The organism is Pseudoduganella sp. GW821-FHT11H04 (assembly GCF_058807935.1).
On sequence record NZ_JBXARE010000004.1, the window covers coordinates 261,556 to 605,015 of the forward strand.

The 343,460-nt window shown below is 61.7% G+C and carries 319 protein-coding genes, 4 tRNA genes, 1 other RNA gene and 1 pseudogene; 184 read left to right on the top strand and 141 right to left on the bottom strand.

Going from position 1 to position 343,460, the window contains the following annotated elements; all coding sequences use genetic code 11:
* Positions 1-3: 3 nt before the first annotated feature.
* The 4 genes from AC1RTP_RS11420 to AC1RTP_RS11435 form a co-directional block, all read right to left on the bottom strand.
* Positions 4-80, bottom strand: a tRNA-Met gene (locus tag AC1RTP_RS11420).
* A 36-nt stretch (positions 81-116) separates the two neighbouring features.
* Positions 117-1,082 (bottom strand): tRNA (adenosine(37)-N6)-dimethylallyltransferase MiaA, encoded by a 966-nt coding sequence (gene miaA / locus AC1RTP_RS11425; RefSeq protein WP_498607575.1) that lies wholly within the window; start codon positions 1,080-1,082, stop codon positions 117-119.
* Between the two features lie 3 nt (positions 1,083-1,085).
* Complete coding sequence (gene mutL, locus AC1RTP_RS11430; RefSeq protein WP_498607577.1) at positions 1,086-3,020, bottom strand: DNA mismatch repair endonuclease MutL; 1,935 nt, start codon at positions 3,018-3,020, stop codon at positions 1,086-1,088.
* A 97-nt stretch (positions 3,021-3,117) separates the two neighbouring features.
* Complete coding sequence (locus tag AC1RTP_RS11435) at positions 3,118-3,972, bottom strand: peptidylprolyl isomerase (protein WP_498608050.1); 855 nt, start codon at positions 3,970-3,972, stop codon at positions 3,118-3,120.
* A gap of 161 nt (positions 3,973-4,133) precedes the next feature.
* On the opposite strand from AC1RTP_RS11435, the gene AC1RTP_RS11440 reads away from it, so the two are divergent.
* The gene (locus AC1RTP_RS11440; protein ID WP_498607579.1) at positions 4,134-4,778 is read left to right on the top strand and encodes a VTT domain-containing protein; all 645 of its coding nucleotides are present in this window, start codon (positions 4,134-4,136) and stop codon (positions 4,776-4,778) included.
* Positions 4,779-4,844: 66 nt separating this feature from the next.
* Positions 4,845-5,924, top strand: coding sequence for a carbonic anhydrase (locus AC1RTP_RS11445; RefSeq protein ID WP_498607581.1), 1,080 nt, complete (start codon positions 4,845-4,847; stop codon positions 5,922-5,924).
* On the opposite strand, the gene AC1RTP_RS11450 is transcribed toward AC1RTP_RS11445, so the two are convergent.
* Genes AC1RTP_RS11450 through tsaE form a run of 3 tightly spaced genes read right to left on the bottom strand, consistent with a single transcriptional unit; the run spans position 5,908 to position 8,618 of the window.
* On the bottom strand, positions 5,908-6,648 hold the full coding sequence (locus tag AC1RTP_RS11450) for a D-hexose-6-phosphate mutarotase (RefSeq protein ID WP_498607583.1): 741 nt from the start codon (positions 6,646-6,648) through the stop codon (positions 5,908-5,910). The genes AC1RTP_RS11445 and AC1RTP_RS11450 overlap by 17 nt on opposite strands.
* A gap of 9 nt (positions 6,649-6,657) precedes the next feature.
* Positions 6,658-8,169 carry an N-acetylmuramoyl-L-alanine amidase gene (locus tag AC1RTP_RS11455; protein WP_498607585.1) on the bottom strand — a complete coding sequence of 504 codons (1,512 nt, stop codon included), beginning with the start codon at positions 8,167-8,169 and terminating at the stop codon, positions 6,658-6,660.
* On the bottom strand, positions 8,133-8,618 hold the full coding sequence (gene tsaE / locus AC1RTP_RS11460; RefSeq protein WP_498607586.1) for a tRNA (adenosine(37)-N6)-threonylcarbamoyltransferase complex ATPase subunit type 1 TsaE: 486 nt from the start codon (positions 8,616-8,618) through the stop codon (positions 8,133-8,135). Before tsaE ends, AC1RTP_RS11455 begins: the two co-directional genes overlap by 37 nt.
* 41 nt (positions 8,619-8,659) lie before the next feature.
* On the opposite strand from tsaE, the gene queG reads away from it, so the two are divergent.
* Together queG and AC1RTP_RS11470 are read left to right on the top strand one after the other, a co-directional pair.
* Complete coding sequence (queG, locus tag AC1RTP_RS11465; protein WP_498607588.1) at positions 8,660-9,748, top strand: tRNA epoxyqueuosine(34) reductase QueG; 1,089 nt, start codon at positions 8,660-8,662, stop codon at positions 9,746-9,748.
* A 55-nt stretch (positions 9,749-9,803) separates the two neighbouring features.
* Positions 9,804-11,228: a sensor domain-containing diguanylate cyclase gene (locus AC1RTP_RS11470; RefSeq protein ID WP_498607590.1), complete on the top strand. Its 1,425-nt coding sequence runs from the start codon at positions 9,804-9,806 to the stop codon at positions 11,226-11,228.
* Between the two features lie 12 nt (positions 11,229-11,240).
* Here AC1RTP_RS11470 and AC1RTP_RS11475 read toward each other — a convergent pair whose 3' ends face one another.
* Positions 11,241-11,828, bottom strand: a complete 588-nt coding sequence (locus AC1RTP_RS11475) for a response regulator transcription factor (RefSeq protein WP_498607592.1) — start codon at positions 11,826-11,828, stop codon at positions 11,241-11,243.
* A gap of 20 nt (positions 11,829-11,848) precedes the next feature.
* Positions 11,849-13,804 (bottom strand): sensor histidine kinase, encoded by a 1,956-nt coding sequence (locus tag AC1RTP_RS11480; protein ID WP_498607594.1) that lies wholly within the window; start codon positions 13,802-13,804, stop codon positions 11,849-11,851.
* Between the two features lie 122 nt (positions 13,805-13,926).
* On the opposite strand from AC1RTP_RS11480, the gene AC1RTP_RS11485 reads away from it, so the two are divergent.
* From AC1RTP_RS11485 to AC1RTP_RS11500, 4 genes are all read left to right on the top strand, one after another.
* Positions 13,927-14,919, top strand: coding sequence for a TRAP transporter substrate-binding protein (locus AC1RTP_RS11485; protein ID WP_498607596.1), 993 nt, complete (start codon positions 13,927-13,929; stop codon positions 14,917-14,919).
* Positions 14,920-15,243: 324 nt separating this feature from the next.
* The gene (locus AC1RTP_RS11490) at positions 15,244-15,768 is read left to right on the top strand and encodes a methylated-DNA--[protein]-cysteine S-methyltransferase (RefSeq protein ID WP_498607598.1); all 525 of its coding nucleotides are present in this window, start codon (positions 15,244-15,246) and stop codon (positions 15,766-15,768) included.
* Entirely contained in the window at positions 15,744-16,646 is a 903-nt protein-coding gene (xerD, locus tag AC1RTP_RS11495) for a site-specific tyrosine recombinase XerD (RefSeq protein WP_498607600.1), read from the top strand. Before AC1RTP_RS11490 ends, xerD begins: the two co-directional genes overlap by 25 nt.
* A gap of 56 nt (positions 16,647-16,702) precedes the next feature.
* Positions 16,703-16,876 (top strand): hypothetical protein, encoded by a 174-nt coding sequence (locus tag AC1RTP_RS11500; RefSeq protein WP_498607601.1) that lies wholly within the window; start codon positions 16,703-16,705, stop codon positions 16,874-16,876.
* Between the two features lie 56 nt (positions 16,877-16,932).
* Here AC1RTP_RS11500 and AC1RTP_RS11505 read toward each other — a convergent pair whose 3' ends face one another.
* Positions 16,933-20,046: an efflux RND transporter permease subunit gene (locus tag AC1RTP_RS11505; protein ID WP_498607602.1), complete on the bottom strand. Its 3,114-nt coding sequence runs from the start codon at positions 20,044-20,046 to the stop codon at positions 16,933-16,935.
* Between the two features lie 3 nt (positions 20,047-20,049).
* The gene (locus AC1RTP_RS11510; RefSeq protein ID WP_498607603.1) at positions 20,050-21,246 is read right to left on the bottom strand and encodes an efflux RND transporter periplasmic adaptor subunit; all 1,197 of its coding nucleotides are present in this window, start codon (positions 21,244-21,246) and stop codon (positions 20,050-20,052) included.
* 204 nt (positions 21,247-21,450) lie between these two features.
* Between AC1RTP_RS11510 and AC1RTP_RS11515 the strand changes: the two genes are divergently transcribed.
* Positions 21,451-23,880: a sensor domain-containing protein gene (locus AC1RTP_RS11515; RefSeq protein WP_498607605.1), complete on the top strand. Its 2,430-nt coding sequence runs from the start codon at positions 21,451-21,453 to the stop codon at positions 23,878-23,880.
* Here AC1RTP_RS11515 and AC1RTP_RS11520 read toward each other — a convergent pair.
* On the bottom strand, positions 23,877-24,836 hold the full coding sequence (locus tag AC1RTP_RS11520; protein ID WP_498607606.1) for an endonuclease/exonuclease/phosphatase family protein: 960 nt from the start codon (positions 24,834-24,836) through the stop codon (positions 23,877-23,879). The two genes, AC1RTP_RS11515 and AC1RTP_RS11520, sit on opposite strands and share 4 nt — an antisense overlap.
* Positions 24,837-24,873: 37 nt before the next feature.
* Here AC1RTP_RS11520 and ybaK point away from each other — a divergent pair, with 37 nt between their 5' ends.
* The 6 genes from ybaK to AC1RTP_RS11550 all read left to right on the top strand — a co-directional run bounded on the left by ybaK (position 24,874) and on the right by AC1RTP_RS11550 (position 29,481).
* Positions 24,874-25,365 (top strand): Cys-tRNA(Pro) deacylase, encoded by a 492-nt coding sequence (ybaK, locus tag AC1RTP_RS11525; RefSeq protein WP_498607608.1) that lies wholly within the window; start codon positions 24,874-24,876, stop codon positions 25,363-25,365.
* 89 nt (positions 25,366-25,454) lie between these two features.
* The gene (plsY, locus tag AC1RTP_RS11530; protein WP_498607610.1) at positions 25,455-26,078 is read left to right on the top strand and encodes a glycerol-3-phosphate 1-O-acyltransferase PlsY; all 624 of its coding nucleotides are present in this window, start codon (positions 25,455-25,457) and stop codon (positions 26,076-26,078) included.
* A gap of 6 nt (positions 26,079-26,084) precedes the next feature.
* Positions 26,085-26,735, top strand: coding sequence for a DsbA family oxidoreductase (locus AC1RTP_RS11535; RefSeq protein ID WP_498607612.1), 651 nt, complete (start codon positions 26,085-26,087; stop codon positions 26,733-26,735).
* A gap of 58 nt (positions 26,736-26,793) precedes the next feature.
* Positions 26,794-27,837 carry a sensor domain-containing diguanylate cyclase gene (locus AC1RTP_RS11540; RefSeq protein WP_498607614.1) on the top strand — a complete coding sequence of 348 codons (1,044 nt, stop codon included), beginning with the start codon at positions 26,794-26,796 and terminating at the stop codon, positions 27,835-27,837.
* 17 nt (positions 27,838-27,854) lie between these two features.
* Positions 27,855-28,145 carry a DUF427 domain-containing protein gene (locus tag AC1RTP_RS11545; RefSeq protein ID WP_498607616.1) on the top strand — a complete coding sequence of 97 codons (291 nt, stop codon included), beginning with the start codon at positions 27,855-27,857 and terminating at the stop codon, positions 28,143-28,145.
* Between the two features lie 103 nt (positions 28,146-28,248).
* Positions 28,249-29,481 carry a metal-dependent hydrolase gene (locus AC1RTP_RS11550; RefSeq protein ID WP_498607617.1) on the top strand — a complete coding sequence of 411 codons (1,233 nt, stop codon included), beginning with the start codon at positions 28,249-28,251 and terminating at the stop codon, positions 29,479-29,481.
* Here AC1RTP_RS11550 and AC1RTP_RS11555 read toward each other — a convergent pair.
* Positions 29,478-30,332 (bottom strand): oxidoreductase, encoded by an 855-nt coding sequence (locus AC1RTP_RS11555; protein WP_498607619.1) that lies wholly within the window; start codon positions 30,330-30,332, stop codon positions 29,478-29,480. The two genes, AC1RTP_RS11550 and AC1RTP_RS11555, sit on opposite strands and share 4 nt — an antisense overlap.
* 103 nt (positions 30,333-30,435) lie before the next feature.
* On the opposite strand from AC1RTP_RS11555, the gene AC1RTP_RS11560 reads away from it, so the two are divergent.
* From AC1RTP_RS11560 to AC1RTP_RS11585, 6 genes are all read left to right on the top strand, one after another.
* Entirely contained in the window at positions 30,436-31,335 is a 900-nt protein-coding gene (locus AC1RTP_RS11560) for a LysR family transcriptional regulator (protein WP_498607620.1), read from the top strand.
* Positions 31,317-32,225, top strand: coding sequence for a LysR family transcriptional regulator (locus tag AC1RTP_RS11565; RefSeq protein ID WP_498607622.1), 909 nt, complete (start codon positions 31,317-31,319; stop codon positions 32,223-32,225). Before AC1RTP_RS11560 ends, AC1RTP_RS11565 begins: the two co-directional genes overlap by 19 nt.
* Positions 32,226-32,341: 116 nt before the next feature.
* Entirely contained in the window at positions 32,342-33,574 is a 1,233-nt protein-coding gene (locus AC1RTP_RS11570) for a CmpA/NrtA family ABC transporter substrate-binding protein (RefSeq protein ID WP_498607624.1), read from the top strand.
* 11 nt (positions 33,575-33,585) lie between these two features.
* Complete coding sequence (gene ntrB, locus AC1RTP_RS11575) at positions 33,586-34,605, top strand: nitrate ABC transporter permease (protein ID WP_498607626.1); 1,020 nt, start codon at positions 33,586-33,588, stop codon at positions 34,603-34,605.
* Between the two features lies 1 nt (position 34,606).
* Positions 34,607-35,401, top strand: a complete 795-nt coding sequence (locus AC1RTP_RS11580) for an ABC transporter ATP-binding protein (RefSeq protein WP_498607627.1) — start codon at positions 34,607-34,609, stop codon at positions 35,399-35,401.
* Positions 35,402-35,472: 71 nt separating this feature from the next.
* Positions 35,473-35,643 carry a hypothetical protein gene (locus tag AC1RTP_RS11585; RefSeq protein ID WP_498607629.1) on the top strand — a complete coding sequence of 57 codons (171 nt, stop codon included), beginning with the start codon at positions 35,473-35,475 and terminating at the stop codon, positions 35,641-35,643.
* Here AC1RTP_RS11585 and tsaD read toward each other — a convergent pair whose 3' ends face one another.
* Entirely contained in the window at positions 35,644-36,678 is a 1,035-nt protein-coding gene (tsaD, locus tag AC1RTP_RS11590) for a tRNA (adenosine(37)-N6)-threonylcarbamoyltransferase complex transferase subunit TsaD (RefSeq protein WP_498607631.1), read from the bottom strand.
* 90 nt (positions 36,679-36,768) lie between these two features.
* On the opposite strand from tsaD, the gene AC1RTP_RS11595 reads away from it, so the two are divergent.
* Positions 36,769-37,224 (top strand): OsmC family protein, encoded by a 456-nt coding sequence (locus AC1RTP_RS11595; protein ID WP_498607633.1) that lies wholly within the window; start codon positions 36,769-36,771, stop codon positions 37,222-37,224.
* Here the strand turns inward: AC1RTP_RS11595 and AC1RTP_RS11600 are convergent.
* A complete protein-coding gene (locus tag AC1RTP_RS11600; protein WP_498607635.1) occupies positions 37,218-38,282 on the bottom strand; it encodes a 3-deoxy-7-phosphoheptulonate synthase in 1,065 nt (354 codons plus the stop codon). The two genes, AC1RTP_RS11595 and AC1RTP_RS11600, sit on opposite strands and share 7 nt — an antisense overlap.
* Before the next feature lie 73 nt (positions 38,283-38,355).
* Between AC1RTP_RS11600 and ybiB the strand changes: the two genes are divergently transcribed.
* From ybiB to AC1RTP_RS11655, 11 genes are all read left to right on the top strand, one after another.
* Positions 38,356-39,330 (top strand): DNA-binding protein YbiB, encoded by a 975-nt coding sequence (ybiB, locus tag AC1RTP_RS11605; protein WP_498607637.1) that lies wholly within the window; start codon positions 38,356-38,358, stop codon positions 39,328-39,330.
* Between the two features lie 92 nt (positions 39,331-39,422).
* Positions 39,423-40,631, top strand: coding sequence for a BaiN/RdsA family NAD(P)/FAD-dependent oxidoreductase (locus AC1RTP_RS11610; protein ID WP_498607639.1), 1,209 nt, complete (start codon positions 39,423-39,425; stop codon positions 40,629-40,631).
* A 198-nt stretch (positions 40,632-40,829) separates the two neighbouring features.
* A complete protein-coding gene (gene rpsU, locus AC1RTP_RS11615) occupies positions 40,830-41,042 on the top strand; it encodes a 30S ribosomal protein S21 (RefSeq protein ID WP_005665410.1) in 213 nt (70 codons plus the stop codon).
* 126 nt (positions 41,043-41,168) lie between these two features.
* Positions 41,169-41,618 (top strand): GatB/YqeY domain-containing protein, encoded by a 450-nt coding sequence (locus AC1RTP_RS11620; RefSeq protein ID WP_498607641.1) that lies wholly within the window; start codon positions 41,169-41,171, stop codon positions 41,616-41,618.
* 212 nt (positions 41,619-41,830) lie between these two features.
* Complete coding sequence (dnaG, locus tag AC1RTP_RS11625; protein WP_498607643.1) at positions 41,831-43,627, top strand: DNA primase; 1,797 nt, start codon at positions 41,831-41,833, stop codon at positions 43,625-43,627.
* Positions 43,628-43,796: 169 nt separating this feature from the next.
* Entirely contained in the window at positions 43,797-46,043 is a 2,247-nt protein-coding gene (rpoD, locus tag AC1RTP_RS11630) for an RNA polymerase sigma factor RpoD (RefSeq protein ID WP_498607644.1), read from the top strand.
* A gap of 43 nt (positions 46,044-46,086) precedes the next feature.
* Positions 46,087-46,165 (top strand) — tRNA-Ile (locus AC1RTP_RS11635).
* Positions 46,166-46,305: 140 nt separating this feature from the next.
* The gene (locus tag AC1RTP_RS11640; RefSeq protein WP_498607646.1) at positions 46,306-49,044 is read left to right on the top strand and encodes a type VI secretion system Vgr family protein; all 2,739 of its coding nucleotides are present in this window, start codon (positions 46,306-46,308) and stop codon (positions 49,042-49,044) included.
* A gap of 20 nt (positions 49,045-49,064) precedes the next feature.
* Complete coding sequence (locus AC1RTP_RS11645) at positions 49,065-50,186, top strand: hypothetical protein (RefSeq protein ID WP_498607649.1); 1,122 nt, start codon at positions 49,065-49,067, stop codon at positions 50,184-50,186.
* 63 nt (positions 50,187-50,249) lie between these two features.
* Positions 50,250-51,929, top strand: a complete 1,680-nt coding sequence (locus AC1RTP_RS11650; protein ID WP_498608051.1) for a TIGR02594 family protein — start codon at positions 50,250-50,252, stop codon at positions 51,927-51,929.
* 15 nt (positions 51,930-51,944) lie between these two features.
* Positions 51,945-52,400: a hypothetical protein gene (locus AC1RTP_RS11655; protein WP_498607651.1), complete on the top strand. Its 456-nt coding sequence runs from the start codon at positions 51,945-51,947 to the stop codon at positions 52,398-52,400.
* On the opposite strand, the gene AC1RTP_RS11660 is transcribed toward AC1RTP_RS11655, so the two are convergent.
* Positions 52,401-53,729 carry a M20/M25/M40 family metallo-hydrolase gene (locus tag AC1RTP_RS11660; protein WP_498607653.1) on the bottom strand — a complete coding sequence of 443 codons (1,329 nt, stop codon included), beginning with the start codon at positions 53,727-53,729 and terminating at the stop codon, positions 52,401-52,403.
* A 5-nt stretch (positions 53,730-53,734) separates the two neighbouring features.
* The gene (locus AC1RTP_RS11665) at positions 53,735-54,268 is read right to left on the bottom strand and encodes a hypothetical protein (RefSeq protein WP_498607655.1); all 534 of its coding nucleotides are present in this window, start codon (positions 54,266-54,268) and stop codon (positions 53,735-53,737) included.
* Positions 54,269-54,539: 271 nt separating this feature from the next.
* On the opposite strand from AC1RTP_RS11665, the gene AC1RTP_RS11670 reads away from it, so the two are divergent.
* Positions 54,540-55,592: a DUF5694 domain-containing protein gene (locus tag AC1RTP_RS11670; RefSeq protein ID WP_498607657.1), complete on the top strand. Its 1,053-nt coding sequence runs from the start codon at positions 54,540-54,542 to the stop codon at positions 55,590-55,592.
* 64 nt (positions 55,593-55,656) lie between these two features.
* On the top strand, positions 55,657-56,187 hold the full coding sequence (locus AC1RTP_RS11675; protein ID WP_498607659.1) for a Cif family virulence factor: 531 nt from the start codon (positions 55,657-55,659) through the stop codon (positions 56,185-56,187).
* Here AC1RTP_RS11675 and AC1RTP_RS11680 read toward each other — a convergent pair.
* A complete protein-coding gene (locus AC1RTP_RS11680; RefSeq protein ID WP_498607661.1) occupies positions 56,184-57,101 on the bottom strand; it encodes an alpha/beta fold hydrolase in 918 nt (305 codons plus the stop codon). The genes AC1RTP_RS11675 and AC1RTP_RS11680 overlap by 4 nt on opposite strands.
* Positions 57,102-57,183: 82 nt before the next feature.
* Positions 57,184-58,119, bottom strand: coding sequence for a GlxA family transcriptional regulator (locus tag AC1RTP_RS11685; protein ID WP_498607663.1), 936 nt, complete (start codon positions 58,117-58,119; stop codon positions 57,184-57,186).
* A gap of 121 nt (positions 58,120-58,240) precedes the next feature.
* Between AC1RTP_RS11685 and AC1RTP_RS11690 the strand changes: the two genes are divergently transcribed.
* On the top strand, positions 58,241-58,822 hold the full coding sequence (locus AC1RTP_RS11690) for a DJ-1/PfpI family protein (protein ID WP_498607665.1): 582 nt from the start codon (positions 58,241-58,243) through the stop codon (positions 58,820-58,822).
* Positions 58,823-58,939: 117 nt separating this feature from the next.
* Positions 58,940-59,284: a hypothetical protein gene (locus tag AC1RTP_RS11695; protein ID WP_498607667.1), complete on the top strand. Its 345-nt coding sequence runs from the start codon at positions 58,940-58,942 to the stop codon at positions 59,282-59,284.
* Between the two features lie 6 nt (positions 59,285-59,290).
* Here the strand turns inward: AC1RTP_RS11695 and AC1RTP_RS11700 are convergent, their stop codons facing one another.
* Positions 59,291-61,426: a hypothetical protein gene (locus AC1RTP_RS11700; RefSeq protein ID WP_498607668.1), complete on the bottom strand. Its 2,136-nt coding sequence runs from the start codon at positions 61,424-61,426 to the stop codon at positions 59,291-59,293.
* Positions 61,427-61,510: 84 nt separating this feature from the next.
* Between AC1RTP_RS11700 and nosZ the strand changes: the two genes are divergently transcribed.
* From nosZ to AC1RTP_RS11750, 10 genes and pseudogenes are all read left to right on the top strand, one after another.
* Positions 61,511-63,442: a TAT-dependent nitrous-oxide reductase gene (gene nosZ, locus AC1RTP_RS11705; RefSeq protein ID WP_498607669.1), complete on the top strand. Its 1,932-nt coding sequence runs from the start codon at positions 61,511-61,513 to the stop codon at positions 63,440-63,442.
* A 36-nt stretch (positions 63,443-63,478) separates the two neighbouring features.
* A complete protein-coding gene (locus AC1RTP_RS11710) occupies positions 63,479-65,626 on the top strand; it encodes a 4Fe-4S binding protein (protein ID WP_498608052.1) in 2,148 nt (715 codons plus the stop codon).
* Between the two features lie 4 nt (positions 65,627-65,630).
* A complete protein-coding gene (locus tag AC1RTP_RS11715; RefSeq protein WP_498607671.1) occupies positions 65,631-66,914 on the top strand; it encodes a nitrous oxide reductase family maturation protein NosD in 1,284 nt (427 codons plus the stop codon).
* Positions 66,895-67,815 (top strand): ABC transporter ATP-binding protein, encoded by a 921-nt coding sequence (locus AC1RTP_RS11720; RefSeq protein ID WP_498607673.1) that lies wholly within the window; start codon positions 66,895-66,897, stop codon positions 67,813-67,815. The genes AC1RTP_RS11715 and AC1RTP_RS11720 overlap by 20 nt, the downstream gene beginning before the upstream one ends.
* Entirely contained in the window at positions 67,799-68,623 is an 825-nt protein-coding gene (locus AC1RTP_RS11725) for an ABC transporter permease subunit (RefSeq protein ID WP_498607674.1), read from the top strand. The genes AC1RTP_RS11720 and AC1RTP_RS11725 overlap by 17 nt, the downstream gene beginning before the upstream one ends.
* The gene (locus tag AC1RTP_RS11730) at positions 68,620-69,126 is read left to right on the top strand and encodes a nitrous oxide reductase accessory protein NosL (RefSeq protein WP_498607676.1); all 507 of its coding nucleotides are present in this window, start codon (positions 68,620-68,622) and stop codon (positions 69,124-69,126) included. Before AC1RTP_RS11725 ends, AC1RTP_RS11730 begins: the two co-directional genes overlap by 4 nt.
* A gap of 56 nt (positions 69,127-69,182) precedes the next feature.
* Positions 69,183-69,479, top strand: a pseudogene (locus AC1RTP_RS11735) (c-type cytochrome); the annotation flags it as partial.
* On the top strand, positions 69,479-70,540 hold the full coding sequence (locus tag AC1RTP_RS11740; protein ID WP_498607678.1) for an FAD:protein FMN transferase: 1,062 nt from the start codon (positions 69,479-69,481) through the stop codon (positions 70,538-70,540). The pseudogene AC1RTP_RS11735 and the gene AC1RTP_RS11740, both read left to right, overlap by 1 nt.
* On the top strand, positions 70,497-70,823 hold the full coding sequence (locus tag AC1RTP_RS11745) for a cupin domain-containing protein (protein WP_498607680.1): 327 nt from the start codon (positions 70,497-70,499) through the stop codon (positions 70,821-70,823). The genes AC1RTP_RS11740 and AC1RTP_RS11745 overlap by 44 nt, the downstream gene beginning before the upstream one ends.
* Entirely contained in the window at positions 70,820-72,772 is a 1,953-nt protein-coding gene (locus AC1RTP_RS11750; RefSeq protein WP_498607682.1) for an NHL repeat-containing protein, read from the top strand. Before AC1RTP_RS11745 ends, AC1RTP_RS11750 begins: the two co-directional genes overlap by 4 nt.
* On the opposite strand, the gene AC1RTP_RS11755 is transcribed toward AC1RTP_RS11750, so the two are convergent.
* The 5 genes from AC1RTP_RS11755 to AC1RTP_RS11775 all read right to left on the bottom strand — a co-directional run bounded on the left by AC1RTP_RS11755 (position 72,773) and on the right by AC1RTP_RS11775 (position 78,476).
* Positions 72,773-74,092 (bottom strand): GMC family oxidoreductase N-terminal domain-containing protein, encoded by a 1,320-nt coding sequence (locus AC1RTP_RS11755; protein ID WP_498607684.1) that lies wholly within the window; start codon positions 74,090-74,092, stop codon positions 72,773-72,775.
* On the bottom strand, positions 74,073-74,387 hold the full coding sequence (locus tag AC1RTP_RS11760; RefSeq protein ID WP_498607686.1) for a hypothetical protein: 315 nt from the start codon (positions 74,385-74,387) through the stop codon (positions 74,073-74,075). The genes AC1RTP_RS11755 and AC1RTP_RS11760 overlap by 20 nt, the downstream gene beginning before the upstream one ends.
* Positions 74,388-74,502: 115 nt before the next feature.
* Positions 74,503-75,789 (bottom strand): HD-GYP domain-containing protein, encoded by a 1,287-nt coding sequence (locus tag AC1RTP_RS11765; RefSeq protein WP_498607687.1) that lies wholly within the window; start codon positions 75,787-75,789, stop codon positions 74,503-74,505.
* A gap of 68 nt (positions 75,790-75,857) precedes the next feature.
* Entirely contained in the window at positions 75,858-77,063 is a 1,206-nt protein-coding gene (locus AC1RTP_RS11770) for a BT3233 family polysaccharide utilization protein (protein ID WP_498607689.1), read from the bottom strand.
* 9 nt (positions 77,064-77,072) lie between these two features.
* The gene (locus AC1RTP_RS11775; protein ID WP_498607690.1) at positions 77,073-78,476 is read right to left on the bottom strand and encodes a glycoside hydrolase family 88/105 protein; all 1,404 of its coding nucleotides are present in this window, start codon (positions 78,474-78,476) and stop codon (positions 77,073-77,075) included.
* 140 nt (positions 78,477-78,616) lie between these two features.
* Here AC1RTP_RS11775 and garD point away from each other — a divergent pair, with 140 nt between their 5' ends.
* The 3 genes from garD to AC1RTP_RS11790 are packed head-to-tail and all read left to right on the top strand — an operon-like array spanning position 78,617 to position 81,871.
* On the top strand, positions 78,617-80,173 hold the full coding sequence (gene garD, locus AC1RTP_RS11780) for a galactarate dehydratase (RefSeq protein ID WP_498607692.1): 1,557 nt from the start codon (positions 78,617-78,619) through the stop codon (positions 80,171-80,173).
* A 16-nt stretch (positions 80,174-80,189) separates the two neighbouring features.
* Complete coding sequence (locus tag AC1RTP_RS11785) at positions 80,190-81,005, top strand: NAD-dependent epimerase/dehydratase family protein (RefSeq protein ID WP_498607694.1); 816 nt, start codon at positions 80,190-80,192, stop codon at positions 81,003-81,005.
* Complete coding sequence (locus AC1RTP_RS11790; protein ID WP_498607696.1) at positions 81,002-81,871, top strand: aldose 1-epimerase; 870 nt, start codon at positions 81,002-81,004, stop codon at positions 81,869-81,871. Before AC1RTP_RS11785 ends, AC1RTP_RS11790 begins: the two co-directional genes overlap by 4 nt.
* Positions 81,872-82,017: 146 nt before the next feature.
* On the opposite strand, the gene AC1RTP_RS11795 is transcribed toward AC1RTP_RS11790, so the two are convergent.
* Positions 82,018-82,740, bottom strand: coding sequence for a rhamnogalacturonan acetylesterase (locus tag AC1RTP_RS11795; protein WP_498607697.1), 723 nt, complete (start codon positions 82,738-82,740; stop codon positions 82,018-82,020).
* A gap of 72 nt (positions 82,741-82,812) precedes the next feature.
* Positions 82,813-83,514 (bottom strand): FadR/GntR family transcriptional regulator, encoded by a 702-nt coding sequence (locus AC1RTP_RS11800; RefSeq protein WP_498607699.1) that lies wholly within the window; start codon positions 83,512-83,514, stop codon positions 82,813-82,815.
* Between the two features lie 129 nt (positions 83,515-83,643).
* Here AC1RTP_RS11800 and AC1RTP_RS11805 point away from each other — a divergent pair, with 129 nt between their 5' ends.
* The 5 genes from AC1RTP_RS11805 (at position 83,644) to AC1RTP_RS11825 (ending at position 89,316) form a co-directional block, all read left to right on the top strand.
* The gene (locus AC1RTP_RS11805; protein ID WP_498607701.1) at positions 83,644-84,375 is read left to right on the top strand and encodes a FadR/GntR family transcriptional regulator; all 732 of its coding nucleotides are present in this window, start codon (positions 83,644-83,646) and stop codon (positions 84,373-84,375) included.
* Between the two features lie 108 nt (positions 84,376-84,483).
* Positions 84,484-85,395 carry a 5-dehydro-4-deoxyglucarate dehydratase gene (kdgD, locus tag AC1RTP_RS11810; RefSeq protein ID WP_498608053.1) on the top strand — a complete coding sequence of 304 codons (912 nt, stop codon included), beginning with the start codon at positions 84,484-84,486 and terminating at the stop codon, positions 85,393-85,395.
* The gene (locus tag AC1RTP_RS11815; RefSeq protein ID WP_498607702.1) at positions 85,395-86,975 is read left to right on the top strand and encodes an aldehyde dehydrogenase (NADP(+)); all 1,581 of its coding nucleotides are present in this window, start codon (positions 85,395-85,397) and stop codon (positions 86,973-86,975) included. The genes kdgD and AC1RTP_RS11815 overlap by 1 nt, the downstream gene beginning before the upstream one ends.
* 53 nt (positions 86,976-87,028) lie before the next feature.
* Positions 87,029-88,438: an MFS transporter gene (locus AC1RTP_RS11820; protein ID WP_498607704.1), complete on the top strand. Its 1,410-nt coding sequence runs from the start codon at positions 87,029-87,031 to the stop codon at positions 88,436-88,438.
* A complete protein-coding gene (locus AC1RTP_RS11825; RefSeq protein WP_498607706.1) occupies positions 88,438-89,316 on the top strand; it encodes an SMP-30/gluconolactonase/LRE family protein in 879 nt (292 codons plus the stop codon). The genes AC1RTP_RS11820 and AC1RTP_RS11825 overlap by 1 nt, the downstream gene beginning before the upstream one ends.
* A 10-nt stretch (positions 89,317-89,326) precedes the next feature.
* Here the strand turns inward: AC1RTP_RS11825 and AC1RTP_RS11830 are convergent, their stop codons facing one another.
* Together AC1RTP_RS11830 and AC1RTP_RS11835 are read right to left on the bottom strand one after the other, a co-directional pair.
* A complete protein-coding gene (locus AC1RTP_RS11830) occupies positions 89,327-89,629 on the bottom strand; it encodes a YciI family protein (RefSeq protein ID WP_498607708.1) in 303 nt (100 codons plus the stop codon).
* Entirely contained in the window at positions 89,626-90,438 is an 813-nt protein-coding gene (locus AC1RTP_RS11835; protein ID WP_498607709.1) for a helix-turn-helix domain-containing protein, read from the bottom strand. The genes AC1RTP_RS11830 and AC1RTP_RS11835 overlap by 4 nt, the downstream gene beginning before the upstream one ends.
* 116 nt (positions 90,439-90,554) lie before the next feature.
* On the opposite strand from AC1RTP_RS11835, the gene AC1RTP_RS11840 reads away from it, so the two are divergent.
* The 3 genes from AC1RTP_RS11840 to AC1RTP_RS11850 all read left to right on the top strand — a co-directional run bounded on the left by AC1RTP_RS11840 (position 90,555) and on the right by AC1RTP_RS11850 (position 93,494).
* On the top strand, positions 90,555-91,577 hold the full coding sequence (locus AC1RTP_RS11840) for an alpha/beta fold hydrolase (protein WP_498607711.1): 1,023 nt from the start codon (positions 90,555-90,557) through the stop codon (positions 91,575-91,577).
* A gap of 86 nt (positions 91,578-91,663) precedes the next feature.
* Positions 91,664-92,563: a lipid A hydroxylase LpxO gene (gene lpxO, locus AC1RTP_RS11845; RefSeq protein ID WP_498607713.1), complete on the top strand. Its 900-nt coding sequence runs from the start codon at positions 91,664-91,666 to the stop codon at positions 92,561-92,563.
* Between the two features lie 34 nt (positions 92,564-92,597).
* Positions 92,598-93,494: an alpha/beta hydrolase gene (locus tag AC1RTP_RS11850; RefSeq protein ID WP_498607714.1), complete on the top strand. Its 897-nt coding sequence runs from the start codon at positions 92,598-92,600 to the stop codon at positions 93,492-93,494.
* On the opposite strand, the gene AC1RTP_RS11855 is transcribed toward AC1RTP_RS11850, so the two are convergent.
* Genes AC1RTP_RS11855 through AC1RTP_RS11870 form a run of 4 tightly spaced genes read right to left on the bottom strand, consistent with a single transcriptional unit; the run spans position 93,491 to position 98,376 of the window.
* Entirely contained in the window at positions 93,491-93,829 is a 339-nt protein-coding gene (locus AC1RTP_RS11855) for a hypothetical protein (RefSeq protein WP_498607716.1), read from the bottom strand. The two genes, AC1RTP_RS11850 and AC1RTP_RS11855, sit on opposite strands and share 4 nt — an antisense overlap.
* A 5-nt stretch (positions 93,830-93,834) precedes the next feature.
* On the bottom strand, positions 93,835-95,097 hold the full coding sequence (locus AC1RTP_RS11860) for an NRAMP family divalent metal transporter (protein WP_498607718.1): 1,263 nt from the start codon (positions 95,095-95,097) through the stop codon (positions 93,835-93,837).
* 10 nt (positions 95,098-95,107) lie between these two features.
* Entirely contained in the window at positions 95,108-95,302 is a 195-nt protein-coding gene (locus AC1RTP_RS11865; protein ID WP_498607720.1) for an oxidoreductase-like domain-containing protein, read from the bottom strand.
* Entirely contained in the window at positions 95,299-98,376 is a 3,078-nt protein-coding gene (locus AC1RTP_RS11870) for a two-component regulator propeller domain-containing protein (RefSeq protein ID WP_498607722.1), read from the bottom strand. The genes AC1RTP_RS11865 and AC1RTP_RS11870 overlap by 4 nt, the downstream gene beginning before the upstream one ends.
* Before the next feature lie 120 nt (positions 98,377-98,496).
* Between AC1RTP_RS11870 and AC1RTP_RS11875 the strand changes: the two genes are divergently transcribed.
* On the top strand, positions 98,497-99,930 hold the full coding sequence (locus AC1RTP_RS11875) for a DEAD/DEAH box helicase (RefSeq protein ID WP_498607724.1): 1,434 nt from the start codon (positions 98,497-98,499) through the stop codon (positions 99,928-99,930).
* A 43-nt stretch (positions 99,931-99,973) separates the two neighbouring features.
* Here the strand turns inward: AC1RTP_RS11875 and AC1RTP_RS11880 are convergent, their stop codons facing one another.
* The gene (locus tag AC1RTP_RS11880; protein ID WP_498607726.1) at positions 99,974-100,855 is read right to left on the bottom strand and encodes a sulfurtransferase; all 882 of its coding nucleotides are present in this window, start codon (positions 100,853-100,855) and stop codon (positions 99,974-99,976) included.
* Positions 100,856-100,993: 138 nt separating this feature from the next.
* On the opposite strand from AC1RTP_RS11880, the gene AC1RTP_RS11885 reads away from it, so the two are divergent.
* The 3 genes from AC1RTP_RS11885 to AC1RTP_RS11895 all read left to right on the top strand — a co-directional run bounded on the left by AC1RTP_RS11885 (position 100,994) and on the right by AC1RTP_RS11895 (position 102,483).
* Positions 100,994-101,200, top strand: a complete 207-nt coding sequence (locus AC1RTP_RS11885; protein WP_498607728.1) for a hypothetical protein — start codon at positions 100,994-100,996, stop codon at positions 101,198-101,200.
* A 35-nt stretch (positions 101,201-101,235) separates the two neighbouring features.
* Entirely contained in the window at positions 101,236-101,634 is a 399-nt protein-coding gene (locus tag AC1RTP_RS11890) for a hypothetical protein (protein WP_498607730.1), read from the top strand.
* A gap of 114 nt (positions 101,635-101,748) precedes the next feature.
* A complete protein-coding gene (locus AC1RTP_RS11895; protein ID WP_498607731.1) occupies positions 101,749-102,483 on the top strand; it encodes a MaoC/PaaZ C-terminal domain-containing protein in 735 nt (244 codons plus the stop codon).
* 3 nt (positions 102,484-102,486) lie between these two features.
* Here AC1RTP_RS11895 and AC1RTP_RS11900 read toward each other — a convergent pair whose 3' ends face one another.
* The gene (locus tag AC1RTP_RS11900; RefSeq protein ID WP_498607732.1) at positions 102,487-102,789 is read right to left on the bottom strand and encodes a c-type cytochrome; all 303 of its coding nucleotides are present in this window, start codon (positions 102,787-102,789) and stop codon (positions 102,487-102,489) included.
* Positions 102,790-102,914: 125 nt separating this feature from the next.
* On the opposite strand from AC1RTP_RS11900, the gene AC1RTP_RS11905 reads away from it, so the two are divergent.
* From AC1RTP_RS11905 to AC1RTP_RS11925, 5 genes are read left to right on the top strand one after another with little or no spacing between them, the layout of a single operon-like run.
* Positions 102,915-103,112 carry a hypothetical protein gene (locus AC1RTP_RS11905; RefSeq protein ID WP_498607733.1) on the top strand — a complete coding sequence of 66 codons (198 nt, stop codon included), beginning with the start codon at positions 102,915-102,917 and terminating at the stop codon, positions 103,110-103,112.
* The gene (gene dnaE / locus AC1RTP_RS11910) at positions 103,109-106,648 is read left to right on the top strand and encodes a DNA polymerase III subunit alpha (RefSeq protein ID WP_498607735.1); all 3,540 of its coding nucleotides are present in this window, start codon (positions 103,109-103,111) and stop codon (positions 106,646-106,648) included. The genes AC1RTP_RS11905 and dnaE overlap by 4 nt, the downstream gene beginning before the upstream one ends.
* A gap of 34 nt (positions 106,649-106,682) precedes the next feature.
* Entirely contained in the window at positions 106,683-108,206 is a 1,524-nt protein-coding gene (locus AC1RTP_RS11915) for an MBOAT family O-acyltransferase (protein WP_498607737.1), read from the top strand.
* 2 nt (positions 108,207-108,208) lie between these two features.
* Positions 108,209-109,420, top strand: a complete 1,212-nt coding sequence (locus AC1RTP_RS11920) for a hypothetical protein (protein ID WP_498607739.1) — start codon at positions 108,209-108,211, stop codon at positions 109,418-109,420.
* A 1-nt stretch (position 109,421) separates the two neighbouring features.
* The gene (locus tag AC1RTP_RS11925; RefSeq protein WP_498607741.1) at positions 109,422-109,688 is read left to right on the top strand and encodes a KTSC domain-containing protein; all 267 of its coding nucleotides are present in this window, start codon (positions 109,422-109,424) and stop codon (positions 109,686-109,688) included.
* A 2-nt stretch (positions 109,689-109,690) separates the two neighbouring features.
* On the opposite strand, the gene AC1RTP_RS11930 is transcribed toward AC1RTP_RS11925, so the two are convergent.
* Complete coding sequence (locus tag AC1RTP_RS11930) at positions 109,691-109,921, bottom strand: DUF6139 family protein (protein WP_498608054.1); 231 nt, start codon at positions 109,919-109,921, stop codon at positions 109,691-109,693.
* An 85-nt stretch (positions 109,922-110,006) separates the two neighbouring features.
* Positions 110,007-110,897: a VirK/YbjX family protein gene (locus AC1RTP_RS11935; protein WP_498607743.1), complete on the bottom strand. Its 891-nt coding sequence runs from the start codon at positions 110,895-110,897 to the stop codon at positions 110,007-110,009.
* A 191-nt stretch (positions 110,898-111,088) separates the two neighbouring features.
* On the opposite strand from AC1RTP_RS11935, the gene AC1RTP_RS11940 reads away from it, so the two are divergent.
* Together AC1RTP_RS11940 and AC1RTP_RS11945 are read left to right on the top strand one after the other, a co-directional pair.
* Positions 111,089-112,648: an ATP-binding protein gene (locus AC1RTP_RS11940; RefSeq protein ID WP_498607744.1), complete on the top strand. Its 1,560-nt coding sequence runs from the start codon at positions 111,089-111,091 to the stop codon at positions 112,646-112,648.
* Positions 112,649-112,650: 2 nt separating this feature from the next.
* Positions 112,651-113,250, top strand: a complete 600-nt coding sequence (locus tag AC1RTP_RS11945) for a response regulator transcription factor (protein ID WP_498607746.1) — start codon at positions 112,651-112,653, stop codon at positions 113,248-113,250.
* A 16-nt stretch (positions 113,251-113,266) separates the two neighbouring features.
* On the opposite strand, the gene AC1RTP_RS11950 is transcribed toward AC1RTP_RS11945, so the two are convergent.
* The gene (locus AC1RTP_RS11950; RefSeq protein ID WP_498607748.1) at positions 113,267-115,531 is read right to left on the bottom strand and encodes a glycosyltransferase family 9 protein; all 2,265 of its coding nucleotides are present in this window, start codon (positions 115,529-115,531) and stop codon (positions 113,267-113,269) included.
* A 137-nt stretch (positions 115,532-115,668) separates the two neighbouring features.
* Between AC1RTP_RS11950 and waaF the strand changes: the two genes are divergently transcribed.
* Positions 115,669-116,703, top strand: a complete 1,035-nt coding sequence (waaF, locus tag AC1RTP_RS11955; RefSeq protein WP_498608055.1) for a lipopolysaccharide heptosyltransferase II — start codon at positions 115,669-115,671, stop codon at positions 116,701-116,703.
* Here the strand turns inward: waaF and AC1RTP_RS11960 are convergent.
* Entirely contained in the window at positions 116,693-118,030 is a 1,338-nt protein-coding gene (locus AC1RTP_RS11960) for a hypothetical protein (protein WP_498607750.1), read from the bottom strand. The genes waaF and AC1RTP_RS11960 overlap by 11 nt on opposite strands.
* Complete coding sequence (locus tag AC1RTP_RS11965; protein WP_498607751.1) at positions 118,027-118,377, bottom strand: hypothetical protein; 351 nt, start codon at positions 118,375-118,377, stop codon at positions 118,027-118,029. The genes AC1RTP_RS11960 and AC1RTP_RS11965 overlap by 4 nt, the downstream gene beginning before the upstream one ends.
* Before the next feature lie 64 nt (positions 118,378-118,441).
* Here AC1RTP_RS11965 and AC1RTP_RS11970 point away from each other — a divergent pair, with 64 nt between their 5' ends.
* Genes AC1RTP_RS11970 through AC1RTP_RS11980 form a run of 3 tightly spaced genes read left to right on the top strand, consistent with a single transcriptional unit; the run spans position 118,442 to position 120,507 of the window.
* Positions 118,442-119,617 (top strand): YncE family protein, encoded by a 1,176-nt coding sequence (locus tag AC1RTP_RS11970; protein WP_498607752.1) that lies wholly within the window; start codon positions 118,442-118,444, stop codon positions 119,615-119,617.
* A 27-nt stretch (positions 119,618-119,644) separates the two neighbouring features.
* A complete protein-coding gene (locus AC1RTP_RS11975) occupies positions 119,645-120,328 on the top strand; it encodes an alpha/beta fold hydrolase (protein WP_498607754.1) in 684 nt (227 codons plus the stop codon).
* A gap of 56 nt (positions 120,329-120,384) precedes the next feature.
* Positions 120,385-120,507: a hypothetical protein gene (locus AC1RTP_RS11980; RefSeq protein WP_498607756.1), complete on the top strand. Its 123-nt coding sequence runs from the start codon at positions 120,385-120,387 to the stop codon at positions 120,505-120,507.
* Here AC1RTP_RS11980 and AC1RTP_RS11985 read toward each other — a convergent pair whose 3' ends face one another.
* Entirely contained in the window at positions 120,508-122,043 is a 1,536-nt protein-coding gene (locus AC1RTP_RS11985; RefSeq protein WP_498607758.1) for a methyl-accepting chemotaxis protein, read from the bottom strand.
* A gap of 122 nt (positions 122,044-122,165) precedes the next feature.
* Here AC1RTP_RS11985 and AC1RTP_RS11990 point away from each other — a divergent pair, with 122 nt between their 5' ends.
* Positions 122,166-122,960, top strand: a complete 795-nt coding sequence (locus AC1RTP_RS11990) for a hypothetical protein (protein ID WP_498607760.1) — start codon at positions 122,166-122,168, stop codon at positions 122,958-122,960.
* Here the strand turns inward: AC1RTP_RS11990 and rng are convergent.
* From rng to AC1RTP_RS12030, 8 genes are all read right to left on the bottom strand, one after another.
* Complete coding sequence (gene rng / locus AC1RTP_RS11995; protein WP_498607762.1) at positions 122,947-124,413, bottom strand: ribonuclease G; 1,467 nt, start codon at positions 124,411-124,413, stop codon at positions 122,947-122,949. The genes AC1RTP_RS11990 and rng overlap by 14 nt on opposite strands.
* The gene (locus tag AC1RTP_RS12000) at positions 124,413-125,033 is read right to left on the bottom strand and encodes a Maf family protein (RefSeq protein ID WP_498607764.1); all 621 of its coding nucleotides are present in this window, start codon (positions 125,031-125,033) and stop codon (positions 124,413-124,415) included. The genes rng and AC1RTP_RS12000 overlap by 1 nt, the downstream gene beginning before the upstream one ends.
* 15 nt (positions 125,034-125,048) lie before the next feature.
* A complete protein-coding gene (gene rlmH, locus AC1RTP_RS12005) occupies positions 125,049-125,519 on the bottom strand; it encodes a 23S rRNA (pseudouridine(1915)-N(3))-methyltransferase RlmH (protein ID WP_130310589.1) in 471 nt (156 codons plus the stop codon).
* Entirely contained in the window at positions 125,520-126,224 is a 705-nt protein-coding gene (rsfS, locus tag AC1RTP_RS12010) for a ribosome silencing factor (protein WP_498607766.1), read from the bottom strand. It lies immediately after the preceding gene.
* 3 nt (positions 126,225-126,227) lie between these two features.
* A complete protein-coding gene (nadD, locus tag AC1RTP_RS12015; protein ID WP_498607767.1) occupies positions 126,228-126,875 on the bottom strand; it encodes a nicotinate-nucleotide adenylyltransferase in 648 nt (215 codons plus the stop codon).
* Positions 126,872-127,783: an oxygen-dependent coproporphyrinogen oxidase gene (gene hemF / locus AC1RTP_RS12020; RefSeq protein ID WP_498607768.1), complete on the bottom strand. Its 912-nt coding sequence runs from the start codon at positions 127,781-127,783 to the stop codon at positions 126,872-126,874. Before hemF ends, nadD begins: the two co-directional genes overlap by 4 nt.
* A 125-nt stretch (positions 127,784-127,908) precedes the next feature.
* Entirely contained in the window at positions 127,909-129,180 is a 1,272-nt protein-coding gene (gene purD, locus AC1RTP_RS12025) for a phosphoribosylamine--glycine ligase (RefSeq protein ID WP_498607770.1), read from the bottom strand.
* Positions 129,181-129,185: 5 nt separating this feature from the next.
* Entirely contained in the window at positions 129,186-129,911 is a 726-nt protein-coding gene (locus AC1RTP_RS12030; protein ID WP_155453426.1) for a YebC/PmpR family DNA-binding transcriptional regulator, read from the bottom strand.
* A gap of 195 nt (positions 129,912-130,106) precedes the next feature.
* On the opposite strand from AC1RTP_RS12030, the gene AC1RTP_RS12035 reads away from it, so the two are divergent.
* From AC1RTP_RS12035 to AC1RTP_RS12100, 14 genes are all read left to right on the top strand, one after another.
* The gene (locus tag AC1RTP_RS12035) at positions 130,107-132,617 is read left to right on the top strand and encodes an alkaline phosphatase D family protein (protein ID WP_498607772.1); all 2,511 of its coding nucleotides are present in this window, start codon (positions 130,107-130,109) and stop codon (positions 132,615-132,617) included.
* Between the two features lie 86 nt (positions 132,618-132,703).
* On the top strand, positions 132,704-133,627 hold the full coding sequence (locus AC1RTP_RS12040; protein ID WP_498607774.1) for a DMT family transporter: 924 nt from the start codon (positions 132,704-132,706) through the stop codon (positions 133,625-133,627).
* The gene (locus AC1RTP_RS12045) at positions 133,624-134,019 is read left to right on the top strand and encodes a methylglyoxal synthase (protein ID WP_498607776.1); all 396 of its coding nucleotides are present in this window, start codon (positions 133,624-133,626) and stop codon (positions 134,017-134,019) included. The genes AC1RTP_RS12040 and AC1RTP_RS12045 overlap by 4 nt, the downstream gene beginning before the upstream one ends.
* Positions 134,019-134,993, top strand: a complete 975-nt coding sequence (locus AC1RTP_RS12050) for a quinone oxidoreductase family protein (protein ID WP_498608056.1) — start codon at positions 134,019-134,021, stop codon at positions 134,991-134,993. The genes AC1RTP_RS12045 and AC1RTP_RS12050 overlap by 1 nt, the downstream gene beginning before the upstream one ends.
* Positions 134,994-135,000: 7 nt before the next feature.
* Positions 135,001-135,132, top strand: coding sequence for a hypothetical protein (locus AC1RTP_RS12055; RefSeq protein ID WP_498607778.1), 132 nt, complete (start codon positions 135,001-135,003; stop codon positions 135,130-135,132).
* Between the two features lie 173 nt (positions 135,133-135,305).
* The gene (locus tag AC1RTP_RS12060; RefSeq protein ID WP_498607779.1) at positions 135,306-136,061 is read left to right on the top strand and encodes a PEP-CTERM sorting domain-containing protein; all 756 of its coding nucleotides are present in this window, start codon (positions 135,306-135,308) and stop codon (positions 136,059-136,061) included.
* A gap of 15 nt (positions 136,062-136,076) precedes the next feature.
* The gene (locus AC1RTP_RS12065; protein WP_498607781.1) at positions 136,077-136,898 is read left to right on the top strand and encodes a sterol desaturase family protein; all 822 of its coding nucleotides are present in this window, start codon (positions 136,077-136,079) and stop codon (positions 136,896-136,898) included.
* 53 nt (positions 136,899-136,951) lie between these two features.
* Complete coding sequence (locus tag AC1RTP_RS12070; protein ID WP_498607783.1) at positions 136,952-138,463, top strand: glycosyltransferase family 2 protein; 1,512 nt, start codon at positions 136,952-136,954, stop codon at positions 138,461-138,463.
* Complete coding sequence (locus tag AC1RTP_RS12075; protein ID WP_498607785.1) at positions 138,460-139,548, top strand: polymer-forming cytoskeletal protein; 1,089 nt, start codon at positions 138,460-138,462, stop codon at positions 139,546-139,548. The genes AC1RTP_RS12070 and AC1RTP_RS12075 overlap by 4 nt, the downstream gene beginning before the upstream one ends.
* A 41-nt stretch (positions 139,549-139,589) precedes the next feature.
* Positions 139,590-140,723 carry a non-hydrolyzing UDP-N-acetylglucosamine 2-epimerase gene (gene wecB, locus AC1RTP_RS12080; protein ID WP_498607787.1) on the top strand — a complete coding sequence of 378 codons (1,134 nt, stop codon included), beginning with the start codon at positions 139,590-139,592 and terminating at the stop codon, positions 140,721-140,723.
* Positions 140,713-141,495: a YaiO family outer membrane beta-barrel protein gene (locus AC1RTP_RS12085; RefSeq protein ID WP_498607789.1), complete on the top strand. Its 783-nt coding sequence runs from the start codon at positions 140,713-140,715 to the stop codon at positions 141,493-141,495. Before wecB ends, AC1RTP_RS12085 begins: the two co-directional genes overlap by 11 nt.
* Positions 141,496-141,497: 2 nt before the next feature.
* Positions 141,498-142,304 carry a hypothetical protein gene (locus tag AC1RTP_RS12090; RefSeq protein WP_498607791.1) on the top strand — a complete coding sequence of 269 codons (807 nt, stop codon included), beginning with the start codon at positions 141,498-141,500 and terminating at the stop codon, positions 142,302-142,304.
* A gap of 12 nt (positions 142,305-142,316) precedes the next feature.
* Complete coding sequence (locus AC1RTP_RS12095; protein ID WP_498607793.1) at positions 142,317-143,042, top strand: alpha/beta hydrolase; 726 nt, start codon at positions 142,317-142,319, stop codon at positions 143,040-143,042.
* A gap of 57 nt (positions 143,043-143,099) precedes the next feature.
* Positions 143,100-143,645, top strand: coding sequence for a hypothetical protein (locus tag AC1RTP_RS12100; protein ID WP_498607794.1), 546 nt, complete (start codon positions 143,100-143,102; stop codon positions 143,643-143,645).
* On the opposite strand, the gene AC1RTP_RS12105 is transcribed toward AC1RTP_RS12100, so the two are convergent.
* Entirely contained in the window at positions 143,639-145,033 is a 1,395-nt protein-coding gene (locus AC1RTP_RS12105; protein ID WP_498607796.1) for a C13 family peptidase, read from the bottom strand. The two genes, AC1RTP_RS12100 and AC1RTP_RS12105, sit on opposite strands and share 7 nt — an antisense overlap.
* The gene (locus tag AC1RTP_RS12110) at positions 145,020-145,658 is read right to left on the bottom strand and encodes a DUF4136 domain-containing protein (RefSeq protein WP_498607798.1); all 639 of its coding nucleotides are present in this window, start codon (positions 145,656-145,658) and stop codon (positions 145,020-145,022) included. The genes AC1RTP_RS12105 and AC1RTP_RS12110 overlap by 14 nt, the downstream gene beginning before the upstream one ends.
* A 163-nt stretch (positions 145,659-145,821) precedes the next feature.
* On the opposite strand from AC1RTP_RS12110, the gene pepN reads away from it, so the two are divergent.
* The 3 genes from pepN (at position 145,822) to AC1RTP_RS12125 (ending at position 149,610) form a co-directional block, all read left to right on the top strand.
* Positions 145,822-148,437, top strand: coding sequence for an aminopeptidase N (pepN, locus tag AC1RTP_RS12115; RefSeq protein WP_498608057.1), 2,616 nt, complete (start codon positions 145,822-145,824; stop codon positions 148,435-148,437).
* 22 nt (positions 148,438-148,459) lie between these two features.
* On the top strand, positions 148,460-149,467 hold the full coding sequence (locus AC1RTP_RS12120; protein ID WP_498607799.1) for a class 1 fructose-bisphosphatase: 1,008 nt from the start codon (positions 148,460-148,462) through the stop codon (positions 149,465-149,467).
* 67 nt (positions 149,468-149,534) lie between these two features.
* A tRNA-Thr gene (locus AC1RTP_RS12125) sits at positions 149,535-149,610 on the top strand.
* Between the two features lie 75 nt (positions 149,611-149,685).
* On the opposite strand, the gene AC1RTP_RS12130 is transcribed toward AC1RTP_RS12125, so the two are convergent.
* Complete coding sequence (locus tag AC1RTP_RS12130; RefSeq protein ID WP_498607800.1) at positions 149,686-150,618, bottom strand: alpha/beta fold hydrolase; 933 nt, start codon at positions 150,616-150,618, stop codon at positions 149,686-149,688.
* A gap of 159 nt (positions 150,619-150,777) precedes the next feature.
* Between AC1RTP_RS12130 and AC1RTP_RS12135 the strand changes: the two genes are divergently transcribed.
* Complete coding sequence (locus AC1RTP_RS12135) at positions 150,778-151,731, top strand: alpha/beta fold hydrolase (protein ID WP_498607801.1); 954 nt, start codon at positions 150,778-150,780, stop codon at positions 151,729-151,731.
* Here the strand turns inward: AC1RTP_RS12135 and AC1RTP_RS12140 are convergent.
* From AC1RTP_RS12140 to AC1RTP_RS12150, 3 genes are all read right to left on the bottom strand, one after another.
* Positions 151,682-152,581, bottom strand: coding sequence for a LysR family transcriptional regulator (locus AC1RTP_RS12140; protein ID WP_498607803.1), 900 nt, complete (start codon positions 152,579-152,581; stop codon positions 151,682-151,684). The two genes, AC1RTP_RS12135 and AC1RTP_RS12140, sit on opposite strands and share 50 nt — an antisense overlap.
* Positions 152,582-152,651: 70 nt before the next feature.
* The gene (locus tag AC1RTP_RS12145; RefSeq protein ID WP_498607805.1) at positions 152,652-153,776 is read right to left on the bottom strand and encodes a branched-chain amino acid ABC transporter substrate-binding protein; all 1,125 of its coding nucleotides are present in this window, start codon (positions 153,774-153,776) and stop codon (positions 152,652-152,654) included.
* Positions 153,777-153,907: 131 nt separating this feature from the next.
* Positions 153,908-156,016 carry a hypothetical protein gene (locus AC1RTP_RS12150; protein WP_498607806.1) on the bottom strand — a complete coding sequence of 703 codons (2,109 nt, stop codon included), beginning with the start codon at positions 156,014-156,016 and terminating at the stop codon, positions 153,908-153,910.
* 66 nt (positions 156,017-156,082) lie between these two features.
* Here AC1RTP_RS12150 and AC1RTP_RS12155 point away from each other — a divergent pair, with 66 nt between their 5' ends.
* From AC1RTP_RS12155 to AC1RTP_RS12170, 4 genes are all read left to right on the top strand, one after another.
* The gene (locus tag AC1RTP_RS12155) at positions 156,083-156,340 is read left to right on the top strand and encodes a hypothetical protein (RefSeq protein WP_498607808.1); all 258 of its coding nucleotides are present in this window, start codon (positions 156,083-156,085) and stop codon (positions 156,338-156,340) included.
* Positions 156,341-156,421: 81 nt separating this feature from the next.
* On the top strand, positions 156,422-157,999 hold the full coding sequence (locus AC1RTP_RS12160; protein WP_498607809.1) for an MFS transporter: 1,578 nt from the start codon (positions 156,422-156,424) through the stop codon (positions 157,997-157,999).
* Entirely contained in the window at positions 157,996-159,129 is a 1,134-nt protein-coding gene (locus AC1RTP_RS12165; protein WP_498607811.1) for an HlyD family secretion protein, read from the top strand. The genes AC1RTP_RS12160 and AC1RTP_RS12165 overlap by 4 nt, the downstream gene beginning before the upstream one ends.
* Positions 159,126-160,550, top strand: coding sequence for an efflux transporter outer membrane subunit (locus tag AC1RTP_RS12170; protein ID WP_498607812.1), 1,425 nt, complete (start codon positions 159,126-159,128; stop codon positions 160,548-160,550). The genes AC1RTP_RS12165 and AC1RTP_RS12170 overlap by 4 nt, the downstream gene beginning before the upstream one ends.
* Here the strand turns inward: AC1RTP_RS12170 and AC1RTP_RS12175 are convergent.
* Genes AC1RTP_RS12175 through AC1RTP_RS12195 form a run of 5 tightly spaced genes read right to left on the bottom strand, consistent with a single transcriptional unit; the run spans position 160,547 to position 167,200 of the window.
* A complete protein-coding gene (locus tag AC1RTP_RS12175) occupies positions 160,547-161,044 on the bottom strand; it encodes a DUF1003 domain-containing protein (protein WP_498607814.1) in 498 nt (165 codons plus the stop codon). The two genes, AC1RTP_RS12170 and AC1RTP_RS12175, sit on opposite strands and share 4 nt — an antisense overlap.
* An 11-nt stretch (positions 161,045-161,055) precedes the next feature.
* The gene (locus AC1RTP_RS12180; protein ID WP_498607815.1) at positions 161,056-161,520 is read right to left on the bottom strand and encodes an AraC family transcriptional regulator; all 465 of its coding nucleotides are present in this window, start codon (positions 161,518-161,520) and stop codon (positions 161,056-161,058) included.
* Positions 161,521-161,530: 10 nt separating this feature from the next.
* The gene (locus AC1RTP_RS12185; RefSeq protein ID WP_498607817.1) at positions 161,531-164,629 is read right to left on the bottom strand and encodes an efflux RND transporter permease subunit; all 3,099 of its coding nucleotides are present in this window, start codon (positions 164,627-164,629) and stop codon (positions 161,531-161,533) included.
* 9 nt (positions 164,630-164,638) lie between these two features.
* The gene (locus AC1RTP_RS12190; RefSeq protein WP_498607819.1) at positions 164,639-165,781 is read right to left on the bottom strand and encodes an efflux RND transporter periplasmic adaptor subunit; all 1,143 of its coding nucleotides are present in this window, start codon (positions 165,779-165,781) and stop codon (positions 164,639-164,641) included.
* A 15-nt stretch (positions 165,782-165,796) separates the two neighbouring features.
* Positions 165,797-167,200, bottom strand: a complete 1,404-nt coding sequence (locus AC1RTP_RS12195; protein WP_498607821.1) for an efflux transporter outer membrane subunit — start codon at positions 167,198-167,200, stop codon at positions 165,797-165,799.
* A 140-nt stretch (positions 167,201-167,340) separates the two neighbouring features.
* Here AC1RTP_RS12195 and AC1RTP_RS12200 point away from each other — a divergent pair, with 140 nt between their 5' ends.
* Together AC1RTP_RS12200 and AC1RTP_RS12205 are read left to right on the top strand one after the other, a co-directional pair.
* Positions 167,341-168,711 carry a DUF1800 domain-containing protein gene (locus AC1RTP_RS12200; RefSeq protein WP_498607822.1) on the top strand — a complete coding sequence of 457 codons (1,371 nt, stop codon included), beginning with the start codon at positions 167,341-167,343 and terminating at the stop codon, positions 168,709-168,711.
* A gap of 26 nt (positions 168,712-168,737) precedes the next feature.
* Positions 168,738-169,985, top strand: coding sequence for a DUF1501 domain-containing protein (locus tag AC1RTP_RS12205; RefSeq protein ID WP_498607824.1), 1,248 nt, complete (start codon positions 168,738-168,740; stop codon positions 169,983-169,985).
* 140 nt (positions 169,986-170,125) lie between these two features.
* On the opposite strand, the gene AC1RTP_RS12210 is transcribed toward AC1RTP_RS12205, so the two are convergent.
* From AC1RTP_RS12210 to AC1RTP_RS12240, 7 genes are all read right to left on the bottom strand, one after another.
* Entirely contained in the window at positions 170,126-170,941 is an 816-nt protein-coding gene (locus tag AC1RTP_RS12210; protein ID WP_498607826.1) for a response regulator, read from the bottom strand.
* Positions 170,923-172,284: a hybrid sensor histidine kinase/response regulator gene (locus AC1RTP_RS12215; protein WP_498607828.1), complete on the bottom strand. Its 1,362-nt coding sequence runs from the start codon at positions 172,282-172,284 to the stop codon at positions 170,923-170,925. Before AC1RTP_RS12215 ends, AC1RTP_RS12210 begins: the two co-directional genes overlap by 19 nt.
* A gap of 42 nt (positions 172,285-172,326) precedes the next feature.
* The gene (locus AC1RTP_RS12220) at positions 172,327-173,040 is read right to left on the bottom strand and encodes a 2OG-Fe dioxygenase family protein (protein ID WP_498607830.1); all 714 of its coding nucleotides are present in this window, start codon (positions 173,038-173,040) and stop codon (positions 172,327-172,329) included.
* 14 nt (positions 173,041-173,054) lie between these two features.
* Positions 173,055-175,103: a TonB-dependent receptor gene (locus AC1RTP_RS12225; RefSeq protein ID WP_498607832.1), complete on the bottom strand. Its 2,049-nt coding sequence runs from the start codon at positions 175,101-175,103 to the stop codon at positions 173,055-173,057.
* Complete coding sequence (locus AC1RTP_RS12230) at positions 175,084-175,572, bottom strand: DUF6702 family protein (protein WP_498607833.1); 489 nt, start codon at positions 175,570-175,572, stop codon at positions 175,084-175,086. The genes AC1RTP_RS12225 and AC1RTP_RS12230 overlap by 20 nt, the downstream gene beginning before the upstream one ends.
* The gene (locus AC1RTP_RS12235; protein WP_498607834.1) at positions 175,572-177,947 is read right to left on the bottom strand and encodes a M1 family metallopeptidase; all 2,376 of its coding nucleotides are present in this window, start codon (positions 177,945-177,947) and stop codon (positions 175,572-175,574) included. Before AC1RTP_RS12235 ends, AC1RTP_RS12230 begins: the two co-directional genes overlap by 1 nt.
* A 152-nt stretch (positions 177,948-178,099) precedes the next feature.
* A complete protein-coding gene (locus AC1RTP_RS12240; RefSeq protein ID WP_498607836.1) occupies positions 178,100-178,555 on the bottom strand; it encodes a MarR family winged helix-turn-helix transcriptional regulator in 456 nt (151 codons plus the stop codon).
* Between the two features lie 123 nt (positions 178,556-178,678).
* Between AC1RTP_RS12240 and AC1RTP_RS12245 the strand changes: the two genes are divergently transcribed.
* Genes AC1RTP_RS12245 through AC1RTP_RS12255 form a run of 3 tightly spaced genes read left to right on the top strand, consistent with a single transcriptional unit; the run spans position 178,679 to position 182,439 of the window.
* On the top strand, positions 178,679-178,990 hold the full coding sequence (locus tag AC1RTP_RS12245) for a hypothetical protein (RefSeq protein WP_498607838.1): 312 nt from the start codon (positions 178,679-178,681) through the stop codon (positions 178,988-178,990).
* A 24-nt stretch (positions 178,991-179,014) separates the two neighbouring features.
* Positions 179,015-180,082, top strand: coding sequence for an HD-GYP domain-containing protein (locus AC1RTP_RS12250; protein ID WP_498607840.1), 1,068 nt, complete (start codon positions 179,015-179,017; stop codon positions 180,080-180,082).
* A 41-nt stretch (positions 180,083-180,123) separates the two neighbouring features.
* Complete coding sequence (locus AC1RTP_RS12255; protein WP_498607842.1) at positions 180,124-182,439, top strand: CHASE domain-containing protein; 2,316 nt, start codon at positions 180,124-180,126, stop codon at positions 182,437-182,439.
* Here the strand turns inward: AC1RTP_RS12255 and AC1RTP_RS12260 are convergent, their stop codons facing one another.
* On the bottom strand, positions 182,440-182,676 hold the full coding sequence (locus AC1RTP_RS12260; protein ID WP_498607844.1) for a hypothetical protein: 237 nt from the start codon (positions 182,674-182,676) through the stop codon (positions 182,440-182,442).
* 129 nt (positions 182,677-182,805) lie between these two features.
* Between AC1RTP_RS12260 and AC1RTP_RS12265 the strand changes: the two genes are divergently transcribed.
* Genes AC1RTP_RS12265 through AC1RTP_RS12275 form a run of 3 tightly spaced genes read left to right on the top strand, consistent with a single transcriptional unit; the run spans position 182,806 to position 185,412 of the window.
* Positions 182,806-184,542 (top strand): ribonucleoside triphosphate reductase, encoded by a 1,737-nt coding sequence (locus tag AC1RTP_RS12265; RefSeq protein ID WP_498607845.1) that lies wholly within the window; start codon positions 182,806-182,808, stop codon positions 184,540-184,542.
* Entirely contained in the window at positions 184,539-184,712 is a 174-nt protein-coding gene (gene nrdD, locus AC1RTP_RS12270; protein WP_498607847.1) for an anaerobic ribonucleoside-triphosphate reductase, read from the top strand. Before AC1RTP_RS12265 ends, nrdD begins: the two co-directional genes overlap by 4 nt.
* Positions 184,705-185,412, top strand: coding sequence for an anaerobic ribonucleoside-triphosphate reductase activating protein (locus tag AC1RTP_RS12275; RefSeq protein ID WP_498607848.1), 708 nt, complete (start codon positions 184,705-184,707; stop codon positions 185,410-185,412). The genes nrdD and AC1RTP_RS12275 overlap by 8 nt, the downstream gene beginning before the upstream one ends.
* Here AC1RTP_RS12275 and AC1RTP_RS12280 read toward each other — a convergent pair.
* From AC1RTP_RS12280 to AC1RTP_RS12310, 7 genes are all read right to left on the bottom strand, one after another.
* On the bottom strand, positions 185,390-185,806 hold the full coding sequence (locus AC1RTP_RS12280; protein WP_498607850.1) for a hypothetical protein: 417 nt from the start codon (positions 185,804-185,806) through the stop codon (positions 185,390-185,392). The two genes, AC1RTP_RS12275 and AC1RTP_RS12280, sit on opposite strands and share 23 nt — an antisense overlap.
* Positions 185,807-185,836: 30 nt before the next feature.
* On the bottom strand, positions 185,837-186,763 hold the full coding sequence (locus AC1RTP_RS12285; RefSeq protein ID WP_498607852.1) for an alpha/beta hydrolase family protein: 927 nt from the start codon (positions 186,761-186,763) through the stop codon (positions 185,837-185,839).
* Positions 186,760-187,212, bottom strand: a complete 453-nt coding sequence (locus AC1RTP_RS12290) for a nuclear transport factor 2 family protein (protein WP_498607854.1) — start codon at positions 187,210-187,212, stop codon at positions 186,760-186,762. The genes AC1RTP_RS12285 and AC1RTP_RS12290 overlap by 4 nt, the downstream gene beginning before the upstream one ends.
* 1 nt (position 187,213) lies before the next feature.
* Positions 187,214-187,582, bottom strand: a complete 369-nt coding sequence (locus AC1RTP_RS12295; RefSeq protein WP_498607856.1) for a hypothetical protein — start codon at positions 187,580-187,582, stop codon at positions 187,214-187,216.
* 134 nt (positions 187,583-187,716) lie between these two features.
* Positions 187,717-187,893: a hypothetical protein gene (locus tag AC1RTP_RS12300; protein WP_498607858.1), complete on the bottom strand. Its 177-nt coding sequence runs from the start codon at positions 187,891-187,893 to the stop codon at positions 187,717-187,719.
* 59 nt (positions 187,894-187,952) lie between these two features.
* Positions 187,953-188,771: a sugar phosphate isomerase/epimerase family protein gene (locus AC1RTP_RS12305; RefSeq protein ID WP_498607860.1), complete on the bottom strand. Its 819-nt coding sequence runs from the start codon at positions 188,769-188,771 to the stop codon at positions 187,953-187,955.
* Positions 188,768-189,607, bottom strand: a complete 840-nt coding sequence (locus AC1RTP_RS12310) for a phytanoyl-CoA dioxygenase family protein (RefSeq protein WP_498607861.1) — start codon at positions 189,605-189,607, stop codon at positions 188,768-188,770. Before AC1RTP_RS12310 ends, AC1RTP_RS12305 begins: the two co-directional genes overlap by 4 nt.
* A gap of 106 nt (positions 189,608-189,713) precedes the next feature.
* Between AC1RTP_RS12310 and AC1RTP_RS12315 the strand changes: the two genes are divergently transcribed.
* Together AC1RTP_RS12315 and AC1RTP_RS12320 are read left to right on the top strand one after the other, a co-directional pair.
* Positions 189,714-190,643: a LysR family transcriptional regulator gene (locus AC1RTP_RS12315; protein ID WP_498607863.1), complete on the top strand. Its 930-nt coding sequence runs from the start codon at positions 189,714-189,716 to the stop codon at positions 190,641-190,643.
* A complete protein-coding gene (locus AC1RTP_RS12320) occupies positions 190,640-191,821 on the top strand; it encodes a DUF418 domain-containing protein (protein WP_498607865.1) in 1,182 nt (393 codons plus the stop codon). Before AC1RTP_RS12315 ends, AC1RTP_RS12320 begins: the two co-directional genes overlap by 4 nt.
* Here the strand turns inward: AC1RTP_RS12320 and AC1RTP_RS12325 are convergent.
* Entirely contained in the window at positions 191,786-192,358 is a 573-nt protein-coding gene (locus AC1RTP_RS12325) for an ORF6N domain-containing protein (RefSeq protein WP_498607866.1), read from the bottom strand. The two genes, AC1RTP_RS12320 and AC1RTP_RS12325, sit on opposite strands and share 36 nt — an antisense overlap.
* Before the next feature lie 176 nt (positions 192,359-192,534).
* Between AC1RTP_RS12325 and AC1RTP_RS12330 the strand changes: the two genes are divergently transcribed.
* Together AC1RTP_RS12330 and AC1RTP_RS12335 are read left to right on the top strand one after the other, a co-directional pair.
* A complete protein-coding gene (locus AC1RTP_RS12330; RefSeq protein WP_498607868.1) occupies positions 192,535-192,954 on the top strand; it encodes a FixH family protein in 420 nt (139 codons plus the stop codon).
* Positions 192,951-194,189 (top strand): cytochrome-c peroxidase, encoded by a 1,239-nt coding sequence (locus AC1RTP_RS12335; RefSeq protein ID WP_498607870.1) that lies wholly within the window; start codon positions 192,951-192,953, stop codon positions 194,187-194,189. Before AC1RTP_RS12330 ends, AC1RTP_RS12335 begins: the two co-directional genes overlap by 4 nt.
* On the opposite strand, the gene AC1RTP_RS12340 is transcribed toward AC1RTP_RS12335, so the two are convergent.
* The gene (locus tag AC1RTP_RS12340; RefSeq protein WP_498607871.1) at positions 194,159-195,184 is read right to left on the bottom strand and encodes a M29 family metallopeptidase; all 1,026 of its coding nucleotides are present in this window, start codon (positions 195,182-195,184) and stop codon (positions 194,159-194,161) included. The genes AC1RTP_RS12335 and AC1RTP_RS12340 overlap by 31 nt on opposite strands.
* A gap of 111 nt (positions 195,185-195,295) precedes the next feature.
* Between AC1RTP_RS12340 and AC1RTP_RS12345 the strand changes: the two genes are divergently transcribed.
* Together AC1RTP_RS12345 and AC1RTP_RS12350 are read left to right on the top strand one after the other, a co-directional pair.
* Entirely contained in the window at positions 195,296-195,751 is a 456-nt protein-coding gene (locus AC1RTP_RS12345; RefSeq protein ID WP_498607872.1) for a hypothetical protein, read from the top strand.
* Between the two features lie 129 nt (positions 195,752-195,880).
* A complete protein-coding gene (locus AC1RTP_RS12350; protein WP_498607874.1) occupies positions 195,881-196,084 on the top strand; it encodes a hypothetical protein in 204 nt (67 codons plus the stop codon).
* Here the strand turns inward: AC1RTP_RS12350 and AC1RTP_RS12355 are convergent.
* Positions 196,068-196,718: a hypothetical protein gene (locus tag AC1RTP_RS12355; RefSeq protein ID WP_498607875.1), complete on the bottom strand. Its 651-nt coding sequence runs from the start codon at positions 196,716-196,718 to the stop codon at positions 196,068-196,070. The genes AC1RTP_RS12350 and AC1RTP_RS12355 overlap by 17 nt on opposite strands.
* A gap of 51 nt (positions 196,719-196,769) precedes the next feature.
* On the opposite strand from AC1RTP_RS12355, the gene AC1RTP_RS12360 reads away from it, so the two are divergent.
* Positions 196,770-197,096, top strand: coding sequence for an apolipophorin (locus AC1RTP_RS12360; RefSeq protein WP_498607876.1), 327 nt, complete (start codon positions 196,770-196,772; stop codon positions 197,094-197,096).
* On the opposite strand, the gene AC1RTP_RS12365 is transcribed toward AC1RTP_RS12360, so the two are convergent.
* Positions 197,093-199,225: a tetratricopeptide repeat-containing diguanylate cyclase gene (locus tag AC1RTP_RS12365; RefSeq protein ID WP_498607878.1), complete on the bottom strand. Its 2,133-nt coding sequence runs from the start codon at positions 199,223-199,225 to the stop codon at positions 197,093-197,095. The two genes, AC1RTP_RS12360 and AC1RTP_RS12365, sit on opposite strands and share 4 nt — an antisense overlap.
* A gap of 219 nt (positions 199,226-199,444) precedes the next feature.
* On the opposite strand from AC1RTP_RS12365, the gene AC1RTP_RS12370 reads away from it, so the two are divergent.
* Both AC1RTP_RS12370 and AC1RTP_RS12375 read left to right on the top strand, forming a co-directional pair.
* Positions 199,445-200,320, top strand: coding sequence for an ABC transporter ATP-binding protein (locus AC1RTP_RS12370; protein WP_498607879.1), 876 nt, complete (start codon positions 199,445-199,447; stop codon positions 200,318-200,320).
* A complete protein-coding gene (locus AC1RTP_RS12375; RefSeq protein ID WP_498607880.1) occupies positions 200,317-201,864 on the top strand; it encodes a hypothetical protein in 1,548 nt (515 codons plus the stop codon). The genes AC1RTP_RS12370 and AC1RTP_RS12375 overlap by 4 nt, the downstream gene beginning before the upstream one ends.
* Before the next feature lie 10 nt (positions 201,865-201,874).
* Here AC1RTP_RS12375 and AC1RTP_RS12380 read toward each other — a convergent pair whose 3' ends face one another.
* The 3 genes from AC1RTP_RS12380 to AC1RTP_RS12390 form a co-directional block, all read right to left on the bottom strand.
* A complete protein-coding gene (locus AC1RTP_RS12380; RefSeq protein ID WP_498607881.1) occupies positions 201,875-203,656 on the bottom strand; it encodes an ABC transporter ATP-binding protein in 1,782 nt (593 codons plus the stop codon).
* Positions 203,643-205,394 (bottom strand): ABC transporter ATP-binding protein, encoded by a 1,752-nt coding sequence (locus tag AC1RTP_RS12385; RefSeq protein ID WP_498607883.1) that lies wholly within the window; start codon positions 205,392-205,394, stop codon positions 203,643-203,645. The genes AC1RTP_RS12380 and AC1RTP_RS12385 overlap by 14 nt, the downstream gene beginning before the upstream one ends.
* Positions 205,395-205,572: 178 nt before the next feature.
* On the bottom strand, positions 205,573-206,163 hold the full coding sequence (locus AC1RTP_RS12390; RefSeq protein ID WP_498607885.1) for a phasin family protein: 591 nt from the start codon (positions 206,161-206,163) through the stop codon (positions 205,573-205,575).
* Positions 206,164-206,338: 175 nt separating this feature from the next.
* Between AC1RTP_RS12390 and AC1RTP_RS12395 the strand changes: the two genes are divergently transcribed.
* The 4 genes from AC1RTP_RS12395 (at position 206,339) to AC1RTP_RS12410 (ending at position 210,441) form a co-directional block, all read left to right on the top strand.
* Positions 206,339-207,640, top strand: coding sequence for an amidohydrolase family protein (locus tag AC1RTP_RS12395; RefSeq protein WP_498607887.1), 1,302 nt, complete (start codon positions 206,339-206,341; stop codon positions 207,638-207,640).
* A gap of 34 nt (positions 207,641-207,674) precedes the next feature.
* Positions 207,675-208,196, top strand: a complete 522-nt coding sequence (locus AC1RTP_RS12400) for a GNAT family N-acetyltransferase (protein WP_498607888.1) — start codon at positions 207,675-207,677, stop codon at positions 208,194-208,196.
* Positions 208,193-208,705, top strand: coding sequence for a GNAT family N-acetyltransferase (locus AC1RTP_RS12405; protein ID WP_498607890.1), 513 nt, complete (start codon positions 208,193-208,195; stop codon positions 208,703-208,705). The genes AC1RTP_RS12400 and AC1RTP_RS12405 overlap by 4 nt, the downstream gene beginning before the upstream one ends.
* Before the next feature lie 98 nt (positions 208,706-208,803).
* Positions 208,804-210,441, top strand: coding sequence for a methyl-accepting chemotaxis protein (locus AC1RTP_RS12410; protein ID WP_498607892.1), 1,638 nt, complete (start codon positions 208,804-208,806; stop codon positions 210,439-210,441).
* Positions 210,442-210,443: 2 nt separating this feature from the next.
* Here the strand turns inward: AC1RTP_RS12410 and AC1RTP_RS12415 are convergent, their stop codons facing one another.
* A complete protein-coding gene (locus AC1RTP_RS12415; RefSeq protein ID WP_498607894.1) occupies positions 210,444-213,611 on the bottom strand; it encodes an alpha/beta hydrolase-fold protein in 3,168 nt (1,055 codons plus the stop codon).
* On the bottom strand, positions 213,611-215,434 hold the full coding sequence (locus AC1RTP_RS12420; protein ID WP_498607895.1) for a glycoside hydrolase family 13 protein: 1,824 nt from the start codon (positions 215,432-215,434) through the stop codon (positions 213,611-213,613). Before AC1RTP_RS12420 ends, AC1RTP_RS12415 begins: the two co-directional genes overlap by 1 nt.
* Positions 215,435-215,748: 314 nt before the next feature.
* On the opposite strand from AC1RTP_RS12420, the gene AC1RTP_RS12425 reads away from it, so the two are divergent.
* The gene (locus AC1RTP_RS12425) at positions 215,749-218,478 is read left to right on the top strand and encodes a TonB-dependent receptor (RefSeq protein WP_498607897.1); all 2,730 of its coding nucleotides are present in this window, start codon (positions 215,749-215,751) and stop codon (positions 218,476-218,478) included.
* Between the two features lie 55 nt (positions 218,479-218,533).
* On the opposite strand, the gene AC1RTP_RS12430 is transcribed toward AC1RTP_RS12425, so the two are convergent.
* Positions 218,534-220,336, bottom strand: coding sequence for a M2 family metallopeptidase (locus AC1RTP_RS12430; RefSeq protein ID WP_498607899.1), 1,803 nt, complete (start codon positions 220,334-220,336; stop codon positions 218,534-218,536).
* A 59-nt stretch (positions 220,337-220,395) separates the two neighbouring features.
* Between AC1RTP_RS12430 and AC1RTP_RS12435 the strand changes: the two genes are divergently transcribed.
* The 4 genes from AC1RTP_RS12435 to AC1RTP_RS12450 all read left to right on the top strand — a co-directional run bounded on the left by AC1RTP_RS12435 (position 220,396) and on the right by AC1RTP_RS12450 (position 227,544).
* Positions 220,396-222,777 carry a glycoside hydrolase family 31 protein gene (locus AC1RTP_RS12435; protein ID WP_498607900.1) on the top strand — a complete coding sequence of 794 codons (2,382 nt, stop codon included), beginning with the start codon at positions 220,396-220,398 and terminating at the stop codon, positions 222,775-222,777.
* Positions 222,778-222,879: 102 nt separating this feature from the next.
* Positions 222,880-224,211 (top strand): MFS transporter, encoded by a 1,332-nt coding sequence (locus AC1RTP_RS12440; RefSeq protein WP_498607902.1) that lies wholly within the window; start codon positions 222,880-222,882, stop codon positions 224,209-224,211.
* A 68-nt stretch (positions 224,212-224,279) separates the two neighbouring features.
* On the top strand, positions 224,280-225,914 hold the full coding sequence (locus tag AC1RTP_RS12445) for an alpha-D-glucose phosphate-specific phosphoglucomutase (RefSeq protein ID WP_498607904.1): 1,635 nt from the start codon (positions 224,280-224,282) through the stop codon (positions 225,912-225,914).
* 10 nt (positions 225,915-225,924) lie between these two features.
* Positions 225,925-227,544, top strand: coding sequence for an alpha-amylase family glycosyl hydrolase (locus tag AC1RTP_RS12450; protein WP_498607905.1), 1,620 nt, complete (start codon positions 225,925-225,927; stop codon positions 227,542-227,544).
* 66 nt (positions 227,545-227,610) lie between these two features.
* On the opposite strand, the gene AC1RTP_RS12455 is transcribed toward AC1RTP_RS12450, so the two are convergent.
* The 6 genes from AC1RTP_RS12455 to AC1RTP_RS12480 form a co-directional block, all read right to left on the bottom strand.
* Positions 227,611-230,346, bottom strand: a complete 2,736-nt coding sequence (locus AC1RTP_RS12455) for an alpha-1,6-glucosidase domain-containing protein (protein ID WP_498607907.1) — start codon at positions 230,344-230,346, stop codon at positions 227,611-227,613.
* A gap of 63 nt (positions 230,347-230,409) precedes the next feature.
* Entirely contained in the window at positions 230,410-231,780 is a 1,371-nt protein-coding gene (locus AC1RTP_RS12460; protein WP_498607908.1) for a sigma-54-dependent transcriptional regulator, read from the bottom strand.
* A complete protein-coding gene (locus AC1RTP_RS12465; protein WP_498607910.1) occupies positions 231,777-233,468 on the bottom strand; it encodes a sensor histidine kinase in 1,692 nt (563 codons plus the stop codon). Before AC1RTP_RS12465 ends, AC1RTP_RS12460 begins: the two co-directional genes overlap by 4 nt.
* 77 nt (positions 233,469-233,545) lie before the next feature.
* The gene (locus tag AC1RTP_RS12470; protein WP_498607912.1) at positions 233,546-234,343 is read right to left on the bottom strand and encodes an ABC transporter ATP-binding protein; all 798 of its coding nucleotides are present in this window, start codon (positions 234,341-234,343) and stop codon (positions 233,546-233,548) included.
* A gap of 1 nt (position 234,344) precedes the next feature.
* Positions 234,345-235,166, bottom strand: a complete 822-nt coding sequence (locus tag AC1RTP_RS12475) for an ABC transporter permease (RefSeq protein WP_498607914.1) — start codon at positions 235,164-235,166, stop codon at positions 234,345-234,347.
* A 13-nt stretch (positions 235,167-235,179) separates the two neighbouring features.
* Complete coding sequence (locus tag AC1RTP_RS12480; RefSeq protein WP_498607915.1) at positions 235,180-236,148, bottom strand: ABC transporter substrate-binding protein; 969 nt, start codon at positions 236,146-236,148, stop codon at positions 235,180-235,182.
* Between the two features lie 228 nt (positions 236,149-236,376).
* Between AC1RTP_RS12480 and AC1RTP_RS12485 the strand changes: the two genes are divergently transcribed.
* Together AC1RTP_RS12485 and AC1RTP_RS12490 are read left to right on the top strand one after the other, a co-directional pair.
* Positions 236,377-236,706 (top strand): hypothetical protein, encoded by a 330-nt coding sequence (locus AC1RTP_RS12485; protein WP_498607917.1) that lies wholly within the window; start codon positions 236,377-236,379, stop codon positions 236,704-236,706.
* A gap of 116 nt (positions 236,707-236,822) precedes the next feature.
* Positions 236,823-237,038 carry a DUF4351 domain-containing protein gene (locus tag AC1RTP_RS12490; RefSeq protein WP_498607919.1) on the top strand — a complete coding sequence of 72 codons (216 nt, stop codon included), beginning with the start codon at positions 236,823-236,825 and terminating at the stop codon, positions 237,036-237,038.
* A gap of 34 nt (positions 237,039-237,072) precedes the next feature.
* On the opposite strand, the gene AC1RTP_RS12495 is transcribed toward AC1RTP_RS12490, so the two are convergent.
* On the bottom strand, positions 237,073-238,701 hold the full coding sequence (locus AC1RTP_RS12495; RefSeq protein ID WP_498607920.1) for a POT-type proton-dependent oligopeptide transporter: 1,629 nt from the start codon (positions 238,699-238,701) through the stop codon (positions 237,073-237,075).
* A 195-nt stretch (positions 238,702-238,896) separates the two neighbouring features.
* Here AC1RTP_RS12495 and AC1RTP_RS12500 point away from each other — a divergent pair, with 195 nt between their 5' ends.
* From AC1RTP_RS12500 to AC1RTP_RS12515, 4 genes are all read left to right on the top strand, one after another.
* Positions 238,897-240,504: an alpha-glucosidase gene (locus AC1RTP_RS12500; protein ID WP_498607921.1), complete on the top strand. Its 1,608-nt coding sequence runs from the start codon at positions 238,897-238,899 to the stop codon at positions 240,502-240,504.
* A 134-nt stretch (positions 240,505-240,638) separates the two neighbouring features.
* Entirely contained in the window at positions 240,639-242,513 is a 1,875-nt protein-coding gene (locus tag AC1RTP_RS12505; protein WP_498607922.1) for a glucokinase, read from the top strand.
* A 163-nt stretch (positions 242,514-242,676) separates the two neighbouring features.
* Positions 242,677-243,204: a PadR family transcriptional regulator gene (locus tag AC1RTP_RS12510; protein WP_498607924.1), complete on the top strand. Its 528-nt coding sequence runs from the start codon at positions 242,677-242,679 to the stop codon at positions 243,202-243,204.
* Entirely contained in the window at positions 243,204-244,439 is a 1,236-nt protein-coding gene (locus AC1RTP_RS12515; RefSeq protein WP_498607926.1) for an MFS transporter, read from the top strand. Before AC1RTP_RS12510 ends, AC1RTP_RS12515 begins: the two co-directional genes overlap by 1 nt.
* Here the strand turns inward: AC1RTP_RS12515 and AC1RTP_RS12520 are convergent.
* The 9 genes from AC1RTP_RS12520 to AC1RTP_RS12560 all read right to left on the bottom strand — a co-directional run bounded on the left by AC1RTP_RS12520 (position 244,417) and on the right by AC1RTP_RS12560 (position 251,951).
* The gene (locus AC1RTP_RS12520) at positions 244,417-245,037 is read right to left on the bottom strand and encodes a hypothetical protein (protein WP_498607927.1); all 621 of its coding nucleotides are present in this window, start codon (positions 245,035-245,037) and stop codon (positions 244,417-244,419) included. The genes AC1RTP_RS12515 and AC1RTP_RS12520 overlap by 23 nt on opposite strands.
* Before the next feature lie 3 nt (positions 245,038-245,040).
* Positions 245,041-245,670: a glutathione S-transferase family protein gene (locus tag AC1RTP_RS12525; protein WP_498607928.1), complete on the bottom strand. Its 630-nt coding sequence runs from the start codon at positions 245,668-245,670 to the stop codon at positions 245,041-245,043.
* A 3-nt stretch (positions 245,671-245,673) separates the two neighbouring features.
* A complete protein-coding gene (locus AC1RTP_RS12530; RefSeq protein ID WP_498607930.1) occupies positions 245,674-246,132 on the bottom strand; it encodes a hypothetical protein in 459 nt (152 codons plus the stop codon).
* A 111-nt stretch (positions 246,133-246,243) separates the two neighbouring features.
* Positions 246,244-246,849: a DUF642 domain-containing protein gene (locus AC1RTP_RS12535; RefSeq protein ID WP_498607931.1), complete on the bottom strand. Its 606-nt coding sequence runs from the start codon at positions 246,847-246,849 to the stop codon at positions 246,244-246,246.
* 51 nt (positions 246,850-246,900) lie between these two features.
* The gene (locus AC1RTP_RS12540) at positions 246,901-247,653 is read right to left on the bottom strand and encodes a DUF6882 domain-containing protein (RefSeq protein ID WP_498607933.1); all 753 of its coding nucleotides are present in this window, start codon (positions 247,651-247,653) and stop codon (positions 246,901-246,903) included.
* Positions 247,654-247,741: 88 nt separating this feature from the next.
* A complete protein-coding gene (gene groL / locus AC1RTP_RS12545) occupies positions 247,742-249,388 on the bottom strand; it encodes a chaperonin GroEL (RefSeq protein WP_498607935.1) in 1,647 nt (548 codons plus the stop codon).
* 49 nt (positions 249,389-249,437) lie between these two features.
* Positions 249,438-249,728, bottom strand: a complete 291-nt coding sequence (gene groES, locus AC1RTP_RS12550) for a co-chaperone GroES (protein WP_028101749.1) — start codon at positions 249,726-249,728, stop codon at positions 249,438-249,440.
* A gap of 151 nt (positions 249,729-249,879) precedes the next feature.
* Positions 249,880-251,274, bottom strand: coding sequence for a sensor histidine kinase (locus AC1RTP_RS12555; protein WP_498607937.1), 1,395 nt, complete (start codon positions 251,272-251,274; stop codon positions 249,880-249,882).
* Positions 251,271-251,951 (bottom strand): response regulator transcription factor, encoded by a 681-nt coding sequence (locus AC1RTP_RS12560; protein WP_498607939.1) that lies wholly within the window; start codon positions 251,949-251,951, stop codon positions 251,271-251,273. Before AC1RTP_RS12560 ends, AC1RTP_RS12555 begins: the two co-directional genes overlap by 4 nt.
* 135 nt (positions 251,952-252,086) lie before the next feature.
* On the opposite strand from AC1RTP_RS12560, the gene AC1RTP_RS12565 reads away from it, so the two are divergent.
* From AC1RTP_RS12565 to AC1RTP_RS12585, 5 genes are all read left to right on the top strand, one after another.
* On the top strand, positions 252,087-252,212 hold the full coding sequence (locus tag AC1RTP_RS12565; RefSeq protein ID WP_498607940.1) for a hypothetical protein: 126 nt from the start codon (positions 252,087-252,089) through the stop codon (positions 252,210-252,212).
* 65 nt (positions 252,213-252,277) lie between these two features.
* Positions 252,278-252,499: a hypothetical protein gene (locus tag AC1RTP_RS12570; protein ID WP_498607942.1), complete on the top strand. Its 222-nt coding sequence runs from the start codon at positions 252,278-252,280 to the stop codon at positions 252,497-252,499.
* Positions 252,496-252,798 carry a cell division protein ZapA gene (locus tag AC1RTP_RS12575; protein WP_498607943.1) on the top strand — a complete coding sequence of 101 codons (303 nt, stop codon included), beginning with the start codon at positions 252,496-252,498 and terminating at the stop codon, positions 252,796-252,798. The genes AC1RTP_RS12570 and AC1RTP_RS12575 overlap by 4 nt, the downstream gene beginning before the upstream one ends.
* Before the next feature lie 47 nt (positions 252,799-252,845).
* Positions 252,846-253,026: non-coding RNA, 6S RNA (gene ssrS, locus AC1RTP_RS12580), on the top strand.
* 67 nt (positions 253,027-253,093) lie between these two features.
* Positions 253,094-253,555 carry an EVE domain-containing protein gene (locus tag AC1RTP_RS12585; protein ID WP_498607945.1) on the top strand — a complete coding sequence of 154 codons (462 nt, stop codon included), beginning with the start codon at positions 253,094-253,096 and terminating at the stop codon, positions 253,553-253,555.
* A 3-nt stretch (positions 253,556-253,558) separates the two neighbouring features.
* Here the strand turns inward: AC1RTP_RS12585 and AC1RTP_RS12590 are convergent, their stop codons facing one another.
* Positions 253,559-254,806: a tetratricopeptide repeat protein gene (locus tag AC1RTP_RS12590; protein ID WP_498607946.1), complete on the bottom strand. Its 1,248-nt coding sequence runs from the start codon at positions 254,804-254,806 to the stop codon at positions 253,559-253,561.
* A gap of 92 nt (positions 254,807-254,898) precedes the next feature.
* Between AC1RTP_RS12590 and AC1RTP_RS12595 the strand changes: the two genes are divergently transcribed.
* The 3 genes from AC1RTP_RS12595 to AC1RTP_RS12605 are packed head-to-tail and all read left to right on the top strand — an operon-like array spanning position 254,899 to position 256,853.
* Positions 254,899-255,702 (top strand): sulfite exporter TauE/SafE family protein, encoded by an 804-nt coding sequence (locus AC1RTP_RS12595; protein WP_498607947.1) that lies wholly within the window; start codon positions 254,899-254,901, stop codon positions 255,700-255,702.
* Between the two features lie 12 nt (positions 255,703-255,714).
* Complete coding sequence (locus AC1RTP_RS12600; RefSeq protein ID WP_498607948.1) at positions 255,715-256,317, top strand: chromate transporter; 603 nt, start codon at positions 255,715-255,717, stop codon at positions 256,315-256,317.
* Entirely contained in the window at positions 256,314-256,853 is a 540-nt protein-coding gene (locus AC1RTP_RS12605; RefSeq protein ID WP_498607949.1) for a chromate transporter, read from the top strand. The genes AC1RTP_RS12600 and AC1RTP_RS12605 overlap by 4 nt, the downstream gene beginning before the upstream one ends.
* On the opposite strand, the gene lgt is transcribed toward AC1RTP_RS12605, so the two are convergent.
* Together lgt and AC1RTP_RS12615 are read right to left on the bottom strand one after the other, a co-directional pair.
* Positions 256,818-257,639, bottom strand: a complete 822-nt coding sequence (gene lgt, locus AC1RTP_RS12610; RefSeq protein ID WP_498607950.1) for a prolipoprotein diacylglyceryl transferase — start codon at positions 257,637-257,639, stop codon at positions 256,818-256,820. The two genes, AC1RTP_RS12605 and lgt, sit on opposite strands and share 36 nt — an antisense overlap.
* On the bottom strand, positions 257,640-258,548 hold the full coding sequence (locus tag AC1RTP_RS12615) for a LysR family transcriptional regulator (protein WP_498607952.1): 909 nt from the start codon (positions 258,546-258,548) through the stop codon (positions 257,640-257,642).
* 90 nt (positions 258,549-258,638) lie between these two features.
* On the opposite strand from AC1RTP_RS12615, the gene ilvD reads away from it, so the two are divergent.
* Entirely contained in the window at positions 258,639-260,501 is a 1,863-nt protein-coding gene (gene ilvD, locus AC1RTP_RS12620; protein ID WP_498607953.1) for a dihydroxy-acid dehydratase, read from the top strand.
* A 91-nt stretch (positions 260,502-260,592) separates the two neighbouring features.
* Here ilvD and AC1RTP_RS12625 read toward each other — a convergent pair whose 3' ends face one another.
* A complete protein-coding gene (locus AC1RTP_RS12625; RefSeq protein ID WP_498607955.1) occupies positions 260,593-260,826 on the bottom strand; it encodes a TIGR04438 family Trp-rich protein in 234 nt (77 codons plus the stop codon).
* A 112-nt stretch (positions 260,827-260,938) separates the two neighbouring features.
* Between AC1RTP_RS12625 and AC1RTP_RS12630 the strand changes: the two genes are divergently transcribed.
* Entirely contained in the window at positions 260,939-261,250 is a 312-nt protein-coding gene (locus AC1RTP_RS12630; protein WP_498607957.1) for a c-type cytochrome, read from the top strand.
* 35 nt (positions 261,251-261,285) lie between these two features.
* On the opposite strand, the gene AC1RTP_RS12635 is transcribed toward AC1RTP_RS12630, so the two are convergent.
* The 7 genes from AC1RTP_RS12635 to folD all read right to left on the bottom strand — a co-directional run bounded on the left by AC1RTP_RS12635 (position 261,286) and on the right by folD (position 268,191).
* Positions 261,286-262,413, bottom strand: coding sequence for a branched-chain amino acid ABC transporter substrate-binding protein (locus AC1RTP_RS12635; protein WP_498607958.1), 1,128 nt, complete (start codon positions 262,411-262,413; stop codon positions 261,286-261,288).
* 76 nt (positions 262,414-262,489) lie between these two features.
* Positions 262,490-263,632: a branched-chain amino acid ABC transporter substrate-binding protein gene (locus AC1RTP_RS12640; protein WP_498607960.1), complete on the bottom strand. Its 1,143-nt coding sequence runs from the start codon at positions 263,630-263,632 to the stop codon at positions 262,490-262,492.
* Positions 263,633-263,703: 71 nt separating this feature from the next.
* Positions 263,704-264,078 (bottom strand): DUF2486 family protein, encoded by a 375-nt coding sequence (locus AC1RTP_RS12645; protein WP_498607961.1) that lies wholly within the window; start codon positions 264,076-264,078, stop codon positions 263,704-263,706.
* Positions 264,078-264,500 (bottom strand): DNA polymerase III subunit chi, encoded by a 423-nt coding sequence (locus AC1RTP_RS12650; protein WP_498607962.1) that lies wholly within the window; start codon positions 264,498-264,500, stop codon positions 264,078-264,080. The genes AC1RTP_RS12645 and AC1RTP_RS12650 overlap by 1 nt, the downstream gene beginning before the upstream one ends.
* A 16-nt stretch (positions 264,501-264,516) precedes the next feature.
* On the bottom strand, positions 264,517-265,149 hold the full coding sequence (locus AC1RTP_RS12655; protein WP_498607963.1) for a DUF4124 domain-containing protein: 633 nt from the start codon (positions 265,147-265,149) through the stop codon (positions 264,517-264,519).
* 10 nt (positions 265,150-265,159) lie between these two features.
* Positions 265,160-267,232, bottom strand: coding sequence for a M3 family metallopeptidase (locus tag AC1RTP_RS12660; RefSeq protein ID WP_498607965.1), 2,073 nt, complete (start codon positions 267,230-267,232; stop codon positions 265,160-265,162).
* A 113-nt stretch (positions 267,233-267,345) separates the two neighbouring features.
* The gene (gene folD / locus AC1RTP_RS12665; RefSeq protein WP_498607967.1) at positions 267,346-268,191 is read right to left on the bottom strand and encodes a bifunctional methylenetetrahydrofolate dehydrogenase/methenyltetrahydrofolate cyclohydrolase FolD; all 846 of its coding nucleotides are present in this window, start codon (positions 268,189-268,191) and stop codon (positions 267,346-267,348) included.
* Between the two features lie 89 nt (positions 268,192-268,280).
* On the opposite strand from folD, the gene AC1RTP_RS12670 reads away from it, so the two are divergent.
* A complete protein-coding gene (locus AC1RTP_RS12670) occupies positions 268,281-269,006 on the top strand; it encodes an AAA family ATPase (protein ID WP_498607969.1) in 726 nt (241 codons plus the stop codon).
* Here AC1RTP_RS12670 and AC1RTP_RS12675 read toward each other — a convergent pair.
* Complete coding sequence (locus tag AC1RTP_RS12675; protein WP_498607970.1) at positions 268,987-270,807, bottom strand: putative bifunctional diguanylate cyclase/phosphodiesterase; 1,821 nt, start codon at positions 270,805-270,807, stop codon at positions 268,987-268,989. The genes AC1RTP_RS12670 and AC1RTP_RS12675 overlap by 20 nt on opposite strands.
* Before the next feature lie 219 nt (positions 270,808-271,026).
* On the opposite strand from AC1RTP_RS12675, the gene aceE reads away from it, so the two are divergent.
* From aceE to lpdA, 3 genes are read left to right on the top strand one after another with little or no spacing between them, the layout of a single operon-like run.
* A complete protein-coding gene (gene aceE / locus AC1RTP_RS12680) occupies positions 271,027-273,723 on the top strand; it encodes a pyruvate dehydrogenase (acetyl-transferring), homodimeric type (protein ID WP_498607972.1) in 2,697 nt (898 codons plus the stop codon).
* Positions 273,724-273,745: 22 nt separating this feature from the next.
* Complete coding sequence (gene aceF, locus AC1RTP_RS12685; RefSeq protein WP_498607973.1) at positions 273,746-275,398, top strand: dihydrolipoyllysine-residue acetyltransferase; 1,653 nt, start codon at positions 273,746-273,748, stop codon at positions 275,396-275,398.
* A gap of 10 nt (positions 275,399-275,408) precedes the next feature.
* Positions 275,409-277,199 carry a dihydrolipoyl dehydrogenase gene (gene lpdA, locus AC1RTP_RS12690; protein ID WP_498607974.1) on the top strand — a complete coding sequence of 597 codons (1,791 nt, stop codon included), beginning with the start codon at positions 275,409-275,411 and terminating at the stop codon, positions 277,197-277,199.
* Positions 277,200-277,258: 59 nt separating this feature from the next.
* On the opposite strand, the gene AC1RTP_RS12695 is transcribed toward lpdA, so the two are convergent.
* The 4 genes from AC1RTP_RS12695 to AC1RTP_RS12710 all read right to left on the bottom strand — a co-directional run bounded on the left by AC1RTP_RS12695 (position 277,259) and on the right by AC1RTP_RS12710 (position 279,449).
* Complete coding sequence (locus AC1RTP_RS12695; protein WP_498607976.1) at positions 277,259-277,942, bottom strand: transposase; 684 nt, start codon at positions 277,940-277,942, stop codon at positions 277,259-277,261.
* Positions 277,943-278,099: 157 nt separating this feature from the next.
* Positions 278,100-278,417 (bottom strand): DUF3144 domain-containing protein, encoded by a 318-nt coding sequence (locus tag AC1RTP_RS12700; protein WP_498607977.1) that lies wholly within the window; start codon positions 278,415-278,417, stop codon positions 278,100-278,102.
* Between the two features lie 95 nt (positions 278,418-278,512).
* Positions 278,513-278,695 carry a hypothetical protein gene (locus tag AC1RTP_RS12705; protein WP_498607979.1) on the bottom strand — a complete coding sequence of 61 codons (183 nt, stop codon included), beginning with the start codon at positions 278,693-278,695 and terminating at the stop codon, positions 278,513-278,515.
* Positions 278,696-278,804: 109 nt separating this feature from the next.
* Positions 278,805-279,449, bottom strand: coding sequence for a TetR/AcrR family transcriptional regulator (locus tag AC1RTP_RS12710; RefSeq protein WP_498607980.1), 645 nt, complete (start codon positions 279,447-279,449; stop codon positions 278,805-278,807).
* A gap of 151 nt (positions 279,450-279,600) precedes the next feature.
* Here AC1RTP_RS12710 and AC1RTP_RS12715 point away from each other — a divergent pair, with 151 nt between their 5' ends.
* The 3 genes from AC1RTP_RS12715 to AC1RTP_RS12725 are packed head-to-tail and all read left to right on the top strand — an operon-like array spanning position 279,601 to position 283,733.
* Complete coding sequence (locus AC1RTP_RS12715) at positions 279,601-280,725, top strand: HlyD family secretion protein (protein WP_498607982.1); 1,125 nt, start codon at positions 279,601-279,603, stop codon at positions 280,723-280,725.
* The gene (locus tag AC1RTP_RS12720) at positions 280,722-282,296 is read left to right on the top strand and encodes a DHA2 family efflux MFS transporter permease subunit (protein ID WP_498607983.1); all 1,575 of its coding nucleotides are present in this window, start codon (positions 280,722-280,724) and stop codon (positions 282,294-282,296) included. Before AC1RTP_RS12715 ends, AC1RTP_RS12720 begins: the two co-directional genes overlap by 4 nt.
* Before the next feature lie 18 nt (positions 282,297-282,314).
* A complete protein-coding gene (locus AC1RTP_RS12725) occupies positions 282,315-283,733 on the top strand; it encodes an efflux transporter outer membrane subunit (protein ID WP_498607984.1) in 1,419 nt (472 codons plus the stop codon).
* An 89-nt stretch (positions 283,734-283,822) separates the two neighbouring features.
* Here AC1RTP_RS12725 and AC1RTP_RS12730 read toward each other — a convergent pair whose 3' ends face one another.
* Positions 283,823-284,701 carry a LysR family transcriptional regulator gene (locus tag AC1RTP_RS12730; RefSeq protein ID WP_498607985.1) on the bottom strand — a complete coding sequence of 293 codons (879 nt, stop codon included), beginning with the start codon at positions 284,699-284,701 and terminating at the stop codon, positions 283,823-283,825.
* A gap of 101 nt (positions 284,702-284,802) precedes the next feature.
* Between AC1RTP_RS12730 and AC1RTP_RS12735 the strand changes: the two genes are divergently transcribed.
* From AC1RTP_RS12735 to AC1RTP_RS12765, 7 genes are all read left to right on the top strand, one after another.
* Entirely contained in the window at positions 284,803-285,405 is a 603-nt protein-coding gene (locus tag AC1RTP_RS12735; protein ID WP_498607986.1) for a short chain dehydrogenase, read from the top strand.
* Positions 285,405-286,007, top strand: coding sequence for a short chain dehydrogenase (locus AC1RTP_RS12740; protein WP_498607987.1), 603 nt, complete (start codon positions 285,405-285,407; stop codon positions 286,005-286,007). The genes AC1RTP_RS12735 and AC1RTP_RS12740 overlap by 1 nt, the downstream gene beginning before the upstream one ends.
* Before the next feature lie 47 nt (positions 286,008-286,054).
* Positions 286,055-287,755: a DUF8614 domain-containing protein gene (locus tag AC1RTP_RS12745; RefSeq protein ID WP_498607988.1), complete on the top strand. Its 1,701-nt coding sequence runs from the start codon at positions 286,055-286,057 to the stop codon at positions 287,753-287,755.
* 101 nt (positions 287,756-287,856) lie between these two features.
* Complete coding sequence (locus tag AC1RTP_RS12750) at positions 287,857-288,543, top strand: hypothetical protein (protein WP_498607989.1); 687 nt, start codon at positions 287,857-287,859, stop codon at positions 288,541-288,543.
* Positions 288,544-288,626: 83 nt separating this feature from the next.
* The gene (locus tag AC1RTP_RS12755; RefSeq protein ID WP_498607990.1) at positions 288,627-289,340 is read left to right on the top strand and encodes a BON domain-containing protein; all 714 of its coding nucleotides are present in this window, start codon (positions 288,627-288,629) and stop codon (positions 289,338-289,340) included.
* Positions 289,341-289,429: 89 nt separating this feature from the next.
* Positions 289,430-290,749, top strand: a complete 1,320-nt coding sequence (locus AC1RTP_RS12760) for an MFS transporter (RefSeq protein WP_498607991.1) — start codon at positions 289,430-289,432, stop codon at positions 290,747-290,749.
* A 70-nt stretch (positions 290,750-290,819) separates the two neighbouring features.
* Positions 290,820-291,488, top strand: a complete 669-nt coding sequence (locus tag AC1RTP_RS12765) for a hypothetical protein (protein WP_498607992.1) — start codon at positions 290,820-290,822, stop codon at positions 291,486-291,488.
* Here AC1RTP_RS12765 and AC1RTP_RS12770 read toward each other — a convergent pair.
* On the bottom strand, positions 291,485-291,868 hold the full coding sequence (locus tag AC1RTP_RS12770; protein WP_498607993.1) for an MAPEG family protein: 384 nt from the start codon (positions 291,866-291,868) through the stop codon (positions 291,485-291,487). The genes AC1RTP_RS12765 and AC1RTP_RS12770 overlap by 4 nt on opposite strands.
* A gap of 64 nt (positions 291,869-291,932) precedes the next feature.
* Between AC1RTP_RS12770 and AC1RTP_RS12775 the strand changes: the two genes are divergently transcribed.
* The gene (locus tag AC1RTP_RS12775) at positions 291,933-292,730 is read left to right on the top strand and encodes a hypothetical protein (protein WP_498607994.1); all 798 of its coding nucleotides are present in this window, start codon (positions 291,933-291,935) and stop codon (positions 292,728-292,730) included.
* Here AC1RTP_RS12775 and AC1RTP_RS12780 read toward each other — a convergent pair.
* Positions 292,681-294,135 carry a cytochrome P450 gene (locus AC1RTP_RS12780; protein ID WP_498607995.1) on the bottom strand — a complete coding sequence of 485 codons (1,455 nt, stop codon included), beginning with the start codon at positions 294,133-294,135 and terminating at the stop codon, positions 292,681-292,683. The genes AC1RTP_RS12775 and AC1RTP_RS12780 overlap by 50 nt on opposite strands.
* A gap of 26 nt (positions 294,136-294,161) precedes the next feature.
* Between AC1RTP_RS12780 and AC1RTP_RS12785 the strand changes: the two genes are divergently transcribed.
* On the top strand, positions 294,162-295,001 hold the full coding sequence (locus tag AC1RTP_RS12785) for an AraC family transcriptional regulator (protein WP_498607996.1): 840 nt from the start codon (positions 294,162-294,164) through the stop codon (positions 294,999-295,001).
* On the opposite strand, the gene AC1RTP_RS12790 is transcribed toward AC1RTP_RS12785, so the two are convergent.
* Complete coding sequence (locus tag AC1RTP_RS12790) at positions 294,998-295,732, bottom strand: substrate-binding periplasmic protein (protein ID WP_498607997.1); 735 nt, start codon at positions 295,730-295,732, stop codon at positions 294,998-295,000. The genes AC1RTP_RS12785 and AC1RTP_RS12790 overlap by 4 nt on opposite strands.
* 55 nt (positions 295,733-295,787) lie before the next feature.
* Here AC1RTP_RS12790 and AC1RTP_RS12795 point away from each other — a divergent pair, with 55 nt between their 5' ends.
* The 3 genes from AC1RTP_RS12795 (at position 295,788) to AC1RTP_RS12805 (ending at position 299,553) form a co-directional block, all read left to right on the top strand.
* Entirely contained in the window at positions 295,788-297,722 is a 1,935-nt protein-coding gene (locus AC1RTP_RS12795) for a helicase-related protein (RefSeq protein WP_498607998.1), read from the top strand.
* A gap of 83 nt (positions 297,723-297,805) precedes the next feature.
* On the top strand, positions 297,806-298,858 hold the full coding sequence (locus AC1RTP_RS12800) for a sensor histidine kinase (protein ID WP_498607999.1): 1,053 nt from the start codon (positions 297,806-297,808) through the stop codon (positions 298,856-298,858).
* Positions 298,855-299,553, top strand: a complete 699-nt coding sequence (locus AC1RTP_RS12805; RefSeq protein WP_498608000.1) for a LytR/AlgR family response regulator transcription factor — start codon at positions 298,855-298,857, stop codon at positions 299,551-299,553. Before AC1RTP_RS12800 ends, AC1RTP_RS12805 begins: the two co-directional genes overlap by 4 nt.
* Here AC1RTP_RS12805 and AC1RTP_RS12810 read toward each other — a convergent pair.
* The 9 genes from AC1RTP_RS12810 to AC1RTP_RS12850 form a co-directional block, all read right to left on the bottom strand.
* Positions 299,550-303,068 (bottom strand): ABC transporter permease/M1 family aminopeptidase, encoded by a 3,519-nt coding sequence (locus AC1RTP_RS12810; protein WP_498608001.1) that lies wholly within the window; start codon positions 303,066-303,068, stop codon positions 299,550-299,552. The two genes, AC1RTP_RS12805 and AC1RTP_RS12810, sit on opposite strands and share 4 nt — an antisense overlap.
* A 10-nt stretch (positions 303,069-303,078) precedes the next feature.
* Positions 303,079-303,948: an ABC transporter ATP-binding protein gene (locus AC1RTP_RS12815; protein ID WP_498608002.1), complete on the bottom strand. Its 870-nt coding sequence runs from the start codon at positions 303,946-303,948 to the stop codon at positions 303,079-303,081.
* Positions 303,949-304,030: 82 nt separating this feature from the next.
* Entirely contained in the window at positions 304,031-305,473 is a 1,443-nt protein-coding gene (locus AC1RTP_RS12820; RefSeq protein WP_498608003.1) for an aminotransferase-like domain-containing protein, read from the bottom strand.
* 9 nt (positions 305,474-305,482) lie between these two features.
* A complete protein-coding gene (locus tag AC1RTP_RS12825; protein WP_498608004.1) occupies positions 305,483-306,067 on the bottom strand; it encodes a LysE family translocator in 585 nt (194 codons plus the stop codon).
* Between the two features lie 108 nt (positions 306,068-306,175).
* Entirely contained in the window at positions 306,176-307,372 is a 1,197-nt protein-coding gene (locus tag AC1RTP_RS12830) for a GGDEF domain-containing protein (protein ID WP_498608005.1), read from the bottom strand.
* 64 nt (positions 307,373-307,436) lie between these two features.
* Positions 307,437-307,512, bottom strand: a tRNA-Lys gene (locus AC1RTP_RS12835).
* Between the two features lie 58 nt (positions 307,513-307,570).
* On the bottom strand, positions 307,571-309,334 hold the full coding sequence (gene tfpB / locus AC1RTP_RS12840) for a type IV pilus assembly ATPase TfpB (RefSeq protein ID WP_498608006.1): 1,764 nt from the start codon (positions 309,332-309,334) through the stop codon (positions 307,571-307,573).
* A gap of 8 nt (positions 309,335-309,342) precedes the next feature.
* On the bottom strand, positions 309,343-310,128 hold the full coding sequence (locus AC1RTP_RS12845; protein ID WP_498608007.1) for a spermine/spermidine synthase domain-containing protein: 786 nt from the start codon (positions 310,126-310,128) through the stop codon (positions 309,343-309,345).
* Between the two features lie 104 nt (positions 310,129-310,232).
* On the bottom strand, positions 310,233-310,748 hold the full coding sequence (locus AC1RTP_RS12850; protein WP_498608008.1) for a glycine zipper 2TM domain-containing protein: 516 nt from the start codon (positions 310,746-310,748) through the stop codon (positions 310,233-310,235).
* A gap of 310 nt (positions 310,749-311,058) precedes the next feature.
* Between AC1RTP_RS12850 and AC1RTP_RS12855 the strand changes: the two genes are divergently transcribed.
* The 8 genes from AC1RTP_RS12855 (at position 311,059) to AC1RTP_RS12890 (ending at position 318,103) form a co-directional block, all read left to right on the top strand.
* Positions 311,059-311,457 (top strand): barstar family protein, encoded by a 399-nt coding sequence (locus AC1RTP_RS12855; RefSeq protein ID WP_498608009.1) that lies wholly within the window; start codon positions 311,059-311,061, stop codon positions 311,455-311,457.
* Between the two features lie 80 nt (positions 311,458-311,537).
* Positions 311,538-312,146, top strand: a complete 609-nt coding sequence (purN, locus tag AC1RTP_RS12860; protein ID WP_498608010.1) for a phosphoribosylglycinamide formyltransferase — start codon at positions 311,538-311,540, stop codon at positions 312,144-312,146.
* Between the two features lie 15 nt (positions 312,147-312,161).
* The gene (locus AC1RTP_RS12865; RefSeq protein ID WP_498608011.1) at positions 312,162-313,457 is read left to right on the top strand and encodes an RsmB/NOP family class I SAM-dependent RNA methyltransferase; all 1,296 of its coding nucleotides are present in this window, start codon (positions 312,162-312,164) and stop codon (positions 313,455-313,457) included.
* A 142-nt stretch (positions 313,458-313,599) separates the two neighbouring features.
* Positions 313,600-314,913: a mechanosensitive ion channel family protein gene (locus tag AC1RTP_RS12870; protein ID WP_498608012.1), complete on the top strand. Its 1,314-nt coding sequence runs from the start codon at positions 313,600-313,602 to the stop codon at positions 314,911-314,913.
* Positions 314,914-314,999: 86 nt separating this feature from the next.
* Complete coding sequence (locus AC1RTP_RS12875) at positions 315,000-316,196, top strand: DesA family fatty acid desaturase (protein WP_498608013.1); 1,197 nt, start codon at positions 315,000-315,002, stop codon at positions 316,194-316,196.
* A 201-nt stretch (positions 316,197-316,397) separates the two neighbouring features.
* Complete coding sequence (locus tag AC1RTP_RS12880; RefSeq protein WP_498608014.1) at positions 316,398-316,880, top strand: hypothetical protein; 483 nt, start codon at positions 316,398-316,400, stop codon at positions 316,878-316,880.
* A 65-nt stretch (positions 316,881-316,945) separates the two neighbouring features.
* Positions 316,946-317,494, top strand: a complete 549-nt coding sequence (locus AC1RTP_RS12885) for a hypothetical protein (protein ID WP_498608015.1) — start codon at positions 316,946-316,948, stop codon at positions 317,492-317,494.
* Between the two features lie 12 nt (positions 317,495-317,506).
* Positions 317,507-318,103, top strand: a complete 597-nt coding sequence (locus AC1RTP_RS12890) for a hypothetical protein (protein ID WP_498608016.1) — start codon at positions 317,507-317,509, stop codon at positions 318,101-318,103.
* Between the two features lie 59 nt (positions 318,104-318,162).
* Here the strand turns inward: AC1RTP_RS12890 and rpmG are convergent, their stop codons facing one another.
* From rpmG to radC, 3 genes are all read right to left on the bottom strand, one after another.
* Positions 318,163-318,333, bottom strand: a complete 171-nt coding sequence (gene rpmG / locus AC1RTP_RS12895) for a 50S ribosomal protein L33 (RefSeq protein WP_028101815.1) — start codon at positions 318,331-318,333, stop codon at positions 318,163-318,165.
* Between the two features lie 11 nt (positions 318,334-318,344).
* Positions 318,345-318,581, bottom strand: a complete 237-nt coding sequence (gene rpmB, locus AC1RTP_RS12900; RefSeq protein ID WP_008451488.1) for a 50S ribosomal protein L28 — start codon at positions 318,579-318,581, stop codon at positions 318,345-318,347.
* Positions 318,582-318,709: 128 nt separating this feature from the next.
* Positions 318,710-319,384, bottom strand: coding sequence for a RadC family protein (radC, locus tag AC1RTP_RS12905; protein WP_498608017.1), 675 nt, complete (start codon positions 319,382-319,384; stop codon positions 318,710-318,712).
* Between the two features lie 147 nt (positions 319,385-319,531).
* Here radC and AC1RTP_RS12910 point away from each other — a divergent pair, with 147 nt between their 5' ends.
* From AC1RTP_RS12910 to AC1RTP_RS12935, 6 genes are all read left to right on the top strand, one after another.
* The gene (locus AC1RTP_RS12910; RefSeq protein ID WP_498608018.1) at positions 319,532-319,975 is read left to right on the top strand and encodes an FKBP-type peptidyl-prolyl cis-trans isomerase; all 444 of its coding nucleotides are present in this window, start codon (positions 319,532-319,534) and stop codon (positions 319,973-319,975) included.
* A gap of 5 nt (positions 319,976-319,980) precedes the next feature.
* Entirely contained in the window at positions 319,981-320,907 is a 927-nt protein-coding gene (gene ispH, locus AC1RTP_RS12915) for a 4-hydroxy-3-methylbut-2-enyl diphosphate reductase (RefSeq protein WP_498608019.1), read from the top strand.
* Positions 320,908-321,041: 134 nt separating this feature from the next.
* On the top strand, positions 321,042-321,971 hold the full coding sequence (locus AC1RTP_RS12920) for a branched-chain amino acid ABC transporter permease (RefSeq protein ID WP_498608020.1): 930 nt from the start codon (positions 321,042-321,044) through the stop codon (positions 321,969-321,971).
* A 13-nt stretch (positions 321,972-321,984) separates the two neighbouring features.
* The gene (locus tag AC1RTP_RS12925; RefSeq protein WP_498608021.1) at positions 321,985-323,199 is read left to right on the top strand and encodes an ABC transporter permease subunit; all 1,215 of its coding nucleotides are present in this window, start codon (positions 321,985-321,987) and stop codon (positions 323,197-323,199) included.
* Positions 323,200-323,210: 11 nt separating this feature from the next.
* Positions 323,211-323,981: an ABC transporter ATP-binding protein gene (locus AC1RTP_RS12930; RefSeq protein ID WP_498608022.1), complete on the top strand. Its 771-nt coding sequence runs from the start codon at positions 323,211-323,213 to the stop codon at positions 323,979-323,981.
* Complete coding sequence (locus AC1RTP_RS12935; protein WP_498608023.1) at positions 323,981-324,703, top strand: ABC transporter ATP-binding protein; 723 nt, start codon at positions 323,981-323,983, stop codon at positions 324,701-324,703. Before AC1RTP_RS12930 ends, AC1RTP_RS12935 begins: the two co-directional genes overlap by 1 nt.
* 2 nt (positions 324,704-324,705) lie before the next feature.
* On the opposite strand, the gene AC1RTP_RS12940 is transcribed toward AC1RTP_RS12935, so the two are convergent.
* Together AC1RTP_RS12940 and AC1RTP_RS12945 are read right to left on the bottom strand one after the other, a co-directional pair.
* Positions 324,706-325,998: an ATP-binding protein gene (locus AC1RTP_RS12940; RefSeq protein WP_498608024.1), complete on the bottom strand. Its 1,293-nt coding sequence runs from the start codon at positions 325,996-325,998 to the stop codon at positions 324,706-324,708.
* Entirely contained in the window at positions 325,995-326,654 is a 660-nt protein-coding gene (locus AC1RTP_RS12945; protein ID WP_498608025.1) for a response regulator, read from the bottom strand. Before AC1RTP_RS12945 ends, AC1RTP_RS12940 begins: the two co-directional genes overlap by 4 nt.
* An 84-nt stretch (positions 326,655-326,738) precedes the next feature.
* On the opposite strand from AC1RTP_RS12945, the gene AC1RTP_RS12950 reads away from it, so the two are divergent.
* From AC1RTP_RS12950 to AC1RTP_RS12965, 4 genes are read left to right on the top strand one after another with little or no spacing between them, the layout of a single operon-like run.
* Positions 326,739-328,175, top strand: a complete 1,437-nt coding sequence (locus AC1RTP_RS12950) for an ArnT family glycosyltransferase (protein WP_498608026.1) — start codon at positions 326,739-326,741, stop codon at positions 328,173-328,175.
* Positions 328,172-329,152, top strand: coding sequence for a glycosyltransferase family 2 protein (locus AC1RTP_RS12955; RefSeq protein WP_498608027.1), 981 nt, complete (start codon positions 328,172-328,174; stop codon positions 329,150-329,152). Before AC1RTP_RS12950 ends, AC1RTP_RS12955 begins: the two co-directional genes overlap by 4 nt.
* On the top strand, positions 329,152-329,532 hold the full coding sequence (locus AC1RTP_RS12960) for a GtrA family protein (protein ID WP_498608028.1): 381 nt from the start codon (positions 329,152-329,154) through the stop codon (positions 329,530-329,532). The genes AC1RTP_RS12955 and AC1RTP_RS12960 overlap by 1 nt, the downstream gene beginning before the upstream one ends.
* The gene (locus AC1RTP_RS12965) at positions 329,529-330,335 is read left to right on the top strand and encodes a ChbG/HpnK family deacetylase (protein ID WP_498608029.1); all 807 of its coding nucleotides are present in this window, start codon (positions 329,529-329,531) and stop codon (positions 330,333-330,335) included. The genes AC1RTP_RS12960 and AC1RTP_RS12965 overlap by 4 nt, the downstream gene beginning before the upstream one ends.
* Here the strand turns inward: AC1RTP_RS12965 and AC1RTP_RS12970 are convergent.
* Genes AC1RTP_RS12970 through AC1RTP_RS12980 form a run of 3 tightly spaced genes read right to left on the bottom strand, consistent with a single transcriptional unit; the run spans position 330,332 to position 332,905 of the window.
* Positions 330,332-331,288: a threo-3-hydroxy-L-aspartate ammonia-lyase gene (locus AC1RTP_RS12970; protein ID WP_498608030.1), complete on the bottom strand. Its 957-nt coding sequence runs from the start codon at positions 331,286-331,288 to the stop codon at positions 330,332-330,334. The two genes, AC1RTP_RS12965 and AC1RTP_RS12970, sit on opposite strands and share 4 nt — an antisense overlap.
* 11 nt (positions 331,289-331,299) lie before the next feature.
* A complete protein-coding gene (locus tag AC1RTP_RS12975; RefSeq protein ID WP_498608031.1) occupies positions 331,300-332,283 on the bottom strand; it encodes an ornithine cyclodeaminase family protein in 984 nt (327 codons plus the stop codon).
* Positions 332,273-332,905, bottom strand: a complete 633-nt coding sequence (locus AC1RTP_RS12980) for a helix-turn-helix transcriptional regulator (protein ID WP_498608032.1) — start codon at positions 332,903-332,905, stop codon at positions 332,273-332,275. The genes AC1RTP_RS12975 and AC1RTP_RS12980 overlap by 11 nt, the downstream gene beginning before the upstream one ends.
* A gap of 99 nt (positions 332,906-333,004) precedes the next feature.
* Between AC1RTP_RS12980 and AC1RTP_RS12985 the strand changes: the two genes are divergently transcribed.
* Positions 333,005-333,289, top strand: a complete 285-nt coding sequence (locus tag AC1RTP_RS12985) for a hypothetical protein (protein ID WP_498608033.1) — start codon at positions 333,005-333,007, stop codon at positions 333,287-333,289.
* Positions 333,290-333,432: 143 nt separating this feature from the next.
* Here the strand turns inward: AC1RTP_RS12985 and phaP are convergent, their stop codons facing one another.
* Positions 333,433-333,987, bottom strand: coding sequence for a TIGR01841 family phasin (gene phaP, locus AC1RTP_RS12990; protein WP_498608034.1), 555 nt, complete (start codon positions 333,985-333,987; stop codon positions 333,433-333,435).
* A gap of 264 nt (positions 333,988-334,251) precedes the next feature.
* On the opposite strand from phaP, the gene AC1RTP_RS12995 reads away from it, so the two are divergent.
* The 3 genes from AC1RTP_RS12995 to AC1RTP_RS13005 all read left to right on the top strand — a co-directional run bounded on the left by AC1RTP_RS12995 (position 334,252) and on the right by AC1RTP_RS13005 (position 336,760).
* On the top strand, positions 334,252-334,947 hold the full coding sequence (locus tag AC1RTP_RS12995; RefSeq protein WP_498608035.1) for a nitroreductase: 696 nt from the start codon (positions 334,252-334,254) through the stop codon (positions 334,945-334,947).
* Positions 334,948-335,026: 79 nt separating this feature from the next.
* A complete protein-coding gene (locus tag AC1RTP_RS13000; RefSeq protein WP_498608036.1) occupies positions 335,027-335,449 on the top strand; it encodes a PaaI family thioesterase in 423 nt (140 codons plus the stop codon).
* Positions 335,450-335,713: 264 nt separating this feature from the next.
* Positions 335,714-336,760 carry a serine hydrolase gene (locus AC1RTP_RS13005; RefSeq protein ID WP_498608037.1) on the top strand — a complete coding sequence of 349 codons (1,047 nt, stop codon included), beginning with the start codon at positions 335,714-335,716 and terminating at the stop codon, positions 336,758-336,760.
* Here the strand turns inward: AC1RTP_RS13005 and AC1RTP_RS13010 are convergent.
* Positions 336,745-337,527 (bottom strand): IclR family transcriptional regulator, encoded by a 783-nt coding sequence (locus AC1RTP_RS13010; RefSeq protein ID WP_498608038.1) that lies wholly within the window; start codon positions 337,525-337,527, stop codon positions 336,745-336,747. The two genes, AC1RTP_RS13005 and AC1RTP_RS13010, sit on opposite strands and share 16 nt — an antisense overlap.
* Before the next feature lie 87 nt (positions 337,528-337,614).
* Here AC1RTP_RS13010 and AC1RTP_RS13015 point away from each other — a divergent pair, with 87 nt between their 5' ends.
* From AC1RTP_RS13015 to AC1RTP_RS13030, 4 genes are all read left to right on the top strand, one after another.
* Complete coding sequence (locus AC1RTP_RS13015) at positions 337,615-337,998, top strand: diacylglycerol kinase (protein WP_498608039.1); 384 nt, start codon at positions 337,615-337,617, stop codon at positions 337,996-337,998.
* Positions 337,999-338,091: 93 nt separating this feature from the next.
* Complete coding sequence (locus tag AC1RTP_RS13020) at positions 338,092-339,105, top strand: sulfate ABC transporter substrate-binding protein (protein WP_498608040.1); 1,014 nt, start codon at positions 338,092-338,094, stop codon at positions 339,103-339,105.
* Between the two features lie 20 nt (positions 339,106-339,125).
* The gene (locus tag AC1RTP_RS13025; RefSeq protein ID WP_498608041.1) at positions 339,126-339,761 is read left to right on the top strand and encodes an RBBP9/YdeN family alpha/beta hydrolase; all 636 of its coding nucleotides are present in this window, start codon (positions 339,126-339,128) and stop codon (positions 339,759-339,761) included.
* Positions 339,688-340,326, top strand: a complete 639-nt coding sequence (locus AC1RTP_RS13030) for a peroxiredoxin (protein ID WP_498608042.1) — start codon at positions 339,688-339,690, stop codon at positions 340,324-340,326. Before AC1RTP_RS13025 ends, AC1RTP_RS13030 begins: the two co-directional genes overlap by 74 nt.
* 65 nt (positions 340,327-340,391) lie before the next feature.
* Here AC1RTP_RS13030 and AC1RTP_RS13035 read toward each other — a convergent pair whose 3' ends face one another.
* Positions 340,392-340,718 (bottom strand): hypothetical protein, encoded by a 327-nt coding sequence (locus AC1RTP_RS13035; protein ID WP_498608043.1) that lies wholly within the window; start codon positions 340,716-340,718, stop codon positions 340,392-340,394.
* Positions 340,719-340,923: 205 nt separating this feature from the next.
* On the opposite strand from AC1RTP_RS13035, the gene AC1RTP_RS13040 reads away from it, so the two are divergent.
* Positions 340,924-343,341 (top strand): TonB-dependent receptor plug domain-containing protein, encoded by a 2,418-nt coding sequence (locus AC1RTP_RS13040; protein WP_498608044.1) that lies wholly within the window; start codon positions 340,924-340,926, stop codon positions 343,339-343,341.
* The last annotated feature ends 119 nt before the right edge of the window (positions 343,342-343,460 follow it).

Sequence of the window (343,460 nt, forward strand, 5' to 3'; positions counted from 1 at the left end):
TACTGGTGGTGATAGGTGGACTTGAACCACCGACCCTAGCATTATGAATGCTATGCTCTAACCAACTGAGCTATATCACCGCAAGGCCAGCATTATCGTTGCTGGGCGCAAGTCTGTCAAGAATTGATTTGCGCTGTAGCCAATTTTGCAAGCACCTGCGTTTGCAATGTCTGCGCTGCTTCAGGGGCGCAGCAGTCGACCATGATCCGGTCCGGCATGGAGCGTAACCAGGTTAGCTGGCGCTTACACAACTGGCGGGTGGCGATGATCCCGGTTTCGCGCATTGTGGCGTAGTCGATCGTGCCATCCAGGTACTCCCAGGCTTGGCGATAGCCCACGCAGCGGATTGATGGCAGGCCAAGATGCAGGTCGCCGCGCGCGCGCAAGGTCTTCACTTCATCGAGGAAGCCGGAATCGAGCATGATGTCAAAGCGGCGCGCGATGCGTTCGTGCAGCCAAGCGCGGTCGGAGGGTTCGAGCGCAAACGACACCAGGTCGAACGGCAGATCTTCCTTTTCGCGCAGGGCGAGCAGCTCGGACATCGGTTTGCCGGCCAAGGCGTGGATTTCCAGTGCGCGCTGGATGCGCTGGGAGTCGGCGGGCTTGAGCCGGGCGGCGGTTTCGGGATCGACTTGCGCCAGGCGTGCATGCATGGCGGGCCAGCCGATGCGGGATGCTTCTTCATCGAGCTGCGCGCGCAGGACGGGATCGGCGCCGGGCAGGTCGTCCAGGCCGTCGGCCAGGCCTTTGTAGTACAGCATGGTGCCGCCGACGAGCAGTGGGACTTTGCCGCGCGCGCTGATTTCAGCGACCAGGCGCAGCGTGTCGGTGCGAAACTGGGCCACCGAATACGAATCCAGCGGATCGATGATGTCGATCAGGTGGTGTGGTACGGCGGCCAGTTCTTCTTTCGAAGGCTTGGCGGTGCCGATATCCATGCCGCGATACACCAGCGCGGAGTCGACGGAGACGATTTCGCACGGAACCTGCTGGGCGATGGACAGCGCGGCGGCGGTCTTGCCCGACGCGGTTGGCCCCATGATGGCGACCGCCAGTGGGCGCTTGTTGGACTGCTGATTCATTGATTACTGCCCGCGCAGGAAGAGTTTATCCAGCGCGTTGATGTCGATCTGCACCCAGGTCGGGCGGCCGTGGTTGCACTGGTCGGCGCGCTCAGTGGCTTCCATGTGGCGCAGCAGGGCGTTCATTTCCGGCACGGCGAGGATGCGGTTGGCGCGCACGGCGGTATGGCAGGCCAGGGTGCCAAGCAGCTCGTTGCGGCGCTCGATCAGCACGCGCGAGCCGCCGTATTCACGCACATCGCGGATCACGTCGCGCGCCAGGGTCTGGGCGTCTGCGTTCTTCAGCAGGGCAGGGACGGCGCGCACCGCCAGTGTGGTTGGCGACATCACGGCGATGTCGAAGCCGAGCGTCTTCAGCGTGTCGCCGTGTTCCTGCACGGTGCCTACTTCGACAGCGTCGGCGTAGAAGGTGACGGGAATGAGCAGGTTCTGCACCGACAATTCAGTGCCGTCGATCTGCGCGTCCAGCGCGTTCTTCAGCTGCTCGTACAGGATGCGTTCATGCGCGGCGTGCATGTCGACCAGAACCAGGCCTTTGCTGTTCTGGGCCAGGATGTAGATGCCGTGCAGTTGCGCCAGTGCGAAGCCAAGCGGGAATTCTTCGCCCGCCATTTGCGCGGAGCTGGCTGCGATAGGCGCCGCTTGCGGCAGCGCGTAGTCGGAGGTGGCGCGGAAGCCGTTGCCGCCGTCAGCCGCGGTGGCGCCGGGGCCGGCGTTGTCGCGCGGGTCGTTGGACCACAGTGCGCCGTAACGTTCCGTGTTCTGGGCAACGCCGCCGTTGCTAGCGCCACCGAACGGCGAAGGCGAGAAGGTCGGGCGGTATTCAGGATTCAGGATGGAGCCAAAGCTGGTCTGCTGCTGCGGGCGCCAAACCGGGCCGGTAGTCTGCAGGTTTTCGGCGGCAGGCAGCGGCGACGGCACGCTGCCATGCGAGGTGGCCGACGTGGCGGCCAGCGCGCGCTGCACGGCGTGGAAAACGAATTGGTGCACCGCGCGGCCGTCGCGGAAACGGACTTCGATCTTCGACGGGTGCACGTTCACGTCGACCAGCGCCGGGTCGAGGTCGAGCGCCAGCACATAGGATGGATAGCGGTCGCCATGCAGCACATCTTCGTAGGCGGCGCGCACGGCGTGCACCAGCAGCTTGTCGCGCACGAAGCGGCCGTTGACGTAGAAGTACTGGCTGTCGGCGCGGCCTTTTGATGCAGTCGGCAGGCCGGCAAAACCGTGGATGCGCAATACGCCGGAGCCTTCGTCCAGTGCCAGGCGCGCTTCCTCGAAGGTGCTGCCGAGGATTTGGGCGCTGCGCTTGGCCATGTCGCTGACCATCCAGTGGTCGACGGTCTTGCCGTTGTGGCTTAGCGTGAACGAGACGTCCGGGCGCGCCAGGGCGATGCGGCGCACCACTTCAGCACAGTGGCCGAATTCGGTCTGCTCGGATTTCAGGAATTTGCGGCGCGCAGGCGTATTGAAATACAGGTCGCGCACGTCGATGGTGGTGCCGGGGGCGCCGGAGGAGGGCACGACGGTGCCTTCGTGCGAACCTTCCAGTTCCCAGGCGTGTGCGCCGTCGGCGGTGCGGGACGTCAGGGTGACGGCGGCGACGGAGGCGATCGAGGCCAGCGCCTCGCCGCGGAAACCGAGGGTGCCGACGTTTTCCAGGTCGTCCAGCGAAGCGATCTTCGACGTCGCGTGGCGGGCCAGGGCCAGCGGCATCTGGTCGGGCGGGATGCCTTTTCCGTTGTCAGTAATGCAAATGCGTTTGACGCCACCCTCCTCCAGCCGCACGGTGACCTGGGTCGAACCGGCGTCCAGGGCGTTCTCCAGCAGCTCTTTCACGACTGCGGAAGGGCGTTCCACCACCTCGCCGGCGGCGATCTGGGAAATCAGTTGGTCGGGGAGGGCCCGGATCGGGCGAGGTGGAGTTGGGGCGTTCATGGACAGGATTATAACTGCGGGGCTGTGTCCACCTTGGGGTCAGGAACAAAAGTGGACAATGTCCCATTTCGTTCCTGACCCCAAGGTGGACATTTCTTTACTTCATCTCACGGACGGGGATCGGCACGTTGCACAGGTCAACGTGGCCGGCGGCGTACTTGGTCCATGGGCCGCCGCGGTTGCGCTGCGCTTCGGTGACGGCCTTGAAGCTGGCCGATTCGGTGCGCATCACTTCAAACTTCGAGCGGTCGGCTTCCGGTACGTCGGCTGCCAGCTTGACGGACTTGATCGGCACCCAGTTCTCTTCTTTCTCGAACATGCCCATCGGCGCCGGGCCGCGCGGCAGTACCGAGAGAAGCGGCATGCCGCTCACGATGCGGCCCACGACGGTGATGTTGCGGTCCAGGTGGCGCGGTGAATTGCCGATCACCGCGTACAGGGTGCCGCCATTGCCGCTGTCGGACTCATTGCCGCGCGCCACGCCCACCATGCCGTAGCAGTGCGCCAGCCAGGTCTGGCCGGTTTTCGGATCGCGTGCGGCCGGGAAGCCGTTCGAGTGGCCGACTTGCGGCGCGTAGCCGTCCTTTTCCGGCATGCGGGTGAACTGGGTGTCATTCTTCATCGGCACCGTGAATTCCTGTTCCAGCTTGGCCTTTGCCGTGCCCAGCGGCTTTGGCTTGTCCTCGTTCGGGTCGCCCCACTGCACCACCCAGTTGTCCTGCGAGCGGTAGATCCACAGCCCGTCCCAGTAGCCTTCCTTGGCCATGGTGCGGATGTTGGCGGCGTGGTTCGGCGCGAAGGCCGGCGCCAGCTCGATGATCACGCGGCCGCTTGGCAGGTCCATATACAAGGTGTTGGCCGGGTCCAGTTGGCGCCACTCGGTGGGCTTGGATGCTTTGATGATGTCGCCGACGGTAGGCTTGGGCGGCAATTCCTTGAGGGGCGCCGCCATCGCGGCCAGGGGTAGGGCCAGCGCGAGAGCTGCGGGCAAATAGGACTTCACTGATGTCTCCTTCGTGGGGTTTTCTAAGCAGGTTCTAAGTTGCCGGGCAATTTTAGCCTGTAAGATAGACAGTTTGGTATGATTCCCGCCGCAACCTTTTGGGATAAATAATGGATTTCGTTCAATTGCTGGACATGCTGGTCCACGTAGACCGTGCGATGGGTACCCTGATCGCCCAGTACGGCATGTATGTCTATGCACTGCTGTTTGCCATCGTGTTCTGCGAAACTGGCCTGGTAGTACTGTTCTTCTTCCCCGGCGATACCTTGCTGTTTATCGGCGGTGCGTTCTGCGCGACCGGCGAAATGAATCTCGGCCTGCTGATGTTCCTGCTGGCGACTGCTGCAATTTTGGGCAACACCACCAATTACTGGATTGGCGAAGCGATTGGCCAGCGTGTGTTCACCCACGACTACCGCTGGATCAATAAGGAAGCCCTGAATCGCACCCATGAATTCTTTGAAAAGCATGGCGGTAAAACCATCATCCTGGCGCGTTTCGTGCCGGTGGTGCGCACCTTCGCTCCGTTCGTGGCCGGCGTGTCGGATATGACCCATGCGCGCTTCCAGCTATTTAATATCGCCGGGGCTGTGGCCTGGGTGGTGTCGCTGTGCGTGGCCGGTTATATCTTCGGCAATACACCTTTCGTGCGCGAGCACCTGAGCGCCATCGTGCTGTTCGGCGTGGGCGTGGCGATTGTGCCGATGGCGCTGGGCGGAGCCTGGAAACTGGGCCGCCGTATGCTGAAGCGTTAAGCCGCTCTCAAGTTTTCCCCCTGCGCAACCGTTAACCGGAGAAACAGTCTTTCCTCCGGATTTAACATGCGTAACTTGATCGCCCTGTCGGCCTGTTGTCTTGTCCTCGGGACCGCAGGCGCCGCCGATCCTATCGTCCCGCCGCCAACCAAGGGCGTGCCCAATATTCGCCCCAACCTGGCCGCTGCCGCTGCGGCCGAGAAGGCGAATATTGAGAAGGACGGCAAGCCGACCGACAAGCCGGCTGAAAAGCTTAAGTACGTTCCGCCTCAGAAGAAAAACTCGGCTGCCCAGCGCGAGGAAGAAGCACGCGCAGAGCAGGAGCTGTCGGAAAAAATCGCCCAACGCCTGGCTGAAATGAAAGCCAACCAGGCCGCCCGCCTGGCCGCTGCCGAGAAGGTGCGCAAGCAAAAGGCCGCCAAGGTCGCCGCTGCGGAAATCGCAGCCAAGGCGCCGCCGCCAAAAGTGTACGGCACCCATTGGTCCTACGAAGGTGAATCCGGCCCGGCCAACTGGTCGAAGATTAATTCTGACTGGTCCAAGTGTTCGGTCGGCAGCCGCCAATCGCCTATCGATATCCGCGACGGCATGAAGGTGGACCTGGAGCAGATCTCCTTCGACTACCACCCGTCCGGCTTTAACGTGACCGATAACGGCCATACCGTGCAGGTGATGGTCGCCCCGGGCAATTACCTGAGCGTGGCTGGCCGCACTTATGAGCTGCAGCAATTCCACTTCCACCGTCCGGCGGAAGAGCGCGTCAACGGTAAGGGCTTTGAGATGGTGGTGCACCTGGTGCACAAGGACCCGGAAGGCAGGCTGGCGGTGCTGGCGCTGTTGCTGGAACGCGGTAAGCCGCAAGCAACCATCCAGACCGTGTGGAACAACCTGCCGCTGGAGAAGGGCGATACGGCAGCGCCGACCATCGTGCTGGACCCGAACGAGATGCTGCCGCAGCGCCGCGACTACTATACATTCATGGGTTCTTTGACCACGCCGCCTTGCACCGAAGGCGTATTGTGGCTGGTGATGAAGGAGCCGGTACAGGCTTCGCCGGCGCAACTGGCATTGTTCAGCCGCCTGTATCCATTCAACGCTCGTCCGATCCAGGCCAGCTCCGGCCGTATGATCAAGGAATCAAACTGATGGTGTGAAGGCCGGTCCATTCGGCGCCGGCTGCCAGCACCTGCTTGTCCACGCGGGCTGGCTCGATGCAGACAAAGCGGCGGTATTCGCTGTCTTCCATGTCGGCGATGGCCGCTGCGCCTTCCGCACCGGGATTCCATACCACCCATTCAGAGAAGCCTTGCTGCTCCAGTTGCAGCACGCCGGCGCCGGTATCAAGGCGCAGTTGCGGGGTGGCGGGCCGGATATCGTCCAGCGCGCCGGTGAAGGGCATGCCTTCCACCGTGGCGCTGGTGAATTCGGACACCGCGAAATAGGTGTGCAGGGCGCCGGCCCAGCTGAAGTCCTGCTGGCCGGTGTTGCGCACGTTGTAGTGCATTTCCAGCGCATTACCGCGCAGCGTGAAGCGCAGGCGCAGTTCGAAAGGGCGCGGCCAGGATGTGAAGTGGTTGCGCGGCAGGTCGGTCTGGGCCAGCGCGAATTCCGCCCAGTCGTTGGCTTGCTCGGCCAGGCGCCAGGTGGCGGTGCGTGCAAAGCCGTGGCGCAAGCCGTCGCCACGCGTGCTGAATTGAGGGAAGATGACCGGCACGCCGCCGCGAACTGCGGCGCTGCCGTCAAGCGCTGAACGCTGGCTGAGGAACAGGCGTTCCTTGCCGTCCGCAGTCTTCCACGACATCAAATGTGCACCGAATAATGAAATGATGGCTTCGGCGCCTTCTGGAGTGGAGATGCGAACTTCGTTCATGCCTGGTCCTTAGGTAAGCCGGTTCTTGGCGAGCGGCGGGTTCTTTGCAAAGTAACGGCGGATGCCTTTGACGATGGCATCCGCGATCTTGTCCTGATAGGCGTCATCGAGCAGGCGCGCTTCTTCCTCCGGGTTGGAGATGAAGGCGGTCTCGATCAGGATCGATGGAATGTCCGGAGCCTTCAGCACGGCGAAGCCGGCTTGTTCGACCGAGCCTTTGTGCAGCTGGTTGATGCCGCCGATCTCGCCCAGCACCGCTTTGCCGACCTTCATGCTGTCGTTGATCTGCGCGGTGGTGGAGAGGTCGAACAGCACGCTTGCCAGTTGCGGGTCATGGCCGGCGGCGTTGGCGCCGCCGATCAGGTCGGCCTGGTTTTCCTTGTCTGCCAGCCAGCGTGCGGCGGATGAAGTCGCACCTTTTTCGGATAGCACGAAGACGGAGGAGCCGCGTGCGCTGGCTTTCACAAAGGCGTCGGCGTGGATGGAGACGAACAGGTCGGCGTCGACCTTGCGCGCTTTTTCCACACGTTTGCCGAGCGGGACGAAGTAGTCCCCGTCGCGCGTGAGCATGACGCGCATGTTCGGGTGGTCTTCGATTTTGTCTTTCAGGCGCTTGGCGATGGCCAGCACGATGTCTTTTTCACGGCTGCCGCGCGCACCCATGGCGCCAGGGTCTTCGCCGCCGTGGCCTGGGTCGAGGGCGATGGTGAGCATGCGGACCATTTTCTCCGGCGCGGATTTCTGGCCGGGTTTGTGGCGCGCGGGCGTTTGCTCTGGCTCGACAGGGCTTGGCTTGCCGGATTGGTCGGCGATGGTGGGCGGCTGGTTGGACGCGGTGCCGGCGGAACCGGGCGTCGTGGCGCCAGCGGCGGACTGGCCGGCTGTGGCCGGGCCGTTGGCGGGGGAGCCACCCTGTCCGGATGCTGTAGCCTGGCCGGATGCCGCCGTCTGCCCGGCAGGCGTGCCAGCGGCGGGAGGCTGTGCGGTCGCGGTGGTGCCCGTAGTGGCGGTGGCAGGCATGCCGTCCTGCGACCATTCGCCTTTTTCGATCATGGCGGCGATCGGGTCGGCTGCCTTCACCGGGTACAGGTCGAAGATCAGGCGGTGCTTGTAGGTGCCGACAGGCTCCAGCGTGAACACCTGCGGTTTGACTTTTTCTTTCAGGTCGAACACCAGGCGCACGACGTTGGGCCGGTTCTGGCCGACGCGCACTTCCTTGATGTACGGGTCGTTGGATTCGATCTTGGCGACCAGGCTTTTCAGCGTGGAGTTCAGCACCAGGCCTTCGATGTCGACCACCAGGCGGTCGGGATCGGGCACCAGGAAGTGCTTGACCTTAAGGTCCGTGTCGTTTTCCAGCGTGACGCGGGTGTAGTCTTCGGCTGGCCACACGCGTACCGCCAGGATCTGCGCTGCCTGCGCAGTCATCGGTGCGAACACGGACAGCAGCAACGTACCGCCGGCCTTGAGCACCGTGCGGCGGCTTACAGATTTGGGGCGAATTGGAGGCGTTGCAGGCATGACGTACCAAGAGCTGAAGACGGCTGCAATTCTACATCACGTCCAGTGCCGGCTACAGAGAGGAAAACATGAAGGTCGGGTGGTGGCAACACACCATCCGCTTTTTCGGGCCATTCGACGATGCAGACGTTCTCGCCGTTGAACTCTTCGCGGAAGCCTGCATCGAGGAATTCTTCCGGGCTGCCCATGCGGTACAGGTCGAAATGCACGACGTTGGCAAGCTTGCCGTCCACTTTCACGCGGTAGGGTTCCGACAAGGTGTAGGTCGGGCTTTTCACCGGACCTGCGTGGCCCGCAGCGTGCAGCAAAGCGCGTGTCAGCGCGGTCTTGCCGGCGCCGAGGTCGCCGTGCAGGTAGATTGCCATGCCGGGCAGCAGGGCGCGCGACAGCGCCGCGCCCAGGGCTGCGGTGCCGGCTTCGTCGTGAAGATGGGATTTGAAGTGCTGCATCGAATAAAATGATGGTTTGGAATTTCCCGCATTGTACGGCCGTGTCACTCTCCCAAGCCAATTTAGACGAATTAGCCGCCAGCATCAAGGCTTGGGGGCAGGAGCTCGGCTTCGCGGAAGTGCGCATTGCCGATATCGACCTGTCGGCCGCCGAGGCGGGACTGCAAGCCTGGCTGGATGCCGGCATGCACGGCGAAATGGACTACATGGCAAGCCATGGCATGAAACGCGCGCGTCCGGCGGAGCTGGTGCCCGGCACGGTGCGCGTGATCACGGCGCGCATGAATTACCTGCCCGGCACCGCCGACGAAGGCTGGCGCGAGCGCGAAACCGCGCGCCTGTCCGATCCTACCCAGGCCGTGATTTCCGTGTATGCCCGTGGCCGCGATTACCACAAGGTGCTGCGTTCGCGGCTGCAAGCGCTGGCCGACAAGGTCAGCGCGGCCGTCGGGCAGTTCGGTTACCGCGTATTCACCGACTCGGCGCCCGTGATGGAATTGCCGCTGGCTGAGAAGTCGGGACTGGGCTGGCGCGGCAAGCACACCTTGCTGATCAACCGTAGCGCGGGCTCGCTGTTTTTCATGGGCGAGATCCTGGTCGACCTGCCGCTGCCGGTCGACGAACCGACGGGCGCCCATTGCGGCCAGTGCACGGCCTGCATCGACGTTTGCCCGACCCAGGCCATCCTCGGCCCGGGCAGGCTGGATGCGCGGCGCTGCATCTCCTACCTGACCATTGAACTCAAAGGCCCGATCCCGGAAGACATGCGGCCTTTGCTCGGCAACCGGGTGTACGGCTGCGACGATTGCCAGACCGTCTGCCCATGGAACAAGTTCGCCCAGCGCGCCACGCTGCCGGACTTCGACGAGCGTCATGCGCTGGGCAGCGCAGGCATGATCGAGCTGTTCGCCTGGACCGAAGAGGAATTCAACCGTCGCATGGAAGGCAGCCCGATTCGCCGCATCGGCCACGAGCGCTGGCTGCGCAATATCGCGGTGGGACTGGGGAACGCCGCGCGCATGGGGGCCAAGGGCGATCGTTCTATCTTGGCGGCGCTGGAGGCGCGCCGCGGCCATCCATCGGAGCTGCTGCGCGAACATGTGGAGTGGGCTATCCGCCAACATGGGTGACTAGCAGGAGACTAGGGCATAATGGTTGTTCAGGTCAAAAATCCCGAGTGACGAAGTGTCTCCATTTGCGGAAGCAGTCCAGAGTTATCGCGAGTTGTCGCCTTTGCATGTTTGGCGGCATGGCAGTCCGGCAGAAAAGCGCGCCATTTTCGGCGGCTGGCTGCTGTTGCTGCTGCTTTGCGTGGCGCTCGGCCTGGCGACCGTGAAATGGAGCTGGTCAGGGCTGCCGATCCAGATGGGTGGCGTCACCGCCTACGTCACGGTCTATCCTCCGCTGCCTATTTGCCTGCTGCTCACGCTGACCCTGGGCTGGTGGTGGGGCGCAATACCCGCTTATTGTTCGACCCTGGTGCTGGCGCTGTACGCGGGCATGCCGCTGCAATGGGCGCTGCTATTCGCCTTCGCCAATCCGCTTGGTTTCAGCATTCTGGCCATCGGCTATCGCGCCATGGCGGTGCGACGCGACTTGCGCGACCTGACTTCGTTCCTGTATTTCATCCAGCTTAGTTTCGTGGCCAGCATCTTCGGTTCCGCCGGAGCCCTGATCTGGAGTTATACCAACCACCTGGCGCCCGGTGCTCAATTGCCGATCTGGCAGGGCTGGTGGCTTGGCTCCTTCCTGCAAAGCGTATTCATTGGCGGGCCGGTGATGGCCGTGCTGTGGCCGCGCGTAGCGCGCTGGCAGCTGGAACGCCAGCAATTGATGCGCAGGCGGCGCAGCGGCTCGCGCCGTTCCGTGCTGCGCATGCTGGCGACGGTGGCGGCGGGCGTGCTGCTGTATGGCTTTGTCACCATCCAGCTGGCCGAAGCCGATGCAGCGGGCGCGCTCGAAGTGTTCCGGCAAACGGTATGGATTTTCTACTGGGTGTTTGCGGCCATTATCATTTTCATCGCCTTCTTCGGTTACCAGCTGTTCTCGCACTGGCAGGATTCGACCGAAGGCTTGCTGCACGAGCTGCAGCGCATGAACACCGACCTTGAACGCCTGGCCACGACCGACGCTCTGACCGGTTTGCTGAACCGCCGCGCCGCCGACCGCCAGCTGGAAGCGGAGTGGCAGCGTGCACGCCGTTCCGGCCATGCGTCCGCCCTGGTGCTGCTCGACCTCGACCACTTCAAGCAGGTCAATGACAGTTATGGACACCCTGGCGGCGATGAAGCCTTGCGCATGCTGGCTTCCTGTATCTGTTCAGTGATGCGCGAGGTGGATGTGGGCGCGCGTTACGGTGGCGAAGAATTCCTGATCGTGCTGCCGGAAACCAGTTGCGAAGGGGCGTTCGTGTTTGCCGAGCGCTTGCGCGAACGGGTAGCTGCCTGCGATGTGCGGCATGACGAGAGCACGTTCCGTTGCAACGTCAGCCTTGGCATCGCCGTCAGCGATCCGCACGAACTAAGTTATGAGCATTGGGTGCGGCGAGCGGACCAGGCGCTATACCGCGCCAAGCAGGGCGGCCGCAACCGGGCCGTCATGGCCGTATAGGCCGCTCGCGCATTATTTCAGCAACCCTGCCAGCTCCACGGCGGTTTTAACCTGCATCTTGTCGAAAATATGGGCGCGGTGCACCTCCACCGTGCGCATGGAGATGCCCAGTTCATCGGCCACCACCTTGTTCATTTTTCCGGCCAGGATCAGGTCCAGCACTTCGCGTTCGCGGCTGGAAAGCGTGGCAAGGCGCGCCTGCACGGCCGCCTTGACGCTGGCTTCACGCGATGCGGCCAGGCCCTCCTGCACGCGGTCCATCAGCTGGTTATCGTTGAAGGGCTTTTCGCAGAAGTCGAAAGCGCCGCGTTTGAGCGTGTCGACAGCCATCGGCACGTCGCCATGGCCGGTCAGGAAGATCACCGGCAGGCGCGCCGTCAGCCCGTGCGCTGCCAACTGGTCGAACACGGCCACGCCATTAATCTCCGGCATGCGCACGTCGAGCAGCACGCAATCGCCTTCCGGGTCAAAGGCGCCGCTCTGTGCAAAGACGAGGAAGGCTGCCGCGCTGTCGTAGGCGGTTGCGGCGATGCCGCGCGAGGAGGCGAGCCAGGACAGGCTGTCGCGCACCACGGCTTCATCGTCAACGATATGTAGCATTCTTGAGGTCTCCGTTTAAATCAGCCTGCCACCGGCAGCGTGAACGTGAATATAGTACCGCCTTGCGGGTTGTCGCGGTGCGTAAGCGTACCGCCGTGGAATTCGATCGCTGTGCGGCAGATGTTGAGTCCCATGCCCATGCCTTCCGCCTTGGTGGAGAAGAAAGGCGAGAACAGGCGTTCGGCTACCTCTTTTGGGATGCCGTGGCCGTTGTCGATCACCTGCACCACCACCATGCCCGCCGCAGGGTCGTAGTGGGCCACCACGCGCAGAATGCGCTTCAGAGGCTGTGCGTCGCCCATGGATTCGATCCCGTTGCGCGTGAGGTTCAGCAGCACCTGTTCGATCAGCATGCGGTCGGCTCGCACCAGCGGCAGGGATTCGGGCAGTTCGATTTGCAGCGAAACTTGGTGCTGGCGTGACTGCAGCTCGATCAGCACCAGGATGCTGTCCAACATTGTTTGCAGCGCCACGTCCTGCCGCTCCGATTCGCGGTTCTTCACGAATTCGTGCACGCTGCGGATGATCTGGCCGGCGCGCTGGGCCTGGGCGCAGGCCTGTTCCAGCGGCGCCTTCAAGGTGGCTGAGTCGCCGCCGCGAGCCAGTACGTTCAAGGCCCCGGTGGTGTAGCTGGAGATGGCGGCCAGCGGCTGGTTCAGTTCATGCGCCAGCATGGAGGCAATTTCGCCCATGGTGGCAAGGCGCGCACTGGTTTGCAGCTTCTCCTCGTGCTGGCGGTTCAATTCCTCCATGCGCTTGCGGTCGGAGATGTCGAGGATGGAGCCCATATAGCCGGTGTGGCGGCCTTCCTTGTCCACCAGCGGCGCCTCGAAGACCAGCACCGGGATGCGCGTGCCGTCCGGGCGTTGGAACAGCGTTTCGAATTCCGGCGTGATGGAGCCGGCCAGCACATTGGCAAGACGGTCCTGGTATTCCTGCATCACGTCCGGCGCCCAGTAGGGCATGGGCGGCGAGCGGCCGATCAGTTCTTCCGCGGTATAACCGACCATCTGGCAGAAGGCCGGGTTGACGTAGGTGATGCGGCCTTCCAGGTCGCGCGCACGCAGGCCGGTCACCAGCGAGTTCTCCATCGCCGTGCGGAAGGTCATTTGCTGGCGCAGTTCGCCCTCTGCGGCCAGGCGGCGTGAAATGTGGCCCCACAGCGCGAACAGGCTCCATAACAGGGCCAGTGAGAGCGCGATCACCGAACCGACCAGCAGGTTGGGCAGCAGTTTCGGTTCGCTCTTGACGCTGTCGGTCATCAGGGTGATGGTGGCGCCGGGCAGGTCGAGCGCGCGCTTGTGGGTGTAGACGCCGTGGCCCGGGCCAGCCGAACTGCGGCGCGCCAGCACTTTGTCGTCGCGATCGAGAAGGCTGATCTGGTTATCCTGCGCAAACCACCAGGGCACCATTTCGTCCAGCAGGCTACTGAGCTGGAAGGTCGCGACCAGGTCGCCCAGCAACTGGTTGCCGCGGTAGATGGGGAAGTGCAAGTCCATCTTCAGTGTGCCGGCGGTGGCGCTGCCCGGTTCAGGTTCGGCATAGACCGGCATATGGGTGCGGCGTGCGCGGTCCTGCGCCGCCAGCGACGCCTGGCCAAGCGCGGCATGGGCGCCGGCCGGCGTCCCATCGCTCGCAACGACGATGCGACCCTCCGCATCGAGCTGCACCACGCTTTTCAATTCGGCGCCATTTTTCAGCATGCGCTCCATGCGCTGCTGCACGTCGGCCGGCGTCGGGTGACCGGTGGCGACTTCATTGGCCAGGCCGCGCAGGCTTTCCTCGTGGCGGCCAAGCTGGAAGCGGATCGATTGCTCGACCCACAAGGTATCGGCGATCAACTGCTCCTGCCGCTCATTGCTCTCCAGCTGGCGCGCCTGCCAGGGTAGCCAGAACACGATGGCGAGGAACAGCAGCACCAGTACCACTGGCAGCAGCCAGCGCACGGAGGAGGGCAGGAATATGCGTTTAGACATGCGCCGAGGGTATAACATCCACTAACAGCCTGTATTGTGGGTTTCCACAGTTGTGTGCCACTATTTCGCTCAACACAATATAAGGTGAGAATAATAATGCATCAAAAACGCCGGGAGACACCATGCAATTGAAGCACCTCCTGGCCGCCCTCGGCGCGGCCGCACTTCTCACGTCCCAGGCAATGGCGCAAGCGCCCATCGTCATCAAATTCAGCCACGTGGTCGCACCGGACACACCCAAGGGCCAGGCGGCGGAACGCTTCCGGCAACTGGCGGAAAAGGCCACCGGCGGGCGCGTCAAAGTCCAGATCTACCCGAATAGCCAGCTGTATAAGGACAAGGAAGAACTGGAAGCGCTGCAGCTGGGCGCGGTGCAGATGTTGGCGCCATCGCTGGCCAAATTCGGTCCGCTGGGCGTCAAGGAATTCGAAGTCTTCGACCTGCCGTACATCTTCCCCAACAAGACCGCGTTGTACAACGTGACCGAAGGACCGATCGGCAAGGGCCTGCTGAAAAAGCTTGAGACCAAGGGCATCACGGGCCTGGCCTATTGGGACAATGGCTTCAAGATCATGTCGGCCAACCGCCAGCTGCGGGTGCCCGCCGATTTCAAGGGACAGAAGATGCGCATCCAGGCTTCCAAGGTGCTGGATAGCCAAATGCGTGCGCTCGGTGCGGTCCCGCAATCGCTGGCCTTCTCGGAGGTCACCATGGCGCTGCAGACCGGCGTGGTGGATGGTACCGAGAACACGCCGTCGAATATGTACACGCAGAAGATGCATGAGTGGCAGAAAAACCTGACTATCTCCAACCACGGCTACCTGGGTTACGCCGTCATCGTGAACAAGAAGTTCTGGGACGGCCTGCCGGGTGATATCCGCAGCCAGCTCGAAACGGCGATGAAGGAAGCCACCACTTACGAAAAAGCCATCGCCCAGCGCGACAACGACATGGCGCTGGAAGCGATCCGCAAGTCCGGCAAAACCCAAATCTACAACCTCAGCGCCCAGGAACAGGCAATGTGGCGCAACGCCATGCTGCCGGTGCAAAAGCAGATGGAAGAGCGCATCGGCAAAGAATTGATCCAGGCTATCAATCGCGAGACAGTAAAATAATCCCGCTGTCAAGTTGCCCAAAATAAATAACGATATCTGGAAAAAGATCGGTTACTATGGCGTCGCCCCCAAACGGTGCGGCTTGCACCAAGGTAGTAATGGGCCAGAATTTAGTGGGGAGTGTAGAAGAAGAACTTAGCGGCGCCGCCGCGGATATAGAGGAGACACGCCGCCTGACAGTATGCTGTTGGCCGCCGCCACAAGCGGGGTTAAATGGCCGGGGTGGTGAAAAAAAGACTCAAGACGCACCTTCGGGTGCGTTTTTTTTTGCCCTATCCTGGCGCGCTGGTGTAGCATCAGAGCCACAGTTCTAATGGAGCAACCGTGACCGAAATACAACAGGCTGGCAAAGAATTCGCCGCCATCGTCCACCTCCCGTTCGGCGCCATGGGCGTAGGAACGGCCGGCGGGGTAGTGACGGAAATGTTCTACCTGCCCGGCGACACGCCGGAAGTCGCACCGACCAATGCACTGGCCGAAAAAGCCGTGCAGCAGCTGCTCGCTTATTGCGACGATGCCGACTACGTGTTCGACCTGCCGCTGGCGATGCGCGGCAGCGAATTCCAGCGCCGCGTATGGCAATCCCTGCGCGAAATCCCGCGTGGCCAGGTGCGCACTTACGGCGAGCTGGCCAAGCACCTCGACTCCGTGGCGCGTGCCGTGGGCCAAGCTTGCCGCACCAACCCGTTCCCACCGCTGGTGCCGTGCCACCGCGTGATGGGCGTCAATAGCCTGGGCGGCTTCGCCGGCAGCGACGATCAGAACGGCTTCACCCTGGGCGTGAAGCGCTGGCTGCTCGCGCATGAAGGACACAAAGAGTACCAATGGCAGCAGGCAACCTTGCTCTGATCGACGAATTCTGCGACAGCCTGTGGCTGGAAGACGGGCTGTCCAAGAATTCGCTCGATGCCTACCGGCGCGACCTGACTGCCTTCGCCAAGTGGCTGGAAACCGCGCGGCCCACCGTGGGCAGCCTGCACGCCGCCGGCACTGGCGACCTGCAAGCTTACTTCGCCGCGCGCCATGAGGACACCAAGGCCAGCTCCGCCAACCGCCGCTTGTCGGCGCTGAAGCGCTTCTACCAGCTGGCGCTGCGCCAGCGCCAAATTTCAGAAGATCCCTGCCTGCGCATGGCATCGGCCAAGCAGCCGCTGCGCTTCGTGCACACTTTGAGTGAAGGGCAGGTGGAAGCGCTGCTGTCGGCGCCCGACCTGCGCACCCCGCTCGGCATCCGCGACCGCACCATGCTGGAGCTGATGTATGCCAGCGGCCTGCGTGTTTCCGAACTGGTGGCGCTGAAGACGCTGGAACTGAGTATGAACGACGGCGTGCTGCGCATCACCGGCAAGGGCGCCAAGACACGCCTGGTGCCGTTTGGCGAGCAGGCGCGCATGTGGATCGAGCGCTACCTGCGCGAAGCACGCGGTGTCATCCTCGATGGCCAGCAGGACGACGCCCTGTTCATCACGGGCCGCGGCGGCCCGATGACGCGGCAGATGTTCTGGGTCGTAGTAAAAAAACATGCATTAAAAGCAGGCATCACCGCGCCGCTGTCACCGCACACGCTGCGTCATGCTTTCGCTACGCATTTGCTGAACCACGGAGCCGATTTGCGTGTCGTGCAGTTGCTTTTAGGCCACTCCGATATCTCCACCACACAGATCTATACCCACGTCGCCCGTGAGCGTTTGAAGCAGATTCATGCGCTACATCATCCTCGAGGATAATTTCGTTTGCGCAGAGTCTGCAATCGGCCTAATGTAGGCTTTCAGGAGGGATTTCCATGGCAAAGACGAATTTTGCATTCGAGAAGCGACAGCGAGAGCTGGAAAAGAAGCGCAAGGCCGAAGAAAAGGCCCAGAAAAAGTTGGCAGCAAAACATCGCCCCGAAGGTGAGCAAGACGCCGACGAGGCCGGCTACGAGACTGAAGAGACCGACACTACAACACCAGAATAAAAGTCGGGGTGCCGTCACGTCCCCGCCATCGCAAGGACTGTTCGGGCGAAAACTGTTCAGGCGGCTTCGGCCACGTCGGCTTTTGGTGCCTCTTCGTGGTGGCCGCGGCGCAGCCAGCGCTTGGCGCGCTTGCCGAAGTTGTCGAGGTAGGAGTACGCCACCGGCACCACCACCAGGGTCAGCAGGGTGGAGGTGATCACACCGCCAATCACTGCGCGTCCCATTGGGGCCTGGGTTTCGCCGCCTTCGCCGAGGCCGATCGCCATCGGCAGCATGCCGAAGATCATCGCCAAGGTCGTCATCAGGATTGGCCGCAGGCGCACCTGGCCGGCGGCCATGATGGCGTCGAACTGGTTCATGCCGTCGCGCTGTCCATGGTTGGTGAAGTCCACCAGGAGGATGGCGTTTTTGGTCACGAGGCCCATCAGCATGATCACGCCAATCACCGAGAATACGTTCAGCGTGGAACCCGTCGCCAGCAGCGCGACCAGCACGCCGATCAAAGACATCGGCAGCGATACCATGATCGCGATCGGCTGCAGGAAGCTGCCGAACTGCGATGCCAGCACGATGTAGATGAACACCACGGCGATGCCCAGCGCGGTGATCGCACCGCTCATGGTTTCCTGCATCTGTTGTGCGTTGCCTGCTACGTCGAAGCGCACGCCGTCCGGCAGCGTCATCGAGTCCATGGCTTTCTTCACGTCGGCATCCACGTCGCCGGCAGGGCGGCCTTCAGTGCCGGCGTAGATTGCTACGCGGCGTTGCAGGGCCTGGCGCTTCAGCACTTGCGGGCTGAAGCCGGGCACGAAGTCCACCACCTGGCGCAGCGGCACCATCAGCGGGTTGCCATCGGGGCCGATCTTGCTGGAGGTGAGCGACAGGTCGGCCAGGTCGGCGATGCGCTGGCGGCCCGATTTCGGCAGCTGTACGTTCACCTCATAGTTCTGGCCATCGGCCGCCAGCCAGTAGCTGGCCGTATCGCCCGCCACGAAAGGACGCATGGCGCTGCCGATCTGCTGCACGCTCAGCCCCAGGTCGCTGGCCAGCTCGTTGTTAATCTTGATCATGGTCGACGGGTTGGCGCCTTCCTGGCTGTATTCCAGGTCGGCCACGCCTTTGATCTTGCGCATCTTGGCCATCAGCGTTTTCGCGGTCTGATCCAGCTTGGCTTCGTCGGTGCCGAGGATGGCGATGAAGATCGGCTTCTGGCCCACCGACAGGGTGATGCCGGCAATGCGTTCGATGCGTTTGCGGATTGCGCCTTCGAGCTTTTGCTGCGATTGGCGGTGGGTCGTTTTGGCGTCGGTCAGCTTGATGCGGATGAAGGAGATGTGGCGGCCGGAAGGATCGCCGACGTTGGCGGTGATCGCATCCACCTCAGGGAATTCTTTCAGCGCCGCTTCCACTTGCCTTACCTTGGCGTCGTTGTATTCCAGGCTGGAGCCGACCGGCACTTTCAATTGCAGGACAATTTGGCCCTGGTCGGTTTCCGGGAACATCTCGCCGCCGATCATCGGCACCAGCATCAGGCTGCCGGCGAACAGGGCAAAGGCGGTGACCAGGGTCATCTTGCGCCAGCGCAGGGCGAAGGCCAGCACGATGGCATACAGCGCGTGCACTTTCTCCACGCCGTGTTCGACTTTTTCCATGATGCGGCCAAGCCACGGCAGGTATTTGAAGCGGTCCTTGACAGGGTCGTGCCATACCGACGACAGCATCGGGTCCAGCGTGAACGAAACGAACAGCGACACCAGCACGGCCATCGTCACCGTTACGCCGAACTGCAGGAAGAATCGGCCGATAATGCCGTTCATGAAGGCCACCGGCACGAACACGGCGACAATTGCGAAGGTGGTCGCCATGACGGCGATGCCGATTTCGTTGGTGCCGTCTTCCGCCGCCTTGCGGTGGTTCTTGCCGAAGCCGAGATGGCGCACGATGTTCTCGCGGACCACAATGGCATCGTCGATCAGCAAGCCAATACACAGCGACAGCGCCATCAGCGTCAAGAAGTTCAGCGTGAAGCCGAAAGCCTTCATGGCGATGAAGGAAGCCAGCACGGAGATTGGCAGAGTGAGGCCGGTGATGATGGTCGAGCGCCAAGAGTGCAGGAAGAAGAACACGATCACCATGGTCAGGATCGCGCCTTCGACGATGGTGCGCTTGACGTTATCGAGCTGCGCTTGCACGCGCTCGGACTGCGAATTCAGCACCTTGATCTTGATGTCTTCCGGCAGCGTCTTGCGCAGGTTCTCCACCACCTTGAGGATGCCGTTGCCGACTTCGACCACGTTCGCATCCTGCACCTTGGTGATATCCAGCGATACGGCGCTCTTGCCGTTGACGCGCGAGATCGACTGTTCTTCCGCTTCGCCGTCGATCACGTCCGCCACCTGGTCCAGGTAAACCGGGCCGTTGGCGCGGCGCGCCACGATGATCTTGTTGAACTCCGACGCCTCCTTCATCTTGCCTTCAACGCGCACCAGGGTCTCGGTGACGTCGGCGGACAGGCGGCCGGCGGGCAGGTTGGCGTTGGTGGTCTGGATGGCGCGCATCACTTCGTCCACGCCGACGCCTTGCGCACGCATGTCGGCAGGACGCAGGTTGACCAGCATCTGGCGCTTGGTGGTGCCGAATACGCGCACCTGGCCCACACCCGGTACGCCCTGGAAGCGCTTCGCCAAGATCTGGTCCGTCATGGTGGACAGTTCGCGCAGGCTGCGCTTATCCGAAGACAGCGACAGGCTGACGATAGGCTGGTCGTTCTCGCCTTCGGCACGGGCGATAAAAGGCTCCTTCGCTTCGCGCGGGAATTTCGGACGCACCAGCGAGATCTTGTCGCGCATGTCCTGCATCGCCTTGTCCATATTGGTGGACAGTTCGAATTCGACGTACACGCCGGCCTTGCCTTCCCACGAGTTGGCGCGGATGGTTTTGACACCGGACACGGTGTTGACGATGTCTTCGAGCGGACGCGTAATGTCGTTCTCCACCGCTTCCGGCGAAGCGCCCGGATACACCACCTCGATCGCGGCAAATGGGAACGAGACATTCGGCATGGATTCCACGCCGAGGCCCTTGTACGAGAAGATGCCGAGCACCATCAGCGCCACCATCACCATGGTGGCGAACACCGGCTGGCGGATCGAGATTTTTGTGATCCACATGGCTTAGCCCTTTGCCAGCATGGCTGGTTTGCCGGCAGGAGCTGCGGCCGGCGCCAGCTTCACTTTTGCGCCCGGCTTCACTCCTTCCAGTTTCGAAATGATCACATTGGCGCCGGCATCCAGGCCCGCGGTCACTTCGGCCATGCCCTGGTCTTCGCTGCGCAGGCCAATGCTGACCGGCTGCGAAACGATGACGCCTTCGGAAACCTTGTACACCACTTGCTTGCCTGCTTCTTCACGCAGCGCGGCCAGCGGCACCATCGGCGCCTCCTTGGTGCGCTCGGTGGTGATCTCACCCTTGGCGAACATGCCGCCGCGCAGCGCGCCGTCCTTATTCGGCACCGAGATATACACCAGCATGGCGCGCGAGCCGGCTTCAGTAGTCGGGTTGACGCGCGCCACCTTGCCGCTGAATTCGCGCTTGGCAAAACCATCGACGTGGAAGCTGACTTCCTGGCCGACTTTCACGCGCGGGATATCGGTGGTGGGCACTTGCGCCTCCAGCGTCAGCTCTTGCAGGCCGACGATGGTGTAGACGGGCATGTCAGGCGCGACTTTATCGCCCGCCTGAACATGACGTTTGGAGATGATCCCGCTGATCGGGGCGCGGATCACGCTGTCATTCAGCGCGATGCGGGCCAGGTCGACCATGGCGGAAGCAGATTTGACATTGGCATGCGCCAGCTCCACCGCGTTGGCCGTGGTGTCGAAGCTGGTTTGCGATATGAATTTTTGCGAGAGCAGCGCTTTGGCGTTGTACTCGTTCTTTTGCGCCATGGACAGCTTGGCCTGGGCTTCTTCCAGCATGGCTTGCTGCTGTGCCAGGCGGGCCTTCAGGTCAGCCTGATCGAGTCGGGCCAGAACCTGGCCTTCTTGCACGGTGACACCTTCACGCAGCGCCGCTTCCTGCACCTGTCCGGAAACCTTGGATTTGATCGTGGCCTGGCTGACTGGAGCTAGCGAACCGGACAGCGGCAGGCCCACGGCCAGCTGACGCGCACTGATCGGCGCCACGTCGGCGCTGGCCAGCTCCAGCACGGTCGCCTTGGCGGGCGCGGCCGCAGTTTTCAGCGCATCGGCCGGCTTGGCCTGCGATATCATGACAGTCCAGCCGCCGCCCGCCAGCCCCAGCACTACCAGGCCGATCAGGGGAAGGCGCCAGCGTTGAGGGGATTTCAGGTGCACGGGTTGTGGGCTCATTATGATCTCTTCGTCAATATTGTCCGCTGGCGCGGAATGCGATGGTGTCACTGTAGGTTTTAACAAGTCCAGCAGCCACGTGAATGCGATAAAGCGCAAAAACGGCGACATGAAATGCAAAAAGTGGGGATGGAGCTGCGCTTTAGCGCGCACCTTTGATGCAGCGCAATCGGCGCGCCGCCCGGGGTCGCAAAAAATGGGAACATGACTGCCGCAATGCCCCCGCTGCCCAACGCCTTGACTCCCGCCCACGCCGCGCTCGACCTGATCGCTCGTATGGTTGCGGCGCTTGAGTTGACGCCCCTGATTGCCGTCTGTAGTTTCGACCGGGACGGCGTCGTGCAATTCTGTAACCAGGCGTGTGCCGACATGCTCGGCAGCCAGGCCAGCGACGTGGTCGGCCGGCGCATGGTTCAGCTGCGTTCGCATGGCGAGCGCCAAGGTGAATACGATGCGTTGGTGGAAGAGATATGGCGCAATGGCCACGCGAGTCCGGCCGGCGACTGGCAAATACGAACGGGCGATGGGCGTGACCTGTGGCTGTATTCAACAAACATTCCTGTCTGGCACGATGGAGAGCTGGCACAAATCTTTTGCATGGAGATCGATATCACGCAGAGGCGGCGCGAGTTCGACGCCTTGCAGGCGGCCGGCGAGAATTTCCACCATCTGTTCGAGCGTTCCAGCGATGCCATCTTGCTGCTGCGCGACGGTGTGGTGGAGGAGGCCAACCCGGCCGCGGTGCGCCTGTTCAAGTGCGACGGGCCGGCACGGCTGCTGGGGCGCAGCTTGCACGACTTCTCGCCCATGCATCAGCCGTCCGGTGCGCTGTCTTCGGACGCGGAGGAAGTGATGGCGGGCACGGCGCGGCGCGACGGCACTGCGCGCAGCGAATGGCATTACGTCGATTGCGAAGGCGGTCTGCTCTGGGCGGAAGTGGTGCTGACCGCGGTTTCCCTTGACGGCAGCAATCTATATTACGCGGCGGTGCGCGATATTTCCGAACGCAAGCAAGCCGAACGCATGTTGCACCTGGCGGCGCAAGTGTTCGAAAACAGCCGCGACGCCATCGTATTGACCGATCGCGCGCGGCGCGTCATTGCCCTCAATCGTTCTTTCACCGAGATTACCGGCTTCAGCCCGCAGGAGATGCTGGGCAAGCCAGCCAGCCTGTTCCGTTCCGGCGTGCATGAGGAGTCGTTTTATCGCGAAGTGTGGGCGCAGGTGGACGCCAGCGACCACTGGGAAGGTGAATCTTGGGGACGGCGGCGCGACGGCGGCCTGTTTCCTTGCTGGACCAGTATCAGCGCCATCCGCGACAGTGCGGGCCGCGTCAGCAACTATATGGGCACCGTCACTGATATCACCGAGCGAAAGAAAAGCGAGGAGCATACGCGCCACCTGGCCGAGCACGACTTCCTGACCGACCTGCCGAACCGGGTCCTGCTGCTGGACCGGCTGCGTCTTGCCGTGGCAGCAGCACGCCGCAACCAGGGTTTGCTGGCGGTGCTGTTCGTGGACCTGGGCCGCTTCAAGATGGTGAACGATAACCTGGGACATGCGGTTGGCGACCGGCTCCTGAAAGAAGTCGCCAGCCGGTTGGTGCATTGCGTGCGCGAGGCGGACACGGTCAGCCGGCAAGGCGGGGATGAATTCATCATCCTGCTGCCGGATCTGGCCGGAGCAGCCGGTGCGGCGCATGCGGCGGAAACGGTGCTGCATGCGCTTGAGCAGGAATTCGTGCTGGGTGAACATATCGCGCATATATCCGGCTCGCTCGGCATCGCCATGTTTCCCGGCGACGGGGAAGAGATCGACGCCTTGCTCAAGCACGCGGACATTGCCATGTACCATGCCAAGCAGGAGGGGCGGAATGGCTACCGGTTCTTCAGCGGCGAAATGAATGCCCGTATCGTCGAGCGTTCCGGGTTGGAGCAGGGCCTGCGGCGGGCGCTGGCCGAGCAGCAGTTCGAATTGGCCTACGAGCCGGAAGTGGAAATTGCCAGCGGCACTGTGGTGGGGATGGAGGCGCTGTTGCGCTGGCGCCATCCCGAGCTGGGCCTGCTGCTGCCCGAGCGCTTTATCGACGTAGCGACCGAGGCGGGCATGATGGTCGCCATCGGCAATTGGGTGCTGCAGAAGTCTTGCCGCCAGGCGCGCGCATGGCAGCAAGATGGCCGCGAGCTGATTGTGTCGGTCAACTTGGCGCCGGCGCAGTTCGTGCATAAGGACCTTATCGATTGCCTGGGCGATACGCTGCGCTTGGCCGGGCTGCCGGCGCGGCTGCTGGAACTGAAGCTGACCGAAGCCATGCTGATGCAGGCCGGCGCGCAGGCCGAGTCCGTGCTGGAAAAGTTGCGCGCGCTTGGTGAGCGTCTTTCAGTAGATGATTTCGGCACCGGTTACTCCCGGCTCGGTCAGTTGAAGGACAGCCCGATCGACAAGCTGAAGATCGCGCAAGCCTTCTTCGGTAACGGCACTGACGCCACGGCCATCCGCACCATTATCGCCATGGCCCGCAGCCTGGACATGACCGTCATCGCCGAAGGCGTGGAAACAGAAGACCAGCTCCAGCTACTGCGCGAGCTGGGCTGCGACCAATACCAGGGCCATCTGGCGAGCAAATCCACCTAGCGCAGCCGCAGCCGCACCAGGACCTGGCCGTGGTCGGAGACTTCGGGGCGCTCCTGGCGCAAGTGGTCGTTGAAGTAGCTGACGTCCAGCACTTCACCAATGGCGCGCGGCGAGGCAGGGTTGAATTCTTCCGACACCAGCACGTGGTCGATGGTCGAATAGTGGCCTTCGTGGATGCTGGTGTAGGCCACGTGGCGCAAATGGTCCTGGCGCAGCTGGATCTGGTTGGCGTCGTACATGCGGCCGCGCCGTTCGTCGCCGGGCGGCATGCCGCCGCCGTTACCCAGCACGATGGTGGTGGTCACCGCATCGGCGGTATCGTTGAAATCCCCCAGCACGATGCAAGGACGGCGCGCCTCGCGCATCATCTTGCTAAGCAGGACGCGCAGGGCCACCGCTTCAGTGCCGCGCCACACCAGCGAACGCAGGCTGGCCATCGCCAGGTGCAACGGGTCTTCCGAAGTGTCGCCGCCGCGGTAATCGGGGCGGCGCGATTTTAAATGCACCACGATCACGTCGACCACCACCTCGTTGGGCAGCACCACCTGCGCGTGCAAGGGCGCGCGGGCGAAGCGGTCCGACTCCGGCACGCCGGAATCGGCCGGCACGCCTTCCGGGAAATTGGCATAGACTTCCGGCGCCGCAGCCAGGGGAAGGCGCGACACCAACGCCACATTGGGCGTCAGGCGGGCAGCATGGGGATCGGGATCGAATCCGGCATGCACCGCATCGCGGTACTTGCGGGTGCGCGACAGCACGTCGCGCAAAGCTTCTTGGGAGAAGATTTCCTGGAAGCCGATCACGTCGGCATCGAGCTGGTCCAGCTGCTGTGCAGTCCATTCGACCTTGGCCTCGTATTCCTGCTCCGTCAATGGCAACAGGTTGTCGTACAGTTTCGCCCCAGGCGGGGCAAGGTTGCAGACGTTGAAGGTGGCAAAGCGAATTTCTTGCTGCATAATGAGAAACTCCTCTCTGGCACTAGCGTATCACGGCATGGCAAAAAAAGAGCACATTTCCGAAACTCCCGCGACAGCTTTACTGCGTAAGCACAAAGTCGCATTTTCCGAACATCCATATGAGTACGAAGAGCATGGCGGCACCTCGGTCTCTTCGCGCGAACTCGGAGTCGACGAACACCATGTGGTGAAAACCCTGGTGATGCAGGACGAAGCGGCCAAGCCGCTGATCGTGCTGATGCACGGCGACTGCAAAGTCTCGACCAAAAACCTGGCCCGCAACATCGGCTGCAAATCCGTCGAACCCTGCAAGCCCGACGTGGCGCAGCGCCACTCCGGCTATATGGTGGGCGGCACTTCGCCGTTCGGCACCAAGAAAGCGATGCCGGTGTATGTGGAAGAAAGCGTGCTCGCACTGGAAACGATTTATATCAATGGCGGCCGACGCGGTTTCCTGATTGGCATCAAACCGGCGGTGCTGACCGAAGTGCTGGCCGCCAAGCCGGTGCAATGCGCCTTGCCGGATTGATAGAATTGCATTGCTTCTGGGCAGCCCGGGCTCGGCGCTATGGTGTATAGTCGCTGCCGCATATAAAAACAACGATTCCGTGGGGATTTATGACTTCTTTGCTTCTTATTATTGCTGCCTACCTGATCGGCTCGATTTCCTTCGCCGTGGTGGTGAGCAAGTTTTACGGCCTGGCCGACCCGCGCACTTATGGTTCCGGCAATCCCGGCGCCACCAATGTGCTGCGCAGCGGTAACAAAGGCGCGGCGATCTGGACCCTGGTTGGCGATGCCTTCAAAGGTTGGCTGGCTGTATTCCTGGTCGACCATTTCCAGCAGCAATTGGGCCTGGGCGCACAAGCCGACCAGATCATTGCCCTGGTGGCCGTGGCGGTCTTCGTCGGCCACCTGTGGCCGGTGTTCTTCAAATTTGTTGGCGGTAAAGGAGTGGCGACTGCACTGGGCGTGTTGTTGGCGCTGAACATCTGGCTCGGCCTGGCGACCCTGGTCACCTGGCTGGTGGTGGCGTATGCCTTCCGTTATTCTTCGCTGGCGGCCCTGATTGCCTCCGTATTTGCTCCGTTCTACTACGGCCTGTTGTTCGGCGCCGAGCCCCAATTGGCGGCTGTCCTGGTCATGAGCGGTTTGCTGTTTTGGCGCCATGCCAAAAATATTGCTAACCTTATTGCTGGCAAAGAAAGCCGTATCGGCAGCAAAGCCAAGAAAAAGGCCTAGATCATCATGACTACTACCCCGATCCGCATCGACTTCGTCTCCGACGTTTCCTGTCCCTGGTGTGCGATCGGGCTGAATAGCCTGGAAGTCGCGCTGTCCCGCCTTGGTGACAGCGTTCAGGCGCAAATTCACTTCCAGCCTTTCGAACTGAACCCGCACATGGTTCCGGAAGGGCAGGACATCACCGAGCATCTGCGCCAAAAATATGGCGCCAGCCCTGCCCAGCAAGAACAAACCCGTGAAATGATCCGCCAGCGCGGCGCCGACGTCGGTTTTGACTTCGGCGTAGGTATGCGTAGCCGAATTTACAACACTTTTGACGCCCACCGGTTGCTGCATTGGGCAGGCGAACACGGCAAGCAAAAAGAGCTGAAAAAGGCGCTATTTGACGCGTATTTCACGCGCGGACAAGACCCGAGCTCGCGCACCTTGCTAATTCAAGTGGCAGGAAAGGTCGGCTTGGACGAGGCCGAAGCAGTGCAAATGCTGTCATCTGGCCGCTACGCGCAGGAAGTTCGGGATATGGAACACTTCTATCACCGCAATGGAATTCAATCCGTACCTGCGGTGATTATTAATGAAACGCATCTGATTTCCGGCGGACAACCGCCAGAAGCCTTCGAGCGCGCGCTGCGGCAAATAGTAGCTTTAAAATAAACACTATTATCTTGCAAACAACCTTGTTACACTACAAAAAGTAACATGGGAGAGATGCATGACAGCCGCAGAAAAAAAGATAACAGTGCTGTACCCTCGCCCGGCGGACGACAATAGCCGCCTGGCAGCGCTGCACCGCTACGACGCCCTGGAGACGGCATCGGGCGAAGATTTCACCTTCCTCACCGAGCTGGCCGCCAAGGTTTGCGACGTTCCTTTCGCCTTCATCACCCTGGTCGACGCCGAGCGAGTGTTCGTCAAATCCTTCACGGGACTGGCAGTTGACTCGATGCCACGCGGCCAATGCTATTGCTCGCTGGCAGTGCTGGGCGACGACGCCACCGAGATCTGCGACCTCAGCAAGGATACCCGCACCGCCGGCATGCCCCTGACCATGGAAGCGCCGTTCATGCGCATGTACAGCAGCGTGCCCCTGACCACCAGCGACGGCTACGCCATCGGCACCCTGTGCGTGATGGATACCAAGGCAGGCTGCCTGTCTACGGCCCAACGCGAAATGCTGCGCAAACTGTCACGCCAGGTCATGGCCCTGCTCGAACTGAGGGCCAACGAAAAGGCACTGAAAGCCTCGATGGATGAGCTGGAAACGCTTGCTACCACCGACGAGCTGACGGGACTGCACAACCGCCGTTCCCTGATGAACCGCCTCAAGTTCGAAGTAGCGCGCACGCGCCGCTTCCGCACGCCGCTGTCGGCCGTGATGATCGACGTAGACCACTTCAAGAACATCAACGACGAGTTCGGCCACCTGGTCGGCGACGAAGTGCTGGCCGCCATCGGACGCCTGGTACGCGAGAACGTACGTGTAATAGACGTCGCCGGACGCTACGGTGGCGAAGAATTGTGTATCCTGTTGCCGAACACGCCGCTCGACGGAGCGCGCAAGTTCGCAGAGACGTTGCGGTCGAGGATAGAAGCCCAGGTGCACAGCGCCGGGGCGCGCACGGTGCAGGTGACGGCCAGCTTAGGCGTCGGCTCTTTCAACCACATGGACATCGACGATGCCGACATGCTGTTGAAGCAGGCCGATGACGCGCTGTACCGAGCCAAAGCCGATGGCCGCAACCGTGTAGAAGGTTGAACAGGACAGGAGTTTGCATGCCGAAGGCAATATGGAATGGCGCCGTCATCGCAGAGGCGGACAGCAGCGAAGTCGAGATCGTCGAGCACAATATTTACTTCCCGCCAGCGCGGGTCAACAAGGACTACCTGCAAGCGAGCCAGCACACCACACTGTGCCCGTGGAAGGGCGTCGCCAGCTATTACAACGTAGTGGTGGACGGCAAGGTCAACGCCAACGCCGCCTGGTACTACCCGGCCCCGAAAGAAGCCGCCAGCCAGATCAAAGACCGCATCGCCTTCTGGCACGGCGTCGAGGTCCAGCATTAATTGTTGAAAGTCGGGGTCAGGTCGAGCAATCGGACACGGGCTCAAGCGCGCAGCGCTTGAGCCCGTGTCCGATTGCTCGACCTGACCCCGACTTTCATGAAGCATGGATAACATTACTCATTCCGTTGTTGGCCTTGGCATTGGCGAGCTGATTCAGCGCTCGCTGCCGCCGGAAGCCGACCATGCGCGGCATAAGACGCGTCATCGTTTGCTGTTGACGGCTTGCGCTGTCGCCAGCAATTTCCCCGACCTCGATCTGCTCTTCACCCACCTTGCGCCGGCGCCGCTTGGTTACCTGCTGCATCATCGCGGACATACGCATACCTTGCTTTACCTGCTGCCGCAGGCTTTGTTGCTGCTGGCCTTGTTATGGGCGCTGTGGCCGAATGCGCGGGTGCTTCTGCGTGAAAGCAGGGCGGCGCGGCGCGGGCTGGGCAGCGCGCTGGCGGCGGGCTTCCTGCTGCACATCGGCATGGACTTCATGAACAACTATGGCGTCCATCCTTTCTACCCGTTCAGCGGGACCTGGTATTTCGGCGATATGGTCTTCATCATCGAGCCGGTGTTCTGGGTGGCCTTCGGTGTGCCGCTGGCGATGGCGCTGCCGTCGCGGCGCGGTAGGGTTGTCGTGCTGGCGGTGTTGCCGGTGGTGCTCTTGTACTTCACCATGCATGGCTACCTTGGCTGGACTTCCTTTGAAGCGCTGGTGACGCTTGGTGCGGCCGTGGCGGCGCTGCGCTTCATGCACATGCATAGCCGGCGTGCCTTGCTGCTGGCATCGGGCGTGGTGCTGGCGTATATCGGCGTGCAGGCGTCGGCTTCGAATAAGGCGCGTCAGGCGGTGACGGCCGCGCTGGTATTGCAAGACCCGCAGGCGCGGGTGCTGGATGTGGCGCTGACGGCTTTTCCTTCGCAGCCTTTGTGCTGGAGTTTCACTTCGATTGAATCGGACGGCAAGACTTACCTGCTGCGGCGCGGCCACTTGAGCCTTGCGCCTTCGCTGCTGCCGCCGCGCGAATGCCCGCCTGCACTGGCTGCCGATGCCGTGCGCGAAATGCCGGTCCAGGTGCCCGGTGTCCTGCTGTCCGACTCCTGGCAGGGCAGCATTGCGGCATTGCGTGAGCGCGCGGCCAGCGATTGCCAGTTATCCGCGTGGCTGCGCTTTGCGCGCATGCCGGCCGTGGGCAGCGCGGAAGCCACCGACCGGCGTTTCTCCGCCGGCTCGGGCGGCAACTTCACTACCTTGCCGCTTGCGGTGAAGCCTGCCTGCCCGTACGCCGTGCCGCAATGGGGCATGCCCCGCGCCGACCTGCTGGGCGGGGCGCCTGCGCCTTAAGCGGCTTGCCTGACCGGCTGCTCGAAGTCAGTTGACAGCGCGAGTTCCATCCAGTCCGACATTTCCTGCTCCACGGATTGGTTCTTTTCGCGAACGCGTGCGACGGTATCGCTGCCCAATTGCAGGCGTACCGGAGGCCGCGCGGCATCGGCCAGCTGAAGGAGGGCGATGGACAATTTTTCCGGATCGCCCGGCTGCTGATGGTTCATGCCGCCGGCAAAGGTGCGCATGGCGCCGACAGTGTCCTGATAGTCGCCGATGCGGGCGGCAGTCTCCACCAGCGAGCTGGGGTCAAGGAAGTCGGTGCGGAAGAAGCCAGGTTCAACCACCGTCACTCTGATGCCCAGCGGCGCAAGTTCGGCAGCCATCGCTTCACTTAAGCCTTCCACGGCGAACTTGGTCGAGCTGTAAACACCCCAGCCATGGTAGGCGCTGTAGCCGCCGACCGACGAGATATTCATGATATGGCCTCGGCCTTGTTTGCGCATTATTGGCAGCGCTGCACGGCTGACGTGCAGCAGCCCAAAGACATTGGTCTCGTAGATGCGGCGTACTTCGTCAGCGGACGTTTCTTCGACGGCGCCCAGAATGCCGTAGCCGGCATTATTCACCAGTACGTCGATGCGGCCGAATCGCTCCACTGCTTGCTGCATTGCGACGACGGCGGCGGCTTCCTTCGTTACGTCCAGTTGGAGCGCCAAGAGTTGCGGATGCGCGCCCAGGGCATCCGTGATGACTTGTGGGTTGCGCGCGGCGGCGACTACGGCGTCGCCGCGTGCCAGCGCGTCGCGTGCAATCAGGAGACCGAAGCCGCGGGAAGCGCCAGTGATGAACCAGACTTTGTTTGCCATGATGTACTCCTTGGAATAGGTGATTGGTAGGTGCATGGTAGGCATCCGCGAGCTGTTACACTAGATATGGCAAAGATGTTTGATTTTCATCCTGTGGTTGTAAATGGATAAAGCGCGCGTTATCTCACTTTTCATCGGCGTGGTGCATGCCGGCAGCTTCAGCCAAGCCGCTGTCGAGGCTGGCCTGTCCGCGCAGGCCGTCAGCAAAGCTATCCGGCTGCTCGAGGATGACCTCGGCGTGCGCCTGTTTCATCGCACTACGCGCAGCCTGAGCCTGACCGATGAAGGTCAGCGACTGTATGAGCTGGCTACTCCCGGCTTGCGCTTGCTGGACGAAGCGCTGGACCATGTGCGAAGCAGCCGTGAGGCGATGGATGGGGTGATTCGCATTACCGCGCCAACCTCGATCGGCACCATGGTGCTGGCGCCCTTGCTGGCCGACTTCCAGGCTATGCACCCTGGCACCCATTTCGACCTTCATCTTGAGGACCATTTCACCGACATGATCGAATCGAAGATCGATGTCGGTTTCCGCGCCGGAAACCCGCCGGAGCGTAACCTGGTGGCGCGCCGTTTGGGCAAGATCGCTTTGTACATCTGCGCCGCGCCCAGTTATTTGGAAAAGCACGGTGCACCGAGAACCGTGTCGGACTTACAGAAGCATCGCTGCACAGGCTTCCGCCAGCCCAACACCGGCCGCATCGTGCCTTGGGAGCTGCGTGGCGAGGGCGGCACTATCTACCAGGATGTGCCCTGCGTGGCCAGCTTCAACACCGCGGAGGCCGAGGTGGCAGCGGTGCGCGCCGGCGTCGGCATTGGTCAGCTTACCCTGTATTTGGTGGAGCGCGATCTCGCAGAAGGTAGGCTTGTGCACTTGTTGCCGCAGCATGTCACGTCAAATGCCGGCATTTACATGTACTATGCCCAGCGTAACCGCATGCCTATGCGTGTGCGGCACTTTATCGACTTCATGATGAAATATCCATGGACCGCCTTTACCTGATGACTGTTTACGTAGCCGTGGCTGAGGAGCAGGGCTTCGCGGCGGGGGCGCGCCGATTGGGGATGTCGCCGCCGGCCGTCACGCGCGCTGTGGCGGCGCTGGAGGAGCGACTGGGCGTCAAGCTCCTGGACCGAACCACGCGCCATGTTCGTGTGACCGAAGCTGGCCAGCGCTATCTGGACGATGCGCGCCGCATCATCGCGGAAGTCGATGAGGCCGACGATGCGGTCGCCGGCATCAACGCCGCGCCGCGCGGCCATTTGACCGTGACGGCGCCGGTGCTGTTTGGACGCCTGTATGTGGTGCCGGGTATTGTCGATTACCTGCAGCGCTATCCGGGAATGGACGTCTCGACTGTTTTCGTTGACCGTGTGACGAATCTGCTGGAAGAGGGGATCGATGTCGGCATCCGCATCGGCGAGCTGCCTGATTCGAGCATGCGCGCGGTGCCCGTCGGGAGCGTGCGGCGCATGATTATCGCTTCGCCCTCCTATATAGAGAAGCACGGCGCGCCGCGTACGCCGCAGGAACTGGAGCAGCACACCATCGTCGGCTCGTCCGGTTCCAGCGTGCCGCCGGATTGGCGCTTCCAGCACGGCGGCAGCACGCAATCGCTGCGGGTTAAGCCGCGCCTGGGCGTAAACAACAACGATTCGGCAATCGAGGCGGTGCGCAGCGGCTTTGGCATTGCGCGCCTGCTGTCCTACCAGGCTGCAGCCTTGCTCGATGCGGGCGAACTGGTGGAGGTGCTGCCGGACTATGCCACGCCGGCCGTGCCTATCCATATCATCCATCGCGACAGCCGCCAGGGCTCGACCCGCATCCGCAGCTTTGTGGACCTCATGGCCGAGCGTCTGCGCACCGATCCGAGGCTTCACCCGGTGCGTTAACGGCGCTAAGTTGGTGCGGCGCACAATCGCGGTGCCGGATTTTCACGTGTCTTACCCTTGAAAGCGGGGTGGCACGGCACTTGCAATATCCCCATTATTTACTCACGGGGATAGAGATGGATCATACGTTCAGCCTTACCCGCCGGCGCCTGTTGGCGGCCGGTGCTGCTACTGCCGTAACAGGGCTTGCGTCGCAAGGCGTATGGGCTGCAGGCTCCGACAAGCCGGAGAAAGAAGAAGTCAAAGTCGGCTTCATTCCCCTCACCGATTGCGCCTCGGTTGTGATGGCGTCGCTGCTCGGCTTCGATAAGAAGTACGGCATCAAGATCGTGTTGAGCAAGGAGGCTTCGTGGCCCGCTGTGCGCGACAAGCTGGTGAACGGTGAGCTCGACGCAGCCCATGTTCTATATGGCCTGGTTTATGGCGTGCATCTTGGCGCCGGCGGCCCGAAGAAAGACATGGCGGTGCTGATGAACCTCAATCACAACGGCCAGGCAATCACGCTGTCGAAAAAGCTTTCCGACAAGGGCGCGGTTGACGGCGCATCGCTGGCGAAACTGATGCGTACCGATCAGCGCGAATACACGTTCGCGCAAACCTTCCCGACCGGCACGCACGCGATGTGGCTGTATTACTGGCTCGCTTCCTACGGCATCGATCCGATGAAGGACGCGAAGATGATCACGGTTCCGCCGCCACAGATGGTGGCGAACATGCGGATCGGGAATATGGATGGCTATTGCGTCGGCGAGCCGTGGAACCACCGCGCGATTGTCGATGGCATCGGCATCACGGCCACCACGACGCAGGACATCTGGCGCGACCATCCTGAGAAAGTGCTGGGTACCAGCGCGGAGTGGGTGAAGAAGTATCCCAACACTGCACGTGCTCTCATTGCCGCGGTGCTGGAGGCGGGGCGCTGGATCGATGCGTCTTTGTCCAATAAGGTGAAGATGGCCGAGGCCATTGCCGATAAATCCTATGTCAATACGACGGTGGACGTGATCGGCCAGCGCATCATGGGCCGCTACCAGAACGGCCTGGGCAAAACCTGGGACGATCCTAACTATATGAAGTTCTTCAATGACGGCTCGGTGAACTTCCCTTACCTGAGCGACGGCATGTGGTTCCTCACGCAGCAGAAGCGCTGGGGCTTGCTGAAGGCGGAGCCGGACTACCTTGCCGTCGCCACGCAAATTAACCAGATCGACGTCTACAAGGATGCGGCGAACATGGCGAAGGTGAGCGTACCCAAGTCGCCGCTGCGCAGCGTGAAGATGGTCGATGGGACGGTCTGGGATGGCAAGAATCCCAAGGCCTACGCCGATTCGTTCAAGATCAAAGCGTGAAGGGAGGGCGTATGAGTGCTGTGTATGGGACGGCGCATGGAGCGCTGGTCGCGCGCGATGCAGCTCGCGAATCGGCCGCCGCCGCGCTGGCTGCGGCCGGCGTGGGCAGGTCTGCCGAATCGGTTGGCTCGGCGGCCGGCGTGGGGGCCACTAAGGTGGCGCAGGCGGAGGGGCAGGCCGCCCCGCACCTGCCGGGAAGGCCGACACGCCGCGCGCGGCTGGCGGCAAAAGGCATACGCTTGGCGCCGGAAGGCGGCATGCTGCGGCCTATCGTCATGAAGGTGCTGCCGCCGCTGTTAGGGCTCACCTTGCTGGTGCTGGCATGGCAAGTACTGGCGCTGCGCAATCCTGGCTTCCCGACGCCGCTGGAGACTTGGCATGAAGCGCTGAAACTGTTCGCCGATCCGTTTTATCGCAAGGGACCGAACGACCAGGGCATAGGCTGGAATATCCTGGCTTCGCTGCGCCGGGTGGCGCTGGGCTTCGGCCTGGCTGCGCTGGTCGGCATTCCGCTCGGTTTCCTGATTGGCCGGTTCAGTTTTGTGTACGGCATGTGCAGCCCCTTAATCAGCTTGCTGAAACCCGTGTCGCCGCTGGCCTGGCTGCCGATTGGCCTGCTGGTATTCAAGGCCGCCGACCCTGCCGCGATCTGGGCCATTTTCATCTGCTCGATCTGGCCGATGATCGTCAACACCGCTGTCGGCGTGCAGCGCGTGCCGCAGGACTACCTGAATGTGGCGCGCGTGCTGGACCTGTCCGAATGGAAGGTGGTGACCAAGATCCTGTTGCCATCGGTGCTGCCTTATATGCTCACCGGCGTGCGCCTCGCCATTGGTACCGCGTGGCTGGTGATCGTCGCCGCGGAAATGCTGACGGGCGGCGTGGGCATCGGCTTCTGGGTGTGGGACGAATGGAACAATATGAACGTGCCGCACATCCTGATTGCGATTGGCGTGATCGGCGTGGTTGGCCTGCTGCTGGAACTGGCGCTGGTGGCGCTGGCAAAAGCCTTCAGCTATGAGGAGAAATGAGATGACGTCGAAATTCATCGATATCAGCAAGGTCGATATGCGCTTCGGCCAGTTCCATGCGCTGAGCGACATCAACCTGGCCGTGGAGCAGGGCGAGTTCATTACGCTGATCGGGCATTCGGGCTGCGGCAAGTCCACCTTGCTTAACCTGATTGCGGGCCTGACGCTTCCGAGCAGCGGCGTGTTGGTTTGCAGCGGCCGCGAGATCGCCGGCCCAGCGCCGGAGCGCGCCGTGGTGTTCCAGAACCATTCGCTGCTGCCCTGGCTCACCTGCTTCGAAAACATCCTGCTCGCAGTGGAGCGCGTGTTCGACGCCAAGGAGACTCGCGCCCAACTCGAAGAGCGCACCTGGAAAGCGCTCGAACTGGTCGGGCTGGCGGCGGCGGGCGGCAAGCGCCCTAATGAAATCTCCGGCGGGATGAAGCAGCGCGTCGGCATCGCCCGCGCGCTGTCGATGGAGCCCAAGGTCCTGCTGATGGACGAACCGTTCGGCGCACTCGATGCACTGACGCGCGCCCACCTTCAGGATGAGTTGATGCGCATCGTCGCCGCGACCGGCGCCACGGTCGTCATGGTGACGCACGACGTGGACGAGGCAGTTTTGTTGTCGGATCGCATCATTATGATGAGCAATGGCCCGGCCGCAACAATCGGCGATATCGTGAAGGTTCGTCTGGACCGTCCACGCGACCGTTTAGCTCTGGCGCAGGACCCGCTCTACCTTGACTACCGGACAAGTGTGTTGGAATTCCTCTATCAGAGGCAAGGCCGTCCGGCACAACGATTTGCTGCATAGCAATGTACAAAAGTGTGGCAGCGGTTCTGCTCTGCTGCTACATTTGTGGTCTATACAAATGGAGAATTGTGATGAACACCGAAGTAATGCAGCAGAAAGTTGGCAAAGAGGCAAAGCAAGAAGACAAGCCAAACCGTCACGAATTCGCGCGCCAGCAAGTGAGCCACAAGGGCTTGCGTACGACCGGCATCGCAGCCGGCTTGCTGGCCCTGGTGGGCCTGAGCGCCTGGCTGCTGGTTTAATCAGATGTCCCGCAGTTCGTCCAGCGGCCAACGCGGACGGACATTGAAGGAATAATTCCGCTGCGCCGCCTGCGGATTGATCTGCAGACGCATGGCGCCGGCGAAGGCAATCATTGCCCCGTTATCGGTGCAGAATTCCAGCTCGGGATAGTAGACCTTAAAGTGTTTCTTCTTCGCTGCCGCGTTCAGTGAAGCACGCAACTGCGCGTTCGCGCCCACGCCACCTGCGATCACCAGCCGTTTCAAGCCGGTCTGCTTGAGGGCGGACAGGCATTTGGCCGTCAGCACATCCACAATCGCATCCACGAAACCGCGCGCAATATTCGCCTTGTCCTGCTCGCAGACATTGGCGGCGCCGCCGTTATTGTTCACCACCGTCAGCACCGCTGTTTTCAGGCCGGAGAAGGAGAACATCAGATCCTTCGAGTGCAGCATGGGGCGCGGCAGCTTGTAGGCTTCCGGATCGCCGAACTCGGCCATGCGGGAGATGGCAGGGCCGCCCGGGTAGCCCAGGCCGAGCAGTTTGGCGGATTTGTCGAAGGCTTCACCTGCCGCATCGTCGAGGGTCTCGCCCAGCAGCTCGTACTGGCCGACGCCGTCCACTCGCATCAGCTGCGTGTGACCGCCTGATACCAGCAGTGCCACGAAGGGGAATTCCGGCGGCTCGCTCGCGAGCAGTGGCGAGAGCAGATGGCCTTCCAGATGGTGCACGCCCAGCACCGGCTTATCCAGCGCCATGCCCAGCGAGCAGGCGATGGCCGAGCCGACCAGCAGGGCGCCGGCCAGGCCGGGACCTTGCGTGTAGGCGATGGCATCGATCGCGCTGGCAGGCATGTTGGCCTTGGCCAGTGCTTGTTCCAACAGCGGGATCGCGCGGCGGATATGGTCGCGCGAAGCCAGTTCCGGCACGACGCCGCCGTATTCCTCGTGCATAGCGACCTGCGAATGCAGGGCGTGCGACAGCAGGCCGCGCTGCGTGTCATACAGGGCCAGGCCGGTTTCGTCACAAGAGGATTCGACGCCGAGAACGATCATTGGAATGCTTAAAGTTGAAAGGGCAATCCGCCATTGTAATGGAAAGCGCGCGGGTGTATCTTGCTTGCATTCTTGTTAAGGAGGCCCGAGATGTCGACGCACACCGCCGAAGTGGCATGGTTCCGCCACGATGCCAAATTTACCGATAACCGCTATAGCCGGCTGCATAAATGGACGTTTGATGGCGGCACGGTGGTGCCGGGGTCTTCATCGCCGCATGTGGTGAGGGTGCCGCTGTCGGATCCCACGGCGGTTGACCCGGAGGAGGCGTTTGTGGCGTCCTTATCGAGCTGCCATATGCTGTGGTTCCTGAGCCTGGCGGCGCGCGATGGGTATGTAGTGGATAGCTATGTCGATGCGGCGGAAGGATTGATGCAGGATGGCTGGATAGGCGTGGTGACGCTGAAGCCTTTAGTCGTCTTCTCGGGCGAGAAGGCGCCGACGGATACGGAGCTTGACCGCTTGCACCACGAAGCACATGGTGAGTGCTTCCTGGCGCGGTCGGTCAAGTCCGAGATTCGAGTAGAAGGCAGCTGGCGTTATTGAGCCGGGCGTGCGCGCAGCTCGCGATCCGCTTCCTTCAGCATGTTGACTGTGGTGTCCCAGTCGATGCAAGCATCGGTCACCGAGCAGCCGTATTTGAGCTCGGACAAATCCAGAGGGATCTTCTGATTTCCTGCCACGATATTCGACTCAATCATCACCCCCACCACCGACTCATTGCCGTGCACGATCTGGTTGACCACATCGGTCATCACCAGCGGCTGCAGTTCTGGCTTCTTGTACGAGTTGGCGTGCGAGCAGTCGATCACGATATTGGCCGGCAGCTTGGCCTTCTGCAGCGATTGTTCCGCGATTGCCACCGACACGGAATCATAGTTAGGCCGGCCGTCGCCCCCGCGCAGCACCACGTGGCCATGCGGATTGCCCCGCGTGCGCACGACAGACACATTACCCTGGCTGTTAATACCCAGGAAGGCGTGCGGATTGGCCGCCGACAGGATGGCGTTGATCGCAATGCCGATATCGCCGTCCGTACCGTTCTTGAAGCCCACAGGCGTTGACAGGCCCGACGACATTTCGCGGTGGGTCTGGGATTCGGTGGTGCGGGCGCCGATGGCGGTCCAGGCGATCAGGTCGCCCAGGTACTGCGGCGAAATCGGGTCCAGCGCTTCGGTGGCGGTAGGCAGGCCCAGTTCGCACACATCCAGCAGGAACTGGCGCGCCTTCTCCATGCCGATGTCGACGCGGAACGAGTCGTCCATATACGGATCGTTGATATAACCCTTCCAGCCGGTGGTGGTGCGCGGCTTTTCAAAATACACGCGCATTACCAGCAGCATGGTGTCCTTGACTTCTTCCTGCAGCGCTTTCAGGCGGCGCGCATAGTCCAGACCCGCAACCGGGTCGTGAATGGAGCAAGGACCTACCACCACGAACAGGCGCTTGTCCTTGCGTTCCAGGATGGCGCGCAGGTCGGCGCGGCCTTTGGTAACGGTCTCGGAAGCCTTTTCGCTCAGCGGCAGTTTCGCATGCAGCTCCTCGGGGGTAGGCATGGATGCGAACGAAGTAACGTTAATGTTTTCAAGGTTTTGGGCAATCATGATCAGTCTGCTATTCACTGTGTTTTTGCTTGGGGGACCTAACAGTGTAGCCGAAATGCCGTAAACTGGCCGGATGACGACTAAACCACCTTTCCAAGCCGCTCCATACATCAAGGAGATCGGCCGGGGCGCAAAGGGCGCCCGCAGCATGGACCGCGGCCAGGCACGCGAATTATGGAGCGCCATCCTCGACGGGCGCGTATCGGACCTGGAGCTGGGCGGTATTCTGCTGTCGATGCGGATCAAGGGCGAATCGGTGGATGAGCTGGAAGGCTTCCTGGAAGCTTCCGAAGCCTCGTTCGAAAAGTTGCTAGCCCCGGCGGGCGAGTTCGCGCCGGTGGTGATCCCAAGCTATAACGGCGCCCGCAAGATGGCGAACCTGACGGCCTTGCTTGCGCTGCTGCTTGCGCGTGAAGGCGTACCGGTGCTGGTGCACGGCGTCGCACATGACGTGGGCCGCGTCGCCACCGCCGAAGTGTTCGAGGCGCTGGGCGTGCATGCGGCGGTGGACCATGCGGCCGCTGAAGCTGCGCTGGCGAAGGACCGAGTCGCCTTCATCACCATTGATGCACTGGCGCCGCGGCTGGCGTGGATGCTGTCGCTGCGCCGCATCCTCGGCGTGCGCAATTCCACGCATACGCTGGTGAAGATCATGCAGCCATTTTCCGGACCGGCGCTGCGGCTGGTGTCCTACACCCACCCGGAATACCTGGAATCGCTGGGGGAGTTCTTCACGCTGAACAAAGGCCACGCCTTCCTGATGCGCGGCACGGAAGGCGAAACCGTCGCCAACGCCAACAAAGCCCAGAAGATCGACTGGTTCCACGATGGCGAGCGCACCGTGCTCGTTGAAAAACAGACCCTGGTAGAAAAGCTGCCCGAACTGCCGGAAGACAAAAGCGCCGAATCCACCGCCGCCTGGATCCAGGCCGTGCTGCGCGGTGAAATCCCCGTGCCCGATTCGATTGCCCAGCAAGTCGCCCACTGCAAAGATGTCTCGCGCAAAATGTCCACCTTGGGGTCAGGAACCGGAGTGGACATTTCGTGAAGGAAAATGTCCACTATTGTTCCTGACCCCAAGGTGGACATTTCGCTCTCCTGTAAAATGGTGGGTTTGGTTTTTGGGCAGGGCGGCAGGAAATGGCAAATCAGTATGATGTAGCGGTGATCGGCGCGGGCGCGGCGGGCATGATGTGTGCGGCGACGGCCGGCAAGCGCGGCAAGCGTGTGGTGCTGCTCGACCATGCAGGGAAGCTGGCGGAGAAAATCCGCATCTCCGGCGGTGGCCGTTGTAACTTCACCAATGTTAACGCTGGCCCCGCCAACTTCCTGTCCGAAAATCCGCACTTCGCCAAGAGCGCTCTATCGCGCTTTACGCCGCAGGATTTCCTGTCGATGGTGAAAAAGTACCGCATCGGCTTCCACGAAAAGCACAAGGGCCAGCTGTTCTGCGACGACTCGGCGGAACAGATCATCGACATGCTGCGAAATGAGTGCGCCGATGGCGGCGTGCACTGGCGCATGCCGAGCAAGGTGCAGTCAGTGGCGCAAAATGGCGCCGGCTTCGTGCTGCAAACCGATGAGGGCGAGATCCACGCCGGGGCGGTGGTGGTGGCGACGGGTGGCCTGTCGATCCCGAAAATCGGTGCGACTGACTTCGGTTATCGCGTGGCCAAGCACTTCGGCCTGAAACTGGTCGACCCGCGCCCGGCGCTGGTGCCTCTGACCTTTGACGCCCAGGAATGGGCGCCTTTCGTGCCACTGTCAGGCTTATCGTTGGAAGTGGACGTGGAAACTGGTTCGTTGAAGGGCCGCAACCCGACCGGCGCCCGTTTCCGCGAAGACTTACTGTTCACGCACCGCGGCCTGAGCGGCCCGGCCATTTTGCAGATTTCCTCGTTCTGGCAGCCTGGCACCCCGATCACGATCAACCTGCTGCCTGAGATGGACCTGGCGCAAACTTTGATCGAAGGGAAGGGTACGCTCAAGAAACAACTAGGCAACCTCCTCTCGCAATGGATGCCGACCCGCCTGGCCGAGGGCTTGCTGGAAGTGCACGGCCTCGACCCCGAGGCGCGTATTGCGGATATGAAAGACGACACCCTGCGCAAATTGGGCCGCGCCGTGAACCAGTGGACGATCACGCCCAACGGTTCGGAAGGCTACCGCAAGGCCGAAGTCACACGCGGCGGCGTAGATACCCGCGAACTGTCCCAGCAATCGATGGAATGCAAGAATGTCCCGGGCCTTTACTTTATTGGTGAAACAGTCGACGTGACCGGATGGTTGGGCGGCTACAACTTCCAGTGGGCCTGGGCATCTGGAGTGGCTGCGGGCCTCGCAATCTGATATCATTCCATTCCCGGCAACGCATTTTTCGCCGGATTCATGGTGTTAGCTGGGCTGAAAGATTGCCCGCGAAACGACGTCGAGATCCCCTTCGGAACCGCCTGCGAGGCCGGTTTGGCGTCTATTGTCTCTTCCATTTTTGAGCAAAAGCTGCTAATATCGCTGTCTTTCCTGAACCCTAACGGTTTGAATTTTTACATGACTACTATCCGCCTTAAAGAAAACGAGCCGTTCGAAGTCGCAATGCGTCGCTTCAAGCGCACCATCGAAAAGACCGGTCTGCTGACCGAACTGCGCGCACGCGAGTTCTACGAAAAGCCAACCGCAGAGCGCAAGCGCAAGCTGGCAGCTGCCGTGAAGCGTCACTACAAGCGCATCCGCAGCCAGCAACTGCCTAAGAAGCTGTACTAATTCAGCTCTCGTTGGGCATTCTTGCAGGCGCATTGATCGCCACGGATGCCCACGCCAGAGTTTCAACCCGCTCCGGTCTGAACCGCAGCGGGTTTTCCTTTTTCCACGCACACTTTTGAGGTAGCTATGAGCCTGAAAGCCCAGATCACCGAAGACATGAAAGCCGCCATGCGCGCCAAGGAAGCCGGCAAGCTGGCCACCATCCGCTTGCTGCTGGCCGAGATCAAGCGCAAGGAAGTGGACGAGCAGATCGAAGTCAACGACGTCCAGACCGTGGCGATTGTCGAAAAAATGATCAAGCAGCGCAAGGATTCGATCACCCAGTTCGAAGCCGGCGGCCGTTCCGACCTGGCGGATATCGAGAAAGCCGAACTGGCCTTCCTGGTGGACTACATGCCAGCCGGCCTGTCCGACGAAGAAATCGCCGCCGAAGTACAGGCTGCGGTGGCCGCCTCCGGCGCCGCCGGCCCACAAGACATGGGCAAGGTCATGGCCATCGTCAAACCAAAGCTGGCTGGCCGCGCCGACATGACCGTCGTCTCCGCACTGGTCAAAAAGGCCCTCACCCCGGCATAATTAACCGCCCAGTCCGTGTCCCACCTTGGGGTCACACCCGAAATGGGACACGGCCTGAGCCGAGTCATGGCCGAGGCCGTGTCCCGTTTGGGGTGTGACCCCAAGGTGTGACACGAGCCCAGCCATATCGTGGGCCGCGGGTGTTGATGTGGATCAAACACATCGCGCGCGCGGCGGTATAGTCTGATTTATAACAAATACCGTTCAGCCTCGTGATTCCACAGTCATTTATTGCCGATTTGCTCAACCGCGTCGATATCGTCGATGTGGTGGGCCGTTACGTCCAGCTCAAAAAGGGCGGCGCTAATTATCAGGGGCTTTGCCCTTTCCACAGCGAAAAGTCCCCTAGCTTTACAGTCAGCCCGACCAAGCAGTTCTATCACTGCTTCGGCTGTGGCGCCCACGGCACTGCTATCGGTTTCATGATCGAGTATTCGGGCATGGGCTTTGTCGATGCCGTGAAGGATTTGGCGCAAAACGTTGGTATGACGGTGCCTGAGCAGGACGATAAGATTCCTCCGGCTCAGCGCGCTGCCCAGCAGCAGCAATCGATGGCGCTGTCGGATGCTATGAGCAAGGCCAATGAGTTCTACCGCGCCCAGTTGCGCCTGGCGCCGCAGGCTATCGCTTACCTGAAGGGGCGTGGCCTGACTGGCGAAATCGCGGCGCGCTTCGCCCTCGGCTATTCGCCAAGCGGCTGGGATGGCTTGAAATCCGTGTTCCCTGATTATGAAAACCCTGTCCTGGTGGAGGCTGGCCTGATCATTCAGAACGTGGATGAGGACGGCAAGCGCACCAAGCGCTACGACCGCTTCCGCGAGCGGGTAATGTTTCCTATCCGGAATACCAAGGGCCAGGTGATCGCTTTTGGCGGCCGCATTATGGACCAGGGCGAGCCTAAGTACTTGAATTCTCCGGAAACGCCTTTATTTTCAAAGGGCTCAGAGCTGTATGGCTTGTTCGAAGCGCGCCAGGCAATCCGCGATGCGGGCTATGTGCTGGTGACGGAAGGCTATATGGACGTGGTGGCGCTGGCCCAGATGGGCTTCCCCCAGGCGGTCGCGACGCTGGGAACCGCCTGCACCACGACTCACGTCCAAAAGTTGTTGCGTCAAACCGACAACGTGATCTTCAGCTTCGATGGCGACAAGGCTGGCCGCCGCGCTGCACGGCGCGCGCTGGAGGCCTGTCTGCCGCATGTGTCGGACGACAAGACGATCAAGTTCCTGTTCCTCCCGTCTGAGCATGACCCGGACAGCTATATCCGCGAATATGGCGCCCAGGCTTTCGAGCAGCAGGTGCATGAGGCAATGCCACTGTCCCAGTTCCTGCTGCGCGAAGCTGCCGGCGAGCATGATTTAACATCGCCGGAAGGCCGCGCGCGCGTTCAGTTCGACGCCAAGCCGCTGCTGCAGGCCATGCCGCCAACCTCGCTGCGCCTGCAAATTGTGCGCGGCCTGGCGACCATGACGCAGAGCACTCCGGGCGAGGTTGAACAGCTGTTCGAGCTCGCCAAACCGGTGGCGGCCAACAAGGTTGCCCCGCCCAGGAGCCGGCGTGAGCAGCCGGTGGGGCTGGAGTTGAAGCTGATCCGCGTGGTGCTGACCCACCCGACGCTGGCCTTGGCGCTGGATGACGAAGCGCTGCTGGCCTTCAGTCACTTCGGCCAGGAAGCTGCCGAGCGCCTGGTGTGGCTGATGGTCCAGGCGCAATCGCTGGGAGAGCAGGGCAGTTTCGCTGCGTTCTGCCAGTTGGTGAAAGAAACCGGCAGCGATTATGATGCGCTCATCGGTGAGATTGCCGCCGCGCCGGAACCGGATATCGAGGGCGAGCGCCTGTGGCTGCTGGCTACGGTGCGCCACCTTAAGATGGATGCTTTGAAACAGGAGCTGGACCAGCTATTCACCGCCGGTTTGTCTTCTGAGGAGATTGGCGTACGCTACCGCGAAATTACTGCAAAGCAAGATCAACTGAGGAAAGAAGCTGAAGCTGATTTAAGCCCGAGGTAATTGCCAGCACGCACGCAAACCTTCCCGTCTGGTAATTGTAAAGTGGCGTGCTATAATAAAATGCTAAATATTGCAATATTTAGCGGGTCTGTTTTTTCGTTTGTTTTCAGTAAGTTACAGTAGTAGTTGTTGCGGTTTGTAGTGGACTTAACTATTCCCGAAAGCGCCTGTGCCAGCAAAGAAACCTGAAACCAAAGCGGCTGAAAAGCCTCGCAAAGTGACCGCCAAGCCTGCGACGAAGTCGGCTGATAAGCCGGCTACTCGCGTCACCAAGGCACCGCCGGTGGTTAGTCAGACAACGGACGCAGCCGCACTGGCTGCCATCGATACTTCCGGATACGTGCTGCCGAGCGTCAAGGTGCCGGGTCGCCGTGGCCGCAAGCCGAAAGAATTCACCCCGGAAAACGACGAGGTTGCAGCACTCAACGCTGTTGAGCGTGCCGAATTGAAGGCTGCGGATAAGGCGAAAGCCAAGGACCGCAAGGCCAAGGAAAAGGCTCTGCTGAAAGATGCGTTCTCATCCGACACCGAAGCGACCGAAGAAGAACTCGAACGCCGCCGCCAAAAGCTCAAAACGCTGATCAAGTTCGGCAAGGAGCGCGGCTTCCTCACGTACGCTGAAATCAACGACCACCTGCCAGAAAATATCGTCGATCCGGAAGCGATCGAGGGCATTATCGGCACCTTCAACGATATGGGCATCGCCGTGTACGAACACGCGCCTGATGCCGAGACCCTGCTGCTGTCGGATAACGTCGCCACTGTCACCAGCGATGACGAAGCCGAAGCTGCTGCGGAAGCCGCGCTGTCCACCGTTGATTCCGATTTCGGCCGTACCACCGACCCTGTGCGTATGTATATGCGCGAAATGGGTTCGGTCGAGCTGCTGACCCGCGAAGGCGAGATTGAAATCGCCAAGCGTATCGAAGACGGCCTGCGCGACATGATTCAGGCCATTTCCGCCTGCCCGGTGACGATCGCCGAGATCCTCGCTACCTCCGAACGTATCCGCATCGACGAGATCAAGATCGACGAAATCGTCGACGGCCTGGTCGACGAGGATGGCGAAAACGTCGCCCCTGCAACGGCCGCTTCGGAGGAAGAGGACGAGGATGCGGACGAAGAGGAAGAAGACGAAGAAGAAGAGGAAGAAGCAGCCAGCCCAGGCGGCGCCGCTGCCGGCTATACCGCCGAGCAGTTGGAAGCGATGAAGCAGGCCGCCCTCGAAAAATTCGATTCCATCGCCAACCAGTTCGAGCGCATGCGCAAGGCCTTCGAGAAGGACGGCTACAATTCCAAAGCCTATATGAAGGCGCAGGAATCCATTTCGGCCGAGCTGCTGGGCATCCGCTTCACCGCGAAAGTGGTGGAGAAGCTGTGCGACACCCTGCGCGGCCAGGTTGACGAAGTGCGCCATATCGAGAAGCAGATCCTCGACGTGGCCGTGAACAAGTGCGGCATGCCGCGCGCCCACTTCATCAAGGTCTTCCCGGGTAACGAAACCAACCTGGAATGGGTGGATGGCGAAGTCGCCGCAGGTCACGCTTACAGCGCCATCCTGGGCCGCAATATCCCGACCATCAAGGAACTGCAGCAGCGTTTGATCGACTTGCAAGCGCGCGTCGTACTGCCGCTGCCGGACCTGCGCAACATCAACCGCCAGATGGCGGCTGGCGAAATGAAGGCGCGCAAGGCCAAGCGTGAAATGACCGAGGCTAACCTGCGTCTGGTGATCTCGATTGCGAAGAAGTACACCAACCGCGGCCTGCAATTCCTCGACCTGATCCAGGAAGGCAATATCGGCCTGATGAAGGCGGTGGACAAGTTCGAATACCGCCGTGGCTACAAGTTCTCCACGTATGCAACGTGGTGGATCCGTCAGGCGATCACCCGTTCCATCGCCGACCAGGCGCGTACCATCCGTATTCCGGTGCACATGATCGAAACGATCAACAAGATGAACCGGATCTCGCGCCAGATCCTGCAGGAAACCGGCGCCGAGCCGGACCCGGCCACCCTGGCGATCAAGATGGAAATGCCGGAAGATAAAATCCGCAAGATCATGAAGATCGCGAAAGAGCCGATCTCGATGGAAACGCCGATCGGTGACGACGACGATTCCCATCTGGGCGACTTCATCGAGGACAACAACACGCTGGCGCCGTCCGACGCCGCGCTGCATGCCTCGATGCGCGGTGTGGTGAAGGATGTGCTGGACTCGCTGACCCCGCGCGAAGCCAAGGTGCTGCGCATGCGTTTCGGTATCGAAATGTCCACCGACCACACGCTGGAAGAGGTCGGTAAACAGTTCGACGTGACCCGCGAGCGTATCCGCCAGATCGAAGCCAAGGCACTGCGCAAGCTGCGCCACCCATCGCGTTCCGACAAACTGAAGAGTTTCCTGGAAGGTAACTAAACTTGACGGATGGGGCCAAGGGCCCTATCCTGCCGGGTTCTCAGGGCCCTTAGCTCATGCTTGGTTAGAGCAGAGGACTCATAATCCTTTGGTGCGCGGTTCGACTCCGCGAGGGCCTACCAATATTTCTACGGAAGACCTGCATGCCTCGCGCTGCAGGTCTTTTGTTTTTCAGGAACCGCGACGCCAATCGTGCTCCAGCATATCTTGTTGATATGGTAATCTTGCTCAATCGTATTTTTGCCAAGATGCTAACCCTGTCATGCTTGATGTACTCGGCGGCTTGCAACAACTCCTAGGCCTTCGCCAGACCAACCGAATCCTTCGCCTTTCGTTCCCCCAGGGAGATGGCCCGTCCTGCCAGCTTTTGCCGAACCGGCTCGATGCCGATGAGGCGATGTCGCGCGATTTTGCGTATACGGTCGAGCTTTTGTCCGACAACGCCATGCTGGCGCTCAAGGACATGCAGGGCAGATTGCTTTGCGTTGAACTGGTTCGCCCCGATGGCAGCGCTCGTTTCTTCACCGGCTATGTGTTCGGTTTCTCGCTGCAGAAAACAGATGGCGGCGTGGCTTTCTACAAGGCGGAGCTGGCGCCGTGGCTGGCTTACCTGAAACTGCGCAAGGATAATTACCTGTTCCACGGCCATACCTTGCGTGAGCAGACGGAAAGCATCTTCAAGGATTACTCTACGCTGCCGCAATGGGATTGCCGCGTCCAGGGGGCGGACGTGCAGCTGACCGATGCATGCCAGTTCGACGAATGCGACCACAATTACCTGCATCGCCGCTGGGAAGCTGCGGGCTGGAGCTATTGGTACGAGCACACGGCGCAAGGGCATACTTTGGTGCTGTCCGACGATAGCACAGCGGCACGGTCGCTCGATGGTTCGGGCATGGTGGAATTCCAGCGTCACGGCGGTGCGCGTGAGGAGGATGGCATTGGCGAGTGGTCGCCGGCGCGCGCCCTTGCGCACGGCAGCGTTGCACTGGGAGGATTCAACTTCAAGAATCCTGTGCCGAGTTTCACCACGCAGCCTACGCTGAACCAGCAAGGCGCCGTGTTGGCGGTGGAGTCTTATGAATATGCCGGCGCGAATTCGACCGGCAGTGCGCAGGATATGGAACGCACCGCGCGCTTGCGCATGGAGGAAATCGAAGCGGCCGCCAAGCATTACGACGGCGCGGGCAATTGCCGCTGGTTGCAGCCGGGTCGCAGCTTTTCGCTCACGGGCCACTTCGACGAAGGGGCGGAGTACCTGGTGCTGGGCGTGCAGCATACGGTCACGAACAACTATCTCCAGTTATCCGGGCAAACCTCCGCGCAGGCGGAGTACAGCAACCGCCTGCAGTGCATTCGCAAGGACATCCCCTGGCGTCCGGGCCGTGGCTACAGCAGCACGGAAACGCGCATCCTGGCGCCGCAGACGGCCACCGTTGTAGGCCCGCAGGGACCGGACAGCATCCATACCGACGAATACGGCCGCATCCGCGTGCAGTTCCATTGGGACCGCGAGGGACGCAACGACGAGCGCAGTTCAGCGTGGCTGCGCGTGGCCAGTAATTGGGCGGGCAGCGACCTTGGTGCGATCTCGATTCCACGCGTCGGCTCGGAGGTGATCGTGCAGTGGCTGGGTGGTTCTCCGGACCGCCCTATCGTCACCGGCATGGTGTACAACGAATTCAACCAGCCGCCATGGGCCTTGCCGCAGCAGCAGGCGTTGACGGGCATGCGCAGCCGCGAGCTGACGCCGAAGGGCGGCAATGCGGCGCAGGGCCGCAGCAACCATCTGGTGCTGGACGACAGTAATGGCTCTATCCAGGCGCAGCTTAAAAGCGACCACGCGCATAGCCAGCTGTCGCTGGGCCACGTCACGCGGATCGAGAACAATGCCGGCCGCCAGGATTTCCGCGGCGAGGGCTTTGAGCTGGCGACGGAGGCATGGGGCGCTTTGCGCGCCGGCAAAGGCATGCTGCTGTCGACCGAGCTGCGTGTGCGGGCCGCAGGCCATATCAAGGATATGGGCGAAACGCTGGCGCGACTGAGTTCCGGCGCAGCGCTGCACCAGGAGCGCGCCGAAGCGGCGCAGCACCAGAATGCGCAGACGGCCAAACAGGACCAGGGTGAAGCTGTCGATGCGCTGAAGGCGCAGTACGATGCGATCCGCGGCGATGGAGCGGCGCAGGGCGAATTCAGTGCGCCGCATATCGTGATCTCCAGCCCGGCGGGCATCGCCAGCAGCACACCGGAAAGCACGCATCTGCAAAGCGGCAAACACACGGCTGTCAGCAGCGGTGGCCACCTGTCGCTTGTCACGGGCAAGAGCCTGTTCGCCAGCATCCGCGAGAAGATCAGCATGTTCGCCGCCAATGCGGGGATCAAGATCTTCGCCGGCAAGGGCAAGGTGGAAATCCAGGCGCAGAGCGACAACGTGGAAATCATCGCCGAGCAGGTGCTGAAGATTATCAGCACCAAGCAGAAAATCGAGATCACGGCGGCGAAGGAGATCTTGCTGACCGCAGCGGGAAGCTATATCCGTATCGACGGCAAAGGCATCGAGCACGGCACCGGCGGCAAGCTCAAAATGCACGCCAGCATGCACGAGATGGCGGGCGCGAAAAATATGGACACGATCCGCCAGGCCGAATTCGAGCGCGCGGAACCAAAGAAGTACAGCCAGCAAGTGTTTGTCGATCCAGCCTTGTGGGATCTGCCTTCCGGAATTCGCATGCTCAAATACAAATTCCTTTCCGATACCAACCAGGTCCTTGGATGCGGCTCCTTCGATGGCAGCGGTAAGACGAAGCCTTTGTTTACGGCCGAAAGCCAGCTTGCCTTCATCCAGGTTGATGTCAATAACGGCAAGTGGGAACAATTCCTCACCGAGCGCGTCGACCGGAGTACGGACGCGCCGACACTCGTCTTCGATTACGAGGGCCATGGCAACGAAGACATCGACACCGAACTCGCGCATCTTGAAGACGACAGCCATTTGATCTGACAGCATCACGTATAAGAACCATGAAAAATTCCCGAACCTTCTTAGCCGCTATTGCGGCGATCTCCATTTCACAAGCACACGCGCTGGACCTGCAGTTGAAGGATAGCCAGTTCGGAGTTAACCATTTGGGTTTTTCCGCCGATGGTGCGAGAGCATGCATTGCCGGCGATAGCTTTGATGTTGAAGATGCACAGAGTAGTGGCGAGCTGCTGATGGTCGACTATAAGCGCAATGCTGTACTTTGGAAAAAGCACATTCCTGCACCAGATGGAAACGTTGCTCTGACATCCAAGCAATGTGTGTTCGATGGCGACAATGTTTACCTGCTCGCAAATGTTGATACTCAAAAGCCTCGCTCTTTGAATCAGACCTTGGTCTACATATACCAATTTGACTTCGAAGGGAAACAGCTTGGCTACAAGGAGCTGCTCATCCCAGGGCGCAATAAATTTGGCTTGGCTATTGGATCATCGGCATCTGGCGTACTGGTTTCTGGCTATGCCAAGGATGAAGATCAGGATACCGAATACAACTCGATGTTTACCGTCGCGGTCGACAAACGTCTGATTGAGGGAAAGGTTAACCTTCGAAAGACGGGGGCATTTGACCATACCGCGGCTGCGCGTTTTGTGGGAGATCAATTGTTTATCGCAGGCCAGTTCGCCCCGGCGAAACTGAGTAAACAGGATTATAAGATCGACTATGCACAATCCCGCATACAAGCCAATGGTGGATACGCCTGGAGTGTTCGTCCGTTCAAACAGGAGCAACGCTCGGTTGAAACCGGGGTGTCGCAGCGCGGAATAATCTATTCGCTGGGCGCCAAAAGTGGTACTTCAACTTTGGCCGTGACGAGCGCCGAAGGCAAACAGATTTCGTCGGTAAGCTATCCGGGGAAAATGTGCAACACACTGTCGGTTGCCGAATTTGGTGATGCGGTGATGGCTTTGCGTGAACCATGCCATGGCCAGGGAGCTGTTGCCGAATTGGTTTCTATCGCACCGGCCAGCGGCAAGGAAACCGCCTTGAAACTGGTGTCGGGTGAGCCGGTATTTGCTACTACTAATAACAATCAATGGTTTGTCGTGGCAAAGGACGGAAAGAAACGCTTGTCCCTGCAATTTGGCTCCATCAAGGAGTAAGTGATGGCATACACTTACGAGGATAAACTCAATTTCATCGCGGACCTATATTGTCCGGCGCGCATGCTGGCCGACGAGACCGGTTGTTCATGGGAGTTGATCCTGGCGCAAGCGGCTCAAGAAACAGGGTGGGGAGAAAAGGTCCTACCTGGCACCAACAATGTTTTCAATATCAAAGCGGATCCTGGTTGGAAAGGGGAGAAAAAGGTCTTCCACGTTCATGAGGAAGATGCAAATGGTAGGAAGTACTGGGTCGATGATCCATTTCGGGTTTATGGTTCTTATCTGGAGAGCTTGCGTGATCGAGCTCAGTTTTTGAAGAGTAATCCGACCTACGCCAAAAATCACCTGTTTGACGACAACGTAAAAGGCAACCTGAAAGCCGAAGCGAAAGCGCTGCAGGCTGCAGGCTACGCGACCGACAAGCGTTATGCGGCCAGGCTGCAGGAAGTGTTTGATGGTCCATCAATGAAGCGCGCTATCGCGATTGCGCAAAAGCGCGGTTGCGGGCCGATCCTTCCGGTGGTGGAAGTGGTACTCAAGGATGGTGCGCGCGTGCCGATTGCCAATGCACGCGTAATGGCGACGCAAAACGGCAAGGAAGCCGAAATCGCGACCGATTCACATGGGCGCATTGCCGTCCGCGTTACGCCGACCAGCGGCGATCTCGCGCTCAAGGTGTTCGATAAAGAGGCGCAGAAGTGGATCAGTCTTGAAACGGTGAAGATGCCGGCGCCGGTGAAATCCGTCACGGTGACCGTCCTTGCTCCAACGTTTACTGCGCAGACCAGTACGCGCGAGCACGAGAAGAAGCCGTCATCCAAGCCGCCGGCAAAGCCGCCTGCAAACACGCCGTCGAAGGCGCCAGCGGGTAAGACCATGAAGATGCATAAGGTGGAGAAAGGCGAGAGCCTGGCCTTGATCGCGGCTCACTACAAGATGCGCTATAAGGCGATTGCTGATGCCAATGGCATTACTTCGCCTTACATCATTCGCCCTGAGCAGATGCTGAAGATCCCGGACGTGGAGGCTGGTGCCGCCACTGCGCCAGCCAAAAGCACCCCGGCTAGGCATGACGAGCATAAAGATGAAGACAGCTCGAGCGGGTTCTCGCTGGCCGAGTGGGGCAAGCTGATCGATGCAGGATCGACCTACCTGCACACGATCTTCTTCCGCAACCAGGCTGCCAATCCGCAGACCGATTTGATGCACTCCAGCCGCGCGCCTTGGATGAAACCCGCGCAGGACGAATTCGATAAGGGCGTGAAGCGCCGCGCGGGAAAGCAAAACGATCCGCGCATCCTGGAGTACTTCAAGGCTACGCCAACGCTGGACAAGGGTTCGGCGTCGGTCGACGAGACGCCGTATTGCGCGGCTTTCGTCAACTGGTGCCTGGGTTCGGCCGGCTTCAAGGGCAGCAACAGCGCGCTGGCAGCGTCGTTTGCCAAATGGGGCCGTCCGACCAAGGACAATAAGCCGGCGCTGGGCGCGGTTGCGTTGATCAAATTCCCAGGCGGCGGCCATCACGTGACTTTCGTGGCCGGCATCAGCGCGAACAAGCAGCGGATCGCCACGCTGGGCGGCAACCAGGGCAAGGCGCACGAAGTGAGCCACAGCCATTGCCCGAAAACGATGGTGATCGCGTACCGCTATCCTGCCGACTATCCGGATTATGATGACGACTATGTGCTGCACGACGTTGCGAGCGATAATGCGCCCATGACAGCCGCGTCAACCCATTAAGAGAATGAGAAATACATGAAAACTTTGATCCTGTGCGCACTGGCTATGTGTGCGAACGCCGCCCAAGCCTTTGATGGCGACTCGCGCTTCAAGCTGAATGCAGCCGGCGTGGAGCATTCGCTGCAGGTCAGCGCATACAAGGTGGACAAGAAGGGCGTTCCTTCCTTCGACTATGTGTACGAGCAGCGTGCAGGCGCCTGCCACTTCAGCATGACCGGCCATGCTGTAGCCGGGTTTGAGGAGAATAAGGGCAAGGTCGAACTGGAGATCTTCAATCCTCAGGGCGATGACGGCAAGGCGCTGCCACAGATCCTGGTCTACTACGATGATGCTGCGACTTTCACGCTTCCATACAAGGGCGCACTCAAGCAAGTATCGTTCGACGGCACCCTGTCTTCGGATCAGTTGAAGCGCAGCTGCGGCAAGAAGAATAGCGAGCAGCTGTCGCTGGTTTTCAAGCAGAAGTCCTGATCACTGCATCCCGGGGGACTGCGGCAGCCGTTCGCCGTTAAGCAGGCCCCAAGCCAGGATGGCGGTTACCTGGGCCGCCTGCACGAGTGCAGCGTGATCGATATGATCCACCGTATCGAGCTCGCTGTGCTGGGTGTGCGTGCGGTAGTCGCGCATCTCCTGCAGCGGCGAGAAGGCGGGGATTCCTTTCTTGAAGAAGGTGTCCTGGTCGGAACCGAAGCCTTTCGCGTAGTGGACGTCGATTTCGCCGAGCGCCTTGGTTGGAGCGAGTGCTTCCTTCAAGGGTCCGTACCAGCTCTCTTCCTCCATATCGGGGAAGGCGAGAATGCGGCCGCTGCCCGCATCTTGCACGAGTACAGCCTGGATACGGGCCAGTTCGTCGCGGTGGGTCTCGACGTAGGCTTTGCTGCCCAGCAGGCCTTGTTCCTCGCCTGAGAACAGCACGACGCGCAAGGAACGTTTTGGCTGCACGCCGGAGGCGCGCATTGAGCGGATTACTTCAAGCATTGTTACGACGCCGGCGCCATTGTCGGTGGCGCCACTCGATAAATCCCACGAATCGAGGTGCGCGCCAAGAATGACCATTTCACCGCCTGGATCGCTGCCGGGGAAGTCGGCAACGACGTTATATGCTTTCACTGGTTTTGCCGCGAAACCGCCTTGCAGGCTTAGCTCCACGCGTGGGGCGACGCCGCGCGCAAGCAGGCGCTTGAGCAGGTTGGCGTGTTCGCGTGTGATGATGGCGGCATTGCTGTCGTAACGCTGGCCAGGGCCGCCCCACATATCCTGCAGGCCGTCGGTCTTGGCGCTGACCTGCAGAACGGCTGCAACGCCGGCTTCGCGCAAGGCCTGTTTTGGTGCCTCACGCGGCGCGGCTTCGGCGAGAACGATCTTGCCTTTCAGTCCCGGCAGGGCGGCGTTGAAATCGGCCAGCGTCTTCACATTCAGGACGGCGACATCGGCGCGGATCGCACCGCGCGTGCCTTCTGTCCACGCTTTCTGCATCACATTGAGCTGAATGCCGCTGGCATTCAGTAGGCGGGCATGGGCGGGACCGCGCTGCCACGGGCGGCCCAGTTCATAGGGTTCCAAGTGAACCTTGCTGGCGCCGTAGGATGCGAGCTTGCGCATGGCCCACTCCTCCGCGCGCTGCAAGCCGGGCGTGCCGGTCATGCGCGGGCCGATGTCGTCGCACAGCTCTTCCAGGTTGCGCTGGATCTCCGAGCGGGCGGCGATTTCACTCGCCAGCATGTCAGCGGGCTTATCGGCTGCGCTGGCGAGGCCGGCCGCAAGCAGTGCGCTGAAGAAAACGGGCAGGAAGCGGGCCATGACGATCACCGTTTTGGGGCTGGTGGCAGGGACTGGATGAAGGCGGCCAGCTTGCCCTGGTCGCGCATGGCGATGGCCTTGTCCAATTCATCGGAGCGGTTTTCCGGGCGCTTGTCTTTCAGGCTTTCGTAGGCGTGCAGCAGGCCCTCAATGGCCGCGATGGTCTTGGCCTCGAGCGTTGCTGCGTCTTTTTCCGGGTCGAGGATCTGGTGCTGCACCTGGTAGGCGGCGGTGCTCAGCATATGGTGGAAGCGCATGACGCGGCGGAGGTCGCCCTTCGCTGCGCCGCTCTCCATCCAGAAGGCGACTTTGTCCGGGCCGAACATGTAGTCGGGAATTTCGTCCGACCATTTCATGAACCAGCGGCCATCGCTGGATGTCATCACGCCGATCGGATCGCGGTTGGCGGCTTCGGCCAATTGCACGACGCGTGCGCGTTCTTCTGGCGTCGATGGACCGCGGTCGGCCCATGCCGGGGCGGCAAGTCCGATGGACAGGGCGAGGAAGGCGCATGCGCGCTGGAGGAAGTTGGTTCGCATTGCAGTACTCCTTTACGTGGTGGGAAAATCTTTGGAGTTCGTATTCGCAAATTGCGTGCCAATGCAGAAAGGCTTTAGGTAAAGGCTTTCTATTGCTATTGAAAGACTAGTTACCGTTCATCTTCGGACGGTGATGTGGCGCAGCCGGACATCCGTCATGACGTAAATTTCGCAATCCAGCCGCAAAATCTTGCAGCCTGTCGGATTCCGGCTCCGCGTACGCGCGCGTGAACCTAGAATCGGACTTCCAATCAATATGCCGGGGAGCGATATGGGAAAGTGGACGAATGTGGCTTGGGGTGTGCTAGCGGCAGCGCCGCTGGTGGCGCAGGCGCAGGTGGATTTGACGAAGCTTGATCGCGAGATGGCGGGGCCGAAATCGCATGTGCTGGTCCTGGGAACGGTGCATCTGAGGGAAACGCCTGACAACTTTAACCCGTCGTCGCTGGGCGGCCTGATTGACCGGCTGGCCGCGTACAAGCCCGATATCATTACCATCGAACGGGAGCCCGGCGAAGATTGCGACCTGGCCGCACGGCATCCTTCAAAGTTCGGTCCTGACTGGTGCCCCAAGACTGATGCCGCGCAGGCGGCAACAGGACTGGATACACCCGCTGCGCTGGCGGAGGTGCGCAAGACCCTGAAGGCGTGGCCCGCACAGCCAACTCCAGCTCAGCGCCGTCGCCTGGCAGCGGCTTTCCTGGCGGCGAACGAGCCGGCATCTGCATTGGTGCAGTGGCTGCAGTTGCAGGCTGCGGAACGACGTGCTGGCGACAGCCTGGATGCGGCATTGGTGGCAATGCTGGAGAAGCTCGAAACGCGCAAGAACGAGGACAACCTGATCGCGGCGCCCCTGGCTGCGCGGCTTGGCCTGCAGCGCGTCTTCGCCGTCGACAACCATACTGGCGACAATATCGATGTCTCGGATACCAAGGCTTTCGTCAAGTCGCTCGAAGCTGCATGGGCGCTGGGCGATGCTGAGATGAAAGCGCAGGTGAAGCAAGAGAAGGACATGGCGCTGGCGACGGACATGCTGCCGCTGTACCGCCTTATCAATTCGCCGGACAGCTTGCGCATTCATGCGGAAGGCAATGTCCTGGGCCCAATGCGTGCCAAGTCGGGCGACGCCTATCCGTTGATGTGGGTGGCCGGCTGGGAAATCCGCAACCTGCGCATGGTGGCGAACATCCGCGAGACTTTCCGCGAACGGCCGGGTGCGCGCGTTCTCACGATTGTCGGTGTCTCGCATAAGCCCTGGTTCGACCAGTGGCTTGGCCAAATGCAAGGCGTTGTGATGGATGACGCCATCCAAGTGTTGAAATAGCCTTGTTATTGATGCATCGGACCATAGAATGGGGGTGTACTCAATAACCTGAAGGAGCTCTTCGATGCGTCAACCCTTTACTAGCCTGGCTTTGGCTGCCACCCTGTTGTTCGGCGGTGTTGCGATGGCGGCGGATAATCCGCCGGCATATATCGGCAAACACACCTCGACCCAGCAGGACACTGCCGCGATCAATAAGCTGGTCGAGGACTTCGGCAACGCCATCAGGAACAAGGATTCGAAGCTGCTTTCCACCCTGGTGCTGCATTCGAACATCCTGTTCGACGCGCCGATGGACCCTGAGGGTATTGCCATGATGCGCAACAAGGTCGACGTCACCTTTGATGGCCTGCGTTCGGGCGGCTATTCTGATTTCGCTCGCTTTATCGGCACCACCAAGGACCAGGTGGAAGAGAAGTTCTACAACGTGAAGATCACGCAGGACAAAAACGTGGCCTGGGTAATGTTCGACTACGAATTCGTTGTCAATGGCAAAACCCAGAACTACGGCATCGAGACCTGGCAGATGATGAAGTCCGCTGACGATAAATGGAAAATCGCCAGCGTCATGTGGACGATGAACCGCCCGAACTAAAACGCAGCGCGGATTTCACGGCTGGTTTGCTGCGGCGCTTGTAGGTGAGGGTAGTGGCCAAGCTTGGGCAGGACGGTGAAAGCCTTGCCTGACTTGGCCGCAAATTCTTCGCCCATCTTCTTGTCGATGTAAACGTCCTTCTCGCCCCACATAATCTGCACCGGCGTTTTCAGGCGGGACAGGTTGGCCTCGAAGTATTGCTGGTCGCGCGTGAAGTGCGAGTAGTAGTGGTAGAAGGCGTCGCCAGTGCTCAAGCTTCCTTGTGTCCAGCCGGCCCTCATGTCTTTCTTGAAGTCCGCAGGAACATTGAATTGCTCACCGGCTTCCAGGCCGCGGCGGAAGGTGTTTTCTACGATTTCGTCGCGGTTCTGGTTGATCGCATTGCGGGTCGCTTCGGCGCTTTGCGGCGCTTTCAGGCTGCGCAGGCGGTCGGACATGTATTCCGGCCGGTCAAACGGTGCGAAGTCGCCGACAATAATTTTTTTCGCGATATCCGGCTGTTCCAATGCGAGCAGTAGCGGGGGCAGGGCGCCGACATCGGTCGCGTAGATGACGAGCTTCGATTTGTCGAGGCCTGCCTTGTCGATATAGGCCTTGACCACCTGCGCATAATCGCGCGGCGCATAGGCGAACCTGTCGACGGAAGGGCGAGAGGATTGGCCATAGCCTGGCCAGTCGAAGGCGTGGACTTCGTAGTCGCGGCCAAGGTCCAGCGCGAGTTCGTGCCAGGTCAGCATCGTTTCCGGGAATCCGTGCAGGAGAAGCACCGTGCCCTTGGCGGCGGGGTTCTTGACGACCATCCGGCGCAAGGTGATATCGGGGTTGAGCTTTACGAAGCTGACTTCCTGGGCCGTGGCGCTGGCCAGGGCCAGGGTGCTTGCGGCGGCGACGATTGATTTCTTGAGTGCGGACATTTTGGCAATCCTTGGCGGTTGGTTCGGATGCCTTCAATATAGGTTCCGTCCTTTATGGCGTAAATGTCGTAATTGCCTCCTTTTAGGACGTGCGCGCCATACGGCGCAGGACTTGCGGCGGCTGTCCGTAAGCACGCAAGAAGGCACGCCGCATGCGTTCTGTATCGACGAAACCTGATTCTGCGGCTATCTCTTCGACGGTGTGGCGGCTTTGTTCGATCATCAGGCGTGCGGCCTCCAGGCGCAGGTGCTCGATGGCCTTGGCTGGCGACTGGCCAGTTTCTGTCGTAAAGGCGCGACTGAACTGGCGTGGGCTGAGGTGGGCGATAGCGGCGAGTTCCGGGACCGATAGCTCGGAGTCAAGGTTGTTGCGTGCATATTCGAGCACGCGCTGGATGCGGTCGGACTTCGCGCCAAGCTGCAGCAGGGTGGAGTGCTGCGATTGGCCGCCGGCGCGGCGATGGTGGACGACCAGCTTTTTCGCCACGGCTGCTGAAAGTTCGGCGCCGTAATCCGTTTCGATCAGGCCTAGCGCAAGGTCGATGCCGGTGCTCATGCCTGCGGAAGTCCAGATTGGACCATCGTTGATGAAGATGCGGTCGGCGTCGACTTTGGCTGCGGGGAATTGACGCTGAAGTTCGTGGGCGAATAACCAGTGCGTTGTTACATGCCGGCCGTCGATCAGTCCCGCTTCGCCAAGCAGGAAAGTGCCGGTGCAGACGGATGCCGTGCGGCGCGCGATCCTGGCCGCCGCGCGCAGGCGGTCAAGCGTCTGCTTATCGGTAGGAGCGGGGGCGACGAGGCCGCAGACGATCAATGTGTCCAGCCGGCGCCGGGCAAGCGGCATGGTTTCCACGGCCGCGCCGAAAGAGTTGGTGACCGGTCCGCCGTGCGCGGAGTAGAAACCTATGTCGTACAGGTGCTCGCGCGCTGTGGTGTTGGCGAGTTCGAAGGCGGAAGCGGCGGCCAGGCCCATGATCTGGAAGCCCGGCGGCAGCAGGAAGCCGATTTTCAGCACAATATTGCCTGTGGCGTAATAGGAGGTATCTCGATCATACGCGCAAGCGATGCTATCCTCGTCAGTTGCGCTACACCTCGTGAGCGCATTTCGTCATGCAAGTTTGAACAAGGAGATCGGAATGGCAATCAAGAAGATCCTGTTTTTGACGGGCGATTTTGCGGAAGATTATGAAACCATGGTGCCGTTCCAGGCGCTGCAGATGGTTGGACATACAGTGCACGCCGTTTGCCCTGGCAAGAAGGCGGGCGAGAAGATCAAGACCGCGATCCATGATTTTGAAGGCGACCAGACTTACACCGAGAAGCCGGGCCACCAGTTCGCGCTAAATGCCAGCTTCGACGAGGCACGCGCTTCGGCTTACGATGCGCTGGTGATTGCCGGTGGCCGCGCGCCGGAATACCTGCGCCTCAATCCACGCGTGCTGCAAACCGTCCAGGAGTTCGCCAAGGCAGGCAAACCGATTGCCGCGATTTGCCACGGCGCGCAAATCCTGACTGCGGCGGACGTGGTGAAGGGCAAGCGCATTTCCGCCTATCCCGCCTGCGCGCCGGAAGTGCGCTCGGCAGGCGGCGATTACGTTTCCGTCGAGATGGACCAGGCGGTCACGGACGGCAATTTCGTCACCGCGCCAGCCTGGCCCGCGCACCCGCAATGGATGGCGCAGTTCCTTAAACTGCTCGGCACTGAAATCAAGCCTTAAGGACAACACCTTCGCGCGCGGAGTTGCGAAAAATCAACATTCCTGCATTCCGTGCGCGATTCCGGTATTGACCTGCTGTAAGCTCATTAGCTTCGCAATTTGAATCCTGGAGCTTTCATGCGTGTCTTGATAGCCGTACTAGCCAGCCTTACAGCCAATACGGTTTTTGCAACCCCCAATGCCGCTTGCCCGGCGTCGCACGATGCCCTGATCGCCGACGTCACGACGGTCGGCCAGAATAAGCGCATGGGAGAGCTGTGCCGCGTCGAGCAGCCTCGCATTCAACGGATGGTGGATAAGCACCTTGAATCGTTCAAGCCTTGCCTGCAGGAGCTGGGCGTCAGCGAAGCCGATATCAAATTGGCCATGGCCAAGGGCGCCGCTTTGGGCGAAGGCGTGTTCAATCGCTCCGGCGTCAAGGAGCAGCTGTGCGCGTCGACCAGTGAAGGCATCGGCAACTGAACTCCTTCAACGCGGCACAATCGCGAACTGCGGGTGCTCGCTGTAATCCGGCTTGACGGGGCGCTTGATGAAGCGGCTCCAGGCCTCGCGCGCATTGGGCAATCCCGTGGCGGCAGCCATGGCGAGTGCCGGCTGCATATGGGCCGGAAATCCTTCCGGTAAGGTCGCATAGCCAGTCATTTCCCCCGCAAGCCACGTGCGGTGCGACTTGTTGTCCCTTTCCCATTGCGTGCGCCAATCGGCTTGCTGCTGGCTGCCGCAGGGCTGGTCCAGGTAAAGTGTGCCGGTACTGGTGACCTTTGGCGTGCCGTCCTTATTGCGCATGGTGGCCTGGTAACTTTCGGCGAAGGTGCTGAAGTAGGGCATGGTCGGCGATGGACGTACCATCAGTGCGTAGACCGGGGCGTCGATCCAGCAATAGCCCTCCGCCATCATGCGGCCAATCGGGAAGCGTGCTTTCCACTCCAGGATAGGCTTGGCGTCGGCAAAGCCCATTTCAAACAAGTGCCCCACCGCGGAGGTGAAGAAGTCGTCCATCCACGGTGCGACGCCGGTTTTTGGACCGGTGGGGCCATCGTAACCTAGCGCATAGCTGGTGGCGTGGGCGTCGATGAAGCCCAGTTGGTTGCCGGCGCCGCCGGCAAAGGTCGCGTTGTACCAATCCAGGTTGTCCTTCAGGATCTGCTTGAAGTAGGCCTTCATCGGGTGTGCGTCGGGCGTGGCGTATGCAGCATGCCCCAGCGTGCGCATGATCCAGGCCTGGGCGCGCACCTGGTTGCCGTGCACGAGTCCCTTGCCAAACGAGCGGTAATACGGGTTCATGCTGACCAGGTTCCAGTTCGCCCAGAACAGCAGCTCGTCGAGATGGTAGGTGTCGCCGGTGAGCAGGTAGGGCAGATAGGCGAAAGACGGCTGGTGCGCCGGGTCGGGTTCGTAGGGCGTTTTGCAGTTGGCCTTATCTGTGGGCGGACAGCGCGGCATGTCCTCGCTTTTTTTGGTGGCCGGGTTGATGCTGTCGCTGCCTAGGCGCCAATCGCGTATGTAGGGGTAGTCTACGATCGACACCACCTGGTCGGTGTTTTTGTCGCGGTAGTGCACCGGCCAACTGCCAGCCAGGTCGCCCAGTCCAAGCGTGACCTGGCGCGCGCGGGCATCCATGCTGAGGAGGTAGAGCGCGGCCCAGGCGTGCTGCAGGCCGATATCCGGGCGGCCGCCCGGCGCAGGCATGTATTTGTTCACGATCGGCATGGACATGGGGCCGCTGTCGGCGGCGTCCCACTCGGCCTTCAGCTTGGCGAGCCCCATCTGCGAGGGCACGACGCTGCGGTCGTAATTGGGCAGGGCGCCGGTGCCGAGCAGGTAGGCGATGTCGTACTTCACGTCGATTGCCGGTTCGGCGCCAAGCCAGAACACCTTGCGCCAGCGGGCGTGGTGGAAATGTGTGAGCGCGTCCTTGCGGTATACCTCTTTTTTATTCAGCAGGATTTCGGCGTCATAGGTGATGTTCTTCGGGTCTGGTTCGTAGGCCCAGTCGTTCTCAATCGTGACGTCGACGCGCGTCGAAGCGGCAGCCGGCGCATAGCTGCGAATGGCGAAGCGCACAGACAGGTGAGGGTGGGCGATGCCGTTCGCCATCAAAGGACCGGAAACCTGCCATTCGTTGACCAGTGGGCCGGCTAGCCAGGTTTTGTAGGACTTGGTGGCCAGCAACTGTGCCGCGTCGGCGCTGTAGATGGTGCCACCCACGTTCAGATTGACCACCGCGTGGAAGCCGCTGGCGAGCAGCGCATCGGGCTGGATGCGGCCAGCCGCGGCGGTGGCGGGTGCGGCTGCCAGTTGCAGTGTGGCGGTTTCGCCCGCGGCCAGCTTCGGCAGCACGGCGGTGAGCACGGCATGGCGCAGCGACCCGTCGTCGTGCGTCGCCTTGATGTCGGCTTGCAGCGGAACTTGGGCGCCCTTCAGCGTTGCAGTGATCGACTGGCCGGCCTTCACGTCGCCTTTGGCAAACACCTGGCCGAGCGTGACAGGCACTCCAATTAGCGCCTGCGAAGCTGATTCAACGATCTGTACGGATGGCAGCCGCGCCGCCATCACGCTGCTCGCGGCAAGTAGGGCTAACAGGCATGAAACAAGGTTTTTCATAGCGCTTGACCTGAATCAATTTAATTTATTGGCAAACTACGTACAGTCCTGCACTGGAATAACACAGAGTAGGAGTATTGAAACATGGGTAGCGATAACGAGGTAAACGACGTGCAAAAAAACAGCCGTCGTCGATTCCTGGGTAAGAGTGCGGTATTGGGTCTGGCAGGTGCCGGCGTGCTGGCGGGTTGCAAGGAGAACGGTGCGGGGGCGCCTGGTTCTGCTTCTGCATCGGCGGCAGCTACGGCGGGCAATGCCCACGGCGCCAGCAAGGTGCATGTGGCGCCGGGCCAGCTGGACGACTATTACCTGTTCTCAAGCGGCGGCCACTCCGGCGAAGCGCGCATCATTGGCGTGCCTTCCGGGCGCACACTGCGCCGCATCCCTGTTTTCAATATGGATCCTATGGTTGGCTGGGGTATCACCAACGAATCCAAGGCTATTCTCGGCACCAAGCCGGACGGCAGCTTGAAATACACCACCGGCGACACCCACCACGTGCACGGCTCCTACAAGGACGGCACGTATGATGGCCGCTACCTGTGGGTCAACGACAAGATCAACTCGCGACTGGCCCGCATCCGTATGGATACGATGGAGTGCGACAAGATCACCGAACTGCCGAACGTGATGGGCTTCCACGGCACCTTCCCGGACAAGTGCGATCCGCTCGACAAGGCGATCAACCACACCACCCGCGTGTTCTGCGGCGCCGAATTCGCCATCCCGTTCCCGAACGATGGCCGCGACCTGGACGATCCGTCCAAATGGGGATCGCTGTTCACCTGCGTCGATGCGGAAACCATGGCCGTGCGCTGGCAAGTGCGCGTGGACGGCAATATGGACCTGGTGGCCACGTCCTACGACGGCCGCTTTGCCTGCTCCAACCAGTACAACACCGAGAATGCGCCAGACCAGGCGGGCATGATGGCCGCCGAGCGCGATGCCTGCGTGTTCTTCGACGTGGCGCGTATCGAAGCTGCGATCAAGGCCGGCAAGTTCACCACCATCGGTTCCTCGAAAGTGCCGGTGGTTGACGGCCGCAAGGCAGCCAATGCCGATCCAAAGACTTCGGTGACCTGCTACGTCCCGGTCGGCAAGAATCCGCACGGCGTGAACGCTTCGCCGGATGGCAAGTACATGGTTTGCTCCGGCAAGCTGTCGCCAACGGCCACCGTGATCGAAGTGGCCCTGGTTGCAAAGTGGTTCGACGGCGAGCTGAAAACCGAACGCGATGCCGTCGTGGCGGAGCCGGAAATCGGCCTGGGCCCATTGCATTCCGCCTTCGACGGCAAGGGCAACGCCTTCACCACCCTGTTCCTGGACAGCCAGATCGTCAAGTGGAACGTGGCTGCGGCAATCGCGCAGTTCAAGGGCGACAAGGCTGCCAAAGTGGTGCTGGACCGCGTGGACGTGCACTACCAGCCGGGCCACGGCTACGCATCGATGGGTGAAACCAAGGAAGCGGACGGCAAGTACTTTAACTCCGGTAACAAGTTCTCCAAAGACCGCTTCCTGCCGGTCGGACCGCTGCACAGCGAGACCGAACAGCTGATCGACATCACCGGCGACAAGATGGTGATCGTGTCCGATCACACCGCCTATCCGGAACCGCACGATGCGATCATCATGCGCCGCGATATCGTGAAGACGCGCCAGATCTACAACCTGGACGACTTCCCGAACAAGGTGACGGCCGATAACGCGGGCATTGAGCGCAAAGGCAACAAGGTGCATGTGCGCCTGATGTCGCAGGCACCGGCCTTCAGCATGCCGATCATCAAAGTGAAGAAGGGTGACGAAGTGACGGTCACGCTGACCAACTACGACAAGGTGGAAGACCTGACCCACGGTTGCGCGATCCCGAATTACAACATCAACTTCATCGTCAACCCGCAGGAGACCAAGTCGGTCACCTTCAAGGCTGACAAGCCGGGCGCGTTCTGGATGTATTGCACCCACTTCTGCCACGCGCTGCATCTGGAAATGCGCAGCCGATTCCTGGTGGAGGCTTAAGCCCGCAAGGGCGGTTTATCCATGCCGTATCGTCTGATTTCCCTGCTTTGGGCGCTGCTTGTATTAGCTTTCGCAGCGCCTGCCTCGGCCACTTCGATGTACGACACCGTGCTCACGCCGGCGTTGATGAGTGGCCCTGATTTGTGCGCCGAAGCGCCATGCAGCGAAGTGCTGCCTGCCGCCACGGCGTTCTCCAAGCGCAAAGGCGCGCCGGCCTACGTAGAAGGCTACGCGCTGGAGCAGGGCAAGCAGAAGCTGGTGGGTTATGTCTTCCTGTCCACGGACGTGGTGGACATTCCCGCTTACTCGGGCAAGCCGGTCGTCACGCTGATCGGCATGGATACAAAAGGTTTGATTAGCGGGGTGCGTATCCTGAAGCACTCCGAACCGATTTTGTTGGCGGGCATTCCGGAGACTGTGTTGACGAAGTTCGTCAAGCAGTACTTCGGCAAGCCCGGCGACGCCAAGCTGGAACTCGGCCTTGGGCGTGACGGTGGTGATCTAGATGCGATCAGCGGGGCCACCGTCACGGCCATAGCCGAGAACCAGACCATTGCGCAAAGCGCGTATGAGATTGGCAAGCAGGTGGGCATCTTCAAGGGGATGGTCAAACCGCGCGCCCATTTCACGCCGCTGCGCGAACGTCTGGACTGGACCGCGCTCGTTAAGGAGGGCGCGGTCCAGCACCTGCGTGTTGAAAGCGCGGATGTCGGCTTGCCATCGAGCGGCAAGCCTTATATGGACCTGCATTTCGGCTACCTGAATGTGCCGACTTTGGGTATCAGCCTGCTCGGCGAACGCAATTACGCGAGCCTGATGCAGGATCTCAAGGAAGACGAACACGCGATCTTCATCATCGGTACCGGCCTTGAATCGTTCAAGGGGTCCGGCTTTGTTCGCGGAGGTATCTATGACCGCATCCAGGTGCGGCAGGATGCGGACCGCTTCACCTTCCGCGATACCGATTACCGCAACCTGTACCACCTGGAGCCTGCCGATACGCCGGAATACCAGGAGTCGGCAATCTTCATCGTCCGCTCGGCCAATTTCAATCCCGCCTGGCCATGGCAACTGAGCCTGCTGGCCAATAAGCTGGACATGCAAACGCATGCCAAAGTCTTTGTCCACTTCGACGAGGAATACTGGACGCCGCCGCGTTACCTGGAAGGCGGCCGCCCGAAAGTGGAGCGCCCGGTGGCGGCCTGGAAGTCAGCCTGGCTGGCGCGCAAGGGCGAAATCATCCTGTTCGTGCTGGTGCTGCTGACCACCGCTGTACTGTACTCGCAGCGCGACCGCCTGGTGCGTGCCTCCAACCGCAAGAGCAAGCCTTTGATCAGCATCCCGCGCACTGCGCTGTGGGTGATTGCGGTCGGCTTCTTCGGCTTGTACCTGAAGGCGCAACCGTCCATCACGCAGGTAATGACCTGGTTCCATTCCCTGATTTACCAGTGGAAGTGGGAGCTGTTCCTGTCCGACCCGTTCATCTTCATCTTCTGGTGGTTCATGGTGGTCACCGTGGTGCTTTGGGGACGGGGGCTGTTCTGCGGCTGGCTATGTCCATTCGGCTCGCTGCAGCACCTGGCGTACAAGCTTGGAACGCTGCTTGGACTGGGGCGCTTCCAGGGGCTGCTGCCGAAGCGCGTGCACGACAAGCTGAAATGGGTGAAGTACGGGGTGTTCGCGGTTCTGGTGGGCGTGTCCTTCTATTCGATGGAGCTGGCCGAGCACCTGGCGGAGATCGAGCCATTCAAGACGACCTTCCTGGTGGGCGTGCTGAATCGCGGCTGGCCGTTCGCTGCCTTCGTGGCGGTCATCCTCGGCATCTCGATCCTGAGCGAGCGCCCGTATTGCAAATACATTTGCCCGCTGGGCGCCGGCCTGGCAGTGCCGAGCTTCTTCCGCCTGTTCGGGCTGAAGCGCAAGCAGGAGTGCGTAACCTGTACGGCTTGCGCCAAGGGCTGCGGCTCGCACGCCATCGACGCGCAAGGCCGCATCGACCAGAAGGAATGTCTGCTTTGCCTGGACTGCATGGTGATGTATTACGACGACCATGCGTGTCCGCCGCTGGCCAAGGAACGCAAGACGCGCGAGAAGAATGGCCAGCCGCTTACGCCGATCAATGAGCGCGGCTACTTCATTCCGCTGGAAGCGCTGCGCAGCGAGTTGAAAAGGAAGGCAGGGTAAAACCATGAGTGTTCTCCGGGTTTACGCGGCTGCCTTGGCCGCGTCCTTCATGGTGATGCTGGCCTCTGCGCCGGCAGGCGCGCACGCGGCCGTGCTGCGCGTACGCGCGGGGGAGTCGATCGCCAGCGCTATCCGCCAGGCGCAACCCGGCGATACAGTGCAGGTCGAACCCGGCACCTACAAAGAACGGATCGTGGTCGACAAGCCCCTGAGGCTGGAGGGCGTCGGCAAGCCAACGATCGCCGCCGGACATGAGGGAGACGTTATTCGCGTCAAGGCGCAGGACGTCACGATTCGCGGCCTGATTGTGCGCGATAGCGGCACCGACCTCGGCGCGCAGAACGCCGGTATCTATGTCATGCCCGGCTCCGATCGTATCGTCATCGTCAACTGCGACCTGGTCACCAACCTTTTTGGCATCTGGCTGGAGCAGTCGCGCGGCGCCGTATTGCAGGGCAACCTGGTCACCGGCCGGCGCGACATGATGTCGCAAATGCGCGGCAACGGCATACAGGTTTATAACACCGACGACACCCAGGTTATCGGCAATACCATCAGCTATGTGCGTGACGGGATTTACGTCGACTATTCGCGCCACGCCACGTTCCGCGACAACACGGTGCACCACGTGCGCTATGGCACGCACTACATGAACACCCACGACAGCATCTGGGAAGGCAATACCGTGCGCCAGAGCCGTGGCGGCCTGGCGCTGATGGAAGTGCGCAACCTGACCGTGCGCAATAACGTCGCCTGGGGCAATGAGGATCACGGCATCATGCTTCGCACCATCCAGGACTCGGTCATCGAAAACAATATCGTGGCCGGCAATGGGCGCGGTTTCTTCATCTACGACGCCGAATTCAATACCCTGCGCGGCAACCTGGTGATCGGCAACCGCACCGGCGTCCACCTGACGGCAGGTTCGAGCAATAACACTGTGGACGGAAACGACTTTATCCATAACGCGGAGCAGGTGAAGTTCGTCGCCTCAAAGGATGTGGAATGGGGGCGCGGCAAGGGCAATTACTGGAGCAATTACAGCGGCTGGGACCAGGACAACGACGGCAACGGCGACGTTCTGTACCAAGCCAATGACGTGGTGGACCGCCTGCATTGGCAATACCCGCTTCTCAAGCTCCTGCTTAGCAGTCCGGCCGTACAAACACTGCGCTTCGTATCGCAGCAATTCCCTTTGCTGCGCGCGCCGAGCGTGATCGACAAGCATCCACGCATGCAGCCGTGGAACACAGATTGGAGGAAATGGCATGGACGACAAGCTGATTGACTTGCGCTCCGTGGGCATGCGCTATGGGGCGCTGCAGGCGGTCGACGGGGTGGACCTGTCAATAGGGCGCGGCCGCATGGTCGGCCTGATCGGGCATAACGGCGCCGGCAAAAGCACCTTGTTCAAGATGATGCTTGGACTGCTGGAGCCGACGTCCGGCGAGGTGCGCATCTGCGGCGTGCGCACGAATGACGGCGCTTTTCGAGACGTGCGGCGCCGCATCGGCTACCTGCCGGAGAGTTTTGTCGCCTACGACAACCTGACTGGCATGGAGCTCTTGCAGCTCTTCGCGGATTTGAAGAAGGTGGCGCGCAGCGCTTGCGGCAATGTGCTTGAACGAGTCGGGCTTTCTGCTGCGGCGGACCGCCGGGTGGGCGGTTATTCCAAAGGCATGCGCCAGCGCCTGGGCTTTGCGCAACTGCTGCTTGGTGCGCCGGAGCTGGTGTTCCTGGACGAACCGACCAACGGCCTCGATCCGGACGGCATCCACGACTTTTACCGCATCCTGCACCAGCTGCGGGCGGAGGGAGCGACCATCGTCATCACCTCCCACATCCTGGCGGAAATCCAGGAGCGGGTGGACGAGCTGGTGATCCTGAGCGGTGGCCGTATCGCGGCACAGGGCACGCTGGCGCAGTTGCGTGCCGGCGCGGCAATGCCAGCGGAGATCCGCCTGGTGGCGCGTTCCGGCGGTACGGGCAGGGTGATCGCCGCATTGCGCGGCCATCGCGTGCAGGTGGAGAGCGATTGCATCCGCGTGCCGTGCGCGCCGAAGCAGAAGATGCAGATGCTACAGCTGCTGTCGTCCTTAGGAGATGCCATCGACGACGTGGCGATCCACGAACCTTCGCTGGAAGACCTGTTCTTCGGTATGGGAGGCAGCCATGCGCGCGCGGCTTGACTGGCCGGCGGCGCGCACCATCGCCGCCCGCGAATTCCGCGACCGCCTGCGCAACCGCTGGGTGCTGGCGGTCGCGCTGGTGTTCGCGGTCTTCGCGCTGGCGATTGCCTGGTTCGGCATGGCGCAGCAGGGCAGCGTGGGTTATCGCGGGATTGACGTCACCATTGTCAGTCTTTCCAGCCTTGTCACTTACCTTGTGCCGCTGATCGCGCTGCTGCTCGGCTACGATGCCATCGTCGGCGAGCGCGAACGCGGTTCGCTGGAGCTGCTGCTGTCGATGCCGATCACGCGCTTCGAGCTCCTTCTCGGCAAATTCGGCGGGTTGGCCGCTGCGCTGGCCGCATCGACCGCACTGGGCTTCGGCGGTGCACTGCTGGCTCTTTCGAACCAGCTTGACGCGCGCGACGCCATGCATTTCTTCGGTTTTGCAGGCAGCGCCATCCTGCTTGGCCTGGCCTTCCTCAGCATGTCGCTATGCCTGTCGGTGCTGGCGCGTAACCGCGTCGCCGCCAGCGGGCTGGCGATCAGCCTGTGGTTCCTGTTCGTATTGGTTTTCGACATGGTGCTGATGGGCGTGCTGGTTCTATCGCAGGGAGCGCTCGATAGCAGCGTTTTCGGCGCCTTGCTGATGCTGAATCCCGCCGACGTATTCCGCTTGCTGAATATTTTCAGCTCCGACCAGGTGCAAGGGTTGTACGGCCTGGCCACTGTGATGCCGGAGCAAATGACCAATCCAGCGCTGCTTGCTGGCGTAATGCTGGCCTGGATCGCCGTTCCTTTTGCCGTTGCCAGCTGGAGGTTCAAATGAAACTCAAACACACCGTCTCCATCGTCGCGATGCTGTTGCTGGCCGCCTGCGGCGATGCGGCCCGCACGCTGGCCGCAGGCGAACCGGGCGACGACGCCGTCTGCGCGCTGGACGGCATGAGCATCAAGGACTATCCCGGCCCCAAAGCGCAAATCGTTTTCAAGGATGGCCGCATCGATTTCTTCTGCACCTTGGCCGAGTTGTTCGAAGGCGGCGGCAGCGCGCTCGCCGCAAGCGCCAGCTATGTGCAGGATATGGGCCAGGCCGACTGGGCCAAGCCGCGCGGCCACTGGATCGCGGCCGGCACAGCCTTCTATGTGGTCGACAGCCGCGCCCAGGGTGCGATGGGTCCGACCATCGGCACCTTCGCCCGCCGACAAGACGCGCAGGCGTTCGCAGCGCGCGAAGGCGGCCGCGTGCTCGATTACAGCCAGGTGCAGGCTGCCTTGCGTGCATCGAGCGCTAAGCCCGCACACGACACGCATGACGATTCCATGCGCTGAACATTTTTCACCACCAACCCAAGAGGAAGACAATCATGAAAGCATCCCTGATTATTGCCATGGCAGCAGCCGTCCTGGCGCCTGCCGCCATGGCCGCCGCACCCGCTGCCAAAGGCGGCGCCAACGGCGAAAAGGTCTACACCGCCAACTGCGCCTCCTGCCACGGCGCCGGCGTGCTGGGCGCGCCGAAGTTCGGCGACAAGGCCGCCTGGGCGCCGCGTGTCAAGCAAGGCAAGGAAGTGCTCTATACGCACGGCCTGAACGGCTTTAAGATGATGCCTCCAAAAGGCGGCAATCCAGGCCTGAAAGACGATGAGGTGAAAGCAGCCATCGACTACATGGCCAAGAGCTGATGATGCAGCGCCGACGGCTGTTGGCTTGCGCCGCGCTGTTGCCGCTGCTGGCGGCATGCGCGGGCAAGGACGAAGTACACCATGTGCAGGGCCATGTGTTCGGCACGCAGGTAGAGGTCAGCATCTACGGGCCTTCGGAGGCGGAGGCGCAGCAGCAGGGCGCCGCCGTGCTGCGCGAATTCGACCGCCTTCATCACAAGTATCACGCTTGGCAACCCAGCCAGCTGACGGCGCTCAACGACGCCATTGCGCGCGGCGAACCGTTCGAGGCGGATGAGGAGATGGTGGGGCTGCTGCGCTCCGCTGCCGAATTGTCCGCGCGCTCTGGAGACACCTTCAATCCTGCCATCGGGCGCCTGATCCGGCTGTGGGGCTTCCAGAAGAACGATATCGGCGCCGGTGGGCCTTCCGAAATGGAGATCGCTCGCCTGGTGAAAGCCAACCCGCGTATGGCGGACCTGCATTTCGATGGAACCCGCATCACCAGCACTAACCGCAGTGTCATGCTGGACCTGGGCGGCTATGCCAAGGGCTATGCGCTGGACCGCGCGGCACAGATCTTGCGCCGGGCGCAGGTCAAAGCGGCGCTGGTCAATGTGGGCGGCAATATGATCGCGCTCGGCCAGCCTGGCGCACGGCCATGGATGGTCGGCATCCGCGATCCCCGCGGGCCGCAAACGGTGGCGCGCGTGGCCCTGCATGACAACGAGGCGATTGGCACCAGCGGTGACTATGAGCGCTACTTCATGAAGGACGGGAAACGCCACGCTCACATTATCGACGCCCGCACAGGGCAAACGGTGGACTTGGTTGCGTCGGTGACCATCATCACTTCCGGCGGGTCCGATGCGGGCCTGCGCTCGGACGGCAATTCAAAGCCGCTGTTCGTGGTCGGCCCGCAGGGCTGGTGCGATATGGCGCAGCGCCTGGGACTGAACGAAGTCATGCTGATCGACGCTCAAGGACAGGTGTATGCTACGCCTGCCATGATGGCCCGCACCAACCAGGAAAAGAATAATGGGGAATCTGTACGAGGATGCACTGCCGCCCGCAACGGGTGAACGCTTCGACACGCTGCTGTCGCACCAGGGGCTGGTGATCGAACGCATCGTCAGCACATCGAAGATCGAATCGCAGGAGTATGTGCAGGAGCAGGACGAATGGGTCGTTCTCCTGACCGGCGAAGCATTGCTGGACGTGGCGGGACGCCAGATCCCGCTGCGGGCCGGCGACTACCTGTTCTTGCCGTCGCGCACACGACACACGGTGCTGAGGGTTTCCGACGGCGCCATGTGGCTGGCGGTGCACCTGCACGGCTCTGCCGGCAACCTCGAGCGCCCATGAAAAGCCTGATCGCCGCCGCAGCCAGCTTGCTGCTGTCCCATGCTGCATGCGCCGCCTCATGGGAGGTGGTGGCCGGCGCGCCTGTCGCCCTGCATCCCGGAAGGCTTGAGGCGCCACGCGGCATCGCCGTAGGGGCCGACGACACTATATATTTCACCGATGGCGCCAGCGTGCGCGCCCTGCGGACCGATGGCAAGCTGGTCGCATTGCCGGGCCGCTTTATTGCACCGGCAGGGCTGGCGGTTGACGCGGACGGCACGCTGTTTGTCGCCGATGCGGGCAACCACGTGGTCAAGGCGATCACGCCTGCGGGCGACGTGCGCACCGTCGCAGGCCAGGCCGGTACAGCGGGTCGTAACGATGGCAAAGGCATTGCGGCGCATTTCGACCAGCCGGCCGGGCTGGCGCTCGACGGTGCGGGCAGCCTGTTGGTGGCCGATACCGGCAACCGCGCGCTGCGCAAGATCATGACTAACGGCACTGTCATCACGCTGGCGCAGCACCTTCCGCTGCAGCCGCAGGGCGTGGTGCTCGATGCACGCGGCGGCGCGGTGGCGTACGACGCATCCGGCGCACTGCGTATCGGCGCGGACGGCAAGCCGCAGCCCAACGCTGCGAAGCCACCACCGCAGTCAACGCAGCTGGCAGGCGGCGCGTCGCGGCCGCAGTCGAAAGCATCAGCGCAGGAGCGAATCGCCAGCGCGATCGCTGCGGCTGAGGGGGAATGCCAGCGCGGCAAATGCCTGCGCCGTTTCCAGGCGCCGAGCATGCCTGTGGCGGAGAATGCGCAAGCCATGCCGCCCGGCCAGATGGCGGTCGATTCCCAAGGGCGTCTTTTGGTGACGGTGCCAGCCACCGGCACAATCTACCGCATTGAACGCAACGGCATGATTACGCCGCTGCTTGGCGCAGGCGACGTGACAGGCGAACTATCCGGCGCGGCGCGCGACCGCGAAGGCACGCTGTATCTGCTGCTGGCCGAGCGCCAGTCTGCCAGCAGATGGGACGCTGGCGGCAAACCGCAGCCCTTCGCCTTGCAGTACGCCGCTTCGCTCAACCGCGATGGCCCGGCCATGCAGGCGCGCTTCGGCGACATCACCCAGCTCGCGGTCGGCCGCGATGGCGGCCTGTACGTGCTCGATGGCGACCAGCTTCGCCGCATCGACAAGGAGGGCGTGGTGCGCACGCTGCAGGAGGAAGGCAGCTTCCGCAAGCTCCGCGAAGAGCACACCGCAGCCCAGGTCGACCTGCATGGCGCGATGGTGGCGCGCCCAAGTACCGGCGTATTCGTCACAGCTAACGGCGCGCTGGCGGGCGTCAGCGCGGAAGGCTTGATTTCACAAGTGAGCGGCCCGCCAGGCATGGCGCCTGAACAAACCGGCCTGGTGTCAGCGTTGCGCCGTATATGGGCCTACGCCAGCCAAGATGCCGAACCATTCATGCTGCCGGGCCTTGGCCAGCATCGCATCGCCGCCGACGGGACTGGCCAGGCTTGGTACTGCGCCGACAGCGTGTTGTGGCGCATACGCCCGCGCGGCGTGGCGCGCAAGACCACCTTGCAAGGCGACGCGGATGGCCTGGATGGTTGCGGTGACGTGGTGGTGACGCCCAGCGATGACGTCTTCATGCTGCACGAGCGCTACCTGACCCGTGTCGGAACAGATGGCTACCAGTCGGTGGTGGCCGGTAGCCGGGAACGGCAGGGCAGCGTCGACGGCGCGGGCCTGATGGCGCGCTTCCGGCGGATCACGCACGCGGCGCCCGACGTCGCGGACAATATCTACCTGCTCGATGATGGGGTGCTGCGCAAGCTTTCCGCACAGGGCGACGTGACGACGCTGGCGAAAGACTTGTTCAAGGAAGTCGGCAAGCTGCGCGCGCTGGCCATCGACAGGAAGGGCGTCATTTACGTTGCGACCCAGCACTCGATCCTGCGCCTGAAACCCTGATTAAGCTTTTTGCTGCAGGTGGCGGCCCAGGCGCTTGCCCAGCGCAAGCAGGGTGAGGGTCGGCGGTAAGCCCCAGGGTGCGGGCAGCACGGAGGCGTCGCAAACGTACAGGCCGGGAATCGTGCTTCGCAGCTCGCTGTCCACCGCAGCCGGACCGCCGCCGCCAACGGCCAGCGCCCCGCCGGGGTGCGCGGCGAAGTGCCAGCTCTGGAACACATGATGCGCCCCGGCCTGGGCCAGGATGCCCCGCGCCAGCGACGCACCGCGCTTAAAGCGCTCACGGTCCGCCGGCTGCAGCGACTTGTCCACCCAGCGCGGACCGATGCCCCCGCCGGCCATGTCGCGAATCTTGACCATGATGCTGAGGGTGCGGCGATGCGCGAACAGGCGGTCGATGCGCCCCACCTGCAATGCAAAGGCTTGGTACATGGCGCCGGGCAGCGTGAGGTCGGAGAAGGACAGGCCATCTTCAGGCAGCGCCATGCCGGCTGCCATTGGCACCTCGGCGCCGCCATCGATGTCGTCCACCGCGCCCATCACTGCTAGCACCGGATCGCTGAAGAAAGGCAGGCTGCGCGGCGCCAGGCCGGAAGCGTACAGCAGGCGCGGGCTGCCGATGCCCCCGCCCGCCAGCACCACAACGTTCGCGCGCGCAGTTTGCGCAATGCCATCGCGCACATATTCGACGCCGCTCGCGCGTCCTTGTTCGACCAGCACGCGCGAAACTTCGGCGCGGTCCAGGATATGGGCGCCGCGAAGGCGCGCTTCGTCCAGCAAATCGCGCGCACTCCATTTGGCGCCGTAGGGGCAGCCGTAGACGCAACGCCAGCAGCCGGTACGGCAGATGGCGGGGCGGATCATCTTGTCGAGTTTTTGCCAGGGCAGGCCCTCGGCCAGTGCCGCTTGCATGATGCGCTGGGCCATGGGGCCTATCAACTGGTCAGGCAAAGGCCCGATCGGCAACTCGGCGCGGCACGATGCCAGTGCAGGCGCCAGGTCGATGCCCAGCGCGGCGAAACGTTCCAGAGGGGGAGGTGAAGCGGTGGCGAAATTCAGGGCCGAGCTGCCGCCGGCCGTGATTCCGCGAACCAGCAGGGAAGCATCGCGGTGGAAGAAGGCGCCCTTGCCGGGGATGGCGCCGATACCGGCCATTTGCGCCAGCGTGTCGCGCAAGGGAGAGGCGCTGCCCTGCTCGAGTACCAGCACGCGCTGTCCGTGCCGCGCCAGCGTATGCGCAACGCTTGCGCCACCGGGGCCGCTGCCGACCACGATGGCGTCATAGCGCGAAAGCGTTGGAAGATCAGCGGGTCTGCTTGTCATGCTTCTGGTGGTGGATCGCCGCGCTGTCGCGGTCCGCTTCGCGCTGCAGCTTGCGGCGCTCTTTGCGGGTCACCTTGCCGTCGGCCTTGGCGGCTGCTTCATCGCTGGCCAGCTTGGCTTCGCGCGCCTCCAGGTGCTGTGTTTCTTTCGCGGTCAACTGGCCGGATTGGACGCCTTGTGCGATGCGCTGCTGCTGGCGCTCCTCACGCTTGTCCAGGTTCGGGGTCGATTGTGCGAAGGCAGGCAAGACAAAGGCCGATACCAGCAGGGCGGCGAGCAGCTTAGTGGTTTTCATGGCGTTCCCTTTCGTTTGTTGGTTTGCGCGAGGTGCGTGGACGCAGTATATGGCAGGCCAATCATGGGAAAAACGTCATGCAGTGTAATCGATGTAAGCAATTGAAACCATTTTGTTAATGAACCTCGGCACGTAATTGCCGCACCAGGCCTTGCAAGGCGCCGGGAGGAAGGCCATCGAACTGCGGCGAGCGGCGGTCGATTTCATTGGCCAGGTCGGCCAGCAGCCAGTCCATCTCGTCGAGCATGGCGCGCAGCTCGGCCAGCAGGACTGCGTCGCCCTGCACCATGGCCAGCATGCTGCCCATATTGTCCGGATTGAAGCCCGCCTGCAACACCAGCGAGCGCACCGACGCCATGCGGTCGAACAGGAAGGCCAGCGGCGAACCCGGTGCATCGGCGTCCGGGCGCTCTTCCAGCATGTCCTTGAGCTCGAACCAGGCTTGCAACAGGCTTGATAAGTGGTCCAGGCGAGCGGTGGGATCATCGGCGCTGCCGCTGTCGCCAGGAGTCAGCGACTGCAGCTGCAGCAGGTCGCGCAGGATGGCCATTACGTCGGCGTCGAAACGGCCCTTGTTGATCCGGAACAGCATTTCCAGGCGTTGCATGTCGAGCCGGCGCAGCACGGTTTCCGTCACATCAGCCGCCGCCACGATGCGCGCCATTTGTTCGATCTGCTTGCCGCGCAGGGCATGCGGATAGCCGCTGCCGTCGAGGCGTTCATGGTGCTGCAGTATGGCTTTGCTGGCGGTGGCGGGAAAGCCCGCCAGGTCTTTCAGCAACACATAGCCCGTGACAGGATGAACGTGCACGAAGCGGCGTTCTTCCGCGGTAACCTGGTGCGACTGCGCCAAGATGCTCGGGTCGGTATGCATTTCGCCGAAGTCGTGGCACAGGGCGGCCAGCAGAACGGCGGGCAGTTCGGTCGGCGCAACGCCATGGCGTTGCGCGCAAGCGAAAGCAATGATGGCGGTGCGCAGGGTGTGAGCGAACATTTCAGGGTGCTTGTCCGCCATCACGGTGAGGCGCAATTCGATGGTGGAATGCAGGCGCAGGTTGGCGGTGCAATGTTTCAGCTGGCGGGGATCGCCGGCGCGCGCGAGCAGCTGACGGTACAGCGCATCGCGCTCCAGGATGCGGTCGAATTCAATCGCCAGCGCAGCGGCATCGACAGCCTTGTCGGAAGCGAGAACCTGGTCAAGCGGCGCAGAGAGCTTGTAGCGCGTGAGCTTCTCAAACTGTTTGCTGTCGATGCGCGCGCCCTTGGCCAGCAGCTTGGTGCCGTTGCTGGCATAGATATCTTCCCTGGCGATGACATCGCGCGTATCGCCCATCTCCGTCACCGAGCGCACGAAGTGCGGGCTCTCGCCCGGCACTTCGGTCAATTGCGTATCGTTAGCCAAAATGTCCACCCTGGGGTCAGGAACGAATGTGGACAATTTTACTGAAAAACCGGAGCTGCCTCAGACTTTTAATTCGCTAGTTTTATGCGGACTGGGTTGGCGGCGCGGGCGGCGGCGTTGGCGACGTATTGCTGCCATTGCTCGCGGCTGGTGATTTCACCGGCGCGGCTCCAGGCGCCGCCGGCGTAGTAGCGCAGGGGCTTGCCGGAAGTTGCGGGGGCGAGCACCAGTTCATTCAGCGCGTCTTCGGCGAAGCCTTGCGCGCTTGGGATGATGACGGCGGTGCCGAAGTCGCCGTTGCTGGCTTGTTCCACCCATTGCAGCAGGACTTTGCCTTCGCGGTGGGTGGCGATCTGCGGCGCCTGGCCTTTGTCCGCGGGCGTTTTGTTGAGGCCCACTGCGATCGTCAGCGCTTTGTCGCCCGCAAAGGTGAAGGTGGATTCGATCATGTCCAGCTGTTGGCCGGCGTCGACGGTGAAGCGCTTGGTTTCGGTAACCGGCAGGCCTGCAGCGTCCCAGGCGGAATAGCTCAATTCGAAAACGGAGCGCACCGGCCCGTTGGCCAGCACCTTCCAACTGGCGTAGTTGGTGGACACATACAGCTTGCCCCCTTCCCACACGCCTGTACCGCCGGCGCCGCGCGAGCGGCCGACGTTGTACATGTCCATGCCTTCGCCTTCGTCATGGTGGTAGTGGTCGTGGCCTTTGTTGTACCAGCGGTCGACGATGGGGTAGGGCACGCGCTTGAACCACAGGTCCAGGCCGGAGGTGACCAGCACTTCCTTGCCGGTGCCTGGTGCGGCGGGGGCGGCAAGTGCGGGGCCGTAAGTGCGGTGGCCGATCTTGTCGTTTTCCCAGCCGAAATCGTCCAGGCGCTCTGGCACGTAGCGGGCAAAGGTCTGGGCGGCAAAGACCGGCGCGACGCCATCGATTTTTTCTACAGTGTAGGTGGCGCTCTTTTCGCCGGCCTTGAAGCTGTGCTGGAAAATCAGCTCGCCGTAGGCGATGCCGATGTTTTGCGGGTCCTTCGCTTGCGGCGCAACGTTGGTGACCTGGTAGGGGACCAAGCGGCCGGCGGCGTCGCGCACGGCGATCTTCTGTACCAGGGCGTGCGGCAAGGCCTTGTTCACTTCCGTCCAGGGGATCGTCAACGTCTCGGAGGGGCGCGCTATATCGAGGTCGTGCTGCAGCGTAATGGTCAAGCGTTCAGCGGCGGATGCCGCGAGCATTGGCAGGGCGGCGACCAGTGCGGCCAGGATGCGTGATGTTTTCATAGCCTCTCCTCAGTGGTGTTCGCGGTAGTCGGTGGCACCGCCTTTGGGCAGGTAGTGGTAGGTGCGCACGCGGTACTGGATGTCCAGCTTGGGATTGGTGACCAGCTTGATCATCTCGGCGCCGGCCAGCAGCACCGGGCCATAGCCGTGCAGTGCATCCTTGCTGGTAGGGCGGTTGTAGTAGTACACCATATCGCCGGCCAGCGTGGTGCCGACGCAGGTGCCATCCACTTCGCCCTTGGCGGTAATGCGGGTTTGCAGGCCCGCCCATCCGGCTTGCGCGATGGAGCCGTATGGCGCTGGCGAGAGCCAACCCTGGTTGACGGCGTGCGCGATCACGTAAGTGAAGATGGCGGAGGCCGAGGTCTCGAGGTAGGAGTCGTTGCGATCGATCATCTGGTGCCACAGGCCTGTGCCGGACTGGCGTTCGGCGATGCCTTGCAGCGCGACGCGCAGTTGCGCCAGCACTTTCGGATAGCCGGGGTGGTCTTTGGGCAGCACGTCAAGCAGGTCGGACATGGCCAGCACCGCCCAGCCGTTGGCGCGCGACCAGTAGAAGTTCGGCGCGTCCGGCATGCCGGCGTGCCAGCCGTGGGTGTACAACTTTGTCTGCGGGTTGAACAAATAGCCCGCCATGTTCAGCACATTTTTCACGGCGTCGTCGTAGTAGGCGCGCTGGCCGGTCATGCGGCCCATTTCGGCCAGCGCCGGAATGCCCATGTACATATCGTCGCCCCACAGCGATTCGGCCTGTGGGCGTTTGCGCGCCAGCGTGCCGTCCTTCAGGCGGAACTGCTTGTTGGCGACCCAGTCGCTGCAGGTGGCGATCATGTCCGCCAGGTCCGGGCCGACCCTCGCGGCGCGGGCGCGCATCAGGGCGGCGCACATTGAGCCCGAGTCGTCGAGCGAGCGCGGATCGAGGAAGCGCGAGAAGCTGTTATTGCGTTCGAGCCTGTACAGCCTTTCCTGCGCGACGAAGTAAGGCTTGCTCTGCTTGAAGAAGTTGAAGTGGCGCTCGGTCATGGCGACGAAGCTGCGGTCGCCCGTCGCTTCCGCAGCGCGCAGCAGGCCCGCATGCACCACGCCCATTTCATAGACCTGGATGCCGAAGTCGCCCTGGCTTGGCTCGAAGATGGCGTCGGGCACCGGGTTTTGCATATCGGTGATGGGGGCGCCGGTTTTTTTATTGATGATGCGCGTCGGGGTCACGCTGTCCATATAGCCGCGCACTTTCTGCAGCGTGCCGGTGATGCTGGCTACGGTCGGCAGCTGGTAAGGCACCGGATATGTGCCTTCGCCCGCATCGTTCGGGTTCTTGTTGTCGGCATTGCGATAGGGACCTTCCGCCTGGGCCGGGCTTAGGGCAAACAGGCAGGCCAGGGCGGCTGCCAGCAGGGACGATGTCGGTTTCATGGGTCTCCGGTGTGGTGAAAGTGCGTCATCTGGTCAGGCCATTCTAATTTGGTCAGGCCAAAACTGCAAGGTGGACTAGCCAATCGTGTTTTTTGTGTGGCATACTAAAAATGAGGGTTAGGCACATCACAAGGACTTTTATGGAAATTGCACGCTACATCAAGATGCACGAGGCAGACAACGTTGCCATCGTGGTCAATGACGGCGGCTTGCCGGCCGGCGCGGTATTCGCGGACGGCCTGACGCTGGTCGAAGGCGTGCCGCAGGGGCATAAGGTGGCTCTGGCCGACCTGGCCGAAGGCGATCCGGTCACGCGCTACAACGTCACTATCGGCTTCGCCGCCAAGGCGATTCCACGCGGCGCCTGGGTTTCGGAGCAGGTGTTGCGCATGCCGGGAGCGCTGGCGCTGGAAGGGCTGCCGATCGGCACCCGCACGCCGGCCCCGCTGCCGCCGCTGGAGGGCTACACCTTCCAGGGCTACCGCAATGCCGACGGCTCGGTGGGCACGCGCAATATCCTGGCTGTGACGACCACGGTGCAGTGCGTGTCGGGCGTGGTGGAGCATGCGGTCAAACGCATCAAGGAAGAACTGCTGCCGCGCTATCCGAATGTGGACGACGTGGTGGCGCTGGAACATATCTACGGCTGCGGCGTGGCTATCGAGGCGCCCGGCGCCGATGTACCGATCCGCACGCTGCGCAATATCAGCAAGAACCCGAATTTCGGCAACCAGGTCATGGTGGTCAGCCTTGGCTGCGAAAAGCTGCCGCCAACGCGCCTGTTCCCTGCGGGGAGTATCCCTATTGCGTCGTCCAACCTGAACGCGGCGGCCGGCGAGCCGGATGTCGTCTGCCTGCAGGATGGGGCACACGTTGGCTTCAATTCCATGATCGATTCGATCATGAACACGGCGGAGCATCATTTGAAAGCGCTCGACGCGCGCAGGCGCGAAACCGTGCCGGCCTCCGAGCTGGTGGTGGGCGTGCAGTGCGGCGGCAGCGATGCCTTCTCGGGTGTGACGGCCAATCCTGCGGTGGGCTTTGCCACGGATTTGCTGGTGCGCGCCGGCGCCGCGGTCATGTTCTCCGAAGTGACCGAGGTTCGCGACGGCATCGACCAACTGACTTCCCGCGCCGAGACGCCGGAAGTGGCAGCGGCCATGATCCGCGAAATGCAATGGTACGACGATTACCTCAAGCGCGGCGGCGTTGACCGCAGCGCCAACACGACGCCGGGCAACAAGAAGGGCGGCTTGTCGAACATCGTGGAAAAGGCCATGGGCTCGATCGTGAAGTCCGGCTCCGGCGCGATCAACGGCGTGTTGTCGCCGGGCGAAAAGCTTACGCGCAAAGGCCTGATCTACGCCGCCACGCCGGCCAGCGATTTCATTTGCGGTACGCTGCAGATGGCGGCGGGCATGAATATCCATGTGTTCACCACGGGACGCGGCACGCCTTACGGCCTGGCAGCGGTCCCTGTGATCAAAGTCGCTACCCGCAATGACCTGGCGCGGCGCTGGCACGACCTGATGGACGTGAACGCGGGCCGCATTGCCAGCGGCGAAGCCTCGATAGAGGATATCGGCTGGGAGCTGTTCCGCCTGATGCTCGACGTGGCAAGCGGCAAGCAGACCTGGGCCGAACACTGGAAGATCCATAATTCACTGGCGCTGTTCAATCCAGCGCCGGTCACCTGATGACGGAGCAAACAACATGACTCAAACTGGAAAACCATTCAAGCGCATCCTGCTGACTGGCGCGGCGGGCGGCCTTGGCAAGATTCTGCGCGAGCGCATCAAGCCTTGGGCGGAGGTGGTGCGCCTGAGCGATATTGCCGACATGGGCGAGGCGCTGCCGGGCGAAGAGCTGGTGCAGTGCAACCTGTCCGACAAGGCAGCGGTGCTGGCGCTGATGGAGGGTGTGGATGCTGTGCTGCACTTTGGCGGCATTTCGACCGAGGCGCCGTTCGAGGCGATCATGCAGGCCAACATCCTGGGTGTGGCGAACCTGTACGAAGCGGCTCACAAGCATGGCGTGAAGCGCCTGGTCTTCGCCAGCTCGAACCATGCGATCGGCTACTACCGCACCACGGATATGCTGGATGCAAACATGCCGACGCGGCCTGACAGCATGTATGGCGTGTCGAAAGTGTTCGGCGAGCAGATGTCGCGCTATTACTACGACCGCTTCGGCCTGGAGACGGTGTGCATCCGTATCGGTTCCAGCTTCCCGCAGCCGGCCAACAAGCGCATGATGTCGACCTATTTGTCTTATGACGATTTGACGGAGTTGCTGCGCTGCTCGCTGTTCGCACCGCGTGTGGGGCATACCATCGTGTTCGGTATGTCGGACAATGATTCGGTGTGGTGGGATAACCGCTATGCCGCCCACCTGGGTTATCGCCCGAAAGACTCGTCCTCGAAGTTCGCGCATCTGTTCCCGGATACTGCCGAATTCCCGGAGAAGGATGACATCACCACGATCTTCCAGGGCGGTAAATTCCTGCTCGACGGCCCGATGTTCAAATGATCGAGCTGCGTAGCGGCGGCTTGCGGGCGGTCGTGCTGCCCGCTGCCGGCGGCGGCCTGGCGCGGTTTGACTGGCGCGGCACCCCAGTGCTGCGTCCTGCACCCGACGCCGTCGCACATCCGCTGCCTGGCCAGTTGGCCTGCTTTCCCCTCGTTCCCTGGTCCAACCGCATCGCCCCCGACGGCTTCGAATTCGAAGGTCGCCGCATCACGCCTGCGCCCACGCGCGAGGGCGAGCCATGTCCGATTCATGGCGACGGTTGGCGCTTGCCGTGGCATGTTGATTCGCAGGACGGGCATAGCGCCGTGCTGTCGCTGGACCGCAGCGATGGCTCGCCCTTTGCGTTCACCGCCTGCATGGCGTACGAGCTGTCGGGCAGCGCGCTGCGCATATCACTGTCGGTGACCAATCAGGGCAAGCACGCCTTGCCGTTTGGTCTCGGCCTGCATCCCTGGCTACCGCATCCTGAAGACGCAAGGCTGCGCGCTGCGGCCAACGGTGTCTGGCTGTCCGGCGCCGATAAGCTGCCCGCCGAGCGGGGCGTGCTGCCGCCGGCCTGGAACTTCAGCGGCGACGCACCGCAAGCGCTGCCGCGCGAAGGCGTTGACAACGCCTTCACGGGGTGGGATGGGCTGGCGCAGATCGACTGGCCGTCCCGCAAGCTGCGGCTGCGGATTGAAGCCGGCATGGCGTATTTCATCCTCTACGTCCCGCCGGGAAAAGATTTCTTCTGCTTCGAACCTGTGGACCATCCAATCAACGCGCACAACTTGCCAGGCGGCTTCCAGGCCAATGGCTTGACGGTGCTGGCGCCCGGTCAGGAATTGACGCGCAGCGTGACTTTTGCTGTGGATGAGAGTGCCTGAAGATCCGCGCGGCGGTAGCCATGCGCACACCTGTCGCTATCCACTACTGAAAACTACTGAAAAAACTACTGAAAACTACTGAAATTAGGGACTATTGGGCCTGATAGCGCTAAAACGTGAAAAATTTCAGTAGTTTTCAGTAGCAGTCACCGAGTGAGCTGGGATGAGGCGCCGGCTTGCGTATTCAGCGGGCCGAGGGCCGGGAACAGGCGCAGCAGTTCACTCGCGGCCATATCGCCGAAGAAGCTGCCTCCTTTCGGGCCCAGGTGGGTGTAGTCAAAGCCCGCGCCTTTAGGCTGCGCCAGCGTATCCGCTTCTTCTGGACCCATCTTCTGCACCGCGGCCAGCGACAGCGCGTTCAAGTCCAGCAAAGCCGCGCCTTCGCGCCGCGCCACATCGCGCGCCGCTGAAGCCCACGGCGCCAAATCATTCCACACATAGCCATTGCGGAAGCTGCGGCGCGTGAGGGACGTCACCAGCACCGGCACGCCGCCGCCAGTTTTCACATCGGCCACGTAGCGCGCCAGGTTGGCGGGATATTCATTCACGAGGTCAGTCGAGCGCCCCGGCTTGCCCGGCTGGTCGTTGTGGCCGAACTGCACCAGTACATACGTTTTGCGGAAGGCCGCGCCATCGCGCAGCAACGCCTGCACTTCATCCCAGCGCCCCTCCGCTCGGAATGACTTGGAACTGCGGCCATTCATGGCGAGATTGATGCACGTGGTGTCGGGACGCTGGCGGCGGCACAGGTAGTCGCCGTAACCGCCGCCGCTGGCGACGGTTGAATCGCCGACCAGGATGATGCGGTCAGCCGCGGAGGACGTGGTGGCCGCGAAGGCCAGGGACAGCGAAAGGATATGACGCAGCATGAGACTCCCCTGAAGTTTGTCTCATTTTATTTTGGCCTGACCGCACAATCAAGTGGTCAGGCCAAATAAAGTTCAGCCGCGCGAGAAGGTCTTGGTCACCCGTTCCAGGTGGGCGCGCATGGCTTGGCGAGCGCCGGCCGCATCGTGCGCCGCAATGGCGGCCACGATATTGCGATGGTCGTTCAACGTATTCTGGCGCAGGTCTTCCGTCTGGAAGTGCTCTTTCAGCTTATGCCACATGGAGCCGCGCTGGTTCCACAGCGTCTCCACCACGCCGACCAGCGCGGTATTGCCGGTGGCGCGTGCGATCGCCAGGTGGAAGTTGCGGTCGGCCGCTTCATTGCTGGCGCGGTCGGCATGGTGTTGTTCCATCTCCGCCGCAGCGCGCAGGATCGCATCGATCGCCGAATCGGTCGCCATCTTGGCCGCGATGGCCGCCACTTCGGACTCGATCAGGCGGCGCGCCGCAAGCACTTCGAACGGACCCGGGCCGCCCTCGGTCACGTCGGAAGGGGCGGTAGCCTGCTCGCTGACATACACGCCGGAACCGCCACGCACCTCGACGATGCCGGACAGCTCCAGCGCAATCAGCGCCTCGCGCAGCGAAGCGCGGCTGACATTGAGTTTGGCGGACAGCTCGCGTTCGGCCGGCAAGCGGGTGCCGGGCTTGATGCTCTCTTCGCGGATCAGGTCCTGGATCTTGGCGGCGACAACACGGTACAGCCGCTGTTCGGCTGCGGGATGGGGCTCCGCTACGGCAGTTTTCTTGATCATGCGGCGACGGCCTTCAGAATTGGATTGGTCGCCCGATTTTAATTTGGTCTGGCCAATTTCGCAAGAAAACAACAATGAAGATGTATCTGATAAGATGTCTGACATCTTATTCGTGTGTATAATGCCAGCATGACTATCCTCCCACGCAAGCGACACACCCTGGCCCAGGGCGTGGTCGAACAAATCAGTGCCAGCATCAATAACGCGGTGCTGAAGCCTGGCGACAAGCTGCCGACCGAATCGGCCATCATGGAGCAGCATGGCGTCAGCCGCACCGTGGTGCGCGAAGCGATCTCGCACCTGCAGGCGGCCGGCCTGGTGCAGACGCGCCACGGCATCGGCACCTTCGTGCTGGAGAAGCCGCGCGGTAACGGCGGCCTTGGCATCGACGCCGAAAGTATCGTCACCGTGCGCGACGTGCTGGCCATCCTCGAGCTGCGCATCAGCATGGAAACCGAGACCGCCGGCCTGGCCGCCACGCGCCGCAACGACCAGCAAGTGGCTGAACTGGCGCAGGCGCTTGACGATATGCGGCAAGCGATGGAGCAGGGCCGCGCCTCGGTGGAGGCCGACCGCCGCTTTCACCTGGTGATCGCCAAAGCCACTGGCAACCGCTACTTCGTCGACATCCTGGGCCAGCTGGGGCAAGCCATCATCCCGCGTGCCCGCGTCAACACTGCAGGCCTGGCACAAGACCGCCCAGCCGACTACCTGGAGCGCGTGCACCGCGAGCACGAAGACATCTTCCGCGCCATCCAGCGCCAGGACCCCGAAGCCGCGCGTGCCGCCATGCGCACCCACCTTTCCAATTCGCGCGAACGCCTCTTGCAAGCCCAGCAACGTTTCGAGCACGCCGCCTGAAATTCCACACGCAAGCAAATTTCCGCTTGCGTTCGTCTAAACTAGGTTGTACGATGACTTACAACTGAAGTTCATCCAAACAACCACACTTAGGAGTCCACCATGTCGATGTCCCCGCAAGAACTCAAGAAAGTCATGTCGTCCGGCCTGCTGTCGTTCCCAATCACCGACTTTGACGCTGATGGCAACTTCAACGCCAAGACCTATGCCGAACGCCTTGAATGGCTGGCCCCATACGGCGCGAGCGCACTGTTCGCCGCCGGCGGTACCGGTGAGTTCTTCTCGCTGACTGGTAAAGAGTATTCCGATGTGATCAAGGTCGCCGTGGAATCCTGCCGTGGCAAGGTGCCTCTGCTGGCTGGTACCGGCGGTCCGACCCGCCAGGCTATCGCCTACGCACAGGAAGCCGAGCGCCTGGGCGCCGACGGCCTGCTGCTGCTGCCTCACTACCTGACCGAAGCAAGCCAGGACGGCCTGGTCGAACACGTGGCCCAGGTTTGCGAATCCGTGAAGATCGGCGTGATCGTGTACAACCGCGCCAACTGCCGCCTGACCGCCAATTCCCTGGCCAAGCTGGCTGCACGCTGCCCTAACCTGATCGGCTTCAAGGACGGCGTGGGCGACATCGAACTGATGGTGCAGATTTACCGCAAACTGGGCGACCGCTTCTCCTACCTGGGCGGCCTGCCAACCGCGGAAGTCTACGCCGGCGCCTACAAAGCCCTGGGCACCCCGGTCTACTCCTCCGCCGTGTTCAACTTCGTGCCGCAGCTGGCAATGGACTTTTACCACGCGACCGCCGCCGGCAATACCGCCGAAACCGACCGCATGCTGGACGAATTCTTCCTGCCATACCTGGAAATCCGCAACCGTAAGGCCGGCTACGCCGTCTCGATCGTCAAGGCCGGCGCCCGCCTGGTCGGCCACTCCGGCGGCCCGGTTCGCGCTCCGCTGACCGACCTGACCGCGGAAGAAGACCAGATGCTGCTGGAACTGATCAAGAAGTCGGGTGCCCAATAATGCAGATCACCGGTGACATGATCATCGGCCAGCAGCTGGTGCGCGGCGCAGCCGGCACCCAGCTGGCCTTCAACCCCGCCACCCGTGCAAACCTGCAGCCGGAATTCGGCCAGGCCGAACCGGCGGACGTGGAGCGCGCCTGTGCGCTGGCCGAGCAGGCCTTCGACGCCTACCGCGCCACCACGCCAGCTGTGCGCGCCAATTTCCTGGAAGCGGTTGCCAACAACATCGACGCGCTGGGCGCTACCCTGACCGAGCGCGCGATGGCTGAAACCGGCTTGCCGCAAGCCCGTCTGGAAGGCGAGCGTGGCCGCACCGTCAACCAATTGCGCCTGTTCGCCAAAGTAGTACGCGACGGCCATTGGCAGGGCGCTACGCTGGATTCGGCGCTGCCGCAACGCACCCCGCCGCGCCCGGACCTGCGCCTGCGCAAGATCCCGGTCGGTCCGGTCGCCGTGTTCGGCGCCTCCAACTTCCCGCTGGCCTTCTCGGTAGCGGGCGGCGACACCGCGTCCGCGCTGGCCGCGGGTTGCCCAGTGGTGGTGAAGGCGCATGCCGCCCACCCAGGCACTTCGGAGCTGGTGGCGCGCGCCGTGCAGAAAGCGGTCGCTGATAGCGGCATGCCGGAAGGCGTTTTCTCCATGATCCACGGTAATGGCCGCGTGATCGGCCAGGCGCTGGTAGCCAATCCATCGATCAAGGCTGTTGGCTTCACCGGTTCGCGCCAGGGCGGCACTGCACTGATGCGCACCGCCGCTGAACGCCGCGAACCGATTCCGGTGTACGCAGAGATGAGTTCCATCAACCCGGTGTTCATGCTGCCTGCTACCTTGGCCGCCAATGCCGAGTCCTTGGGCGCTGCCTTCGTTGAATCGCTGACCATGGGCGTGGGCCAGTTCTGCACCAACCCTGGCCTGGTGATCGGCGTTGCCGGTCCTGAGTTTGACCGCTTCGCTGCCGCTGCTGCCGCTGCGCTGCAAGCGAAAGGCGCAGGCACCATGCTGACCGCCGGCATCCACGATGCTTACGAATCGGGTATCGGACGCCTTTCCGGCGCCGCTGGCGTGCAAGTGCTGGCGAAAGGCCTGCCGGAAGGCGCAGGCTGCGCGGCGCAGGCCGCACTGTTCCGCGTCGATGCTGAAACCTTCGCTGCCAGCCACGCGCTGCAGGAAGAAGTGTTCGGCCCGGCCTCGGTGCTGATCGCCTGCCGCGATGAAGCCGAAATGCTGCGTCTCACCGCCGGCCTGGAAGGCCAGCTGACCGCCACCGTGCACTGCACGGCTGACGATCATCCGCTGGCTGGCAAGCTGCTGCCGATCCTGGAGCGCAAGGCGGGCCGCGTGCTGTTCAACGGCTTCCCGACCGGCGTCGAAGTGTGCCACGCCATGGTGCACGGCGGCCCGTTCCCGGCTACCTCGGACAATCGCACCACGTCCGTTGGCGCGCTGGCGATCGAGCGCTTCCTGCGTCCGGTAAGCTACCAGAACGTGCCGGCGGGCTTGCTGCCGGCGGCACTGCAGGACGATAATCCATTGGGCCTTGCGCGCCTGGTGGATGGAGAGCTGCGTACGGCAGTTTGATAAAGTAGTACGGCCGGGGGAGACACCGGCCGCTTTTGCTTCCATAAGAAACTATGAATCAGCCCAATCCGCAAGCCGCCGGCGTTGCAGCCGAACCGGCAGCCGCCATCGGCAAATACCGCTGGACTATCTGTGGCCTGCTGTTCTTCGCCACCACCATCAACTATCTCGACCGCCAGGTGCTGTCGCTGCTGGCGCCTTCGCTGTCGAAGGAATTCGGCTGGTCCAATACCGACTACGCCAATATCGCCGCCGTATTCCAGTTCGTGTACGCGATCTCGATGCTGTTCGCCGGCCGCGTGATCGACAAGATGGGCACCCGCCGCGCTTTCGTGCTGGCGATTGTGGTGTGGTCGCTGGGCGCTGTGCTGCATGCCTACTCGGTATCGGTCGGCACCACGGTTTCCAATATTCTCGCTGCCGTCGGCATCGCCGCCGTGCCGGTCACGGTGGCCGGCTTCATGGTCGGCCGCGCTGTGCTGGCGCTGGGCGAGGCGGGCAACTTCCCGGCCGCCATCAAGGCCACCGCGGAATACTTCCCGAAGAAGGAGCGCTCCTTCGCCACCGGCATCTTCAACTCTGGCGCCAATATCGGCGCGATCCTGGCCCCGATCACGGTGCCGGTCATCGCAGAAGTTTGGGGCTGGCAGTCGGCCTTCATCATCATCGGCGCCATAGGCTTTATCTGGATGGGCTTCTGGCTCGTGTTCTACGAGACGCCAGCCAAGCAGAAACGCCTGTCGCATGCCGAACTCGCCTACATCAACAGCGACGTCGTTGATGCCCCGGCCGCAGCTGCCGCCGCCGATGCGCCACGCAAGGCATCCTGGTTCAAGCTGCTGTCCTACCGCCAGACCTGGGCCTTCACCATTGGCAAATTCATGACCGACGGCGTGTGGTGGTTCTTCCTTTTCTGGCTGCCGAAATTCATGTCGGCGCAATACGGCGTATCGGGTACCGAAATGGTGGTGCCGCTCGCGGTGCTCTACTCGATGACCATGTTCGGTTCGATTGGCGGCGGCTGGTTCCCGACATTCTTCATCAATCGAGGCGCCAGCGTCTATCACGGCCGCATGCGCGCCATGCTCACCATCGCTGTCTTCCCGCTGGTGGTGCTGCTGGCGCAGCCGCTTGGCTACCTGGGCATCTGGGTGCCGGTGATCCTGATCGGCATTGGCGCTTCTGCGCACCAGGCATGGTCGGCCAACCTGTTCACCACCGTGTCCGACATGTTCCCGAAACATAGCGTCGGTTCGGTGGTCGGCATCGGCGGCATGGCCGGCGGCCTGGGTGGTGTGCTGATCACCAAGGTAGCCGGCAAGCTGTTCGACTACTACGGCGCGCTGGGCCAGATCTCGACCGGCTACATGATCATGTTCACCTTCTGCGCACTGGCCTACCTGATCGCGTGGTGCATCATGAAGGCCCTGGTCCCGGCCCACAAGGAAATCACCGACCTGTGATGGAAAAAGTCAGCGGAGTTCACTGCAAGACAGGCGAGAGCCCGACCTGGCATGCCGGGGAGGGCGCCTGGTACTGGGTCGATATCCCGGCGCGCCGTATCTGGCGCCTCGATTACGCCAGCGGCATGGCGCGCTTTTGGGAAGCGCCGGAGATGGCGGCTTGCGTGTCGCCCGCTGCGCGCGGTGGCCTGATTGCCGGCATGGAGAGCGGCATCTTTCACCTCGCGCTGCATGACGACGGCAGCGTGTCGGCCGAAAAGCTGGCCGCTCCCCCTTCGTCCGAACTGGGCGAGGGCATGCGCTTTAACGACGGCCGCTGCGACCGGCAAGGGCGCTTCTGGGCCGGCACCATGTTCATGGACATGTCGGCGGAACGTGCGGTCGGCAACTTGTACCGCTTCACTGCTGATGATGGCCTGTCCCAGCCCTTCGTGAGCGGCATGCTGACGCAAAACGGCACTGCCTTCTCGCCGCGCGGCGACGTGATGTACTTGTCCGACTCGCACCCGCAGCGTCGCATGGTTTGGGCTTTCGATTACGACATCGCCAGCGGCACGCCGCATAACAAACGCATCTTCCTCGACCTCGGCGCGCAGAAGGGCCGTCCCGATGGCGCTGCTATTGACGCAGACGGCTGCTACTGGACTTGCGCCAACGACGGCGGCCTGCTGCAGCGCTATACCCCGTCCGGTACTCTGGACCGCGAAATCGCGCTGCCGTTTGCCAAGCCCTCCATGTGCAGCTTCGGCGGCCCCGATTTATCGACCCTGCTGGTCACCTCCATCGACCCCGGCAACGCCGCGGACGACTGGCCCGGCTCCGTCCTCCAGCTGCGCCTCGGCGTCCAGGGCCTTCCCGAAGTCCCCTTCGCTGGCTGAGCGCCTTCGTTTAGGTTTTGGGTAGCGCGCGGATCTCCACCGTTCCGCCGGCTTCGTAATTGGGATTTCCGGCCAGGAAGCGCTTGGCCGCTTCCAGGTTTTCGGCGCGTACGCGCAGGTAACCGTTGACGGCGGCGGCGGCGGGCTTGTCGGAGCTGCCTTTGCTGGCAACGATGCCTGCGCCGATTGCGCTGCCGCCGTCGAACTGTCCCGAGGCGCGCAGGGTGGAAAGATATTGCTCCCAGCGCGCGCCATCGTCGGCAATGGCGCGATCAACCGCGTCGTCGTGCATGAAGAAGATGTATTCGTTCATCGCGTACTTTCAAGTGAGCGGCAAAACGCCGCGCTGGCTTCGTCGGATGGAAAGCAAGATTCGATGTGCAGTTCTTCCAGCGTTACGTCGCGCGGGGTGCCGAAGGTGGTGATGGTGGAGAAGAAGGCTACCCGCTGGCCGTCTCGCTCGAACACAGTTTCCATCAGCGGCGCAGGCACTGCGCGCAAGTCGCGCTGGCGCCAGCGTTCCGGCACGCCGGGATAGGCAAGCACTTCATCGAGCAGTGCGCGCGCCTTGCTGTCATTGGGCGCGGTGGCGACCAGCTTGTGCAGGTGGGCCAGCAAGTGGCCTGCGATTTCCTCCCAGTTTACTAGCACGCCGCGCAGGTCCTGCGGGTCGAAGGCGTGGTGCAGCATATTGCGATGCGGGCTTTCACGGCCATTCAGCAGCCAGCGGTTCATGCGCAGGGCGGCGTCGTTGGCCATCACAATGTCCCAGTGGCGGTTCAGCAGGAAGGCGGGGTAGGGCTCCTGTTGCTTCAGCATGGCCTCGATGGCGCGCTTGATCGGCGCCAGCTCGGGATTGGCCAGCGCCGATTCCGTGTAGCGCGGTGCGTAGCCCGCCGCCACCAGCAGCGCATTGCGGTCGCGCAGCGTCATCTCCAGCGTGTCGGCGATGCGCGCCAGGATGTCGCGGCTGGGCTGGGCCTTGCCGGTTTCGATGCAGCTCAAATGGCGCGTGGACAGGCCGGCGTCCAGCGCCAGGTCCATCTGGCTCAGGCGGCGGGCGGAGCGCCACTCGCGCAGCAGGGCGCCGACGTGGGCAATGGGGGCGAGTTTATCGTTCATGTGGCGATATTAGCAAGGTTTTGCGATGCGGTTCCATGACCTCTGAGGTCATTGATTCCAGGCCGCTGCGCACCGATCATGCAATCCATCGAAAACCTGTCATCAAGGAGATGCACATGAATCGCCGAGACTTATTGAAATTGGGTTTTGCCACCGTAGCCGTCGCTGCCGGCGCCAGCCTGACGCGTGTCGCCGGTGCAGCGCGCGCCGCAGCCAATGCCGGGCCGAGCGCCGTCCTGACGCCGCAGGATGCTGCACTGCGGGCCGAAGCAGCGCGCGATGCGCGAACCTGGCGCGCAGCCCGCCGCTTCGTGTCGACCAGCATGGGGCGCGTAGCGGTCGTACAACGCGGAGCCGGTCCGAAAGCAGCACTCTTCCTGCACGGGCTTCCGCTGAACAGCTTCCAGTGGCGCGGAGCCGTAGCGCGCCTGGCCCCGCACCGGCGTTGCATTGCCCCCGACTTCCTTGGCCTGGGCCACAGCGAGCCGGCGCCGGGCGCCAGCCTTGATCCGGAAGGGCAGGTAGCTATGCTGTCCGAACTGCTCGACAAACTGGGTGTGGACAAGGTCGACGTGATCGCCAGCGACAGCGGCGGCGCCGTCGCGCAGCTGCTGCTGGTGCTGCATCCGGAGCGGGTGCGCAGCCTGCTGCTCACCAACTGCGACACGGAAGTCGACAGCCCGCCGCCCGCTATGCTGCCGGTGATTGAACTGGCCAAGCAAGGCAAGTTCGCGCAGGAGTGGCTGGAGCCTTGGCTGGCCGATAAGAACAAGGCCCGTTTACCCGACGCTCTGGGCGGCGCCTGCTACGCCCGTCCTGCCGCACTGGCGGACGAGGTGTTCGAAACCTATCTGCGTCCACTGGTCGACAATCCGCAGCGCCTGCACGGCTACATCACTGCGCTGGAGCGCAACGCCCTGCACGGCATCAAGCCGGCGCTGCAAGCCAGCAAGGCGCCGGTGCGCGTGCTGTGGGGCATGGCCGATGCGATTTTCCTGCCGCGGGGCGCTGACTACCTGGAGCAAGCCTTCGGCAACAGCAAAGGCGTGCGCCGAATCGAGGGCAGCAAGTTGTTCTGGCCGGAGGAGCGCCCGGACCTGGTGGCGCAGGAAGCGCTGGCGCTTTGGCGCACTGCGTAGCAGGCTGACATTGTTGAGAAATGCACAAGTGCCCATTTCGCGGACTAAGGTAAAATCGCAGGTTTGGATCTTTCCGAGGTTTCGCAATGAAATGGGCTGTTGTCGCTTTCTACATCCTGTCCGTCCTGCACATCCACTTCCGTGGCAAAGTACGACTGCCAATCGGCCGCCAGCTGTTCGACCATTCGTCGTTCATGGCGCCGATCAATATCTTCATGCACTGGTTCTCGCGCGTGCCGTCCACGCCTTACCTGCCGGTTGAAACCTTCAAGGAACTCAAGCCGCTGGAAGACAACTGGGAAGTGATCCGCGCCGAAGCGGAAAACCTGCTGCGCCTGCAGAAAATCAAAGCTTCGGAAAAGAACGACGACGCCGGTTTCAATTCCTTCTTCAAGAACGGCTGGAAGCGTTTCTACCTGAAGTGGTACAACGCCAGCCATCCATCGGCTGCGGAACTGTGCCCGCAGACTTTCGCCTTGCTGCAATCGATTCCGTCGGTGAAGGCCGCCATGTTTGCCGAGCTGCCGCCGGGCGGCAAGCTCAATCCGCACCGCGACCCGTTCGCCGGTTCGCTGCGCTATCACCTGGGCCTGGCCACGCCGAACGATGACCGCTGCTTCATCGATGTCGATGGCGAGCGCCATAGCTGGCGCGACGGCCAGGGCGTGATCTTCGACGAGACCTATATCCACTGGGCCATCAACGGTTCCGAGAGTGGCCGCATCATCCTGTTCTGCGACGTTGAACGTCCGATGCGCTACCGTTGGGCGCAGGCGATCAACCGCTTCCTCGGCCGTACCATGATGACCGCCGCCGCCTCGCCTAACGAGCAGGGCGACCAGGTCGGCCTGGTGTCGAAGCTGTTCCGCGTGTCCTTCTATGCAGGCAAATACCGCCGTGCGTTCAAGGCCTGGAACAAGACCGCTTACAAAATCACCAAGTTTGGCCTTATCATCGGCCTCGCAGCAGCAATCTATTACATCTGAGGCAGCCCGCGCTGCCTCGCTTTGAGGAGGCAGCATGCGGCACCCGATCCTGAACGGTGTCCTGGCCATCGCGCTGGGCGCCGCCACCATCTTCCCCGCCACCACCACTGCCGGTCCACTGCGCGACAAGCTGCTGGAGCGCCGTGCCGCGCGCAGTCCAAGCGATACCGCTATTGCCGGCAAAGCCTTGCGCGACATCCCCTATGGAAGCGATCCGCGCCAACGCATGGACGTCTACCTGCCAGCGCAGGCTGTGGCTAATGCGCCCGTCATCTTCATGGTGCATGGCGGCGGCTGGCGCACCGGTGGAAAGGGCGAAACGGCCGTAGTGGAAAACAAGGCGCCTTATTTCACGGGCCGCGGCTACATCTTCGTCACCATCAACTACCGCATGCTGCCCGACGCCGATCCATTTGTGCAGGCGCAGGACGTGTCGCTGGCGCTGGCCGCGGCGCAGGCGAAAGCCGCCAGCTGGGGCGGTGATCCCCGACGTTTCATTTTGATGGGACATTCGGCCGGCGCCCATCTGGTGGCGCTATTGTCGGCCCAGCCCTCACTGGCGGCTGGCAGCAGCTGGCTGGGCACCGTGGCGCTGGATAGCGGCGCGCTGGACGTGCCGCAGATGATGGAACACCGCCATATGCGGCTGTATGACGACGCCTTCGGCAGCGACCCTGCGTTCTGGCGCAAGGTATCGCCGCTGCACGCCTTGCAGCCGGGCGCTCAGCCCATGCTGCTGGTGTGTTCAAACCAGAGGGAGACGTCCTGCAGCCAAGCCCACGCTTTCGCGCAGCGCGTCAAGGCAAGCGGCGCGCGGGCCGACGTGCTGGAGCAGGCCAAGAGCCATCGGGAAATCAACCTGCAATTGGGCTCGGACAGCGCCTATACGGGCGCCGTGCAAGCCTTTATCGACAGCCTGAATAAAACTTAGCGTGAGTTTGGCGCCTTCATGCGCGCTTCTGCGCGGGTCAGGATCCAGATGCGGTCGATATTGCCGTTCATGTCTTCCGTGTAGTTGACGATGATGTTCTTTTCACTCAGGGAGGCGGGCACCACGGTCAGGTTATCCTCGTTGAAAATGCGCCCGGCCGGCGACATCTGGCGCGCCTTGCCGTCGATGGTGATATCGGGCGGCGCATAACCCGGCGTAAATTTCCCGCGCTTGGCGCTTGGCGGGAAAGGGCGCGGCTCGCGGTCGGCCTCCTGGGCCAGGGCAGGGAAGGCGATGGTGGCCGCAAGGGCCATCAGGAAGTGTCGTTTGTTCATGCGCGCTAGCTTACCATGCTGGCGAACATGGCCAACACGCAAATTGCCATCACCACCGTGCATGTCCAGCCCAGCCAGCGCAGCCTGCGCGACAGCGTCACCTTGCCCATGACGCCGGGCCGTGTGGACAGCAGCATCGTCACCACCATCACCGGCACCGCAACCACGCCGTTGATGACGGCGCTCCAGAACAGGGCGTGCATGGGATCCATGGGCAGGAAGCCCATGCCCACGCCGGCCAGCGTGGCCGCAGCGATGATGGCGTAGAACTTGCGCGCCGCCTGCGGCTCCAATTCCAGGCTGCTGCGCCAGTTGAAGGCGCCCGCCATGGCGTATGCCGCCGAACCAGCCAGCACGGGAATCGCCAGCAAGCCGGTGCCGATGATGCCCAGCCCGAACAGCGCAAACGCCAGCTCGCCGGCGATCGGCCGCAGCGCCGCAGCAGCCTGCGCCGACGACTCGACTTTGAAAATCCCGTGCGCATGCAGGGTGACAGCGGTGGTCAGCATGATCGACCACGCCACGATATTCGAAAAGCCCATGCCGATCGCGGTATCGAGTTTGATACGGCGCAGTTGCGGGCGCACCTGGCGCGGGGCGCGGCGCAGCGGCTCGGCTTCGGGATTGGCCTGCAGCTCTTCTACTTCCTGTGAGGCTTGCCAGAAAAACAGGTATGGGCTGATGGTGGTGCCGAAGACCGCCACCATGGTGGTCAGGTAATCCTTGTTCCAGACGATATGCGGCACAAAGGTGCTTTTCGCCACCTCACGCCAGGGTACATCGATCACCATCACGGTGGCCGCGTAGGCCAGCAGCGCAAGCGTCATCCATTTCAGCAGGCGCGCATAGCGCTGATAGGGGATGAAGACTTGCAGCACCACCGACAGCACCCCAAAACCCAGTGCATGCCAATGAGCTCGGCCGCCTGCAACGAGGTGCAAGGCATCGCCCATGGCGGCCAGGTCGGCCGCAATATTGATGGTGTTGGCGAACAGCAGCAGGGCGACCATCGAATACAGCAGCCAGGCGGGGAAGCAGCGGCGCATATTCGACGCCAGCCCGCGCCCGCTGGTGCGGCCGATGCGGGCGCTGGTTTCCTGGATGCCCACCATCAGCGGATAAGTGAACAGGCCAAGCCACAGCATGCCGAAGCCGAATTGGGCGCCCGCTTGCGAGTAGGTGGCGATGCCGCTGGGATCATCGTCGGCCGCCCCGGAGATGAGGCCGGGCCCGAGCTTGTCCAGCCAGGATTGGCTCTGCTGTTCCATGCCCCCGATGCTAGCGGCGGCGGGCTTTCTTATCTGTTCGTTCCCCCACATGGCGCTTTTCCCAGGCGGCGAGGGCGGTGCGGTAGCGCTCCAGGTCATCGTAGTAGAGGTCGAGCACGCACCAGGTGCAGCCGCTGTGGCAGCAGTCGTCCGGGCCCGGTTCGGCGGGGGGCTGGGGCTTGGGGTCGTCTTGCGCTTGCATCATTCGTCCATTGCCAGCAAGGCCTGGTTGCGGCCGCGCTGCTTGGCGCGGTAGAGCGATTCGTCGGCCAGTCGCACCAGTTGCTCGGGGCGGTTGTTTTCCGTCGGTACCAGGACGGCGACGCCGATGCTGATCGTGACATGGCCCAGCGGCGAGGCGTCGTGCGGCAGGTTCAGGCGTGCCAGTTCGTCGCAAATGGTTTGCGCCACGCCGATCGCGTCGGCGCCGGGCGTGGCCACCGACAGCAGCGCAAATTCTTCGCCGCCGTAGCGCGCCACCAGGTCGGAACTGCGGCGCCCATGCTCGGTGATCAGGTGGGCCACCGTACGCAAGGTGGCGTCGCCGGCCAGGTGGCCGTAGCGGTCATTGTATTTCTTGAAGTAGTCCACATCCAGCATGGACAGCGCGAGCGGCTGGCCGGTGCGCAGGGCGCGCCGCCATTCCGCTTCCAGCGCAAGGTCGAAGCCGCGCCGGTTGCTGACGCCCGTCAGGCCGTCGGTCTGGCTCAGCGCTTCGAGCTTGCGGTTGCTGTCTTCCAGTTCGACGGTGCGCGCATGCACCAGTTGCTCGAGCTCGGCCTGCTGGCGGGTCAGGCGACGGATGCGCCAGTAATACAGGCCCCACAAGCCGCCCACCAGGAGCGCAATGGCGCCGGCCCGGAACCATATGGTTTGCCAGAACGGCGGCGTGATGGTGACGTTGAGCGTGGCCGACTCTTCGCTCCAGCTGCCGTGATGGTTGGCGGCGCGCACGCGGAACACATAGCGGCCCGGATCGAGGTTGGTGTACGTTGCCACGCGCCGCTCGGCGTCGGTTTCCTGCCAGTCCGGGTCGAAGCCTTCCAGCTGGTAGGCGTAACGGTTCTGCGAGGGCTCCGTGTAGTGCAGGGCGGCGAATTCGAGGGTGAAGGCGGTCGCTTGCGAGGACAGAACGAGGCCGGTCGGCGCCGTCAGCGGGCCTTCCAGGCGTGCCTGGTCGCGGAAGCGGCCTTCGCTCAGGGAATGGTTGAACAGCTTGATGTCGGTGATCGCCACCTGCGGCGGCACCGAAGCGCTGCGCACCTGTTCGGGGTCGATGCCGGTCATGCCGTGCACGCCGCCGAAGTAGAGCTTGCCGTTTGCACCGGGGGCGGAGGCGCCGACAGTGAAGCCGTCGGTCATGCCGTCGGCCACGGTGAACAGCTGGGCCGAGCCGTTGCTGGGGTTCAGGCGGAACAGGCCGGCCAGGGTGCTCACCCACAATTTGCCTTTGGCGTCCGATTGCAGCGACAGCACTTTGTGATGCTGTACAGCGGCCGCGTGGGAACGCAGGCGCATGCTGCCACCGGGCGTTTCTTCCAGCTGCAGCAGGCCGCGCGAAGTGCCGATCCATAACTTGCCGGCGGCGTCCTCGTGCAAGGCGGTCACATTGTCGTCGATCATGCCTTCCGGCCCGCCGTTGAGGAGGTGGCGGAACTTGCCGCTGACCGGGTCCAGCAAGTCGAGCCCGCCGCCATTGAATTCGGAGCCCATCCATACGCGGCCCTTGCTGTCTTCCAGCACCGCGCTGGTGCCGCCTACGCTGCGGCTGTGCGCGTTGTACGGGTCGTGGTAGAACAGGGTGGAGCGGTCGCGCAGCGTGTCGTAGCGCACCAGGCTGTTGCCTGTGCCCAGCCAGAGCACGCCATCCTTGCCGGGCGCGATGGCGTTGATGAAGTCGCTGGCAGTGTTGCCGAAGCGGGTCAGCTTGAATTTGCCGTCGAGTTTGTCCAGGCGGTTCAGGCCGTTGGCCGTGCCGACCCACAGCACGCCGTCCGGCTGCTGGTACATGCTGTAGACGATGTTGTTGCTGAGCGAGCCGGGCTTGTCGTCGGCCTGGTAGCGCCGCAGCACTTCGCCTTTCGCCGGATCGAATAGGCCCATGCCGAGGCTGCCGCCCATCCAGACCGTGCCGTTGGGGCCATTTTCCAGGCTCAGCAGAGCGTTGTTGGCGCGGCCGTGGCGGCCGTCGAGCCGATACGGCAGGTAGCGTGTGAAGCCGCTGCTGCTCAGGTTGACGAGGGAGATGCCGTCGGTGAAGGAGGCGATCCAGAGCATGCCGCCGCGGTCTTGCATCATGGCGCGTAAGTTGTCGCCGGGCAGGGAGTACGGGTCGTCGCTATTGTGGCTGTACTGGTCGAAGCGCTGCGCCGCCTCGTCCCAGCGCAGCAGGCCGGCCGACAAAGTGGTGGCCCACAGTGTGCCGTCGCGGTCGACGTAGAAGCTGGTGATGCGGCTGTCGGGCGTGGCCACGGTTTCGCGGCTGTCCCAAGGTTTGCTGCTGTCCCAGCGCAGCACGCCGCCTTCGGTGCCGATCCAGAGCATGCCGTGGCGGTCGAAGCGCAGGGCGCGTACGATATTGCTGCGCGCATTAGGGTCGTTGCCCTTGTCCACGCGGCGGTGTTCGAAGTCGCTGGCGCCAGCGGGCAGCACGTCCAGGCCGCCGGGCCAGGTGGCGGCCCACACCGCACCCTTGGCGTCGACCGCCAGCGCATTCAGGTCATTGCCGCCCAGGCTGCCCGGGCGGGCAGGGTCGTGCACAAAGAGGGTAAATTTGCCGCTGGCTGGGTCGAAGTGCTGCAGGCCGCCCCAGGTGGCAAGCCACATGCCGTCTTTTCCGTCCGGCAGGATGGCTTTGATAATGCGCCCGTTGTTCGGCGCATTGTCGGGCAGGAAAGTGGTGAAGTCGTTGCTGTCGGCGTTAAAGCGCGCCAGACCGCTTTGGGTGCCGGCCCATAACTGGCCCTTGCTGTCTTCATATAAGGCCGCCACGCGGTCGTGCGGCAGCTTGCCGCCATCGCCAGGCTTGCTGCGGTAACGCGTGGCGCGGTAGCCGTCGTAGCGGTAGAGGCCGTTCGATTGGGTGCCGATCCACATGAAGCCGCGCTTATCTTGTAGCAGCGATAACATTGACGGTTCATCATTCCCTAACGGCCCAAGCTTGCGGAAACGCAGAGAGGGAGCGGCAACAGCCAGGTCGGCCAGCAGACCGCCTGCCAGCAAAAGCAGCAGCAGTAAAAAGCGGCTCAGGTGCCAGCCGCGGGCGTTGATAGCATTCATTTAGTTACATTATAGCTTCCGTCTCAGCAATAATTTACCGTTGAAAAGCCCCATTCCATGCGCTTTACCACAGTTCTCGGGTATCATGCGGGGTTGGCCGCTGTTAACCTTAAGAATTGTATGTCTGACATTGAGAACACCCCTGAGCAAGTAAAGTTCGCCGATTTCGGCCTGGCGCCGGAAATCCAGCGCGCGCTGACCGACCAGGGTTATGTGCACCCCACGCCTATCCAGGCGAAAGCGATCCCGATCCTGCTGCAGGGCCGCGACGTGATGGGTGCCGCCCAGACCGGTACCGGCAAGACGGCCAGTTTTTCCCTGCCGATTATCCAGCTGCTGCTGGCCCACGCTAACACGTCGATGAGCCCTGCGCGCCATCCGGTGCGCGCCCTGGTGTTGGCCCCGACCCGCGAACTGGCGGTGCAGGTGGCGGAAAACGTGGCTGCCTATTGCAAACACACCCCCGTGCGCTCGACTGTAGTCTTCGGCGGCATGGACATGAAGCCGCAGACGGAAAAGCTGCGCAGCGGCGTGGAAATCGTGATCGCTACCCCGGGCCGCCTGCTGGACCATGTGGAGCAAAAGAATATTTCGCTGGGCCAGGTGCAGATGCTGGTCATGGACGAAGCGGACCGCATGCTGGACATGGGCTTCCTGCCCGACCTGCAGCGCATCATCAACCTGTTGCCGAAGAAGCGCCAGAACCTGATGTTCTCGGCGACCTTCTCGCCGGAGATCAAGAAACTGGCCTCCAGCTTCCTGACCGACCCGATCACCATCGAAGTGGCGCGTTCCAATGCCACAGCTGAAAAAGTGACCCAGGTCGTGTACAAGGTCGGCGAAGATCACAAGCGTGATGCGGTCGCTCACATCCTGCGCCAGCGCGAGCTCAAGCAAGTGATCGTATTCTCCAACACCAAGATCGGGGCCTCGCGCCTAGCGCGCGGCTTGGCGGCTGAAGGCATGAAGGCGGCCGCCATCCACGGCGACAAGACGCAGCAGGAGCGCATGCAGGCGCTGGACGCCTTCAAGAAGGGCGAGATCGACGTGCTGGTGGCCACCGACGTGGCGGCGCGCGGCCTGGATATTTCCGACCTGCCATGCGTGATCAACTTCGACCTGCCATACAACGCGGAGGATTATGTGCACCGTATCGGCCGTACTGGCCGCGCCGGTGCTTCAGGCGACGCGATCTCGATCTACTCGGACAAGGATGAACGCCTGCTGACCGACATCGAAAAGCTGATCAAGCAAACCGTCCCGCGCGGTACGCTGGAAGGTTTTGTGCCGGGTGGCTTCCGCAGTGATGAGCGTCACGGCGACCGTCGCCGCGACCGCACCCAGGCTGACCGTGCTCCGCGCAGCGGCGAGCGCCGCGAAGGCCGTGGCGATGGACCGGCACTGTCGCCGCGTCGCGAAAAAGTCGACCCATGGTTCCTGAAGCCGTACGAGCCGACGCGCGGCAATGGCGCACAGGCAGCTGCCGCACCGGCGGCTCCGGCCAAGCCGAAGCAAAAAGTCGCTGCCCTGCTGGGCGGCCTGCCGAAAGGCTAAGACAAAAAAACCCGCTGAGCAGCGGGTTTTTTTTGGGGGGTGCTTAGTGCTTGTCGAAGCAAGCCGGACACGAAACTCCCGGCACGTATTCCGGCGCCAGCTGCTGGCGCGGGGTAACCACGGCGCGGCAGGCGAAGCACTGCTTGGTTTCGGTCGGTTCCAGCTGCGGGTTCAGCGCGGTGCGGTAGTCGAACACGAAGCAATCGCCGGTGTAGTGCGCGCCGCCCACTTCCTCGAAGTACTTCAGGATGCCGCCTTCCAGCTGGTACACATTGTCGTAGCCGATGTTCTGCATGTGGATCGCGGCTTTCTCGCAGCGGATGCCGCCGGTGCAGAAGGTGACCACGGTCTTGCCTTCGAAATCAGCCTTGTGCTTCTCAATGATTTCCGGGAATTCGGTGAACTTGGTCAGGCGGTAGTCGACGGTGTTGTTGAAGGTGCCCACGTCGACTTCGTAGTCGTTGCGGGTTTCCACCATGACTACCGGCTTGCCGTTGTCGTCGTGGCCCTGGTCCAGCCAGCGCTTCAGGTCTTTGGCTTGTACATGCGGTGCGCGGCCGTCTTCAGGACGGATCAGCGGGTGGCGCATGGTGATGATTTCTTTCTTGATGCGCACCAGCATGCGGCGGTGCGACTGGTCGGCCGACAGGCTTTCCTTCACTTCCAGGTCCGCCAGGCGCGCGTCGCTGCGTACCCAGGCCAGGTACTCATCGATATTGGCGCGGGTGCCGGACAGGAACATATTGATGCCTTCCGGGGTCAGCAGGACGGTGCCTTTCAGGCCCAGGCGGGCGCAGATGTCCTGGTACTGCGGGCGCAGTTCTTCCAGCTGCTCGAGCGTGATGAACTTGTAGGCAGCGATGTTGACGTAAACGGCTGGTGCCGCGCCGGGCGCTGCAGGCGCGTTTTCAATGGTTGCTTGCATGGGATTGGTAATAGATTGAATCCGGAACAGCCAACATTATAGCCGCTCTCGGCTGCATGCTCAAATATTAGGCAATGCTGCCGGAACTTTCTGCTTCTTCGCCTGTCTATTCGCACTCATAACGACGTGGAGGCCATCATGGGAATTTTGAATTCAGATATAGATGATTTACGAGCTCAGCTGAGGGATCTTTCGTATCAGCTGAGAATGCTCTCGATCAATATGGAATATTTGTTTGCAACTCAGCGTCATCTTATTGAGTATTTAGCAAGCATGAACAAGTCAGAAATCGGCTATCGCAGCAAGGACATCCTGGACAAGATCGAACACTTGCGCAGTAAGTAGTTGGCAAATGCCAGTTAACCTGAATCGAGGCTATCATGGAACTTCCAAATGCAGCCCCTGATCCTGATGACTGCCAGGATCACGAAGCAAGGATAATTAAATTGGAAAAGCAGGTTCAAGACCACGCAATTGGTCTTCAATCACTGAGCCAGCAAATGACTTCGGAAATTGCTGCGCTAAAGGTCTGGTTCAGCGAAAAGCTGGATCAGAGGCTTGAAGGCTGGCGGATAGAAAACGATCGGAAGCTTGGGGGCTGGCGGATAGAAAACGATCACAAGCTTGAGGACTGGCGTAAAGAAAACGACCGGAAGCTCGAGGACTGGCGGCAAGAATTTGATCGGAAGCTTGATGGTCTGCGGGGGGATATGGACCGGAAGTTTATGTGGATGATCGGTCTGGTCGTCGCTTTGCAGGTTGGACTGTACTTCCGGTAATACATTGCCTCAGGCACAATTGCGTGCATGACAAAGCTTCAATTACTTCCCGATGCAGGGGCGGCGACCTTGCTTCGGGCCTTGTTCAAGGGCCCGTCCGCAAATGCGACGGCAGTGGATCCCACCACCTTCCGTCTCGAGCGCCTGGCTGGCGGGCAGCTTAAGCGCTATAACGCCTTGCTTGGTTTTGCTCCTGATGCGTTGCCGGTCTCTTTTTATTACCTGCCGACCCAGCGCGCGCATCTGGCGACGATGCTGGGAGCGGCATTCCCGTTCCGCTTGGCGGGCATGATCCATGTCGAGAACGACATTCGCGAATTGCATGCGCCCGATCGTGAGCAGCCGATGGAGCTGGTGACGAACGTTGTCATTGAACCGCCGGCGGAGAACGGCGCGCGTTATTGTGAGCTGCGCACGGTGGGCAAGCAGCAAGGGCAGGATGTGTTCGAGTGCCGCAGCCGCTACCTGGCGGTGCGGGGCAAGCGGCGAAACGCCGGCGGCGTGGGTGGTGCCGAGCCGGCTGGGCAACTGGCAGGTGAGTGGTCACTCGCGGCGGATGCGGGGCGGCAGTACGCATCGGTATCCGGCGACTGGAACCCGATCCACCTTTGGCCCTGGTCGGCCCGCCTGCTCGGTATGAAGACGCCGATCATCCACGGCATGCACACGGTGGCCAAGGCGGCGGCCCTGCTGGGACAGCGTGAAGGACGGCGCCTGACGGCGATTTCCGCCCGCTTCAAGGCGCCGATCCCGCTCGGCTCGCAAGCGGAGTTGCGGCTGGCGGAACCCGCCGGCAGCTACCAGGTCTGGACCGGCGGCACGCTGGCGGTGGAAGGCAGCTTCGGTTAGCGCTTACTTCTGCGCCAGCACCCAGCGCACCAGCTGGTGGGCTTCGGCGTCGGTCACCTGGTTCGGCGGCATGGGCACAGCGCCCCAGACGCCGGAACCGCCCTGAAGGATCTTCAGGATCAGCTTATCTTCGGCGCCCTTGTCGCTCTTATATTTCGCGGCAACATCCTTGAACGACGGTCCGACCAGCTTTTTCGCCATCGCATGGCAGGCAAAGCAGCTCTTCGACTTGGCCAACTGCTCGGTGTCGTCCGCATGGGCGACCAGCGAGGCGGACATCAGCAGGGCGGCAATTGCAATTTTCATATCAACTCCAAATTGGATTGGTAAGGGTGATTCTAGCGTTGCCGGACGGTAGCGACCGTCTCATTTGTAAGTAATTATGGCGCGCGATAGACTGAAGCCAGCAACGAGTCGAAAGGAGGTGCCAAATGCACAAGAAAATCGACGAAAGTTTCACACTCTCCCTCAATGGTAAAGAAGTTGCCAATCTCGTACCGACACGCCAGAGAAAACGCCGGCGCGCAATGAAAGAGGCGATGGAGGCCATCCAGAAAGCGGATAGCAGTGGAGTCAGCTCAACAGGTAAAATAGGCGGATATTCGACTAAAAAACCGCCCGCCACATGAGCATTGAAACAATCGACCAGCCAGTAGACGCCTCGCAAGCCGCCGCGCCCGTGGGACCAGGATTCGTCCACCTGCGCGTGCACACGGAATATTCGATTGCCGACGGTTTGGTGCGCATCGATGACCTGATCAAGCAGGCGGTCAAGGACAAGCAGGGCGCGCTGGCGATCACCGACCTGGCAAATATGTTTGCCATGGTGCGTTTTTACAAATCGGCGCGCGGCAAGGGCATCAAGCCGGTGGTCGGCGTCGATGCCTGGATCACCAATGACGAAAACCGCGAAAAACCGCATCGCCTGATGCTATTTGCGAAAAATCGCATGGGCTACCTGCAGCTGTGCGAACTGCTGTCGGAAGCGTGGCTGACCAACCAATACAAGGGCCGTGCTGAAATCCGCACCGAGTGGCTGCGCGAGCTGGCCAACAAGGACTACGCGCTGCTGCCAGGCGAGAGCGGCGCCAATGCGCTGATCGCGCTGTCCGGCGCCCACTTCGGCGACATCGGCCAGGCCATCGAAAACGGCAACCTGGAACAGGCGGAAGCGAACGCGCAAAAGTGGGCCGGGATTTTCCCGAACGGCCATTTCTATGTCGAGATCCAGCGTGCCGGCCAGGCCAACCAGGAAGTCCAGGTGCGCCAGTCGGTGGCGATTGCCGCCAAGCTTGGCCTGCCGGTGGTGGCGACCCACCCGGTGCAGTTCCTGTCGCAGGACGAATACATCGCCCACGAAGCGCGCGTCTGTATCGCGGAAGGCGAGATGCTGGCTAACGCCAAGCGCGTCAAGCGCTTCAACGAGCAAATGCGCTTCCTCACCCAGGCGGAAATGGCGGAGCTGTTCCATGACCTGCCGGCCGCGCTGCAAAATTCGGTGGAGATCGCCAAGCGCTGCAACGTGGTGCTTACCCTGGGTAAGCCGCAGCTGCCGAACTTCCCGACGCCGGGCATGTCGATCGACGATTTCCTGGTGGCCGAAACGCAGAAGGGCCTGGAGGAGCGCCTGCTCCAGCTGTTCCCCGATCCTGAGAGACGCGAGAAGGAACGCCCGCGCTACGAAGCGCGCCTGAAATTCGAGAACGACACCATCATCAAGATGAAGTTCCCGGGCTACTTCCTGATCGTTGCGGAGTTTATCCAGTGGGGCAAGAACAACGGCGTGCCGATTGGACCGGGTCGAGGCTCCGGTGCGGGTTCGCTGGTGGCGTATGCGCTGAAGATTACCGACCTGGACCCGCTGAAATACAACCTGCTGTTCGAGCGTTTCCTGAATCCTGAACGTGTATCGATGCCCGACTTCGATATTGACTTCTGCCAGGAAAAGCGCGAACTGGTCATCCAGCACGTGAAGGACCTGTACGGGCGCGAAGCGGTGTCGCAGATCGCCACCTTCGGTACCATGGCGGCGAAAGGCGCGATCCGCGACGTGGGCCGCGTGATGGACTTTGGCTACATGTTCTGCGACGGCGTGTCGAAACTGATCCCGTTCAAGCCGGGCAAGCCGGTTTCGATTGCCGAGGCGATCGAAGAAGAACCGCTGCTGAAAGAGCGCCAGGAAAATGAAGAAGAAGTGCGCCAGCTGCTCGACCTCGCGCAGCAGGTGGAAGGCATCACCCGTAACATCGGCATGCACGCCGGTGGTGTGCTGATCGCGCCGGGCAAGCTGACTGACTTCTGCCCGCTGTACACCCAGGGCGGCGACGCCGGCGTGGTGTCGCAGTACGATAAGGACGACGTGGAAGCCGTCGGCTTGGTGAAGTTCGACTTTTTGGGCCTGACCACGCTGACGATCCTGGACCGCGCGGTCAACTACATCAAGGACCTCGATCCGGAAGGCGCGGCAGATTTCGACCTGGCCAAGCTGCCGCTGAACGACCGCCCGACCTATGAACTGCTGACCAAGGCGAAAACCGTCGCCGTGTTCCAGCTTGAATCGCGCGGCATGCAGGGCATGCTGAAAGATGCGCGTCCCGACCGCTTCGAAGACATTATTGCGCTGGTGGCGCTGTACCGTCCGGGCCCGATGGACCTGATCCCGGACTTCTGTAAGCGTAAGCATGGCGAGAAATTCGACTACCCCGATCCTCGCACCGAGGGCATCCTGTCCGAAACCTACGGCATCATGGTTTACCAGGAACAGGTTATGCAGATGGCGCAGATCATCGGCGGTTACTCGCTGGGCGGCGCGGACATGCTGCGCCGTGCGATGGGTAAGAAAAAAGCCGAGGAGATGGCGGAGCACCGCGAAATCTTCCGCAAGGGCGCGCAGGAAGGCGGCCTGACCGTCGAGAAGGCCGACGAGATCTTCGACTTGATGGAAAAGTTCGCGGGCTACGGCTTCAACAAGTCGCACGCGGCCGCGTATGCGCTGCTGTCCTACCACACGGCATACCTCAAGCATCACCACACCGCAGCGTTCATGGCAGCCAATATGTCGCTGGCCATGGACGATACCGAGAAGGTCAAGATCCTCGTTGAGGACTCGATCGACGTGTGCGGCCTGACCATCCTGCCGCCGGACGTGAACCAGTCGTCCTACCGCTTCCGTCCTGACGGCGAGGCGGGCAAGAAAGCTACCAAGATCCGTTACGGCATGGGCGGCGTGAAGGGCGCAGGCCAGAACGCGATCGAGGCGATCATCGCCGCACGCGAAAGCGGCGGCCCGTTCACCAGCCTGTTCGACTTCTGCAAGCGCGTGGACAAGAAGCAGATCAACCGCCGCACAGTGGAAGCATTGATCCGCGCCGGCGCCTTCGATTGCTTCGGCGTCGACCGCGCGGTGCTGTTTGCCTCGGTCAGCTTCGCCATGGAATACGCGGACCAGGAGGCCAAGTCGGCCAACCAGGTCAGCCTGTTCGGCGGCGACGATTCCGACCTGGTGGCGCCACCGGATTACGTTCAGGCCACGGCCTGGACCGACCGCGAAAAACTGGCGGAAGAAAAGATCGCGCTGGGCTACTACCTGTCCGGCCACATGTTCGACTCCTACGCGCAAGAAGCGCGCCGCTTCGCTCGCACCAAGCTGTCGGAGCTGGAGCCGTCGCGCGAACCGCGCATGATGTGCGGCGTCATTTCCGGCATCCGCACCCAGATGACCCAGCGCGGCAAGCTGCTGATCGTCACGCTGGACGACAAGACCGCCGTGGTCGAAGTCACCGTCTACAACGAAGTCTTCGAGCCGAACAAGCATATGTTCAAGGAAGACGAATTCCTGTGCGTGACGGGCAAGGTGTCGGAAGACCGCTTCTCCGGCGGCCTGCGCATCTCGGCGGAAAAGGTCTACAACATTACGGCCGCGCGCATCCAGTTCGGCCGCCAGATCGGCCTGTCGCTGCCGAAAGCCGTGCCGTCCGCTAAACTGGCGGAGGTGCTCGGCCCACATCGCGACGAATACGGCCTGCCGGTTTCCATGCGCGTGAAACCGCAAGGCATCGATTGTGTGTTGCAACTTGGAGACGATTGGCGCGTCGCGCCGTCGGATGCGCTGAAAATAGCACTGGAACAAGGCCTGGGTGCGCAGGAAGTAGCAATCGAGTATTGATGTGTTATTGCATGGGTGATAACATTTTTCAACCATGCTATTTAATTCATTCAGCTTCCTGCTAGGCTTCCTGCCGGTCACCCTGATCGGCTACTTCCTGCTCGCGCGGCGCAACCCGACCTGGGGCGTGGCATGGCTGGCGCTGGCCTCCATTTTCTTCTACGGCTGGTGGGACGTGCGCTACGTGCCGCTGCTGCTTGGCTCTGTGGTGATCAATTACGGCAGCGCGCAAGCGATCCGCCGCGCACAGGGCAGTGCGCGCACCTGGTGGCTGGCCGGTGCGGTCGCCGCCAACCTTGTGCTGCTTGGCTATTACAAATACGCGAACTTCTTCTACACCAGCCTGACCGGACACCATTCCGACGCGCTGCAGGTGGTGCTGCCGATCGGCATATCGTTCTTCACCTTTACCCAGATCGCCTTCCTGGTCGACACTGCGCGCGGTTTTGTGCAGGAAGGGCGCTTTATCCACTACCTGCTGTTCGTCACCTATTTCCCGCACCTGGTGGCCGGTCCCGTGCTGCACCACAAGGAAATGATGCCGCAGTTCGCCGACCCGCGGAATGCGCTGCCGCGCGCGGATAATTTTTCCGTCGGCGCCACCATCTTCATCATCGGCCTGGCGAAGAAAACGCTGCTCGCCGATACGCTGGCGCCCTATGCGAACGCTCTGTTCGCAGCGCCGGGCGAACCTACACTCCTGGTGGCGTGGGGCGGCGTGCTGGCTTATGCTTTCCAGCTGTACTTCGATTTCTCCGGTTATTCCGATATGGCGATCGGCCTTTCGCGCCTGTTCGGCGTGAACCTGCCGCTGAATTTCAATTCGCCCTACAAGTCCTTCAACATCGTCGAATTCTGGCGCCGCTGGCATATGACGCTGTCGCGCTTCCTGCGCGACTACCTCTACATCCCGCTCGGCGGCAACCGCCACGGCGCCGTGCGCGCCAAGGTCAACCTGATGGTGACCATGCTGCTGGGCGGCTTGTGGCACGGCGCCAGCTGGAATTTCGTGGTATGGGGCGGGCTGCACGGCCTATATCTCGTCATCGCGCACGCCTGGCAAATGTTCAAGGACCGCATGGGCTGGAAAGGGAACGGCGGCCGCGCCGGGCGTTTCGCGGCATGGGCGCTGACTTTCGTCGCCGTGACGTTCGCCTGGGTGTTCTTCCGTGCGGCGGACCTGCCATCGGCGCTGCGCATCGTGGCCGGCATGGCCGGTCATTCAGGAGTGACCTTGCCCGACGCCATCGGCGCGCGACTGGGCGGCTTTGCACATACGCTGGAGCAGCTTGGCATTGGCTGGACGCTGGGCGGCGGCACACAGTTCATTGAAACCTGGTCCTGGGTGATTCTTGCGGCCCTGGTTGCCTTCCTTGCGCCGAACACGCAGCAGATCATGCACCGTTTCACCCCGGCGCTGGACCACGATGGCACGGCGGCCCCGGCGCGCCTGTCCTGGCTGCCGGCGCCGCGTCCCGCCTTCGCTGCGGGGCTGCTGGCAGTGGCCTGCCTGCTTGCGCTGTCGCGTCCAAGTGAATTCCTTTATTTCCAGTTCTGACCATGCCAAACGTCTCGCATCATCATTACCTGCGCAAACTGGGCCTGGCCATGCTGGGGGGCTTCCTGCTGGTGGCCAGCGTGGTTGTGCTGGCCGACCCCTACGATTTGTACGGCGTAGTGCGTAAGCCCGGCCTGAATGCGAAGAAACCGGTGCCGACCCGTTTCCGCAACGAGATCAAGCTGTCCGGCGCCGAGCGTGTCGGCGCCACCCAGTTCCTGGTCGGGAATTCGCGTGTTGAAGTCGGCTTCGATCCTGACAGCCCTGCGTTGGGCGGCGGCGCCTATAACCTCGGCTTGGCCGGCACCGGCACCATGACGGCGGTGGGGCAGCTGCAATATTTGCGGAGCACGGGCGTGAAACCCAAGCGCGTCATCGCCGGCATCGAATTCCACGATGCGCTGCTGGCGCCGGGCCAGCACGGCGGCGCTCGCCGCGTGCCGGCCGTGATGGCCGGCTGGAGCTGGCACGTGGAGAGCCTGTTGTCGCTGGGCTCCTTGCGCGACGCGGCTGCCACCTTCGCCATGCAGCGCGATAGCGAAGCCGAGACCATGACGGCGCGCGGCCTCAATCCGCTCAGCGAATACGAAAAGTATGTGCGCTACGAAGGCTATTACAAGATCTTCCGCCAGCGCGCGGAGGAGAACGCTGCCACGCTGGTGCGCAAGGCGCCGGGCGACCTCGATCGCGGCGGCTTGCACGAGGAATTGCGCACCTTGCTGGAAGCGGCGGCGCGCGACAACCCGGGCGTTGAAGTCCATGTACTGTTCTACGCCTACCACGCGCAGTTGATGGCGCTGTACGAAGCCAGCGGCTTGTGGCCGCGCTTTGAGGAATGGAAGCGCATCGTGCTGGAAGAAGTGGAAGCGGCGCGCGCCCGCTACCCGCAGGCGCGCATCATGCTGCATGACTTCAGCGGCTTCGGTGACTACAATTGCGAACCGATCCCCGGCCCCGGCGACAAAGGCCGCACACACTGGTACTGGGAAGCGGGACATTACAAGCCTGCACTGGGCGAGGTGATGATGGAGCGTATGCTGTCCGGTGTGCCGGCCGGCAGTTTCGGCATGGACCTGAACTTGCAGAACCTGGAGCAGGACCGCCAGCGTATCGCCAGCGAGCGCGCCACCTGCGCGGCGGCGCATCCGGAACTATTCACCGAAGCGCGCGAACTGGTCGAGCGCGCGCAACGCCGGCAAGGAAAGGGGATCTAAGATGGAAATGAAACGCATCAACGCAGGCAAGCTGCGCGCCATCGGCTATGACGAGAGCGCGCGCGTGCTGCGCGTCGAATTCGACGACGGCAGCGCCATTGATTACGACGGTGTCGCGCGTGACGTATGGCAGCGCCTGTCCACTACGGGCAGTGCGTGGAGCTTCTACCGCGACAATATCGAAGAAGAGTACACCGGCCGCAAAGGCCGCGCCAAACCGCAGGCGGGCACACGCCCCCCCGGCCTGGACGACCTTTTCGGCGGGTAAGACTACATGTCTTTCAGTCCGGTGATGGCGTAGCCTTTGCTGCCCATCTGCTGGATCAACTGGTCGATATGGTAGTTGGGCAGGATTTGCACATCATCATCGACTTCCAGTGATTGCTCGGCTGGCAGCCAGTCGGTGTTGATGGCTTCTTGCGGGATGGGTTTGCCCTCGGGCACGGCGAGGTAGGAAAAAATGCCGTTGTGTTCGGCACGACGATAGATATCCAGGCGCATCTTCATCTCCCTTCAACTAAGTCCTACGCACAGGCTGCGTAACGCTTTGATTCTACTCCGCTTGCGCGGCGACGGCCATGCAAGTTTAGCGGCCGAGTGAACTCAGCACGGCAAAGTTGACCTGGGTCATCAAATCGTAGCGTCGGCGCATCTCGGCGCGTTTCTTCGATGGAATTTCTTCCATCTCGGGCGCTTGCAAAGGCGCGCAACCCATTTGCCAGTCGCCATCCGCACGCTGTGTCGCGCCGAATTCCTGCCATAGGCTGTCGTAGTCAGCCTTGACCTTGCCCTTGCGCATGGACTTGGCACAGACGGTGCGGTTGTGGTTGCCGACCAGGACCAGGTGATCGCAGCCGACAGCGTGGCCCAGCTGGCTGGCCAGGCGCACCAGCAGGTTCTTTGGACGCAAGCCATGCAAGTCGCGCGTCGCTTCGCGCGATAGTTCGAGCCCGGCGCCGCATTGCGGGCCCTGCACGCAGCCAATACCAACTTGGCGTAGCGCACCTTCCTGCACAAAGGAGAAGGCCAGCGAGTACACCAGGGTGCCCTGGCACATCAGCTGTAACACCAGCTCGCCTTCGCGTTCCATCGGGACTACGGCGCGAAGTTCGATGGTATAGTTGGCCCCCGATTTCCCCGTAAAGCAGGCCAGTTGCAGACCACCGCGCGCGGCCTGCACCACGGCGTCCCCCAGGCCTTGCTGGACAATAAAACGGTAGTGGTCGCCAAGCGCAGCCAGGCGGCGCTGCTGGCACAGGCGTTTGCTGAGCCAGGGACGGTAAATTTTATGGATCAGGCGCGGCTGCGCCTTGGCCAGTTCGCGCAGGGACGGGTGGGAGTTGAGCAATTCCAGCCAGCCGCGCGTGAGGCGCGGGGCGGTCATGGCGCGGGCATGCAATTTCAGCGCCGAGGTGAGCCGGGACAGCGAGGACTTTGGCTCCAGGCCGGAATTCAGCGTGATTGCGTGCAGATACATTGCGTTATTTATTTGAAACAGTGCGTTACAATCTGCTAATGCTAAATGCGCGCACTGGTTTGGGGCAATACTGTAAGCACACCTACGTGTATCACTTATAGCTTTCCTCAAGTCAACATATGCTTCACTGCGGCTTATTTCAAAAGTGAATAAGATTGCTACGTTAAACCCTTAGTTGCGTTTTTTTCCTTATGCGTTTTCCGTTCTTGTTGCCGACAGCCGGGTTCATCGTCACCTACCTGCTGTTCGACTGGATCAGCTATGTTGAGCCGCTGTTCGGCCTGAACATTACCCCGTGGAATCCTGACACTGCGCTGGGTCTGGTGTTCTGGCTGGTGTATGGCCGGCGCGCGGCACTGCCCTGGTTCCTGGCCCTGGTGGCGGGCGATGTGCTGGTGCGCGGCATGCCGGGCGGCTGGTCGGGCACCTTGCTGACGGCGGCCTGGCTGACTTGCGGCTATGGCATGCTGGGCGAAACTTTGCGCCGCGTGCTGGGCGGGCTGCCGATCTTTAATTCCCGCGACAGTTTTTACCGCTGGCTGGCCATCGTGGCCGCAGGCACCTTGCTGAATGCGGTGGGCCATATCAGCTTGCTGGCCTGGCTTGGCCTGGTGCCTTGGAGCGAGTGGCTGCGCGGTGTGTGGCGCTTCGGCTTTGGCGATCTGGTGGGGGTAGTGGTCAGCATGCCGCTGCTGCTTAAGCTGGCTAATCCGCAAGGCCGCGTCCATTTGCGCGAGGCCACATGGAAGCCGGAAACACTGGGCTACCTGGCGCTGGCGATTTTCGTGCTGTGGGCGGTATTCGGCTACATCGTTACGTCTGAATTCAAGCACTTCTACTTCCTGTTCCTGCCGCTGATCTGGGCCGCTTCGCGCCAGGGCGTGAACGGTGCGGCGCTCGTGGTATTCGTGCTGCAGATGGCGATCGTCACCCTGGTCAAGGCCAACCATGCCAACAACATCACCGTGTCCGAGCTGCAGATGCTGGACGCGGTGCTGGCGCTGGTCGGCTTCTTCGTCGGCATCGTGGTTGACGAACGGCGCCAGGTGGCGGAAGAATTGAAGCAGACCTTGCGCCTGGCTGCCGCCGGCGAAATGGCGGCGGCCCTGGCGCATGAACTGAACCAGCCGATGACGGCGCTGGCGGTCTATGGCAAGGCTTGCGAGCACCTGCTCGCGCGCGGCGAAGTGGGCGACCTGCTGAAAAACGCCATCGGCCAGATGATCAACGAATCGGCGCGTGCAGCGGACGTGGTGAAGCGCCTGCGCGACTTCTTCCGCACCGGGGCCATGCAGCTGGAAAGCGTGGGCTCCGCTACCCTGATGGCCGGCATCGTGCAGCAATTCCGGCCGCAGTTTATCGAGCATGGGGTGCAGCTGACGGTAGCCGAGGCGCCGTCGCTGCTGGTGCAGGTGGACCGCCTGCAAATCGAACTGGTGCTGCGCAACCTGCTGGCCAACGCCCTCGACGCCGTGCGCATGAGGCCAGCCGGCCAACGCAGCATCGAGCTCACGGCGGAGAACATCGGCGGCAAGCTGCGCTTCACGGTGGAGGATAGCGGCGAGGGCCTGACGCCGCAGGCGGCCGCACGCCTGTTCGAGCCATTTGTCTCAACCAAGGCCACCGGCATGGGCCTGGGCTTGGTGCTTAGCCGCGCCATTGTCGAGGCCCACGGCGGGACTTTGTGGGGCGAGGTTGCCGCCCATGGGGTGTTTCGATTTATACTGCCGGCGCTGGACTCTGGAGAATAGCCTTGTCAAACCTTACTGTATTCATCGTCGACGATGATCCTTCGCTGCGCGACGCGCTTGGCCTTCTGCTGGGCGTACGCGGCTACCGTACCGCCGTTTTCGCCAGCGCCGAAGCCTTTTTGCAGGCCTGGCTGCCCGAGTGGTCTGGCTGCCTGGTGGCCGACATCCGCATGGGCGGCATGGACGGACTGACGCTGCAGCGCAAGTTGAATGAAATGGGTTGCCTGCTGCCGGTGATCATCGTGACCGGCCATGGCGACGTCAGTTCGGCGCGCGAAGCCTTCAAAGCGCGCGCTGTGGATTTCCTGGAAAAGCCTTTCGACGACGACAAGCTGATTTCAGCCATCGAAGAAGCGTTCTCGATGCAACAGCGCCAGCGCCAGGACCAGGACCGCCGCAACCAGCGCGACCAGTTGCTGGCCGAGCTGACGCCGCGCGAGCGCGAAGTGTTCGAATTGGTGGTGATGGGCCGCCACAACCGCGAAATCGCACCGCAGCTGAATATCAGCGTGCGCACCGTGGAGGTGCACAAAGCCCGCCTGATGGCCAAGCTGGGCGTGGACAACGTGGCGGACCTGGTGCGTGTCGCCCTGCGCGAATAAGGTTTAGCTGCTACGCTTAAGCTGCGCGCCAGCGCAGCACTACTTCCATAACCTGCTGCGGCGTGATCGCCGTCATGCAGCTGCAAGCCGCCTTGTCCTGGCAGCTGCCGCAAGCCTGGGCTGCGCTCAGGTTGACTGCGCGCTCGCCCAAGGCGCCCCAGCGCGCGATATCGATAGGTTTAATTGGCGGGAACAGGCCGAGGGTGTTGCGGCCCATGGCCGCTGACAGGTGCAGCGGGCCGGTGCCGCTTGCCACCAGGCCGTCGGCGCGGCCGATCAGGGCCAGCAGCTCGCGCAAATCCAGTTTTCCGCACACATTGTTCACATTCGGCAGCTCCAGCAGGGCCGGCGCCTGCTGGGCCAGCAGCTCGCCTTCGGCCGCACTGCCGGTCAGCCAGATTTTCACGTCGCCATAAGCTTGCAGCAGCCGCGCCAGTTCGGTGAAGTGGCCCAGCGGCCATTCGCGGCCATTGCCGTTCGACTTGGTATGCAGGATCACGTTGCAACCGCCTTCACCCAGCAACGCATCGACCTTTTCGCTGGACGGCGGCAGCAAGCCGTACATCGGCCAGACTTCCTGCAGCGGCGGGATGTCGGTCAGGCCCAGTGGGCGCAGCAGCTCGAAATTGAGCTGGGCTTCATGCAGCTGCGATTTCACGCGGCTGAAATGGAGCAATTCGTTGCAGCTGAACCAGTGGTAGAAGCGGTGGCTGGTGCCAATGCGGCGCGCAATGCCGGCGCGCCAGGCGGCAAGAGCGATGCGGCGCACGGGGAAGGCCAGCAGCACCGTGTCGTAGCCGGCGGCACGCATATGCTGCGCCAGGTCGGGCAAGTCTTCCAAGGCCAGCACTTCGTCCACGTTCTTGCACTGGCCGACCGTGTGGGCGGCATAGCGGCGCACCAGGAAGGTGATATGCACGCCGGGATAGCGCAGTTTCAGCCAACCGGCGCTCGGCAGGGTGAGTACCACGTCGCCGATATTGTCGGTGCGGGTGACCAGGATGCGGCGCGGCTGTTTCCCAGCATTCGCACCTTTCGTCACATACAGGCAGATGCCGGCCAGGCTGCAAGCCATGGTGATGTAAAAGAGTTTGGTCGCCATCAACCAGAACATCACGTCGGTCAGGCCAAAGCCGATATAGCACACCACCATCACCATGCCCGCCAGTGCGGCAGGGCGCTGGCCCTTGTCTTCCGCGTGCAGCATGTGGCGGAAGAACTGGAACGGCGCCGCGTACATGGCCAGCAGCAGGCTCAGGTCGAGCAGGCCGCCGGTGGCCAGCGTGTGCAGGATGTCATTATGGCTGCTGCTGAAACCCAGCGCCGGGCCTTGCTGCATCAGGCCCTGGTTGGCCAGCGCATGCAGTGCCATGTCAAAGTTGTCGCGGCCTACGCCCAGCCAAGGGTGGGCTTTGATCATCAGCCAGGAAGCCTTCCACAATTCCATGCGTACGCCAAGCGAAGTGGTGACGTCGCCGCGCTCAAAATAGGCATGGAGGTCGGAGAGGCCGATTGCTACGCGCTCTTCCACGCCGGTGGCGGGAATGAAGTAGGCCAGTATGCACAGGACGGCCGCCACGGCCAGTACCACCAGCATGCGCTTGCCGTGCATGCGGCTGCCGTAGCGCGCCAGCGGCACTGCGGCGAGTATCATGGCAAGCCAGCCGCCGCGCGCGCCGGACATCGCCGATGCGACCAGGCCGGCAAGCAATGCCAGCGGAGCCAGGTAGCGCATCAGGCGCGAGGTATTCAGGCTGCATAGCGCCATCAGGCCCATCGCCACCGCCAGGTCGCCGAAGGTGATTGCGTGGTGGGTAAAGCCTTCTGCCCGCGGCGGCGTGCCATCGGGGAACGGGACACCCCAGGCATGGACCTGCAGCGTGCCAATAATGGCCGCGGCGACTGTGCCAACGAAAAGCCCCAGCCAGAAATACTTCACACGCGGTTTCAGATAATAGAACACGCCGATGCACGACAGGCCAAACAACATGCGCGAAGGGCCGTCCAGGGTGCGCAGTGGCTGCTGGTCGGTGAACATGCGCACCAGCGAGACCAGGAAGTAGGCGCTGAAGGCGAACACCATGAAGCGCACGGCGCTCCAGTTGTCGCGATAGCAATCGAATACGCCGTCGCGGAAGTGCCAGATGAACAAGACCAGCGCCATCGCCAGGATAGAGCCGACACCGAATGGCGTGGTCAGCGCAAGTGCCGGCAAGGCAAATACCATCAGGTTGGGGAGCAGGCGTGTCTTGGCAGGCGTTAAATCGTGGGTTTCCAGCATGGAAAGCGCTATCGAGCGGGGGCGAAAAATGGCCGATTATAGCAGCCGGGCCGCGCCAGCCCTTGCCCAGACGTGTGTTGTTGCCCTTGCGGCAATCGGTAATAATGCCTGGCTACAGGAACTGGAAAATGGATGACATGAACCCGCAATCGGCCCGCACCCTGGTGATCTCGCCCAACTGGATCGGCGACGCCGTCATGGCGCAACCGCTGCTGCAGCTGCTGAAGGCTGCCCACCCGGAGCGTCCGATCGACGTGCTTGCGCCGCCGGTCGTGTCGCCGGTCTGGCGACAGATGCCGGAAGTGGCCGAGGTGCTCGAGACCCCATTCCGCCATGGTTCGCTGCAGCTGAAGGAGCGCTGGCGCTATGCGCGCCTGCTGCGCCAGCGCGGTTACGCCGATGCCTACATCCTGCCGAACACCCTGAAATATGCCTTGATCCCCTGGCTGGCCGGCATCGCGCGCCGTGTCGGCTACAAGGGCGAGAGCCGTTATGGCCTGATCAACGTCATGCACCATGACGACACGCCGCCAAGGCCGATGGTGCCGTTTTACGCGGCGCTGGCCGACGTGCCGGGCGCGCCGCTGCGCAGCGGCCTGCCCAAGCCGCGCATGGCCGCCAGCGGTGCCCAGGTGGCTGCGGCATGCGCTAAAGTCGGCCTGGATCCGGCCCGTCCGCTGGTGGTATTCGCTCCGGGCGCAGAATTCGGCGGCGCCAAGCGCTGGCCTCAGGCCCATTTCGGCCAGCTCGCCCAGCACATCCTGGCGCGCGACCCGCAAGCCCAGGTTGCGTTGCTAGGCTCTCCCAAAGATGCCGATACCTGCAACGAGGTAATTGCGGCTGCCGGTGCGCCATCTGGCCTGGTCAGCCTGGCCGGCAAGACTTCGCTGGCCGACGCGGTGGCCCTGATCGCCCGTTCGGCTGCGGTGGTCAGCAACGATTCCGGCCTGCTGCATGTGGCGTCGGCCCTGAATCGCCCGGTGATCGCCATCTACGGCCCGACCGACCCCGACCACGCCCCTCCATTCTCCGACATGGCCGCCTCGATTTCGCTGCGCCTGGAATGCTCGCCATGCCGCCAGCGCGAATGCCCGCTCGGCCACCAGAACTGCATGCACGGAATCAGCGCCGGCCAGGTGTGGCAAACGCTTGAACCGATGATCAACCGTTGACGATGGGCTGGGCAATGATCCACAGGCTTAGCAGGGTGTAAGCCACCATCAGCGCCAGCATCGGCAACTGGCTGCGGGCAGCCCGCGCGCCGAACTGGCGCAGGGCAGTCTGGTGCCCCAGCCATACCGCCGCCACGTGGCCGGCCACGATGGCGAACAGCGACACATACCACACCATGCGCGCATCGACGATGCCCAGGCGGATGAAGTAAAAGCGTGTGCCAAACAAATCCCAGCCCAGGTTGAGCGGGTCGGAAGCCAAAGGAATCAGGTATTGCCCTGCCATCGCCAGGAAGGACAGGTAATGGGCGAAATGGTAGGCGATGGCGATCGGCACCAGTGTCAGCACATACCAGCCGGCCGTCTGCGCTAGCCCAGCTCCGCCGCCGCACCACGCGATTGCGCGGCACACAACCAGGTAGACCAGCAGGAATAGCGCCGGCAACAGGCACAGGGCGCCCGCGCGCAGCAAGGCTGGCGGCGCGTCCAGCGCGGTTTGCAGGTCCAGCCAGGGTTGCGTTTCCAGCAAGCCGTCGAAGCTGACGGAGGCCAGCATCAGCATCACCAGAACGATATGCGACCAGCCTAGCGGCGCTTCAACCAGCAGCCCGGCGCTGAAAGGGCGTAGTTGCCAGCGCCCGTCATGCACACGATTGGGCGCAAAGCGCGCCAGCAGGCCAAAGACCACGGCAAACACTTCCCCATGTTCGAGCCAGCAACGGCGGCCGAACAGATACATGCCGAGCCAGGACAGGCCGGAATAGGCGAGCATGGCGGCGGCCAGGCGGGCCGGCTGCTCGCTTCCCTCCCAGTTAAGTTCCATGTTCACGAAGACGAAGAACAGGATAGCGGCCGGCCACACGCCGCCCCACGCCGGCCAGGCCAGCTTGCCGGGGCGCTCGCCCAGCGTCCAGCGGTAAATGGTGTCGATGGGATTGACCAGTGCCCACAGGTCGCCCAGCAGGGCCGCTACGAAGGCCATGCCGACCCACCAGACAGCCCATACCATGGGTGGCGCGATATTCTTGAACGGATTCTGGGTGCCGACAAATCCCGCGCAGAGGACCAGCAGGAAGAGGGCCAGCACGGCAGCGCGCGACACCGTCGCCAGTACGCCTGCCAGGGGAATGTGTTCCAGCACGGTGAACGCCTGCCCGGTTGCGCGCGGCTGCATATTGCGCTGGCGCGCCAGCAGCAGGAAAGTGACCGCTACGGTTGCCCCGGCGCCGCTCATGAACATCCATAACGGTAGCGGCAGGTCGAAGCGCTGGCCGAAGCCGTGCGCCAGCGCCGGCAAGGGAAGGGCTGCCAGCAGCCAGCGCTTCATCGGGGCACGACTTCCACGTAAAGCAGGGCTGGTGCGTGGTGGTGGCCCTTGCCATGCGCCGCCAGGGGGAAGCGGCCCAGGGCCTGCGCCTGGAGCTGGAAGCGGCCCGGGGTTCCAGCCTTGAGCGTCAGATGCAGATCATAGCCATGAAGGTGGAGGTCCATCGGGCTATCGCTGCGCAATTCGAGGACCAGGGTGTCGCCCTGCGGCACGCGCACGGTGGGCGCCGGGTCGGCGATGCGCTGCTGCCTTACTTCGAAACTGGCATTCTGTTGCGCGGCCCACACAGGGGCACCCGCCAACAGCGTTAGCGTTGCAAACAGCCAGTGAGGGCGGGGCAGGCGCATATGGTGATTCTAGCCCGGCAGGCGTAATATTCAACGTCTGACCCTGCAAAAGAAGGAGTGGACCATGCGTATCCGTTTCCTGCTTCCCCTCGCAGTCGCCCTGGGCGTGCCCGCCCTGGCCAGCGCCGAAATCCTGGCGATGATGAACTACGAAACCAAGTCCCCCGAATCGCTCAAGGCCCTCAAGAGTCCGGTGGCGCCGGGCGCACGCAAGGAAGGCATCGCGATCGTCGATGTCGATCCAAGCTCCAAGACCTTCGGCAAAATCGTCAAGGACATCCCGCTGCCGGCCGACCTGGTGGCGCACCACATCTTCTACAACCACGATATGAGCAAGGCCTATATCACGGCGCTGGGCAAGCCCGAGCTGCGCGTGATGGACATGAAGTCCAAGGACTACGCCATGACCACCGTCAGCATGCCCGATTGCAGCATCGGCGAGGATGTCGCTTTTTCGCCTGACCACAAGCATTGGTACGTCAGCTGCATGGGCAGCCAGTCCATGGTGGTAGGCGACGCGATGAGCGACAAGGTGCTCAAGACGATTAAGGTGGCAGCGCCATATCCGCATGGGCTGGCAGTTTCGGGCGGCGCCGACCGCATCCTGCTGACATCGACCGTGCGCGCCTCAGACCTGGGCGATGCGGGCGAGGTGATCAGTGCCGTGGAGGCCAGCAGCGGCAAGGTGCTGGGCACCTACAAGGTATCGAAGAAAGCTTCGCCCGCCGGCGAGGCGCCGGTGGAAATCCTGTTCGTGCCGAATGCGAAACCGGCCGTGGCCTATGTCACCAATATGTATGGCGGCACTTTGTGGACCGCCAGCTGGAATCCCTCGAAAAAGGATTTCGAAGTCGCGCAAGTCTATGACTTTGCCGATGCCAAGGCCGGCGTGCCGCTGGAGATCTACTTCAACAGGCAGGCTTCGCGCATGTACATCACCAGCGCCAAGCCGGGCCAGTTGCACATCTTCGACATCTCGGCCAAGGCGGGCGAGCCCAAGCTGCTCAAATCCATCGCCGCGGCGGAGGGTGCGCACCACGTGGCCTTCACCAAGGACGGCAAATATGCCTTCGTGCAGAATGCCTTGCTTAACCTGCCGGGCATGAGCGACGGCTCGGTCACCGTGATCGATTTGCAGACCGGGGCCGTGGTCACCAGCATGGATACGCTGAAGAACTCCGGCCTTAACCCCAACAGCATCGTGCTGCTGCCGAAGTGGAACGAGATGATGGGGCACTGAGCCTGGCGCCGGGGATATACTTGCGGCATGACCCCGCTTGTCCTTATTCCCGGCTATATGCTGGATGACGCCTTATGGGATGGCATGCTGCCTTTCCTGCCTCCCGAACTTCCGCTGCATTTCGCCAGCCTGGCCGAAGGCGATTCCATTGCCGCCATGGCGCAAGCCATCCTGGCCAAATGCCCGAAGCAATTCAGCCTGCTGGGCTTTTCGATGGGCGGCTACGTTGCGCGTGAAATCGTGCGGCTGGCGTCTGATCGCGTACAAACGCTGGCGCTGGTCGCCACCTCTAGCCGCGCCGACCTGCCGCTGCAAATCGAGCAGCGCAGCAAAGCCGCCCGCGCCAATCCGATCGGCGCCTTCCGCGGCCTGGGACGCGCCGCCATCGCGCAATCGCTGCATCCCGATAACGCCGGCAACGAAGCGCTGGTCGCACATGTGCGCATCATGGGTGAGCGCCTTGGCCGCGAAGTCTTCGTGCGCCAGTCGCTGATCGTGCGCGATGCCGACACGAGCCGCCTGTCCGACATCCAATGCCCCACGCTGGTCGTTGCCGCCGCCGAAGACCAGCTGCGCAGCCCCGAGGAAGCGCGCGAGCTGGCCGACGGTATTCCCGGCGCGCGCCTGGTGACAATACCCAACGCGGGCCACCTCATCCCTCTCGAACAAGCGCAGGCGCTCGCTAGCGCCATCTCTGCGATTTTTCGATAGCTTCTGCATAAAGCGGCGAAGCGTGGGCTTGCCAGCCATGTTGCGAAGCCAGCCCGGTGCCGCGCAACGGCCCGCGCCTGCCGATGCAGCAGGTCAGCTTCGCCAGCAAGGATCGCGCTTTCACTGGCTACTTCAGCGCTGGCTCAATCAGCGCTTCGCCGCCAGCCGTGCAAAGATAATCAGGCCAGCTTGAAGCGGCCCACCTGGCCGGTCAGGCGACCCGCTTCATCCTGCATGGCGCTGGCTGCGGCGGCTGCCTGTTCCACCAGGGCGGCATTCTGCTGCGTCACGTTGTCCAGCTGGACGATCGCCTGGTTGACCTGTTCGATGCCCACCGTCTGCTCGCTGCTGGCTGTGGCGATCTCCGACATGATGGAGGTGACGCGCTGGATGCTGGCGACCACCTCGTCCATCGTGCTGCCGGCCTGGTTCACCAGTTCACTGCCGGCCTGCACCTGCTGCACCGTATTGTTGATCAAGTCCTTGATCTCGCCGGCCGCCTGCGCGCTGCGCTGCGCCAGGCTGCGCACTTCACTGGCCACCACGGCGAAGCCGCGTCCCTGTTCGCCGGCGCGCGCCGCTTCCACAGCTGCATTGAGTGCCAGGATATTGGTCTGGAAAGCGATGCCGTCGATGACCGCGATAATGTCGACGATCTTGGTCGAGGCGGCATTGATCGAGCCCATGGTGTGAACCACCTCGCTCACCACGCTGCCGCCGCGTGTCGCCACATCGGAAGCGGTGGCAGCCAGGTCGCGTGCGGTGCGGGCATTATCGGCGTTGTTGCGCACGGCCGATGTGAGCTGCTCCATCGAGGAGGCCGTTTCTTCCAGCGTGCTGGCCTGGTGCTCGGTGCGGGCCGACAGGTCGTGGTTGCCGGACGCGATCTGCTGCGAAGCGGTGGCGATGCTTTCCGTGCCGTGCCGCACCTCGCTCACGATGCCGGCCAGGCTGTCGTTCATCGCCTTCAGTGCCTTCAGCAACTGGCCCGCCTCGTCGTCGCCATGCGCTTCGATGCGGCGGCTTAAATCGCCGTCCGCCACCGTCTGCGCAATCTGCACCGCTTCGTTCAGCGGCTTGACGATGGAGCGCGTCGTCAGCCAAGCAAAGCCGATGCCGAGCATGACCGCCGCTACGCCCAGCGTGATCAACAGGTTGCGGCCGCTATGATTGCCGGCCTGGATTTCGTCGGCAACCGCATCCAGGTAGTTGTGCTCGGCCGCCGTCACTTCGTCCAGCGCGCCAAGATAGGTCACGCGGCGCGCCTCCATGTCGATGAACAGGCGCTGCGCCGCTTCCATATCGCCGTCGGCCTTGGCCTTGTAGACCGCCTTGCGCTGGTCGACGTATGCCTTGCGGCTGGCCAGGACTTTTTCGTAGGCGCTGCGGGAGGCGGGGTTGGTCAGGAATTTGGCGAGCAAATCCTGGATTTCGGTAGCGCGGCCCGAGGCGGCCTTCATTTGCGCTTCGATGGATTTCTGCTGCTCGGGATCGGACACCATATATGCCGCGGTGGTGCGCGCAGCATTCACTTCGACTACCTTTTGCCACTCCGCCACCAGACGCTCGTTGCGAACGTTTTCGGCGACCAGGGCCTCGGTCTTGGCACTAGCGCTTTGCAAGCGCATGATGCCCACCACCGTCATCGCCGCCAGCAAAACCAGCACCACGGCAAAAGCCAAACCAAGGCGCGCCCCTATTTTGAGGTTCTTCATCGAGATTTCCTCCCAGAATTGGTTTCACGATAGTAACCCCAAATCGCGGGCCCAAGCGAGCGCCATTGCTGAGAATTTTTGATAGTATGCTGCACAAAATACAACGCGGGTTTATAACTAGAATGCTTTTGTCCAATCTGTCCGACCTGATTTCCCGCCTGCTGCCTGCCCGCAAGCCAGCGCAATCGATGGAGCGCAAGGAAGTGCGCAAGGCCTTGATCGATACCCTGCAGCCGCTGTTGATGGCGCAAGGCTTCACGCGCTTCCACGGTGCGACCGCCTGGCGCCGTAGCGCGCAGTGGATTGACGTGGTGGAGATCGACTTTGTCGACACGGTAAGCTACCGCCGCGACTCACCCACGCTTGGCGTGGGGCGCTATCTTGCGTTTGCCCCGCGCGATCCGTTCTCCCGGGAGGTAAAGCTTATCGAAGGCCAGTTATGCCCAACGTCGGCTGAGTGCCACTTGCGCAAGGTGATGTTTCGCCTCGATCAGGCGCAAGGCACAAGCTGGGTGGTTTGCGATGAGCGCGACCTGCTCGCATGCTGCACGGAGGCGCAGCGCTTGCTCAACGAGCGCGTCTTCCCATGGTTTGTGTGGCTCGACGACATGGGTACGGTCCTGAAATTGCTGCGCAAGGGGAAACCGGACGTCGAAGGCAATTCGCGCGATCCCATGCGGCGCGGAACCTGGAATTACGACAGTTACTTCAGCCGCCAGGTTGTCGCCGGGATTGCGGCATTCAGATTGGGGCAATGGACCCTCTGCGCAGAAATCCTCGCGCCGGTATTGGACCGCGGAGGACTCCTGGTGCGCAACAAGAAGGTGATTCAACTGCCGGCGCAATCGCTCTCGCTGGTCCGCAAGGCCCTGGAGGCTGCGAACCTTCGAAAGGGTACCACCGTCACATCAGGATGACGTCGTACTGCTCCTGGTGGTAGGTGGTTTCCACCTGCAGTGAGATCTTTTTGCCGATAAAGTCGCCCAGCATTGCCAGGTGCTGCGATTCTTCTTCCAGGAACAGGTCCACCACTTCCTGTGAGGCGAGGATGCGGAATTCGCGCGGGTTGAATTGCTTGGCTTCGCGCAGCAGCTCGCGCAGGATCTCGTAGCAAATCGTGCGCGAGGTCTTGACCTGGCCCTTGCCTTCGCAGGCAGGGCAGGGCTCGCACAGGATGTGGGCCAGCGATTCGCGCGTGCGCTTGCGTGTCATTTCCACCAGTCCCAGCGCAGAGAAGCCGGATACCGACACCTTGGTGCGATCGCGCGCCAGGGCTTTCTTCAGTTCCGCGAGCACGGCGTTGCGGTGCTCGCTGTTCTCCATATCGATGAAGTCGAGGATGATGATGCCGCCCAGGTTGCGCAAGCGCAGCTGGCGCGCAATGGCATGCGCCGCTTCCAGGTTGGTTTTGAAAATCGTGTCGGCGAAATTGCGGCCGCCGACAAAACCGCCGGTGTTGACGTCGATCGTCGTCATGGCTTCGGTCTGGTCGACGATCAGGTAGCCGCCGGACTTCAGGTCAACGCGGCGTCCCAGGGCGCGGTGGATTTCTTCTTCCACGCCGTACAGGTCGAACAGCGGACGCTCGCCGGTGTAGTGCTGCAATCGCGGCAGGACCGACGGCGTGTAGACGCGGCCAAACTCCGTCAGCGACAGGAAGTTTTCACGCGAGTCGACCTGGATAGTGGCCGTCTCGTCGTGCACGAAGTCGCGCAGCACGCGCTGCGCCAGGTTCAAGTCCTGGTGCAGCAGGGAAGTCGGTGGCCGGGTGCGCGCGCCGTGGCATATCGCACCCCAGGTCTTGCGCAGGTATTCGATGTCGGCCTGCAGGTCGCTGTCCGAGGCTTCTTCGGCCTGGGTGCGCACGATGTAGCCGCCTTTTTCTTCCGGCGGCAGCAGGCTTTGCATGCGCGCACGCAGGGCTTCGCGGTCGGACTCTTTCTCGATCTTTTGCGAGATGCCGATATGGCCGTCCTGCGGCAGGTAGACCAGCATGCGGCCGGCGATGGAAATCTGGGTCGACAGGCGCGCGCCCTTGGTGCCGATAGGGTCCTTGATCACCTGCACGGTGAGGACCTGGCCGTCGAACAGCAACTTCTCGATCGGGGTCGGGGTGGCGTTCTGGGCGCCGTCATGCGGGCGGGCTTCCCAGATATCGGCAACGTGCAGGAAGGCTGCGCGCTCCAGGCCGATGTCGATAAAGGCCGACTGCATGCCGGGCAGCACCCGCACCACTTTGCCGGAATAGACGTTGCCCGCCAGGCCGCGCGTCAGGGTACGCTCGATATGCAGTTCCTGAACGGAGCCTTGCATGATCAGGGCGACACGGGTTTCCTGCGGGGTGATATTAATGAGGATGTCTTCGTTCATCAGGGGAGCTTTAATCCTGCCTGGCGCAGAAGTTGCGCCGTTTCGTACAGCGGCAGGCCCATGATGCCGGAGTGGCTGCCTTCGATGTGTTCTACAAACAGGGCGGCCAGGCCCTGGATGCCATAGCCGCCGGCCTTGTCGTAAGGTTCGGTGGTGGCGCAGTAGGTCTTGATCTCGGCTTCCGTCAGCTTGCCGAAGCGAACATCGGAGATCTGTGTGATATGGCCGGAAAAGTCTTGCGAGTGCACAGCGACCGAGGTCAGTACCTGGTGGGTACGGCCCGACAGCTTGTGCAGCATTTCAGTCGCTTCGCGCACATTGGCAGGCTTGCCGAGGATTTCGCCGTCGATGGTGACGGTGGTATCGGCGGCCAGGATGGGGCGCAGAATCAGGCGGCGTCGCTGGATGATGTCCCAGGCGAAATCGGCTTTTTCCTGGGCCACGCGGCCGACATAGGCCAGCGGTTCCTCGCCGGGAGTGACAGCTTCGCTCACATCCGGACCGCGCGGGCCGTCGTTACGCAGCAATAGCAACTCGAAGTCCACGCCGATCTGGCGCAGCAATTCGCGCCGGCGTGGACTCTTGGAAGCCAGGTAGATCTTCTTTTCGACCAGTTTCATCGGTTGCCTTAAGGGTTAGACACGATGATAAGGGTGGTTTTGCGTTATTGTCCACGCCCTATACAACTGTTCGGCCAACATGACGCGCACCATGCCATGCGGGAGGGTCAGGCTGGACAGGCGAATCATGCCTTCCGCCTTGGCTTTCAGCCCCGGATCGAGGCCGTCGGCGCCGCCGATCAGGAAGGCGGTATCGCGGCCATCCTGCTGCCAGGCTTCCAGCTGCTGGGACAGGCCCACGCTGGTCAGGTCCTTGCCGCGTTCATCGAGGGCGATGATGCGTACCGATTTGGGCAGTGCCGCCTCGATACGCTCCCTTTCCAGGGCCATGGCGGTGGCGGCGGTCTTGCTGCCGGAACGCTCAACGGGCTTGATTTCCTTCAGCACGATGCGCAGTTCCGGCGGCATGCGTTTCACGTATTCGGTGAAGCCGCTCTCAATCCAGGCCGGCATTTTATGGCCGACCGCAGCGATGATCAGCTGCACTTACTCTGCCGCAGCGGCCTTCTTCAGGCGCTTGATGACGGTTTTGACCGGGGTTGCGGCTGCACTGGCGGCTTTCTTCTCCTTGGCTGCCTTGGCGGATGCCTCGGCGGTCTTGGTGGAAGCGACCTTCACTTTCTTGCCTTCCGGCGCGACGACTTTCGGCGCTTTCTTGACGGCGGCTTTCTTTGCAGCGGCGCCGGCAGCGGCGGTTGCCTTGGCGGTGCCTGGCTTCTTGGCCGCTGGCTTTTTCTCGATCACCGCTTCGGCGGCCTTGGCGGCCTTGGTGGCAGCCAGGTGGCCGGATTTCTTCGGCGCGGCTTCCTTGGCAACTGCTGCCTTGCCTTCGGTGGTGGACTTGCGCTTGGCGGCGCCCAGTTTCACCGGCTTCTCGCCCCAGATTTCTTCCAGGCGGTAGTAAGCGCGGATCGGCGCCTGCATGATGTGGACGATCATGTCGCCCAGATCCACCAGTACCCATTCGCCGGTGTCTTCACCCTCGATGCCGATCACGTCGCCGCCGGCTTCCTTCACCTTGTCGCGCACGGACGCAGCCAGTGCCTTGGTCTGGCGGTTGGAAGTACCGGAAGCGATGGCGATGCGGTCAAAGAGGCTGGTCAGGCCGGTGGTGTCGAATACGACGATTTCCTGGCCCTTAACGTCTTCCAGGGCGTCGACGACGAGGGTTTGCAGTTTTTTAATATCCATTATTTAGTTCTTATACAAATTATGTTGTTCAATATAGTCTAGCACTACCGGTGGCAGAAGCGAGTTCGCCCCTTCCCCCCGTTGTAATGCAGCACGAATGGCAGTGGCCGAGATGTCGACGGCCAAATCGGCCGCCAGCATGGTCCTGCCCGCCGGGGTGTTCCTGACCTGCTCCGGCGTGGCCAGGCGGCGCTGGAATTCAGCTGCCACCTCGGCCGGCACGTGGGCGTCGTCCAGCTCGAAGCCGGGCCTGGCCGCCACGCAGAAGTGGGCCAGGTCGAACAGGTTGCGCCATTCGTGCCAGGTGTTCAGTCGCTGCAGCTGGTCCGCGCCCATCAGGAAGGCCAGCGCTACATCGGGCCCCACATCGGCGCGGATCGCCCGCAGCGTTTCAATCGTATATGTGGCGCTGCCACGCGCCAGTTCCTGCCAGTCGATGGTGACTGGGCAGGAGAGGCCCTGGAAGGCCAAAGTCAGCATGTCCACCCGCTGCTGCGGCGTCGCTACCAGCGCGCCCTTTTGCCAGGGCAGTGCCGGAATCACCAGCAGCGCATCGGCCTTCAGTTTTTCAGCAAAGAGTTTGCCGAGCATGACGTGGCCGTTGTGCACCGGATCGAAACTGCCTCCCAGCAGTGCGATGCAGCGTTTCACTCGGCCAGCCAGTCGCGGTGCGGGAGGAAGTCGGTATACAGCGCCGCTTCCGCGCTGCCGTCTTCCGGATGCCAGTCGTAACGCCATTTGACGATAGGCGGCATGGACATCAGGATTGCTTCCGTACGGCCGCCGGACTGCAGGCCGAACAGGGTGCCGCGGTCGAATACCAGGTTGAATTCGACATAGCGTCCGCGGCGGTACGCCTGGAAGTCGCGTTCGCGCTCGCCGTACGGCGTGTCCTTGCGCGCTTCCAGGATGGGCAGGTAGGCGGCCAGGAATGCGTCGCCTACGCTGCGGGTCATTTCAAAACTCTTTTCGAAGCCGAGCGCGTTGAAGTCATCGAAGAAGATGCCGCCCACGCCGCGCGCCTCCTTGCGGTGCTTCAGGTAGAAGTACTCGTCGCACCATTTCTTGAACTTCGGGTGCAGGTCTTCGCCATACGGCTGCAGGGCGTCGTGGCATGTCTGGTGGAAGTGCTTCGCGTCTGCGTGGTCGCCGTAGTAGGGCGTCAGGTCCATGCCGCCGCCGAACCACCACACCGGTTTGCCGTCGGCGGTGCTGGTGCTGAAGAAGCGCACATTCATGTGCACGGTCGGCGCGTATGGGTTACGCGGGTGCAGCACCAGGCTCACGCCCATTGCTTCCCAGGGTTGGCCGCCCAGCTCCGGGCGGTGCGCGGAAGCCGATGGCGGCAGCTTGGCGCCGGTCACGTGGCTGAAGTTGCAGCCGCCGCGCTCGAACACATTGCCTTCTTCGATCAGGCGCGAAATGCCGCCGCCGCCTTCCGGGCGCTCCCACGCATCGCGCAGGAATGGCTTGCCGTCCACATTCTCCAGCGCGGAGATGATGCGGTCTTGCAGGCCAAGCAGCCAGGCTTTGACGTCTTGTGGGTTGGGGGCGGTCATTTTGCTTTTTGTGCTCTCTTTAAAACCGATAAACCGGTGTCAGACCCGCAGGGTCTGACACCTGATACGCGGCGGTCGCGGGCCGGGGTGCCTGACCCTGAGGGTCAGGCACCGTATTGCCGGTTTTAGTGCTTCAGGCCGCGCCAGCCGATATCGCGGCGGAACTGCACGCCTTCAAAGCCGATCTTGTCGACCGCTTCGTAAGCCTGCTTCTGCGCCATCTTGATGTTATCGCCCAGGCCAACCACGCACAGGACGCGGCCTCCGGAGGTGACCAGCTTGCCTTCCGCATCGTCGCTGGTACCAGCGTGGAAGGTCACGGAATCGGCGGTTTCCGCCGGGATGCCGTGGATATGGTCGCCCTTGCGCGGCGCGTCAGGGTAGCCGGAGGCTGCCAGCACCACGCCAACGGCGGTGCGGCGGTCCCATTCCAGTTCCACCTGGTCCAGGGTGCCGTTGACGGCGTGTTCCATTACGCCCAGCAGATCGGTCTTCAGGCGCGACATGATCGGCTGGGTTTCCGGGTCGCCCATGCGGCAGTTGAATTCCAGCGTCTTCGGCGTGCCGGCGGCGTCGATCATCAGGCCGGCGTACAGGAAGCCGGTGAACTGGATGCCGTCTTTCGCCATGCCCTGGATGGTAGGCATGATGATCTCGCGCATCACGCGCGCATGCATGGCTGGGGTCACGATCGGGGCAGGGGAGTAGGCACCCATGCCGCCGGTGTTCGGGCCCTGGTCGTTGTCCTGCAGGCGCTTGTGGTCTTGCGAAGTAGCCAGCGGCAGCACGTTCTTGCCGTCGCACATGACGATGAAGGAGGCTTCTTCGCCAGCCAGGAATTCTTCGATCACGATGCGTGCGCCGGCGTCGCCGAAGGCGTTATCGGACAGCATGTGGTCGACGGCGCCGTGGGCTTCTTCCAGGGTCATGGCAACCACCACGCCCTTGCCTGCGGCCAGGCCGTCGGCCTTGATCACGATCGGCGCGCCCGTTTTGTCCACGAAAGCGTGGGCAGCCTTGGCGTCGGCGAAGGTTTCGTATTCGGCGGTTGGAATGCCGTGGCGCTTCATGAAGGCCTTGGCGAAATCCTTGGACGATTCCAGCTGCGCCGCTTCGCGGGTCGGGCCGAATACTTTCAGGCCGCGTGCGCGGAACAGGTTGACGATGCCGGCAGCCAGGGGAACTTCCGGGCCGACCACGGTCAGGCCGATGTTTTCCTGCTCGACGAAGTCGGCCAGTTGCACCAGGTCGGTGATCGGCACGTTCTGCAGGCGCACGTCGCGCGCGGTGCCGCCATTGCCAGGTGCAACATAGACCATCTGTACGCGTTCCGACTGCGCCAGTTTCCAAGCCAAAGCGTGTTCACGGCCGCCCGAGCCGACTACCAGGATCTTCATAAGGATTATTCTTCGATGACAGCGTTGGTATAGATTTCCTGGACGTCGTCCAGGTTTTCCAGTGCATCCAGCAGCTTTTGCATCTTGGCCGCGTCTTCACCGGTGAATACGGTTTCGGTGGCAGGTTTCATGATCACTTCCGCCACTTCCGCCTTGAAGCCTGCCGCTTCCAGCGCATCTTTCACGCCTGGGAAATCGTGCGGGCCGCACAGCACTTCGATGCCGCCTTCTTCGTCGGTCACCACGTCTTCGGCGCCGGCTTCCAGTGCCGCGTCCATCAGCTTGGCTTCGTCTGTGCCCGGAGCGAAGAGGAACTGGCCGGTGTGCTGGAACATGAAGGCAACCGAACCTTCGGTGCCCATATTGCCGCCGTATTTGTTGAAGGCATGGCGCACTTCTGCCACGGTACGCACGCGGTTGTCGGTCATGCAGTCGACGATGATCGCTGCGCCGCCAATGCCGTAGCCTTCGTAACGTACTTCTTCGTAGTTGGCGCCGTCGCCGCCGCCCGTGCCGCGGGTGATCGCGCGGTTCACGTTGTCCTTCGGCATATTGGCATCAGCTGCCTTGTCGACTGCAAGGCGCAGGCGCGGGTTGGAGTTCAGGTCGCCCCCGCCCATGCGTGCCGCCACCGTGATTTCTTTGATCAGGCGGGTCCAGATTTTGCCGCGTTTGGCGTCTGTTGCAGCCTTTTTGTGCTTAATATTGGCCCATTTGCTGTGTCCAGCCATGTTCAAATTTCCTTAGACGGTATGCAATCGAGGGCGACATTCTAGCATACCGGCCCCTCTGGAAAATTGTCGCGCCGGCGCGACCAATTGCGTGACTTCACCCTCGAAAGGAATGTTTAGTAGATTTCCTCAGGGTATTTCATCGGCTTGTAAAGTTAATATCGTAAAACATAACTTTTACAATGAAGGAGACCTATGGATCGTCGGCAATTTATCAAATTGGGCGGTTTTATTACTGTATCGGCCGCTACCGGCGGCCTGGTAGGTTGCGGCGGCGGTACCACCAGCCCTGCGCCAGCACCTGGCACCCCGCCCGCGTCCGGCGCCAACTGGAAATTTCCGCAAAGCGTTGCCTCCGGCGACCCGCGTTCCGACAGCATCATGCTCTGGACCCGCGTGGTCCCGGCCTCGATGGACGATGTGGCCGCCGTCACCGCCAAGAGCGGCGTCACCGTGCGCTTGCAAGTGACGGCCGCGGATAACGCCGCCTCCCTGGGGAGCAACAAGGCCCTCGACGGCGCCGCCGTAGTCGATGTGCAGCTGGAACTGAATGCCGATTTCGACAACACGATCCGCAACAAGGTCACCGGCCTGCAGCCAGGCCAGGTTTACTTCTACCAGTTCACTGCGGGCGATATCCGTTCCAATGTGGCCCGCTTCAAGACCGCGCCCGCGGCCGACGCCAGCGTCGACCAGCTGAAGTTTGCTTATATGACCTGCCAGGACTGGAGCATCAACCACTGGGGTGCGATGGACCACATCGCCAAGAACGAGCAGCTGGACTTCATCGTCCACCTGGGCGACTATATTTACGAGACCGTGGGTGAAGCCTTCCAGGCCGGTTCCGTCGAGGCACGCCACAGCGGCGCCAGCGCCCTGGTGCTGCCGAACGGCACCTTCAAGAACGGCACTTCGGGCGCCAAATACGCGACCACGCTGGCCGACTACCGCTACCTGTACAAGAAATACCGCACCGATACCCGCCTGCAGGCCGTGCACGAGCGCTTCGCCTTCATCGCGATCTGGGACGACCACGAATTCAGCGACGACTGCTGGGGCGATACCCAGACTTATGCCGAAGGCGAGAAGCATGACACCCCGCGCCGCCGCAGCGCCAACCAGGCCTGGTTCGAATTCATGCCGGCCGACGTCAACCTGGACACCGGCGGCACCGGCTTCCAGAACATCAAGATCTACCGCGACTTCAAGTTCGGCAAGCTGATGCAACTGGTAATGACCGACGAACGCCTGTACCGCGCCGACCACGTGGTACCGGAGCAGATGGCCAACCCGGCCACCGGCCTGCCGCTGGGCAGCATCGGCGCGCGCTACCTGGTGGCGCAGGACCTGTACAACGGCGTCGAGGCGCAGAAAATGGCTGCCGCCGGCGCCGATCCGCTGTCCGCCGCCGCCATGCTGGGCGCCACCCAGCGCGAATGGTGGAAGTCCACCATGAAGGCGTCCAGCGCGACCTGGAAGCTGTGGGGCAACGAGGTATCGTTGCTGCGCATGGGCCTGAACGGTACCGACGCCATTGCTACCCTGTTCGCACTGCAGGCCATTCCCACCGTGGCCGCCAATATCGGCACCGCAGCCGCCACCTCGACCGGCGGCAATGTGGTGGTGGCGTCGGCCATCGTGGGCGCAATGACCGCCGGCGCTTCGGCCCCGGCGGCAGGTGCGGCCGCCATGGCCATCGCCGGCGTTGCAGCCAGCGGCGGCGACACCAGTGCGCGCCTGAGCGCAGCGGTTGGCGCCGGCCTGTCTTCGACCCAGGCCGGTGTGGCCGTGCTGGCGTTCGGCCAGGCGGAAAACATCGCCAAGGCTGGCGGCAATGGCACAGCGCAGGCTACCGCGGCGGCCCAGGGCATCGCGGTCGGCTACATCAAGGCCGACATCCAGGCCAACAAAGCGGCGTCGCCATTCGTGATCGCTTCCGGCAAGGCGGCCGCACTGGCGCCATACTTCCGCAAGTTCCTGATCAACTGCGACCAGTGGGATGGCTACAACGCCGAGCGCAAGGCCCTGATGGCGCACCTGAAGACCAATGCCATCGGCAACGTGGTGGCGCTGACCGGCGACATCCACTCCTTCTTCGCCGGCACCGTGAGCGACGATTACGATGCGGCGGGCGGCGGCACGCCGGTGATGGTGGACCTGGTATCGGCCGGCGTCAGCTCCGATTCCTTCTTCATCTACCTGCGCGATGCGGCAGCCAGCCTGGGCGCGGAACTGGCCACGCTGGTGTCCTGGCCACTGCACCTGCCGGTGCCGAACCTGGGCACCGTCGACCTGGACCTCAACCTGCTGGACTACACCATGGGCAAGGCGTCGCCGACCGTCGATTCGCTGGCTGCGACCTTGACCGTGCAGCTGCGCGGTGTGCTGGCTGCTAAGGGCGTGCCGGAAGCGGCGCTGGATGCGACTGTAGATGCGGTGCTGTCCGGCCTCAAGGCCGACGCAAGCTTCAGCGGCCAACTGGTGCCGCTGGCGCAGCAGCTGGCAGGCTTGAACAGCAACCCGCACCTGCGCCACGTGAACACCGACGCGCAAGGCTTCACAGTGGTGACGCTGACCGCAGCCTCGCTGACTGCGCAGTTCAAGCAGGTCAACAAGCTGGTGGCAGGTAATGCCCCGGCCAATGTGATCGCCAAGGTCACGACGGCTGCTGTGACGGCCGGCCAGGCGTCGGTCAACGTGTACTAAGCAAGCCGGAATCAAGGCAGGGCGGGCGCAAGCTCGCCTTTTTTTCGTCGCCAGCAAGCCCGCCAGCTTGCCGCTACAATGGTGGCATGGAAATAGCCACTCAGGAATCGCAGGGCAAACGCGCCGCCTATCTTGGCGGATTGGCAATCGCAATCGGCGGCGCCATACTGTTTTCAACCAAGGCCATCGTGGCCAAGCTGCTCTACCGTTACCACCTGGACGCCGTAACGGTCATCGCCTTCCGCATGTTGTTCTCGCTGCCGGTCTTCGCCGCCATCGCGCTGTGGAAGATGCGCAGCGAACCGCCCTTGGCCCGGGCCGATGCCTGGCGCCTGGTCGCCCTGGGCCTGGTCGGCTACTACCTTTCTTCCTACCTCGATTTCCTCGGCCTGCAATACATCACGGTCGGCCTCGAGCGCCTGATCCTCTTCCTGACCCCGACCTTCGTGCTGCTGGCAGGCGCCATCTGGCTCAAGCAGCATATCAGCCGCGCCCAGTGGCTCTCCCTGTTCACCGCCTATGCCGGCATCGTGCTGGTGTTCTTCCACGACCTGCAAGGCGGCATGAGCAATGTGGCCCTCGGCTCGCTGCTGGTGCTGGGCTCCGCCATCGCTTACGCCCTGTACCTGCTCGCCTCCGGCGAAATGGTCAAACGATTGGGCGCGCTGCGCCTGGTGTCCTACGCCATGTGCGTATCGAGCGCCGCTTGCATCGGCCAGTTCTTCGTGCTGCGCCCCGCCGCGCTGCTGGTGCAGCCGATGGAGGTGTATGGCCTGTCCCTGGTCAACGGCATCCTGTGCACCGTGATGCCGGTGTTCATGACCATGACCGCCGTGCAGCGCATCGGCGCCGGCCCGGCCTCGCAAGCGGCTATGATTGGTCCAGTATCCACGCTGTTTTTTGGCGCCGTCATCCTGTCCGAACCCGTCACCAGCTGGCAACTGGCGGGAACGGCCCTGGTGCTGGCCGGTATATATCTGCTGTCGAATGTGAAAGGTAAAGAGAAATGACGCCCCGCATTGCCCTGATTGCCCACGATAAGAAAAAAGACGACATGATCGCGCTGGCCCGCGAGTACGCCGATTTCCTGCGTACTTGCAAGCTGTGCGCAACCGGCACCACCGGCGGCCGCCTGATAGCGGAAGTGGGCCTTGCCGTGGAACGCAAGCATTCCGGCCCGCTGGGCGGCGACCTGCAAATCGGCTCCATGCTGGTGGAGGGCCATATCGACGCCATCATTTTCCTGCGCGACCCGATGACGCCGCAGCCTCACGAACCGGATATCAACGCTCTGGTGCGAGCCTGCGACGTGCATAACGTCACCTGCGCCACCAACCTCGCGACGGCCCACCTGGTGCTGTCGCAATTGCAGGCAGTGTCTCAATCTGAAGGAGCTGCATGATGGTCAAGGCAATCCGCATGTCCCGCACCGGCGGGCCGGAAGTTATGGAGTACGTGGACGTTGAAGTCGGCGCACCGGGTCCCGGCGAAGTGACGCTCCGGCATGAAGCGATCGGCCTCAATTTCATCGACGTTTATTTCCGCGCAGGCCTCTATCCGCAGCCGCTGCCCGCTGGCCTGGGCCAGGAAGGCGCCGGCGTGGTGGAAGCGGTAGGCGAGGGCGTCACGCACGTGCGCGTGGGCGACCGCGTGGCCTATGCCGGCCGCCCGAACGGCGCTTACGCCCAGGTGCGCAATCTGCCGGCCAGCCTGCTGGTCAAGCTGCCGGACGCCATCGGCAGCGACACCGCGGCAGCCATGATGCTGCAAGGGATGACCGTGCAGTACCTGTTCCATTCCGCCGCGCCCTTAAAGAAAGGCGACACCATCCTGTTCCACGCAGCTGCGGGCGGCGTCGGCCTGATCGCCTGCCAGTGGGCGCGTGCGCTGGGCGTGAGCCTGATCGGCACCGCCGGTTCCGATGAAAAGGTGGCGCTGGCGCTGAAGCACGGCGCAGCCCACGCCATCAACTACAACACGGAAAACTTCACCGAACGGGTGCGCGAGATCACCGGCGGCAAGGGCGTTTCCACCGTGTTCGATTCGATTGGCAAAGATACCTTTATCGGCTCGCTCGACTGCCTGCGCCCGCGCGGCATGATGGTCAGCTTCGGCAATGCCTCCGGCCCGGTGGCCAATTTCTCGCTGGGCGAACTGGCTTCGCGCGGCTCGCTCTACCTGACCCGCCCGGCGCTCGGCAACTTTACGTCCACGCGCGAAGACTTGGACGCATGCGCCCAGTCGCTGTTCGACGTGGTGTCCAGCGGCGCGGTCAAGATCGATATCAACCAGCGGTATAATCTGGCGGACGTTGGGCAGGCGCACCAGGACCTGGAAGCACGCCGCACCACCGGCTCCACCATCCTCTTGCCTTGATTTGACTATGACCGACCAGAACCGCCCAGCCGATGACAATGACGGCAACCCGAAATTTGGACGCCTCCTGATCGTCCTGCTCAGTGCGGTGGCTTTGATCGGCCTCATCACCTTCGCCAGCGAAGCGTATTACCGTTGAATGTCGAACCAGTTTGTGTCGGATTTCTTTACACTAACTGGATTTGGCATATCAATAATAAGAGTTACCTCAAAGAAACACCCATTGCGCTCAATGGTTTACAGCTGAGCTAGTTGCTCAGGCATATTTCTTGCTTGAATGCCACCAGGACATTCGAATTTCGAGGAAGAACTATGAAAACCTTTATGGCAATGGTTGCACTGGTATTGGCTTCGGCGGCCCAGGCAGGGCCGGTTAACCTCGTACAGAACGGCGGCTTTGAGCTGACCTCCAGTGGCACCGGCCAGGTTGACTACAACACTTCCGTTTCCAACTGGACCTCTCCAGGCGGCTATAACTTTGTGTTCGCTGCCGGCTCGGCCGACACCGTCGGCGCCTGGACCTGGTTCAACGGCCCGAACGACCAGGCCCTGAAGCTGTGGAGCGACAAGAACGGCGGCAACAACGCGCTGGCAATCAGCGCCAATGGCGGCAACTTCATCGCAGCAGACGGCGCATACGGCGTAGTCCCGATCCAGCAAGCCATCAACCTGGTTGTAGGCCAGACTTACACGCTGTCCTTTGAATGGGCCGCTGCCCAGCAATGGGGCTTCTCCGGCGATACCACGGAAAAATGGACCGTCAACGTCGGCGGCAACACGTTTGAGACCGCAGCTTATGCCAACGGCAACCATAGCTCGAGCGGCTGGATGCAGGAGACCTTCTCGTTTACCGCCAAGGCCAGCGACGGCCTGCTGTCCTTCCTGGCGGCCGGCACCCCGAGCGGCCACCCGCCGTTCTCGCTGCTGGATGGGGTTTCGCTGTTCGCTGTGAACGGCCCTGACAAGGACACCCCGGCAGCCAATGTATCCGAGCCAGCCAGTCTGATGACCATGCTGGGCGGCCTCGGCCTGCTGGCAGTGGCAATGCGCCGCCGCCGCAAATCCTGATCGCAGGCCTTGTCCTTGGCAGCCATTGCCGAACAGGTTTTGCGGTTGACGGTATGGCTGTGTGTGCTGTGCGCGATCTTTCTGCCGCTGGAACGCTATTTTGCGGTCCGCCAGGCCCAGCCTGGCGAGCGCCAGCGCTGGCCGGACCTGTTCTATTACTTCGCGAATAGCCTGCTGCCTTTGCTGCTGCTGGCCGCGCCACTGGCGCTGGCGGCCCAGCTCTCGCGCATGCTGTTGCCGGCTGTCGTGCCGCAAACCCTGGCGGCCTTGCCACTGGCGCCGCGCCTGCTGCTGGCCCTTCTCGTCAGCGATCTGGGCGCGTATTGGATGCATCGCCTGGCCCATCGCTGGCCGCCCTTGTGGCGTTTCCATGCTGTGCACCACAGCGCCACCCACGTTTATTTCCTGACCAATACCCGGGCTCACCCGATCGATCTGTTGCTGAGCCGCTTGTGCGGCCTGTTGCCCCTGTATGTGCTGGGCCTGGCGGGGCCAAGCCTTGCCGGCAGCACGACGCCGGTGGCGGTGATCTTGCTGGGTACGATTTGGGGCTTCTTCATTCACGCCAATATCCGCTGGCGCCTTGGGCCGTTTGAATGGCTGCTGTCGACACCGGCTTTTCACCACTGGCACCACACTCGCCAAGACCACGTGGACCGCAATTTTGCGGCCATGCTGCCGGTGCTGGACCGCCTGTTCGGCACACTGTATCTGCCGCGCACCTGGCCGGCTGATTACGGCACCGAGACGCCGGTGGCTTCCGACCTTGGGGGGCAGTTGGCCGGCCCGTTCTCCACCTTGCCAGCCGTTGCAACGGTTGACAAATCCGAAAGATGATTTGCTAGAATGGCAAAACGCTTAACTTCGCCGCTCCGGCAGGAATCCGTACGATGACAGAACGACGTCGCTTCGCCCTGCAACTCATCGCCGTGTTTGCCGGATGGTGCCTATCGCTGTCGCTGGCGCTCGCTGCTCCCTCGGCAGCGGTTCCAAATGCACCAGCCGCCGCACCCGCCCAGGCCGCACCGGCCTTCAGCCTTGACCCAACTTCGGCCCTGCACAAGAAAGCACAGGGTAACTGGATCGGCGTCACCGACCAGATCCAGTCGCGCCACCCCGCCGTATTGAGTTCGCGCACGCTGACCATCATGCTGTACCTGCTGTGGGGCGTGATTGCGCTGGTGCTGGTGTACACCGTGCGCCACTACTACTTCACCATCAATCGCCTGTTCGGGGCGCAGCGCCACCCTTACCTGGACGTGGACAGCGGCAACTGGCCGAGCGTGACGGTGCTGGTGGCAGCGCATAACGAGCAAGCCGTGATCGCCGATTCGCTGCGCGCCTTGCTGGACGTGGACTACCCGCGCGAGCGCCTGCGCATCATGCCGGTCAACGACCGATCGACCGACGACACGCGCCGCATCATCGACGAAATCGCCGCCGCCAATCCGGGGCGTATCACTCCCTTCCACCGTACGGAAGGCAAGCCAGGCAAGGCGGCCGCACTGAAGGACGCAACCGCCCTGGTCGACAGCGATATCCTGATCGTGTTCGACGCCGACTACGTGCCGGGCCGCGGCCTGCTGCGCCAGCTGGTGGCGCCGTTCTTCGATCCCGAAGTGGGCGCAGTCATGGGCCGCGTGGTGCCGCTGAATACGGGCAGCAACCTGCTGACCCGCTTGCTGGATATGGAGCGCTCCGGCGGTTACCAGGTCGACCAGCAGGCGCGCATGAACCTGGCCCTGGTGCCGCAGTACGGCGGCACGGTAGGCGGGGTGCGGCGCAGCGCGCTGGAAGCGATCGGCGGCTGGCACGAAGACGCGCTGGCTGAAGACACGGACCTGACTTACCGCCTGCTGCTGAAAGGCTGGAAAACCGCCTACGAAAACCGCTCCGAATGCTACGAAGAAGTGCCGGAAACCTGGCCGGTGCGCGTACGCCAGATCATGCGCTGGTCGAAAGGCCATAACCAGGCAGCCTTCCGCTATGCCGGCGGGCTGCTCGCAAGCGACAAGGTATCGCTGCGCGAAAAGCTGGACGGCTTGCTGCTGCTGGGCGTATTCGCCATGTCGCCGATCCTGTTGGCCGGCTGGGCGCTGGCTATCGTCCTGTTCTACGCCGATGCCAACCACTGGCTGACCGGCGTGCTGGCCTTGTTCTGCCTGATGTCCTATAGCGCCCTTGGCAACTTCGCAGCCTTCTTTGAAATCGGCGCTGCAGTCTACCTCGATGGCAGCCGCCACCGCATCCGCCTGATGCCGCTCAATTATTTCGGATTCCTGGTCAGCCTTCTGTCCATCACCATCGCCACCTTCAACCAGGTGGTGTTCGACTGGATGTTCAAGCGCAAGCTGGAATGGGACAAGACAACGCGCTACCGCCAGCCGGAGGTCAAGGCATGAGCTGGATCATTTTATTTTTTGCCGGCCAGGTAGCGCTGTTCCTGCTGCCGCTGCTGCCTTCGCTGGTTGAATGGCGCATGCGGCGCGATGCGCAGCCCCTGAAAGTGGTGCGCGAATACGATGGCAACATCAAGCATTTCGCCAACCGCTTCCGCCAGTTCCTGAACGAGCAGTTTGCCGAGATGGCGCAAGTGGCCGGCAAGTCCACGGTGGCGCGCAGCGGCCGCCTGGCCACGGGCGATCGCTACCAGTTGGTCGGCGCCGACGGCAAGCCAGCAATCAGCGAACAGGAAATCGCCGCCGAAACGGTGGACCAGCTGGTGCTGGGCACCGCCGCGCTGGAGTTGGGCCAGGGCATGCTCTACGAGAAGGAGGTCTTTGCCTCCGGCCCGATCAACACCGGTAGCGGGAATTCTTTCCGCGCCTTGCTGGCGCGCGGCGACATTATGCTGGGCGAGCAATGCGACGTACTGCGCTGGGCCCATAGCGACACCCGTTTTGTCGCCAGCCGCCGTGCGCGCCTGTTCGGCCGCGTCTCGGCAAACCAGGAGCTGGTGCTGCATGGCGAAACACGTTTCGGCCGCATGCATGCGCCCATCATCCGCTTCGGCGAGACAGTGCCGGCGCCGCTGCCGCAACCGGCTACGCGCAAGGTGCTGGAGCGTCCCGCCAAGTTGCTGGACGATTCTGCCAACCGCTGGCTGGCCGGCGGCGACCTTGAGGTGCCTGAAGCATCGTTCCACTTCGGCAGCCTGGTTGCGCGCGGCAGCATGAGCGTTGGTGCGTACGCACTGGTCGAGGGCAGCATCAAGTGCCACGGCGACCTGCATGTGCAGGCCGGTGCGCGCATCGACGGCGCGGTGGTCTGCAGCGGCAATATGACCATCGGCCCGGGTTGCATCATCCATGGCCCGCTGGTGTGCGAGAAAACCATTGAGATCGGGGCCGGCACGGTGCTCGGATCGGTCGCCGTGGAAACCACGGTGACTGCGGCTGAAATCCGTGTGACCGAAGGCACGGTGGCGCTTGGCACCGTTTGGGCGCGGGAGCTTGGCTACGTGATCCCCGCCGCTAACAACACCTGACACGGGGAACCACATTGGGCGCAAATACGATCCTCCTTTGCATGGGCACCCGGCCCGAAATCATCAAGATGGCGCCGGTTTATTACGCTCTGAAGCAGAATGGCCTCGAGCCGCTGCTTTTGCATACCGGCCAGCACGAGGATATGGCCGACCCGATGTACCGCTTCTTCAAGATCCTGCCCGATTTCAGCTTGCCGCTGCAACGTAGCAACGACGCGCTGCACCACCTGTCGGCCATGCTGCTGGAAAAACTCGGCGCGGCCTTCGAAGCCGTCAAGCCGGGCGCCGTGCTGGTACACGGCGACACGGCCAGTGCTGCGATGGCGGCGCTGGCAGCCTTTTACCAGCACATCCCCGTCGGCCATGTGGAAGCGGGCCTGCGCTCGCACAATCCTTACAATCCTTTCCCGGAAGAGAAGAACCGCGAACTGATCGGCCGCCTGGCCGACTGGCATTTCGCACCGACCGAAAACGCGCGCCTGAACCTGTTGCGGGAGAATATCAACGAGAGCTGCGTCCACATGGTGGGCAACACCATTGTCGACGCGGTGCGCCTGGCCACCAGCGACAAGGAGCTGCTCGCCAATCCCGATGAAATGTCCGGCAGCCAGTTGCGCGGCCTGCGCCATGTGCTGCCCGGCCGGCGCCTGGTATTCATCACGGCGCACCGCCGCGAGAACCTGGGACGCCCGCTGATGTCGATTTCGACCACGGTGCGCCAGCTTTTGCTGGCAGATGAAGATTTGGTGATCGTATGGCCGGTGCACAGCAACCCCAAGATTCGCGCCACGGTGGACGAAGTGTTCACTGACCTGCCGGATGAAATTTCGGAGCGCATCTTCCTGACACGCCCGCTGAATTATTCGACCACCCTGCAGTTGCTGCGCCAATCCTGGCTGGTACTGACCGACTCCGGCGGCATCCAGGAAGAAGCGGCCTGCCTGCAGGTGCCGGTGCTGATCCTGCGTGAAACGACGGAGAGGCCCGAGCTGGTGGCCAGCGGCGGCGGGCGCCTGATCGGCACCGAGAGCGCCGCCATCATTGCCGCGGTCGACGAGCTGCGCGCGGATGAAAAGGCCTATGCCGCTATGCGCTCTGCACCCAACCCCTTTGGCGACGGCTTCGCGGCCGAACGTATCAAGGACATCCTGACACGGAGCATTAATGAATCCTAAGTCTTACCTGTGCTGCGTTTTGCTGGCTGCGGTGGCAGGCAATGCTGCTGCGCAGTCCACGCCCAGCGGCACCATCGAAGCGGGGCTGCTGCACCACAGCCTGACTGGCGACCTGGGCGACTGGAACCAACAATTCGTACGTGGTTCTTTGCGTACTTCCGATGCCACGGTGTGGAATGCGGACCTGGTCAATGCGAACCAGTTCGGCGCCCATGGAACGCTGGTGGTGGCCGGCGTCACCCACGTTATCAACGAAGACTGGTACGGCGGCCTGGGCGCAAGCTACGGCAGCAGCTTCTTCTACCCGCAGGCGCGCTTCGACGCGGTCATCAACCGCAAGCTGGGCGCGGACCGCAATGTGATTGCCACCGTCGGCCTTACCGCCGTCAACGCGCGCGACGGGCACCGCGACCGCAGCGTACTGCTCGGCATGTCCTGGTATTTGCCAAGCGCCTGGGTGCTGCAAGGCGGCATCCGCATCAACCGCAGCAATCCAGGCAGCGTGATGGCCAATGCCAAGTACGTCGCCGCCACCTGGGGCCACGACAAGCAGCAATACATCGCGCTACGCTACGATATCGGCGAAGAGGCTTACCAGTACATCGGCGCCGGCACCAACGACTTGTTGGTGAATTTCCGCAGCAATGTGATCAGCGGTACCTGGCGCAAGTGGCTGGCTCCGAGCTACGGGTTCCAGCTGCGCGCCGAGGCTTACCATAACCCTTACTACAACCGCCGCGGCCTGGAAGCGGCACTGTTCAAGGAATTCTGAGCGTGAAGCAATTGAATGCATTGCAGCGCAAGATCGACGACATGCGCTTCCGTGGCTTCGGCGGCAGTGCGATCCAGCTGCACCGCGCGATGTACCAGATCAAGCTAAGCCGCAGCAACCTGCTTGGCTCGCTGGTTCTGCCAGCGGTGTTCACCATCGTCCTGCTTTGCCTGCTGTCGCCCATCCTGGTGCTATGGCGCGGCGTGTTCGAGTTCTGGCTGCCGCGCATTGCGCCGGCGGGCAGTGTGGCGGTGCGCCAAGTGGACCTGGGATCCTACTACCTGGATCTGCCATACCCGCTGCTGCCGGCCGGCGAACCGGGCAACCAGCTGTGGTGGATCGCGCTGGTGGGCTGCGTAATTGCCTTGCTGGCCACCTTCCTGGTGTCGCGCGACCGCTTCCTGCCTTTGCAGTACATCGTGCGCGCCTGCCTTCTGGTGCAGGCCACGGCGCTGGCGTTCTTCCATTTTTTCCCTGGCGAATTCCCCTACGACGCTTCGCGCTACTTGAGCGACGCGCTGACGATGGCGCTGATCTTCCTGTTCATGATGCCGTGGGGCCTGGGGCTGACCTACTATGTGTTCGGCTTCTCGCTGTGGCGCAAGGTGGGGCTCACCGTCTGCACACTAGCTTACTTCGCGCTGGCCTTCCCCATGCAGTACCTGCTGCATGCTTACGTGCTGCACCATTTGACGCTGCTGTTCCTGCCTTTGCTGTACCTGGTGTTCGGCATCTTCATGGACGTGATGATGTTTGTCGCCCTGTACTCCTGGGGCATGAGCTGGGGCCGGGCGGACGCGCGCCCGTAAGCCGCCATGCGCATGCTGCTATCACTGCTCTTGCTGGTGCTGGCGGGCTATCTTGCCGTGTGCGTGCTCGTGTTTTTCCGCCAGCGCAGCATGCTCTATTACCCGCAGAATTTTACCGGCGGCGCCATGCTGGCGCTGGATGGCGGGGCGCGCCTCGGCGTTACACTGCATGAGGAGCCGGGAACCGCAGCCGTGATCTACTTCGGCGGCAATGCTGAAGCGGTGGGCGGCAGCCTGGCGGAATTGCAGGCCGCTTTTCCGGGGCAGGCCTTATTCCTGATGCATTACCGCGGCTACGGCGCCACGCCGGGCGAGCCGACGGAAGAGGGCTTGTTTGCCGATGCGCAGGCGCTCTACGAATATGTGCGCGCCCGTCATCCGCAAGTGACCCTGGTCGGGCGCAGCCTGGGTAGCGGCATCGCCACGCACTTGGCCAGCGTGCGCCCGGTTGACCGCCTGGTGCTGGTCACGCCTTACGACAGCATGAGCATGGTGGCGGCCCACCATTTCAGTTGGCTGCCGGTGCGCCTCCTGCTGCGCGACCGTTACGACTCCGCCAGTTACGCGCCGAAAGTGAACGCCCCCACCACCATCCTCGTCGCCGAGCGCGACGAAGTGATCCCGCGCGCCAGCAGCGAAGCCCTCTACCGCAGCTTCCGCCCCGGCCTGGCCACTTTCCAGGTCGCCCCCGGCGTCGGCCATAACGACATTTCGCTCAGCCAGCTGCAAATTCATTGAACTTCTCGTTGTTGGCCCGGTCCAATCAAAGTTAATTTCAAAAATTGGGAGGCCGTCATGAGCGATTCCGCCAAACAGATGAATGAGTGCATCACTGCACTGACCGCTCTTGTGTCCGCGCTGAATCAGGCGATGGACAAATATCCAGACCTGCGACCGCAATTGCTGCAGGTCACAATTCGGTTGAGTGAAGTATTGCCATGTGTATCATCTTTTCTGAGTGTTGATCTTGGCGAGCTTAATAACCGGCTTACTGAAGTGGAACACAGATTGCGTTTGCTGGAGTCGGATGTTGCTCAACTCAAGGTCGACGTTGCTCAGCTTAAAATCGACGTTGCGCAACTTAAAATCGACATTGCGCAACTCAAGAACGATGTCGCTCAGCTCAAGTCATACGTTGCTCAGCTTAAGGCAGACGTCGCCGACATTAAAGTCGATATGGCTGGCGTGCGGGAAAATGTTGTTGGGATCAAAAAATGGATCGAGGCTGCCGACAAGATATATGCAACCAAAGACGACCTGCATAAGCTGACTTGGCGCTTATATGCTGCAATGGGCACGTTTGCAGTCGGGCTGTATTTCATCGCACGATACGTTCACTGAAACGCTGCGAGCTTGGCGCGGATGGCGGGGCCTGTGGAGAGTTGAGGATTGGAGTAGCCGTCCTCCTTGCCGGCTTCGATTTCGCGCTTGCGGATGACTTCGCGGGCTGCGGCGTGGGCTTGTTCGAAGGAGCGTGTTTTAGTGCGCAGCTGTTCGTCAAACATGGCGCGGCCGAAGAAGGTCAGTTCCGATTTGTAGCCACAACCGTAGGAGGTGTGGTCGGCGTCGGCCGCAGTCAGGACCATGGTCGCATCGCCTTTCAGCGCAGGAATCCAGCTGCCAGAGAAGCAGGCCGATACGGCGATTACCCGGTTGCGGATGCCCGCTTCATCGAGCCACTTGCGCAGCATTTCAGGCGTCAGTTCGGTCAGCTCGAGCGGCCAGAAATTGGCCGCCAGTTGACCTTCTCGCGCGCCGTGCGAAGTGAGGTAGATGAACAGTACGTCTTCATCCTTGTCCATGGTGCGCGCCACGCTGCGGATGACGCGGTGCAGGTTCAGCGTGGTGGCCCAAGGCAGCGATTGCGCGGTCTCGACGTGATTCACCAGTTGCATCGTACGGCCGGCGGAATCGAAGCGGGTGGACATTACATCCGCCACCATCTTGCTCTCGCGGCGGAAGACATCGTCGCCGTAGGGCGCGAACGTCAGGGCATACATATCTACCTTGCCGGGGCGCTGCGGCGCCAATGCCGCCAGCTGGCGAGCAAGCAGTACCGGCTGCTCTTCCAGCAATTCAGGCGTCAGTTTCAGGAAGCGCGCGGAAGAATCGTCGCTGTCGGCCTTTTCCTTTTCCGGATACCAGAATTCCGGCTGGCGCGCAGTCGCGCTCAGCGCCACCACGCCGGCCATCATGCACGCCGTGAACGCCAGCGGCCAGCGGCGCCCGCGTCCGGCGCGTGCCAGCAGAACCAACTGCGACAACAGAATCAGGGTGACCGGAATCCCCCACATGATCCAGCCACCCCAACGCCCCAGGTAGCGCACCGACCAGTTGTCGGCACCGCCGAACAGCAGGCCGGCGAAGCTCAGGCCGAGGAACAAGTCGAGCCACAGGATCTGCGCCAGCATCAGGGTCACCAGCAGCGCCATGTCCGGCGCTGCGCCAGGACGGCCACTTGGACCGGCGCCACGCGTCAGCAGGGCATAAAACGGCAGCAGTGCGAACGACAGCCAGCCGGATGCCACCGCAGGCCAATAGAAAATCGCCGGCCCTTTGATATACATGCGCTGGAACAGCGAGGCTTCCGCCAGCGACAGCAGCACCAGGACCGCCACGACGCCCGGTCCCGTCGCCAAGCCTTCCCAGCGGGGCAAACGGAAAAGGGCGGTGGAGGCGCCTTCGCGCATCCACCGCCCAAGCGATCGGAAGAAGTTATTGGAGCTCAAGGTCTACGCGCTTGGCCTTGCCGCTCTCACCCGGGAATCCGGTAAAGGCGCTTTGCACCAGGGCTGGCATCACCATCGGCGTCGACTGTTTGCGGCTGGTGTTTTGCACCGTCACGTCATACAGCTTCTTGCCCTGCAGGTTGTTGATGGTCACGCGCAGGTTGCGGTCGTAATTGTGCTGGATGGTTTCGCGGAATTCCATCGGACCCCACATCCACGGATCGTAATATGGGCGGTAGAAACCATAGTAACGATAGCGGTAAGGATAGTAGCCCCAGCGCGGGCCGTAGCCCCAAGGGCCCGGACCGTACATCCACGGGTCAGACGCGGTCAGGACCTTGACCGGATGATCGATGGTGCTGAACTGCATGCCGACGCGCAGCTTGGCGTCCTTGGTGCTGGCAGCCTGGGTGAAGCCCAGCTTGGCCAGCTCGCCGCTCACCAGGTTCTGGTAGCTGCGGTATTCCAGCGTATCCTCGCCGGGAGCCGGTGTTTCAAAGGCATACGATTTGTCCTGCAAGTCGCTTGGCCACTCATGGAAGACCGTGACGTTACTGTGCAGGGTAGTGGCACAGCCGCTCAGCAACAGACTGGTGGCCGCCACCAAAATGGCTAGCGCTCTCATGGCAGAACTCCTTTTAGACCGTATAAGCCAGTTTAATCCGGCAACATACATTTCACCTAATTATTACAGAATGTTACTGCCAGAAGGACAAGGGAAAAGAATCGGGCGTGCCCCCTGCCCGGTATTGGTAAAATAGCCTTCTTTGTCCCCGCTCGCCCAAACCATGCGCACCGACAGCCCACAAACGATTTACCGCAAGGATTACACTCCGCCCAGCTACCTGGTCGAAACCGTGGAATTGGGCTTTGACCTCGATCCGGACTGCACCATCGTCGCCAACCGCGTCCAGCTGCGCCACAACCCGGAGAGCAAGAGCCGCGACCTGGTCCTGCACGGCGAAGCCATTGAACTGGTCGCCCTGCGCATGAATGGCGTGGAGTTGAACCATAGTCAATATATTATTGGCAACAATACCCTGACGATCCGCAATGCGCCAGTCAATGTATTGCTGGAAATCGAAACCACTTGCGCCCCGGTCGAAAACACCTCGCTATCCGGCCTGTACACCTCGGGCAGCGGTTTCTACACCCAATGCGAGGCGGAAGGCTTCCGCCGCATTACCTTCTTCCCCGACCGTCCGGACGTGATGGCGCGCTACACCGTGATGCTGCGCGCCGACAAGCAGCAGTATCCGGTGCTGCTCTCCAACGGCAACCTGCTGGAAGAGGGCGACCTGGGCGACGGCCGCCATTACGCCAAATGGGAAGACCCGTTCAAGAAGCCGTCCTACCTGTTCGCGCTGGTGGCGGCACGCCTGGTCTGCCAGGAAGAGAAATACAAGCTGAAATCCGGCCGCGAAGTGCTGCTGCAGGTGTGGGTGGAAGAGGGCAACCTCGATAAGACCGACTACGCCATGGAGTCGCTGAAAAACTCGATCCGCTGGGACGAGGAGCGCTGGGGCCTGGAGCTGGACCTGGACCGGTTCATGATTGTCGCCGTGAGCGACTTCAATATGGGCGCGATGGAAAACAAGGGCTTGAACATCTTCAACACGAAATTTGTGCTGGCCAATCCGCGCACCGCCACCGACATCGACTACTCCGGCATTGAAGCCGTGGTGGGCCACGAGTACTTCCACAATTGGACCGGCAACCGCGTGACGTGCCGCGACTGGTTCCAGCTGTCGCTGAAGGAAGGCCTGACCGTGTTCCGCGACCAGGAATTCAGCTCCGACATGATCGGCACCGACAGCGGCCGCGCCGTGACCCGCATCGACCAGGTGCGCACACTGCGCCAGGCCCAGTTCCCGGAAGACGCGGGCCCGATGGCGCACCCGGTGCGTCCCGACTCCTTCGTCGAGATCAACAACTTCTACACCGTGACCGTGTACGAAAAAGGCGCCGAAGTGGTGCGCATGTACCAGACCTTGCTGGGCCGCGACGGCTTCCGCAAGGGTATGGACCTCTACTTCGAACGCCATGATGGCCAGGCCGTGCAATGCGACGACTTCCGCGCCGCGATGGCCGACGCCAATAAGCGCGACCTGAAACAGTTCGAGCGCTGGTATAGCCAGGCCGGCACGCCGGTGGTCAGCGCAAGCGGCCGCCACGATGGCGCGAAGAAGGTCTACGAACTGACGCTGCGCCAATCCTGCCCCGCCACGCCGGGCCAGAAGGATAAGAAGCCATTCCATATCCCGGTAGCCGTGGGCCTGCTGGATAGCGACGGCAAGGACCTGATCCCGACACGCGTGCTGGAACTGACGGCTGCGGAGCAGACCTTCCGCTTCGAAGGCGTGGAGCATGCGCCGGTGCCTTCGATCCTGCGCGATTTTTCCGCACCGGTGGTGCTGGAATACCCATACACCGACGAAGAACTGCTGCACCTGTTCCGCTTCGACAGCGACCCGGTCAACCGCTGGGAAGCCGGCCAGCGCCTGGCCATGGAACGCCTGCTGTCGCTGGCGCAGGCGGTGCTGGAGAACAAGCCGCTCAAGCTGGACGACACCTACATCGCCGCGCTGCGCACCGTGCTGACCGACAAGGATCTCGATCCCGCTTTCCGCGAGCAATGCCTGATCCTGCCGTCGGAAACCATCATCGCCGAGCAGATGGAGGTGGTGCACCCGCAAGCCATCCACAGTGCGCGCCAGTTCATGCGCCACGCCATCGGCACCGCGTTGCGCAATGAACTGCTGCAGGTGTACGGCGCCAACGCGACGCCTGGCCCTTACAGTCCGGACGCCATTTCGGCCGGCAAGCGCGGCCTGAAAAACGTGGCGCTGGCCTACCTGCTGGTGCAGCCGAATGCGGAAGCGGCCAAGCTGGCCGGCGAGCAGTTTGCCGCCGCAACGAATATGACCGACCGCGCCGCCGCGCTCTCGTCGCTGATCCACAGCGGCGCCGACGCCGGCAAACAGCTCGATGCGTTCTACAAGGACTTCAAGGGCGAAGCGCTGGTGGTGGACAAATGGTTCGCCATGCAGGGCTCGGCGCCGCACACCAATGTGGCCAAGGTGCGTGAGCTGATGAAGCATCCAGCCTTCACGCTGAAGAACCCGAACCGCGCCCGCAGCCTGCTGTTCAGCTTCTGCAATAACAATCCGTCGCAATTCCACGCCGCCGACGGCAGCGCCTATGAATTCTGGGCCGAGCATGTGATCAAGCTCGACGCACTGAACCCGCAAGTCGCCGCCCGCCTGGCGCGCAGCATGGACCGCTGGCGCCGTTACGCGCCTGCGCTGCAAGTCCATATGCGCCACGCGCTGGAAAAAGTCGCCGCCGCCTCCAAGCTGTCCAACGACGTGATGGAAGTGGTCAGCAAAGCACTCGCAAACTAATTAGTACAAACCTAGGGAAATAATGAAACGTATCAGCCTGACCCAATACCTCGTTGAAGAACAACGCCAGCACCACAGCATTCCAGCGGAACTGCGCCTCCTGATCGAGGTGGTAGGCCGCGCGTGCAAAACCATTTCGCACAGCGTCGGCAAAGGCGCCCTGGGTGAAGTGCTGGGCGCGCTGGAAAGCGAAAACGTGCAAGGCGAAGTCCAGAAGAAGCTGGACGTGATCTCCAACGAAATCCTGCTGGAAGCGAACGAATGGGGCGGCCACCTGGCGGCCATGGCATCGGAAGAAATGGAAGACATCCACCCGATCCCTAACCGCTACCCGAAAGGCGAATACCTGCTGGTGTTCGATCCGCTGGACGGCTCCTCCAACATCGACGTCAACGTATCGATCGGCACCATCTTCTCCGTGCTGAAGGCGCCGGAAGGCATGACCGAGCCGACCGAGAAGGACTTCCTGCAACCGGGCGCCAAGCAAGTGGCCGCCGGCTACGCCCTGTACGGCCCGCAAACCCTGCTGGTGCTCACCACAGGCAATGGCGTGAACTGCTTCACCCTGGACCGCGAGATGGGTTCGTGGGTCCTGACCCAGCGCAATATGCAGATTCCTGCCAAGACCAAGGAATTCGCGATCAACGCCTCCAACCAGCGCCACTGGCACGCCCCTGTGCAGCGCTACATCGGCGAACTGCTGGCCGGCACCACCGGCCCGCGCGGCACCGACTTCAATATGCGCTGGATCGCCTCCATGGTGGCCGACGTGCACCGCATCCTGAACCGCGGCGGCGTTTTCATGTACCCGGCCGACAATAAAGACCCATCGAAGCCAGGCCGCCTGCGCCTGATGTACGAAGCGAACCCGATGGCCTTCATCGTCGAACAGGCGGGCGGCATGGCGACCGACGGCAAGAAGCGCATCCTCGACATCCAGCCGGAAAAACTGCACCAGCGCGTGCCGGTGTTCCTGGGCTCCCGCGACGAAGTGGCCCTGGTCACCAGCTACCACCAGGAAGTAGTGTAATTTTTGCAATGATGGTGCAACGCTACTAGCAAACGCGCAAGTTTGTTTGTTATAATCCGGGCTCTTTGCCGGTGTAGCTCAGTTGGTAGAGCAGCTCATTCGTAATGAGAAGGTCGTAGGTTCGATTCCTATCTCCGGCACCAGGACGTACAAAAACCCGTCAGATCATCGGTCTGGCGGGTTTTTTCGTTAACCGCTGTCGCTCGCGCGACGCCACCTTACTTCACGTTACGCGCAATGAAATTGCGCATCAGCTTGCCGATTTCCTGGCCGTCTTCTTCAAGCGCGAAGTGGCCGCTGTCAAGCAGGTGCAGCTCGGCGTGCGGCAGATCGCGCAGATACGGCGCTGCGCCGGCGGCGGGGAAAATCTTGTCGTTCTTGCCCCAGGTGATCAGCATCGGCGGCTGGTGTTTGCGGAAATAGGCTTGCCACTCCGGATAGCGGGCCGGGTTGCTGCCGTAGCTGTAGAACAGCTCGAGCTGGATGTCCTTGTTGCCGGGGCGGTCCATGTACGCCTGGTCCAGGGTCCATGCGTCGGGACTGATCTTGCCGACGTTGCGCGCGCCGTGCGTGTACTGCCATTTGGTCGCGCCGATTTCGAAGAATGGTTTCAGCTTGGCGGCATTCGCTTCGGACTTATCGGCCCAATAGACCTTGAACGGCGCCCAGAACTCATTGTCGATGCCTTCGCTGTAGGCGTTGCCGTTCTGGACCACGATCGCCGATACTCGCTCGGGATGGGCGGAGGCCAGGCGGAAGCCGATGGGGGCGCCGTAATCCTGTACGTAAAGCGCATATTTCGATGCGCCGACAGCAATGGTGAACTTGTCGACTACATTCGCCAGGTTATCGAAGGTGTAGGCGAATTTGTCGACAGCCGGCGCATCGCTTTGGCCGAAGCCGGGGTAATCGGGCGCGATGACGTGATAGCGGTCGGCCAATTGTGGAATCAGGTTGCGGAACATCTGGGACGAGGTTGGGAAACCGTGCAGGAGCAGCACGGTCGGCGCGTCTTTCGGGCCGGCTTCGCGATAGAAGATATTGACGCCATCTACCTTCACGGTGCCATAGCTGACGTCCGTCGGGGCGGCGGAGGCAGCAGCAGCGGCTAAAGCGAAGGCCAGGGATGCAGCGATGCGGGACGTTTTCATGTGTGCTTCCTTCAAGTTGGTTGGGATGGAATGGATTGTAGGAAGCAGCCAGCGGCGCCGGAACTACGCCCAGCGAAACAAACCATTTCGCCCGACGACGTTCCGCCGCGTGGAAGGCGTCGATAGAGTGGTGCCATCGACAAACCACCGGAGAACAACATGAAAAAACTAGTAGCCGCCGCCGCCCTCGCACTTGCCGGGACAGCGCAAGCAGCGCCAATCGCCTATCGCACGGTTGCCGTGGACGGCGTCAATATCGCCTATCGCGAGGCTGGCGATGCCAGCAAACCGACCATCCTGCTGCTGCACGGCGTCCCTAGCTCCTCCCGCATGTACGACGGCCTGCTGCGCAAATTGGGCGACCGCTACCACCTGGTCGCGCCGGACTATCCCGGCTTTGGCAACAGCGATGCCCCTGACCCTTCGAAGTTTGCTTATACCTTCGATAATCTGGCGGCGGTGATGGGCAAGTTCACCGATGCCGTCGGCGCGCAGCGCTATGTGCTGCTGATGCAGGATTACGGCGCACCGGTTGGCATGCGCATGGCGCTGGCCCGGCCGCAGGCAGTACAGGCTCTGGTTTTCCAGAATGGGAATGTGTATGAAGAGGGACTTGGTGCGATGTGGGCCAAGCGCAAGCCGTTCTGGGAAGATCGCGCGGCGCACGAGAAAGACGTCATCGCAGTCCATCAGTCGGTGGCGGCAACGCGCGCCCGCCATATCGGCAGCGACCCTGCTGTGGAAAGCTACGATCCGGATCTTTGGATGGACGAATATGCTTACCTCAATCGACCGGGCCAGGCGCGTATCCAGGCCGACCTGATTTACGACTACCAGCACAACCTGGCGGCTTATTTGCAGTGGCAGGCTTGGTTGAAACAGCGCCAGTTGCCAACATTGGTCGTATGGGGCAAGTACGACTTGGCGTTCACCGTGCCCGGCGCGCAGGCCTTCAAGCGCGACAATCCATCAGCCGAAGTGCATATCCTGGATGGCGGGCATTTTGTGATGGATACCAGGCTGGAAGAGGTAGCCGCCATTACCGGCGGCTTCCTCGGCAAGCTTAGTTCAGGTGCGGGTGTGTCCGCAGGTGCTGCGCCAGCAAATCGATGAACTTGCGGACCTTGGAGGAGCCGTATTTGCTCTCGCGGTGCAGGATGTGCACCGGCCACGGCTCCTCTTCGAATTCCGGCAGGATGACCTTGAGCTTGCCGGTCGCCAGTTCCTCGGCCATTTGGTAGGACAGCAGGCGGCATATGCCAAGGCCCTCGACCGCAGCGCGGATTGCGGCATCGTTGCTGGTGACTGTGAAGCGCGGCTTCATACGCACAGTCATGGTGTCCGTCCCTTGACCGAACTTCCATTCGACACGCGGGGTGATGCTGCTGGCGGCGATGACTGTATGCTGCTGCAGTTCTTCCGGGTGTTTTGGCACACCATTCCTGGCCAGGTATTCGGGCGAGGCGCACAGCACGCGCCGCATCTGGCCGACGCGCAGCGCCTTCATGCTGGAGTCTGGCAAGGGACCGAGGCGCACGGCGACATCCATTCCTTCTTCGATCAGATTGACCACGCGGTCAAGGAAGTAGGCGGAGACGTCGACCTCGGGATATTGCTTCAGGAATTGCACAATGCAGGGTGTGACGAAATTCTTCCCGAACAGGACTGAGGCGGTGACGGACAGGTTGCCTTTTGGCGCCGAGTTGACACCTGCTGCTGCGTCGTTGGCTTCCTCGATGCTCGCCAGGATGTTGCGGCAGTCATCCAGGTAGCGTTGACCCGTTTCGGTCAGGCGAACGTTGCGGGTGGTCCTTTGCAGCAGTTGGGCGCCCAGTTTTTCTTCGAGCGCAGCGATGGCGCGTGTGATCGCTGCCGGCGACATATCCAGGCTGCGCGATGCACCCGCAAAACTTTCCTGCTCGCCCACTGCGACGAACACCTTCATCAAGTGCATTTGATCCATTCGAATCCTCCTCGCAGGATCGGGAGCGACCGGCCGCTCGAGCCGGTCGCGCAGGAATGATGGGGATTCCTTAGTAGCTCGAAATTGCGGCCGGCTGGCCGTTCTTGAAGTTGAAGATGGTGACTGGCGAAGACTTCATATCGCCTTTGGCGTCGAAGGCGTAAGTGCCAGATACGCCCTTGTAGCTGTTGGCGGAAATATCGGCGCCAACCTTGAGCGGGTCGATCGAATTCACCTTCTGCATCGATGCCGCATACATCAGCACCGCATCGTAGTAGGCGGATGCATAGACGTCCGGCTCCACATTGAAGCGCTTCTTGAACTTGGCCTTGAAGGCCGGGCCGGAAGCGGCTTTCTCCAGCAGCGCGCCGCCTTGCGCGCACAGCACGTTGTCGCCGACTGCATCGCCGCCCAGCTTGCCCATCTCCGCGGTGCAGATGGTGTCGCCGCCCAGCAGCTTGGCCTGGATGCCCAGTTGTTTCATCTGGCGCGCCATTGGTGCGCCCTGTGGTGCGTAGCCGCCGAAGAACACGGCCTGCACGTTTTTCGATTTCAGCTTGGTCAGGATGGCGGTGAAGTCGACCGCTTTGTCGGTGGTGTATTCATGGCCGGCGACCTGCATGCCGGATGCGCGGGCCTGCTTCTTGAATTCTTCCGCCAGTCCTTGGCCGAAGGCGGTACGGTCGTCGATCACGGCGACGTTTTTCACCTTCAGCTCATTGGCCGCGTAGAGCGCCATCTTGGAGCCGAGCTGGGTGTCGCTGGCGTTGATACGAAAGATGTTCTTGTAGCCTTGTTGCGTTAATTTCGGGTTGGTCGCCACTGGTGCGATCAGGGCGCCGGCTTCGTTGTAGATGCGGGAGGCTGGGATGGCGACGCCGGAGTTGTATGGGCCGACCACGTATTTGACGCCTGCATCGGCCAGCTTCTGTGCGGCGGAGACACCGGCTTTCGGGTCGCCCTGGTCGTCTTCCGACATCAGTTCGAATTTGACTTTCTTGCCGCCGACCGTGATCGGTTTGGCGTTCAGTTCTTCGACGGCGAGGCGGGCGCCATTCTCGTTGTCCTTGCCGGAAAACGCCTGTGCGCCGGACAGGGGGCCGCTATGGCCGATTTTTACCACGACGTCCTGGGCATAGGCGCCAGCGGCCATTGCCAGCAGCGCGACCGCGCTTACCGAGTGCTTCAGTTTCATCGAAGGGTCTCCATGATGTTTTCGATTGCGTGATTATCCACAATCCGCGCGGCGCAGCAAGCCGCAGTGCATCATGCCGGGCGCATTATGCCGAACTCGCTGCTAAAGCTGCATAGCGGAGAAAGGGCGGGTCAGGCCCTGTTGTCGATGCGCCTGCCGGGACGGCCGGCTGCTGGCCCCGGTCCGCCGGCTTGCTCGCTGGCTGGCGCTTGCCCGCCAGGCGTACGGCGGTCTCCCGCTTGGGCCTGGGCGTGGGGACCGGTTTGCTCACGTGTGCCGGCGCCTGTATTTTGCCCGGGGGCTGTTTCGGTGGCAGTGCGCTGGACAGGGCGGGATTGGACCGGAGCGACCGGGGTGGTCGCCGGCACGGCCACTGGGGCTGGAACCGGTTCGATTGCTGGCGCTGGCGTTGCGGTGCGGCCCGAGGCGGCAGCGATGTCTCCGGTGCGGTAGGCCGCGACAGCGGCGGCGATGGCGGGATCGGTCGCCTGCAGGCGCTGGGCTTGCGCGGATCCGGGTGCGTCGGCGCGGCGGGCTGCTTCGGTGGCCTGGTTAGCGCGGGCGGCGGCATCGCTGGCTGCTTGCGCGGCGGCTGTTGTGGCCGCCGCAGTGCCCGATGCTGGCGTCCCGGCGGCGGGGCCGGGGGCTGGCCCTGGTGCGATGCCGGTTGCCGTTGCACCGCTGACCTGGGGGCCTGCCGCGCTGATGGCTGCCTCAGGCGGTCGTATTGCCGTGTTGCCCTGGGTAACCGCGCCTGTGGGCGCTGCGGGGGGACTGGCGGTAGCCGGGTTAAGAGGCGCACCGGGTGGGGCGATTGCCGCGTTTTGCGTCAAGGTGGCGGCGGCTTGGGCAGCGGTTTGGGCTTCGCGTAGTACTTGTCGGCGCGCTTCCAGCCTTGCTTCCAATTGCTCTGCCGCAATGTCGCTCGTGATATTGCGGGCGTCTTCGAGACGCTCGGCTGTGAGGCGGTCTTGCAGGGAGAGCGCTTGGGTCGACGCGACTGCCCGGGCGAGTTCGGCGGCATCGGCGGTTCGGCGAGCTTCAGCTGCCGTGGCGGTGACGGCGGCTTGTCGTGCTTGTGCGGCGTCTGTCGCGGCTTGTGTCGCTCGGGCTTCAGTTGCGGCAGCTGTCGTGGCTGCCGTGCTGCTCGCAGATGTGCCGGGGCCGGCTTCGCCCGCCGCAGCCGCTGTTCCTGCGGTCGTCGACGCCGTGCCGGGATTTGCCTGCGTTGTTGCCGTGGCGGCGGCGCCGGCCGGGGCGGCGTTGGATTGAGCGGTTCCCGGTACTCCTGCGGCGGCGGATTCGCTGGCGGCTTGCTGGCGGGCGAGGTTGAGCCGGGCGGTGACTAGCTCTTCGGTTTGGGCGGTTTCCGATTGTTCGGCGACGAGGCGGCGAGCGGTGTCGAGGCGGTCGGCGGCGGCGCGTTCGGCGCGGGTCAAGCCGAGCTGCTTGGTTTCGGTCTGCTGCTGGGCTGCCCGGCGAGCGGCATCGAAGCGGTCGGCCAGGGCCAGCGCCGCAAGGTCTTCCTCCCGCATGCTTTCGAGTTGCCGCACTGCGGCAGCCTGCGCTTCGGCGAGGCGTTGTTGCTGCGTGTCTTGTAATGCATTTTCCGCCAAGGCCTGGTTGGCGGCTTGACGCGCCGTGTCCAACTGCTCGGCGGCGATCCGCCGCTGGGCCGTCTGGTCCGCCACGTTGGGGGAGGGGGCAATGCCAGGCTCCAGCGCGGCAGTTTGCGCCCCGGCATCCGGCTGAAGAGCGGCTGCCGCATCCGCGACCTCGCCGAGTGCTTGGCCGAGCGACGCGACCGCGCGCTGTGGCGCCGCATTGAAGGCAGCATTCAGCGTCCCCTCATCGGCGGACAAGCCACCGCCGCCGGAAACATCGATCCCGGCCTGCTTCAACGCCGCCTGTTGCGCCACCAGCACGCCAGCCAACGAGGCAGGCGCGTTGGCATTCATGTTCTCCATCGCTTGCCGGGCAGTCGCAGCAAATGCCGCCGCGTCGCCGCCGCTGGCTGCAAGCTCGCGCAGGCTGCGCTGCGCCAGCACCAGGTTGGATAAGAACAGGCCAAGCGAGGACACCGACGGCGCAGCGGCGGCAGCCGGGGAGATGGGAGTGGTTGGCGCGCTACGGTCAACGGTGATCGCCGGGTTGACCACGCTGGCACCAGTAACAGGATCGATAGGAATCACAAACCAAGCTTGCCAGAGATAGCGTCCGCGCATCGTTAGCTGGCGCACGGTAGATGCAGGCGTGCAGCCGTATCGTGACCTTTCCACCCAACCCAAGCGATGAGGAACCCGATCATGGACAACAACATCACCAAAAGTGAAACCGCCAAGGACTTGCGCGCCGGCGTGCACAGCACCGTCGACAAAGTGGCCGACAACATCAGCAGCATCACCGACCAGGTAGGCGCCAAAGGCGACCAGTTGAATGCGGCCTATAAACGCTTCTCCGAATCCGGCCGCAACTTCGTGCGCCAGAGCCCAGGAAAATCCCTGCTCGTTGCGCTGGCCGCTGGCTACGCCGTCTCCAAACTGCTGGGGGCACGCAAGCATTGATACCGCCATGGTTGGCGGGTGTACACTATCCGAATGGATGAGTACGCCCCCCAACAATGGCTTCCTCATGAGCGCCCGCTCTTGCCGGGCTCTCCGTCTACACCATTACACTCCACGCCCAAGCGCATCGCCTTCCTGCTGGTCGGCCTGCTGGTTGCACTGACCGGTGGCCTGGGCAATGCGCTGGTGACCGTGAACCTGGTCTACGCCCAAGGTTCGCTCGGTGTGACCCAGGCCGAAATCCAATGGCTGCCAGCCGCCTATGTCATGGGCAATGTCTCCATGAACCTGTTGCTGGTGAAGTTCCGCCAGCAGTTCGGCCTGCGCCTGTTCACGGAACTGTTCCTCATGCTGTACGCGCTGGTCACAGTGGGCCACTTGTTCGTGCACGGCCTGGCGTCGGCCATCGCGGTACGTGCGGCGCACGGCATCAGCGGCGCCGCGCTGACGGTGCTGGGCCTGTACTACGTGCTGCAGGCTTTTCCCGCCCAGCACCGGCTGAAAGGCGTGGTGCTGGGCGTCGGCTTCTCGCAATTGACGCTGCCGCTGGCACGTATATTCTCTTCCGAATTGCTTTCGATTGCCGAATGGCGCGGCCTCTATTCCTTCGAACTTGGCATGGCCCTGCTGTCCTTTGGCTGCGTGCTGCTGCTTAAGTTGCCGCCCGGCGACCGCGTCAAGGCCTTCGAGAAAATGGATTTCCTGACGTTCGCACTGTTCGCGCCCGGCGTTGCCTTCCTGTGCGCGGTGCTGGCGCTGGGCCGCACGGTGTGGTGGTTCGAGACGCGCTGGATCGGCTGGGCGCTGGTGGCCTTTATTGTGCTGTTCACGGCGGCGGTGGCGATTGAACATAACCGGCGCAAGCCCCTGCTCAATACACGCTGGCTTACGACGGCCAGCATGGTGAGGCTGGCCATCTCGGTGCTCCTGATCCGCGTGGTGCAGTCGGAGGCCGGCGGTGCGGTCGGCTTCCTGCAGGCGATCGGCTTGAATAACGACCAGATGCAAACCCTGTGGCTGGTGGCGCTGACCGGCGCCACGCTGGGCATCCTGACCAGCGCCATTGTGATTACGCCGCAGCGCATACAGCCTATGCTGATGTTCGCGCTGGCGCTGATGGCGGTGGGAGCGTGGATCGATTCGCAGGCCACCAGCCTGACGCGCCCGGAGCAGATGTATTTCAGCCAGTTCCTGCTTGCGTTCAGTGGTACTTTTTTCCTGGGGCCGATTTTCGTCTCCGGCTTCGGCGCGGTGATCGCGCAGCCCTGCAACCTGATCAGCTTTTCGCTGATGTTCTCCATGACGCAGAACCTGGGCAGCCTGCTTGGCTCGGCCCTGGTTGGCACCTTCCAGGTGCTGCGCGAAAAATTCCATTCAAGCCAGCTGGTGGAGCATCTCACGCTGCAAGACCCGCTGGTGGCGGCGCGTGTGCAGGCGCAAGGCTTGCCGTCGCTGAGCGGGACAGCGACGCGGGAGGCCAATATCCTGGCTTATAACGATGTCTTCCTGATGATTTTCTTCGTCGCCTGCGGCACCCTGGCATGGATGGTGGTGCACTATGCCTGGCAGGTGTGCACGGCGACCCGTCCGGCAGCACCGGCGCAGAACGCGCAGACTGGGATGGCGCAGGTTTCACTTTCCAACTCGGGGGCCCAATGAGCACACCACCATCAGCAAGCGAGACGCCCGCACCGGCAACTCCACCCGCGCCACCTGCGCCGGATCGGCGGGCGCAGTGGCTGTCCGGTATTGGTTTCGCCTTGATCGCCCTGATCGGCGTGCTGGTTGTGCTGTATGCATGGCGATTACCGCCTTTTACTAGCCCAATAGTGTCGACTGAAAATGCAACCGTGCGTGGACAGGTGACGGTGGTCGGCTCCCAGTTGCCCGCCTATGTGGCGGACGTGAAGGTTCAGGACTTCCAGTTCGTGCATAAAGGCGACTTGCTGGTGGAGCTGGATTCGCGCATTTATCGGCAGCGCTTCGAACAGGCGCAGGCGCAGCTGGCGGCGCAGAAAGCGGCGTTGGCGAACTGGGAGCAATCGCGCAATAGCGCCAAGGCGGGCATCGCCCTGCAGGAAGCGGTTTTGTCGAACGCGCAGGCGCAGGCGGCGCGCGCCACGGCTGATTATGGCCGCGCCGAGCAATTGGTGGGCGACGGTTCGCTCTCGGTGCGCGAGCAGGATGCCCAACGCGCGGCGCGCGCACAGGCAATGGCGGCGGTAGCGCAGGCCAGGGCCAACGTCGATATCGCGCGCCAGCAGGCGCAGGCTGTCACGGTCAATCGCGGTGCACTGGAGGCTGCGGTGGCGAACGCGGAGGCGGCGCTGAAAGCGGCCAGCGTGGACCTGGATAACACGCACATCGTTGCTCCTGCTGACGGCCAGTTGGGACAGGTGAACGTGCGGCGCGGCGCTTACGTGGCATCCGGCGCGCAGCTTATGGGACTGGTGCCGCGCGATATGTGGGTGATCGCCAACCTTAAGGAAACGCAAATGAATGCGGTGCAGGTGGGGCAGGGCGCTACCTTCAAGGTTGATGCGCTGGATGGGGCGGTGCTGACCGGGCAAGTTGAGCGCATTTCGCCAGCCACCGGCTCGGAGTTCGCCGTGCTGCCGGCTGACAACGCCACCGGGAATTTCGTCAAGATCTCGCAGCGCATACCAGTTCGGATCCGAATCGACCAAGGCCAGAAGCTGGCATCGCGCCTGCGGCCCGGCATGTCGGTGATCGTCAGCATCGACACCTCGCCGGTGCTGAACGAGAAGTCCGCCGGAGCGCGGCCATGAAGCGCAGCGCAGCGTGCGTGCTGGCTGCGAGTTTGGTGTTGGCCGGCTGCGCCGCCCGCATTTCGCCTCCGCCCGCTTCCCAGCTCGTCGTGCCTGAAGGCTGGCGCAGTGTCGAGCCCTCACCGGCTGAGCCCGTGTCACACCATGGGGTCAGGCACCAAGGTGTGACACGGGCTCAGCCGGAGCAGAAGTGGTGGGATGCGTATGGCGATCCGGCACTTTCGGACCTGGTGGCGCGGGTCTTGTTGCACAACACGGACGTGCGCCTGGCGCAGCTGCGGGTGGCGGAGTTCCGCGCGCGCTTGGCGGCTGCGGATGCGAACCGCGCGCCGACGCTGGGCGCTACGCTCACGCCGGTGCGTACGCGTACGCTGGCCTATAACGGCGTTCCCTACACAACCAACTTGTTCGCGGGAGAATTCCAGGCCGCCTATGAAGTCGACCTGTGGGGCCGCCTGGCCCACTCCAGCGAAGCGGCCGCTCAATCGCTGGCCGCCGAGCGTGCGAGTGCCGGCGCGGCGCAGTTGTCGGTGGCTGCTCTGGCGGCCAACGGCTACCTGCAATTGCGTGGCCTGGATGCGGCCTTGGAACTGGCGCGCGCCACGCTGGACTTGCGCGAGCAGTCGCGCCGCCTGGCGCAGCAGCAGTTTGAATCCGGCTACACCTCGCGCCTGGAATGGCTGCAGGCGCAGGCCGAGTATGAAGCGGCCGCCGAGCAGATTCCCCAGCTCCAGCGGCAGATCAACGACCAGGAAAACGCGCTGTCCCTGCTGGCTGGCGCCAGCCCCGGCCCCATTGCGCGCGGCAAGACCCTCGACGAGCTGTCGCCGCCTGTCATTCCCGTCGGCCTGCCATCGACCGTGCTGCAGCGTCGCCCCGACATTGTCAGAGCCGCGCATAACCTGGCGGCTGCCAAGGCTGGCGTGCAGGCGACCAGCGAGCAGTTGCTGCCATCGTTCCGCCTGACCGCAACCGGCGGCATCCAGTCCACCGATTTCAGCAAATTCCTGCACGACCCCACTTACCTGTGGCGCGTGGGCGCCGTGCTGGCGGCGCCGCTGTGGGACGGCGGCCGAGTGCAAGCGCAAACCGATGTCGCTGCCGCGCAGCGCGACCAGGCGATGCTGGCCTACGAACAGACGGTGCGAAATGCACTGGTGGAAGTGGAGAACAGCCTGACGGCCTTACAGCGCCTGCGCGAGCAAGCTGAAAAGAACGATGCGCGCCGCGCCACAGCGGCAGAGACGCTGCGCATTGCGCGCAACCGCTACCGCAACGGCTATGCATCCTACCTGGAGGAGCTGGATGCGCAGCGCACCCTGTTCAACGCCGATGTAACGCGCCTGCAATTGCGCAGCCGCTGGCTGGGAGCCAGCGTGGACTTGTACCGCGCACTTGGCGGCGGCTGGCAGCCGGATTAGGGCCGCTGCGTGGGCAGCAAGTGTCCGTGCACTTCCGCTGTGAGTTTGTCGATGCGTTCGACCAGCTGCTTGGTGGTTTCCGTCAGCTCAGTATTTTGGCGCAATAACTCCATCATCTGTGCCGTGTGACGGGTCGCCTGCTGTGCCAACGCTTCGCGGTGGCGGGCATCGGCATCGTTATGGGCCTTATCGCGTTCCGCCTGGCGCGTTTGCGCCAGCAGGATCAGGGGCGCCGCATAAGCCGCCTGCAAGCTGAAGGCAAGGTTCAGCAGGATGAAAGGGTAGGGATCGAAATGCGTGAGGCCCCAGATATTGGCGCAGATCCAGGCTGCGACAATCACCGTTTGCGCGCCAAGGAACAAGGGCGTGCCGAAGAAGCGCGCAAAGGCCTCGGCCTTCAGCCCGAAGGTGTCGGCACCGAAGGTTTTGCTCAGGTGCTCATGTTCGCGATGAAAGCGCAGGTGGTCGTTGTCATGGCCTGGCTGGGCGCTCATGGTTTGCCTTCCTAGTCGACGGGAATGAAAAGTTCGCAGGCAAAGGCGCCTGTCTCCGGATCGGCGCGAAAGTCAGCAGCATAGCGCTCGAAGCAAGCGCCTGGGCGGTCTTCTAAGCCGGCAGCAGGCAGGGCCTGCGCGTAGAAGGCATACCATGCCTCGCCGATGCCCGACGGTGCGCCAAAGTAGTCCACCACGGCGTAACGGCCGCCGGGGATGGTCGCCAGGGCGGCGGGCGGCGGCGCCGGATCGTCGTGCCCGATTTCCACGCAAGCGTCGTAGCGGCACTTTTCCGGCGGCGTGGTGCTGGGATCGTCCATCGCCACGCCGTAAGTCACGCGCCCCGTCAGGCCGTTTTCCTGCATCCACGGCGCGACGACGTTGCGCCAGAATTCGCCCAGCGCAGGCCCAAAGGGACCGGTGTGGCGCAGGAAGGCGACACGGGCGGGCTCGATTTCGACAACGCGTACTTTCATGGCAGCCTCCTTATTCGGTAACCGGCGCCTGCGCATGTTTATGCGGCCTGCGCAGCTTGTGCACGATACGTTTCATCAGGTGTTCGCCATCGTCGATGATGGTGAAGACGGCGGGCACCACCAGCAGCGACAGCAGGGTGGATGTAATCAGGCCGCCGATCACTGCAGTCGCCATCGGCGACCGGAAGCTCGGATCGGCGCCAAAGCCCAGGGCCAGCGGCAGCATGCCTACGCCCATGGCGATGGTGGTCATCAGGATCGGGCGGCTGCGCTTGTGGCAGGCGTCGACGAGGGCATCGAAGCGGCTCATGCCTTCGGCGCGCGCCAGGATGGCGTAATCGACCAGCAGGATGGAGTTCTTGGTCACGATCCCCATCAGCATGATCAGGCCGATCATGGACGGCATCGACAACGCCTTTTGCGTCACCAGTAGCGCAACGAAGGCGCCTCCGATCGACAGCGGCAGTGCGGCCAGGATGGTCAGCGGCTGCAGGAAGTCATGGAACAGCAGCACCAGCACGCCGTAGATGCACAGCACGCCGATCAGCATGGCGATCATGAAGCTCACGAAGAGGTTCTGCATCTCCTGGGTGTCGCCCAGTTCCGCCCTGGTCACCGATGGCGGCAGGTTTTTCATGGACGGCAGTTGGCGCGCTTCCTCGTCCAGCTCACCCAGGGTGCGGCTGCCCAGCTCCACGTCCAGCGTCACGTTGCGGCTGCGGTTCAGGCGGTCGATCTGCGCCGGGCCGGATTCCATCGTGATGGAGGCGACGTTGGCCAGCATCACAGGGCCGTTGCGGCCCGGGACAGTCAGGCGGCCGATGGCATCGAGGTCGGCGCGCACGCTGTCGGGCAGCTTGACGCGGATCGGCACCTGGCGTTCGGCCAGGTTCATTTTGGTCAGCTCGAAATCGTAATCGCCGGCGGTCGCCACGCGCACCGTTTCGCCGATGGCGTTGGCGGTCACGCCCAAATCGGCGGCTTTGGCAAAGTCGGGACGCACGATGATTTCAGGCCGCACCAGCGAGGCGCTGGAAGTCACGTTGCCGATGCCGTGCAGCGTACGCAGCTCGCGCTCCACCTTGCGCGCCGATTCGATCAGCGCCACCGGGTCTTCCGAGCGCAGCACCAGCTGCATCTTGACGCCGGTATCTGGCGGACCGACGGTGAAGCGCGCGCCGGGCAGGGCGGATAGCTTCTCACGGATCATATTGTCGATGTCCGCCATCTTCTCCTTGCGGTCATTGCGATGCTTCGTTGTGATGGTCAACACGGCGCGGCGCGCTTCTGCTGCGGCGCCGGGCGCGAAGGCATCGCCGGCCGAACCGCCGCCGATGGAGCTGAAAACATGGGTCACCGGCTTCACTTCCATGATCGCCAGGCGGGCGCTCTCTGCGACCTCTCGGGTTTCGGCCAGCGTGGAGCCGGGCGGCAGCTCGAGGTTCACCATGGTCTGGTTGCGGTCGGCCGGCGGCACGAAGCCGGTCGGCAGCAAGAACACCAGCATAATGGAGCAGACGAAGAACACCGAGGCGCCGATAGCAGTCTTCCAGCGGTTGCTCAAGCACCAGCGCATGGTCTTCATATAGCGCTGCATGATCCAGCCGTCCGGCTCCTGCGGCTTGCTGGTTGGCTTCAGCAGGTGGGCCGCCATCATCGGCGTCAGCAAACGCGCCACCACCAGCGATGCCAGCACCGCCAGCACGGCCGCCCAGCCGAACTGTTTGAAGAATTTGCCGGGAATGCCGCCCATGAAGGCGGTCGGCAGGAACACGGCCACCAGGGCGAAGGTCGTGGCAATGACCGCCATGCCGATTTCGTCGGCCGCTTCCATGGCGGCCTGCATCGGCGTCTTGCCCATGTGCAGGTGGCGCTCGATGTTTTCGATTTCCACGATGGCGTCGTCCACCAGCACGCCCACCACCAGGGCCAGCGACAGCAGGGTCACGGTGTTCAGCGTGAAGCCCATCCAGTACATGCCGAGGAAGGCCGGCAGCACGGACAGCGGCAGGGCCGATGCGGCAACCAGCGTGGCGCGCCAGTCGCGCAGGAACCACCAGACCACCAGCACCGCCAGGAAGGCGCCTTCGTACAGCAGCTCCATCGAGCCCGAGAAGTTTTCAGCAACCGGCGAAGCATTGTCGATCGATTCCGTGATGGCGATGGTCGGATGCGCCTTGCGCAATTCTTCCACGGCGGCGCGGGCGTCCGTCGCAACCTGGGTTTCGCTGGCGCCCTTGGTGCGGAAGATTTCGAAGCCCACGACTTTCTTGCCGTCCTCGGTTGCCACAGCGCGCGGCTCGGCGATGGTATCGCTCACCGTGGCCACCTGCTCGAGGCGGATGTGGCGGCCGTCGCCCAGCGGAATATCCATCTGCGACAATTCCTGCGCGCTGCGCACGGTAGCGATGGTGCGCACCGATTGCTCGGCGCCGCTGATGTCGCCGCGGCCGCCCGGCGCTTCCTTTTGCACCTGGCGCAGCATGCGCGACACGTCCAGCGCGGATACGCGCAGCGCCGCCATGCGCTCGTCGTCGAGTTCGACGCGGATTTCGCGGTTCACGCCGCCAACCCGTTTGACGGCGCCCACGCCGCCGACCGACAGCAGCTTCTTGGCGACAGAATTGTCCACATACCAGCTCAGGTCCGCGTCGTCGATTTTCGTGCCTTCCTTCGGCGTGACGACAAAGGTCAGGATCACGCGGCCGGCGGTGGAAACCTTGCTCACCACCGGGTCGCGCATTTCACCCGGCATGTCGGCCCGCACCTGGGTCACCGCATCGCGCACTTCGTTGACGGCGTCGGACAGGTTTTTTTCGAGGATGAATTCAACGGTGATGGTGGCGGTGCCGTCCAGCACATTGGCGTAGATATTCTTCACGCCTTGCAGCGTGGCTACCGAATCCTCGATCTTGCGCGCCACTTCCGTTTCCAGCTGGGCCGGCGCGGCGCCGGGCAGGGAGGCGGAGACGGTGACGATCGGCAGTTCAATGTCCGGGAAGTCCTGCACCGGGTTGGCGCGGTATGCCATCCACCCTGCCAGCGACAGCAGGATGAACAGCATGATGGCCGGAACCGGATGCTTGATCGAGAGGGCTGAGAAATTCATCGCGCCTCCTTAGCGGGCCGGCTTGATAGCCGTGGAAGCCTGCGTTGGCGCGCCGGCATTGCGTACCAGGTCGCCGTCGTTCAGGAAGCCCGCACCAGCCGCCACGAGCAGCGCGTCCGGCGCCAGGCCTTGCAGCACTTCGATGCGTTCGCCGATGCGGCGGCCGACCTGCACCTTGACCTGGCTGACACGCAGGTCCTGGTTCAGCCGGAACACATAGCTGAAACCATCGCGCACGGTGACGGCCTGCTGCGGCACTGTCAATGCATCCGACGAACCCAGTTCGAACTGGCCGGTCGCGAACATGCCGGCCTTGAACGGCGCCTGCTTGCCGTTGTTTGCTGGCAGGTCGACGTAGACCAGGGCGGAGCGGGTTTGCGGATCGATGGTCGGCGCCACCATGCGCACCTTGCCCGTCAGTTCGCTGCCATTGGCTGCTTTGATGACTGCATTGGTGCCGATCTTGATGTTGCGCAGGTCGGTGGCCGTGACTTCGGCACGCCATTCCAGGCGGCCCTGGCGGATCATGCGGAACAATTCGGTGCCGGGACCTGCCACCGCGCCGACAGTGGCGCTGCGGGCCGAGATGACGCCGCCGTCCGGCGCCACGACCTTGGTGTAGCGCAGGCGCAGTTCTGCCGCAGCCAGCATCGCCTTGGCGGAAGCGGCGCGCGCATGTCCGGTGGCTTCGGCCGTGGTGTACTGGCTGATTTGCTGGGCGCTCAGGGCGCCGGTGCTTTCAATCGAGCGCGCGCGGTCGGCGTTGGCTTTGGCTTCGGCAGCTGCGGCTTGCGCTTCCATCAGCGCGGCTTTGGCTTGCGCCACCTCGGCCTGCGGCGTTTCCGGTGCGAACACGGCCAGCACTTCGCCCTTGTTGACGACGTCGCCTACGTTGACTTTGACGTCCGACAGTCGCAGGCCGTTCGATTCGCTGCTGATGATGGCTTCCTGCCAGGCGGACACGTTGCCGTTGGCGGTCAGGCGGATCGGCAGGCTGGTTTTCTCCGGCTTGACAGTGCTGACGGTCAGCGATGGCTTGGCGACGGCCTTCTTGTCCTCGGCCATGGCGTAAGGCGCTTGCGCAAACGCGGCGAGGGCGGTGGCGACGGTCATCGCGGCGATGGCGGATGGAGTGCGGTGCAGTGGTTTCATAAATACTTTCCGGTCTTAGGGTGCGGCGGGCGCGGTCCAGCCGCCGCCTGCTGCACGGTACAGGGCGATCCAGGCGGCGCTGCGTTCGCGCTGCAGGTTCACGACTGTGATTTCTGCGGCCAGCCGGGTGCGGCGGGCGTCTTCCAGTTCGAGCAGGCTGGCCAGGCCATTCTTGTAGCGCTCTTCGGTGGCGGTGAAGAAGGTGCGGTAGCCATCCAGCGCGGTCTGCGCGTCGTCCGCCCGTTCCTGGGTGCTTTGCAGGGCCACCAAGGCTTGTTCGACTTCGGATACCGCCTGGCGCACGCTGGCCTTGTAGCTTGAGACGGCGGCGTCGTAGCGGGCGTGCGATGCCTCCACATTGGCGCGGCGTACGCCCCAGTCGATGATCGGCAAGGTCATTTGCAGCGGACCCAGGGTCCACACGTTGGCGGTGATATCCTGGCCTTCCGCATGCAGGCGGCCGCGTCCCACCGAGCCGCTCAGGCCAAGTTGCGGCCAGCGCTGCGCGCGCGCACTGGCGACGTCGTAGCTGGCGGCTGCCACTTCCTGGCCGGCGTTGAAGACGTCCGGACGCTGAGCCAGCACCTGCGCCGGCACGGATTCGATGGCGATGCCGGCGGCGGGCGACAGCACTGCGTTGGCAGCGCTGCTGGACAGGCGTGCGCGCAAATCCGGTTCCGGGATGGCTGTCAGCGCTACCAGCACTTTCAATTCGCTGTCGCATGCCGCGCGCTGCGCCACGGCGCGGTTGTTGCCGTCGGCGGCGCTGGCGCGTGCCAGGGCGTTGGCGGATGGCGACTGGAAGCCGGCCTTGGTCGTGATGTCGGTCAGGCGCGAGGTATGTGCGCGCGATGCAGCATCCATGCGTGCAACCGCCAGCAGCTTTTCGCAAGCGCGCAAGCTGTAATACTGGTTTGCCGTTTCCGCAGCCACGGTGACGCGCGCTTCGTGCCAGCCTGCCTGTGCGCCTTCCTGGCGGGCGATGGCGGCGTTGCGGCGTGCGCGGCCGCCGCCGAACAAATCGATCTCCCACTGGGCCTGGGCCAGCAACTGGGTGGTGGTATTCATCGGAGCGCTGGCGGACTGCTGGCTCATGCGGGTGGAAGTCAGCACGCCGGTCAAGGAGGGGGCGAGCGCGGCGCCGGCGGCGGTGCGCTCGGCGCTTGCAGCGGCAAGGCGCGCCTGGGCGCCGGCAATGGTTGGACTGGCGGCCTGCGCGGCTTCGATCAACTGGACCAGCAGCGGGTCGGACTGGCTTTGCCACCAGTTGGCCAGTTCGCCGGTGCTGCCGTTATGCGGCAAAGGCGCCTGCCACTGCTGCGGCTCGTCCGCCGCGACCTTCGTCGCCGGCCCGGTCAAGCCGCAGGCGCTGAGCGCCAGCACGGCCACCATGGTTAGCGGGACCTGATATCTCTTCATGCCGTCCTTTCTTTTTGCGCAACATGAATTAAAGCATACAAATCAAACAATTAACATCCTGATACAAAGGATTCTTTGCCTTGGATTCGGGCGCTAGCGTATAAAGAAAAGACCGTAAAACATTGTATTGGGACGACATCATGCGACGATACGCATTTGCCCCCTTGCTGGTCGCCGCGCTGGCGCTGCCGCAAGCCGCCGTGTGGGCCGCGCCGCTGGCGAGCGAGCAAGCCGCCGTGCATGTGCTGAACCGCGCGGCTTACGGGCCGCGGCCGGGCGATATCGACCGGGTGCGCCAAATGGGCGTGCAGGCCTATATAGAGGAGCAGTTGAATCCTCCGCCCCTACCGGTAGCGCTAAGCCAGCGGCTCGCCAAGCTGGAGACCTTGCACCTGAGCGCCGGCGATGCGCTGGCCCGCTTCCAGGAAGCGCGCCAGGAGAAGGACGGCGAACGGCGCGAACTGGTGAAACAGATGGCGTCCGAAGCCGCCGAAGCGCGCCTGCTGCGTGCCATCGAAAGCCCGCGCCAGCTGGAGGAGGTGATGGTCGACTTCTGGTACAACCACTTCAACGTCTTCGCCGGCAAGGGCCAGGACCATGTACTGGTGGCCAGCTACGAGCGCGATGCGATCCGCCCCTACGTTTTTGGCTCCTTCCGCCAGATGCTGGGCGCCACCGCGCACCACCCGGCCATGCTGTTCTACCTGGATAACTGGGTATCGAAGGCCGGCGGCCTGAATGAAAACTATGCGCGCGAGCTGATGGAGCTGCATACGCTGGGCGTTGACGGTGGCTACACGCAGAAGGACGTGACCGAGCTGGCGCGCATGCTGACAGGCTGGACTTATGCGCCACGGCGCGGCGCCCAATTCGTTTTCGATCCGCGCCGCCACGATAACGGCGCCAAGACCTGGCTGGGCAAGCCGGTCACCGCGCGCGGCGTGAATGAGGGGGAGTACGCGCTGGACGTGCTGGCCGTGCATCCTTCTACCGCCCGCAACATCAGCCGCGAGCTGGCGCAGTACTTCGTGGCCGACCAGCCGCCGCCCGCGCTGGTGGAGCGCATGGCGCAGGCCTGGATCAGCAGCAATGGCGATATCCGTTCCGTGCTGCGCACCATGTTCTCCAGCCCGGAATTCATGGACCAGCAATATGCCGGCGCCAAATACAAAACACCTTACCAGTTCGTGGTGTCCGCTTCGCGCGCGTCCGCCATGCCGGTGACGGAAGTAAAGCCGCTGGTGGGAATCCTGGCCCGCCTGGGCATGCCGCTGTACGGCTGCCAGACGCCGGACGGCTACAAAAACACGGAAGCAGCCTGGCTTAATCCTGATGGCCTGAGCCGCCGCATCAGCTATGCGCTGTCGATTTCCAATGGCGCTGACGCCGCCGCAGTGCAGGACGCGCTGGGCGCATCGGTATCGAAGCGCACCGCCGCCATCGTCGCTGACAGTAATGAGCGCCTGCGCGCTGGCATGCTGCTGGGCAGTCCTGATTTTATGCAGCACTGAGCATGCAACTCTGAGGATCGATCATCATGCAACGACGCCAATTCCTGAACGCCTTTGCCGCCAGCGCCGGCTTGATGCTGCCGCTTGGTCCGCATGCCTGGGCCGCAACGATGGCCCCGGGCAGTACAGCGCCCACCAGCAAAAAGCTGATCGTGGTCATGCTGCGCGGCGCGGTCGACGGCATGAACGTGGTAGCCCCGGTGGCAGACCCTGAATATGCCCGCCTGCGCCCCAATATCGCTCTCGCCAAACCAGGCGCAGAGGATGGTGCGCTGAACCTGGACGGCTACTTCGGCCTGCACCCTGCTCTGGCGCCGCTGCTGCCGCTGTGGCAGCAGAAGAAACTGGCCTTCGTGCACGCCAGCGGATCGCCTGACGCCAGCCGTTCCCACTTTGACGCGCAAGACTATATGGAATCGGCCACACCGGGCGTGAAGAGCACGCAGGACGGCTGGATGAACCGCTTGTTAGGCGCCTTGCCCGGCGAGGCAACGCCAACCCGCGCGCTCAGTATCGGCCCCGTCATGCCGCGCATCTTGTCCGGCGCACTGCCGGCCACCAACCTGGCCAACGGCGCCGCTGGTACGCGCGCCACACCGCTGGACCGGCCGCAGATTGCGAAAGCCTTCGATGCGCTCTATGCCGGCAATGAGCGCTTCGGCAAAGTCTACCTGGATGGCCGCCAGGCGCACGAGGAAGTCATGGCCGCCGCCAACAGCGGCAGCATGATGGCGGAGATGCAGGCGGCAGACAATGGCGCGCCGCTGCCTAACGGCTTCCCAGATGATGCCGCCCGCCTGGCCACGCTGATGCGCAACAAGCCCAATATCCAGCTGGCCTTCATCGCGCTGGGCGGCTGGGACACCCATGCCAACCAGGGGGCCGGCACCGGCCAGCTGGCCAACCGCCTTCAGCCGCTGGGCGTGGGCCTGGCGACGCTGGCGCAGCGCCTTGGTCCGCTGTTCGACGATACGCTGATCGTGGTGATGTCGGAATTCGGCCGCACGGCGCGCGAGAATGGCAACCACGGCACCGATCATGGCCACGGCAACGCCATGTGGCTGCTGGGCGGGAAAGTCCAGGGCGGCAAGGTGGCAGGCGAGTGGAAAGGCTTGGCCGACGGCCAGCTTAATGAAGGGCGGGACTTGCCCGTGACTACCGATTTCCGCCGTGTGCTGGCCCATGTGGCTGAGCGCCACCTGCAACTGAATGCCAGCGCGCTTGCGCGCACCTTCCCCAATCTGCCCTCAGGGCCTACACTGAACCTGGTGTAGGCGCCAAGCCGCGGAGGCGGAAATGCTTAAGTTTCTCTGGAAAATGATTGGCGAAGACGAACGCTCGGAAGACACCATGGCCTTGGTGACCGTTGTGGTCAGCCTGTTGTTCCTCGGGTGGTTTATGCTGGCTTGAGCACTCAGGCTAGTAACGCGTCGATCGCTGCCACCAGCTGCTGCGGATCGAGCGGATGGGACAGCAAGCCGCGGCGCCGTTCCGCCCCCAGCGTCCTGAGGTCGTCTTCATCATCGGGGCGTATCACCAGCACCGGCAAGCCGGGCGCCATTTCCAGCGCGTCGGTCAGGAAGGACAAGCGGCCCGCTTCCAGCAAACCCAGTTCGCACAGGACCACGTCATAGGCATGGCCGTCCAGCAGCGCGCCTGCATCCATCGGATTGGAGGCGGTACTGACCGTGTAGCCGGTATGCGCAAGGATCGCAGCCACCAGGCCGGCGTTTTCCGGCGCGGCGTCGAGCAGCAGTACGCGTGCGCGCACTGAGCCGGTGGCAGTTGGCGCCAGCCCGGCAGGCGGCGCGCCCGGCCCGGCCGACGGCGGCGCCTTGGCCGGCATGGCGCCCGCACGCAGGTGTTCGGGCAGGAAGGATTCCAGCGACGGCAGCAGAACGTCCGGTTCCAGCGATTTGGGCAGGCAGCCGCTAAAGCCGGCGCGGCGCAGCGCAGCGCAGCCGTCGGTGACGGGAAGGGCGCTGGCGGCCAGGATCGGAATGGAGCGGGTCGCAGGATCGGCGCGCAGCCGCGCCACCACGCCCATGCCGTCGATCTTGGGCAGGTGCAGGTCGCACAGGATCAGGTCGGGCCGCTCGCGCTGGGCCATCTCCACACCCATGGCGCCGTCGGTGGCGCACAGGGGATGGTGGCCAAACGCCTGCAGCAGGTAGGTCACCAGGTCCATATTGGCCTGGTTGTCTTCAATGATCAGGATGCGGGCCGGCATTTGAGCGCAAGCGTGAAAGTGCTGCCCTTGCCGAAATCGCTGCTGAAGAACAGCGAGCCGCCAAGCAGGTTAGCCAGGTTCTGGCTCAAATACAGGCCCAGGCCCGCGCCTTCCGCATGGCGGGTCGAGGTGCTATCCAGCTGAGAGAATGCCTGGAACAGTTTGACCTGGTCTTCTTCCTTGATGCCGCTGCCGCTGTCGGTCACGCTGAATTCCGTGATCAGCGATTTTTCCTCGTCGGTGCGCTGGGAGAGCGTCAGCTTGACCATGCCTTTCTCGGTGAACTTGATGGCGTTGTTGGCCAGGTTGATCATGATCTGCGCCAGGGCGCGGCGGTCGCTTTGCAGGATGATTGCTTGATCCGGCATTTCGATGAAGACTTGCAGGCCTTTTTGCGCGGCCAGCGGGCGCAGGGTCTCGGCTACTTCCCCCATCAGCTGTTGGCAATGCACCGGCTCCAGGGTCAGGGTGACCTTGCCGGCCTCGATCTTGGCGACGTCCAGGATATCGTTGATCAGGGACAGCAGGTGGCGCGCGCTGGAACGGATGGTGGTGAGCTGGCGGTCCTGTTCATCGGTCAGCGGGCCGGGGAGCTTCATCAGCAGCGCGCCGGTGAAGCCGATGATGGCGTTCAGCGGCGTGCGCAGCTCATGCGACATATTGGCGATGAAGGCCGACTTCATGCGGCTCGCTTCCGCCAGTTCCAGGTTCTTCAGCGCGATTTCGCGGTTGGTCGTTTCCAGTTCGGCAGCATGGTGGGCCAGGCGCATATTCAGCTCGATCACCTGGCGTTCGCGCGCCTGCAGCTCGCTGTTCACCTGCACCGCCTGTTCGTAGGTGGAAATCAAGAGGTCGAGGATTTGCTGGCGTTCGGCGTTGATGAAGTGCTTCTGGTCGCCCAGGTAGAGGGCGATACCGACCTCCATGCTGGAATTGCGGCGCAGCTTCTGGTTGACCAGCATCTGGCCGATGCGGTTCAGCAGGTAGTCTTCGGCGTAAGGCTTGCGGATGAAGTTATCGGCGCCGCATTCAATGCCGCGGATGATGTCCTTGGGGTCGGTCAGCGAGGTGACCAGGATCACCGGGATATCGCGCAAGGCCGGATCGGCCTTGATGGCCCGGCACAGCTCATAGCCGTCCATTTCGGGCATCACGATGTCCGACAGGATCAGGTGGGGCTTGCGTTCGCGGACTTCAGCCAGGGCCAGCTTGCCGTTGGCCGCCACCCTGGCGTGATAGCCCGAAGAGCGAATCAGCCGGCGCAGGCGCTCGGCCTGGGTCGGGCTGTCTTCGACGATGAGTATTTCCAGCTCATCGGGCGCGATATCGTAGCTGGATTCCAAAGCACCTCCGAAATGGTTGGGTGTTCAGACTATACCGTTTTTTTAGCCGCCTTGGAAACCACCATCACGATAGGTGATAACCAGGGTGTCGCGGTGGCCATTGCCGGCGAGAGGCTGGATCGGGGTCGATTCGTGGATGACAGCCGCATCGTCCAGCAGCAGCATGGTCCACGGCTCGGTCATGGTGAAGCGTTTGCCGTTCGGGCCATCGGCTTCGAACACGCGGGTTTCTCCGCCCTTGATGCCGTGGCGGCCGACCAGCAGCACGGCCACGAAGTCCACGCCGTCGCGGTGGGCACCTTCAGGCGTTGGGCGGCCGATGCCGTCGGTGGTGTCGATGCGGAACTGGTGGGCTTCCACGTACCAGGGATGCTGGCCGCGCACCTGGGCGCAGGCCTGGCCGATGGCTGCCAGCAGCTTGTTCCAGGCTGGATTGGCCACTGTTTGCGCTGCGATAGGCTCGAACAGGCGGCGCATGCCGCCGTGCAGGGCGTTGTATTCGACCGGTTGCCAGTGGGCGCGGTGCTCGGCCTGGTCCAGGGCCAGGCCGTCTTGCACGAAGCAGGAGTGGCGGCGGCGGCGGTAACGGCCGCCGTCTTTCAGGTAATTGTCAGTGGCCAGGTCGTCCCAGCTGGGGACCAGGGAATTCAGTTCATCCAGGGTGCAGCCGGCCAGGCTGGCTACGTCGGCTGGCTTGAGCAGGGCATAGCCGGCGCTGCGCAGCGTGTGGATCAATTGGGGCAGGGGCGTCATCATGTCCCCTATTGTAACTAGAATGCGACATTCAGGCTGAGGCGGAAAGATCGCGATTCTATTGGGTGGAAATGGATGTCCTCCCGGGGCGTTGTTTCACCTTTCAGGCGCGATTCGTAGTAATAGTCGATCGCGGAGACCTGGCGGTTGGCGAGGTTGAAGCCTTCCAGCTCCAGGGTGGTGCGGGCGTCGAATTTGTAGGTAAGGCGGCCGTTGACGGTGGCGCTCGCCTTTGAGCGCACGGCATTGTCTTCCACCAGCGGGCGAGGGCCGAACCAGCGCAGGCGCAGGGAGCCGGACCAGGGACCGGCCGGGGTAAACGTGGCTGCCAGCTGCGCCACGCCTTCAACGGCGCCTGGGATGCGGTCGCCGGTTTCCGTGTCGTCGGCGGCGGCCGGGACGGTGCGGCGGAAGCGGCCGCGCGCGAAGGCCAGGTCGGCGTCCAGCGACAGCCATTTGGCAGGCTTGTAGTAGTTCGAGAATTCGATGCCGTAGCGGCGGCTCGGGCGGCCTGCCTCGGTGCTGCCGGCGTCGCCCAGGTAGACCAGCTCCGAGTCGAAGTCCAGCCGGTACACGGCCAGCACCGTCTGCAAGCCTTTTATTGCTTCGCTGCGCAGACCGAATTCGAGGCCGCGCGAACGGGCTAGTGGTGTGGCCGGATCCTGCGTCTGGGTCACGCCGCGCGCGTCGTTGCTGTGGAAGCCGCGTCCCGCGTTCAGGTAAAACTCGGTACGCGACCAGGGGCCGAAGGCCAGGCTGATGCTGGGGCTGGCCAGCGTTTCGTTGACGCGCGCCGCGTCGCCGACGGCGAAGCGGTAGCGGTCCAGCCTTACACCGGCCTCGCCGCGCAGCCAGGTGGTCAGGCGCAGGCGCTGCTGCAAGTAGAGCGCGGCGCTGGTTTCGACGATGTGGTCGGAACGCACGGTTTCGAGCACCTTGCGCGCCTCGGTGTGCTGCAGCGCGTTGAAGATATTGTCGTTCTGAGCCTGAATGCCCAGAGTCGTGCTCCACGCCATATCATCCATATGGTCATGCCAGCTGTGGCTCGCCTCGAAGCCGCCGGTCACGCGGCGGTCGGGCTGGGCGAACTGGTCGCCATGCACCGGGTCCTCGAGGAAGTAGGTGAAGTTGGAGAAGAGCTCGAGACGGTTGTTGATGATGTAGGCGTTGGCGTGCGTGGTCGATTTTTCGTCGCTGCGGGCCCAGGCGGCGGACAGGCTGTAGCGGCGCGCCTGGCCGCCATCGGTCAGGTCGAGGCCGTCGAAGCGGCCCAGCATGCCGCTGTCCACTGCGCGCTGCGGAATCTGGTCGGTGGCGTTCCATGCGCCGTGATAGGCCATGGCGGTGATGGTGTAGCCATTGTTGGCAAAGCCCGCGCTGTAACGCAGGACGGCGTTGAGCTTGCGGTAATTATCGCCGCGCGTGAAAGGGCCGTCGTTGTGCACAGCCTCCAGCGCGTACAGCAAGGCCCCGGGGCGGTCTGCGCTGACATCGGCATCGCGCGAACCGGCCAGCAGCACGCGGCCGTATCCGTTCTGGCCGATGGTGGCCGCGGCGCGGTCCTGCGGCAGGCGGCTGGAATAATTGATGGCTGTGGCGCCGGCCGATGAAAAGTCTCCCGTGCTGGCGTTGTACGGGCCCTTGTTGTAATCGAGGCGCGCCACCAGCTCGGGGATGATGAAATTCAGGTCGGTCCAGCCCTGGCCGTGCGCGTGGCTGCGCTGGTTGACGGGTATGCCGTCGACCGTGGTGCGCAGGTCGGTGCCGTGATCGAGGTTGAAGCCGCGCAGGTAGAACTGGTTGGCCTTGCCCTCGCCGCTATGCTGGCTGGCGACCAGGCCGGGCGTAGCTTCCAGCAGCTCGCCGGGGCGGTAGATGGTGCGCGCTTCCAGCTGGCGCTGCGATACGCTACCCATGCCGGCGGAATCGGCCACTCCCACCTGGCTGGCGCGTGCGCCTTCTACCAGCACGCGCTGCATGAAGGGATCGTCGGCGAAAGCCGTCGCCGGCGCCAGCAAGCAGGCCAATGCCAGCGCCGGCCGCCGCTTAAGGCAGCGGCTGTTCACGGCGTTCGCGGTTGAAGACGATGGAGGCTGTCGGGCGGCCAGGGCCGCTGACGTTGACGTTGTTGACTTGCTGCGGCAGGAAATCGGTCAGTACGCCATCCAGCAGCACGGCGCCGGGCGGCAATTCGGTCTTCTCGATTTCCTGGTAGATGTTGATGCTGTCCACGTTGGCTTGCATGCCAACCCAGTGCAGCGGCAAAGGCTTGCCGTTGACGGTGATGCGGAACTGCTTCTCGATGTAGCGACGGAACACGGCCTGATCCTCCTCCAACCCAAGGTCAAAGTTGCGCTGGTAAAGGTTCATCAACAGCGCTTCCACATCATGCGCCGTGTAAGTATGAACCACTTCCGTGCTACCTGTGCGTGGGTTGAAGCTGATCTCCGTCAAGCCCACGTGAAAATTGTGGGCTTGCGCGGCGGCGCTGCACCAGAGCAGCGCCGCCAGGAGGACGGCTTTGAAACGAGTCATCACTTCTTATCGGTTTCCGCGTCTTTCTTCTCTGCGTCTTTCTTTTTGAGAGGCGTGTTGAAGTCTTTCATCATATTGTCAGGCTGGCGCGACTTGAACAGTTCCAGGCGCGACTGGCTTACCTTGCGCGGCCAGGCGTTGTTGGACTGGTCGATGTCGGCGGTTTCCCAGTACGGGTCCTGCACCAGGGACGCCAGCGGCTCGTCGGTCACGATCACTTTGGTGATCTTCTTCGGCGAGTAGCGCCATACTTCGGCCGGGATGCGCTCGATGTACTTCTTGCCCGACTTCAGTTCGATCTCCAGGACCAGCGGAGTAACCAGGCCGCCCAGGTTGGAGAAGTCTACCAGGTACAGGTGCTTGCCCTGTGCCAGCAGGTCTTTTTCCCACTGTTCCAGGTCGCCGGTCGATTCGGCGAACTTGTTGCGGTCAACGTTGGTGACGGTGTAGTCGTCATGCTCGTTGTAGAAGTCCTTCAGCTCCGGCTGCTGGTCCACCTTGCGGACCATGCCCTTGTTGCGCTGGTCGATCAGGGAAATCGGCTCGGCATCATGCTGCGCCTTCTTCCAGGCCTTTTCGGTTTCCGGATTCTTGGTGCTCACGCCGTATTCGGTGATGCCATCGATCGACACGTCCACTGCATCGGTGGTGTAGAACCAGCCGCGCCAGAACCAGTCAAGGTCGGTGCCGGAAGCGTCTTCCATGGTGCGGAAGAAGTCAGCCGGGGTAGGGCGCTTGAATTTCCAGCGGCGTGCGTATTCGCGGAAGGCGTAGTCGAACAGTTCGCGGCCCAGGACGGTTTCGCGCAGGATGTTCAGCGCCGCAGCCGGCTTGGCGTAGGCGTTGTTGCCGAACTGGAGCAGCGACTCCGAATTGGTCATGATCGGCACCTGGTTCTTCGAACGCATGTAGTCGACGATGAAGCGCGGATCGCCGCGGCCGGCCGGGTAATTATCTTCCCAAGCCTCTTGTGCCAGCGATTGCACGAAGGTGTTCAGGCCTTCATCCATCCAGGTCCATTGGCGCTCGTCGCTGTTGACGATCATCGGGAAGTAGTTGTGGCCGACCTCGTGGATCACCACGCCGATCAGGCCATACTTGGCGCGCTTGGTGTAGGTGATTTCGCCGGTCTTTTTATCCTTCACAGGACGCGGACCGTTGAAGGAGATCATCGGGTACTCCATGCCGCCTACCGGACCGTTGACGGAAATCGCGGTCGGGTATGGGTAGTCCAGGCTGTACTTGTTGTACTGCTCGATGGTGTGGATGATGGCTGCGGTCGAGTACTTCTCCCACAGCGGGTTGCCTTCTTTCGGGTAGTAGGACATGGCCATCAGGTTGCTGCCATCCTTCTTGTAGCCCTGCGCATCCCAGATGAACTTACGCGAAGAAGCCCATGCGAAGTCGCGCACGTTCTTGGCCTTGAAGTGCCAGGTCTTGGTGCCCTTTGCCTGATGCTTCTCGGCTTCCTCGGCTTCAGCCTGGGTCACGATGACGACCGGGGTCTTGCTGGTGCGGGCCTTGGCCAGGCGGTCGCGCTGCGCGGAGGTCAGCACGTCGTTAGGATTCAACAGCTCGCCGGTGGAAGCGACGACGTGGTCGGACGGCACGGTGATCTGCACGTCATAGTCGCCGAATTCCAGCGTGAATTCGCCCGAGCCCAGGAACTGCTTGTGCTGCCAGCCGTACACGTCGTAGTAGGCCGCCATGCGCGGGAACCACTGGGCGATTTCAAACAGGTCGTTCTTGTCTTCCGCGAAATGCTCGTAGCCGGAACGGCCGCCCAGTACTTTTTGCTCGTTGATCTTGTACGACCAGTCGATGGAGAAGGTGAACTTCTCGCCCGGCTTGAGCGGCTGCGCCAGTTCAACGCGCATCATGGTGCGGTTGATGGTGTACTGAAGCGGCGCGCCGCCGGAGCCTTTAACGGAAGCGATCTTGAAGCCGCCGTCGAAATCGCGGCCGGCCAGGATGTTGCGCATGCCTTCGAACTTCATGCCCTCTTCGTCGCCGCGCGCGCGGCCCCACGCTTCGCGCGAAGGCGCGGTCATGGTCATGCGGGCATCGGAGTCCGGCTTGTAGATGTTCTGGTCCAGCTGCAGCCACAGGTAGTGCAGGGTGTCCGGCGAATTATTGTGGTAAGTGATCTGGCCGCTGCCGCTGATGGCGCGCTTGACCTCGTCCAGCGTGGCGCGGATCGTGTAGTCCGCGCGCTGCTGCCAATAAGCGTGGCCCGGAGCGCCGGAAGCGGTGCGGTACTGGTTGGCGGAAGGCAGCAGCTCGTCGAGCTGGCGGAATTTATCGTCGAATGGCTCGGCCGCAAAGGCCGTTGCCGTCATGCAGAGTGCGGCAAGACCAACAGAAAAACGTTTCATCAAGTCCCCAGGCGTGTAGTAATAAATGCTGGGCTATTCTAGGGGAGCTTGTATTTCGGCACTTGGTTTATTTGTAAAAATCCTGCAACATAAAACAAAAAAAGGGGACGTACCCCTTTTGTCAAATAAAAAGGGGTACGTCCCCTTTTTTATCATGCGTTGTTCATCAGGCTGGTGCGCAGAACCGACAGCTCGCGCTGCAGACGGATGACTTGTTCTATGTCGCAGCCGCTGGCGCTGAGCACGCAGGCCGGCAGCTTGGCGCCTTCCTTGCGCAGTTCGCTGCCGTGCGGGGTGAGGGCGATGATCACCTGGCGTTCGTCCTGCGGGCAACGGGTGCGGGTGATGAGTTCGGCCAGCTCCATGCGCTTGAGCAGCGGGGTCAGCGTGGCCGAGTCGAGGAACAGGCGGTCGCCCAGGGCAGACACGGTCTGCTCGTCCTGTTCCCACAACACCATCATCACCAGGTATTGGGAATAGGTCAGGCCCAGCTTGCGCAGCAGCTTGCGGTACACCTTGTTCATCGCCAGTGAGGTCGAGTACAAGGCGAAGCAAAGTTGCTGGTCGAGCTTGGGAACCTGCTCGAGGTCGTAGGTTTTGGTGTCCATGGCGGCAGTATAGATAGCGTGCTATCTAATTGCAAGCAAATTTCTCCCTTGACCTTGCTACAAGGTGATTCTTTGACTATGGTTAAAGTGCCCGTAACTTGCGCTGGGCATTTGGGGATGATAATGAATCAGATGAACCACTACCATTCTGGCGCTTACCCGGTTCCTGATCAGCGCGGCCTTGAGCCCGTCCTGTTCCTGGTCGAAATCGACCCGCAGCGGGTGGTTGATGGCGTGCGCTATGACGACAACTACCTGGCCGACGACGTGATGGCATGCGGTACCATGCGCGAAACTTGCCCGATTTGCGAGGAAGGCCACCTGCAGCTGGTGCTGCGTCAAAAAAACGTGCGTGTGGCCCACCTGTTTTGTATCGAATGCACACGTTGTTTCGGCGCTTTCCTGCCAGACGGCTCGCCCGCACTCGCTGACTAGAATTGCCTGCGGTATCATGCCGCAATGACCAGACCTAAGACCAAGCCACTGCTGCTGATCGTTGACGGATCGGCGGAACACCTGCAACAGCTCAGCCATCTGCTAGAGGACAAGTACGCCGTGCGCGTGGTTGACGAGGCCGACCGCGCCCTCGCCATGGCTCAGCAGTTGCCGCGCCCCGATCTGGTATTGGTCGATGTGGTGCGCGATGGCTTCGCCGTCTGCCAGTCCCTGCGCAGCAATCCGGATACAGCCAGCATTCCCCTGATCGCCATGATAGAGCGCGGCCAGCCAGAGCTTGAGAGCAGCGCAATTGCCGAAGGCGCGTCCGACGTGGTGGCGAGGCCGCTGGTGCCCGAGCTGCTGCGGGCGCGCATCGCCACCCATGTGCAACTGCATCAGGCACGCGCCCAGGTGCAGCGTCGCCGTGGCCAGATCAAGGAATTGAGCCAGATCGCCGATGCCGCGGCCTGGGCCATCGCCACCCTGGCCGAGTGGCGCGACGAGGAAGACCCATCGCATTTGCGCCGCATCCAGCACATTGTGCTGGCACTGGCGCGCCAGCTGCAAGGCAACCCGCGCTTTTCCGATGAACTGGCCGAACCGAATATTCCATTCCTGTTCAAGGCCGCGCCGCTGCACGATATCGGCAAGGTGCGCATTCCGGACGCGATCCTGCTCAAGCCGGGCCGCCTGACGCCGGAGGAATTTGACATCATGAAGCAGCACACTGTGCATGGCCGCGACGCCATCGCCGGTGTGGAGCGGGAGCTGGGCTTCACCAACGCCTTCCTGCGCTTTGCGCGGGAAATCACCTATAGCCACCAGGAGCGCTACGATGGTTCCGGCTATCCGCAAGGCCTGGCGGGCGATGCGATCCCGGTTTCGGCACGGCTGGTGGCGGTGGCCGATGTCTATGATGCGCTGGTGTCGGAACGGGTCTATCGCCCGGCCTTCACCCACGAGACAGCGATTGAACTGATTCGCCAGGGTAGCGGTGAGCAATTCGATCCGGACGTGGTCGATGCGCTGCTGGCGGCCGAAGAACAGGTGATGGAAATTGCCGCCCGCTACGCGGATGTGTCGGATTAGTCCTATGCTATAGTCGGCTACACAGTCCAGCTGGAGCCAGCATGCGCATACACGGATACCTGGCCTTTATCGTCGGTATTTGCGTTACCGTGTGGGTCTGCTTGTTCGTCGTGAATGTGCAGGACCGCCAAGCCAACGAAGCCTTCCAGCGCGACACGCAAAAGATTGCGCGCGATACCCAGCTTCGCCTGCAAACCTATTTCGACATGCTGCTCAGTATTAAGGGCGTGTTCGCGGTACATGAAAATGTGACGCGCGTAGAGTTCAGCCGCTATGTGAGAGAGTTGGACCTGAAGCGCCGCTATCCGGGCTTCCAGGCCATCCAGTTCGTGCGGCGCGTGCGCTCGGACCAGATCGATGGGTACAGCGCGTTTATCCGGGCCGACGATAGCCTGCAAAGCGGCGGCTATCCCGACTACAAGGTGCACCCAGCGTCCGTGCGCCCGGTCCACTACATCATCGAATACAACGAGCCAATGAAGGGCAATGAAAATGCCTTCGGACTCGATCTCGCGGCGCTGCCGCCCCACCTTAAAGCCCTGCAGCTTGGCACCGCGACCGGCCGCATCGTGGCCACCGAGCGCATCACCCTCGTGCAGGACGCCAGCGGCCAGCCGGGCTTTGTGGCGCGCGCCCCAATTTACAAACGCGGCGCATCGCTACTGACGGTGGAGGAGCGTGATGCGGCGCTGGTGGGTTTTGTGGCCATCGTTTTCCGCGTCAACGACCTGATGTCGGAAACCATCGACAGCCCGATGCTGCAGCACCTGTATGTGAGCATTCATGATGCCGGCTATGCCAGCGACGGCGCCAAGGTGCTTCCCAGCGACGACAACTTGATGTTCGACAGTTTCGGCAAGCTCGGTTCCGGCACGCGCCTTCCTGCGTTGCCCGGCCTGGACGTGAAGATCCCGCTCGACGTGGGCGAGCGGCGCTGGATCGTGCAATTCCAGGGCCACGCCAGCGAACACTATAGCCGCGACAGCATGCTGATTTGGGTCATCGCATTGGCAGGCTTTACCATCAGCGCCTTGATCGGCGCGCAGATCATGACCCTTTCGCGCCGCCGCGCCCTTGCGAAAAAACTGCGCGTCACGGCCGACGAATTGCGCGCGCTTCAGGATAGCGCCATCGTCGGGATCGGCCTGTTTGCCAACGGCTTGATCGTACGCTGCAACAGCGGACTGGAAGAGATGATGGGTTACCAGCATGGCGAGTTGGCCGGCCGCTCTTGCGCTGTGCTGACGGGTGGGCACCACGATCCTTTTGCATGCATGACCGACGGCGCTTCAATGCACTTTGAGCTGGAACTGGTGAGCGCGCAGGGAAAGAGGCTGTGGTGCATGGTGAACGGCCGCATGCTCGACCAGAATGAGCCGCGCAAGGGTTGCGTGTGGGTGATCATCGACATCACCGTACGCAAACAGGCGGAGGCCGCGCTGGTCGATACCAAGCATGGCCTGGAACGCAGCCTGAATGAGCTGGCGTTGCAGAAGTCCAATGTGGAACTGGCGCACAAGGATTTGTCTGCCGTGCTGCTCACGCTGAAGCAGGCGCAGGCAAGCCTGATCACTTCCGAAAAAATGGCTTCTCTTGGCGCGCTGGTGGCGGGCATCGCACATGAACTCAATACTCCAATCGGCAATAGCCTGCTGACTGCGACTGCCTTGAGCGATATGTGCAAGGAATTTGAACGCCAGCTGGGAGAGGGCGGCATCAAGCGATCCGCCTTAGACACGCATTTGAAGGACGCGCGCATGGCGTGCTCCATCATCACCAATTCCCTCACGCGTGCGGCGGACCTGATCCACTCCTTCAAGCAAGTGGCGGTGGACCAGACTTCCGACAAACGCCGCAACTTCAACCTGTCCGGCGTGGTGCACGACACGCTTGCAACATATTCGGCGCAGCTGCGCCGCGCCAATTGCGAAGTGAAGGTGCTGATGCCGGAGACGCTGAATTTCATTTCGTATCCAGGCAGCGTGGCGCAGGTACTCGGTAACCTGATACAGAACGCCTTGCTGCATGCGTTTGAGGGGCGCGAGTCGGGCCGCATCTCGATCAGCGCGGCGGAAGTCGATGAGCACTCGGTGGAATTGCGCTTTGCCGATGATGGCGTCGGCATGAGTTCACGCACCCTGCACCAGATTTATGACCCATTCTTCACCACCAAGATGGGGCAGGGCGGATCGGGGCTGGGCATGAATATCGTGTACAACCTGGTTACTGGTGTTTTGCGCGGAACCATCCAGATCGAGTCCGAGCCCGGGACGGGAACCACCGTGATCCTGACCTTGCCGCGCAAAGTCCCCGCGAAAGAAGAACTGGCCGAAAATGACCTGCTGCATGTGCAGTGATTACGGCCGCAGGCCCTCCAGAATCTTCATCGCTGCACGCTCCGCTTCCTCCTCCGCAGAGTGCTGGTCCATCAAAGTCAGGTCCGCAGAAACCCTCCGCTTCGGATAAATGTGCGTCATATGCATCGGATTGCTGGATGGCGCGAAAATCGAAACAAACGCCCCCCACTGCCTGGTGCCATCCAACAGCTCCCCGGTATATTCAACCTCGTAGCCATCAATGTTCTTGGCGGGCATGGTTACGTCTCCTTTTCGCAGGAATCTTAGCAAATTTAAACCAGGTCAAGGAAATCAAAAATCACGGCTATAGCGGTTCTTAATACTATATTTAGTGTGTAGTATTCACATCAACACAACATCTAGTTGATGATGAAAATGAATACGACACGCAAGACTACCGTGGACGTCGCGTCCTCGATCAATGAATACCTCCAGCAGCTCGACTGGCGCGTGAACGCGAACGCCAACCAGGGCTACTCGCTGGGTGGCATGATCCTGAATATCTCGGGCAAGATGGTCGCCAATTACTGGCTCGATCACGTCTACCCGCGCGAGGTGGGCGAAGCGCACCGCAACGCCGACATCCATATTCACGACCTCGATATGCTGGCGGGCTATTGCGCCGGCTGGTCGCTGCGCACCTTGCTGAACGAAGGCTTGAACGGCGTGCCGGGAAAAGTGGAGTCGGCGCCGCCGAAGCACCTTTCCAGCGCCGCCGGCCAGATCGTCAACTTCCTCGGCACGCTGCAAAACGAATGGGCCGGGGCACAAGCATTCAGCTCCTTCGACACTTATATGGCGCCCTTCATCCGCAAGGATTCGCTGGGATACGAGCAGGTCCTGCAGACCATGCAGGAATTGATCTACAACCTGAACGTCCCTTCGCGCTGGGGCACGCAGACCCCATTCACTAACCTCACATTCGACTGGACCTGCCCGGAGGACCTGCAAGAACAGTTGCCCGTGATCGCCGGCGAAGAAATGCCTTTCACCTACGGTGACCTGCAAGCCGAGATGGACATGATCAATCGCGCCTACATCGAAGTAATGATGAAAGGCGACGCTAAAGGCCGTGCCTTCACCTTCCCGATCCCGACGTACAACATCACACCGGACTTCGACTGGCATTGCCCCAATGCCGAATTGCTGTTTCAGATGACCGCACGCTACGGCCTGCCGTACTTCCAGAATTTCGTGAATTCAGAGCTGAAGCCGAACATGATCCGTTCCATGTGCTGCCGCCTGCAATTGGACTTACGCGAATTGCTTAAACGTGGCAACGGCCTGTTTGGTTCAGCCGAACAAACCGGTTCGCTGGGTGTGGTTACGCTGAATTGCGCACGCCTCGGCTATCTGTATGCAGGCGATGAATCCGCGCTGATGGCCCGCGTGGACGAATTGCTGGAACTGGGAAAAACCAGCCTGGAAATCAAGCGCCAGGTCATCCAGCGCCTGATGGATGGCGGCCTGTTCCCCTACACCAAGCGCTACCTCGGCACACTGCGCAATCACTTCTCGACTTTGGGCGTGAACGGCATCAACGAAATGATCCGCAATTTCACAGGCGATGCTGAAGACATCACTACCGAGACCGGCGCCGCCCTGGCCATCCGCCTGCTGGACCACATCCGCGCCCGGATGCTGGAGTTCCAGGAAGAGACGGGCCATATGTACAACCTGGAAGCGACGCCGGCGGAAGGCACGACCTATCGTTTTGCCAAAGAAGACCGCGCCCGCATGCCGTCGATCATCCAGGCTGGAACGCGGGAAATGCCGTACTACACCAATTCCTCGCAGCTGCCGGTCGGATTCACTGACGATCCATTCGAAGCGCTGGAGCGGCAGGACGAGCTGCAAAGGAAGTACACGGGCGGCACCGTACTTCATCTGTATATGACCGAGCAGATATCCAGCGCCGACGCCTGTCGCCGCCTGGTGCAGCGCGCATTGACGCGTTTCCGCCTGCCCTACATCACCGTCACGCCGACTTTCTCGATCTGCCCAAAACACGGCTACCTAAGCGGCAAACACGAATTCTGTCCGAAATGCGATGAGGACATCATTGCGCGCAAACAGCGCTTAACCATGGAGATACCAGCATGACCGCAAACAAACCAGGCCAGGAAATCACCCTCACCAATGAAGAACGCCAGCCCTGCGAAATCTGGACGCGCGTCATGGGCTACCACCGCCCGTACTCGTCCTTCAACGTCGGCAAGAAGGGTGAATTCAACGAACGCACTTACTTCGTCGAGCGCAAGAACAATGGCTGACAGGGAGCTCAAAGTCGGCGGCTATACAAAGTTCACGTCGACCGACTACCCAGGGCAGTTGGCAGCCGTGGTCTTCGTCCAGGGCTGCCCCTGGCGCTGCGGCTACTGCCACAATCCTCACCTGCAACCGCGAGACGCCGCACCGGCAATCGCATGGAAGGAAATGCTGGCATTTCTCGCCACAAGGGTAGGGTTGCTCGACGCCGTAGTTTTCTCCGGCGGCGAGCCAACCCTCGACCCCGCGCTTGAAGACGCGATGCGCAGTGTGAAATCGATGGGATTCAAGGTAGGCCTGCACACCGCCGGCATTTATCCCGAGCGCCTGAAAGGTGTGCTACCGCTTGTCGACTGGGTCGGTCTGGACATCAAAACATCCTTCGAATCCTACGACCAGCTCACCACCGTCGTAGGAAGCGCCGCCGCCGCGAAAAGCGCAGCGTCGATCGTTTTGAAAAGTGGCGTGCCGTACGAGTTCAGGACCACCGTCCACCCAACCCTCACCACGCGCCAGCACATCGCCGCGCTGACGCAGAAAATCGCCGACATGGGATGCAAAACTTACGCGCTGCAGGACTTCCGCGCAGTAGGCTGCCGCAACGCGGATTTGATCGAATCACGCGGCGGCAGTGCCCTCGACGACGCATTCGTCGACCAAGTGAAAGCCCGCTTCCGCACGTTCACGCTAAGGAAAGCCGACTAGCATGTGATCTCCGGGTACGCCAAGCTACCCAGGTAAAGAATAGGAAGAAGGCAAAGTCACCGGCGCCATAGACCGCAAAGAACATCGCGCTGAGTGGGGATTCGGAGGCGATTGCGGGAAGTGTGGTTCCTTTCGCAAGCAGCCATGCCAGCCAGGTGATGGTGTAGACAAGCTTCTCAATTGCGAATACAAGCACCAGCAATGGAACGTGGCGGTAGGTCTTAGCCACGGACCAGTAGGCCAGTCCCCAAAGGACAATGGCGGCTTGCCCCAGCCACGAGAACACGACCGGGTCGACGGCTTCGAGGACGGGGTTTGTGAAGAACTTCGAAAAAGTCAGCATGCCAAGTACGTTGTAGGCGCCGGCAAGCCAGAATCCTCTGGTGATATTCAAATTTTTCTCCATTGCAGAATGCCTCTCCGACTATTCGGGCCTTCTTTTGAACCATTGGGCCAGGCCGGCGAGGTAGTCGGGCAGGTGATTCTTTTCTGGTGACTGAAGTGCGTGGCCGGCGTTGGGATATTCGATATAAGTGAAGTTCTTGCGGGGCTGGGAGGCGAAGTAGTCGCGCAACTTGCGGCCTGACTCGATAGGGACGCTGTCGTCTTTTTCGCCCATTGCCGCAATGATCGGGATATCCAGTTTGGCGTAGGTTGGAAGTGGGTCGTAGAACAGGTGCGAACTCCAATAGCGGTAAGGGTGGCCGAAGAACTCTTTGGTGAGGTTCGCGGGATCGGCCTTGATGTCGGCATAGGTCCCTAGTAGCTGCTCGCGCGAGAACATCATCGCGTAAGGCTCCGTGCCCCTTGCAGTGAAGATCAGGAATTCTTCGCTTTGCGGGAGGCCGCCGCTGCCCGCGACTGCCAGCCAGCCGATTTTCTCGCTGCGCGAGGCGACGATCGGCGCGATCGTGCCGCCTTCGGAGAAGCCCAGTATCGCCAGGCTGCGCGGCGCCAGCGTTTTCAAGTGAGGTTCTGTTTCGATAAATGCCAGCGCGTCGTCAACCCCGCGTTCAAGGAAATCCGCACCATTGAAGGCTTCCGAACAATGCTCGCCGTTGTCGCGTTTTTCGATGCCGCTCTTTTCGAGGAAATAGATGTCGGCAGGGGCGGGGTAACGCTCGAAGAATGTGGGGATGCGCGGGCCGAAATCCCGGCAGCCGGACCCGCTGATCAATAGGACGGGCGTTGGCTTATCTTTTGAACCCACATCTTGCAGGTGGAAATAGCGGCGCGGCTGTCCGTCAATCTGAATCGTTGCTTCGTCAAGCTTGCGCTCTGCCAGCGCGGAGGATGCGGAAAGCGTACCGCAAAAGAATACGAGGAGAGAAAGTAAAGTTTGTTGTTTCATGAAGTGATGGGGCTCGCCATAGCCTCAGTAGTTCCTTTAGCAGCGATGCGGTGGAGGGTTCGTTCCAGCGCAGCAGTATCGGGATAAATGCGGACACTGGTAACGCGCCCCCAACGAATCTCGATCAGGTTCACACCCTCGGCGCTGGTCGTGACGCCGTCGGTGCCGTTGTTCGTCTCGGTCCAGATGGCTTCAACCTGCGTATGCCAAGGCCAGCCCGAGACTCGCACCTCATGCAGGGTGAAGCTGATCCCTTGCAGCAGGCGAAGCAGCCTTTCATACCAGGCGCGGATAGCCTCCGGCGTACGGCGCGTTCCAGACAATGCGTGGGTGCCGACAAAGTAATGGCTTGCATGTGGCGACAGTTCGTCGGTTACAGCCTCGATTCGCCCGGCACTGAGTCCTGCGAATACTTTGGTGATTTTGCGGCGGACAATTGCATGGTACATCTCAGGCTCCCGGTGCAGCGATCCAGAGCAAAATCGCGACGGCGAAAAACACCACCCACGACAAATGCCGTCCGCGCGTGAAGAAGAACGAGAGTAATCCGGAGACAAAGGCGACCGAGCTAAAGACTTCCAGCACAAACGTTGGCTGCAGGGCTTGTCCCGACGCCTGCAAGACGAGGATTGCGATCCCCCACCAGACGATAGTCAGGATATGCCAGACGAACCTCAGCGTACCGCTCGTGAATTCGGTGCCGCCGAAAAGCTCGGGCAAATTATCACGTTTGAAGAGTCGAATGAGGATGTAGCGCTCGCCGAGATAGGAATGGGCGACGCCAGTGAGAAACAGCAGAAGTGCGGCGACAATCAACATATTGGACCTTTCTTCTCTGATGGACGAGTCAAGCAAGTGTAAAGGTTGAAGAGCTCATTTCTTCAATAGTTCAACGAATTGCTCTACTTCTCGCCTGACACTTGGGGGTGTCGTTGAACTGCAGGAGTATGTATTCAACGCTGCGGCACTTCAGGGGAGGATTTGCAGCGCTCCTGGGCGCCGTAGGTGATCTGGTAAAGCCGATATACGACGCGGGATTTTTGTTGTTCGACGTCCTGCGGCGGCTGGGAAAATGCGCCACTCGAAACGGCAAGTCCGAATGCTGCAAGGGCATGCAAAGGCTTAACCATCAAATATTTGCTTTTTATGAAACAAATAGTATGACGGTTAAAGCCTGAATCGCCAAGTCTTACATGCAATAGCGCTGGCGCAGCAGCTTAAGCATTGCTACATTCTGGTCCCACGCATTGCTGACTGGCTGCCCGGTGTAGGGCAGGGTGAAAGTGTATGGCGCAGGGCCGAATTCCGGCGTGAGCGTCATGCGTTCGGCGCCGGCGTCGCGGCGCAATTCGATAATGCGGTCCCACCACGACAGGTGCGCCTTCAGTGCTTCGGCATTTTCCGGCGCGCGGAAGTCGGCTACTTGCGGGCCTTGCTGGTGGCCGACACGCGCGTGGATGTGGCGCACGCGGGGCAGCACCTTGGCCAGCATAGGCTCCTGGTCTTCCAGCAGCGATTCGCATGCAACGCACCAGTGCGACAGGTCGGCGTTCAGTTGCAGCTGCGGCAGGCGATCGAGGTAGGGCATCAGCAGCATCGGGTGGCCGCTGAAACGGCTGCGGTGGATTTCGTGCACCACCGGCACGCCGTACTCTTTCGAGATGCCGGCAGCGAAGGAGATCAGCTCCTCGTTCTGCTGCGGCGTGTACCAGTCCTTGCCGGTGTGCGAGTTGACCAGCACCGGCTGTACTTCGCAGGCGTTGCGCAGAAGCTCCCCCAGCGCTTGCTTGTGCGCGTTGAAGTCGCTGTGGAAGACTGTCTCCCATTGGGCGACAATCAAATCCAGACCGGCGTTGGCGATCTTGTAGACCCAGTTGTCGCGCTGGGCGCGGTCCAGCGGCAGCGACATTTCAATGCCGTCAAAGCCAGCTTCTTTTACCTTGGCGATGAAGACGTCCGGCGGCAGCTCGTTGCTGCCCCAGTGCGGTGCGAAGATGCTGATTTTCACAGGAAGCCTCGCACTGGGAAGGATGCGTCGCGTTGGATCCAGTTGCGCTTTGAATATTCGGTACGTCCGTCGGTCACGTGCAGTGTGTAGGCGTGGCGCGAAACAGGCGAGCGGTTCGGCGCGCTGTAGTGCGGCAGCAGGCCGTGGAAGCAGACCAGCGAGCCAGCCTTGCATTCCAGCGGCACGGCGGTGGCGTCGGTGGGCCACGGTGTGTTGTCGAGTTTCTCAACGCTGACCTGGTCGCCTTCGCGCACAAAGCGCTCGCGCAGCGGCGAGCGGTGGCCGCCAGGTTCGGCCCACATGCAACCGTTTTCCAGCGTGGCGTCTTCCAGCGCGAACCAGAAAGTGGTGACGCTGATCGGGGTGGTGTCGAAATAGGTGGCGTCCTGGTGCCAGCGTACTTCGCCGCCGATGCCGGGCTGCTTGAAGATGTACATCGATTGCCAGACTTGCGGCTCGGCCAGGCCGATGTCGCGGGCGATCTGCTCAAGGCGCGGGTCGGCGGTGAAGGCGCGGAAGGCCGGGTCCAGGTCATGCATCGCGTGGCCGATCTTATTGATCGACAGTTCCTTGGCCTGCTTCAGTTGGCCGTCCGGGCCGAATGCTTCTTCCTCAAAGAAACAGCGTACGGTGTTGTCCGAGCCCAGGAAATAATCGTCGGCCTTCTTCTCCTGCTCTTTGGTGGTGAAGATGCCTTGCGAAACAGCCGGGTCGAAGTCGTTCACAACTTGCGCGGCGCGGGCGCGCAGGGCAGCGATTTCTTCAGCGGTCTTGAAACCGGGGATGACGATGAAGCCATCCTGGGCGAATTGGGCTTTCTGAGCGTCGGTCAGCATGTGTGGTGCTCCTTTTCTTAATGTAGGTCATTGTAGGGAAGCCATTGGATGCAAACAATGCGCAAACGGTTGACACATTGTCTCCAAAATGGAGACAATCGATAGTATGGACCAGCTTAAGGCAATGGAAATCTTCGTGGAGGTGGCGCGCCAGCGCAGCTTCAGCGGCGCGGCGCGCCGGCTGGGGATCACGCGCGCCATGGTGAGCAAGCATGTGATTGCGCTGGAGGAGCGCCTCAACGCGCGCCTGCTGCACCGCTCCACGCGCGACGTGAGCCTGACCGATGTCGGCCAGGCATACCTGGAACCTTGCGCGCTGGCGGTGCTGCAAGCGCAGGAAGCAGCGCGCGTGGTGACGCACGCCGGCATCGAACTGGCCGGGCCGCTGCGGATACAGGCGCCGTCCAGCTTCGGCAGCGAATGGCTGGCGGACGCGGTGGCGCGATTCAGCCTGCCGCATCCGCAGCTCGCGCCCTTGCTGCATGTGGACGATGCACTGCTTGACCCGATCGAGCACGGCTTCGATCTGACTATTCGCGTCGGCGGTATTCCGGACAGCCGCGCCCTGGCAATACGGCCGCTGGCGCCGTGCCGCGGCGTGCTGTGCGCCTCGCCGGCTTATTTGGCGCGTGCCGGCCGGCCCGAGTCGCCCGAGGACCTGCACCGTCACCAGTGCCTGCACTTCAGCCACCTGACCGGCGGCATCGCCTGGCACTTCGCACGCGGCGAAGAACTGGCCACGGTGCGCGTGACGCCGGCCTTCACCGCGAATAACGGCATGGTGCTGCAGCATGCGGCCCTGCGCGGATTGGGAATCGTCTATTCGACGACCTTTCTCGCGTGGCGCGACATCATCGAAGGACGCCTGGTGCCTGTGCTGACCGATTGGGAGCTGCCATTGAATTACCTGAGTGCCTTATATCCCGCCACGCGCCAGCTATCGCCGAAGGTGAGGGCGCTGATCGACTTCCTGGTGGCCGAGTATCAACCGGAACCGCCCTGGGATAAAGCATTAACCGAAGCGGGAGCCCTATGACGCGTTTGCAAAATGTCGACGCCTTGCGCGGCTTCGCGCTGCTTGGCATATTGGCCGTCAACATCTGGTCGTTCGCCGATCCCTATTTCGCATCCGGCATGAAGAACCCGCATTACCTGGGTGCGTTGGATTACACCGTACGCTTCATGGAGGCGCTGCTGTTCGAGACCAAGTTCTACCTGCTGTTCTCCTTCCTATTTGGCTACAGCTTTACTTTGCAGATGGCGGCCGCGGAGCGTGCGGGTGCAGCCTTCCGCACGCGCATGCTGCGCCGAGCGGCCGGGCTCCTGGTACTTGGCGCCCTGCATGGATTCTTCCTGTTCTATGGCGACGTCCTGCATCTGTATGGCCTTCTTAGCTTTGTGCTGATTGGATGGATCGGCTCGCAGCGCCAGGCGGTGCGCTGCGCAATGGCCTTGCTGGTGTTTGCCGTAATGGTCTTCGCGGCGCTCGGCGTGTGGATCATACTGGCCGGCCTGGATGGACCGCCCGACGCCGCGCCCGCGCTTGCGAAGCTGGCTGCCTACCAAGGCAGCGCGCACGCAACACAGACTTATATCGCGGGCGAATTCCCTTCGACGATAGGACTGCTGTTGCTTGGGCAGGGACCTAGCGCGCTGGCGATGTTCCTGCTTGGTCTCGCGGCGGGGCGCAGCCAATTATTTGCCCGCGTCGACGCCTTCCGCCACCTGCTGCCACGCGTGCTGAAGGTTGGCCTTCCGGTGGGCCTGGCCGGCGCCGGCCTATACGCCGCAGCATCCGAGTTCCCGCCGGGCGGCGCGGTGGTCATGTTTGCTACGTCGGTTGGCTACCTGACCGCGCCTTTCATGATCGCGTCCTACGTGGCGGCCTTGCTGATGTTGTTCGACAGCCGATTCGGCCCGCGCCTGCTGTCCGCGCTGGCGCCAATGGGAAAACTCGCCTTGAGCAATTACCTGATGCAGTCGCTGTTGATGGCGCTTCTCTTCACCGGCTACGGTCTGCGCCTGTGCGGCGAGCTGCCGCCGATCGCCGTATTCGCCTTGGTCCTGCTGATCTACTTCACGCAAATGGCCCTCAGCGCCTGGTGGCCCAAGCACCACACCTACGGCCCCGCCGAGTGGCTTCTGCGCGGCGTTACGAACTGGAATTGGTCGAGTGCATCAAGACTCAGGGTAGATGAAACCAATCGGACGTGAAGGTGGCAGGGGCGGAGCGGAGGCAAGGGAGCGCAGTGCTTCAAGTATTTGCGCGATTTGAACTTCCGTCTGGTTTTCAAATGTTCCCTGTCGATGCATTAAGACTTCGAGCTTTGCTTCAAGCAGTGCCATTCCCTGCGCAAAATCTTGATGCGATTCCAAAGTTTGGCGAAATTGGATAAATGCCCGGACAACATAAACGCAAACTTCGGTCGCTTGCTGGCTATTCAGAATCGTTGCGGCCATGATTGCTCCATGTTCGGTAAATGCATATGGCAAGTGCCGCCGGCCACCATGTTGCTGATGACTAGAACTTGAGTTCGCAATTTGCGACTTCAAGTCCGCAAATTCTTCCTTCGATAGCTGAAACATGAAGTCATTCGGGAATCGATTGAGATTGCGCCGAACTTGTTCGTTGAAACGTTTGGTTGGCACGCCATACAGTTCGCCCAAATCGGAATCCAGTAGGGTGCGCTTGCCGCGCAAGAGGCAAATTCTGGTGGAGATGCAGGGTAGAAGTGGTGAGTCAGAGGGCATGGCCGATTCTGTTATGCACGATTTTCGACCGAGTTAACTTTTCTCAAAGGTTATTCAAATCATGATTTGAGGTCGCAATTTGCGACCTCAAGTTGGAGCTTGACTTTCCCATCGTGGAAAGGTCCACAGTCCTCTTACGCGTGAAGGCACGCATTCATTTTGAAGACGGGGGCATTATGTTTCGAGCATTGTTGATTGGGTTGATTTTCGTTTCCACGCTAGCCCTGAGCGGCTGCATGTCGCCGCCAGTCGGTCTTGATGTCGCGCGGGAGCGCGTCACCGAGCAGCAGCGTTACCAGGTTGGGGTTAAGCCGGTGGTGGAGCCGCTTGTGATCGGCAAAATGCACTCCTGGGAAGTCAGCGTGAAACAGGCATCTGGCCAGCCGCTTACCGGTGCGAAGATCCTGATCGATGGCGGCATGCCGCAGCACCATCATGGCTTGCCTACTCAACCGCGCGCGACCAGGGAGCTGGGCGATGGCCGCTACCTGGTGGAGGGTGTCAAATTCAGCATGTCCGGCTGGTGGGAATTCAAGCTGAAGATCGAAGGCGCGCAGGGCGTCGATAACGTCACTTTCAACCTGGTCCTGCCATGAAGCGCTTTTCGCTAGGCCTCATCGCGATGCTGGTTGTCGGCATCGCGGCCGCAACCACGTTCTCGATGCAGTGCTGGAGCAAAGAGGAGATGGCAATCCTCGCCACTTTGCGCCTGAGCCAATTACAGGCGCCTGAAGCCGATCCCTCCAATCGGGTGGAGTCCATGCCGCAGGCAATCGCCCTGGGCAAGCAGCTGTTCTTCGACACGAAATTGAGCGCCAACGGCAAAGTCTCCTGCGCCAGTTGCCATGACCCGAAGCAGCAATTCCAGGATGGCCGGCCCGTAGGGCAGGGAGTCGGCACCGGTATCCGCCGCACCATGCCGGTCGCTGGCGCTGGCCATAGCCCTTTCCTGTTCTGGGACGGCAGGAAGGACAGCCTGTGGGCGCAAGCCATTGGTCCGCTTGAAGACGCTGCGGAACATGGCGGCAACCGCCTGGACTATGCCCGTATGATGCAGCAGCATTACAGCGGCGAATACGAGGCAGTATTCGGCGCCTTGCCGGATATGTCGCTCCTGCCATCCGATGCCAGCCCGCTCGGCACGGCGGCCCAGCAGGCGGCATGGCAGGCGATGGATATGGACAAGCAAGAGCAGGTGTCCCGCGTCCTGGCGAATATCGGCAAGGCCATTGCGGCCTATGAAAAGACCGTGCGCTTAGGCGAGTCGAAGCTTGATCGATACATCGAAGGCGTCATGGCCAACGACCGCAAGGCGGAGCAGATGCTGACGGCGTCGGAAAAGAACGGGCTGCGTATCTTCATCGGCGCCGGCCGCTGCGTCACCTGCCACAATGGCCCTTTGCTGACGGACCATCATTTCCACAACACGGGAATCGCGCCGCACGGCCCGATGCCACAGGCCCTTGGCCGCCGCATTGGCGTGGAAAAAGTGTTGGCGGACGAATTCAACTGCCTTGGACGCTTCAGCGATGCGGCACCGGAGCAATGCGGCGAGCTGCGCTTCCTTGCGACGGAAGGGGCAACGCTGGATGGCGCTTACAAGACGCCGAGCCTGCGCAATGCGGCTTTACGTCCGCCGTATATGCACGCTGGGCAAATCGCTACGCTGGACGATGTGGTGGCGCATTATCGCGCGGCCCCCGCGGCAAAGATCGGCAAGTCCGAGTTGGAAAAACTGGAGTTAAGCGCGCAGGACGTGAAAGACCTGGCCGCCTTCCTGGGCACGCTGTCAGGCCCGATTTACGCGGGCGACCAGCCGCCGTCGCGGTAGACCTGGTCGCCGTCCAGGTAGACGGCATCGGTCTGCACGAAGACATCGACGTGGTAGCGGGCGTCTTTGCGTTTGAACTGGGGCTTCTGGTACTGGCCATGCTTGGCGCCCAGCGAAAGGTGGATGCCGCACATGCGCTCGTAGGTGCCGATGTCATCCACCGTGCGTTCGTGCGAGAAGGCACGGTTCATGCCGAAGCCCAGCTCGCGCACCCAAACCTCGCCTTCATGTGCACGGATGATGGCGAGCATATTGTCGAACTCCGGCGTGCTGTTTTCGGCGCCGACCACGCGCCCCTTCTCCACGATCATGGTGATCGGTGCGGCAGGGCGGTTGACGTGGAAGGTGGTGTCGCCGAACACGAATACCTTGGCGCGGCCGTTGACCGCCTCGAGATCCTGCGCCTCGGTGAACACTTCGCCGATCGGGAACAGCCCTCCTACATTCTTCATCGCGCCGTAGTCGCCGATATTCAGCTTGGCCTCTTCGAACGGCGAGGCGAACACCAGGCGTTCGCCGCCGCTTTCCACCACACCCGACTGGGCACGCTCGATGCGCGCCTTCAGCGCATGGCCGACGCCGCGGTAATACGCAGGGTCGTATGCCAGCGCATCGATATACACCAGGCCTTGTTCTTCCGGCATGCGTGACAAATGCATATGCTCGATCACCTTCAGGCCGCGCTTGAACAGTTCCATGCGGATGCGGTATTCGTTCAGGCGGAAGCTGGTCGTCTGCACCAGCACCACCAAGTCGCCAGCATTCAGTTGCTCGAAAGCCGCAAGCACTTCCTCCGGCTGCACTGTGCCGAAGTCGATGAATCGCCCCGAAGGCAGCGCTACTTGGTAAGCGGCGGCCAGCACTTCGGCCAGCGGCGAGCGCTGGTCGAAAACGACTAAAGCCTGCTGTGGCGGGGCGTATTCGATGGCGTAGGCAAGCAGGTCACGCACATTGCGGGCTGCGGCATCCCATGCGGCAGGTGGAAAAGCAGTCATTGTCAGGCTATAAAGATGATAAGGCATGCGCATTATACGGCGTGGCGCTGCTTGAACCGGGAAGGGGGCCGAGGTAGAATCAAATGAATATAGCTGGGAGGAAACATTCCAATGGGTGTTCAGTTTGGCCAGGACTTACCGCTGCAGCGGCCCGATGAAACGGATAGCCGCGCGGCCGTCTTCGTCCCCACCGCGAATATCAAGGAAGACGTCATGACCGCCATCCGCAAGGGCGCGGCGGTGGTCGGCTTTGGCAATCATGACCACACCTTGACCATCTATTACGAGAGCAACCGCTTCAACGAGCCAACCCTGGCCAAATGGGAGCAGAAGGCGCGCAAGGCTTACGACCGCTTGCGCGACAACCTGCCGACGACCTCTAAGCTGGTTTGCAAGCTCGATAACTTCGAGCAGATTGGTTATATCAGCAACAAGGGCATCACTATCCGACGCCGCGCCAGCCTTGACCGCTGGCTGGAAGAGTCGGATGCGCAGGATTCCGCACCGGAAGGCGATAACGTCGCTTTCGCCCCGCCGCCGCCGCCGAAAAAAATCGTCGCTGAGTAAGCTGTAGTGCTAACATTTGCTCAAGGCCGTCAATTGGACAGCGGAGGGCAGATGCAAGTCAGCCATTTAGCTGCAGGCAGTGCGTTCCTGGTAATGTTGTTGGTATCCAACGTTATCCGGCGCGCGTTCATGCGCCATGCACAATCCCACGGCAGTGACCTGGCCTCCGCCGATACCGCCGCCTGGCTGTTGTTCTTCGGTCTGGCCTTCCTGGGCGCCGCCTTGCTCGGTGTGCTCAATCTCTCCAAATTCCTGAACCTGGCTTTCTGCAGCACCCTCCTGGTGTTCGGCGTTGCCGCCCTGGTCGGCGCCTTCGTCATCGGCCGCCATTAGCGTCCTCTTTCAAGGTCACGGGGATGCTGCGGATCTCGTTGCCATTCCACGCCGTGACCAGGCCTTCCACCAGCTTGCCCTTTCCTGAATCCGATACTTTCAGCGCTGCCACGTGGTAGCGGTAGTCGGGCCCGAACTGGCGTTCGGCGGCAAGCCTCGCGCGATCCGCAGCTTCTCCGTGCAGCATCAGCGAGAGCATGACGCACAGCAGCAATGAGAGTGCGGCGCCGCAAGCGGCGGCCAGCCCGATATTGCGTGGTTTGTGTCCGGCAGCGCGCCGTGCTGCCAGCACGGCCGGGGCGCCCAGGGTTCGGTACAGCCAGTGCAACAGGACCAGCCAGGTGGCGCTGGTGACCAGGGAGGGGAAGATGCGCGGTTGCAGCTTGAGCTGGGTCAGGGTCAGGTCCACCGGCTGCATCAGGGGCCAGGCCAGCATCATCACGCCCAGGGCGCACAGGGCGAAGGCGGCGGCCCATCGCACCAGAGCCGCCATTTGCAGGCTACCGAAGAGCAAGCCGATACCGGCTGCTGCACCGAGCAGTAAAAGGCCGGACCGGATGGCCAGCAGGTCGCAGGCGCCCAGCACCACAAGCACCATGCCCGCCCGCTTAAGGATGGGAATGTGCGCGTCCATTGGAGTATTCTAGCGTAACATTTTCACACTGCTGGAAGGAAAGGAGACCTCATGAAAACCACGATCACAATCCTGTTTGCGGCACTGTGGTTCGCCGCGCTGGGCGGCTGTCAGAAGCCTGACGACAAGCATATTGGCCCTGCCGAGCAAGCGGGCCGCGAGCTCGATAAAGCCGCCAGCCAGGCAGGCCGCGAGCTGGATAAGGCAGCCAGCCAGGCGGGCCAAAAGCTGGACCAGGCAGGCGAAAAACTGGACCAGGCAGCCCAGCAGGCAGGTGAAAAGCTGAACAAGGCGACCGAAAAGCTCGGCGAGAAAGTCGAGCAGGCGGGCAAGGATATGCAGGATTCTGCCCGCGAAGCGCGCAAGGAAAAGAATTAGTTTCCGGACTTGGACTTAAGCGGCACGACGTTGGAGGGCGGCGGCTCGTCGGGCATCCCGCCCAACACCAGGGTCAGGTCGACAAAGCCGGCGCGCCAGGCTTGTTCCAGGTTTTGTTCGATGGCTTCCATCGAGGTTTCCTCAAAATGGGCGAAGCCGCGCACGCCGTAGGCGCGGTTGCGGCCATGTGCCTTGGCAAGGTAGAGCGCCATGTCCACCAGGTTCACCGCGCGTTCCCATGGCAGCGGCGAGCCGCCCGGCGCCAGCGGGAACGGGGCGAAGCCCACCGATACATTCACATGGATCATATGGTCCTGGAACGGCACCGGCTGCGAGGAGATGCAGTTCAGGATGCGGCGTGCGATTTCATCCACCCCATTGCGCGGGATGGCCGGCAGGAAGGCCAGGAACTCTTCGCCGCCCCAGCGCACGATCATGTCGGTCTCGCGCAATGCAATGCGCAGGCTTTCCGCAATCATTTTCAGCACCGCATCGCCGGCGGCGTGGCCGTAGGTATCGTTGACGTGCTTGAAGTGGTCCACGTCCAGCAGGAACAGCGCTCCCACAATGTCTTCGCCATTTACACCGCGCCGCTCCACCTGGTTATGCGTACGCATGTATTCCTGGAAGTGGCGGCGGTTGTACAGTGAGGTAAGCGGGTCGAGCGAGCTCTGAGCCTTCAGCTCCAGGTTCTTCACTTCCAGCTGGGCATTGGCCTGGCGCACTTTGCGGTACAACAGGCCGACAATCACGGCGGCCAGCGCAAACACCACAGCCAGCAGCCACCAGATGCGTTGCTGCAGGCGGCGTGCGGTGAGCTCCGCCCCCTTGGCCAGGTTTTCGTGCGACAGCTGCTCGATCTGGCGCTTCTTCTTTTCGGTGTCGTACTTTTCCTGCAGCTCCCACACGGCTTTCTTGCGCTGCGATTCGAACATCTCGTTCGAGATCTGGCGCTCGCGGTGGTAGGCCCCGATCGCGCCCTGGTAATCGCCTACCCGTTCCAGCGCCTCGCCATATTCGGCAAGCAGGGCTTGCAGTTCGGGCTTGTCACCGGTCTTTTCGAAGTAAGCCATGCCGAGCGCGAAGGACTTCTTGCCCTCGGCGACTTTATTCATGCCCATGTAGGCCTGGCCAGCGTTGACGCGCGCCGTGGCCTCGTTGGCTTCATCGTTGGCATCGCGCGCCGCAGCAGAAGCTTCGATGGCAAAGCGCAGAGCGGTCGGGAAGTCGTGCAGCTTCAGGTTGACGTCCGACAGGTTTACCAGTGTGGTGGCGATCATACGCTTGGCGCCCAGATTGCGCGTCACCTCAAGGTTCGCCACAAGCGCACGCATGCCGCGCTTGTACTGGTGCGTATCGACTGCCAGCCCGTATTCGGCATTGTTGGCCATGGCCATGCGGCCGGGGGAATTCAGCGTTTCCGTTACTTCAAAGGTTTCGCTCAGGGTTTCCCACGCCTTGTCGAACTCGCGCATCTGGGTGTACAACACGGTCAGGGCGTTAAGCGCGCTCGCCAGCGGCAGCTTGTCGTTTTCCACCTGGTGGGCGAGTTCCACTGCAGCTTGCAGGCGGCTCAGCGCGACGGGGTAGTTACCTTGCTCGGCAAGACTTTGGCCGGCGGTGATGGTGGTCTGCACGCGCAGCATGACGTCGCCCGCGGTACTGGCAAGCTTCTCCGCCTCGAGCGCCAGTTCGTGCGACGTCTGGCGCTGGTTCATCGCAGAGCGCACATAGGCTTTGATGAGCAGGCCCTTGGCGATGATGACCTTGTTGTCTTGTTTTTGGCCAAAGGCGTACAGCTCATCGGCTAATGCGAGTGCGGTGTCGTGCTTGCCAAGGCTGCGGTGGGCCAGGCTGAGCTGGGCCAGGAATTCGGCACGGGTCTGTGGCGGTGCGGAGCGCGCCACCGGTTCCATCTGCTGCAACTGGAGCAGGGCTTTTTCAGGGACGAACCTGACCAGCTCACGGATCTGGGCAATTTCCTGGTCCAGCGGCGACTGGGCGAAGGCAAGAATCGGCGCAAGCAGGCAGGCGCCAACCATCGATCGAAGGCGCTTGGAAATGGTCGAAACCGGAAAGCCTGGCAACTTGGGTCCTTGTGGGTCGCGTGAGCAGCGTGTGCGGTTCATTATATGCCTGTTGCAAGCCGGAAAGCCGCATGGTCACTCACTATTTGCATGTTAGACGCCCTGAGTGTGGGGAAAATGCAAGTAGACTTTCCACTTGTGTAACTAGTTACACAATCTTGCCAGTCGTCCCCTCGATTCGACCGTTTATCGCATCGTCTGCGCAGCCGGCGGCCGGCCCGGATACAGTCGCCCCATTGTTAATCTTGAGGCGAATACAACATGTTAGAACTGCGCAATGTCAGCAAGGTTTTTCGCGACCTGAAAGCGGTCGACGACGTTTCATTGAAACTTGGTACCGGCGTCGTGGGATTGGTTGGTCACAACGGCGCGGGCAAGACCACGCTGATGCAGCTGGTTGCGACTCTGGCGCGCCCCAGCACCGGCAACATCCTTTTTGATGGTGTCGACATTGTGCGCAATCCGGATGCGATGCGGCGCCGCCTTGGTTTCCTGCCGCAGGAGTTCGGCGTCTACCCGAACCTGACAGCGCTGGAATGCATGCAGTACTTCGCTGCTTTGAAAGGCGTGCGTGATCCGGCCCGCATCCGCAACCTGCTGGAGATGGTGAATCTCACCGAGCACGCGCGGCGGCCGGCGGCATCGTTCTCCGGCGGCATGCGGCGCCGCCTGGGCATCGCACAAGCGCTGCTGAATGATCCCGATATCCTGATCGTCGACGAACCTACGGCCGGCCTTGATCCGGAAGAGAGGCTGCGCTTCCGCCGCCTGTTGTCCGAGCTGGGCTTCGGCAAGCTGGTGATCGTCTCCACCCACATCGTGCCGGATGTCGAGAGCATCGCAGGCCAGTTGGCCATCATGCGAAAGGGCCGCTTGCTGGCGCTGGAAGCGCCGGAAGCCATCCTGCAGCGCGCCCGCGGCCAAGTGTGGCAGGCGAGCGTCGACGCGGCGGAATACGATGCGCTGCGCAGCCGCCTGCATGTGCTACAAGCGCAGCGCCAGGGCGCACAGGTGCAGCTGCGCGTGGCGCATCCGGGCCAGCCCATGGCCGGCGCGCAAGCGGTTGAACCGAGCCTGGAAGAAGCGCTGATGGCGCAGCGCTATGCCATGACCGAGCCTGTGGCGGAGGTGGCATGAATGCGATCAGCACAATCGCGCTTAATGAAGTGCGGCTAAGGCTGCGGCGGCTGTCCACGCTGGTGGCGTTGCTGGCGGTAGTGGCGCTGTGCTGGCTGGCGATTTCCGATCCTGCCGACGGCGTCACCATGATGGTGATCGACAAGAAGCGTGTGCTCTACACCAGCCAGGCGCTGGCGTTTGGCAGCGCCCACATCGCCGGCATGCTGCTCGGACTGGGCGGTTTCTTCCTGCTGCGCGGGCGCGTGGCGGAGGACCTGCAGAGCGGAATGGGAGCCGTGATTGGCGCGACGGGCGCCAGCAATGCCTTGCTGGTGTGCGGGCGCTGGCTGGGCGGCGTGGCTTACCTGCTGCTGTTCGTGCTGGCCTATCTTGGCTCTACGCTGGCGCTGCATGGGCTGCGCGGGGAGGGACCGATCCAGCTTGGGGTCTACCTGCAAACCTATACGCTGATGCTGCTGCCTATCGTAAGCTACGGCGCCGCCTGCGCGGTCTTGTTCGACAATATCGGGCCGCTGGTGGGCAAGCGCGGCGACGTGCTGTTCTTCTTTTTGTGGTGCTTGCAGTTCGGCGCGCTGGTGGGAGTGACCGAGAAGGCTGATATGTTGTGGCCGATGTACCTTGATTTCTCCGGTCTCTCGGTGGCGGTGACGACGCTGCGCGATCACTTCGAGACCACATATTTTGCGCTGGGGCGGCATGGCTTCGACCCGTCGGCGGCAACGATCACGATTCCAGAATCGTTGTGGACGCTGCGTGCCTGGTCGACTCGTGCGGTGACCTTGTTGCTGACATTTTTCTTGCTGGCGCCGGCGGCGCTGTTTTTCCACCGCTATTCACCGGACCGCGTTCGTCCACGTTCGGCGCGCGGCAATCGCCTGATCGCGTTGTTGGACCGTGTGCTGCGCCCGGTCGGCGTCCTGGTGCGCCCATTGCCGGCGCTGGCGATGCGCGTGCCGGGTTTTGCCGGCGAGGTGCTGGCGGAGGTGGCGCTGGTGCTGTCGATGTCTCCAGCTGCCGCGGTGGTCTTGCTTGCCACAGCCGCTGCGGCCATCTTCGCGGACGCCTCGGCTTTGCCTGGCGTGGCAGTGGTCGGTGTTCTGGGCTGGGGTGTGATCGTTTGCGGCATCGCACCGCGCGATTGGCAGAGTGGGGCGGATGCGATGACGGGGGTTCTCCCCGGCGGTGTTGTGCGGCGGTACTTGCGGCATTGGTCGGCCAGCCTGGTCCTGGCTATGCCGCTGGCCGTCGTTGCCCTGCGCTGGTCGGCGGAGTCGCCGGTGCGCGCGGCAGCGGCCCTGGGCGGAGTGTTGGCTGTGGCTTCCGCCGCGAGCCTGCTGGGTGGCTTGACGCGCGGTACGCGGCTGTTCCTCGCGCTGTTCCAGTTCACCTGGTATATCGCGCTTAACTCGCCCAGGATGCCGATGCTGGACATGGTCGGCTTCAATGGCGTCGCAACCGCCAGCAGCGCGGCTACATGGGCGTTGGCGGGCTGCTTGCTATGGACGGCAGGACTCGTCCACAGCAACTGGCGCCGCGCGTGAGAACAGGCGATCAGGCTGCGAGCTGTTGCAAAAGATAGAGGCGCTGGTACAAGCCGTTGTCAATTTTCATAAGTTCCTCGTGCGCGCCCTGTTCCACGATGCGTCCATGGTTCAGGACCACGATGCGGTCTGCCTCGCGGATGGTGGACAGGCGGTGTGCAATCGCAATGATGGTGACCTGGCCGCGTAACTCGTTCAAGGCCACCTGCACGATCTGCTCCGTATGCGAATCGATGCGCGAAGTCGCCTCGTCCAGCAGCAGGATACGCGGCTTGCCTGCCAGTGCGCGGGCAATCGCGATCAGTTGCTTCTGTCCGGACGACAGGCGCGAACCGCCTTCGCCCATGACGGACTGGTAGCCATCTTCCATCGCCGTGATGAAGTCGTGGCAGTGGGCCGCGCGCGCGGCAGACTCGATCTCCTGCTGCGACAGCCCGCGTCCCATGTCGATGTTCTCGTAGGCCGAAGCGGCGAGCAGGAAGGGGTCTTGCGGCACCAGGCCGACATCTGCGCGGAATTGTTCGTTGTCGATTTCGTCCAGCAGCATGCCGTTCATGCGGATGCTGCCATGCGGGGCTGGGTAGTAGCGCAACAGCAGCGACAGCAGCGTCGATTTGCCGCTGCCGGTGTGGCCTACGATGCCGAAGAATGAGCCTTGGGGAATATCGAGCGACAGCTGGTGCAGCACGCGCTGGCCTGCGATGTACTCGAAATCCAGCGCCTTGATCTCAATGGCGGGCGCGCCTTCGTCATTGGCCGCGTGGCGTACATGCGCCGAGGAACCGGCACGGTGTTCCGGTGCGCTCTGTTCGCCCAGCAGGGTTGCCACGCGCGAAGTGGCGACCACCGACTGCTGCAGCTGGCTGAATTGCATCGTGATCTGGATCAGCGGCTCGATCACGCGCGCGATGTAGTTGATGAAGGCGTACAGCACGCCCACTTCGGCCGCGCTCATATCGCGCTGGCCGAACATGAAGATGACGGACGCCAGGAGCAGGATGTTCAGCATATCCAGCGCGGGACGCAGCAGCCAGGCATTGGCACGGATCTCGGCCAGACGCTGGGTGTAGTGGTCCGCATTGGTATCGGCGAAGCGCTTGCCAAAGCGCTCCTCTGCATTATTCGCCTGCAGCACCGTCATGCCGCCGATCGATTCGGCGATCTGCGCGTTGATGTCGCTGCGCAGCTGGCGGGCGCGGGTCACGGCTGGAGCGCTCAGGCGCTGGTAGGCCCAAACGATCACCAGCACAAAGGGCAGTAGCGCCACCACGATGGTCATCAGGCGCCAATCCAGCCAGGCCATGGCGGCGACGGTGCCGATCAAAACGATGCTGCTATCCAGGATCACGAACAGCACCTGGATATACAGGCCTTTCACTGCTTCAGTGTCGTTGGTGACGCGCGACACCAGCTGGCCGGTGATGGCGCGGTCGAAGAAAGCCATAGGCAGCCGTAGCACGTGGCCGTAGACGCGCTCACGCAGGCGCTGCACCGAACGCATCGCCACGCCGGACAATCGAACCAGTTGCCGGTAGCGCACCCAGGTCGCGATCCAACCGGTTACCAGCACGCCTCCCAGCAAGAGTGCCATCGGGAGCCAGTCCATATGCCGTGGCAGCAGGTGTTCGTCGATCAGGCGCTTACCGAGCAAAGGACCCAGCACCTCCATGAGCGCAGCAAAAGCCAGCCACATAACGGCCCAGCCCAGGTGGTGCAGGTCAGGTCCGGAAGCCTCGCGCAGCAGGCCGATTGCCTGGCTAGTTTGTCGGCGGGCGCTATCAGGCTGCGTCAAGGCTGGCCTCCAATTGTTGGTAGCGCCACTGGCTGGCATACCAGCCGTTCAGCGCAAGCAGTTCTTCATGCGTGCCGGATTCAGTGATGCGGCCGTGATGTAGCACCACGATCTGGTCCGCATCCACCACGGCACTCAGGCGATGGCTGGCGATGATCGCGCTGCGCGTGGTGTGGGCGCTGCGCAGCTCTTCCAGGTGTTCGAGGATAGCGGTCTCAGTGCCGGTATCGACGGCGGACAGCGCATCATCCAGCAGCAGTAAGTCGTTATCCGACAGCAGCGCGCGCGCAATCGCCACGCGCTGGCGCTGGCCCCCGGACAGGGTAATGCCCTTCTCGCCCACCTCCGTTTCATACTTGTGCGGGAAGAGCAGGATATCGTCATGGATCGCCGCCAGGTTGGCCGCACGTTCAACGTCCGCACGGGTAGCGCCGGGGCGGGCCAGTGCGATATTGTCGGCAATCGTGGCCGAGAATAGGAAGGACTCCTGCGGCACCCAGCTGATTGCCGCCCGCAGCGCCTGCAGCGTGTATTGATCAAGCGTGTGGCCGCTCCATTCGACGCGGCCATGCGTTGGCGTCACCTGGCGCAGCAGCACGCGCAGCAGCGTCGTCTTGCCCGAGCCGGTTGGGCCGACCAGTCCCAGGGTCTGGCCTGGCTTCAAAACCAGGGAGATATCCGACAGGGCCGCTTCGTGTTGTCCGGGATAAGAGAAGCCCACGCCCCCCAGCTCCAGGTTGCCCGGAGCGACCTTCGGCAGGGTGCCATGGTCCTCGATGGTCAGCGGCGCATCCAGCATTGGCTGAAGGCGCGCATAAGCCGCACGACCGCGCTCGATCAGGGACAGCACCCAGCCAGCAGCAAACATAGGCCAGATCAACTGGCCAAGATACATGCTGAAAGAAGTCAGCTCGCCAATGGTCAGCTCATTACGCCAGACCAGAAAGCCGCCCAAGCCCAGCGACAAGCCGGTAGCAGCAGTCAGCGTCAAGCCGACTGCCGGCTCATACGCCGCCTCCCAGCGCTGCGCGGTCAGCGCCGAATCGGCAGCCGCACCCGCCAGTTCCCCGAAACGCGTGCTGCTTCGCTGTTCCAGTCCCAGCGCACGCAAGGTACGCACGCCCGACAGGGTTTCCTGCACATGGTCGTTCAGCGCGCTGAAACGCTTGAGCGAATCGGCGGAAGCGGTGTGGATATGCGAAGAAATGCGCCAGAAAGCCCAGGCCATCAGCGGGAAAGGAATCAGCGCGAACAACGCCAGGCGCCAATCCACACCAATCAGCATCATGCCGAGCACCAGCAGCAAGGTCAGCGAACCATCGAAGCCAGCCAGCATCGCCTCGCCAGCTGCCATCTCGATAGCATCGATATCATTGGTCGCCAGCGCCATCAAATCGCCGGTACGCTGCTTCTGGAAGAACTGAGGACCTTGCAGGGAAAGCCGCCGATAAAAGCGCGTACGCAACTCAACGCCTAACTGGTAGGCGGCAGCGAACAGCTTCATACGCCAAGCCACGCGCAAGCCATAATTCGCCACGCCCAGCAAAAGCAGCAAGCCGATTGGCTGCCACAGCGAATCACGGCCGAGTTTGCCCGCCGCCAGGCCATCGACCATAAAGCCGATCTGGCGCGGAATGCAGATGCCGATGACTGCAACGCCGGCCAGCATAGCGCCAGCCGCCGCATAAGAACGCCAATGGCTACGGACGAAGCCACCGATCAGGCGCAATAAACTCATATGCTTAGAAGAAAAATGCTGCCAAGAGCCGTCAAGGATACCTCAGGGCAGAATTTTTCGCCGAGCGTGCGCCCGCGCCTTTGTGGATGAAAGTCGGGGTCAGGTCGAGCAAATGGACAAATCGACGCTCGTCGAGCGTCGATTTGTCCATTTGCTCGACCTGACCCCGACTTTTAAGTTACTTGTGAGCCTTGGCGCCGTTGGCGGTTGGGGCTTTTGGATCTGGGAAGCTGACAGCTGGCTTGGCGGCTTTGGCTTCGGCTTTCACTTCTGGCTTGGCTTCCACTGCTTCTGGCTTGATATCGACTTTGGCTGCTGGCTTGGCTTCGGCTTTGGCGGCTTTCGGTGCTGGTGCCGGTGCCGGTGCCGGAGCAGGTGCTGGCACTGGGGCTGCAACCGGGGAGGCGAGCTTCGGCACGCGTACGGCTTGCTTGCCGGCTTCTTTCAGTTGCTCTTGTGCGGTCTGGAACAGTTCGGCCTGGGTCTTGCTGGCAATGCTGAACAGTTCGCGGTTATAGGCGAACAGGCCGTCGAAGTTCGGCACGCGGGCTGTGCTCTTGGCGAAGAATTCTTGCGGGTCTTTCGCTTCCAGCAGTTCGCGCGCGGCGGCGGAACTCTTCTCGACGTTGGCTTTGGTGGTGCTCAGGTTCAGAGCGATCACCTTTTGCACGCCTTCGAAAGCTGTGGTGGCGAAGTTGTTGAGGATTTTCAGCTGCGCTTCCAGCTGCGACTTGGTGGCTGCGGAAAATTGCTCGGGATTCGAAAACATATTTTCTCCTGGATTGATGGGAAATGGTGCGCTGCAATAAACCCATTCTAGCGACGAAATATTGTATTGGAAAGACATTTTTGCCGGCTTTCGAACTAAAAGTAATGCGCTGCAACATTGCCTGCCTCGCGCGCCTTGCCTACAATCGGCCATCGCCCCACCCGTGGAGTCTCTAATGGACCTTGTAATCCGCAATGCCAATCTGCCGGATGGCCGCCAGTGCATCGACCTGGCGATCGAGAATGGCCGCATCGCTGAAGTCGCTCCCTCTTTGCAAGCTAAGGGCGCGCGCGAGATCGATGCCGCTGGCAAGCTGGTCAGCCCGCCTTTCGTCGATGCGCATTTTCATATGGATGCCACCCTTAGCTATGGCCTGCCGCGCGTGAACCAGTCCGGCACGCTACTGGAGGGCATTGCCCTGTGGGGCGAGCTGAAACCGCAGCTGACGCAGGAAGCCTTGGTGCAGCGCGCCATGCAATATTGCGACTGGGCTGTGGCGCGCGGCCTGCTCGCCATTCGCAGCCACGTCGATGTGTGCGATGACCGTTTGTTGGCGGTAGAGGCGCTGCTGGAAGTGAAGCGCCGCGTCGCGTCTTACCTCGACTTGCAGCTGGTGGCCTTCCCACAGGATGGCGTGTTGCGCAGCCCGAGTGCGCTGGATAACCTGAAGCGTGCCATCGCCCTCGGCGTTGATGTCGTAGGCGGCATCCCGCATTTTGAACGCACCATGGCCGAAGGGGCGGAATCCGTGCGTATCCTGTGCGAGTTCGCGGCCGACAAAGGCCTGCGGGTCGATATGCATTGCGATGAATCGGATGATCCGCTGTCGCGCCATATCGAAACCCTGGCTTATCACTCGCAGCGCCTTGGCCTGCACGGCCGCGTGGCCGGCTCGCACCTGACGTCCATGCATTCGATGGACAACTACTACGTGAGCAAGCTGCTGCCCTTGATCAAGGAAGCCGGCGTGGCAGCCATCGCCAACCCGCTGATCAACATCACCTTGCAGGGACGTCACGATACTTACCCCAAGCGGCGCGGCATGACGCGCGTGCCGGAAATGCTGGCGCAGGGTATTCCCGTCGCCTTCGGTCACGATTGCGTGCTCGATCCGTGGTATAGCATGGGCTCCGGCGATATGCTGGAAGTAGCCCACATGGGCCTGCACGTCGCGCAAATGACAGGGCAGGAAGCAATGCGCGCCTGCTACAGGGCTGTCACTGAAACGCCAGCCAGCATCCTTGGCCTCGAAGGTTACGGCCTGCAGCCTGGCTGCCACGCCGACCTGGTACTGCTCGATGCCGGCGATCCGGTGGAAGCGATCCGGCTGCGTGCGGCGCGACTGCTGGTGCTGCGCCGCGGCCGTATAGTGGCTGAGTCGCCGGCTGCCGTGGTGCGCCTGGATTTGCCCGGCCGTCCCGCGCAAGTCGATTTCCGCCTGATGGGCCCGGCTGGACTTGCAAGGGAAAATGGATGAAAATCCATCATCATTCCTGCCGTTGGGAGCAGCTTTGAAAGACATTGTCATCCGCCCGGCCGAGGAGGCCGACTTTGACTCCATGTGGACCATATTCCAGGAGTTGGTTGCGAGCGGTGATGCCTATTATTTTGCGGCCGATACCAGCCGCGACGACTGCCACGCCTATTGGTTCGGGCGCGGCATTAAGACCTGGGTGGCGGTGCTCAACACCGGTCGCCTGCTTGGCATGTACCGCCTGCTCTCCAACCAGCTCGATCGCGGTGCGCATGTCGCCAATGCCTCCTTCATGGTCAGCCCCGCCGCGCAAGGCGTGGGCATCGGCAAGATGCTGGGCCGCCACTGCCTGGAACAGGCGCGGCGCGACGGCTACCTCGCCATGCAGTTCAATTACGTTGTAAGCACCAATGTCTCTGCCGTGCTGCTGTGGAAGCGGCTCGGCTTTTCCGTGATAGGTACGCTGCCGCGCGCCTATCGGCACCAGCAGCTCGGTTTTGTCGACGTGTATGTGATGTACAAGTTCCTGGCCGACCCTAACGATTGGCCGGAGCAATGATCGAAACAAAACGACTGACCCTGCGTCCCCTTACTCTTGATGATGCTTCGTTCTACCTGCGGCTGGTGAACGAGCCTTCCTTTATCGCGAATATCGGCGATAAGGGCGTGCGTGATCTCGAAGGCGCGCGAGTGGCATTGCTGGCTGGTCCGATTGCCATGCAGGCGCAGCTTGGTTATTCGCTGTGGATGGTCAACCGCAAAGAGGATGGCGCTGCCATCGGCATGTGCGGCTTGATCAAGCGCGACACTTTGCCGGACACCGATATAGGCTATGCCTACCTGCCTGCCTATTGGGGGCAAGGTTATGCGTGGGAGGCGGCGTCGGCGGCATTGGCTTATGGCCGAGATGTGGTCGGCCTGCCGCGCCTGCTGGGCATTGTCTCGCCCGGCAATACCGCTTCATCGGAACTGTTGAAAAAGCTTGGCATGCGCTACGTCGAGCGACTCGCGACGGAGAAGGATACTGACCTCTATCGTATTGAGTTTCCTCCCGCGCCGCCGTTGTAGTTGATCCACGTATCTTGGCTTTTAGTACTTTAGGGCGCATGATGAAGATTGCAGACCTGAAGGCATAATAGCGCCTTTTTACCTAGGGGAAACTAATCATGAACTTCGGCAATCTTAAGATCGGAGTGCGCCTGGGCTTGCTCGGCGCTTTCTTTATGTTGGCCCTCCTCACGGTCGGCTACCAGGGCTGGAGCGCCATCAACGCGATCAAAGCCAATAATGCCCAAAGCATGCAGCGCTCGGTTGACCTGACCCAGGCTGTTGATACGGCGCGCGGCGCGCAAGTCGAATTCAAGATCCAGGTGCAGGAGTGGAAGAATATCCTGGTGCGCGGCCATGATCAGGCGCAGTTCGACAAATATTCGAAAGCTTTCGTCAAGAGTGGGGAGGCGACGAATGCCGAGCTGAAAAAGCTGGGCGGCTTGTTCAGCAAGCTGAACCTGCAAACCAACCTCGACGATGAAGCCATCAAGATGCATGAGGAACTGGGCAAGAATTATATGGCCGCGCTCAAGCAATTCGACACGGCCAATCCGGAGAGCTACAAGATCGTCGACAAGGCTGTGGCCGGCATGGACCGCCCGCCGACCAAAAAGATCGACGAGATCGTTGAATTCATCGATACCCAATCCAAGAAGAATGCCGCGGAGGCAGCTTCGGCGGCCGAAGCGACCGCGCGTTCCGCCACCATCACGCTGCTGGTGGTGTTGGTCGTGACCACTGCCGTAGGCGCTGCCATCGTGTGGTGGATCGTGAAGGGCATCACGCGCCCGCTCGACGAAGCGATTGATATCGCCAAGACCGTGGCGGCCGGTGACCTGAGCCGTGAGGTGAACGTGAGGACGAGGGATGAGGTGGGCGAGTTGTTGGGGGCGCTGAAGCAAATGAGCGGCAACCTGTCGGATATCGTGAGCCGCGTGCGCGTAAGCACGGAGACCATTGCCAGTGCGTCGAGCGAGGTGGCGACTGGCAGTATGGATCTGTCGACCCGCACCGAACAGCAAGCCAGTTCGCTTGAGGAAACCGCTTCGTCGATGACGGAGCTGACCAGCACTGTGCGTCAGAACAATGAGAACGCGACGCAGGCGCGCAAGCTGGCCGATGAGGCTTCCAATGTTGCGGTGCGCGGCGGCGCCACTGTGTCGGAAGTGGTGCAGACCATGGGCGCGATCAACGAATCTTCGCGCAAGATCGTCGACATCATTGGCGTAATTGATGGCATTGCGTTCCAGACCAACATCCTGGCGCTGAATGCGGCAGTGGAAGCGGCCCGCGCCGGTGAACAGGGTCGCGGCTTTGCTGTGGTGGCGGGTGAAGTGCGCAACCTGGCGCATCGTTCGGCAGCTGCTGCGAAGGAGATCAAGGAGCTGATCGGTAATTCCGTCGAGCGCGTGGAGGAGGGCAGCCGCTTGGTCGGCGAGGCCGGCGTGACGATGGAGGAGGTGGTCAACAGCGTTCGGCGCGTGACTTCGATGATCGGCGAGATTGCCGTTGCCACAGGAGAGCAGCGCGAGGGGATCGAGCAGATCAGCGATGCCATCACGCAAATGGACACCGTGACGCAGCAGAACGCCGCGCTGGTGGAAGAGGCGGCGGCTGCCGCCGAAGCTTTGCAGCAGCAGGCTGCCAGCCTGACGGAGGCGGTTTCCGTGTTCAGGTTGCGTGAGGCCGGCGGCGGTGGCACCGCGCGATTGCAGCTGTCCGCAAGCCGTGGCCTGCGGACGCTTGCAGCGTAAGGCTATCGGGGCGAGTTGGCTGGGCGACCGAAGAACCAGGCCAGCGCGACATGCACGCGGCTGGCCCAGGATTGCTCGTTATGGCGTCCGCCCGGATCGGCCAGGAACAGCAGGTCCCGGCCTTCAAGGTAGCCTTGTTTCACCATGGCCTGGCGGAATGCTTCGCTTTCTTCCAGGCCGTCATTGACCGTTCCCGCATCGATGTAAAACTTGACCGGCAGCTTTTGCAGCGGATGCTTGAGCGCTTCCTGGCCGTTCCACCAGAAGGAGCTGGATACGCCGCCTGCCATCCCGAATAGTTGCGGATAGCGCTGGGCAATGCCGATGGATGCGAGGCCGCCAAGCGACGAGCCCATCACTGCCGTGTGCTCGCGGCCTGGCTTGGTGCGGTATTGCTGGTCGACCCAGGGCTTGACTGTCTTCGCGACGAAGGCTGCGTAGGAATCGAGCTTTCCTCCGCCGTATTGCGGGTCGCGGCTGCCGGTGTATTCGCTCATCCGGTCGCTGGTGTTGTCGATGCCGACGACAATGACTTCTTCCATTTCCCCTTGCCGCACAAGGCGGTCTGCGACTTCGTCGATATTCCATTCGGTGCCGTAGCTGGCGGTCATTGGATCGAACAGGTTCTGGCCATCGTGCATGTAGAGCACCGGGTAGCGGCGTTTGGTGTCGCTGCTATAGCTTGGGGGCAGGTAGATGCGCAGCGTGCGTTCGTTGCCCAATTGGGGGGATTTGAATTTTTCCACCAATTGCAAAGTGCCGTGCTTGGGCGGTTTCGCCGCGGCAGCAGCGGGCAGCGCACGCGCGGCCAGCACGTCAGCGCTGTTGCGGGCGCCGCTCGTACCGCCGGCGTCAGCGTAGCTTGCGTTGCTCTGCAGGCTGCTCATATTGTAGAAGGGCTGAAGCTCCAGCTTGTAGCTGCCTTTCTTCAATGCGGCCGTCAGCGGCGTCGACCACGCGGGGCCGTTGGCCGGCGCGTTGTGCGGCATCTGGACGACGCCTTCCGCCACTACCTTGCCTTGCCCGTCGCGCAAGCGCAGCATTTGCACTGAGTTGGTGATGCCCAGGTTGATCCGATGAGCATGGTTGTTGTAGCGCAGCTGGACGTTGTAGCGGCCATCCCGCGATACGCTGACCGCGTCGCCCGCACCGCGCGCTGCGCTGCCATCCGCTGCAATGGCGGCGGGGCAGAGCGGCTGCGAATGGTGACTGCGCGTACCGCTGCCCGGGTAGATCGCCTCCGCCGCGTAGCACGCCGCCGCGGTCCCGGCCGTGCGGTTCGTCCACTCGCCTGCTGCCACGCTGGTGGCGACGAGTTGGCCGTCGCGGTACACGTTATAGCGCGCATCCTCCCGAGTTCCCGTACCGGGCGCAATACGGAAGGCTGCATTGGCGCCCGGCTTTTGCTGGAAGACGGGTTCCAGCGGCGCAGTGGATGCGCCTTCGCTGCCTGCGACGGTGATCTGCTCCCGCCCCTGGACCAGCGGCCCCATTTCCACTTCAATCAGGTTATCTTCCGCGAGCTCGCTCCATGCGACCGGGCTTCGTGCATCCTTGCCATTCAGCTTGCCGCCAATCGGCATGTAGTAGCCTTCGCGCATCTCCGCGGGAGGCAGCTTGATTTTCAGGTGCAAGCGCTTACCGTGCAAGGAAAGCCCGGACAGTTCGATCGCATCGCTGCCCGCAAACCATTCGCGTCGCAGACGTGAGGTAATGAAAGGATTCACATGCAAGCGCTCGGCATCGGCACCAACACCGAAAACCTGCTGCACCACCATCCCCAAGAAACCACCTACCGACCAAAGCTGCCTGCGTGAGTTGATGACCGGTGCGGACGAATCGCCGGTGCGCCACTCCATATTCTCCATATTGGAAAGGTTGAGCGCCGCGCCTTGCAGCAAGCTGGCGTAGGCGGCATCCGCCACTGCGACATTCCCGTACAGCGCCGCCGCACGCAAACCGTAGGCGGTTACAAAGGGCCACAGCGCCCGATTGTGGTACACCGGAACGCCCGGCTGCTGCGGCCAGATGACCGGTGCGCCCAGCGGACCGTGTGGGTAGTGAGCCAGGATGGATTGCGCCTGTTCGGCATCTGCCACGCCGGCGATGATGGCGAGTGACTGGCCAAGCCAGTCAAACTTGTGCATGGCCGCGCCGTCGAAATGGCCGGCAGTCAGGCTGCTGTACATGCCTGCATCCTTGAGCCATAAACGGTCGTTGATGGCGAGCTTCAGGTCTCCCGCCCAACGTGTGTAGCGTTGGGAGGTGTCGTGTTCGCCTGCCTGCTGCGCCAGTTCGGCCGCCAGCGTCAGGGCCTTGAAGTGCGCGACATTCGTTGACAATGCTTTGGATGTCGCCATGCTGGACAAGTCGTTAGGTATCCACGCGGCATAGGACTGATCGCGCCAGTCGAGGAAGGATTCTTCACCGTTGTACAGACCACTGGTGGGATCGTAGACGGCGATGCGGTCGTTCTCGATGGTGTTGCGGAGGGCTTGCAGGGCGATGGCGGCAAAGTGCGCCCGCTCGTCGGCGGGTACGACCTTCAGCGCTTGCTCGGCGCCGAAGGCCCAGCTCACGCGGTCCGAGCTGACTGGCCAACTGCCGCCGCTGCCGGTGTCCTGCACGATTTGTAAGCCATCGTCGCTGCCTGCCGCCAGCGCTGGCTTGCCGCCACGGTAGCCGGACAGCTTGAAATGCAGCGAGTTGCGCGTGCGCTGCGGGTCGAGCAAGGCCAAGCCAAGGTTGGCGGCATATGACAGGTCGCGCGTCCACACGTAGTGCCACTTCTCGCCGGTCTCGAAGCACTCGCAGGCGATTGCTGCGCCGTCGTTGTAGCTGCCGTCGCGGATGGCGGAGACGGAATCCTGCTTCATCTCCGTGATCGCCAGCGCGAACAGGGCGTCGAAGGCCAGGTTGCCGCTGCGAACTTGCGGCAAGCCTGCCTGCTCGGCGTAGGTGATCGATTGCGGCGCGTTGTCGCGCAGGGGCATGGTGGTCGATTGCGTATAGCTGCGCAGCGCCGCTTGCGCATCGGGTGTCGCGAAGCTCGCCTTGTAGGCGCCGAAAGGTACTTCGACAGCGGTGCCGGCCTGCGCGGAAGTGCCTGCGGCCGCGAGGGCGGCGACGATCAGTGCAGCGAAGGCGGACTTGCGCGAATGGTTGCGCATTATTTGATCTCCATCACGAGCACCGAGCGGGCGGGCAGGGTGAACTTGCCCACCAACGGGACCTCGCGGCCGGTGATCACGTCTGTGCCGCTGCGCGCACCCGCCAGCATCTCGCGGAAGCGGTCCGCATCAAGCGTCATTTCCTTGTCGTTCTTGTTCAGCGCCACCATCACCTTCTGCTTGCCGTCGAAGCGGAAGTAGACATAGGTGTCCTGTTCCGGCCCGTACTGCATTGTCCTGCCATGCTGGACGGCGCTGGAAGTCTTGCGCCAGTTGACCAGCTTCTTCACGAAGGCCTGCATTTCGCGCTGTTCCGCGCTCAGGCCTTCGCCGGTGAAGGCATTTACCTTGTCGCCAGCCCAGCCTCCCGGCATGTCGCGGCGGTAGGACGGATCGTCGCGGCCCTTGACCGTGCTTGGCATCAGCACCTCGGTGCCGTAATAGAACTGCGGAATGCGCGGCGCGGTAAAGGTGAACGCCAGCAGCATGCGCAACAGGGCAGGGTCGCTATTCACCATGCTGAAGCTGCGCGCCAGGTCGTGGTTGCCTTCGAATAGCACGAGATTGGACGGATTCGCATATAGGTAGTCCTGTGCCAGCGTCTCGTAAACATCGTACAGGCGGTAAGTGCCGTCGGTATCGCCCAGCGCCTTGCGCAGTACGTCGTTGAGCGGGAAGTCCATCATGCTCGGCGCATTCAACGACTGCCAACGCGCCACGATAGGAATGCGTGAACTCCATTCCTCGCCCACCATATTCAGTTTGGGATACTCCGCCAATATGCGTTTGGACCACTCGGTCAGGAAGGGTGTTTCGGAATAGCCAAACGTATCCACGCGCAGCCCGGACAAGCCGGCGTATTCGATCCACCAGATATTGTTCTGGATAAGATAGTTCGACACATAGGGATTGCTCTGGTTCATGTCCGGCATATGCGGCCCGAACCAACCCTGGGTGAAGTTGCGCGCGTCTTCCTTGCTGCCGTACGGGTCGATATTGGCCACGCGGTGATGCGCGGTAGGCGTGTACTTGCCGTCGTAGCTAAGCCAGTCCTGCATCGGCATATCCTTCATCCACCAGTGGTGGCTGCCGATGTGGTTCAGCACCACGTCCTGGATCACGCCGATGCCGCGCGTACGAGCCTGCGCCACAAAGGCGCGGTAATCCTCATTGCTGCCGTAGCGCGAATCGATCTTGTAATAGTCGGTGGCGGCGTAGCCGTGGTAGGAGTGGGTATCCTGGTTGTTTTCCACAAGCGGCGTAGGCCAGACCTGCGTGAAGCCCAGGTCTTTCACATAATCGAGGTGGGCCGCCATGCCGGCCAGGTCGCCCCCGTGGCGGCTATTGCCATCGGCGCGGTTGGCCTTGTCCGGCATGCCTGCCACATTGTCGTTGGAGGGATTACCGTTGGCGAAGCGGTCCGGCATGACCTGGTAAATCGCATCGCTGCTATTGAAGCCCTGGCGCTGCGCCGATCCCGGCGCGCGCGGCAGCAACTGGTAGCTATAGGTCAGGCCGTTCCTGCCTGGCGCCGAGAAGCGGATGTCAAAACGGCCCGGCGCCACGTCCGGCGCCAGCACCAGGTCGATAAACATGTAATTGCGGTTGGCGACGCGGTTCACGCCACCAATTTTTACACCGGGGTAATGAATGGAAGGTTCGAGGTCCGCCACTTTCGGTGCATGCACCATGAGCTGCAGCTTTGGGTTCTGCATACCGGCCCACCAGAACGGCGGTTCCATATGGTCTACGGTCGCAGGCGCCGCAACGGCAGTTGTCAGCATGGTAACGGCCAGGAGGGCGGCCAAGGCGGTCTTCTTCATCAAATCTCCGGTCGGAATGTCTTCGGACCCGACAATACACCCAAATTGACTGTAGTTCTACTACACATCCAACTGTCTAAATTTGTAGCCGAAATACAACGCGACAGCTGTGTTTCCCAGAGGGAGCCCGTAGCAAACGGGAGAAATACATGTTTGTGATGATTGTCATTCATTGACACCAAATCTAGTTTTAGTACAGAATCCGCTTCAGAGCGTCCGTAAGAGCGTTCGCTTTCCAAGGATTCCCGTGTAGTCGAAATAAACCGGTCTGTGTAGGTTGCGGGAAAAAATGTTTAATGAGTGAGGGGACTTTGATGACTATCTTCGCCAACAAGCGAGGCAATACCGCTTTCCGACTGAGTCCGGTTGCGGCTGGGTGTGCAATTTTTGTATCCGCGTTCGCGGGCTCTGCGTACGCGCAGACCACCACCACCGGCCAGGCAGCTGAGGCGCCGATCCAATCCGTGACTGTGTCGGGTATCCGCCGCGGTATTGAAGACGCGATTTCGGTGAAGAAAAACGCAACTTCCATCGTCGAGGCCATCTCCGCGGAAGATATCGGCAAACTGCCAGACACCTCCATCGCAGAATCCATCGCCCGCCTGCCAGGCCTGGCCGCCCAGCGCGTTGCCGGCCGTGCGCAAAACATTTCGGTGCGCGGCCTGTCCCCGGACTTCGCCACCACCCTGCTGAACGGCCGTGAGCAAGTCTCCACCGGCGACAACCGCAGCGTTGAATTCGACCAGTACCCATCGGAACTGATCAGCGGCGTTACCATTTACAAGACCCCTGACGCTGGCATGGTTGGCCAGGGTCTGTCCGGCACCCTGGACCTGCAGACCGTGCGTCCGCTGGCCTTCGGCGGCCGTACCTTCTCCATGAACGCCCGCATGGAAAAGAACTCGCTGGGCAAGATCGCCAACACCAAGTCGACCGGCAACCGCTTCAGCTTCAGCTACATCGACCAGTTCGCTGACCGCACTATCGGTGTGGCCCTGGGCTTCGCCCACCTGGATTCCCCGGTGCTGGACCAGGAAACCGGCCTGTATGAGCCATGGAAGAATGAATCCCGTGCAGGCGTGCCTGGCGGTACCAATGTCACCGACGGCATCAAGTCCCTGGAGCGCAGCGGCTACAACAAGCGCGATGGCCTGATGGGCGTGCTGCAGTACCGTCCAAACAAGAACTTCACCTCGATGATCGACATGTATGCGTCGCGCTTCAAGCATGAAGACACCGCCAACCAGTTCGAAGTGCACATCGGCGGCTACAACGGCGGCAACAAGCCTGACCTGCTGTTCACCAACGTAACCACCGCCAACGGTTCCTTCGCCTCCGGTACTGCAAACAATGTGTACCCGCTGGTGCGCGGCATGTACGACAAGCGCAAGGACGACATCCGCGCTATCGGCTGGAACAACGAACTGCGTATGGATGGCTGGTCCGTAGTGGCTGACGTCAGCCGCTCGACCGCCAAACGCGACGAGACCAGCCTGGAAAACAACCTGCAGATCAGCGACGTAGCCGGCAATCCATACCTGGATTCCGTAGCGCTGTCGCTGCGCAGCGGCGGCTTCCCAACCATGGACCCGGGCCGCGATTACAGCAACCCAGCCAACCTGTACGTGCGTAACACCATTTACGGTTCCGGCTACGGCAAGACCCCGCGTGTGGAAGATACGCTGAACGGCTTCAAGCTGGCAGCCAACATCCAGTCGGGCGCGATGCTTGAAAAGTACTTCTCCAGCTTCGACATCGGCGTGCATTATTCTGACCGCAGCAAGGTCAAGCACCAGCCGGAAGGCAATATTAACCTGGCAGGCGCACCATCCACTATTTCGTCCGACCTGCTGTACAACTCGGTCGACCTGGGCTGGGCTGGCGTGGGCACCATCCCTGCATGGAACGTGCCGGGCGTCGTGGCTAAGTACATGACCTTCGCTCCGACCGAAGACAAGGACTACCTGATCGCTAAGGCTTGGACTGTCAACGAGAAGATCACCACGACCTTCGCCAAGGCCAATATCGAACACGAGATGGGTGATGTCAGCGTGCGCGGTAACATCGGCGTGCAAGTGCAGCACACCGACCAGTCGTCCGATTCCAAATACTGGGACGGCACCGCTCCAGCCGGCCAACAAGTCAAGCCAGTCCACGACGGCAAGACTTACACCGACGTGCTGCCGAGCCTGAACCTGGCGTTCCAGCTGCCTAACGACCACACCATCCGTATGGCAATGGCCAAGCAGATCGCTCGTCCGCGCGTTGACCAGCTGCGTTCCGCACTGGACTTCAACGTCGGCACCAACGACTTCAAACCAGGCGGCAGCGGCGGTAACGCCCAGCTGGATCCTTGGCGCGCCAAGGCATTCGACCTGTCGTATGAAAAATACTTCGGCAAGAAGGCCTACGTAGCACTGGCTTACTTCTACAAGAAGCTGGATACCTACATCTTCACCGAGACCCGTACCCACGATTTCTCGGCGCAGATTCCAGGCACCAAGGCGATCACCCCATTCGGTAACTACAGCGCTCCTTACAACGGCAAGGGCGGCAACATGAAGGGCCTGGAGCTGACCGCTTCCCTGCCGCTGAACATGCTGACCCCAACCCTGGACGGTTTCGGCGTGAGCGGCAGCTACTCGTACAACGACAGCGCGATCACCATCAAGGAACCTAGCGCAAACCTGGGCGACACCATCATGCTGCCTGGCCTGTCGAAGCACACCAGCAACCTGACCGTGTACTACGAGAAGAACGGTTTCGAAACCCGCCTGAGCCAGCGCAAGCGTTCGGACTTCGTGGGTGAGATCGGCAACTTCGCTGGTGAGCGTTCGCTGCGCTACGTCGTTGGCGAGAACATCGTCGACTTCCAGATCGGCTACAGCTTCAACGAAGGCATGTTCAAGGGCGTAGGCCTGGTGCTCCAGGTGAACAACCTGCGCAACGCCGCTTACGAGACCTACAACGGCAACCACAACCAGCAGCTGGAATACCAGAAGTACGGTCGTACCGTCCTGCTGGGCGCGAACTACAAGTTCTAAGCGTGCAGTAGAAATGAAAACGGGGGCCGCGGCCCCCGTTTTTTTGCTTGGCTATTTATTTAGCCTTCGCAGCCAGCTGTTTGTTTTGTTCGTCCAGCCAGACTTTCAGAGGAGCGAAGTAGTCCAGCAGTGCCTGGCCGTCGATGCGCTCTTCGCCGGTGGCGGCTTTCAGCTCTTCAGGCCATGGCTTGGAAGTACCCATTTCCAGCATGGACCACAGCTTCTTGCCGGCTTTTTCGCTGCCGTAGATCGAGCACTGGTGCAGCGGACCGGTAAAGCCGGCTTCCTTGCACAGGGCGCGGTGGAACTGGAACTGCAGCAGGTGGGCCAGGAAGTAGCGTGCGTAAGGCACGTCGGCAGCAACGTGGTACTTGGCGCCGGCGTCGAAGCCGTCAGCCAGCATAGGCAATGGACGCTTCACGCCCATGTACTGCTCGCGCAGCTGCCACCAGCTCTTGTCGTAATCCGCCGGCTTGGTTTTGCCGGCATAAACGTCCCAGCGCCATTTGTCTACCGAGTAGGCGAACGGCAGGAAGGCAACCTTGGCCAGTGCGCGCTTCAGCAGAACGCCGATGTCGGCATTCGGGTCCGGGTTCTCGTTCATCAAGCCGACCTTCTTCAGGTAGTTCGGGGTGATGGACAGGGCAATGGTATCGCCGATCGCTTCGTGGAAGCCGTCGTTGGCGCCGTTGCGGAACAGGTTGGACTGGTTCTTGTACGCCAAGTCGTAATAAATGTGGCCCAGCTCATGGTGGATAACGGCAAATTCTTCTTCGGTCGGACGGATGCACATCTTGATGCGCACGTCGTCTTTGCCATCCAGCTGCCATGCGGAGGCGTGGCAGACCACGTCGCGGTCACGCGGTTTTTCCAGCAGCGAGCGTTGGTAGAAGGACTCCGGCAGCTTTGGCATGCCCAGCGAGGTGTAGAAACGCTCGCCGTATTGCACCATTTCTTTGGCCGTGGTCTTTTTCTCTTCCAGCACATTGGTCAGGTCGAACTTGGACGCGCCGGTGGCAGGCATCAGCAGCGGGTAGATGTTCTCCCAGCTCTGGCTCCACATATTGCCGAACAGGTGGGCCGGGATCGGGCCGGTCAGCGGCACCACGTCCGGGCCGTAGGTTTCGCGCAGCTTGTAGCGGGTGTAGGTGTGCAGCGAATCGTACAGCGGCTTCACTTGCTGCCAGATGCGTTCCATCTCGGCCGAGAATTCTTCCGGCTTCATGTCGTAGCCCGCGCGCCACAGGGCGCCGGTGTCGGCGTAACCCATTTCGCGAGCGCCTTTGTTGGACAGCTCAACGTACTCGCTGTACAGCTTCTTGTAGGAAGGCGATTGCATATGCCAGCCGTTCCACGCGTCCAGCAGCTCTTTCGGATCGCGGCTGGTGGCCAGGGTCTTTTCCAGGTCGCCCAGCGCCTTGCATGGCTTGCCTTCAGGGCAGTACTTGGCTTTGCCGTAGGCGCCATTCAGCTTGGCGTTGTCGTCGGCGTAGGCCTGGCGTTCCTTCGGATCCGGCAGCATCAGCGTCAGTTGCAGCAGCTTCAGCTTGCGCTCATCGTCGGCGCCCAGCTTCAGGCCATTAAAGCGGCGCGCTTCCAGCGCAGCCTTGCCGGAAGCATCCAGCTGCTGTTCGCCAAAGTAGGCGGTCAGCGCTTCGGTGTCGTCGGTAATGAAGTTTTGCGCAACCCAGGCGGCGCGCTGGCCGTCCAGGTTCAGTTTGTCGAATTGCTCTTCGGTCTGCGCGATGAATTTCTTCGCCTCTGCCGGGGTGCCTTTAGCTTTTTTCGGGGCTGGCGCGGCGTGGGCAAAACCTGCCGCCAGGGCCAGGCCCAAGGCCAGGACCAATGGCTTTTTCATAGTCGTTTTAATCAATTCAATCTCCTCTCAGATAAAACTGCTCGGTAATATATCACCCTATGAAACTAATTAAATTTGCAATATTGGCCCTGATTAGCCAGGCCGCTTTGGCGCAAAACGCAGATCGCCATTTCCTGTCTGCCGCAAACAAGGGCAACGGGCTGGAAATCAGCACAAACGATGGTGTTTACATCATCAAACCGTACTCCGCGGCGGTGGTGGAGACCACTTTTATCCCTAAGGGAGAGGTGGCCGATCCGGTGTCGCATGCTGTTGTTTTGATGCCTGCTAGTGTGGCAACCACGCTACGCGAAGAGGGCGGCGTGCTGGAATTCGCGACGCCGGGCATTACCGTGCATGTGGAAAAACAGCCTTTCCGCATCAGCTACGCCTACAAAGGCCAGCCGCTGGTGGCGGAAAAGCGCGGCTATCGCCACGAAGGCAATCTGGAGGCAATCGAGTTCGCGCTGGATGGCGATGAGGCGCTGTACGGCGCCGGCGCCCGCGCAGCCGGCATGAACCGCCGCGGCAGCCGCTTCCAGTTGTACAACCGCGCCCACTACGGTTACGAAGCGCGCTCGCAGCTGCTGAACTTCACGATTCCGATGGCGCTGTCGTCGAAGAAGTACGCGCTGCATTTCGATAACCCGCAAACCGGCTACCTCGATTTCGACAGCAAGAAAGACGGCACGCTGGCTTACGAAACTATCGGCGGCCGCAAGACTTACCAGGTGATCGCGGGCGAGCAGTGGGAAGACGTGCTGGCCAACTACACCAGCCTGACCGGCCATCAGCCGCTGCCGCCGCGCTGGGCTTTCGGCAATTTCGCCAGCCGCTTCGGCTACCACACCGAGGCTGAAACCCGCGCCGTGGTCGACAAGTTCATCGCCGAAAAGATTCCGGTCGATGCCGTGGTGCTGGACCTCTACTGGTTCGGCAAGACCGTTAAAGGCACGATGGGCAACCTGGCCTGGGACAAGGAGAGCTTCCCGAATCCGAAAGGCATGATGGCCGACCTTGCGGCGAAGGGCGTAAAGACGGTCGTCATCACCGAGCCTTTCGTGCTGACTACCTCGAGCCGCTGGCAGGAAGCAGTGGAGAAGAGGGTGCTGGCGACCGACACCGTCGGCGCCCCGTTCAAGTACGACTTCTACTTCGGTAACACTGGCCTGGTTGACCTGTACCGCCCCGAGGGGCGTGACTGGTTCTGGAAAATCTACAAGGAGCTGAAAGAGGGCGGCGTGGCCGGCTGGTGGGGCGACCTGGGTGAACCAGAAGTGCATCCATCTGCGCTGCGCCATGGCAGCAATGGCCAATTGGGCGCCGACCAGGTGCACAATATCTACGGCCATGATTGGGCGCGCCTGATCGCCGAGGGCTACCAGAAAGATTTCCCGAATGAGCGTCCCTTCATCCTGATGCGCGCCGGTTATTCGGGCTCGCAGCGATTCGGCATGATCCCGTGGTCGGGCGACGTGCAGCGCAGCTGGGGCGGCCTGCAGTCGCAGATGGAAATCGCGCTGCAAATGGGCATGCAGGGCCTGGCCTATATGCACTCCGACCTGGGCGGCTTCGCCTCGCCAATGCTGGATGACGAACTGTATGTTCGCTGGCTGCAGTACGGCGTGTTCCAGCCGGTCTTCCGTCCGCACGCGCAGGAGGAGGTGCCGGCGGAGCCAGTGTTCCGCGCCGAGCGCACCAAGTCGCTGGCACGGGATGCGATCCGCCTGCGCTACGCCATGCTGCCGTATAACTACAGCGCGGCCTTCGACAACAGCCAGACCGGCTTGCCGCTGATGCGCCCGATCATGTTCGAGGGCGGCGACAATGGCGTGGCCTCGACCTACCTGTGGGGCCGGGACTTCCTCGTCGCCCCAGTTACCGAGCCGGGCGCACAGCGCAAGGAAGTGAACTTCCCGGCATCGGCCAAGGTGTGGTTTGACTTCTACACGGGCGCCGCGCATAAAGGTGGCATCAATGAGGTGGTGCCGGTAGTGGCTGAACACATTCCGGTCTTCGTGCGTGCTGGCGCCTTTGTGCCGCTAGCAAACGTGGTGCAGACCACGCGCGACTACAACACGAAGCAAATCGAGTTGAATTACTACTACGACGCCAGCGCGGGCGCGACCAGCGGCAAGCTGTATGACGACGATGGCGCCACCGCCAACGCTTATCAGCAGGGCAAGTACGAAATCGCCCACTTCAGCGGCGCAGCATCCGCGTCCGGCTTTGAAATCGGCATCGAAACCGAAGCCGGCAAGTCCTGGCAGCCGGTGGCGCGCGCCTACACGCTCAAGGTGCACAATGTGGCAAGCCGCCCGCGCAGCGTAAAGCTGGATGGCAAGGCCCTGGAGTCGCGCTGGGATGCCCGCACCCGCACCTTGCAGGTGGTCTTGCCGGCACGTAGTGCAATGAAGGCAAAACTAGCTGTAATTTTGTAGCATGACTACAAATTTGCGATAAAACTGCGTGTTTACGGGCTGTGTTCGCATTGACAGTCCAAAATCGCCATGTTATTTTGCTACAAATTACTCGGGGACAGTATGCAAATGCATTCGATCATCAGCAAACCACGCCTGACCTTCTGGCAGTTGTGGAATATGAGCTTCGGCTTCTTCGGCATCCAATTTGGTTTCGCGCTGCAGAACACCAATACCAGCCGCATTTTCGCTACCCTGGGTGCGACCCCGGACGAACTGCCACTGTTCTGGCTCGCCGCTCCGGTCACCGGCCTCCTTGTGCAGCCAATCATCGGCTACCTGAGCGACAATACCTGGCACGCGAAGTGGGGGCGCCGCCGTCCCTTCTTCTTTGTTGGCGCGCTGCTGGCAAGCATTGCGCTGTTCCTGATGCCGAATTCCTCCGCGCTGTGGATGGCGATCCTGGTTCTGTGGCTGATGGATGCGTCGATCAATATCTCGATGGAGCCGTTCCGCGCCTTCGTTGGCGACAAGCTCGATGAATCGCAGCAGACCGCCGGCTTCGCGATGCAGACCTTCTTCATTGGCCTGGGCGGCGTGATTGCCTCGCTGCTGCCAATGTTCTTCACCAACCTCCTGCATGTCAGTAATGAGGTGGTGAACGGCGCCATTCCCGACTCCGTGCGCTATTCCTTCTATGCAGGCGGCGCCGCTTACTTCCTGTCCGTGCTGTGGACCGTGCTGACGGCCGACGAACTGCCGCCGGAAGACATGGAAAAATTCCGTATGGAGAAAGCGCAGCGCCGCGGCCTGCTGTTCTCTTTGAAAGAAGTATTCGGCGGCTTCGTGCACATGCCGAAAACCATGGTTCAGCTGGCGCTGGTGCAGTTCTTCACCTGGTTCGCGCTGATGGGCATGTGGGTCTTCACCACGCCGGCCGTGGCGGAAAATGTGTTCGGCACTACCGACGGCAAGTCGGCCATTTTCCAGGAAGCGGGCAACTGGGTTGGCACGCTGTTCGCAGTGTATGGCGGCGTGTCCGCGCTGGTTGCCTTTGTGTTGCCTAAGCTGGCGCACGCCACCAGCCGTAAGTTCGTGCACATGCTTTGCCTGGTGATTGGTGGCCTGAGCCTGGTCAGCATCGCCTTCATCCACGACAAGAACATGCTGATGCTGCCGATGATCGGCGTGGGTATCGCGTGGGCCAGCATCCTGACCATGCCTTACGCGATCCTGGCGGGCGCATTGCCGGCCAAGCGCATGGGTTACTTCATGGGTGTGTTCAATTATTTTGTCGTGCTGCCGCAGATCGTCGCCAACCTGGTGCTCGGCCCGGTCATCAAGCACCTGTTCAGTGGCCACTCCGTCAACGTGCTGGTGCTGGGCGGCGTCTCGATGGCGATCGGCGGCATCCTGACCCTGATCGTCAGCGACGCTGCCAAGAAAGAAGCCTAAGCCATCCAGCGGCGCGCACCGAACGCGCCATTCGCGGTAAAAATGTCCTCTGAAGAGGAGGAGCGAATATGGCAATCCAGACGGTAGCAACTACTCCCATCCCCGGCCAGCGTCCGGGGACATCGGGACTGCGCAAGAAGGTCGCAGTTTTCCAGCAGCTTCACTATCTTGAAAATTTCGTCCAGGGCCTGTTTGATACCCTGGGTGATGCCTCCGGCAAAACACTGGTGCTGGGCGGCGATGGCCGCTTCCACAACCGTAGCGCGATCCAGGTCATCCTGAAGATGGCCGCCGCGCATGGCTTTGCGCGTGTGCTGCTGGGGCAGGGAGGCATTCTTTCGACGCCAGCCGCCAGCTGCGTGATCCGCAAGCATGAAGCTATGGGCGGCATCATCCTGTCGGCCAGTCACAACCCTGGAGGCCCGGATGGCGACTTCGGTGTCAAATACAACGCCACTAACGGCGGCCCCGCGCCGGAAGCGCTGACCGAGGCGGTCTACCAGCGCACGCTGGTGCTCTCGCAATACCGCATCAGTGATGCACCCGATATCGACATCGATCGTGCTGGCGCCTGCGCGGTGCTCGAAGGCATGACCGTAGAAATCATTGATTCCGTCGCCGACTATGCGGAGCTGATGTCGCAGCTGTTCGACTTCGACGCCATTCGCCGCTTGTTCGCTGGCGGCTTCACCATGCGCTTCGACGCCATGCACGCTGTCTCCGGCCCTTATGCGCACGCAATCCTTGAAGGCATGTTGGGCGCGCCGGCAGGCACCGTTATCAACGGCATTCCGCGGGAAGATTTCGGCGGCCTGCACCCCGACCCTAATCCCGTCAACGCCGAAGAACTGGTCGACATCATGTGTGCCAATGCGGCGCCTGATTTTGGCGCCGCGTCCGACGGCGACGCTGACCGCAATATGATCGTAGGCCGGGATTTCGTCGTCACACCATCCGACAGCCTGGCCGTGCTGGCCGCCAACGCCACCGTCGCTCCGGGCTACGCCGACGGTATCACGGGCATTGCGCGCTCCATGCCAACATCGCGTGCCGCCGACCGTGTGGCGGAGGCCTTGGGCGTGCCATGCTACGAAACACCAACGGGATGGAAATACTTCGGCACCTTGCTCGATGCCGGCAAAGCCACGCTGTGCGGCGAGGAGAGCTACGGCACCGGCTCGCGCCACATTCGTGAAAAAGATGGCGTATGGGCTGTGCTCTTCTGGCTTAACCTGCTGGCGGTACGCGGCACTTCGGTGCAGGACATCGTTGCCGCCCACTGGCTGCGTTTCGGCCGCCATTACTACTCGCGCCATGACTACGAAGCCATAGAGTCCGATGCCGCCCACCTGCTGATGCAGGACTTGCGTATCAAGCTTGCCAACTTGCCAGGCCAAAAACTGAACCACTACGAGGTACAGGCAGCCGATGATTTCGAATACACCGACCCGGTGGACGGCTCGCACGCCAGCCAGCAAGGCATCCGCATCATGATGACGGACGGCTCGCGCATCGTGTACCGTCTTTCCGGCACCGGCACTGAAGGCGCTACCTTACGCGTCTACCTCGAACGCTACGAAGCAGATCCATCGCAGCACCATATCCCAACGCAGCAAGCGCTCGCGGGGCTGATTGCCATTGCAGACAGCGTGGCAAGTATCGCCTTGCATACAGGCCGCACCAATCCAACAGTCATTACATAGGAAAAGCTGAATGAAACTTTCTTCCCTCGCATTGTCCTTACTGCTTGTCACTGGCGCGCGCAGCGCACTTGCGGCGCCGCCCAAGCCTTTCCTTTGGGAGAATGCGACTGTCTACTTCCTGGTCACCGACCGTTTCGCCAATGGCGACAAGGCCAATGACCTCGCGTATGGACGCAAGGCCGATGCGGCGCCGCTGCGCGGCTTCATGGGAGGTGATTTCAAGGGGTTGACGGCAAAGATCAAGTCGGGCTATTTCGATGACATGGGCGTGGATGTGATCTGGACTACGCCGCCTATCGAGCAAATCCATGCGGGTACGGATGAAGGTACTGGCAAGTCATACGGCTTCCACGGCTACTGGGCGCGCGATTTCACCGCGATGGATGCCAACCTGGGTACTGAGAAAGATTTTCGCGATTTCGTCGAGGCGGCCCACGCGCGCGGCATCCGCGTTCTGCTGGACGTGGTGATGAACCATACCGGCCCGGTAACGGATGCCGATCCTGTCTGGCCGGAAGATTGGGTGCGCACCGAACCGCAATGCCAATACAAGGATGTGCCGACAACAGTCAGCTGCACGCTGGTGAAAAACCTGCCGGATTTCCGCACTGAGAGCGATGTGGCGGTGGAGCTTCCTGCCGCCCTGACAGCAAAGTGGAAGGCCGAAGGCCGCTACGAGCGTGAAGTAAAAGAGCTGGACAATTTCTTCGCTCGCACCGGTTATCCGCGCGCACCGCGCTACTACCTGATGAAGTGGCATGCAGACTGGGTGCGCAAGTATGGCATTGACGGCTTCCGCGCTGATACGGCCAAGCATGTCGAGCCCGCTGTATGGGCCGAGCTGCGCAAAGTCGCCCTCACGGCGCACGACGAGTGGAAAAGCCTGAATCCCAAGAAGGTGATGGGTGATGGGCGCTTCTTTATGGTTGCCGAGGTGTACAACTACAACATTGTGCACGGTCTCGACTTCGATATGGGCGGCGGCGAGAAGGCCAATTTCTACGCCAACGGCTTTGATGGCCTGATCAACTTCGGCATGGTGCATGATGCCAAAGGCGATTACGAGTCTCTCTTCAGCAAATACGCGACGCAGCTTGCGGGCCCGCTGAAAGGGCATACGGTCATGAACTATATGGGCTCGCACGACGATGGCAATCCTTTCGATCCTGCGCGCGAGAAGCCTTTCGAGACCGCCAACAAGCTGCTTCTGGCGCCTGGTGCAGCGCAGATCTACTACGGCGACGAGATTTCGCGCCGGCTCGATGTGACCGACGCCAAAGGCGATGCCAAGCTGCGCTCTTTCATGAACTGGGGAGATTTGAAAGCCTACGCCAAGGTACGGACGCATTGGGCAAAGCTCGGCAAATTCCGCCAGGCACACCCATCGATCGGTGCCGGCGAACATAAGAAACTAGCTGATGCGCCATACACCTTCAGCCGCGTACGCGGTGAAGACAAAGTAGTCGTGGCGCTGGACGTGAAGACTGGCCAGCCAGTCGATATCACAGTCGGCGGCGTGTTCGCCGACGGTGCAAAAGTGAAAGACGCCTACTCCGGCGCCAGCTATACCGTGAAGAACGGCGCCGTGCACACCAACGGCAAGAGCACAACAATCCTGCTGGCGCAATAAACCCGTAACCCGCGGCCTCTGCACAAGCGGGTCAGACCCTTGGGTCTGACCCAGGTTTACCGGGTTTTATTCAACGAAAACCACTGCAGTGCGTGGCGGTATGGAGAAGCTTCCCGTCGCAGCATCGTAGCGAGCCGTGGACTTTCTCTGCACAGGATGCAAGCGATAAGCCTTTCCTGCCTCACCAGCAGCCACAATGATCTGCTCCACCTTATCCACATTGATAAAGTAAACCACCGTCTTGAAACCGGCGCCCGCGTAACCTGTACCATCCAGGCGGGCTGCGATGACGGTTGCGACCTGGCCTGGTCCGGTATTCAGGAAGTGCAGGCGTTGCTTGATATCGTCGGCAGTCCGCATGCGGAACAGCGTGCTGCTTGCGCGAATGCGCAGCAGGTCGCGGAAGGTGTCGCGGGCGAATGCGATATCGGCCGGTGTTGGCTGCAGCGCGCGGTTGGCGAGCAAAGGCTGGAGCAAGGCGTAGTCTTTGCCATTGTCCGCGGCAGGCGGCAGGCCGGAGCCGAAGTAGTTGGTCTGGTAGGTCCAGTCAAGGCGATTGAACCAGTCGCCCGATTCAAAGCTGTTGCGGTCCATCGACTTTGAGCGGAGGATCTCGAAACCTGCATGGTAATAAGCCACGCCTTGGGAGAAGGCGTTGATCGCTGCTGCCAGCATTTGCACGCGTGCCCGGTCCGCGCTGGTGGTGGACAAAGGCAGCTTGAGGGCATTGATGTCGTACAGCGTCTGGTTATCGTGGTTCTCCACGTAGTTGACTACCTCGCTCGGCTGGCTGGCGTAACCGGCCGGTTGGTTGCCCCCATAGACGATCGCTTGCAGCTCCTTGGTCTCGCCCGTGTAAGTCTGCATGCGGTAGCTGCGGATCGAGCCGGCCAGGCCGACCTTTACAAGATCGGCGGCGTTCATCAGGTCCGCGACCGGCCGCAGGCCAGCTCCGGCATTCGGGTCATATACGAGGCCATTCACATAGCCCTGTTGTGCGATTACCTGCTGGCCTGAATCGCCAGCGCCGCCGCCACGCACGGCATCGCGCGCGCGGTCGCTGAAGGTTCCGATGCCGCTGCCGTTCAACGATAGCTGCGAAGCCTGCACAAAGCGCGCACCGTCCGCGACTTCGCCGAAGTTCCAGCCTTCGCCGATCAGGTTCACGTGGCGTCCGGCGGCCTTGTTGACGCGCGCATGCAGCGCTTTCATTGCCGCGCGCGGCTGGTGGCCCATCAAGTCGAATCGGAAGGAGTCAATGTGGTAATGCCTGGTCCACAGCTCGGCCGAGTCGATCATCAGCTTGGCCATCATCCGGTTTTCAGTCGCCGTGTTGAAACAGCAGGTGGAGTTTTCGATCTCGCCTTTCAGGTTCAGGCGCTGGTAGTAGCCGGGCACGATGCGATCCAGCACGGAGCGCTCATGCTGGCCGCCGCGATAGGTGTGGTTGTAGACCACGTCGGTGCCCACGCGCAAGCCGGTGTTGTGCAGGGCCATCACCATTTCGCGCAGCTCGATGATGCGGCGCGCGCCGTCGGAGGCGTCGGTGCTGTAGCTGCCTTCCGGAGCGTTGTAGTGCCACGGGTCGTAGCCCCAGTTGTAGCAGTCTTTCAGTCCATTTTCGGTGACGATCTTTTGCTGCTGGTCGCCGTCAGGTGCGCCATGCACAACGGGCGCAACGCAGCTTTTTTCCGGCACGCTGCCCAAGTCATAGACCGGCAGCAGGTGCACGTCCGTCAGGCCGGCTTTAGCCAGCATAGACAGGTGCTTCATGCCGTTGGAGCCGGTCTCACGGAAGGCGGTGTACTTGCCGCGGTTCGGGGCACTCACCGACAAGTCATTGATCGAGAAGTCGCGCACATGCAGCTCGTAGATCGACATATCGGATTGCGACTTCACCGTGGAGGGAGGCTGGTCTTTGCTCCATCCGGCTGGTGCAAGGCGTGGATCGGCCAGATCGGCGATGTAGCTGCGGGCGGAATCAGTGGTCAGGCTGACAGAATAAGGATCTGTAACGAGGTTGCGTACCAGGCCAGTCTTGGGCGCCACAACGTCAACGACATATTTGTAGTATCGGCCGGACAGATTGCCGCGTGCGCTGGTGGACCAGATGCCGGTCTTCGCATCCGCGTGCATGGTGGTGATGGATTTGGGTTTGCTGCTGCCGGTGTCATACAGGCAGACGGAGGCCCGCTGTGCGGTCGGCGCCCACAGCTTGAATGTGGTGCCGCCTTTGTTGACGGTGGCGCCAAGGTCGGTAGCCTGTTCGGCAGCGGCGTAAATCTGGTCCAGCGCTCCTGGAACTTGCAGGGCGGTCGCGTCGCGTACGGTGCCGTCCTGGTTTTCCTGCACGAGTACGAGCTGCTTTGCCAGCATGGCCGGCAAACGGGCGCTGTCGGCGGTGGACAGCGCGAGCAGCGTGCCGTTGCCGGTGTACTTGAAGCGGTCGGCGAGCGGGGAGGCCAGTGCCTCTGTCGTCGCAGTCATGGGTAGCGAGCCATCGGCGCCGCTGACGGTGCCGCCCAATGGTGCGCTGATCCCTGCGGCGCTGGAGTAATAGAGTTTGAAGCTGCCTTCCGCCTGGACGCCGGCCCATTTGGCCAGGCGGCCATCCAGCCACAGGGCGCGCGCGTCGAAACCTTGGGTGGGCGCCAGCACCGTCTCAAACGGAGCGTCACAGGAAGCCAGGGTTGGCGGCGTTGCTGCGGTCGGCGCAGCGGTGAGGGCGGTGGTTGGCGCCCCGGCGGCGGAAAACGCTGCGAGGGCGGGCAAGAGGGCCGCCACGAGAGTGCGCTGCTTCATTTGTGTCTCCGTAGTAGTGATGCTACAGAAATCTTACCTCAAAATATGTAGCTTTACTACATTTCACTCGCGCTGGATCTGATGCTTTTTCAGTTTGTCGTAGAGGGTTTTGCGGGGCAGGAGCAAGCGGTCTGCGGCCAGCGCGACATTGTTGTCAGCGGCCGCCAGCGCACGCAGGATCAGGTCGCGCTCGAAGGCGTCGACCTGCTGCGGCAGCGAAGGCTGGTCCGCATCGCCAGCCGCCGCGCTTCCTCCAAGCGTGCCCGCGGCGGTAGCGATGCTGCTCGCCGGTGCTTCAGCTGCCGCCGGTGCGGCTGGAGCCAGCCCGAGGGTCAAACGCTCGGCGAAATTGCGCAACTCCCGCACGTTGCCCGGCCAATCCGCGGCTTGCCAGGCCGCCATCTGCTCCGGCGCCCAGCGCGGCACGGGACGTTGGTAGCGTTGGGCCGCCTCGGCGACGAAGTGGGCCAGCAGCAGCGGAATGTCTTCCCTTCGGTCGCGCAAGCGCGGCAAGTCGACGCTGATCACGCCAATGCGGTAATACAAGTCCTCGCGGAACAAACCCTGGCCCGACAAGGCCAGAAGGTCCGCCTTGCTTGCTGCCACAATGCGGCAATCCAGCGCCACGGATTCGTTCCCGCCAAGCCGCTCCAGGCGCCGTTCCTGCAGCACGCGCAGCAGCTTGACCTGCAAGGCCATCGGCATGCTCTCGATCTCGTCGAGGAAGACGGTTCCGCCGTTGGCATATTCCAGCTTGCCGATGCGGCGTTTCTGCGCCCCGGTGAATGCGCCGGCTTCGTGGCCAAAAATCTCGCTTTCGAACACCGACTCCGGCAGCGCGCCGCAATTGATCGCGACGAAGTTACCCTTGCGGCCACTGGCCGCGTGAATCAGCCGCGCCATAACTTCCTTGCCGGTGCCGGTCTGGCCGTTGATCAGGATATCCACGCCGGTCGGCGCTACATTCCGCACCACGACTTTCAGGTGTTCGATCGCTTCGGAACGGCCAATGAGGTCCGGCATGTCGGGATGCTGTGCGCGTTCAGTGCGCAACTGGCGATTTTCCAACACGAGGCTGCGGCGCTCCTGCGCGCGCTTGACTGCATCCATCAACCTTTCGGAAGAGAAGGGCTTCTCGATAAAGTCGTAGGCGCCCGCGCGCATGGCGGCGACGGCCATCCCGACATCGCCGTGGCCAGTGACCACGATGACGGGCAGTTCTGCATCGACTGAAGCGACGCGCGCCAGCAGATCCAGGCCGGAGATACCGGGCAAACGGACGTCGGTCACGACAACGCCGGGATATTCGGCGCGCAGCGAAGGCAACGCTTCCTCGGCGCTGGCGCAAGCCTGCACGGCGAAGCCGCCGAGTTCCAAAGTTTGCGAAGTGGCCAGGCGCAGTGCCGCCTCGTCTTCAACCAAAAGCGCTTTCATCGCGCTGCTCCTTCTTTAATAAGCGGTAAGCGTAACTCAAACTGCGCGCCCCCGCCGTCCATATTGCGGGCCGACAGGCGACCGTTCATGGCCTGCACAATGGACGAGGAAATCGCCAGGCCCAGGCCCAGTCCTTGCCCGGTGGGCTTGGTCGTAAAGAAGGGCTCGAACAGGTGCGCGGCCACTTCCTGCGGAATGCCTGCGCCGCTGTCGGTAATGCGTGCTACGCCATCGCTGCTTTCTCGCGATAGCGCCACCGACACGCGCGGCTGCGGCCGGCCTTCTACAGCATCGAGGGCATTGCGCAGCAGGTTAATCAGCACTTGTTCGATGCGCACCGTGTCGCCTGCTACGGTGAGCGGCGCGGCATTAGTGTCGATCTCCAGCACCACATTGCATCGCTTGCATTCGCTCTCCAGAAGGAAGGCCGAACTGCGCACAGCGCGCCCCAGTTCCACCGGTCCGACAGTTTCGTCCTTGCGCGCGAAGCCTTTCAGCTGGCTGATGATCGCGCCCATGCGCGCGCTGGCGTCGCCGATGTGACCAAGGTTGTTCGCAGCCTGCTCCGGCTGGCCGCGATCCAGGAAGGTGCGCGCGTTGTCGGCGAAGGCGCGGATTGCAGCCAGGGGCTGGTTCAGTTCATGCGTCATGCCGGCAGCCATCTGGCCGAGCATGGCCAGTTTTCCGGCCTGCACAAGCTCATTCTGCGTCGTGCGCAGGATGCGGTTCGTTTCGCTCAGTTGCTGCGTGCGCTGGGCGATGCGCGATTCCAGTTCGCGGTCAAAGGCCAACCGTTCTTCGCGGCGGCGCTGGCGCTGGTGCATGGCCCAATAAGATACGCCACCGCACGCCAGCAGCAGTGCAGCCGCTAGCGCCCAGTTGATGCCGCTGCGAACGACGCGCAGCTGGTTCGGAAAAATCATCAGCTGCCAGCCAAGGCGGCCCACTTCCTGGGTGACGCGCGGGCCCGGATTGCGCGCCAGCGGAGTGACTTCGCGGCCTGTGTATTGCTGCGTGCTGGCCAGTTCCGCAAGGGCTGAGGGGGGAAGCTTTTCCAGGCTGTGATAGCGCCATGCGGGACGGTTGCTGAGGAAGATCACGCCATGGCGGTCCGCCAGTACGATTGGGTCTTCACTGCTGCTCCAGTTGCGTTCCAGTTCGCCGAGGCTGATCTTGACCGCGATCACGCCATCGATGTCGCCTTGCCTGCGCACCGGTTGGGCGATGAAGTAGCCGGCTTCGCTGGTGCTGGTGCCAATGCCATAGAAACGGCCTGCCTCGCCTTTCAAGGCGGCCTGGAAGTAGGGGCGGTAGGAGAAGTTCTTGCCTGCGAAGCCGAGGGGCTGGTCCCAGTTGCTGGCGCCGAGCGTCAGGCCGTTGCGGTCCATCAGATAGAGTGCGCCGACTTTGGCTTGCTGCTGGATGGTTTGCAGGGTTTCGTTGAGGCGCGTGATGGCTTGCTGGTCGCCGGGGTGGGCCAGGGCGTTGGGCAGGTCGGGTTGCTGGGCCAGGACGAAGGGGAGGGTTTCGAAGCGTTCCAGCACGGATTGCAGTTCGGGCGCCATGAGTTGAAGCTGGCGTTGGCCTTGCGCCAGCTGCTCGTTGCCGGCGCGCTGCGCGCCGAGCATGTAGGCGGCCGCGATGATGATAGCGGCGGCGGGGTAGAGCAGGAGGTGGGGTTTGCGCATAGGCGACATTTTAAACCGGTAAAGCAGTGTCTGACCCGCAGGGTCAGACACTGGCCGGCAGCCGTCGCGTGTTGGTTTTAGTCAACTGCCGCCATGCGCATCTCGTCGTTGTGATGCCGCTGCTGTTCTTCCATCACCAACGCGCCCAGCTCACGCTTGAGCGCATTGAATTCAGCCGACGCAGGATCGCGCAGGCGTGGCAGCTCCACAATCATGTCGCGCTTCACCGTACCCGGACGATAAGTCATCACCACAATCCGGTCCGCGAGGTAAATCGCTTCTTCAATACTGTGCGTCACAAAGATAATGGTCTTCTTCAGCTCCGACCAGATACGCAGCAATTCATCCTGCAGGTTGCGGCGGGTCAGCGCATCCAATGCGCCAAATGGTTCATCCATCAGCATGATCGGCGAATCGAGCGCCAGCACGCGCGCAATCGCCACGCGCTGGCGCATACCGCCCGACAGGTCTTTCGGATAGCGGTTGCGGAAGTCCGACAGCGACAGCATGGACAGCAGCTGGTCGACGCGCTGTTTGATTTCCTCGGCGGCCATGCCCTTCACCTCCAGGCCGAACGCGATATTCTTCTCCACCGTCATCCACGGGAAGAGCGCATATTCCTGGAACACCATGCCGCGCTCCGGGCCAGGGCCGGTGATCAGCTGACCGTCGGCAGTGATCTCGCCGCTGGAAGGCAGCGAGAAGCCGGCGATCGCATTCAGCAAAGTCGATTTGCCGCAGCCCGATGGACCCAGCAGGCAGACGAACTGCCCCTGCGGGATTTGCAGGTTGATGTCGCGCAGCGCCACCACTTCGCGGTTGTCGGTCTTGAATACCTTGTTGACGTGTTTGACGTCGATATGGGTTGCGCTCATCTTAGTTCTCCAGGCCGCGGTGCCAGCGCAGCAAATGGTTATTCAGCTTGTTCATGCCAATATCGATCGCCAGGCCAAGCAGGCCAATGCTAATCATGCCGGCGATGATCTTGTCCGACCAGAAATACTCGCGCGCTTCGAGGATACGGAAACCAAGTCCGTTGTTCACAGCGATCATTTCCGACACGATCACCACGATGAACGCGGTGCCGATGCCGATACGCACGCCGGACAGGATGTAAGGCACGGCGGCAGGCAGCATCACGCGGACAAACATGGTGCGCTGGCTGACGCCCAGGTTGCGCGCCGCGCGAACGTAGATGCCGTCCACCTGGCGCACGCCGGCGATGGTATTCATCAGCACCGGGAAGAAAGCACCCAGCGCGATCAGGAACACGGCCGGCGCGTTGCCCAGGCCGAACCACAGTATCGCCAGCGGAATGTAGGCGATCGGCGGAATCGGGCGCAGGACCTGCAGCAGGGGATTGAGCCAGTCATACATACGCTTGCTCGACCCCATGACCAGGCCAAACGGCAGGGCCAGTCCGGCGCCGACGGCAAAGCCGACCAGCACGCGGTACATGCTTGCGACGGTGTCGCCAATGAGCTCGCCGGAAAATGCCCACGCCAGCCAGGACGTGGCGGCAGGATCGTAAGGCTGCAGCGGCAGCAGGTATTCCACCCATTTGGTCACCACTGCCCAAGGGGAGGGCAGCACTTGCGGATTAATCCACTCCAGGGACGCGCATAACTGCCATAAGGCGATGACCGCCACGGGCACCACGGAGCCAGCGGCAAGCTGGCGTAAATTGAGTTTTGCCATGATGAGCCTCGACTTATTTGATGTTCAGGCTTTTCTTGGCCTCGTCCAGCAGGTCGGTCTTGACCCATTCGGTCGCCACCGGCGCCTTGCGCATTTTGCCCACGCCGCTCTTGTTCATCACGTCGGTGGTGACCTGGATGTGCTGCGGGGTGATGTCGTAGGTGTACGGCGAGTTGGCGATCGCGTCCTGGAAATCGTCGGCGGTGATCTGGCCCTTGAAGATCACGTTGCGCACGTATTTTTCAGCGGTCGGCTTGTCCTCGATGAAGGTCTTGGTGGCCTGCACGAAGCAGCTCATGAACTTGGCCGCGGTGGCGCGGCGGGTGGTGTAGAACTTTTCGCTCATCACCATGGTGCGCACTGGTTCGCCGATCGGGGTGTCATACGGCTTCATGACTTCCATGCCGTAGCCCTTGTTGATGGCTTGCGAGGATTGCGGTTCCGATTGCATGATCGCGTCCAGGTTCTTGCCGAGCAGGGCCTGGTTCAGGTCCGCAAAGGCCAGGAACACCAGCTGCACGTCCTTGCCTGGCTGGTCGGAGAAGGTCAGGCCAGCCTGCGACAGTTCGGCGGCCAGCAGCACTTCGTGGATGCCGCCACGCGTTACGCCGACCTTCTTGCCTTTCAGTTCCTTGATCGACTTGATGCCGCTGTCGGGGCGCGCGACCAGCCGCGCGCCACCTTTGGCGAAACCGGCGACTACATAAATCGGGGCGCCATTGGCGCGGCCCTGGATGGCGGCTTCCGACGCGGTCGCGCCGACATCGAGCTCGCCCGCCAGGATGGCCTGCATCACGTCCGGCCCCTTGGCGAAGACATGTTCTTCGACCTTGATGCCGCACTTCGGCGCGATTTCCTTGATATACGAGACGGCGCCGTAGTGCGCGAATTTCAGATTGCCGAGACGGACAACTTCCTGGGCATTGGCGGCGGTGGCGAAAGCTGCGGCCACGACGAGGGATGCAAGTTTAAGCTTGGTCATGCTGGTCTCCTGGATAAAGGTTGTTTTGACCAGCATTTAGCAGCTTCCATGCCAGAAAATTGGAATGCTGCAAGTGTTTGATTTTATTGAGCCACCGCCCTGCGCGACAGCGGGCGCTGCGGCGGAATTCCGGAATCCCGCCACGGCTTGTGCGGATTTTCGCCGCATTGCGGCTGCGGTTGCGTTTTCTCAATGCGAGCTGTCGCGTCACACTTGTAGAGTGGCCGAATGCGAAACACTGCGCCAACCCTTCAATACGATTCGCCGTGGAAGGCAGCGCTCGGGCATGGCTTCCACGCCTTCATATCGTTCTACTTTCCAGAACTTTGCACCCAGATAGACTGGAAAAAGCGGCCGCGCTTTCGCGACAAGGAATTGGCCAAAATCGATTTAGGTGTCAACGCCCGCGATGTGATGGCCGATAAGCTGGTTGAAGTACATCTGCGGAACGGCGTCGCGCAGTGGGTGCTTGTGCATATCGAGGTGCAAGCGCAGCGCGATGCGGCCAGTTTGGCGCTGCTCGCGGCTACCAACGCCGCTGGAGCAAACGGCGCATAATCGCTTTATTCAAGGTAATTAACTGGATGATGGCTTTGCCGGAACCTCAGCAGGAACGATACTGGCGAGCTATTCTTCGCTTGGAAAGGAAGTGCAAAGTGGAATGGATTAGTCCATTGGAACAGTCGTTCATCGATAAGGGGCGGAAGAAAGGACTGCAAGAAGGGCGGCAAGAAGGTGCTGCCGAGCTTCTGGAAAGACTGTTAGTCCTGCGCTTTGGCTCGCTTCCCGCCGCTGTTCGTAAAAAACTGGCCAAGGCAAGCGAAGAGCAACTGGCGGCGTGGGGCGCTGCGGTCCTCGAGGCTCCCTCACTGAAGCAAGTCTTCGGCTAGGCGGCGAGTCCGCCGAAGCGGACTCGCGGAGGGATCACGCCTTCTGTGGTTCCGGCGTGGTGCCGTAGCAGACTTGCGGTTCCGCTTCCTTACGGTAGTAGTCCACCATCTTGTAGCGCAACGCGTACAGTGCGAAGCAGCCCGCCACCAGTGCCGCGAAGCCGGCGAAGAAGTACATCTGGAAGGCCATGACCGAGAAGCCGGTGGTGGCGATGTAGGCGGACACGGCGTCATTCTTCACGCCCGCGTTCAGGATAAGCACCCACAGGTTGCCGACGGTGACCGCCAGGTACCACAGCGCCATGATCACTCCCTTCATCGATGCAGGCGCTTGCGAGTAGGCGAATTCCAGACCGGTCGCGGACACCAGCACCTCGCCGAAAGTCAGCAGGGCATACGGCAGGATCTGCCAGGCCATCGACACCGGCGTGCCGCCATCCATCACCACCTGCAGCGTACCAATCACCACCCATGCCAGTGCGGAGACGAAGATGCCGGTGCCCATGCGGCGCAACGGCGTCGGTTCGATGCCAATTTTGCGCAGCAGCGGGAAGAGGGCGATGTTATTGAAGGGGATCAGCAGCATCACCAGCAGCGGGTTCAGGGCCTGCATCTGCGCCGGTACGAAGGAGAACGACCAGCCCAGGAATTCGTAAGTCGGGTGCACCATATCGTTGGCCTGCACGATCCAGGTAGAAGCCTTCTGGTCGAACAGGGACCAGAACGGCGTCACCATGGCGAACACGATGAAGATGCGCAGCACTGCTCGTACGCCATCCACCGCCTCGTCGCTATGCTTGCCGCGTGCGCGTTCCAGCTGCATCGATGTGCCGATGCCGCCGAAAGCCATCACCAGCACCAGCGCGGTACAGGCTGCAATGACGAAGCCCCAGGAGGGCGTCATCGCCAGCGAAACCAGCGCGGCGGCCACCCCGATCAAGGCGACCGTCAGGCCTGGGCGGGACTGGCCAGGCGCCGTCGACATCAAGGCGGTCTTGGCGACGCGGGTAAAGGAATCCTTGCTTGGTTCCGCCGGCGGCACGTGCACATATTTTTTGCGGCCCGACCAGAACACCAGCGTGGCAATGAACATCAGGATGCCGGGAATTCCGAATGCAACCGCTGCACCAAAGTCCTTCAGGAAGATCGGCATCAGCAGGGAAGCGAAGAAGGAGCCGAAGTTGATGCTCCAGTAGAAGGCGTCAAACACCACTTTGGCCTTCTTCTTATTGGTCTGGTCGAACTGGTCGCCGACAAAGGACACCACCAGTGGCTTGATGCCGCCAGAACCAAAGGCGATCAGGAACAGGCCAAAGTAAAAGCCCTGCAGGTTGCTCTCGAACAGCGCCAGGCAGGCATGTCCCGCGCAGTAAATCAGCGAGAACCAGAACACGGTGTTGTATTTGCCGAAGAATCGGTCGGACAGCCAGCCGCCCAGCAGCGGGAAGAAGTACACGCCGATCACGAAGGTGTGGAACACGTGCTTCGCTTCGCCGGCGCGGTGTTCCGATGGAATGAACAGCAGAAGGGTGCTGATCAGGAACGGCACCAGGATATTGCGCATCCCGTAAAAGCTGAAGCGCTCGCAAGCCTCGTTGGTAATGATGTACGGGATTTGCCGGGGCATCGGCCCGTTACCCTGATCCAGTTCTTGCGTCGACATGAGGTCTCCCGTTTCGAATAATGGGCGCGATCCTATGCGAACGGACCTGCCTTGGCAACTACTGGATTCACTTACGTGTAGTTTAACTACGTGAAAAATCGTAAGTTACTGATTTTTAAGGAATCATAGTATTTGATGTTCCCCCATTCATGATGTATATTATCTACATAATTGTTTTTGATCGGGATTAGGCATATGAGCACACCTTGGTGGAACGAAGCAATCATTTATCAGGTTTACCCTCGCAGCTACCTGGATACCAACGGTGACGGCATCGGCGACCTGAATGGCATCACCGATCGCCTCGACTACATTGCCAAGCTGGGTGTGGACATCATCTGGATCTCGCCCTTCTTCAGATCCCCGATGCGCGATTTCGGCTACGACGTGGCCGATTACTGCGACGTCGACCCGATGTTCGGCACCCTGGCCGATTTCGACAAGATGATCGCCAAGGCGCACAGCCTGGGCCTGAAGATCATGATCGACCAGGTCATGTCCCACACCTCCGAAGACCACCCGTGGTTCAAAGAGAGCCGCTCCTCGCGCGACAACCCGAAATCCGACTGGTATGTATGGGCCGATCCGCTGCCGGACGGGAATCCGCCTAATAACTGGCTGTCCGTGTTCGGCGGCTCGTCCTGGCAATGGGATTCTCGCCGCAAGCAGTACTACATGCACAACTTCCTGGTCAGCCAGCCTGACCTGAACTTCCACAATCCGGAAGTGCAGCAGGCGCACCTGGATGCGCTGCGATTCTGGCTCAAGCGTGGCGTGGATGGCGTGCGTATGGACGCCTGCAACTTCCACTTCCATGACCGCCAGCTGCGCAGCAACCCGCCGGCACTGGTGCGCGACACTTCCACGGTAAGCGACGCCAACCCTTACGGCATGCAGGCCCATATCCACGACAAGACGCAGCCGGAAAACGTCGCCTTCCTGGAGAAAGTGCGCAAGCTGCTGGACGAATATGGCGCCGTGGCGATCGGCGAAGTGGGCGCGGACGATGCGCTGGCAGTGATGGCTGAATATATGGCAGGCGGCGACAAGCTGCATATGGCCTACAGCTTCAACCTGCTGACCGCCGACAGCAGCGCAGGCCATATCCGCAAGCAGGTGGAGGATTTCCAGGCACGCGTCAAGGAAGGCCAGCCATCCTGGTCGGTCGGCAACCACGACGCAGTGCGGGTGGTGACGCGCTGGAACGGCATGAGCAACCAGGCGGCTTTTGCCAAGCTGGTGCTGGCCATGCAGCTGTCGCTGAAAGGCACGCCTTGCTTGTACCAGGGCGACGAGCTGGCGTTCAGCGAAGCCGACGTGCCGTATGAGCTGATCCAAGACCCGTACGGCAAGACCTTCTGGCCTGAATTCAAGGGGCGCGATGGCTGCCGTACTCCGATTGCCTGGACCAACGGCCAGCACGGCGGCTTCACCACCGGTACGCCATGGCTGCCGGTGGCGGAGGAGCATAAGGCGATTGCGGCATCGGTGCAGGAAGCGGATCCTTCATCGCCGCTGAATTTTGCGCGCCGTATGATTGCTTGGCGTAAGACGATGCCGCAGCTGACGTGCGGCGACATCCTGTTTTATGATGCGCCGGAGCCAGTGCTGGCGCTGCGGCGCGACCTGGAGGGGGAGCGCAGCCTGATCGCTGTGTTCAACCTGGGGGCGGCGCCGGTGAATTTTGCGCTGCCTGCAGCCAAAGGCGCGCAGAAGCTGGAGCAGCCAGGCTTGCCGGGCGAGGTGGTTGATGATGTTGTTCAGCTGCCGGGGTACGGGGCTTGGTTTGGATTTGCCGCCTGAACCCGGTAAATCCGGGTCAGACCCAAGGGTCTGACCCAGTCAGCGCAGCCTGCAGTGGATGGGTCTGACCCCGCCTGCCGGGTTTTAGGGTATCCTCCCGCCTTTAGGGCGTTATCTAAAACGTAAAAAATACAATGAAACAGATAGTGGCAGACCCAAAAGCCAACCGCTCCGCTTTTGCGGACGGCCCCCGCCTGCTGGCCGATATTGGCGCCACCCATGCGCGCCTGGCCTTGCAAACGGCGCCTGGCGAATTCAAAGCCGTCCGCGTGCTGCAATGCGACGACTTCACCGGCATCGTCCCGCTGCTGCGCAGCTATCTGGCCGACCACGGCGGCATCACCCTCAATCACGGCGCGCTGGCGCTGGCCAACCCGGTCCACGGCGATTTCATTCGCATGACCAACCGCGACTGGCAATTCTCCACCGACGAAGTGCGGCGCGAATTGGGCCTGCACACGCTGCTGGTGGTGAACGACTTCACCGCGCTGGCCATGGCAATCCCCGGTTTCAAAGCCGATGACCTGATGCAGGTTGGTGGCGGCTCCCCGGCCCAAAACTCCGTGATCGGCGTGCTGGGCCCTGGTACCGGCCTTGGCTGCTCCGGCGTGATCCCTACCACCGACGGATTTGTGACACTCGGTTCGGAAGGCGGCCACACTAACTTTGCCCCGGCTGATGAACGCGAATACGCGATCCTGCAATACGCCTGGCAAACCTGGCCCCACGTATCGAACGAACGCCTGATTTCCGGCCCTGGCATGGAAATCATCTACCGCGCCCTCGCGCGCCGCAACGGCCTGACAGTGCGCGACCTGACTTCGCAGCAGATCATCGCCGGTGCGATGAAGGATAAGAACGAACTCTGTATCGAAGTGCTGGAATGCTTCTGCGCCATGCTGGGCGGCGCGGCGGCCAACCTGGCGGTGACGCTGGGCTCCTTCGGCGGCATCTTCATCGGGGGCGGCATCGTGCCGCGCATGGGCGAATGGTTCAAGGAATCGCCATTCCGCACCCGTTTTGAAGCCAAGGGCCGTTTCTCGTCCTACCTGGCCGAAATCCCGACCTATGTGATCACCGCCGCGAACCCTGCGTTCTACGGCGTGGCCACGATTCTGTCCGAGCATCTGCGCGGCCGCACCGGCGCCAACACACTGATGGAACGTGTGCAGTCGCTGAAGTCGGAGCTGACGCCGGCCGAGCAGCGCGTGGCGCAGCTGGTGATCGAGCAACCGCGCCTGGTGCTGAATGAACCGATTGCCGACATCGCCCGCCTGGCCGAAGTGTCGCAGCCGACCGTGATCCGCTTCTGCCGCTCGCTAGGTTTCCAGGGCCTGGCCGACTTCAAGCTGAAATTCGCCTCCAGCCTGACAGGCGCCATCCCGGTGCGCCACAGCCAGGTGCGGGTTTCCGACAGCACGCACGACCTGAGTGCCAAAGTGATCGACAATACCGTCTCCGCGATCCTGAAATTTCGCGATCAGATGGACGTGCACTCGCTGGACCGCGCCATCGAGCTGCTGTCCAAGGCCAAGAAGGTCGAGTTTTACGCCATGGGCAATTCGCGCGTAGTGGCGCTGGATGGCCAGCACAAGTTCTTCCGCTTCCGCATCCCGACCGCGGCGTATGGCGACTCGCACCTGTTCAAACTGGCCGCCGAGCTGCTGAAACCGGGCGACGTGGTGATCGCGATCTCCAATTCCGGCAAGCTGCCGGAGCTGGTCGAAGCTGTCGACGCCGCCCGCAATGCCGGCGCCGACGTTATCGCAATCACGAGCAGCCAGTCACCGCTGGCAAAGAAAGCCACGGTCTGCCTGGCGGTCGACCACTCGGAAGACAGCAGCTCCTTCCTGTCGATGATCTCGCGTATCCTGCAGCTGTTGCTGATCGACGTGCTATCGGTCGGCATCTCGCTGGACGAGCAGAACGCCGAGCTGGTGCTGGAGCACAAAGCGAACGGCGTAGTGCAGGAAAGCCGCCGCCTGCAGATCTCCCATCTCGACAACTAACTGGCAAATATAAAGTCGGGGTCAGGTCGAGCAATCGGACATTTCGCGCAGCGAAATGTCCGATTGCTCGACCTGACCCCGACTTTTTTTATGCTTGCAATCCCGCTGGAATAGTTTACGATATATCTTATTGCGATATATCTTAACTTCCGGGAGGGAAGCTATGTTCCATTTCTTCCGCGGCCATCATCGGCTGCACCATGAACACCATCATCACCAGCGCGGCGGCGGCGGGCGCGGGCCGAAAATGTTCGACGCCGGCGCCATGCGCTACGTCGTGCTGCAACTGATCGCCGACAAGCCGCGCCACGGCTACGAAATCATCAAGGAGCTGGAAACGCTGACCGGCGGTAGCTATACGCCCAGTCCGGGCGCCATCTATCCGCTGCTGTCCATGATGGCCGACATGGGCCACGTCGACATCGTCAAGGATGGCAACAAGAAGTTGTATTCGATCTTGCCGGAAGGGCAGCAGTTCCTCGACGAGAACCGCATTATGGTGGATGCCTACATGGCGCGCCTGGTGGAAAACGCCCGGGGCGAGGATGGCGGCGACCTGCGTACCTTGATGCATGCCTTGAAAGACGCCGTCATTACTCGCGGCCGGGGCCCTCGGACCACCCGCGAGCACGTTGACGCGATCCGCGCTATTCTCAAGCGCGCTATCAACGAAATTAACAATTTAAGCTGATGCCACTGACACTCACTCCGCAACGCGAACGCACAGTCCTATGGCTGCTGGCGTTCATCCAGTTCACCGTCATCATGGACTTTATGGTCATGATGCCGCTCGCACCGCAATTGATGCGGGCATTCTCGATCAGCGCCGCCCAGGTTTCCGGCGCCGTATCGGCTTACGCCTGGTGCGCCGGTCTTTCCGGCTTGCTGGCGGCGACTTATGCCGATCGCTTCGACCGCAAGAAGCTGCAGCTGTCGATGTTCATGCTGTTCAATTTGTCCAACCTGGCCTGTGCCCTCGCGCCGAACTTCCACGTGCTGTTGCTGTCGCGCGCCTTTGCCGGCATGACGGGCGGTGTACTCGGTGCGATCAGCATGTCCATTATTGCCGACCTGATTCCGCAGGAGCGGCGCGGCGCCGCGACCGGCGTCGTGATGACTTCCTTCAGCATGGCTGCTATTGCCGGCGTGCCGATCGGCGTCATGCTGGGCGCACACTTCGGCTGGCAATCGCCGTTCTACCTGCTGGTGGTGCTGTCGATGCTGGTGTGGGCGGTGGCAACGCGCACCTTGCCATCGATGACCGCGCACCTGGCGAATACCCCGGTGCCGCTGGCGCGCGTGTTGCCCGAGTTGATTGGCCTGTTCAAGGTAGGCGCCCATTTGCGCGGCTTCCTCCTGACCTTCGTGGTCACGGTCAGCGGCATGATGGTGATTCCCTTCATTTCGCCTATGCTGGTGGGGAACCTTGGCATCGCACCGGCGCAAATCAGCTACGTCTACCTGTGCGGCGGCATTGCGACGCTGTTCAGCTCACGCCTGATTGGCGGCTGGTCGGACCGCGCCGGCAAGCATCGCGTATTCCGCTGGGTGGCGCTGTTCTCGATTGCGCCGACACTGTTCATGACGCATATGCCGCAGATTCCGCTGCTGGCGGTGATGCTGTTCTTCCCGTTCTTTATGGTGGCAATGTCGGGCCGTTTTGTGCCGCTGCAGGCGCTGCTGACCACGATCCCTGAACCGCAAAAGCGCGGCGCATTCCTGAGCGCGAATTCGGCAATCCAGCAGATGGGGACGGGTATTGGCGCCTTTGCGGGCGGCATGATGGTGCACACCGATGCGGCAGGACACATCCTCGGCTACGACACTATCGGCGTCGTCGCGTCGCTGCTGATCCTCTTTGCGGTGTGGTGGATCGGGCGGGTGCAGAGCGCACCCGCGGCGCTTACTGCTCGTTCCCCTGCTTGACTACAAGGTCCAGCAAGCGCTGGCCTTGTTCGAGCACGGACTTGGCCAGTTCGTCGCGTACGATATCGCTGAAAAAGCCTTCCATCACGCGGTTGCCGTCCTGTGACAGGAAGGTGAAGCGCAACTGGCCCGCGCCCGGCGCAAAGGCCGGCTTTTGGACCTTAGCCTTGATGAAGGCCGGAATCGCGATGGCCACCAGGGCTTTCGCCTGTTCCGCCACTTCGGGCGGGGTGCCTTCGAATACGGCAGCGCGGCCGGACTGGTTGATGTAGCGAACACGCCCGTCGGCATAAGCGGCCAGTGTATCCATGCTGCCGTCGAGTGGTACTTCAATCACCACGCCCAGTACTTCCGGTGCCGCGGGCATATGGCCGTTGGCGCGCAGCCATTGTGCTGCGAGCAAGCGGACGCGGGATTCTTCGTTGACGTCTTGCGCAATGGCTTGCACCACGCGCAGGTCAGGTGCTTCGCCGAACAACTGGCCTACATCGTCGGCGAACAGCATGTTGTGCACGGTGTTCAATTCCTCCGTGCCGTACGGCGCATCAGCGCGAATCTTGGATTTGGCGCTGAACGCCGCAAACAACTTCTTGAACATCTTTTACCATCCAGTTAAAGCTTCTACTTCCGTTACGTGGCGCCAGCTTGGGCGAGCGCGCATCATGTCGGCATATTTTTGCAGGGCCGGCCAGGCCGTTGCGGGGCGCGGCATATTACGCGACCAGCGCATATACATGGTCAGCATCAGGTCCACGCCGGAGAATGTGTCACCCAGCAGGTAGGGGCCATTATCGGTCAGGCGCGCGTCCAGTGTCGCCCACATCGATTCGATGCGCTGCTGGATCGCGCTGCGCACTGCCCGGTCGTCATTGGCGCCGGCAATCTCGGTCGGATAGAACCACAGGCGGAAATTGTTGCCCAGCTCATTTGCCAGCGTTACCGCCAGCTCATACCACTCCGCCCGCGCCAGCGAACCGGCAGGCGGCGCCAGGTTTGAATGCGGGTGGCGCTCGGCCAGCATCAACATCAGGGCTGCCGATTCGTGGAATGGCTTGCCGTCGATGATCAGGGTAGGGACCTTGCCGCGCGGGTTGAGGCGCAGATATTCGGGGCTGCGCTGCTGGCCAGCATCCAGGTCGATTTCAGCCAGTTCATAGGGCACGCCGATTTCTTTCAGCGCCGCGTGGACCGCCAGGCTTGCAGCACCTTTGCCGTAGTAGAGGGTGTACATGGCTTAGTTCTTCAGGCTCTTGCGCCATTGATCGAGCGGCAGCAGGTCGCCGCTGATATCGTCTTCGACCAGGATTTCGCCATTCGTGTACGACACCAGGAAGCTGGCCATGGCCTGCGCCATGTCGTCGCCGTTTTCCACGAAGGTGAGCTGGTAGTAGGGCTTGCCGTTCACGTCGCGCGGCTTTGAGTCGGTTTCGATCAAGGCGCCATGGCGCAGGCCTTCGCTGCGTTTTTCGACGGCATCGGCCCAGTGCTTCAGTTCCGGTAATGCCATCAGTTTTTCCACCGCCTGCTCGCGACTCACCGCCGCTTTCGCGGCTGGCGATACGGTCGCGACATCCGTCGAAACCGCTGCAGTCGCCGCCTCAGATTTGTGATTACTTACATACCATGCGCCGGCAGCGGCGACCAGGAGACCGGCAACAGCACCGGCGACAGCGGATTTACGGGAAGAGGTCATGTGGAGCGCACCCCAGCGGTTAAAGTGCGCCAATACTAACAGATTGGCGAGCCATATGAGAAAGCCTGCAAGGCGTAAACCTTGCAGGCTTTCATAAGGGGTAATTCCTGATTATTGCTGGCGGCGGCGCAGGGTGAATCCCAGCATTCCCAGTCCCAGCAGCATCGCGGCCAGCGTGCCCGGTTCAGGCACATTGGTGGTCAGGGACACATTGTCCAGCGAGCCGCCGTAGCCGTCACTATTGCCGCTTGCCTGGAACTGCAGGGTGGACAGGTTGCCAACTGCGAACATCGACAGTTCAACTTTGGTCCAGCTCGTGATCGATGTGAAGTTGTCCTGCGCTTTATGCAGCAGCAGGTTGCCGTTCCAGTACACGTCGATGCCGTTGGTGGCTGCGGCGGTGTGCTCACGCGGGGCGTAGTAGAAGGACAGCTTGTACTGGTTGCCGGCGACGGTATTGAAGGATTGGCTGATCCAGCTGTTGTTGTAGGTGTCCAGCTCCAGGTAATTGCTGCCTTCCTCGGCCGCGCCAGCGACGTTATTGCGAACTTCCGCACCATTTGCACCGACATTCCAGCCATCCAATGCGTTTTTCACGGTCCAGGAATTCGCGCCAACGCCATTCTTTTCGAAGCCGCCGTTCTTGATCAGTTCAACTGGGCCAGCAATGGCGACGCCAGCGGCGAGGAAGAGTGCAGCAGCGAAGAATTTTTTCATGTTGTTTAAAGGTAATCTAAGTTGTGCAAAATATACTTAGATTGTATCACGTCAATTGCGATGCTTGACGGACAAGATGAGCATGAAGATATAGCCGTTGTCTGAAGGTACGCGGTAGGCGCCTAAGGCGCCGAGCGTTTGCGCGGCGATGGCGGACATGTGCCAGCCATCTTGCTGATCGGCGGCCCATCTGGGAACGGTGAGGTGAGGGAAGTCGCGCTCTTCGCCGAAGTCGCGCACAGCTTCGATGCGTGAGCGGACGGGTTCGAGCAGGCTGAAATTCGCCCAGGACCACATCCAGGTATTACTGCTTGTCGAGAGCGTGCCGACGAATTCGATGTCGGCTACGAGGTCGGGAAGTTGGTCGCTGCCGGAGAAAACCAGCTCCGCAGAGTCCTGATAATAATTCCAGTGTGGATAGTCGTTGATCTTCAGGCGCTCGGACATGGCGTCTTGCATTGCTTGCAGCGCGCTGCATTGGACGTGCAGGTAATTATTCCATTCGGCCAGAGCCTCGTCGTCGAGGCGTTTGATGCTATGCGCGATGCCGTCTTCGTAGCAGCCGCCGCAAATCATCCGGATCTCAACCTCGTTCTCATTGTTCTCATTCCACTCGCCTTCTCGTTCGAGAAGCTCATTGCAGGCGGAACACCATGCATCGGGCCATGGTTCGTCTTCTTCCGGGTAGCCGCAGTGCCAGCGCTGGATCGGGTTTTCGATCAGGTGCTTGCAGACGCAGGCAAGCCCGCTTTCGCCGTGGGTGGGGCAAGAGGAGGTTTCGGTTGTCATGAAGGCATGGTACATAAAAAAATCCCACCCGCACAAAGCGCGGCCGAGGCCGCGTTCTGGCAGGTGGGATTTTTTGTGAGTCGGCGCTTAGCCGGCCGGCTGATTACATCATGCCGTCCATGCCACCCATGCCGCCCATGCCACCCATACCGCCCATGCCGCCGGCAGCTTTGTCTTCTACGACTTCAGCAACCATGCAGTCGGTGGTCAGCATCAGGCCGGCGATCGACGCTGCGTTTTGCAGGGCCGAGCGGGTTACTTTAGCTGGATCCAGAACGCCCATTTCAACCATGTCGCCGTAGGTGCCGTTGGCAGCGTTGTAGCCGTAGTTGCCGGAACCAGCCAGCACTGCGTTCACAACGACCGATGCTTCTTCGCCGGCGTTGGTGACGATCATGCGCAGCGGCTCTTCCATTGCGCGCAGGACGATCTTGATACCTGCGTCCTGGTCGGCGTTGTCGCCTTTCACGTTCAGGGAAGCGCGAGCGCGCAGCAGGGCTACGCCGCCGCCTGGCACAATGCCTTCTTCCACAGCTGCGCGAGTTGCGTGCAGTGCGTCTTCAACACGTGCTTTCTTTTCTTTCATTTCGACTTCGGTGGCTGCGCCAACCTTGATCACGGCAACGCCGCCGGCCAGCTTGGCCACGCGCTCTTGCAGTTTTTCGCGGTCGTAGTCGGAGGTCGCGCCGTCGATCTGGGTGCGGATCTGCGCCACGCGGCCTTCGATTGCGGAAGCTTCGCCTGCGCCGTCGATGACGATGGTGTTTTCCTTGCCCACTTCGATACGCTTGGCTTGGCCCAGTTCTGCCAGGGTGGCTTTTTCCAGGGTCAGGCCGACTTCTTCAGCCACTACCTGGCCGCCGGTCAGGATGGCGATGTCTTCCAGCATTGCCTTGCGACGGTCGCCGAAGCCAGGGGCTTTCACTGCGCAGGTCTTCAGGATGCCGCGGATGTTGTTGACCACCAGGGTCGCCAGTGCTTCGCCTTCGATGTCTTCTGCGATGATCAGCAGCGGACGGCCGGCTTTAGCAACTTGCTCCAGTACTGGCAGCAGGTCGCGGATGTTGGCGATCTTCTTGTCGCACAGCAGAACGAATGGGTTCTCCAGTACGGCAACTTGCTTCTCTTGGTTGTTGATGAAGTATGGGGACAGGTAGCCGCGGTCGAACTGCATACCTTCCACGATATCCAGCTCGTCGTGCAGGGACTTGCCGTCTTCAACGGTGATGACGCCTTCCTTGCCCACTTTTTCCATCGCTTCAGCGATACGGTCGCCGATCGAGGTTTCCGAGTTGGCGGAGATCGCGCCAACCTGGGCGATTTCCTTGGAGGTGGTGGTTGGCTTGGACATGGTCTTCAGCTGTTCGACGGTGGCAGCAACTGCCTTGTCGATGCCGCGCTTCAGGTCCATTGGGTTCATGCCGGCGGCAACGTATTTCATGCCTTCGCGGACGATTGCCTGGGCCAGCACGGTTGCGGTGGTGGTACCGTCACCGGCGTTGTCGGAGGTCTTGGAAGCGACTTCCTTAACCATCTGCGCGCCCATGTTCATCAGCTTGTCTTTCAGTTCGATCTCTTTAGCGACCGAAACGCCGTCCTTGGTGACGGTTGGGGCGCCGAAGGAGCGCTCCAGCACCACATTGCGGCCTTTAGGGCCCAGGGTGACTTTAACTGCGTTGGCGAGGATGTTCACGCCTTCGACCATCTTGGCACGTGCGGAATCGCCGAAAATGACTTCTTTAGCTGCCATGTTTGATTTCTCCTGAATTCTGTATTTGTCTAAATGACTGGGGCTGTGATTACTTCTGAACCACGGCCATGATGTCTTCTTCGCGCATTACCAGCAGTTCCTGGCCGTCTACTTTGACGGCTTGGCCGGCGTATTTGCCGAACAGAACGCGGTCGCCCACTTTTACTTCCAGAGCACGCACGGTGCCGTTGTCAGCAACTTTGCCGTTGCCAACTGCCAGCACTTCACCCTGGTCTGGTTTTTCAGCAGCTGCATCAGGGATGATCAGGCCGGACGCGGTCTTGGTTTCCTGGTCCAGGCGTTTGACGATGACGCGGTCATGCAAAGGGCGAAGGTTCATACAAAACTCCTTTTACTCGGTTTATTGACAGTTGTTAGCACTCTCGGCTAACGAGTGCCAACAATTATAGGGACGACACTTTCCCTTTTCAAGCGAATTTCTTTGCGCTCGATCAATCGTTAATTCGATATTAAGAATGTTTGATTGATAACTAGGCGCGCGAAGGCAGGGCTGGCAGGGTCAGGCTGAAGCTGACTTCCGCCGTGCTGCAGTCTGCCAGCCGCAGTTCTCCGCCATGGGCGCGGGCGATTTCCCGGGCCAGGGCCAGGCCCAGTCCGACGCCGGAAACGCGGCGGTTATAGGCGTGGTCGGCGCGGTAGAAACGGTCAAATAGCCGCTCTCGTTGCTCAAAGGCAATGCCGGCCGAGGCGTTGGACACTTCAATTTGCCAGGTATTGCCGCTCAGGCGCCCCTTGATCGCAATCCAGCCTTCGGACAGGCCATATTTGACCGCATTGCTGGCCAGGTTTTGCAGTACCTGGCGCAGCAGGTCGGCGTCGCCCTCGGTGTCCATGCGCGGCGGCAGGTCGAGGCGCAGCGGACGGTCGGGCGCCATCATGTCCAGGTCGTCGGCCAGTTCGCGCAGCATCGGCGCCAGGTCCAGCGGCTGCGTCGGGATCTGCAACTGGCCGGCATCGGCGCGCGACAGCATCAGCAGCTTGCGCACGACGTTATCCAGGCGCCGCACTTCATCCAGCATATCGGCCAGGGCCTGTTCCAGTTCCGGATCGTCGCCGGCCCGCTCGAAAGCGCGTTCCAGTTCGCCCTGCAGGATCGAGACCGGAGTGCGTAATTCATGCGCGGCGTCGCCGGAGAAACGCGCCGACTGTTGGAAGCTGCGGTCAAGCCGGTCCAGCATGTCGTTGAAGACCGTGACCAGGCGTTCGAATTCCAGCACCTCTTCATCGGCCGCCACTCGCTGGCGCATATCGCTGGCGCGGATGCGCTCCATCACGCCGGTCAGGTGTTCGATCGGCCGCATGGCTTTACCGGCCAGGTACCAGGCCACGCTTGCAACCAGCAGGCAAAGCAGGGCGACGATTGCGCCAAAGCGCTTGATGGTGACGATCAGCTGCGCTTCCGATAGCGTGGTGTTGACACCCAGCTGCACCAGCACATTGCCTCGCCGGACTTCGCCGATGCGCCATTGCCGTCCGCCGCCATAATAAGTACGCAGTTCGCTGTCGCCCGCTTCCGGCACCAGCAAGGAAGTGGGCCAGTTGGGGCTCTGGTACATCACGCCGCGCTTGTCGTCGACCGCGCGCATGATCGCGAATTTCTCGTTGTCGCCCTCCGGGGCAAAGCCGCTGAAGCTGGCGTTCAAGTGGGCGTCAATGGCTGGCCATAGCGGTACCGGCGAGGCGCCGAAGCCCGGACCCGCCAATTGCGCCACCATGATGCGGTCGATAATGGCCGCACGCCGGTTCAACAGGGTGAGGGAAGCGACGATGAACAGCACGATCACCACGGCCATTGCCAAGCCGCCGGTGGTCAGCGCCACCCGCAAGCGGAAGGATCGGATGAAGGGGCGGCGCGCCGCTGTCATGCTTCGCCGTCCGGCTTGCGCAGGCGGTAGCCGACGCCGCGCACCGCTTCAATGGCGACATGCTCGGGCAGGGCGAGCTTTTTGCGCAGGCGCTGGATGCAGACGTCCACCATATTGGTTTGCGGGTCGAAGTCGTAGCCCCACACATGCTCCAGGATCTGGGTGCGGGTGTAGACCCGGCCAGGCGCACGCATCAGGTATTCCATCAGGTTGAATTCGCGGCTGGTGAGTTCGACCTCGCGGCCATCCAGGCGGGCAACGCGCGCCAGGCGGTCCAGCTTGAGCGGGCCGGCGGTGAGCACGTTCTGCCGTTCGCCGCTCACGCGCCGCCGCAGGGCGTGGATGCGCGCCACCAGTTCTTCCATATAGAAGGGCTTAGCCAGGTAATCGTCGGCGCCCAGGTTCAGGCCTTGCAGGCGGTCGTCCAGTTCATTGCGTGCGGTCAGCAGGATCACAGGCGTGTCGCGACCGTCGCGGCGCAGCGCTTTCAGGATCGCCAGGCCATCGCGGCCCGGCACCATGATGTCGAGCAGGATGATGTCGTACTGGCGTGACAGGGCATAGTCATACCCCAGGTTCCCATCTTCGCAATGGTCCACAAGGAAGCCTTGCTCGCGCAATCCGCTGCAAACAAAGCTGGCTATTCGCTGTTCGTCTTCTACCAGTAGGGCTTTCATCTCCGGCATTCTTCCAGAAAGTCAAAAGCGGCGTCAATGCGGGCGGCGCCTGATTACAGATTTGTAATCGAAGCGTGGCCTGTCCTGTCATCTTCGCTTGCTGTAATGGAGGAGTTGATATACGGGAGAGCGGCCATGAGCATCGGCATCTGGTTCAAGGAGCTTGGCAATGACCTGGCCGACATCGGCGGCGCATTCAAGGACGTCTGCATCGACATCGCGGCAGCGGCCAGGAAGATTACTGGGCTGGGCTCCAAATAGGCTACAATCCCAAGCATGTCTAACACCAAGTTGACCGTGCAATCGTGCGGCCCTATAGTTTCTGGATGATCGCAGACTACCAAGAACTTTCCGACAAAATCGACCGCCTCGCGGAACTCGCGCATACCTTGCGTCGTGAGAACGCCCAGTTGCGCCAGGCCAATGCCGCCCTGGTGGCCGATAACCTTGAATACCAACGCCGCCTGGGCGAAGCACATGCGCGCGTGACGGCGCTGCTGGACAAGATCCCGGCCGCCGAAGCAGACACCCCTGAGGATGCCCAATGATCCATGTCGACGTGACCATCATGGGTCAGCCGTACAAGCTGGCCTGCAAGGCCGACGAAGAACGCGCGCTGCGCGAAGCGGCCAATCTGCTCGATAAAAAGATGAGCGCGATCCGCGAAGCGGGCAAGATCAAGGGTAATGACCGCATTGCCGTCATGGCGGCGCTGGGCATGGCTGCTGAATTCCTGGCATCGAAAACTGCCAGCGGCGGCCCGTCAATGCTGGAAGTGCAGGAGAAGCTGGGCGCCATGCACAAGGTGCTCGACAATGCACTGACTCCGCAAGAGAATCTGTTTTAATTGTCTTAAAGGCCTTTCCCCGAAATCGTTTGAGGAGTAAACTTCGTGTCACCCTGCGGTGTTCGAGATTTGCCATATATTCCTTGAACCATTTACATGCACCGGTTGCGGAAATTTGTTCGACGGGCGTGAGCGTCACTAGTCTGATGAACCCGAAGTTGAACTAACTGCAACCACCTTGAACCGTAAGGTTCGGGATGCCGGCATAACGGCACAGGCGGGGCCTCATTCCATACGAAAGCGGTTGCATGCACTCCAAGGTGCGCAACCGTTTTTTTACGTCCAGAGGAGCGCCATGCAATATTGGTTGATGAAGTCCGAGCCCGACGAAGTAAGCATTGACGATGTCATGTCCGCCAAGGGCAAGACCGTGCCGTGGTTCGGTGTGCGTAACTATCAGGCCCGCAATTTCATGCGCGATGCGATGCAGGTCGGCGACGGCGTGCTGTTCTACCATTCCTCCTGCCCGGAGCCGGGCATTGCCGGCATTGCGGAAGTGGTGAGCGGTCCTTATCCTGACGCCACCCAGTTCGATTCAAAGAGCAACTACTACGACGCCAAGGCGACGCAGGAGCAGCCGCGCTGGATTTCCGTCGACGTGAAAGGCGTACGCAAAACGCGCTTGCTGTCGCTGGCCGAAATGCGCACGCTGCCGCAACTGGAGGACATGGTGGTGCTGCAAAAAGGCAGCCGCCTGTCCATCACGCCGGTCACGCCGGCGCAATGGGCTGCTGTCACCAAGCTGCTGAAGGAATAAGCCTTACTGCTTGGCGCCGGTGTAGTTGTCCAGTGCTTTGCCGATGCCGCTTTTGGCGAAAGTGGCGGCAAGCGCTTGCGCGTCGTCGCGTTCAGACTGTGTCAAGCGTGGCGCCAGCATGCCTGAAAAAGTGCGTGCCTGCTCGCTTTCCTTGCAGTTATAAATCACAGCCAGTTCGCCAACGATGGATTTGCGTGACACGGGCTCGAGCTTAGTGTCATTCAAGTCTTCCATGATGCGCGACTGGTCCATCAATGCCGCGTGGCAGAACAATTGGCGCGCGTCCCTGGCGGATGCAGACGTGCCGCGGCCCTCTTCCTGGAATCGTGCCAATTCTCGCATTGCATTTGCACTTCCTTTATCTGCCGCTTCTTGGAACCATTTTTCGGCCTCAGCGTCGTCGCGCTTGACGCCCAGGCCTTGTGCATACAGGCGCCCACCGTTTATCAATCCATCGCTATCCTGGAAGTCGGCCGCTTTCTCGAACCAGGCTGCCGCCTTCGTGTAGTCGCGCGGCACACCCAGGCCCCGGAGATAGAGCTCGCCAATGCTGTTCATTGCGGCGCCATTCTGTTTACTTGCTGCGCTCATGTAGTACTCCATTGCGCGTGCGTAGTCTTTGTTCGTTCCCTGCCCCGCCTCGGTCATGCGGCCAAGCTTGTAGCTGGTGTCGCCGCCGTCATCGCGGATGGACTGGTATAGGCGGAATGCCTTGGTGTAGCTTTGTTGCGTACCAATGCCCTTTGCGTACATGTCTGCCAGGCCTGTGGTGCACAGGCCGTTTTGCAAGTCCATGCATTCCTTCATTAGCTTGAATGCACCTTCCTTATCCTGGGGAGTATGTTCGCCACTGACCTTTTGGAGGGCCAAGTGACGCATACTCTCAGCGCCATGGGCCCTGACTCCTTTTTGAAGCCACTCCAGGCCTTTGGCAGGATCGTAACGGTCTGACTTTTTCGCCAAATGCATAATGGCCACTAGAACGTAAGCGCTTTCTTCGCCGCGTTCTGCTGCCCGAATAGCGAATTCCTGGGATTTCCTGGTGTCTTGCGGGACGCCTGCTCCGTTCGCGTACATCACGCTAAGCATCCAGTCGCCGTCGCCGTAGCCGCGGGCGGATAAGCCTTCGAAAATCTTGAGGGCCTTGGCGTAATCGCCGGCGCGGTAGGCTTCGACGCCGCTTTCGTAGCCGTCGGCATGGGCGACGGTGGCACAGCAGGAAAGGGCGAGGGCGGAAAGCAGTCGTTTCATGGGAATGGCAAAAATGACAAAAGGGGGCATTTTAGCCAATGTTGGCGGCTCCGCGTAAAATCGACGGCTTAAAGCACAGCAGGAATGAGTGGATGGATATTGGATTGATGCTGATACTGCTCGCAATGGGGGCAGGAGGCGGTTTTGCGGCGGGCTTGCTGGGGATTGGCGGCGGCATGGTGCTGGTGCCGTTCATTACGATGATCTTTACGGCCAAAGGATTTCCACCGGCGCTGGTGGTGCACATGGCGATCGCGACATCGCTGGCGACGATCATGTTTACTTCCTTGTCTTCGGTGCGGGCGCATCACAAACACGGTGCAGTGCAGTGGCGCATCGTGGCGCTGCTGGCGCCGGGGATTGTGATCGGTTCGTGGATCGGGCCCTGGATCGGCAAGCAGATGAATACTTCGGCGCTGTCGCTGCTGTTCGCGGCCTTCGTGGCTTTTTCGGCGTCGCAGATGCTGCGCAATAAGAAGCCGGCGGCGGGGCGTGAGCTGCCGGGAGCGCCGGGTATGTTTGCTGCGGGCGGGGTGATTGGCGTCGTGGCGGGACTGGTCGGTGCCGGCGGCGGCTTTATCTCGGTGCCGTTCATGGCGTGGTGTAATGTGCGGATCCATCAGGCGGTGGCGACCAGCGCTGCGCTGGGCTTCCCGATTGCGTTGTCGGGCACTTTGTCGAATATCTATTACGGGTGGGCGGAGCCGGGTTTGCCGCAGTATTCGCTGGGCTTCGTCTATCTGCCTGCGCTGGCGGTCATCGTGGCGGCCAGCGTGGCGATGGCGCCTCTTGGTGCGCGTACGGCGCACAAGATGGATGTGGCGTCGCTCAAGCGCGTCTTTGCCGTGGTGCTGTTTGTGCTCGCGGCGTATATGTTTTACCACGCGTTCGCGTAAGCGGAGGATGCAATGCAGGAAGCACGGGTTGGATGCTGGGCGCTGTTCAAGGTCTTTTCGCATATGGCGATGCAAGGGTTTGGCGGCGTGCTGCCCTTCGCCTACCGCCATCTGGTCGAGCGTACGCAGTGGCTGACGGCCGCTGAATTCGGCGAACTTCTCAGCATCGCGCAACTGCTGCCGGGGCCTACCATCTGCAATTTGACCGTCATGGTCGGTCAGCGCTATGCGGGCGTGGCGGGCGGTGTTTCCGCGCTGACGGGGATGCTGCTCGGCCCTTTCTTCATCGTTATCGCCCTCGGCGCCGCCTATCAGGAATTGGCACACCACCCCCTCTTCGTCGATGCCATGCGCGGCATGGCGGCGGCCGCGTCTGGCCTGATCCTTGCCACTGCGCTCAAGCTGGCGGTTGGCATGCTGCGCAGCTCCGCACCGGCGGAAGGTGCGCCCATCAACTTGGCACGCACAATGTTTTGGCGGCGTATCGCGCAGATTTCGCTGCTGGTGGCAGCTTTCGTCGGTCTTGGTGTGGCGAAGGTTGGGCTGATCACGGTTGTAGCTACTCTGGTGCCGATTGGCTTCCTGCTGTTCGCCTTCGTCTGGAGGAAGCCGTGAACGATGACGTCAAACTGGGCGGGCTGGCCTGGCATCTGGCCGTGCTGTCGCTGACGGCAATCGGCGGCGGCGTGGTGCTGGTCGCGCCGGACGTGCACCATTACGTCTCGGTGCAGAACCATTGGATGACGGACGAGCAATTCGCCGCCATGTATGCGCTGGCGCAGGCGGCGCCTGGTCCGAACCTGCTGTTCGTTACGCTGATCGGCTGGATGATCAAGGGCTGGCTGGGCGCCGTCGTGGTGACGCTGGCGGCGATCGTGCCTTCGTCTTGCCTGGTGTTGGCGCTGGGATCTGTGATCAACCGCCATGGCGGCGGGAAGGGGCGCTGGGCTGGCGCGTTACGCGATGCGCTGGCGCCGCTGGCAGCCGGCATGCTGGCCGGCGCGGCGTGGACTTTCCTGAGTGTTGCCGGCGCCGGATGGCGCGGCATTTTGCTGGCGCTGGCCGCCGCAGCGGCGGCCTATGCGAGCAAATTGAATCCCCTGTGGCTGATTGCCTTAGGTGCGCTGGCCGGCGCTATTGGGCTGGTTTGAGCGGTACGCCCACACCAGCATGGCGATGGCGCCGATGATCATCGGCAGCGACAACGCCTGGCCAGAGGTAATCGTGATCGGGCCGTAGGTGCGCTCCCAATCAGGCGTGCGGAAAAACTCGGTGACGAATCGCGCGCAGCCATACAGCAGCACATACAGCGCGCCAACCGCCAGGCGCGGGCGTGCCTTGCGTGCGAACGGCCAGAGAATGCAGAACACCAGGATGCCGTCGACCAGCATCTGGTAGATCGCGGATGGATGGCGCGCCTGCATATCCACGTTTGGATAAATCATTGCCCATGGCAGCGACGGATCGCTGACAACGCGGCCAGGCAGTTCGGCGTTGATGAAATTGCCCATGCGGCCGGCGGCATAGCCAAGCGGCACGAGTGGAGCGATGAAGTCATACACGTCCAGCAGGTTGCGTTTGCGCTTGTGTGCCCACAGGGCCATGCCGACCAGCACACCGAGGAAGCCGCCGTGGTAGCTCATGCCGCCTTCCCACACTTTGAAGATACGCAGTGGCGTGAGCAGCATTTCCGGCTGGTAGAAGAACACTTCGCCCAGACGGCCGCCAACGATCACGCCCAGCATGCCGTAAAAGAGCATGTCGTCCAGGTCTTCCTTGGTCCAGCCTTGCGCGGCGATGTGCGGCTGTTTGATGCGCACGCGGCCGAGCGCGATGAACAAAGTGAAGGCCAGCACGTACATCAGGCCATACCAGTGGATTGCAACAGGACCCAGGTGGATCGCGACCGGATCGGGCATCGGATGGATCAGGGGCATTCAGATTCTCTTTCTCATTAATTCCAGGAAGCCCCGCAGCACGGGCGAGGCATGGTCGCGGCGCCAGGCCAGGCCGGTTTCCACCAGCGGCGTGTTCTGGACCAGGGGCAGGTATTCCACGCCCGGCCGGCGTAAATTCGACACGGATTGTGGCACAAGTGCCAATCCCATGCCAGCAGATACAAGGCTGACAATGGTCTGCATCTGGATCGCTTCCTGGCCCACTTCGGCGGTGATGCCGGCCTCGCGGAAAACCGACAGGATGGCGTCGTACAGCCCCGGCGAAATATGCCGCGGGAAGATGATCAGCGGGATGCCGGCCAACTTGCGCAAATCGGCCGCGCCGGTGGACTTGCTTGCGCGGGCCAGCGCCGGCAAACCAGCTGGCGCGGCCAACACCAGCGGCTCTCGCAGCACCGGCAGGTAATCAAGATCCTGGCGCGCGCGGTCGGGCAGGGGAGGGATCAGCAAGCCGGCGTCAACGCGGCCTTCCAGCAGATCGTCCAGCTGCAAGTCCGACGTGGCTTCCTTTAGCGTGATTTCGACTTGCGGATATTCGGCGCGGTAGGCGCGCAGGGTTGGCGGCAGAACGCTGTAATCGGCGGAGGACACGAAGGCCAGCGACAAGCGCCCGCTGGCGCCCGTGGCGGCGCGCTGCACCAGCTCCGCCAAGCCGGCTGATTGTTCGAGCAGGCGGCGCGCTTCCGGCAGCAGGGCTTCCCCGGCCGCCGTCAGCGCCACGCCGCGCCGGTTACGCTCAAAAAGAGGGGCTCCCAGCATTTCCTCCAGCGCCATGATCGTTTGCGACAGCGGCGGCTGGGTCATATGCAGGCGCCGCGCGGCGCGGCCGAAATGCAGCTCCTCGGCGACGGTGGCGAAGTAACGCAGCTGGCGAAGTTCGATGTTCATTCGCAAAGCATATCACAGCAGCGGTTATCATATATTTGACAACTTGTCAGGGGCAAGGCAATCTTAGACTCTTACTGAGGAGACTCCGCCATGCCGCAATACCGTTCCTACACCACTACCCAAGGCCGCAATATGGCAGGCGCTCGCGCCCTGTGGCGCGCCACCGGCATGAAAGATGGCGATTTCAATAAACCGATCATCGCCGTGGTCAACTCCTTCACCCAATTCGTACCGGGGCACGTGCACCTGAAGGACCTGGGCCAGCTGGTCGCGCGCGAGATCGAAGCATCCGGCGGCGTCGCCAAGGAATTCAATACCATCGCCGTTGACGACGGCATCGCCATGGGCCACGGCGGCATGTTGTACTCGCTGCCATCGCGCGACCTGATCGCCGACTCCGTCGAATACATGGTCAACGCGCATTGCGCTGACGCCATGGTCTGCATCTCCAACTGCGACAAGATCACCCCCGGCATGCTGATGGCTGCCATGCGCCTGAACATCCCGGCGATCTTCGTCTCCGGCGGCCCGATGGAAGCGGGCAAGGTAATCAAGGCTGTTAACGGCGGCGAGAAGATCATCAAGCTGGACCTGGTCGACGCCATGATCAAGGCAGGCGACAGCTCCGTTTCCGACGCCGACGTGGCGGAGATCGAGCGCTCGGCCTGCCCGACCTGCGGTTCCTGCTCCGGCATGTTCACCGCCAACTCGATGAACTGCCTGACCGAGGCGCTGGGCCTGTCCCTGCCGGGCAACGGCACCATCGTCGCTACCCACAGCGACCGCAAGGAACTGTTCCTGCGCGCCGGCCGCTTGATCGTGGAGATCACTAAGCGCCACTACGAGCAGGACGACTACAGCGTGCTGCCGCGCTCCATCGCCACCAAGGAAGCGTTTGAAAACGCGATGGCGCTGGACGTCTCGATGGGCGGTTCCACCAACACCGTGCTGCACCTGCTGGCCGCCGCGCACGAAGCGCAAGTGCCGTTCACCATGGCCGACATCGACCGCATCTCGCGCAAAGTGCCATGCCTGTGCAAGGTCGCACCGATGACCGACAAATTCCACATCGAAGACGTGCACCGCGCGGGCGGCATCATCTCCATCCTCGGCGAACTGGCGCGCGCCGGCCTGCTGGACATCACCCAGCACACCGTGCACAGCCCGAACCTTGGTGCAGCCATCGAAAAGTACGACATCAAGCGCAGCGACGACGCGGCCGTGCATCAGTTGTTCCGAGCAGCGCCGGGCGGCGTGCCGACCCAGGTGGCGTTCTCGCAATCCGAACGCTACGCCTCGTCGGACCTGGACCGCAGCACCGGCTGCATCCGCGACTTGGAGCACGCTTATTCGAAAGACGGCGGCTTGGCGGTCCTGTACGGGAATATCGCCGAAAAGGGCTGCATCGTGAAGACCGCCGGCGTGGATGAATCGATCCTGAAATTCAGCGGCAAGGCGCGCGTGTTCGAAAGCCAGGACGCCGCTGTGGAAGGCATCCTGGGCGACACCGTGCACGAAGGCGACGTGGTAATCATCCGCTACGAAGGCCCGAAAGGCGGCCCGGGCATGCAGGAAATGCTGTACCCAACCTCCTACATCAAGTCGAAAGGCCTGGGCAAAGCCTGCGCACTGTTCACCGACGGCCGCTTCTCGGGCGGCTCATCGGGCCTGGTGATCGGCCACGCCTCGCCGGAAGCGGCCGAGGGCGGCGCCATCGGCCTGGTGGAAGAAGGGGATATGATCGACATCGACATCCCATCGCGCACGATCAACCTGCGCGTGACGCAGGAAGCGCTGGCAGCACGCCGCGCCGCAATGGAAGCACGCGGCGCCGACGCATGGAAACCGGTCAACCGCGAGCGCTACGTATCGCAGGCCCTGCAAGCCTACGCCGCGCTGACAACCTCCGCCGACCGCGGCGCCGTGCGTGACTTGTCGCAGCTGAAGCGCTGATCAAGCGCAAATGTCCACCTTGGGGTCAGGAACAAAAGTGGACATTTCCGAAGAAAATGTCCACTTTTGTTCCTGACCCCAAGGTGGACATTTATTTGCGTTTCTTGAGGTCTTCGAAGCTTTTCTTGACCCGCTCTTTGCGGCGTTGTTCGTCGACGTTGTGGGCCTTGCGCTTGTCGAGGCCCAGCAGTGGCTCGATGAGTTCGAACCAGGCGAAGGCAACGCCCATCACTGCAACGATCCACCACCACGACAGCTCGGCGAACTTCCAGACTTCAAAGTACTTCAGCGCCACGAGGGCGATTATCAATAGAATAATGGGCATGGAACACTCCTTGGTATTCCATCATAGCAATATCCAGCTATCGGTCAACCCATAATACGAAGCGTGCGTTGTGGAGTAGAATTGTGTCAGTTTTTTTCTTGGAGATGAAAAAATGAAACGTTCCCTGCTGGTTGGTTTCCTGGTTACCGCGGCTTTCTCGTCGCAGGCCGCTTTTGCAAACGCTGATCTGGCCAAGGCCAAGAACTGCATGGGCTGCCACGCAGTCGCCACCAAGCTGGTTGGCCCGGCATACAAAGATGTCGCCGCCAAGTACGCTGGCCAGAAAGATGCAGAAGCCAAGCTGGTTCAGAAAGTGATGAAGGGCGGTTCCGGCGTGTGGGGCGCAGTCCCAATGCCAGCCAACCCACAGGTGACCGAGGCGGAAGCCAAGACCCTGGTGAAATGGGTCCTGTCCCAGAAATGAGATCGATAAAAAAGCCGGGCTAGCCCGGCTTTTTTTTATTTGATCACTTCGATGCGCGTCTTCTTGTCGCCCTTGTAGCCGAACAGCGTCAGCGCGCCGTCCTTGATATCTCCCTTGGCGTCGAAGGCGATGGTGCCGCTGACGCCGTCGTGCTTGACCTTCTTCAGGAAGGGCAGGTATTTGGCCGGTTCGGCCGATTTGGCGTCCGACATGGCATGCGCAATCGCCATCGTGGCATCGTAAGCGTATGGCGCGTACACCTGCACCTCAATGCCGTAGCGCTTTTTGAAGCGGGCGGCGAATTCGTCCAGTTTCTTCTCCTGTTCCGGCGTTACCCCGCCGGCTTCCGCGCACACCACGATATCGTCGGCGCCGCCAGACAGCTTGGGCAGCGCTTCGGTGCAGATGCCGTCGCCGCCCATCAGCTTTGCCTTGATGCCGAGCTGCTTCATCTGGCGCAGCAGCGGTCCGCCGACCGAGTCCATGCCGCCGAAGAACACCAGGTCCGGGTTCTTGGAACGGATGCTGGTGAGGATGGCATTGAAATCGGAGGCCTTGTCGGTGGTGAACTGTTTGTCCACGATCTGCACGCCGGCGCCTTTCTTGGCTTCCTTCAGGAACTCAGTGGCTACGCCCTGGCCGTAGGCCGTGCGGTCGTCAATCACGGCGATGCGCTTGGCGCCCAGCTTTTGCGTGGCGTACTTGCCCAGCGAGCTGCCCAGTTTGAGATCGTTGGACACCACGCGGAAGGTGGTGTTGAAGCCCTGGTTGGTGTACACCGGGCTGGTGGACGATGCGGAAATCTGCGGAATGCCGGCGTCGTAATAAATCTTCGAGGCTGGAATGGTGGTGCCGGAATTCTGGTGGCCGATCACGCCCTGTACTTTGGCGTCGACCAGTTTCTGTGCGGCCGATGTGCCCTGTTTAGGGTCGCCGGCATCGTCTTCGGACACCATCTCGAACTTGACCGCCTTGCCGTTGATCTTGAATCCTTTGGCGTTCAATTCTTCCACCGCCATCCGCACGCCGCTCTGGTTGTCCTTGCCCAGGTGGGCGGACTGGCCGGACAGCGGGCCGACATAGCCGATCTTGACCACTTCCTGGGCGCTCGCGGCGCCAGCAAAGGCCAAGGCGATGGCTGCGATGATGGTTTTGGTTTGCATTGCACTTTCTCCTGAAACGAAAAGGGCCGCCATGCTGGTTGGCGGCCCACGGGCTCCCCCCCGATATTCTCGTGTATTACTTAATCACTTCCATCTTGGTCTTGACGCCGCCCTTGTAGGTGAACAGGGTCAGCGCGCCGTCCTTGATATCGCCGTACTGGTCAAACTCCACCAGGCCGGTGACGCCCTGGTGCTTGATCTTGGCCAGTACCGGCAGGTATTTGGCTGGTTCGGACGAATTGGCTTTCTCCATTGCGTCGGCCATGGTCATGATGGCGTCGTACACATATGGTGCGTACAGCTGGACTTCCTGGCCATACTTCTTCTTGTAGCGGGCGCGGAAGTCGTCCATGTTCTTCTGCATTTCCGCGGTCACGCCGCCGGCTTCGGCGCAGGTGACCACGCCGTCGGCGGCAGCGCCGGCGGACAGGCGGTACAGCGCATCGGTACACACGCCGTCGCCGCCCATGAATTTGGCGTTGATGCCCAGGGCCTTCATCTGGCGCAGGAGCGGGCCGCCCACGGAGTCCATGCCGCCGAAGAACACCAGGTCCGGATTCTTCGACTTGATATTGGTCAGGATGGCGTTGAAGTCGGTGGCGTTGGCGTTGGTGAACTCCTTGCCGACCACTTGCACGCCCGGCAGGGCTTTCTTGGCGCCTTTGACGAATTCGTCGGCCACGCCCTGGCCGTAGGCGGTGCGGTCGTCGATCACGGCGATTTTCTTGGCGCCTAGCTTCTGCACGGCGTATGCGCCCAGGGTGCCGCCCAGCTTATTGTCGTTGGCGACCACGCGGAAGGCGGTGTTGAATTTCTGCTTGGTGTACACCGGCGAGGTGGCGGCCGGCGAAATCTGCGGGATGCCGGCGTCAAAGTAAATCTTGGAGGCCGGGATGGTGGTGCCGGAGTTCAGGTGGCCGATGACGCCCTGTACCTTGGCGTCCACCAGCTTCTGCGCGGCGGTGGTGCCCTGTTTAGGGTCGCCGCCGTCGTCTTCGAACTGGACGACGAATTTGACGGGCTTGCCGCCGATCTTGACGCCTTTGGCTGCCAGGTCTTCGACGGCCATTTTCGCGCCGTTTTCCATGTCCTTGCCGAGGTGGGAATTAGGACCCGAAACCGGCGACACATGGCCGATCTTGATGGTGTCCTGGGCGTAGGCTCCGCCGGCAAATGCCAGGGCGAGTGCGGCGGAAATGAACTTGGTCTTGAACTGCATCGGGGTCTCCAGTCAAATATTCATGTACGCCAGAGAAAATACAGCAAAAACCCCGGATGGCAAAGAGGGAATTATTTCCTGCGGCCGGAGTTGGCTTGCAGGTGCGTGATTTCCTGTTGTACGGCGCGGGTGACGATCTTGCCGATGGTGTCGTGCAGGCCTTCGCGGATTTCCACGGTGAGCGCGTGCAGGGCGTGGTCGAGCACTTCGCCGATGCTGTCTTTGATGCGCTGCTCGAGCACGAAATCGACGCGGTTCGACAGCTGCAGCAGCACGCGTTCGGACAGGCGGCGCTCAAGCGCATCCCAGGCTTCGTCATCGTCCGGCGCCGGCAGCGAAGGGGAGGCGACTGCTTCGGCGGCGGGCGCTGCGGCGTCTGGCGCCGGCGCCTCGTCTTGCATGATTTCGGTCAGGACCGGGATGCTTGCGTCAAAAGCCTGATTCATTACTTGCCTACCGTGAGATGTTTGAGCGGGAAATCCTGCCGCTTGTAGGCAGCATAACGCAGGCGGCCCGCCGCCGCATCTTCTTCGTCGGAGGAAATGACTTCGATCAGTCGCGGAAATGCTTCAAACTGGGCCGGCGCACGGCGCGCCAGGTTGACCAGCAAGCCTGCCTCCGGCAGTTCAGTGGCGTCGCTGTCGGCCAACACAATCGCCGAATCGGGCGCCAGCGGGTCGTTGACGTGGGCGTGCGGCAGGAAGTCGGTGGCGGAAAAGGTCCACAATACGCGGTCCAGTTCCGCCAGTTGGGCGGCATCTTCGGTCATGACGACGATGCGGGGCGTGCTGGCCCAGGCCTTGCGCAGCAGGCGGCAGGCATAGGCTACCTTGTCCGGCACGCCGCTGTGAAAATCAATCTGCGTCATCGATCAGATACCGAAATCAGAAACGGAAATCAGGCGGTGCGTTTTTCGGCGTGTCGCGTTCACGGCGCGCAGCTTCGTCGGCTGCCGCGGCGCGGTCGGATTCGGCCTTGGTGCGTGCCAGTTCGTCGGCGCTTGGCGCTTTCGGCGGCGCGGCCGAAGTCGGCGGCGGGTTGGAATAACCAGGCGGCAGCGATTTGACGGTCGGGTAGCCCGCTTCGGTCAGCGCGGTATCCCAGGCGCCTTGCTCAAAGCCGACCTGCTTGCCACGGCCGATCAGCAGGAACGGTACCTGGCCTGCGCTGCCCGCCTTTTTCAGTACTTCGAAATCTTCCGGCGTGTTGACGGTCTTTTCGCGGTAAGGAATGCCACGCGCTGCCAGCATGGCGCGCGCTTTGTCGCAACCGGTGCTGCAGCTGCCGGTGGTGTAGAGCACAACTGGACGGGAGCGTACGACTTCCGCCAGTTCCGGCGGCAGATCGACACTTCCGGTACCACCGGTGTTGTAATTCTTCATCTCCGCCTTTTTGGCGGTGGCTGGCGGCGGCGTGTCGGTAAAGTGGGTAACGCCTTTATCGTCCTTCCACTTATACATCTGTGCCTGCGCCACGCTGGCAGTCAGCAGCAACAAAAGCAGTGCAGCGCGTTTCATTCTTTCTCCTTTAAGCCGCCATGCCGCTATGGCGCAGCAGGGCGTCGATCGTCGGCTCACGGCCGCGGAAGGCGGTGAACGATTCCAGTGCCGGGCGCGAACCGCCGACGGCCAGGATTTCTTGCTGGAAGCGTTTCCCGGTATCTGTGGACAGTTTGCCGCCGTCGAGCGCCGCCGCTTCCTCGAAAGCAGCATAGGCGTCGGCAGACAAAACTTCCGCCCACTTATAGCTATAGTATCCCGCCGCATAGCCGCCGGCAAAGATATGGCCGAAGGAATGTTGGAAGCGGTTGAAACTTGGCGGGATGATAACAGCGAATTTGCGGCGCACTTCGTCAATGACGTCCTGCACCGATTTGGCGCCGGACGGCTGGAAGTCGTAGTGCAGCAGCATGTCGAGCAAGGCGAATTCCACCTGGCGCAGGGTTTGCAGGCCGGATTGGAAGTTCTTCGCCGCCAGCATGCGGTCGTACAGGGCGCGCGGCAGCGGCAGGCCGTTCTTCACGTTGGCGCTCATATGGCTCAGTACATCCCACTCCCAGCAGAAGTTCTCCATGAACTGGGATGGCAGCTCCACCGCGTCCCATTCGACCCCGGAAATGCCGGAGACCGCCAGTTCCTCGACCTGGGTCAGCATGTGGTGCAGGCCGTGGCCGAATTCGTGGAAGAGGGTGATCACCTCATCGTGGGTGAACAGGGATGGCTGCAGTACGCCATCCACCTCCAGCGGTTCGGTGAAGTTGCAGGTCAGGTAGGCGACCGGGGTTTGCAGTTCGCCGTTTTTCATGCGGCGGCCGCGCGCGTCATCCATCCAGGCTCCGCCGCTCTTGCCTTCGCGGGCGTACAGGTCCAGGTAGAACTGGCCGACCAGCTTGCCGTCGCGTTCGATTCGGTAGAAGCGCACGTCCTTGTGCCAGACCGGCGCGCTGTCAGGCTTGATGCTCACGCCGAACATGGTTTGCACCAGCTTGAACAGGCCGTCGATGACTTTATGCTCGGGGAAGTACTGCTTCACTTCCTGCGCCGAGAAGGAGTACAGGTGCTGCTGCAGTTTTTCGGAAGCGTAAGGCAGGTCCCAGGATTGCAGGCCGTCGATGCCCAACTCCTTGCTGGCGTAGGCCTGCAGTTCGGCCAGGTCTTTCTCGGCGAACGGGCGGGCGCGTTTGGCCAGGTCTTCCAGGAATTCAATCACCTGTTCCGGCGACTTGGCCATTTTCGGCACCAGCGAGACTTCGGCGAAGTTCTTGTAGCCGAGCAGGGACGCTTCTTCAGCGCGCAGTTTCAGCAGGGTGGCGATATTGCCGGTGTTGTCCCAGTCTTCGCGCTTGCTGAATGCTTCGCCCAGCTCGGAGGCCTTGGTGGCGTTGGCGCGATAGACTTTTTCGCGCAGTTCGCGGTTGTCGCAGAACTGCAGGATCGGGTAATAGGAAGGGAAGTGCAGGGTGAAGGCCCAGCCCTGCTTGCCATCCTTCTCGGCCAGCGCCTTGGCGGCGGCCTTTGAATCGTCGGGCAGGCCGCGCAGCTCGGACTCGTCTTCCACCAGCAGTTTCCAGTCGTTGGTCGAGTCCAGCACGTTCTCGCTGAAGCGGGTGCTGGTAGCGGCGTGTTCTTCCTGGATCTCGGCAAAGCGTTCTTTTTTGTCGGCCGGCAGTTCGGCGCCGCCCATGCGGAAATCGCGGATCGCGTTGTCGATGATGCGCTGGCGCGCCGGCGACAGGGTGGTGAATTCCGCGCTGGCGCGCAGGGCTTTGTATTTGGCGAACAGCGCTTCGTTCTGGGCCAGGGCGGTCCAGAATTCGGTCACTTTCGGCAGGTTGTCGTTGTAGGTGGCGCGCAGTTCCGGCGTGTCCACAACGTTGTTGAGGTGACTGACAATGCCCCAGGCCCGGCCCAGCAGCTCGGTGGAATTTTCAAGCGGGGTGACGAAGTTATCCCAGGTCACGTCGCCGCTTGGCGCTTCCAGTTGCGCCACTGCGGCGCGGTTTTTCTCCAGCAGGTGCTCGATTGCGGGAGTCACGTGTTCGGGCTTGATCGCATCGAAACGCGGCAAGCCGCTAAAGTCCAGCAGGGGATTGTCAGTCATTTGTTTTCCTTTAAACCCTAAAATTCGGGGTCAGACCCAAGGGTCAGCCCCCCGTAACGCGGCGGCCGCGGACCCGGGGTCCGACCCTTGGGTCGTACCCTGGTTTACCGGGTTTAAACGCGTTCCGCCGATTCAATGGTATTCATCAGCAGCATGGTAATCGTCATCGGACCCACACCACCCGGCACCGGCGTGATATGCGAAGCCACTTCCTTGATACCCGCAAAGTCCACGTCGCCGCACAGCTTGCCGTTCTCATCGCGGTTGATGCCCACGTCGATCACGATAGCACCCGGTTTCACCATATCAGCAGTCAGTGTATTGCGGCGGCCAGTTGCAGCCACCACGATATCCGCCTGGCGGGTGTGGTAGCCCAGGTCCGAGGTCCCGCTATGGCAGATGGTGACGGTTGCATTGGCTTGCAAGAGCAAAAGGCCCATTGGCTTGCCGACGGTGTTGGAGCGGCCGATCACGACAGCGTGTTTGCCCTTCAGGTTTACGCCAGTCGATTCGATCAGCTTCATGCAGCCGTAAGGCGTGCATGGCAGGAAGCCTTCCAGGCCGGTCATCAGTTCACCGGCGCTCAGCACCGAGTAGCCGTCCACGTCCTTGGTGGTGGCGATGGCTTCGATCACCTTGTGCGGGTCGATGTGCTTTGGCAGCGGCATCTGCACCAGGATGCCGTGGATGCTTGGGTCGGCGTTCAGGGTGGCGATGCGCTCGAGCAGGTCCTGCTCGGTCATGTCTGCGGCGTACTGCTCTTTCACCGAGCGGATGCCGGCGTCTTCGCAAGCCTTGACCTTATTGCGCACATAAACGTGGCTGGCAGGGTCATCGCCGACCAGGATCACAGCCAGGCCAGGCTGTTTGCCTTTGGCGGTCAGTGCGGCGGCGCGGGAAGCGATTTCGGCGCGCAGTTTTTGGGAGAGCGCTACTCCGTCGATCAGTTGTGCAGACATGGTTACTTGGATGGGTGGGATGGAAAGTCGCCATTATAAATGCTGGCGGCCTTGTGCTGCACTGCACATGATTGTACGATTGATAACAAATGATCTCAAACCAGTACCTAATTGACGTTCGGCTGCGGCCAGACAAGGAGCCTGACTTTTCGGCCTATCCCTTCTGCCTGCCCGCCGTCCGTCACCTCGGCCGCCTCGAATTCGACCCGGCGGTGACCTTTATCGTCGGCGAAAATGGCTCGGGCAAGTCGACTTTATTGGAGGGGCTTGCTGTCGCGCTGGGCTTCAACCCTGAAGGCGGCAGCAAGAACTTCAATTTCAGCACGCGCGCCTCGCATTCCGGGCTGCACGAATACCTGCGCGTCGCACGCGGCGTGCGGATGCCTCGGGACGGCTACTTCCTGCGCGCTGAGAGCTTTTTCAATGTCGCCACCGAAATTGAGCAGATCGGATCGCTGCTGCACGCCTACGGCGGGCGCTCGCTGCACGAGCAATCGCACGGCGAATCTTTTTTGGCGCTTCTGCAGCACCGATTCGGCGGCAAGGGCCTGTACATCCTCGATGAGCCGGAAGCAGCGCTGTCACCACAACGCCAGTTGGCGGCGCTGGCGCGAATTCACAGTCTGGTGCAGGGCGGCTCGCAATTTGTTATAGCGACGCACTCGCCGATCCTGATGGCTTATCCCGAAGCCTCGATCTTCGTCTGCACGCCAGACGGCATCCGCCAACGTGCCTACGAAGACACCGAGCACTATGAGGTCATGCACGACTTCATGGCGAACCCGCGCCGGATGCTTAAGGAGTTGCTAAAGTAGGGCGCCGCAGCAGCATCTCGCGCGCCGCCGGTTCCGGCAAGGGGCGGCTGAAGTAGTAGCCCTGGATTTCGTCGCAGCCTTCCGCCAGCAGCAGTTGCAGCTGGTCTTCGGTCTCGACGCCTTCGGCGATGGCTTTCAGGCCCAGGCTGTGGGCCAGGCTGATCACGGCGGTGACGATGGCGTGGTCCTCGGCATTGGTCGCCAGGCCGGAGGTGAAGCTTTTATCAATCTTGAGCCGGTCGACGGGGAAGCGCTTCAGGTAACTGAGGTTGGAGTAGCCGGTGCCGAAATCGTCGATCGCCATATTGATGCCGATGGCGCGCAAGCGCTGCATCAGCGTGATGGAACCCATCGGGTCGCCCATCGACAGGCTTTCGGTCAGTTCCAGTTCCAGCAGGCCGGGAGCGACATCGAAGCGGTACAGCGCATCTTTAACAGTGAGGTCGAAATCCTGGCGTGCAAACTGGGAAGCGGCGATATTGATCGCGACCGGCACCACCGGCACGCCCGCGTCCTGCCATTCGCGCAAGGTAGCGCAGGTTTTCTCCAACACCCATTTGCCGATATCGACAATCAGGTTGCTTTCTTCCGCCACCGGGATGAACTCCATCGGCGGCACCATCCCCAATTCCGGCGACTGCCAGCGCAGCAGCGCCTCGAGTCCGATGATGGCGCCGCTGCGCAAATCCACCTGCGGCTGGAAATGCAGCACGAATTCTTCACGTTTCAAGGCGCGCAGCAAGCCTTGCTCCATCGTCAGCCGCGCATCCAGGCGACGCTGCATGTCCGGCGTGAAAAACTGCACGCCGCTGCAGCGTTGGCCTTTTGAGTGATACATGGCGATATCCGCATGGCGCAGCAATTCTTCCGCGTGCAGGCCGTCGTCGGGATAGACACTCAAGCCAATGCTGGCTGTGATGACATGCTGCTGGCCCGCCAGCAAAACAGGCTCCGACAGCCGCTGGCTGATACGCTCGGCCAGCACGGCCGGCGTCAAATGCGGCTGGGCGCTATCGAGCAGCAGCACGAATTCGTCGCCGCCGAGACGGGCCACGGTATCGCTGTCGCGCACGCAACTGCGCAGCACGGACGCCACGATGCGCAGCAATTCATCACCGACCGCATGGCCGCGCGTGTCGTTGATCTGCTTGAACTTATCCAGGTCGACAAAGGCCACCGCGAGTGAGGTGCCGGCGCAATGCGCCTTCTCGATCCGGTCTGCCAGCAGTTCGAGGAAAAGGGTGCGGTTGGCCAGGCCGGTCAGCTCGTCGTGGGTGGCGCGATGGCGGATCGCTACCTGCTGCAGGCGCTCGGTGACATCGTGCGCCGCATGCATCACCGAATCGTGATTATTGAAGCGGATCGAACATCCAAAGAATTCCACGTCCACGGGCTTGCCGTCCAGCCGCAGCAACTGCAACTCGCTGCGCGGGCGCTGGTGCACCTTATCCAGTTCCATTGGCGTCCAGGCTTCGACCGTGCCACGGAACTGTTCAGGCACCCGGTCCACAGCAGAAGTGTCGAGCAATTGCTCCGCGCAGGTAGCGCCAAACAGGCGTAGGGCGGCCTGGTTCAGGAAGGTGATGCGGCCCTGGGAATGGATCCAGATCGCATCCGGCGCCAGTTCCACCAGGTTGCGGTAGCGTAGTTCGCTCTCTTGTAAGAACTGGTTTTTTTCATACAGCTCGCGGCTCTTTTGCTCGAGCAGCGACTCCGCCTCCTTGCGAGCGCTGCGTTCGCGCTGCAGGGTGCGGATTGAAACGACTTCGGCAGGCGGTGCCTGATTAGTCAGGGTCTCCATGTAACTGAGTATAAGTAGGAAATTTCCTACAAACAACTAGACCTTAGTATTAATCCGACACTTCATTTCACATTGTAAAATCTTCTTTCGCAATTTGAAAAACCGCGGATTCGCTGATAGAATCCTTCACACTTAGCCAAAGTCTTACGAAATAATTACCAGCACCGTCCGGGAGCACACAGGGTGGGGCGCCTTCTTAAACGATAGGAGACTAGTTACATGTCAGCTCAACTTGACCAGGTCACGGCACAAACCGCCAACGATCCTGATGCACAGGAAACCAAAGAATGGCTGGAGGCGTTGGAAGCCGTCCTGGAAAACGAAGGCCCTGACCGTGCCCACTACCTGATGGAACGCCTGGTCGACCTGGCCCGCCGCCGCGGCGCCGACATCCCGTTCTCCGCCAATACCGCCTACGTCAACACAATCCCCGCCCACAAAGAAGTCCACTGCCCAGGCAACCTGGAATACGAAGAGCGCCTGCGCTCGTGGATGCGCTGGAACGCGATGGCGATGGTCGTTAAGGCCAACCGCGCCGACGGCGACCTGGGCGGCCACCTGTCCTCCTTCGCCTCGCTGGCGAACATGCTGGGCATTGGCTTTAACCACTTCTGGAAAGCCGAGAGCGAAAACCACGGCGGCGACCTGCTGTACATCCAGGGCCACTCGTCCCCTGGCGTCTACGCGCGCGCTTTCCTGGAAGGCCGCCTGAGCGAAGAACAACTGTTGAACTTCCGTAAAGAAGTCGACGGCAAAGGCCTGTCTTCCTACCCGCACCCGAAACTGATGCCGGAATTCTGGCAATTCCCGACCGTGTCGATGGGCCTGGGCCCGTTGATGGCGATCTATCAGGCGCGCTTCCTGAAGTACCTGCACGCACGCGGCATCGCCAACACCGACGGCCGTAAAGTGTGGGCCTTCTGCGGCGACGGCGAGATGGACGAACCGGAATCGATGGGTGCGATCGGCATGGCTGCCCGCGAACAGCTGGACAACCTGAACATCGTCGTGAACTGTAACCTGCAGCGCCTGGACGGCCCAGTGCGCGGCAATGGCAAGATCATTCAAGAGCTGGAAGCGGACTTCCGCGGCGCCGGCTGGAACGTCATCAAAGTCATCTGGGGCCCGGGTTGGGACAACCTGCTGGCACAGGACAAGGACGGCATCCTGCAGCGCGTGATGATGGAAACCGTGGACGGCGAATACCAGAACTACAAGGCCAAGGACGGCGCCTACGTGCGCAAGCACTTCTTCGGCAAGCATCCAAAGCTGCTGGAAATGGTCGCCAATATGTCCGACGACGACATCTGGCGCCTGACCCGCGGCGGCCACGATCCGCACAAGATCTATGCTGCATTCAAGCAGGCTAACGAATCCGTCGGCAAGCCAACCGTGCTGCTGGTGAAGACCGTTAAAGGCTTCGGCATGGGCAAGTCCGGTGAAGCGCGCAACACCGCCCACCAGACCAAGAAGCTGGACGACGAGGCAATCCGCGAAATGCGCGACCGCTTCAACATTCCGATCCCTGACGATCAGCTGAAAGACATCCCATTCTTCAAGCCGTCCGACGACGCGCCTGAAATGAAGTACCTGCACGAGCGCCGCAAGGCCCTGGGCGGCTACCTGCCATCGCGCCGTACCAAGGCCGACGAGCAGCTGGTCGTGCCAAGCCTGGAAGCCTTCAAGGCCGTGACCGACCCGACTCCGGAAGGCCGCGAGATCTCCACCACCCAGGCTTACGTGCGTATCATCACCGCACTGCTGCGCGACCAGTCCCTGGGCCAGCGTGTTGTGCCTATCCTGGTTGACGAGTCCCGTACCTTCGGTATGGAAGGCCTGTTCCGCCAGATCGGTATCTTCAACCAGCAAGGCCAGTTGTACGAGCCGGTCGACAAAGACCAGGTGATGTACTACCGCGAAGACAAGGCCGGCCAGATCCTGCAAGAGGGTATCAACGAAGCCGGTGGTATGAGCTCGTGGATCGCAGCTGCGACCTCGTACTCGACCAACAACCGCGTGATGATCCCGTTCTTCACCTACTACTCGATGTTCGGCCTGCAGCGCGTTGGCGACCTGGCTTGGGCAGCGGGCGATATGCGTGCTCGCGGCTTCCTGATGGCGGGTACCGCCGGCCGTACCACTCTGAACGGCGAAGGCCTGCAGCACGAAGATGGCCACAGCCATATCGTCGCAGCGACCATCCCGAACTGCGTACCGTACGATCCGACCTTCGGCCACGAACTGGCCGTGATCATCCAGGACGGCCTGCGTCGCATGGTGGGTGAGCAGGAAGACGTGTTCTACTACATCACCATCATGAATGAGAACTATGCTCACCCAGGCCTGAAAGCTGGCCAGGAAGAGGGCATCCTGAAGGGCATGTACCTGCTGCAAGAGGGCGACAAGAAAGCCAAGCAGCGCGTGCAGCTGGTCGGTTCGGGCACCATCCTGCGCGAATCCATCTTCGCGGCGGAGTTGCTGAAGAACGACTGGAACATCGCTGCCGACGTGTGGTCCGCTCCTTCGCTGACCCTGGTGGCGCGCGATGGCCAGGACTGCGACCGCTGGAACATGGTCAACCCGACCAAGGAACAGCGCGTGCCTTACGTGACCGGCCTGCTGAAGGATACTACCGGCCCGATCGTTGCAACCACCGACTACATGCGTGCATTCGCTGACCAGATCCGTCCATACATCCCTGCCGGCCGCACCTACAAGGTGCTGGGTACCGATGGCTTTGGCCGTTCGGACAGCCGCGCCAAGCTGCGCGAGTTCTTCGAGGTGAACCGTTACTACATCACCGTCGCTTCCCTGCGCGCCCTGGCGGACGAAGGCAAGATCGCGATGTCGGTGGTGGAAGACGCCATCAAGAAGTACGGCATCAACCCGAACAAGCCAAATCCGGTGACCCAATAAATAAGAAGACGGAGCAAACACTATGAGCATGGTTGAAGTGAAAGTCCCGGATATCGGCGACTTCAAGGAAGTTGAAGTGATCGAGCTGATGGTCAAGGTGGGCGACACGATCAAGGTTGACCAGTCGCTGTTGACCGTTGAATCGGATAAGGCATCGATGGAGATCCCATCGTCGCAGGCTGGCGTCGTCAAGGAAATCAAAGTGAAGGTCGGCGATAAGGTTGCCGAAGGCACGCTGGTGCTGATCGTTGAAGCTTCCGGTGCAGCCGCAGCTGCAGCGCCGGCCGCTGCCCCTGCAGCCGCTCCGGCCGCAGCTGCCGCCCCTGCGCCTGCCGCCGCTGCACCAGCAGCTGCGCCGGCTGTGTCGGCCGGCCCGGTCGAGGTGAAAGTCCCCGACATCGGCGACTTCAAGGAAGTGGAAGTCATCGAAGTGCTGGTCAAGGTTGGCGACACCATCGCCAAGGACCAATCCCTGGTGACCGTCGAATCCGACAAAGCCTCCATGGAAATCCCATCGTCGCACGCCGGCGTGGTGAAAGAAGTGAAGGTGAAGGTAGGCGACAAGGTCGCTGAAGGCTCCCTGGTGCTGATCGTTGACGCAGTCGGCGGCGGCGCCCCAGCCGCTGCTGCACCGGCCGCTGCGCCAGCTGCGGTTTCGGCACCAGCCGCAGCTCCTGCTGCCGCTGCACCTGCGCCTGCGGCCGCCGCGCCAGCACCGTCCGCCCCAGCGGTGAACGGCAAACTCGCCCACGCCTCGCCATCCGTCCGCAAGTTCGCCCGCGAACTGGGCGTCGATGTGACCCGCGTTGGGGGCACCGGCCCGAAAGGCCGCGTGACCCAGTTGGACGTGCAGAACTACGTCAAAGGCATCGTGTCCGGCGCAGTCGCAGCACCGAGCGCTGCACCAGCCGCCGGTGGTGGTGGTGCAGGCCTGAACCTGCTGCCATGGCCATCGCTGGACTTCAGCAAGTTCGGCGAAACTGAGCTGTCCCCGCTGCCGCGCATCAAGAAGATTTCCGGCCCGAACCTGCACCGCAACTGGGTAATGATCCCGCACGTAACGCAGTTCGAAGACGCAGACATCACCGACCTGGAACAGTTCCGCGTCGACAGCAACAACGCGAACGCCAAGAACAAGGACGCCGTCAAGCTCACCATGCTGGCATTCGTGATCAAAGCTTCCGTCTCCGCGCTGAAGAAATACCCGACCTTCAACTCGTCCCTGGACGAGAAGGGCGAGAACCTGATCCTGAAGAAGTACTACAACATCGGCTTCGCCGCCGACACCCCGCAAGGCCTGGTGGTACCGGTCGTGAAGAACGCCGACCAGAAGTCCGTATCGCAAATCGCCAAGGAAATGGGGGAACTGTCGCTGGCAGCGCGCGAAGGCAAGCTGAAGCCGACCGACATGCAGGGCGCCTGCTTCACCATCTCCTCGCTGGGCGGCATCGGCGGTACTGCATTCACCCCGATCGTGAACGCACCGGAAGTGGCGATCCTCGGCCTGTCCAAGTCCTCCATGAAGCCAGTATGGGACGGCAAGCAGTTCGTGCCGCGCCTGATGCTGCCGCTGTCGCTGTCCTACGACCACCGCGTGGTCGACGGCGCGTCCGGTGCACGCTTCGCTGCATACCTGGCCGAAGTACTGGCCGATATGCGCAAGATCCTGCTGTAAGGAGGCCACGATGATCGAAGTTAAAGTACCGAACATTGGCGACTTCAAGGACGTTGAAGTGATTGAGCTGCTGGTTAAGGTTGGCGATACCGTCAAGGTCGACCAGTCCCTGGCCACCGTCGAATCCGACAAGGCATCGATGGAGATTCCATCGACCCACGCAGGCGTGATTAAGGAACTCAAGATCAAGGTCGGCGACAAGGTGAGCGAAGGCTCCGCGCTGATGGTGGTTGAAGAAGCCGCCGGCTCCGCTGCTGCCCCGGCGGCCGCACCGGCGCCTGCAGCCGCAGCTCCGGCACCAGCCGCAGCGCCTGCAGCAGCAGCCGCACCGGCCGCACCTGCGCTCGCACCGACCGCCGGCGGCTACGCCGGCCAAGTCGACATCACCTGCGACATGATGGTTCTGGGCGGCGGCCCAGGCGGCTACTCCGCCGCCTTCCGCTCCGCAGACCTGGGCATGAACACCGTGCTGGTCGAGAAATACGCGACCCTGGGCGGCGTCTGTCTGAACGTCGGCTGTATTCCATCGAAAGCCCTGCTGCACCTGGCAGCCGTGGTGGACGAAACCAGCCACATGGCCAAGAACGGCGTCACCTTCGCTAAGCCGATGATCGACATCGACCAGGTGCGCAGCTACAAGGAAGGCGTCATTAAGAAGATGACCACCGGCCTGGCAGGCATGGCCAAGATGCGCAAGGTGAACGTAGTGCAGGGCGTAGGCCAGTTCCTCAGCCCTAACCACATCGAAGTCACCGCAGCCGACGGTAGCAAGAAAGTGGTCCAGTTCAAACAAGCCATCATCGCCGCTGGTTCCAGCGTCGTGAAGCTGCCATTCGTCCCTGAAGACAACCGCATCGTCGACAGCACCGGCGCGCTCGAACTGCGCTTCATGCCGAAGAAGATGCTGGTCATCGGCGGCGGCATCATCGGCCTGGAAATGGCCACCGTGTACAGCACCTTCGGCGCACGCATCGACGTGGTCGAAATGATGGACGGCCTGATGCAAGGCGCAGACCGCGAAGCCGTCAAAGTCTGGCAGAAGTACAACGAAAAGCGCTTCGACCGCATCATGACCAAGACCAAGACCGTCGGCGTGGAAGCGCTGCCGGAAGGGATCAAGGTCACCTTCGAAGCAGCCGAAGCCGGTGCCACCGCACCGGAACCGCAGCTGTACGACATGGTCCTGGTCGCGGTCGGCCGCAGCCCGAACGGCAAGAAGCTCGCCGCCGACAAAGCCGGCGTGATCGTCACCGACCGCGGCTTCATCAACGTCGACAGCCAGATGCGCACCAACGTACCGCACATCTTCGCGATCGGCGACCTCGTCGGCCAGCCAATGCTCGCCCACAAAGCCGTGCACGAAGCGCACGTTGCAGCGGAAGCAGCCCACGGCGAGAAAGCCTACTTCGACGCCAAGATCATTCCATCGGTGGCCTACACCGATCCGGAAGTGGCATGGGCCGGCATCACCGAAGACGAAGCGAAAGCCAAGGGCATTAAGGTCGAGAAAGGCCACTTCCCATGGGCAGCCAGCGGCCGCGCGGTTGCGAACGGCCGTGAGGAAGGCTTCACCAAGCTGCTGTTCGACGCCGAAACCCACCGCATCATCGGCGGCACCATCGTCGGCACCCATGCCGGCGACATGATCGGTGAAATCGCGCTTGCAATCGAAATGGGCGCCGACGGCGTGGATATCGGCAAAACCATCCACCCGCACCCAACCCTGGGCGAATCGATCGGCATGGCCGCCGAGGCCTACGAAGGCGTCTGCACCGACCTGCCACCACCGCGCAAGCGCTAAGCTTGCCCAGAAAAATGTCCACCGTGGGGTCAGGAACAAAAGTGGACATTTTCATCTCTTCAACGCGCAGCTTCGGCTGCGCGTATTCTTTGTACGGTCTTTGTTGATACCTTGAAATGCTCCGCAATCTGGGCCGGGCTGTACTGGCCTGCACGCAGCGCTTCGGCAATTGCCTGATTGCGGCCTCTCTTGCCATCAATGGCCGGGAGGACGGGAGACTTCGTTGGATCATGCCCGCCGATCCCGGCATTTACAAAGCTGCTATAAGCGCGCATGCGCTCGTTAGCATCGGTGCCGTGAAAGCGTTCAAGAATCGTCGACGTATTCAACCAGGCTGGGGTTGCAACGAGTCCAGCGGTCGCGCCGTAACTGCTCCAGGGCCAATTTTCAGGAACTTTAACCAGCCCGGCCCGTACCGGGTTCAAAGGGATATAGCGTGCCAGTTCAAGGAAGTGCGGCTCTTCTTCCAACAGGACTGAATGGTAGCGTCCCTGGAATACATGCCCCGTCAGCCCATGGCGCAGGTTGAAATGCTGCGAATACAAACAGTTCAGGAAATGCATACCCTCCGACAGGTTCGGCAAAGGCGTTTCCAGCAGTAAGTGGAAGTGGTTCGGCATCTGGCAATAAGCATGGCAGATGAAGCCGAAGCGGTCAGCGGTGCGCCCGACCAGGTCGTGCCAGATCAGGAAATCGCGTTCGTCGAGGAAGATATTCGCCTTGCGGTTGCCACGTGCGGTCAAGTGGTAATAGGCGCCAGGGAGAAGTGGGCGTGGTGGTCGGCTCATTCACCGACGATAGCACCACGAAAATACGGCAGACTGATCTACATCAGGTGAACCGCAAAGACATGGGGAGGAACAAAAATGTCCACTTTTGTTCCTGACCCCATGGTGGACATTACTTCTGGCCGCTGTATTGCTGGAAGTGGTTGCCGTAGTCTTCCCAGTTGTCGTCAAACATCTTGCTGAACTGGTCCATGAAGTAGGCTTTGGCTTCTTCTTTCTTGCCGTCGAAGGTAGCGCGGTCTGGTTGGGCGCGGGCTACCAGGAAGATGTTGTAGCGGGCTGCGGAGAACAACAGGCTGGCGCCTACCAGCTGTGGGGCGCCTTTGTTGGCGTTTTCGTGGGCGTTCGCCAGGGCGATGTAGGCATCGATGTTCTCGAAGAACTTCTGGTCGTCGATTTTCTGCTGTTCAGTTACTTGTTGTTCGGTCATGTTTCACTACCAAAAAGTTGACACTAGGGGTGGGCATCGTGACATATGAAGCGATTTGCTGCAATAAAAAAACCGGGCTTTTGCCCGGTTTGTTGTTAGCTCGCTATGAAGCGTTCTGGAATTTCAATGCCGCCGCTGCTGGCGGCTTCTGCATAGGCCTTGAGTTCATTGATCGCCGCATCCAGGTGCTCCTTGCTAGGGTCTTCCTGGAATCCTTTGATGCGCTCGTTAAGCGTCGCGATTTTCCTGCTCCACTCGAGCCGATCGACCTTGCTCATACAACCTCCTACTCATATTTTGGTTCTTGAGAAGGTCAGTATCCAGCAGCTAGCCAACACGCTACCGTGCGCCAGCGCACATACGCTGTAGCGCACGCTTAAGGTGCGCTTAACGCTTCAAAACTCCGCGCAGGAACAGGTCCACGCCTTGTTCGATCTGCTCCGGAGTGGTCGCAACGCCGCAGCGCGATTCGAACAGGAAGCGGTGCAACTGGTCGCCCATCAGGCAGTTCATCAGGTGGATCGCCAGCCGCTCGGGCGGGGCGTCGGTATCGAGTTGGGCCGCAATGTCGGGGCGGGCGAAGTAGCGTGCCAGCAGCTCACGCGTCTGGCGCGGACCCGCCTCCCAGAAGGCTTCCGCCAGGTCGGGATTGGCGTGCGCCTCGGCCACCACGATCTGGTACAAGGCCGTGGCGCTAGGTGTGCTGACCAGTCGGTGGAAGCGCAGCCCGAATTCCATCAGGGTGTCTCGGACAGGGCGGTGCAGGGTCTCCATGCCGCTAGGGTCGAAGGCGCCGGCCCGGTAACGCAGCAGGATAGCTTTGAGCAGGCCGGCCTTGCCGCCGAACTTCACATAAATCGTGCGCACGGCAACCCGTGCTTCTTTAGCAATGGCTTCCAGGCTGACCTTGCCATAACCCTTTTCGAGGATGAGGCGCGAAGCCGTATCCATCAGGTCGTTAAGGCGTGCCTCGGCTTCGGCCGCCTTGGGGCGCCCGGCTTTGACTGGCTCAGGAAGTTGTTCAGCAGACATGATTGAAGACCGTACGTAATGCCCGAAGGCTATCAGATAGCCCTCACTTTATGCCAAATTAAAATGAAATGCAATCGTTTCATTTCTTGACTTTGTTCATTGATTGACGAATAATGCCCTGAACTCATTTCATTTTATGGAGTTACTCCAAATGTCCCAGCACAACCAAGCCGAACAAAAAGTGCTCAGCGCCGTGCCAGAAGCTTCGACGCCAGCCGCCACTCCACCTAATCGCCGCGTCCTCGTGATCGCCGGCCTGATTGCCCTGGCAGCCCTGGGCGCCGGCGGCCGCATGTGGTACCGCGCCCACCATTACGTGGAAACGGAAAACGCCTACGTGGCAGGCCACGTGCACCCGGTGTCTTCGCGCATCGCCGGCGTGGTGACCAAGGTGCTGGTGGACGACAACCAGCTGGTGAAAGCGGGCGACGTGATCGCCGAGCTGGATCCGTTCGACCAGCAAGTAAAAGCGGAGCAGATCCACGCGCAGATCGTCAGCGTGCAGCAGCAGATCCTGCAGGCCGACGCCCAGGTCGCACAAGTGAACGCGCAAGCCAGCGCGGCCGCCGCCCAAGTCGCGCAGGCGCAAGCCAACCAGCTGCGCGCTTCGCAGGACGCCGAGCGTTACGGCCAGTTGTATACCAATCAGATGAAGGCAGTGTCGAAAGCCGAACTGGATGCCGCCAACGCCGCTCGCGCCAGCGCAACCGCCGATGTGGCCGCCCGCAAGGACAGCGCCGTTGCAGCGAAAGCGCAAATCGGTTCCGCCACCGCTTCGCGTGAAGTGCTGAAGGCGCAAGTTAAAGTGCTGCAAGTGCAGCTGAAAGACGCGCAGCAGCAGCTGGCTTACAACCGCATCGTCGCCCCGGTCGATGGCCGCGTCGGCAAGCGCACCCTGGAAGTAGGCCAGCGCGTGCAGCCAGGCCAGCAACTGGTGGCGCTGGTGCAGGACAATGTCTGGATCACCGCCAACTTCAAGGAAACCCAGCTCGCCGACATGAAGGTGGGCCAGCAAGTGAGCCTGAGCATCGACGCACTGCCAGGCAAGGAACTGGTTGGCCGCGTTGACTCGTTCTCGCCAGCCTCCGGCGCGCAATTCGCGCTGCTGCCGGCCGATAACGCCACCGGTAACTTCACCAAGATCGTGCAGCGCGTGCCGGTGAAGATCACCTTCAAGCCGGAAGACCTGAAAGCCTACGAAGGCCGCCTGGTGCCGGGCATGTCGGCGATCGCTGAAGTCAGCATCAAATCGAACACCCAAGCGAACGCAAAATGAGCGCCCCGATGACGGTGCCGGAAGGACCTGTTTCCGGCCGCACCTGGATCGCCGTTGCCGCGGGCATGCTGGGCGCCTTCATGGCGGTGCTGGACATCCAGATTACCAACTCCTCGCTGCGCGACATCCTTGGTGCACTGAACGCAACGCAGGAAGAGGGCTCCTGGATTTCGACCGCCTACCTGGTGGCCGAGATCATCGTGATTCCGCTGACGGCGCTGCTCACGCGCACCTTTGGCATGCGCGGCTACATGATGGGCACCACGGGCCTGTTCCTGGTGTTCTCGACCCTGTGCGGCGCGGCGTGGAACCTGCCGAGCATGATCTTCTTCCGCATGATGCAGGGCTTCACCGGCGGCGCGTTGATCCCGATGGCGATGACCCTGGTCATGGCCAAGCTGCCTGCCTCCAAGCGCGCAGTGGGCATGGCGATCTTCGGCCTGACGGCAACGCTGGCGCCTTCCATGGGCCCGACCCTGGGCGGCTACCTGAGCGAGCTGTATGGCTGGCCATCGATCTTCTACATCAACTGGGCGCCTGGCCTGCTGCTGATCGCCGGCGTGGCGTATGGCCTGGATCATGAAGAACGCAAGCTCAAGGAACTGTTACACGCCGACTGGCTCGGCATCGCCTTCATGGCGCTGGGCCTGGGCTGCCTGACCATCTTCCTGGAAGAGGGCAACAGCAAGGACTGGTTCGAATCCGGTTTCATCATCGCCTTCGCCGGCCTGTCGATTGTGGGCTTGCTGGGCTGGGTGGTGACGAGCGCGATGCGCGAGCATCCCTTCGTCAACCTTGGCCTGTTCGCACAGCGTAACTTCCTGGTGGCGTCGGCACTGGCTGCGGTCATGGGCATGGGCCTGTACGGCTCTTCCTTCCTGCTGCCGCTGTACCTGGGCCAGATCGCCGGCTATTCGCCGATGCAGATCGGTGAAGTGATCATGTGGGCCGGCTTGCCGCAGCTGTTCATCATGCCTTTTGCGGCCAAGCTGTCCATGAAGATCGATAACCGCATCCTATGCTCGATTGGCCTGGGCTTGTTCGGCGTGTCCTGCATCATGAATGCCTATATGGACGCGACCACCGGCTACGACCAGCTGCTGCTGTCGCAGGTGGTGCGTGCGATGGGCCAGCCGTTTGTGATGCTGACGCTGTCGAACTTTGCGATGAACGGCATTGCGCCGAAAGACACTGCATCGGCATCGAGCCTGTTCAACATGATCCGTAACCTGGGCGGCTCGATCGGCATCGCCCTGCTGGCAACCCAGTTGACGCAGCGTGAACATTTCCACTCGGCCCGCCTGGGCGAGGCAGTGAACAGCTTCTCGGCCGCGACCCAGCTGCGACTGGACCAGTTGACGCAGAACTTCCTGAGCAAGGGCTTCGACCCGGTCACGGCATCGGACAAGGCGCTGAAGGCGGTGGATAGCATCGTACGCCGCGAGTCCTTCGTGATGGCTTACAACGACGGCTTCTTGATCGTGGGCGGCATCCTGCTGTCCTGCATCCTGATCCTGTGGCTGTCCGATAAAGTGAAGTCCCCTTCGGGCGGCGGCGCTGGTGCGCACTAAAAAGATTGAGGTAAAAGAATGAACATCAAATTGATTGCAATGGCAGTAAGCGCAGCGGCAGTACTGGCCGGCTGCGGTACCGTGGGCAGCGATTTTAAAGCGCCGGCAAACGTGCAAGAGCAAGGCTTCCGCCATGCACCACAGGGCGCAGCGAGCGAAGCGCAACTTCCGGCGCAGTGGTGGACCGTGTTCGGCGACGACACGCTGAACAAGCTTGAACATCAGGCCCTGCGCGACAGTCCGACCGTGAAGGCGGCGGCGCAGCGACTGTTCCAGGCCGAAGCGCAACTGGGCCTGGTGCGTTCCAGCCAGCTGCCAAACGTAACGGTCAGCACCGGCGTATCGAACTCGCGCACTTCGGCCAACACCTCGCAAGGTATCGCGCTGGGCCACCGCTCGATCCACGGCAACAACTACTCGGTCGCCGCGGGCTTCTCGTATGAGCTGGACCTGTTCGGCCGCGTGCGCCGCTCGGTGGAATCGGCCGATGCGCAAGCGCTGGCGGCAAGCCACGACCGCGACGGTGTGCTGCTGCTGCTGTCCTCCCAGATCGCCACCAGCTACTGGCAGCTGCGCGGCCTGGACGCCGAAATGGCGATCCTGCGCAACGCCCTGGCGACCCGCAAGGAAACCGAAGACCTGGTGAATGCCCGCTTTAACGCCGGCCTGTCGAACGAACTGGATACTTCCCGCGCCCGCATTGAACGCGCCAACGCCGAAGCTGACCTGGAAGAAGTCCAACGCCAGCGCAACACGCTGGAACACGCACTGGCCGTCTTGGTCGGCGCCTCGCCATCCAGCATGCAGTTGGCGCCGGCAACGGCCACCGAGATGCCCGTACCGCCGGTGATCCCTGCCGGCCTGCCTGCCAACCTGCTGGCGCACCGTCCAGACCTGGCAGCAAGCGTCGCCAGCCTTCGCGCGGCCAATGCCAACGTAGGCGTAGCGGAAGGCGCGTTCTATCCATCGATCAGCCTGACCGGCAACTTCGGTTACGCGTCCGAGAGCCTGGGCGACATCAGCAAAGGCGGCTCGCGCGCATTCAGCTTCGGCCCACTGGCGCTGTCGCTGCCGATCTTTGACGGCGGCCGCAACCAGTCCAACTTGACTGTCGCCAAAGCGCGCTATGAAGAAGCGGTCGCCAACCACGAAGGCAAGCTGCTGACCGCACTGCGCGAAGTGGAAGACTCGCTGTCCGACGTGCAGCAACGCACGCAGCAAGGCAAGGTACAAGCGACGTCCCGCGAAGCCGCCACCCGCGCCTACGACGTCGCCCGTGCCCGCTACGAGCGCGGCATCAGCACCTACCTCGACGTCACCGACGCCCAGCGCAGCGCCCTGGCCGCCGACCGCGCCGCCGTGCAAATCAACACCCAGCGCATGCTGGCCACCGTCAGCTTCGCCCGCGCCCTCGGCGGCGGCTGGCAAGCACCGTAAAAGTCGGGGTCAGGTCGAGCAAACGGACACGGGCTCAAGCGCGTAGCGCTTGAGCCCGTGTCCGTTTGCTCGACCTGACCCCGACTTTTTTATTGGAAGCGGGAGAGCATGAAGTCGATGAAGCTGGTGACCTTTGGGGTCGGCTGGCGGGAGCGGGGGTAGAGCAGGTGCATGGGACGCGGTGTTGGCAGGTAGTCGTCCAGCACGCGCACCAGGCGGCCGGCGGCGATGTCTTGCGCCAGCACGACTTCGGCTTGCATCAGCAGGCCGAAGCCGGCCAGCGCGGCTTGCTTCAAGGCGTAGCTGTTGTTGGCGCGCAGCCGGCTTATTGGCACGTTGCGGCCGTCTTTTTCTCCTTTCAGCCGCCAGCGCGCTTGCGGCACCCAGCCGCTGAATTCCAGGCATTCGTGCTGCGCGAGGTCGGCGGGTACTTGCGGTACGCCGCGCCGCGCCAGGTAGTCGGGCGAGCCGCAAATTACCACGCCATACGGTCCTAGCGGCCTTGCCACCAGCGACGAATCTTCCAGTGTGCCGATGCGTATGGAGATGTCGAATCCTTCTTCCACCATGTCGATCATGCGGTCGTTCAGATTCAGGTCGATGCTGACTTCGGGATATTGCTCGAGGTAGTCGGCGATCATGGGCGCGAGCCAGTCCATGCCGAAAGATACTGCGCATGACACCTTCAGCACACCGCGCGGTGCCCCGCGCAGGGTTTCCGCTCCGCGCTCGGCGGCGTCGATCTGGGCCAGGATGGCGCGGCATTGCTCGGCGTACTGGCGACCGATTTCGGTCAGCGATTGCCGCCGCGTGGTGCGGGTGAGCAGGGCGGCGCCGAGCCGCTGTTCCAGTTCGCGCACATGCTTGCCCACCATGACGGCGGAGATGCCGAAACGCTCGGCGGCCGCCGTGAAGCTGCCGCTGTCGACGGCGGCGATGAAGACTTCCATGCTGCGTAACTTATCCATTGCAAACCATGAGTTAGTAATTAGCTAAATGATAGCTCATTTATTCCTGTGGGGGCGGAGAGCATACTGGCTTCACGTCACAACCCATCAGGAGAAAACAAATGAAAAAAGTCATCGTTATCGGCGCATCGGGCACCATCGGCAAAGGCATCGTGGAACAACTGGGCCTGCGCCATGAAGTCATCACCGTCGGCCGAAATAGCGGCCAGTTCCAGGTGAAAATCGAAGACCCGGCTTCCGTCGAGGCGCTGTTTAATCAAGTCGGTAAGGTGGACGGCGTGGTCGTTGCTGCCGGCGACCTGCACTTCGGCGCGCTGGCGGAAATGACCGCGGAGCAGTTCCAGATCGGCCTGAATTCCAAGTTGATGGGACAGGTGAATGTGGCCCTGGCCGCGCAAAAATACCTGAATGATGGCGGCTCGATCACCCTGACCAGCGGCAGCGTTTCTGAAAATCCGATCCGCTACGGCGCCAACGCCAGCACCGTCAACCGCGCAGTGGAAGGCTTCGTCACCGGCGCGGCGGTTGAAATGCCCCGCGGCCTGCGCATCAACGTAATCAGCCCAACCCTGGTGGACGAATCGGTGGAGGCTTACGGTCCTTACTTCTACGGCATGGAAACCGTGCCTGTGAAGCGCGTGGCCCTGGCCTACAGCCGCAGCGTGGAAGGTGCGGAAAACGGCAAGAATTACCGCGTATGGTAATGCCGACGGTCCTGGTTATTGGCGGCGCCGGCACTATCGGTGGTGCGGTGGTGCGGGAGCTGGGTAAACGCCATCGGGTAATCACTGCAGGGCGCAACAGCGGTGATCATCGCGTGACAATCGAAGATGAGGCGTCCGTGCGCGAGCTGTTTGCCAGCGTGGGACGGGTTGACCATGTGGTGGTGGCGTGCGGTGCGCTGCATGTCGGCCCGCTGGCGGAGATGACGGAGGAGCAGTTCCGTATCGGCCTGCGGTCGAAGCTGATGGGGCAGGTGAACGTGGCCCTCGTCGCGCAGCATGCGCTGAACGACGGCGGTTCGATCACGCTGACCAGCGGTGTGGATGCGCATAATCCGCTGCGCGGCTGCGTCAACACCGTCACAGTCAACAACGCCATCGAGGGCTTTGCCCAGGGCGCGGCGGTGGAGCTGCTGCGCGGCCTGCGCATCAACGTCGTCAATCCTTCGCTACTGGAGGAGTCTGCGGCCAAGTTCGAGTCGCTGTTTTATGGCTTCGAACCGGTGTCCTCGGCCCAGGTGGCGCGAGCCTACAGCCGTTGCGTGGAAGGCGCAGAAAGCGGAAAAACTTACCGCGCCTGGTAAACGCGGGAATACAATGTGGCCTTCCTTTTAACAAGAGAAAAGGCCACATGAAAAAAATCCTGACACCGCTGGTGCTGGCGATTGCCAGCGCTACTGCCGCCGCCGCACCGGCAAATCTCGCTGACCTGCAGAAGATGACCAAGCGTTACGCGCCGGTGCAACTGAAGGCCGACGCGTCCAAGCTGTCGGCCGGTGATCGCATGGCGATCAAGAAGCTGATCGAAGCCGCAAAAATCGTCGACACCCTGCAACTGCGCCAGCGCTGGTCCGGTAACGAGGCCCTTTACGCCGCGCTGCAAAAAGACCAGTCGCCGCTGGGCAAGGCGCGCGCCGAGTACTTCTGGCTGAACAAAGGGCCATGGTCCATCCTGGACGACCACCAATCCTTCCTGCCTGCGGACGTCGCCGGCATCAAGGTGCCGGACCACAAGCCGGCCGCTTCCAACTTCTATCCTGAAGGCGCGACCAAGGAAGAACTGGAATCATGGATCAACGGCCTGCCTGCGGCGCAGAAGCAGGATGCGCAATGGTTCTTCACCACCATCCGCAAGGGCGATGACGGCAAGTTCAAGATCGTCAAATATTCGGACGAGTACAAGCCGGAGCTGGAGAAACTCTCCAAACTGCTGAAGGAAGCTGCTGCCGCCACCAGCAATGCCTCGCTCAAAAAATTCCTCGACCTGCGCGCGGATGCTTTCCTCTCCAACGATTACTTGCCGTCCGACTTTGCCTGGATGGACCTGGATTCGCCGGTCGACATCACCATCGGCCCGTACGAAACCTATAACGATGAACTGTTTGGCTACAAGGCCGCCTTCGAAGCATATGTGAACATCCGCGACGAGAAGGAAACCCGCAAGCTGGACTTCTTCGCCAAGCATATGCAGGAACTGGAAGACAACCTGCCGCTGGACGCGCAATACCGCAACCCGAAAGTTGGCGCCGTGGCGCCGATGGTGGTGGTGAACCAGGTGTACGGCGCGGGCGACGGCAATATGGGCGTGCAGACCGCCGCCTACAACCTGCCGAACGACGAGCGCATCATCAGCCAGCGCGGTTCCAAGCGCATCATGCTGAAGAACGTGCAGGAAGAAAAATTCAAGGCTACGCTGACGCCAATCGCTAAACTGGTGCTGCGCAAGGAAGACCAGAAGGACCTGGACTTCAATTCCTTCTTCACCCACATCCTGGCGCATGAAATCACGCACGGCCTGGGCCCGCACATCACCAGGATGGGCGCGACCGAGTCGACTCCGCGCCAGGATTTGAAGGAAGCCTATTCCACCATCGAGGAAGCGAAAGCCGACATCACCGGCCTGTACGCCCTGATGTACATGATGGAGAAGGGCCAGCTGAAAGGCACGCTGGGCCAGGGCGAGGCGGCGGAACGCAAGCTGCACATCTCTTTCCTGGCATCGGCCTTCCGCACGCTGCATTTCGGCCTGACCGACTCGCACGCGCGCGGCATGGCGATCCAGGTGAATTACCTGCTGGATAAGGGTGGCTTTGTTTCGCACGGCGACGGCACCTTCTCGGTCGACTTCAAGAAGATCAAACAAGCGGTCATGGATCTTGACCGGGAGTTCCTCACGATTGAAGCGACCGGCGATTACGCGCGCGCCAAGGACATGATGGCGAAGTACGTTGTCATCCGCCCTGACGTGCAGAAGGCCTTGGACAAGATGAAGAAAGTCCCGAACGACATTCGTCCTTCTTTCCCAACTGCCAACTCCTTGCTCGCAAAATAAAGTTGTCCGCTAGCTCAGCCAATATTTTGTAACAGCCCTGAAACTCCGGTAACTGCTTGCCGTAAGGCATGTATAGTTGAAGTCAGTTACCGGAGTTTGAAATGAAGCTGAGCCTGCCCTTCCTGCTGTCCTTGTTCGCTGCATCAGCAGGCGCTACACAGCTGACCGAGATCGAAACCCGCTGGCTGCAGGCCGGCTCTCCCGTGCTGGCTTACGCCAAGCAGGAACTCCAACTCCCAATTGATATCGTGGTCCAGCCGCAAGCCGGACCGAATGACGTGCCGCTTGCCATGGGTTTCGCCGATGGCCGTTGCAAGCTCGTCTTTTCCATGCGCGGCAATCCGCAAGCTGAGCAAGTGCTGTCCGGCGTGCCAGCCGAACAGCAAAAAGTATTAATCGAAGCGATGACCGCTCACGAGGTAGGGCACTGCTGGCGTCAGGCGCACGGCAGCTGGCACGCCTTGCCGGCCGGCTTCGTTGAAGGTCCGCAAGAGCTGCCCGACAACCCGGAACTGCAAGCACTGTCGAATGAAATGCGCGATACGCGCCGTGAAGAAGCCTTCTCCGACCTGGTGGCGCTGGCCTGGACGCAGCGTGCCAACGCAACGCAATACGCCCAGGTGCATGCATGGCTGATGCAGGTTCGCCAACCTGTTGCACACGGCTCCCACAATACTCGTGCCTGGTTGCAACTGGCCTCCAACGCTACTGTGTTCGATAGCGAACAAAACCCCTTTGAGCAGGCGCGCGCCCTTTGGAGCAAAGGCTTACTTAAAGACGAGCAATAACCCGACTGTGTTCGGTGGCGAACAGAATTTAGTCCCCGGGAGGCGTGTAATCCTTTTGCAAACCATCCTAAAGGGGACCAACCATGAAGAAAATCCTGTGTATTTCGCTGGCAGCACTGTTCAGCTCTTCGGTTGCATTGGCGCAGAACGTCGATCGCAATGCCTATAAAGCCGCTGAGGATAAGGCAGAGTCCGACTACAAAGTAGCGAAGGACAATTGTAAGAGCCTGAAGCACAACGCCAAGGACATCTGCAAGGAAGAGGCCAAAGTGGCGGAAAAGCGTGCCGAACTGGATGCGACCACGCAGTACCAGAACACGCCTAAGGACGTGGAGCACGCCAGGAAAAAACTGGCTGACGCCGAGTACGACCTGGCCAAGGAACGTTGCGACGACATGAGCGGTTCGCAGAAATCGGCCTGCAAGGCAGATGCCAAGGCCGCAAAAAAGAACGCTATCGCCGCTGCTGAAAGTCCTAACGCCACAGCGACCACCACCACGGGCGCCGTAGCCCGGAATACGCGTGAGGCAGGCACCAATCTGGCCGACACCGCACGTGAAAAAACCGCCGACACCCGCACTGCGATGTCGGACACCATGATCACCACCAAGGTGAAGGCTGAAATGGCTGCCGACCCAGTGGTCAAGGCCATGGACGTCCACGTGGAAACCCAACGCGGTATCGTCATGCTGAGCGGCTTCGTGCCGACCAAGGCTGAAGCTGACAAAGCGGTGGAAGTAGCCCGTAAAGTCGAGGGCGTGCAGGAAGTGAAATCTTCCATCCAGATTAAGAAATAAGCCGGCGCCCCGCGTCGATGAAAGGCCGGCCCAGCGCCGGCCTTTCTTTTCTCTTGCTTAAATGACGAACGTAATCTAACATGAGGCGCATGATAGCCAATACTCTCTCCCAGCGGTTGCAACGCCGCGGCATCCACTACGCGTGGGTCATCGTTGCCATGACCTTTCTAACAGGGCTGACATCGTCGGCCGCACTTGGCTTGCCGGGCGCGCTGCTGCAGCCTGTCAGCCGTGAATTCGGCTGGGGCGTGGACCAGGTGTCTTCCGCGCTGGCTGTGCGCTTTGCCTTGTTTGGCCTGATGGGGCCTTTTTCGGCGATCCTGATGGAGCGCTTTGGCTTGCGCAATGTGGTGGTGACCGCGCTTGGTCTTGTGACGGCGGGCTCTTTGCTGTCGATGGGCATGACGCAGTTCTGGCAACTGGTGCTGCTGTGGGGCGTGATGCTGGGCGTTGGCTCCGGAATGACGGCCTTGGTGCTTAGCGCCGTGGTGTCCAGCCGCTGGTTCGAAGCGCGGCGCGGACTCGTAGTGGGGATGTTGACCGCCAGTTCGGCCACGGGTCAATTGATTTTCTTGCCGGTTGGCGCATGGCTGGTCGAGAAGTTCGGCTGGCGTATGGCGGTGCTGCCGGTGCTGGTGGCATGCGGCCTGGTTGCCATCGCCGTATTCGCACTGATGCGCAACCGGCCTTCGGATGTTGGGCTGGCGCCGTTCGGCGCGCCGCAGCCTGGCACCACGCCGGTCGCGGTGCCTTCAACGCCAGCGCCCGCGATGGTGCTTGGCTTCGCGACCCCATTCCGCATCCTGCGCGAAGCCTCGGGCAGCATGGTTTTCTGGCTGTTGGCGGGTAGTTTCTTCATCTGTGGCTTGAGCACGAATGGCCTGATACAGACCCACTTCATTTCGCTGTGCGGTGATGCGGGCCTGGGTCCCGTGCCTGCCGCTTCAGTGTTGGCGATGATGGGCGCTTTCGACCTGGTGGGCACCGTGCTGTCTGGCTGGCTGTCCGACCGTTACGACAACCGCAAGCTGCTGTTCTGGTATTACAGCCTGCGCGGCCTGTCGCTGCTGTGGCTTCCGTATTCGGGCTTTACGCTGTATGGGCTGTCGCTGTTCGCGATGTTCTATGGCCTGGACTGGATCGCCACCGTGCCGCCGACCGTGCGTCTGGTCGCCACCACCTTCGGCAAGGAGAAGGCAGGCATGGTGTTCGGCTGGATCTTCGCCGCCCACCAACTGGGCGCTGCAGTTGCCGCCTTCGGTGCGGGCCAGGTGCGCACGTTGCTGCTGACGTATAACCCGGCACTGTTCACGGCGGGCGTGGCTTGCCTGGTCGCGGCCATGATGGTGATGGCGGTACGCCTGCGTCCCGCCGCCGTTGCCGCGCCGGAGATCGCCAGGGCAGCGTGAGTTTGCGATAGATTTTTCGCCGACGTTTCTTGTTATCCTCCTCGCTTCAATAACGAAAGGGGGGACGGCGGTGACGAAGTCGATCGAAGAACGGCTGGCAGCGGTGGAACAGGAAAACGCGAGCCTGCGCAAACGCATTGGCCGCCAGAACGCGGCATGGCTGTTCAGCGTGCTGGCGCTGGTGGGCGGGGTTGCTGTCGCCGGCGTGGCGGTCAAGGATGCCGTGTTTGACAGCGTCAAGGCGAAGGAAGTGGTCGTGGTCGATGCCAAGGGTACGGTGCGTGCGCGGCTCAGCGGCGACCAGCCCGATGCCGTAATGGCCGGCGGCCGCGTGAGCAAACGCGGCGACAAAGCGGCTGGCCTGATCATTTACGACTCGGAAGGCATCGAGCGCGGCGGCTATGTCACGACCGATACCGAGAGCAACGCGATGATCACGCTGGATTCCAAGCACCGCATGGCCGCCATCATGGTGGCTGGCCCCGGATTAGAACAAGCTGCTGCGCTCAGCCTGATCACCAAGGGCGCCACCATGGACCTGCGGGCCGATTCCAACGGCACGCGACTTACGACCACCGACAAGGATGGCGTTAAATTCCAGCAGCCGACGATTGCGACGTTGGCGCCCGACACCTGCAAGATGTACCAGGGGTATAAGAAAACCGAGCCCGGAAATCGCTGGTGTCAGGCACGCTTTACCGACGCTGCCTGCAATGCCTGCCTGGACGGCGCGAATTAAGCGTGCGCCAGGATCGCCAGGCTGACGCCGATGCCAGCAAACCACACCACGGTGCGCAGCGTCGCCAGGTTGCTGATGTAGATGATGCTGTAGATTACGCGGATCAGGACGAAGGTCATTGCAAGGATGTCGATGCGGTCCTGGTTCGCATGTGCCTGCTGGGCGAGTATCACGGCCGCAATGAATAGCGGCAGCGCTTCAAAGCCGTTCTGGTGCGCGGCGATGGCGCGCTTTGCCCAGCCGTCCTGGCGGCCGGCCCAATCACGCGGGTCGGCATTGTTGTAACGATCCTTGGTTTTGACCGAAGCGACTTTTGGTGTCAGTGCAACTGCCATCGGCAGGATGCAGGCGGCTGCGATGCACCAGTTTGCAAGCGTCATCTTCTACTTCTCCTAAATTTTAAGTATTCGGGAATACTACCAGCTTGCGCTAAACTCGCGGCCCATGAATTCCATCCTCGCCCTCAAACTCTTCCTCGTTCCGTCCTTGATTTACGCTGTCACGCTGGCCGGCCGGCGCTGGGGGCCTGCCGTTGCGGGCTGGCTTTCTGCCTTCCCCATTGTGGCGGGGCCAATCCTGCTGGCGATTACGCTGGAGCAGGGTGCGGGCTTTGCCGCCACTGCGGCCGAAGGGACCTTGATGGCGGTGCTCGCGATGGTCGCCTTCAGCCTGACATATGCCTGGGTGTCGCGCCGCATGGGCGTGGCCGGTTCCATGCCTGTTGCGCTGTGCGCATGGGCGCTGACGGTGGCGGCCCTGCAGTCGGTGCGCTTGCCAATGGCGGTCGTGGCGCTGGCCGTTGTTGCGGCTTTGCTCCTTGCGCCGCGCTTGTTCCCTAAGCTGCACGCGGCCGCGCCGGCTGTCGCCACGCCGGCACCAGCTGCGGCTGTGCGGCGCGGCGGAGACCTGCCGTGGCGGATGCTGGCAGGCGCTATATTGGTGATGTCGGTCAGCGCTGCTGCGGCCGGCCTGGGACCGCGCCTGAGCGGATTCTTTGCCATGTTCCCGGTCATGGGGACCGTGCTGGTTGGCTTCACCCACGTGCAGTCCGGCCGCGACAGCGCCGTGCAACTGCTGCGGGGAACCATCCTTGGCTACTTCGCTTTCGCTGCTTTTTGCGTGGCGATTTCGCTGCTGCTGCGCGCCCAGCCTGTGGCGGCATCCTTCCTCTGCGCCTTCGTCTTTGCTCTGACTATCCAGCTGCTGGTGAAAGCCGCATCGACAAAGCGCCAGGCGACATAACGAAGCCGTGGTATTCCTGGCTGTTGCCTTCGACTGAAACGATGTCGAAGCGCCCCAGCAGGCAAGCCATGGCCACTTTGATCTCCAACAGCGACAGGTAACGCCCAGGGCACAGTCGCGGACCGGAGCCGAAGGGCATGGCCAACTGGCGAACATTGCCGCCATCGAGCCAGCGCTGTGGATCGAAACCTGCCGCATTGCGCAGCTTCGCCTCCGCCACGCTGTCGTGCCGCAGCACGCACCACACCACGCAATCCTTGGGCACCTGGACATCGCCCACCACGCAATCGCGGTTGGCCTGCAAGGGGATGAAGGGCGCCGGCGGCTTTAGGCGCATTGCCTCGTGCGCGCAGGCGTCGACAAATTCCAGCTGGTCCATCTGCTCGATGGTGAAACCGACCGGATCGGGCGCCACGCGGCGCACTTCTTCCTGCGCCCGGCGCAACGCGTCCGGATGACGCGCCAGCAGCCACACCAGCCATGACAAGGCGCTGGATGTAGTGTCTTCGCCCGCCAGCAGCATGGTGCTCACATTGCCGATGACCGCGTTCTCGTCGATGCCGCTGCCTTCCTGGTCGGCTGCCGCCAGCATTGCTTCCAGCATGTTCTGCGGCCGGGTGGCGCGCGAAGGATCGTCCTGCATGCGCCGGCGCGCCTTGGCGATGAAGCCGTTGGTCGCTTCGCGCATGGCCAGCACCGCGGCTTCCAGCCGGCGGTCGAATGGCAGCTTGAAGTAACGCCAGTAGGGGATGGGAAGCAAGGAGCGGCGCGACGTGCCCTCCATGATCAGTTCAAGCTGCTGCTGCACCACGTCGTCGCCATGCTCGATGGTGTTGACTTCCTCGCCGAAGGCCAGGCCGGCAATCACGTCCACCGTATAGCGTTTCAAATCGGCGCTCAGGGCGATGGTGCGGCCTTCCTGCGCGGCCTGCGCCCAGCGCGCCTGCAAGCGCGCTCCAACACGGGCCAGCAAGGGAAAGTAAGCCTTGATCGCGTGCGGCGCAAAGGCCTGCATCACCATCTTGCGCTGGTTGCGCCATGCTGCCCCTTCGGCCAGGAAGACGCCGGGAACGCCGCCCAGCTCATCCGACACTTCCGCCGTGATGCTGGGGCGGCGGAAGCCATCGGGGCGATCGCGCAGCACGGCGTTGATCTGCGCCGTGTCGGTGAGCACCAGCACGGGCTGGCGGCCCACGCCCATGCGGAACACCGGCCCGTAGCGCTGCGCCATCGCTTCTACGTCGGCGTGGACTTTGCGCGGCCGCAGTTGCAGCGCGTTGCCAATGAAGGGCAGGCCCTTGGGGCCGGGCAGGTCGGAGAGTGTGCGCAAGGCGCTTGCTGCTGGGGTAGTTGTCGTGTCCATGAAGTTCAGTATGCGCCGGTCGTGCGGGGCGGTCTTGAACATTTGCGACATGGGCTACAATGTCCGGCATGTTGCCAATTAGTAAATTCATCGTTCCGCGCCGTTCGCTCGCTTCCTGCGTGCGGGCGATTGTCGTGCGCAGCACCGTTGGCTGCGAGCTGGCCGATGAACAGCGCCTGAACCGCTACCCGGCAACCGAATTTCCCTCACTCTTCCTTCAGGTGCGCGGCGAATCCGTCATGGTCGAACCGTGGGCGCCGGAATTGGTGTGCCCCGAAGGCGGCGCTCTGCTGTCGGGAGGCCAGGCGCGGCCAACGGTGAGCGGCAATCCCGGCCCAACGCACTTCATGACAGTGCTGTTCTTCCCCGATGCGCTGCACCGGCTGACGGGCATCGACATGAGCACCATTGTCGACCAGTTCCTGCCGCTGGACGGCTTGCTCGATGGTGAATGGCGGCAGCTGGCGCAGCGCATGGTGGCGGCGGCCAGCGACGATGCTCGCGTGGCGATGCTGGAAGAATTCCTGGAGCCGCGCTGGCAGGCGGTTCGCAAGGGCGGGGCTTTCGACGGGGCGATGGGCGACTGGGTGCGCCGCCTTGAAGCGCAAGCCGCGGCAGCGGGCATAGGCCGCAGCGTGCGCATGGCGGAGCGCCGCGTACGCGAATGGGCGGGACAGCCGCTGCGTCGGCTGCGCCGTTCCTACCGCGCGGAGCAATCGTTTTTCGCCGCACGCGAAGCTGCGCTGAAAGGCAAAGTGTCGCTGGGCGATGTGGCGCAGGTGGGAGGTTATTCCGACCAGTCGCATATGAACCGCGAGGCGCGTGAAATGACCGGGCTCAGTCCCGGAGAGATCCTGCGGCGTTTGCAGGATGATGAGACTTACTGGATTTACCGTATCTGGAATTAGTGCGGCAAGTCGTAGTCGTAATCAGCCAGGATGCGGCGGTAGGTGCCGTCGGCCTTCATTGATTCCAGCGCCGCCTTCCAGCGCGCCAGCTCTGCGGGCGGAACGTCGGGCGAGGCGGCGAGATGGATCTCCGCCCGGCGCAGCACGGCACCGCGCCGCAGCGCCGATACAGGCAGGTTTTCCGATGCCTGCGCGCGCTTGATTGAGTTCCACACCCCGACCCAGGCGTCGATACGGCCCACGGCCAGCTTGCGTGCATTCAGCTTTTCCTCGGCCACCGCTTCAAGATGGGTGAAGCCTTCACGTTCGGCGATATCGAAGGCCATGCCCCCGCGCAGGCCGCCGATCGACAGCTCGCGCACGGAGCCGACGGAGCTGATATCAAGGGGGGAATCCTGGCGCGTGACGATCAGGACATCGTCTTCCAGCAGCTTGATTTGCCACTGGAAGTAGGGTTCGCGGCTGACGTTGCGTCCCAGCGGCAGCAGCACCATTGGCCCGGCACGCGCCGTTTCAATGGAGCGCATCTGCGGCATCAGGTCGATCGGTCTCGTGTAACCGACCCTGTATGCCATCTCGGACACCAGGGCGCAACTTACGCCGCCAACGCCTTTATCCCTGATCTCGCAAAAGCCCGGGATCATGCCGGCTATGAGGCGCAGCACTTCCGCCCGTGCCGGCATGCACAGGCACAGTGCCAGCAGCAAGAGCATGCGGCGCGAAGCATCCATTGGTCCAGTTTGCTCCGCGCTTGTCAGCTCGTCAAGGCGATATAATCGGCACGCCATGACAGATTTTGACGATGACGAACAGCTGGTGACTGAGTTGGGCCTTGCGGCCCGCGGCATTGAGCTGGCAAAGCAGGAAGGCCGCGTATTCCTGCGCTTCACCGGTTCGGTGGAGCTGGACGGCCTTTACATTCCTTACGACCTGGTGCCGCAGCAAGGCGTGCTGGCCAAGCCTTCCAAGTGGCGCAAGCTGGAACGCGACGGTCGCGCGGCCTTGCTGCTGGAACGCGGCAGCGAAACGGCGCAGGCAGCGCTGCATGCCGACGTGGTGGCTTTCGCCGCCGATTTGCGCGAAGAGTGCGACGACTACGGCATGGCGCCAATGGACTTCCTGCATGCGCTGGAAGACATGCAGACTTCCGAGCCGGCCGGCCTGGTGTTCGACCGCATCCGCCAGCGCCTGGAGCATGCGGTGGAGCGCCACCGCGAAGAGCGGCATGCCGAACGCACCCGCCAGAGCATCAACCTGGCCGAATATCCGGACACCTTCGACGTAGCGCGCCGCCTGCCGCGCAAATTCATTGCACTGCTCGGGCCGACCAATTCCGGCAAGACGCACAAGGCGATGGAGGCCCTGGCCAAGGCGCGCAGCGGCGTCTACCTTGCGCCGCTGCGTTTGCTGGCTCTGGAAAACTATGAGCGCCTGCAAGCCTCCGATCCCGACTTGAAGGTCAGCCTGATCACAGGCGAGGAGCGCCGCATCGAAGAAGGCGCGACCCACGTCGCCAGCACGGTGGAAATGCTCGACACCCGCACCCAGGTCGAAGTGGCCGTGATCGATGAAATCCAGATGCTGGCCGATCGCGACCGGGGCGCAGCCTGGACTGCCGCCGTCTGCGGCGCCCCGGCGCGCACCGTTTACCTGGTGGGCGCCGCTGAAGCACGCCGCGCGGTGGAAGCCCTGGCCGAGCGCCTCGAATGCGAACTCGAAGTGCATATCCTGAAGCGCAAGGCGCCGCTGGGCATGGAACCGTCCGCCGTGCGCAAGCTCAAAGGCCTGCGCAAGGGCGACGCCGTGATCGCGTTTTCCCGCCGCGAAGTGCTGATGTGGCGCGATATGGTGACCGAAGCCGGTCTCTCCGTCGCCACAGTGTACGGCAACCTGTCGCCGGAGGTGCGGCGCGCGCAGGCGCAGCGTTTCCGCGACGGCCAGGCGGATGTAGTGGTCGGCACCGATGCCATCGCCATGGGCCTGAACCTGCCTATCCAGCGCGTGGTGATGACCACCACAGTCAAATACAACGGCTACGAGGAAGAAGAAATCCCGGCCGCGCTGGCGCGCCAGATCGCCGGCAGGGCAGGGCGTTACGGCGTGCATGAGGAAGGCCATGTCGCCGGCTACGACGACGAAACGCATGGCGTGATGCGCTCCCTGCTCAAGGAGAAGCTGCCGCAGATTAAAGCCACCGGCTTCGCTGTCGCGCCGACACTGGAACACCTGCACCGCATTGCAGCCGTTACCGGCGAGGATTCGCTGGCGCGCCTGCTCAAGCGATTCGTGCATAACATCGACGTGCCGGATGGCTTCTTCTTCCCGCGCATCACCGAGGAACAGTTCGAGCGCGCCGAGTGGCTGGACACTTTGCCGCTGTCGGTGGCGGACAAGTTCGCACTTTCGCTGGTGCCGATTTCGGCCAAGGTGGTGACGCTTCAAAAGGCCTGGGAACATTGGTGCGTTTCCCTGTCGCGCCAGCGCGTAACCCACCTGCATCCGGAGCAGAACCCGCTGAAATGGATGAACCTCCAGGAAGCGGAAGACGCCTGCCGCCTGTATTCCGCCTACGCCTGGATCGGCTACCGCCTGCCGGAGTATTTCCCCGATGTGGCGCAGGCGCTGGACCTGTCGCGTTCCGCCTCCGAACGGGTCGACTCCATCCTGCAAGACCAGAACGCCGCCAACCGCCGCCGCCAGCCCAAACGCTTCCGCCATTGAGACGGCACGCGCTGATGGGGGGATAGCAAGTTTGCAAGCCTGCTGCTAACATGCGGCAGGTTTGACTTTCTATTGGCGCACCAATGCAGGATCAATCGACGCAGCGGGATTACTGGCTTTGCCAACTGGCGGGATGGGGCGGTATGACGGCCATCGGCTTGCTGTCCTCATCGCAGAGCGACCTGGAACAGGCAACGCAGTTTGCGCTTGCCAAGACGTTTTGCATGGCGACTGGCTTCGGCCTGTCGCACCTTTGGCGGCTGCACTTGAAGCGGCGCGCATGGCTGGCCGGTACAACGGCGCCTTTGGGGAAGCTACTGGCGGGCCTCTTGCTGCTGGCCGCCTTGCAAACGGGCTTCCTGCTGCTGGCTGACCAGTTGTTCCGCGGCGGCGCTCTCCTGCGGGATCCCGGCACCAGGCTGGTGGATTACGCCCTGCTGGTCGTGCTCTGGTTCGCAGCCTTCGCTGCATGGACCCTTTGTTATGCGGCAGCCCTGGCGCGGCGGCGCGCCCGCCAGGCGGAGCTGGAGCGCCTGGAGCTGGAGGTGAGCGCCAAGGATGCCGAGTTGCGCGCGCTGCAATTCCAGGTCAATCCGCATTTCTTCTTCAATAGCCTGAACAGCATTCGCTCGCTGGTGCACGAGGATGTGCAGGCAGCGTCCCACGCTCTTGGACAGCTGGCGGGAATGATGCGCCAGCGACTGCAAGCAGGGGACGCCGGCACTATTACTTTGGCCGAGGAATTGGCAGCGGTCAGCGCCTACCTTGGCATCGAGAAGCTGCGCTTTGAAGAACGCCTGGTGGTCACCTTCGATGTCGACCCGGACCTGGTTGCAACGCCGCTGCCGCCGATGGTGGTGCAAACTTTGGTGGAGAACGCGGTCAAGCACGGCGTGGAACGCATGGTGGCGCCGTGCCAGATCAGGATCAGCGCCCATCTCGACGCCGACGGCATGGTCAAGGTGGACGTGCGCAACCAGGGCCGCCTCGCGGCCACCAGCAGTTCAACGCGCATGGGCTTAGCCAACGCGGTGCGGCGCCTGGCGCTGCAATGCGGCCCGCGCGCAAGCTGCGTCCTCGTCGAAGAAGACGGTTGGGTGCGTGCTACGGTAAGCCTGCCAAAGGGGACAGCTTGAGAGTAGTCATCATCGACGACGAGCGCCCGGCGCGCAATGAGTTGCGCCGCCTGCTTGACGACCATCCTGAGGTTGACGTGGTTGCCGAAGCGGCCTGTGTGGCCGATGGTGTGCATGCCATCCGCGCCATGGCGCCGGACCTGGTTTTCCTCGATATCCAGATGCCCGACGGTACCGGCTTTGATTTGCTGGCCGCGCTGGAGAATCCGCCGGCCGTCATCTTCACTACTGCCTGGGACAAGTTTGCGCTGAAGGCGTTCGACGCCAACGCCATCGACTACCTGCTGAAGCCAATCGAGGCGCCGCGTTTGGCGCAGGCGCTGCAAAAGCGCAGCATCGGTGCGGAGCCGAAGCCGGCAAAGGCGAACGACGGCAAGGTCTTCATGCAGGACGGCGAGCGTTGCTGGTTTGTGGATATGGAGCAGATCGTGCTGTTCGAGTCGGAGGGCAATTACACGCGCGTCTACTTCGACAATAACCGGCCCTTGCTGCTGCGCTCACTGAGCCAGCTGGAAGAGCGGCTCGATCCGCAGCATTTCATGCGGGTCAACCGCCGCCACATCGTCAACCTGCGCTTCGTGACCGAGGTAGGGCCGTCGCCGGCAGGCGGCTTGATACTGCAGCTGGAAGGCGGCTTGAACGTCGACATGTCGCGTCGCCGCGCCGTCGAGTTCAAGCAGCTCAAGAAGCTTTAATTCCGGCCTTCGACGGCTTTGCGGTTATCGCCCGGTACGCGGTCGATCAGCAGCTGGCGCGGATCCAGCGCGACTTCGGTTGGCCGTTCCGCCACCGTCAGCACCACGCGCGACTCGCCAGAAGGCAGCACACGCTGTGTGGCCTGCAGCTGGCGGCTGCCCGCAAACACGGCCAGTTCAACCGGTTCATCGTAAGCACGCGCGGTTTCCTTGCCATGGCCGTCCGCCTCGGTCTTCGCCAGGCGCAGGGTCACTTCAAGGTCCCAGCGGCCATCGGCTCGCTTGCTGGTGCTGGCCGACACCACACGGTTGTCATAGAACACAATGCGTTCGAACAGGTCCGTCACCAGCGACTGGCTTGCGGCCGGCGTTTCCGCGCGGATGAAGTCGAGCAGTTCCTTGCTGCTGGTGTAAGGCGTACTGCGGTAGCGGGTGGCTTCGAGGAAGCGCTTGATGGCGCGGTTCAGGGCTTCCTCGCCGATGACGGTGCGCAGGCGGTAGAAGGCCAGGCTCGCTTTGCGATATTGCAAATAGATCTGGCTTTCGTTGCGTACCAGCGGCTGTTCCTCCGCGCCTTCGGCAGTGCGGCCGCGCAGGTACTCATCCAGGTCGAAGCGCAGGACGCTGCGTACATGGTCGGCGCCACGGTACTTTTCCAGCGCCATCAGGGCCGAATATTCCGCCAGCGATTCCGTCACCAGGCCGCCGCCCTGCATATTGGCGGCGATGGCCTGGTCGCCCCACCACTGGTGCGCCAGTTCGTGGGCGGTGACGTAGAACACGTGGTCGGCGGCCGCCGGGTCGCGCAGGTCGCTGATGAAGCCCAGAGATTCAGAGAACGGGGTGAGCGTCGGGAAGGCGCGCGCATAGCTCTGGTACAGCGGCGTTTCGGCGATGCGCACTTCGGCATAAGGATACGGGCCGAAATTGGCGGTGTAGTATTCCAGCGCGCCCTTGGCGCCCTCGATCATGCGGCCGACGTTGTAGGCGTGCTTGCTGTCGTAATAGACCGTGATCGGCACGCCGCGCCATTGATCGCGTTTGACCTCCCAGCGCGCGGACAGGTAGCCGAAGAATGGCAGCACCTGGTGCTCCATCTTGTAGTGGAAATAGCGGCGGCCGTTACGTTCCCAGCTCTTCACCAGCGCGCCGGGAGCCAGGGCTACCTGGTCGGCACTGGTCGATACCGTGGTCTCGAAGTCGATCATGTCGGCGTCGATGCCGAACAGCTTCCAGTAGTTCTTCGACTGCGCTTCGCGTTCCTCCAGCTTGGGCATGCGGTGTGCTACGTCCAGGCCGCGCGCCTTGCGGGTCTTGTCGTCCTCCAGCTCCATCGACTGGTTGTAGCCGAATTTTGGGAAGAAGTCTTCGAAGGCGAAGGAAGTGCCGTTCTTGTTGACGGCAATCGGTTTGCCGTCGGCGGTGAAGCCCTTGCGCGCTACGTCGACGACGAAGTCGAAGTCCATGCTGGCGCCTGGGGCCAGTGGCTGGTCCAGCTGCCAATCCATCACGCCGTAGGTTTTATCGTCGCGCAGCATGCGGCCGGCCTGCAGGCGAGGGAAGCGCGTTTCGCCGCGCAGGTCGGTCTGGATGCGCAGCACTTTCATCGCGGCCTGAGTCTTGTTTTGCAAGACATAGTGACCGCGGATGCGCAGCGACTGGGTGTCCGGGAAGATGTCGACGTCGGCGCGGATGCCGGTCAGGCTTGGCATAGGCAGGTTCATGTCCTGGCGATAGGCCTTCTCATAGCCGGCGCGGTAGTCCAGCCATGCCTGGCTGGAACGGTAAGGGTTGAGGACCTCGGTGTTGTAGTAGATCCAGCCGCCCGTGCCTGCGGCTGCGGCCAGGCACAGCGCGGTTGCAACACCGCGCGCCCGGCTAGCGGCGCACAGCAAGCCAACTGCCAGCAAGGCCCAGTAAAGCACGAACCAGGACCAGCCGCCCAGGTAATGGCCGTAGCCGTTCACGTCGGAGTAACGCAGGGTCGGCAAAGCAGCGAAAATCGCCAGTGGATGTTCGATGCCCATGCCGCGCAGCAGCGGGCCGGATGCGAGCAGGGCGATGCCCAGCGCGTAGCCGATGAATTTATTGCCCACCAGGAGTTGCAGGGCCAGCAGGGCGATAGCCAGCAGCAGGAAATAGGCCGAGGCAATCAGCGTACCCTGGGCGTAGAGCGCCAGGTCGACCGGCGCACCTCCCACCGCCAGCTGGATGCCGATCGCGGCCAGCACACCCGTGAACAGGAAGGCCAGCACCACGGCCGCCAGTGCGCCGCCCTTGGCCAGCAGCGGCGCCCAGCGCGGCACCGGCAGCGCGCCGGTCAGGCCGTCGATGCGGGCCTGGCGGTCCCGGTGCACCAGCTCACCGGCGAAGAACAGCAGCACGATCACCAGCATATCGTTCATGCCGCCCGCCAGCTCTTCGAGCATCAGGCGAGTCAGCGGGTAGGGCGTGCTGTCGAAGCGCATTCCGCCGATCGTATAGTTGGCGAAGAAGTTGGCCATGGCCAGGAGCTGCATGACCAGGAAGGGCAGGCTGCGCAGGATGGAACGCGCGTCGGCGCGCAGTAGGCTGGCGGCTTGAAGCCAGCCGGTTTTGCCGCTGAAACGAGGTTCGGTGCGCGGCAGCGGACGGGCGGCGACGGCGACAGGACGCGGCATGCCTTGTGGTTGGGCGGCTGCGGTGGCGCGCTGCTTGCGCCAGCCGCGCCCGGTGCCGGCGCGCAGTGGCTTGAACAGCAGGACGGTCAGGCCGAACATGGCCAGCGCGAGGACGCTCCACAGCAGGCGGTTGGCCAGCAGCGCGCCTTGCAGTGACGGCAGGTGGGCATTGGTGTCGGCGCTGGTGAAATAGCGCGTGGCCTGGGCCAGTACGCGTACGCCGAATGGGTCAAGCAGTACGGCCAGCGCTTCGCTGTCGGCGCGGCCGCCAAGGAAGCCGGCGATGCCCCACAGCGAAATGAAACCCAGCACGCCCACGTACACCATCATCATCGACCGCGTGGTGGCGGCCAGCAGCATCAGCAGGGCCGATACGAACAGCAGGTTAGGTACAGCATAGACGAAGAAGCCCCAGGCATAAGTCTGGAGCGAAAATGGTCCAAGGCGTGCGGGATCGATGCCGGGCATGCGCGAGCCGATCATCATGGCCACGGTGATCAGCGCGAACACCAGCAGGCAGGCCGAAAAGCCCGCCATGAAGCGGCCCAGGAGGTAGTCGATCTTGCGCATCGGCGTCGCGAACAGCAGGTCGGCCATGCCGGCCTCGCTATCGCGCAGCAGCGCCCCTGCGACGAAGAAGGTCACCAGGAAGAGGGCCATGATGCTCAACACGCCCATCTGGTTGACGATTACCACGGGCGCATTCAGGTGCGCATTGCCGATGCTGCCGCCGATGCGCGCTGTTTCGCTGCTGGCGGAAATGAAGGCCAGCAGCATCAGCGGCAGGGTGCTGAGCCACAGCAGGGGCTGGCGCAAGTGGTAGCGCAGGTCGAAGGAGAAGAATGTTTTCCACATAATGCGTTCCTCAGGCGGCTTCGCGCAGTTGCAGGAAGTAGACGTCTTCCAGGCCCGGTTCGACTTGGGTGAAGCCGGTATCCGGCTGGCGGTCGGCGTAGATATTGACCTGCGGCTTGCCGCCGACCAGGCGCGAAGACAGCACGGTGAAGCGCTGCTGCAGCTCCGGCAGCTGCGCATCGCTCACCGCGCCGCGCCAAATGCGGCCGCGCAGCGTCGCGATCGCGGCTTTCGGCTCGCCTTCCACCAGCACCCGGCCCTTGCCGATCACCGCCATGCGCGTGCACAGGTCGGTCACGTCTTCCACGATATGTGTGGACAGGATCACGATCACCTGCTCGCTGATGCGCGCCAGCAGGTTGAGGAAGCGGTTGCGTTCATCCGGGTCCAGGCCGGCGGTCGGTTCGTCGACGATCACCAGGCGCGGTGCGCCGAGCAGGGCTTGCGCAATACCGAAGCGCTGGCGCATGCCGCCCGAGTAGCTGGCGACGGCCCGCTTGCGTGCGTCCCACAGGTTGGTCTGGTGCAGCAGTGCTTCCACCGCGTCCTTGCGCTCGCCGCGCTGGGTCAGGCCCTTGAGGATGGCGAAATGGTCCAGTAATTCCAGCGCGCTGACTTTCGGGTAGACGCCAAAGTCCTGCGGCAGGTAGCCAAGCTTGCTGCGCAGCGCCTGTGGATCGGCCAGGACGTCCACGCCGTCCAGGTGGATGCTGCCGCTGTCAGGTTCCTGCAGTGTGGCGATGGTGCGCATGAGGGTGGATTTGCCGGCGCCGTTCGGCCCGAGCAAGCCAAACAGGCCGGTCGGGATATCGAGGCTGATGTCGTTGGTGGCATGGACGCCGTTGGCGTAGGTCTTGTTCAGGTGGCGAAGCGTGAGCATGGCTGTTTCCAAAAGAGTGGGAGACAGCATGAAGGCTAAACAGGCAGGCCCCGGCCCGCCAGCGCGCCGATACGAACGCGCGTTATACGTGACGAGCGGTAAAAATCCGGGATGAACGGCGCACGGCCTCCAGGCGCTCTTGCAGGTAAGTGCTAAGGCGCGGATGCTGGCTGAATGCCACGTTGAAGCGTATGTGCCGGTCCGGGACGTCATTGGCCGAGAATGCGGCGCCGCGCATCAGCAGGATCTTGTTGCGATAGGCGTCCTGCACCAGCAGGTCGACGTCCAGGCCTTCCGGCATGGTGCCCCACAAGAAAATGCCTGCGTCGCCGGGCTGTTCGAACTGCACGCCTGCCGCGCTTAACTGGCGCGCACTGGCGGTGCGTGCCGCCATGATCTTGCGTTGAAGCCGATCCAGGTGTTTGCGCAGGTTGCCGGCCCTGAGCACTTCGAGCAGCACATATTCATTCAGCGCCGGTGTCGTCATGACCGAATGGATCTTGGTCCGCATCAGTACTTTGAGCAGGGCAGGGGCGGCGGCCACATAGCCCATGCGCAGTGCAGGGCTAAGCGCCTTGCAGAAGCTGGAATAGTAAATGACGCCATCGAGGCCGGAAAGCGACGCCAGGCGGGTGCTTTGGGCTTGCTGGAAGTGGCCGTGCACGTCGTCCTCGGCGATCAGGAAGCCGTATTGCTGCGCCAGGATCAGGACCTTGTGCAAGTTGGCAGCGCTGCTGCTCCAGCCGGTCGGGTTGTGCAAGGCCGTTTGCACGAACAGCATACGGGGACGGTGCTCGCGGCAGGCGGCCTCCAATGCGTCCAGGTCCAGGCCGTCGGCGCGCCGCTTGATCGGCACCAGGCGTATGCCCTCCTGGCGCAACCTGCCGAACATCAGGAAAAATCCAGGGTCTTCCACCAGCACCGTATCTCCCGGTTGCAGGAAACTGCGGCAAATCAGGTCGATCGCATGGGTGCCGCCAAAAGTGGTGAGGATCTGCCCAGCATCGATGGGGGCGCCGATGCCTTGCAAGAGCAGCGCAATGTGCTCACGCAATTCAGGCAGTCCCTGTGGCGGGCAGCGCGAAGCCATGCCGGCGGTGCTATTGGAAATGGCCCTTTGTACCGCGATCGCTGGAACGGCGTCCTGCAGCCAGGTGGGCGGCAACGCGCCGCTACTGGCCAGCAAAACGCCGGCTCGCTGGTCATGCGACTGCTGCACCAGCCAGACGGGTTCCTGTTCGTCGCCCGCTTCCAGTGCGGCTTCGTCAGGCGAGTTGTGGCCGTCGTCGCTCCTTGCGCGCACATAAAATCCCGCCGTGCCATGCGAATCGATAATGCCTGCCGCGACCAGCCTGTCATAGGCCAGGACGACGGTATTGGTGCTGACCGCAAGTTGCGTGGCCAGCTGGCGTATCGACATGAGCTTGGCGCCGGCGGACAGCGCGCGGCTCTCGACCAGCTGCCGCAGCTGGTCCTCAATCTGCTTGGACAGGGCAACGGGAGATGAACGGTCGATGGAGAACATTCCGGGAGTCTAGCGCAAAAACATGGTGGCCAGGATGAACAGGATGCCGCCCATGGCCAGGTTGAATGCGCGCTGCATGTGCGGGTCTTTCAGCCAGCGGCGGATCGATATGCCGAACAGGGCCCAGGTGGCGTTGCATGGCGCCCCCACCAGCGCACCGATCACCGAGGCTTGCAGCGCATTGGCGACCGTGTCCTGTCCCGCGGGCATGAAGACCGAGGCCACGGTGATCGCCTTCAGCCAGCTTTTGGGATTCAGCGCCTGGAAGACCGTCGCCTGGAAAAACGACACCGCCTTTGGGGCTTGCGTGCCATCCACTGAGGCTCCGCTGAGCTTCCAGGCCAGGTAGATGAGATACAGCGCACCTGCGATGCGCAGCACCTGTTGCGCCAAGGGATATGTCACGAAGACGCTTCCCAGTCCCACGCACATCAGCATGGTTTGCACGAACAGGCCGGCCTGGATGCCGAGAATGACAGGTACGGCGCCGCGGCCGCCGAAATTCGCACCGGTGATGGCGAGCATGAAATTATTCGGTCCGGGCGTGGCCGACATGACGAGGCAATAGGTGGCCAGGGGCAGGAGTTCGGTCATGGTGTGCAATTCGCAGTGGAGGAATGGCACCAGTCTAGGAATGCGGCGCAGATCGGACAAGATACAAGGCCTGGGTAATGGCCTCATGCTGTATCAGTCGGCGGACAGCTACAGTTCGCGGTTTGTGGGATGGGCATCCGTGTTGCATACGGCGCGGTTGCGGCCTGCTTCCTTGGCGGCGTACAAGGCCTGGTCGGCCAGCGCGTACACCTGTTGCAGGTCCGGCCTGGTACCGGTGGCGATGCAGGCAATGCCGAACGAAGCGGTAACAACGCCGGGTGGATTGCCGGCATGGGCGATGCCCAGTTGCTCGATTTTGGCGCGCACGGCCTCGATCACCCGCATCGCCGCATCGCTGTCCGCTGCTTCGAAGATCAAGCCAAATTCCTCGCCACCCAGGCGGAAGACGAAATCGGAAACGCGCTGCAGGGAATTGCGCAGCACCTGCGCCACTTGCTGCAGCACCTGGTCGCCAGCCGGATGGCCGTAAGTATCGTTGTAGCGCTTGAAGTTGTCGATGTCCAGTATGCACAGCACGAACATGCCACGGCTGCGGCGCGCGCGCCGGAATTCCGATTTGAATATAGCGTCGAACTGGCGGCGGTTATGCAGACCAGTCAGGGCGTCGGTTACAGCCAGGGTTTCCAGCTTCAGGTTCAGGTCGATTAGCAGGATGGCGACGAACACCGTCAGCACGCCGCCGAACAGCATGGCGCTGACCGAGCCGATATTGAGCCGGCTGGCGATGCGCCGCCCCTCGGCTTCGCTGTAACGGGCCTGTGAAGCGTTGTCTGCGATATTGGCGTCGATATCCTTCAATAAGTCTTCGAAAAAGGGACCGAACTGCTTGATCTCGAAGTCTTCGACAGCGTTGTATTCGCCATGGTTCAGCAGGACCACCATATGGTCGACCATGCGCTGGTACTCGGGCAGGCGGGTACGGATCCTTTCGGCCAGCCTGCGTTCATTGTCCGAGCTGATACCGGCAGGGTAGTAGTGCTTCCACGAGCTTTCGATGTCTTCGCGCGCTTCCTGCAAAGTGGGCAGGGTCTCCATCAAGAGGTCGTCCTTGTTACGGTACGACTGCGCGCGCCAGATCTCCATGCGGGTGCGCAGCATATTCCTGCTGATGATGGAAACGTCGTTGATGGGGGAGGTGTTCTGGTTGTACATGACGTCCAACCGTGAGCTCAGGTTGGACATGCCCCAGATGCCGAAGGCGCCGTTTGCAATGACCAGCGCAAACAGGACTGCGAAGCCGACGACCAGTTTGGTCTTGATGCTGATTGAGCGGAGAAGTCCCATCACATGCTCCTGGCGAGCAGAAACAAAAAAGCCTCGTCCGAAGACGAGGCTTTCCTGTTCATTCTGGTAGGCCGTGCGGGGCTCGAACCTGCGACCAACGGATTAAAAGTCCGCTGCTCTACCAACTGAGCTAACGACCCGAAAGAGGCCGTATTATATACGTGCTTCCCGCCGTTTGCCAAGTGGCTTTTTTTCATGTCATCCCATCGCGGTCACTTTGAGCACTTCTTCCGCTGTAGTGACGCCATCGCGCACCTTGAGGGCGCCAGCAATGCGCAGCGGCTTCATGCCTTCGGCCACGGCTTGCTTGCGCAGGGCGGTGATGTCGGCTTCTTCCTGCATCAGCGCGTTGAAGGACTCGCTCGTGGTCAGCAGCTCGTAAATGCCGGTGCGGCCGCGGAAGCCGGTCTGGCGGCATTCAGGGCAGCCTACCGGGCGGTAGATTTGCTCTGGCTTGTCAATATTCCAGCCGCCGCTCAAGCCATTCCAGACATCGTCGTTGATCTCGCCGCCGGCTACTTTGCACTCCGCGCACAGGGTGCGCACCAGGCGCTGCGCCATGATGCCGATCAGCGTCGCTTCCAGCATGTAATAGGGCACGCCCAGTTCCAGCAAGCGCATCACGGCCGACGGCGCGTCGTTGGTGTGCAGGGTGGACAGCACCAGGTGGCCGGTCAGCGCGGCCTGGATAGCCATTTCCGCCGTTTCAAGGTCTCGGATCTCGCCGACCATGATGATGTCCGGGTCCTGTCGCATCAGGGCGCGCACGCCGTCGGCGAAAGTCAGGTCGATGCCGGGCTGCACCTGCATCTGGTTGAAGGAAGCTTCCACCATCTCGATCGGGTCTTCCACGGTGCAGACGTTGACCTCCGGCGTAGCCAGCGCTTTCAGCGTCGTGTACAGCGTGGTGGTCTTGCCAGAACCGGTAGGCCCGGTGACCAGGATGATGCCGTGCGGGCGGTTGGTCAGCGAATCCCAGCGCTGCGCATCTTCCGGCGGGAAGCCCAGTTCCGGCAAGGTCTTCACCACCACGTCCGGGTCGAAGATACGCATCACCAGCTTTTCGCCGAAGGCAGTCGGCAGGGTCGACAAACGCAGCTCGATCTCCTGGCCGCCGGCGGTGCGGGTCTTGATGCGGCCGTCCTGCGGGCGGCGTTTCTCGATCACGTCCATGCGGCCGAGCAGCTTGATACGCGCGGTCATTGCGATCATGACCACGGCCGGCACCTGGTAGACCTGGTGCAGTACGCCGTCGATACGGAAACGGATCGTGCCGAGGTCGCGTTTTGGCTCGAGGTGGATATCGGAGGCGCGTTGTTCGAACGCGTACTGCCACAGCCAGTCGACGATATTGACGACGTGCTGGTCATTGGCGTCGACCGTCTTGTTCGATTTGCCCAGTTCAACCAGCTGCTCGAAGTTATTGCGCAGCGCCAGGTCCTGGCCGGTGTTCTTGTTGGCGTGTTTGATCGACTTGGCCAGCGAGAAGAACTGCGAGGTGTACTGCGAAATATCGAGCGGGTTGGAAATCACGCGCTTGATGATGCGGCGCGAAACCTTGGCGATTTCCGCTTCCCACTCCAGCGCGAATGGATCGGCGGTGGCCACGGTCAGCGTATCGGGCGTGATTTCCACCGGCAGGATATTGAAGCGCGCCGCGTAACTGGCCGACATCACGTCCGCCACTTTGGTGAAGTCGATCTTCAGCGGATCGATGCGGTAGAAGGACAGCTTGGCGCGCTGCGCCAGCCATTCGGTCAGCAGGTCGAGCGTCAGCAGCTTGCCTGTCTTGCTTGACACCAGCTTGCAGTGCGCTACAGCGCTCAGCGGATGCATGGCGCCCGGCGTATTGCGGATGATGCCCTGCGCCTGGGAATAATGCCCTTTGACTTCGGCTTTCTCGACCATTCCATCAGCCAGCAGCCAGGTGAAGATAATTTGCAGATCGAGTGCTTTTGCCATTTCTAACCTTATGCGAGTGCGGCTTTCAGTCCTTTGAGCCAGGACTTGGCGGGCAATTTGGTGTCGGCGACGATTTGCGCGGCGCGTTCGGCCAGCGCGGCGACGTCGATCGTGCGGCGGGTCTTGAAGGCGATCGCCACCACGTTCCCGTCATGCACCTCCGGCAGCGACACCACTTGCGCGAAGGCGAACTTCATCGCCTTCAGGTTCTTGGCGTAGCTCGGGTGGTCTCCGAACAGGTTGACGGTCATGATGCCATCGTCATTCAGGCAGGCGGCGCATGCCTGGTAGAACTCGGGCGTGTCCAGCACCGGGCCGCGTGCGGTGGCGTCGTACAGGTCGACCTGCAGCGCATCCAGCGTGCCTTGATTGTCCGGATTGGTGACGTAATCCATCGCATCCATTTCCACCACGTTCAGGCGGCCGTCGTTGTCAGGCAGCTTGAACATCGAATAGCAGATGCTGATTACGGACGGATTCAATTCCACCGTGGTCACTTTCGCGTCCGGGAAATACTTGTAGCAGAACTTGGTCAGTGCGCCAGTGCCCAGGCCTAGTTGGGCGATATGGGCCGGTGCATCGTTCCACAGCATCCAGGCATTCATCTGCTGCGCGTATTCCAGCTCCGGCCAGTCGGGCTTACGGATGCGCATCGCGCCTTGCACCCACTCGGTGCCGAAATGCAGGTAGCGCACGCCATCCAGCTCAGACAGGGTGATAGGGGCGAACTTGGGTTTTCGCGTCGCCGGACGCGAAGACTCTTCTTTTTCGATGGATTTACGTTTAATCAGCATGGCGGCATTATCACGCGTTATCTTGCTTGCAAGCAAGCGCACAAAATAAAAATGCCGGCCATCGCTGGCCGGCAGTCCGGGAAAGGGGAGAGATGGCCCGGATCTTAGTTATTCATTGGCTCGACATTCACGCGCAGGCGGATACGCTGGCCCGGGTCGTAGCTCATGAAGCTGGTGTAATTACGGCCGCGGTAATCATATTCCACGTTGTAGCCGGTGGTACGGGTCTCGAAGGCATCCACCATGCGGCACTGCTTCACAGCCTGCTCCTGCACGCCGGCTGGCTGCGCGTTCGAGTTCTGGGTACGGTCGCCGATCACGGCGCCGGCAATCGCACCGGCAGCGGTAGCGGCGGTCTTGCCGTGGCCGGAGCCAACCTGGCTACCCACCGCAGCGCCCAGCAGGCCGCCCAGGATGGAGCCGCCAACACCGCGTTCCTGCGGCTGCTGCACCTGGACGTACTCGGTGCGGCATTCCTGGCGCGGGCGGTTGATCTGCTCGGTCACCGGGGTGACACGGGTCACTCGGCCGTAGTCTTCAAAATCCGTTGCTTGTGCCTGTGCCAGGGGCAGGGCGCCGAGGCTCAAGGCTGCGAAAAACAGTTTAGTTTTGGCGTTCATTTTATTTACCTCGTTTATGGTTCTTGGGCAGTTCGCTGGTTTAATTTTGGAATTGCACGCCTAAATATTAACGCCGCTGCTTGTATCCTTGGGGGAAGTAAGGCAACAAAATGTAACCCCATGCTTTTGGGTTAATATGGTAAGTTTTTAACAAAACTTGCGTTAGGACTCACTTTCGGGTTGATTCATAGAGGACAACACGTTACCCTAATGGCGTGGAATCAGATTGACAGGGAGAAACGAAAGCTCCGGCCCCGGCGCATTGACCCGCCAGCGGCTTGTACTTCTGATAGGTCGAACTGAGGGAAAGATGAGTTTGTTGATAACTGTGCCGCCTAATTTAGTCCAGTCTATTCGCGCCTTCCGCGTGGCAGAGTTGCAGGACGAGGCAGCGCGCCTGGGACAGCACTTCTTGTATGCGCATTGCCATGCCGGCCTGACCAAGCAACAAGTCCTGGGCATTATTGCCGAGTCTTTCCATATCCCAAAGCCACACGCCAAAAATTTCGACGCACTGCGCGAGACCCTGACTGAAACCATGGCCAAGGCTGGCGAGCAGTCCGGCTTCCTGGCGGTCCTGGAGCAGTTGCCAAACACGCAAAAGTTCGACCGTGAAGCGCGCGAGTGCCTGCTGGATGTATTCCGTGATGCGGCCGATTTCTGGGCCGAAAAGAAAGTACCGTTCCGCGTCTTCTACTCCTTCGAATAAGCCTTAAATTTCCCTTGTCAGGTCTGCTGCATCGCAGCATAATGTCGCTTTGGCTCGCCTGAGCAGGTACAATGGCGGCCATGAAAAACATCGTCATCCTCATTTCCGGACGCGGAAGCAATATGGAAGCGGTGGTCCGTGCAGCTCAAGCCGAACAATGGCCAGCGCGCATTGCCGCCGTCGTCAGCAATAAGGCGGACGCCAAAGGCCTCGAATTCGCGGCCTCGCACGGCATCCCGACCGCAGTAGTCAGCAACAAGGATTACCCTAGCCGCGAAGCATTCGATGCTGCGCTGCAGGAAGTCATTGACGGCTTCAGCCCCGACCTCGTCGTGCTGGCCGGTTTCATGCGCATCCTCACGCCGGGCTTTGTCAGCCACTACGAAAACCGCATGCTGAATATCCATCCATCGCTGCTGCCGTTGTTCCCTGGACTGCATACGCACGAGCAGGCATTGGCATCCGGCGAAACCACGCATGGCGCCACTGTGCACTTCGTGACCGCCGAGCTGGATCATGGTCCGCTGGTGGACCAGGTTTCCGTGCCAGTCCTGCCGGGCGATACCGCCGATGTGCTGGCGGCGCGCGTGCTGGAACAGGAATGGGTCATGTACCCGCGCGCTATCCGCTGGTTCGTCGAAGGCCGCGTGCAGGTCGAGGATGGCAAGGTCAATATTGACCGCAACTAAATAAGAAAGAACACCATGCGTTTGCCACCATACGTCCTTACCAGCGCCGAAAACGTGCTGCGTGAAATCATGCGCTTCACCGCGCCCGCCGACACCACGTTGTCGTTCTTCTTCAAAGCGCACCCGAAGCTGGGCGGCCGCGAGCGCGGCGCCATCGCTGAAGCGGTGTACGCCGTGCTGCGTAACAAAGCCTTCTTCAGCGACCGCGCGGAAGCCGGTGTTTCCGGCGGCGCCACCATGCGCCGCCTTGTGTTGCTGGGCATGGCCGATGCCGTCGGTATCGACGCGCTGCCGGGCCTGTCGGAAGACGAATCCGAATGGCTGAAGCGCCAGCTGGAAATCGACCGCTCCCTGCTGCACAAATCGATGCGCGCGAATATGCCGAAATGGCTGTTCGACAAGCTGTCCGCCCAATACGGCGAAGATGAAACCCTGGCCCTGGCCGATGCGCTGAACACGCCAGCCCCGCTGGACCTGCGCGTCAACGCCATGAAGACTGACCGTGATGCCGTAATCGCTGAGCTGGCGACGGCACCGATCATTGCCGAACCGACCCCGTTCTCCCCACTCGGCCTGCGCCTGCGTAAAAAGCCAGCGCTGCAAAACCTGCCGCTATTCAAATCCGGCGCGATTGAAGTGCAGGACGAAGGCAGCCAGCTGCTGGCACAAATCCTCGGCGCCAAGCGCGGTGAGATGGTGGTGGACTTCTGCGCCGGCGCCGGCGGCAAGACCCTGGCCCTGGGTGCACAGATGCGCAACACCGGTCGCCTGTACGCCTTCGACGTATCCGAGAAGCGTTTAGCCAAGCTGAAGCCGCGCCTGGCGCGCTCCGGCCTGTCGAACGTGCATCCGGTCGCCATCGCCCACGAACGCGATGCCAAGGTCAAGCGCCTGGCAGGCAAGATCGACCGCGTGCTGGTGGACGCGCCATGCTCCGGCATGGGCACGCTGCGCCGCAACCCGGACGTGAAATGGCGCCAGGACGAAAGCGCGATCGCCGAAATGCACGAAAAACAAGTCTCGATCCTGGACGGCGCCGCGCGCCTGGTCAAAGGCGGCGGCCGCCTGGTGTACGCCACCTGCTCGCTGCTGAACGAAGAAAACGACGCCGTAGCCGCGAACTTCATCGCCACCCACCCCGACTTCGAGCTGGTCCCAATGAGCAAGGTGCTGGCCGAGCAAAAAATCGCCAACCTCGAAATGGGCGACTATTTGAAACTGCTGCCGCACAAGCACCAAACCGACGGCTTCTTCGCCGCCGTCTTCGAACGCAAGCCGATGGCCAAGCCAGCCAAGGCCGACGAAGAATAACAACAGCCCAGCCCGTGTCCCACCTTGGGGTCACACCCGAAATGGGACACGGGCACGGCCGTAACATTGCAGAGCTCGTGTCTCGAAACGGGTGTGACCCCATGGTGGGACACGGGCTCGACCATAAGGAGAAAGTCGAACGATGCCGTTGGCGAATTTGCTGAATGATCTTCTGGGGGACCTGCGCGATCCGGGCCTGATGTGGCAAGTGGGTGCGATCGTGTTGTCCATCTTGCTGGGCTGGTCGCTCTCGCGCGTCCTGTTCCGTGGCGTGAAGGCACGGGCGGGGCAGAACGATGTGGCGCGTTTTGGACTGGAGAGCTTCGGCCGCGTAGTCGGGCCGCTGGCCATTGTGACGCTGCTGTGGGGCGCGCAAAAGTTGCTGGAGCATTACTCCCTGCACACCAACCTGTTCAAGGTTGCAGTTCCGATCTTCAGCTCGCTGGCGGTGATACGCTTCGGCTTCTATATGCTTCGCCGCGTCTTCGCGCGCGGTGGCGTGGTGGGAGAGGGCCTGCAAACCTTCGAGAAGGTGTTCCAGCTGCTGGTCTGGCTGGCCTTCGTGCTCTATATCACGCATCTGTGGGACGATATCTTCCGCTGGATGGAAACCACCCACGTGCCGATGGGACGTGACAAGGCTTCCATCGCCGACTTGCTGCAGGGTGCTATCTCGGTGGTTGTGCTGCTGTTGCTGGCGATGTGGGCCGGCACTGCGCTGGACGAGCGTTTGATGCACATCCAGTCGCTGCACTCCAACCTGCGCGTCGTGCTGGCGCGCATGGGGCGTGCGCTGCTGTTGCTGTTCGCGGTCCTGGTCAGCATGAAGCTGGTTGGGCTGGACTTGACTGCGCTCTCCGTCTTCGGCGGTGCGCTCGGCGTCGGCCTTGGTCTCGGTCTGCAGAAAATCGCCAGCAACTACATCTCCGGCTTCATCATCCTGCTGGACCGCAGCCTGACCATCGGCAATGTGATCACGGTGGATAAGTACACCGGCCAGGTCACGCAGATCAACACGCGTTACACCGTGCTGCAAGGGACCGACGGCGTGGAAGCCATCATCCCGAACGAAATGCTGGTGTCCGGCGCGGTGCAGAATTCTTCGCTGTCGAATCCGGCGGTGGTGATCGTCACCCGCGTCACCGTTGGCTACGAAAGCGATGTGGACTTCGTGCTCAAGCTGATGGAAGAGGCGGCTCTCACCGTGCCGCGTGTCATGAAAGATAAGGGCCCGTCCGGCATGCTGCAAGCCTTCGGCGCCGATGGCCTGGAGCTGGCGCTGGCTTTCTGGATCCAGGATCCGGAAAACGGCCGCGGCGGCGTGACTTCCGATGTCAATCGGGCAATCTGGAAAGCCTTGAAAGAGAACAACGTCTCTGTACCGTTCCCGCAACGCGAGGTTCGATTGCTCGGCCCTCTACCAGAGCCCGCAGCCGAGCATCTGCCTAAAAAATAATCAGTTCCTGAGGGAAAACCTTCCTCTAATCACTCCCGAATGCGCGTACAATTGCGCCTATTCGTGGTACATCACTTGGAGTTGTAATGGATTTAAGCGCAGTTCTCGATTTCATCAGCAATGGCGTGACCGGCCTGGGCGCATGGGCTACGGTTGGCGTTACGCTGATCCTGACCCACATCACTATCGCCAGCGTGACGATTTTCCTGCATCGCCACCAAGCGCACCGTGCTTTGGAACTGCACGCAATCCCCTCGCACTTCTTCCGTTTCTGGCTGTGGATGACCACCGGCCAGGTGACCAAGGAGTGGGCTGCCATCCACCGCAAGCATCACGCCAAGTGCGATACCGAAGAAGACCCGCATAGCCCGGTCACCAAAGGCATCAAGAAAGTGTTCTGGGAAGGCGCCGAGCTGTATCGCGCTGAATCCAAGAACAAGGAAACCTTGGAGAAGTACGGCCACGGCACCCCGGACGACTGGATCGAAAGGAACCTGTACAGCAAATTCAGCTGGCAGGGCGTGGCGCTGATGCTGATCCTGGACTTCATCCTGTTCGGCGCCAAGGGCATCACCGTGTGGGCCGTGCAGATGCTGTGGATCCCTGTGACCGCCGCCGGCATCATCAACGGTATCGGCCACTGGTGGGGCTACCGCAACTACGATTGCTCCGATGCGGCGACCAACATCATCCCTTGGGGTATCATCATCGGCGGCGAAGAGCTGCACAACAACCACCACACCTATGCGACTTCGGCCAAGCTGTCGTCCAAGTGGTATGAGTTCGACATCGGCTGGGGCTATATCCGCGCCATGGAAATCGTTGGCCTGGCCAAAGTGAAGAAGATGCCGCCGAAGCCTAAGTTCGACACCGCCAAGGTGAAGGCCGACTTCGAGACCCTGCAGTCCGTGATCGCCAACCGCTACGACGTGATGGCCAAGTATGCCAAGTCCGTGAAGCACGCCTGGAAAGAGGAACTGGCGCAGCTGACCGACAAGTCGCAGCTCAATGCGCGCTTCCCGAAATCTGCACGCAAGCTGCTGCAGCGCGAACCAGGCAAATTGGCAGCACTGCAACAGCAGCAGCTGGTGGAACTTTTCCAGCACTCCAAGGCCCTGGAAACCATGCACAATATGCGCGTGGAACTGGGCATGCTGTGGGAGCGTTCGCACTTCACCCGTGATGAACTGGTGCAGAAACTGCAAGACTGGTGCGAGCGCGCGGAAGCGTCGGGCATCAAGTCCCTGCAAGAATTCTCCATGCGCCTGCGCAGCTACGCTTAAGCGCTGCAGCCTCCGCATACTGACGGCCCTTCGGGGCCGTTTTTTATTGGCCTATCACTGCAACCCCGCCAGCGTTCCGATCTTAAGAAAATCACGCCGTGAAAAGGCGGAAGTCTTCAGCATCACGCAAGAGAACGTCAAAGCCATGCACTAAACTGGTATATTGTTGCCTCACATAAATATTATATTTCGGGAGGCGGCATGCGTTGGTGGGGTTTAGTGTTGGCGATGGCAGTCACGGGCGGCGCCCAGGCAGCGAGCTGGGAAATCAAGCCGGATGGGTTGGGCCCCTACAAAGTCGGCGCCCGTTACGAAAACCTGGGCAAGACCTTTGGCGGCTTGGAGGCCGACAAGTTCATCAGCGAAGACAAATCGTGCCGCGTGGCGCGTTCCCGGCGCTATCCGAATGTCACTGTGACCTTTGTGAAAAAGGTTGTGGCGCGCGTTGATATCTCCGGTGGCTACAGCACCGACCGTAAGGTGCGCATCGGCGATCCGTTTTCCAAGCTCCAGCGTGTGTATGGCGACGCCGTCAAGCCGCACCCTGAACACGCCGACTGGATGATGGTGGAGACCGGCGACCGCGAGCTGGCCATCCGCCATATGATGCACGAGGGCAGGGTGGTGGCGATCCACGTCGGCAAACGTCTCCAACTTCAGACAGAAGGTGGTTGTAAAAATTAAATAATCTTGCGCAATAGTATTTTCCAAAGAGATAATGGATTTTTTGTAACTTTCCTGAGGAAAATATGAAGTCGTTCGCTTCGCTAGGTGTCATGGTTGTGGCTGTTGCTGCACTGTCCGGCTGTGCATTAACAGCCCCGGTTTATTCCCCTTCCATGGATAACGTGTCGGCCCTGAACAATATGGGTGACGTAAAAGCCAAGGTCGGCGAATTCGCCTCGCCATCGCCAACCTCCCTGTCGATCCGCGGTAACCCGATGTCTTCGCCAGTTGGCAACTACGACGCCTACCTGGCGGATGCCCTGCGCAAGGAACTTTCGTTGGCAAACAAGCTGGCAGTCGGCTCCGATACCATGGTGACCGGCAACCTGGTTAAGAATGAATTGGATGGTTCCGGTTTCAGCACCGGTACTGCCAGTATTTCCGCCCATTTTGTCGTTACCAAAGGCGGCGTTGCGGTATATGACGGCGTGAAGTCTGTCGACAATTCCTGGGAATCTTCCTTCATTGGCGCTACCGCTATCCCGGCCGCCATCAATGGCTACCATAACACGGTACAGAAGCTGCTGGCGTCGCTGTATGCGGACCCAGATTTCGCTAAAGCCATCAAATAAGTGAGGCGAACAATGAAAAGTCTGAAGTTCGCTTTCGTATTGGCGGTGGCTGCGATCATGACCGGCTGCGCGCACCCGGTAATTATCTCGCCGAAAATTGAGAAAATCGCCCTGCCTGCAGATGCCAAAGCCAAGAGCCAGGCCAAAGTCGCATATTTCATTCCTGCCGATTTGCTGGTGAAGGAAGTTGAAACGCCCGGCGGTGGTGGCGATAAGGTGACCTCTGTCCCATACCGGGACCTTGAGGTCGGTTTGTACAAGATGCTGAGCAACGTATTTGATAGTGTCGTCAAGGTGAAGAGTGCAGACGACCACGAGACGATGGCTGCGAAAGGTGTGAGCTATCTGATTACGCCAACCATTAATGTCAACTCCGACTCTTCGAGCGCCTTGACCTGGCCGCCGACTGATTTCACTGTCGACCTGCAATGTTCGATCGTGGACAAGAATGGCAAGCTGGTCGACACCAAGAAGGTGAGTGGCAGTGGCCATGCGCCTTTCAGCGAGTTTAAAGCGGCCCCTGGATTGTCTGGACAACGTGCGGCAGAAGCGGCGATCCTGAAGATGCAAAAAGAGCTGCTCGATGCTCAATTGCCTGCCCTGAATTAATCAGGCAAGCATAAAAAAACCGCCCCACGGGGCGGTTTTTTGTTCGAACCGAAGATCGATTACTTGATCTTGGTTTCCTTGTACATCACGTGCTTACGTGCTTTAGGATCGAACTTCATGATTTCCATTTTGGAAGGCATGGTGCGCTTGTTTTTGGTAGTGGTGTAGAAGTGACCAGTACCAGCGGTCGATTCCAGCTTGATCTTGTCGCGGCCAGTTTTTGCCATGATTCAGCTCCCTATTAAACTTTCTCGCCACGAGCACGCATGTCGGCCAGGACGGCGTCGATGCCGACCTTGTCGATTACGCGCAGACCGGCGTTAGACAGACGCAGGGAGACCCAGCGGTTTTCAGATTCAACAAAAATACGACGGTTCTGCAGGTTTGGCAGGAAACGACGCTTGGTTTTGTTGTTTGCGTGGGAAACGTTGTTGCCGACCATCGGCTTCTTCCCAGTTACTTGGCAAACACGTGCCATGGCACACTCCTTTGATTACTTCCGAATTTGGAAAAACAAGAGTATATGGAATTTTCTGAGCTTTTTCAAGCACTTGCGAAAAACAATTGTGTCGTGTGCAAATTGCTGGATTTAACATTTTGGAAGCCCTAGATTTGACCATGTTCTGCGAAGGAGTGGACCTGGTGCCCGGCCACCACAAAATGGTCCAGGATGCGGATATCCACCAGGGCCAGCGCCTGCACCAGCGCCCTTGTCAGCAGCAGGTCGGACTCGCTGGGCGAGGGCGAGCCGGACGGGTGGTTATGGGCCAGCATGACCGAAGCGGCGTTGCGCGCCAAGGCTTCCCGCACCACTTCGCGCGGATAAACGCTGGTATGTGTGAGCGTGCCGCGAAACAATTCGCAGGCTTCGATCAGGCGGTTTTTCACGTCCAGGAACAGCACATGGAAAGATTCATACGGCTGGCCGGCCAGCGAGAGCCGCAAGAAATCCTTCACGGCGTGCGGCGAGGTCATCTCTTCGCCGCATGACATTTCCTCGGAAATCGCGCGGCGTGCCAATTCGACAACGGCCTGCAGCTGCGCATATTTAGCGGCCCCCAGGCCGGGCACCGAGGTAAATTCAGCGCGGCTGGCATGGATCAGGGAGCGCAGCGAGCCGAATCGGCCCAGCAGGTCGGTGGCAAGCGCCACCGCATCCTTGCCGGGAATGCCCACCCGCAGGAAGATCGCCAGCAATTCGGCGTCGGACAGGGCTTGCGGCCCGGCTTTTAACAATCGTTCTCGTGGGCGCAGCTGTTCTGGCCAGTCAGAAATTGCCATGGTCACCTCCGTCGCCCATTATCTGGCGCGGCGCGCGAGCACCATTTGCGCTGGGTCAGGTTTTGTGCGGGACCCGAGGCGGGCTGCCGCGCCGTACGGCGCGCTATGGCTTACAATAGAGGTTTGCCTGTCACCAGAGTTGTTTCCATGACTAACGTTGTCACTGCTTCGGCCTACCTCACCCTGCAATACCGTCTTGCCTCGATGGACGGCACCAATATCGTCTCCACCTTCGAGGGCAATCCTGCCACGCTGATGCTGGGCCAGGGCCAGTTGGCGCCGAACCTGGAAGCACTGCTGATCGGTCTGCCGGAAGGAACGCACAAGGTGTTCGAATTGGCGCCGGGCGAAGCTTTTGGCCCGCGCAACCCGGACCTGGTGCAAGCCGTGACCCGCGCTACGCTGGACGAGAACTCGGATCCGGAAAATGAATACAAAATCGGCGACCTGGTCGACTTCGCTGCCCCTAACGGCGGCCGTTTCGCCGGCGTCCTGCGCGAACTGCGCGACGACGTCGCCATCTTCGACTTCAACCACCCGCTGGCAGGACAGCCGGTCAAGTTTGAAGTGAACCTTATCTCTGTGCTGTAAGAACAATGGACAAAGAAATCCTCCTCGCCCAGCCGCGCGGCTTTTGCGCCGGCGTTGACCGCGCCATCGAGATCGTCGAGCGCGCACTGCAGCAGTTCGGCGCGCCGATCTATGTGCGCCACGAAATCGTGCACAACGCCTATGTGGTGGAAGACCTGCGCGCCAAGGGCGCCATCTTCATTGAAGAACTGGACGACGTCCCGGCCGGCAACACCCTGGTGTTCTCGGCCCACGGCGTGTCCAAAGCCGTGCGCGCCGAAGCGGAATCGCGTGGCCTGTCCATCTTCGACGCTACCTGCCCGCTGGTGACCAAGGTCCACGTGGAAGTGGCCAAGATGCGCAAGCAAGGCTGCGAGATCATCATGATCGGCCACAAGGGCCACCCGGAAGTCGAAGGCACCATGGGCCAGACCGACGAGGGCATGTACCTGGTCGAAACGGTTGAGGACGTGGCGGCTTTGCAGGTGAAAAAACCGGACGAATTGGCGTATGTGTCGCAAACGACACTTTCCGTGGATGATACGGCACAAATCATCGAAGCCCTGAAGGCAAAATACCCGAATATTATTGAGCCGAAAAAAGGCGACATCTGCTACGCCACCACCAACCGCCAGGAAGCCGTGAAATTCATGGCGCCGCAGGTGGAAGTGGTGATCGTGGTGGGCTCGCCAAACAGTTCCAATTCCAACCGCCTGCGCGAGGTGGCTGAGAAGAAGGGCACCCCGGCCTATATGGTGGACAACGCGACGCAGATTAATCCGGCCTGGCTGGATGGCAAGCTGCGCGTGGGCGTGACGGCGGGCGCTTCGGCGCCGGAAGTGCTGGTCGACGCTGTGATCAATCGCCTGAAAGAATTGGGCGCAAAAAGCGTTCGCACGCTGGAAGGCGTGGAAGAAGCGGTCACTTTCCCATTGCCAAAAGGACTCGGCTGAATTAAATTTTGCGAGGCGCGGATTTTCCGCGATTAGTTTTTCGGAAACATCGCTATCATGGCGAACGCTTCCAATCGGCGGCACCACGAGGGTTAACCTTGGGTGCCGTTTTTATTAGTCATTAAAGGCAGACGATGGATACATTTATCCAACAAATTCTTAACGGCCTGGTGCTGGGCAGTATGTATGCGCTGGTGGCCCTCGGTTATACGATGGTCTATGGCGTGCTGAACCTGATCAACTTCGCCCACGGCGACGTGCTGATGATCGGCGCGATGATCGGCCTCTCCATCCTGAATTTGTTGGGTGTGTATGCGCCTGGCCTGCCAGGCTATGTGCAACTGGGCATCGCCATCATCGGCGCCATCCCGGCCTGCATGCTGGTGAATATCCTGATCGAGCGCATCGCCTACCGCCGCCTGCGCAATGCGCCGCGCCTGGCGCCGCTGATTACCGCTATCGGCGTGTCCTACCTGCTGCAAACCTTCGCCATGATGATCTGGGGTCGCAACCCGCTGCCGTTCCCGCAACTGCTGCCGACCGAGCCAATCATGGTGGGCGGCGCCGTGATCACGGTGACCCAGGTGCTGCTGCTGGTGCTGGCCGCTGTCTCGATGTTTGGCCTGGTGATGCTGGTGGAGCGTACCCGAATGGGCCGCGCCATGCGCGCCGTGGCGGAGAACCCGCGCGTCGCCGGCCTGATGGGCGTGGACTCGAACAAGATCATCGTTGCCACCTTCGCCATCGGCGCCGCGCTGGCTGCGGTGGCGGGCGTGATGTGGGGCGCCAACTACGCCTCCATCCAGTTTGCGATGGGTTTCATGCCTGGCCTGAAAGCCTTCTGCGCCGCGGTGCTGGGCGGTATCGGCAATATCTACGGCGCCATGATCGGCGGCATCGTGCTGGGCATTATTGAATCGCTGGGCGCCGGCTATATCGGCGAACTGACGGGCGGCTTCCTGGGTTCGCACTACCAGGACATCTTCGCCTTCATCGTGCTGATCCTGGTGCTGACGGTGCGTCCGTCCGGCATCATGGGCGAGCGCGTGGCCGACCGCGCCTGATAAGGATCTGACTATGCTGAATTTCGACGTACAAAAAAATCCAAAGCAGGCTTACATCAGCATGGCGCTGCTGGCGGCCGCGCTACTCGTCTTCCCGTTTTTTGCCGCGCAGTTCGGCAACTCCTGGGTGCGTATCGCCGACCTGGCGCTGCTTTACATCATGCTGGCGGTGGGCCTGAATATCGTGGTGGGCTTTGCCGGCTTGCTGGACCTGGGCTATATCGCCTTCTACGCGGTGGGCGCTTACATGACAGGCTTGCTGGCATCGCCGCAGTTCGCCACCGTGCTGGAATCGCTGATCAATATGAATCCGGCGGTCGGCGAAGCGCTGGCTTCCGTGCTGGGCGAAGATATCCGCACCAACGGCATCCACTTGTCGGTGTGGGTGATCATTCCGATGGCTGCCGCGCTGGCGGGCTTCTTTGGCGCCGTGCTCGGCGCACCGACCCTGAAGCTGCGCGGCGACTACCTGGCCATCGTGACCCTGGGCTTCGGTGAAATCATCCGTATCTTCATGAACAACCTGAATGATCCGGTCAATATCACCAACGGCCCGCAAGGCATCAACCTGATCGACCCGATCCGCGTGTTCGGCGTCAACCTGGCAGGCGAACAGGGCTCGCGCGCCACGGTCTTCATCGGCAGCTTCTCCATGCCGTCGGTGAACGCCTATTACTTCCTGTTCCTGGCGCTGACCATCGTGACCGTGTTCGTCACCAGCCGCCTGCAGCACTCGCGCCTGGGCCGCGCCTGGGTGGCGATCCGCGAAGACGAAATCGCGGCCAAGGCCATGGGCATCAATACCCGCAATGTGAAGCTGCTGGCGTTCTCCATGGGCGCTACCTTCGGCGGCGTGGCAGGCGCCATGTTCGCCTCCTTCCAGGGCTTCGTGTCGCCGGAATCCTTCTCGCTGACCGAATCGATCGCCGTGCTGGCCATGGTGGTGCTGGGCGGTATCGGCCATATTCCAGGCGTGGTGCTGGGCGGCGCGCTGCTGGCGGCACTGCCGGAAGTCCTGCGCCACGTGGTCGAACCGCTGCAAATGAAGCTGTTCGGCAAAGTGCTGATCGAATCGGAAGTGCTGCGCCAGCTGCTGTACGGCCTGGCCATGGTGGTGATCATGCTGACCCGTCCCGCGGGGTTGTGGCCTTCGCCCAAGCATGAAGATCGTCCCGCGGATGGCGATGCGGACTCCAAAGGCCAGTCCACCGGCGTAATGGCAGCATGAGGTTGGTAGAGATGAACGAACAAGTAATCCTGAATATCGAAGGCGTCAACAAACGCTTCGGCGGCCTGCAGGCGCTGACCGACGTGCGCATCAAGATCGACAAAGGCCAGATCTACGGCCTGATCGGCCCGAACGGCGCCGGCAAGACGACTTTCTTCAACGTGATCACCGGCTTGTACCAGCCGGACACCGGCACCTTCGAGCTGGCCGGCAAGCCTTACTCGCCGTCCGCTCCTCACGCCGTCGCCAAGGCCGGCATTGCCCGCACTTTCCAGAACATCCGCCTGTTCGGCGAAATGACCGCGCTGGAAAACGTGATGGTGGGCCGCCACGTGCGCTCGCACCAGGGCGTATTCGGCGCCATCTTCCGCCACAAGGCTGCACGTGAAGAAGAGCAGGCGATCCGCAAGCGCGCGCAGGAATTGCTGGACTTCGTCGGTATTGGCCAGTTTGCCAGCCGCACTTCGAAATACCTGTCCTACGGCGACCAGCGCCGCCTGGAAATCGCCCGCGCCCTGGCTACGGATCCGCAGCTGCTGGCGCTGGACGAACCGGCCGCCGGCATGAACGCCACCGAAAAGCTGGCGCTGCGCGAGCTGCTGGTCAAGATCAAGAACGAAGGCAAGACCGTGCTGCTGATCGAGCACGATGTGAAGCTGATGATGGGCCTGTGCGACCGTATCAGCGTGCTCGAATACGGCAAGCTGATTGCCGAAGGCTTGCCAGCCGAAATCCAAAGCAATAAAGCCGTGATTGAAGCCTATCTGGGAGGAGCGCACTGATGGGCGCCAATGTGTTGAAAGTATCGGGCCTGAAGGTCGCTTACGGCGGCATCAAGGCAGTCAAAGGCATCGACCTGGAAGTCAACGAAGGCGAACTGGTGACCCTGATCGGCGCCAACGGCGCGGGCAAGACCACCACGCTGAAGGCCATCACCGGCACCCTGCCGCCGTGCAAGGTGGAGGGCACGGTTGCCTACATGGGCCAGTCCCTGAAAGGTTCGCAGTCCTTCCACCTGGTCGAGAAAAAGCTGGCCATGGTGCCGGAAGGCCGCGGCGTCTTCACCCGCATGACCATCACCGAAAACCTGATGATGGGCGCCTACACCATGAACGACAAGGCTGCCATTGCAGCCGATATCGAAAAGTGGTTCAGCGTCTTCCCGCGCCTGAAAGAGCGCGCCACGCAGCTGGCAGGTACTTTGTCCGGCGGCGAGCAGCAGATGCTGGCCATGGCGCGCGCGCTGATGTGCCACCCGCACTTGCTGCTGCTGGACGAGCCTTCGATGGGCCTGTCGCCGATCATGGTGGAAAAGATTTTCGAAGTGATCCGCGACGTCCACAAGCAGGGCATCACCGTCCTGCTGGTGGAGCAGAACGCCAAGCTGGCGCTGCAAGCGGCCGACCGCGGTTACGTGATGGAGTCGGGGGCGGTCACCATGACCGGCAAGGCCGACGACATGCTGCACGACCCGCGCGTGAAAGCCGCCTACCTCGGCGAATAAACTCAGAATTCGACTGAGGCGCTGAAGCCGCCGCCTTCGCGGTTTTCCATGCCGAGGCGCGCGCCGTGGTTGTCGGCGATGTGGCGGACGATCGACAGCCCCAGGCCGCAGCCGCCGGGTCGGCTGCCTTCCGGCCGGAAGAAGCGGTCCGACAAGCGTTCCAGGTCGACCTGGTTGACGCCCGGCCCGTTGTCGCTGACGCGGAGCAGGGCGCCTCGGCCTTGCTGCTGCACGACGACATCGACCCTTCCATCTTCCGGTGCATAGCGCAAGGCGTTGTCCAGCAAGTTGTTGAGCAGGATGCGCAGGCTATCCGGTTCCGCCCGCACGTACACCGCCTCTTGCCCTTCCACGCCAAGATCGACGCTGCGGCTTGCCGCCAAAGTGCTGTAATCGGCCACCGCATCGCAGGCCAGGCGCCGTAAATCCACATTCTGCAAGTCCTGCCGCGCCGGGCCGGCTTCCGCCCTTGCCAGGTTAAGCAGCTGGTGTACCAGGTGGCTGGTGCGGTCAAGCCGCTCGTGCAGCTTGCCGAAGTTCAGTCGGCGAGCCTCGTCGCTGTCGGCACGCTCCATCAATTGCAGCTGTAGCTTGAGGGCGGTGATTGGCGAGCGCAGTTCGTGCGCCGCATCGGCGACGAAAGTGCGCTGCGTTTCCAGCGACCGGCCGAAACGATCCAGCAGCCCGTTCAGTGCATGCACGACCGGCGTCAGTTCGCCGGGCCAGCCATCTGGCGGCAGGGGTTCGAGCATGGCAGGTGAGCGATGCGCCACCGCCTTGGTGAGGAATTCCAGCGGGCGCATGGCGCGGTTGACCACCACTTGCACCAGTAAGGCCATCAGGGCGACGAAAGCGAGCAGCGGCAAGCCGGTCCGCAGGGCGATGGCGGCAGCCATGTGGTTGCGCACGGCCATCGGCTGGCTCGCTTGCACATACCGTCCGTTGGCGGCATCACCGTAGACGCGCCAGGCAGCGCCGTGCTGCTTGACGACGGAGAACCCTGGCCGGTTGTATTGATTCACTTGCGCCGAAGGTTTCGAGTCGTACAGCAAGGTGCCGTTGGCATCCCAGGCCTGCAGCACGAATTCCTCGTCCGGGTCTTCTGCCGCTCGCTGGAGGACGTCGGACGCGAGCCTGTCGGGCAGGGCGTTGACCAGCTGGCGCAATTGGAAGTCGGCCAACTCATTGGTCTCGGTGCGCAGGGCGCGATACAGCAACCAGCCGGCTGCCATGGTGGCAACCAGCGTGGCGCACAGCATGCCGACCAGCAGTTGGCGGCGTACGGTGGACATCATGGCGCGGCCACCTTGTAGCCGACGCCGCGGACGTTCTGTATCAGGTCGGCGCCAAGCTTCTTGCGCAGGTGGTGGATGTAGACGTCGATCGCATTACTCTCGATTTCGGTCTCCCAGCCGTACAGGCGATCTTCCATCTGGCGCTTGGGCACCACGGCGCCCGGCTCGTCCAGCAGCACGCGCAGCACCGCGAATTCGCGGGCGGACAGTGTGACTTGGGCGCCGTCGCGGGTCACGACGTGGCTGGCCAGGTCGACCTTCAGGCGGCCATGCACGATCACCGAACTGCTGCGCGAAACGCGTCGCCTGAGCAAGGCGCGGATGCGGGCCAGCAACTCGTCCAGGTCGAAGGGCTTGCCCAGGTAATCGTCGGCGCCCGCATCCAGCGCCTCGATGCGGGCGGCTGTGCCTTCGCGCGCCGTGACCACCAGGACCGGCACGTCGATACCGCGCGCGCGCATGGTGTGCAGCACGGCCATGCCTTCGCGTCGCGGCAAGCCCAGGTCGAGCAGCACCAGGTCGTAATTATTGGTTGCCGCCGCCAGCTCGGCGCTGGCGCCGTCGCGCACCCAGTCCAGTGCGTAGTTTTCACTCCGCAGGCCGGCCTCGATACTTTCACCGATCATCTCGTCGTCTTCAACCAGTAACAATCGCACTGCACAATCCCTTTCAGTATTACCCGGACGATATCACGCTGGCGATTAACGCTGTCTTAATCAAGCCGCAGTTAGCCTATCCAGATGAATCTCAATTTTTCATTGCAAGTTACGCAAGACACCGCGGGAGCGACCGAGGAGCATGCCCCGCAGCCCGGGCTCAAGTCCTGGTTTTACGCGGCGCTGGCCTTGCTGCTGCTGGCTCGCCTGCTTCTGATGGCGCTTGGCCCGTTGGCCGACACCACTGAAGCGCGCTACGGCGAACTGGCACGCCAGACCGTCGTGCATGGCTACTGGCTGATGCCGCATATGGATGCGCAAACGCCATTCTTCGCCAAGCCGCCCCTGTCCAACTGGAGCAGCGCTGCTGGAATGGCGCTGCTGGGCGTGAACGAATTCGCAGCGCGCTTACCGTCCCTTCTATTTGCCGCGCTGACGGCATGGATTTGCAGCGCCTGGGCCGCCGCTCATGGCGTGCGACAGCGCTGGCTGGTGCCGCCGCTGCTGGCGGCGACGCCGATCTTCTTCGTTTGCGCCGGCGCGGTGATGACCGATGCTGCTCAAATGCTGGTGGTGTGCGCGGCGCAGTATTTTGCCTGGGGCGCCATGCAGGCGCAGAATATCCGTATGGCCCGTCTGGAGCGCTTGGCGTTCTGGGCCTGCATCGGCCTTGGCGCGTTGACCAAAGGCCTTGCGACGTGGGCCCTGATCGGCATGCCCGTCCTGGCTTGGGCCATGCTTCCGGGCCGCCGTCTGGCCGACGTGTGGCGCTTGTGGGACTGGCGCGGTGTGCTGCTGGCGCTGGCGCTCTTTGCGCCATGGTACGCGGCGGCGGAACATGCGTATCCCGGCTTCCTGAGCTACTTCATCGTGGGCGAGCATTTCTCGCGCTTCCTGGTGCCTGGCTGGAAGGGCGACCGCTATGGCTTCGCGCACCGCCAGCCTTGGGGCGCGATCTGGGTGTTCTGGCTGGGCGGCGTGCTGCCATGGTTCGTGCTGTTTGCGACCCGCCTGGCCACAGCGCTGCGCCTGCGCCGCGCCAGCCCGCTGGAATCCTACTTGTGGTGTGCCACGCTGGTACCGCTGCTGTTCTTCACTTTCAGCCGCAACATCATTGGTACCTATACGCTGACGGCAGTGCCGCCTTTCGTGGTGCTGGTGGCCGGCTGGCTGGACCGGATGGATGCGGCCAGCCTGCGCAAGATCGGTATGGCTCTCACTGGCTACGCCTTGCTGGTATTGGCCTCGCTGCCTTTCATTCTGGGCCGTCAGGACCGGAATTCGGACCGTGCCTTGCTGCGCGTGGCCGCACAAGCCGCACCCGGTGCGCCGGTGCTGTATTTGACCAAGCCTGCTTTTTCGTCCGCCTTCTATGGCGGCGCGGCGATCCGTGAGGCTGTATCAGGCGAGCCGTTGCCGCCCGCCGGACTTGTGGCGGCCGACAATGACGTAGCCGCCGGCGTGAAGGGCCGCGTGCTGTTCCGCGGCGCGCACCGCACACTGTTGGAGATCGGGCCATGAAACCGCGCAATTCGCTTTCCGTCGTTATTCCGGTCCTGAACGAGGCCGAAGCGATGGCGGCATTGCTGCCCGAAATCGAGCAGCAACTGCGGCGCTGCAAGCTGGAATGGGAAATCGTCATTGTCGACGATGGCGGCGACGACAACCTGGCCGAGGTCGTGGCCAGCTTCGAGCGCGGCAACGGACATTGCAATGTCCAGCTGCTTCACCTGTCGCGCAACTTCGGCAAGGAAGCCGCGCTGACTGCCGGCTTGTCGGCCGCCCGTGGCGATGCCGTCATATGCATGGATGGCGACGGGCAGCACCCGCCCGCTTTGCTGCCGATCATGGTGGCGCAATGGCGCGCCGGCTACGATACCGTGATCGCTACACTGGCCTCGCGCGCGCATGAACCGCGCTTGCTGGCGTGGGCCAAGCGCCGCTTCTACGCTTTCCTGCAGGGGAACGAGCGCTTCCGCATTCCGCCCGATGCAGGCGACTTCCGCCTGCTCGACCGCCACGTGGTGCGCGCACTGTTGCAGCTGCCGGAGCGCAGCCGCTTCATGAAGGGCCTGTATGCCTGGCTGGGGTTCCGCACCACCACGGTGGATTTCAATGCGGCGCCGCGCACGGCGGGCCGCAGCAAATTCCGCATGCGCCAGCTGGCCGAACTGGCGACGTTCGGGATTACCGCCTTTTCATTGCGGCCCTTGCGCATGGTATCGGGAGCGGGCGCCCTGGTTTCGCTGGCTGCGGTGGCTTACGGCTTATATATCGCCGTTGAAACCCTTGTGATCGGCAATGCGGTGTCCGGTTGGGCCACGCTGGCTTCGGGCATGATGCTGCTCGCCGGCGTGCAGTTGCTCTGTCTGGGCGTCATCGCCGAATACCTTGGCCGCGTGTACGAGGAGGCCAAGCAGCGCCCACTCTACGTGCTTGACGAAACAGTGGACCACAGCAAGCTAGGCCTGCGCGAACGCAGCATGAAGGTGCTTTGATGCGGCGCCCTTTGTTCTTCGCGCTGGTCGGCGCGGCGGCTGCGCTGACGCATTTGACGCTGGTCTGGCTGCTGGTGGAGTTTGCAGCCTGGCCTCCGGCGCATGCCAACGTCGTAGCGTTTTGCGTGGCCTTCCTGGTCAGCTTCATGGGACAGCGCCGCTTTACCTTTGGCTGCGGCGCGCCGTGGCAGCGCAGCATGGCGCGCTGGGGCGCCGTGTCTGTGGCGGCATTCGCGCTGAACCAGCTGTTGTTCACGCAGGCCTTGCAACGTCTTCCCGGCCAGCCTTACCTGCTACTGTTGACGGTTGTGACATTCCTGGTCGCGGCGCTCAGCTTCCTGCTCGGGAAAGTATGGGCATTCGCGGGAGCGTGGCGATGAAAGGGCTGATCCTGAATGCCGACGATATCGGCCTTCATCCCGCAGTGGATGATGCGGTGGCCGAACTGGTGGAGAAGGGCATCGTCAGCGCTGCAAGCGTGATGGCGCTGGGTAGTCCCAACCGCGACACACTGTCCGCCATCGCGCGGCGCGGCGCTGATATTGGCCTGCACCTGGATTTCACGAGTGAGTTGGCGCATGCAGCGTACCGGCGTGAGACCAGCCTGACCTCCCTGATGCTGTCTGCCTGGAGCGGCACGCTGAGCGCCTCGCATGTGCAGGCCGCGCTGGAAGGCCAATTGCAGCGCTTTGGCGAACTGACGGGGCGCCTGCCGGATTTCATTGACGGCCACCAGCATGTGCACCAGTTCCCCGTGATCCGCGAGGCGCTGGCGCAGTTGCTGGAACGGTACGGAGAAAGAAGCATCCGCGTGCGCAACACTACTGCGCGGCGTTGGCGAGGAGCCAAGGCGGCCGTCATTGGCATGCTGGGCAGCGAAGCGCTGGCTCACCGGCTGGTACCCATTGGTTTCACAGGCAACTCCGACTTCATGGGCGTCTATGGCCTGACCGGGGATGCTGACCTGGCGGCGTTGTGGCGTGGCTGGCTGGCTGGAGCACCGCAGCTGGGCGGGTTGGCGATGTGCCATCCCGCGCTGAAGGATTGGGGCGCGGAAGCTTTTCGCGTCAGGGAGTATCAATTCCTGATGAGCCAACAGTTCCGTGAGATGTGCTGCGAATTGCAGGTGCAAGCCGTGAATTGGCGCGGCCTGCCTCTGCGCAGTACACATTCGGCGAATTAAGCCAGAAGGCTGGCGAAGCGTTCGATATCGACATTGCCGCCGCTAATCAGTACGCCCACGCGCCTGCCTCGCAATTCTTCCTTCATCTTGCGCGCCGCTGCGAAGCCCAGGCAGCCGGTCGGTTCAACCACGACCTTCATGCGCGAAGCGAAGAAGCGCATGGCGTCGACCAGTTCCGCATCGCTCACGGTGAGGATGTCGTCTACGTCGCGCTTGATGATGGGGAAGGTCAGCGAGCCAAGGTGCTGCGTCTGTGCGCCATCGGCGATGGTTTTTGGCGTATCGATGTGAACGATGGCGCCGCTGCGGAATGATTGCTGCCCGTCGTTGCCCGCTTCCGGCTCCACGCCATACAGCTTGCATTTCGGTGACAGCGCGCGCGTGGCCAGCGCGGAGCCAGACAGCAAGCCGCCGCCGCCCAGGCAGACGAAGAAGTAATCCAGCTCGCCCACTTCCTCGAACAATTCCTTGGCTGCCGTGCCCTGGCCGGCGATCACGTCGGCATGGTCGTAGGGCGGGATCAAGGTCATGCCTTTTTCTTCCGCCAGCTTGCGGCCGATGGCTTCGCGGTCTTCCTTGTAGCGGTCATAAGTGACCACGTTGCCGCCGTAGCCGCGGGTGGCGGCGATCTTCGATGCCGGAGCATCTTCCGGCATGATGATGGTGGCGGGGATGCCGAGGATCTTTGCCGACAGCGCGATCGCCTGCGCATGATTTCCTGACGAGAAGGCGACAACGCCGGCCTTGCGTTGTGCTTCGCTGAAGCGCGACAGCGCATTGAAGCCGCCGCGGAATTTGAATGCGCCCATGCGCTGCAGGTTTTCAGCCTTGAAGAAAATCTCTGCGCCCAGTTCTTCGTTCGCTGTGCGCGAAGTCAGGACTGGCGTGCGGTGGGCGTGGCCTTCAATGCGGCCTGCGGCTGAGACGATGTCTTCGTAAGTTGGGATGGTCATTGCTTCTTTCCTTACCAGGGCCAGGGAATATTGTGGCCGATGTTGTTGGAGAGGGCACGCTGGTACAGCATGCGCACCGTGGTGAGGTCTTGCAGGGCGATACCTGTCATGTCGAAAATCGTGATGTCGTCCGCCGCTCGCTGCGGCGGCGTTGCGAGCAGCTCGCCCAGTTCGGCGGCTGGCAAGTCCTGCGCCCATTGCAGCTCGCCGATGCGGCGCGCTTGCGGCAAGTCGTCGGTCCATACGCGGGCGCGTTGCAGCAGGCCAGGCGGGAGTTCGCGCTTGCCTGGCGTGTCAGCGCCGACTGCGTTGATGTGCGTGCCAACCCGCACGGCATCGGTGTTAAACAACATGCTGTGACCCGGCGTGGCGGTGATCACCACATCCGATGCGGCGACGGCGGCATCGGCGGCCGCAGTGCGCGCGCCGCCAGCCGGCGCGACATCGCAACGTCCCGTGAACAAGGCTTCGAACGAAGGCTCCTGGCGGCCGTCGGAGGTGATGTAGCGTACGCGTTTGAGCGAAGGGAGGGCATGCAGCGCGTAGTCCACATGGGCACGCGCTTGCACGCCGGTGCCGAACACGCACAGATGCTCGCTATCGGGGCGGGCTAGCAGTTGCAGGCCAAGCGCGCCAGCTGCCGCGGTACGCGCCGTGGTGACTGCATTGCCGTCGGCGAGGCATAAAGGGCGGCCGGTACGCGGATCGATCAGCATGATGGTGGCCTGGTGCGCATCGCTGCCGCCCTCGCGGTTGGCGGGCCAGAAGCCGGCGGCCTTAAAGCCAAGCAGTTCCTGCGAGGGCACGTCGCCTGACTTGATGCCGAAGACCGCGCTGCCCGGCAGCTCTTCCCGCACCAGTGGAAACACGCGGGCTGCGCGCGCGGCGTGCAAGGTGAAGGCTTCGTGCACGGCGGCGCGCACATCGTCAGGCTGCAGCAGGGTGGCGACGGCGTCGCAGTCCAGCAATAGCAAGCGTGCTTCGTTATTTGGCATAGTTGTAGACGGTGGCACGGGATACTCCCAGGTAGGCGGCAATGGTTTCCATCGAGCGCCGCATTTCCAGCAGGCCCGCATCGCCCAGCTCACGCAGCAAGGCGCGGCGCTCCTCTGCCTTCAAAGCACGCGGCGTGGTGGAAAGCCGGGCCGCAAATTGTTCGATATGCGCGCGGATCGCGTCCGCGCCTGCGGCCGGCGCCAGCGATTCAATCACCGCCGCCGCCGGATCGACATTGCTGAACTGGCCCAGCATCGCCTGCAGGCTGCGGAACAGGTTCAGGTCCACATTCAGGCATAGGGCGGCAATGTATTCGCCATCCTGATCCTTGATGCCCACCGACGTACTTTTTGCAGGGCGACCGTCGGGGAAGGTGTTCGGGTAATTCGCCAGCACTTGCGGAAAGGCCGGATCGGCAATCCGCGCCAGGCCCAGCTCCGTCGCCGGTTCGCCCACCGCGCGGCCCGACAGGTTGTTATGGATCGCCAGCACCGCATGGCCCGGATCGCGCAAATCGTGCAGCACCACCTCGGTGAAGGGCGCCAGCGTGCGCCCCAGCCCCTCGGCCACCTGTGCCATCTGTTCCAGCAAATGCTGCTGTGCGGGAGTTCGTCTCGTCATCAAGACAGATTATCTCGTTTTAGATGAAATGTAAACAACGCATGGGCTTGCTTGAACTGCAAGGTTGGCAGGAACATACTGCAGCCAATGGAGGGCATCATGGAAAATTCAACGAATGGGATCTTCGTGCCGCTTACTTCCGATCAGCGGGATTGGCTCGAATCCGCCGCAGCTGAGATGCATATTTCTGTTGAGGCCTTGCTGAGTGCTGCTATCGGCTTTTGCTATCGCATGGACAATAATGGTCCGGTGAAGGGCTTCTTTGATGAGTGCACTGAGCGGATGAAGCGCGCCGCAGCCGATGTTGAAGAGACTATTGCCTTCATCGACGCGTCGAACAAGCGTATCGATTCGATGCTGGCATCGAGCCCAATGTCGCGATGAGTATCCCGTCCGTATGAATAAAAAAAGCCCCGGACTATGCCGGGGCTCGGGAAGGACACCCGCTGAGAGGAAACCACGGATGCCGAGGAGACCTGCGTACAGCGATGCTTCGTAGCCGGCCGCGAGGGCCGGCGGGATTTCAATTACTGCTTCTTAGCGGTGGTGGCAGCAGTGGTGAACTGGTTCACCGCAGCATTCACGTTGGCTTCGAAGGTTTCAGCAGCAGCCTTGGCGCTCTTGGTGAACTGCTCGTAACCGGCGTTGGCGTTGTTCAGGGCGGACTTGAACAGGGCAACGGCGCTTTCGCTGCCGGCTGGGGCATTCTTGCTTACTTCGTCAACCAGGGAGATCACCTTGCGGTTGGTCTCGGCGATCTGCGACTCGGCGGCCTTGCTGAATTCAGCGCCGGTGCCGGAAGCGATCGATGCCAGGTGACGGCTGTAAGCGATAGCTTTCTCGGCAACTGGCTGAGCCTGGGCAGCGGACAGCGTGAAGAACTCTTGCGGGTCCTTGGCAGCCAGCAGCTGTTTGGTGGCGACCGACGATTCTTCCAGCGATGCCTTGGCAGCGGTGAGGTTCAGATCGACAAACTTCTCAACGCCTTCGAAGGCTTTGTTGGTCAGCGAAGAAAACAGTGCGAACTGGCTTTCGAAGTTTGCCTTGGTGGCATTGGAAAACTGCTCAGGAATCGCAAACATTGGACTCTCCAAATAAGTGAATTAGTCGTTGGGACTAGCTGTTTCTACAACAGAAAACAACGAATTGTGCAACGCAACAAAGCCAATTATCCGGGTTCAGAAATCAAAGTCAAGAAATTTTTGTGCATTGCACAAAGTAAGCAACTTCCCGCCACTAAAGGCTTTCCACGGGGAATCGCTGCCGATATTCCTGCCAAGCAGGAGGGGATTCCCCATGTTTGGAGTAATATTTGTGATTAAGCAATCCAAATAGGCCAGGCCATCATGATCAATTCCCCAGAACAGCAAGCCGTCGACGCGGCCATCACTTCGCGCCGTTCGATCCGCGCTTTCCTGCCCACCCCGGTGGCGCGTGAAGATATCGAGAGCATCCTGGAAGTGGCCGCCCGCGCGCCGTCCGGCACTAACACCCAGCCTTGGCAAGTCTATGTTCTCACCGGTGCAATGAAGGAAGCCCTGTCTGCCAAGATCCTGGCGGCCTATGCCGACCCGGAACAGAACAAGCTGCACACCGAGGAATACGCCTACTACCCGCGCGAGTGGGTGTCGCCCTATATTGACCGCCGCCGCAAGGTGGGCTGGGACCTGTATTCCTTACTGGGCCTGACCCGCGAAAACAAGACCGGCATGGCTGTCCAGCACGGTCGCAACTTCGAATTCTTCGACGCGCCGGTTGGCCTGATTTTCACCATCGACCGCATCATGGAGCAGGGCTCCTGGCTCGATTACGGAATGTTTTTGCAAAACATCATGGTAGCGGCGCGCGGCCGCGGCCTGGATACTTGCCCCCAGGCTGCTTTCACCCAATACCACCGGATCATCAGCGAGGTGCTGGGCCTGCCGGCAAGCGAAACTGTTGTCTGCGGCATGTCGCTTGGTTTCGCGGACAGAGGCAAAATCGAAAATACCCTGGTCACCGAGCGCGAACCGATTTCCAGTTTCGTCAAATTCATGGAATAGGCTTGCGTCGCCGGCCTGGCGACGCAGGTGCGAAATGCAGTATTTGGGCCGACCGCCACGTTAGCTGAGGGCATTGATCATGCAATTGATTACTTCTGTGCAAGACCTGAACCGCGTGCTTGAAGGTTCCCGTTTCCTGGCCGGCTACGATTTCGAAGTCACGGCCTGTTCTGCAGGCGAATGCGAATTACTGGTGCCATTCAAGCCGGCATTCCAGCGGCCGGGCGGCATCGTCAGCGGCATGACGATCATGGGAGCGGCTGACGTCGCCATGTGGCTCGCCATCATGACGACCCGCGGTACGGTAGAACATTGGGTGACTTCCGATATGAAGACGGCCTTCCTGGCCCCCGGAGCCGACGAATCGCTGCGCTGCACCGCTCGCGTGCTGCGCCTCGGACGCCGAACTGCCTATGGCACGGTCGAGTCATGGGGGAAATCGGGCGTCCTTTTGGCACACCATACAGTCAGCTATGCCAAGGTTGCGGACCAGGCGCCATAACCTTGGCCAGCGAAACTGTTGTATGTGCGATGTCGCCAGAAGGCGCCGATAGTGGCAAAATTGAAAACACGCTGCCAACCGAGCGCGAACCGATTGCCAAATTTGTTAAATTTATGGAGTGAACAAGCTTCCGTTGCAGTCTGGCGTCACTATGGAAAATGTGTATTGCGAGGCTGAAAACTTTACTTCGGAATTGCTTGCGCTGGAATCTGTTTTTGCTACACTGCAACTAGCGATTCTGCTGTTTCACACCGGGGAAGAGGAATGAACAAACTTGCTATCAGCGTGCTTGTGTCTGTGCTTTGCGCAACAGCTTCAATTGGTTCTGCGCAAGCGGCAGTCAAGAAAGCTGGTACTCGCCATGCCGCGCCTGCTTCCAAAGAGCAGGTGGTCAAGCGCACCGTAAAGGTTCACGGCAAGAGCAAGGTTGTTTACCAGCGCGTCACCAAGGTGTCCGATGCAGGCCGTCCTACCATGGGCGACCTGGCCGGCTTGAACCTGGTGCGCGATCCCCTCGACCTTAAATCCAATGTAGCCCTGGTGCTTGACCAGGCCAATTCCGAAATCCTGTTTGAAAAGAACGCCGGCGTTGCGCTGCCTATCGCCTCGATCACCAAGATGATGACCGGACTGGTGGTGGTGGAAGCCAACCAGGACATGGACGAAGTCCTGACCGTGACCGACGAGGATGTCGACCGCGAAAAATTCAGCTCCTCGCGCCTGCGCGTGGGCGACCGCCTGACCCGCCGCAATATGCTGCACATCGCGCTGATGAGTTCGGAAAACCGCGCCGCTTCTGCGCTTGGCCGCAACTATCCGGGCGGCCTGCCAGCCTTCGTGCAAGCGATGAACGACAAGGCGCAGTCGCTGGGCATGACCGATACCCATTATGTGGATTCCTGCGGCCTGTCCAAGCTGAACGTGGCTAGCGCACGCGACCTGGCCAAGCTGGTGCAGGCTGCCTACGAGCATCCGATGCTGCGTGAATTCTCGACCGACCCGAAAGCCATCGTGGAAAACAACGGCCGTCCTGTGACCTTTGGCACCACCAACCGCCTGGTGGCGCCGAACTCGGGCTGGGAAATCGGCTTGCAGAAAACCGGCTTCATTAACGAAGCCGGCCGTTGCCTGATCATGCAGGCCATGGTGGAAGGCCGCGCCGTCATCATGGTGCTGCTGGATGCGAAGGGCAGTGCTGCCCGTGTAGCCGACGCCACCCGCATGAAGAAGTGGCTGGCCGCGCTGAAGCCGACCTTCGGCGAGAATGTCAGCGGCGCCAGCGTCGGCGCCCAGTCTTACTCGGGAATGTAACCCAGGGTTGCGGAGATCTGGTTGGCAGTGCTGACCAGGTCGTCCAGCCATTCATCCTGCAGCCGGTCCGCCGGCGCGGAAATCGACAAGCCCGCCACCAGTTTGCCGGAATCGTCACGGATGCCGGCCGCCATGCAGCGCACCCCCAGTTCCAGCTCCTCATTGTCACGCGCATAGCCGCGCGCACGCACCAGGCTCAGCTCGCGCTCCAGGCGCGGCAAGTCGGTAATCGAATTCTTGTTGTGGCCAGCCAACCCGGTACGGGTGGCGTAGGCGCGGATCGCCTTCGGCTCGTCCACCGACAGGAATAGCTTGCCGGTCGAAGTCAGGTGCAGCGGGCCGCGGCCGCCGATGGCGCGCACCACCTGCATGCCGGAGCGCTCGGAGAAGGCGCGGTCGATATAAACGATCTCGTCGCCCTGGCGCACCGACAGGTTGATGGTTTGCTGCGTCTTCTTGTGCAGGGCGCGCATGAAGTCCAGCGCCGCTTCGCGCACGGACAGGCGGCTCTTCACCACATTTCCCAGTTCCAGCAGGCGCATGCCGAGGCGGTAGGTGCCCGGCTCGACGCGGTCGACAAAGCGGGTCACCACCAGGTCGTTCAGGATGCGGTGGGCGGTAGAAGGATGCAGGCCGGAAACTTTCGACAGCTCCTTCAAGCTGACCGGATCGGGGTACTTGGCCAGGGCGTCAAGCAGGGCCGTCATGCGGTCGATGACCTGGATTGTCGTTTTTGTTTCCTGCGGGGGCAGGGTTTCGCTTTTCATGATGTGGTTGGTGCAGTGCGGTATAGGCAGACTTATTTATACCATGATGTGAAAAAAATGGGAAATCTGTCGCTATAATCCGTGCCCATGGAACCTACTAGTGAATTCAAAAGCAAGAGTGGCCTGAAGCGCATTTATTCGGCCTTTTTCTACTCTATCGAGGGGCTGCAGACCGCCATCCGTTCGGAGCACGCCTTCCGCCAGGAACTGGCCGTATTTGTGGTGGGCGCGATCGCCGCAATGCTGCTGCCGGTATCTGCCTTCCAGAAACTGGTGTTAATTGGCAGCATGGTGCTGGTCCTGATCGTCGAGCTGATCAATTCGGCAATCGAGGCCGTGGTGGATCGTGTCTCGCTGGAGCGCCACCCGCTGTCCAAGAACGCCAAGGACTTTGGCAGCGCTGCCGTACTGCTGGCTTGCCTGCTCTCGGGCGCCACCTGGGCGGTCGTCCTGGTCAATCGCTATTTGTAATTACTTTCCTGTATAAGGATCGTCGAAAGAATTCGTTCGTAATTATATAGAAGGGCATTAATCTGGCATCTCCAAACATTAAGGGGAAACCAGATGCTGTCCAAGAAACTGATTGCCGCTGCTTTGTTCGCCACCGCCGCTGTGGCGCAAGCTGCCGACGTGAGCTTGCTCAACGTCTCATACGACCCAACCCGCGAGCTGTACCAGGACGTCAACACCGCCTTCGCCAAGGAATGGAAGGCCAAGACTGGCGACAACGTCAAGATCAAACAGTCGCATGGTGGCTCCGGCAAGCAAGCGCGCGCCGTGATCGACGGCCTGGAAGCCGACGTGGTGACCCTGGGCCTGGCCTATGACATCGACGCCGTCTCCGAGCGCGGCCTGGTCAGCAAGGACTGGCAGAAGCGCCTGCCGCATAACGCCACCCCGTACAGCTCCACCATCGTCTTCCTGGTCCGCAAGGGCAACCCGAAAGGCATAAAGGACTGGAACGACCTGGTCAAGCCAGGCGTGGCGGTCATCACCCCGAATCCTAAAACCTCCGGCGGCGCCCGCTGGAACCACCTGGCCGCCTACGGCTACGCCCTGCGCCAGCCGGGCGGCAACGACGCCACCGCACGCGAATTCCTGAAGAAGTTCTACCAGAACGTGCCGGTGCTCGATTCCGGCGCCCGCGGCGCCACCACCACCTTCGTTGAGCGCGGCATCGGCGACGTGCTGGTCGCGTGGGAAAACGAAGCCCTGCTGGCGATCAAGGAGCTGGGTCCGGACAAGGTTGAAATCGTGGCGCCTTCCGTCTCGATCCTGGCTGAACCGCCGGTCGCCGTGGTCGATAAAGTCGTCGACAAGCGCGGCACCCGCAAGGTCGCCGAGGCATACCTGAATTTCCTGTACACCGACCAGGCGCAAGCGATCATCGCCAAGAACTACTACCGCCCAACCGTGGAGAAGGAAGCGAAGAAATACGCCAGCCAGTTCCCTAACGTGAAGCTGTTCAAGATCACCGACGTGGCAGGCGACTGGACCGTCGCGCAAAAGACCCACTTTGCTGACGGCGGCGTATTCGACCAGATCTACCAGCCCGGCTCCAAAGTCGCAGGCAAGTAACCACAGCAACGGAGGGCCGCATGGCGATCCAACAACTGAACCAATTCCGCGTGCTGGTCGCTCCCGGCCTGCACAACAGCGGCCCGGAACACTGGCAGTCCCGCTGGCAGCGCCTGTACCCGCGCTTCGAGCGGGTAGAGCAGAAGCGCTGGAGCGATCCTGTCCTGCTGCGCTGGGCCGACCGCCTGGATGAAGTACTGGACCAGGACCGCCGTCCGACCCTCATCGTTGCACACAGTTTCGGCTGCCTCACCACCGCATTGAGCTTGTCACGTTCTTCCTCCCCCCACGTGGCGGGCGTGCTGCTGGTGGGGCCTGCCGATCCCGATAAGTTCCAGGTCAGCTCCCTGCTGCCGCATGGAGACCTGCCTTGCCCATCGATCATGGTGGCCAGCACCAACGACCCATGGATGACGGTGAAAAACGCGGAAACCTGGGCGCAGCGCTGGGGCAGCGACTTCGTCAACGCCGGGGCGCTGGGGCATATCAACGCTGAATCGGGGCTGGGTGACTGGCGCTTTGGCCAGCGCCTGCTGCAAGTCCTGGCACAGCGCGCAAGCAATTTAACGACGGAGAAGAAGAATGAGTTTACGCCTTGGCGATACCGCACCGGACTTCGAACAGGATTCCAGCATTGGCAGCATCAGGTTTCATGAGTGGGCAGGTGAGTCCTGGGTCGTGCTGTTCTCGCACCCGGCCGATTTCACCCCGGTCTGCACCACGGAACTGGGCCTGACCGCCAAGCTGAAACCGGAGTTCGACAAGCGTAATGTAAAGGCGATTGCGCTGTCGGTCGACCCGGCCGACAAGCACAGGGAATGGATCAAGGACATCGAAGAAACCCAGCAAACCGTAGTGGGCTTTCCGATCATTGCCGATGCCGACCGCAGGGTGGCCGAGCTGTACGACATGATCCACCCCAACCAGTCGGCCACCGCCACGGTGCGCTCACTGTTCGTGATCGATCCGGCTAAAAAGTTGCGCCTGCAGATTACTTACCCGCTGAGCACCGGCCGCAACTTCGATGAAGTGCTGCGCGTGATCGATGCCCTGCAACTGACGGACAAGCACACCGTCGCCACCCCAGGCAACTGGAAAGATGGCGATGACGTGATCATCCCGCTCACGGTGCAGGACCCGGAAGTGATCAAGGTAAAATACCCGGCCGGCTTCAAAGCCCCGCGTCCTTACCTGCGCATCACACCGCAACCGAATAAATAAAAATTCGACTCGCGCGGCCCGCTGCCTACAGGGGAAAGATCACCAGGCCTAAGCCTTGTGGGTAGCTAGTGCACGTGCTCTGACAAGCGTCCTTCGGGACGCTTTTTTTCTTTCAGCATTTCGCGCAACGCCGCAATCTCGCTGCGCGCGCAGACGATGCATTGGGGATTGTTCTTGCCGCCAGGCGGGGCGAACTCGACAGCCGCCAGGATGCTGGCCTGGATCGAGGCCAGTTTGTCGAAAGCTGCCAGCGGCAGCCCGGCATCCTCGAAATCGGCCATCAGGTGTTTGGCGGTGCAGTAGACAGTGGCCTTCTCGAACTTGGTATAGGCCTGCAAGGCCATCTCGGTCAGGTCGCACAAACGGTCAGTCAGCAACAGAGCATCAGTCATCACACTTCCTCCCTTGAATCGCTTGCTGACAATGTAGCACTTGGCGTGGAATCACGCTAATAGCTGCGGTTCTGTTCCATCTATGCAACGTTATGCGAAGATTAAATTATAAAAAATGAATGTTTTCTTTGTGAGATCAATCGTGCAAGGTTAGTATTTTTCGGCGGCACCATCATAAAAATTGTCAGAGAGATTGGAACATCTAATGAAACGCACCCTTATCGCCAGTGCTGTTTTGCTGGCCACTACGCAGGTTTACGCACAGACTGCCGCCCCAGACACCAACGAACAGCAGACCGTGGTCGTGCTGGGCTCGCGCTCCCCGGCCAAGACCGCGCTCGATACCGCTGCGCCGGTTGGCTTGATCAGCCAGAAGGACATGGAGACCGCCGGCCCGCTGGAACTGGGCAAGCTGCTGCAAACCCTGGACCCTTCGTTCAACTTCTCTTCGACCTTTATTTCGGACGGCACCGACATCATCCGCCCTGCGACGCTGCGCTCGCTCGGCCCTGACCAGCTGCTGGTCCTGGTCAACGGCAAGCGCCGCCACCAGCAGGCGCTGGTGAACGTGCAGCAAACCGTTGGCCGCGGCTCGGCCGGTACCGACATTAACGCCATCCCGCTGTCGGCCATCCATCACGTGGAAGTGCTGCGCGACGGCGCGGCTGCCCAGTACGGCTCCGACGCGATCGCCGGTGTGATCAACATCGTGCTGAAGAAAAACGTTGGCGAGACCGCCTTGTCCGGCACGCTCGGCACCACCTCGGAAGGTGACGGCGACCTGTACTCCGGCAGCGTGAATACCGGCTTCGCCCTCGGCCAGGACGGCGGTTACCTGAACCTGACCGCTGAAGGCCGCAAGCGCAACGAAACCAACCGCGCCGGCCTCGACACCCTGCGCGTCGACCCGCCGCGCGTGACCCAGCGCGTGGGCGACTCCAACGCCAAGGACGCCTACCTGTGGTGGAACGGCGCCTTGCCGGCTAACGGCCTGGGCGAGTTCTACAGCTTCGGCGGCGTGTCCAAGCGCAAGGGCGATGGCGGCGGCTTCTTCCGTTCGAAGGGCGATAACCGCACCGTGCCGGCCATTTATCCGAACGGCTTCCTGCCGCAAATCAATACCACGGTCAAAGATGCCTCGCTGGCCTTCGGCTTCCGCCGCGACCTGAGCGATGACTGGTCGGTCGACTTCAGCATCAACCATGGCCGTTCCGAACTCGACTTCCACGAATCGAACACGGTCAACGTGTCCTACTGGTACGAACCGAAGCCGGGCGGCGGCATTTACGCCGATTCGCCGACCGAAGCCGACACCGGTAAGCTGAAATTCAACCAGACCACCTTCAATGCCGACCTGAAAGGCCCGATGAAACTGGGCGGCTCTGAGATCTTCCTGGCCACCGGCTTCGAATGGCGCCGCGACGGCTACGAGATCGTGGCCGGCGACCCGGTGTCTTACCAGTATGGCCGCACCAACAACCGCGCGATCGTCATCAACGGCCAAGCGGGTACGACGGCCGGCCTGGGCACGCAGGGCTTCCAGGGCTTCTCGCCGAACGAAGTAGTGGACGACAGCCGCCATAACATCGCGCTGTACCTGGACGTTGAACACCATCCGGTGAAAGAGCTGTTGCTGGCCGGCGCTGTGCGCTACGAGAAGTACTCGGACTTCGGCAGCACCGTCACCGGCAAGTTCAGCACCCGCTGGGATCCGAACGAGCAGTTTGGCCTGCGCGGCTCCGTCTCCTCCGGCTTCCGCGCGCCTGGCGTGCAGCAAGAGTTCTTCAGCCAGGTATCGACCAACCTGGATTCCAACGGCAACCTGGCCGACACGCTGACCGCGCGTCAGGGCAGCGCGGCTTCCAAGGCATTCGGTATCGCCCCGCTGAAGGAAGAAACTTCGCGTAACGCCTCGGTGGGCGCGGTGTGGCGTCCAATGAAGGACACCTCGCTGACGGCCGATCTGTACCAGATCAAGATCAAGGACCGTATCGTCTTCTCCAGCAACATCAATGGCGAACCAGGCGGCGGCCCGATTGCCAACCTGCTGGCAAGCCTGAACGTACAACAGGCGCTGTTCTTCACCAACGCGGTGGATACCACCACCCGCGGCCTGGATATCGTGGGCGAAAAGGTTGTGCGCATGACGGGCTCGACCCTTGTGCTGTCCGGCCAGTTGGGCTTCAATAAGACAACGGTAGATAAGCGCCACTCGAGCTCGACGGTCCTGACCGGTGAGCAGTTGTTCGACGATGCGCAAGTGATGCTGCTCGAACACGGCCAGCCGCGCCAGCACCATGTGCTGGCAGTCGACTACACCACCGGCCCTTGGAACGTAAACACCCGCGCCAATTATTATGGTGAAGTGTCGGGCAAAGGCTTCAACGGCAAGGAGTTCACCTGGCAGGGCAAATGGCTGCTGGACCTGACCGGCCGCTACTCCTTCAGCAAGAAGACCCACCTGTCGGCTGGTATCAACAACTTGTTCAACACCATGCCGACCCGTTGGGAAGGCGACGCGGGCTTCCCGTTCAACCAGCTCGGCTTTACTCACTGCTGGGAAACCTGCCCGTTCGGCATCAATGGCCGTTCGATGTACGTAAGGTTCGATACCGCCTTCTAAGCGGCATCAGCTAATAAAAATAGCGCCCCGCGGTGAACTGAGCCCCGAAAGTTGGACACCAACTTTCGGGGTTTTTCATTGGCAAAGTACACGACAGAATTCAAGCTGGAAGTTGTCCA

Bases quoted from the DNA above. Each gene is read 5' to 3' on its own strand.
- AC1RTP_RS12465 (WP_498607910.1), bottom strand. From the start codon at position 233,468: ATGCGCAAACCCCACCTCCTGCTCTACCCCGCCGCCGCTATCATCATC.
- AC1RTP_RS12330 (WP_498607868.1), top strand. From the start codon at position 192,535: ATGTTTCGAGCATTGTTGATTGGGTTGATTTTCGTTTCCACGCTAGCC.
- AC1RTP_RS11720 (WP_498607673.1), top strand. From the start codon at position 66,895: ATGGACGACAAGCTGATTGACTTGCGCTCCGTGGGCATGCGCTATGGG.
- AC1RTP_RS12145 (WP_498607805.1), bottom strand. From the start codon at position 153,776: ATGAAACTGAAGCACTCGGTAAGCGCGGTCGCGCTGCTGGCAATGGCC.
- AC1RTP_RS12265 (WP_498607845.1), top strand. From the start codon at position 182,806: ATGATGAAAATGAATACGACACGCAAGACTACCGTGGACGTCGCGTCC.
- AC1RTP_RS12585 (WP_498607945.1), top strand. From the start codon at position 253,094: ATGCAATATTGGTTGATGAAGTCCGAGCCCGACGAAGTAAGCATTGAC.
- AC1RTP_RS12375 (WP_498607880.1), top strand. From the start codon at position 200,317: ATGAATGCGATCAGCACAATCGCGCTTAATGAAGTGCGGCTAAGGCTG.
- mutL (WP_498607577.1), bottom strand. From the start codon at position 3,020: ATGAACGCCCCAACTCCACCTCGCCCGATCCGGGCCCTCCCCGACCAA.
- AC1RTP_RS12635 (WP_498607958.1), bottom strand. From the start codon at position 262,413: ATGCAAACCAAAACCATCATCGCAGCCATCGCCTTGGCCTTTGCTGGC.
- AC1RTP_RS12595 (WP_498607947.1), top strand. From the start codon at position 254,899: ATGGATATTGGATTGATGCTGATACTGCTCGCAATGGGGGCAGGAGGC.
- nosZ (WP_498607669.1), top strand. From the start codon at position 61,511: ATGGGTAGCGATAACGAGGTAAACGACGTGCAAAAAAACAGCCGTCGT.
- AC1RTP_RS11905 (WP_498607733.1), top strand. From the start codon at position 102,915: ATGCACAAGAAAATCGACGAAAGTTTCACACTCTCCCTCAATGGTAAA.
- AC1RTP_RS12920 (WP_498608020.1), top strand. From the start codon at position 321,042: ATGGATACATTTATCCAACAAATTCTTAACGGCCTGGTGCTGGGCAGT.
- garD (WP_498607692.1), top strand. From the start codon at position 78,617: ATGGAAATTGCACGCTACATCAAGATGCACGAGGCAGACAACGTTGCC.
- AC1RTP_RS12110 (WP_498607798.1), bottom strand. From the start codon at position 145,658: ATGAGAGCGCTAGCCATTTTGGTGGCGGCCACCAGTCTGTTGCTGAGC.
- AC1RTP_RS12590 (WP_498607946.1), bottom strand. From the start codon at position 254,806: ATGAAACGACTGCTTTCCGCCCTCGCCCTTTCCTGCTGTGCCACCGTC.
- AC1RTP_RS12660 (WP_498607965.1), bottom strand. From the start codon at position 267,232: ATGACTGACAATCCCCTGCTGGACTTTAGCGGCTTGCCGCGTTTCGAT.
- AC1RTP_RS12670 (WP_498607969.1), top strand. From the start codon at position 268,281: ATGATCTCAAACCAGTACCTAATTGACGTTCGGCTGCGGCCAGACAAG.
- AC1RTP_RS11950 (WP_498607748.1), bottom strand. From the start codon at position 115,531: ATGCTGGAAACCCACGATTTAACGCCTGCCAAGACACGCCTGCTCCCC.
- AC1RTP_RS12650 (WP_498607962.1), bottom strand. From the start codon at position 264,500: ATGACGCAGATTGATTTTCACAGCGGCGTGCCGGACAAGGTAGCCTAT.
- AC1RTP_RS12460 (WP_498607908.1), bottom strand. From the start codon at position 231,780: ATGAAAGCGCTTTTGGTTGAAGACGAGGCGGCACTGCGCCTGGCCACT.
- AC1RTP_RS11670 (WP_498607657.1), top strand. From the start codon at position 54,540: ATGGGAAAGTGGACGAATGTGGCTTGGGGTGTGCTAGCGGCAGCGCCG.
- AC1RTP_RS11860 (WP_498607718.1), bottom strand. From the start codon at position 95,097: ATGGAACAGCAGAGCCAATCCTGGCTGGACAAGCTCGGGCCCGGCCTC.
- AC1RTP_RS12485 (WP_498607917.1), top strand. From the start codon at position 236,377: ATGCGAAACACTGCGCCAACCCTTCAATACGATTCGCCGTGGAAGGCA.
- AC1RTP_RS12775 (WP_498607994.1), top strand. From the start codon at position 291,933: ATGAATTCCATCCTCGCCCTCAAACTCTTCCTCGTTCCGTCCTTGATT.
- AC1RTP_RS12495 (WP_498607920.1), bottom strand. From the start codon at position 238,701: ATGTCGACGCAAGAACTGGATCAGGGTAACGGGCCGATGCCCCGGCAA.
- AC1RTP_RS11805 (WP_498607701.1), top strand. From the start codon at position 83,644: ATGACTATCCTCCCACGCAAGCGACACACCCTGGCCCAGGGCGTGGTC.
- AC1RTP_RS11655 (WP_498607651.1), top strand. From the start codon at position 51,945: ATGAAAACTTTGATCCTGTGCGCACTGGCTATGTGTGCGAACGCCGCC.
- AC1RTP_RS12370 (WP_498607879.1), top strand. From the start codon at position 199,445: ATGTTAGAACTGCGCAATGTCAGCAAGGTTTTTCGCGACCTGAAAGCG.
- AC1RTP_RS11435 (WP_498608050.1), bottom strand. From the start codon at position 3,972: ATGGCGGCGCCCCTCAAGGAATTGCCGCCCAAGCCTACCGTCGGCGAC.
- AC1RTP_RS12770 (WP_498607993.1), bottom strand. From the start codon at position 291,868: ATGACGCTTGCAAACTGGTGCATCGCAGCCGCCTGCATCCTGCCGATG.
- AC1RTP_RS12950 (WP_498608026.1), top strand. From the start codon at position 326,739: ATGAATCTCAATTTTTCATTGCAAGTTACGCAAGACACCGCGGGAGCG.
- lgt (WP_498607950.1), bottom strand. From the start codon at position 257,639: ATGCCCCTGATCCATCCGATGCCCGATCCGGTCGCGATCCACCTGGGT.
- AC1RTP_RS11740 (WP_498607678.1), top strand. From the start codon at position 69,479: ATGATGCAGCGCCGACGGCTGTTGGCTTGCGCCGCGCTGTTGCCGCTG.
- AC1RTP_RS12970 (WP_498608030.1), bottom strand. From the start codon at position 331,288: ATGACCATCCCAACTTACGAAGACATCGTCTCAGCCGCAGGCCGCATT.
- purD (WP_498607770.1), bottom strand. From the start codon at position 129,180: ATGAAGATCCTGGTAGTCGGCTCGGGCGGCCGTGAACACGCTTTGGCT.
- AC1RTP_RS12600 (WP_498607948.1), top strand. From the start codon at position 255,715: ATGCAGGAAGCACGGGTTGGATGCTGGGCGCTGTTCAAGGTCTTTTCG.
- AC1RTP_RS12255 (WP_498607842.1), top strand. From the start codon at position 180,124: ATGCGCATACACGGATACCTGGCCTTTATCGTCGGTATTTGCGTTACC.
- AC1RTP_RS12245 (WP_498607838.1), top strand. From the start codon at position 178,679: ATGAATCAGATGAACCACTACCATTCTGGCGCTTACCCGGTTCCTGAT.
- AC1RTP_RS12865 (WP_498608011.1), top strand. From the start codon at position 312,162: ATGCGTTTGCCACCATACGTCCTTACCAGCGCCGAAAACGTGCTGCGT.
- AC1RTP_RS11915 (WP_498607737.1), top strand. From the start codon at position 106,683: ATGCTATTTAATTCATTCAGCTTCCTGCTAGGCTTCCTGCCGGTCACC.
- AC1RTP_RS12570 (WP_498607942.1), top strand. From the start codon at position 252,278: ATGATCGCAGACTACCAAGAACTTTCCGACAAAATCGACCGCCTCGCG.
- AC1RTP_RS12520 (WP_498607927.1), bottom strand. From the start codon at position 245,037: ATGTTCAAGAAGTTGTTTGCGGCGTTCAGCGCCAAATCCAAGATTCGC.
- AC1RTP_RS12825 (WP_498608004.1), bottom strand. From the start codon at position 306,067: ATGACCGAACTCCTGCCCCTGGCCACCTATTGCCTCGTCATGTCGGCC.
- AC1RTP_RS12925 (WP_498608021.1), top strand. From the start codon at position 321,985: ATGCTGAATTTCGACGTACAAAAAAATCCAAAGCAGGCTTACATCAGC.
- AC1RTP_RS12345 (WP_498607872.1), top strand. From the start codon at position 195,296: ATGGGTGTTCAGTTTGGCCAGGACTTACCGCTGCAGCGGCCCGATGAA.
- AC1RTP_RS12050 (WP_498608056.1), top strand. From the start codon at position 134,019: ATGGTCAAGGCAATCCGCATGTCCCGCACCGGCGGGCCGGAAGTTATG.
- ispH (WP_498608019.1), top strand. From the start codon at position 319,981: ATGGACAAAGAAATCCTCCTCGCCCAGCCGCGCGGCTTTTGCGCCGGC.
- AC1RTP_RS12100 (WP_498607794.1), top strand. From the start codon at position 143,100: ATGAGCGATTCCGCCAAACAGATGAATGAGTGCATCACTGCACTGACC.
- AC1RTP_RS11620 (WP_498607641.1), top strand. From the start codon at position 41,169: ATGAGCCTGAAAGCCCAGATCACCGAAGACATGAAAGCCGCCATGCGC.
- aceF (WP_498607973.1), top strand. From the start codon at position 273,746: ATGAGCATGGTTGAAGTGAAAGTCCCGGATATCGGCGACTTCAAGGAA.
- AC1RTP_RS11985 (WP_498607758.1), bottom strand. From the start codon at position 122,043: ATGAAGAACCTCAAAATAGGGGCGCGCCTTGGTTTGGCTTTTGCCGTG.
- AC1RTP_RS12960 (WP_498608028.1), top strand. From the start codon at position 329,152: ATGCGGCGCCCTTTGTTCTTCGCGCTGGTCGGCGCGGCGGCTGCGCTG.
- AC1RTP_RS12505 (WP_498607922.1), top strand. From the start codon at position 240,639: ATGAAACAGATAGTGGCAGACCCAAAAGCCAACCGCTCCGCTTTTGCG.
- AC1RTP_RS12515 (WP_498607926.1), top strand. From the start codon at position 243,204: ATGCCACTGACACTCACTCCGCAACGCGAACGCACAGTCCTATGGCTG.
- AC1RTP_RS12190 (WP_498607819.1), bottom strand. From the start codon at position 165,781: ATGAAACCACTGCACCGCACTCCATCCGCCATCGCCGCGATGACCGTC.
- AC1RTP_RS11675 (WP_498607659.1), top strand. From the start codon at position 55,657: ATGCGTCAACCCTTTACTAGCCTGGCTTTGGCTGCCACCCTGTTGTTC.
- AC1RTP_RS11455 (WP_498607585.1), bottom strand. From the start codon at position 8,169: ATGCCTGCAACGCCTCCAATTCGCCCCAAATCTGTAAGCCGCCGCACG.
- AC1RTP_RS12045 (WP_498607776.1), top strand. From the start codon at position 133,624: ATGACGCCCCGCATTGCCCTGATTGCCCACGATAAGAAAAAAGACGAC.
- dnaE (WP_498607735.1), top strand. From the start codon at position 103,109: ATGAGCATTGAAACAATCGACCAGCCAGTAGACGCCTCGCAAGCCGCC.
- tfpB (WP_498608006.1), bottom strand. From the start codon at position 309,334: ATGGCAAAAGCACTCGATCTGCAAATTATCTTCACCTGGCTGCTGGCT.
- AC1RTP_RS12180 (WP_498607815.1), bottom strand. From the start codon at position 161,520: ATGAAAGTACGCGTTGTCGAAATCGAGCCCGCCCGTGTCGCCTTCCTG.
- lpxO (WP_498607713.1), top strand. From the start codon at position 91,664: ATGAAATGGGCTGTTGTCGCTTTCTACATCCTGTCCGTCCTGCACATC.
- AC1RTP_RS12120 (WP_498607799.1), top strand. From the start codon at position 148,460: ATGAAACGTATCAGCCTGACCCAATACCTCGTTGAAGAACAACGCCAG.
- AC1RTP_RS12000 (WP_498607764.1), bottom strand. From the start codon at position 125,033: ATGAAACTGGTCGAAAAGAAGATCTACCTGGCTTCCAAGAGTCCACGC.
- AC1RTP_RS12175 (WP_498607814.1), bottom strand. From the start codon at position 161,044: ATGAGCGCCCAGCCAGGCCATGACAACGACCACCTGCGCTTTCATCGC.
- AC1RTP_RS11660 (WP_498607653.1), bottom strand. From the start codon at position 53,729: ATGGCCCGCTTCCTGCCCGTTTTCTTCAGCGCACTGCTTGCGGCCGGC.
- rng (WP_498607762.1), bottom strand. From the start codon at position 124,413: ATGAACGAAGACATCCTCATTAATATCACCCCGCAGGAAACCCGTGTC.
- AC1RTP_RS12385 (WP_498607883.1), bottom strand. From the start codon at position 205,394: ATGAGTTTATTGCGCCTGATCGGTGGCTTCGTCCGTAGCCATTGGCGT.
- AC1RTP_RS11965 (WP_498607751.1), bottom strand. From the start codon at position 118,377: ATGCGCCTGCCCCGCCCTCACTGGCTGTTTGCAACGCTAACGCTGTTG.
- AC1RTP_RS11785 (WP_498607694.1), top strand. From the start codon at position 80,190: ATGACTCAAACTGGAAAACCATTCAAGCGCATCCTGCTGACTGGCGCG.
- AC1RTP_RS12455 (WP_498607907.1), bottom strand. From the start codon at position 230,346: ATGAAGCAGCGCACTCTCGTGGCGGCCCTCTTGCCCGCCCTCGCAGCG.
- AC1RTP_RS12940 (WP_498608024.1), bottom strand. From the start codon at position 325,998: ATGATGTCCACCGTACGCCGCCAACTGCTGGTCGGCATGCTGTGCGCC.
- AC1RTP_RS11970 (WP_498607752.1), top strand. From the start codon at position 118,442: ATGCGTATCCGTTTCCTGCTTCCCCTCGCAGTCGCCCTGGGCGTGCCC.
- AC1RTP_RS11975 (WP_498607754.1), top strand. From the start codon at position 119,645: ATGACCCCGCTTGTCCTTATTCCCGGCTATATGCTGGATGACGCCTTA.
- AC1RTP_RS12800 (WP_498607999.1), top strand. From the start codon at position 297,806: ATGCAGGATCAATCGACGCAGCGGGATTACTGGCTTTGCCAACTGGCG.
- AC1RTP_RS12820 (WP_498608003.1), bottom strand. From the start codon at position 305,473: ATGTTCTCCATCGACCGTTCATCTCCCGTTGCCCTGTCCAAGCAGATT.
- AC1RTP_RS12935 (WP_498608023.1), top strand. From the start codon at position 323,981: ATGGGCGCCAATGTGTTGAAAGTATCGGGCCTGAAGGTCGCTTACGGC.
- AC1RTP_RS11555 (WP_498607619.1), bottom strand. From the start codon at position 30,332: ATGGCAAACAAAGTCTGGTTCATCACTGGCGCTTCCCGCGGCTTCGGT.
- AC1RTP_RS12450 (WP_498607905.1), top strand. From the start codon at position 225,925: ATGAAACTTTCTTCCCTCGCATTGTCCTTACTGCTTGTCACTGGCGCG.
- AC1RTP_RS12855 (WP_498608009.1), top strand. From the start codon at position 311,059: ATGAGTTTGTTGATAACTGTGCCGCCTAATTTAGTCCAGTCTATTCGC.
- ilvD (WP_498607953.1), top strand. From the start codon at position 258,639: ATGCCGCAATACCGTTCCTACACCACTACCCAAGGCCGCAATATGGCA.
- AC1RTP_RS12500 (WP_498607921.1), top strand. From the start codon at position 238,897: ATGAGCACACCTTGGTGGAACGAAGCAATCATTTATCAGGTTTACCCT.
- AC1RTP_RS12420 (WP_498607895.1), bottom strand. From the start codon at position 215,434: ATGAAGAAGACCGCCTTGGCCGCCCTCCTGGCCGTTACCATGCTGACA.
- AC1RTP_RS12300 (WP_498607858.1), bottom strand. From the start codon at position 187,893: ATGGTTAAGCCTTTGCATGCCCTTGCAGCATTCGGACTTGCCGTTTCG.
- AC1RTP_RS12030 (WP_155453426.1), bottom strand. From the start codon at position 129,911: ATGGCTGGACACAGCAAATGGGCCAATATTAAGCACAAAAAGGCTGCA.
- AC1RTP_RS11445 (WP_498607581.1), top strand. From the start codon at position 4,845: ATGCGTAACTTGATCGCCCTGTCGGCCTGTTGTCTTGTCCTCGGGACC.
- AC1RTP_RS11990 (WP_498607760.1), top strand. From the start codon at position 122,166: ATGCTTTTGTCCAATCTGTCCGACCTGATTTCCCGCCTGCTGCCTGCC.
- AC1RTP_RS11570 (WP_498607624.1), top strand. From the start codon at position 32,342: ATGGATCATACGTTCAGCCTTACCCGCCGGCGCCTGTTGGCGGCCGGT.
- AC1RTP_RS12235 (WP_498607834.1), bottom strand. From the start codon at position 177,947: ATGAAACGTTTTTCTGTTGGTCTTGCCGCACTCTGCATGACGGCAACG.
- AC1RTP_RS12560 (WP_498607939.1), bottom strand. From the start codon at position 251,951: ATGAAAGCCCTACTGGTAGAAGACGAACAGCGAATAGCCAGCTTTGTT.
- AC1RTP_RS12480 (WP_498607915.1), bottom strand. From the start codon at position 236,148: ATGACCAAGCTTAAACTTGCATCCCTCGTCGTGGCCGCAGCTTTCGCC.
- AC1RTP_RS12055 (WP_498607778.1), top strand. From the start codon at position 135,001: ATGACCGACCAGAACCGCCCAGCCGATGACAATGACGGCAACCCGAAA.
- AC1RTP_RS12230 (WP_498607833.1), bottom strand. From the start codon at position 175,572: ATGACTCGTTTCAAAGCCGTCCTCCTGGCGGCGCTGCTCTGGTGCAGC.
- AC1RTP_RS12830 (WP_498608005.1), bottom strand. From the start codon at position 307,372: ATGGGACTTCTCCGCTCAATCAGCATCAAGACCAAACTGGTCGTCGGC.
- AC1RTP_RS12615 (WP_498607952.1), bottom strand. From the start codon at position 258,548: ATGAACATCGAACTTCGCCAGCTGCGTTACTTCGCCACCGTCGCCGAG.
- AC1RTP_RS11640 (WP_498607646.1), top strand. From the start codon at position 46,306: ATGCTTGATGTACTCGGCGGCTTGCAACAACTCCTAGGCCTTCGCCAG.
- AC1RTP_RS12405 (WP_498607890.1), top strand. From the start codon at position 208,193: ATGATCGAAACAAAACGACTGACCCTGCGTCCCCTTACTCTTGATGAT.
- AC1RTP_RS12060 (WP_498607779.1), top strand. From the start codon at position 135,306: ATGAAAACCTTTATGGCAATGGTTGCACTGGTATTGGCTTCGGCGGCC.
- AC1RTP_RS12425 (WP_498607897.1), top strand. From the start codon at position 215,749: ATGACTATCTTCGCCAACAAGCGAGGCAATACCGCTTTCCGACTGAGT.
- AC1RTP_RS13030 (WP_498608042.1), top strand. From the start codon at position 339,688: ATGAGTTTACGCCTTGGCGATACCGCACCGGACTTCGAACAGGATTCC.
- AC1RTP_RS11870 (WP_498607722.1), bottom strand. From the start codon at position 98,376: ATGAATGCTATCAACGCCCGCGGCTGGCACCTGAGCCGCTTTTTACTG.
- AC1RTP_RS12720 (WP_498607983.1), top strand. From the start codon at position 280,722: ATGAGCGCCCCGATGACGGTGCCGGAAGGACCTGTTTCCGGCCGCACC.
- AC1RTP_RS11585 (WP_498607629.1), top strand. From the start codon at position 35,473: ATGAACACCGAAGTAATGCAGCAGAAAGTTGGCAAAGAGGCAAAGCAA.
- AC1RTP_RS12260 (WP_498607844.1), bottom strand. From the start codon at position 182,676: ATGCCCGCCAAGAACATTGATGGCTACGAGGTTGAATATACCGGGGAG.
- groES (WP_028101749.1), bottom strand. From the start codon at position 249,728: ATGAACCTTCGCCCTTTGCATGACCGCGTCATCGTCAAACGCCTGGAC.
- AC1RTP_RS12995 (WP_498608035.1), top strand. From the start codon at position 334,252: ATGATCAATTCCCCAGAACAGCAAGCCGTCGACGCGGCCATCACTTCG.
- AC1RTP_RS12955 (WP_498608027.1), top strand. From the start codon at position 328,172: ATGAAACCGCGCAATTCGCTTTCCGTCGTTATTCCGGTCCTGAACGAG.
- AC1RTP_RS11865 (WP_498607720.1), bottom strand. From the start codon at position 95,302: ATGATGCAAGCGCAAGACGACCCCAAGCCCCAGCCCCCCGCCGAACCG.
- AC1RTP_RS11725 (WP_498607674.1), top strand. From the start codon at position 67,799: ATGCGCGCGCGGCTTGACTGGCCGGCGGCGCGCACCATCGCCGCCCGC.
- AC1RTP_RS11875 (WP_498607724.1), top strand. From the start codon at position 98,497: ATGTCTGACATTGAGAACACCCCTGAGCAAGTAAAGTTCGCCGATTTC.
- AC1RTP_RS11790 (WP_498607696.1), top strand. From the start codon at position 81,002: ATGATCGAGCTGCGTAGCGGCGGCTTGCGGGCGGTCGTGCTGCCCGCT.
- AC1RTP_RS12965 (WP_498608029.1), top strand. From the start codon at position 329,529: ATGAAAGGGCTGATCCTGAATGCCGACGATATCGGCCTTCATCCCGCA.
- AC1RTP_RS13025 (WP_498608041.1), top strand. From the start codon at position 339,126: ATGGCGATCCAACAACTGAACCAATTCCGCGTGCTGGTCGCTCCCGGC.
- AC1RTP_RS12365 (WP_498607878.1), bottom strand. From the start codon at position 199,225: ATGAACCGCACACGCTGCTCACGCGACCCACAAGGACCCAAGTTGCCA.
- AC1RTP_RS12785 (WP_498607996.1), top strand. From the start codon at position 294,162: ATGTTGCCAATTAGTAAATTCATCGTTCCGCGCCGTTCGCTCGCTTCC.
- AC1RTP_RS12085 (WP_498607789.1), top strand. From the start codon at position 140,713: ATGAATCCTAAGTCTTACCTGTGCTGCGTTTTGCTGGCTGCGGTGGCA.
- AC1RTP_RS11690 (WP_498607665.1), top strand. From the start codon at position 58,241: ATGGCAATCAAGAAGATCCTGTTTTTGACGGGCGATTTTGCGGAAGAT.
- AC1RTP_RS12625 (WP_498607955.1), bottom strand. From the start codon at position 260,826: ATGCCCATTATTCTATTGATAATCGCCCTCGTGGCGCTGAAGTACTTT.
- AC1RTP_RS11750 (WP_498607682.1), top strand. From the start codon at position 70,820: ATGAAAAGCCTGATCGCCGCCGCAGCCAGCTTGCTGCTGTCCCATGCT.
- AC1RTP_RS12875 (WP_498608013.1), top strand. From the start codon at position 315,000: ATGGATTTAAGCGCAGTTCTCGATTTCATCAGCAATGGCGTGACCGGC.
- waaF (WP_498608055.1), top strand. From the start codon at position 115,669: ATGAACCCGCAATCGGCCCGCACCCTGGTGATCTCGCCCAACTGGATC.
- AC1RTP_RS11610 (WP_498607639.1), top strand. From the start codon at position 39,423: ATGGCAAATCAGTATGATGTAGCGGTGATCGGCGCGGGCGCGGCGGGC.
- AC1RTP_RS12340 (WP_498607871.1), bottom strand. From the start codon at position 195,184: ATGACTGCTTTTCCACCTGCCGCATGGGATGCCGCAGCCCGCAATGTG.
- AC1RTP_RS11680 (WP_498607661.1), bottom strand. From the start codon at position 57,101: ATGTCCGCACTCAAGAAATCAATCGTCGCCGCCGCAAGCACCCTGGCC.
- AC1RTP_RS12640 (WP_498607960.1), bottom strand. From the start codon at position 263,632: ATGCAGTTCAAGACCAAGTTCATTTCCGCCGCACTCGCCCTGGCATTT.
- AC1RTP_RS12075 (WP_498607785.1), top strand. From the start codon at position 138,460: ATGAGCTGGATCATTTTATTTTTTGCCGGCCAGGTAGCGCTGTTCCTG.
- AC1RTP_RS12325 (WP_498607866.1), bottom strand. From the start codon at position 192,358: ATGCCCTCTGACTCACCACTTCTACCCTGCATCTCCACCAGAATTTGC.
- AC1RTP_RS12430 (WP_498607899.1), bottom strand. From the start codon at position 220,336: ATGAAAAAGCCATTGGTCCTGGCCTTGGGCCTGGCCCTGGCGGCAGGT.
- AC1RTP_RS12630 (WP_498607957.1), top strand. From the start codon at position 260,939: ATGAAACGTTCCCTGCTGGTTGGTTTCCTGGTTACCGCGGCTTTCTCG.
- AC1RTP_RS11600 (WP_498607635.1), bottom strand. From the start codon at position 38,282: ATGATTGCCCAAAACCTTGAAAACATTAACGTTACTTCGTTCGCATCC.
- AC1RTP_RS11645 (WP_498607649.1), top strand. From the start codon at position 49,065: ATGAAAAATTCCCGAACCTTCTTAGCCGCTATTGCGGCGATCTCCATT.
- AC1RTP_RS12525 (WP_498607928.1), bottom strand. From the start codon at position 245,670: ATGTACACCCTCTACTACGGCAAAGGTGCTGCAAGCCTGGCGGTCCAC.
- AC1RTP_RS12395 (WP_498607887.1), top strand. From the start codon at position 206,339: ATGGACCTTGTAATCCGCAATGCCAATCTGCCGGATGGCCGCCAGTGC.
- AC1RTP_RS11855 (WP_498607716.1), bottom strand. From the start codon at position 93,829: ATGAACAAACGACACTTCCTGATGGCCCTTGCGGCCACCATCGCCTTC.
- folD (WP_498607967.1), bottom strand. From the start codon at position 268,191: ATGTCTGCACAACTGATCGACGGAGTAGCGCTCTCCCAAAAACTGCGC.
- AC1RTP_RS11900 (WP_498607732.1), bottom strand. From the start codon at position 102,789: ATGAAAATTGCAATTGCCGCCCTGCTGATGTCCGCCTCGCTGGTCGCC.
- AC1RTP_RS12445 (WP_498607904.1), top strand. From the start codon at position 224,280: ATGGCAATCCAGACGGTAGCAACTACTCCCATCCCCGGCCAGCGTCCG.
- AC1RTP_RS12195 (WP_498607821.1), bottom strand. From the start codon at position 167,200: ATGAAGAGATATCAGGTCCCGCTAACCATGGTGGCCGTGCTGGCGCTC.
- kdgD (WP_498608053.1), top strand. From the start codon at position 84,484: ATGTCCCCGCAAGAACTCAAGAAAGTCATGTCGTCCGGCCTGCTGTCG.
- AC1RTP_RS11450 (WP_498607583.1), bottom strand. From the start codon at position 6,648: ATGAACGAAGTTCGCATCTCCACTCCAGAAGGCGCCGAAGCCATCATT.
- AC1RTP_RS11755 (WP_498607684.1), bottom strand. From the start codon at position 74,092: ATGACAAGCAGACCCGCTGATCTTCCAACGCTTTCGCGCTATGACGCC.
- AC1RTP_RS11695 (WP_498607667.1), top strand. From the start codon at position 58,940: ATGCGTGTCTTGATAGCCGTACTAGCCAGCCTTACAGCCAATACGGTT.
- AC1RTP_RS11730 (WP_498607676.1), top strand. From the start codon at position 68,620: ATGAAACTCAAACACACCGTCTCCATCGTCGCGATGCTGTTGCTGGCC.
- hemF (WP_498607768.1), bottom strand. From the start codon at position 127,783: ATGACCGCCCCCAACCCACAAGACGTCAAAGCCTGGCTGCTTGGCCTG.
- AC1RTP_RS12725 (WP_498607984.1), top strand. From the start codon at position 282,315: ATGAACATCAAATTGATTGCAATGGCAGTAAGCGCAGCGGCAGTACTG.
- AC1RTP_RS12205 (WP_498607824.1), top strand. From the start codon at position 168,738: ATGCAACGACGCCAATTCCTGAACGCCTTTGCCGCCAGCGCCGGCTTG.
- AC1RTP_RS11795 (WP_498607697.1), bottom strand. From the start codon at position 82,740: ATGCTGCGTCATATCCTTTCGCTGTCCCTGGCCTTCGCGGCCACCACG.
- AC1RTP_RS11885 (WP_498607728.1), top strand. From the start codon at position 100,994: ATGGGAATTTTGAATTCAGATATAGATGATTTACGAGCTCAGCTGAGG.
- AC1RTP_RS13015 (WP_498608039.1), top strand. From the start codon at position 337,615: ATGGAACCTACTAGTGAATTCAAAAGCAAGAGTGGCCTGAAGCGCATT.
- AC1RTP_RS13035 (WP_498608043.1), bottom strand. From the start codon at position 340,718: ATGACTGATGCTCTGTTGCTGACTGACCGTTTGTGCGACCTGACCGAG.
- AC1RTP_RS12275 (WP_498607848.1), top strand. From the start codon at position 184,705: ATGGCTGACAGGGAGCTCAAAGTCGGCGGCTATACAAAGTTCACGTCG.
- AC1RTP_RS12910 (WP_498608018.1), top strand. From the start codon at position 319,532: ATGACTAACGTTGTCACTGCTTCGGCCTACCTCACCCTGCAATACCGT.
- nrdD (WP_498607847.1), top strand. From the start codon at position 184,539: ATGACCGCAAACAAACCAGGCCAGGAAATCACCCTCACCAATGAAGAA.
- AC1RTP_RS12575 (WP_498607943.1), top strand. From the start codon at position 252,496: ATGATCCATGTCGACGTGACCATCATGGGTCAGCCGTACAAGCTGGCC.
- AC1RTP_RS11760 (WP_498607686.1), bottom strand. From the start codon at position 74,387: ATGAAAACCACTAAGCTGCTCGCCGCCCTGCTGGTATCGGCCTTTGTC.
- AC1RTP_RS12815 (WP_498608002.1), bottom strand. From the start codon at position 303,948: ATGCTCACGCTTCGCCACCTGAACAAGACCTACGCCAACGGCGTCCAT.
- AC1RTP_RS12350 (WP_498607874.1), top strand. From the start codon at position 195,881: ATGCGCCATGCACAATCCCACGGCAGTGACCTGGCCTCCGCCGATACC.
- AC1RTP_RS13040 (WP_498608044.1), top strand. From the start codon at position 340,924: ATGAAACGCACCCTTATCGCCAGTGCTGTTTTGCTGGCCACTACGCAG.
- AC1RTP_RS11925 (WP_498607741.1), top strand. From the start codon at position 109,422: ATGGAAATGAAACGCATCAACGCAGGCAAGCTGCGCGCCATCGGCTAT.
- AC1RTP_RS11440 (WP_498607579.1), top strand. From the start codon at position 4,134: ATGGATTTCGTTCAATTGCTGGACATGCTGGTCCACGTAGACCGTGCG.
- AC1RTP_RS11510 (WP_498607603.1), bottom strand. From the start codon at position 21,246: ATGAGCCCACAACCCGTGCACCTGAAATCCCCTCAACGCTGGCGCCTT.
- AC1RTP_RS12790 (WP_498607997.1), bottom strand. From the start codon at position 295,732: ATGGATGCTTCGCGCCGCATGCTCTTGCTGCTGGCACTGTGCCTGTGC.
- AC1RTP_RS12095 (WP_498607793.1), top strand. From the start codon at position 142,317: ATGCTGCTATCACTGCTCTTGCTGGTGCTGGCGGGCTATCTTGCCGTG.
- AC1RTP_RS11890 (WP_498607730.1), top strand. From the start codon at position 101,236: ATGGAACTTCCAAATGCAGCCCCTGATCCTGATGACTGCCAGGATCAC.
- AC1RTP_RS11565 (WP_498607622.1), top strand. From the start codon at position 31,317: ATGGACCGCCTTTACCTGATGACTGTTTACGTAGCCGTGGCTGAGGAG.
- AC1RTP_RS11770 (WP_498607689.1), bottom strand. From the start codon at position 77,063: ATGAAAACATCACGCATCCTGGCCGCACTGGTCGCCGCCCTGCCAATG.
- AC1RTP_RS12320 (WP_498607865.1), top strand. From the start codon at position 190,640: ATGACGCGTTTGCAAAATGTCGACGCCTTGCGCGGCTTCGCGCTGCTT.
- AC1RTP_RS12250 (WP_498607840.1), top strand. From the start codon at position 179,015: ATGACCAGACCTAAGACCAAGCCACTGCTGCTGATCGTTGACGGATCG.
- AC1RTP_RS12435 (WP_498607900.1), top strand. From the start codon at position 220,396: ATGAAACTAATTAAATTTGCAATATTGGCCCTGATTAGCCAGGCCGCT.
- ntrB (WP_498607626.1), top strand. From the start codon at position 33,586: ATGAGTGCTGTGTATGGGACGGCGCATGGAGCGCTGGTCGCGCGCGAT.
- AC1RTP_RS12540 (WP_498607933.1), bottom strand. From the start codon at position 247,653: ATGTACCATGCCTTCATGACAACCGAAACCTCCTCTTGCCCCACCCAC.
- AC1RTP_RS11485 (WP_498607596.1), top strand. From the start codon at position 13,927: ATGCAATTGAAGCACCTCCTGGCCGCCCTCGGCGCGGCCGCACTTCTC.
- AC1RTP_RS12210 (WP_498607826.1), bottom strand. From the start codon at position 170,941: ATGCCGGCCCGCATCCTGATCATTGAAGACAACCAGGCCAATATGGAC.
- AC1RTP_RS12710 (WP_498607980.1), bottom strand. From the start codon at position 279,449: ATGTCTGCTGAACAACTTCCTGAGCCAGTCAAAGCCGGGCGCCCCAAG.
- AC1RTP_RS12885 (WP_498608015.1), top strand. From the start codon at position 316,946: ATGAAGTCGTTCGCTTCGCTAGGTGTCATGGTTGTGGCTGTTGCTGCA.
- AC1RTP_RS12130 (WP_498607800.1), bottom strand. From the start codon at position 150,618: ATGAAAACGTCCCGCATCGCTGCATCCCTGGCCTTCGCTTTAGCCGCT.
- AC1RTP_RS12475 (WP_498607914.1), bottom strand. From the start codon at position 235,166: ATGGCAAAACTCAATTTACGCCAGCTTGCCGCTGGCTCCGTGGTGCCC.
- AC1RTP_RS11800 (WP_498607699.1), bottom strand. From the start codon at position 83,514: ATGATCAAGAAAACTGCCGTAGCGGAGCCCCATCCCGCAGCCGAACAG.
- AC1RTP_RS11815 (WP_498607702.1), top strand. From the start codon at position 85,395: ATGCAGATCACCGGTGACATGATCATCGGCCAGCAGCTGGTGCGCGGC.
- AC1RTP_RS12335 (WP_498607870.1), top strand. From the start codon at position 192,951: ATGAAGCGCTTTTCGCTAGGCCTCATCGCGATGCTGGTTGTCGGCATC.
- AC1RTP_RS12415 (WP_498607894.1), bottom strand. From the start codon at position 213,611: ATGCGCAACCATTCGCGCAAGTCCGCCTTCGCTGCACTGATCGTCGCC.
- AC1RTP_RS12200 (WP_498607822.1), top strand. From the start codon at position 167,341: ATGCGACGATACGCATTTGCCCCCTTGCTGGTCGCCGCGCTGGCGCTG.
- AC1RTP_RS11930 (WP_498608054.1), bottom strand. From the start codon at position 109,921: ATGCGCCTGGATATCTATCGTCGTGCCGAACACAACGGCATTTTTTCC.
- AC1RTP_RS11850 (WP_498607714.1), top strand. From the start codon at position 92,598: ATGCGGCACCCGATCCTGAACGGTGTCCTGGCCATCGCGCTGGGCGCC.
- AC1RTP_RS11650 (WP_498608051.1), top strand. From the start codon at position 50,250: ATGCTGGCCGACGAGACCGGTTGTTCATGGGAGTTGATCCTGGCGCAA.
- AC1RTP_RS11535 (WP_498607612.1), top strand. From the start codon at position 26,085: ATGACTACTACCCCGATCCGCATCGACTTCGTCTCCGACGTTTCCTGT.
- AC1RTP_RS12890 (WP_498608016.1), top strand. From the start codon at position 317,507: ATGAAAAGTCTGAAGTTCGCTTTCGTATTGGCGGTGGCTGCGATCATG.
- AC1RTP_RS11840 (WP_498607711.1), top strand. From the start codon at position 90,555: ATGAATCGCCGAGACTTATTGAAATTGGGTTTTGCCACCGTAGCCGTC.
- AC1RTP_RS13020 (WP_498608040.1), top strand. From the start codon at position 338,092: ATGCTGTCCAAGAAACTGATTGCCGCTGCTTTGTTCGCCACCGCCGCT.
- plsY (WP_498607610.1), top strand. From the start codon at position 25,455: ATGACTTCTTTGCTTCTTATTATTGCTGCCTACCTGATCGGCTCGATT.
- AC1RTP_RS11880 (WP_498607726.1), bottom strand. From the start codon at position 100,855: ATGCAAGCAACCATTGAAAACGCGCCTGCAGCGCCCGGCGCGGCACCA.
- AC1RTP_RS12290 (WP_498607854.1), bottom strand. From the start codon at position 187,212: ATGTACCATGCAATTGTCCGCCGCAAAATCACCAAAGTATTCGCAGGA.
- AC1RTP_RS12165 (WP_498607811.1), top strand. From the start codon at position 157,996: ATGAGCACACCACCATCAGCAAGCGAGACGCCCGCACCGGCAACTCCA.
- AC1RTP_RS11550 (WP_498607617.1), top strand. From the start codon at position 28,249: ATGGATAACATTACTCATTCCGTTGTTGGCCTTGGCATTGGCGAGCTG.
- rsfS (WP_498607766.1), bottom strand. From the start codon at position 126,224: ATGGATATTAAAAAACTGCAAACCCTCGTCGTCGACGCCCTGGAAGAC.
- AC1RTP_RS12980 (WP_498608032.1), bottom strand. From the start codon at position 332,905: ATGACGAGACGAACTCCCGCACAGCAGCATTTGCTGGAACAGATGGCA.
- ybaK (WP_498607608.1), top strand. From the start codon at position 24,874: ATGGCAAAAAAAGAGCACATTTCCGAAACTCCCGCGACAGCTTTACTG.
- pepN (WP_498608057.1), top strand. From the start codon at position 145,822: ATGCGCACCGACAGCCCACAAACGATTTACCGCAAGGATTACACTCCG.
- AC1RTP_RS12170 (WP_498607812.1), top strand. From the start codon at position 159,126: ATGAAGCGCAGCGCAGCGTGCGTGCTGGCTGCGAGTTTGGTGTTGGCC.
- AC1RTP_RS12760 (WP_498607991.1), top strand. From the start codon at position 289,430: ATGATAGCCAATACTCTCTCCCAGCGGTTGCAACGCCGCGGCATCCAC.
- aceE (WP_498607972.1), top strand. From the start codon at position 271,027: ATGTCAGCTCAACTTGACCAGGTCACGGCACAAACCGCCAACGATCCT.
- AC1RTP_RS12700 (WP_498607977.1), bottom strand. From the start codon at position 278,417: ATGACCGAACAACAAGTAACTGAACAGCAGAAAATCGACGACCAGAAG.
- AC1RTP_RS11665 (WP_498607655.1), bottom strand. From the start codon at position 54,268: ATGCGAACCAACTTCCTCCAGCGCGCATGCGCCTTCCTCGCCCTGTCC.
- AC1RTP_RS11745 (WP_498607680.1), top strand. From the start codon at position 70,497: ATGGGGAATCTGTACGAGGATGCACTGCCGCCCGCAACGGGTGAACGC.
- AC1RTP_RS12845 (WP_498608007.1), bottom strand. From the start codon at position 310,128: ATGCTGATTAAACGTAAATCCATCGAAAAAGAAGAGTCTTCGCGTCCG.
- AC1RTP_RS11960 (WP_498607750.1), bottom strand. From the start codon at position 118,030: ATGAAGCGCTGGCTGCTGGCAGCCCTTCCCTTGCCGGCGCTGGCGCAC.
- AC1RTP_RS12470 (WP_498607912.1), bottom strand. From the start codon at position 234,343: ATGAGCGCAACCCATATCGACGTCAAACACGTCAACAAGGTATTCAAG.
- AC1RTP_RS12780 (WP_498607995.1), bottom strand. From the start codon at position 294,135: ATGTTCAAGACCGCCCCGCACGACCGGCGCATACTGAACTTCATGGAC.
- AC1RTP_RS11920 (WP_498607739.1), top strand. From the start codon at position 108,209: ATGCCAAACGTCTCGCATCATCATTACCTGCGCAAACTGGGCCTGGCC.
- AC1RTP_RS11935 (WP_498607743.1), bottom strand. From the start codon at position 110,897: ATGTATCTGCACGCAATCACGCTGAATTCCGGCCTGGAGCCAAAGTCC.
- AC1RTP_RS12750 (WP_498607989.1), top strand. From the start codon at position 287,857: ATGAAGCTGAGCCTGCCCTTCCTGCTGTCCTTGTTCGCTGCATCAGCA.
- tsaD (WP_498607631.1), bottom strand. From the start codon at position 36,678: ATGATCGTTCTCGGCGTCGAATCCTCTTGTGACGAAACCGGCCTGGCC.
- AC1RTP_RS11540 (WP_498607614.1), top strand. From the start codon at position 26,794: ATGACAGCCGCAGAAAAAAAGATAACAGTGCTGTACCCTCGCCCGGCG.
- AC1RTP_RS13010 (WP_498608038.1), bottom strand. From the start codon at position 337,527: ATGAAAAGCGAAACCCTGCCCCCGCAGGAAACAAAAACGACAATCCAG.
- phaP (WP_498608034.1), bottom strand. From the start codon at position 333,987: ATGTTTGCGATTCCTGAGCAGTTTTCCAATGCCACCAAGGCAAACTTC.
- AC1RTP_RS12070 (WP_498607783.1), top strand. From the start codon at position 136,952: ATGACAGAACGACGTCGCTTCGCCCTGCAACTCATCGCCGTGTTTGCC.
- xerD (WP_498607600.1), top strand. From the start codon at position 15,744: ATGGCAGCAGGCAACCTTGCTCTGATCGACGAATTCTGCGACAGCCTG.
- AC1RTP_RS11515 (WP_498607605.1), top strand. From the start codon at position 21,451: ATGACTGCCGCAATGCCCCCGCTGCCCAACGCCTTGACTCCCGCCCAC.
- AC1RTP_RS12795 (WP_498607998.1), top strand. From the start codon at position 295,788: ATGACAGATTTTGACGATGACGAACAGCTGGTGACTGAGTTGGGCCTT.
- AC1RTP_RS12140 (WP_498607803.1), bottom strand. From the start codon at position 152,581: ATGGATCAAATGCACTTGATGAAGGTGTTCGTCGCAGTGGGCGAGCAG.
- AC1RTP_RS12975 (WP_498608031.1), bottom strand. From the start codon at position 332,283: ATGCCAAATAACGAAGCACGCTTGCTATTGCTGGACTGCGACGCCGTC.
- AC1RTP_RS12315 (WP_498607863.1), top strand. From the start codon at position 189,714: ATGGACCAGCTTAAGGCAATGGAAATCTTCGTGGAGGTGGCGCGCCAG.
- tsaE (WP_498607586.1), bottom strand. From the start codon at position 8,618: ATGCAGCACTTCAAATCCCATCTTCACGACGAAGCCGGCACCGCAGCC.
- AC1RTP_RS12850 (WP_498608008.1), bottom strand. From the start codon at position 310,748: ATGAACGCCAAAACTAAACTGTTTTTCGCAGCCTTGAGCCTCGGCGCC.
- AC1RTP_RS12930 (WP_498608022.1), top strand. From the start codon at position 323,211: ATGAACGAACAAGTAATCCTGAATATCGAAGGCGTCAACAAACGCTTC.
- AC1RTP_RS11560 (WP_498607620.1), top strand. From the start codon at position 30,436: ATGGATAAAGCGCGCGTTATCTCACTTTTCATCGGCGTGGTGCATGCC.
- AC1RTP_RS11825 (WP_498607706.1), top strand. From the start codon at position 88,438: ATGGAAAAAGTCAGCGGAGTTCACTGCAAGACAGGCGAGAGCCCGACC.
- AC1RTP_RS12360 (WP_498607876.1), top strand. From the start codon at position 196,770: ATGAAAACCACGATCACAATCCTGTTTGCGGCACTGTGGTTCGCCGCG.
- AC1RTP_RS12285 (WP_498607852.1), bottom strand. From the start codon at position 186,763: ATGAAACAACAAACTTTACTTTCTCTCCTCGTATTCTTTTGCGGTACG.
- lpdA (WP_498607974.1), top strand. From the start codon at position 275,409: ATGATCGAAGTTAAAGTACCGAACATTGGCGACTTCAAGGACGTTGAA.
- AC1RTP_RS11480 (WP_498607594.1), bottom strand. From the start codon at position 13,804: ATGTCTAAACGCATATTCCTGCCCTCCTCCGTGCGCTGGCTGCTGCCA.
- AC1RTP_RS12240 (WP_498607836.1), bottom strand. From the start codon at position 178,555: ATGGACACCAAAACCTACGACCTCGAGCAGGTTCCCAAGCTCGACCAG.
- AC1RTP_RS12655 (WP_498607963.1), bottom strand. From the start codon at position 265,149: ATGAAACGCGCTGCACTGCTTTTGTTGCTGCTGACTGCCAGCGTGGCG.
- AC1RTP_RS12185 (WP_498607817.1), bottom strand. From the start codon at position 164,629: ATGAATTTCTCAGCCCTCTCGATCAAGCATCCGGTTCCGGCCATCATG.
- AC1RTP_RS12705 (WP_498607979.1), bottom strand. From the start codon at position 278,695: ATGAGCAAGGTCGATCGGCTCGAGTGGAGCAGGAAAATCGCGACGCTT.
- AC1RTP_RS12295 (WP_498607856.1), bottom strand. From the start codon at position 187,582: ATGTTGATTGTCGCCGCACTTCTGCTGTTTCTCACTGGCGTCGCCCAT.
- AC1RTP_RS11500 (WP_498607601.1), top strand. From the start codon at position 16,703: ATGGCAAAGACGAATTTTGCATTCGAGAAGCGACAGCGAGAGCTGGAA.
- wecB (WP_498607787.1), top strand. From the start codon at position 139,590: ATGGGCACCCGGCCCGAAATCATCAAGATGGCGCCGGTTTATTACGCT.
- AC1RTP_RS12135 (WP_498607801.1), top strand. From the start codon at position 150,778: ATGAAAAAACTAGTAGCCGCCGCCGCCCTCGCACTTGCCGGGACAGCG.
- rpmB (WP_008451488.1), bottom strand. From the start codon at position 318,581: ATGGCACGTGTTTGCCAAGTAACTGGGAAGAAGCCGATGGTCGGCAAC.
- AC1RTP_RS12735 (WP_498607986.1), top strand. From the start codon at position 284,803: ATGAAAAAAGTCATCGTTATCGGCGCATCGGGCACCATCGGCAAAGGC.
- AC1RTP_RS12870 (WP_498608012.1), top strand. From the start codon at position 313,600: ATGCCGTTGGCGAATTTGCTGAATGATCTTCTGGGGGACCTGCGCGAT.
- AC1RTP_RS12740 (WP_498607987.1), top strand. From the start codon at position 285,405: ATGCCGACGGTCCTGGTTATTGGCGGCGCCGGCACTATCGGTGGTGCG.
- groL (WP_498607935.1), bottom strand. From the start codon at position 249,388: ATGGCAGCTAAAGAAGTCATTTTCGGCGATTCCGCACGTGCCAAGATG.
- AC1RTP_RS11715 (WP_498607671.1), top strand. From the start codon at position 65,631: ATGAGTGTTCTCCGGGTTTACGCGGCTGCCTTGGCCGCGTCCTTCATG.
- AC1RTP_RS11595 (WP_498607633.1), top strand. From the start codon at position 36,769: ATGTCGACGCACACCGCCGAAGTGGCATGGTTCCGCCACGATGCCAAA.
- rpsU (WP_005665410.1), top strand. From the start codon at position 40,830: ATGACTACTATCCGCCTTAAAGAAAACGAGCCGTTCGAAGTCGCAATG.
- radC (WP_498608017.1), bottom strand. From the start codon at position 319,384: ATGGCAATTTCTGACTGGCCAGAACAGCTGCGCCCACGAGAACGATTG.
- AC1RTP_RS12390 (WP_498607885.1), bottom strand. From the start codon at position 206,163: ATGTTTTCGAATCCCGAGCAATTTTCCGCAGCCACCAAGTCGCAGCTG.
- AC1RTP_RS12410 (WP_498607892.1), top strand. From the start codon at position 208,804: ATGAACTTCGGCAATCTTAAGATCGGAGTGCGCCTGGGCTTGCTCGGC.
- AC1RTP_RS12040 (WP_498607774.1), top strand. From the start codon at position 132,704: ATGGAAATAGCCACTCAGGAATCGCAGGGCAAACGCGCCGCCTATCTT.
- AC1RTP_RS11475 (WP_498607592.1), bottom strand. From the start codon at position 11,828: ATGCTACATATCGTTGACGATGAAGCCGTGGTGCGCGACAGCCTGTCC.
- AC1RTP_RS12440 (WP_498607902.1), top strand. From the start codon at position 222,880: ATGCAAATGCATTCGATCATCAGCAAACCACGCCTGACCTTCTGGCAG.
- AC1RTP_RS11830 (WP_498607708.1), bottom strand. From the start codon at position 89,629: ATGAACGAATACATCTTCTTCATGCACGACGACGCGGTTGATCGCGCC.
- AC1RTP_RS11505 (WP_498607602.1), bottom strand. From the start codon at position 20,046: ATGTGGATCACAAAAATCTCGATCCGCCAGCCGGTGTTCGCCACCATG.
- AC1RTP_RS12535 (WP_498607931.1), bottom strand. From the start codon at position 246,849: ATGAAAAAATTCTTCGCTGCTGCACTCTTCCTCGCCGCTGGCGTCGCC.
- AC1RTP_RS11835 (WP_498607709.1), bottom strand. From the start codon at position 90,438: ATGAACGATAAACTCGCCCCCATTGCCCACGTCGGCGCCCTGCTGCGC.
- AC1RTP_RS12715 (WP_498607982.1), top strand. From the start codon at position 279,601: ATGTCCCAGCACAACCAAGCCGAACAAAAAGTGCTCAGCGCCGTGCCA.
- AC1RTP_RS11520 (WP_498607606.1), bottom strand. From the start codon at position 24,836: ATGCAGCAAGAAATTCGCTTTGCCACCTTCAACGTCTGCAACCTTGCC.
- AC1RTP_RS11700 (WP_498607668.1), bottom strand. From the start codon at position 61,426: ATGAAAAACCTTGTTTCATGCCTGTTAGCCCTACTTGCCGCGAGCAGC.
- AC1RTP_RS12565 (WP_498607940.1), top strand. From the start codon at position 252,087: ATGAGCATCGGCATCTGGTTCAAGGAGCTTGGCAATGACCTGGCCGAC.
- AC1RTP_RS12745 (WP_498607988.1), top strand. From the start codon at position 286,055: ATGAAAAAAATCCTGACACCGCTGGTGCTGGCGATTGCCAGCGCTACT.
- AC1RTP_RS11820 (WP_498607704.1), top strand. From the start codon at position 87,029: ATGAATCAGCCCAATCCGCAAGCCGCCGGCGTTGCAGCCGAACCGGCA.
- AC1RTP_RS12810 (WP_498608001.1), bottom strand. From the start codon at position 303,068: ATGTGGAAAACATTCTTCTCCTTCGACCTGCGCTACCACTTGCGCCAG.
- AC1RTP_RS12880 (WP_498608014.1), top strand. From the start codon at position 316,398: ATGCGTTGGTGGGGTTTAGTGTTGGCGATGGCAGTCACGGGCGGCGCC.
- AC1RTP_RS11545 (WP_498607616.1), top strand. From the start codon at position 27,855: ATGCCGAAGGCAATATGGAATGGCGCCGTCATCGCAGAGGCGGACAGC.
- AC1RTP_RS11775 (WP_498607690.1), bottom strand. From the start codon at position 78,476: ATGAAACCGACATCGTCCCTGCTGGCAGCCGCCCTGGCCTGCCTGTTT.
- AC1RTP_RS12310 (WP_498607861.1), bottom strand. From the start codon at position 189,607: ATGCTGACCGACGCTCAGAAAGCCCAATTCGCCCAGGATGGCTTCATC.
- AC1RTP_RS12555 (WP_498607937.1), bottom strand. From the start codon at position 251,274: ATGACAGCGGCGCGCCGCCCCTTCATCCGATCCTTCCGCTTGCGGGTG.
- miaA (WP_498607575.1), bottom strand. From the start codon at position 1,082: ATGAATCAGCAGTCCAACAAGCGCCCACTGGCGGTCGCCATCATGGGG.
- purN (WP_498608010.1), top strand. From the start codon at position 311,538: ATGAAAAACATCGTCATCCTCATTTCCGGACGCGGAAGCAATATGGAA.
- AC1RTP_RS12755 (WP_498607990.1), top strand. From the start codon at position 288,627: ATGAAGAAAATCCTGTGTATTTCGCTGGCAGCACTGTTCAGCTCTTCG.
- AC1RTP_RS11580 (WP_498607627.1), top strand. From the start codon at position 34,607: ATGACGTCGAAATTCATCGATATCAGCAAGGTCGATATGCGCTTCGGC.
- AC1RTP_RS13005 (WP_498608037.1), top strand. From the start codon at position 335,714: ATGAACAAACTTGCTATCAGCGTGCTTGTGTCTGTGCTTTGCGCAACA.
- AC1RTP_RS13000 (WP_498608036.1), top strand. From the start codon at position 335,027: ATGCAATTGATTACTTCTGTGCAAGACCTGAACCGCGTGCTTGAAGGT.
- AC1RTP_RS12730 (WP_498607985.1), bottom strand. From the start codon at position 284,701: ATGGATAAGTTACGCAGCATGGAAGTCTTCATCGCCGCCGTCGACAGC.
- AC1RTP_RS12355 (WP_498607875.1), bottom strand. From the start codon at position 196,718: ATGGACGCGCACATTCCCATCCTTAAGCGGGCGGGCATGGTGCTTGTG.
- AC1RTP_RS12985 (WP_498608033.1), top strand. From the start codon at position 333,005: ATGGAAAATTCAACGAATGGGATCTTCGTGCCGCTTACTTCCGATCAG.
- AC1RTP_RS12645 (WP_498607961.1), bottom strand. From the start codon at position 264,078: ATGAATCAGGCTTTTGACGCAAGCATCCCGGTCCTGACCGAAATCATG.
- ybiB (WP_498607637.1), top strand. From the start codon at position 38,356: ATGACGACTAAACCACCTTTCCAAGCCGCTCCATACATCAAGGAGATC.
- AC1RTP_RS12510 (WP_498607924.1), top strand. From the start codon at position 242,677: ATGTTCCATTTCTTCCGCGGCCATCATCGGCTGCACCATGAACACCAT.
- AC1RTP_RS12530 (WP_498607930.1), bottom strand. From the start codon at position 246,132: ATGACCTCTTCCCGTAAATCCGCTGTCGCCGGTGCTGTTGCCGGTCTC.
- AC1RTP_RS12675 (WP_498607970.1), bottom strand. From the start codon at position 270,807: ATGGAGACCCTGACTAATCAGGCACCGCCTGCCGAAGTCGTTTCAATC.
- AC1RTP_RS12155 (WP_498607808.1), top strand. From the start codon at position 156,083: ATGGACAACAACATCACCAAAAGTGAAACCGCCAAGGACTTGCGCGCC.
- AC1RTP_RS12220 (WP_498607830.1), bottom strand. From the start codon at position 173,040: ATGATGACGCCCCTGCCCCAATTGATCCACACGCTGCGCAGCGCCGGC.
- AC1RTP_RS11940 (WP_498607744.1), top strand. From the start codon at position 111,089: ATGCGTTTTCCGTTCTTGTTGCCGACAGCCGGGTTCATCGTCACCTAC.
- AC1RTP_RS12035 (WP_498607772.1), top strand. From the start codon at position 130,107: ATGGATCGTCGGCAATTTATCAAATTGGGCGGTTTTATTACTGTATCG.